This is a genomic window from Nocardioides sp. Soil805 (assembly GCF_001429625.1).
In the GTDB taxonomy this organism is placed as follows: Bacteria; Actinomycetota; Actinomycetes; order Propionibacteriales; family Nocardioidaceae; genus Nocardioides.
Window position 1 is genome coordinate 1 of record NZ_LMSU01000002.1, and the last position, 453,852, is coordinate 453,852.

At 72.6% G+C, this 453,852-nt stretch carries 428 protein-coding genes and 1 tRNA gene (1 of these 429 only partly in view); 237 read left to right on the forward strand and 192 right to left on the reverse strand.

Annotated elements, in window-relative coordinates:
* Positions 1–217: 217 nt before the first annotated feature.
* Together ASG94_RS21695 and lon are read right to left on the reverse strand one after the other, a co-directional pair.
* Complete coding sequence (locus ASG94_RS21695) at positions 218–1,135, reverse strand: DUF6910 family protein (RefSeq protein ID WP_056926437.1); 918 nt, start codon at positions 1,133–1,135, stop codon at positions 218–220.
* A 211-nt stretch (positions 1,136–1,346) separates the two neighbouring features.
* Complete coding sequence (lon, locus tag ASG94_RS10535; RefSeq protein WP_056926438.1) at positions 1,347–3,689, reverse strand: endopeptidase La; 2,343 nt, start codon at positions 3,687–3,689, stop codon at positions 1,347–1,349.
* Between the two features lie 332 nt (positions 3,690–4,021).
* Here lon and ASG94_RS10540 point away from each other — a divergent pair, with 332 nt between their 5' ends.
* From ASG94_RS10540 to ASG94_RS10550, 3 genes are all read left to right on the forward strand, one after another.
* The gene (locus ASG94_RS10540; RefSeq protein ID WP_056926439.1) at positions 4,022–5,596 is read left to right on the forward strand and encodes a CHAP domain-containing protein; all 1,575 of its coding nucleotides are present in this window, start codon (positions 4,022–4,024) and stop codon (positions 5,594–5,596) included.
* 114 nt (positions 5,597–5,710) lie between these two features.
* Positions 5,711–6,655 carry a cupredoxin domain-containing protein gene (locus tag ASG94_RS10545; protein ID WP_056926440.1) on the forward strand — a complete coding sequence of 315 codons (945 nt, stop codon included), beginning with the start codon at positions 5,711–5,713 and terminating at the stop codon, positions 6,653–6,655.
* Between the two features lie 301 nt (positions 6,656–6,956).
* Complete coding sequence (locus tag ASG94_RS10550) at positions 6,957–8,225, forward strand: HNH endonuclease signature motif containing protein (RefSeq protein WP_056926441.1); 1,269 nt, start codon at positions 6,957–6,959, stop codon at positions 8,223–8,225.
* Positions 8,226–8,240: 15 nt separating this feature from the next.
* On the opposite strand, the gene ASG94_RS10555 is transcribed toward ASG94_RS10550, so the two are convergent.
* The 3 genes from ASG94_RS10555 to ASG94_RS10565 form a co-directional block, all read right to left on the reverse strand.
* Positions 8,241–8,879, reverse strand: a complete 639-nt coding sequence (locus tag ASG94_RS10555; RefSeq protein WP_056926442.1) for a hypothetical protein — start codon at positions 8,877–8,879, stop codon at positions 8,241–8,243.
* A gap of 36 nt (positions 8,880–8,915) precedes the next feature.
* Positions 8,916–10,436 (reverse strand): SDR family NAD(P)-dependent oxidoreductase, encoded by a 1,521-nt coding sequence (locus ASG94_RS10560; RefSeq protein WP_056926443.1) that lies wholly within the window; start codon positions 10,434–10,436, stop codon positions 8,916–8,918.
* Between the two features lie 81 nt (positions 10,437–10,517).
* Positions 10,518–11,183: a response regulator transcription factor gene (locus ASG94_RS10565; RefSeq protein WP_056926444.1), complete on the reverse strand. Its 666-nt coding sequence runs from the start codon at positions 11,181–11,183 to the stop codon at positions 10,518–10,520.
* 82 nt (positions 11,184–11,265) lie between these two features.
* On the opposite strand from ASG94_RS10565, the gene ASG94_RS10570 reads away from it, so the two are divergent.
* From ASG94_RS10570 to ASG94_RS22550, 4 genes are read left to right on the forward strand one after another with little or no spacing between them, the layout of a single operon-like run.
* Positions 11,266–12,165, forward strand: coding sequence for an ABC transporter ATP-binding protein (locus ASG94_RS10570; RefSeq protein ID WP_235537231.1), 900 nt, complete (start codon positions 11,266–11,268; stop codon positions 12,163–12,165).
* Positions 12,162–12,797 (forward strand): ABC transporter ATP-binding protein, encoded by a 636-nt coding sequence (locus ASG94_RS10575; protein ID WP_162260804.1) that lies wholly within the window; start codon positions 12,162–12,164, stop codon positions 12,795–12,797. Before ASG94_RS10570 ends, ASG94_RS10575 begins: the two co-directional genes overlap by 4 nt.
* 19 nt (positions 12,798–12,816) lie before the next feature.
* Complete coding sequence (locus ASG94_RS10580) at positions 12,817–15,156, forward strand: hypothetical protein (protein ID WP_056926446.1); 2,340 nt, start codon at positions 12,817–12,819, stop codon at positions 15,154–15,156.
* On the forward strand, positions 15,153–18,227 hold the full coding sequence (locus ASG94_RS22550) for an FtsX-like permease family protein (protein WP_056926447.1): 3,075 nt from the start codon (positions 15,153–15,155) through the stop codon (positions 18,225–18,227). The genes ASG94_RS10580 and ASG94_RS22550 overlap by 4 nt, the downstream gene beginning before the upstream one ends.
* A 240-nt stretch (positions 18,228–18,467) precedes the next feature.
* Here ASG94_RS22550 and ASG94_RS10590 read toward each other — a convergent pair whose 3' ends face one another.
* A complete protein-coding gene (locus ASG94_RS10590) occupies positions 18,468–19,178 on the reverse strand; it encodes a response regulator transcription factor (protein ID WP_056926448.1) in 711 nt (236 codons plus the stop codon).
* A 231-nt stretch (positions 19,179–19,409) separates the two neighbouring features.
* Between ASG94_RS10590 and ASG94_RS10595 the strand changes: the two genes are divergently transcribed.
* A complete protein-coding gene (locus tag ASG94_RS10595) occupies positions 19,410–20,495 on the forward strand; it encodes a glycoside hydrolase family 26 protein (RefSeq protein ID WP_056926449.1) in 1,086 nt (361 codons plus the stop codon).
* On the opposite strand, the gene ASG94_RS10600 is transcribed toward ASG94_RS10595, so the two are convergent.
* The 4 genes from ASG94_RS10600 to ASG94_RS10610 form a co-directional block, all read right to left on the reverse strand.
* Positions 20,467–21,105, reverse strand: coding sequence for a sortase (locus ASG94_RS10600; protein WP_056926450.1), 639 nt, complete (start codon positions 21,103–21,105; stop codon positions 20,467–20,469). The two genes, ASG94_RS10595 and ASG94_RS10600, sit on opposite strands and share 29 nt — an antisense overlap.
* Positions 21,105–21,260 carry a hypothetical protein gene (locus tag ASG94_RS21700; protein WP_156411544.1) on the reverse strand — a complete coding sequence of 52 codons (156 nt, stop codon included), beginning with the start codon at positions 21,258–21,260 and terminating at the stop codon, positions 21,105–21,107. The genes ASG94_RS10600 and ASG94_RS21700 overlap by 1 nt, the downstream gene beginning before the upstream one ends.
* Before the next feature lie 4 nt (positions 21,261–21,264).
* The gene (locus ASG94_RS10605) at positions 21,265–22,383 is read right to left on the reverse strand and encodes a glycosyltransferase (protein WP_056926451.1); all 1,119 of its coding nucleotides are present in this window, start codon (positions 22,381–22,383) and stop codon (positions 21,265–21,267) included.
* Between the two features lie 160 nt (positions 22,384–22,543).
* Positions 22,544–23,467 carry a GNAT family N-acetyltransferase gene (locus ASG94_RS10610; protein ID WP_056926452.1) on the reverse strand — a complete coding sequence of 308 codons (924 nt, stop codon included), beginning with the start codon at positions 23,465–23,467 and terminating at the stop codon, positions 22,544–22,546.
* A 135-nt stretch (positions 23,468–23,602) separates the two neighbouring features.
* Here ASG94_RS10610 and ASG94_RS10615 point away from each other — a divergent pair, with 135 nt between their 5' ends.
* Positions 23,603–25,360, forward strand: coding sequence for a DEAD/DEAH box helicase (locus tag ASG94_RS10615; RefSeq protein ID WP_056926453.1), 1,758 nt, complete (start codon positions 23,603–23,605; stop codon positions 25,358–25,360).
* A gap of 196 nt (positions 25,361–25,556) precedes the next feature.
* Here the strand turns inward: ASG94_RS10615 and ASG94_RS10620 are convergent, their stop codons facing one another.
* Both ASG94_RS10620 and ASG94_RS21705 read right to left on the reverse strand, forming a co-directional pair.
* Positions 25,557–26,123: a YceI family protein gene (locus tag ASG94_RS10620; protein WP_056926454.1), complete on the reverse strand. Its 567-nt coding sequence runs from the start codon at positions 26,121–26,123 to the stop codon at positions 25,557–25,559.
* 180 nt (positions 26,124–26,303) lie between these two features.
* Positions 26,304–26,447, reverse strand: coding sequence for a hypothetical protein (locus ASG94_RS21705; protein ID WP_156411545.1), 144 nt, complete (start codon positions 26,445–26,447; stop codon positions 26,304–26,306).
* A 385-nt stretch (positions 26,448–26,832) separates the two neighbouring features.
* Here ASG94_RS21705 and ASG94_RS10625 point away from each other — a divergent pair, with 385 nt between their 5' ends.
* The gene (locus tag ASG94_RS10625) at positions 26,833–28,272 is read left to right on the forward strand and encodes an NAD-dependent succinate-semialdehyde dehydrogenase (protein WP_056926455.1); all 1,440 of its coding nucleotides are present in this window, start codon (positions 26,833–26,835) and stop codon (positions 28,270–28,272) included.
* Between the two features lie 74 nt (positions 28,273–28,346).
* On the opposite strand, the gene ASG94_RS10630 is transcribed toward ASG94_RS10625, so the two are convergent.
* Positions 28,347–29,882, reverse strand: a complete 1,536-nt coding sequence (locus ASG94_RS10630) for a glycerol-3-phosphate dehydrogenase/oxidase (RefSeq protein ID WP_056926456.1) — start codon at positions 29,880–29,882, stop codon at positions 28,347–28,349.
* A complete protein-coding gene (locus tag ASG94_RS10635; protein WP_056926457.1) occupies positions 29,879–30,460 on the reverse strand; it encodes a TetR/AcrR family transcriptional regulator in 582 nt (193 codons plus the stop codon). The genes ASG94_RS10630 and ASG94_RS10635 overlap by 4 nt, the downstream gene beginning before the upstream one ends.
* 17 nt (positions 30,461–30,477) lie before the next feature.
* Here ASG94_RS10635 and ASG94_RS10640 point away from each other — a divergent pair, with 17 nt between their 5' ends.
* Both ASG94_RS10640 and ASG94_RS10645 read left to right on the forward strand, forming a co-directional pair.
* Complete coding sequence (locus ASG94_RS10640) at positions 30,478–32,061, forward strand: FAD-binding oxidoreductase (RefSeq protein WP_235537232.1); 1,584 nt, start codon at positions 30,478–30,480, stop codon at positions 32,059–32,061.
* The gene (locus ASG94_RS10645) at positions 32,058–32,963 is read left to right on the forward strand and encodes a diacylglycerol/lipid kinase family protein (protein ID WP_056926458.1); all 906 of its coding nucleotides are present in this window, start codon (positions 32,058–32,060) and stop codon (positions 32,961–32,963) included. The genes ASG94_RS10640 and ASG94_RS10645 overlap by 4 nt, the downstream gene beginning before the upstream one ends.
* Before the next feature lie 208 nt (positions 32,964–33,171).
* Here the strand turns inward: ASG94_RS10645 and ASG94_RS10650 are convergent, their stop codons facing one another.
* Together ASG94_RS10650 and ASG94_RS10655 are read right to left on the reverse strand one after the other, a co-directional pair.
* Positions 33,172–33,597 (reverse strand): HIT family protein, encoded by a 426-nt coding sequence (locus ASG94_RS10650; protein ID WP_056926459.1) that lies wholly within the window; start codon positions 33,595–33,597, stop codon positions 33,172–33,174.
* A 125-nt stretch (positions 33,598–33,722) separates the two neighbouring features.
* Complete coding sequence (locus ASG94_RS10655; protein WP_056926460.1) at positions 33,723–34,421, reverse strand: pirin family protein; 699 nt, start codon at positions 34,419–34,421, stop codon at positions 33,723–33,725.
* Positions 34,422–34,438: 17 nt separating this feature from the next.
* Between ASG94_RS10655 and ASG94_RS10660 the strand changes: the two genes are divergently transcribed.
* The 9 genes from ASG94_RS10660 (at position 34,439) to ASG94_RS10700 (ending at position 43,940) form a co-directional block, all read left to right on the forward strand.
* Complete coding sequence (locus ASG94_RS10660) at positions 34,439–35,803, forward strand: GH1 family beta-glucosidase (RefSeq protein ID WP_056926461.1); 1,365 nt, start codon at positions 34,439–34,441, stop codon at positions 35,801–35,803.
* A gap of 10 nt (positions 35,804–35,813) precedes the next feature.
* Positions 35,814–36,854, forward strand: a complete 1,041-nt coding sequence (locus ASG94_RS10665) for a sulfotransferase family protein (RefSeq protein WP_156411546.1) — start codon at positions 35,814–35,816, stop codon at positions 36,852–36,854.
* Between the two features lie 8 nt (positions 36,855–36,862).
* Positions 36,863–37,831, forward strand: coding sequence for a glycosyltransferase family 2 protein (locus ASG94_RS10670; protein WP_200958093.1), 969 nt, complete (start codon positions 36,863–36,865; stop codon positions 37,829–37,831).
* Entirely contained in the window at positions 37,828–39,591 is a 1,764-nt protein-coding gene (locus tag ASG94_RS10675; protein ID WP_056926463.1) for a glycosyltransferase, read from the forward strand. Before ASG94_RS10670 ends, ASG94_RS10675 begins: the two co-directional genes overlap by 4 nt.
* Positions 39,588–41,135, forward strand: a complete 1,548-nt coding sequence (locus tag ASG94_RS10680; RefSeq protein WP_056926464.1) for a glycosyltransferase — start codon at positions 39,588–39,590, stop codon at positions 41,133–41,135. The genes ASG94_RS10675 and ASG94_RS10680 overlap by 4 nt, the downstream gene beginning before the upstream one ends.
* Positions 41,136–41,191: 56 nt before the next feature.
* Positions 41,192–41,740, forward strand: coding sequence for a hypothetical protein (locus tag ASG94_RS10685; protein ID WP_056926465.1), 549 nt, complete (start codon positions 41,192–41,194; stop codon positions 41,738–41,740).
* A gap of 103 nt (positions 41,741–41,843) precedes the next feature.
* The gene (locus ASG94_RS10690; protein WP_056926466.1) at positions 41,844–42,713 is read left to right on the forward strand and encodes a GNAT family N-acetyltransferase; all 870 of its coding nucleotides are present in this window, start codon (positions 41,844–41,846) and stop codon (positions 42,711–42,713) included.
* A 19-nt stretch (positions 42,714–42,732) separates the two neighbouring features.
* On the forward strand, positions 42,733–43,128 hold the full coding sequence (locus ASG94_RS10695) for a hypothetical protein (RefSeq protein WP_056926467.1): 396 nt from the start codon (positions 42,733–42,735) through the stop codon (positions 43,126–43,128).
* Between the two features lie 74 nt (positions 43,129–43,202).
* Positions 43,203–43,940, forward strand: a complete 738-nt coding sequence (locus ASG94_RS10700) for a hypothetical protein (RefSeq protein WP_156411547.1) — start codon at positions 43,203–43,205, stop codon at positions 43,938–43,940.
* 54 nt (positions 43,941–43,994) lie between these two features.
* Here ASG94_RS10700 and ASG94_RS10705 read toward each other — a convergent pair whose 3' ends face one another.
* On the reverse strand, positions 43,995–44,861 hold the full coding sequence (locus ASG94_RS10705; RefSeq protein WP_056926469.1) for a phosphotransferase family protein: 867 nt from the start codon (positions 44,859–44,861) through the stop codon (positions 43,995–43,997).
* Positions 44,862–44,951: 90 nt separating this feature from the next.
* On the opposite strand from ASG94_RS10705, the gene ASG94_RS10710 reads away from it, so the two are divergent.
* Together ASG94_RS10710 and ASG94_RS10715 are read left to right on the forward strand one after the other, a co-directional pair.
* Complete coding sequence (locus ASG94_RS10710) at positions 44,952–45,512, forward strand: AAA family ATPase (RefSeq protein WP_056926470.1); 561 nt, start codon at positions 44,952–44,954, stop codon at positions 45,510–45,512.
* 4 nt (positions 45,513–45,516) lie between these two features.
* Entirely contained in the window at positions 45,517–46,050 is a 534-nt protein-coding gene (locus tag ASG94_RS10715; RefSeq protein ID WP_056926471.1) for a GNAT family N-acetyltransferase, read from the forward strand.
* Between the two features lie 127 nt (positions 46,051–46,177).
* Here the strand turns inward: ASG94_RS10715 and ASG94_RS10720 are convergent, their stop codons facing one another.
* Both ASG94_RS10720 and ASG94_RS10725 read right to left on the reverse strand, forming a co-directional pair.
* The gene (locus ASG94_RS10720; RefSeq protein ID WP_056926472.1) at positions 46,178–46,852 is read right to left on the reverse strand and encodes an alpha/beta fold hydrolase; all 675 of its coding nucleotides are present in this window, start codon (positions 46,850–46,852) and stop codon (positions 46,178–46,180) included.
* A 6-nt stretch (positions 46,853–46,858) separates the two neighbouring features.
* Entirely contained in the window at positions 46,859–48,037 is a 1,179-nt protein-coding gene (locus ASG94_RS10725; protein ID WP_268788615.1) for a nucleotide sugar dehydrogenase, read from the reverse strand.
* Between the two features lie 123 nt (positions 48,038–48,160).
* On the opposite strand from ASG94_RS10725, the gene ASG94_RS10730 reads away from it, so the two are divergent.
* On the forward strand, positions 48,161–49,474 hold the full coding sequence (locus tag ASG94_RS10730) for a carboxypeptidase-like regulatory domain-containing protein (protein ID WP_056926474.1): 1,314 nt from the start codon (positions 48,161–48,163) through the stop codon (positions 49,472–49,474).
* On the opposite strand, the gene ASG94_RS10735 is transcribed toward ASG94_RS10730, so the two are convergent.
* Both ASG94_RS10735 and ASG94_RS10740 read right to left on the reverse strand, forming a co-directional pair.
* On the reverse strand, positions 49,464–50,630 hold the full coding sequence (locus ASG94_RS10735; RefSeq protein WP_056926475.1) for a MalY/PatB family protein: 1,167 nt from the start codon (positions 50,628–50,630) through the stop codon (positions 49,464–49,466). The two genes, ASG94_RS10730 and ASG94_RS10735, sit on opposite strands and share 11 nt — an antisense overlap.
* 10 nt (positions 50,631–50,640) lie before the next feature.
* On the reverse strand, positions 50,641–51,288 hold the full coding sequence (locus ASG94_RS10740) for a response regulator transcription factor (protein WP_082624120.1): 648 nt from the start codon (positions 51,286–51,288) through the stop codon (positions 50,641–50,643).
* Positions 51,289–51,653: 365 nt separating this feature from the next.
* Between ASG94_RS10740 and ASG94_RS10745 the strand changes: the two genes are divergently transcribed.
* From ASG94_RS10745 to ASG94_RS22170, 8 genes are all read left to right on the forward strand, one after another.
* Positions 51,654–52,079: a pyridoxamine 5'-phosphate oxidase family protein gene (locus ASG94_RS10745; RefSeq protein WP_056926476.1), complete on the forward strand. Its 426-nt coding sequence runs from the start codon at positions 51,654–51,656 to the stop codon at positions 52,077–52,079.
* 183 nt (positions 52,080–52,262) lie between these two features.
* The gene (locus ASG94_RS10750) at positions 52,263–53,753 is read left to right on the forward strand and encodes a DUF4331 domain-containing protein (RefSeq protein WP_056926477.1); all 1,491 of its coding nucleotides are present in this window, start codon (positions 52,263–52,265) and stop codon (positions 53,751–53,753) included.
* A gap of 80 nt (positions 53,754–53,833) precedes the next feature.
* Entirely contained in the window at positions 53,834–55,141 is a 1,308-nt protein-coding gene (locus ASG94_RS10755; protein ID WP_056926478.1) for a tetratricopeptide repeat protein, read from the forward strand.
* Positions 55,138–56,637 (forward strand): HoxN/HupN/NixA family nickel/cobalt transporter, encoded by a 1,500-nt coding sequence (locus ASG94_RS10760; protein ID WP_056926479.1) that lies wholly within the window; start codon positions 55,138–55,140, stop codon positions 56,635–56,637. Before ASG94_RS10755 ends, ASG94_RS10760 begins: the two co-directional genes overlap by 4 nt.
* Before the next feature lie 108 nt (positions 56,638–56,745).
* Entirely contained in the window at positions 56,746–57,432 is a 687-nt protein-coding gene (locus ASG94_RS10765) for an energy-coupling factor ABC transporter permease (RefSeq protein ID WP_056926480.1), read from the forward strand.
* A 37-nt stretch (positions 57,433–57,469) separates the two neighbouring features.
* The gene (gene cbiQ / locus ASG94_RS10770) at positions 57,470–58,162 is read left to right on the forward strand and encodes a cobalt ECF transporter T component CbiQ (RefSeq protein WP_235537233.1); all 693 of its coding nucleotides are present in this window, start codon (positions 57,470–57,472) and stop codon (positions 58,160–58,162) included.
* Entirely contained in the window at positions 58,159–58,899 is a 741-nt protein-coding gene (locus tag ASG94_RS10775; RefSeq protein ID WP_056926482.1) for an energy-coupling factor ABC transporter ATP-binding protein, read from the forward strand. The genes cbiQ and ASG94_RS10775 overlap by 4 nt, the downstream gene beginning before the upstream one ends.
* 61 nt (positions 58,900–58,960) lie before the next feature.
* Complete coding sequence (locus ASG94_RS22170) at positions 58,961–59,101, forward strand: hypothetical protein (protein ID WP_200958095.1); 141 nt, start codon at positions 58,961–58,963, stop codon at positions 59,099–59,101.
* Positions 59,102–59,123: 22 nt separating this feature from the next.
* Here the strand turns inward: ASG94_RS22170 and ASG94_RS21710 are convergent, their stop codons facing one another.
* Together ASG94_RS21710 and ASG94_RS10780 are read right to left on the reverse strand one after the other, a co-directional pair.
* Positions 59,124–59,291 carry a hypothetical protein gene (locus tag ASG94_RS21710; protein WP_156411548.1) on the reverse strand — a complete coding sequence of 56 codons (168 nt, stop codon included), beginning with the start codon at positions 59,289–59,291 and terminating at the stop codon, positions 59,124–59,126.
* A gap of 94 nt (positions 59,292–59,385) precedes the next feature.
* Positions 59,386–60,357 carry a glycoside hydrolase family 26 protein gene (locus tag ASG94_RS10780; RefSeq protein ID WP_056926483.1) on the reverse strand — a complete coding sequence of 324 codons (972 nt, stop codon included), beginning with the start codon at positions 60,355–60,357 and terminating at the stop codon, positions 59,386–59,388.
* A gap of 181 nt (positions 60,358–60,538) precedes the next feature.
* Here ASG94_RS10780 and ASG94_RS10785 point away from each other — a divergent pair, with 181 nt between their 5' ends.
* On the forward strand, positions 60,539–61,087 hold the full coding sequence (locus tag ASG94_RS10785) for a hypothetical protein (RefSeq protein ID WP_056926484.1): 549 nt from the start codon (positions 60,539–60,541) through the stop codon (positions 61,085–61,087).
* Positions 61,088–61,105: 18 nt separating this feature from the next.
* On the opposite strand, the gene ASG94_RS10790 is transcribed toward ASG94_RS10785, so the two are convergent.
* Both ASG94_RS10790 and ASG94_RS10795 read right to left on the reverse strand, forming a co-directional pair.
* A complete protein-coding gene (locus ASG94_RS10790; protein ID WP_082624122.1) occupies positions 61,106–62,119 on the reverse strand; it encodes a serine hydrolase domain-containing protein in 1,014 nt (337 codons plus the stop codon).
* Positions 62,120–62,123: 4 nt separating this feature from the next.
* A complete protein-coding gene (locus ASG94_RS10795; RefSeq protein WP_056926485.1) occupies positions 62,124–62,825 on the reverse strand; it encodes a VOC family protein in 702 nt (233 codons plus the stop codon).
* A gap of 64 nt (positions 62,826–62,889) precedes the next feature.
* Here ASG94_RS10795 and ASG94_RS10800 point away from each other — a divergent pair, with 64 nt between their 5' ends.
* The 3 genes from ASG94_RS10800 to ASG94_RS10810 all read left to right on the forward strand — a co-directional run bounded on the left by ASG94_RS10800 (position 62,890) and on the right by ASG94_RS10810 (position 64,866).
* Positions 62,890–63,891 carry a beta-ketoacyl-ACP synthase III gene (locus tag ASG94_RS10800; RefSeq protein ID WP_056926486.1) on the forward strand — a complete coding sequence of 334 codons (1,002 nt, stop codon included), beginning with the start codon at positions 62,890–62,892 and terminating at the stop codon, positions 63,889–63,891.
* Positions 63,892–64,110: 219 nt separating this feature from the next.
* On the forward strand, positions 64,111–64,365 hold the full coding sequence (locus ASG94_RS10805; RefSeq protein WP_056926487.1) for a PspC domain-containing protein: 255 nt from the start codon (positions 64,111–64,113) through the stop codon (positions 64,363–64,365).
* Between the two features lie 54 nt (positions 64,366–64,419).
* Positions 64,420–64,866: a DUF1810 domain-containing protein gene (locus ASG94_RS10810; protein ID WP_056926488.1), complete on the forward strand. Its 447-nt coding sequence runs from the start codon at positions 64,420–64,422 to the stop codon at positions 64,864–64,866.
* Between the two features lie 5 nt (positions 64,867–64,871).
* On the opposite strand, the gene ASG94_RS10815 is transcribed toward ASG94_RS10810, so the two are convergent.
* Entirely contained in the window at positions 64,872–65,726 is an 855-nt protein-coding gene (locus ASG94_RS10815; protein WP_056926489.1) for a DICT sensory domain-containing protein, read from the reverse strand.
* 80 nt (positions 65,727–65,806) lie between these two features.
* Between ASG94_RS10815 and ASG94_RS10820 the strand changes: the two genes are divergently transcribed.
* Genes ASG94_RS10820 through ASG94_RS10865 form a run of 10 tightly spaced genes read left to right on the forward strand, consistent with a single transcriptional unit; the run spans position 65,807 to position 74,999 of the window.
* Positions 65,807–66,850, forward strand: coding sequence for a polyprenyl synthetase family protein (locus ASG94_RS10820; protein ID WP_156411549.1), 1,044 nt, complete (start codon positions 65,807–65,809; stop codon positions 66,848–66,850).
* A complete protein-coding gene (locus ASG94_RS10825) occupies positions 66,847–67,731 on the forward strand; it encodes a phytoene/squalene synthase family protein (protein ID WP_056926490.1) in 885 nt (294 codons plus the stop codon). The genes ASG94_RS10820 and ASG94_RS10825 overlap by 4 nt, the downstream gene beginning before the upstream one ends.
* A complete protein-coding gene (gene crtI, locus ASG94_RS10830) occupies positions 67,728–69,374 on the forward strand; it encodes a phytoene desaturase family protein (protein ID WP_082624123.1) in 1,647 nt (548 codons plus the stop codon). Before ASG94_RS10825 ends, crtI begins: the two co-directional genes overlap by 4 nt.
* Entirely contained in the window at positions 69,371–69,724 is a 354-nt protein-coding gene (locus tag ASG94_RS10835) for a lycopene cyclase domain-containing protein (RefSeq protein WP_056926491.1), read from the forward strand. Before crtI ends, ASG94_RS10835 begins: the two co-directional genes overlap by 4 nt.
* Positions 69,721–70,077, forward strand: coding sequence for a lycopene cyclase domain-containing protein (locus tag ASG94_RS10840; protein ID WP_056926492.1), 357 nt, complete (start codon positions 69,721–69,723; stop codon positions 70,075–70,077). The genes ASG94_RS10835 and ASG94_RS10840 overlap by 4 nt, the downstream gene beginning before the upstream one ends.
* Complete coding sequence (locus ASG94_RS10845) at positions 70,074–71,450, forward strand: cytochrome P450 (protein WP_056926493.1); 1,377 nt, start codon at positions 70,074–70,076, stop codon at positions 71,448–71,450. Before ASG94_RS10840 ends, ASG94_RS10845 begins: the two co-directional genes overlap by 4 nt.
* Positions 71,447–72,601 (forward strand): glycosyltransferase family 2 protein, encoded by a 1,155-nt coding sequence (locus ASG94_RS10850; RefSeq protein WP_056926494.1) that lies wholly within the window; start codon positions 71,447–71,449, stop codon positions 72,599–72,601. The genes ASG94_RS10845 and ASG94_RS10850 overlap by 4 nt, the downstream gene beginning before the upstream one ends.
* A complete protein-coding gene (locus ASG94_RS21985; RefSeq protein WP_056926495.1) occupies positions 72,601–73,086 on the forward strand; it encodes a hypothetical protein in 486 nt (161 codons plus the stop codon). The genes ASG94_RS10850 and ASG94_RS21985 overlap by 1 nt, the downstream gene beginning before the upstream one ends.
* Positions 73,083–73,961, forward strand: coding sequence for a phosphatase PAP2 family protein (locus ASG94_RS10860; RefSeq protein WP_056926496.1), 879 nt, complete (start codon positions 73,083–73,085; stop codon positions 73,959–73,961). The genes ASG94_RS21985 and ASG94_RS10860 overlap by 4 nt, the downstream gene beginning before the upstream one ends.
* 21 nt (positions 73,962–73,982) lie before the next feature.
* Positions 73,983–74,999, forward strand: a complete 1,017-nt coding sequence (locus ASG94_RS10865) for an excalibur calcium-binding domain-containing protein (protein ID WP_056926497.1) — start codon at positions 73,983–73,985, stop codon at positions 74,997–74,999.
* 21 nt (positions 75,000–75,020) lie between these two features.
* On the opposite strand, the gene ASG94_RS22655 is transcribed toward ASG94_RS10865, so the two are convergent.
* Positions 75,021–75,266 carry a DUF1272 domain-containing protein gene (locus tag ASG94_RS22655; protein WP_056926498.1) on the reverse strand — a complete coding sequence of 82 codons (246 nt, stop codon included), beginning with the start codon at positions 75,264–75,266 and terminating at the stop codon, positions 75,021–75,023.
* Positions 75,267–75,333: 67 nt separating this feature from the next.
* Complete coding sequence (locus tag ASG94_RS10875; RefSeq protein WP_056926499.1) at positions 75,334–75,645, reverse strand: hypothetical protein; 312 nt, start codon at positions 75,643–75,645, stop codon at positions 75,334–75,336.
* Between the two features lie 253 nt (positions 75,646–75,898).
* Between ASG94_RS10875 and ASG94_RS10880 the strand changes: the two genes are divergently transcribed.
* From ASG94_RS10880 to ASG94_RS10920, 9 genes are all read left to right on the forward strand, one after another.
* Positions 75,899–76,315 carry a hypothetical protein gene (locus tag ASG94_RS10880; RefSeq protein ID WP_235537235.1) on the forward strand — a complete coding sequence of 139 codons (417 nt, stop codon included), beginning with the start codon at positions 75,899–75,901 and terminating at the stop codon, positions 76,313–76,315.
* A 52-nt stretch (positions 76,316–76,367) separates the two neighbouring features.
* Positions 76,368–77,189 (forward strand): nuclease-related domain-containing protein, encoded by an 822-nt coding sequence (locus ASG94_RS10885; RefSeq protein ID WP_235537236.1) that lies wholly within the window; start codon positions 76,368–76,370, stop codon positions 77,187–77,189.
* Positions 77,190–77,306: 117 nt separating this feature from the next.
* Positions 77,307–77,591 carry an excalibur calcium-binding domain-containing protein gene (locus ASG94_RS10890; protein WP_056926502.1) on the forward strand — a complete coding sequence of 95 codons (285 nt, stop codon included), beginning with the start codon at positions 77,307–77,309 and terminating at the stop codon, positions 77,589–77,591.
* A 250-nt stretch (positions 77,592–77,841) separates the two neighbouring features.
* Complete coding sequence (locus tag ASG94_RS10895) at positions 77,842–79,158, forward strand: cyanophycinase (RefSeq protein ID WP_056926503.1); 1,317 nt, start codon at positions 77,842–77,844, stop codon at positions 79,156–79,158.
* Positions 79,159–79,250: 92 nt separating this feature from the next.
* The gene (locus ASG94_RS10900) at positions 79,251–80,096 is read left to right on the forward strand and encodes a MurR/RpiR family transcriptional regulator (protein ID WP_056926504.1); all 846 of its coding nucleotides are present in this window, start codon (positions 79,251–79,253) and stop codon (positions 80,094–80,096) included.
* A gap of 130 nt (positions 80,097–80,226) precedes the next feature.
* Entirely contained in the window at positions 80,227–81,195 is a 969-nt protein-coding gene (locus tag ASG94_RS10905; protein ID WP_056926505.1) for a transporter substrate-binding domain-containing protein, read from the forward strand.
* A 40-nt stretch (positions 81,196–81,235) separates the two neighbouring features.
* Positions 81,236–82,159, forward strand: coding sequence for an amino acid ABC transporter permease (locus tag ASG94_RS10910; protein WP_056927222.1), 924 nt, complete (start codon positions 81,236–81,238; stop codon positions 82,157–82,159).
* Positions 82,156–82,959 (forward strand): amino acid ABC transporter ATP-binding protein, encoded by an 804-nt coding sequence (locus tag ASG94_RS10915; protein ID WP_442938484.1) that lies wholly within the window; start codon positions 82,156–82,158, stop codon positions 82,957–82,959. Before ASG94_RS10910 ends, ASG94_RS10915 begins: the two co-directional genes overlap by 4 nt.
* Entirely contained in the window at positions 82,959–84,173 is a 1,215-nt protein-coding gene (locus ASG94_RS10920) for a M20/M25/M40 family metallo-hydrolase (RefSeq protein WP_056926506.1), read from the forward strand. The genes ASG94_RS10915 and ASG94_RS10920 overlap by 1 nt, the downstream gene beginning before the upstream one ends.
* Here the strand turns inward: ASG94_RS10920 and ASG94_RS10925 are convergent.
* The gene (locus ASG94_RS10925; RefSeq protein WP_056926507.1) at positions 84,157–84,804 is read right to left on the reverse strand and encodes a DUF998 domain-containing protein; all 648 of its coding nucleotides are present in this window, start codon (positions 84,802–84,804) and stop codon (positions 84,157–84,159) included. The two genes, ASG94_RS10920 and ASG94_RS10925, sit on opposite strands and share 17 nt — an antisense overlap.
* Before the next feature lie 234 nt (positions 84,805–85,038).
* Between ASG94_RS10925 and ASG94_RS10930 the strand changes: the two genes are divergently transcribed.
* The gene (locus tag ASG94_RS10930; RefSeq protein ID WP_200958096.1) at positions 85,039–85,548 is read left to right on the forward strand and encodes a hypothetical protein; all 510 of its coding nucleotides are present in this window, start codon (positions 85,039–85,041) and stop codon (positions 85,546–85,548) included.
* Positions 85,549–85,564: 16 nt separating this feature from the next.
* On the opposite strand, the gene ASG94_RS10935 is transcribed toward ASG94_RS10930, so the two are convergent.
* Entirely contained in the window at positions 85,565–86,158 is a 594-nt protein-coding gene (locus tag ASG94_RS10935; protein ID WP_056926509.1) for a dihydrofolate reductase family protein, read from the reverse strand.
* Positions 86,159–86,392: 234 nt separating this feature from the next.
* Between ASG94_RS10935 and ASG94_RS10940 the strand changes: the two genes are divergently transcribed.
* Complete coding sequence (locus tag ASG94_RS10940) at positions 86,393–86,596, forward strand: cold-shock protein (RefSeq protein ID WP_056926510.1); 204 nt, start codon at positions 86,393–86,395, stop codon at positions 86,594–86,596.
* A gap of 553 nt (positions 86,597–87,149) precedes the next feature.
* Positions 87,150–87,503, forward strand: a complete 354-nt coding sequence (locus tag ASG94_RS10945) for a hypothetical protein (RefSeq protein ID WP_056926511.1) — start codon at positions 87,150–87,152, stop codon at positions 87,501–87,503.
* 204 nt (positions 87,504–87,707) lie between these two features.
* Here the strand turns inward: ASG94_RS10945 and ASG94_RS10950 are convergent, their stop codons facing one another.
* The 3 genes from ASG94_RS10950 to ASG94_RS10960 all read right to left on the reverse strand — a co-directional run bounded on the left by ASG94_RS10950 (position 87,708) and on the right by ASG94_RS10960 (position 91,712).
* Positions 87,708–88,037, reverse strand: coding sequence for a hypothetical protein (locus tag ASG94_RS10950; RefSeq protein WP_056926512.1), 330 nt, complete (start codon positions 88,035–88,037; stop codon positions 87,708–87,710).
* Positions 88,038–88,187: 150 nt separating this feature from the next.
* Positions 88,188–89,795, reverse strand: coding sequence for a hypothetical protein (locus tag ASG94_RS10955; RefSeq protein ID WP_056926513.1), 1,608 nt, complete (start codon positions 89,793–89,795; stop codon positions 88,188–88,190).
* Positions 89,796–89,936: 141 nt separating this feature from the next.
* Positions 89,937–91,712, reverse strand: coding sequence for a thrombospondin type 3 repeat-containing protein (locus ASG94_RS10960; protein WP_162260805.1), 1,776 nt, complete (start codon positions 91,710–91,712; stop codon positions 89,937–89,939).
* 154 nt (positions 91,713–91,866) lie between these two features.
* On the opposite strand from ASG94_RS10960, the gene ASG94_RS21990 reads away from it, so the two are divergent.
* From ASG94_RS21990 to ASG94_RS10975, 3 genes are all read left to right on the forward strand, one after another.
* A complete protein-coding gene (locus ASG94_RS21990) occupies positions 91,867–92,676 on the forward strand; it encodes a hypothetical protein (protein WP_056926515.1) in 810 nt (269 codons plus the stop codon).
* Between the two features lie 8 nt (positions 92,677–92,684).
* Positions 92,685–93,161 (forward strand): SixA phosphatase family protein, encoded by a 477-nt coding sequence (locus tag ASG94_RS10970; RefSeq protein WP_200958097.1) that lies wholly within the window; start codon positions 92,685–92,687, stop codon positions 93,159–93,161.
* A 93-nt stretch (positions 93,162–93,254) separates the two neighbouring features.
* Positions 93,255–93,779, forward strand: a complete 525-nt coding sequence (locus ASG94_RS10975; protein ID WP_056926517.1) for an SOUL family heme-binding protein — start codon at positions 93,255–93,257, stop codon at positions 93,777–93,779.
* Between the two features lie 7 nt (positions 93,780–93,786).
* Here the strand turns inward: ASG94_RS10975 and ASG94_RS10980 are convergent, their stop codons facing one another.
* Both ASG94_RS10980 and ASG94_RS10985 read right to left on the reverse strand, forming a co-directional pair.
* Entirely contained in the window at positions 93,787–94,692 is a 906-nt protein-coding gene (locus tag ASG94_RS10980; RefSeq protein ID WP_056926518.1) for a haloalkane dehalogenase, read from the reverse strand.
* A gap of 29 nt (positions 94,693–94,721) precedes the next feature.
* Positions 94,722–95,495, reverse strand: coding sequence for an esterase/lipase family protein (locus tag ASG94_RS10985; RefSeq protein ID WP_056926519.1), 774 nt, complete (start codon positions 95,493–95,495; stop codon positions 94,722–94,724).
* Positions 95,496–95,648: 153 nt separating this feature from the next.
* On the opposite strand from ASG94_RS10985, the gene ASG94_RS10990 reads away from it, so the two are divergent.
* From ASG94_RS10990 to speB, 3 genes are read left to right on the forward strand one after another with little or no spacing between them, the layout of a single operon-like run.
* Positions 95,649–96,395, forward strand: a complete 747-nt coding sequence (locus ASG94_RS10990) for a hypothetical protein (protein WP_056926520.1) — start codon at positions 95,649–95,651, stop codon at positions 96,393–96,395.
* A complete protein-coding gene (locus ASG94_RS10995) occupies positions 96,392–97,954 on the forward strand; it encodes an HD domain-containing phosphohydrolase (RefSeq protein WP_056926521.1) in 1,563 nt (520 codons plus the stop codon). Before ASG94_RS10990 ends, ASG94_RS10995 begins: the two co-directional genes overlap by 4 nt.
* A gap of 46 nt (positions 97,955–98,000) precedes the next feature.
* Positions 98,001–99,023, forward strand: a complete 1,023-nt coding sequence (speB, locus tag ASG94_RS11000; RefSeq protein WP_056926522.1) for an agmatinase — start codon at positions 98,001–98,003, stop codon at positions 99,021–99,023.
* Positions 99,024–99,040: 17 nt separating this feature from the next.
* Here the strand turns inward: speB and ASG94_RS11005 are convergent, their stop codons facing one another.
* Both ASG94_RS11005 and ASG94_RS11010 read right to left on the reverse strand, forming a co-directional pair.
* Positions 99,041–101,041 (reverse strand): NADPH-dependent 2,4-dienoyl-CoA reductase, encoded by a 2,001-nt coding sequence (locus ASG94_RS11005; RefSeq protein ID WP_056926523.1) that lies wholly within the window; start codon positions 101,039–101,041, stop codon positions 99,041–99,043.
* Positions 101,038–101,646, reverse strand: coding sequence for a PadR family transcriptional regulator (locus ASG94_RS11010; RefSeq protein WP_082624129.1), 609 nt, complete (start codon positions 101,644–101,646; stop codon positions 101,038–101,040). Before ASG94_RS11010 ends, ASG94_RS11005 begins: the two co-directional genes overlap by 4 nt.
* Before the next feature lie 186 nt (positions 101,647–101,832).
* Between ASG94_RS11010 and ASG94_RS11015 the strand changes: the two genes are divergently transcribed.
* From ASG94_RS11015 to ASG94_RS11025, 3 genes are read left to right on the forward strand one after another with little or no spacing between them, the layout of a single operon-like run.
* Complete coding sequence (locus tag ASG94_RS11015; RefSeq protein ID WP_056926524.1) at positions 101,833–102,981, forward strand: CaiB/BaiF CoA transferase family protein; 1,149 nt, start codon at positions 101,833–101,835, stop codon at positions 102,979–102,981.
* Between the two features lie 4 nt (positions 102,982–102,985).
* On the forward strand, positions 102,986–103,720 hold the full coding sequence (locus ASG94_RS11020; RefSeq protein ID WP_056926525.1) for a glutamine amidotransferase: 735 nt from the start codon (positions 102,986–102,988) through the stop codon (positions 103,718–103,720).
* Between the two features lie 27 nt (positions 103,721–103,747).
* Positions 103,748–105,190 (forward strand): flavin-containing monooxygenase, encoded by a 1,443-nt coding sequence (locus ASG94_RS11025; protein WP_056926526.1) that lies wholly within the window; start codon positions 103,748–103,750, stop codon positions 105,188–105,190.
* Between the two features lie 293 nt (positions 105,191–105,483).
* Here ASG94_RS11025 and ASG94_RS11030 read toward each other — a convergent pair whose 3' ends face one another.
* A complete protein-coding gene (locus tag ASG94_RS11030) occupies positions 105,484–106,584 on the reverse strand; it encodes an ABC transporter ATP-binding protein (protein WP_056927224.1) in 1,101 nt (366 codons plus the stop codon).
* Positions 106,585–106,891: 307 nt separating this feature from the next.
* Between ASG94_RS11030 and ASG94_RS11035 the strand changes: the two genes are divergently transcribed.
* From ASG94_RS11035 to ASG94_RS11065, 7 genes are all read left to right on the forward strand, one after another.
* Positions 106,892–108,124 (forward strand): ABC transporter substrate-binding protein, encoded by a 1,233-nt coding sequence (locus ASG94_RS11035; protein WP_056927225.1) that lies wholly within the window; start codon positions 106,892–106,894, stop codon positions 108,122–108,124.
* Positions 108,125–108,133: 9 nt separating this feature from the next.
* Positions 108,134–109,138 (forward strand): carbohydrate ABC transporter permease, encoded by a 1,005-nt coding sequence (locus ASG94_RS11040; protein ID WP_056926527.1) that lies wholly within the window; start codon positions 108,134–108,136, stop codon positions 109,136–109,138.
* A complete protein-coding gene (locus ASG94_RS11045) occupies positions 109,135–109,953 on the forward strand; it encodes a carbohydrate ABC transporter permease (protein ID WP_056926528.1) in 819 nt (272 codons plus the stop codon). The genes ASG94_RS11040 and ASG94_RS11045 overlap by 4 nt, the downstream gene beginning before the upstream one ends.
* Positions 109,950–111,455, forward strand: coding sequence for a GH1 family beta-glucosidase (locus tag ASG94_RS11050; RefSeq protein ID WP_056926529.1), 1,506 nt, complete (start codon positions 109,950–109,952; stop codon positions 111,453–111,455). Before ASG94_RS11045 ends, ASG94_RS11050 begins: the two co-directional genes overlap by 4 nt.
* 5 nt (positions 111,456–111,460) lie before the next feature.
* Positions 111,461–112,495 (forward strand): LacI family DNA-binding transcriptional regulator, encoded by a 1,035-nt coding sequence (locus tag ASG94_RS11055; protein WP_056926530.1) that lies wholly within the window; start codon positions 111,461–111,463, stop codon positions 112,493–112,495.
* A gap of 606 nt (positions 112,496–113,101) precedes the next feature.
* A complete protein-coding gene (locus ASG94_RS11060) occupies positions 113,102–114,613 on the forward strand; it encodes a DEAD/DEAH box helicase (RefSeq protein WP_056926531.1) in 1,512 nt (503 codons plus the stop codon).
* A 34-nt stretch (positions 114,614–114,647) separates the two neighbouring features.
* Positions 114,648–115,334, forward strand: coding sequence for a CPBP family intramembrane glutamic endopeptidase (locus ASG94_RS11065; RefSeq protein ID WP_056926532.1), 687 nt, complete (start codon positions 114,648–114,650; stop codon positions 115,332–115,334).
* 3 nt (positions 115,335–115,337) lie between these two features.
* On the opposite strand, the gene ASG94_RS11070 is transcribed toward ASG94_RS11065, so the two are convergent.
* The 3 genes from ASG94_RS11070 to ASG94_RS11080 form a co-directional block, all read right to left on the reverse strand.
* Positions 115,338–116,237, reverse strand: coding sequence for an NAD(P)H-binding protein (locus ASG94_RS11070; RefSeq protein ID WP_056926533.1), 900 nt, complete (start codon positions 116,235–116,237; stop codon positions 115,338–115,340).
* A gap of 58 nt (positions 116,238–116,295) precedes the next feature.
* A complete protein-coding gene (locus tag ASG94_RS11075; RefSeq protein ID WP_056926534.1) occupies positions 116,296–117,606 on the reverse strand; it encodes a cation:proton antiporter in 1,311 nt (436 codons plus the stop codon).
* Positions 117,607–117,746: 140 nt separating this feature from the next.
* Positions 117,747–118,352, reverse strand: a complete 606-nt coding sequence (locus ASG94_RS11080) for a helix-turn-helix domain-containing protein (RefSeq protein ID WP_056926535.1) — start codon at positions 118,350–118,352, stop codon at positions 117,747–117,749.
* A 125-nt stretch (positions 118,353–118,477) separates the two neighbouring features.
* Between ASG94_RS11080 and ASG94_RS11085 the strand changes: the two genes are divergently transcribed.
* Positions 118,478–119,689 (forward strand): acetyl-CoA C-acetyltransferase, encoded by a 1,212-nt coding sequence (locus ASG94_RS11085; protein WP_056926536.1) that lies wholly within the window; start codon positions 118,478–118,480, stop codon positions 119,687–119,689.
* Between the two features lie 17 nt (positions 119,690–119,706).
* Entirely contained in the window at positions 119,707–121,929 is a 2,223-nt protein-coding gene (locus ASG94_RS11090) for a 3-hydroxyacyl-CoA dehydrogenase NAD-binding domain-containing protein (protein ID WP_056926537.1), read from the forward strand.
* A 147-nt stretch (positions 121,930–122,076) separates the two neighbouring features.
* On the opposite strand, the gene ASG94_RS11095 is transcribed toward ASG94_RS11090, so the two are convergent.
* From ASG94_RS11095 to ASG94_RS11105, 3 genes are all read right to left on the reverse strand, one after another.
* Positions 122,077–122,913 carry a hypothetical protein gene (locus tag ASG94_RS11095; RefSeq protein WP_056926538.1) on the reverse strand — a complete coding sequence of 279 codons (837 nt, stop codon included), beginning with the start codon at positions 122,911–122,913 and terminating at the stop codon, positions 122,077–122,079.
* Complete coding sequence (locus ASG94_RS11100; RefSeq protein ID WP_235537237.1) at positions 122,906–123,439, reverse strand: RNA polymerase sigma factor; 534 nt, start codon at positions 123,437–123,439, stop codon at positions 122,906–122,908. The genes ASG94_RS11095 and ASG94_RS11100 overlap by 8 nt, the downstream gene beginning before the upstream one ends.
* Before the next feature lie 104 nt (positions 123,440–123,543).
* Entirely contained in the window at positions 123,544–124,701 is a 1,158-nt protein-coding gene (locus ASG94_RS11105; protein WP_056926539.1) for an RNA polymerase sigma factor, read from the reverse strand.
* Positions 124,702–125,011: 310 nt separating this feature from the next.
* Between ASG94_RS11105 and ASG94_RS11110 the strand changes: the two genes are divergently transcribed.
* Both ASG94_RS11110 and ASG94_RS11115 read left to right on the forward strand, forming a co-directional pair.
* On the forward strand, positions 125,012–125,731 hold the full coding sequence (locus ASG94_RS11110; RefSeq protein WP_056926540.1) for an ABC transporter ATP-binding protein: 720 nt from the start codon (positions 125,012–125,014) through the stop codon (positions 125,729–125,731).
* Positions 125,706–127,226: a hypothetical protein gene (locus ASG94_RS11115; protein WP_056926541.1), complete on the forward strand. Its 1,521-nt coding sequence runs from the start codon at positions 125,706–125,708 to the stop codon at positions 127,224–127,226. The genes ASG94_RS11110 and ASG94_RS11115 overlap by 26 nt, the downstream gene beginning before the upstream one ends.
* 19 nt (positions 127,227–127,245) lie before the next feature.
* Here the strand turns inward: ASG94_RS11115 and ASG94_RS11120 are convergent, their stop codons facing one another.
* Both ASG94_RS11120 and ASG94_RS11125 read right to left on the reverse strand, forming a co-directional pair.
* Complete coding sequence (locus tag ASG94_RS11120; protein ID WP_156411552.1) at positions 127,246–127,809, reverse strand: hypothetical protein; 564 nt, start codon at positions 127,807–127,809, stop codon at positions 127,246–127,248.
* Between the two features lie 80 nt (positions 127,810–127,889).
* Entirely contained in the window at positions 127,890–128,579 is a 690-nt protein-coding gene (locus ASG94_RS11125; RefSeq protein ID WP_056926543.1) for an RDD family protein, read from the reverse strand.
* 196 nt (positions 128,580–128,775) lie between these two features.
* Between ASG94_RS11125 and ASG94_RS11130 the strand changes: the two genes are divergently transcribed.
* From ASG94_RS11130 to ASG94_RS11180, 11 genes are all read left to right on the forward strand, one after another.
* Positions 128,776–129,402 (forward strand): PadR family transcriptional regulator, encoded by a 627-nt coding sequence (locus ASG94_RS11130; protein WP_056926544.1) that lies wholly within the window; start codon positions 128,776–128,778, stop codon positions 129,400–129,402.
* Positions 129,399–130,124, forward strand: a complete 726-nt coding sequence (locus ASG94_RS11135; RefSeq protein WP_056926545.1) for an ABC transporter ATP-binding protein — start codon at positions 129,399–129,401, stop codon at positions 130,122–130,124. The genes ASG94_RS11130 and ASG94_RS11135 overlap by 4 nt, the downstream gene beginning before the upstream one ends.
* A complete protein-coding gene (locus ASG94_RS11140) occupies positions 130,121–132,820 on the forward strand; it encodes an ABC transporter permease (protein ID WP_156411553.1) in 2,700 nt (899 codons plus the stop codon). The genes ASG94_RS11135 and ASG94_RS11140 overlap by 4 nt, the downstream gene beginning before the upstream one ends.
* Before the next feature lie 280 nt (positions 132,821–133,100).
* Positions 133,101–133,712 (forward strand): TetR/AcrR family transcriptional regulator, encoded by a 612-nt coding sequence (locus tag ASG94_RS11145; RefSeq protein WP_235537238.1) that lies wholly within the window; start codon positions 133,101–133,103, stop codon positions 133,710–133,712.
* A 61-nt stretch (positions 133,713–133,773) separates the two neighbouring features.
* Positions 133,774–134,568, forward strand: a complete 795-nt coding sequence (locus ASG94_RS11150; protein ID WP_056926547.1) for a TIGR03084 family metal-binding protein — start codon at positions 133,774–133,776, stop codon at positions 134,566–134,568.
* Positions 134,565–136,295: an acyclic terpene utilization AtuA family protein gene (locus tag ASG94_RS11155; protein ID WP_056926548.1), complete on the forward strand. Its 1,731-nt coding sequence runs from the start codon at positions 134,565–134,567 to the stop codon at positions 136,293–136,295. The genes ASG94_RS11150 and ASG94_RS11155 overlap by 4 nt, the downstream gene beginning before the upstream one ends.
* A complete protein-coding gene (locus ASG94_RS11160; protein WP_056926549.1) occupies positions 136,292–137,425 on the forward strand; it encodes an acyl-CoA dehydrogenase family protein in 1,134 nt (377 codons plus the stop codon). The genes ASG94_RS11155 and ASG94_RS11160 overlap by 4 nt, the downstream gene beginning before the upstream one ends.
* The gene (locus ASG94_RS11165; RefSeq protein WP_235537239.1) at positions 137,422–137,895 is read left to right on the forward strand and encodes an SRPBCC family protein; all 474 of its coding nucleotides are present in this window, start codon (positions 137,422–137,424) and stop codon (positions 137,893–137,895) included. Before ASG94_RS11160 ends, ASG94_RS11165 begins: the two co-directional genes overlap by 4 nt.
* An 83-nt stretch (positions 137,896–137,978) precedes the next feature.
* A complete protein-coding gene (locus tag ASG94_RS11170; RefSeq protein ID WP_056926550.1) occupies positions 137,979–139,604 on the forward strand; it encodes an acyl-CoA carboxylase subunit beta in 1,626 nt (541 codons plus the stop codon).
* Positions 139,601–141,538 (forward strand): acetyl/propionyl/methylcrotonyl-CoA carboxylase subunit alpha, encoded by a 1,938-nt coding sequence (locus tag ASG94_RS11175; protein ID WP_056926551.1) that lies wholly within the window; start codon positions 139,601–139,603, stop codon positions 141,536–141,538. The genes ASG94_RS11170 and ASG94_RS11175 overlap by 4 nt, the downstream gene beginning before the upstream one ends.
* Entirely contained in the window at positions 141,535–142,710 is a 1,176-nt protein-coding gene (locus ASG94_RS11180; protein ID WP_056926552.1) for an acyl-CoA dehydrogenase family protein, read from the forward strand. Before ASG94_RS11175 ends, ASG94_RS11180 begins: the two co-directional genes overlap by 4 nt.
* A gap of 12 nt (positions 142,711–142,722) precedes the next feature.
* On the opposite strand, the gene ASG94_RS11185 is transcribed toward ASG94_RS11180, so the two are convergent.
* Positions 142,723–143,064, reverse strand: a complete 342-nt coding sequence (locus ASG94_RS11185; protein ID WP_156411554.1) for a hypothetical protein — start codon at positions 143,062–143,064, stop codon at positions 142,723–142,725.
* A gap of 161 nt (positions 143,065–143,225) precedes the next feature.
* Between ASG94_RS11185 and ASG94_RS11190 the strand changes: the two genes are divergently transcribed.
* Together ASG94_RS11190 and ASG94_RS11195 are read left to right on the forward strand one after the other, a co-directional pair.
* Complete coding sequence (locus ASG94_RS11190; protein ID WP_056926554.1) at positions 143,226–143,600, forward strand: MmcQ/YjbR family DNA-binding protein; 375 nt, start codon at positions 143,226–143,228, stop codon at positions 143,598–143,600.
* The gene (locus tag ASG94_RS11195) at positions 143,597–144,109 is read left to right on the forward strand and encodes a hypothetical protein (protein ID WP_056926555.1); all 513 of its coding nucleotides are present in this window, start codon (positions 143,597–143,599) and stop codon (positions 144,107–144,109) included. Before ASG94_RS11190 ends, ASG94_RS11195 begins: the two co-directional genes overlap by 4 nt.
* A gap of 91 nt (positions 144,110–144,200) precedes the next feature.
* Here the strand turns inward: ASG94_RS11195 and ASG94_RS11200 are convergent, their stop codons facing one another.
* From ASG94_RS11200 to ASG94_RS11260, 13 genes are all read right to left on the reverse strand, one after another.
* Positions 144,201–144,659 (reverse strand): VOC family protein, encoded by a 459-nt coding sequence (locus ASG94_RS11200; RefSeq protein ID WP_056926556.1) that lies wholly within the window; start codon positions 144,657–144,659, stop codon positions 144,201–144,203.
* Positions 144,660–144,669: 10 nt separating this feature from the next.
* Positions 144,670–145,116, reverse strand: coding sequence for a helix-turn-helix domain-containing protein (locus ASG94_RS11205; RefSeq protein WP_235537240.1), 447 nt, complete (start codon positions 145,114–145,116; stop codon positions 144,670–144,672).
* A gap of 152 nt (positions 145,117–145,268) precedes the next feature.
* The gene (locus ASG94_RS11210) at positions 145,269–145,820 is read right to left on the reverse strand and encodes a protein-L-isoaspartate O-methyltransferase family protein (protein WP_056926557.1); all 552 of its coding nucleotides are present in this window, start codon (positions 145,818–145,820) and stop codon (positions 145,269–145,271) included.
* A gap of 86 nt (positions 145,821–145,906) precedes the next feature.
* A complete protein-coding gene (locus ASG94_RS11215; RefSeq protein ID WP_056926558.1) occupies positions 145,907–146,857 on the reverse strand; it encodes a hypothetical protein in 951 nt (316 codons plus the stop codon).
* The gene (locus ASG94_RS11220; RefSeq protein WP_082624131.1) at positions 146,854–147,465 is read right to left on the reverse strand and encodes an RNA polymerase sigma factor; all 612 of its coding nucleotides are present in this window, start codon (positions 147,463–147,465) and stop codon (positions 146,854–146,856) included. Before ASG94_RS11220 ends, ASG94_RS11215 begins: the two co-directional genes overlap by 4 nt.
* 88 nt (positions 147,466–147,553) lie before the next feature.
* Positions 147,554–148,345, reverse strand: coding sequence for a DUF1295 domain-containing protein (locus ASG94_RS11225; RefSeq protein WP_056926559.1), 792 nt, complete (start codon positions 148,343–148,345; stop codon positions 147,554–147,556).
* Positions 148,339–149,649 carry an SAM-dependent methyltransferase gene (locus ASG94_RS11230; RefSeq protein WP_056926560.1) on the reverse strand — a complete coding sequence of 437 codons (1,311 nt, stop codon included), beginning with the start codon at positions 149,647–149,649 and terminating at the stop codon, positions 148,339–148,341. Before ASG94_RS11230 ends, ASG94_RS11225 begins: the two co-directional genes overlap by 7 nt.
* A complete protein-coding gene (locus tag ASG94_RS11235) occupies positions 149,649–151,007 on the reverse strand; it encodes a class I SAM-dependent methyltransferase (RefSeq protein WP_056926561.1) in 1,359 nt (452 codons plus the stop codon). The genes ASG94_RS11230 and ASG94_RS11235 overlap by 1 nt, the downstream gene beginning before the upstream one ends.
* Positions 151,004–153,040 carry an FAD-dependent oxidoreductase gene (locus ASG94_RS11240; RefSeq protein WP_056926562.1) on the reverse strand — a complete coding sequence of 679 codons (2,037 nt, stop codon included), beginning with the start codon at positions 153,038–153,040 and terminating at the stop codon, positions 151,004–151,006. The genes ASG94_RS11235 and ASG94_RS11240 overlap by 4 nt, the downstream gene beginning before the upstream one ends.
* The gene (locus ASG94_RS11245) at positions 153,037–153,744 is read right to left on the reverse strand and encodes an anti-sigma factor (protein WP_056926563.1); all 708 of its coding nucleotides are present in this window, start codon (positions 153,742–153,744) and stop codon (positions 153,037–153,039) included. Before ASG94_RS11245 ends, ASG94_RS11240 begins: the two co-directional genes overlap by 4 nt.
* On the reverse strand, positions 153,741–154,364 hold the full coding sequence (sigK, locus tag ASG94_RS11250; protein ID WP_056926564.1) for an ECF RNA polymerase sigma factor SigK: 624 nt from the start codon (positions 154,362–154,364) through the stop codon (positions 153,741–153,743). The genes ASG94_RS11245 and sigK overlap by 4 nt, the downstream gene beginning before the upstream one ends.
* 37 nt (positions 154,365–154,401) lie before the next feature.
* Positions 154,402–155,070, reverse strand: coding sequence for a fasciclin domain-containing protein (locus ASG94_RS11255; protein ID WP_056926565.1), 669 nt, complete (start codon positions 155,068–155,070; stop codon positions 154,402–154,404).
* Between the two features lie 239 nt (positions 155,071–155,309).
* Complete coding sequence (locus tag ASG94_RS11260) at positions 155,310–156,923, reverse strand: molybdopterin-dependent oxidoreductase (protein ID WP_082624132.1); 1,614 nt, start codon at positions 156,921–156,923, stop codon at positions 155,310–155,312.
* Here ASG94_RS11260 and ASG94_RS11265 point away from each other — a divergent pair.
* From ASG94_RS11265 to ASG94_RS11290, 6 genes are all read left to right on the forward strand, one after another.
* Positions 156,922–157,668 (forward strand): enoyl-CoA hydratase-related protein, encoded by a 747-nt coding sequence (locus tag ASG94_RS11265; RefSeq protein WP_327152779.1) that lies wholly within the window; start codon positions 156,922–156,924, stop codon positions 157,666–157,668. The genes ASG94_RS11260 and ASG94_RS11265 overlap by 2 nt on opposite strands.
* Before the next feature lie 117 nt (positions 157,669–157,785).
* On the forward strand, positions 157,786–159,978 hold the full coding sequence (locus ASG94_RS11270; protein ID WP_056926567.1) for a HelD family protein: 2,193 nt from the start codon (positions 157,786–157,788) through the stop codon (positions 159,976–159,978).
* 44 nt (positions 159,979–160,022) lie between these two features.
* Positions 160,023–161,924: an anthranilate synthase family protein gene (locus ASG94_RS11275; protein WP_056926568.1), complete on the forward strand. Its 1,902-nt coding sequence runs from the start codon at positions 160,023–160,025 to the stop codon at positions 161,922–161,924.
* A 96-nt stretch (positions 161,925–162,020) separates the two neighbouring features.
* The gene (locus ASG94_RS11280; protein WP_156411555.1) at positions 162,021–163,766 is read left to right on the forward strand and encodes a sulfatase-like hydrolase/transferase; all 1,746 of its coding nucleotides are present in this window, start codon (positions 162,021–162,023) and stop codon (positions 163,764–163,766) included.
* Positions 163,767–163,791: 25 nt separating this feature from the next.
* Positions 163,792–164,367: an anthranilate synthase component II gene (locus ASG94_RS11285; RefSeq protein ID WP_056926570.1), complete on the forward strand. Its 576-nt coding sequence runs from the start codon at positions 163,792–163,794 to the stop codon at positions 164,365–164,367.
* Complete coding sequence (locus tag ASG94_RS11290) at positions 164,364–165,638, forward strand: anthranilate synthase component I family protein (RefSeq protein WP_056926571.1); 1,275 nt, start codon at positions 164,364–164,366, stop codon at positions 165,636–165,638. Before ASG94_RS11285 ends, ASG94_RS11290 begins: the two co-directional genes overlap by 4 nt.
* A 149-nt stretch (positions 165,639–165,787) precedes the next feature.
* Here ASG94_RS11290 and ASG94_RS11295 read toward each other — a convergent pair whose 3' ends face one another.
* From ASG94_RS11295 to ASG94_RS11305, 3 genes are read right to left on the reverse strand one after another with little or no spacing between them, the layout of a single operon-like run.
* On the reverse strand, positions 165,788–167,179 hold the full coding sequence (locus ASG94_RS11295) for a sensor histidine kinase (RefSeq protein ID WP_056926572.1): 1,392 nt from the start codon (positions 167,177–167,179) through the stop codon (positions 165,788–165,790).
* Positions 167,176–167,874: a response regulator transcription factor gene (locus ASG94_RS11300; RefSeq protein ID WP_056926573.1), complete on the reverse strand. Its 699-nt coding sequence runs from the start codon at positions 167,872–167,874 to the stop codon at positions 167,176–167,178. Before ASG94_RS11300 ends, ASG94_RS11295 begins: the two co-directional genes overlap by 4 nt.
* A gap of 4 nt (positions 167,875–167,878) precedes the next feature.
* Entirely contained in the window at positions 167,879–168,520 is a 642-nt protein-coding gene (locus ASG94_RS11305) for a hypothetical protein (RefSeq protein WP_156411556.1), read from the reverse strand.
* Between the two features lie 214 nt (positions 168,521–168,734).
* Here ASG94_RS11305 and ASG94_RS11310 point away from each other — a divergent pair, with 214 nt between their 5' ends.
* The 3 genes from ASG94_RS11310 to ASG94_RS11320 all read left to right on the forward strand — a co-directional run bounded on the left by ASG94_RS11310 (position 168,735) and on the right by ASG94_RS11320 (position 170,984).
* Positions 168,735–169,430, forward strand: a complete 696-nt coding sequence (locus tag ASG94_RS11310; protein WP_162260806.1) for a GAF and ANTAR domain-containing protein — start codon at positions 168,735–168,737, stop codon at positions 169,428–169,430.
* 100 nt (positions 169,431–169,530) lie between these two features.
* A complete protein-coding gene (locus ASG94_RS11315) occupies positions 169,531–170,226 on the forward strand; it encodes a GAF domain-containing protein (protein ID WP_056926576.1) in 696 nt (231 codons plus the stop codon).
* Positions 170,227–170,285: 59 nt separating this feature from the next.
* The gene (locus tag ASG94_RS11320) at positions 170,286–170,984 is read left to right on the forward strand and encodes a helix-turn-helix transcriptional regulator (protein ID WP_056926577.1); all 699 of its coding nucleotides are present in this window, start codon (positions 170,286–170,288) and stop codon (positions 170,982–170,984) included.
* A gap of 6 nt (positions 170,985–170,990) precedes the next feature.
* On the opposite strand, the gene ASG94_RS11325 is transcribed toward ASG94_RS11320, so the two are convergent.
* The 6 genes from ASG94_RS11325 to ASG94_RS11350 form a co-directional block, all read right to left on the reverse strand.
* Positions 170,991–171,749 (reverse strand): sigma-70 family RNA polymerase sigma factor, encoded by a 759-nt coding sequence (locus ASG94_RS11325; RefSeq protein WP_056926578.1) that lies wholly within the window; start codon positions 171,747–171,749, stop codon positions 170,991–170,993.
* Between the two features lie 166 nt (positions 171,750–171,915).
* Positions 171,916–172,620, reverse strand: a complete 705-nt coding sequence (locus tag ASG94_RS11330) for an ANTAR domain-containing protein (RefSeq protein WP_162260807.1) — start codon at positions 172,618–172,620, stop codon at positions 171,916–171,918.
* Positions 172,621–172,680: 60 nt separating this feature from the next.
* A complete protein-coding gene (locus ASG94_RS11335; protein ID WP_056926580.1) occupies positions 172,681–173,541 on the reverse strand; it encodes a fructosamine kinase family protein in 861 nt (286 codons plus the stop codon).
* Entirely contained in the window at positions 173,538–174,044 is a 507-nt protein-coding gene (locus tag ASG94_RS11340) for a low molecular weight protein-tyrosine-phosphatase (protein ID WP_056926581.1), read from the reverse strand. Before ASG94_RS11340 ends, ASG94_RS11335 begins: the two co-directional genes overlap by 4 nt.
* Positions 174,044–174,415, reverse strand: coding sequence for a phage holin family protein (locus ASG94_RS11345; RefSeq protein WP_056926582.1), 372 nt, complete (start codon positions 174,413–174,415; stop codon positions 174,044–174,046). Before ASG94_RS11345 ends, ASG94_RS11340 begins: the two co-directional genes overlap by 1 nt.
* 34 nt (positions 174,416–174,449) lie before the next feature.
* Entirely contained in the window at positions 174,450–175,928 is a 1,479-nt protein-coding gene (locus ASG94_RS11350) for a carotenoid oxygenase family protein (protein ID WP_056926583.1), read from the reverse strand.
* Positions 175,929–176,003: 75 nt separating this feature from the next.
* On the opposite strand from ASG94_RS11350, the gene ASG94_RS11355 reads away from it, so the two are divergent.
* The 3 genes from ASG94_RS11355 to hisC are packed head-to-tail and all read left to right on the forward strand — an operon-like array spanning position 176,004 to position 178,317.
* Complete coding sequence (locus tag ASG94_RS11355; protein ID WP_056926584.1) at positions 176,004–176,624, forward strand: TetR/AcrR family transcriptional regulator; 621 nt, start codon at positions 176,004–176,006, stop codon at positions 176,622–176,624.
* Between the two features lie 9 nt (positions 176,625–176,633).
* On the forward strand, positions 176,634–177,203 hold the full coding sequence (locus ASG94_RS11360; protein WP_156411557.1) for a VanZ family protein: 570 nt from the start codon (positions 176,634–176,636) through the stop codon (positions 177,201–177,203).
* A gap of 10 nt (positions 177,204–177,213) precedes the next feature.
* Positions 177,214–178,317 carry a histidinol-phosphate transaminase gene (gene hisC, locus ASG94_RS11365; protein ID WP_056926586.1) on the forward strand — a complete coding sequence of 368 codons (1,104 nt, stop codon included), beginning with the start codon at positions 177,214–177,216 and terminating at the stop codon, positions 178,315–178,317.
* 67 nt (positions 178,318–178,384) lie between these two features.
* Here hisC and ASG94_RS11370 read toward each other — a convergent pair whose 3' ends face one another.
* The gene (locus tag ASG94_RS11370; RefSeq protein ID WP_056926587.1) at positions 178,385–179,683 is read right to left on the reverse strand and encodes an MFS transporter; all 1,299 of its coding nucleotides are present in this window, start codon (positions 179,681–179,683) and stop codon (positions 178,385–178,387) included.
* Positions 179,680–180,240: an ArsR/SmtB family transcription factor gene (locus ASG94_RS11375; RefSeq protein ID WP_056926588.1), complete on the reverse strand. Its 561-nt coding sequence runs from the start codon at positions 180,238–180,240 to the stop codon at positions 179,680–179,682. Before ASG94_RS11375 ends, ASG94_RS11370 begins: the two co-directional genes overlap by 4 nt.
* A gap of 263 nt (positions 180,241–180,503) precedes the next feature.
* Between ASG94_RS11375 and ASG94_RS11380 the strand changes: the two genes are divergently transcribed.
* Positions 180,504–181,418: a glutathione S-transferase C-terminal domain-containing protein gene (locus ASG94_RS11380; protein ID WP_082624209.1), complete on the forward strand. Its 915-nt coding sequence runs from the start codon at positions 180,504–180,506 to the stop codon at positions 181,416–181,418.
* A 164-nt stretch (positions 181,419–181,582) separates the two neighbouring features.
* Here ASG94_RS11380 and ASG94_RS11385 read toward each other — a convergent pair whose 3' ends face one another.
* Together ASG94_RS11385 and ASG94_RS11390 are read right to left on the reverse strand one after the other, a co-directional pair.
* On the reverse strand, positions 181,583–182,884 hold the full coding sequence (locus ASG94_RS11385; RefSeq protein ID WP_056926590.1) for a family 43 glycosylhydrolase: 1,302 nt from the start codon (positions 182,882–182,884) through the stop codon (positions 181,583–181,585).
* 92 nt (positions 182,885–182,976) lie between these two features.
* Positions 182,977–184,014 (reverse strand): family 43 glycosylhydrolase, encoded by a 1,038-nt coding sequence (locus tag ASG94_RS11390; RefSeq protein WP_056926591.1) that lies wholly within the window; start codon positions 184,012–184,014, stop codon positions 182,977–182,979.
* Positions 184,015–184,181: 167 nt separating this feature from the next.
* Between ASG94_RS11390 and pdhA the strand changes: the two genes are divergently transcribed.
* From pdhA to ASG94_RS11405, 3 genes are read left to right on the forward strand one after another with little or no spacing between them, the layout of a single operon-like run.
* Positions 184,182–185,339 (forward strand): pyruvate dehydrogenase (acetyl-transferring) E1 component subunit alpha, encoded by a 1,158-nt coding sequence (gene pdhA / locus ASG94_RS11395; RefSeq protein ID WP_056926592.1) that lies wholly within the window; start codon positions 184,182–184,184, stop codon positions 185,337–185,339.
* Positions 185,339–186,346 carry an alpha-ketoacid dehydrogenase subunit beta gene (locus ASG94_RS11400; RefSeq protein WP_056926593.1) on the forward strand — a complete coding sequence of 336 codons (1,008 nt, stop codon included), beginning with the start codon at positions 185,339–185,341 and terminating at the stop codon, positions 186,344–186,346. Before pdhA ends, ASG94_RS11400 begins: the two co-directional genes overlap by 1 nt.
* Positions 186,346–187,887 carry a dihydrolipoamide acetyltransferase family protein gene (locus ASG94_RS11405; protein ID WP_056926594.1) on the forward strand — a complete coding sequence of 514 codons (1,542 nt, stop codon included), beginning with the start codon at positions 186,346–186,348 and terminating at the stop codon, positions 187,885–187,887. The genes ASG94_RS11400 and ASG94_RS11405 overlap by 1 nt, the downstream gene beginning before the upstream one ends.
* 221 nt (positions 187,888–188,108) lie before the next feature.
* Here ASG94_RS11405 and ASG94_RS11410 read toward each other — a convergent pair whose 3' ends face one another.
* The 3 genes from ASG94_RS11410 to ASG94_RS11420 all read right to left on the reverse strand — a co-directional run bounded on the left by ASG94_RS11410 (position 188,109) and on the right by ASG94_RS11420 (position 191,289).
* The gene (locus tag ASG94_RS11410; RefSeq protein ID WP_056926595.1) at positions 188,109–189,080 is read right to left on the reverse strand and encodes an NAD-dependent epimerase/dehydratase family protein; all 972 of its coding nucleotides are present in this window, start codon (positions 189,078–189,080) and stop codon (positions 188,109–188,111) included.
* Positions 189,081–189,238: 158 nt separating this feature from the next.
* A complete protein-coding gene (locus ASG94_RS11415) occupies positions 189,239–190,741 on the reverse strand; it encodes a M1 family metallopeptidase (RefSeq protein ID WP_056926596.1) in 1,503 nt (500 codons plus the stop codon).
* Entirely contained in the window at positions 190,738–191,289 is a 552-nt protein-coding gene (locus ASG94_RS11420; protein ID WP_056926597.1) for an RNA polymerase sigma factor, read from the reverse strand. The genes ASG94_RS11415 and ASG94_RS11420 overlap by 4 nt, the downstream gene beginning before the upstream one ends.
* A 20-nt stretch (positions 191,290–191,309) precedes the next feature.
* Here ASG94_RS11420 and ASG94_RS11425 point away from each other — a divergent pair, with 20 nt between their 5' ends.
* The gene (locus ASG94_RS11425; RefSeq protein ID WP_056926598.1) at positions 191,310–192,773 is read left to right on the forward strand and encodes a serine/threonine-protein kinase; all 1,464 of its coding nucleotides are present in this window, start codon (positions 191,310–191,312) and stop codon (positions 192,771–192,773) included.
* Between the two features lie 18 nt (positions 192,774–192,791).
* On the opposite strand, the gene ASG94_RS11430 is transcribed toward ASG94_RS11425, so the two are convergent.
* Positions 192,792–193,424, reverse strand: coding sequence for a hypothetical protein (locus ASG94_RS11430; protein WP_156411559.1), 633 nt, complete (start codon positions 193,422–193,424; stop codon positions 192,792–192,794).
* A 262-nt stretch (positions 193,425–193,686) separates the two neighbouring features.
* Between ASG94_RS11430 and paaN the strand changes: the two genes are divergently transcribed.
* The 4 genes from paaN to ASG94_RS11450 are packed head-to-tail and all read left to right on the forward strand — an operon-like array spanning position 193,687 to position 197,579.
* Positions 193,687–195,381 carry a phenylacetic acid degradation protein PaaN gene (gene paaN, locus ASG94_RS11435; protein WP_056926600.1) on the forward strand — a complete coding sequence of 565 codons (1,695 nt, stop codon included), beginning with the start codon at positions 193,687–193,689 and terminating at the stop codon, positions 195,379–195,381.
* A gap of 47 nt (positions 195,382–195,428) precedes the next feature.
* On the forward strand, positions 195,429–195,662 hold the full coding sequence (locus tag ASG94_RS11440) for a type II toxin-antitoxin system Phd/YefM family antitoxin (RefSeq protein WP_082624138.1): 234 nt from the start codon (positions 195,429–195,431) through the stop codon (positions 195,660–195,662).
* Entirely contained in the window at positions 195,662–196,045 is a 384-nt protein-coding gene (locus ASG94_RS11445) for a type II toxin-antitoxin system VapC family toxin (RefSeq protein ID WP_056926601.1), read from the forward strand. Before ASG94_RS11440 ends, ASG94_RS11445 begins: the two co-directional genes overlap by 1 nt.
* Before the next feature lie 31 nt (positions 196,046–196,076).
* On the forward strand, positions 196,077–197,579 hold the full coding sequence (locus ASG94_RS11450) for an amidohydrolase (RefSeq protein ID WP_056926602.1): 1,503 nt from the start codon (positions 196,077–196,079) through the stop codon (positions 197,577–197,579).
* A gap of 243 nt (positions 197,580–197,822) precedes the next feature.
* On the opposite strand, the gene ASG94_RS11455 is transcribed toward ASG94_RS11450, so the two are convergent.
* A complete protein-coding gene (locus tag ASG94_RS11455) occupies positions 197,823–199,055 on the reverse strand; it encodes a PucR family transcriptional regulator (protein WP_082624139.1) in 1,233 nt (410 codons plus the stop codon).
* A 103-nt stretch (positions 199,056–199,158) separates the two neighbouring features.
* Between ASG94_RS11455 and ASG94_RS11460 the strand changes: the two genes are divergently transcribed.
* The 6 genes from ASG94_RS11460 to ASG94_RS11485 all read left to right on the forward strand — a co-directional run bounded on the left by ASG94_RS11460 (position 199,159) and on the right by ASG94_RS11485 (position 206,241).
* Complete coding sequence (locus ASG94_RS11460) at positions 199,159–200,292, forward strand: ferredoxin reductase (protein WP_056926603.1); 1,134 nt, start codon at positions 199,159–199,161, stop codon at positions 200,290–200,292.
* 79 nt (positions 200,293–200,371) lie between these two features.
* Positions 200,372–201,601: a fatty acid desaturase family protein gene (locus tag ASG94_RS11465; RefSeq protein WP_056926604.1), complete on the forward strand. Its 1,230-nt coding sequence runs from the start codon at positions 200,372–200,374 to the stop codon at positions 201,599–201,601.
* A gap of 220 nt (positions 201,602–201,821) precedes the next feature.
* Entirely contained in the window at positions 201,822–203,540 is a 1,719-nt protein-coding gene (locus ASG94_RS11470; protein WP_056926605.1) for a carboxypeptidase-like regulatory domain-containing protein, read from the forward strand.
* Positions 203,541–203,598: 58 nt separating this feature from the next.
* A complete protein-coding gene (locus ASG94_RS11475) occupies positions 203,599–204,408 on the forward strand; it encodes a crotonase/enoyl-CoA hydratase family protein (RefSeq protein WP_056926606.1) in 810 nt (269 codons plus the stop codon).
* Between the two features lie 124 nt (positions 204,409–204,532).
* On the forward strand, positions 204,533–205,993 hold the full coding sequence (locus ASG94_RS11480; protein ID WP_056926607.1) for an MFS transporter: 1,461 nt from the start codon (positions 204,533–204,535) through the stop codon (positions 205,991–205,993).
* Positions 205,994–206,004: 11 nt separating this feature from the next.
* Positions 206,005–206,241: a hypothetical protein gene (locus ASG94_RS11485; RefSeq protein ID WP_056926608.1), complete on the forward strand. Its 237-nt coding sequence runs from the start codon at positions 206,005–206,007 to the stop codon at positions 206,239–206,241.
* A 34-nt stretch (positions 206,242–206,275) separates the two neighbouring features.
* Here the strand turns inward: ASG94_RS11485 and ASG94_RS11490 are convergent, their stop codons facing one another.
* From ASG94_RS11490 to ASG94_RS11500, 3 genes are read right to left on the reverse strand one after another with little or no spacing between them, the layout of a single operon-like run.
* Positions 206,276–207,292 carry a LacI family DNA-binding transcriptional regulator gene (locus ASG94_RS11490; RefSeq protein WP_235537241.1) on the reverse strand — a complete coding sequence of 339 codons (1,017 nt, stop codon included), beginning with the start codon at positions 207,290–207,292 and terminating at the stop codon, positions 206,276–206,278.
* 10 nt (positions 207,293–207,302) lie between these two features.
* Positions 207,303–208,502, reverse strand: a complete 1,200-nt coding sequence (locus ASG94_RS11495) for an MFS transporter (protein WP_235537242.1) — start codon at positions 208,500–208,502, stop codon at positions 207,303–207,305.
* Positions 208,499–209,407 carry an ABC transporter substrate-binding protein gene (locus ASG94_RS11500; RefSeq protein ID WP_056926610.1) on the reverse strand — a complete coding sequence of 303 codons (909 nt, stop codon included), beginning with the start codon at positions 209,405–209,407 and terminating at the stop codon, positions 208,499–208,501. Before ASG94_RS11500 ends, ASG94_RS11495 begins: the two co-directional genes overlap by 4 nt.
* Before the next feature lie 223 nt (positions 209,408–209,630).
* On the opposite strand from ASG94_RS11500, the gene ASG94_RS11505 reads away from it, so the two are divergent.
* From ASG94_RS11505 to ASG94_RS11525, 5 genes are all read left to right on the forward strand, one after another.
* Positions 209,631–210,731 (forward strand): alpha/beta hydrolase family protein, encoded by a 1,101-nt coding sequence (locus ASG94_RS11505; protein ID WP_056927235.1) that lies wholly within the window; start codon positions 209,631–209,633, stop codon positions 210,729–210,731.
* A 16-nt stretch (positions 210,732–210,747) separates the two neighbouring features.
* On the forward strand, positions 210,748–211,710 hold the full coding sequence (locus ASG94_RS11510) for an NAD(P)-dependent oxidoreductase (RefSeq protein WP_056926611.1): 963 nt from the start codon (positions 210,748–210,750) through the stop codon (positions 211,708–211,710).
* A 2-nt stretch (positions 211,711–211,712) separates the two neighbouring features.
* Positions 211,713–212,960 carry a M24 family metallopeptidase gene (locus ASG94_RS11515; RefSeq protein WP_056926612.1) on the forward strand — a complete coding sequence of 416 codons (1,248 nt, stop codon included), beginning with the start codon at positions 211,713–211,715 and terminating at the stop codon, positions 212,958–212,960.
* Positions 212,961–213,192: 232 nt separating this feature from the next.
* On the forward strand, positions 213,193–214,653 hold the full coding sequence (locus ASG94_RS11520) for an NAD-dependent succinate-semialdehyde dehydrogenase (RefSeq protein ID WP_056926613.1): 1,461 nt from the start codon (positions 213,193–213,195) through the stop codon (positions 214,651–214,653).
* 219 nt (positions 214,654–214,872) lie between these two features.
* A complete protein-coding gene (locus ASG94_RS11525; protein WP_056926614.1) occupies positions 214,873–215,910 on the forward strand; it encodes a RelA/SpoT domain-containing protein in 1,038 nt (345 codons plus the stop codon).
* Between the two features lie 81 nt (positions 215,911–215,991).
* Here ASG94_RS11525 and ASG94_RS11530 read toward each other — a convergent pair whose 3' ends face one another.
* Positions 215,992–217,092: a hypothetical protein gene (locus ASG94_RS11530; protein WP_200958098.1), complete on the reverse strand. Its 1,101-nt coding sequence runs from the start codon at positions 217,090–217,092 to the stop codon at positions 215,992–215,994.
* Positions 217,093–217,557: 465 nt separating this feature from the next.
* On the opposite strand from ASG94_RS11530, the gene ASG94_RS11535 reads away from it, so the two are divergent.
* The 3 genes from ASG94_RS11535 to ASG94_RS11545 all read left to right on the forward strand — a co-directional run bounded on the left by ASG94_RS11535 (position 217,558) and on the right by ASG94_RS11545 (position 219,672).
* Positions 217,558–217,854: a hypothetical protein gene (locus ASG94_RS11535; RefSeq protein WP_056926616.1), complete on the forward strand. Its 297-nt coding sequence runs from the start codon at positions 217,558–217,560 to the stop codon at positions 217,852–217,854.
* Between the two features lie 150 nt (positions 217,855–218,004).
* A complete protein-coding gene (locus ASG94_RS11540) occupies positions 218,005–219,375 on the forward strand; it encodes an AlbA family DNA-binding domain-containing protein (protein ID WP_056926617.1) in 1,371 nt (456 codons plus the stop codon).
* 111 nt (positions 219,376–219,486) lie between these two features.
* Positions 219,487–219,672: a hypothetical protein gene (locus ASG94_RS11545; protein ID WP_056926618.1), complete on the forward strand. Its 186-nt coding sequence runs from the start codon at positions 219,487–219,489 to the stop codon at positions 219,670–219,672.
* A gap of 642 nt (positions 219,673–220,314) precedes the next feature.
* On the opposite strand, the gene ASG94_RS11550 is transcribed toward ASG94_RS11545, so the two are convergent.
* Positions 220,315–221,091, reverse strand: coding sequence for a hypothetical protein (locus tag ASG94_RS11550; RefSeq protein WP_056926619.1), 777 nt, complete (start codon positions 221,089–221,091; stop codon positions 220,315–220,317).
* 455 nt (positions 221,092–221,546) lie between these two features.
* Here ASG94_RS11550 and ASG94_RS11555 point away from each other — a divergent pair, with 455 nt between their 5' ends.
* Positions 221,547–222,161 (forward strand): hypothetical protein, encoded by a 615-nt coding sequence (locus ASG94_RS11555; RefSeq protein ID WP_156411560.1) that lies wholly within the window; start codon positions 221,547–221,549, stop codon positions 222,159–222,161.
* A gap of 531 nt (positions 222,162–222,692) precedes the next feature.
* Here the strand turns inward: ASG94_RS11555 and ASG94_RS22660 are convergent.
* Positions 222,693–223,841 carry a DUF7669 domain-containing protein gene (locus ASG94_RS22660; RefSeq protein ID WP_442938487.1) on the reverse strand — a complete coding sequence of 383 codons (1,149 nt, stop codon included), beginning with the start codon at positions 223,839–223,841 and terminating at the stop codon, positions 222,693–222,695.
* On the opposite strand from ASG94_RS22660, the gene ASG94_RS11565 reads away from it, so the two are divergent.
* From ASG94_RS11565 to ASG94_RS11580, 4 genes are all read left to right on the forward strand, one after another.
* Positions 223,750–224,484 carry a uracil-DNA glycosylase gene (locus tag ASG94_RS11565; RefSeq protein WP_162260808.1) on the forward strand — a complete coding sequence of 245 codons (735 nt, stop codon included), beginning with the start codon at positions 223,750–223,752 and terminating at the stop codon, positions 224,482–224,484. The two genes, ASG94_RS22660 and ASG94_RS11565, sit on opposite strands and share 92 nt — an antisense overlap.
* Positions 224,485–224,594: 110 nt before the next feature.
* Positions 224,595–225,398, forward strand: a complete 804-nt coding sequence (locus ASG94_RS11570; RefSeq protein WP_056926622.1) for a hypothetical protein — start codon at positions 224,595–224,597, stop codon at positions 225,396–225,398.
* A gap of 211 nt (positions 225,399–225,609) precedes the next feature.
* Entirely contained in the window at positions 225,610–226,047 is a 438-nt protein-coding gene (locus tag ASG94_RS11575) for a VOC family protein (protein ID WP_056926623.1), read from the forward strand.
* A 130-nt stretch (positions 226,048–226,177) separates the two neighbouring features.
* Positions 226,178–226,951 carry a GTPase domain-containing protein gene (locus tag ASG94_RS11580; RefSeq protein WP_056926624.1) on the forward strand — a complete coding sequence of 258 codons (774 nt, stop codon included), beginning with the start codon at positions 226,178–226,180 and terminating at the stop codon, positions 226,949–226,951.
* A gap of 6 nt (positions 226,952–226,957) precedes the next feature.
* On the opposite strand, the gene ASG94_RS11585 is transcribed toward ASG94_RS11580, so the two are convergent.
* The 11 genes from ASG94_RS11585 to ASG94_RS11635 all read right to left on the reverse strand — a co-directional run bounded on the left by ASG94_RS11585 (position 226,958) and on the right by ASG94_RS11635 (position 236,264).
* Complete coding sequence (locus tag ASG94_RS11585; protein ID WP_200958100.1) at positions 226,958–227,437, reverse strand: group II truncated hemoglobin; 480 nt, start codon at positions 227,435–227,437, stop codon at positions 226,958–226,960.
* A 65-nt stretch (positions 227,438–227,502) separates the two neighbouring features.
* Positions 227,503–228,735, reverse strand: coding sequence for an MFS transporter (locus ASG94_RS11590; protein ID WP_200958101.1), 1,233 nt, complete (start codon positions 228,733–228,735; stop codon positions 227,503–227,505).
* 67 nt (positions 228,736–228,802) lie between these two features.
* Complete coding sequence (locus ASG94_RS11595) at positions 228,803–229,492, reverse strand: fumarylacetoacetate hydrolase family protein (protein ID WP_056926626.1); 690 nt, start codon at positions 229,490–229,492, stop codon at positions 228,803–228,805.
* Positions 229,489–229,929: a cupin domain-containing protein gene (locus tag ASG94_RS11600; protein ID WP_056926627.1), complete on the reverse strand. Its 441-nt coding sequence runs from the start codon at positions 229,927–229,929 to the stop codon at positions 229,489–229,491. The genes ASG94_RS11595 and ASG94_RS11600 overlap by 4 nt, the downstream gene beginning before the upstream one ends.
* Complete coding sequence (locus ASG94_RS11605) at positions 229,926–230,855, reverse strand: NAD(P)-dependent oxidoreductase (RefSeq protein ID WP_268788603.1); 930 nt, start codon at positions 230,853–230,855, stop codon at positions 229,926–229,928. The genes ASG94_RS11600 and ASG94_RS11605 overlap by 4 nt, the downstream gene beginning before the upstream one ends.
* Entirely contained in the window at positions 230,852–231,778 is a 927-nt protein-coding gene (locus ASG94_RS11610; protein WP_056926629.1) for an alpha/beta hydrolase family protein, read from the reverse strand. Before ASG94_RS11610 ends, ASG94_RS11605 begins: the two co-directional genes overlap by 4 nt.
* Positions 231,775–232,428 (reverse strand): carboxymuconolactone decarboxylase family protein, encoded by a 654-nt coding sequence (locus ASG94_RS11615; RefSeq protein WP_056926630.1) that lies wholly within the window; start codon positions 232,426–232,428, stop codon positions 231,775–231,777. Before ASG94_RS11615 ends, ASG94_RS11610 begins: the two co-directional genes overlap by 4 nt.
* Before the next feature lie 64 nt (positions 232,429–232,492).
* Positions 232,493–234,568, reverse strand: a complete 2,076-nt coding sequence (locus ASG94_RS11620; RefSeq protein ID WP_056926631.1) for a molybdopterin cofactor-binding domain-containing protein — start codon at positions 234,566–234,568, stop codon at positions 232,493–232,495.
* A 60-nt stretch (positions 234,569–234,628) separates the two neighbouring features.
* Positions 234,629–235,093, reverse strand: a complete 465-nt coding sequence (locus ASG94_RS11625) for a (2Fe-2S)-binding protein (RefSeq protein ID WP_056926632.1) — start codon at positions 235,091–235,093, stop codon at positions 234,629–234,631.
* Positions 235,090–235,761, reverse strand: a complete 672-nt coding sequence (locus ASG94_RS11630) for a GntR family transcriptional regulator (protein WP_056926633.1) — start codon at positions 235,759–235,761, stop codon at positions 235,090–235,092. Before ASG94_RS11630 ends, ASG94_RS11625 begins: the two co-directional genes overlap by 4 nt.
* Positions 235,758–236,264 (reverse strand): VOC family protein, encoded by a 507-nt coding sequence (locus ASG94_RS11635; protein ID WP_056926634.1) that lies wholly within the window; start codon positions 236,262–236,264, stop codon positions 235,758–235,760. The genes ASG94_RS11630 and ASG94_RS11635 overlap by 4 nt, the downstream gene beginning before the upstream one ends.
* A gap of 134 nt (positions 236,265–236,398) precedes the next feature.
* Here ASG94_RS11635 and ASG94_RS11640 point away from each other — a divergent pair, with 134 nt between their 5' ends.
* From ASG94_RS11640 to ASG94_RS11650, 3 genes are read left to right on the forward strand one after another with little or no spacing between them, the layout of a single operon-like run.
* On the forward strand, positions 236,399–238,579 hold the full coding sequence (locus tag ASG94_RS11640; protein ID WP_056926635.1) for an alpha-ketoacid dehydrogenase subunit alpha/beta: 2,181 nt from the start codon (positions 236,399–236,401) through the stop codon (positions 238,577–238,579).
* 1 nt (position 238,580) lies between these two features.
* Entirely contained in the window at positions 238,581–239,942 is a 1,362-nt protein-coding gene (locus tag ASG94_RS11645) for a dihydrolipoamide acetyltransferase family protein (RefSeq protein WP_056926636.1), read from the forward strand.
* 42 nt (positions 239,943–239,984) lie between these two features.
* Positions 239,985–241,421, forward strand: coding sequence for an amidohydrolase family protein (locus ASG94_RS11650; RefSeq protein WP_056926637.1), 1,437 nt, complete (start codon positions 239,985–239,987; stop codon positions 241,419–241,421).
* Positions 241,422–241,622: 201 nt separating this feature from the next.
* Here ASG94_RS11650 and ASG94_RS11655 read toward each other — a convergent pair whose 3' ends face one another.
* Complete coding sequence (locus tag ASG94_RS11655; protein WP_056926638.1) at positions 241,623–243,182, reverse strand: phytoene desaturase family protein; 1,560 nt, start codon at positions 243,180–243,182, stop codon at positions 241,623–241,625.
* A 249-nt stretch (positions 243,183–243,431) separates the two neighbouring features.
* Between ASG94_RS11655 and ASG94_RS11660 the strand changes: the two genes are divergently transcribed.
* The 5 genes from ASG94_RS11660 to ASG94_RS11680 are packed head-to-tail and all read left to right on the forward strand — an operon-like array spanning position 243,432 to position 248,720.
* Positions 243,432–244,676, forward strand: coding sequence for an amino acid ABC transporter substrate-binding protein (locus ASG94_RS11660; protein ID WP_056926639.1), 1,245 nt, complete (start codon positions 243,432–243,434; stop codon positions 244,674–244,676).
* Positions 244,676–245,560, forward strand: a complete 885-nt coding sequence (locus ASG94_RS11665) for a branched-chain amino acid ABC transporter permease (protein WP_056926640.1) — start codon at positions 244,676–244,678, stop codon at positions 245,558–245,560. The genes ASG94_RS11660 and ASG94_RS11665 overlap by 1 nt, the downstream gene beginning before the upstream one ends.
* Complete coding sequence (locus tag ASG94_RS11670) at positions 245,557–247,440, forward strand: branched-chain amino acid ABC transporter ATP-binding protein/permease (protein ID WP_082624141.1); 1,884 nt, start codon at positions 245,557–245,559, stop codon at positions 247,438–247,440. Before ASG94_RS11665 ends, ASG94_RS11670 begins: the two co-directional genes overlap by 4 nt.
* Positions 247,437–248,246 (forward strand): ABC transporter ATP-binding protein, encoded by an 810-nt coding sequence (locus tag ASG94_RS11675; RefSeq protein WP_200958102.1) that lies wholly within the window; start codon positions 247,437–247,439, stop codon positions 248,244–248,246. The genes ASG94_RS11670 and ASG94_RS11675 overlap by 4 nt, the downstream gene beginning before the upstream one ends.
* A 24-nt stretch (positions 248,247–248,270) precedes the next feature.
* Positions 248,271–248,720: a VOC family protein gene (locus ASG94_RS11680; protein WP_056926641.1), complete on the forward strand. Its 450-nt coding sequence runs from the start codon at positions 248,271–248,273 to the stop codon at positions 248,718–248,720.
* Positions 248,721–249,037: 317 nt separating this feature from the next.
* On the opposite strand, the gene ASG94_RS11685 is transcribed toward ASG94_RS11680, so the two are convergent.
* From ASG94_RS11685 to ASG94_RS11710, 6 genes are all read right to left on the reverse strand, one after another.
* On the reverse strand, positions 249,038–250,330 hold the full coding sequence (locus tag ASG94_RS11685; RefSeq protein ID WP_056926642.1) for an RNA polymerase sigma factor: 1,293 nt from the start codon (positions 250,328–250,330) through the stop codon (positions 249,038–249,040).
* Positions 250,331–250,353: 23 nt separating this feature from the next.
* Entirely contained in the window at positions 250,354–250,701 is a 348-nt protein-coding gene (locus ASG94_RS11690) for a YciI family protein (RefSeq protein WP_235537243.1), read from the reverse strand.
* A gap of 197 nt (positions 250,702–250,898) precedes the next feature.
* On the reverse strand, positions 250,899–251,546 hold the full coding sequence (locus ASG94_RS11695; RefSeq protein ID WP_056926644.1) for an HAD family hydrolase: 648 nt from the start codon (positions 251,544–251,546) through the stop codon (positions 250,899–250,901).
* Complete coding sequence (locus ASG94_RS11700; RefSeq protein WP_235537244.1) at positions 251,543–252,013, reverse strand: PTS sugar transporter subunit IIA; 471 nt, start codon at positions 252,011–252,013, stop codon at positions 251,543–251,545. The genes ASG94_RS11695 and ASG94_RS11700 overlap by 4 nt, the downstream gene beginning before the upstream one ends.
* Complete coding sequence (locus tag ASG94_RS11705) at positions 252,010–252,243, reverse strand: glucose PTS transporter subunit EIIB (protein ID WP_056926645.1); 234 nt, start codon at positions 252,241–252,243, stop codon at positions 252,010–252,012. The genes ASG94_RS11700 and ASG94_RS11705 overlap by 4 nt, the downstream gene beginning before the upstream one ends.
* A gap of 73 nt (positions 252,244–252,316) precedes the next feature.
* On the reverse strand, positions 252,317–253,363 hold the full coding sequence (locus tag ASG94_RS11710; protein ID WP_056926646.1) for an SIS domain-containing protein: 1,047 nt from the start codon (positions 253,361–253,363) through the stop codon (positions 252,317–252,319).
* Between the two features lie 95 nt (positions 253,364–253,458).
* On the opposite strand from ASG94_RS11710, the gene ASG94_RS11715 reads away from it, so the two are divergent.
* The 4 genes from ASG94_RS11715 to ASG94_RS11730 are packed head-to-tail and all read left to right on the forward strand — an operon-like array spanning position 253,459 to position 258,296.
* Positions 253,459–254,214, forward strand: coding sequence for a GntR family transcriptional regulator (locus ASG94_RS11715; RefSeq protein ID WP_056926647.1), 756 nt, complete (start codon positions 253,459–253,461; stop codon positions 254,212–254,214).
* Complete coding sequence (locus ASG94_RS11720) at positions 254,211–255,464, forward strand: PTS transporter subunit EIIC (RefSeq protein WP_056926648.1); 1,254 nt, start codon at positions 254,211–254,213, stop codon at positions 255,462–255,464. The genes ASG94_RS11715 and ASG94_RS11720 overlap by 4 nt, the downstream gene beginning before the upstream one ends.
* Positions 255,461–256,627, forward strand: a complete 1,167-nt coding sequence (nagA, locus tag ASG94_RS11725; protein ID WP_056926649.1) for an N-acetylglucosamine-6-phosphate deacetylase — start codon at positions 255,461–255,463, stop codon at positions 256,625–256,627. The genes ASG94_RS11720 and nagA overlap by 4 nt, the downstream gene beginning before the upstream one ends.
* Positions 256,628–256,673: 46 nt before the next feature.
* Positions 256,674–258,296, forward strand: a complete 1,623-nt coding sequence (locus tag ASG94_RS11730; RefSeq protein WP_056926650.1) for a hypothetical protein — start codon at positions 256,674–256,676, stop codon at positions 258,294–258,296.
* A gap of 157 nt (positions 258,297–258,453) precedes the next feature.
* Here ASG94_RS11730 and ASG94_RS11735 read toward each other — a convergent pair whose 3' ends face one another.
* The 3 genes from ASG94_RS11735 to ASG94_RS11745 are packed head-to-tail and all read right to left on the reverse strand — an operon-like array spanning position 258,454 to position 261,267.
* Complete coding sequence (locus ASG94_RS11735) at positions 258,454–259,467, reverse strand: glycerophosphodiester phosphodiesterase (RefSeq protein ID WP_056926651.1); 1,014 nt, start codon at positions 259,465–259,467, stop codon at positions 258,454–258,456.
* A 40-nt stretch (positions 259,468–259,507) separates the two neighbouring features.
* A complete protein-coding gene (locus ASG94_RS11740) occupies positions 259,508–260,434 on the reverse strand; it encodes an oxidoreductase (protein WP_056926652.1) in 927 nt (308 codons plus the stop codon).
* Positions 260,431–261,267: a maleylpyruvate isomerase family mycothiol-dependent enzyme gene (locus ASG94_RS11745; RefSeq protein ID WP_056926653.1), complete on the reverse strand. Its 837-nt coding sequence runs from the start codon at positions 261,265–261,267 to the stop codon at positions 260,431–260,433. Before ASG94_RS11745 ends, ASG94_RS11740 begins: the two co-directional genes overlap by 4 nt.
* Before the next feature lie 123 nt (positions 261,268–261,390).
* Here ASG94_RS11745 and ASG94_RS11750 point away from each other — a divergent pair, with 123 nt between their 5' ends.
* The 4 genes from ASG94_RS11750 to ASG94_RS11765 all read left to right on the forward strand — a co-directional run bounded on the left by ASG94_RS11750 (position 261,391) and on the right by ASG94_RS11765 (position 265,935).
* Positions 261,391–262,437: a carboxypeptidase-like regulatory domain-containing protein gene (locus tag ASG94_RS11750; RefSeq protein WP_056926654.1), complete on the forward strand. Its 1,047-nt coding sequence runs from the start codon at positions 261,391–261,393 to the stop codon at positions 262,435–262,437.
* 13 nt (positions 262,438–262,450) lie between these two features.
* The gene (locus tag ASG94_RS11755) at positions 262,451–264,205 is read left to right on the forward strand and encodes an NHL domain-containing thioredoxin family protein (RefSeq protein ID WP_200958103.1); all 1,755 of its coding nucleotides are present in this window, start codon (positions 262,451–262,453) and stop codon (positions 264,203–264,205) included.
* Between the two features lie 181 nt (positions 264,206–264,386).
* Complete coding sequence (locus tag ASG94_RS11760; RefSeq protein WP_235537245.1) at positions 264,387–264,635, forward strand: DUF6458 family protein; 249 nt, start codon at positions 264,387–264,389, stop codon at positions 264,633–264,635.
* A gap of 112 nt (positions 264,636–264,747) precedes the next feature.
* Complete coding sequence (locus ASG94_RS11765) at positions 264,748–265,935, forward strand: NAD(P)/FAD-dependent oxidoreductase (RefSeq protein ID WP_056926657.1); 1,188 nt, start codon at positions 264,748–264,750, stop codon at positions 265,933–265,935.
* Between the two features lie 4 nt (positions 265,936–265,939).
* Here ASG94_RS11765 and ASG94_RS11770 read toward each other — a convergent pair whose 3' ends face one another.
* The 5 genes from ASG94_RS11770 to ASG94_RS11790 all read right to left on the reverse strand — a co-directional run bounded on the left by ASG94_RS11770 (position 265,940) and on the right by ASG94_RS11790 (position 271,347).
* On the reverse strand, positions 265,940–266,545 hold the full coding sequence (locus tag ASG94_RS11770; protein ID WP_056926658.1) for a response regulator transcription factor: 606 nt from the start codon (positions 266,543–266,545) through the stop codon (positions 265,940–265,942).
* Positions 266,542–267,606: a sensor histidine kinase gene (locus ASG94_RS11775; RefSeq protein WP_056926659.1), complete on the reverse strand. Its 1,065-nt coding sequence runs from the start codon at positions 267,604–267,606 to the stop codon at positions 266,542–266,544. Before ASG94_RS11775 ends, ASG94_RS11770 begins: the two co-directional genes overlap by 4 nt.
* The gene (locus ASG94_RS11780) at positions 267,603–268,367 is read right to left on the reverse strand and encodes an ABC transporter permease (RefSeq protein WP_056926660.1); all 765 of its coding nucleotides are present in this window, start codon (positions 268,365–268,367) and stop codon (positions 267,603–267,605) included. The genes ASG94_RS11775 and ASG94_RS11780 overlap by 4 nt, the downstream gene beginning before the upstream one ends.
* A complete protein-coding gene (locus ASG94_RS11785) occupies positions 268,364–269,275 on the reverse strand; it encodes an ABC transporter ATP-binding protein (RefSeq protein WP_056926661.1) in 912 nt (303 codons plus the stop codon). The genes ASG94_RS11780 and ASG94_RS11785 overlap by 4 nt, the downstream gene beginning before the upstream one ends.
* A gap of 197 nt (positions 269,276–269,472) precedes the next feature.
* Complete coding sequence (locus ASG94_RS11790; RefSeq protein ID WP_056926662.1) at positions 269,473–271,347, reverse strand: acyl-CoA dehydrogenase; 1,875 nt, start codon at positions 271,345–271,347, stop codon at positions 269,473–269,475.
* 261 nt (positions 271,348–271,608) lie between these two features.
* Between ASG94_RS11790 and ASG94_RS11795 the strand changes: the two genes are divergently transcribed.
* Together ASG94_RS11795 and ASG94_RS11800 are read left to right on the forward strand one after the other, a co-directional pair.
* The gene (locus tag ASG94_RS11795) at positions 271,609–272,508 is read left to right on the forward strand and encodes a sulfite exporter TauE/SafE family protein (protein WP_056926663.1); all 900 of its coding nucleotides are present in this window, start codon (positions 271,609–271,611) and stop codon (positions 272,506–272,508) included.
* Positions 272,509–272,590: 82 nt separating this feature from the next.
* Positions 272,591–273,049 (forward strand): RrF2 family transcriptional regulator, encoded by a 459-nt coding sequence (locus ASG94_RS11800; RefSeq protein WP_056926664.1) that lies wholly within the window; start codon positions 272,591–272,593, stop codon positions 273,047–273,049.
* A 147-nt stretch (positions 273,050–273,196) separates the two neighbouring features.
* Here the strand turns inward: ASG94_RS11800 and ASG94_RS11805 are convergent, their stop codons facing one another.
* Positions 273,197–273,790 carry a hypothetical protein gene (locus tag ASG94_RS11805; protein WP_056926665.1) on the reverse strand — a complete coding sequence of 198 codons (594 nt, stop codon included), beginning with the start codon at positions 273,788–273,790 and terminating at the stop codon, positions 273,197–273,199.
* Between the two features lie 143 nt (positions 273,791–273,933).
* On the opposite strand from ASG94_RS11805, the gene ASG94_RS11810 reads away from it, so the two are divergent.
* Together ASG94_RS11810 and ASG94_RS11815 are read left to right on the forward strand one after the other, a co-directional pair.
* Complete coding sequence (locus ASG94_RS11810; protein ID WP_056926666.1) at positions 273,934–274,461, forward strand: SigE family RNA polymerase sigma factor; 528 nt, start codon at positions 273,934–273,936, stop codon at positions 274,459–274,461.
* Positions 274,461–275,246 carry a hypothetical protein gene (locus tag ASG94_RS11815; protein WP_056926667.1) on the forward strand — a complete coding sequence of 262 codons (786 nt, stop codon included), beginning with the start codon at positions 274,461–274,463 and terminating at the stop codon, positions 275,244–275,246. Before ASG94_RS11810 ends, ASG94_RS11815 begins: the two co-directional genes overlap by 1 nt.
* Before the next feature lie 6 nt (positions 275,247–275,252).
* Here ASG94_RS11815 and ASG94_RS11820 read toward each other — a convergent pair whose 3' ends face one another.
* Positions 275,253–275,876, reverse strand: a complete 624-nt coding sequence (locus tag ASG94_RS11820; protein ID WP_056926668.1) for a DUF2461 domain-containing protein — start codon at positions 275,874–275,876, stop codon at positions 275,253–275,255.
* Between the two features lie 38 nt (positions 275,877–275,914).
* Here ASG94_RS11820 and ASG94_RS11825 point away from each other — a divergent pair, with 38 nt between their 5' ends.
* Positions 275,915–276,919, forward strand: coding sequence for an App1 family protein (locus ASG94_RS11825; protein ID WP_056926669.1), 1,005 nt, complete (start codon positions 275,915–275,917; stop codon positions 276,917–276,919).
* Here the strand turns inward: ASG94_RS11825 and ASG94_RS11830 are convergent.
* From ASG94_RS11830 to ASG94_RS11845, 4 genes are all read right to left on the reverse strand, one after another.
* Positions 276,916–278,016: a hypothetical protein gene (locus ASG94_RS11830; protein WP_056926670.1), complete on the reverse strand. Its 1,101-nt coding sequence runs from the start codon at positions 278,014–278,016 to the stop codon at positions 276,916–276,918. The genes ASG94_RS11825 and ASG94_RS11830 overlap by 4 nt on opposite strands.
* Positions 278,016–279,314 (reverse strand): C39 family peptidase, encoded by a 1,299-nt coding sequence (locus ASG94_RS11835; RefSeq protein WP_156411562.1) that lies wholly within the window; start codon positions 279,312–279,314, stop codon positions 278,016–278,018. The genes ASG94_RS11830 and ASG94_RS11835 overlap by 1 nt, the downstream gene beginning before the upstream one ends.
* A 373-nt stretch (positions 279,315–279,687) precedes the next feature.
* Positions 279,688–279,763: transfer RNA gene (locus ASG94_RS11840), tRNA-Gly, on the reverse strand.
* Positions 279,764–279,846: 83 nt separating this feature from the next.
* Positions 279,847–280,608: an SGNH/GDSL hydrolase family protein gene (locus ASG94_RS11845; protein ID WP_056926672.1), complete on the reverse strand. Its 762-nt coding sequence runs from the start codon at positions 280,606–280,608 to the stop codon at positions 279,847–279,849.
* A 54-nt stretch (positions 280,609–280,662) separates the two neighbouring features.
* Between ASG94_RS11845 and dcd the strand changes: the two genes are divergently transcribed.
* Genes dcd through ASG94_RS11880 form a run of 7 tightly spaced genes read left to right on the forward strand, consistent with a single transcriptional unit; the run spans position 280,663 to position 286,903 of the window.
* The gene (gene dcd, locus ASG94_RS11850; RefSeq protein ID WP_056926673.1) at positions 280,663–281,238 is read left to right on the forward strand and encodes a dCTP deaminase; all 576 of its coding nucleotides are present in this window, start codon (positions 280,663–280,665) and stop codon (positions 281,236–281,238) included.
* Positions 281,238–281,882 (forward strand): Pr6Pr family membrane protein, encoded by a 645-nt coding sequence (locus ASG94_RS11855; protein WP_056926674.1) that lies wholly within the window; start codon positions 281,238–281,240, stop codon positions 281,880–281,882. Before dcd ends, ASG94_RS11855 begins: the two co-directional genes overlap by 1 nt.
* A gap of 45 nt (positions 281,883–281,927) precedes the next feature.
* The gene (locus ASG94_RS11860) at positions 281,928–282,986 is read left to right on the forward strand and encodes an iron-siderophore ABC transporter substrate-binding protein (RefSeq protein ID WP_200958104.1); all 1,059 of its coding nucleotides are present in this window, start codon (positions 281,928–281,930) and stop codon (positions 282,984–282,986) included.
* Positions 282,983–284,026, forward strand: coding sequence for a FecCD family ABC transporter permease (locus tag ASG94_RS11865; protein WP_235537246.1), 1,044 nt, complete (start codon positions 282,983–282,985; stop codon positions 284,024–284,026). The genes ASG94_RS11860 and ASG94_RS11865 overlap by 4 nt, the downstream gene beginning before the upstream one ends.
* Positions 284,023–285,084, forward strand: coding sequence for a FecCD family ABC transporter permease (locus ASG94_RS11870; RefSeq protein WP_235537247.1), 1,062 nt, complete (start codon positions 284,023–284,025; stop codon positions 285,082–285,084). Before ASG94_RS11865 ends, ASG94_RS11870 begins: the two co-directional genes overlap by 4 nt.
* The gene (locus ASG94_RS11875; protein ID WP_056926676.1) at positions 285,081–285,917 is read left to right on the forward strand and encodes an ABC transporter ATP-binding protein; all 837 of its coding nucleotides are present in this window, start codon (positions 285,081–285,083) and stop codon (positions 285,915–285,917) included. Before ASG94_RS11870 ends, ASG94_RS11875 begins: the two co-directional genes overlap by 4 nt.
* The gene (locus tag ASG94_RS11880) at positions 285,914–286,903 is read left to right on the forward strand and encodes a siderophore-interacting protein (RefSeq protein ID WP_056926677.1); all 990 of its coding nucleotides are present in this window, start codon (positions 285,914–285,916) and stop codon (positions 286,901–286,903) included. The genes ASG94_RS11875 and ASG94_RS11880 overlap by 4 nt, the downstream gene beginning before the upstream one ends.
* 143 nt (positions 286,904–287,046) lie before the next feature.
* Here ASG94_RS11880 and ASG94_RS11885 read toward each other — a convergent pair whose 3' ends face one another.
* The 5 genes from ASG94_RS11885 to ASG94_RS11905 form a co-directional block, all read right to left on the reverse strand.
* Positions 287,047–287,868, reverse strand: a complete 822-nt coding sequence (locus ASG94_RS11885; RefSeq protein ID WP_056926678.1) for a DUF4097 family beta strand repeat-containing protein — start codon at positions 287,866–287,868, stop codon at positions 287,047–287,049.
* 95 nt (positions 287,869–287,963) lie between these two features.
* The gene (locus tag ASG94_RS11890) at positions 287,964–288,503 is read right to left on the reverse strand and encodes a toxin-antitoxin system HicB family antitoxin (protein WP_056927242.1); all 540 of its coding nucleotides are present in this window, start codon (positions 288,501–288,503) and stop codon (positions 287,964–287,966) included.
* Between the two features lie 265 nt (positions 288,504–288,768).
* The gene (locus ASG94_RS11895) at positions 288,769–292,587 is read right to left on the reverse strand and encodes a (Fe-S)-binding protein (protein ID WP_056926679.1); all 3,819 of its coding nucleotides are present in this window, start codon (positions 292,585–292,587) and stop codon (positions 288,769–288,771) included.
* A 530-nt stretch (positions 292,588–293,117) separates the two neighbouring features.
* Positions 293,118–293,867, reverse strand: coding sequence for an IclR family transcriptional regulator (locus ASG94_RS11900; protein ID WP_056926680.1), 750 nt, complete (start codon positions 293,865–293,867; stop codon positions 293,118–293,120).
* Between the two features lie 31 nt (positions 293,868–293,898).
* A complete protein-coding gene (locus tag ASG94_RS11905) occupies positions 293,899–294,717 on the reverse strand; it encodes a hypothetical protein (protein WP_056926681.1) in 819 nt (272 codons plus the stop codon).
* 170 nt (positions 294,718–294,887) lie between these two features.
* Here ASG94_RS11905 and hutH point away from each other — a divergent pair, with 170 nt between their 5' ends.
* The 3 genes from hutH to ASG94_RS11920 are packed head-to-tail and all read left to right on the forward strand — an operon-like array spanning position 294,888 to position 299,189.
* Positions 294,888–296,447, forward strand: a complete 1,560-nt coding sequence (gene hutH, locus ASG94_RS11910) for a histidine ammonia-lyase (protein WP_056926682.1) — start codon at positions 294,888–294,890, stop codon at positions 296,445–296,447.
* Positions 296,444–298,111, forward strand: a complete 1,668-nt coding sequence (gene hutU / locus ASG94_RS11915) for a urocanate hydratase (protein ID WP_056926683.1) — start codon at positions 296,444–296,446, stop codon at positions 298,109–298,111. Before hutH ends, hutU begins: the two co-directional genes overlap by 4 nt.
* A 46-nt stretch (positions 298,112–298,157) precedes the next feature.
* The gene (locus ASG94_RS11920; protein WP_056926684.1) at positions 298,158–299,189 is read left to right on the forward strand and encodes a M48 family metallopeptidase; all 1,032 of its coding nucleotides are present in this window, start codon (positions 298,158–298,160) and stop codon (positions 299,187–299,189) included.
* A gap of 347 nt (positions 299,190–299,536) precedes the next feature.
* Here the strand turns inward: ASG94_RS11920 and ASG94_RS11925 are convergent, their stop codons facing one another.
* The 5 genes from ASG94_RS11925 to ASG94_RS11940 form a co-directional block, all read right to left on the reverse strand.
* A complete protein-coding gene (locus tag ASG94_RS11925; RefSeq protein WP_056926685.1) occupies positions 299,537–300,853 on the reverse strand; it encodes an MFS transporter in 1,317 nt (438 codons plus the stop codon).
* A 127-nt stretch (positions 300,854–300,980) separates the two neighbouring features.
* Positions 300,981–301,124, reverse strand: coding sequence for a hypothetical protein (locus tag ASG94_RS22180; protein WP_200958105.1), 144 nt, complete (start codon positions 301,122–301,124; stop codon positions 300,981–300,983).
* Between the two features lie 113 nt (positions 301,125–301,237).
* Positions 301,238–302,101, reverse strand: coding sequence for an HpcH/HpaI aldolase/citrate lyase family protein (locus ASG94_RS11930; protein WP_056926686.1), 864 nt, complete (start codon positions 302,099–302,101; stop codon positions 301,238–301,240).
* A 4-nt stretch (positions 302,102–302,105) separates the two neighbouring features.
* Positions 302,106–303,170 (reverse strand): HpcH/HpaI aldolase/citrate lyase family protein, encoded by a 1,065-nt coding sequence (locus tag ASG94_RS11935; RefSeq protein WP_056926687.1) that lies wholly within the window; start codon positions 303,168–303,170, stop codon positions 302,106–302,108.
* Between the two features lie 62 nt (positions 303,171–303,232).
* Positions 303,233–303,784, reverse strand: coding sequence for a J-domain-containing protein (locus ASG94_RS11940; protein WP_082624145.1), 552 nt, complete (start codon positions 303,782–303,784; stop codon positions 303,233–303,235).
* An 89-nt stretch (positions 303,785–303,873) separates the two neighbouring features.
* Between ASG94_RS11940 and ASG94_RS11945 the strand changes: the two genes are divergently transcribed.
* Together ASG94_RS11945 and ASG94_RS11950 are read left to right on the forward strand one after the other, a co-directional pair.
* Positions 303,874–304,647 (forward strand): DUF427 domain-containing protein, encoded by a 774-nt coding sequence (locus tag ASG94_RS11945; RefSeq protein ID WP_056926688.1) that lies wholly within the window; start codon positions 303,874–303,876, stop codon positions 304,645–304,647.
* Positions 304,648–304,696: 49 nt separating this feature from the next.
* Positions 304,697–305,371, forward strand: coding sequence for an MOSC domain-containing protein (locus ASG94_RS11950; RefSeq protein ID WP_082624146.1), 675 nt, complete (start codon positions 304,697–304,699; stop codon positions 305,369–305,371).
* 172 nt (positions 305,372–305,543) lie between these two features.
* Here ASG94_RS11950 and ASG94_RS11955 read toward each other — a convergent pair whose 3' ends face one another.
* From ASG94_RS11955 to ASG94_RS11985, 7 genes are all read right to left on the reverse strand, one after another.
* Positions 305,544–306,320 carry an isocitrate lyase/PEP mutase family protein gene (locus ASG94_RS11955; RefSeq protein WP_056926689.1) on the reverse strand — a complete coding sequence of 259 codons (777 nt, stop codon included), beginning with the start codon at positions 306,318–306,320 and terminating at the stop codon, positions 305,544–305,546.
* A gap of 103 nt (positions 306,321–306,423) precedes the next feature.
* A complete protein-coding gene (locus ASG94_RS11960; protein WP_056926690.1) occupies positions 306,424–311,400 on the reverse strand; it encodes an Ig-like domain repeat protein in 4,977 nt (1,658 codons plus the stop codon).
* A 131-nt stretch (positions 311,401–311,531) separates the two neighbouring features.
* Positions 311,532–312,980 carry an MFS transporter gene (locus tag ASG94_RS11965; protein WP_056926691.1) on the reverse strand — a complete coding sequence of 483 codons (1,449 nt, stop codon included), beginning with the start codon at positions 312,978–312,980 and terminating at the stop codon, positions 311,532–311,534.
* On the reverse strand, positions 312,977–314,323 hold the full coding sequence (locus ASG94_RS11970; protein WP_056926692.1) for a M20/M25/M40 family metallo-hydrolase: 1,347 nt from the start codon (positions 314,321–314,323) through the stop codon (positions 312,977–312,979). Before ASG94_RS11970 ends, ASG94_RS11965 begins: the two co-directional genes overlap by 4 nt.
* A 114-nt stretch (positions 314,324–314,437) precedes the next feature.
* The gene (locus ASG94_RS11975; protein WP_056926693.1) at positions 314,438–315,460 is read right to left on the reverse strand and encodes an NADPH:quinone reductase; all 1,023 of its coding nucleotides are present in this window, start codon (positions 315,458–315,460) and stop codon (positions 314,438–314,440) included.
* Positions 315,461–315,584: 124 nt separating this feature from the next.
* Positions 315,585–316,658: an alkene reductase gene (locus ASG94_RS11980; RefSeq protein ID WP_082624147.1), complete on the reverse strand. Its 1,074-nt coding sequence runs from the start codon at positions 316,656–316,658 to the stop codon at positions 315,585–315,587.
* A gap of 96 nt (positions 316,659–316,754) precedes the next feature.
* Complete coding sequence (locus ASG94_RS11985) at positions 316,755–317,384, reverse strand: nitroreductase family protein (protein WP_056926694.1); 630 nt, start codon at positions 317,382–317,384, stop codon at positions 316,755–316,757.
* Positions 317,385–317,410: 26 nt separating this feature from the next.
* On the opposite strand from ASG94_RS11985, the gene ASG94_RS11990 reads away from it, so the two are divergent.
* The 4 genes from ASG94_RS11990 (at position 317,411) to hutI (ending at position 322,388) form a co-directional block, all read left to right on the forward strand.
* Entirely contained in the window at positions 317,411–318,520 is a 1,110-nt protein-coding gene (locus tag ASG94_RS11990) for a PLP-dependent cysteine synthase family protein (protein WP_056926695.1), read from the forward strand.
* A gap of 72 nt (positions 318,521–318,592) precedes the next feature.
* Complete coding sequence (locus ASG94_RS11995; protein ID WP_200958106.1) at positions 318,593–319,885, forward strand: allantoate amidohydrolase; 1,293 nt, start codon at positions 318,593–318,595, stop codon at positions 319,883–319,885.
* Entirely contained in the window at positions 319,882–321,219 is a 1,338-nt protein-coding gene (locus tag ASG94_RS12000; RefSeq protein ID WP_056926696.1) for a formimidoylglutamate deiminase, read from the forward strand. The genes ASG94_RS11995 and ASG94_RS12000 overlap by 4 nt, the downstream gene beginning before the upstream one ends.
* Positions 321,216–322,388 (forward strand): imidazolonepropionase, encoded by a 1,173-nt coding sequence (gene hutI, locus ASG94_RS12005; RefSeq protein ID WP_056926697.1) that lies wholly within the window; start codon positions 321,216–321,218, stop codon positions 322,386–322,388. The genes ASG94_RS12000 and hutI overlap by 4 nt, the downstream gene beginning before the upstream one ends.
* Before the next feature lie 187 nt (positions 322,389–322,575).
* Here hutI and ASG94_RS21720 read toward each other — a convergent pair whose 3' ends face one another.
* Positions 322,576–325,131 carry a CHAT domain-containing protein gene (locus tag ASG94_RS21720; protein ID WP_056926698.1) on the reverse strand — a complete coding sequence of 852 codons (2,556 nt, stop codon included), beginning with the start codon at positions 325,129–325,131 and terminating at the stop codon, positions 322,576–322,578.
* Between the two features lie 107 nt (positions 325,132–325,238).
* On the opposite strand from ASG94_RS21720, the gene ASG94_RS12015 reads away from it, so the two are divergent.
* Complete coding sequence (locus tag ASG94_RS12015) at positions 325,239–326,540, forward strand: S8 family peptidase (protein WP_056926699.1); 1,302 nt, start codon at positions 325,239–325,241, stop codon at positions 326,538–326,540.
* A gap of 24 nt (positions 326,541–326,564) precedes the next feature.
* Here the strand turns inward: ASG94_RS12015 and ASG94_RS12020 are convergent, their stop codons facing one another.
* Positions 326,565–327,035 (reverse strand): hypothetical protein, encoded by a 471-nt coding sequence (locus ASG94_RS12020; RefSeq protein WP_056926700.1) that lies wholly within the window; start codon positions 327,033–327,035, stop codon positions 326,565–326,567.
* Positions 327,032–327,664 (reverse strand): RNA polymerase sigma factor, encoded by a 633-nt coding sequence (locus tag ASG94_RS12025; protein ID WP_056926701.1) that lies wholly within the window; start codon positions 327,662–327,664, stop codon positions 327,032–327,034. Before ASG94_RS12025 ends, ASG94_RS12020 begins: the two co-directional genes overlap by 4 nt.
* Before the next feature lie 237 nt (positions 327,665–327,901).
* Between ASG94_RS12025 and ASG94_RS22555 the strand changes: the two genes are divergently transcribed.
* From ASG94_RS22555 to ASG94_RS12050, 6 genes are all read left to right on the forward strand, one after another.
* Positions 327,902–328,030: a hypothetical protein gene (locus ASG94_RS22555; RefSeq protein ID WP_268788605.1), complete on the forward strand. Its 129-nt coding sequence runs from the start codon at positions 327,902–327,904 to the stop codon at positions 328,028–328,030.
* 80 nt (positions 328,031–328,110) lie between these two features.
* Positions 328,111–331,035, forward strand: coding sequence for a helix-turn-helix transcriptional regulator (locus ASG94_RS22605; protein ID WP_162260809.1), 2,925 nt, complete (start codon positions 328,111–328,113; stop codon positions 331,033–331,035).
* 52 nt (positions 331,036–331,087) lie between these two features.
* A complete protein-coding gene (locus tag ASG94_RS12035; RefSeq protein ID WP_056926703.1) occupies positions 331,088–331,849 on the forward strand; it encodes a sucrase ferredoxin in 762 nt (253 codons plus the stop codon).
* Between the two features lie 19 nt (positions 331,850–331,868).
* Positions 331,869–333,272 carry a cytochrome P450 gene (locus tag ASG94_RS12040; RefSeq protein WP_082624150.1) on the forward strand — a complete coding sequence of 468 codons (1,404 nt, stop codon included), beginning with the start codon at positions 331,869–331,871 and terminating at the stop codon, positions 333,270–333,272.
* Between the two features lie 59 nt (positions 333,273–333,331).
* Positions 333,332–334,630, forward strand: coding sequence for an MFS transporter (locus ASG94_RS12045; protein ID WP_235537248.1), 1,299 nt, complete (start codon positions 333,332–333,334; stop codon positions 334,628–334,630).
* A gap of 154 nt (positions 334,631–334,784) precedes the next feature.
* Positions 334,785–335,330 carry a hypothetical protein gene (locus ASG94_RS12050; RefSeq protein ID WP_056926704.1) on the forward strand — a complete coding sequence of 182 codons (546 nt, stop codon included), beginning with the start codon at positions 334,785–334,787 and terminating at the stop codon, positions 335,328–335,330.
* Here the strand turns inward: ASG94_RS12050 and ASG94_RS12055 are convergent.
* Together ASG94_RS12055 and ASG94_RS12060 are read right to left on the reverse strand one after the other, a co-directional pair.
* Positions 335,317–336,516, reverse strand: a complete 1,200-nt coding sequence (locus ASG94_RS12055; protein WP_056926705.1) for an MFS transporter — start codon at positions 336,514–336,516, stop codon at positions 335,317–335,319. The genes ASG94_RS12050 and ASG94_RS12055 overlap by 14 nt on opposite strands.
* Complete coding sequence (locus tag ASG94_RS12060; RefSeq protein ID WP_056926706.1) at positions 336,513–337,415, reverse strand: EamA family transporter; 903 nt, start codon at positions 337,413–337,415, stop codon at positions 336,513–336,515. Before ASG94_RS12060 ends, ASG94_RS12055 begins: the two co-directional genes overlap by 4 nt.
* Positions 337,416–337,485: 70 nt before the next feature.
* Between ASG94_RS12060 and ASG94_RS12065 the strand changes: the two genes are divergently transcribed.
* Positions 337,486–338,013 carry a MarR family winged helix-turn-helix transcriptional regulator gene (locus tag ASG94_RS12065; protein ID WP_235537249.1) on the forward strand — a complete coding sequence of 176 codons (528 nt, stop codon included), beginning with the start codon at positions 337,486–337,488 and terminating at the stop codon, positions 338,011–338,013.
* A 24-nt stretch (positions 338,014–338,037) separates the two neighbouring features.
* Here ASG94_RS12065 and ASG94_RS12070 read toward each other — a convergent pair whose 3' ends face one another.
* From ASG94_RS12070 to ASG94_RS12080, 3 genes are all read right to left on the reverse strand, one after another.
* A complete protein-coding gene (locus ASG94_RS12070; RefSeq protein WP_056926707.1) occupies positions 338,038–338,883 on the reverse strand; it encodes an aldo/keto reductase in 846 nt (281 codons plus the stop codon).
* A 177-nt stretch (positions 338,884–339,060) separates the two neighbouring features.
* Positions 339,061–340,509, reverse strand: coding sequence for a M28 family metallopeptidase (locus tag ASG94_RS12075; protein WP_056926708.1), 1,449 nt, complete (start codon positions 340,507–340,509; stop codon positions 339,061–339,063).
* 83 nt (positions 340,510–340,592) lie between these two features.
* Positions 340,593–342,602 (reverse strand): M4 family metallopeptidase, encoded by a 2,010-nt coding sequence (locus ASG94_RS12080; protein ID WP_235537250.1) that lies wholly within the window; start codon positions 342,600–342,602, stop codon positions 340,593–340,595.
* A gap of 144 nt (positions 342,603–342,746) precedes the next feature.
* Between ASG94_RS12080 and ASG94_RS12085 the strand changes: the two genes are divergently transcribed.
* Positions 342,747–343,526 (forward strand): GNAT family N-acetyltransferase, encoded by a 780-nt coding sequence (locus tag ASG94_RS12085; RefSeq protein ID WP_056926710.1) that lies wholly within the window; start codon positions 342,747–342,749, stop codon positions 343,524–343,526.
* Positions 343,527–343,617: 91 nt separating this feature from the next.
* Here the strand turns inward: ASG94_RS12085 and ASG94_RS12090 are convergent, their stop codons facing one another.
* Positions 343,618–344,331 carry an SGNH/GDSL hydrolase family protein gene (locus ASG94_RS12090; protein WP_162260810.1) on the reverse strand — a complete coding sequence of 238 codons (714 nt, stop codon included), beginning with the start codon at positions 344,329–344,331 and terminating at the stop codon, positions 343,618–343,620.
* A gap of 237 nt (positions 344,332–344,568) precedes the next feature.
* On the opposite strand from ASG94_RS12090, the gene dnaK reads away from it, so the two are divergent.
* From dnaK to ASG94_RS12110, 4 genes are read left to right on the forward strand one after another with little or no spacing between them, the layout of a single operon-like run.
* The gene (dnaK, locus tag ASG94_RS12095) at positions 344,569–346,434 is read left to right on the forward strand and encodes a molecular chaperone DnaK (RefSeq protein WP_056926712.1); all 1,866 of its coding nucleotides are present in this window, start codon (positions 344,569–344,571) and stop codon (positions 346,432–346,434) included.
* Positions 346,431–347,114, forward strand: a complete 684-nt coding sequence (gene grpE, locus ASG94_RS12100; protein WP_056926713.1) for a nucleotide exchange factor GrpE — start codon at positions 346,431–346,433, stop codon at positions 347,112–347,114. Before dnaK ends, grpE begins: the two co-directional genes overlap by 4 nt.
* Before the next feature lie 54 nt (positions 347,115–347,168).
* On the forward strand, positions 347,169–348,356 hold the full coding sequence (dnaJ, locus tag ASG94_RS12105) for a molecular chaperone DnaJ (protein WP_056926714.1): 1,188 nt from the start codon (positions 347,169–347,171) through the stop codon (positions 348,354–348,356).
* 1 nt (position 348,357) lies between these two features.
* Positions 348,358–348,792: a heat shock protein transcriptional repressor HspR gene (locus tag ASG94_RS12110; protein ID WP_056926715.1), complete on the forward strand. Its 435-nt coding sequence runs from the start codon at positions 348,358–348,360 to the stop codon at positions 348,790–348,792.
* Between the two features lie 257 nt (positions 348,793–349,049).
* Here the strand turns inward: ASG94_RS12110 and ASG94_RS12115 are convergent, their stop codons facing one another.
* The 4 genes from ASG94_RS12115 to ASG94_RS12130 form a co-directional block, all read right to left on the reverse strand.
* Entirely contained in the window at positions 349,050–350,003 is a 954-nt protein-coding gene (locus ASG94_RS12115) for a PfkB family carbohydrate kinase (protein ID WP_056926716.1), read from the reverse strand.
* Complete coding sequence (locus ASG94_RS12120) at positions 350,000–350,554, reverse strand: cysteine hydrolase family protein (RefSeq protein ID WP_056926717.1); 555 nt, start codon at positions 350,552–350,554, stop codon at positions 350,000–350,002. The genes ASG94_RS12115 and ASG94_RS12120 overlap by 4 nt, the downstream gene beginning before the upstream one ends.
* A 5-nt stretch (positions 350,555–350,559) precedes the next feature.
* A complete protein-coding gene (locus ASG94_RS12125; RefSeq protein ID WP_235537251.1) occupies positions 350,560–351,348 on the reverse strand; it encodes a pentapeptide repeat-containing protein in 789 nt (262 codons plus the stop codon).
* Between the two features lie 207 nt (positions 351,349–351,555).
* Positions 351,556–352,638 (reverse strand): hypothetical protein, encoded by a 1,083-nt coding sequence (locus tag ASG94_RS12130; protein WP_235537252.1) that lies wholly within the window; start codon positions 352,636–352,638, stop codon positions 351,556–351,558.
* Between the two features lie 82 nt (positions 352,639–352,720).
* Between ASG94_RS12130 and ASG94_RS12135 the strand changes: the two genes are divergently transcribed.
* Entirely contained in the window at positions 352,721–353,122 is a 402-nt protein-coding gene (locus ASG94_RS12135; RefSeq protein WP_056926720.1) for an NUDIX hydrolase, read from the forward strand.
* A 29-nt stretch (positions 353,123–353,151) separates the two neighbouring features.
* Here the strand turns inward: ASG94_RS12135 and ASG94_RS12140 are convergent, their stop codons facing one another.
* Positions 353,152–353,760, reverse strand: a complete 609-nt coding sequence (locus ASG94_RS12140) for a hypothetical protein (protein ID WP_056926721.1) — start codon at positions 353,758–353,760, stop codon at positions 353,152–353,154.
* A 200-nt stretch (positions 353,761–353,960) separates the two neighbouring features.
* On the opposite strand from ASG94_RS12140, the gene clpB reads away from it, so the two are divergent.
* The gene (gene clpB / locus ASG94_RS12145) at positions 353,961–356,543 is read left to right on the forward strand and encodes an ATP-dependent chaperone ClpB (RefSeq protein WP_056926722.1); all 2,583 of its coding nucleotides are present in this window, start codon (positions 353,961–353,963) and stop codon (positions 356,541–356,543) included.
* 177 nt (positions 356,544–356,720) lie between these two features.
* Complete coding sequence (locus ASG94_RS12150; protein ID WP_235537253.1) at positions 356,721–357,557, forward strand: CPBP family intramembrane glutamic endopeptidase; 837 nt, start codon at positions 356,721–356,723, stop codon at positions 357,555–357,557.
* Positions 357,558–357,567: 10 nt separating this feature from the next.
* Here ASG94_RS12150 and ASG94_RS12155 read toward each other — a convergent pair whose 3' ends face one another.
* The 4 genes from ASG94_RS12155 to ASG94_RS12170 are packed head-to-tail and all read right to left on the reverse strand — an operon-like array spanning position 357,568 to position 360,696.
* The gene (locus ASG94_RS12155) at positions 357,568–357,969 is read right to left on the reverse strand and encodes a DoxX family protein (protein WP_056926723.1); all 402 of its coding nucleotides are present in this window, start codon (positions 357,967–357,969) and stop codon (positions 357,568–357,570) included.
* Between the two features lie 32 nt (positions 357,970–358,001).
* Positions 358,002–359,423, reverse strand: coding sequence for an FAD-binding oxidoreductase (locus ASG94_RS12160; RefSeq protein ID WP_056926724.1), 1,422 nt, complete (start codon positions 359,421–359,423; stop codon positions 358,002–358,004).
* A 30-nt stretch (positions 359,424–359,453) separates the two neighbouring features.
* A complete protein-coding gene (locus ASG94_RS12165; protein ID WP_056926725.1) occupies positions 359,454–360,365 on the reverse strand; it encodes an AEC family transporter in 912 nt (303 codons plus the stop codon).
* Positions 360,366–360,390: 25 nt separating this feature from the next.
* The gene (locus ASG94_RS12170) at positions 360,391–360,696 is read right to left on the reverse strand and encodes a hypothetical protein (RefSeq protein WP_156411563.1); all 306 of its coding nucleotides are present in this window, start codon (positions 360,694–360,696) and stop codon (positions 360,391–360,393) included.
* 103 nt (positions 360,697–360,799) lie between these two features.
* Here ASG94_RS12170 and ASG94_RS12175 point away from each other — a divergent pair, with 103 nt between their 5' ends.
* Complete coding sequence (locus ASG94_RS12175; protein WP_056926727.1) at positions 360,800–361,720, forward strand: 2-hydroxyacid dehydrogenase; 921 nt, start codon at positions 360,800–360,802, stop codon at positions 361,718–361,720.
* Positions 361,721–361,722: 2 nt separating this feature from the next.
* Here ASG94_RS12175 and ASG94_RS12180 read toward each other — a convergent pair whose 3' ends face one another.
* The gene (locus ASG94_RS12180; protein ID WP_056926728.1) at positions 361,723–362,964 is read right to left on the reverse strand and encodes an alpha-hydroxy acid oxidase; all 1,242 of its coding nucleotides are present in this window, start codon (positions 362,962–362,964) and stop codon (positions 361,723–361,725) included.
* A gap of 74 nt (positions 362,965–363,038) precedes the next feature.
* Between ASG94_RS12180 and ASG94_RS12185 the strand changes: the two genes are divergently transcribed.
* Both ASG94_RS12185 and ASG94_RS12190 read left to right on the forward strand, forming a co-directional pair.
* A complete protein-coding gene (locus ASG94_RS12185; protein ID WP_056926729.1) occupies positions 363,039–364,157 on the forward strand; it encodes an L-talarate/galactarate dehydratase in 1,119 nt (372 codons plus the stop codon).
* Positions 364,158–364,165: 8 nt separating this feature from the next.
* Entirely contained in the window at positions 364,166–364,840 is a 675-nt protein-coding gene (locus tag ASG94_RS12190) for a FadR/GntR family transcriptional regulator (protein WP_056926730.1), read from the forward strand.
* A 396-nt stretch (positions 364,841–365,236) separates the two neighbouring features.
* Here the strand turns inward: ASG94_RS12190 and ASG94_RS12195 are convergent, their stop codons facing one another.
* Genes ASG94_RS12195 through ASG94_RS12215 form a run of 5 tightly spaced genes read right to left on the reverse strand, consistent with a single transcriptional unit; the run spans position 365,237 to position 370,038 of the window.
* Positions 365,237–366,499 carry a glucarate dehydratase family protein gene (locus ASG94_RS12195; RefSeq protein WP_056926731.1) on the reverse strand — a complete coding sequence of 421 codons (1,263 nt, stop codon included), beginning with the start codon at positions 366,497–366,499 and terminating at the stop codon, positions 365,237–365,239.
* Positions 366,496–366,891 carry a universal stress protein gene (locus tag ASG94_RS12200; RefSeq protein WP_056926732.1) on the reverse strand — a complete coding sequence of 132 codons (396 nt, stop codon included), beginning with the start codon at positions 366,889–366,891 and terminating at the stop codon, positions 366,496–366,498. Before ASG94_RS12200 ends, ASG94_RS12195 begins: the two co-directional genes overlap by 4 nt.
* The gene (locus tag ASG94_RS12205) at positions 366,888–368,435 is read right to left on the reverse strand and encodes a tripartite tricarboxylate transporter permease (RefSeq protein WP_056926733.1); all 1,548 of its coding nucleotides are present in this window, start codon (positions 368,433–368,435) and stop codon (positions 366,888–366,890) included. The genes ASG94_RS12200 and ASG94_RS12205 overlap by 4 nt, the downstream gene beginning before the upstream one ends.
* A gap of 18 nt (positions 368,436–368,453) precedes the next feature.
* Positions 368,454–368,993 carry a tripartite tricarboxylate transporter TctB family protein gene (locus ASG94_RS12210; protein ID WP_235537254.1) on the reverse strand — a complete coding sequence of 180 codons (540 nt, stop codon included), beginning with the start codon at positions 368,991–368,993 and terminating at the stop codon, positions 368,454–368,456.
* Positions 368,994–369,039: 46 nt separating this feature from the next.
* Positions 369,040–370,038 carry a Bug family tripartite tricarboxylate transporter substrate binding protein gene (locus ASG94_RS12215; RefSeq protein WP_056926734.1) on the reverse strand — a complete coding sequence of 333 codons (999 nt, stop codon included), beginning with the start codon at positions 370,036–370,038 and terminating at the stop codon, positions 369,040–369,042.
* Between the two features lie 117 nt (positions 370,039–370,155).
* On the opposite strand from ASG94_RS12215, the gene ASG94_RS12220 reads away from it, so the two are divergent.
* Complete coding sequence (locus ASG94_RS12220) at positions 370,156–371,067, forward strand: LysR family transcriptional regulator (protein ID WP_056926735.1); 912 nt, start codon at positions 370,156–370,158, stop codon at positions 371,065–371,067.
* A gap of 6 nt (positions 371,068–371,073) precedes the next feature.
* Here the strand turns inward: ASG94_RS12220 and ASG94_RS12225 are convergent, their stop codons facing one another.
* Both ASG94_RS12225 and ASG94_RS12230 read right to left on the reverse strand, forming a co-directional pair.
* A complete protein-coding gene (locus ASG94_RS12225; protein ID WP_156411564.1) occupies positions 371,074–371,460 on the reverse strand; it encodes a hypothetical protein in 387 nt (128 codons plus the stop codon).
* A 79-nt stretch (positions 371,461–371,539) separates the two neighbouring features.
* The gene (locus ASG94_RS12230) at positions 371,540–372,679 is read right to left on the reverse strand and encodes a CDP-glycerol glycerophosphotransferase family protein (protein WP_056926737.1); all 1,140 of its coding nucleotides are present in this window, start codon (positions 372,677–372,679) and stop codon (positions 371,540–371,542) included.
* A gap of 178 nt (positions 372,680–372,857) precedes the next feature.
* On the opposite strand from ASG94_RS12230, the gene ASG94_RS12235 reads away from it, so the two are divergent.
* A complete protein-coding gene (locus tag ASG94_RS12235) occupies positions 372,858–374,621 on the forward strand; it encodes a sensor histidine kinase (RefSeq protein ID WP_056926738.1) in 1,764 nt (587 codons plus the stop codon).
* Between the two features lie 81 nt (positions 374,622–374,702).
* Positions 374,703–375,026, forward strand: coding sequence for a DUF1905 domain-containing protein (locus ASG94_RS12240; RefSeq protein ID WP_056927251.1), 324 nt, complete (start codon positions 374,703–374,705; stop codon positions 375,024–375,026).
* Here ASG94_RS12240 and ASG94_RS12245 read toward each other — a convergent pair.
* Genes ASG94_RS12245 through ASG94_RS12255 form a run of 3 tightly spaced genes read right to left on the reverse strand, consistent with a single transcriptional unit; the run spans position 375,008 to position 378,515 of the window.
* Positions 375,008–375,829, reverse strand: coding sequence for an NAD-dependent epimerase/dehydratase family protein (locus ASG94_RS12245; RefSeq protein WP_200958108.1), 822 nt, complete (start codon positions 375,827–375,829; stop codon positions 375,008–375,010). The two genes, ASG94_RS12240 and ASG94_RS12245, sit on opposite strands and share 19 nt — an antisense overlap.
* A complete protein-coding gene (locus ASG94_RS12250; protein WP_082624153.1) occupies positions 375,826–377,349 on the reverse strand; it encodes a M81 family metallopeptidase in 1,524 nt (507 codons plus the stop codon). Before ASG94_RS12250 ends, ASG94_RS12245 begins: the two co-directional genes overlap by 4 nt.
* On the reverse strand, positions 377,346–378,515 hold the full coding sequence (locus ASG94_RS12255; protein WP_162260811.1) for an ROK family transcriptional regulator: 1,170 nt from the start codon (positions 378,513–378,515) through the stop codon (positions 377,346–377,348). The genes ASG94_RS12250 and ASG94_RS12255 overlap by 4 nt, the downstream gene beginning before the upstream one ends.
* 103 nt (positions 378,516–378,618) lie before the next feature.
* Here ASG94_RS12255 and ASG94_RS12260 point away from each other — a divergent pair, with 103 nt between their 5' ends.
* From ASG94_RS12260 to ASG94_RS12310, 11 genes are all read left to right on the forward strand, one after another.
* Positions 378,619–379,383: an amino acid ABC transporter ATP-binding protein gene (locus tag ASG94_RS12260; RefSeq protein WP_327152780.1), complete on the forward strand. Its 765-nt coding sequence runs from the start codon at positions 378,619–378,621 to the stop codon at positions 379,381–379,383.
* Positions 379,384–379,460: 77 nt separating this feature from the next.
* Entirely contained in the window at positions 379,461–380,342 is an 882-nt protein-coding gene (locus ASG94_RS12265) for a glutamate ABC transporter substrate-binding protein (RefSeq protein WP_200958109.1), read from the forward strand.
* A gap of 39 nt (positions 380,343–380,381) precedes the next feature.
* Positions 380,382–381,026, forward strand: a complete 645-nt coding sequence (locus tag ASG94_RS12270; RefSeq protein ID WP_056926742.1) for an amino acid ABC transporter permease — start codon at positions 380,382–380,384, stop codon at positions 381,024–381,026.
* Positions 381,023–381,916, forward strand: coding sequence for an amino acid ABC transporter permease (locus tag ASG94_RS12275; RefSeq protein ID WP_082624154.1), 894 nt, complete (start codon positions 381,023–381,025; stop codon positions 381,914–381,916). Before ASG94_RS12270 ends, ASG94_RS12275 begins: the two co-directional genes overlap by 4 nt.
* Entirely contained in the window at positions 381,909–382,874 is a 966-nt protein-coding gene (locus ASG94_RS12280; protein ID WP_056926743.1) for an asparaginase, read from the forward strand. The genes ASG94_RS12275 and ASG94_RS12280 overlap by 8 nt, the downstream gene beginning before the upstream one ends.
* The gene (locus ASG94_RS12285) at positions 382,871–383,629 is read left to right on the forward strand and encodes a copper homeostasis protein CutC (protein ID WP_056926744.1); all 759 of its coding nucleotides are present in this window, start codon (positions 382,871–382,873) and stop codon (positions 383,627–383,629) included. Before ASG94_RS12280 ends, ASG94_RS12285 begins: the two co-directional genes overlap by 4 nt.
* Complete coding sequence (locus ASG94_RS12290; RefSeq protein ID WP_056926745.1) at positions 383,626–384,522, forward strand: ROK family protein; 897 nt, start codon at positions 383,626–383,628, stop codon at positions 384,520–384,522. The genes ASG94_RS12285 and ASG94_RS12290 overlap by 4 nt, the downstream gene beginning before the upstream one ends.
* Before the next feature lie 55 nt (positions 384,523–384,577).
* A complete protein-coding gene (locus ASG94_RS12295) occupies positions 384,578–385,072 on the forward strand; it encodes a nitroreductase/quinone reductase family protein (protein WP_056926746.1) in 495 nt (164 codons plus the stop codon).
* A 16-nt stretch (positions 385,073–385,088) separates the two neighbouring features.
* Complete coding sequence (locus ASG94_RS12300) at positions 385,089–385,994, forward strand: NAD-dependent epimerase/dehydratase family protein (RefSeq protein ID WP_056926747.1); 906 nt, start codon at positions 385,089–385,091, stop codon at positions 385,992–385,994.
* 31 nt (positions 385,995–386,025) lie between these two features.
* Entirely contained in the window at positions 386,026–386,541 is a 516-nt protein-coding gene (locus ASG94_RS12305) for a nucleoside deaminase (protein ID WP_056926748.1), read from the forward strand.
* Positions 386,538–386,966, forward strand: coding sequence for a VOC family protein (locus tag ASG94_RS12310; protein WP_056926749.1), 429 nt, complete (start codon positions 386,538–386,540; stop codon positions 386,964–386,966). The genes ASG94_RS12305 and ASG94_RS12310 overlap by 4 nt, the downstream gene beginning before the upstream one ends.
* A gap of 43 nt (positions 386,967–387,009) precedes the next feature.
* Here ASG94_RS12310 and ASG94_RS12315 read toward each other — a convergent pair whose 3' ends face one another.
* Positions 387,010–388,200, reverse strand: coding sequence for an aminotransferase class V-fold PLP-dependent enzyme (locus ASG94_RS12315; RefSeq protein WP_162260812.1), 1,191 nt, complete (start codon positions 388,198–388,200; stop codon positions 387,010–387,012).
* Between the two features lie 172 nt (positions 388,201–388,372).
* Between ASG94_RS12315 and ASG94_RS12320 the strand changes: the two genes are divergently transcribed.
* From ASG94_RS12320 to ASG94_RS12330, 3 genes are all read left to right on the forward strand, one after another.
* Positions 388,373–389,494, forward strand: a complete 1,122-nt coding sequence (locus ASG94_RS12320) for a winged helix DNA-binding domain-containing protein (RefSeq protein ID WP_056926751.1) — start codon at positions 388,373–388,375, stop codon at positions 389,492–389,494.
* 90 nt (positions 389,495–389,584) lie between these two features.
* Complete coding sequence (locus ASG94_RS12325; protein WP_056926752.1) at positions 389,585–391,120, forward strand: hypothetical protein; 1,536 nt, start codon at positions 389,585–389,587, stop codon at positions 391,118–391,120.
* Between the two features lie 255 nt (positions 391,121–391,375).
* Positions 391,376–391,693 carry a hypothetical protein gene (locus ASG94_RS12330; protein ID WP_156411566.1) on the forward strand — a complete coding sequence of 106 codons (318 nt, stop codon included), beginning with the start codon at positions 391,376–391,378 and terminating at the stop codon, positions 391,691–391,693.
* A gap of 29 nt (positions 391,694–391,722) precedes the next feature.
* Here the strand turns inward: ASG94_RS12330 and ASG94_RS12335 are convergent, their stop codons facing one another.
* Genes ASG94_RS12335 through ASG94_RS12345 form a run of 3 tightly spaced genes read right to left on the reverse strand, consistent with a single transcriptional unit; the run spans position 391,723 to position 396,377 of the window.
* Complete coding sequence (locus ASG94_RS12335) at positions 391,723–393,111, reverse strand: sensor histidine kinase (protein ID WP_056927254.1); 1,389 nt, start codon at positions 393,109–393,111, stop codon at positions 391,723–391,725.
* A complete protein-coding gene (locus ASG94_RS12340; RefSeq protein ID WP_056926754.1) occupies positions 393,111–394,766 on the reverse strand; it encodes an FAD-dependent oxidoreductase in 1,656 nt (551 codons plus the stop codon). Before ASG94_RS12340 ends, ASG94_RS12335 begins: the two co-directional genes overlap by 1 nt.
* A 12-nt stretch (positions 394,767–394,778) precedes the next feature.
* Positions 394,779–396,377: a hypothetical protein gene (locus ASG94_RS12345; RefSeq protein ID WP_056926755.1), complete on the reverse strand. Its 1,599-nt coding sequence runs from the start codon at positions 396,375–396,377 to the stop codon at positions 394,779–394,781.
* Between the two features lie 145 nt (positions 396,378–396,522).
* Between ASG94_RS12345 and ASG94_RS12350 the strand changes: the two genes are divergently transcribed.
* A complete protein-coding gene (locus ASG94_RS12350) occupies positions 396,523–397,887 on the forward strand; it encodes an NAD(P)-binding protein (RefSeq protein WP_056926756.1) in 1,365 nt (454 codons plus the stop codon).
* A 66-nt stretch (positions 397,888–397,953) separates the two neighbouring features.
* Here ASG94_RS12350 and ASG94_RS12355 read toward each other — a convergent pair whose 3' ends face one another.
* Entirely contained in the window at positions 397,954–398,346 is a 393-nt protein-coding gene (locus tag ASG94_RS12355; protein WP_056926757.1) for an SHOCT domain-containing protein, read from the reverse strand.
* A 267-nt stretch (positions 398,347–398,613) separates the two neighbouring features.
* Here ASG94_RS12355 and kdgD point away from each other — a divergent pair, with 267 nt between their 5' ends.
* From kdgD to ASG94_RS12375, 4 genes are all read left to right on the forward strand, one after another.
* Entirely contained in the window at positions 398,614–399,528 is a 915-nt protein-coding gene (kdgD, locus tag ASG94_RS12360) for a 5-dehydro-4-deoxyglucarate dehydratase (protein WP_056926758.1), read from the forward strand.
* A gap of 57 nt (positions 399,529–399,585) precedes the next feature.
* The gene (locus ASG94_RS12365) at positions 399,586–401,112 is read left to right on the forward strand and encodes an aldehyde dehydrogenase (NADP(+)) (protein WP_056926759.1); all 1,527 of its coding nucleotides are present in this window, start codon (positions 399,586–399,588) and stop codon (positions 401,110–401,112) included.
* A complete protein-coding gene (locus tag ASG94_RS12370) occupies positions 401,109–402,431 on the forward strand; it encodes an enolase C-terminal domain-like protein (RefSeq protein ID WP_056926760.1) in 1,323 nt (440 codons plus the stop codon). Before ASG94_RS12365 ends, ASG94_RS12370 begins: the two co-directional genes overlap by 4 nt.
* An 89-nt stretch (positions 402,432–402,520) precedes the next feature.
* Complete coding sequence (locus tag ASG94_RS12375; RefSeq protein ID WP_056926761.1) at positions 402,521–403,588, forward strand: hypothetical protein; 1,068 nt, start codon at positions 402,521–402,523, stop codon at positions 403,586–403,588.
* A gap of 301 nt (positions 403,589–403,889) precedes the next feature.
* Here the strand turns inward: ASG94_RS12375 and ASG94_RS12380 are convergent, their stop codons facing one another.
* Together ASG94_RS12380 and ASG94_RS12385 are read right to left on the reverse strand one after the other, a co-directional pair.
* Positions 403,890–404,369: an NUDIX hydrolase gene (locus tag ASG94_RS12380; RefSeq protein ID WP_056926762.1), complete on the reverse strand. Its 480-nt coding sequence runs from the start codon at positions 404,367–404,369 to the stop codon at positions 403,890–403,892.
* Between the two features lie 2 nt (positions 404,370–404,371).
* Entirely contained in the window at positions 404,372–405,550 is a 1,179-nt protein-coding gene (locus tag ASG94_RS12385) for a pyridoxal phosphate-dependent aminotransferase (RefSeq protein WP_056926763.1), read from the reverse strand.
* A gap of 32 nt (positions 405,551–405,582) precedes the next feature.
* On the opposite strand from ASG94_RS12385, the gene ASG94_RS12390 reads away from it, so the two are divergent.
* Both ASG94_RS12390 and pyrE read left to right on the forward strand, forming a co-directional pair.
* On the forward strand, positions 405,583–406,296 hold the full coding sequence (locus ASG94_RS12390; RefSeq protein WP_056926764.1) for a class E sortase: 714 nt from the start codon (positions 405,583–405,585) through the stop codon (positions 406,294–406,296).
* Between the two features lie 14 nt (positions 406,297–406,310).
* Positions 406,311–406,853: an orotate phosphoribosyltransferase gene (pyrE, locus tag ASG94_RS12395; RefSeq protein WP_082624155.1), complete on the forward strand. Its 543-nt coding sequence runs from the start codon at positions 406,311–406,313 to the stop codon at positions 406,851–406,853.
* A gap of 30 nt (positions 406,854–406,883) precedes the next feature.
* On the opposite strand, the gene ASG94_RS12400 is transcribed toward pyrE, so the two are convergent.
* Entirely contained in the window at positions 406,884–407,624 is a 741-nt protein-coding gene (locus ASG94_RS12400; RefSeq protein ID WP_235537255.1) for a DedA family protein, read from the reverse strand.
* A gap of 36 nt (positions 407,625–407,660) precedes the next feature.
* Between ASG94_RS12400 and ASG94_RS12405 the strand changes: the two genes are divergently transcribed.
* Positions 407,661–408,329, forward strand: a complete 669-nt coding sequence (locus ASG94_RS12405) for a TrmH family RNA methyltransferase (RefSeq protein ID WP_056926765.1) — start codon at positions 407,661–407,663, stop codon at positions 408,327–408,329.
* 4 nt (positions 408,330–408,333) lie between these two features.
* Here ASG94_RS12405 and ASG94_RS12410 read toward each other — a convergent pair whose 3' ends face one another.
* The 5 genes from ASG94_RS12410 to ASG94_RS12430 form a co-directional block, all read right to left on the reverse strand.
* The gene (locus tag ASG94_RS12410) at positions 408,334–408,852 is read right to left on the reverse strand and encodes a SigE family RNA polymerase sigma factor (protein WP_056926766.1); all 519 of its coding nucleotides are present in this window, start codon (positions 408,850–408,852) and stop codon (positions 408,334–408,336) included.
* 6 nt (positions 408,853–408,858) lie between these two features.
* The gene (locus ASG94_RS12415) at positions 408,859–409,698 is read right to left on the reverse strand and encodes a hypothetical protein (RefSeq protein ID WP_056926767.1); all 840 of its coding nucleotides are present in this window, start codon (positions 409,696–409,698) and stop codon (positions 408,859–408,861) included.
* A 77-nt stretch (positions 409,699–409,775) separates the two neighbouring features.
* A complete protein-coding gene (locus tag ASG94_RS12420; protein WP_056926768.1) occupies positions 409,776–410,264 on the reverse strand; it encodes a SigE family RNA polymerase sigma factor in 489 nt (162 codons plus the stop codon).
* Positions 410,261–411,223 (reverse strand): hypothetical protein, encoded by a 963-nt coding sequence (locus tag ASG94_RS12425; protein ID WP_056926769.1) that lies wholly within the window; start codon positions 411,221–411,223, stop codon positions 410,261–410,263. The genes ASG94_RS12420 and ASG94_RS12425 overlap by 4 nt, the downstream gene beginning before the upstream one ends.
* Positions 411,224–411,285: 62 nt before the next feature.
* Complete coding sequence (locus tag ASG94_RS12430; protein ID WP_056926770.1) at positions 411,286–411,858, reverse strand: sigma factor-like helix-turn-helix DNA-binding protein; 573 nt, start codon at positions 411,856–411,858, stop codon at positions 411,286–411,288.
* A gap of 139 nt (positions 411,859–411,997) precedes the next feature.
* On the opposite strand from ASG94_RS12430, the gene fbaA reads away from it, so the two are divergent.
* Positions 411,998–413,032: a class II fructose-bisphosphate aldolase gene (gene fbaA / locus ASG94_RS12435; protein ID WP_056926771.1), complete on the forward strand. Its 1,035-nt coding sequence runs from the start codon at positions 411,998–412,000 to the stop codon at positions 413,030–413,032.
* Between the two features lie 276 nt (positions 413,033–413,308).
* On the opposite strand, the gene ASG94_RS12440 is transcribed toward fbaA, so the two are convergent.
* The 6 genes from ASG94_RS12440 to ASG94_RS12465 all read right to left on the reverse strand — a co-directional run bounded on the left by ASG94_RS12440 (position 413,309) and on the right by ASG94_RS12465 (position 420,679).
* Positions 413,309–413,767 carry a GNAT family N-acetyltransferase gene (locus ASG94_RS12440; protein ID WP_056926772.1) on the reverse strand — a complete coding sequence of 153 codons (459 nt, stop codon included), beginning with the start codon at positions 413,765–413,767 and terminating at the stop codon, positions 413,309–413,311.
* Between the two features lie 12 nt (positions 413,768–413,779).
* Entirely contained in the window at positions 413,780–415,495 is a 1,716-nt protein-coding gene (gene mctP / locus ASG94_RS12445; protein WP_082624157.1) for a monocarboxylate uptake permease MctP, read from the reverse strand.
* Positions 415,492–415,809: a DUF3311 domain-containing protein gene (locus tag ASG94_RS12450; RefSeq protein ID WP_235537256.1), complete on the reverse strand. Its 318-nt coding sequence runs from the start codon at positions 415,807–415,809 to the stop codon at positions 415,492–415,494. The genes mctP and ASG94_RS12450 overlap by 4 nt, the downstream gene beginning before the upstream one ends.
* Positions 415,810–415,872: 63 nt before the next feature.
* The gene (locus ASG94_RS12455) at positions 415,873–417,216 is read right to left on the reverse strand and encodes an SWIM zinc finger family protein (protein WP_082624158.1); all 1,344 of its coding nucleotides are present in this window, start codon (positions 417,214–417,216) and stop codon (positions 415,873–415,875) included.
* Positions 417,198–420,209, reverse strand: a complete 3,012-nt coding sequence (locus tag ASG94_RS12460) for a hypothetical protein (RefSeq protein WP_056926774.1) — start codon at positions 420,207–420,209, stop codon at positions 417,198–417,200. Before ASG94_RS12460 ends, ASG94_RS12455 begins: the two co-directional genes overlap by 19 nt.
* A gap of 41 nt (positions 420,210–420,250) precedes the next feature.
* Positions 420,251–420,679, reverse strand: coding sequence for a DUF3151 domain-containing protein (locus tag ASG94_RS12465; RefSeq protein WP_056926775.1), 429 nt, complete (start codon positions 420,677–420,679; stop codon positions 420,251–420,253).
* Between the two features lie 68 nt (positions 420,680–420,747).
* On the opposite strand from ASG94_RS12465, the gene ASG94_RS12470 reads away from it, so the two are divergent.
* Positions 420,748–421,563, forward strand: coding sequence for a nitrilase-related carbon-nitrogen hydrolase (locus ASG94_RS12470; protein ID WP_235537257.1), 816 nt, complete (start codon positions 420,748–420,750; stop codon positions 421,561–421,563).
* Here ASG94_RS12470 and lysS read toward each other — a convergent pair.
* Positions 421,546–423,249, reverse strand: coding sequence for a lysine--tRNA ligase (lysS, locus tag ASG94_RS12475; protein ID WP_056926776.1), 1,704 nt, complete (start codon positions 423,247–423,249; stop codon positions 421,546–421,548). The genes ASG94_RS12470 and lysS overlap by 18 nt on opposite strands.
* A 258-nt stretch (positions 423,250–423,507) precedes the next feature.
* Between lysS and ASG94_RS12480 the strand changes: the two genes are divergently transcribed.
* Positions 423,508–424,500 (forward strand): helix-turn-helix transcriptional regulator, encoded by a 993-nt coding sequence (locus ASG94_RS12480; protein ID WP_056926777.1) that lies wholly within the window; start codon positions 423,508–423,510, stop codon positions 424,498–424,500.
* A gap of 12 nt (positions 424,501–424,512) precedes the next feature.
* Here the strand turns inward: ASG94_RS12480 and ASG94_RS12485 are convergent, their stop codons facing one another.
* Positions 424,513–425,418: a diacylglycerol/lipid kinase family protein gene (locus tag ASG94_RS12485; RefSeq protein WP_235537286.1), complete on the reverse strand. Its 906-nt coding sequence runs from the start codon at positions 425,416–425,418 to the stop codon at positions 424,513–424,515.
* A 160-nt stretch (positions 425,419–425,578) separates the two neighbouring features.
* On the opposite strand from ASG94_RS12485, the gene ASG94_RS12490 reads away from it, so the two are divergent.
* Complete coding sequence (locus ASG94_RS12490; RefSeq protein ID WP_056926778.1) at positions 425,579–426,862, forward strand: adenylosuccinate synthase; 1,284 nt, start codon at positions 425,579–425,581, stop codon at positions 426,860–426,862.
* Positions 426,863–426,944: 82 nt separating this feature from the next.
* On the opposite strand, the gene ASG94_RS12495 is transcribed toward ASG94_RS12490, so the two are convergent.
* Positions 426,945–427,934 carry a type IV toxin-antitoxin system AbiEi family antitoxin domain-containing protein gene (locus ASG94_RS12495; RefSeq protein ID WP_056926779.1) on the reverse strand — a complete coding sequence of 330 codons (990 nt, stop codon included), beginning with the start codon at positions 427,932–427,934 and terminating at the stop codon, positions 426,945–426,947.
* Positions 427,935–428,189: 255 nt separating this feature from the next.
* Between ASG94_RS12495 and purD the strand changes: the two genes are divergently transcribed.
* Together purD and purB are read left to right on the forward strand one after the other, a co-directional pair.
* Positions 428,190–429,464: a phosphoribosylamine--glycine ligase gene (purD, locus tag ASG94_RS12500; protein WP_056926780.1), complete on the forward strand. Its 1,275-nt coding sequence runs from the start codon at positions 428,190–428,192 to the stop codon at positions 429,462–429,464.
* The gene (gene purB / locus ASG94_RS12505; RefSeq protein ID WP_056926781.1) at positions 429,464–430,897 is read left to right on the forward strand and encodes an adenylosuccinate lyase; all 1,434 of its coding nucleotides are present in this window, start codon (positions 429,464–429,466) and stop codon (positions 430,895–430,897) included. The genes purD and purB overlap by 1 nt, the downstream gene beginning before the upstream one ends.
* Positions 430,898–430,960: 63 nt before the next feature.
* On the opposite strand, the gene ASG94_RS12510 is transcribed toward purB, so the two are convergent.
* Entirely contained in the window at positions 430,961–431,332 is a 372-nt protein-coding gene (locus ASG94_RS12510; protein ID WP_200958139.1) for a DUF5655 domain-containing protein, read from the reverse strand.
* Positions 431,333–431,360: 28 nt separating this feature from the next.
* On the opposite strand from ASG94_RS12510, the gene ASG94_RS12515 reads away from it, so the two are divergent.
* Positions 431,361–431,633: an acylphosphatase gene (locus tag ASG94_RS12515; protein WP_056926782.1), complete on the forward strand. Its 273-nt coding sequence runs from the start codon at positions 431,361–431,363 to the stop codon at positions 431,631–431,633.
* Between the two features lie 40 nt (positions 431,634–431,673).
* On the opposite strand, the gene ASG94_RS12520 is transcribed toward ASG94_RS12515, so the two are convergent.
* Complete coding sequence (locus tag ASG94_RS12520; protein WP_235537258.1) at positions 431,674–433,116, reverse strand: MFS transporter; 1,443 nt, start codon at positions 433,114–433,116, stop codon at positions 431,674–431,676.
* A gap of 106 nt (positions 433,117–433,222) precedes the next feature.
* On the opposite strand from ASG94_RS12520, the gene ASG94_RS12525 reads away from it, so the two are divergent.
* On the forward strand, positions 433,223–434,101 hold the full coding sequence (locus tag ASG94_RS12525) for a hypothetical protein (protein WP_056926783.1): 879 nt from the start codon (positions 433,223–433,225) through the stop codon (positions 434,099–434,101).
* On the opposite strand, the gene ASG94_RS12530 is transcribed toward ASG94_RS12525, so the two are convergent.
* The gene (locus ASG94_RS12530) at positions 434,085–435,068 is read right to left on the reverse strand and encodes a sulfotransferase family protein (protein WP_056926784.1); all 984 of its coding nucleotides are present in this window, start codon (positions 435,066–435,068) and stop codon (positions 434,085–434,087) included. The two genes, ASG94_RS12525 and ASG94_RS12530, sit on opposite strands and share 17 nt — an antisense overlap.
* Before the next feature lie 127 nt (positions 435,069–435,195).
* Here ASG94_RS12530 and ASG94_RS12535 point away from each other — a divergent pair, with 127 nt between their 5' ends.
* The 3 genes from ASG94_RS12535 to ASG94_RS21995 are packed head-to-tail and all read left to right on the forward strand — an operon-like array spanning position 435,196 to position 437,105.
* Positions 435,196–435,747, forward strand: coding sequence for an antibiotic biosynthesis monooxygenase (locus ASG94_RS12535; protein ID WP_056926785.1), 552 nt, complete (start codon positions 435,196–435,198; stop codon positions 435,745–435,747).
* Positions 435,748–435,756: 9 nt separating this feature from the next.
* A complete protein-coding gene (locus tag ASG94_RS12540; RefSeq protein WP_056926786.1) occupies positions 435,757–436,677 on the forward strand; it encodes a phosphoribosylaminoimidazolesuccinocarboxamide synthase in 921 nt (306 codons plus the stop codon).
* Positions 436,674–437,105: an SRPBCC family protein gene (locus tag ASG94_RS21995; protein ID WP_268788616.1), complete on the forward strand. Its 432-nt coding sequence runs from the start codon at positions 436,674–436,676 to the stop codon at positions 437,103–437,105. The genes ASG94_RS12540 and ASG94_RS21995 overlap by 4 nt, the downstream gene beginning before the upstream one ends.
* A 43-nt stretch (positions 437,106–437,148) precedes the next feature.
* Here ASG94_RS21995 and ASG94_RS12550 read toward each other — a convergent pair whose 3' ends face one another.
* Positions 437,149–437,499 (reverse strand): hypothetical protein, encoded by a 351-nt coding sequence (locus ASG94_RS12550; protein WP_056926788.1) that lies wholly within the window; start codon positions 437,497–437,499, stop codon positions 437,149–437,151.
* A 66-nt stretch (positions 437,500–437,565) separates the two neighbouring features.
* On the opposite strand from ASG94_RS12550, the gene ASG94_RS12555 reads away from it, so the two are divergent.
* The 6 genes from ASG94_RS12555 (at position 437,566) to ASG94_RS12580 (ending at position 441,524) form a co-directional block, all read left to right on the forward strand.
* Positions 437,566–439,122 (forward strand): long-chain-fatty-acid--CoA ligase, encoded by a 1,557-nt coding sequence (locus ASG94_RS12555; protein ID WP_056926789.1) that lies wholly within the window; start codon positions 437,566–437,568, stop codon positions 439,120–439,122.
* Complete coding sequence (locus tag ASG94_RS12560; protein WP_056926790.1) at positions 439,119–439,304, forward strand: hypothetical protein; 186 nt, start codon at positions 439,119–439,121, stop codon at positions 439,302–439,304. Before ASG94_RS12555 ends, ASG94_RS12560 begins: the two co-directional genes overlap by 4 nt.
* 113 nt (positions 439,305–439,417) lie before the next feature.
* Positions 439,418–439,693 (forward strand): phosphoribosylformylglycinamidine synthase subunit PurS, encoded by a 276-nt coding sequence (gene purS, locus ASG94_RS12565; protein ID WP_056926791.1) that lies wholly within the window; start codon positions 439,418–439,420, stop codon positions 439,691–439,693.
* A 52-nt stretch (positions 439,694–439,745) separates the two neighbouring features.
* Positions 439,746–440,414, forward strand: a complete 669-nt coding sequence (gene purQ / locus ASG94_RS12570) for a phosphoribosylformylglycinamidine synthase subunit PurQ (protein ID WP_056926792.1) — start codon at positions 439,746–439,748, stop codon at positions 440,412–440,414.
* Positions 440,411–440,872: a DUF3817 domain-containing protein gene (locus ASG94_RS12575; protein WP_235537259.1), complete on the forward strand. Its 462-nt coding sequence runs from the start codon at positions 440,411–440,413 to the stop codon at positions 440,870–440,872. The genes purQ and ASG94_RS12575 overlap by 4 nt, the downstream gene beginning before the upstream one ends.
* Positions 440,873–440,918: 46 nt before the next feature.
* Positions 440,919–441,524, forward strand: a complete 606-nt coding sequence (locus ASG94_RS12580; protein ID WP_235537260.1) for a M23 family metallopeptidase — start codon at positions 440,919–440,921, stop codon at positions 441,522–441,524.
* Between the two features lie 171 nt (positions 441,525–441,695).
* On the opposite strand, the gene ASG94_RS12585 is transcribed toward ASG94_RS12580, so the two are convergent.
* The 3 genes from ASG94_RS12585 to ASG94_RS12595 form a co-directional block, all read right to left on the reverse strand.
* Positions 441,696–443,111 (reverse strand): glycoside hydrolase domain-containing protein, encoded by a 1,416-nt coding sequence (locus ASG94_RS12585; RefSeq protein WP_056926794.1) that lies wholly within the window; start codon positions 443,109–443,111, stop codon positions 441,696–441,698.
* Positions 443,112–443,460: 349 nt separating this feature from the next.
* Entirely contained in the window at positions 443,461–443,886 is a 426-nt protein-coding gene (locus ASG94_RS12590; protein ID WP_056926795.1) for a hypothetical protein, read from the reverse strand.
* A complete protein-coding gene (locus ASG94_RS12595) occupies positions 443,883–444,944 on the reverse strand; it encodes a hypothetical protein (protein ID WP_156411568.1) in 1,062 nt (353 codons plus the stop codon). Before ASG94_RS12595 ends, ASG94_RS12590 begins: the two co-directional genes overlap by 4 nt.
* Positions 444,945–445,106: 162 nt before the next feature.
* Between ASG94_RS12595 and ASG94_RS12600 the strand changes: the two genes are divergently transcribed.
* The 3 genes from ASG94_RS12600 to purL are packed head-to-tail and all read left to right on the forward strand — an operon-like array spanning position 445,107 to position 448,871.
* Positions 445,107–445,430, forward strand: coding sequence for a hypothetical protein (locus ASG94_RS12600; RefSeq protein WP_156411569.1), 324 nt, complete (start codon positions 445,107–445,109; stop codon positions 445,428–445,430).
* Positions 445,430–446,536, forward strand: coding sequence for a hypothetical protein (locus tag ASG94_RS12605; RefSeq protein ID WP_056926798.1), 1,107 nt, complete (start codon positions 445,430–445,432; stop codon positions 446,534–446,536). Before ASG94_RS12600 ends, ASG94_RS12605 begins: the two co-directional genes overlap by 1 nt.
* Before the next feature lie 43 nt (positions 446,537–446,579).
* Positions 446,580–448,871 carry a phosphoribosylformylglycinamidine synthase subunit PurL gene (purL, locus tag ASG94_RS12610; protein WP_056926799.1) on the forward strand — a complete coding sequence of 764 codons (2,292 nt, stop codon included), beginning with the start codon at positions 446,580–446,582 and terminating at the stop codon, positions 448,869–448,871.
* Between the two features lie 196 nt (positions 448,872–449,067).
* Here purL and ASG94_RS12615 read toward each other — a convergent pair whose 3' ends face one another.
* On the reverse strand, positions 449,068–450,336 hold the full coding sequence (locus ASG94_RS12615) for an MFS transporter (RefSeq protein ID WP_056926800.1): 1,269 nt from the start codon (positions 450,334–450,336) through the stop codon (positions 449,068–449,070).
* Between the two features lie 68 nt (positions 450,337–450,404).
* Here ASG94_RS12615 and ASG94_RS12620 point away from each other — a divergent pair, with 68 nt between their 5' ends.
* The 5 genes in view from ASG94_RS12620 to ASG94_RS12640 are tightly spaced (at most 37 nt apart) and all read left to right on the forward strand, a layout consistent with a single transcriptional unit that may run on beyond the window.
* Positions 450,405–450,968 carry a winged helix-turn-helix domain-containing protein gene (locus ASG94_RS12620; protein ID WP_056926801.1) on the forward strand — a complete coding sequence of 188 codons (564 nt, stop codon included), beginning with the start codon at positions 450,405–450,407 and terminating at the stop codon, positions 450,966–450,968.
* Between the two features lie 3 nt (positions 450,969–450,971).
* Positions 450,972–451,811, forward strand: a complete 840-nt coding sequence (locus ASG94_RS12625) for an alpha/beta hydrolase family protein (protein ID WP_056926802.1) — start codon at positions 450,972–450,974, stop codon at positions 451,809–451,811.
* A gap of 23 nt (positions 451,812–451,834) precedes the next feature.
* The gene (locus tag ASG94_RS12630; RefSeq protein WP_056926803.1) at positions 451,835–452,197 is read left to right on the forward strand and encodes a sterol carrier family protein; all 363 of its coding nucleotides are present in this window, start codon (positions 451,835–451,837) and stop codon (positions 452,195–452,197) included.
* Positions 452,198–452,998 (forward strand): GNAT family N-acetyltransferase, encoded by an 801-nt coding sequence (locus tag ASG94_RS12635; RefSeq protein WP_056926804.1) that lies wholly within the window; start codon positions 452,198–452,200, stop codon positions 452,996–452,998. It abuts the gene before it with no gap.
* Positions 452,999–453,035: 37 nt separating this feature from the next.
* Positions 453,036–453,852 carry the 5' portion of a dipeptidase gene (locus tag ASG94_RS12640; RefSeq protein ID WP_056926805.1) on the forward strand. Its footprint extends 521 nt past the window's final position, so the window shows 817 of its 1,338 coding nt (coding positions 1–817); the start codon lies at positions 453,036–453,038; the stop codon falls past the right edge of the window.

A 453,852-nucleotide genomic window follows, 5' to 3' on the forward strand; every position in this document is an offset into this window, starting at 1 on the left:
CAGGTCGCAACAAGGCACGAAGCCAGTCATTCCGGGGGTCACACCCGCGCTCACCAACCACAGCCCAGCACCATCAGGCTGCGTTGGCGATCCTCACAGCCATTCCGCCGCCTGTCGGCCTGGCTCGAAACATCCGCTCGTGCCAAGGAGCGTGTGCTTGCCCCTGCGCTTCAAGCGATGGGTTGCCCTGGACCGTGGTTCTGGGGAGGCCCCCGGGTCAGTGCCTGACGTGGAGCCGGGTCGCCCAGGACGCTGCGTCTGGGTCGTCGACATCGGTCACGGCGAACAGGGTCGTGTGCCTTTCGTCGGTATCCAGCACCATCAGTCCCTCGACCTTGATGACGCTGCCGGCGAGTCTGGGCAGGGGGACGACTTCTTGGACATGGTCCCCTCGGATACGTGCCAGGGCCGAGGCCACCACCGGCCCGTCGTCGCGCGGGTCGGGGCTGTCTTCGGCTGCGGCACTGGCGATCTGGTCGCCCCCGGGAAGCGCGACAACGTCGGTGATGGCCAGGCCGACGCCGTCCACGGCGCCGAGGTCGTAGTGCACGGGTCGGGTGGCCGTCACTTGTGATGCGTCGAGGTTTCCCAGGATGGCAGCTACTGCGGTGGATACGTCGATGTCGATGCTTCCCGAGGGCAGCCCGGCCGAGGGGAGCCCGCGGTGGAACCAGCGCAGGGTGTTCCCGACGATGCAGGCGCCCTCGAGGTTGAGGAGCTCGAGGTCAAGGGCCAGGGCGGCCGCGGCGGCGGCGTACACCTGTGCCATCTCGGCGACCACGGCTCTCGGCCGGCCGTCCTCGAGCCGAAGCAGGCACCACTTCATCCGGGCCGGGGAGGACCCGGAGCCCATCACGAGCACCGCTGCCGCCCCACCGACCTCGACCTGGCAGGCGGTCTCGAGGTCCGGTTTGAGGTGCTTGGTCCCGGAGGCCTCGTCGAAGACGTCATGGCCCTCGACGGGCGGGAGGAGCCGTACGCGCGTCGGCGTCCCTCCACGGAACCAGGCCGCACGGGTGGCGTCGTCCGACACCACCAGGTGACCGTCCCCAAATGGGACGACCGCGGAGGCCGCTCGCACGGGGGCGCCGTCGCGGAACCTGAGCCGTTCAGCATGGAGCATCTCGACGTCCATGACGAGATGCTCCCAGACGCATCGTCGTTCACCCGGGTGCAGGCTTGGTCCACCTGGCCACTTGCTCGACCCGGTGAACCTCGAGCGGCCAGCCGTAGGCACCCCGGCGGCGCTCGTCGCCGCTCACCCCGCGGGAGCCAGTGACTCTCAAGAACTCCTACAGCTACAAACCTGCATTGCTCCCAACCGTGCGGCACTCCCGACCGCCGGGTCAGGCGACGGCGTTGGCTGTGGTCTCGGTGGAAAGCGCGCGCCGAACTACGTCAGCGACGTCACCGACCACATGCACGGTCAGCGTCTCGAGGACCTCGGCGGGCACGTCGTCCAGGTCGGCCTCGTTCCGTAGCGGGACGAACACCTCGGTCAGCCCGTTGCGCTGGGCGGCGAGCAGCTTCTGCTTGAGCCCGCCGATCGGTAGCACGCGGCCGTTGAGGGTGACCTCGCCAGTCATGCCGACGTCGGACCGCACTGGTCGACCTGTCGCGAGCGAGGTGAGGGCGGTGACCATGGTGATACCCGCGGACGGGCCGTCCTTGGGGGTCGCCCCGGCCGGCACGTGCACGTGGATGGACCGGTCGAAGAACGCCGGGTCGACGCCGAGCTCGGCCGCGTGGGATCGGACGAAGGTCAGCGCGATCTGCGCCGACTCCTTCATCACGTCGCCGAGCTGGCCGGTCAGGGTGAGGCCGGCCGGGCCCTCGTGCGCGGACGCCTCGATGAAGAGCACGTCACCGCCGAGCCCGGTCACGGCGAGACCCGTCGCAACGCCGGGCACCGACGTACGTTCGTGCGCTTCTGGGGTGAACCGCGGTCGCCCGACCAGGTCCTTGAGGTCGGCCTGGTCGACGTCGACGTGTTCGGCGCCGGTCGCGAGACGGATCGCCGCCTTTCGCAGCGCCTTCGCGAGGAACCGCTCCATCTGCCGTACGCCGGCCTCGCGGGTGTAGTTGGCGGCGATCTCGCGCAGCGCGGCGTCGGAGACGGTGACCTCGTCGGTGCTCAGCGCTGCCAGCTCGAGCTGTCGGGGTAGGAGGTAGTCGCGCGCGATGGCGACCTTGTCGTCCTCGGTGTAGCCGTCGAGCGTGACCAGCTCCATCCGGTCCAACAGTGCTTGCGGGATCTGCTCGATCACGTTGGCGGTGGCGATGAACAGCACGTCGGACAGGTCCAGGTCGAGCTCGAGGTAGTGGTCGCGGAACGTGTGGTTCTGTGCAGGGTCGAGCACCTCGAGAAGCGCCGCCGCCGGGTCGCCGCGGTGGTCGGCCCCGACCTTGTCGACCTCGTCGAGCAGGACGACCGGGTTCATCGAACCGGCCTCCTTGATCGCCCGCACGATCCGGCCCGGCAGCGCACCGACGTAGGTCCGGCGGTGGCCCCGGATCTCTGCCTCGTCCCGCACGCCGCCCAGCGCGACACGGACGAACTTGCGACCGAGCGTGCGCGCCACCGACTCACCCAGCGAGGTCTTCCCGACTCCTGGCGGACCCGCGAGCAGGATCACCGCGCCGGAGCCCCGACCGCCGACGACGTGCAGCCCGCGCTCGGCGCGTCGGCTACGGACGGCGAGGTACTCGGTGATGCGCTCCTTGACCTCGTCGAGGCCGTGGTGGTCGGCGTCGAGCACGGCACGGGCCGCGACGACGTCGGTGGAGTCCTCGGTCGTGACGCTCCAGGGCAGCTCGAGCACGGTGTCGAGCCATGTCCGGATCCACGCGGTCTCCGGGCTCTGGTCACTCGAGCGTTCCAGCTTGTCTACCTCACGCAGCAGCGCCTCGCGCACGCCGTCCGGGACGTCGGCCGCCTCGACGCGGCCGCGGTAGTCGTCGGCCCCCTCCGGCTCGCCCTCTCCCAGTTCCTTCCGGATGGCGGCGAGCTGCTGGCGGAGCAGGAACTCCCGCTGGCTCTTCTCCATGCCCTCGCGGACGTCCTCACCGATCTTGTCGGTGAGCTCGGCCTCGGCGAGGTGATCACGCGTCCAGCCGATCAGAACCTCCAGTCGCGACTCGACGTCGGGGTTCTCCAGCAGTTCCCACTTGCGGTCGACGGACAGGTACGGCGCATAGCCGGCAGCGTCGGCGATAGCGCTCGGGTCGGTCATCTGGTGGACCGAGTCGATGACCTGCCAAGCCTCCCGCCGCTGGAGCACCGCGACGACCAGTCTCTTGTACTCCTCGGCGAGCTCACCGGCCCGCTCGGTGACATGGTCATCGACCGGCTCGACCTCCACCCACAGGGCCGCACCCGGCCCTGTGACGCCGGTGCCGATCCGACCCCGACGCTCGGCCTTGAGCACGGCCGCCGGGCTGCCCCCGCTGAAGCGGCCCACCCGCTCGACGGACGCGATCACGCCATACGACGCGTAGCGGTCCTCGAGTCGCGGCGCGATGAGGAGGCGTCCGTCGCTGCTGGCGCGGGCGACGTCGATGGCGGCCTGGGAGGACTCGTCGAGCTCGAGGGGCACCACCATGCCCGGCAGCACGACGAGGTCGGACACGAACAGGACGGGGAGACGGGCCTCGGACGCGGTGCCGTTGCTTTCGGAGACTTGAGTCATGTGGGCTCAACTCCACGGATCAGGGTCGTGTTCCGCAGAAGACCGCTGTTCGTCCAGGGCGAACACGGCGGTCCAGCCCCCGTGGGCGGTGATGTCGTGCTCGGATGGGTTCCGCTTCGCGCACGTGCGACGTCGCACCCGCGCGGACCATGTGAATTACACGATTGATCTTCACTCATCGGCGTGGCGGGCTTGACTAAAGGCCCATACGATCACTCGTTGTGCCACAACAGCCTCAGGAGTCACACCCGTCACAGCGCCCCCGCGGGGCACTGGGAGCGCTCCAGTGCGCCGTACGACGTACCCGGCGTGCGACCACGCTGTTCACCGGCATGCTGGCACTCCTCGTGCTCGTCGTCCCGACCACCGTCGACCGGGTCAGCCTGGCCACGTCGACCTACCTGTGCTCCGGGTACGCCGGCTGCCAGGCGGCCGGATACGGGAACGCCGGCTACCGCCAGGCGTCGTCCACCGCCTACTGGCGCATGTACACCGGGCACAACTGCACCAACTACGTGGCCTACCGGCTGATCCAGTCGGGCATGCCGAACGTCCGGCCCTGGGACGGCAGCGGCAACGCCTCGAACTGGGGTGTGGCCATGGGGAGCATCACCGACCAGACCCCCACCGTCGGATCCGTCGCCTGGTACGAGCCGCACGCGAGTCCGGCAGGTGCGAACGGCCACGTCGCCATCGTGGAGCAGGTCATCTCCGCCACCGAGATCATCGTCTCCGAGGACTACTGGGGCGGCGACTTCCACTGGCGGCACGTCACCCAGTCCGGCGGGGGCTGGCCGACGGGGTTCATCCACTTCAACGACCGCGTGGTCGAGCCGACGACGGCTCCTGCCATCGTCGGGACGCCGGCGGTCGGCGCTCCGCTGGAGGTGGCGGCAGGCGCGTGGACACCCACGCCCACCAGCGTCACCGTGCGGTGGCTTGCCGACGGCGTCGCCATCCCCGGTGCCACCGCGACCAGCTACGTCCCCACGCCCGACCTGAAGGGCAAGGCCCTGACTGCCGAGGTCACGGCCGAGCTGGACGGCTACACCGCCGGTCGAGCCAGTCTGGCCACCGCCCCCGTCGCACCCGGAGCGTTCCAGCCCACGGAGCTGCCGACGATCCAGGGCGTTCCGGAGGTGGGTCAGACGTTGACCCTCACGACGTCGTCGTGGTCACCGCAGCCCGCGAAGGTCACGACGCAGTGGTACGCCGACGGGGAGGCTCTTCCCGGAGCCACCGGGGCGTCCCTCGTCCTCAGCCGGGCCCTCATCGACCGACGCATCAGCGCACGCACGAGTGCCACCGCGAGCGGCTACCGGAAGTCGATCTCGACCGCGCCGGAGACCACCCCCGTCCTCGCCAAGCCCGTCGCCGTCACCAGCCCGTCCCGCGTGGAGGGCACGCCCCGGGTGGGGAGCCGACTCGCCGTCCGGGCCGGGAGCGTCCGGCCCACTGACGCCTCGGCCACCTACGCCTGGCTCCGCGACGGCCGGCCCATCTTCAAGGCCACGCATCCCACCTACACGGTCCGCAGGGGGGACATCGGCCGCGCACTGTCCGTGCAGGTCACCCTGGCCCGGCGCTACTACCGCAGCACCACGGAGACGGTCGCCGTGGCCCCGGTGACCACCGTTCCCGAGGTCACAGTGCGCACCGATGCCACGCGGAGACGCGTCGTCGTGGACGTCCGTGTCCGCGCTCCCGGGGCCTCGAGGCCGGACGGAGCGATGACGGTCAGCGTGGGAAACCGCTCGGTCGAGGTCCAGCTCGTCGGCGGGCGGGCGCGAGCCGTCGTACGCGACCTCCGTCCGGGCGTGAAGCCCGTGGTGGTGCGCTACGCGGGGACCGATGTCGTGCGACCCGCTGTCGCGCGCTCGAAGGTCACGGTGCCGCGGCGCCGCTAGTCGCGATGGACGATTGTCGCGGTCCTGAGCCCTGAGGAGACTGGGGAGATTCCCAACTGCGAAGGAGGGAGCATGAGCATGCCCCCGACATCGGATCGGCCGAGGAGATCCTCGGTGTTCCTCGCGGTGTTCGCCCTGTTGCTCGTCGCCATGCCTGTGCTGCTGACGAGCAACGCCCACGCCGCATCCACCACCAAGGCCAGGACCTGGAAGGTCATGGTCGGCGCGGAGTCGAGCTCCGGCGCCGTACAGACGATGGCCTACGGCCCCAAGAAGATCTGGGTCAACGCCGGCGACACGGTGCGCTGGGTCGCCAAGTCGATGGAGCCGCACACCGTCTCGTTCATCGACGCCGAGCACCCGGCGGTCCCGTTCGACCTCGCGATCACCTACATGACGGCGCAGACGTCGAAGCACACGATCTCCAAGCCGGGGCAGTTCCGCAGCTCCGGGATCATGGCTCCGGAACCCGACGCCCTCTTCCCGGACGCGGTCAGGACGTACGACCTGACGTTCAAGAAACCGGGCAAGTACCCCTACCTGTGCTACCTCCACGGCAAGGCCATGTCCGGGGTCGTCAAGGTCCGCAAGGCGGGCACTCCCTATCCGCACACGCAGGCCGACTACAACGCGATGGCCACCGAGGCGTCGAATGCCGACATCGAGCACGGCCTCGACCTGTGGGCCGACGCGCTCGGTGCCGCGGACTCCCACCACGTGTACGTCGGGGCCGCGGACATGACGGTGATGGTCAACCGGTTCATCCCCGGCAACATCGTGGTGAAGGTCGGTGACAGCGTCACCTTCGACATGGCGAGGAACGCGTTCCCGGTCCCGCACACGATCACGTTCGGGCCACCCCCGGCCAACCCGCTCGCGCCCACCGGTGACCCGAAGAACTTCCAGGGGGGCGCCCTGAGCTCGGGGGTGATCCTTCCGCCGGGATTCGGGCCGCCGCCGAGCACGTTCACGGTGAAGTTCACGAAGGCGGGCACCTACCCGTTCGTCTGCCTCCTCCATGCCGGCATGGGCATGGTCGGTCAGGTGGTGGTGCAGTAGCGCGCACTCGGACGTCGAAGGGCTCGTTCCGACCAGCGGTCGGGACGAGCCTCTCGTCTGGTCGCGACGAGCGAGCGGTGATCTGCCCATCGGTGTATCCTGATGTCGAACAGCCTTGCGAATAGATCGCGTCGTGGGTAGGATGGACGTACGTTCCACGAAGTCACCGGGCAGTCGAGATGCCGAGCTGGTGGGGCGAGTTGCGAGGGTGAGTGATAGTCCGGGATCCGGGCCTCCAGGAGCGACGACCGTTGTGAGTCACGCGTGCGCGTGACGAGCCGTCGTCGGGAGGAGGCCGTCCATGACACACCCGATCGTTGCTGTCGTCGGCGACGTGCGCGCCTCCCTGAAGACGGTGGCCGACGTGAACCCGACGTTCATGGCGACCGACGACAAGGCGGCGGCGCTGACCGAGCTGGCGCAGGCCGAGGCCCAGCTGGCCGAGCTCCGCCTGCGCATCATGGCCGACGCCGATGACCTCGCTGCCGTGATCGCCGCCAAGGACGTGGCCGGATGGCTCGCGAGGATGACCCGCACGCGGGTCGCCGATGCGCGGGCCGACCTGTCCCTCGCCGTGGCGCTGGACCGACACCACCCGATCCTCGCCGCGGCGATGCGCGAGGGCGACGTCACCCTCGTCCAGGCGCAGGTCATCCACCGCGCGCTCGTCGCGCTCCCCGCCAGCGTGGATGCGGAGGTGGTGGCACACGCAGAGGCGCACCTGGTCGCCCAGGCGCGTGACTTCGGCCCCCGGGAGCTCGCCCGGCTCGGGCGCCACATCCTCCTGGTCGTGGCACCGGAGATCGCGGAGGAGGCCGAGGCACGCCGCCTGGCCGAGCTCGAGGCCAATGCCGCCACCAGGACCCGGCTGACGATGCGCCGCCTCGGCGACGGCACCACCCGAGTCTCCGGCCGTCTCCCGGACGCCGCGGCGACCCGGCTCGCGACCTACCTCGAGGCACACGCCAACCCGCGCAAGCGCCCCGCCGACGACGAGGACGGGCAGTCTGACGACCCCTTCGCGCGGCTGCCCTACCCGCGCCGCCTGGGCGAAGCCTTCTGCGCCCTTCTCGAGTCCCTCGATGCCACCCGTCTCCCGTTGCACGGCGGCGATGCCACCACGGTCATCGTCACGATCCCGCTCGACTCCCTCAGGGCCGAGCTTGCCACGGCCGAGCTGGTCGGCGCCGGACTCGTCCCGGGCGACGAGCTCACCGGCGAACTCATCACGGCAGCCCAGGCCCGACGACTCGCCTGCACGGCACACATCGTCCCCGCCGTCCTCGGTGGTGACAGCGTCCCGCTCGACCTCGGTCGCAGTCGACGCCTCTTCTCACCCGGGCAGCGCAAGGCGCTTCTGATCCGGGACAGGACCTGCCGGGCCGAAGGATGCGACGTCCCGGGCACCTGGTGCGACGCGCACCATCTCGAGCCCTGGTCCCGGGGCGGGAGGACCGACGTGGCCGACGGCGTCCTGCTCTGCGGCCACCACCACCACCGCGTCCACGACACCGGCTACCGCCACGACCGCCTCCCCAGCGGAGATCTCCGGTTCCACCGGCGCACGTAGGACGGGCGCGCCCGCTCAGGCCTCCCAGGCGGGGCCGTCGCCCCCGAGCCGCTCGACGAGGCGGGCGGCGACGTACGACGCGTTGGCCCGGCGTACGCCCTCGGGGACCTCGGGGAGGTTCTCCTCCCAGTCCAGCAGCGTCGAGCCGCGCAGCTGCGGCATCCGCGCGGGACGGCCGAAGAAGAAGGGGTGCAGGTGGGCGCTGCCGTCGCCGTAGCGACCCACGTGGCACCGGCCCACGCTCGGGAGCTCCTCGACCGCGGCGGTGATCGCGACCGTCAGCCGGCCCATCTCCGAGGCCAGGTCGTCGGGGAGGTCGGCGAGGTCGTGGTGCGCACGCGGCTGGAGGATGAGGGCCAGCGGCAGGCGCATGTCGAGCACCTTGAGCCGCCACCGCTCGTTGCTCCAGGCCACCTGCGCCTCCTGCTCGGGCGAGGGAGGCTGCTGGCAGGGGCAGTCGGCGAGGTCGTCCCCGCGCCGGGGCGGCTCCTCGTCGAGCATCGGCTCGAGCGGCTTGATCCGCAGCGTGTCGAGCTCGAAGGGGAAGATGTCCCAGCCCGGCATCAGCTCGATCGCGACCGGCAGCCGGCCCTCGTCGTCGGTCGCGGCGGCGACGCGGGCGTGGAACTCCTCGGCGGTCTCGAGAGTGCTCATGGGCGATGAGTCAACCAGCCGGGCCGCCCCGTCGACTCACCAGGGCGAGGGCTTGTAGTCCTTGACGAAGCAGCCGTAGAGGTCCTCGCCGGCCTCGCCGAGCACGATCGGGTCGTAGACCCGGGCCGCGCCGTCGACCAGGTCGAGCGGGGCGTGCCAGCCCTCGGCGGCGATCCGCAGCTTGTCGTGGTGCGGGCGCTCGTCGGTGATCCAGCCGGTGTCCACGGCGGTCATCAGGATCCGGTCGGTCTCGAACATCTCGCCGGCCGACGTGCGCGTCAGCATGTTGAGCGCCGCCTTAGCCATGTTGGTGTGCGGGTGGCCCGCCCCCTTGTAGCGGCGGGAGAACTGCCCCTCCATCGCCGACACGTTGACGACGTACGCCCGCTGGGACCTGGCCGCGGATGCCGCGGCCGCGAGGGCGGGACGCAGGCGGGAGACCAGCAGGAACGGCGCGATCGAGTTGCACAGCTGTACCTCGAGGAGCTCGAGCGGGTCGACCTCGCTCACGGTCTGGGTCCACGAGTTGTTGGTCTGCACGTCCGGCAGCAGCCCGCCCGCGTCGACGGCGGTGCCGGCGAGGTGCGCGTCGAGCGAGGCGTGCCCGGCCGAGAGCGACAGGGCGGTGAGGGACGCGGCGTTGTGGGCGGCGCGGGCCGAGGCCAGCGACTCGCCCTCGTGGTGGGCGACCGCGGTGTCGGAGAGCGCGCCGGCGATCGCCGCCGGGTGGGCCTCGCTGATGTGGTCGAAGGTCACCATCTCGGGCAGCACCCGGTCCTCGGGGAGCGGCGCGTGCTCGGCCTCCACCAGCGGCGCGTAGGCCCCCGGCGTACGACGCACCGTCTGGCAGGCGTTGTTGACGATGATGTCGAGGGGACCCGCGGCCGCCACGTCGTCGGCCAGCGAGATGACCTGGGTGGGGTCGCGCAGGTCGATGCCGACCACCTTGAGCCGGTGGATCCAGTCGCCGCTGTCGGGCAGGGAGGAGAAGCGGCGCACGGCGTCCTTGGGGAACCGCGTCGTGATCGTGGTGTGCGCCCCGTCGCGCAGCAGCCGCAGCGCGATGTACATGCCGATCTTGGCGCGACCGCCGGTGAGCAGCGCCCGCTTGCCCGTGAGGTCGGTCCGCTGGTCGCGCTTGGCGTGGCTGTGGGCCGCACACGTGGGGCACAGCCAGTGGTAGAACGCGTCGACCAGGGTGAAGTCCTGCTTGCAGATGTAGCAGCCGCGCGGGTTGATCAGCTCGCCGGCGAAGGCGCCGGGGGCCGTCGAGACGAGCGGGATGCCGGACGTCTCGTCGTCGATGCGCACCGGCGACCCGGTCGCGGTCAGCTCGGTGACCGCGCGGTCGTGGGCCAGCTCCTCGGCGCGCTTGCGGAGCTTGCGCTCGGCCTTGATCGACTTGTACATCCCCGACGCCGCCCGCTTGACCCGCACGTGGTCGGGGTGGTCGCCGGGCAGGTGGTGCACCTGCTGGAGCACGCGGAGCGTGGTCGCGAGGTCGTCCGGGTCGATGCCGGTGCCGCTGGCGAGGTCGAGGCCGGGCTGATCAGTCACCGGAGGATGGTACGGCGGGGGGCCGGGCCCGGAGGATTCCCCGAGGCCGCTGGTCCCGGCGTACGAGGCCGGGGGCGGCGGTCAGGCGGTGCGCTCGCCCGCGGTGTCCTGGGTCGAGCTGGTGAGCCGCACCCGGTCGGCGCGCAGACCGTGCGCGACGCCCCACAGGACGGCCTTGGAGCGGCTGTCGACGTCGATCTTGCGGTAGCAGGACCGGATGTAGGACTTGATGGAGTTGACCGACAGGGCGGTGCGCTCGGCGATCTCGAGGTTGCTCAGGCCCATCGTGATGAGCGAGAGCACCTCGGCCTCGCGGGCGGTGAGGCCCTCCTCGCGACCCGGCCAGTCGCCGCCGACGAGGCGGTTGCCCTTGGGGGCCGGCGACACGATGACCCGGCCCGAGTGGATGGCCTGGAGGGCCTCGACGAGCTGGGAGGCGGTGAGGCTCTTGGAGAGGTAGCCCGAGACGCCCTGCTCCATGGTCTCGCGGGCCAGCCACGGCTGGAAGTTCCACGTGTAGACGACGACCTTGCCGACGCGCGGGTTGTTGAGCAGGCGGGCGATGCCGGGCCCGTTGCCCTGACCCATGCCGAACGTGTCGTAGAGGGCGATGTCGACCTCGTTGAGGATGTTCTTCTGGGCGGCGAGCTCGACGACCTCGATGCGGTCGCCGTAGCTGCGGAGCATGCCGTCGAGGCCGCGGACGACGACCTCGTCGTCGTTCACGAGTGCAACGCGGATCACCATGGCTGCATGGTACGTCGCCGCGCGGACTGTATGTTCCATTCGGTCCGTGATCGACCGTGCCGTGAAACGAGGGGGAGGCCAGGTGCAGGACCGTGCACCCGCGACGCCGATGAGTGCCGCCGTACCACCCGTGGGCGGGCTCGGTGTCCGCTGCGAGGGGGTGGTCCACCTCTACCGCACCTTCGGCGGCCACGACGTGGTCGCGCTGCGCGGCGTCGACCTCGCCATCGCCCCCGGTGAGCGGGTCGCGTTCCTCGGTCCCAGCGGGTCCGGGAAGTCGACGCTGCTGACCCTGCTCGGCGGCATCCAGAAGCCCAGCGCCGGACGGATCTTCCTCGGCGACGAGGAGATCTCCCGGATGGGCGAGCGCTACCTCGCCCGGATCCGCTCGCGCAGCGTCAGCACCATGCTCCAGGGCGCCACCCGCAACCTGCTGCCCTACGCCACCGCCCGCCAGAACATCGCCTTCGCTCGGCTCTCGCTGAGCGGCGCCGAGCGCCGTGACGCCATGCTCGACACCGAGCTGCTCGGCCGGGTCGGCCTCGAGGAGCAGGCCGACCAGGTCGTGTCGACGATGTCCGGCGGCCAGCGCCAGCGCCTCGCCCTCGCCTGCTCGGTGGCCACCTCACCGCGGCTGCTGCTCGCCGACGAGCCCACCAGCCAGCTCAGCCACGAGGACCGCGACCACGTCCTGCACCTCATCCACTCCCTCGGCGACGACTTCGGCACCACGATCGTGGTGGTCACCCACCAGCCCGAGGTGGCCGCGACCTTCCCGCGCACGGTGACCATGAAGGGCGGCCGCGTCGGCGCCGAGGGCCGCGAGGGCTCCGAGTACGCCGTGGTCGGCGAGGACGGCGTCCTGCACCTGCCGGCCCACGTGGCCGCCGAGTGGCCCCCCGGCACGCTGGTCCGCTTCGAGGAGGACGAGTCCGGGCGCCTGGTCGTCACCCGTTCCAGCGCAGAGGGAGCCCCCGCGTGAAGGACCTCACCCTCGACCACGTGACCTACGTGGCCGGTCGGACGCTGCTCGACGACGTCTCGCTGACCTTCCCGGCCGGCCGGGTCACCGCCCTGTCCGGGCCGAGCGGCTCGGGCAAGACCACCCTGCTCTCCATCGCGGGCGGGCTGCTCCCGCCCACGTCGGGGACGGCGTCGTACGCCGGGTCGCCGACGTGGACGGGCACCGGCGACCCGCGTCCGGAGGTCGCCTTCGTCCTGCAGGTCTACGGCCTGGTACCGATCCTGTCGGCCCGCGAGAACGTCTCCATCGCCCTGCGCGCCCGCGGCACGGCCCCGGCCGACGCCGACGAGCACGCCGAGGCGGCGCTGGCGCGCTTCGGCATCGCCGACCTCGGCGAGCGCCAGGTCGAGGAGCTGTCGGGCGGCCAGATGCAGCGCGTGGCCTGCGCCCGTGGCTTCGTGGTCGGCGCCGGTGTGCTGCTCGCGGACGAGCCGACCTCCGAGCTCGACGAGGGCAACCGCGGCGTCGTCCTGGCCGAGCTGCGCGAGGAGGCGGCGCGCGGCGCCGTCGTCGTCGTCGCCACGCACGACCCCGCGGTCGTCGAGGCCTGCGACGTGCACTTCGCGCTCGACGAGGGCCAGCTGGTGTGACCGGACCGAAGGTGCAGGCATGACCCGCTTCCTGCGCGGGGCCTGGAGCCGCCGCGGGGCCCTCGCGACTCTGGTGGCGATGACCACCGTGGTGGTCGGGGGCGCCGTGGGCGTGCTCGGCTTCGCGGCCGCCGCCGGCACCTCCCGGCTGCTGGCGGCGCCGCTGCTGCTGCTCGGGGCCGTGGCCGTGCCGAGCATCGGCGCCGAGCTCGCGACCGCCCGCCGCGAGGAGATCGGCCTGGCCCGCCTGCGCGGGATCCACGGGCCGCGGCTGTGGCGCTTCCTGCTCCTCGAGCCGCTCGGTGCCGTCGCCGTCGGCACCGTCCTGGGCCTCGCGCTGGGCGCCGGGGTGACCGTGGCGTCGACTTCCCTGTGGCTCGACGACGCGGCCGACCCCCTCGACCGCGCGGCCGTCCTCACCGCCGTGGCCACCGCGGTGGCCGGGCTGGTGATCGTCGTCGTCTCCTCCGCGGCCGCGCTCCGCGAGCCGCTGGCCGTCCAGGTGGCGACCCGTCAGCGTCCCCGCCGGGCGACCACGACGGTGGTCTTCCTCAGCGTGCTGGTCATCGTCGGCGCCGCCGTGGCGGCGTACCGCTCCCGGACCGTGGCCACTGCGGACCCGGACGCGCTGGTCCTCCTCGGGCCCGCCCTGGTGGGACTGGCGTTCGGGCAGGTGGCGATCTGGGTGCTGCGCCTGGGCGCCCGGGTGTCGACCGTCAGCACCGGCGGACGCGGGATCGCGCCCTTCCTGGCCACCCGTCGTCTCGCGCGCGCCGACGACCTGGTCACCCCGCTGCGCCTGGTGGTGGCGGCGGCGGTGGTGGCGATCCTGGCCACGACCGGGGCCCTGGCCGTCGACGACTGGACCGACACCGAGTCGCGGGTCGCCGCGGCGGGCCCGACCTCGGTGGACGTGTCCGGCGGGGCGCTGGGGGCGCTGGCCCTGACCCACGAGCTGGACCCGGAGGGCGAGCACCTGATGGCCACGGCCGTGGTGCCCAACCTGGACCGCCTCGCCGAGCGCCGTGCGTACGTCGACGCCACCCGCTTCGCCGCGGTCGTCGGCGACTTCTACGACGGCACCCCGGTCGAGGACGCCGCGCGCGCGGTGCCGGAGCTGGCGTCGGACCTGCCCGACCTGACCCTGCGGGGCGACCGGCTGACCGTGTCGGCCCGGGCGCTGGCGAAGGGGAGCGGAGACAGCCGCGGCGTGACCCTCGAGGTCGTGTACGTGGGCAACGACGACGCACGCGGCTCCGCCCTGGTCGACCTGCCCCTCGAGCGCACCGGTGCCCGGGTGACGCGCAGCGTCCGGCTGCGCGGCTGCGCGGACGGCTGCCAGCTCACCGGGATGGCGGTGACCCGGCTCTTCGGTGAGCGCACCGGCGTCTTCACCTTCGACACCACACCGATGACGGTGCTCCTCGAGAGCGTCGAGGTCGGCGACCTGGACCTGGCCCGCCTCGCCTGGCAGCCCGACGTGGGCAACATCAAGTCCAACCAGAGCAACCGGTTCCGGCTCGACGCCGTCGACCCGCTGCAGCGCGTCACGGCCAACCGGCCCGACGGGCTCGAGGTCGCGGCGCTCCCGGACGGTCCGACCGGTCTCGTGCTGACCGCAGCAGCCGCGCCGCTGCGGGTGCTGTCCGCCGGCGCCGGCGACCCCGCGCCGCTGGACCTCGGCAGCCAGGAGCGTCCGGCCGCGGTGGTGGGCGAGTTCGACACCCTCCCGCTGGTCGGGGGGGTCGGGGTGCTGTCCGACCTCGCGGCCGCCTCGGTCGCGTCGGGCCCGACCGTCCCCAGCACGGAGGTCCGCATCGTGGCGGACGCCGACACCCCCGACGCCGTGCTCGCGCAGGTGGCCGCCGCCACGGGGTCGCCGGCGCAGTCCCTCGAGGACTTGCGCGACGGCATCGGCACGGACGTGGGGGCCGCGCAGGCGCGGGCCTATGTCCTCACCGCCGTCGCCTGCGTCCTGGTCGCCCTGCTGGCGCTCGCGGCGGGGGTCGCCCGGCACCGGCGCAGCTACCGCCACGACGTCGCCGCCCTGCGGGTGATGGGGATCGGGGTCGGCACCGCCCGGCGGGCCGGTCGCGCCGAGCTCGCCGCCCTGGCCCTCCTGGTCGTGGTCGCCGTCACCGTCGGCGGCTGGGCGGCCGTGCAGCTGCTGCTCGGCGGCCTGCCGCTCATCACGCCCAGCGCGGCGGCGCAGCCCCTCGACACCGGCGCCCGGGTCCCGGCGCTCGTGCTCCCGGCGCTCCTGGCCGCGGCGGCCGTGCTGGTCGTCGGCGGCCGCGCCCGCGCCGTACGCGACGCCACGACGCGTCCCTCCCTGCTGCGCGACGAGGAGCGCCGATGACCCAGCTCCTCGCCACCGTCCTGCGCGGCCTCCGCGCCCGCGCCCTGCTCAGCGTCGGCTCGATCGTGCTGACCGCGCTGGCGGTCGGCTCGGCCGTCCTCGGCCCGATCTTCTCCGAGGCCGTCACCAACTCCTACGTCGTGACCCGGCTCCGCGAGGCGCCGGCCGCGTCCACGGGTCTGGTCCGGGTGCTGGAGCTGAAGTCCCAGCTCGACCCGCAGGCCGCCCGCGACCTCGCGGTGGAGGAGTCCGCCGCTCTGGACGGGGGGCCGTGGGGCGAGTCGACGACCACGCTCGTCTCCGCGCAGTACAGCGCGCTGCGCGGTGTGACGCGGTTCTGGGCGCGCGAGCACGTCTGCGGCGGCCTCGAGGTCACCGGTCGATGCCCGAGCGCGCCCGGCGAGGTGCTGATGCTCAACACGGACGCGGAGAAGACCGGCGCGGTGGTGGGCGAGCCCCTCGAGCTGCCGATCTTCGAGCCGCCGGAGATCGAGGGCCGCTACCCGCGCCCCCCGCTCGACGAGGTCCTGGTCGTCGGCACCTACACCACCCCGCAGTCCGACGACGTCTGGGCGCAGCCGACCCTGCTCACCACCACCAACGAGCAGTCCAGCCTCAAGGGGGGCTACACCCCTTACCAGCCCGCCCCGCTCATCACCACGACCGACACCGTCGCCTCGCTGGGTCCCGGGGAGTGGACCGTGCGCGTCGACACGCCGCTCGCCGTACCGGCCGACCTCACCCGCGACGACCTCGACGCCGCCGCCGCGACCGCCGCCCGCCTCGACCAGACCACCGAGGTCGCCGGCGGGGTCCTGGTCGGCGTCCCCGACGTCAACAACCTCGGCGCCGTGCGCGACGAGGTCCGCGAGCAGCAGGCCACCGCCCGGGCGTCGATCGCACCCGCCGTGCTGTCCCTGGTGCTCGTCGCGCTGGCCCTCCTCATGCGCCTGCTGATGGCGGCCAGCGAGATCCGGGTGCCCGAGCTCGCGCTCGCCTCGCTGCGGGGGGTCTCCTCGCGCAAGCTGTGGGTCCTGGGGCTCTCGGAGCCGCTCGTGGTCCTCGCCGTCTCCGCCCCGATCGGGGCGGCGCTCGGCCTGGGGATGGGCTACAGCCTCACCCGGGCCTGGCTGGTCGAGGACCTGCCCGTCCCCGTGCCGTGGGTGAGCTGGGCCGCCGCCGGCCTGGTGATGCTCGCCGCGGTCGCGGTCGCCTGCGTGGCCGTGGGACTGGTCGTGCGCGACACGCTCGCCTCCCAGCTCTCCGGCGTACGGCGTCCGCAGTCCTCGCGCCGCTGGTCGGTCGTGGCCCAGCTGGCCCTGGTCGCGCTGGCCCTCGCCGTCCTGGTGTCCAAGCTGGCCTCGGGCACCGCGGGCGACCCGGACGCCACCGACCTGGTGCTCCCGGTGCTGCTGGCGATCGTCGCCGGGCTGGCCGCCACCCGGGCCACCGCCTGGCTGGCGACCTGGTGGACGCGACGCGGCCAGCACTCGCGCTCGCTCGGCAGCTTCGTGTCCACGCGGGCGATCTCGCGCCGCCAGGAGGGCACCCTGGTGATCCTGCCGGTCACTGCCGCCATCGCGGTGGCGGTCTTCGGCGCCGGGGTCTACGACTCGGCCGCCACCTGGCGCGCCAGCGTGGCCGCGACGGCCTCGCCCGGCGAGGTCACCTGGACCTCGCCGCTCTCCCTGCGCGACACCCGTGACCTGACCCGGCGCATCGACCCCGACGGCGAGTGGGTGATGACGGCCGCCGAGGTCCAGAACCCGGGCGCCAACTTCTCCGTCGTCGACGCCGACCGGCTGGCCTCCATCGCCGTCTGGCCGCCCACCTGGACGCCGGGGCGCACCGTCGAGGAGGTCGCCGCCAGCATCGAGACCGCGGGTGCCGTGCCGAGCCTGGTCGGTCGCCGGCTCTCGCTCACCATCGACAACCGGGCCATGACCTCGAGCCCGCTCGCCGTCGAGGTGCGGCTGGGCTCGGTCGGCGGCACCCCCGAACGCGTCTACGTGGGACCGTTCCCGCGGGGCGAGCACACGCTCTCGGAGCGGCTGCCGCGGACCTGTGCGACGGCCTGTCCGCTCGAGGGGATCACCCTCGGCGGCGGCGCCGGCACCACCATGGAGATGGACGGCACCGCCCGCGTCGTGGAGGTCGCCGTCGACGGGACTCCCGTCGAGGGGGCGATCGAGGGTGCCGGGTGGGTCGCGGCCCCCGACTCGCAGGCGCCGAGCTCGGTCGCCGGCCTCAGCACCGAGGACGGCACCATCGACCTGCAGCTCGACACGGACGGGGGAGTCGGGATGGCCCGCCTCACCTCGGGCGGGATCACGCTGAAGCGTCCCGCGGTCCGCGGCGTCGACGTCTCCGACGAGGCTATCGAGGGCCTGGACGGGTCCGGCGTCATCGGTGTGGAGCCGCGCGGCACCGCCGAGGGGCTGCCGTTCGTCGGCCCGACCGGCCTGCTGGTCGACTTCGCGTCGTTCGTCAACGACCGCCCCGTCTACGACAACCTCTTCCAGACCCGCGTGCTGATGCGTGACGGGGCGCCGGCGGAGGTCCGCGACGCCCTCGAGGAGTCCGGGCTGACGGTGGAGACGACGCTGGCCGCCGAGCAGCGGGTCCTCGACCAGAGTGCGTACGCCCTCGCGCTGCGGCTCTACGCCGTGGTGGCCGCCCTGGTGCTGCTCATGGCGCTCGCCGGCCTCTTCGTCTCCACGGCGGTGCAGCTCCCGGCCCGGCGCCGGGACGCGGCCGCCCTGCGCGTCGTCGGCGTACCCCGCGGAGCCGTCATGTCGGCCGTCGCCCGCGAGTTCCTCGTGGTGCTGGGCGGGGCCGCCGTGGCCGGGATCCTGGCCGGGTCGCTGGCGCAGTACGTCGTGCTGCGCACCATCACGCTGGGCTACGTCGAGGACCTCTCCACGCCCCGCCTCGTCGCCGAGATCTCGCCGCTGCGGCTCGTGGTGCTCGCCGCCATCGCCGCGGTGGTCCTCGGAATCGCGGCGTTCGTCAGCGCCTCGATCACCGTCCGGGGGGCCCGGGGCTCGACTCTGCGTGAGAGCGCCCGCTGAGCGGGCGCTTCCTGACACCTGGGCGGCTGCCGACCGGGCACTTGCTGACACCTGGCGCCTGCCGAGCAGGCACTTCCTGACACCTGGGGCCCGCCGAGCGGGCGCTTCGTGACACCTGTGGAGCGACGACCGCCGGGTCAGCCACGGGTGGCGGCACATTGCGAGCGATCGCCCGATCTGGTGCGGTCCGCCGCCACTCTGGAGGGGTGGGTGCCAGAGACCCAGCGGCCCCGGCGAGGGTCAGGCCGCGTCGAAGCGGAAGCCGACCCCGCGCACGGTACGGATCCAGCGGGCCTCGCCGTGCTCGCGCAGCTTGCGGCGCACGTTGGCGACGTGCACGTCGACGAGGTGGGTGTCGGCGGCGTGGTCGGTCTCCCAGACCTCGCGGAGCAGGTCGTTGCGCCGCATCACCACGCCCGGTCGGGTCGCCAGCGCCGTGAGGAGGTCGAACTCCGTGCGGGTCAGCTCGACGGGCTTGCCGTTGACCTCGACGTCGCGCGCGTGCCGGTCGAGGACCAGACCACCTCCACCCTCGATGCGGCCGTCGTGGCTCGGGATCGGGGGCCGCGGCGCGGCGGAGGAGGAGCGGGGGCGGCGGAACATCGCGGCGATCCGCGCCTGCAGCTCGCGGGGCGAGACCGGCTTGCCCATGAAGTCGTCGGCGCCTGCCTCGAGGCCCAGCAGCAGGTCGATCTCGTCCTGCCGCTCGCTGACGAACATGATGTAGCAGTCGCTCGCGGAGCGGATGCGCCGGCAGACCTCGAGCCCGTCGATGTCGGGCAGGGACAGCTCCAGGACCACGAGGTCGGGCTGCAGCTCGTCGAGGTGGGCCAGGACGGTCCCGCCGCGCGACGCGGTCGAGACCTCGAAGCCGGCACGCCCGACGATGTCGCCGATGGCGTCCCTGGTGGCCGGGTCGTCGTCGACGACCACGGCAGAGCGGTGCTCCATGTTCTTTTTCTTCCCCCCGGAAGTCTCTCTGAGGTCACATCCTGACCGGTCGGGCCAACTGTGCTGTGGAACGTGCGTCCTTGCTAGAGGAGAGACGAGGCCGTGGAGGGGTTGTTACGGCTGCCAAACCAGATATGGCAAAACTGTCACCATGTTGACGATTCGTTGACATCATCGCCGGCACCACCCCACCCCTCTGGGTAACCGCGAACGATCACGAACGGGAGCACCATGCTGGCAGCGGCCGGGGCCTCCGAGCCCCCCACCCTCGCACCCGACCGTGACCCCGCAGCCTCGGCGCGCACGACCTCGCCAGCGACCGCCCGCGACCGCCGTACGCCGCGCCGTGCCGGCACCCGGGTGATCGTGCTCGTCGCGGTCGCTCTCGTCCTGGCGTCCGCGATCTTCACCGTCACCGGCGCCCACGCCGCCAAGGCGCGCGACCCCCTGCAGCGGCACGTGCGCCTCGGCGCCTGGGTCGAGGGGATGACCCTGGAGCCCGCCCGCCTCGACGCCCTGGGCCGCGAGCTGCGCACCGACATCGCGGTCGCCTCGTACTACTGGGGCTACGGCGACGTCTTCCCGGCGGCCCCCGAGCTCGCGCACAGCCGCGGCGGCACCCGCGACGTGCTGCTGTCGTGGGACATGGGCGAGACGCGCTTCGTCGAGTGGAGCCGCGGGGACCACGACGCCTACCTCGACCAGATCGCCGAGGCGGCGCTTGCCTACCCGTACGACGTCTACGTCCGCCCGTGGCCGGAGATGAACGGCGACTGGCAGTCCTTCCAGCCGACCCGCGACGGCGGCAAGGCGTACGGCGGCACGCCGACCGAGTTCGTCGCCGCCTGGCGCCACGTCGTCGACCACCTCCGCGCCGCCGGGGTCGACAACCTCAAGTGGGTCTTCAACCCCACCGTCGACACCTACGCCGAGACCACGCGGGTCGGCGACATCTGGCCGGGCGCCGGGTACGTCGACGTGCTCGGCCTGGACGGCTTCAACTGGGGCAAGGACTCGCTGTGGGGCGAGTGGCGCTCCTTCACGGCCGTGTTCAAGAAGCAGTACCAGCGGCTGACCCGGCTGCACCCCACCGCGCCGGTGTGGATCTGCGAGGTCGGCTCGAAGGAGCCCCGACGCCAGGACGGCGCCCCGCGCGACCACCGGCGCAGCAAGGCGCGCTGGATCACGGACATGATGAGCGCCCGCGCCTTCCCCCGCATCGACACCGTCGTGTGGTTCAACGAGGCCAAGGAGCGGGACTGGCGCATCGAGTCGTCCCGCGGCTCGCTCAGGGCGATGCGACGGGCGCTGCGCTGACCCGATCGTCGACGCGCACGTCGTCGAGCTCGGCGACGGCGATCAGCCGCTTGGAGGAGCCGTACTTCGGCCAGCAGGTGGTCAGGGTGAGCTTGCGTCCCGGCAGCGGGTCGAGCACGTGGTGGGCGTCGGCGGCGACCATCCACGGCTCCCGCACGATCCGGTAGACCCAGGTCGTGTCGCCCTGGGTGATCTCGACCGGGTCGCCGCGGCGCAGCAGGTCGAAGTCGATGAAGGGGTCGCCGTGGCCGGCGCGATGGGCGGCGATGGCCGCGTTGCCCTCCTCGCCCGGCATCGGCGTGCCCGGGTAGTGACCGGGACCGAGCTCGAGCGCCGGGGCGTCGGTGCCCTCGACGACGGCCCACTCCCAGTCCTCGCCGAACCGCGGGATCCGCAGCTCGGCGAAGGGCTTCTTGTACGCCGACCGGCTGGCCACCGGGACCGGCACGTCCTTGCGGACGACCGGTCGCGGCGCCGTACCCAGGGAGAGCTCCTGCTGGAGCCCCTCCTGGGTGCGGTCGGTGCGCCAGTCGTCGTACCCCAGACGCAGGGCGACGCCCCCGGCCACGAGGCCGAGGAGCACGACGACGGCGACGAACCGACGGACCATCAGCCGTGACGCCTGGGCATGATCCGTCCCACCGCCATCAGGGCCGCGAGGATCGCGAACCCGGCGAGGAACATCCACATGGCGTCGAACCAGATCGAGGCGCCCATGCCGGTGACGGCGAGGGTTCCCCCGCCTGCTGCACCGTTGTTGTACATCTCTTCACCACTTTCTCTCGGTGCCCAGGAAGGCCTGGGCGAATGCGCGGGCCTGGACGGCCTGCAAGAAGATGTCGAACACGAACTCGATGACCACCGGGGCGGCGAGGGCCATCTGGCGCACGCCGCGCGAGCGCACGGTGACCACCCGCTCGAGGGCGAAGACGCCGGTCAGGGCGAGCCAGAAGGGCTGGATCGCGAAGCCGATGCCGATGGCCGCGACCAGGCTGCCGACGTACAGGAGCGTGGCGAGGACGCCGAGGAAGCTGAGGAGCTGTCGTCCCCAGTAGCGCCGGGTGACCGGGGTCCAGCCGTAGTCGACGAGGTTCTCGATCGCGCCGCGCTTCCAGCGCAGCCGCTGGTCGGCGAGGTCGCGCCAGGTCGGCATCACCTCGGTCTCAAGGGTGCACGCGGCCGGCGCGAGGATGTCGTAGCCGAGGTGCAGCAGGGCCAGCGACAGCTCGTTGTCCTCGGTCAGGACGCGCAGGTCGTATACCGAGCCGGCGCCCGACCGGTCGGGCAGGCGACCGTCACGGCGGGCCGCCACGACGTCGCGCAGCACGCTGACCGGGAAGACCGAGGCCGTGCCGGTGAGCACCAGGGCCTTGCCGCGCAGCCGGCGTACGTCGCGCTCGTACCGCGCGTACTCGTTGCGCTGGAACGTGCCCACGAGACCGCCTCCGGGGCCGCCGCGGAACGTGCCGCCGCAGCCGCCGAGGCCACCCTCGCGCAGGTTGGCGCGGGCGACGGCGAGGAACTCGCGGTCGAGGGTGCAGTCGGCGTCCATGACCAGGACCTGGGCGTGGTCGCCCAGGGTCGGCAGCAGCAGGTCGAGCACCTGGTTGAGGGCGCCGGCCTTCTTGTGGCTGTTGCCGACGGTCTCGTGGACCTCGACGCCGCGCGCCCGGGCGATCTCGACGGTGCGGTCGGTGCAGTTGTCGGCCACGACCACGATGCGGTCAGGCGGCCGGGTCTGGTCGCGCAGCGAGTCGAGCGCCGCGCCCAGCGAGGCCTCCTCGTCGTGGGCGGGCAGGAGCGCGACGAGAGGTCCCGCGGGCCGGACGGTGCCCCTGGTCGAGGCACCGCGGAGCGCGGTGGGTGGGGTCGTGCCTGTGGTCGTCACACAATGTGATCGATCCAAAAGCGGGAAAGGAATGCGTTTTCACGCAATCTGGTTGAAATCTTGAACAACTTGGCGCGTTCTTGACGCGCCCTTGACCGTTATCCGGTCGTCGTGACCTGGGTCACCCTGACATGCGGACGCTGTGCTGTCACGGGCCGTCTCAGGCGAGTCGCAGGGCCCGGTTGACCCAGGTGCTCGTCGGCCGCATCCCGACCTTCTCGTAGAGGCCGAGTGCGCCGGTGCGGGAGTCGGTGCTGAGCTCGGAGACCGTCGCGCCGTGCGCGCGGGCCAGGCGGAAGGCGTCCACGAGGAGCACCTGCGCCAGCCCTCGCCCGCGCTGGTCGCGGCGTACGGCGAGCCGGCCCACGTAGGCGACCTCGCCCTCCGCGGACACGTGGATGAGGGCGACGCCGACGACCGCGCCGGAGTCGTCGGCCACGACGCGCAGGTTCCACGGCTCGAAGCCGGGGCGGCCGACCAGCGCGGCGTGGAAGTCCTCGAAGGACTCCCGCTCCCGCACGGACCACTCGAGGAACGCGTCCTCGAGGACGTCGTGCGCGGCCCGCAGGTCGCCCTCGGTGGCCGTGCGGACGGCGTACCCCTCCGGCAGGTCGCGCTCGGCGATCTCGGTGCCGGCCGGCAGCTGGAGGACCCAGCTGGTCCACCGCACCTCGTAGCCGAGCTCCGTCAGCAGGCGGTCGCCCGGACCGCCCTCGGGGACGGGCATGCCGACGACCGGCGAGCCCAGCCGGCGACCCAGGTCGCGCAGCCACCAGGCCAGCCAGGTCCCGATGCCTCGCCCGCGGTGGGAGGGCAGCACGGAGGTGTCGGCGCGGTCGACGCCGGAGAGCTCGGCGTAGCCGACCATCAGGTCGCCGTCGAGGACCGCGACCGACCGTGCGGCCAGGTCGTGGCTGGGTCGGGCCCAGTCGGAGACCAGGTCGGCCTCCTCGATCTCCACCGACCCGAGGTCCTCGAGCTCCTGGGCGGCCATGAGCGCGAAGACGGCGCCGGAGTCGCCGCGCGTCAGCGGACGGGTGGTGAGGCCGGCGGGCAGGGCCGGGGCGTTGTCGGTGCTGGTCATGCCCCCCATGGTGGCGCCGGGACCGGCCGCTCGTCGCGTGAATATCCGACCGCCCGCGGCGACCCGGGACCACGTGACCAACGTCGCCGCGACGACGAATCCCGCCCCCGTTGCGCTAGCCACTACCGTTGACGGGTGGTTGACGACACTTCCCCCGCCCCTTCCGACGACGCGCAGCAGACCTTCGCCGATCTCGGCCTCGCGCCTGCAGTGCTCAAGGCGCTGTCGGACGTGGGCTACGAGACGCCCTCCGCGATCCAGGCCCAGACCATCCCGCCGCTTCTCCAGGGGCGGCACGTGGTGGGCCTCGCCCAGACCGGCACGGGCAAGACGGCGGCCTTCGCGCTGCCGATCCTGTCCCAGCTCGACCTGTCGCAGAAGACGCCCCAGGCCCTCGTCCTGGCGCCGACCCGCGAGCTCGCGCTCCAGGTCTCCGAGGCGTTCGAGAAGTACGCCGCCCACATGAAGGGCGTGCACGTCCTGCCGATCTACGGCGGCCAGGGGTACGGCGTCCAGCTCTCGGCCCTGCGTCGCGGCGTCCACGTCGTCGTCGGCACGCCCGGCCGGATCATGGACCACCTCGAGAAGGGCACCCTCGACCTCTCGCAGCTGCGCTTCCTCGTGCTCGACGAGGCCGACGAGATGCTCAAGATGGGCTTCGCCGAGGACGTCGAGACGATCCTGGCCGACACCCCCGACGACAAGCACGTCGCGCTCTTCTCGGCGACCATGCCGGCGCAGATCCGCCGGATCTCCAAGAAGTACCTCGAGGACCCGGTCGAGATCACGGTCAAGAACAAGACCACCACCTCGGCCAGCATCACCCAGCGCTACCTCATCTGCTCCTACCCGCAGAAGGTCGACGCGCTCACCCGCATCCTCGAGGTCGAGAACTTCGAGGGGATGATCGTCTTCGTCCGCACCAAGAACGAGACCGAGCTGCTCGCCGAGAAGCTCCGCGCCCGCGGCTTCTCCGCGATGGCCATCAACGGCGACGTGCCGCAGGTCCAGCGCGAGCGCACCGTCAACCAGCTCAAGTCCGGCAAGCTCGACATCCTGGTGGCCACCGACGTCGCCGCCCGTGGTCTCGACGTGGAGCGGATCAGCCACGTCATCAACTACGACATCCCCACCGACACCGAGTCCTACGTGCACCGCATCGGTCGCACCGGCCGCGCCGGGCGCAAGGGCGACTCGATCGCCTTCGTGACGCCGCGTGAGAAGCACCTGCTCCGCGCGATCGAGAAGGCGACCCGCCAGCCGCTGACGCAGATGTCGATCCCGACGATCGAGGACATCAACTCGACGCGCCTCTCGCGCTTCGACGACTCGATCACCGAGGCGCTCGGCAGCGAGAAGCTCGACTTCTTCCGCGACGTGGTGGCCCACTACGTCAACGAGCACGACGTGCCCGAGGCCGACGTCGCCGCCGCCCTGGCCGCGGTGATGCACGGCGACCAGCCGCTGGTGCTCGACCCGGCGTCCGAGCCGGTCCAGCGCTCCTTCGACACCCGCGAGCAGCGTCCCGAGCGGGGCGGTGGCCGCAAGCCCGAGCGTCGCCCGCGCGGGCGCACCGACGTCGACATGGCGTCGTACCGGATCGCGGTCGGCAAGCGCCACAAGGTCGAGCCGCGCCAGATCGTGGGCGCGCTCGCTAACGAGGGCGGCCTGTCCCGCGGGGACTTCGGGCACATCGACATCCGCCCGGACTTCTCCCTCGTCGAGCTGCCCCGCGAGCTGCCCGCCGGCACCCTGGACAAGCTCTCCGGCACCCGGATCTCGGGCAAGCTCATCGAGATCCGCCTCGACGGTGGCCCGCCCTCGCGGCGTGCCGACTCCCGCGCCCCGCGCTCGGACGACTCCTCGCCGCGGAAGCCGCGTCACAAGGGCTGAGGGCCCGGCCCTGCGGCGGAGTCCCCGCCCAGCCGGGGACTCTGTCACCGTGTGACCGTTGCAACGGTCACACGGTGGCCGACTCGCCGACATAGTGGCCGGCCGGCGACCCCCCGGACATGCAGCGAGCCGGCGACCCGCACGTGGTGTGCGGGGCACCGGCTCGAGCTGTTCGTGCCGGGTACGCCGGGTGGCGTCAGGCGGACTTGATCGCCGAGATGTCGAACTCGAGCTTGATCTTCTCGGAGACGAGGACGCCGCCGGTCTCGAGCGCGGCGTTCCAGGTGAGGCCGAAGTCCTTGCGGTTGACCGTGGTCGCACCCTCGAAGCCGACGCGCACGTTGCCGAAGGGGTCCTGGGCGGAGCCGGTCTCCTCGAAGGGGATGGTGACCGACTTGGTGACGTCCTTGATGGTCAGGTCGCCAGTGACGGCCCACTCGGAGCCGTCGCGCTTCACGTCGGTGGAGACGAAGCGGATGTTCGGGTAGGTCTCGGCGTCGAAGAAGTCGCCGGACTTGAGGTGGCCGTCGCGGTCGGCGCTGCGCGTGTCGACGGTGGCGACGTCGATGGTCAGGTCGACGCGGGACTGCGACGGGTCGGTGGCGTCGACGTGGGCGGTGCCCTCGAAGCCGTTGAACTGGCCGCGGACCTTGGTGACCATCGCGTGGCGGGCCACGAAGCCGAGCGTGCTGTGCGAGGGGTCGATGGTGTAGTCGCCGGTGATGTCGGCGATGGCGGTGGTGGGGGTGTCGAAGTCGGTCATGGTGTCTCCCGGTGCAGGTAGGTGGTAGAGGATTCAACTACCGTAACCGTACCGCAGTCCGTTTCATTCCCACCCGGATGCGTCCGTACGACGGACCCGGCGCGCGGCCGGCTGTGTGGGCACGACAAGGAGCCACCGGCCCCGAGGGGCGGGTGGCTCCGGAGTGGAGTCGGACGTGACTCAGGCGGCGTGCGGCGCGAGCGCTGCGACGTGCGGCGAGGCCCAGCGTGCCTCCATGCGGGTGCGCCCCGACCCGTCGGTCACCTGGACCCACTGGCAGACGAGACCGTCGCGCTGCGGTGCAGTCGTCGTGTGGTCGCTCATGTGACACCTCCCGTTCACTTTCTGTTCACCAAGAGTAGACCACCTCCACCCAGTCGCCAAGACAACGCCGAAATCGGCTCGGGCGCCCCACCTGTACGGCGCGTCGAGGCGCAGCGTGCGAGCTTCTCCTCCACCGCGCTCGGGAGGGCGTGCTCGGCGAGTCCGACCGGCGGGCCGGGGCGCACGGGGCCTGGGGTGCGCGAGCCCCTTGCTGCATGGGGTCAGCAAGGGGCTCGCGGGCAGAACTGTCTCACCCCCACGGGCGGGTGTCCCGAACTTCTCCAGATCCTCGAACTGGTCAGGACCGGGTGGTCCCCGGGGCCCCGCGGTCCAGACCGGACGCGGCCGCCCGGGGCGTGACCGTGGCGTCTGGCACGATGAATTCATGAGCGATCAGCCCGAGTTGTTGTTCATCGACGGAGAGTGGCGCGAGGCCAACGACGGCCGCCGGTTCGAGGTGGAGGACCCCGCCGACGGCTCGGTCCTCGCCCGGGTCGCCGACGCGGGCGAGGTGGACGCCGCGGACGCCCTCGACGCCGCCGTGGCCGCCCAGGCGGCGTGGGCGGCGACGGCCCCGCGCGAGCGCGGCGAGGTGTTGCGCGCGGCGTACGAGCTGATCATCGAGCGCACCGACGACTTCGCGCGGACCATCAGCCTCGAGATGGGCAAGCCGCTGGCCGAGGCGGCCGGCGAGGTGGCCTACGGCGCGGAGTTCTTCCGCTGGTTCGCCGAGGAGGCGGTGCGCATCCACGGCCGGTTCATGAGCGCCCCCGACGGCAAGAGCCGGCTGCTCACCCTCAAACGGCCCGTCGGGCCCTGCCTGTTCGTCACGCCGTGGAACTTCCCGCTCGCGATGGGCAGCCGCAAGATCGGTCCGGCGCTGGCCGCCGGGTGCACGGTGGTGGTCAAGCCCGCCGAGCAGACGCCGCTCACGATGCTCAAGCTCGCCGACCTCCTGCGCGAGGTCGGAGTCCCGGCGGGCGTGGTCAACGTCGTGCCCACCAGCGACGCGGCCACCGTCGTCTCCGCGCTCATGGGCGACGACCGGCTGCGCAAGGTGAGCTTCACCGGCTCCACCGAGGTCGGCAAGATCCTGGTCCGCCAGTCCGCCGACCACCTCCAGCGCGTCTCGATGGAGCTCGGCGGCAACGCGCCCTTCGTCGTCTTCGAGGACGCCGACGTCGACGCGGCCGTGGCCGGCGCGATGATCGCCAAGATGCGCAACATGGGCGAGGCCTGCACCGCCGCCAACCGCTTCCTCGTGCACGCCGACGTGGCCGACGCGTTCGCCACCGCCCTGGCCGAGAAGATGGGTGCGATGACCGTGGGTCGCGGTCAGGACGACGGGACCCAGGTCGGGCCGCTCATCGACTCCGACGCCGTCGAATCGGTGAGCCAGCTCGTCACCGACGCCGTGCACGACGGTGCCACGGTCGTCACCGGCGGCACCGCGCCCGGCGGGCCCGGGCACTTCTACCCGCCGACCGTGCTCACCGACGTGCCCGCGGAGGCGCAGATCAACTCCGTCGAGGTCTTCGGCCCGGTCGCCCCGATCACCACCTTCACCAGCGAGGAGGACGCGGTCGCCGCGGCCAACGCCACGCCGTACGGCCTTGTCGCCTATGCCTGGACCAAGGACCTCGCCCGGGTCATGCGGCTCCAGGAGTCGTTGCAGTCCGGGATGATCGGCATCAACACCGGGCTGGTCTCCAACCCGGCCGCACCGTTCGGCGGGGTCAAGGAGAGCGGCTTCGGGCGCGAGGGCGGCTTCGAGGGCATCGAGGAGTACCTCGACACGGCGTACGTCGCGCTGCCGGCGGGCTGACTTTTCGTCTTCCCGGGGTAGTCCGTGACGAACGGACCCCTGGATCGCCGGATCCGCGGTCCGATCGTCACGGACTACCCCAGCAGGGCGCCCAGCCGGGAGGCGAGCTCGAGGGCCCGGCGGGCCAGCGGCTCGGCGACGGCACGGTCGGCGGGGACGAGCCCGACGCGGGTACGCCGCTCCAGCAGGTCGTCGACGTCCACCGCGCCCTCGTGGGTCACCCCGAAGAGGAACTCGGCCAGCGTGACCTGCACCCGGTCGGAGGCCGGGGCGAGGAGCTCGGCGTCGCCCAGCCCGGTCCGTCGCGCGGTGGCCAGCACGAGGGCGGCGTCGGTGCCGTACCGGCGTACCAGTCGGCTCGGCAGCTCGAGGCGGGCCAGCTCGTCGCGGGGAGCCGCGCCGAGCAGCGGCGTGGTCGCCGTGACGCAGGGGCCGGCGGTCAGGCCGGCGTGGGCGATCGCGGCGTCGACGGCGTCCTGGGCCATCCGGCGGTACGTCGTGAGCTTGCCGCCGACCACGGTGACCAGGCCGGTGGGCCCGGTGAGGACCGCGTGCTCGCGGGAGAGGTCGGAGGTGCGGCCCGGTCCGGCGTCGAGGAGCGGGCGCAGGCCGGCGAAGGCGCCGACCACGTCGTCGCGACGCAGCGGTCGGGCGAACGCCGCCCCGACCACGTCGAGCAGGAAGCCGATCTCGGCCTCGGAGGGCTCCGGCACGGCGGGCAGCGGGCCGTCCACGGGCTCGTCGGTGAGGCCCACGTAGACCGTGCCGTCCGGTTGGGGCAGCACGAGCACGAAGCGGCTGGTCTCCCCGGGGATCGGGGCGGTGACCGCGACCGTGAGGCCGGGCAGGGTCTCGGCGCGCAGGACCAGGTGGGTGCCGCGGCTGGGCCGCAGCGTGAGGTCGGCGGCCAGGTCGCCGGCCCACACGCCGGTCGCGTTGACGACCGCACCGGCAGTGACCGCCCGGGTGGCCCCGGTGAGCTCGTCACGCAGGTCGACCCGGGTGCCCGTGGCGGCGGTGACCCGGGCGCGGGTGCGGACGTGCGCGCCGTACGACGCCGCGGTGCGCGCCACGGTCGTCACCAGGCGGGCGTCGTCCTCGAGCTGGCCTTCCCAGGAGAGCAGTCCGCCGCGCAGGCCGTCGCGGCGCAGGGCCGGCGCCATCCGCAGCGCCTCGGTGGCCGACACCCGGCGCGGGCCCGGCAGCGTCTCGGCGCCGGTGTGGGCGGAGATCCGCAGCGCGTCGCCGGCGCGCAGGCCGAGCCGGGTGAGCCAGGTCTGGCGGCGCGAGACGCTCGACATCAGGGGGGTGAGCATCGGCAGCGGGCGGGTCAGGTGGGGGGCCGTGACCTCCATGAGGATGCCGCGCTCGACCGCGCTCTCGTGGGCCACGCCGACCTGGCCGTGCGCGAGGTAGCGCAGCCCGCCGTGGACGAGCTTGGACGACCACCGCGACGTGCCGAACGCGAGGTCGTGGGCGTCGAGCGCCAGAACGCCCAGCCCGCGGGTGGCCGCGTCGAGGGCGACGCCGGCACCGGTGATCCCCAGCCCCACGACGACCACGTCGACGTGGTCGGGCAGGTCGTCGAGGCCGGCGCGGATGCGGGTCATGGGGCCAGCACCCTCGCGATGACCTCCCGCGCCTCGGCGTATAGGTCCTCCTCGCTCACCTCGTCGTCGACCATCGTGTGCCCGCTGAGCACGAAGCCGTGGGCGGCCAGCACCAGCGAGCGGGCGATCACGGCCGGACGGCCGTCACGGATGGTGCCGCCGGCCTGCCCCGCGCGCACGGCGTCCTCGATCAGGTCGAGGATCAGGTCCTGGGAGCGGCCGCGGCGGTGCAGCAGGTAGGGCAGGAGCAGCTCCGGGTCGAGCTCGACGATCCGGACGAAGAGCTCGTTGTCGCGCAGGGCGCGGACCGTGGCGAGCATCCGGTCGGCGATGTCGAGGTCGGGGTCGCTCGCGGTGACGATCCCGACCCACTCGCGCGTCATCAGGTCCCCGAGCAGCCGGCCCATGTCGGGCCAGGTGCGGTAGATCGTCATCCGGGAGACGCCGGCCCGGCGGGCGACCTCGGTGAGCGTCGTGCGCCGCCAGCCGACGTCGAGGATGCAGGCCCGGGCCGCGTCGAGGTAGGCGTCCTGCGGCACGGTGCGCTCTGGAGGGTTGTTGTGACGAAGTGACGTCATGTGTCACAGTGTAACGCATGACGCCCGAGATGCACCCGCTGCGCTGGGGAGACCCGGCCGCCGCGACGGCCCTGCCCGACGCGGCCCGCGGACTCGTCGAGCTGGCCTTCGGACCCCTCGCCGACGCAGCCGGCGCGGCCGCCGCCGACACCGCCTCGTCCCTCGCCCCGTCCGCCTTCGACGAGGACCTCCTCGACCGGCTCCGTGCGGTCGTGGGTGCCGACCACGTGCTCACGGACCCCGCCGTCCGGGCCCTGCACACCCGCGGCAAGTCGACGCCCGACCTGTTGCGGGCCCGCGCCGGCGACCTCACCGACGCCCCGGACGTCGTCGTCCGCCCTGCCGACCAGGGAGAGGTCGAGGCGCTGCTGGCCGTCGCCGTCGAGCACCGTCTGGCGGTCGTGCCCTTCGGGGGCGGTACGTCGGTCACGGGGGGGCTGGTCGCGAGGCGGGGGGGCTTCGCCGGGGTCGTCAGCCTCGACCTCGTCCGGCTGGACCGCCTGGTCGCCGTCGACCGCGAGTCGATGACCGCGACGCTCGAGCCCGGACTGCGCGGACCGCAGGCCGAGGAGCTGCTCGCCGCGCACGGGCTGACGCTCGGCCACTTCCCGCAGTCGTTCGAGTACGCCTCGATCGGGGGCTTCGCCGCGACCCGGTCCAGCGGCCAGTCGAGCGCGGGCTACGGCCGCTTCGACTCGCTCGTCGTCGGTCTCACCGTCGTGACTCCGTCGGGAGTGCTCACCCTCGGCTCGGCCCCGGCCAACGCTGCCGGCCCCGACCTGCGCCAGCTCGTGCTGGGCTCCGAGGGAACCCTCGGCGTCATCACGTCGGTGACCGTCCGGGTGCGCCGGCTGCCCGCCGTGAAGGTGTACGACGGCTGGCGCTGGCCGTCCTTCGCCGCCGGCTCCGACGCGATGCGGACCCTCGCGCAGGCCGGCCTGCTGCCCACCGTCATCCGACTCTCCGACGAGAACGAGACCGCGATCAACCTCGCCGACCCCGACTCGATCGGGGCCGGCGGCGACGCGGGCTGCCTCATGGTCGTGGGCCACGAGGGCGAGCCCGACGCGGTCGCGGCCAAGCGTGCCGCCGTCGCCGCCGTCCTCACCGGCCTCGGTGGGACCGACCTGGGGGAGGAGCCGGGCCGGGCGTGGGCGCACGGCCGCTTCCACGCGCCGTACCTCCGGGACTCGCTGCTCGACGTCGGGGTGCTGGTCGAGACCCTGGAGACGGCGACCTTCTGGTCGAACCGGCAGCGGCTGTACGACGCGGTCCGCGACGCGCTGGTCGGCTCGCTCGGGGAGGGGGCGCTGGTGCTGTGCCACGTGTCCCACGTCTACGAGACGGGCTGCTCGCTCTACTTCACGGTCGCCGCCCGCCAGGGCGAGGACCCGCTGGCCCGGTGGGCGGCCGCGAAGGTCGCGGCCAGCGACGCGATGATCGCGGCCGGTGCGACGATCACCCACCACCACGCGGTCGGCACCGACCACAAGCCGTGGCTGGCGCGGGAGATCGGCCCGGTCGGGGTGCAGGTGCTGCGGGCGGTCAAGGAGTCGCTCGACCCCACCGGCGTGCTCAACCCCGGGGTGCTCATCCCGTGAGCACCTCCTTCTCCTTCCTCGTCAATCCCGCCTCCGGCGGCGGGGCGGCCCCGGGAGCCGTGGTCCCGGTGGCCCGCCGCCTGCGCGACGCGGGGGCGACGGTCGAGGTGACGTACTCGCCCGGCCCGCAGGCCATCCACGACCTGGTCGCGGCGGCCGTCGGCCGCGGTGACGTGGTGGTCTCCGTGGGCGGCGACGGCATGCTGTCCTCACTGGCCGGCGAGGTGGCGCGGCTCGGCGGGACGCTGGGGATCGTGCCGGCGGGCCGGGGCAACGACTTCGCCCGGATGCTCGGGCTGCCCGACGACCCTCTCGCGCAAGCCGACGTGCTGCTCGCCGGGTCGACGCGCCGTGTCGACCTGGTCTCCTGGTCGGTCGCCGGGTGCTCGCGCGTGGTCGCCGGCTCGGTCTACGCAGGCGTCGACGCCCGGGCCGCCGAGCTCGTGGACCGGCTCCGCGGCCTGCCCGGCCCGGTGCAGTACCCGTGCGCCGCGGTGCGCGCCCTCGCGGCGTACCGGCCGGCGCGCTACCGCGTCGTGGTCGACGGCGTGGTCGGCGAGTACGACGCCGCGACCGTCGTGGTGGCCAACTCGCGGTACTACGGCCAGGGGATGGCGATCGCGCCGGCCGCGCGGCTCGAGGACGGTCTGCTCGACGTGGTCGTGGTCGGGGCGGCGTCCAAGCGGGCGCTGATCCGGTCGTTCCCGAAGGTGTACGACGGCCGGCACGTCGCCCTGCCCGAGGTCACCGTGCTCACCGGGGCGCGCGTCGAGCTGTCGGCGGATGCGCGGGTGCCCGTGCCGGTCGGCGGGGACGGTGAGCCGCTCGGCGTACTGCCTCCGCTCTCCGCGCCGCCCGCCGAGGTGGCCGTGGTCCCCGGCGCGCTCACCGTCCTCGCCTGACCACCGAGAGGGCACTTTCGTGCGCGTAGATTGCGCCGACCGGGCACTTCCTGGCACTTCGGACCCGCCGACCGGGCACTTCCTGGCACTTCGGACCCGCCGACCGGGCACTTCCTGACACTTCGGACCCGCCGACCTCCCCCGTTTCGTGCGCGTGGATCGCGTAGACCTCCCCCGTTTCGTGCAGTACGCCGGAGGGTTGCGGCGGTCAGGCCATCCCACGAAGTCGTGTGGCCACGGCGCTCAAGGACTCCGGCTCGACTGACTGAGGAGTCCACGGTGGCGTGAGGGCGTCGCCGTCGTGCCGCGGCACCACGTGCACGTGCAGGTGGAAGACGTCCTGCCAGCCGGCACGCCGGTTGGCCTGCATGACGGTCAGTCCGTCGGGGGCCAGAGCCCGATCGATGATGCGAGCCACCGTCCTCACGCTTCGCATGACCGTGGACGCCGTGTCGGCGTCCACGTCGAGGAGGTCGTCGGCGTGGGCCTTCGGGATGACGAGCGTGTGCCCGTCAGCTGCTGGGTTGATGTCCAGGAAGGCCAGGGTGTGCTCGTCCTCGAACACCGTGTGAGCGGGGACGTCGCCGGTCGCGACGGCACAGAACAGGCAGCGGTCGGTGGGGTCCGTGCTCATCGTTCCTCCGTGATGGGCGATGGATGCTCTCGAGCATCATCCCGTCGGCGGGAGTCTGGTGTCAGGAAGTGCCCGATCGGCGGGTGTCAGGTGTCAGGAAGCGCCCGGTCGGCGGGTGTCAGGTGTCAGGAAGCGCCCGGTCGGCGGAAGGACCAGACCAGCAGGTCGGTGTGGTCGAGCGCGGTGACGGTCCGCCCGGGCTCGTCGACGACCTGGGCCGCGTCGCCCTCGGACAGGCGTGGGCCCGCGGCGAGCTGGACGGCGCCGGTGGCGGCGAAGACGTGCAGCCGGGGCGCATCGGGGAGCGCGACGGTCTCACCGGGAGCGAGGCGGGCCACCCGCAGGGCCGCGCCCGCCGTACGTATCGGGAGGCCGCCCGCCCCCGCGACCGGCACCAGGCCGGAGACGGCGAGGTCCACCGCCCGCTCGTGGTGCACCGGCGCGCCACCGGGTGAGTCGGGGCGCACCCACGACTGCACGAAGCGCGTCGGACCCGAGGCGGGGTCGGCCACCTCGGCGTGCCGGATGCCCGACCCGGCGCTCATCGCCTGCACCGAGCCGGGGCCGATCGGGGAGGTGTGACCGGTGGAGTCGGTGTGCAGCAGCACCCCGGACAGCACCCAGGTGACGATCTCGAGGTCGCTGTGCGGATGGTCGGGATAGCCGCCGCCGGGCTGGAGCAGGTCGTCGTTGTGGCACACCAGCGGGCCGAAGCCGAGCAGGGCCGGGTCGTAGTGCGGGCCGAACGAGAAGGAGTGCCGCGTCACGCGGTCCGCCTCGTGGGTGGAGAACCTCGTGGATCCGGCGTACAGGGTCACGGCCATGCCGATATCTTCGCAACGTGACGAGTGATCCGCCCGGGTCCTTCCCCCTCCTGCCCCCGGGTTTTCGGTTCGGTACCAGCACGGCGGCGTACCAGATCGAGGGCGGGGCCACCGAGGGCGGCCGCGGCCCCAGCATCTGGGACACCTTCTGCGCCGAGCCCGGACGCGTCGCCGACGGTTCCAGCGGGACGGTCGCCTGCGACCACTTCCACCGGTTCGAGGAGGACGTCGCGCTGATGGAGCGCCTCGGCGCGCCCGGCTACCGGCTCTCGCTGTCGTGGTCGCGGATCATGCCCGACGGCCGCACGGTCAACGAGGAGGGCCTCGCGTTCTACGAACGGCTCCTCGACACCCTCGTCGCCCACGGCATCGAGCCGATGGTCACGCTCTACCACTGGGACCTGCCGCAGGCCCTCGAGGACGACGGCGGCTGGCTCAACCGCGAGACCGTCGACCTGTTCGCCGAGTACGCCGCCGTGGTCGGCGAGCGCTTCGTCGACCGGGTCGCGCACTGGGTCCCGGTCAACGAGCCCAACGTGGCCTCGCTGCTCGGCTACGGCCTGGGCATCCACGCCCCCGGGCGGACCCTGATGTTCGACGCGCTGTGGGCCTCGCACCACATGCTGCTCGGGCACGGTCGCGCGGCCATCGAGCTGCGGCGGCACGGGGCGCAGAGCATCGGCTGCGCCAACAACCACGCGCCCGTGTGGCCGGCCTCCGACGACGACGCCGACGTGGGGGCCAGCAAGATCTACGACGGCCTGTGGAACGGGATGTTCCTCGAGCCGATGCTGCTCGGCCGCTACCCGGTCGACCTGGCCCCGCTGCTCGACGGGTTGGCCGAGCCGGGCGACATGGCGACCATCCGGCAGCCGCTCGACTTCTACGGCGTCAACTACTACAACCCGATGAAGATCGCCGCGGCGCCCGAGGACGCGGACATGCCCTTCGAGCTGCGTGACGTCGTCGGCTACCCGACGACCGACCTCGGCTGGCCGGTCGTGCCGGACGCGCTGCGCGAGTGGCTGATCATCTTCCGCGCCCGCTACCGCGCCGCGCTGCCGCCGATCGTGATCACCGAGTCGGGGTGCGCCTACAACATGGGCCCCGACGAGGACGGCGTCGTCGACGACCAGCCGCGCATCGACTACCTGCACGCCCACCTGACCGCGGTCGCCGAGGCGATCGAGCGGGGTGTCGACGTGCGCGGCTACTACTGCTGGTCGCTGATGGACAACTTCGAGTGGGCCGAGGGGCTCACCCAGCGCTTCGGCCTCGTGCACGTCGACTACGACACCCTGGAGCGCACGCCCAAGCGTTCCTTCCAGTGGTACGCCGACGCGATCGCCGCCCAGCCCGGGAGCGGGTCCGCTCCCCGATAGGGTGCGACGCATGTCGAGTCGCCGGGTCGTGTACGTGGTCGGGTCGGGCCGCAGCGGCACCAGCACGATGAGCGGCACCCTCCAGACGCTGGGGCTGCACGTGCCGCAGCCCGAGGTCGCCGCCGACGCCACCAACCCCAAGGGCTTCGGCGAGCCGCAGTGGGTCGTCGACCTGCACACCGAGCTCCTCGCCCGCAGCAACGTCCAGGTCTCCGACGCCCGCCCACGGGCGTGGCTGGACGCCGGCCGGCTCAGCGGTGACCACGCCACCCGCGAGCGGGTCACCGCCTGGCTGGAGTCGCAGCTCGCCGAGCATGACGAGCTGGTCGTCAAGGACCCGCGTGCCGCATGGTTCCTCGGGCTGTGGCGCGCGTGCGCCGACCGCTGCGACGCCACGTCGTCGTACATCACCATGCTGCGGCCGGTGACCGAGGTGGTCGGCAGCAAGAAGCAGTACTACGACCAGCGCCAGGGCGACGTCACCCGCACGGCCGCCTGGGTCAACATGATGCTGCACACCGAGCGCGCGACCCGCGGCGAGCAGCGTCGCTTCGTCCGGTACGCCGACCTGCTCGCCGACTGGACCCAGCCCGTCTTCGCGATCGGCGAGGCCTTCGACCTGCACGCGGTCAAGACCGCGATGGCCAACGACATCGCGCAGGTCCACAAGTTCATCGACCCCTCGCTGCGCCGGGTCACGCTGACCTGGGACGACGTGCAGGTGCCCGTCGCGCTCCGCGAGCTCGCCCAGGAGACGTGGGAGGTGCTCGACGGCCTCGCCGACGAGGGCGGCGACACCGCCAAGGCCCACGAGGCCAGCGACCAGCTCCGGGTGGCCTACGGCGAGATGTACGCCGACGCCGAGGCGTTCGCGCACTCCACGACCCTGGCCCAGCGGCGTACGGCCGCAGCCGAGGCCCGCCGCCCGGCGCAGGCCGGCCCGGCCGAGGGCACCCGCAGCGTCGCCGACCGGGTGCCGCACTCGGTGCGCGCGATCGTGCCGGAGGGCGCCCGCCGCGGCCTCCGCAAGGCCCTGCGCCGGGAGCGCTGAGGACGCCGGTGGCACCCCACATCTCGGACATCCCCTCGCTGGAAGGGCTCCCCGACTACGACGTGACGTGGCCCTGGTCGCGCGGGGAGCGCCTCGCGCCCGGCCTCACCTGTGTCTTCCGGGTGCGCAACGAGGCCCGCAACCTGCCGTGGGTGCTGCCGCCCATCCTCTCGGCGGTCCAGCACGTGCTGCTGGTCGACAACGGTTCGACCGACGGCACGCTGGAGGTCGCGGAGGCGATCGCCGCCGAGTGCGGCGCCGGCGACCGCTTCACCGGGCTCACCTACCCGCACGCCGTGGCCCGCGCCGGTGGCGAGCACCTCGCCACCCCCGCCACCTCGGTGCACTCGCTGACGCACTTCTACAACTGGTGCTTCAGCCACGTGCGGACGTCGTACTCGATGAAGTGGGACGGCGACATGGTGCTCACGCCCGAGGGCGCCGGCATCCTGCGCGACCTGGCCTGGCAGCTGGAGACCACGCAGACCATCGTGTCCATGCCGCGGCACCCGCTGACCGTGGTCGACGAGCGCACCGGCTGGCTGGACCTGTCGCTGCGCTTCCTCGAGCCGTGGGTCTATCCCATGGGTCCGGACTTCACCTTCGTGAAGGCCTTCGACTGGGAGCTGCGCGAGTATCCCGCCGGGGTCGAGCGGCTCGTCCTCCAGCAGGGCCTGTGCGTCGAGGTCAAGTGGCTCGACGCCGACGAGTACGCCCACTGGCGCACCGAGGGAGTCGACTTCACCCACACCCGGCTCTACCGCAAGCTGCGCGAGTTCGAGGTGGACGAGGCCATCCGCGCGGGCCGCGCCGAGTCCCTGGGCGGCCTCGTGCGCGTCGACGCACCCGAAGGCGTCCACATCATCGACCACGTCACCCGCACCTGGTTGCGCCAGCAGCCCCGACCGCTGGTCACCCACAGCCTCCCCGCCTCGTTGCGGGAACGCACCCCGCGCGAGCAGGAGGTCCAGCGATGAGCGTGTCCTTCTCCGGTCATCCCCTCGACGGCTTCACCTCCCCCGAACCCCTCCTGGTCATCGGTGACGACGCGTCCGCCGCCGACCTGGCACCGGCCGGTGCCACGTTCACGACCATGGCAGGCACCACCGACATCGGCCGCGGGTGGAAGTCGGTCCTGTGGATGACCGCCGACCGCGCCTCCCTGCGCCGGCTCGCCTCGACGATCAGCCGGGTCGGCCAGACCCGCGTCGTCGCGCTCTGGCTCACCGACGCGACCGAGCCCCTCGTCCTCGTCCCGCGTCCCGAGTGGCCCCCGCTCACGTCGCTGATGGCCCGCGAGGCCGGGCGTGGTGTGCTCACCGTGCTGCGCTTCGCCCAGCCGATCGGCGCCCACGTGGTGCTCACCGAGCTCGCCCGCCAGGCCGTCCCGGGCGTCGACACCGGCCACGGGGGAGTCGTCGTGGCCTACGTCGGTCGCGAGCCCGCCGCGGGCCTCGACGTGCGCGCCCAGCTCTACGGCGCCGCGGCCGAGGCGGCCGACGAGGAGGTCGTGGTCCCCGCCGACGTGGTGGTCACGGGTTTCGAGGCTCGCTCCGCTCGCACCTCAACCACCGAGACGACGGGCGTCCCGGTGCACCCCGTCATCGACCGTGCGCCGACCGTCGTCACGGACCCCGGCCTCGAGCCCGTCGACGAGATGGTGGTCAACCCGCGCGGCTGGAGGAAGGAGTGGACCGAGCCGGTCCGCGACCTCGCCCCCGACCAGCAGGTGACCGAGGCCGCGATCCACGCGCTGCGCGACGTCCAGGGACTCCGCGTCGACCTCGCCACCGCGGACCCGGGGACGGTCGTCCACCTGGCCGCCGCCGGCGTACCGCTCCTCGCCACCGGCACCCAGCCCGCGTTCGGCGAGAGCCTGCAGCAAGCACTGCGAGAACAGCCCGACCTCGACGACGCCTTGGCCCGAGAGGAGCACAGCGTCACCGTGCGGCGCGCGGCCCTGCTCGAGCACTCGACCGTCGCGTGGCGCGCGCGGCTCGCGGCCCGCGCCGGCGTCCGCCACGTCGCGCGGCCGCAGGTGAGCGTCCTGCTGACCACCATGCGCCCCCACCAGCTCGACTTCGCCCTGCGCCAGCTCGCCCGCCAGCGCGACGCCGACTTCGAGCTCGTCCTGGCCACCCACGGGTGGGAGGCCGACGAGGCGCAGGTGCGCGCCGCCCTGCCCGGTCGCGACGTCGTCCTCGTCCCGCGCAGCGAGGACACGTTCTTCGGCGACGTGCTCAACGACGCCTACGAGGCCGCGTCCGGCGACGTGCTGCTCAAGGTCGACGACGACGACTGGTACGGCCCGCACGCAGTCGTCGACCTGCTGCTCGCCCGTCGCTTCAGCGGCGCCGACGTGGTCGGGATGCCCAGCGAGTTCGTGTACCTCGCCGAGCTCGGGATCACCACCCGGCGCAACCACCCGACCGAGATCTTCAACCGCTTCGTCGCCGGCGGCACGATCATGGCCGACCGCGACGTGGTGCGCAGCGTGGGCGGCTTCCGTCCCGTACGCCGCTTCGTCGACGCCCAGCTCCTCAGCGGCATCGAGGCGGCCGGCGGCCGGATCTACCGCACTCACGGCCTCGGCTACGTGCTGCGCCGGCTCGCCAGCGGCCACCACACGTGGCAGGTCGAGGCCGACTCCTTCCGCAAGGAGGGCATCGTGGACCGGGAGTGGGACGGCTTCCGGCCCAGCCGCGAGCTCGAGGTCGACGAGCGGGACCTGCCATGAGCCTGCCCGTGTCGCGCCGCGGCGACCAGCCCGTCGTACGCCGCAACGAGTGGGACGTCCTGGCGCCCCCGGCCGTCGGGGCGTGGACGCCGACCCGCACCGTGACGGTGGTCGTCCCGGCGTACAACTCGCACCGCACCCTGCCGCACGTGCTCGCCGGCCTGGCCGCGCAGACCTACCCCGCGCACCTCATGGAGGTGGTGGTCTCCGACGACGGCAGCACGCCGCCGGTCGAGCTGCCCGCGGTGGTCCCGGACAACACCCGTGTGGTGCGGGTCGCCGAGGGCTGGGGCTGCGCCGGCGCCTGCGAGGTCGCGGGCCGCGCGAGCGAGGGCGAGCTGCTCTACTTCGTCGACGCCGACATGCTGCTGTGGCCCGACCACCTCGAGGCGCAGCTGCGCTGGCTGCACGAGGTCGACTACGCCGTGGTGGCCGGCACCAAGCGCTTCGTCGATCCCGAGCGTCTCCTGGCCCAGGACCCGGCGACCACCCGCCAGCAGGTCGCGTCGGGCGAGGTCGCGACGCTCTGGGACTGGGAGGAGGCCGAGCCGCACAAGTGGGTCGAGGGGATGTGGCGGCGTACCGACGACCTCACCCAGGCCGGCCCGAGGGCCTTCCGGTCCTTCGTGGGCGCGACCTTCGCGCTGTCCCGCGACCTGCTCGACGCCGCGGGCGGCTGGGACACCACGCTGCGCCTCGGGGAGGACATGGAGCTCGGCCACCGGCTCGGCGAGGCCGGCGGCATCCTGGTCCCCGAGCACGACGCGAGGTCGTGGCACCTCGGCCGCTCGCACGTGATGGAGCGTCGCGACCAGGTCAACCGCTACAACGACGCGTACCTCGCCAACCTGGTGCCCGGGATGCGACCCAAGCGCAACGCGCACGGCCGCCGCTACGAGACGCCGTACCTCGAGGTCGTCCTCGAGATGACGGGCGACGCCGACGAGGTGCGCGGCTGCGTCGACGCCGTCCTCGACTCGACCCTCGACGACCTGCGGGTACTGCTGGTCGGGGACTGGGCGGCGCTGCACGAGGAGCGCATCCACCCGCTGGCCGACCCGCTGCTCGAGACCCGGATCGTGCACCGGACCTACCGCGACGACCAGCGCGTCGCCCTCGTCGCCGCCGTCCCCGAGGGTCGCACCCGCTCCAGCCTGCGCCTCACCCTCGACTCCGCCGCGCTCGCCCCGACCCCGGGCGCGCTGCTCGCGCTGGTCGAGGACCTCGAGCGCACCCACGACGGCGCGCTGGTCATCGACGGCGTCGGCCGCCTCGAGCGGGTCGCCGCGGTCACCCGGGCGACCTGGCTCGGCCTCGGCACCTCCGACGAGGCGCTGGACCGCGTCTACGGCGTACGGCGTGTCCCGGCCGCCGACGCCGGCTTCGTCCCCACCGCCGAGCGCGAGGTCCCGCGGTACGACGGCAAGCTCAAGAAGCCGGTCCCGTCCGAGCTGGGCGCGACGCCTCCGCCCGAGGGGAACGCCCCGGATGCCACCCCCGAGCCGCCGCACCATAAGCGCGGGCTCTGGGGAAGGCTGCGCTGAAGACGCGGTTCCCACGGAGGCAACCTGGTCGCCTCGACCTCCGCTAGCGTCCGTGCATGGAGATCCCCTTCGAGCTCAGCGGAGTCGCCGGGCGGGTGCACGTGGACTATCGGCGCAACACCGATCCCGTGATGGTGGGTTGCCCGCCCGACACCGAGGGCTACCCCGTCTGCACCGCCACCGTCGATCGCCCGTTCCGTGGCTACGACTCGCTCATGGGCTGGGTCCAGCTGGTTCGGTCCGACGACAACGAGAGCGGCGGCGAACGCTTCGAGATGGACCCGCTCGCCTTCCTCGGCGACCTGCCTCATCCCTACTGCTGGCTGGGCCTCAACCCCACGCTCTTCGACGCCCCCTCACGGTCGCCTCGCGTCGACATGGACTGGATGGCCCACAGCTTCCTGTGTGTCCCCGACGACGTGGGCAACGGCCTCGAAGCCCGACTGCTGCTCGGCTTCTCCTGGGGCTTCGTCGCGCGAGGCGGCGAGATCACGCTCGTCCCGCCGGAGCTACTGGATGGGAGCGCGTGGGACACACACCTCGACACGCTGAGGACGCGACACCCGGGCTGGCACTTCTCGGCCGGCATGGCCGACCTGGCGTGAGCTCGATCGGGGCACCCTCGACATCGGCGGCTGCCGCCTTGGCCCTGTCGGGCGCCGCGAGAACTCGGTTGTCGTCGGTGGCGGGCGTCGGTAGGAAGGGGCCATGTTGGTGACGCCGGGCGTGGAGTCGTTGGCCGTGGTCATCGAGGAGATGCGCACCTGGGCGTACGACCCGGACCTGGCTGCGCTGCACGTGGGCGACCTGGGGTGGAACCACCAGTTCGGTGCGCAGGCCCTGGCCGCTGCCCTGCGGGTGTGGCAGGTCGACGACCGCCTGGCCGCAGTGGGTCTCCTCGACGAGCCCGAGCTCTTGCGTCTCACGGTGGCACCGGGGTTCCGGCACGACGAGGACTTCGTACGCGACCTCGTGGCCGATCTCGATGCGGACGACGGACGCGTGCTGCCGGCCGGCGAGGTGGCCCTCGAGGCGCGTTTCGGGGGGCCGCTTCACGACCTGCTGCTGGGCCAGGGGTGGGAGTACGACGAGCCGTGGACGCCCCTCGTGCGCGACCTGTCGGAGGAGGTGCCTGAGCACCACCTGCGCGTCGAGGACGTCGACCCCGACCGGCTCGACGACCGCCTCGCGGTGCACCAGTCGGCGTTCGACCGCAGCACCTTCACCGCGGAGCGGTGGCGTGCCCTGACGCAGGGACCCGCGTACTCCCGCGCCCGGTCGCTGGTGGGGTACGACGAGCAGGACGACGCCGTCGCCATGGTCACGGTGTGGGCGGGCCGGCCGGGCGGACCCGGCGAGCTCGAGCCCATGGGAGTGGCTCGCGACCACCGGGGACGCGGTCACGGTCGGGCGATCTGCCTCGCCGCCGCCGCGGCCCTCCAGGAGATGGGGTGCTCGCACGCCTTCGTCAGCACCGCGAGCAGCAACGTGGGTGCCGTGGCGACCTATCGGGCGGCCGGGTACGAGGAGAAGCCCCAGGTGCGCGACCTACGACGATCTGCACCCCGGTCGACCTGAACGGGTGCATCATCCTGACGTGAGGTACCGCCACGTCTGGGCCCGTGTCCTGGAGCACATCGACCATTGGGCCAGCGCCCGGGAGGTGCCGGGCGGCATCGAGGTCACGTTCGAGCAGTCCCCGGGCGTGGTCCGGACCGTCGAGGTCGTGGTGACGCCACGCGACTGGGACACCTATCTCAGCGTCATCTGGGGGACGGATGATCCGCGCGTGACCCCGTTCAAGGACAAGGTGCTCGCGACGCCGGTCGAGATGCGCTACCTCGTCTACGACACCTACGACTGGTGGCCGTCCCACACGCGTGAGCTGCCGGACGACGACGACCTTCCGCCCGGGCCGGGCGAGTGGGTGGTGACCGACCGTGCCGGCAACGTCATCGACCGCCTCGCAGACTGGGACGACGTGCAGGACTGACGCCCTCGCCGAGACCCACAGGAGCGCACTCACCTGACGCGACGAGTGCGTGGACCTGCCGTCGAGCAGGTGTCATGGCACGGGGCCTCGGGCATGCTGCACGGGTGAGCGAGGCATGCGACCACGAAGCCATCCTGACGGCAGCCCGCAGTCGGCGGACCGCCCTTCGATCTCGCGCCATCGACGATGCCTACCGGGATCCCCATACGGAAGAGCTCTTGGCGCAGATGCTCGACGAGTCCGACGACCTCGTCTTCGCCAAGCCCGTCATCGCTGCTCGCCTCGGTGACTGCGCCGGCGCTCACGGCGACGCCGCTCTCCGGCGAGCCATCCGGGTGTCCGGCCCCGGCAGCCGGGACGTGCGCTGCGCATCGCTCCTCGCGCTGGCGAAGCGGATCGGTCCGCTGGCCACGCCGGACCTGGTCGACGGGTTGACCACGCCGGACGGGGTCGTGAAGGACTACGCCGTCCATGGTCTCGCCGGAGCCGGCGACGACCGGGCGTTCGAGCAGGTCCTCAGGCACCTGCGCTCCGTCCTCCGGCGCAAGCGCCCATCGCAGTCGCAGGTCGTCGCAAGTGCGTTGTCGTACCTGGCCCGCCATGTGTCTGATCGAGCTCGCCGGTCCGACCTCGTCGCCTTCGTGCGCAGGCACTGGGATGCCCTCGACCAGGCTGAGTGGTTCGCGGAGCTCTGGCCCGACGCGGCTCCGGGTGGACCGGACCCCGACGAGGTCCGAGCCCCGAGCGACGCAGCGATCCAGGAGTGGGTCCGACGTGGCCTGTTCGGACCGTTGCCCCCACCGCCGCCATGATCGGCACGACGCGACTCTCACGACGCGACTCTCATGACACCGGGTCGGTCGCGCTCACCCGAGGACCGAGCGGAGCCGTTCCTCCAGCCGCTGGTTCTCCGGCCCGTCGTCCTCGAAGAAGGCGGCCCGGCCCGGCGGAGGGAGGAACCCGACGACGTCCATGACGTCGAAGTACGGCTCGGGCCGACGACCGGTGCGCTCGGTGTACGCGGCGGCGAACAGGTCCGCCGCCGTGTCGCCGTGCACGATCGCCAGGTTGGTGCAGCAGTGCGCGACGTCCAGCCAGGCCGGCCCGATCGAGGTCTCGACCCAGTCGACGACACCGGTGACGCGGCCCTCGGACAGCAGCACGTTGCGAGGCTGGAAGTCGCGATGGAGGAAGCGCGGCTCGAACTCAGGGGGAGCGGCGCGCAGGAGCTCGAACGCCGCCAGCCACAGGTCCGGGTCCCTCGCCCAGGGCGGCACCCGGAACTTCGCCTCCCACGCCCAGGACTGGTAGGCGCGCACGTCGATGGTCGGCTCGACGTCGTGGATGGTGGCGAGCAGGTCGGCCAGCTCGCCCACGAGGACCTCGTCGAAGCGGTCGACGTCCGTGCACCCCGGCAGCAGGGTCATCAGGTGCGCCGGGACACCGCAGTGGCGGCCCTCGGCATCGAGCGCCACGGTGCGCGGCGCCGGCACCGGCGTGCTGGCCAGCATCGCCTGGACGTCGCTCTCCCGAGTGGTCAGGCCCGTCCCGTGCGTGCGCCAGGGCTCCCGCGTCATCAGGCGCAGCACGACCTCGTCCCCGCCCTCGACCGTGAGGGCGAGCATGGTCGAGGTCCAGCCGCCGCTGAGCTCGCGCACGGCCGTGACCGGCCCGATCACCTCCTGTGCCCACGCAAGGGCAGCCGTCACGTCCAGGTCGTCGGCGGTCAGCACGCGGACAGTCCACCACTCGGAGGGCGGAGATCGTCGGACGTGCCGGCGGGGGCGTCATGGTCGGCGGTCGCTCGACAGCACAATGGCTCCATGCTGCGTTCCCGCCTCCACGTCATGGGCGCCAGCGGTGCCGGCACCACGACCCTGGCCCGAGCCGTGGCCGACCGATGGGCAGTGCCGCACGCCGACGCCGACGACTACTTCTGGGTGCCGAGCGACCCGCCGTACCAGCAGAGGCGACCGGACGCCGAGCGGATCTCGCTCATGGAGCAGGTGTTCGTGCCGCGCGAGGCGTGGGTGCTGTCGGGCTCGATGCTCGGGTGGGGCGACGAGGTCGTGGCGCGCTGCGACGCGGTCGTCTTCCTGACGCTGGACCCCGACGAGCGGCTGCGTCGACTCGAGGCGCGGGAGCAGTCCCGTCGGGCCGGTCGCGACTTCGACGAGGCCGCATGGGCGGACTTCCTGGAGTGGGCCCGGGGGTACGACGACCCGGCGTTCGCGGGCCGCAGCCGTGCGGCACACGAGGAGTGGCTGTCGAGCCTCGAGTGCCCGGTGCTCCGGCTGGACAGTGCCTCCCCACCGGACGTGCTCCGTGACGCGGTGCTGACGTGGGATCCCGCGGGCGCCGAGGTGCTGCCACACCTACATTGACGTCGTGGACGTCCTTGCCGTGGCCAGTGCCCACATCGACGCAGCGACCCGCGCGGAGCTGCGCCAGCTCTGGGACCGCGCCTTCGGCGACCGCTTCAGCGACCACGACGCCGATCATGCGTACGGCGGGGTGCACGTGCTGGTCCGCGCCGGCGACCGGCTCGTCGGCCACGCGAGTGCCGTCCCGCGACGGATCCGGTTCGGGGCGCAGCCGTGGCGCACGGTGGCGTACGTCGAGGCGGTGGCGACCGATCCGGACCGCCAGGGCGAGGGCATCGGTCGGCGCTCGATGGAGACGCTCCAGGCCGAGATCGCCACGCGCTGGCCGGTGGCGATGCTGTCGACCGGGCGGGCCACCGCCTTCTACGAGGCGCTCGGCTGGGAGAGGTGGCGCGGTCGCTCGTTCACCGAGACGTCCTCGGGCGTCGTGCCCGACGGCGAGCACGGCGGCCTGATGGTCCTGCGGCGCGAGCTGTCCGTCGTACCGGACCTGTCCGTGGACGTGACGTGCGAGGACCGGCCCGGCGACGCCTGGTGAGGGTCAGCACGACGAAGGCAGTTCGCGTCCGACCGGGGCGCTCTGAGCGGGGCGAGGCAGTACGTCGCCGCGAACTGCCTCGGTTGTGCGTGGTCGCGGCCCGAGGAGAGGCGAGCGGCGAGGCGGCCTACGCCTCCCAGAACCCCTGCAGGAGCTCGGTCGTCCGCGGGTCGTCCTGCAGGCGGTGCCCGGCACCCGGCACGGTCCGGTGCACGGCACCGAGGGCGGCGAGCGACCGGGCCGTCTCGGCGTACAGGGGGCTCGAGGGAGCGGTGAGCACGAGGGTGCGCACCGGCAGGCCGACCTCCGGCCGGAGGCCGACACCCCAGGGCGGTGAGAGCTGCCGGAGTCGGGCGGCGTTGTCCTCGAGGCGCTCGTCCCAGTCCGCGGGTGGCTCGAAGCCCATTCCCTGCGCGAAGAGTCCGAAGAAGTCGCGTCCGGACACGGAGGGGTCGTCCGCGACCGCGAAGGCGGGGGCCATGTCGGCGACGTGCGCCTCCACGGCCGGCATCCCCCGCGCGAGGTCGAAGCACGCTGGCTCCAGCAGGGCGAGGGAGAGCACGCGCGCGGGCTCCCGCTGCGCCGCCAGGATCGCCGCGTTGGCGCCGTACGAGTGCGCCACGAGGTGCCCGCCGCCGGTCGAGGACACCAGGTCCAGGAGACGGTCGGCGTCGCGGGCGGCGTCGTCACCCCGGGGATCGCGACCCAGGAACGACCACCCGCGAGCGGCGTGCGCGGCCTGGAGCGGCCAGGCCTCGGCGCCGGCCTTCCCGGCACCGTGGACGAAGACGACAGCGGGCACGGACGATCAGTCCGACCCGAAGAGGTCCCGTGTGTAGACCCGGTCGGCGACGTCGGCCAGCTCCGGGACCATCCGGTTGGCCACGATCAGGTCGGCCTCCCGCTTGAACGCCTCGAGGTCGGCCATCACCTCCGAGCCGAAGAAGCGACCGTCCTCGTCGAGGTGCTCCGCGCCGATCTCGGGCTCGTAGACGACGACCGGGATGCCCTTGGCCTTGATCCGCTTCATGATCCCCTGCACCGAGGACTCGCGGAAGTTGTCCGACCCGGCCTTCATCAGCAGCCGGTGCACGCCGACGACCCGCGGCCTGCGGTCGATGATGTCGAAGGCGATGAAGTCCTTGCGTGTGGTGTTGGCGTCCACGATCGCGGTGATCAGCGTCTGCGGGACCTCGGAGTAGTTGGCCAGCAGCTGGCGGGTGTCCTTGGGCAGGCAGTAGCCGCCGTACCCGAAGGACGGGTTGTTGTAGTGCGTGCCGATCCGCGGGTCGAGCCCGACGCCGTCGATGATCTGCCGCGACTCGAGCCCGCGCGAGAGCGCGAAGGAGTCGAGCTCGTTGAAGAACGCCACCCGCATCGCGAGGTAGGTGTTGGCGAAGAGCTTGATCGCCTCCGCCTCGGTCGGCGCGGTGAAGAGCGTCGGTACGTCGTCCTCGTCCGAGCCCTCGACGAGCAGTGCCGCGAACCGGCGGGCCCGGTCGCTCTCCTCGCCGACCACGATCCGCGCCGGGTGCAGGTTGTCATGCAGGGCCCGCCCCTCACGGAGGAACTCCGGGCTGAAGATCACGTTGTCGGTGCCGAGCCGCGCACGCACGTCCTCGACGAAGCCGACGGGGATCGTCGACTTGATCACCATCGTGGCGTCGGGCGCGTGCCGCAGCACGTCGGCGATGACCGCCTCGACCGAGGCGGTGTTGAAGTAGTTGGTGACCTCGTCGTAGTTGGTCGGCGTCGAGATGACGACGTATTCCGCGCCGGCGTAGGCCTCGGCGGGGTCTCCCGTGAACGTGAGGTCGAGCTCCTCCTCGGCGAGGAAGCGCTGGATGTCCTCGTCGTGGATCGGGCTCCTGCCCGCACGCAGGGTCTCGATGCGCGCCTCGTCGAGGTCGAGGCCGACGACCCGGTGGTGGCGGGCGAGGAGGACGGCCATGGACAGGCCGACGTACCCGAGTCCGACGACGGCGATCCTGGCGGGTTGTCCGGAGGGTGGCGTGGTCACGCGGCGCATTCTGCCCGAGTCCCTGTCCAGGAACCGTCCGGACGGGCAGGATGCGGGTAGACACGTCACGATCCATGCACGGGGGAACGAATGAACCGCATCACCGCCACCACCACGGGGCTCGCCACCGTGGTGGCCCTGGCCGTCGCACCGCTGGCCATGACCACCACCGCCGCCCACGGCGCCGACGGCACTGCTGGGGCGGTGGCCGGGTACGGCAGCATCGCCGGGACCGTCACCGACGACGCGGACGCCCCGCTGGCAGGCGTCGACGTGTCGGTGCTGCGCAACTTCGGCTACGGGGACGAGGTGGTGGGCCAGGCCGAGACCGACTCGACCGGGGCCTACCGGATCGACGACGTCGAGGCCTACGCCTACTACAAGCTCCGGTTCACCGATCCCGACTCCGACTTCGCGACCGAGTACTACGACGACGTCATCGCCGGCCCGGTCGCCACCTGGGTGCCCGTCACCGCCGACGAGGTCACGGCCGGGACCGACGCCTCCCTCGAGGCGGCGGGCCGCATCACCGGCCGGCTGACCGTGGGTGCGGGAGCCCCGGTCCCAAACGGCCAGGTCTCCCTCTGGTGGCAGTACGGCCCGAGCGCCTACGTGTCGGTGGACACCTACGTCACCGACCAGGACGGCCGCTTCGCCCTCGAGGGTGTCAAGGGGGCGACGTACGCCCTCGGGTTCCGCGACCCGTCCACGGGTGCGAGCGAGTTCTGGGACGAGGGCGCCGACCTGTTCAGCGCCACGCCGCTCGTGGTGGAGACCGGCCAGGAGCGCACGGGCATCGACGTCCGGCTCGGCGGCCTGGTGCAGAACACGTCCGCCCCCACCATCTCCGGGGTCGCCCAGGTGGGCACGCCCCTCACCGCCGGTCCCGGCACGTGGCAGCCCGCGGGCACCACCGTGACCTACCGCTGGGTGGTGGGCGACGACACCACGCCCGCCGACGACCCGACCGGTCCGGCGTACACCCCCACCGCGGCCGACCTGGGGAAGAGCATCCGGGTGCTCGCCACCGGCACGCACACCGCGGGCTGGGTGCCGTCCTCGGCCTGGTCGGCCGCAACGGCGCCGGTCATCGCCGCTCCGGTCCCGCCGGTGGTCGTGGTCCCGCCGGCGGCCATGGACAACGTGGTCGTCCCCCGCATCAAGGGCACGCTCCGCGTCGGCAGGGTCCTGCGGGTGACCGCCGGGTCGTGGACGCCGGACCCGGCGACCCTGACGTACACCTGGTACGCCCGGGGCAAGGTCATCAAGAAGGCGACGCACCGCAGGTTCAGGGTCACCGAGAAGCAGCTCGGGAAGCGACTCCGCGTCACGGTCACCGCCGCGGCTCCCGGCCACCTCCCGCTGAGCGTGAAGACCGCACGGACGGCTCGGATCAGGCGCTGAGCGCCCCCAGCGCGGTGGCGGTGCGCCGGACGATCTCGGCGAGCCGCTCGGGCGAGGTGGCGATGTTGAGCCGCACGTGCCCACCCGTGCCGGGGTGGTAGTCGTGGCCGGGAGCGACCTTGACCCGGCCCTTCTCCAGGATGACGGCCGCCGGGTCCCAGTCGTCGCGGCCCTCCGGCGCGTAGGCGCGCAGGTCCAGCCAGGCGAGGTACGTCGCCTCGAGCGGTCGCATCCTGGCCAGCGGCAGGTGCTCGGCCAGCAGGGTCGCCAGCAGGGCGCGCTGCTGGTCGAGCCGCGCGCGCAGCGCCGCCAGCCACGGGTCGCCGTGGGTGTAGGCCGCCACCGCGCCCACGACCCCGAGCGTCGACCAGGAGTCGTTGCGGGCCATCGGCGCCGCGAAGAGCCGGTCACGGGTGGCGTCGTCACCGGTCACCACCTGGGCGCACTTGAGCCCGGCGGTGTTGAACGCCTTGGAGGAGGCGACGACGGCCACGGCGTGCTCGGCGGTCCCGGGCAGCGAGAGGTAGGGGACGTGCTCGCGCCCGGGGAGCACCAGCGGGGCGTGGATCTCGTCGCTGACCACCCGGGCGCCGTGCGCGGTGACGACGTCCCGGATCCCCTCGAGCTCGGCACGGTCGAAGACCCGCCCCCACGGGTTGTGCGGCTGGGTGAGCAGCAGGGTGCGGGCGCCGTCGGCGAACAGCCGGTCGAGCTGGTCGAGGTCGATGGTGCAGGCCTCGGCGTCGGGGTCGACGACCAGGTCCCGGCGCTCGCGCCCGGTGATCTGCGCGATCTCGAGCTGCGGGCTGTAGGCCGGGACCGGCATCACCATCGGACCGGGATCGCTGAGCACGTCGAGGGCGAGGCGCACCCCGGCGGTGACGTCGACGACCGGGAGGACGTGGTCGGGGTCGACCTCGTGGCCGAACTGCCTGCCGGACCACCCGGCGTACGCCCGGCCGAGCTCGCCACCCACCTCGAGCGGCGGGTAGCCGGTCCGGCCCGCGTCGATCGCCGCGTGCAGGGCGTCGGTGACGACGTCGGCGGTGGCGTAGTCCATCTCGGCCACCCAGGCGGGGATCACGTCGGGATCGACGGTGCCCCACTTGAGGACCAGGGCTCGGCGGGCTTCGGCGTCGGTGAGGTCGCGGATCACCCTCCCGACCCTAGGCGGGACGCTCCCGGCGCTGCGCGGCCTCCGGCTCGGCGCGCACGTCGTGGCTGCCGGGACCGAGGCCGTGGGTGAGCCCCCACAGGACCGCCTGTGACCGGCTGTCGGCGTCGATCTTGCGGTAGCAGGACCGCACGTAGGACTTGACCGAGTTGATGGACAGGCCCATCTGGTCGGCCACGTCGTTGTTGGACAGGCCGCCGACGATGAGGGACAGCACCTCCGCCTCGCGCGCGGTGAGGCCCTCGGCCTGGCCCACCCAGGCGTTGCCACCGGTGAGCCCGCGGCGGTCCGGCGCCACGACGACGCGGCCACCCTGCACGGCGCGCAGGGCCGACACCAGCTCGGCGGCCGGCAGTCCCTTGGAGAGGTAGCCGGAGGCGCCCTGGCGGATCAGCTCGCCGGCCAGCCAGGGCTGGAAGTTCCAGGTGTAGACGACGACCTTCCCGACCCGGGCGTCCTCGAGCAGGCGGGCGACCCGACGCTGTCCGCGGCTGGTGGCGACGGTGTCGCACAGGACGATGTCGGCGGAGGACGAGCCGAGGTCGACGAGCTGGCACCCGTCGCCCTGGGCCTGCAGCATCGCGGCAACGCCACGGACGACGAGCTCGTCGGCGTCGACGAGGGCAACCTTCAGCACCATCGATCAGCAGTCCTCTCTCCACGAATACCGCTTTACATCGTAAACCGATACGGCGAAGGGCGGAAGCGTCGGGCGGAGACCGGGCCGGTGGGGCGGACAGGGCGGCTGCCACCCCACCGGCGCGGCGAGGTGACGCCACGCTCCTGGCCGGGGTGCGGGTCGGGCCGGGGCCACCCACACTCGCCAGTCGCGGACCCGACGCCGGAGCGTGCGGGTCCCCTCGAAAGGTGGGGAAACGCTAACCGATGTGTGCCGATCTTCGCCAGACAACGTCCCGGATCGCGGGACCTTCGGTACTGGTCGCCCGGCTCCTGCCCGCCGTACGTTCCGAGTGAGGGCACCGGCGAGGCGAGGGAGTGGGACTCATGGACGAGGACGTGGTCACCGTGCTGTCGGCGGACGAGTGCTGGCAGATGCTGCGCGAGGAGGAGTTCGGACGGCTCGCCTTCCGGCTCGTCGACGAGGTCCACATCACCCCGATCAACTACGCCGTCGACGGGGACACCCTGCTCTTCCGCACCGCCGAGGGCAACAAGCTGCTGTCGGTCGCGATGGGGTCCGAGGTCGCCTTCGAGGTCGACCGGTACGGCGAGGACGCCGCCCGCAGCGTCGTCGTACGGGGGACGGCACGCCTGCTGCCCGAGGACGAGGAGCACCGCTCGGAGAACGTCCCGCTCCGGCCCTGGGTGCCGACGCTCAAGTACAACGTCGTCGAGATCACCCCGAAGGTCGTCTCCGGGCGGGCGTTCACGCTGGAGCGCCCCTGGCTGCACCTGCGCCCGCACGAGTGACCCGAGGAGCTCCGGGCGAGTAGCCCTTCGCCCCCTCTCGGCGCTCGCGTCTCCCGCGGCGCCAATCTGTTGGCCGATGTGTCTCCGAACACAGTGCACCCCGACCCGCCAATGGAGTCTCGGGCTGCCCGAACCAGCCGCATGCCAGATCGCGGTCCGGGCCAACACAAGGAGTAGTCGCTGATGAAACGCACACGACTCACCACGCGGCAAGGGGCGATCGCCCTGGCCTGCACCGGAGGCCTGCTGACAGCGGTCGGCCTCGCCGGTCTCGGTCCGCTTGCCGCCACCGCGTCAAGTCACCGGGAGGCGCCACTCATCTCGGGGACGCCGCAGTACGACACGACGGACCTCTATGCGTTCCGCAGCCCGGAGAAGCAGGGCACCGTCACGCTGGTCGCCAACTGGCTGCCCTTCGAGGAGCCGGCCGGCGGCCCGAACTTCTACAGCTTCGCCACGGACGCGCAGTACGACATCCACGTCGACAACAACGCGGACGCCAAGCCCGACGTGACCTTCCGGTGGACCTTCAAGGACCACTACGTCACCAAGGACACGTTCCTGGCCGCCACCGGCCCGGTGACGTCGCTCAAGGACAAGAACCTGAACTACTACCAGACCTACAAGCTGGTCAGGATCGCCAAGAGCGGCAAGGTCAAGACGATCGTCAACAACAAGCGGGTCGCCCCGTCGAACATCGGCAAGGCGTCCATGCCCGACTACGCCGCGCTCCGCAAGGAGGCGACGACCATGCCGGAGAAGAACGTCAAGTCCTTCGTCGGTCAGGCCGAGGACCCGTTCTTCCTCGACCTGCGGGTCTTCGACCTGTTGTACGGCGGTGACCTGTCCGAGGCCGGGGACGACACCCTGGCCGGGTTCAACGTCCAGTCGGTCGCCCTCCAGGTGCCCAAGCGGTGGCTCGCCAAGAAGGGCAACGCCACGAAGAACCCGGTGATCGGCACCTGGTCGACCACGCAGAAGAAGTCGACCAACGGCACGTACGTCCAGGTCTCGCGCCTGGGCAACCCGCTGGTCAACGAGGTCGTCATCCCGCTGAAGCTCAAGGACGGCTTCAACGCCTCCAAGCCGACGCAGGACGTCGGGGCGCTCAAGTACGTCACCAACCCCGAGCTGCCCAAGCTCGTCGAGTCGGTCTACGGCATCGACGCGCCGAAGACCCCGCGCGACGACCTCGTGTCGGTGTTCCTCACCGGCGTCAAGGGCCTCAACAAGGCCAAGGGCAAGGTGACGCCGAGCGAGCAGCTGCGCCTCAACATGTCGACTCCCGTCACGGCGGAGCCCAACCGGCTCGGCGTGATCGGTGGCGACACCCAGGGCTACCCCAACGGCCGCCGGCTCGGTGACGACGTCATCGACATCGCGCTCCAGGTCGTCGAGGGCGAGCTCGTCGGATCCGCGAACGACCTCGGTGACGGCGTCAACGTCAACGACGCTGCCTTCGGGGACACGTTCCCCTACCTGGCCCTCCCGGCCAGCGGCAGCAACGCCGACCCGCACCCGTCCACGGGAGCGTCCGCCAAGCAGTCCAGCACCCAGGGACCGCTCGACGGCGTCCTGCTGGGCCGTGAGGGCTCGATGGCCATGTCCGGCGTCGGGCTGCTGGCGCTGGTCGCCGGCATCGGTGGTGCCCTCCGGCGCCGTCGCGACGTCTGATCCACCTCAACCGGCCCGACCGCGCGGGAACCACTCGCGCGGTCGGGCTGCACCACCGCTCCGCTCCGGAAGGGCGCCCCATGCGTAGAACCCTCACTGTGGCCGGCATCGGCCTGGTGCTCGCCGTCTCCGGCGGCATCGGCTTCGCGACCACCTCCGACCCCGCGACCACGGCCCCGGCCGGCTCCGTCGGGCGCATCGTCCCGGACTCCGGACAGGACCTCGAGGCGAGCATCGCCGCGCTGCAGGACACCTTGCGGCGCGTGCCCGGTGACCACGGCTCCTGGGCCAACCTCGCCGTCGCCTACGTCGAGCAGGCGCGGGTCTCCGGCAACGCCACCTACTACGACAAGGCCGACGAGGCCGCCGCCCGGTCCTTCGAGGTCGAGCCCGACGACAACTTCGCCGCGCTCGCCTCCCGGGCCGCCATCGCCGCGGCCCGCCACGACTTCTCCGAGGCGCTGCGCAGCGCCGACGACGCGCTCGCCATCAACCCCCGAGACCTCGGCGCCCTCGCCATCCGCGTCGACGCCCTCACCGAGCTCGGCCGGTACGACGACCAGCTGGAGGCCCTGCGTACCGCCGACCGGCTCCAGCCGAGCACCGCCGTGGCCGCCCGCTACGCCTACGCCTACGAGCTCCGTGGCGACCTCGACCGGGCCCTCGACATCCTGCGCCGCGCGGCCGCCGTCGGCTCGCGCGCCGACAAGGCGTACACCCTCACCCTGGCCGCCGACATCCTCCGCAAGCAGGACCGGCTGGCCGAAGCCGGCCGCCAGCTCGACATCGTGCAGGAGGCCGTGCCCGGCTACCTGCCGGGGCTCGTGTCGTCGGCCCGCCTCGAGACCGCGCGCGGCGACCTGGAGGGCTCCGTCGTGCTGTGGCGCGACGTCGTCGCCCGGCAGCCGCTGCCCGAGTACCTCACCGAGCTCGGCGAGCTGCTCGAGCACCTGGGCCGCCCCGGCGAGGCCGACGCCCAGTTCGCCGTCGTGCGCACCACGATCGAGCTCCTCGACGCCAGCGGTGTCCGCACCGACCTGGAGACAGCGCTGTTCGAGGCCGACCACGGCTCCGCCGAGCGGGCGCTGAGCCAGGCGCGCGCCGAGTGGCGCCAGCGCCGGAGCGTCCACGTGGCCGACGCCCTCGCCTGGGCGCTGCACCGCAACGGCCGCGACCGCGAGGCGCTGACCATCGCCCGCGCGGCCACCCGGCTGGGGTCGCCGGAGGCGAAGTTCTGGATCCACCGCGGCACCATCGAGGCCGCGCTGGGCATGGGCGACGAGGCTCGCACGCACCTGCGGCGTGGACTCGACACCGACCCGGGCCAGTCGCCCTGGCAGCGCGACGAGGCCCGCCGCACCCTCTCCGAGATCGAGGTCGGCCGATGAGAGCCCTCGCACGCATCCTGCTCGCCCTCGGTGCCGTCGCCGGCTGCCTGTTCGTCACGGCCGGCCCGGCCTCGGCGCACCCGCTCGGCAACTTCACGGTCAACCGCTACACCGGCATCCTCGTCCAGGCCGACGGGTTCGAGGTCGACCACGTCGTCGACCTCGCCGAGATCCCGACCGCGCAGCTCGGCGACGCGATCGACGACCTGCCCGCGCTGGCCGAGCGCGAGTGCGCCACGACCGGCCGCGGGCTGCGGCTGGAGGCGGGAGGCAGCGCCGTACGACTCACGCTCGAGAGCTCGTCGGCATCGCTCGCCGACGGCGAGGGTGGCCTGCCGATCACCCGCATCACCTGCGGCTACCGCGGTGCTGCGGACGTCGGCGCTGGCGAGGTCACCTTCCGCGACGAGACGGCACCCGGGTCGGTGGGCTGGCGCGAGGTCACCGCGGTCGGCGACGAGATGACGCTGACCAGCTCGGACGTCCCGGCCGAGAGCACCAGCGACCGCCTCACCTCCTATCCCGAGGACCTGCTCCAGTCCCCGCTCGACGTCACCGCCGCCACGCTCGTCGTGTCACCCGGTGGACCGGCCGGCGTGCTCCCGGGCGCCACCGACGAGGGTCCGACGACCACCGACGGCAGCTGGCTGTCCGCGCGGGCCACCGCCCTCCTCGGGCAGAACGGAGGCGTCGCCGCGTTCCTCGCCGTGCTGGTGGCACTGACCCTGGGCGCCACCCATGCGCTCTCGCCCGGTCACGGCAAGACCGTCATGGCGTTCTACCTCTCCCAGCGGGGCGACAGCTCGCTGCGCTCGGCCTTCGCGGTCGGCAGCGCGGTCACCGTCGCCCACACGGGCTCGGTCCTCGTGCTGGGGGTCCTGGTCTCGCTCAGCAGCGCCTTCGTCCCGGCCCGGATCTATCCCTGGCTGACGCTCGCCACCGGCCTGCTGATCGTCGGCCTCGGGCTCTACCTGCTGGCCCGGCTGCGCAGCGACGACAGCCACGGGCACGGGCACGGACATGGTCACGGACATGGTCACGGCCACGGCCACGGCCACGGTCACGGCCACGAGCACGACGACGCCCCGCAGCACGCGCACGCCGCCGGCGCCCCGGCGCACGGCACGACGGCCACCGCCGTGGCCCCCGCGTCCACGGAGCCGCAGACCGCCCCCGGACGCTGGGGCGTCTGGGTGATGGGCCTGGTCGGTGGGCTGGTGCCCAGCCCGTCGGCGCTCCTGCTGCTCCTCGCCGCGGTGGCCCTGGGTCGCGCGTGGTTCGGCTTCGTCCTCGTGCTCGCCTTCGGCGTCGGGATGGCCGTCTCGCTCGCAGCAGTCGGACTGCTGGCCCGCGACGTGGTCACGCGCCTCGAGCGCCTGGCGCTGCAGAGGGGCTTCCTGGCCGGCAACCTGCGCACCTTCCTGAGGTACGGCGCCGCGTTCGGCATCTGCGCGGTCGGCACCGGTGTCGTCGTCCGCACGCTCGTCGGCCTCTGAGCGCGAGAGCCGGATCACACCTGCGCGCGATCTCCCCCATCCGATCGGACTCTGGTGCCGAACCACCGTTGTTGCACATGCAGTGCAACAAGACCCGGGAGGTCACCCATGCACGTGCCCGACGGATTCCTGGACGCACCGACCTCGCTGGCCACCGCGGGGGTGGCGGTCGCCGGCATCGCGGTCGCCCTGCGGGGTGCCCGCCGTGAGCTCGACGACCGCGTCGCGCCGCTCGCCGGCATCATCGCGACCTTCGTGTTCGCGGGGCAGATGATCAACTTCCCCGTGGCGGGAGGGACCAGCGGGCACCTCATGGGGGGTGCGCTGACGGCCGTCCTCGTCGGTCCCTACACCGGGCTGCTCTGCATGACCGTCGTCCTGGCCGTCCAGGCGCTGATGTTCGCCGACGGCGGCATCACCGCCCTGGGCACCAACGTGGTGCTGATGGGGGTCGTCGCCGTGGTCGTCGGGTACGCCGTGTTCCGCGGGGCCCTGCTCGTCCTGCCGAGGCGGATCTCCATGGTCGCGCCCGCCGCCGCCCTCGGGGCCGTCGTCTCGGTGGCCGCGAGCGCGGCGACGTTCGTGCTGCTCTACTCCGTCGGCGGTGTCGTCCCGATCCCGTTCGACACGCTGCTGACCGCGATGCTCGGGGTGCACGTGGTGATCGGGGTCGGGGAGGCCGTGATCACGTTCGTGGTCGTCGCCGGGATCGTCACCGTGCGCCCGGACCTGGTGCACGGCGCACGCCGACTGGTCGCCACGCGCGAGCTGGAGACCAGGCTGGTGTCGGCATGAGGCTCCGCCGGCCTCCCGCGCCGACGCGGGTGCGTGCGTGTCCGCACCGCGGGGACGAGTGATGGGCGCCCCGCACGGGCACCGGCTGCACTTCCACGGCCACTCCCCGCTCCACCGGGCTCCGGCCCACCTCAAGGTGGCCGGCCTCGTCGGCTTCATGCTCGTCGTCGTGGCGACGCCGCTGGCGTGGGCGCCGTCCTTCGCGGCGTACGCCGTCGTGCTCGGCGTCCTGGTCGCCGTGTCGGGCGTGCCGGTGGCCTACCTGGCGCGGCGCATGGTCGTCGAGACCCCGGTGCTGGTCTTCGCCGCGGTGCTGCCGTTCGTCGCCTCGGGGCCCGAGGTCGAGGTCGCCGGGGTGTCGCTGAGCGAGCCGGGCCTGCTCGCCGCCGCCGGGCTGCTCACCAAGGCCACCCTGGGTGTCCTCGCCAGCCTGCTGCTCGCCGCCACGACCGATCCGCGTGACCTCCTCGCCGGGCTCGAGCGGCTCCGCGTGCCCAGCCAGCTCGTGCAGATCATGGGGTTCATGGTCCGCTACCTCGAGATCGTCACCGACGAGCTGCGCCGGATGAGGACCGCTCGCGAGTCCCGCGGTTTCACCGCCCGCGACCCGCGGCACTGGCCGGTGCTGGGGCGCTCGGTCGGCGCCCTGTTCATCCGCTCCTTCGAGCGCGGCGAGCGGGTGCACCTGGCGATGATCGCCCGCGGGTACGACGGCAGCGCACGCCGATGAGCACCCCCGTCCTCGACCTGCAGTCGGTGGCGTTCGCCTACCCCGACGGCCACCAGGCGCTCTTCGGCGTCGACCTGCACGTGCACCGGGGCGAGCGGGTGGCCGTCCTGGGACCGAACGGCGCCGGCAAGACCACGCTCGTGCTCCACCTCAACGGCATCCTGGCGCCGGGTCGCGGCACGGTGCGCGTGTCCGGCCTGCCGGTGGTCAAGGAGAACCTGGCCGAGGTCCGCCGCCGCGTGGGCATCGTCTTCCAGGACCCCGACGACCAGCTCTTCATGGGCAGCGTCCGCGACGACGTCGCCTTCGGCCCGCGCAACCTCGGGATCCGTGGCGCCGAGCTCGACCGACGGGTGATGGCCGCGCTCGACATGGTGGGCATGGCCGACTTCGTCGACCGTCCTCCGCACCACCTGTCCTTCGGCCAGCGACGCCGCGTGGCGGTGGCGACCGTGCTCGTGATGGAGCCGGAGATCATCGTGCTCGACGAGCCGAGCTCGAACCTCGACCCCGCGTCGCGCCGCGAGCTCGCCGACATCCTCACCGGCCTCGACGTCACCTTGATGATGGTCACCCACGACCTGCCCTACGCCCTGCAGCTGTGCCCCCGGGCGGTCGTGCTCTCCGACGGCGTCATCGCCGCACAGGGTCGGACCCTCGACATCCTCACCGACGACGCCCTGATGGCGGCCCACCGTCTCGAGCTGCCCTACGGGTTCGACCCGCACCGGTGCTGACCCGGGATCCGGGCACGGCTCCGCGCCGATCCGGGTTGGGCGGCCCCGTTAGGTTGCCGGCATGGGATTCATGAAGAAGGCCGGCGCCCTCGGAGTCGCCAAGATGGTGTTCGACGAGGCGCGCAAGCCCCACAACCAGGCGAAGATCAAGCAGGCCGTGCAGCAGCTCAAGGACCGGCGCAACCAGCCTCCCGCCCGCTGAGCCCCGGGGGCCGCGTCCTCGCCTAGAGGTTCCGGGGGAGTGCCTCGAGGACGGCGTCGGCGGCACGCAGTCCCACGATCAGCGTCGCGGCGCAACCGGCCACGACCGCCCCGCCGCAGACCGCCAGGATGTGACCCTCGGTCCAGCCCGAGAGCTCGGCCAGTGAGCTGAGGTACGGCGTCGGGGGCATGGTGGGCTCCGTTCCTGGGCGGGACCCCACCGTGTCCCGCCTCCGTCCCCGACGCCTCCCCCGCAGCGGGTGAGGGTGCGTGCGGTGGGCCGGCTCAGAACACCCGCGCCCCGACGCCCCAGGCGTCGAGCGAGGCCTGGGAGCTGTCGATGCGCCAGTCCGCCTCCTTGAGCAGCGAGAACCACGTGACGCCCCGGACCTCGGGGTGCGCCGCCAGCCAGCCCCACATGTCGCTGATCCAGGCGGCCTTGTCGCCGCCGGCGCCCTCGGGGGCGGCGGTCTCGGTGACGTGCACCGGTCGGGTGCTGATCGACCCGAGCTCGGCGACGCCCGGGCCGAAGACGTCGGCGAACGACTGCCACGTGGACCACGGCTGCGTGGTGCCCCAGTTGTAGCCGTCCAGGCCGACCCGTCCGACGTAGCTGTCGCCGGGGTAGAGCGACGCCAGGGGGGTGGAGCCGGGGTAGGGCACGTTGGCCGACCAGCTCCACGTCACGGTGGTGACCTTGGCCCGGCGGAACAGGTCGACGACGTGGCGCCAGGCGGCCGCGTGGTCGCCGGGGCCGTTGCCGTTGACACCCTCCGCCCACGGGTACCAGTCGCCGTTCATCTCGTGCGCGAACCGGATGACCAGCGGCTGGCCCCACGACTTCACCTGCGTCGCCCACCGCTTGATGTAGGCGTCGTGCTGGCCGGTGGTGATGGTGTCGAGGGCGTACGCCGGCTGCTCCGGGCCCGCGGCCGGGTCCCAGGGCTCCCACGTCAGCTCCGGCACGGCACCCGCCGCGATGATGCGCGACGCGTCGGCGGCCGGGAAGTCGCCCCCGTCCGACCACGCGGAGTAGAAGGTGACCTGGTCGAGGTCGGCGCCGGTGCGGCTGGAGACGGACAGCGCCTCGGACAGGTCCGTGGGGGCACCGGCGACCGCGATCCCCACGACGCGCTCCTCGGCGGGAGCGGGCTGCGGGGCGGTGGGCCTCGCGGCGGACGCGGGCGCGCCGAGGGCGGCGGCCGTCACCACGCCCAGGGCGAGCGCGGCGAGGAGGTACGGGCGGCGGATCTGCATCGGGAGGCCTCCGAGTGGGCGTCTTGCCGGTTCCTTGAGGAACCGTAGGTGTCCTCGGGTCACCCCGCTGTCGAACACGTGAATCCGTCGGGGAGCACGCGCGTCACCCGTTCACGGGAAAAGCCCGCGCGAACGACCCGAGTCGTGCCGGGGTGGCCAAGGCTGGTGACCGGAGGCGCTCATGACCATCACCATCACCCACCCCGGTGCCGCACTGCTCGCGCCCGCGCTCGACACCCTCGCCGACGTCGTCTCCGGTGACTGGGCCAGCGCCGCGCGGCTGTGCGCCGTACGACTCGACGACCCCGCCTCCTGCGGCTTCGACCTCGACGTCGTCGCTGTCCGCGCCGGGGTCGTCCGCAGCCCTCGGCAGGCCTACGACTACCGCGTGCACCACCGGTTCCTCGTCGTGGACGAGCACCCGGCCGTCGTCGCCGCCGCCCTCGACCTCTACGTCAGGCTCTGGACCGGCCAGTGGGACACCATCGAGCAGGTCGCCCCGACCCGCACGCGGCCGATCACCGGCTGGCGTCCGCTCGAGCTGCTCGAGGCCCGGATCCGCCACCAGCTCCCCGACACCTGGTCGGGTCGCCCGTACGCCGCCCAGAGCCTGTTCCTCGCCCCGCCCACGGCGCGACTGGCCCACCAGGTCCTCACCGAGCTCGACGGGGGCGTCCCGCCACACCAGTACGACGTCCCGGCCGGGCCGGCCGCCGTGCACGTCACCTGACCGGCCTCGGACTCGGCCTCAGTCGCCGAGGCGTTCGTCGAGGAGCGTGACGAGCGGCCAGGAGCCACGCGACCAGTTCGAGACGACCGTCCAGGTGAGCGCCGTCGAGGGCTGGTGCATGCTCGTGAACGACACCCCCGCGTCGTACCCCTCCAGCCACGCCGCGTCGCGGATCGCGCTGAGGTGGATGCCCAGGCCGTAGCGCCTCGACTCCTCCGGCCAGTCGCTGTGCGGTCGCAGCATCTCGGCGACCAGCGCAGGTCCGACGATCCGTCCCGCCATCAGCGCCGACCACAGCGCGTGGACGTCGGCCACGGTCGTGTAGGCGCCGCCGTCCCCGCTGCCGCGGACCGGGAGGTGCAGGACGTTGGTCCGCAGGCCGTCCACGGCGAGGTAGCCGCGGGCGGCACTCCCGGGGAGCTCGTCGGAGCGCAGGAACCCGGTGTCGACCATGCCGGCCGGCTCGCACACGAGCGTGCGGACCAGCTCGTGGAAGTCGACGCCCGACGCGCGCTCGACCAGCAGCGCCAGCACGACGTAGCCCCCGTTGCAGTAGGCGAACCGCTCCCCGGCCGGCGACACGGTCGGGTGCCCGTCCAGCTCCGGCAGGAACTGCTCGGTCGTCGCGAGCGCATGGACCGGGACGGTCAGGACGTAGTCGGTGATGTCGCCGCCGGCCGTCTCGTCGAGGTAGTCGCCGATGCCGGAGCGGTGGGCGAGCAGGTGCTCGACGGTGACGTCGTCGGCGATCAGCGGCAGGTCGGCGCCGAGGAGCGACCGGGCGGTCGTGCCCAGCGCGAGCGTGCCGCGCTCGACCAGGGCCATCACGACCAGCGCGGTGAGGGTCTTGGAGCCGCTGGCCATCGCGAGCCGGGTGTCGACGGTGTTCGGGACCCGGTGAGCCCGGTCGGCGTACCCGTGGGCGACGCAGACCTCCGTCGCGCCGGCGCGGTCGACGCGGACCACGCCGGAGAAGCCGGTGCGCTCCGCGACGTCGGCGATCGCCGCCCGCAACGACTCGCTGTCGGCCACGGGCTCAGGCCAGGCCCGACGGCGCCGCGGCCGCGGGCGGAGGAAAGACGCAGAACTCGTTGCCCTCCGGGTCGGCGAGCACCGTCCAGTGCGGCTGGTCCCACAGCCGCGTCGCCCCGCGTGCGAGGAGGTCGTCGACGCGACCCACGACGTCCCAGTGCACCCGGTTGGGCTCGGTCCGCGGCTCGGGGACCGGCGCGAAGTCGAGCGTCATCCGCTCGTCGACGGCGACGCCGGTGAGCGTCCAGCAGTCGTGCTCGGCGAGGTACGTCGGCTCCGCGCCGAACAGCCCACCCCACCACCGCGCCACCAGCTCGTGGTCGCCGCAGTCGATGCCGATGCCGTGGATGCGGTACGCCGGCAGCTGCTCGGGGCCGCGGACGAACGCGCAGAACTCGTTGCCCTCCGGGTCGGCCATCACGGTCCACCCCAGGCCGGTCTCCTCCGCCGGTGCGAGCACCGTGGCGCCCAGGCCGACCAGCTCCTCGACCGACGCGCAGTCGACGTCGAGGTGCACGCGGTTCTTGACGCGGTGCGGCCGGTCGACGGGGTTGACCCACAGGGAGTGACGCGGGGTCGGTCCGGCGAGCCGGGCCGGTGCCTCGCCGTCGGCGACCTCGAGCCCGCTGACCGCGGCCCAGAACTGGGACTCGACGCCGACGTCCACCGCGTCGATGCACAGGTCCTGCCACGTCACGAGGCTCATGTCGCCAGTCAATCAGGAAGGCGGCGTCGGGTCAGCCCCCATCGGGGGTGCCTATGCTCGCGACATGACGATCCGACAGGCCACCGAACTGACGCACGCAGCGATGCTGGGACTCGGCGTCCACCGACCCGAGCGGGTCGTCACCAACGACGAGATCTGCGAGGTCCTGGACTCGAACGACGAGTGGATCCAGAGCCGGTCGGGGATCAGGACGCGGCGCTTCGCCGGCCCGGACGAGACCCTGATCGGGATGGCGACCAGCGCCGCCGAGCGCGCGCTCGCCGTCTCGGGCGTGGGCGCGGACCAGCTCGGCTGCGTCATCGTCGCCACGTCGACGCACCCCGAGCACACGCCCGCGTCGGCCCCGCAGGTCGCGACCCGGCTCGGCTCGACGGCGGCGGCGTTCGACGTCTCCGCCGGGTGCGCGGGCTTCTGCCACGCCCTCAACCTGGCGTCCTCGATGGTCCGCTCCGGCGCGGAGGAGTACGTGCTGGTCGTCGGGGTCGAGCAGCTGAGCCGCTTCATGGACCCCACCGACCGTGGGACGGCGTTCATCTTCGCCGACGGGGCCGGCGCGGTCGTCGTGGGACCTGCGGAGGCGACGGGCATCGGGCCGACCGCCTGGGGCTCGGACGGCTCGCAGGCGCACGTCATCAACCAGACGCCGAGCTGCCTGCCCGCGCACGGCGAGAAGTCCGACCACCCCGTCGTACAGATGGAGGGCACCGCGGTCTTCCGCTGGGCCCCGTTCGCGATGGCCGAGGTCGCGCACGAGGCGCTCGCCGGTGCCGGGGTGGCGGTCGACGACCTCGACGCCTTCATCCCGCACCAGGCCAACCTGCGCATCACCCAGACGCTCTCGCGCAACATCAAGCTGCCCGAGTCGGTGGCCGTCGCCACGGACGTCGTGGACTCCGGCAACACCTCGGCGGCCTCCGTGCCGCTCGCGATGGAGGCCATGCTCCGCAAGGGCGAGGCGAAGGCCGGGGACCTGGCGCTGCTCATCGCGTTCGGGGCGGGCCTGAGCTACGCCGGCCAGGTCGTCACGCTGCCGCCGCACGAGTAGGCGGCCCCGGCGTGCGGTAGTCCGTGACGATCGGACCCCGGGATCGCCGGATCGAGGGTCCGTTCGTCACGGACTACCCCGGCGAGGGCGACCGCGTCCGCCCGCGAGCGCCTCCGGCCCCGGGGCGGTCGGGGTAGGACCAGGGCGGACCCCGATGGTGCGGGACGCCGGGAGGACGCAGGCTGGAGGAACAGCCGCACACCGATCCGGAGGAACTCCATGAACGACATCCGCACAGCCTTCGCCCGCCAGGGCCTCATCCGTCCCTGGGACGGCAGGATCGTGGGCGGTGTCTGCTCAGGCGTCGGCCGGCGCCTCGGCCTGACCCCGTGGGTCTCCCGGCTTCTGTTCCTCCTCCTGCTGATGGTCCTGCCCGGCAGCCAGCTGCTGGTCTACCCGGTGCTCTGGATCCTGATGCCGGCCGAGGAGACCCTCGCCGCCCCTGCCTCGGCAACGCCCCACACCGGCGCCTGACGGCACCGACCGGGGGCCACGCGTGGCCGGCGCCTCGAGGGGTACGAAGGAAACATGGACCCGAGAGACGACCGGCCCGACCTCGTCCGTTTCGTGAGCGCGCAGGACGAGGGCGGCACGTACGACGACGCCCTCCGCGAGCTGCGCGGCGGGCACAAGCGGAGCCACTGGATGTGGTTCGTCTTCCCACAGGTGCAGGGGCTCGGGCGCAGCGAGACAGCCCGCTTCTACGCGGTGGCCGGGCTCGACGAGGCCCGCGCCTACCTGGCCCACCCGGTGCTCGGAGCCCGGCTGCGGGAGTGCTGCCGCACGATCCTCGACCTCGAGGAGACGTCGGCGGAGGCGGTCTTCGGCTCCACCGACGCGATGAAGCTGCGCTCCTCGATGACGCTCTTCATGCGCGCCGAGCCGGACGAGCCGCTCTTCGCCGAGGTCCTGGAGAAGTTCTTCGGCGGCGAGCCGGACGAGGCCACCGACGCGATCCTCGACCGGGCCCGGTGACCGGGCTAGTGACCGCTGTCGAGGTAGCCCATCATCCGGTTGAGCAGGTCTGACGCCCGACGCAGGTCGGGTGAGGCGCCGGGCGGCTCGACGCCCACCTCGTCGAGCTCGGGGGTCCGCCACCCCGGGCGGTACTCGTCGGCGAGCGCGGCCGCCACCCGGCTCGCGTGCCGCACGGCACGGGGGTCCACGGTCCACACCGCCTCGAAGCGACGCCGCGAGTCCGCGACCCCCTCCTGGCCGGGCCGTTCGACGGCGGCCATGCACGCGGGCAGGTCGGGCGCGTCGCACACCACGAGCCACTCGCGGTTGAGCGGGGCGTCGCGGGGCAGTGCCACCTCGATCGGTACGCCGGGGCGCGCGGCCTGCGGCTCGGCCCGGTCGGCGAAGACGACGGTCGCGCGGGCGGTGCGGGCCAGCTCCACCCAGCGGGCGCGCGAGGCGCGGAGGAAGGCGTCGCGCTGGAACCCGCCGAACAGCAGCGGCTCCTCGGCGCGGGCGCAGCACTCGTCCTCGATGGCGCGGCTGATCGCGAGGAGGCTGGTCTTGGTGAGCAGCTGCGGGGTGATCTCGGAGTGCCGACGCCGGAGCTCGGCGAAGACCGACCGCGACTGGAACGACGTGGTGGTGGCGCGGCGTACGGCCGCCTCCAGGGCCAGGCCCGCGTCGCGGTGGCGCAGCACCTCGAGCACGGCGGCGACGTCGGGCTCGGCGTACCGGCGGTGGCCTCCGGGGAGGCGGACGGGCACCGGGAATCCGTAGCGTGACTCCCAGCTGCGGAGGGTCGCGGGAGGGACCCCGGTGCGTTCGGCGAGGTCGCCGATCGTCATCAGGTGGTCCCGCAGGGGGGCGTTGGGCACGCGAACCTCCTCACGCTGCCTAGATTTTCTTCGCAGTGTTGCATAGGTTTGTCCTCCTGCGTCACGAGGCTGGAGGACCAGTGAGCCCACTCACCACCGACGAGGCCCTGCAGCGGCTCCTCGATCAGGGGCGCGCCCGGGCGGCGGCCACCGACCCCGATCATGCCCGTCTCTGGGACGCGCTGTCCGCGGCGACCGAGGGCGGCAAGCGGTTCCGTCCGGCGCTGGTCATGGCCTCCCACGACGCCCTCGGCGGCACGGCCGCCGCCGCGGCGGTCGAGACCGGCGCCGCGGTCGAGCTCCTGCACACCGCCCTGGTCATCCACGACGACGTGATCGACGGTGACGACGTCCGTCGCGGCCGACCCAACGTGAGCGGCACGTTCCGCGCTTACGCCGTCGCTGCCGGCGCCACCGACGACGAGGCCGCGTCCCTCGGTCGCACCGCGGGCATCCTCGCCGGGGACCTCGCCCTGGCCGCGGCGATCCGGGCGGTGGCGACCTGCGGCGCCCCCTCGGAGGTCACCCACCGCCTCCTCGACCTCTTCGACGCCGCCCTGCACACGACCGCGGCGGGCGAGCTCGCCGACGTACGCCTCTCGCTCCGCACCGGGGACGCCTCGCTGCCCGAGAGCCTGGCGATGGAGGAGCAGAAGACGAGCGCCTACTCCTTCGCCCTCCCGCTGCAGGCCGGGGCGGTGCTCGCGGGCGCCAACGACGTGACCGTCGCCCGGCTCGGCGAGGTCGGGCGCGTCCTGGGGATCGCCTTCCAGCTCGTCGACGACCTCCTCGGCGTCTTCGGCGACCCCACCCGGACCGGCAAGAGCGCGACCAGCGACCTGCGTGCCGGCAAGCAGACCCCGCTCCTCGCCCACGCCCGCACCACCGCCGAGTGGTCGCAGATCGCGGCGTACGTCGGCCGCGACCTCGCCGACGAGGAGCTGGTCGAGGCGCGCCGCCTGCTCACCGCGTCGGGGTCGCGCCGGTACGTCGAGGACCTCGCTGCGGCGCACCACGCCGCCGCCGTCGCCATCGTCGAGGAGCTGGGCCTCTCCGTCGACCTGCTGGCCACCGTGACCACGCGCCCGGTGGTGCTGGCCGACGGCGACGGGGTCGCCGCATGAGCTCCTTCCTGGTCAGCCGGCGACCCGCACGGAGCCTCTACGACTCGGTCTCCGAGGACAGCGCCGCCGGCGTGATCCGCGCCTTCTCCAGCTCCTTCGGACTCGCGTCCCGGCTGCTCGCCGAGCCCGTGCGGACCGAGGTGCGCAACGTCTACGCGCTGGTCCGGGTCGCCGACGAGATCGTCGACAACCCCGACCCGGGCCTCGGCGCCGAGCCGCGCGCCCGGATGCTGACCTGGCTCCACGACGACGTGCGCCACGCCCTCCAGCACGGCTGGAGCGCCAACCTGGTCGTCCACGCCTTCGCCCGCACGGCGATCCGGTGCGGCATCGGCGCGGACGTCATCGACCCGTTCTTCGCCTCGATGGCCATGGACCTCGACACCGCGGTCCACACCCCGGAGAGCTTCGAGCGCTACGTCTACGGCTCCGCCGAGGTGGTCGGGCTGATGTGCCTGCACGTCTTCCTGGCCGGCGACGGCGTGGTCGACCGGTCCTCCGACCACGACCGGCTCGCGCCCGGGGCGCGCCGCCTCGGCGCCGCCTTCCAGAAGCTCAACTTCCTGCGAGACCTCGCCGAGGACCACGACACCCTGGGCCGGTGCTACTTCCCGGACCTCGACGTCGAGCGGTTCTGCGACGCCGACCGCGACCGGATCCTCGACGACATCGACGCCGACCTCGCCGCGGCCGACGCCGTGATCCCGGCCCTGCCGCCGAGCAGCCGCCGGGCGGTCCGCCTCGCCCACGCGACCTTCGCCGAGCTCGCCACCCGGCTGCGCGCCACCCCGGCGGCGCAGATCCGCCGCACCCGCGTCCGGGTCCCCGACCCGGTCAAGATGCGCCTCGTCGCCGGCGCGTTCTACGGAGGATCCTCATGACCGCACTCTCTCCCGACCGGCTGCCGGGCAGGCTGGCCGACCGGCTCCCCGGCCGCTCCACGGGGCGCGCCGCCGCGGAGGGCGGCTCCCGCCGGGTGGTCGTGATCGGCGGCGGCATCGCCGGGCTGGCCACGGCCGCGCTGCTCGCCTCGCGCGGGCACAGCGTCGACCTGCTCGAGAAGAACGACGAGCTCGGTGGCAGGGTCGGCAGCATCGAGCGCGACGGGTTCCGCTTCGACACCGGCGCCTCGTGGTACCTCATGCCCGAGGTCTTCGAGCACTTCTTCTCCCTGCTCGGCACCACCGCCGCCGCGGAGCTCGACCTCACGGTCCTCGACCCCAGCTACCGGGTGTTCTTCGAGGGCCACGACGAGGCTCTCGACGTACGTCCCGACCGTGCCTACAACCGCGCACTCTTCGAGTCGGTCGAGCCGGGGGCCGGGGAGGCGTTCGACGCCTACCTCAGCTCCGCGGAGGAGACCTACGACATCGCGCTGCGCCGCTTCCTCTACAGCAACTTCGACTCCGGGGCGTCGTTCCTGCGCACCGACGTCGTACGCCGCACGCCCCGGCTGAGCAGGCTGCTCACCCGCTCGCTCGGCAGCCACGTGGCGGCGCGGTTCACCGACAACCGGTTGCGCCAGGTGCTCGGCTATCCCGCGGTCTTCCTCGGCTCGTCGCCGAGTCGCGCGCCGAGCATGTACCACCTGATGAGCCGCCTCGACCTCGGCGACAGCGTGCTCTACCCGCAGGGCGGCTTCACCCGGCTCATCGAGGTCATCGCCGCGCTGGCCGAGCGGCACGGGGCCCGGCTGCACACCGGTGCCGCGGTGACGCAGATCCTCACCGGCGACGCCGGCCGCGGCCGTCCGCACGTGACCGGGGTCGAGCACACCACGGCCGACGGCGAGCGTCGTACCGTCGAGGCCGACGTCGTCGTCGGCGCCGCGGACCTGCACCACCTCGAGACCGCGCTGCTCCCGCCCGCGCTGCAGACCCACCCCGAGCAGGCGTGGCGCCGCCGCTCCCCGGGCCCCGGCGCCGTGCTGGCGATGCTCGGAGTCGAGGGACGGCTGCCGCAGCTGGCCCACCACTCGCTGTTCTTCACCGCCGACTGGGACCAGAACTTCGGCGACATCTTCGGCCGCGAGACCCGCGTCCCGGACCCCGCGTCGATCTACGTCTGCAAGCCGTCCGAGACCGACCCGACGGTGGCCCCGGAGGGCTGCGAGAACCTCTTCGTCCTCGTGCCCGTCCCGGCCGACACCGCCATCGGCGCGGGTGGCGACGACGGGCAGGGCTCCGCGGCGGTGGAGCGGGCGGTCGACGCGGCCATCGACCGGGTCGCCGCCTGGGCAGACGTCCCCGACCTGCGCAGCCGCGTCCGGGTGCGCCACACCGTCGGGCCGGAGGACTTCGAGCGCAGCTACAACGCGTGGCGCGGCGGGGCGCTCGGCCTCGAGCACAACCTGCGCCAGAGCGCGTTCCTGCGCCCGGGCAACACCTCGTCCAAGGTCGACGGGCTGCTCTACGCCGGGGCCAGTACCGTTCCCGGCGTGGGACTCCCGATGTGCCTGATCAGTGCCGAGCTCGTGCTCAAGCGGATGACCGGGGACCGGTCGTCGCTCCCGGTGAGTGGATGAGCCTGCCGCACTGGTCGTACGTCGCGATGCTCGCCTTCTGCCTCGTCGGGACGTTGCCGCTCGTCCCGGCCTTCCGCCTCCGGGTGCTGCGGCAGCCGCGACGACTGCTCCTCACCGTCCTGGCGGCGGGCACGCCGTTCCTGCTCTGGGACCTGCACGCCACCAACGTCGGGCACTGGTGGTTCGACGCCGACCAGACGCTGCCCTGGCGCATCGCCGGGCTGCCGCTGGAGGAGATCGGGTTCTTCGTCGTCATCCCGTTGGTCGCCGTGCTGACCTACGAGGCGGTCAAGGCGGCCCGTCGTCGCGACCGCTCGGCCCGGCCGAGCCGGCAGGGGGAGGCACGATGACCTACACCGGGATCGCCGTGGTCGGGGTGCTGGTCGCGCTCGTGCTGGACCGCTGGGTCGCGCGCACCCGGCTGACGACGACGCGCGACTGGTGGGCGGCGTACGCGATCATCGTCTTCTTCCAGCTGCTCACCAACGGCTGGCTCACCGGCCGGCGGATCGTGCAGTACGACCCGGACGCGATCCTCGGCGGCGGGAGCGTGGTGTTCGTCGGCGACGGCCGGCTGGTCTTCGCGCCCGTGGAGGACCTGGCCTTCGGCTTCGCCCTCGTGCTCACGGCGTGCGTGGTGTGGGTGTGGCTCGGCCGCCGCAGTGGTGAGGACACCGGCGACACGGGCGGGGAGCGCGCGTGAGCGTCGCGACCCGGCTGCAGGCGATGCAGCCCACCGACGTCGGCGTCCCCGGCCCCACCTCGCTGGACATGGCCCGCGCCTTCCGCTCGGTGCGCGCCGACCCGCTGTCGTTCCTGGTCGAGGTGTCGGGTCGCTTCGGCGACCTCGTCTCCTTCCCGGTGCCGGGCCCGCCGGCGCTGCTGGTCAACGACCCGGCCGACGCCCGGCACGTGCTGCAGACCGCGGCCCGCAACTGGACCAAGGACACGGTCCAGTACGCCGCGCTGGCCCGGGTCACCGGACCCGGCCTGCTGGCCTCCTCCGAGCCCAGCTGGATCGAGCACCGGCGCCTTGCGGCCCCGGCCTTCCATCACCAGCGCCTCGAGGCGGTGGGGGACCAGGTCCGCGCGGCGGCCGAGGCGGCGATCGGCGCGCGGCTCGGCTCCCTCGCCGACGGCGACGTGGTCGACGTCGCCGCCCTCACCCACCGCATCGGCCTCGACGCGGTCGGTCGGGCGCTCTTCTCCGCGGACCTCTCCGGCCAGGCGCAGGACCTGCTCGACGCGACGAGCGAGTCGGCGGACCTGGTGGTCCGGCTGGGCCGCTCGATCCTGCCGCGGGCGGAGTGGACCCCGACCCGGACCAATCTGCGGCTGCGCTCCGCGCGGCGCCGGCTCGACGCCGCCACCGCCGAGATCATCGCCCAGCGCCGCGCGCGCAGCGCGGACGCGCCGGCCGGCTCGCACGGCGACGACCTCCTCGGCCTGCTTCTCGACAGCCGGATGGACGACGCGGGGATCCGCGACGAGCTGGTGACCATGGTGATCGCCGGCCACGAGACCGTGGCCGGGGCGCTGGCCTGGATCCTGATGCTGCTGGCCGAGCACCAGCCCGAGCAGGACGCGGTGCGCGCCGAGCTGGCCGCCCACCCCGGGCCGGTCGGGCTGCTCGGCCACCGCGAGACGCTGCCGTGGACGCGCGCGGTGGTCGACGAGGCGCTGCGCCTCTTCCCGCCGGCGTGGGCGCTGTCGCGCCGCTCGCTGGCGCCCGACGTCGTCGGCGGCCACGAGGTCCCGGCCGGCACGCTGGTCATCGTCAGCCCCTGGCTGATGCACCGCCGCGCCGACCCGTGGACCGACCCGCTGGCCTTCCGACCCGAGCGGTTCCTCGACCCCGGCGCCGGCCGCGCCGGCTACCTGCCCTTCGGGCAGGGGCCGCGGCTGTGCATCGGGCGCGAGTTCGCCCTCGGCGAGATGGTGGTGGTCCTCAGCGAGCTGCTCCGCGACCACCGGGTGTCGGTGCCGGCGGGCTGGACGCGCCCGGCGGCGCAGGCGCAGGTCGCCGTGCACCCGCGCGGCGGGATGCCGCTCGTCGTCACCCGGGCCTCCTCGTGACCGACGTGGTGCTGGTCGACGCCGTGCTGGTCGTCGTGCTGCTGGTCGCGGCGGCCTGCGGGTGGTGGCTGCTCGCCGACCTGCGGACGGTCCCGCGGGGCCTCGCGTACGCCGACCGGTCGACGTCGGTGTCGGTCGTCGTGCCCGCGCGGGACGAGGAGGCCACCCTCCCGGCGCTGTTGGAGTCGCTGCGCGGGCTCGGGCTCCGCGAGGTCGTGGTGGTCGACGACGGCTCTCGGGACGCGACGGCCGCGGTGGCCCGCGCCGGCGGGGCGACCGTCCTGCCCGGCACGCCCCCGCCGCCCGGCTGGACCGGGAAGGCGTGGGCCTGCCACCTCGGAGCCGGGGCCCCCAGCGGGGAGCTGCTGCTCTTCCTCGATGCCGACACGGTGCTGGGTCCCGACGCCCTGGCCGGGCTGCTCGCGCTGCACGAGGTGCGCGGGGGACTGGTGTCCGTGCAGCCCTTCCACCGGGTGGAGAGGCCCTACGAGCAGCTGTCGGCCTACTTCAACGTGATGTCCCTGCTGGCCAGCGGCGCCTTCGCGCGACGCCCCGCGACACGACCGATGGCGTTCGGGCCGTGCCTGCTGACGACGCGGGCGGACTACGACAGGGCCGGCGGGCACGAGGCGGTGCGCGGGGAGATCCTCGACGACGTGCAGCTCGCCGCGGCCTACGACCGGGCCGGGCTGCCGGTGCGGTGCGCGGTCGGCGGCGACTCGATCCGGATGCGCAGCTATCCCGGCGGGTTGCGGCAGCTGGCCGACGGCTGGACCAAGAACTTCGCGTCCGGCGCCTCCGCCGCCGCTCCCGGACCCACCCTCGGTGCAGGTCTGTGGGTGAGCGCCCACCACGCAGTCGCGGTCGGCGCGGCCCTGGCGCTCGTCGAGGCGGTGACCGGGTGGGGCGCGTCCCTGACCTGGGGCGACCCGGCCCTGTGGGCGGTCGCCTGGGTGGGGTTCGCGGCGCAGCTGGGGTGGATCCTGCGCCGGGTGGGCTCGTTCCGCTGGTGGACGTGGGCGCTGTTCCCGGTGTGCCTGCTGGCCTTCGACGTGATCTTCGCGCGGTCCGCCGCGCTGACGCTGGTGCGCCGCTCGGTGCGCTGGCGCGGGCGAGAGGTGGACCTCCGGTCCTCGGAAGGGGTGGGCTGATGCTCCGGCTGCTGATGCCGCAGGCGCTGACCGTGGCGGTCGACGTGGTCGCGTGGGGGGTCTTCCACGCGGGCACCGGCTACGCCGCCCACCGCCTGGGCGACGCGCGGCTGTCCCGCGAGGGGCTCGTCCTGTCTCCGCGGCCCTTCGAGGTCGGTGGCGGGTGGTACCGACGCCGCCTGCGCATCCACCGCTGGAAGGACCGGCTCCCGGAGGCGGGGGCCCTCTTCGCCGGCGGGGTCAGCAAGCGCGAGCTGCCGTCGTACGACCCCGCGGGGCTGGAGCTCTTCGTCCGCGAGACGCGCCGCGCCGAGCTGGCCCACTGGTGGGCGATGGCCTGCGCGCCGCTCTTCGTCCTGTGGAACCCGCCGCTCGCGGCCGGGCTGCTGATCGCGTACGGCGTGGGCGTCAACGCGCCCTTCATCGCGATCCAGCGCTACAACCGCTTCCGGACCCAGGCGATCCTCGAGCGGCGGTACCGGTGACCCAGGAGCTCGAGCGCGACCTCGCTCCCTCGCCGGACGACTCCGACGATTCCCAGCACGGGCCGATCGCCCAGCTCCTCATCGCCTGGTCGCCGCTGAGCGTCATCCTCGTCGCCTACGCCGTGGCCGGCTGGATCAGCGCCCCGCTGGAGGAGGGCGACGGGGCCGCCACCAACCGGCTCGGCTTCGGGGTCCACGTCGACGGACCGCCTTCGGTCGACGCAGGCTTCTTCGGCGCGGTCCCGACGGTGTGGCTGCAGGAGCGGCTCGTCGACGGGTCGCCGCACTGGTACGACGCGATCGCCGCGCTCGTCTACGTCACCCACTTCGTCTCCATCCCGATCGTCACGGCCGTCGCGTGGTTCTGGCTGCGCGACCGCTTCAAGGCGTGGCTGGGGGCGCTGCTCGTCTTCACGGTCCTGGGCGTGAGCGGGTACGTCGTCTATCCCGCCGTGCCGCCGTGGCTGGCCTCCGAGCAGGGCGACATCGGGACCGTGGACCGCATCTCCGACATCGGCTGGCAGTGGCTGCACCTGGACTGGGTGGGCACGCTGACCGCCTCGGGCCAGGGGGAGAGCAACCCGGTGGCGGCGATGCCCTCGCTGCACGCCGGGGCGGCAATGCTGGTCGCGCTGTTCCTCTGGCCGGTGGCGAGCACGCTGTGGCGGTTCGTGCTGGCGGCGTACGCGCTGGCGATGGGCGTCACGCTCGTCTACACCGGGGAGCACTACGTCGTCGATGTGCTCGTGGGGTGGCTGGTGGCGGTCGCGGCCGTGGCCGCAGGGGCCGTGCTGCGGCGTCGGCGGGAGCGGCGGGCCGGCGCTTCGGGCATTCGCCACGCAACGGGGCGCGATCCGAGGCATCCTGTCGGCTGACCCAGCACGTCGAGGAGAGTCGTGAAGCTCAAGGCCGTGGCGGTCGGCGCCGTTCTCCTGGTGCTGGTCGGCCAGTGCGACGACGCGCAGCCCGCACCCGACGTACGGGACTCGTCGCAGGCGCGCGCTGGAGCGGAGCGGAGTGCCGCACCGAAGGCGCCGCGGGCGAGGCCTCGGCGTACGCCGTCCGCGTCGCCCACGACCTCCGGCCCGTCGCCGTCGGCGTCCGCGACCGCCGGGCAGCAGGCGGGCCGCGGGACGGCGCTGGCGGCCCTGGGCCTCCTGGCCGTCAAGGGGCGAGCCCCGATGACGGGCTACGACCGCGACCGGTTCGGGCCGGCCTGGCTCGACGCGGACCGCAACGGGTGCGACACCCGCAACGACGTGCTGCGCGAGCACCTGTCCGCGATCACCGTCGAGGGCAACGGCTGTGTCGTCGCCACCGGCGCCTACGACGATCCCTACACCGGCTCGAGGATCGACTACCGGCAGGGCGACGGCTTCCTGATCGACATCGACCATGTCGTGTCCTTGGGCAACGCGTGGGCCACGGGCGCCTTCCGGTGGGACATCACGACGAGGGCCGCCCTCGCCAACGATCACCTCAACCTGCTGCCGGCGGACGCCGGCGCCAACCGGCAGAAGGGCGACGGCGACGCGGCGACGTGGCTTCCGTCGAACAAGCCCTTCCGCTGCCTCTACGTCGCGCGTCAGGTGGCGGTGAAGAGCAAGTACGACCTGTGGCTGACCGCCCCGGAGAAGGCCGCGACCGAGCGCGTCCTGGCGTCGTGCCCCGACCAGCTGCTGGTCGCCGACACGTGGGGCGCCCCGACGCGGGTCGACCACGACATCTCCGACCCGGGCGTGCCGGCGTCGATGCCGACCGAGTCACCGGCTCCGGCCGTGGTCGGTGGCGGGTCGACGTACTTCGAGAACTGCGACGCGGCCCGGTCCCCGGGCGCCGCGCCCGTGCACCTCGGTGATCCCGGCTACGGGACCCACCTCGACCGGGACGGCGACGGGACCGCCTGCGAGTGAACGAGTGGGCGGCAGCCGGGCTCAGACGCGGGGCGGGCAGTCGTGTGCGACCACGCGGACCGTCGAGGCGGGGTGGCGGTGCAGGGCGTCGGGTGGACGGATGGGGCGGGGGGTGAACCCGCCTCCGCAGTTGGGACAGACCCCGCGCAGGCGCGTCTCGACGCACTCGCGGCAGAAGGTGCACTCGAAGATGCAGATCATGGCGTCCCGAGCGGTCGGGGGCAGGTCCTTGTCGCAACACTCGCAGTTGGGTCGCAGCTCCAGCACCTGACCATGATGCTGGACGGTCTGGAGCGGCGCAGATCACTTTTCGGTTGCGCCCGGACGGGGCCGGTCACTCAGCCTCGCGGGGCGCAGCCGGGAACTCGATTCCGAAGTGGTGAGCTATCGCCGCCGTGGTCTCACAGCCCCAGTCCCTCCGGTGGTTGATCGGTTCACCGTCGGGATCGCTGTCGCACGTGCCGGACCCGGACCCACAATCGCGGTGGATCGCGAGCAGTCGGCGGGCGAGCGGGTCGTTGATGGAGTTCAACCGACGCATTGCGTCGACCCAGCGAGCCACCGGCGTGGGTCGATCGTCGATCTCATGGACGATGTCCATGTGAAGCCGGTTGCTGGCTTCCTCGTCGTACTCGTACCGCGTCATGAACGGACGCTAGGGCGCGTGGGCGGCGTCTGTTCACCTTTTCGCCCAGCCTCCCGGACTGGTCGGGCGTGCGACGTGACGTGTCGGCGGCGCCGTAGCGGCAGGGGACGCGTGCAATTGCGGGACAACGGGTCGATGGTGGATGCACACTCCCGACGTGGAGTGGACACGTTCTGGATTGACCCGGGCCGGATTCGAGGGGTTCGTCCCCTTCGGGGACCTGCCGAACTCCCCCGGGCCGCGAGGTGCGGGCGTGTACGTCGTCCTGCGTGACCGGATCGACGACCCGATGTTCCTGCCTGTGAGTCCTGCGGGACGGTTCAAGTCCAAGGATCCCTCCGTCGGGGGCTCGGTCCTGGAACAGTCGTGGGTCACAGGCGCCCGCGTGCTCTACATAGGCAAGGCCGCCGCGGGACAGAGTGGTCGGCGGGGCCTGGCGAAGCGGCTGGAGGAGTTCCGGCGACACGGCTCCGGCGAGCCCGTCGGGCACTGGGGCGGCAGATACCTGTGGCAGCTGTCTGACAGCCGCACGCTGCTGGTCGGCTGGATGGAGACACCTGAGGTCGATCCCGAGGACGTGGAGTCCGAGCTCATCGACCGCTTCGTCGCTGACTGGGGTGCCCGTCCGTTCGCCAACCTCAAGGCGGGTCGTTCCGTCTCGTCGACCTGAGTTCCCTGCACCCCTGCCAACACCGCCAGCACACACAACGAGGTTCAAGAGCGTGGACGAGCTCCCCCCGGACGAGAAGCGAATGCGACTGCGCTACGCCGGCACGTGTGGCAGCTGTGGCGCAGCCCTGCCCGCCAAGGCCGAGGCACTCTACGACCGAGCGAGCAAGTCGGTCCGGTGCATCACCCATGACCGACCGACCTCGGCAGCACCGGTGGAAGAACGCGTCGACCCGGGAACTCCCGGGGGATCCGCGCGTCGAGAGTTCGAACGCCGTCGAGCGGCGAGGGAGCAGCGCATTCGCACCAAGCACCCGAAGATCGGCGGCCTGCTGCACGCGCTCAGTGACGAGCCACAGACCACCCGGGCCTGGGACACCGGGGCCGTCGGCGAGGAACGACTCGGCAAGCGGCTCAACGAGCTGGCGTCAGGTGACGTGCGGATCCTCCATGACCGTCGCATCCCCAGGACTCGGGCGAACATCGACCACGTGGCCGTCACCCGCTCCGGGATCTTCGTCATCGACGCCAAGAAGTACGCCGGGCGACCTCAGCTGAAGATCGAAGGCGGCCTGATCCGTCAACGGGTCGAGAAGCTGATCGTCGGCACCCGGGACTGCACGAAGGTCGTCGACGGAGTCCTCAAGCAGATGGATGTCGTACGTGCTGTCGTCGGGGACCACGTGACCATCCACGGAGTGCTCTGCTTCGTGGAAGCAGACTGGCCCCTGATCGGAGGGGCCTTCACCACCCGGGGAGTGCAGGTCCTCTCACCCAAGAAGCTCTACCCGAAGCTCCACGCAGACGGTCCGCTCGGCACCACGGACGTCGAGGAGCTGCATCGGCAGCTGGCGTCGGCTCTGCCCCCTGCCTGAGCACCAGCGACCGAGGTCCGAACGGCATCTCCGCAATCGGCGGACAGCGCCGGAGGCCTCGCCTACGGTCTGGGTCGTTGCGTCTCATCAGGGATGCCGTTACGGGGAGACACACACGTGAACATCAACAAGCTGCTGGTCGCAGCGGCCGCCACCACCGTCGCCGCCACTGCCCTCACCTTCGCCGGCCCGGCATCCGCTCACACCACCGGCCTCCACGACAACTGCACCAACCTCAACAAGACCTGGCCGCACGGCGTGGGCCTGGCCAACGCCCGGGACCTCACCAGCGGGACGCCGGTCACGACCTTCTACCGCAACACCAAGGCCTACCGGGCCGCCGAGGGCCACAACGGCACCCTCGACGCCGACAACGACGGCATCGCCTGCGAGAAGCGCTGACCCGGAGGTCCCTTCCAAGGCCTCATCGCGGCAGGAGGCGCGGGGACGACGCGAGGCGCGTGACGACTGGGGGCCGCGAGTGTGCGTGGAAGCACGGGTGTCGACCGGTTTCCGGTGCCGTGACGCACAGTCGTCGCCCGAGCCCGTGCGAGCCGGCGTCACGGATACCTCTGGACGACCCTATGTGACGTGCGTTACGTTCGCGAGTGCAACATCACGATTCGTAATGCTCGAAACATCTGGAGGCGCCATGCCCGCGATCCGTAATCTCACCGGGGTCGCGGTCGCGGCCTGTTCGGTGCTCCTGACCGCCACGCAGCTGACCGTGGCGTCCGCGTCCGGCGGCGGAGCCACCGCCGCCGCCGACAAGGCGGGCAGGGCGAGCCACGGTCAGGGCTCCCTCGTCCTCATCGGCGGCGCCCTCAAGGAGGACGCCGAGATCGTGCAACGGATCGTCGACCTCGCCGACCCCGACGGCGACGGACCGGCCCGGGCGCGCATCGCCCTCGTCACCGCGGGTGCCGCTCCCGCCGAGAGCGCCGAGGAGGCGGCCGACCCCGACCTCAACAACGCCGCAGCCAACGGCCTGTACTACTCCGCGCTGTTCGAGTCCTACGGCGCCGACACCTACGCCGTCCCGGTCGACACCACCCAGGACGCGTTCACCGGCGACGCCTACGGGCCGGACAACGCGGACAGTCCGAGGGTCGCCCAAGAGGTCCGTCGGTCGACCGGTGTCTTCTTCGGTGGCGGTGACCAGACCGACTACGTGCGGACCCTGATGGACTGCCGCCCCGCCGCGGACGAGGCCTACCGGACCTGCCGTCGTACCAAGGTCCTGTCCGCGGTCGACACCGTGCTCCGCAAGGACGGGGTCGTGGCCGGCGTCAGCGCCGGTACGACGATCCAGCAGGGGGCCGACATGATCACCGGCGGCGAGTCCTACGAGGCGTGGCGCGACGGCGCCGCGCCCGGCTACTTCGACGACACCACCAAGCTCGGCTACCTGCCGTACGGCGGGTTCGGCTTCTTCGACGACGGCCTGCTCGACAGCCACTTCGGCACGTGGGGACGCCAGGCCCGGATGATCCGGCTGGCCCAGGACACCGGTCACCGCCAGGTCGTCGGCATCGACGAGACCACCGCGCTGGTGGTCGACCGCGCCACCGGTGCCGGTGAGGTCATCGGCCGCAACGGCGTCTCGGTGCTCGCCGTCGACCGGCGCGGTGCCTCGTGGAGCTACCTGACCCGTGGCGACCGGGTGGACCTGCGGCGCGGCACGGTCTCGCGCGCCGCGGACGCGATCGACGTCGTACGCGCGGGGGACGGACCGGCCGAGCGCGCCGACATCTGGGACTCGGTCGCCGCCGACGACCCGGGGGTCTACAGCCTCGTCGACCAGGCGCTCGCGCTGATGGCCTCGACCGCCTCCGTCGCGACCGGTACGACGCTCGAGGATGCTCCGCGGTACGTCACCACGCTCACGGTGCAGCCGACGACCGCAGTGTGGGAGACCACTGCGGGCGTCTCGTTCGCGGGGCTCGCCCTCACCATCGCCCCTCGGTGAGTGAGGGCGGGGCCGGCGACGGAGGGTTGCACGGGGCGTGGCCCCGCCTCCCCGGCCGGTAGCCTCCGGGCAACCCCGGAGAGGAGCTCGACATGACCGTGGCGGAACGCATCCGCGAGGGCCTGGGCAAGTGCAGCCCGGCCGAGAGGCGCGTCGGCAGGCTGCTGCTGTCGGACTACCCGGCGGCCGGCCTCGACACCGTCGCCCGGCTGGCCGAGCGGGCCGAGACGAGCGGCCCGACGGTGCTGCGCTTCCTGTCCCGTCTGGGCTTCGACGGGTTCGGGGACCTGCAGGAGGCCCTGCGTGGCGAGATCGCCGAGCGCACCGCCTCCCCGCTGTCGCTGCTGACGGCCGAGCCCGTCCCGACCGACGACACGCTGCTGGGTCGCGCCCAGTCCGTGCTGCCGTCAGCCACGGCACGCACGCTCGACCTGCTGCCTCCCGACGAGCTCGACGCCGCCGTGGTGCTGCTGTCGGACCGTCGTTACCGCGTGAGTGCGGACGGGGGGCGCTTCACCCGTCTGCTCGCGGAGTACCTCGTGCTGCACCTCATGCAGATCCGTGGTGACGCGCGCCTGCTGCCGACCCAGCCCCTGAGTCGCACCGACGTCCTGCTGGACATCGGCCGTCGTGACGTGGTGGTGCTCTTCGACTTCCGGCGCTACGAGCCCGACACCCGGGCCCTCGCCGAGGAGTGCGTCGAGGCCGGGGCCAAGGTCGTGCTCGTCACCGATCGGTGGCTCTCGCCGATCTCGGGCATCGCCGACGTGGTGCTCCCGGCCCAGGTCGACGCGGTGGCGGCGGCGTACGACAGCCTCGTGCCCACGCTCGCCGTGGTCGAGGTCCTGGTGGCCGGCGTGCTCTCCGCCTCGGGGGAGGACGCGCAGCGGAGGATGACCCGCTTCGAGGACGCATCGCGTCGCCACGGCCTCGTGTGAGAGACACTCTCGACGTGATGAATCAGACATTCCACTCTTCACAGATAGAGGACTAACTTGTAACGTGCATTCCGAGAACGGGTGACCTCGCCCAGCGTGTGAGGCAGCCGCACCCGGAAGGAACTGTCCGATGAACGCAACCAGGTCCCTGTCCCGCTCCTCGAGGAGCCTCGTCGCCGGCGCGGTGCTCGCCGCGCTCGCATCCGGTCTCACCGCCTGCAGCGGCGACGCCGACTCCGCGGGCTCCGAGCCTGCCGAGGCCGGCGCTCCGGCGGAGATCGCCGACGTCGGCACCGTCGAGGCCGACGCCGAGCTCGCGAAGCTCCTGCCTGCCGAGGTGGCCGACGCCGAGGAGATCACCGTCGCCACCAACGCGCCGTACCCGCCCTTCATCGACTTCGTCGAGGAGGGCAACACCGAGGACTTCACCGGCCTCGACCACGACCTCATGACCGCGATGGCCGCCCGGCTCGGCATCACGGCGCCGTTCCTCCAGCAGCCCTTCGACGGCCTCGTCCCGGGTCTGCAGGCCGGCAAGTACGACGCCATCGTCGGCGGCATCACCGACAACTACGAGCGTCAGGCGACCGCGACCTTCGTGGACTACACGGCGTCCGGCACCGGCATCGCCGTGGTCGACGGCAACCCGGAGGGGATCGCCACCATGGCGGACCTCTGCGGGACCAGCGTGGCGGCCCAGAAGGCCTCCAAGCAGGTCGGGCTGCTGCAGGACTTCAGCGACACCGAGTGCGGTGGGGACACCATCGAGGTCACGGAGTACCCGCAGAACACCGACGCCGTCCAGGCACTGCTCGCCGGCAAGGCTGACGCCATCGCGGCGACGCGGGTCAACCTGCTCGACGACGCCGACAAGCTCGCCGGCAAGGTCGAGGTCATCGACGACCCCGAGGCGCCCAACGGCTACCAGGCCAGCCCCAACGGGTTCGGGTTCCTCAAGGCGGACGCCGAGCTGGCGGAGGCCTTCCGGGCGGCGCTGCAGTCCCTGATGGAGGACGGCACCTACGACAAGATCCTGGCCAAGTACGGCCAGGAGGCGATCGCGATCCCGAAGGCGACCATCGACGCCGCGATCGACTGATCCGGTCCGACTTCCCCCAGGCGCCTTGGAGGCGACGACGTTGAGCAGCACCACACCCACCAGGACGACCGCCACGGGCGGCACCGACGCGGCGGCCGACCTCGAGGCCGTGCCACTGCGGCACTGGGGCCGCTGGGTCGCCGCCGGGATCGTGGCGCTGTTCACCGCGTCGTTCCTGCTGTCCCTGGCGCGCAACCCCAACATGGAGTGGGACGTCGTCGGCGACTACCTGTTCCGCGACTTCGTCATCAAGGGCGTCGGCATCACCGTGATGCTGACCGTCGTGGCGATGGTCATCGGCACCGTCGGCGGCGCCGTGGTCGCGGTGATGCGCCTGTCCAGCAACCCGGTGCTGCGCGGCCTGTCCTGGTTCTACACCTGGTTCTTCCGCGGTACGCCGCTGCTGGTGCAGATCATCTTCTGGGGCTTCCTCGCCGCGCTCTACCAGCAGATCGAGATCGGCGTCCCGTTCACCGACGTCACCTTCGCCAGCTTCGACACCAACGCGGTGGTCGGCCCGATGACCGCGGCCATCCTGGCGCTGTCGCTCAACGAGGTGGCCTACGCCGCCGAGATCGTCCGCGGCGGCATCGCCTCGGTCGACGACGGGCAGGACGACGCCGCCTCAGCGCTCGGGATGACGAAGGGGCAGACGATGCGCACCATCACGCTGCCCCAGGCGATGCGGGTCATCGTGCCGCCGATGGGCAACGAGACCGTGACGATGCTCAAGTCCACCGCGCTGGTGTCGGTGATCGGCGGCCGGGACCTGCTCACCGCGGTGCAGAGCGTCTACGCCCAGAACTACCAGGTGATCCCGCTGCTCGTGGTGGCCGTCATCTGGTACCTCGCCCTCACCAGCCTGCTGAGCATCGGGCAGTACTTCGTGGAGAAGAAGTACGGCAAGGGCCACGGCAACGCATCGATGAGCCGACGTTGGCTCGGACGAGGAGACACCCGATGACCGCCGTACCCGTCGCCGGAGCGACCGAGACCCCCGCCGCCACCGCGATGGTCGAGGCGGTCGGCGTCCGCAAGTCCTTCGGCCGCACCGAGGTGCTCAAGGGCATCGACCTCACCGTCCGCCCGGGCGAGGTGACGTGCCTCGTCGGGCCCTCGGGCTCGGGCAAGTCGACGTTCCTGCGGTGCATCAACCACCTCGAGACCATCGACAGCGGACGCCTGTCGGTCAACGGCCACCTGGTGGGCTACCGGCAGAGGGGCGACCGGCTCTACGAGCTCAAGCCGGCGGAGGTCGCCGCCAAGCGCCGCGACATCGGCATGGTCTTCCAGCGCTTCAACCTGTTTCCTCACATGACCGCGCTGCAGAACATCATGCACGCGCCCGTGCTGGTGCGCGGTGAGTCGCGCAAGGCGGCTCGCCAGCAGGCCGAGCAGCTCCTCGAGCGCGTCGGCCTGGCCGGTCGCGAGCACCACTACCCGTCGCAGCTCTCGGGCGGGCAGCAGCAGCGGGTGGCGATCGCCCGCGCGCTGGCGATGCAACCGCCGCTGATGCTCTTCGACGAGCCGACCTCGGCCCTCGACCCCGAGCTGGTGGGTGAGGTCCTCGACGTCATGAAGGGCTTGGCCCGCGACGGGATGACCATGGTCGTGGTGACGCACGAGATGGGCTTCGCCCGCGAGGTGGGCGACTCGGTCTACTTCATGGACGACGGTGTGGTGGTCGAGTCGGGCACACCGACCGAGATCCTGGAGAACCCGCGCCACGAGCGGACCCGGGCGTTCCTGTCCAAGGTCCTCTGATGCCGGATGCCCTCGACCTCCTCCGCCGCCGGGTGGAGGAGCGGTACGACGCGTACGTCGCCGAGCTCGCCGCCCTCGTCGCCATCGACACCGGGTCGGGCGACCATGCCGGGATCAGGAGCGCCGGTGACCGGGTCGCCACCCTGCTGTCCGAGCTGGGGATGGACGTCTCGCGGCCGCCGAGCCCGGGCGCCGACGGCCAGTCGGTGCCGGCGGTGGTCGGGCGGTGGACCGGACCCGGGGAGCTGCGGCTGCTGCTGGTCGGCCACCTCGACACCGTCTTCGCACGCGGGACCGCCGCCGCACGTCCGTACGCCGAGCGCGACGGCCGGGCGACCGGCCCCGGGGTGAGCGACGACAAGGGCGGCCTGCTCGCCGGCGTGTTCGCCCTCGACGCGGTGCGGTCCCTCGGCTGGGACGACTACGCCTCGGTCACCTTCGCGTGCACGCCCGACGAGGAGATCGGATCGCCCGGGTCCCGTGGGCTGCTCGCCGCCCTGGCCGCCGAGCACGACGTGGCCCTGTGCCTGGAGTGCGCCCGCGAGGACGGCAGCGTGGTCGTCGGACGCCGTGGCGTCGTCGACGTGCTGCTCGAGGTCAGTGGACGCTCAGCCCACGCCGGCGTCGAGCCCGAGCGCGGGATCAACGCCGCCGTCGCGGCCGCCGGACTGACCGTCGACCTCGCCGCGCTCAACGGCCGGTGGCCGGACGTGACGGTCAACGTGGGCGTGCTCCGCGCCGGCGAGCGGCCCAACGTCGTCCCGGCCCGGGCCTGCCTCGTGGCTGACGTGCGCGCATCGACGCCGACGTCCTTCGACGAGGTCGTGGCCGAGATCCGCGCCATCGCGACCCGTTCGTCGATCACCGAGGCCACAGTGGCGGTGTCACTGCAGGCACCCGCTCCGCCGTGGGCTGCCGACGCGGAGTCGGGCCGGGTGGCCGCCGCGGCCGCGGCGGTGGCGGCGCGGCTGGGGATCGACGTCGGCTTCACGACCACCGGGGGAGCGGCTGATGCGAACCTCCTGGCCGCCGAGGGGATCCCCGTCCTCGACGGGCTCGGCCCGATCGGGGGCGACGACCACTCCCTGAGCGAGTGGCTCGACCTCGGCAGTGTCATCCCGCGGGTCACGCTGCTGGCCGGCCTCATGGTCGAGCTGGGCGCGACTCTCGGCCGGTCCCCGGAGCGGGCCGAGAGGGCTACGGCCGGGCGCTGACGCTGTGGTGCCGGCGAGGACGAAACTCCCACGCGACGGCGGCGACGCCGAACAGCACCGGCCACAGCGCGAGGCGCTCGAGCGCACCGGACGCGGCCCCGTCCTCCCCGGCGAGCACGAAGCCGACGGCGGCCACGGCCGTCACGGCCCCGGTGGCACGGAGGACCCGCGCCAGTCGCGGCCGGCTCTCCCTGAGGCGGACGCCGAGCACGACCAGGGCGATCGGCTGCGCGACGAACAGCGGTCCCGCGGCCATCGCGTGCAGGGTGGCGTCCTGGTCGAGCGGTGCGAGACCGGTGGCCACCGAGCTCAGCCCGGAGACGACGAGCAGCCCGGTCGCCCACGGTCCGAGCGGCCGCGCGAGCAGCCGCGCGCCCCCCGCCAGCAGGAGGCCGAAGCCGATGAAGGAGCCGTTCATCAGGTTGTGGCGCGGTGAGCAGTACGCCGCCGAGCAGGCGACCTCGCCGAGCCTGCTGACCGAGTCGGAGACGAAGCTGTAGCCGCCCGTGGTCGCGGCGGCCACGACGAGCTCGGTCGCGATGTAGAGGGGCCGGACGATCAGGGCGACCGCTCCCAGACGCAGGGCGGTCGTGGCCGATGCCTCGCGTGGCGGTGTTGCGACGGAAGGCACGGGGTCACCGTAGACCCGGGCCGCCCAAGGTGTGACGGGCGGAATGCCGTTGTCAGGAGGACGGCGGATGTCCAAGGTGGGGGGATGGCTCCTCGGCTCCCGCTCCCGGCCCCTCGGTCGGTCCAGCACCCGTTGCGTGCGGTCGACAGCGCACGAAGCAGGGTCCAGCTCCTGCCACACCACCGCATGCGGGTGACCATCGACCACCAGCCCCTCGTCGGGATCACGCCGGAGATGCTGCTGTGGTGGTTTCGGCACATCGGTGACCCCACGACGTACCTAGGCGAGGAGATCTCGAGCTACCTGGCCTGGCACCCGTTGGACCACATCCACTGGGAGCTTGCGCGGCCCGCCCCTGGCGGAGGGGCCGGGGAGGGAGCCCGATTCCGGATCGTCGAGGCGTTCGACCGACGGCCGGAGTTCTACGTGGACACCACGGAGACCGTGGAGAAGCTCGATGACACGGGCATCCGACTGGTGCGGCGGCTGTGCGGCGTACCCGTGTTCCAGCTGGAGCACACGTGGTCTGCCTGCGCACAGGGAACCCACTACGTCAGTGTCTTGGACCTCGGAGCGAGGTCGCCGTTGCTGGCCACGGTCAACCGCCACCTGATCACCAGGGTCTTCCCCGAACGGATGGCGCGGGCCTGGGTGGTCCACAACGTCGAGGAGGTCGGGGTGCTCGAGCACCTGCTCCCAGACGTGCTGCGCCAGAGGCCGGACGCGGTCGACACCGCCCCATGAGGCGCCCGGATGCACGTCAGGCGCGGCGGTAGGTCAGGTGCGTGACGTGCGGCGTCGTCCGGCTGGAGACCGGGACCATCGCCAGGTCCGGCACCCCGTCGAAGACCCGCAGCCCCTCGCCGACGGTGAACGGCACGACGTGCAGCCGCAGCTCGTCGACCAGACCGGCGGCGAGGTAGGCGTTGAGCGTGGCGACCCCGCCGGCGATCGAGACGTCGCCGTCCCCGGCCGCCTGCCGCGCCCGCTCGAGCGCGGCCCCGATCCCGCCGGTCACGAAGTGGAAGGTCGTCCCGCCCGCCATCACGACCGGGTCGCGCGGTCGCGAGCAGAGGACGAAGACGGGCGACCTGTACGGCGGCTCCGGCCCCCACCAGCCCTGCCACTCCAGGTCCCACTCGCCGCGGTCGGGCCCGAACATGTGCCGTCCCATGACGTAAGCGCGGGCGTGCAGGATCGCCGCGATCTCCTCCTCGCTGTCCTCGCCATGGTCGAACATCCACGTGTGCAGCCGCTCGCCCACGTGGGGTCCGAAGGGGTGCTCGCGGGACTGGCCGTGGCCGGTGCCGAAGAGGTCGAGGGAGACCGCCATGTCGGCGGTGACGCGGGGCATGACTGCAGGCTAGGTACCCCGCGCGCCCGGGCGCCAGGGTCGCCGAAGCCCCGATGTGGGGCCGATGCTCTATCGTTGGTCGTGTTGAAGGGTCGGCCGCAAGCCGTCCTGGCCGCACACGATGTGCGGCTCGTATCTCGTACTCCTGGTTTTCGGTTCGCGCTGGACATCAGCACAGGTGTCTTCAGCAGCTCGGGGCACAGTGCCCCCAGCACGTGAACAAAGGAAACGATCATGGCTTCAGGCACCGTCAAGTGGTTCAACGCTGAGAAGGGCTTCGGCTTCATCGCCCAGGACGGCGGCGGCGAGGACGTGTTCGTCCACTACTCCGCGATCCAGTCCTCGGGCTACAAGTCGCTCGACGAGAACCAGAAGGTCGAGTTCGACCTCGCCCAGGGTCCCAAGGGCCCCCAGGCGGAGAACGTCACCGTCTCCTGATCTCATGCGAAGGGCCCCGACCGCACCTGCGGTCGGGGCCCTTCGTGCGTCGTGGCGTGGCGCGGGCCTTTGCGCCGGCTTCGTCTGTGTCGACACAGACGGATGCGCGCTGGCTCGCGATTGCCCGTTTGCTCGAAGAAGTCCTTATCAAGCCAGTGGAAAGCGGAACGCGCCGACCTGCCCATGGGCCAGTGGAGGGCACCCTCGAGGCGCGGCGCGGGGAGGTACGGCCCGGCAGGACGCCGCGGCCCGCCTGGGTGCCGTCCGACCAGCGACGGATGGATCCACTCATCGCGGCGCATCCGGTTGGTGCAGCGCAACGTGTCGACGGCAGGAGCATGCGCTTCTATCCGCGCCCACGGTCGGCGAACCGGGGCGCGAAGGAGACTTCGTGGTGGCTCGTCCAGCCACGAAGGCACTTCCCGCGCTGTCGCGAGGTTTGCCCCTTCATTCCCGGGGCAGACACTCGACGAATCGCGCAGGTCTCATCCAAGTGATCAGCGCTACTGTCCCGACCCGCGTTCGGCGCGGTCGCTCAATCCGGAGGTTCGTCTTGAAGGTCAGGAAGAGGCCGGCACTCGCGGCCGTCGCTGCGTCGCTGCTGATGCTCACGATCGCTGCTCCCGCGCACGCCGCGGACTTCACCATCTACTCCACCTCGTACAGGTCGAGCGTCTACTACAACGACTCGAACAACACGCTGCGCCTGTGCGACGTCGTCGACCGCGACGGGGACGGCGCCTACCTCGACACCTCGCTCGGGCACGGGGCGATCGTCTACAACGGCTGCACGTGGGTCCAGAACATCCCCGACGGAGTCCAGATGCGGGTCGGCGTGTGCGACTGGATGATCGTCTCCTCCAACCGAAACCCCTGGAACTGCCGGGACGTCACGGTCGCCCTCTGACAGACATGTCGGGAGGTCGTCAGTCAGCCGTGCAGCCCGTCGTCGGATCTATCGACCCGAGGACGCTGCGCGCTCCTCTGTGCCGAGTGGTGCTCAGCAGGTGGGAGCGGGCGAAGCGTCACGACCGCGGGCCACGCGATCTGGCACCGAGGCCGTGATGCAGGACTGTCACCGATGCCCTGCATCACGACACCAGAGCGTGCGTCAGCTGCCGTTGCACGCCATGCCGGGCGACGGGACGACGTCCTTCAGACCGGCCCGCACGAAGATGCCGTAGCTCTGCACCCCGTGGTAGCGGTCGACGCCACCAGGGCTCTGGTTGCCCCTCATGGCCAACGCGTCGTCGTCGAAGCCCTCGGGGTTCCCCTCGATGGCGTCCAGGGTGTCCTGGCCGGAGAACACGCACTCCGACGAGGCATTCGTGGGCGCGGGGATGTCCTCGCCGTTGCCGTTCACCTCGCCGGCGTTGGCCACCCCGGCTCCTGACAGGACCAGCCCCGCCGTGATGGCGCAGATGCTCATCAAACGCTTCATCGAGTATTCCTCTCTTGGTCGAGTGCCTTTCCGAGCAAGGCCGTCAGGCCGGCAGGCCTGGCTCTGCCAGCATCGTCCGGACCGTTGCGGCGTTGCATCACTCAATCTGAGGGTTTCGACGAGGTCGAGCCAGGGCGGCGCACCCACCTCTCAGTCCGGAACGACCACCGCCCACGTCGCGGCGAGGCTGAAGACCACGAGCGCGAGCGCCACGAGCAGGACGCCGGCCCGCAGCCAGCGCTCGTTCTTCTCGAGGGGGTCCTTGGTGGTCCAGGCGTTCACCCGCGCCTGGATGAGGCTCCTGCGCGACTCCCCGGTCGCGATGTCGTGGGTCAGGTGGCTGGCGCTGTCGACGGCCCCGCCCCCGACGACGTTGCCGTTCACGTCGATGAGCACCCACGCGGCGTTGGCGCCGCCGAGGTAGCCGACGCGGCCCGAGGCGCCGAGGACGGAACGCCGCGTGACGATGTCCGCGCCGGTGTGGGTCGCCTGCACCAGCAGCACGTGGGTGACGACGCGGGTGGCGTCGTCGGTCCGGTCGTGGAGCCGGTCGCGCGAGCAGGCGCGCTGCAGCGGCGCGATCCCCTGGCCGTCGGCGCTGGTCAGAGCGGTGAGCTCGGTCCGCACGACCTGGGTGAGCGTCGTACAGGCCGCGATCATGTCCTCGGCCGGAGCAGCCGCCGCCACCCGGGCCTGCAGCCGGCGGGACAGCTCCTCGACCGCCTCCTCCAGCGCCTCGGCCGCGCCGTCCGGCGCCTCGTCGTCCGCGAGCGTCTTCTCCCACTCCTTGCGGACCTCGGCCAGCGCCAACCGGTACTCCCCGGCCTCGGAGTCGACGGGCGCCTTCGCGCTCCTCAGGGTCCGGGCCGCCGAGGCGACCTCGTTGAGTGCCGCGATGAGGGATGCGTACGCCGCGAAGGTCGTGCTGTTGTCGGCGGGGGCGAAGCCGTCGAGGAGCACGACGTCGTCGCGCCCCGCGGAGGCCATCCGCCCGGAGGTCAGGCGGGCGAGCAGCGCGGAGTCGACGCCGACGTCGGCGGCCGTCACGGTGTAGTCGATCGCCAGCAGTCGGACGAGGTCGACGGCCGCAGCGAGCGGGCTCGTGCCCGACGTCTCCGACCCGGTCTCCTCCTCGTCGGCCTCGGGCGCCGCGGTCGCGGCCTGTGCCTCGGCGACGTCGGCGGCGGCCGCCGCCACGCCCTCCGCCCGATCGAGCACCGAGGCGAGGAGGTCACGGTTCCCCGGGCCGCCCGCCTGCGCCTGCCGAGCGCGCTCGGCCTCCTCGTCCTTGTACCGACCCACTGCCTGCCGCAGCCCGACGAGGGCTCGCGTGAGGTCACCGGCGAGCGCGCCGAGCTCGGTGGTCCGCCCCTGCATGCTCGCCTGGACCTGGCGGCTCACGAGGTCGGTGGCGAGCAGTGCGGGGTCGTCGGTGACCAGGACGACCCGTCGTACCGGTTGACCATCGACAGCGCGGTCGTCGATCGCTGTCCAGACCGCCTTCGTCAGGCCGCCCGCCACCTCGGCGAGGACGCTCTGCGCCAGCCACGGCGCCAGCGACCCCGCCTTGGCTCCGAACGTCACCGTGTTGGTCGGCCCGTCCGTCACCCCGGTCGCCAGCGACCCCACCGCGCCGAGCTTGGCCTCGACGAGGTCCTGCCGCGCCTTGACCCGCGCGGTCTGCTTCTCCAGCTCCTCGACGGCCGGGTCCTTGGGTGGGGACGGGGTCTCGGGACCGGTCGCGGGTGGTGTCGTCATGGCGGACTCCCCTCTGCCCGTGGCGCGGCGATCCGAGCGGACCGGAGAACCCATCGCGGCGTACCTCCGATGGTGACCCCTCATCCGCCCGGGCGGAACGGGTGTGGAGGGTTTTCGTCTCGATCGAGTAGGCGGGACGGCTCAGCGGATCCGGATCCTGGCCCACCGGCTGTAGGGAGAGATCCCGACGGCGTTGACGGCTGCGATCCGGAACTTGTAGCGGCCGGTCTCGAGACGTCTGAACACCTTCCTGTGGACCGAACCCCTCACGGAGGCGTCCTTGCCGCGGCTGATGTCGACGACGTACCTGGACACGGCGCTCCCGTTGGCGGTCGCTGCGGTCCACCGGACGATGACCTTGCGCCCTCGGACGGCGACCCGGGGCGCCTTCATCCGGCTGGGAGCCGTCGCCGTCGGGGTCGTCGGCACCGAGGGGACCGGCACCGAGGGGACCGGCGCCGAGGGGGCCGGTGGCACCGGCGGCTCCGACGGCGGGACCGGGCAGCCCTGGTTCGTCGACGGGCCCGGGACCGTCGGGCAGGCGTCGTCCACATCCGCGACCCCATCCCCGTCGGCGTCCTCCGGCGGGGGCGGCTCGAGCGGGCAGCCGCCGTTGTCGGCCGGTCCGGGGACGGTCGGGCACGAGTCGCCGGAGTCGGGGACTCCGTCACCGTCCGTGTCGGGCGGGGGCGGCTCGACCGGGCAGCCGCCGTTGTCTGAGGGTCCGGGGACGGTCGGGCACGAGTCGCCTGAGTCGGGGACTCCGTCACCGTCCGTGTCGGGGGGCGGGGCGGGCACGCACGTCAGCGTGGTGGAGGTGCAGGGCTGCCAGCTCGAGCCCACGAAGCCGAGCTCGAGGCTCCAGGGGGTCCAGATCCTGGTGGGCGACGATCCGTCGGCGCCCATCGTGAACAGCTCGACGCCGGAGTGCACGTAGGAGGAGTCCTCGCACGACACGTTGCGCTCGCCGGTGAACAGGATGCGCTGCCCGTCGGGCGACCAGCTCGCATCTCGCTCCCACAGCTCGAACTCACCGGACGTGGAGCCCACCTTGGTCAACGGGGCGTCGCTCGACGGGGTCACCGTGAACAGGTCGGAGTTGCTCCACGCCCCCGTCTGGCCGAGGGGGTGGCAGGTCCCACCTTCAGAACCGTCGTCCATGCCCACGAGGATCAGGTCCTGGCTCGGGTGCCACTCGGCACTGTTGGGGATGGCGTCCAGCATGGTGTTCGGCGGCTGGCTGCGCAGGTTCGTGTCGGCGTACCGGGCGTCCAGCGCCCCGTCGGCGACGTCGAAGCCGTAGACGCCCCAACCGCTCGGTTCGGCGGTGTTGCAGTCTCCGCCCGCGACGGTGCTGACGGTCGAGCCGTCCGGCGAGAAGCTGGCGCCGCTGTCGCCGTAGAAGGGGCAGTCGCGGAGCCACCTGAAGGCGCCGCCCGGGACCGACAGCAGCCCGGTCCGGCCGTCGATCTCAACGGCGAGGGTGCCACCGTCCGGTGACCACTCGACGTGGCTCACGCACCCGTCGGCCAGGCGCTGCCGGTCGGTGCCGTCAGCCTTGACGGTCCAGACCTGCCCGCCCGACGCCCAGGCGATCCGGTTGCCGTCGGGCGACCAGTCGAGGTCGAAGCCGCACAGGCTCCGCTCCGCGGCTTCCGGGACCAGCACCTGCGCCCCGCTGCCGTCGGCCTTCATCACCACCAGGTCGAGCGGCTCGGAGATGTGAGCGCCCTGCCTCCAGGCGAACGTGGCGATCATGCCGTTGGTGACGGGCCCGGTGACGGTCGCGCTCCGCGTGGAGCTGTCCGTCGTGTCGGAGGGAGACGCGGCCCGGCCCGGTCCCGTCGACAGCAGTGACGCGATGACCGCCAGGGCCACGGCAGCGACCCGGGTGCTTCGACGCGTGCGTACCCTCATCGACCTGCTCCTCCGCGCGGCGTCCGAGAGTCCTCGAAGCGTCGCACCTGCGGGGCGGGCCGTCCTCATCGATGCGCGGTAAGTGCACGCCTGGACACCTCGCCGTACGGGCGAACGTCCGAGGCACTCTCCGGGCCGCACGTAGGCTCTCGACATGACCTGGATCCTGCTGGTGTTGGTCCTCGCGGTGGTCGGAGTCGCCGCTGTCGCAGCCTCGCGTCGCACGAAGGAGCGCGAGCTGGCGCGACGCGAGGAGGAGATCGCCCCCGTGCGCAAGCTGGCCTTCGAGGACATCACGGCGTTCGGCGAGGACCTGCAGCAGCTCGACCTGGAGATGAGCGGGCACGAGCTCGACGCCGGTGCCCGCTCCGACTACCAGCGTGCACTCGACGCCTACGAGTCCGCCAAGGTCGCCGGTGACTCGATCACCAGGCCCGACGACATCCGGCACATCACCGAGATCGTCGAGGACGGCCGGTACGCCGTCGCGTGCGTCCGCGCCCGCGTCGCCGGCGAGCCGCTGCCGACCCGGCGCCCGCCGTGCTTCTTCGACCCCCGGCACGGGCCCTCGGTGGCCGACGTCCCCTTCGTCCCGCCGGACGGCGCGGAGCGTGACGTGCCCGCCTGCGCGCTCGACGTCGAGCGGGTGCGTGCCGGCGCCGAGCCCGACGTCCGCAAGGTGATGGTCGGCGCCCAGCGGGTGCCCTACTGGCAGGGCGGCCGCGCCTACGAGCCCTATGCGATGGGCTACTTCGGCGCCTTCGGGCCCATGACCTGGATGTTCATGGGCGGGATGATGTTCGGCGACCTCGGCGGCGGCTACGACGGCGGAGACGGCGGCGATGGTGGTGGCGGCGACGGGGGAGACGGCGGCGGCGACGGCGGGGGATTCGACGGCGGAGGCGACGGCGGCGGGGGATTCGACGGCGGCGGGTTCGACGGCGGCTTCGACATGGGCTTCTGAGTCGACCCGTGCGCACCCTCGTCCTGCTGCGGCACGGCAAGTCGGACTGGTCGGGCGGCGAGCCCGACCACCTGCGCCCGCTCGCGCGCCGGGGACAGCGTCAGGTCCCCGAGGCCGGCCGTTGGCTCGCCGAGCACGTCGGCGTCATCGACCTGGCCGTCGTCTCGCCCGCGGAGCGGACCCGCGAGACCTGGCGGCTGGCCGCCGCGGAGCTCGTCGACCCGCCGCCGGTCCGGGAGGACGAGCGTGTGTACGCCGCCTCGGACGACACGCTCCTCGACGTCATCGCGGGGCTGCCCGGGGAGGTGGCGACGGTCGTCCTGGTCGGCCACAACCCCGGCTTCGAGGACCTGGTGGCGGCCCTGACCGGTCGCGCGGTGCCGATGCCGACGTCGGCGCTGGCCGTCATCGACGTACCGGGGCCGTGGTCCGACGTGGGGGACGGCGCCGGCGAGCTGCGGACGCACGGACGCCCGCCGGCGTAGACCGGCCGGACCGACCCGGAGGACGGCAGCAAGGCAGGGGGCCGGGGACCTCCGGCACTACCGGGCGACCGGACGGCGCGGGAGGCTGGTCCCATGACCGAGGAGCAGCCGTACGACGTCGTCGGGGAGTACCCCGGCTTCGAGCTGCGGTGGTATCCCGAGCACGTGGTCGCCGAGACGCGGGTGACGGGCTCCTTCCAAGGCGCCGGCAACGCGTCGTTCCGGCGGCTGGTCGGCTACATCGGCGGACGCAACACCCAGTCCCGCAAGGTGGCGATGACTGCCCCCGTCCTCCAGGAGGCCGAGCCGGAGGTCGGGCACTACGTGGTCAGCTTCGTGATGCCGGACTCCTTCGAGCTCGACGCCGCGCCGGCGCCGACCGACGGCGAGGTGCGGCTCCGAGCGGTCCCCGACCAGACGGCTGCCGCACTGAAGTTCTCCGGGCGCTGGTCCCAGGCGCGGTACGACGAGCACGCGCAGCGCCTCCTGGCCGCCGTCGAGGGGGCTGGGCTCGACCTCGACGGTCCGCTGCGGTTCGCCCGCTTCGACCCGCCGTGGACGCCGTGGTTCCTGCGGCACAACGAGGTCGTCGTGCCGGTCGTGCCGCCCGCGGCGTGACGCCGCCTCAGGCCTGCATGAAGTCCGCGACGACCCGGCCGAGATCGGCCCCGGCGTCCTCCTGCAGGAAGTGGCCGGCGTCCTCGATGGTGGGATGGGCCAGGTCCCGGGCGCCCGGGACGGTCCTGCGCAGGATCGGTGCCATCGCTCCGGTGATCGGGTCGCTGTCGCTGAAGGCGACCAGGAACGGCAGCTCGCTGATCGACAGCGCCGCCCACGCGGCGCGGTTGGCCTCCGTCGCAGGATCGTCGGGGCGGGTGGGCACCAGGCCGGCCATCGCGCGAGGTCCTGCCTTGGAATGCTCCTCCGGGAACGGTGCGTCGTACGCCGCACGCACGTCCTCGGCCATCGGGCGCACGCAGCCGGCGGCGACCAGGCGACCGATGTCGAGGACCTCGGTCCTCTCGACCGCCCGGCGGAACTGCCACCACACCTCGGGCATGTCGACGTCGCCGGTCGGCAGGCCGGTGTTGGCCGCGACCACGCGGCTGAAGCGGTCCGGGTGCTCGGCGACCAGCCGGAGACCGACCAGCCCGCCCCAGTCCTGGCCGACCAGCGTGATCTCGCGCAGGTCGAGGTGGTCGAGGACGAGCTCGCGGGTCCACTCGACCAGCCGGGCGTAGGAGTAGTCGGCTCGGTGCAGTGGCTTGTCGGAGCGGCCGAAGCCGATCAGGTCGGGCATGACGCACCGGATCCCGCGCTCGGTCAGCACCCGGGCCACGTGCCGGTAGAGGAACGACCAGGACGGCTCGCCGTGGAGCAGCAGCGCGACCGGCCCGCCGGCGGGTCCGGCGTCGACGTACGCCATGCGCAGGGTGCCGCCGTCGGGATCCGCGACCTCGGCGTACGACGGCTCCCAGGGGAAGTCGGGCACGTCCTGGAAGGCGGTGTCCGGGGTGCGGTAGACCTCCATGCCGGCCAGTCTGGCACGGGCGTCGGGGGTCAGTCCGGGTCGCGGGAGAGCCGGTCGGCGACGACCGTCCACACGTCCGGGTCGACGCCCATGCCGATGTGGGTCGAGGACACCTCGACGTGCTCCACGCCGGGTGTGGAGCGGTCGATGCACGCCTGCCAGGACACGATCCCGTCCCGCTTGGAGAACACGGCGGTGAGCGGCACGCGGATCGGCGCCGCGGCGTCGAGCCGTCGGGTGACCCGACCGGCGCCGCTGCCCTGGGCGCGCGCGATGGTGGTGTGGGTCGGACCGCCGACCACCGGCGTCCCGTAGGTGACGACCCGGCGTACGGCGTCCGGGTGGCGCCGGGCCACCTCGCGGGCGATCACGCCACCCAGGCTCCACCCGACCAGCGACGCGGGCGAGCCCTGCTCGTCGACCAGGTCCAGCACCCGTGCAGCCAGCCGCTCCACGTCACGCCTGGGGTCGCCCAGGTTGGTGCCGAAGCCCCAGCCGCGGGCGTCGTACCCCAGGGCTCGCAGGTAGCCGCGCAACGGCGCCCCGCTCACCTCGGGCGCCCGCCATCCCGGGACGTCCACCACCAGGTGGCCGTCGCCGCGGGGAGCCGCGGACAGGCGGGGCAGCGCCCCCACCAGCCGGAGCGCGTCGAGGGCGGAGCCGAGCTCGCCCAGCGCCGTCCACGTGGACGGCGGGCCCGTCGGTGGCGCCAGGGACGATGTGTCCGGGTGCTCGCGGGCGCGGGAGCGGACGCCGGCCGCGGCGAGGACCGGTCGGCCCGGGTGCTGGAGGGTGAGCCACATGGGCTCGACGGTACGTCGGCAGGGTGGGCGGGCGCGGCGTCAGCCAGGCTGCGGCGTCCACGACGCGTGACGGTACGCCGCCGAGCGCGCGCCGCGAGGAGTTGAGGCAGATGCCTCAGGCGTACGACGCCGTGGCGGCGCGACGCTGGGCACATGACGACGACAACTCCACGCCAGGCCGTCGAGGCGATGCAGGACCACCCTCGACTGGCGGACGGCGACGACGAACGATTCACCGGCTACGGCGTGATGGGCGTGCCCTTCGCGGGCGGCCACTACCTCGCGTTCCGGGACATGGTGGCCACCTCGGTCGGGCCGGCGTACCGCACCGTGTGGCACCGCGACCCGGAGGGGCGCTGGACCATCCACACCAACGGCGACCCCGGGCTGACGTGCCCGCGCTACTTCTCCTCGATGGTCGCCGTCGAGCGCGTCCGGCGCATCGACATCGGCTGGCGCGACGACCACACCCTCGACGTGTCGATCGGCGACGAGCTGGGCTGGCGGATCGAGCTGGGCGCGACCCCCGCGACCCGGGTGATGTCCGCGATGGGCTCGGCGCTGCCGGAGGCGGGGTGGAACAGCAGGGCCGTGCTCACCACCATGGGACCGATGGCTCGCACGATGCTCGGGACCGGGCGGATCCGCCTGGAGGGGGCATCCCCCAACGGTCCCCGCTTCAAGGCCGCGCCGTTGCAGATCTGGCGCCTCGCGGACACCTCGGCGTCGTACTGCGGTGAGGACCTCGGTCGGCCGGGGCCGCTGGAGGAGCAGGCCCACCTGGCCGACTTCTGGCTCCCACAGCGGGGCGTCTTCTTCGTCGGGCGGGCCCGCTTCACGCCCCTGCTCGAGAAGACGGACCCGCACGCAGGCTCGATGAACGCCAGAATGGGGCGATGACCACTGCCGCGTCGCTGCCCCGGCGGGTGGAGGTGCTCGCGGGGCTGTCGGTGGCGATCGACCTCGGACTCGGCCAGCCGGCCGAGCACATGCTCCGCTCGTCGGTCGTCGCCTGCGGGCTCGCCGACCGGCTCGGCCTGGACCGGGAGCAGCGGGCGACCGTCTACTACACGACGCTGCTCATGTGGATCGGCTGTCACGCGGACTCGCAGGAGTACGCCCGCTGGTTCGGCGACGACATCTCGGTGCGGCGCGACGCCTACCTCGTCGACTGGTCCGGGCTGCCCTACCTGCGGTTCCTGCTCGGCAACGTCGCCCGCGGTGAGCCCGTGGCGCAGCGGGTGCGCGTCCTGGCCACCCTGATGCGCGACGCCCGCGGCCAGCTCGCCACCCTGATCCACTCGCACTGCAGCTCCGCGGCCGCCCTCGCGCGGCACATCGGCCTGTCCCCGGAGGTCGAGGAGGCCCTGACCTACACCTTCGAGCGGTACGACGGCGGAGGCCTCCCGACCGGTGCGTCCGGCGACGGGATCCCGATCGAGATGCGCGTGGCCCAGCTTGCCGACGTGGCCGAGGTGCACCAGCGGATGTACGGCGTCCAGGGCGCCGTCGCGATGGCTCGCAGCCGCCGTGGGGGACACCTCGACCCGGCGGTCGTCGACGCGTTCGTGGCCGATCCCGAGGCGCTCTTCGCGGCTGCGGGCGACGATCCCTGGGAGCGGGCGCTGTCGATCGCCCCGGACTCCGAGGCCCGGCTCGACGCGGCGCACCTCGACACCCTGCTGGCGGCCATCGGCGACTTCGTGGACCTCAAGTGCCCGTTCACGTTCGGGCACTCCCGCTCCGTGGCCGCGCTGGCCGAGGCGGCCGCCGTACAGCTGGGGCTCCCGCACGACGACGCGACGGCCGTACGCCGTGCCGGCCACCTCCACGACGTCGGCCGGATCGGGGTGTCCAACCAGATCTGGTCGAAGCCTGCGCCGCTGACCGGCTCGGAGTGGGAGCGGGCGCGGATGCACCCCTACCTCACCGACCGGGTGCTGACCCGGGTCCCGGGCCTCGCGCAGGTCGCCGCCATCGCTCGTGCGCACCACGAGCACCTCGACGGATCGGGGTACCCGCTGGCTCTCGCCGGCGCGGCGCTGGGTCGCCCCGAACGGCTGCTCGCCGCCGCCGTCGCCTACCAGTCGGCGCTGGAGCCCCGGCCCTATCGCGAGGCCCTGTCCGGGGAGGCCGCCGCGGCCCGGCTCGAGCAGCGGGTGGCCCGCGGAGCCCTCGACGCGGACAGCGTCGGCGCGGTCCTGGCCGTCGCGGGCCACGCGCGGGAGAGGACGCGCCGCCACGACGCCCTCACCGCCCGCGAGGCCGAGATCCTCGGCCTCGTCGCCCGCGGGCAGAGCAACCGCGAGATCGCTGCCCGTCTCGTGCTCAGTGAGAAGACGGTGCGCAACCACGTCGAGCGCACCTACGCCAAGATCGGCGCGACCAACCGCGTGGGCGCCAGCCTGTACGCCCTCCAGCACGGGCTGGTCGCGCCGACCGACGGGTCCGCGGGCTAGGTAGGGCTGCTGGTCATCCCGCGGGCGGGCGAGCATCATGACCGCCATGACCCGCTACGGCGCGCAGTACGGCCCGGACATCACGTTCCTCGGTGTGCCCCCGTGCGACCTAGACGAGGAGACGTCGTACGCCGACGCGGACGTGGTGATCGTCGGGGCGCCGTTCGACGGTGGCACGTCGCACCGGCCCGGCACCCGCTTCGGCCCGCAGGCGATCCGGATGACCGACTACCTGGCGCACGACGGCTCCCGACCGTCGCTCGCGCTGCGGACCGACGGGCTCACCGACCTCAGGGTCCTCGACGCCGGCGACGTCGAGATGCCACCGGGTGACATCGAGAAGGCGCTCGGGGTGCTCGAGGCGGCCGTCGAGAAGGTCGCCCGGGCGGGTGCCGTCCCCGTCGTCCTGGGCGGGGACCACTCGATCGCGTTCCCCGACGCCAAGGGCGTGGCCAACGTGCTCGGGCACGGCCGCGTCTCGATGATCCACTTCGACGCGCACGCGGACACCGGCGACATCGAGTTCGGCTCGCTCTGGGGTCACGGCCAGCCGATGCGCCGCCTCATCGAGTCGGGCGCCCTGCGCGGTGACCGGTTCCTCCAGGTGGGCCTGCGTGGGTACTGGCCCGGGCCGGAGACGCTGGACTGGATGGCGGACCAGCGCATGCGGTCCTACGAGATGACCGAGATCGTCCACCGCGGCCTGCCCGAGGTCCTGACCGAGGCGTCAGCCATCGCCACCGACGAGTGCGACGGGGTCTTCCTCTCGGTGGACATCGACGTCTGCGATCCCGGTCATGCCCCCGGCACCGGCACGCCCGAGCCGGGCGGCCTGAGCGCCCGCGAGCTGCTCGACTCCGTACGCCGCATCTGCCTTGAGCTGCCCGTCGTGGGCATCGACGTGGTGGAGGTCAGTCCGCCCTACGACCATTCGGACATCACCGCCGCGCTCGCCAACCGGGTCGTCCTCGAAGCCCTGTCGGCGATCGCGCGCAAGCGCCGCGACGAGCGGGACGGCACGACCTGGGACCCGGCGCGGCCGCTGCTCGACGGGCGCGGCCAGGGCTGACCCGCCGCGCCGCCTGCTCAGAGCGCCGCGACGACCTCGGTGCCCTGCTTGATGGCCCGCTTCGCGTCCAGCTCGGCGGCGACGTCCGCGCCACCGATGAGGTGGACGCTGGGGTGGTCCAGGACGTCGTACAGGTCGCGCACGGACTCCTGCCCGGCGCAGATGACGACGTGGTCGACGTCGAGCACGCGCGCGGTGCCAGCGACGGTGACGTGCAGGCCGGCGTCGTCGATGCGGTCGTAGGTCGCGCCGATCACCTGGGTGACCCCCGACTGCTTGAGCACCGCGCGGTGCGCCCAGCCCGACGTCTTGCCGAGGCCGATGCCGATCGGGGTGGCCTTGCGCTGCACGAGCGTGACCTGGCGGGCCGGCGTACGCGGCTTGGCCTCCGTGAGTCCGCCGGGGTTGAGGGTCGGGTCGCCGACGCCCCAGTGGCCGTACCAGTCCTCGACGGTCTCGCTCGGGTCGTGCGCGAGGAAGTGGCTCACGTCGACGCCGATGCCGCCGGCGCCGATGACGGCCACGCGCTTGCCGACGGTCACCGAGCCGTCGAGCACGGCGGCGTACGACACGGCCTTGGGGTGGTCGATGCCCTCGATGACGGGGATGCGCGGCACGACGCCGCTGGCCACGACGACGTGGTCGTACGCCGCGAGGTCGGCCGCGGTGGCCTCCGTCGAGGTCCGCACGTCCACACCGAGCACCTCGAGGCGGCGGGTGAAGTAGCGCAGCGTGTCGGCGAAGTCCTCCTTGCCGGGCACCTGCATGGCCAGGCGGAACTGCCCGCCGAGCTCGGTGTGCTTCTCGAACAGGGTGGTGGTGAAGCCGCGCTCGGCGGCGTTGACCGCGGCGGCGAGCCCGGCCGGGCCGGCACCCACGACGGCGACCGTGGCGGGCCGGCGCGTCGGCATCAGCACCAGCTCGGTCTCGTGGCAGGCGCGCGGGTTGACCAGGCAGGATGCGCGCTGGTTGCTGAAGGTGTGGTCGAGGCAGGCCTGGTTGCAGGCGATGCAGGTGTTGATCTCGTCGGCGCGGTCGTCGAGCGCCTTGGCGACGAAGGCCGGGTCGGCCAGGAACGGGCGGGCCATCGACACCAGGTCGGCCTGCCCGGAGGCGATGATCTCCTCGCCGAGCTCGGGGGTGTTGATCCGGTTGGAGGCGCACACCGGCACGTCGACGACCTCGGTCAGCCGCGCCGTGACGCTCGCCCAGGCCGCCCGCGGTACCTGCGTGATGATCGTGGGCACCCGCGCCTCGTGCCAGCCGATGCCGGTGTTGAAGACGGTGACGCCGGCCTCCTCGAGCAGGCCCGCCAGCTCGACGACCTCGTCCCAGGTCTGGCCGCCCTCGACGAGGTCGAGCAGCGAGATCCGGTACATGATCGGGAAGCCCTCGCCGACCGCCTCCCGCGTGCGTCGCACGATCTCGACGGGGAAGCGCATCCGGTCGGTCGCCGTGCCGCCCCACCGGTCGGTGCGGTCGTTGGTGCGCGCGGCGAGGAACTGGTTGATCAGGTAGCCCTCGGAGCCCATGATCTCGACGCCGTCGTAGCCCGCCTTCTGCGCGAGGCGTGCGGCGTTGGCGAAGTCGGAGACCGTCCGGTCGACGCCCTTCGTGGACAACGCCCGCGGGCTGAAGGGGGTGATCGGCGACTTGGTCGTCGAGGCGCCGACCGAGAACGGGTGGTAGCCGTAGCGGCCCGCGTGCAGGATCTGCATCGCGATCGCGCCGCCCGCCTCGTGCACCGCGCCGGTCACCCGCTGGTGCCGGATGGCCTGCAGCCGCGTCGTCATCTCGGAGGCGAACGGCTTGAGCCAGCCCCGCTTGTTGGGCGCGTAGCCGCCGGTCACGATCAGCCCGGCGCCGCCGCGGGCGCGCTCGGCGAAGTAGGCCGCCAGCTTGTCGATGTCCCACGGGTAGTCCTCGAGGCCGGTGTGCATCGAGCCCATGACCACGCGGTTGCGCAGGGTCAGGTCGCCGAGGGTGATCGGCTCGAGGAGGTGGGGGTAGGACGTCATCGGAGGGCTGCCTTCTCTTCGGTGGTGGCTGTCTCGGTGGTCTCGGTGGTCTCGGTGGTTGAGGTGCGAGCGGAGCGAGCCTCGAAACCGTGCGCGTCGAGGTAGTCGGTCAGCCAGGCGATCCAGAACTCCTCGAGCCGGATGCCGCCGCGCAGGACGAGGAGCTGGTCGAGCTGGTGGCCGGTCGGGTCGGCGGGGAACGCGTGCTCCAGCTGGCGGTAGTGCGCCAGCCGGGTCTCGTGGTCGGCCCGCGCGTCGGCGACGTGGCCCAGCAGCGTCGCCCGATCGCCGTACGACGCCCCGCGCAGCTTGACGGCCAGCTCGCTGCGGAAGGGCTCGGTCCCCACCGGCTCGGCGAGCCAGTCGGCGAGGACCTGGCGCCCGGCGGCCGAGACGGTGTACACGCGTCTGTCCGGTCGGCCGGTCTGGGGGACGACCTCGACGGTGACCCAGCCGTCGCCCTCCATGCGGGCGAGCACGCGGTAGATCTGCTGGTGGGTCGCGTGCCAGAAGAAGCCGATCGACTTCTCGAAGCGCCGGGCGAGGTCGAGGCCGGACGCGGGCTGCTCGCGCAGGGCGACGAGGAGCGCGTGTTCGAGGGCCACCCGGGTATCGTGGCAGACCTATGCAACGAGTTGCAAGCGGGTGTGGCGCAGCACTGTGTCGGCGAGTCGGACACCGTAGGGGTGTTGCAACGGGCACACGGTGACGGAGTCCCCGGCTGGGCGGGGACTTCGCCACAACCCACACACCCCTCGCGACCGTGACAGCATCGGTGTCATGATCACCCCATGAGCGACGCACTCGGGCAGGGGACCGGTCCGCTGCGGGGCGTGAAGGTCGTCGAGATCGCCGGCATCGGCCCCGGGCCGCACGCCTGCATGATCCTGGCCGACCTCGGCGCCGACGTGATCCGCATCGACCGCAAGGGCGGCGACATGCTGGGCGCCGGACGGTACGACGTCCTGACCCGCGGCCGCCCGAGCGTCGCCCTCGACCTCAAGCACCCCGACGCGGTGGCCACCGTCCTCGACCTCGTCGAGCAGGCCGACGTGCTGATCGAGGGGATGCGCCCCGGCGCCATCGAGCGGCTGGGCCTCGGGCCCGCCGAGTGCCACGCGCGCAACCCCCGCCTCGTCTACGGCCGGATGACCGGCTGGGGCCAGGACGGTCCGTGGAGCCGCACCGCCGGCCACGACATGAATTACGTCGCCATCACCGGCGCCCTCCACGGCCTCGGCCAGGACCCGGCCCGTCCGCACTTCCCGACCAACCTGGTCGGCGACTTCGGCGGCGGCTCGACGTACCTCGTCATCGGCGTCCTCGCCGCCCTGCTCGAGGCCCGCACCAGCGGGCAGGGGCAGGTCGTCGACGCGGCGATCGTCGACGGCACCGCACACCTCAACGCGATGGCGACGACCTTCGCCGCGATGGGTCTCGACACCGGCAAGCGCCGATCGGGGCTGCTCGACGGGGGCACGCCCTACTACGACCTCTACGAGACCGCCGACGGTGAGCACATGAGCGTCGGCCCGCTGGAGCCGCAGTTCTACGCCGAGCTGGTCCGCCTGCTCGAGCTCGACCTGCCCGACCGCGACGACCCAGCCCACTTCCCGGCGATCCGCGAGGCCCTGACGCGGAGGTTCAAGGAGCGCACCCAGGCCGAGTGGAGCGAGCTCTTCGACGGCACCGAGGCCTGCGTCGCGCCCGTCGTACCCCTCGCCGACGCCCCGCACCACCCGCACCTGGCCGCGCGCGGGACCTTCGTCGAGCACGGCGGAATCACCCAGCCCGCCCCCGCGCCCCGCTTCTCCCGCACCCCCGCGACCCTCGGGTCGACGCCCGGCGGACCGGGCGCCGACACCCGCGAGGGACTGGCCGCGTGGGGCATCGAGGACGTCGACGCGCTGCTGGCCAGCGGCGCCGCGACGCAGGCCTGAGCCCGTGCGCCCCTTCCTCTTCCTCGGCACCCGCGCGGAGGACGACGTCGCCCAGCAGGAGTACGACGCCGTGCTCGCCGGCTCCGGGCTGCACCCCGACGAGCTCGTCCGGGTCCGCCTCGAGGCGGCACCGCTCGGCTGGGTCGAGCTCGACGACTGGTCCGGGATCATCCTCGGCGGCGGACCCTTCAACGTCTCCGACCCTGACGAGGCCAAGTCGGGGGTCCAGCACCGCGTCGAGGCCGAGCTGGGGGACCTCGCGCTGCGCGTGGTGGAGAACGACTTCCCCTTCCTCGGCGCCTGCTACGGCATCGGCGTCGTCGGCACCCTCGCCGGCGGGATCGTCGACCGGACCTACGGCGAGCCCATCGGCGCGCTGCCCGTCCGGCTCTCCGCCGACGGCGCGGAGGACCCGCTCTTCGGCATCCTCCCCGAGGTCTTCGCCGCGTACCTCGGCCACAAGGAGGCGGTCGCGCGACTGCCCGAGAACGCCGTTCTGCTGGCCTCCACGGACACCTGCCCGGTACACGCGTTCCGGATCGGCCGCAACGTCTACGCCACCCAGTTCCACCCCGAGCTCGACGCCGCCGCGCTCGGCGACCGGGTCGACGCCTACAGCGCCCACGGCTACTACGAGCCGCACGAGCGCGAGTCCCTCAAGGCCGCCGCCCGCGAGGCGATGGTCACCGAGCCCGTCCGGCTGCTCGCCCGCTTCGTCGAGCTGCACGCCCGGTCCTGACTGCCCCGCACCGCGAGAAGGAGATCCATGTCCGACCACGTCGACGTACTCATCATCGGAGCCGGCCTGTCCGGCATCGGCGCCGCGGCCCAGCTCACCCGCGAGCACCCCGGGCGCTCGTACGCCGTGCTCGAGCGGCGCGCGGCCAGCGGCGGCACCTGGGACCTCTTCCGCTACCCGGGGATCCGCTCGGACTCCGACATGTTCACCCTCGGCTACCGCTTCAAGCCGTGGCGCGGCGACAAGGCGCTCGCCGACGGGCCCTCGATCCTCGCCTACGTCCGCGAGACCGCGCGTGAGTACGGCATCGACGAGCACATCCGCTACGGGTACGACGCCCGCGCGGCGTCGTGGGACAGCGACACCGCGGCGTGGACGGTCACCGTCGAGCACGACGGCGCGATCAGCGAGATCACCTGCAGCTTCCTGTGGGCGACCACCGGCTACTACGACTACGAGCAGGGCTACCGGCCCGAGTTCCCGGGGGAGTCGTCGTTCGAGGGGCAGGTGATCCACCCGCAGCACTGGCCCGAGGACCTCGACTACGCCGGGAAGAAGGTGGTGGTCATCGGCTCCGGCGCCACCGCCGTGACGCTCGTCCCGGCGCTGGCCGAGTCGGGAGCCGGGCACGTGACCATGCTGCAGCGCTCCCCGACGTACATCCTCTCCCTGCCCGCCGAGGACAAGGTCGCGCAGCGGCTGCGCAAGGTGCTGCCGGAGAAGGCGGCCTACGCCGCGACCCGGTGGAAGAACGTCGGCGTCTCGACCGGGCTCTTCCAGCTCAGCCGGCGGCGCCCGGCGATGATGCGCGGCGTCATCCGCAAGGCCAACACCAAGCTGCTGCCCGAGGGGTACGACGTCGACACGCACTTCAAGCCGACCTACGACCCGTGGGACCAGCGGCTGTGCCTGGTGCCCGACGGCGACCTCTTCCGGGTGCTCAAGGACGGTCGCGCGGAGGTCGTCACCGACACGATCGAGACCTTCACGCCGCGCGGGGTGCGCCTGGCGTCGGGGCGCGAGCTCGAGGCCGACATCGTGGTGACCGCGACCGGGCTGCAGCTCAAGGCGTTCGGCGGGATGACCTTCGACGTCGACGGCCGGCGCGTCGAGCTGCCCGACACGATGGCCTACAAGGCGCTGATGCTCAGCGGGGTCCCGAACTTCGCCTACACGATCGGCTACACCAACGCCTCGTGGACCCTCAAGGCCGACCTCGTGGGGGAGTACGTGTGCCGGCTGCTCTCCCACCTCGACGAACACGGGCTCCGCTCGGCCGTCCCGGTCCCGGACCCGTCCGTGGGGCAGGGGCCCTTCATGGACTTCGCCGCGGGCTACGTCCTGCGCGCCATCGACACGCTGCCCAAGCAGGGTGACGTCGAGCCGTGGAAGCTCAAGCAGAACTACTTCCACGACATGCGGACCATCCGGCGCGGTCCCATCGACGACGGGGCGCTGGCCTTCCGCTGAGGTCCGACGTTCTCCCAGAGTGGCGGCACATCGCGCCCTGATCGGCGTCCCGGTGCAGTCCGGCGCCACCCTGGGGGTCAATGTGGCCATCGAGCGACACCGAGCGACACCGGGTCCACACCCAGCGAGTCGGCCGTCCGGCCACGTGCGTCGCTGGAGACGGTGAGCCACGGGCTGCGCATCCGGCACAACTGAGGCAGTTCGACCTCGCCCGGCCGGTGCTGAGCGTGCCACGCGAGCCCGACGGTCCGAACTGCCTTGCTCGTGCGGTCCCGGCGCCCGGAGGAGGACCCTCAGTCCGAGAGCCGCTCCCCGGAGGCGGTGTCGAAGACGTGCACGGCGAGCGGGTCGATCACGAGCCGCACCCGCTCACCCTTGGCGAGCTGCGGGCGACCCTCGAGGCGTACGACGGCCTGGCTGATCACGCCGGACAGCGACGGGTCGTCGGGGACGGCGTACAGGAAGGCGTCGGCGCCGAGCTCCTCGACGACCGTGACGGTCACGGCCAGCCCCTCCTCCGAGGCCGAGGCCGAGGACGCCAGGTGCCACGCGTGCGGTCGCACCCCGAGCGTCACGTCGCCGGTCGCCCGGGCCACGACTGCGCGGTCGAGCGGGACCCGGAGGTCACCCACCCAGGCGTCGCCGTCGGCGAGCTTGGCGGGCAGCAGGTTCATCGCGGGGGAGCCGATGAAGCCGGCGACGAAGAGGTTGGCCGGCCGGTCGTAGAGCGCCAGCGGGGTGTCGACCTGCTGGAGCAGGCCGTCCTTGAGCACGGCCACCCGGTCGCCCATGGTCATCGCCTCGACCTGGTCGTGGGTGACGTAGACGGTCGTGACGCCGAGCCGCTGCTGGAGGGCGGCGATCTGGGTGCGGGTCGAGACGCGGAGCTTGGCGTCGAGGTTGGACAGCGGCTCGTCCATGAGGAAGACCTCGGGCTGGCGCACGATCGCGCGACCCATCGCGACGCGCTGGCGCTGCCCGCCGGACAGCGCCTTGGGCTTGCGCTCGAGGTAGTCCTCGAGGTCGAGGATGCGCGCGGCCTCCCGCACCCGGCGGTCGCGCTCCTCCTTGCCGACCCGCGCGACCTTGAGGGCGAAGCCCATGTTGTCGGCGACGCTCATGTGCGGGTAGAGCGCGTAGTTCTGGAAGACCATCGCGATGTCGCGGTCCTTGGGCACGTCGTCGGTGACGTCGCGGTCGCCGATCATGATCGAGCCCTCGGTGCACTCCTCGAGGCCGGCCAGCATCCGCAGCGAGGTCGACTTGCCGCAGCCGGAGGGGCCGACGAGCACCATGAACTCGCCGTCCTCGATCTCCAGGTCGAGCGCGTCGACCGCCGCCCGCTCCGCTCCCGGGTAGCGTCGTCCGGCCCCCACGAATCGCACCGATGCCATCAGGAGCTCCTTGTCGTCCACGTCCCGACGCACGGCGGCCGGGTGGTGCGGACGACGGTACGTCGCCCGGCGCGCGACGTCTAGTGGAAGCGCTCCCACTTCTCAGAAGCCCATACAACCCGGTCTGTTGACACAGGGTGTGACCGATGTCATGGTGAACCGCAGATCGGAATGGAAGCGCTTCCACACTTTCACGACGGTCCCCGACCCAGCCGGACGCCCGTCCGGCGTCCCGCAGGACGGCAGGAGCAGAGCAGTGGTGCACACACCGAACAGCCGGCGAGCCCGACTCGTCACGGGCGCCCTCATGGCGCTCACCCTCACGATGACGGCGGCCGCCTGCGGCGGCGACTCGGACGAGGCCTCCGACGGCGGCAAGATCAAGCTGACCGTCGCGACCTTCAACGAGTTCGGCTACGAGGGCCTCATCGAGGAGTACAACGCGATGCAGGACGACGTCGTCGTCGAGCAGAAGAAGGCCGGCACGGCCAACGAGCACCAGGACAACCTCTACACCAAGCTGGCCGCGGGCTCCGGGCTCTCCGACATCGAGGCCATCGAGGTCGACTGGCTCGCCGCCCTCATGGAGGAGTCGGACGCGTTCGTCGACCTCTCCGACCCCGAGGTCGAGGACCGCTGGCTGGACTGGAAGACCGAGGCCGCCACCACCGAGGACGGCGCGCTCATCGGCTACGGCACCGACATCGGCCCGGAGGGCATCTGCTACCGCGCCGACCTGTTCAAGAAGGCCGGCCTGCCGACCGACCGTGACGAGGTCGCCAAGCTCTTCACCAGCTGGGACGACTACTTCGCCACGGGTCGCGAGTTCGTCGCCAAGGTCCCCGACGTCTCCTGGTACGACGCCTCGGGCGCCACCGCGCAGGCCATGATCAACCAGACGGAGTACTCCTTCGAGGACCAGGACAACAACGTCATCGCGGCCGACAACCCGCAGGTCAAGGACGTCTTCGACACCGTCACCTCGCTCTCCGAGGAGGGCCTGTCCACCAAGCTCGTGCAGTGGAGCGAGGACTGGACGGCCTCGTTCCAGAACGACGGCTTCGCCACCATGGCCTGCCCCGGCTGGATGCTCGGCGTCATCGAGGGCAACGCCGACGGCGTCGAGGGCTGGGACGTCGCCAACGTCTTCCCGGGCGGCGCCGGGCTCTGGGGCGGCTCCTACCTCACCGTCCCGCAGCAGAGCGAGCACCCGGAGGAGGCCATGGCCCTGGCCAAGTGGCTGACCGCGCCGGAGCAGCAGATCAAGGCCTTCGAGGCCAAGGGCACCTTCCCGAGCCAGAACGAGGCGCTCAGCGACCCGGTCCTGCTCGAGAGCACCAACGCCTTCTTCAACGACGCCCCCACCGGCGAGATCCTCGCCGAGCGGGCCGAGGCCATCGACTTCATCCCGCACAAGGGCCCGAAGTACGCCGACATCAACACCGCGTTCCAGCAGGCGATCCAGCGCGTCGACGAGGGCAAGGAGTCGGCCGACGAGGCCTGGCAGTCCTTCCTGGCCGACGTCGAGCGACTGGGCTGACCCTCCACCATGACGCTGGACTCCTCCGCCCTCAAGCCCGTCGGGGACACCGCTGACCCGGTGTCCCCGACGGGGGGACGGGCACCCGTGCGCCGCCGCCCGTCCGCGTGGCGTCGACGGCTCTCCCGGTGGGACACCCGGCTGTCGCCGTACCTCTACATCTCCCCGTTCTTCGTCCTCTTCCTGCTGGTGGGCATGTTCCCGCTCGGCTACACCGCCTGGGTGTCGGTGCACGAGTGGGGGCTGCTCAGCGGTCAGGGCGACTTCATCGGCCTGGAGAACTACTCCCGGGTGGTCGAGGACCGCTACTTCTGGAACGCGCTGCGCAACACCCTGAGCATCTTCCTGCTCTCCTCGGTGCCCCAGGTGCTCATCGCCCTGGTGCTGGCCGGGCTGCTCGACACCCAGCTGCGGGGTCGCACCCTGTGGAGGATGAGCGTGCTCATCCCCTTCGTGGTCGCCCCGGCCGCGGTGGCACTGATCTTCGGCAACGTCTTCGGTGACCGCTACGGCCTGGTCAACGAGGCGCTCGGCGCCTTCGGGATCGGGCCGATCCGGTGGCACGTCGACACCCTGGCCAGCCACGTCGCCATCGCCTCGATGGTCAACTGGCGCTGGACGGGCTACAACGCACTCATCTTCCTGGCCGCCATGCAGGCCGTGCCGCGCGAGCTCTACGAGTCGGCCGCGCTCGACGGCGCCGGCCGGGTGCGGCAGTTCGCCGCGATCACGCTGCCGATGATCCGGCCCACCCTGCTCTTCGTCATCATCACCTCGACCATCGGCGGGCTGCAGATCTTCGCCGAGCCGCGGCTCTTCGACACCCAGGGCCTCGGCGGCTCGGACCGGCAGTACCAGACGCTGACGATGTACCTCTGGGAGCTCGGCTGGCGGGTGCGCGACCTCGGCATGGCCTCGGCCGTGGCCTGGCTGCTCTTCCTCATCATCATCGTCTTCGCGCTCGTCAACCTCGCGATCAGTCGTCGCGTCGGGACCCTGGGAGGTCGTCGATGAACCGCCGACCCGGCTTCCTCGTCTACGGGCTGCTCACCGCCTTCGTGCTCGGCTCGTGCGCACCCCTCTACTGGTCGTTCCTCGTCGGCTCGCACAGCCGCGACGTGCTGACCAAGCGGGTGCCCCCGCTGCTGCCCGGCGGCCACTTCTTCGACAACGCCCAGCGCGCCTTCGAGGCCGTCCCGTTCTGGAAGGCGCTCGGCAACAGCCTGCTCGTCTCCACCACGGTCGCCACGTCGGTCGTCTTCTTCTCCACGCTGGCCGGCTTCGCGTTCGCCAAGCTCGCGTTCAAGGGCCGCACGCCGCTGCTCGTCTTCGTGGTCGCCACCCTGGCCGTGCCCACCCAGCTCGGGGTGATCCCGCTCTTCATCGTGATGGCCAAGCTCGGCTGGGTCGGCTCGATGTGGGCGCTGATCGTGCCCGGCATGGTGACCGCCTTCGGCGTCTTCTTTATGCGCCAGTACCTCGTCGACGCGGTCCCCGACGAGCTCATCGAGGCCGCCCGCGTGGACGGCTGCTCGATGCTGCGCACCTTCTGGAACGTCGCCCTGCCGGCCGCCCGACCCGCCGCGGCGATCCTGTGGCTGTTCACCTTCATGGCGACCTGGACCGACTTCTTCTGGCCGCTGATCGTGCTGCCGGCCAGCAACCCCACCGTCCAGATCGCACTCCAGCAGCTCCAGAGCGGCTACTACGTCGACTACAGCCTCGTCCTCGCCGGCGCGGCCATCTCGACGATCCCGCTGCTGGTCCTCTTCGTCCTCACCGGCCGCCAGCTGGTCGCCGGCATCATGCAAGGAGCAGTCAAGGGATGACCGTCCAGCACACGCTCGGCACCGCCGAGCACACCACCAGCACGCCCGACCCGAGCGCGCGCTTCCCCGAGGGGTTCGTGTGGGGGGTCGCCACGGCGTCGTACCAGATCGAGGGCGCGGTGGCCGAGGATGGCCGGACCGCGTCGATCTGGGACACCTTCTCCCGCACCCCCGGCGCGGTGATGAACGGTGACACCGGCGACGTCGCGTGCGACCACTACCACCGGATGCCCGAGGACGTCGCGCTGATGCGCGAGCTCGAGGTGGCGTCGTACCGCTTCTCCGTCGCGTGGCCGCGGGTCCGCCCGGACGGCGGACCGGTCAACCGCTCCGGCCTCGCGTTCTACGACCGCCTCGTCGACGAGCTGCTCGCCCGCAACGTGGCGCCGTGGCTGACGCTCTACCACTGGGACCTCCCGCAAGCGCTCGAGGACGCCGGTGGCTGGACCAACCGCGACACCGCGCACCGCTTCGCCGACTACGCGCTGAGCGTGTACGACGTCCTCGGCGACCGGGTGCCGACCTGGACGACGCTCAACGAGCCGTGGTGCTCGGCCTTCCTCGGCTACGCCGCAGGACACCATGCCCCCGGGCGGCAGGAGGGCGTCGCTGGCTTGGTCTCCGCGCACCACCTGCTGCTCGGGCACGGCCTCGTCGTCGACGAGCTGCGCCGCCGCGCCGACAGCGAGGGCGACGACATCCGGCTGGGGCTGAGCCTCAACCTGACCGTGCCCGACCCCGCCGACCCGGCCGACCCGGTCGACGTGGACGCCGCGCGCCGCATCGACGCGCTGCACAACCGGCTCTTCCTGGACCCGCTCTTCCGCGGCTCCTACCCGCAGGACCTGCTCGACGACACCGCGCACCTCGACTGGCAGGGCGGGCACTGGCACGACGTCGTCCGTGACGGGGACCTGGCGCTCATCTCCTCGCCGATCGACGTGCTGGGCGTGAACTACTACCACGGCAACGCCGTCTCGGGGCACCCGCGCACCGACGTCGTGGGCATCGGCAGCGACCAGCCCGACCGGGTGGCGCTCTCGCCGTTCGTGGGCTCCGAGCACGTCACCTTCCCGAGCCGCGGGCTGCCGGTCACCGACATGGGCTGGGAGGTGCAGCCCGACGGCCTCTACCGCCTGCTGCGCCGCCTCCACGACGACTACCCGCGGCTGCCGATCTTCCTGACGGAGACCGGGGCGGCGTACGCCGACGCCCCCGACGCCGACGGCGAGGTGCGCGACCCCGAGCGCGTCGAGTTCCTCGACTCCTACCTGCGCGCCGTCCACCGCGCCATCACCGAGGGGGTCGACGTGCGCGGCTTCTTCCAGTGGTCGTTCATGGACAACTTCGAGTGGGCCTACGGCTACGCGAAGCGCTTCGGGCTGGTGCACGTCGACTACGAGACGCAGCGGCGCACGCCCAAGACCAGTGCGCGCTGGTACGCCGAGGTCGCGCGGTCGGGAGGCCTGCCCGCGCCGGGACCGCCCGGCCCACTAGCGTGAGCAGGGTGAACGGGGCGAGGAGGGACGGCGCGACCGGCTCGCCCACCCTCGACGAGGTGGCCCGGGTCGCCGGCGTCTCCCGCGCGACCGCGTCCCGCGCGATCAACGGCGGCCAGCGGGTCAGCCCGCGTGCGCAGTCCTCGGTCGACGCGGCGGTCCGGACGCTGGGCTACGTGCCCAACCCGGCCGCCCGCAGCCTGGTGACGCGGCGTACCGACTCGATCGCCGTCGTCGTCCCCGAGCCCGACGACCGGGTCTTCTCCGACCCCTTCTTCGCCGGCACCCTCCGCGGCGTCACCCGCGTGCTCAGCGACCGCGACATCCAGCTCGTGCTGCTGCTCGCCCGCCCCGGCGCGTCCACCGCTCGCACCCTGCGCTACCTCACCAACCGCCACGTCGACGGCGCGCTGGTGGTCTCCCACCACCGCGACGACGGCCTCGCCGAGGCGCTGAGCCGCATCGACCTGCCGTGCGTCTTCGGCGGGCGGCCGTGGTCGGCGGGGGACCGGGTGGCGTACGTCGACGTCGACAACACAGCCGGCGAGCGGATCGCCACCGAGGTCCTCGTCGAGCGCGGCTGCCGCCGCATCGGCACCATCGCCGGGCCCGGCGACATGACCGCCGCCGCGGACCGGCTCGATGGCTGGCGCCAGGCCATGGCGGCAGCGGGGATGGCCGACGACGCCGTCGTGCACGGCGACTTCACCGAGGCCGGCGGCCAGCGCGCGGCCGAGGAGCTGATGGCCACCCACCCCGACCTCGACGGGATCGTGGTCGCCTCCGACCTGATGGCGCTCGGCGCCCTCCGCGTGCTCGCCGCGCTCGGTCGCCGCGTGCCCGACGACGTGGCCGTGATCGGCTTCGACGACACCGGCGTCGCCGAGCGCACCACCCCGCCGCTCACCACCGTGCGGCAGCCGGTCGAGGAGATGGCCGAGCGGGCCACCCGGCTGCTGCTCGAGCAGGTCGACGGGCACACCGGGAGTCACGCGATGCGGGTGATCATCCCGCCGCTCCTCGTGCGCCGGGACTCCGCCTGACGCTGCCGTCGTACGCCGGCTGCCTGCTCGCCTCCGGTCCGCCTGCGGCCAGGGTGGCGGCACATCGCAGGAAGCTCGGCCAGGGTGGCGGCACATCGCGCGGAATCCGAGCTCGAACCTGCGGTCCGCCGCCACTCTGTGCCGGGCCGGCGCGGACCCGGCGAGCAACTGGCGGGAGTCGACAGGAATCCGGCCGGCCGAGGCGTCGTACGCCGCCAGTTGCCCTCGCCTGCCCCAGAGTGGCGGCACATCGCAGGGAATCCCGGCCGGGGCATGCAGTCCGCCGCCACTCTGTGCCGGGCCGGACCAGCTGCGGCGTCGGGGCCAGTACTTGGTGGCCGAATTGTCCGCCTCTAGGGCGATGCATCGGCCAGCAACCGCAAAAGTCCCCGCTGCAGCGGGGACTTTGACACACCACCAATCCCACGATTCACAGGAACAAGCGCCACACCGATACCGTTGTGACCACGCCGCCCGTCAAGTCTTGCAACGGGCGCACGGATCGTGACTCACGTAGTCGGTCGATCCGCCCCTCACTTCTGAGGCACGTATGCCGCCCTTCCAGGCCGGCCCACGATTGGCGAGACGCCAACCGAAAGATTCCCCATGAACTTCGCCGACCTCGGCGTGCCCTCCTCGTTGATCAAGATCCTCGAGAAGCAGGGCATCACCACCCCCACTCCGATCCAGGCCGCGACGCTGCCCGACAGCCTCGCCGGCCGCGACGTCCTGGGCCGTGGCCGCACCGGCTCCGGCAAGACGTACGCCTTCCTGCTGCCGCTGGTCGCCCGCCTCGACGCGAGCAAGATGCCGGCCATGCCGCGCAAGCCGCGCGCGCTGATCCTGGCCCCGACCCGTGAGCTGGTCGGCCAGATCCACGCCGCCCTCAAGCCGATGGCCGACGCCACCGGCCTGTCCACCGTCGTCGTCTACGGCGGCGTCGGCCAGGGTCCCCAGACCACCGCGCTGAAGAAGGGCGTCGACATCGTCATCGCCTGCCCCGGCCGCCTCGAGGACCTCATGGGCCAGGGGTACGCCGACCTGTCGGCCATCGAGACCACGATCCTCGACGAGGCCGACCACATGGCCGACCTCGGCTTCCTGCCCGGCGTGCGCCGGATCATGGACAAGACGCCGCGGACCGGGCAGCGCCTGCTGTTCTCGGCGACGCTCGACAAGGCGATCGACGTCCTGGTCAAGCGCTTCCTCACCAACCCGGTCACCCACGAGGCCGACTCGGCCCAGTCGCCGGTCTCCACGATGTCGCACCACGTGCTGCACGTGTCCCGCGACCAGCGCGTCCCGGTGCTCGTCGACCTGGCCAGCGCCCCCGGCCGCACGGTCGTCTTCACCCGCACCAAGCACGGCGCCAAGGCGCTCGCCCGACAGCTCAACAAGTCCGGCATCCCGTCGGTCGACCTGCACGGCAATCTGTCCCAGAACGCGCGCACGCGCAACATGGAGATGTTCCACTCGGGCAAGGCCACCACGCTGGTCGCGACCGACATCGCCGCGCGTGGCATCCACGTCGACGACGTGGCGCTCGTCGTCCACGCCGACCCGCCCACCGAGCACAAGGCCTACCTGCACCGCTCGGGCCGTACGGCGCGTGCCGGCGCCGAGGGCACCGTCATCACGCTGATGACCGACGACCAGGTGCGCGACGTGCGCGACCTGACCCGGCTCGCGGGCATCAAGGCCACCACCACCAAGGTGCACGGCCCCGACCACCCGATGCTGGTCCAGCTCGCCCCCGGCGAGCGCAGCGCCCCCGGCGGCCTCGTCGTCGAGACCCCCTCCGGTGGCGGCGGCTCCTCGACCGGTGCCAACGCGCAGCGCAAGCGGGCCCGCAGCCAGGGCCAGACCAACGGCCAGTCGCGTCGGGGCAACCCGACCGGCGGCTCCTCCGAGGGTCGCTCCGGCGGCCAGGGCGGCAACGGTGGCGGCAACGGCGGCCAGCGTCGTCGCTCCGGCGGCGGCCAGGGCGGTGGCCAGGGCGGCAGCGGCGGCGGTCAGTCCCGCGGACGCAGCGGCGGCGGCGGTCAGCGCCGCGGCGGCTCGTCGTCCGGCGGCAGCACCCGCGTGCACAGCTCGTCCTCGTTCAGCGCGGGCCGCTGACCGGCGGTTTCCCCCGCTCTCTAGGCTCGGGTCCGTGTACGACTGGCTGAGGCGCTCCCTGTGGGACGTGGTGCCGCGCGACCAGCGCGACACCGCGGCCGCACTGCGTCGACGCCAGGTCGTCACGGTCGCCGTCGTCCTCATCGGCGCCGGCGTCCTCGGCTACTCGCTGAGGATCGAGCCCGGCAGCCCCACGTTCTACCTCTCGACGATGGTGCTGGCCGGGGTGTGGGTGGTCGGCGCGTTCGCGTCGGGCCGTCTCCACCTCGGTCGCATCACCCGCGGCGAGGCGCACCTGCGCCCCGTGGTCTCGCCGCTCGCCATCGGCCTGGTGCTGGTGGCGATCTTCGTGGTCGGCTCCCTGGTGGTGCGCCAGATCCCGCCGCTGGCCGACTACGTCAGCTCGGTCCTGGAGTACGCCGACCAGGGCTCCGTCCCGGTGCTGGTCGTCATCACGCTCATCAACGGCATCGCCGAGGAGCTGTTCTTCCGCGGGGCGGCCTACGCCGCGATCCCGCGCCACCCAGTGGCGTGGACGACGCTGGCCTACTTCGTGGCGACGCTCGCGACCGGCAACGTGATGCTGGCCTTCGCCGCGATCCTCATCGGCCTGGTGTGCGGCCTCCAGCGCCGTGCCAGCGGCGGTGTGCTCGCGCCGATCATCACGCACGTCACCTGGTCGCTGTCGATGCTGCTGGTGCTCCCGCTCTTCTTCGGCTGAGCGTCAGCTGCCCGCCGCCGCGGCACGCTCCTCGAGCGCGCGGCGTACGGACTCGGCGTAGCTCAACGGCTCGCCCGGCACGACGTCGCGGATGGACGTGTCCGTCACGACCACCTCGGTGGACATCGAGTCGATGAGGTTGCGGCCCGTGGTCGCGTCGACGTCGGTGACGAGCGCGAGCCAGTACGACGAGAGCCGCGGCGTCAGGATCGGCACCTTGACGATCGGGATCGCCCGGCCGTTCATGGCCTCGGCGGCGACCTTCATCATGTCGAGGTAGGTGAGCTGCTCGGTGCCGCCGATCTCGAAGACCCGCCCGAACGCCTCCTCCTGGTCGACCACGCCCGCGAGGTAGCGGATGACGTCGTCGAGGGCGATCGGCTGGGTCTTCGTGCCGACCCACTTGGGCACGATCATCGCCGGTAGGTTCTTGACCAGCTGGCGGGTGATCTCCCACGAGATGCCGCCGTGGCCGACCACGATCGCGGCGCGCAGCACGGTGACGGGTACGCCGTCCTGGCCGAGGAGGCCCTCGACCTCGCGGCGCGAGCGCAGGTGGGCCGACAGGTGGCCGTCGTCGGCGCCGAGCCCGCCCATGTAGACGATCTGGCGCAGGCCGGCCTCCGCGGCGGCCTTGCTGAAGTTGCGGGCCGCATCGGCGTCCTTGCGCTCGAAGTCGGGGTCGTCGAGCGAGTGCACGAGGTAGATCGCGACGTCGACGCCCGCGAGCGCCTCGGCCAGCGAGGCCGGATCCATCACGTCGGCGCCGACCGGCTCGCCGGGCCCGTCGTACTGCTCGGGGCGGCGGGTCATCGCACGCACGGTGTGCCCGTCGTCGACGAGGGCGGGGACGAGGCGGCGACCGATGAAGCCGGTGGCCCCGGTGACCAGGACGGTGCTCATGGGACCAGCCTTGCAGACGGGCGGGGGAGGGTCGGAGCCACGAGCGGGGTGCGACGGCTCAGCTGACGCCGCGGCGCTCGTCCAGCCGGGCCATGGCCGGCGTGGCCGTCACGCCGTGGAGCAGCACCGAGACGATGACCGTGAAGGCGACCGTGGACCACAGCCACGCCTCGCCGGGCACCTCCTCGTGACTCGTCGCGTAGGCCAGGTAGTAGAGCGAGCCGACGCCGCGGACGCCGAAGAACGCCACGGCCATCCGTTCGCCCTGGTCGAGGCCCCCGTCCGTGCGCTCGTCGCGCGCGAGCAGCGACAGTGCGGCGTACCCGGCCAGCGGTCGGACCACGAGCACCAGCGCCACGGCGACGAGGACGCCGCGCCAGTCGAGGTGGTCGAGCAGGCCGCGCGTCATCGCCATGCCGAGCACGAGCAGGACCATGAGGGTCATCAGCCGCTCGAGCCGCTCGACGACGCCGTGCATCGCGCGCTGGTAGGAGTGCCCGCGCTCGGAGGCCCGCAGGCGCATCGCGCAGGTGAAGACCGCGAGGAAGCCGTAGCCGCCGACGAGCTCCGCGGCGCCGTACGCCGCCAGCAGTGCGGCCAGCGCGAGCAGCGGCTCGCCGTGGTCGGCCAGACGCAGCGTGTCGCTGCGCGCGTGGAAGGCCTGGCGGCCCAGCAGCCAACCGATCGCCAGGCCGACGGCGACGCCGAGCACGATCTTGCCCACGAGGTACCAGCCGATCCACTCACCGGCGTCCAGCACGGTGAAACCCCCGGCGAGCAGGAGCAGCGCCAGGTGGACGAACGGGAACGCAAGGCCGTCGTTGAGGCCGGCCTCGGCGGTGAGGGAGAACCGGATGTCGTCGTCCTCGGTGGGACGTTGCTTGTCCTCGCGCTCGTCGATGTCCTCGGTGAGCGGCTCGCCCACCTGGACGTCGGAGGCGAGCACCGGGTCGGTGGGCGCGAGGACGGCGCCGAGCAGCAGGGCGACGGCCGGCGCGAGCCCGGCCACCCACCAGCCGAGCACCGCGACGCCCAGGATGGTCACCGGCATGGTGACGGCGAGCAGTCGCCAGACGGGCGACCAGGTGCGCCACGACCGCCAGGACCGCAGGTCCAGGGTGCGCTCGATGGCCAGGCCGACGCCCATCAGCGAGACCAGCACGGTGAACTCGGTGACGTGCGTGACCAGCGTGCGGTGGTCCTGCGGGTCGAGGCTGACGTCCCCGGCCAGTGGCAGCAGCCCGATGAGCATCCCGACCGCGACGAGGACCATCGGCGGGGACACCGCGATGCGGCGCGTGACCTGCGGCAGCACGATCGCGAGCAGCAGGGACAGGCCGAGGAGGAGGTAGACCGCGGCCCCGGTCATCGGGTCCCGGTGGTCCGGGTCGTCAGGTGGTTGAGCATGGAACCAGTCTCGCAGTCGACCCCTCGCACTGTCGCTTCGTCGTCACCCCGGCGGGCGGGCGGCGGGCGGCGGCGGGCGGAGTGTCGGGGCCCCGCGGCGGGTCAGCGCGGGCGCTTGGCGTCGTACGACGCGGCGCTGTCGTCCATCGCCTGCTCGTAGGCCGCGACCAGTCCGGCGACGGTCAGCGGCTTGAGGCGGTGGACCATCTCGCGCAGCTGCTCGGGGGTGCCCCCGGCGTCGCGGAAGGGCGGCCAGACGAGGGTCCGGACGACCTCGGACAGCTCGGCGGCCACCTGCCGGCCGTGCTCGGCGTACACCTCGGCGACCGCGGCCGCGGCCTCCGGCGGGACGCCGAGGCCGGCCAGACCCTCGGCGACGTCGACGTGGCGCTCGCCGGTGACCGGCGCGAGCAGGGACAGGTGCAGCGCGATGTCCGAGGGGGTGGCGTCGGCGGGGATGCGCTCGACGTACTTCTCGATGGCGGCGAGGGTGAAGCCGTGGCCCTGGAGCTCGCGGACCAGCTCGAGGCGGGCGACGTGCTCGGAGGAATAGTAGCCCGAGCGGCCGCGGCGGATCGGCGGTGGCACGAGGCCGCGCGAGGTGTAGAAGCGGACGTTGCGCACGCTGGTGCCGACGCGCTCGGTGAGCTCGTCCAGGGTGAGGAGCAGGTCGTCGGTGGTGTCGTCGTCGTACGCCTCGTCGGTCATCGTCGTCCCTCCCTTCCGCGTGAGCCGGGCCACACTGGTTGACCACGGTGACAGTAATGGTGTCACAATCGAGGGGCGGGTCTCCACACTCCCTCGACACACCCTCTCGACACCGAAGGACGGTCATGGCAGAGGCATTCATCTACGACCACATCCGTACGCCGCGCGGCAAGGGCAAGGCCGCCGGCTCCCTGCACGAGGTCAAGCCGGTCGACCTGGTGGTCGGGCTGCTCGACGAGGTGCGGACCCGCAACCCCGGCCTCGACCCGGCCCGCGTGGACGACGTGGTGCTCGGCGTGGTCTCGCCGCTGGGTGACCAGGGCGGCGACATCGCCAAGACCGCTGCCCTCGCGGCGGGCTACCCCGAGACCGTCGCCGGTGTGCAGCTCAACCGCTTCTGCGCCTCCGGCCTCGAGGCGGTCAACCAGGCGGCGTCCCGCGTCCGCGGCGGCTTCGAGGACCTCATCCTCGCCGGCGGCGTCGAGTCGATGAGCCGCGTGCCGATGGGCTCCGACGGCGGCGCCTGGGCGATGGACCCGGCCACCGCGCTCACCACCGGCTTCGTCCCGCAGGGCATCGGCGCCGACCTGATCGCCACCATCGAGGGCTGGAACCGCGACGACGTGGACGCCTTCGCCGCCGAGTCGCACCACCGCGCGGCCAAGGCCTGGGCCAACGGCTACTTCTCCGACGCGGTGATCCCGGTCCGCGACCGCAACGGCCTCACCGTGCTCGACCACGACGAGCTGATCCGCCCCGACACCAGCCCCGAGGGGCTGGCCGGGCTCAAGCCGTCCTTCGCGCAGATCGGCCGCGACGCCGGCTTCGACGACGTGGCCCTGGAGAAGTACCACTGGGTCGAGCGGATCGACCACGTCCACCACGCCGGCAACAGCTCCGGCATCGTCGACGGTGCCGCGATCATGGCCATCGGCAGCGAGCAGGTCGGCAGCGACCTCGGCCTCACCCCGCGGGCGCGGATCATCGCCACCGCGGTCTCCGGCGCCGACCCGACGATCATGCTCACCGGTCCCGCCCCGGCCGCCCGCAAGGCGCTGGCCAAGGCCGGCCTCGAGGTCGACGACATCGACCTCTTCGAGATCAACGAGGCCTTCGCGGCCGTCGCGATGCGCTTCATGCGCGACCTGGGCATCTCCCACGACATCACCAACGTCAACGGCGGCGCGATCGCCATGGGCCACCCGCTCGGCGCGACCGGCGCGATGATCCTCGGCACCCTCGTCGACGAGCTCGCCCGCCGCGACCAGAAGCGCGGCCTCGCCACGCTCTGCGTCGGTGGCGGCATGGGCATCGCCACCATCGTCGAGCTCGTCTGAAAGGCAGTCACCCACTCATGAGCACCACCACCACTGAGACCGCCGTCCGCTACGAGCGCGACGCCGACGGCATCGTCACCCTCACCCTCGACGACCCCACGTCGCGGGCCAACACCATGACCGAGCTCTACCAGCGGTCCATGGACGCGGCCGTCGACCGCCTGTACGACGAACAGGACGACGTCGTCGGCGTCGTGGTCGCCAGCGCGAAGAAGACCTTCTTCGCCGGCGGCAACCTCACCCTGATGTCGCAGGCCACCCCGGACGACGCGGAGCAGATCTTCGCCTCCGGCGAGGCCATCAAGGCCGGCCTGCGCCGCCTCGAGCGCTTCCCCCGCCCGGTGGTCGCCGCGATCAACGGCGCCGCCCTCGGCGGCGGCCTCGAGATCGCGCTGGCCGCCAACCACCGGATCGCGGTCGACGACCGCTCGGTCAAGATCGGCCTGCCCGAGTCCACCCTCGGCCTGCTCCCCGGCGGCGGCGGCGTGACGCGCGTCGTACGCATGCTCGGGCTGCAGACCGCGCTCATGGACGTGCTGATGCCCGGCACCCAGTTCGACCCGCAGGGCGCGCTGGCCAAGGGCCTCGTCGACGAGCTGCTGCCGACCCGCGAAGAGCTCGTCCCGGCCGCGAAGGCGTGGATCCTCGCGCACCGCGACGACGAGGAGGCGGCCACCAAGCCGTGGGACCGCGCGGGCTACAAGATGCCCGGCGGCACCCCGAGGACCCCGGCGCTGGCGGCGTTCCTGCCCGCCTTCCCGGCGCTGCTGCGCAAGCAGACCAAGGGCGCCGTCTACCCCGCCCCGCGCGCGATCCTCAGCGCCGCGGTCGAGGGTGCGCAGGTCGACTTCGACACCGCCTCGCGGATCGAGTCGCGCTACCTCACGAGCCTGATCGTCAACCAGGGCTCCAAGAACATGATCCAGGCGTTCTTCTTCGACCTCCAGGCGATCAACTCCGGGTCGCTGCGCCCCGAGGGCGTCGAGCGCTGGAAGGCCACCAAGGTCGGCGTCCTCGGCGCCGGGATGATGGGCGCCGGCATCGCCTACGCGTGCGCCCGCGCCGGCATGCAGGTCGTGCTCAAGGACGTGTCCACGGAGAACGCCGAGAAGGGCAAGGCCTACACCGCCAGGCTCAACGCCAAGGGCATCGAGCGCGGCAAGCTCACGCAGGACAAGGCCGACGAGCTGCTCGGCCGGATCACCGCCACCGGCGACCCGGCCGACCTGACCGGCTGCGACCTGGTCATCGAGGCGGTCTTCGAGGACCCGGCGCTGAAGGCCACGGTCTTCGCCGAGGTGGCGCCCTACGTCGATGACGACGCGCTGCTGTGCTCCAACACCTCGACGCTGCCGATCACCGAGCTCGCCGACGGCATCGACCGTCCGGCCGACTTCATCGGCCTGCACTTCTTCAGCCCCGTCGACAAGATGCCGCTGGTCGAGATCATCCGCGGCAAGGAGACCTCGGACGTCGCGCTGGCCAAGGCGTACGACGTCGTCCAGCAGATCCGCAAGACGCCGATCGTGGTCAACGACTCGCGCGGCTTCTACACCTCGCGGGTCATCGGCACCCAGATCAACGAGGGCCTGACGATGCTCGCCGAGGGCGCGCACCCGATATCGCTCGAGCGGGCCGCCACGCAGGCCGGCTTCCCGGTCGGGCCGCTGCAGATCAGCGACGAGCTCAACATGGAGCTGATGGCCAAGATCCGCAAGGCCACCGCCGACGCCGCCGCCCGCGAGGGCCGGGAGCTGCCCGAGGACCGGGCCGGCGAGGTCATCGCCACGATGATCGAGGCGGGTCGCCCGTCGCGGCTCAAGGGCGCCGGCTTCTACGAGTACGACGAGTCCGGCCGCCGGGCCGGCCTGTGGTCCGGGCTGGGCGGGACGTTCCCCGTCTCGCAGGAGCAGATCCCCTTCGCCGACATGAAGGACCGGATGCTCTTCATCGAGGCGATCGAGACCGCGAAGTGCTTCGAGGAGGGGGTCATCACCTCCGCCGCCGCGGCCAACATCGGCTCGATCATGGGCATCGGCTTCCCGGCCAGCACGGGTGGCGCCGCGCAGTTCATGACCGGCTACCAGGCACTCGACGAGCGCGGGCGTCCCGTCGGCGAGATCGGGCTCGGCGCCTTCCTGGCCCGGGCCGACGAGCTCGCGGACGCGTACGGCGAGCGGTTCCGCCCCACGGCGTACCTCCGCGACCTGCACGCGAAGGGCGAGTCCTTCCCCGCCTGAGCGAGAGGGCACTTCCTGACACGTGAGACGTGCCGACCGGGCACTTCCTGACACCTGAGACGTGCCGACCGGGCACTTCCTGGCATCTGGTGCGGTCAGGAAGTGCCCTCTCGGCGGGGTGGTGCGGTCAGGAAGTGCCCTCTCGGCCTACTCGCGGTCGTGCAGCTCGATGCTGTCGACGATCCCGAGCAGGGCGTCCACCTCCGCCGGCGGGGTACGACGGGTCCACGAGGCCCACACCAGGAAGGACTCCCCGTCGACGTCGATGACCCAGGCATCGTGCATCTCGCCGGGGTCTCCCAGGCCGATCGGGCCCGGCGTCGCCTGGAAGAGGAACTCGCGCAGACAGCTCGGGACGCCGTCCGGCACCCGGAAGCGCACGTGCACGGCAGCGTGGCCGGCGTGCGTGCCGGAGGTCGGTCCCTGCACGACGTGCAGGCCCGGGGTGTGCGTGAGGGCCTGCACGAACCTCGAGGTGCCACCCTCGCGTACGTCGGCCATGGTGCACCCGCGTTGGGCGATCCACTGGACCTGCAGCAGCCGCACGTCGGCGTACCAGTCGGCACGGGTGAGGACCCGCTCGTTGTCCTTCGCGTCGTGCGTCACCTGCCGGCCCAGGCCCTCGAACCGGTTCGGGCCCTCCCAGGCGTTCCAGCCCCGGGGAAGGGTCAGCCGCACCGTGGGGCTGTAGGGACCCACGGACGAGGCGAACTCGTAGGTCCCTGCGGGCAGGGTGGTCATGGTGGGTCCGGGCCACGGCGTCACCCCGGACTCGGTGTGCTCTGCCGGCTGCGGACTCGAGGGTGCGGCGCCCTGTGCGGCGAGCAACCCGCTCACGGCCAGGACGCAGGCAGCCACCGCACCCGTCACGGCGTACCGCCGCCGCCGGCGCGCCCGTCCCGCCCTCTCGATCAGGTCGAACGCCGGCACGGGCGTGGTGAGCTCGGCGTCCTCGCGGAAGGCCTCCAGCAGCGGCTCAGACATGGTCGACGCCTCCTTCGGCGTAGGCGAGCCGCGAGGCGAGGGCCTCTCGTCCGCGGCTCAGTCGTGACTTGACGGTCCCGGTCGGTACGCCGAGCTCCTCGGCGATCTCGTGGACGGGCAGGTCCGCGAGGTAGTGCAGGGCGATGACCTGTCGCTGCGCCTCCGGCAGGGACCGGAGGGCGGTGATGATCTCGACGTGGTCCTCGAGGGCGGCCGGGTCGCGGGGAGCCACCATCCGGTCGCGCGCCCGCTGGCCGTTGCGCCGCTTGCGCCACCGGCTGCGGTGCACGTGGATGGCCGTGGTGCGCAGCCAGGCCTCGGGGTTCTCCACGCGCAGGAAGCGGCGCCCGGCCGCTGCCGCCCGGACGAAGGCCTCCTGGACCACGTCCTCGGCCTCGTCGAAGCTGTCGGTCACGCCGTACAGCTGCACCACGAGCCTGCGGTAGCTCGCGTCGAACACGTCGCGGAGGGACACGCGGTCCTCGAGATCCGGCATCCGCCCGAAGGTGATGGAGTCTTCGTCCATGCCCGCCTCCTGGATGGGATGACCACAACGACTCCCCAGCGCCACACGGGGTTCCGTCGCCGCAGGGACTTCTCGTCGGCGTGCTGCGCCGTGGCGAGGCAGGCTCACGGCTGCCCCCGGTCGCGAAGCACGAGGGAGTCGACCATCGCCCGCACCTCGCTCACCGCCGAGTGAGGTGCGCGCGGCGTCCAGCCCGCCCAGACGAGCAGGGGCTCACCGTCCACGTCGAGGATCTGGGCGTCGTAGGTGCTGCCACCCCCGCTGCCGTCGATGTAGCCCTGCGAGGTCTCGAACAACGCCGCGTCCGGACAGCCGAGCTGTCGGCCGAGCTCCCGCAGTCGCAGGCGCGCGGCGGGACGGCCGGCGTGGACCCCGCGGTGTGGGCCGGACATGACTGCCAGTCGGGGGACGTCCGTCAGCGCGCGCAGCAGCGCCGCCGGGCTGCTGGTCGATGTGTCCCTCGTCGTGCAGCCCGGTCGGGCGGTGGCAGTCACGCTCGCGACGAGCATGCCGACGCGCCAGTCGGGCTCCTCCCGGAAGAGGACCACGGTGCCCGCCCCCCACGCCCCGAACCCCTCGAGCCGGCTCGGCCCGGGCCACGCCCGCCATCCGGTCGGGACGGTGACCCGGGCCACCGGGAACGCCTCGACCACTCGGGCGTGGCGCTCGGCCACCCGGCCGGAGTCGAGGGCGAGTCGTCCCCACGGCGTGAGGTCGTAGGTGCCCTTCCCCAGGGTGGTCGGGACGGGGCTCGGGTAGGGCCGCACGAGCGAGGGTGCCGTGCTCGGTCCGGGGTCGGGCGACCCCTGCTGCCCCTCGGTCAGGAAGACGGCGACGACCAGGACGGATACAGCCAGAGCGCCGGCGACCGAGTGTCGCCGGCGCCGTCGCGCATACCCGTCGGCCTCGATCAGGTCGAACGCGACCTCCGGGTCGACCGCCTCGGGTTTCCGGAGAGGTGTGCGCGGCCGTCGCCCTGTCGGGGTCGGTCCGTCCGTCCGGTGTCGGCGCTGAGTGCGGTGCGCGCGGATCGCGGCGGCACGCAGCCATCCCTCGGGGTCCGCCACCTGCCAGAACCGGGGCCCGGACGCGACGGCCCGCACAAAGGCCTCACGGACGGCCGCCTCGGCCTCGTCGAGGTCGCCGGTGATTCCGTGCAGCACGACCACCAGCCGGTCGTGGCACCTGTCGTACACGTCTCGGACGGAGACACAGTCGCCCGGATCCTGCATCCGCCCGAAGGTGATGGAGTCTTCGTCCATGCCCGCCTCCTGGATGGGATGACCACAACGACTCCCCAGCGCCACGCGGGGTTCCGTGTCGTCCCGGACTCGTTCCACATCCTTTCCATGGTGCGCCGCGGGTGCCGCGGTTGGGACTGGCCCGTCCGGACCAGTTCGCGGTCTGGTGCGGTCAGGAAGTGCCTTCTCGGCGGTCTGGTGCGGTCAGGAAGTGCCCGGTCGGCCTGTTCGTGCTGCCAGGAAGTGCCCTCTCGGCGGTCCGGTGCGGTCAGGAAGTGCCCTCTCGGCGGATTCGGGCCACGGGACGCGCCGACTCGGGGAGGATGGGCCGGTGAGCCAGCCCGCCGTCCACCCCGTCATCGACGTCCGCGGTCTGCACGTGCGCTTCGGCGAGGTGGAGGCCGTGGCCGGCATCGACCTGCGGGCTGAGGCCGGCCACGCGACCGCCCTCCTGGGCCGCAACGGCGCGGGCAAGTCGACCACGATGCGCGTGCTGGCCGGGGTCGTCCCGCCCACCGCCGGGTCGGTCCTCGTCGGCGGGATCGACGTGGCCGCGGACCCCGTCGCGGTCAAGCGCCGCGTCGGCTACTGCCCCGACGTCGGCGGGCTCGTCCCGCGCGCCACCCCGTGGGAGCACCTCCAGCTCGCCGCCCGCCTGCGCCGCCTCGACGACTGGGAGGTCCGCGCCCGCGACCTGCTCGAGCGCTTCGAGCTCGGCGACGTCGCCCATCGCGTGACCAGCGGCTTCAGCCACGGCATGGGCCGGCGCCTCTCCGTCGTCCTCGCCGCCCTCCACGAGCCGGAGGTGCTGCTGCTCGACGAGCCCTTCGACGGCGTCGACCCGCTCGGGGTGGAGGCCACGCAGGCGGTCATCGAGGACGCCCGCGCCCGCGGCGCCAGCGTGCTCGTCTCCACCCACCTGCGCGACCTGGCCATCCAGGCCTGCAGCACCGCGGTCGTGCTGCGCGGCGGCGCGCAGGTCGCCGCGATGGAGGCCGACGAGCTCAGCGGGGAGGCCGGCGCCGATGCCTACCGCGCGCTCCTCGACTGACCCGCTCGCCGCCGGCTGGGTGCGGGCGGTCGCCGACCTCGGCCACCTGATGCGCTTCCGCGCCGCAACGGTACGACGCCCGCGCACCACCGCCGTCGCCGTGCTGGTCCTGCTCGGGGTCACCCTCGCCGCCTCGGTCGGACCCCTCCTCGTCGAGGGCGCCGGATCGGGGACGGTGCTGGAGGACCACCTCGGCGCCATGCTCGCGGGCTTCCTCGTCCTGGCAATCGCGTCGTCGATGGCGTCGGGCGGCGGCCGTGAGCTCGTGCCGCGGGAGCAGGCGGCGATCCACCCGATCGACCACCGGACCGAGCACCTGGGCGCCCTGGTCCTGGCCCCGCTCAACTTCGCCTGGCTCCTCCAGGCGTGGCTGCTCCTCGGCGTCACCGCGCGGATCACCGGCAGCGACGGCTGGCTGGGCGGCCAGGCGGTCGCCGCGGCGTGGGTCGTGTGCGCCACGGCGCTGGCCCAGGTCGTCGGCTGGCTGGTCGAGACGGTCCGCCGGACCACGCACGGCATCGCCGTGGTGCGCACGGTGGCCGTCGTGCTCGCCGTGGTCGGGGTCGGCCTGCAGGCCACGCACCGCCTGCTGCCCCTGCTCGACGCCCTGCCGACCCACCACCTCGCCGACGCCATCACGGTGCGCGACGGCGCGAGGCCGGTCGTGCTGGCCCTGCTGGCGCTGACGGCGGCCGCGGTGGTCGCCGGTGCCCTGCCCGCCGGCGTCGCGCTGCGGCGTACCCCTCGTGAGGAGCTCAAGGTCGAGTCCGGCAGCCACCCCGCGCGGTCGCTGCCCAGCAGCGACCTCGCCGTGCTGCGCCGCATCGACCGCGGGTCGGTGTGGCGCTCGGTGCCGATGCGGCGGGGCCTCGTCGTCCTCGCCCTCGGGCCCGGCCTCGTGGCGCTCGGCGGTGGCATGGACTGGACCGAGGTGCTCGTGCTGCCGGCGCTGGTGGTGAGCGGCGGTGCACTGCTTTTCGGGGTCAACGCCTGGTGCCTCGACGGGCGCGGCGCACTGTGGCGCGAGAGCCTCCCGGTCGAGCCCGGGACCGTCTTCGCCGCCCGCGCGCTCACCCTCGCCGAATGGCTGGGCTCCGCGGCCGTCGTCACCATTGCGCTGGCCGCCCTGCGCGCAGGTGTCCCGAGCGCCGTCGAGGTGCTGGCGCTGGCGACCACCATGGTCGTGGTGACGCTCCAGGTGGTGGCGGTGTCGATGTCCTGGTCTGGTCGCCGGCCCTTCCCGGTGCAGCTGTCCTCGGCGCGCGCCACCCCGGCGCCGCCGATCGTCATGGTGGGCTACTCCGCGCGGCTGGCGGTCAGCACGACGCTGACCGCGATGCTCTTCTCCGCGGCGGCCCAGACGCCGGCGTGGTGGCTGGTGCCGGTGATGGCGGTGCCGTTCCTGCTCTGGTCGTGGGTCCGGCTGCGCCGGGCACGAGGCTGGTGGGTGGACGCGTCCCAGCGCGCCCGCGTGGTCGTGGCCGTCGCGGCCTGACGCCTGTCGGTGGGGTGGCTCAGCCCCGCGGGACCGACAGCACCGAGCACTCGGACTGGGCGACGCTCATCTCGCCCACGGCCGGGTCGTCGAAGCGCGCCATCAGGGTGGAGACCGACGCGTCGCGGATGGTCTCCGCGTCGAGCCGCCCGTCGAGGCACGCGGCGTACGCGTCGGCGTCGAGGCGGCCCTTGGTCAGGGCCTCCTGTGCCTCGGTCGACTCCGCCACGAAGTCGGTGCAGCTCATCTGGGCCTCGGTCCACGCCTCCGCGACCGGCCGGTCCAGGGTCGCCAGGGTGCCTCTCGGGCGGTAGGAGGCGTCGAGCACCCCGCCGTCGCGCAGCTCCTCGGGGCTGACCCGGCCGAGCAGGTCGTCGGCGAAGCACTCCGCCGCGTCCGCGTCGTCGCCGGACGCGCGCTCCCCGGCGTACAGGTCGACGAGCGCCGTGCGGACCTGGGCGGGCGAGGACGCCGGAGCGGTCACGGTGTCGGCCTCGGCCTCGGCGGTGCAGGCGGCGAGCCCCGGGAGGGACGCCGCGACGATCAGGGTGAGCACCGCGAGGCGCTCGGGTCGCGTGTGCACGCGCATTGGGTGGTTCCCCTCAGTGGTGACCGCCCCGCGGCCGTCTGACCTGAAGCCTAGTGACGACCGCGGGCAGCGGCTCACCCCTTGGGCTGGCGGATGACGATGGTGGCCATGACCTTGTCGGAGAAGGTCTGCCGCTTGGAGTCCCAGATCGGCCACAGGTAGCCGATGTTGCACAGGACGGTGTCGAGGACGTGCGCGATCTGCCGCACGAACGACAGGCCGGGCCCGACCGGCTGGCCGGTCTCCTCCTTGACCAGCTTGATGCCCATGACGCCCTTGCCGATCGTGTAGCCGGTCTTGCCCTGGCGGAAGACGATGTTCCAGATCGAGAAGGCCACCACGAGCACGGCGCCGAGCAGGACCAGGCCGAAGGCGAGCCCGCCGCCGCCGGTCAGCTCCGAGGTGGTCACCCCGGTGACCGGGTCCGTGGTCGTCTCGGTGTTGGCGGCGAGCACCACGACGCCGATCAGCCCGGGCACGTAGGCGATCAGGGTGATCAGGCCGTCGATGAGGTACGCCGCCACGCGCTGGATCCACGAGGCGTACGGAGGAGTGAAGCCGGGCTGGGCCACGCCGTACCCGCCCTGCGCATAGGCCGGCTGCTGGCCGTAGGCGTCCTGGCCGTAGGGGTTCTGGGCCGACGGGTCCTGGCCGTACGGCGACGGCGGCTGCTGGCCGTACGGGTTCTGACCGTAGGGGTCCGGACCCTGGCCGGCGGGCGGCTGGCCGTAGGGATCGGACGGCGGGTTGCCGTAGTTCGACATGGGTGGTTCCCCTTGCTGGATGTGGGCCCGCGGGCGCGGCCATGGGTCGGTCGGGCGACACCCTGGAGGGCGTCGTCCCGGGGTACTGCCCATTCGCATCGGGTCGAAACCCCCGGTGTGGACGGGTGCATACGTGGTATACATACCCGGTATCCATCGGCCACGGGGGCCGGTGGGCGCACCGCGAGGAGACGCGATGTCGATCAGGCAGGCGATGCTGGCGCTGCTGGAGGACGGGCCGATGTACGGCTACCAGCTGCGCGTCGAGTTCGAGCAGCGCACCGGCTCCACCTGGCCGCTCAACGTCGGGCAGGTCTACACGACCCTGTCCCGGCTCGAGCGCGACGGCCTCGTCGAGCAGGTGGTCGGCGAGGGGGCCGACCACGCGTCCGACGATGCGGGCCACGTGGTCTACCGCGTCACCGAGGCGGGCAGGGGCGAGGTGTCGGAGTGGTTCACCACCCCGGTGCCTCGCACCCAGCCCCCGCGCGACGAGCTGGCCATCAAGCTGGCCCTCGCGGTCACCGTCCGCGGCGTCGACGTCGGGACCCTCATCCAGCGGCAGCGCAGCGCCACCATGGCCGCGCTCCAGGACTACACCCGGCTCAAGCGGTCGGGTCGGGCCGCGACGCCCGACCAGCCCGAGGACCTCGCGTGGAGCCTGGTGCTCGACGCGCTCGTCTTCGACGCGGAGGCCGAGATCCGGTGGCTCGACCACTGCGAGGCGCGGCTGCGGCGGGCGGCCGTCGACGGCGTACGGCGCGACGCGAGGTCGACGCCCGACACGAGCGCCAGCACCGCGCCCGACCGGAGCGTCCGATGAGCGCGCCCGTGCTGCACCTCGACGGCGTCACCCGCATCCACGGCGAGGGCGAGACCGAGGTGCACGCGCTGCGCGGGGTCTCCTTCCGTGCGCACGCAGGGGAGCTGGTGGCGGTGATGGGCCCGTCCGGCTCGGGCAAGTCCACCCTGCTGACCCTGGCCGGCGGTCTGGACCAGCCCACCCGCGGCACCGTCCGGATCGAGGGCGAGGACGTCGGCGCCCTCGGCAACGCCGGGCGCGCCCGCATGCGGCGTACGTCGGTCGGCTACGTCTTCCAGGCCTTCAACCTCATCCCGGCACTCACTGCGGCCGAGAACGTCGCGCTGCCCCGCGAGCTGGACGGCGAGAAGTCCCGCGCGGCTCGCCGCCTCGCGATGACTGCGCTCGAGGAGGTCGGGATCCTCGACCTGGCCGACCGCTACCCCGACGCCATGTCCGGGGGCCAGCAGCAGCGGGTCGCCATCGCGCGCGCGATCGTGGGGGAGCGCCGGCTGATCCTGGCCGACGAGCCCACCGGCGCGCTCGACACCGACACCGGCGAGGAGATCCTGCGACTGCTGCGGGCGCGCTGCGACGCCGGCGCGGCCGGGGTGCTCGTCACCCACGAGGCCCGGCACGCCGCCTGGGCGGACCGGGTGGTCTTCCTGCGCGACGGCGTCGTGGTCGACGAGTCCGGCGCCGACCCGGTCGACGACCTGCTCGAGCCGGAAGCCGCCCGGTGAGCCGATCGGGGGGCCGATCCGGGGGCCGGTTCGCGGGCTGGTCCGCGGGCTGGCGACCGGCCCTGCGCCTGGCGCGCCGCGACGCCCTGCGCGCGCGGGGGCGCAGCCTGCTTGTCCTGGTCATGATCGCGCTGCCGGTGCTCGCGGTGACGGCGGCCGCCGTGGTCCAGGCGACGGCCGACGTCGCCGGGGTCGAGGGCGCCGACCGCCGGATGGGCGCCGCCGAGGCCCGCATCCGCCCGGTCGGCGGGACCGTCTTCCAGGCCCCGGACCCCGACGACTACGGCGCGGGCGGCTGGGGGAGCGACGCCGACGGCGACGCCGACAAGCCGTCGTACGACGCCGTGACGGCCGTGCTCGGGCCCGACGTCCGGGCGATCACGCTGCGCGAGGGCTGGACCGAGATCCCGCTGGGGGAGCGTCGGGTCAGCGTCACCGCCCGCGAGGTCGACCTGAGCGACCCGCTCGCCGACGGCCTCTTCGAGATCACCGCCGGCCGGGCGGCCGAGGCTCCGGACGAGGCCGTGGTCAACGACGTGCTCGTCGAGCGTGGCGTCGGCCTCGGCGACAGCGTGACCGTGGGGGACCGCGAGCTCGAGGTGGTGGGCACCGGCCGCCACACGACGGTGAGCGACACCGCCACGATCGACGTGCTGCCCGACGCGCTCGGACCGGGCTTCGCCGACTACACGCCGGACGTCGACTGGCTCGTCGACGGCGACCCGGTGATGTGGTCCGACGTCCTCGCCCTCAACAAGGCGGGCCTCGTCGTGACGTCCCGCGCCGTGCTGGCCGACCCGCCGCCGGTGCAGGAGATGGCCGAGCAGCTGGGCTACGACACCGGGTACGGCGACGTGGTCGCCATCGTCGCCCTCGTCGTGACGATGGCCCTGCTCGAGGTGGTGCTGCTGGCGGGACCGGCCTTCGCGGTCAGCGCCCGGCGGCAGGCCCGCTCGCTGGCCCTGATGGCCGCGACCGGGGGGACGCCGCGGCAGGCGCGGCGGGTGGTGCTCGCCTCCGGGATCGTCCTCGGCGCCCTCGCGGCCCTCGTCGGCGCCGTGCTCGGGGTGGTGGTCGGCTGGGCCCTGCTGCCGCTCGCCCAGCGCTGGTCGGGCGAGTGGTTCGGACCGCTCGACGTGGACTGGCGCATCGTCGCGGTGGTGGCTGCGTTCGGCCTGCTGTCGGCGGTGCTCGCCGCCGTGGTGCCCGCCCACATCGCGTCCCGCCAGGACGTGGTCGCCGTGCTCGCCGGCCGTCGTGGCGACCGCCCGCCTTCCGCCCGGACGCCCGTGCTCGGCCTCGTCCTGCTCGGCGCCGGCGTCGCGCTGTCGGCGTACGGCGTCTCGGCCTCGAGCAGCGGCCACTGGGCCATCGCGGTCTCCGCGATCGTGTCGGTGTTCGGGATGATCCTCGTGGTGCCGGTCGTGGTCTCGGCGGTCGCCAGGCTCTCGCGGCTCCTGCCGCTGTCCCTGCGGTACGCCGCTCGCGACGCGGCGAGGCACCGCACCCGCACCGTCCCGGCCGTGGCCGCCGTCGCCGCGACCGTCGCCGGCGTGGTGACCCTGGGGATCGCCCTCAGCTCCGACGAGGCGCAGAACGAGGCGACGTACTCCCCGTCGCTGCCGCTCGGCGCGGCCATCGTCAACATCTATCCCAGTGCGCCGATGAACGGCGACGTCGAGACCGTGCCCGCCGGGACCTGGGACGACGTGGAGGCGGCCGTGCGGGCGCGCACCGGCGACCTCGAGGTGCTCCGCGGCGTCCAGCACCTCGCGGCCGACGGCACCGACATCAGCCTCGACTTCCGGGAGCCGGGCGACCGGACGCCGCTGCTGGAGTACTGGGGAGGCCGCCTCGACGGGACTGCCGTCGTCACCGACGCGGTCCCGGCGATGGCCGGCCTGACCGGCGAGGACCTGGACTCCGCGCGAACGGCCCTCGCCGCCGGCCGGGCCGTGGTCTTCACCCAGCGTCCGACCACGGCCGACACCACCCGCCTGCGCGTCGACCTCTACGACCCGGTCGACGACACGTCCTCGGTCCGCAGGCTCGACTGGCCGGCGACCTACGTCGATGCGGGCGACCAGACCCCGGTCGCCCAGGCCCTCGTCCCGCCGTCCCTGGCCGCCGAGCTCGACCGGCCGCTCGGGATCGCCGGGATCTACGTGGGCGACGCGGGGCTCAGCGCGTCGGACGAGACCGAGCTGGCCGAGGTGCTGGGAGGCATCACCGAGGACGCCTCGCTGTACGTCGAGCGCGGCTACCAGGCCCCTGACGAGGTGCTCGTCGTCCAGCTCATCCTGGCCGCTCTGGGCGGGGTGCTCATGCTCGGCGGCACGCTGACCGCGACCTTCCTCGCCCTCTCCGACGCCCGACCCGACCTGGCGACCCTGGCGGCCGTGGGCGCCGAGCCCCGGACGCGGCGGCGGGTGGCGGCGTCGTACGCGCTGGTCGTCGGCTTCGTCGGCGCGCTGCTCGGCGCGGTCGTGGGCTTCATCCCCGGCATCGCGATCACGTGGCCGCTGACCTACCAGTCCGCCGACCTGCTGGGCGGTTCGGGCGAGGCGACCGGGCCCTTCATCGACGTGCCCTGGCTGCTCGTCCTGGGGCTGGTCGTCGCGCTGCCGCTCGTCACCGCCGCCGTGGTCGGGCTCTCCGCGCGCTCGCGGCTGCCGCTGGTCACCCGCCTCGACTGACGAGAGGGCACTTCCTGACACCTGGATCCCGCCGACCGGGCACTTCCTGGCACCTGGATCGCGCCGACCGGGCACTTCCTGACACCTGGGTCGTGTCGACCGGGCACTTCCTGACACCTGGGTCGCGCCGCTCCGGGGTCTGAGATGTCAGGAAGTGCCCGCTCGGCGGTCGGGAGGTGTCAGGAAGTGCCCTCTCGGGGGTCTGAAGTGTCAGGAAGTGCCCTCTCGGCAGAAAAAGTCAGGCTTGACTGTTTGTTGTTACAGGCCGCACGATGGGTCCGTGACCCCCCCGTCCGCGCCGGTCGCCCGGGTGCCCCAGCAGGAGCGCACCCGGGCGATGCGGCTGCGGCTGCTGGAGGCGACGGTCGAGTGCCTGGTCGAGCACGGCTTCGCCGGGACGTCGACCACGCTGGTCTCCGAGCGGGCCGGGGTGAGCCGGGGCGCGCAGCTGCACCACTTCCCGACCAAGAACGACCTCGTCGTCGCCGCTGTCGCGCACCTCACCGACATCCGCGGCGCCGAGCTCCAGGCGGCGGTCGACACCCTCCCGCGCGGGCGGCGTCGTACGCGTGCCGTCCTGGCCGTGCTCGGCGACCACTTCAGCTCGCCCGTCTTCGCCGCGGCGCTCGAGCTGTGGGTCGCGGCCCGCACCGACGAGACGCTGTACGCCGCGGTCGCGCCGCTCGAGCAGCGCGTCGGGCGCGAGACGCACCGACTCACCGTCGAGGCGCTCGGCGCCGACGAGTCGCGACCCGGCGTGCGCGAGCTCGTCCAGGCCACCCTCGACCTCGTGCGCGGGCTCGGCCTCGCCAACACCATCTCCGACGACGCCCGCCGGCGTCGCCGCATCCTCGACCACTGGGCCGACGTGCTCGACCGGGAGCTCGCATGACGCCGACGCCGGGTTTCGAGGCTCGCTCCGCTCGCACCTCAACCAACGAAGGGTCGATGGCATGACCGACGTGCTCCGCACCGTCCTGACCGACCTCGCTGCCGAGGGGGACCGACTCGACGCGCTGGTCGCCGACCTCGACGAGGCCGGCTGGCGCACCCCGACGCCGGCCGCCGGGTGGGACGTCGCCACCCAGGTCGGGCACCTGTCCTGGACCGACGAGGTCGCGACGCTGGCGGCCCGGGCCGGTACGCCGGAGGGCAAGGCGGCGTGGGACGAGGTGGTGATCGCCGCCATCGGCGACCCGGACGGGTTCGTCGACGCGAGCGCGCTGGAGATCGGCCGCGACCCCGACCTGCTCGACCGCTGGCGGCAGGGACGCAAGGCGCTCGCCACTGCGCTCGCCGAGGTGCCGACGGGGGAGAAGCTGCCGTGGTTCGGGCCCCCGATGTCGCCCACCTCGATGGCGACCGCGCGCTTCATGGAGACCTGGGCGCACGGCCTCGACGTCCACGACGCCCTCGGCGTCGAGCCCGAGGACTCGACACGGATCCGCCACGTCGCTCACCTCGGCGTACGCACCCGCAACTTCGCCTTCGCCACCCGCGGCCTCGCCGTGCCAGGCGAGGAGTTCCGCATCGACCTCGCCGCCCCCGACGGCGACGTGTGGTCGTGGGGACCCGAGGACGCCGCCCAGACGGTCACCGGCTCGGCCGGCGACTTCTGCCGGCTGGTCACCCAGCGCGTCCACCGCGGCGACACCGACCTCGTCGCCGTCGGCCCCGACGCCGACCGCTGGCTCGACATCGCCCAGGCCTTCGCGGGCCCGCCCGGCGAGGGGAGGGCGGCGCGATGACCGAGGGACAGCAAGGCGTGCTGCGGATCGGCAACTGCTCCGGCTTCTACGGCGACCGGCTGACGGCCATGCGGGAGATGCTCGAGGGCGGCCCGCTCGACGTGCTCACGGGCGACTACCTCGCCGAGCTGACGATGCTGATCCTCGGTCGCGACAGGATGAAGGACCCCGACCTCGGCTACGCGCGCACCTTCGTGCGACAGGCCGAGAACTGCCTCGGCCTCGCCCTGGAGAACGGCGTGCGGATCGTCGCCAACGCCGGCGGCCTCAACCCCGCCGGCCTCGCCGACCGGCTCCGCGAGGTCGCCCGCGGGCTGGGCCTCGACCCCGCGGTCGCCCACGTCGAGGGCGACGACCTGCGCCCCCTCGGCCTCTGGGACGGCGCGCTCACCGCCAACGCCTACCTCGGCGGCCTCGGCATCGCGGCCGCCCTGCGCGCCGGCGCCGACGTGGTCGTCACCGGCCGGGTCACCGACGCCTCCCTGGTCGTCGGGCCCGCGGTCGCGCACCACGGCTGGACGCCCGAGCAGTACGACGAGCTGGCCGGCGCCGTCGTCGCCGGCCATGTCCTCGAGTGCGGGACCCAGGCCACCGGCGGCAACTTCAGCGGCTTCCTCTCCCTGCCCGACCGGGACCGGCCGCTCGGCTTCCCGCTGGCCGAGATCGCCGCCGACGGCTCCAGCGTGATCACCAAGCAGGCGGGCACCGGTGGTGCCGTCACCGTCGACACCGTCACCGCCCAGCTGGTCTACGAGATCCAGTCCACCCGCTACCTCGGCCCGGACGTCACGACGCACCTCGACTCGATCCGGCTCGACCAGCAGGGGCCCGACCGGGTGGCGATCTCCGGCGTCCGTGGCGAGGAGCCACCGCCGCAGCTCAAGGTCTGCGTCAACGAGCTCGGCGGCTTCCGCAACTCCGTCGAGCTCGTCCTCACCGGCCTCGACGTGGAGGCCAAGGCCGAGTGGGTGCGCGACCAGCTCACCTCGGCGCTCGCCGGCCGCCCGCCGCAGGAGACCTCCTGGTCCGAGGTCGTCATCCCGCCCGCCGACGCCGCCACCGAGCAGGGTGCGTCGACGCTGCTCCGCTGCACGGTCAAGGACCCCGACGCCGGCCCGGTCGGCCGCCCGTTCACCGCCGCGGCCGTCGAGCTCGCGCTGGCGTCGTACCCCGGCTTCACCCTCACCGCCCCGCCGGCCCCGCCCACGCCGTACGGCGTCTACCGCGCCCGCTACGTCGACCGCGCACAGGTGGTGCACACGGTCGTGCACGCCGACGGCACCCGGGAGACGGTCCCCGACCCGCCCGTCGCGACGGGCGCCCACCAGCCCGACATCGGCATCCGCCCCTCGCCGTACCCCGCCGACGCCGACGTCCTGACCCGGCGGCTGCCGCTCGGCACGTTCGTGCACGCACGCTCGGGCGACAAGGGCGGGGACGCCAACCTCGGGCTCTGGGTCGCCCGCGACGGCTCGGAGCGGCGCGACGCGCGGATCCAGTGGCTGAGCAAGCTGATCACCCCGCGGCGGATCCGCGAGCTGGTGCCGGAGGCGGCCGACCTCGAGGTCGACTGCTTCCTGCTGCCCGACCTGGGCGGCGTCAACGTCGTGATCCACGGCCTGCTCGGCGACGGGGTGGCCGCGTCCACGCGGTTCGACCCGCAGGCCAAGGGTCTGGGCGAGTGGGTGCGATCGCGCCACGTGTCGATCGAGGACGGACTGCTGTGAGTGCTGAGAGGGACGCCCTGCGGGCGACGGCGACCGAGTTCGTACGCCGCGAGGTGGCGCCCCACCTCCAGGAGTGGGAGGACGCCGGCTCGGTGCCGCGGGAGCTGCACGCCACCGCGGGCGCGCTCGGGCTGATCGGCGTCGCCTTCCCGGAGGAGGTCGGCGGCTCGGGCGGCGACCTCGCCGACAGCGTGGCAATGCAGGAGGCGATGTTCGCCGCCGGTGCGTCGAGCGGGCTGATGGCGGCGCTCTTCACCGCCGGGATCGCGCTGCCGCACATCTCCGCGACCCGCGACCCCTACCTCGTCGACCGCTTCGTCCGGCCCACCCTGGCCGGCGAGCTCATCGGCTCCCTCGCCGTCACCGAGCCCGGCGGCGGGTCGGACGTCGCGGGCATCACGACGCGCGGGGTCGTCGACGGCGACGAGCTGGTGATCAACGGCGCCAAGACCTTCATCACCAGTGGCGTGCGCGCCGACTTCGTGACCACCGCCGTCCGCACCGGCGGCCCCGGCCACACCGGGATCTCGCTGGTCGTCGTCGAGAAGGGCACGCCCGGCTTCACCGTCGACCGGACGCTGCGCAAGATGGGCTGGCACTGCAGCGACACCGCCGAGCTGTCGTACGTCGACGTGCGGGTCCCGCTGCGCAACGTGGTCGGCGAGCTCGACTCGGGCTTCTACCAGATCGCCGAGCAGTTCGTCGTGGAGCGGATCGCGCTGGCCGTGCACGCCTACGGCATCGCGGCCCGCAGCCTCGAGCTGACCGCGGCGTACTGCCGCGAGCGCCTCGCGTTCGGCACCCCGCTCATCGGCAACCAGGTGGTGCGGCACCGCCTGGTCGAGATGCACCGCCAGGTCGACGTGGCGCGCGCCTACACCCACCACGTCGTCGAGCGGCACCTCGCCGGCGACACCGTCATCGCCGAGGCGGCGCTGGCCAAGCAGACGGCGGTCGACTGCGCGACGTACGTCTGCCACGAAGCGGTGCAGCTGCACGGCGGCACCGGATACATGCACGGGACCGAGGTGGAGCGGCACTACCGCGACGCCCGGATCCTGCCCATCGGAGGAGGAGCCACCGACGTGCTCACGGATCTTGCGGCCCGACTGCTGGGGTACTCCTCGTGAGGGGCCCGTTCCGTCCCCTCGGCGACGAGGTCACGGTCTGGATGGACGCGCCGCCGGCGAAGGTCTGGGACCTGGTCAGCGACGTGACCCGGATCGGGGAGTTCAGCCCCGAGACCTTCGAGGCGAAGTGGACCCGCGGCTCCACGGGCCCCGAGGTGGGTGCGCAGTTCGCCGGCCACGTGAGGCGCAACGGCGTCGGCCCTACGTACTGGTCGCCGTGCCAGGTCACGCAGTGCGTGCCGGAGGAGGTCTTCGAGTTCGCCGTCGGCACCGACGCGGTGACCATCAACAACTGGGGCTACCGGCTTGCGCCGCGCGACGGCGGGACCGACGTGACGGAGTACTTCCGCCTCCAGTCGACGCTGCCCGTGCGCCTCTACTGGCTGGTCCTCGGGCCGCTGCGCTCGCGCACCAACGTGCGCGGGATGCGCACGACGCTGGAGCGGATGAAGGCGGTGGTGGAGTCGTGAATGCCCCACGGCCTTCTTCTCCTCCGCTGCGCTCCCCCGAACAAGGCCGCGGGGACCCCGCAACGAGCACGAACCGCGAGGCCATGCTCGAGAAGCTCGCCGACCTCGACGCCCAGCACGCCGTCGCCGTCGCCGGCGGCGGGGAGCGGTACGTCGAGCGCCACCACGCCCGCGGCAAGCTCCTGGCCCGCGAGCGCATCGAGCTCCTGTTGGACCCGGGCAGCGCGTTCCTCGAGCTGTCGCCGCTGGCCGGCTGGGGGTCGGACTTCACCGTCGGTGCCTCGGTCGTCACCGGCATCGGCGTCATCGAGGGCGTCGAGTGCATGATCACCGCCAACGACCCGACCGTGAAGGGTGGCGCGAGCAACCCGTGGACGGTGAAGAAGATCTTCCGGGCCTCGCAGATCGCCGAGGAGAACCGGCTCCCGACCGTCGCGCTCGTGGAGTCCGGCGGCGCAGACCTGCCGACGCAGAAGGAGATCTTCATCCCCGGCGGCAAGCTGTTCCGCGACATCACCCGCTCGTCGGCGGCGAAGGTGCCGACCGTCGCGCTGGTCTTCGGCAACTCGACCGCGGGCGGTGCCTACGTCCCCGGGATGTCGGACTACACCGTGATGGTGCGCGAGCAGGCCAAGGTGTTCCTCGGCGGCCCGCCGCTCGTCAAGATGGCCACCGGCGAGGAGTCGGACGACGAGTCGCTCGGCGGGGCCGAGATGCACGCCCGGACCTCGGGGTTGGCCGACTACCTCGCCGAGGACGAGCGCGACGCGATCCGGATCGGCCGGCGGATCGTGGCCCGGCTCAACTGGCGCAAGTTTGGGGTTTCCGGGGGAGTCCCCGCTCAGCCGGGGACTCTGTCACCGCGTGACCGTTGCAACGGTCACACGGTGACCGACTCGCCGACACAGTCCTACGCCGAGCCCGAGGCCGACGCCGAGGGCCTGCTCGACCTCATCCCGACCGACCTCAAGGAGCCGTTCGACCCGCGCGAGGTCATCGCCCGCATCGCCGACGGCCGCAGCGCGTCCAACGGCGCGGTCTTCGACGAGTTCAAGCCGCTGTACGGCGCGAGCCTGGTCACCGGCTGGGCGCGGATCCACGGCCACCCCGTCGGCATCCTGGCCAACGCCCAGGGAGTGCTGTTCTCCGAGGAGGCGCAGAAGGCGACGCAGTTCATCCAGCTGGCCAACCAGGTCGACACCCCACTGCTCTTCCTGCACAACACCACCGGCTACATGGTCGGCAAGGACTACGAGCAGGGCGGGATCATCAAGCACGGCGCGCAGATGATCAACGCGGTCAGCAACAGCACGGTCCCGCACATCAGCGTCCTCATGGGCGCGTCGTACGGCGCCGGCAACTACGGCATGAACGGTCGCGCGTTCGACCCGCGCTTCCTCTTCACCTGGCCCAACGCGAAGTCCGCCGTGATGGGCCCCGCCCAGCTCGCCGGCGTGCTGAGCATCGTCGCGCGCGCCGCGGCCGAGGCCAAGGGACGCGACTACGACGAGGAGGGCGACGCCGGGATGCGCGCGATGGTGGAGCAGATGATCGAGGAGCAGAGCCTGCCCTACGCGCTCTCCGGGATGCTGTACGACGACGGGGTCATCGACCCGCGCGACACCCGCACCGTCCTGGGCATCTGCCTGTCGGTCATCGCCAACAGACCCGTCGTCGGCACCGACCGGTTCGGGGTGTTCCGGACATGACGATCCAGAGACTGCTCGTGGCCAACCGTGGCGAGATCGCCCGCCGGGTCATCGCCACCTGCCGACGGCTCGGCATCGAGACCGTCGCGGTCCACTCCGACGCCGACGCGGGGATGCCCTTCGTCGCCGAAGCCGACGTCGCCGTACGCCTGCCGGGCAACGCGCCCGCCGACACCTACCTGCGCGCCGACCTGGTGATCGAGGCGGCCCGGCGCACCGGGGCCGACGCGGTCCACCCGGGCTACGGCTTCCTGTCGGAGAACGCCGACTTCGCCCGCGCCGTCGGGGCGGCGGGGCTCACCTGGGTCGGCCCGACGCCGGAGTCGATGGAGGCGATGGGCTCCAAGGTCGAGGCCAAGCAGATCATGCGGGCCGCGGGCGTGCCGACCCTCGAGGCGCCCGAGCAGCCCACCGAGGCCGACCTGCCGCTGCTGGTCAAGGCGTCCGCCGGAGGTGGCGGTCGCGGCATGCGCGTGGTCCGCGACCTGTCGGCGCTCGAGCGGGAGATCAAGGCCGCGCAGGCGGAGGCGACCAGCGCCTTCGGCGACGGCACGGTCTTCGTCGAGCCGTACGTCGAGCGGTCCCGCCACGTGGAGGTGCAGGTGGTCGGCGACCGGTTCGGCCGTGTCGTCATGCTCGGCGAGCGCGACTGCTCGCTGCAGCGCCGCCACCAGAAGGTCGTCGAGGAGGCGCCCGCCCCCGACCTCGCCGCCGAGGTCGCCGCCGAGCTGCACGAGGCGGCCCGAAAGGCGGCGGAGGCGATCGGCTACGTCGGGGCCGGCACGGTCGAGTTCCTCTACGACCCCGCCACCGAGCGGTTCTTCTTCCTCGAGATGAACACCCGGCTCCAGGTCGAGCACCCGGTGACCGAGGCGGTCTTCGGCGTCGACCTCGTGGAGCTCCAGCTCCGGGTGGCCGAGGGCACCGCCCTCGACGAGCGCACCGACGCGCCCCGGGGCCACGCGATCGAGGCGCGGATCTACGCCGAGGACCCGGCGGCCGACTACCAGCCGCAGTCGGGCCGGCTGACGGCCTTCGAGGTGCCGGGCGACTGGACCTTCGAGCAGCCCGGTCGCGGCGTACGCGTCGACGCCGGCTTCGGGGCGGGCGACGAGGTGTCGACGCACTACGACGCGATGCTCGCCAAGGTCGTCGCCTGGGCGCCGACCCGCGCCGAGGCCGCCCGGATGCTCGCCACCGCCCTGCGGCGCGCGCGCATCCACGGCGTCACCACCAACCGCGACCAGCTCGTCGACGTGCTCGCCGACCCGGCCTTCCTCGCCGGGGAGGTCTCCACCGCCCTGCTGTCCGACGGCACCCACGGCCAGCTCGACCGCACCAGCCAGCAGCGGTGGTCGGCGATCGCCGCGGCGGTCGCCCTCGCCGAGCACGACCGGCACGCCCGCACCGTGCAGCAGGGGATCCCGGTCGCCTGGCGCAACGTCGTCTCGCAGCCGCAGCGCACGCTGCTCGCGGTGGCGGGGCGCGAGGAGCCCCTGGTCGTGGAGTGGTTCGGCACCCGCGACGGGTACGGCGTCGACGGCGCCACCGTGCTCGCTGCCGGCCCCGACGCGGTCACGCTCGAGATGGACGGACTGGCCACGACGTTCGCCGTCGCGGTCACCGCCGGGGCGGTCGACGTCGACTCGGCCCTGGGCCACGTACGGCTGGCTCCGGTCCCGCGCTTCACCGACCCGGCCGACGCGGTGGCGAGCGGCAGCCTGCTGGCGCCGATGCCCGGAACGGTCGTCAAGGTCGCCGTCGCCGACGGCGAGGACGTCGCCGCGGGAGACGTCGTGCTCGTCCTCGAGGCCATGAAGATGCAGCACTCGGTCACCGCCCCGTCCGCGGGCACGGTCACCGTCAACGTCACCACCGGCCAACAGGTCGCCGCAGGCGAGGTCCTCGCCGTCGTAGAAGGAGCAGACGCATGAGCACGTCCACCGAGTCCCCGTTCCAGGAGAGCCAGGAGCGCCGCGAGCTGCGCGTCCAGGTCGCCAAGCTCGCCGGCAAGTACGGCCGCGAGTGGTTCACCGAGCGGGCCCGCGCCGGTGAGAAGACCACCGACCTGTGGCTCGAGATCGGCCGCGCGGGCTACCTCGGGATCAACATCCCCGAGGAGTACGGCGGCGGCGGTGGCGGGATCGGCGACATCGCCGCGGTCTGCGAGGAGCTCGCCGCCCAGGGCTGCCCGTTGCTGCTCATGGTGGTCAGCCCGGCCATCTGCGGGACCATCATCAGCCGCTACGGCACCGAGGTGCAGAAGCAGCGCTGGCTGCCCGGCATCGCCGACGGCACCGGCACGATGGCCTTCGCGATCACCGAGCCCGACGCCGGCACCAACTCCCACAACATCACCACCACCGCCCGCCGCGACGGCGACGAGTGGGTGCTCACCGGCCGCAAGATCTGGATCTCCGGCATCGACGAGGCCGACAACGTGCTCGTCGTCGCCCGCACCGAGGACGCCCGCACCGGCAAGCTCAAGCCCTGCCTCTTCGTCGTCCCGACCGACGCCGACGGGTTCGAGGCCCACGCGATCCCCATGGAGATCGTCTCGCCGGAGAAGCAGTTCCAGGTCTTCATCGACGACGTCCGGCTGCCCGCCGACGCGCTGGTCGGCGACGAGGACGGCGGGCTCGTGCAGCTCTTCGCCGGCCTCAACCCCGAGCGGATCATGGCGGCGTCGTTCTCCACGGGCCTGGCCCGGTTCGCCCTCGACCGCGCCGCGGCGTACGCCAAGGAGCGCACCGTCTTCAAGGACCCGATCGGCGCCCACCAGGCCATCGCCCACCCGCTCGCCCAGTCGCACATCGAGATCGAGCTGGCCCGGCTGATGACGCAGAAGGCGGCCGCGCTGTACGACGCCGGAGACGACCTCGGAGCCGGCGAGGCCGCCAACATGGCCAAGTACGCCGCCGCCGAGGCCGCCTGCGACGCCGCGGACCGGGCCGTGCAGACCCACGGCGGCAACGGCATCAGCCAGGAGTACGGCATGGCCGGGCTGCTCGTCGCCACCCGCGCGGGCCGGATCGCGCCGGTGAGCCGCGAGATGATCCTCAACTTCGTGGCGATGCACAGCCTGGGGCTGCCGAAGTCCTACTGATCGCCGCAGGACTCACCCATCCGCGTCGGGCCACTGACAGGTGGTGGTGTGTCCGACGAACCAGCCCTTCGGGAGGCGGTGCTCGGCCTCGACCACGATCAGGGGCCTGTCACCCTCGTCGTAGGTCCGGTAGGTCACGACGTCGGGCTCACCCCGCGACGGTTCCGACGTGTAGTGGTCCGCCTCGGTGATGAAGCCGGTCACCGCGGCGTCGGCCGTGACCGCGCCGGGATCGCGTTCGTCGAACAGCGCGCCCGGGGTGGTGCCGCCGGAACACTCGAGGTCCGGCTCACGCGACATGTCCAGCAGCACGAGCGCCAGGACGAGGACAGCCACGCCTGCGAGCCACCTCATGGCGCCGACCCTAGCCGCGCGCCGGTGTCGGCGGGCGGTCTCGGCGGTAACCCGGTTTGGGTGTGGCTTTGGTGCCACCAGGCGACACCGAAGCCACACCTATCCAGCCGCGCCGGACCGCGGGACTGACGGGTGTCGGTGCCGCGCCCTAGCCTGTCCGCGTGGCCCTCGCCGACCGTCCCCTCGTGCCCGAGGAGTGGGTGCTGCGCATCGACGCCGTCCTCGGGCGACTGCCGCAGTGCCGGCAGGAGGCCGCGTGGACCGGCACCCGCTGGCGCGTCGGCGGGGCGACGGTCGCCCACGTGTTCGGCGGCGAGGACCAGCTCTTCCGGATCACCTTCCGCGGCGAGCCCGACGAGGTGGCGGCCTTCGAGCACATGGGCCATCCCTACTTCCGCTCCGGCTGGGGCGGCAACGTGATCGGGATCGTCCTCGACGAGGACTCCGACTGGGATGAGCTCGCCGAGCTGCTGACCGACTCCTACTGCCTCCAGGCCCCGGCCCGGCTGGCCGACACGGTCCAGAGGCCGCCATGAGCGACCCGCGGCCCGGCTTCGAGGAGGTCTCCCCTCGCGGCCGCTGGCTCGCCGGCTGGGTGTGGCCGGTCGCCCTCGGGGTGGCCATGGGGCTGCTGATCTTCCTCGGGCCGGCCGACGACCGCGCCCACATGCTGGGAGGCACCACGCGGACCGAGACCACCGTGGTCGAGGCCCGGTTGGAGAGCGGCTGCGACTCCGGGCAGCGGGCGGTCTACCGGCTCGGCTGGCTGGACGAGTCGGGCGTCGGGCACCTCAGCACGTTCCGGCGGTGCGGGCCGGTGCGCCACGAGGTCGGCGACCACGTCTCGATGTGGGTCTCGCCGGACCGGGACAAGGCGTGGGAGGAGGGTCCGCGGGAGCTGTGGCTGTGGGCGCTGGTGGGCGTGCCGGCGCTGGGCCTGCTGGCCGCAGGCCTGAGCGTGTGGCGGCGCCGGCTGGCGATGCGCCAGTACGCACGGGCCCGGGAGCGCCGTGAGCGCCGGCGGGCTCGCTCGACCGGGGGCTGAGCGCCGCCCGAGGCTGCTGGGGAACCAGACAGGTCTCCGGCGTGCTGCCGACGCCGATCCGGTTCCCCACGCACGCCCGGCGCGCCGACCGTCAGGCCTTCGCGGCGTCGTACCGCTCCTGGATGACCTCCTGCGGGGCCTCGTTGGGCTGGCTGATGCGGATGTGGTTGCCGAAGGGGTCGCGGACGCCGAAGTCGACGCCGTACGGCTGCTCGACGGGCTCCTGGCTGATCTCGACACCGGCGTCGCGCAGGGCGGCGTACGTCGCGTGCACGTCGTCGCTGACCAGGAACAGCCCGCCCATCGCCCCCTTGGTGACGAGATCGCGGACCTGGGCGGCCGTCGACTCGTCGTGCTGCGGGCCGCCGACGAGCTCGAGCAGCAGCTGCTCGCCGCCGGGCAGTGCGATCGTGAGCCAGCGCATGAAGCCGAGGTCGATGTCGTCGCGCACCTCGAAGCCGAGGTGGGTGGAGTAGAAGTCCAGCGCCTCGTCCTGGTCGAGGACGGGGAGGGACTTGATGCGGACGGAGGTGATGTGGTTGGTGGTCATGACGAGGACGCTAGCCAGCGTCGGGGCCGGTCCGCTTCTCCGAAACCACTGTCCCTGACGCGCTCTCCCGGGGCCGGGTCCATGCCGCGATGAAGCAGGACGGCACGTGCACCGGCGCGTGCCTGGCCCGGAACTCCGACGGCGAGCAGCCCACCACGGTCGAGAAGGTCCGGCTGAAGGTGCCGAGGCTGGCGAAGCCGACGTCCCACGCCACCTCGGTCACGGGGCGGTCGGTCTGGCGCAGCAGCGTCATCGCCCGCTCGACCCGGCGCCGCTGGAGGTAGCGGTGAGGCGTCTCGCCGTACACCTCCTTGAACACCCGCCCGAACTGCGACGCCGACAGGTGCGCGATCGCCGCGAGCGTCGGTACGTCGAGCGGCTCGGCGTAGCGGCGGTCCATCTCGTCGCGGGCGCGCAGCATCCGCCGGTTGAGGTCCTCGCGGGGGCTCAGCTGCACGGGCACGAACCTACTGCCGGTCGGGCGCGCCGTCCGTCGCTGCCACCGAGACGTGACACAGCGAAGGCAGTTCGCCGCCGCGACGCCGATCCCCAGGCGTGGAGCGGCCGCGCGGCCCGCGAACTGCCTCGGTTGTGCTGGCCGCAGCGCCGTCAGCGCAGCGGCACGAACCGGTAGGGCCCGTGCTCGGTCACCACCGGCCCGGGCATGGCGACAAGGGTCATCCACCCGGCGACCGGGATCACCAGCCGCCCGGTGGGCCCGAGCTGGTCCACCAGCTCGGGCGGCAGCGAGCGCGGCTCGGCCGAGACCAGGATCCGGTCGTACGGCGCGTGGTCCGGGTCGCCGAGCACGTCCGGGGTGGCCTGCTGGATCCGCGCCCAGGGCTGGGACGTGGCGGCCAGGCGGATCGAGCCGAACGTCACCAGCTCGGGCTCGAGCTCGACCCCGACGACCTCGCCGGAGGGGCCGACCAGGTGGGCCAGCAGCGCCGTGGTCCAGCCCGAGCCGGACCCGACGTCGAGCACCCGCTGGCCGGGCTCGACCTCCAGGAGGCGCAGCATCGCGTCGACCGTGCGGGGCTGGGAGTTCGTCTGCCCGGCGGCGATGCGCAGCGGGCCGTCGTGCGCGGCCCGCCGCCGCACCGACGCGGGCAGGAACCCCACCCGCGGGTGGGCGGCGAAGGCGGCCTCGACGGCGTCCATGGCTTCGAGTCTGGCCCGGACGGCACGAGACGGCCACCCCTCGGGGGAAGGGGTGGCCGTCTCGCCGGGGGGTGGGAGAAAAGACTTCAGTGCTTGCCGGCGGTCTCCGGCTGTCCGGTGCCCGCGGGCGTGCCGGGCTTCCCGGCCCCGGAGGGCTTGCCCTGTCCCGTGGGGGACGGGACCGTGGCCGGCTTGCCGGTGGGGGCGGCGGGGGTGGGCTTCGTGGTCGGAGTGGGCTTGGCGCTCGGCTTGCCGGTCGGCTTCGCGGTGGCCTTGGTGGACGGCGGGGCGCTGGGCTTGCCGGTCGCCTTCGGCTCGCCGACCAGCGTCACGCAGTAGGCCGCCACGGCCTCCTTGCCGCCGGCAGCGGTGACCAGCACGGTGAACGCGGCGCTGTCGAGAGCCTTGCCGTGGGCGGACGCGGCGCCGGCCTGGAACGCCGTGCAGAGGCCCTTCAGCTCGGGCGTGGGCGCCGGTGCGGTGGTGCCGCCCTCGGTGGCCGTCTCGTCGGGCTCGGCGGTGGCGCCCTCGGAGTCCGCTCCTGACCCGGGCGCAGACGACTCTGGCGCAGACGTCTCTGGCGCAGTCGAGTCGGGGGCGGTCGTCCCGGTGCCCGTGGTCCCGGTGCCCGTGGTCCCGGGCGCGGTGGGGGTCTCGGTCCCGCCGGGCGAGGCCGTGCGCTCGGCGGCGACGGTGGTGGCCGTGCCGGACGCCAGGTCGGGCAGGTCCGGCAGGTGACCGGTCGCGGCGAGCGCGAAGCCACCGGAGGTCAGGGCGACGACCAGGCCTGTGGCGGCGACGGCCCGGAGCGCTGCGGCCCGGGAGACCGGGCTTGGGCTCGCCGCGCGAGCAGCGCGGGCCGGGGTGGAGAGACGGGCGGCATGGAACGCGGCCACCGCGGCGTCCTCGCGCAGCAGCTCGCCGGCTCCGCCGGGCGCGCGCAGCGCCTCGAGTGCGCGCCCGACCGGGAGGTCGGACTCGGCCGGGGCATCGACGATGCGGTCGGCGTCGCGGCGGGACGGGTGGCGGTGGGTCATCTCGGTCCTTCAGCGTCGAGCACCGCCGAAGTGTCACGGGTCGCCGCAGAAAAGTTCTCGGACGCCGTCTCGAGGCGACGGGAGAGGGATCGGAGCCCACGATGGGTGGCACTGCGCACGGCCCCCGGACGCTTGCCGAGGATCTGGGCCGCCGTCGGGGCGTCGAAGCCCAGCACGGTCCGCAGCATGATCGCCTCCGCCTGGTCGATGGGCAGGCCGGACACCATGCCCAGGGCGGCCTCGGTGCCGAGGGTCGCCAGCACGAGGGCCTCCACGTCCGTGTCGTCCGGCCGGTCGACCAGGTCGTCCAGCTGCACGTCGGAGCGGGGCTGGCGCCGGCGTCGGCGCAGGTGGTCGAGCGCTCGCATGCGGCCGATCGTGGTGAGCCAGCCCCGGAAGCTGTCGGCCCCACCAGCGAACCGGTCCAGGTCGCGGAACGCCTCGGCCCACGCCTCGCTGGCCACGTCCTCGGCGTCGTCGGGGCCGACGAGGACCGTCAGGTAGCGCAGCAGCGGCGGGTGGACCTGCCGGTACACCGTCCGCAGCGAGGCCTCGTCGCCGGCACGCATCCGCTCGAGGTGCTCGTCGAGGGGGTCGGACAGGGCCACGGGCGTCGGTTCTACCGCATGCCCGTACGCCGTGTCCCGCGGTTGACGGGTTCTTGCCAGCAGGGCCGCGCGGGTGAGGCGGCCGGATCTACTCCCCGCGCGGCGGCTCCACCTGTTCGCCGCGGGGCGGCAGTGGCACGAACATCGACGTCCGCGCGGCGTACTCCGGGTACCCGGGCCGCTGCATCATGGTCCGCTCCAGCAGCCGCGCCCCGGTCGCGAAGGCCAGGAAGTATGTCATCGCGATCGGCGCGACCACGGTGAGCAGGCCGGGCAGCCAGCCGGTGGCGAGGGCGCCGGCGAGCCAGATGCCCCACCAGACGCACGCGTCGCCGAAGTAGTTGGGGTGCCGCGTGTAGCGCCACAGCCCGCGGTCCATGACCGGCGGCTTCGTCTCCTTGGGCAGGGCCTTGTACGCCGCCAGCTGGGCGTCGCCGACCGACTCGAAGACGAGCCCGACCAGCCACACGATCGCGCCGAGGACGACGAGCCACGTCCAGCGGACGTCGTACGCACCGGCCACCACCAGCGGCAGCGAGATGACGAGGGCCGCGAACGCCTGGACGAGGAAGACCTTGCGCACGGCCAGCGAGAAGCCGCCGTCACCGAGGAGGGCGGCGTAGCGCGGGTCCTCGCCGTGGCCGCGCGAGCGCTTGAAGATGTGCCACGCGAGGCGTCCGCCCCAGACGGTCACCAGTCCGGCGAGCAGCCAGGAGTGCCAGTCGGTCGACCACACGGCGACCGCGAGCGCGACCGCGACGAACATCAGGCCCCAAGCGACGTCGACGACGGCCACCCGGCCGATCCGGCGGCTGACGACCACGGTGATCCCCATGACCACCGCCACCGCGGCCAGCGCGATGAGGGCGGCTGTCACCACGCGCGCACCGGCGGCAGCGTGTGCGCGGCGCCGGGGCGCACGGCGAGGATCTGGTCCACGCCCATCCGGCCGTCGCGGAAGGCCATCGCCCCGCCCACGAGGTAGAGCCGCCAGACCCGCACGACCTCCTCGCCGACCAGCTCGGTGAGCCGCGGCAGGTTGGCCTCGAAGCGCTCCAGCCAGCCGTGGACGGTGAGCACGTAGTGCTCACGCAGCCCGTGCACGTCGCGCACCTCCAGCCCGCCGGCCTCGATCATGGCGACCGTCTCGCCGACCGGGCGCATGTGCATGTCCGGGGCGATGAACGACTCGATGAACGGGCCGCCGCCGGGGTGCTTGCCCCCGTTGCGGCCCTGGCGCGACATCTGCTGGACCAGCACCCGGCCGCCGGGCCGCACCGAGCGCTGCAGCACCGAGACGTACGTCGGGTAGTTGGCCTGGCCGACGTGCTCACCCATCTCGAGGGAGCCGACCGCGTCGAAGTGGTCGCGCTCGGGCACCTCGCGGTAGTCCTGCAGGCGGATCTCGACCCGGTCCTGCAGCCCGCGCTCGGCGATCCGGGCGTCGATGAACTTCTTCTGCTCCGCAGCGATCGTCACGCCGGTGACCTGCGCGCCGAAGTGCTCGGCGGCGTGCAGCGAGAGCGAGCCCCAGCCGCAGCCCACGTCGAGCATCCGCATGCCCGGTTCGAGGCCGAGCTTGGTGCAGACGAGGTCGAGCTTGGCGCGCTGCGCCTCCTCGAGCGTGGTGTCCGGGGTGGCGTGGTAGCCGCAGCTGTAGGCCATCTGCGGCTCGAGGATCAACGAGTAGAACTCGTTGGAGAGGTCGTAGTGGTGGCTGATCGCCGACCGGTCGCGACCCAGCGTGTGCAGCCGGCCCTTGATCTGCGCCTGCGAGGCGGGCGGGGCGGGCGGGCGGCCCAGCACGCCGAGGCCCGCGGCGGCGCGCAGCGCGTCGACGAGGGCACGCGGTGACAGCCGAGGACCGGACAGGCCGCGCTCGGCACCCACGGCGAAGGCGTGGGTGAGGGCGGAGTCGAGGTCCCAACCGTCCTGCGCGGGGACGTCGAGCTCGCCGGTGACGTAGGCCTGCGCAGCCCCGAGCTCGCCCGGGTGCCACAGCAGGCGACGCAGCGCGTCGGGGGAACGCAGCACGACCAGCGGGGCGTCCTCGGGGCCGGCGACCGAGCCGTCCCACACCTGCAGCCGCACCGGCAGGTCGCCGGCCAGGAACGGGCGGGCGGCCTCGGCGAGGCGCTGCGCGATGCCGGTCGTCGTCTGCGTGGGGGTGGCGGTGGTGGTCATCAGGCCTCCCGGCCGAAGGTCATCTGCTGGACGTCGATGTAACCGCTGGCGAAGCCGGCCTGCGAGTAGGCGAGGTAGAAGTGCCAGATCCGCGTGAAGAGGTCGTCGAACCCGAGGGCGAGCACCTCGTCGCGCCGGGCGAGGAACGTCTCGTCCCAGCGGCGCAGCGTCTCGGCGTAGTGGCTGCCCATGGACAGCCGGCTTGTGAGCCGCAGGTCGGTCTCGTCGCGGGTGATCTGGTCGATGACCTCGGTGCTGGGCAGGAAGCCGCCCGGGAAGATGTACTTGGTGATCCAGGTGTGGGTGCCCCGGGTGGCCAGCATCCGGTCGTGCGGCATGGTGATCGCCTGGATGGACACCTTGCCGCCGGGGGCGAGCACCCGGTCGATGGTCCGGAAGTAGGTGCCCCAGAACTCGTGGCCCACGGCCTCGATCATCTCGACCGAGACCACGGCGTCGTACGTCGCGCCGTCCGCGCCGAGGGCGCGGTAGTCGAGCAGCTCGATCCGCACCCGGTCGGCGAACCCGGCCTCGGCGACCCGCTGCTCGGCGAGCTCGAGCTGCTCCACCGACAGGGTGATCGAGTGGACCTCTGCGCCGCGGCGGGCGGCGCGGATCGCCAGCTCTCCCCATCCGGTGCCGATCTCGAGGACCCGGGAGCCCTCGGTCACGCCGGCCTCGTCGAGGAGGCGCTCGATCTTGTGCCCCTGCGCGGCGGCGAAGTCGGGGGTGTGTCGGCGCGGGTCGTTGCCCTCGGCGCCCTCGGGCGGCGCGGCCACCCAGAAGTCATCGGTGTCGGCCGCCGCGTCGCGGGTCCGGACCAGGGAGGTGTCGAAGAGCGCCGAGGAGTAGCTCAGCGTCTCGTCGAGGAACAGCGCGAAGAGGTCGTTGGACAGGTCGTAGTGGTGCGAGATGTTGGCCTGGCTGTTGTCCTCGGTGCTGACGTGGTGGCTCGGCGTGCGGTGCGTGACCAGGGACCGGAGCTTCTGCAGCGACCCGGGGACCAGGGTGGCGATCCGCGCGGCGGGGACGGTGAGGAAGCCGGCGACGTCGTCGGCGTCCCAGGCCCCGGTCAGGTAGGACTCGCCGAAGCCGATGAGGCCGTCGCGGCCGAGCCGCGCGTAGAACTCGTCGGGCCGGTGGATGCGCATGACCGGGCCGCCCCGGCCGACGGTGAGCCCGGTGGGCTCCTCGACGACGGTGACCGCGAGGCGGCGTACGGCGGCACGGAAGAGCTTGCGGGCGACCGCGGCGGAGACCACGGTGCGGGGGCCGGGGCGCAGCGGCTCGAGGGAGGGGAGTCGGTCGGCGGCGGCGGCCTGGTCGACGTCGGCGGTGGGCGCGTTGTCGAGCGTCATCGGACACCTTCCTGGTGGTGGGTCGGACGGGGACGGACGGGCAGGCGCCGGGCCCACAGCCAGATGCCGTGGGTGCGGATGAGGAGGCTCCCCCGCAGGGTCGCCCCCACCGTGCGGCGCAGCGGCACGTCGCTGCGCGTGCCCGTCAGGGACGCGCTGAACGGCGCGGAGTCACCCTCGGCGGCGTCGTGCCCGCGCAGGGTGACGGCCACGTCGAGGCGGTCGGTGGGGATCGGTACGGCGATGTCGTACCAGCCGTCGACGCCGTGGAAGGGCGAGACGTACATCGCCTTGTCGGTGCGGGCCCGCCCCTGCTCGTCGGGGTGGACGAGGTAGGCGTGCCGGTCGCCGTACGTGTTGTGCACCTCGACCACGACTGCCGCCTGCGCGCCCGTGTCGTCGAAGCACCAGAACACGCTGATCGGGTTGAAGCAGTGGCCCAGCGAGCGCGCGTGGGCGGCCATCAGGATCCGCCCGGCGGGACGGCCGTCGCGGCCGGCGCCGAGGGAGACGCCGTTGTCGGCGAGGAACGACTCGACGTTGCCGCGCAGGGTCCCGGCGGGGTCGCCGAGGTGGTCGCGCGCCTCGAAGCGCGCCAGCCGACCGTGGTCGGGCAGGTCGTCGAGGTCGACGAGCCACATCGTCGAGCGGTGCTCGAAGCTGCGATCGATGGGCGTACGGCGCGTGTGCCGGATCGTGGTCTCGAAGCGGCCCGGCCGGACCGGGGCGGCCCGCTCCGGACGCACCCACGGCAGGCCGAGCCGGGTGGCCGCGGCCAGCCCGGAGCGCGCGCCGTCCTCGTGGAAGCCCCACCCGTGGTAGGCCCCGGCGAACGCCACCCGGTCGGTGTCGATCTCCGGGAGCCGGGCCTGGGCGGCCACCGACTCGGGGGTGTAGAGGGGGTGCTCGTACTCCATCCGGTCGATGACGGTCGCCGGGTCGACGAGGTGGTCGCCGCCGAGGGTCACCAGGTAGTGCGTGCTCGTGGGCAGCCGCTGCAGCCGGGTGAGGTCGTAGGTCACGGTCACGCCGCCGGTCGCGTCGAGGGGACGCTGGAAGTTCCACGACGAGCGCGCGCCCGTCGCCTCCGGCAGCAGGGAGGTGTCGGTGTGCAGCAGCGCGGTGTTGGGGGAGTAGGGGATCGCGCCGAGGACCTCGCGCTGGAGCGGGGTCGGGTCCTCGAGCATGCTCAGGGCCTGCGACGGGTGCGTGGCGACCACCACGGCGTCGTACGACGCGGTCTCGCCGTTGCCGTCGGTGACCTCGACGCCGTCGGGGGTCTCGCGCACCGAGGTGACCTTGGTGCCGAGACGGATCTCCGGCAGGTGCCGCGCGACGGCGGCGACGTAGGTGCCGGACCCGCCGGTGACGGTGCGCCAGGAGGGGGAGCCGAAGATGCCCAGCATCCCGTGGTGCTCGAGGAACGTGAAGAGGTAGCGCGCCGGGTAGTCCAGCGAGGTCGCCGGGTCGCACGACCAGACGGCCGCGACCAGCGGCTCCATGAAGTGCCGCACGAAGTGCGCGCTGAAGCCGCCCTCGTCGAGGAAGGCCCGCAGCGTCTGGTCCTGGCTGCTGTCGTAGGCGTCGTCGGACGCGGAGCCCGAGGCGGCCAGCACGGCCCGCGCCCGGCGGTGGAAGCGCGGGATCTCCGCCAGCATCCGCCAGTGTGCGGGCGAGGTGACCGCGGCCCGGGTCGGGAAGAGGCCGCGGGCGCCCAGCGCGCCGGCGTACTCGACGCCGGTCTCCGCGTCGGAGACCGACAGCGACATCTCGGACGGCTGGGTGGCGATGTCGAGCTCGGCGAACAGGCGCAGCAGCGTCGGGTAGGTCCGGCGGTTGTGCACGATGAAGCCGGTGTCGATGCGCAGGTCGCCGTCGTCGGTGGGCACCACGTGGGTGTCCGCGTGCCCGCCGAGACGGTCGTCGGCCTCGTAGAGGGTGACGTGCGCGGTGCGGGAGGCGACGTACGCCGCGGTCAGTCCGGACACGCCGGAGCCGACGACGGCGATGCGTCGCGGGGCGGGGTGGCTCATGTGGCCTGCGAGAAGTCGAAGAGGGCGACCGGCGGGAGCGTCGGCTCGTCGGAGCCGCCCTCCGGCTCGACCGTCAGCCCGACCGCGGTGGCGGAGGCGGCGTCGCCCTCGAGCACCATCTGGTTGTCCTCGCCCGGGGGCATCAGGCCGGCCGGGACCATGTCGCCCTCGGGCGACTGCAGCCACAGCTCGAAGACCTTGCCCTCGGGGGCAGGGGCCATGTCCTCGGTGGTGATGACCGCCTTGCCGACGGACTCCGAGAGCGTGACGGTCGCCTTGCCCGTCTTGCCGAGGTCGACGGCCACGGAGTGGGCGTCGGGAGCGTTGAGGACGCGCTCGGCGGCGGTCAGCGAGCCGTCCTGCGAGGCGGTCCAGGGCTGCCAGAAGGCCGCACCGACACCGAGGATCGCCACCACCGCAGCGGCGACGAGGAAGGGAAACCAGCGCCGTTGCACCACCGGCGTGCGCTCGACCACGGGAGGCAGGGGACGGACCTGGGAGATGCCGGCCAGCACCGAGTCGCGCAGGGCCGGGGGAGGGGTCGCGAGGGTCGTCTCGGAGAGCAGGCCGGCGGCCTCGCGGAGCGAGGCGACCTCGGTGCGGCAGTCCTCGCACTCGGCGAGGTGCTGCTCGAAGCGCGCCCGCTCGATGTCGTCGACCGCGTCCAGCGCGTAGGCGCCGGTCAACTGGTGGATGTCGTTCATGACCCAACTCCCATAGCGTCACGCAACCGGATGAGTCCGTCCCGGATGCGGGTCTTGGCGGTCCCGACGGGTACGTCGAGCATCGTTGCCACTTCTGTGTGCGTGTACCCGCCGAAGAAGGCGAGCTCGACCGCTTCACGTTGTACTGCGGTCAGGGTGGAGACGGCCCCGCGCACCCGCTGGGCCTCCAACGAGGCGTGGGCGGCCTCCGCCGTCTGGTCGTGGTCGACCGGTTGTGTCTCACGGTGGTAGGTCGCGTCCCGCTGGGTGGCGGCCTCGGCCGAGCGGACCCGGTCGACGGCCTTGCGGTGCACGATCGTCAGCAGCCAGCCCAGGGCGCTGCCGCGAGCGGGGTCGTAGCGGGTGCTGCTGCGCCAGGCGTCGAGGTAGGCCTCCTGGACCACTTCCTCCGCGTGTGCCGGGTTGCGTACGACGCGCAGCGCGAGCCCGTAGGCCCGCGACGACGTGGCGTCGTACACCTGCGCGAACGCACCCTCGTCGCCCCGGCTGGATCGCTGGAGCAGGGTGGCGAGCTCGCCGGCGGTGGTGTCGGCGGGGGCGGCCCCCGACGGGGCGCCCGGTGAGGGCGCCCCGTCAGGTACGGCTCTGATGTGGTCCACAGCAGTGATCCTTGCCTAGCCGTCGTTTATCCGACAATCACATCTGGGGCATCATGACGGTGTCGACGACGTAGACCGTCGCGTTGGCCGTCTGGATGTTGCCGCAGATGATGTTGGCCTGCTCCTCGGCGTCGGCGGTGAACATCTCGCCCTCGCCCTCGACGACCAGCTCGTCCTTGTTGAGCGTGTCGAAGGTGCCGGCCAGGTTGTCCGGGGTCAGGGTCTCCGGCACGACGTGGTGCGTGAGGATCGCCGTGAGCGTCTTCTTGTCGGCGAGGACCTTGTCGAGGGTCTTCGCCGGGATCTTGGCGAAGGCGTCGTCGGTCGGGGCGAAGACGGTGATGCCCTCGGCGGAGTTGAGGGTGTCGACCAGGCCGGCCTTGGTCACCGCGGCGACCAGGGTCTTCAGGAGCGGGTTGGCGGAGGCGGCGGTGGCGACCGGCTCGGTGGCCATGCCGTCGAAGGAGCCGGCTCCGTCCGCGGGGATGGCGGCGCAGCCCTCGCCGAAGGTGCCGTCAGCGGCGCCCATCGCGTCGGTGGACTCCTCCTCCATCGGCGACTCGGACTCCATGGGGGTCTCGGAGGCGCTGCTGGTGGTCTCGTCGGAGGCGGAGTCGGCCTCGTCGGAACCACCGCAGGCAGCCATGCCGAGGGACATCGTCAGGGCGAGTGCGGCCAGACCGGACGTGCGAGCAATGCGGTTCATGAGGGAACTGCCTTTCGTGAGTGGCTCCGGGGCCGTGGGGGTCCCCGGGAGGGTTTACGGGGATGGTTCGGCACCGCCCGCGGGGTGGATTGGTGCCGATCGGGAAAAGTGCGAAGAAAGTTGAAGACGAAATGAGGAATGGGACCTGGGCTCCCCTGAGGCCCAGGTCCCACGGGACCGCGCACCGTCGTGGACGGCGTCGTGCTGCGTCGTATGCAGGCGTACGGCGGTCGTACGACTCAGCCGACGTTGACCGCGATCTCCTGGATGCCGCTCGAGCCCTCCGGGAAGGGCGTCGCACGGACGGCTGTCTGGACGTCCCCGTCCTTGTTGGTGGCGCGGCTGGCCACGAAGTGCTGGCCCGGCTCGGCGTCCCACTCGTAGAACCACTGGCGCCAGTAGTCGTCGCCGGCGTCCGGGCCAAGCTCGGCCTTCTGCCATGGCCCGCCGTCGATGCGGACCTCGACGCCCTGGATGCCGACGCCCTGGGCCCAGGCCACGCCGCCGATGAACGTCTTTCCGGGCTTGCTGTCCGAGAGCGGCTTGGGGGTGTCGATGCGGCTGGAGAGCTTGATGGGCGCGTCGATGGCCCAGTCGCGCTCGGTCCAGTAGGCCTCCTGCTCGTCGTACGTCGTCAGCGTCATCTTCGTGATCCACTTGCAGGCGCTGACGAAGCCGTAGAGCCCGGGGACGACCATCCGGACCGGGAAGCCGTGCTCGCGGGGCAGCGGCTCGCCGTTCATGCCGAGGGCGAGCAGGGCGTCGCGTCCGTCCAGGGCGACCTTGAGCGGCACCGAGATGGTCATGCCGTCGACGTCGGTGCACAGGATCTGGTCGGCCTTGGTCGAGTCGACGCCGGCCTTGTCGAGCACGTCCTGGAGGGGTACGCCGAGCCAGCGGGCGGCGCCGATGTAGGGCCCGCCCACGTCGTTGGACACGCAGGTCAGGGTGATGTCGCGCTCCACCACGCGCATGCCCGCGAGGTCGTCGAAGGACAGCTCGACCTCCTTCTCGACGTCGCCGTCGATGGTCAGCGACCACGAGTCGACGTCGATCGCGGGCACGGTCAGAGCGGTGTCGACGCGGTAGAAGTCGGAGTTGGGCGTGCGGAACGCGGAGATCCCGGGCACCCGCTCCTCGAGGCCGCCGGGCAGGGCGGCGGCCTTCTCGGCGGCCGTCGGCAGCGCGATGTCGGTGCCGCGCAGGCGGACCTCGGACACCCAGCGCCCCGCCCCGGCGATGGCGGCCGCGGCCAGGGCGGCGCCGCCGGTGGCGATCAGGACGGTACGCCGCGACGCGGACGCGCCGGCCGGCTCGGCGTGGTCGGTGGTCCCGGCGCGCGCGGTCGTGGTGTCGGCGGGTGTGGCGGCGGGGCTCGCGAACCGGTACAGCCCCGCCAGGGTGAGCGCGCCCACGAGGGCGGCCACCGCGCTGGGCACCAGGTCGAGCGCGCCCGCGCTGGGCCGCAGCAGGGCGAGGACGCCCGCGACCGCGGCGAGCCCGACCAGCATGCTGATCCCGAGGGTGAGCCGTCGAGCGGCCACGATCCCGGCCACGCCGGCCAGGACGAGCACGACCACGAGCACCGAGCCGACCAGGATCGCCTTGTCGGCGGTGCCGAAGGTGCGGATCGCCCACTCCTTCATGGGGGTGGGGGTGAGGTCGATGACCGTGGAGCCCACGGCCAGCACCGGGGAGGCGGCGGGCACGGTCAGGGCGGCGACGAGGTGGGCGGCGGCCATCCCCACGAGGGTGGCGAGGACGCCGTACAGGGCCTGGAGCAGTCGGGTGAGCACGTCAGGTGTTCGGTGCCCGGGGCCGTGTGGATGGGTCTGGTGCAGGATGGCGGCCATGACCGAGCTCGTGCACTACGCCGTCGCGGACGCCGTCGCGACCATCACCCTGGACTCGCCCCACAACCGCAACGCCCTGAGCAGGCAGCTGGTGACCGAGCTCTTCGGCCACCTCGAGAGGGCCGGGGCCGACGACGACGTCCGGGTGGTGCTGATCGAGAGCTCCGGCAAGGTCTTCTGCTCGGGCGCCGACCTGGGCGAGGCGACCTCCGAGGGCATGGAGGCGGGGGCGCGGCGCATCGTCGACCTCCAGCGCCTCGTGGTGACGCTGGACAAGCCGGTGGTCACCAAGAACCTCGGCGCCGTCCGGGCCGGCGGGATCGGCATCATCGCCGCCGCGGACATCGCGATCAGCGCCGACGAGGCGACCTTCGCGCTCACCGAGGTCAAGCTCGGGCTGGCCGCCGCGATCATCAGCCTGACCGTGCACCACCGGATGAACCCGCGCGCCGCGGCCCTGACCACCCTCGGCGGCGAGGTCTTCACCGGCGTCGACGCCGCGGCGTACGGACTGGTGACTCAGAGCGTCCCGGCGGCCGAGCTCGACGCCCGCGTCGACGAGGTGTGCGCCAGCCTGGCGACCGGCGCGGCCCAGGGGCTGCGGGAGTCCAAGCGGATCCTCAACGCCGACCTGGTCCGCCGCATCGACGAGCGCGGCGAGGAGATGGCCGCCCTCAGCGCGACCCTCTTCGCCAGCGACGAGGCCCGCGAGACGATGACGGCCTTCCTCAGCCGCGGGAAGTAAGGCGTCCGGGACGTCTCGTCACTTCTTCCCCCACGGCCGCGGCCTAGTAGTCTTGAACGTCTGTCGTCCCCCGGACGGCAGATGGGGACGGATGCACGTGCACAGGGGGAAGCCGGAGTGAGCGAAGAGCTCGAGCGCCGCGAGATCGCGGCCGAGCAGGAGTACGTCGACCGCGTCTACGTCCAGCTCGAGGCGAGCGCCCGCAGCGCCAAGGAGCTCGCCGCCGAGGGCCACGGCCGCGGCCGCCTCGGCCACGAGGGCGGGCTCGTCGAGCGCGACGCGATGGTCTTCCAGGCCGCCAAGCGGATCGCCCAGCTCGACGCCGCCCACGAGGGGCTGGTCTTCGGCCGCCTCGACCTCGACGGGGCCATCGACACCGAGCCCCGCTACATCGGCCGGATCGGCCTGCGCGACTCCCAGCGCGACTCGCTCCTCATCGACTGGCGCGCCCCCGCGGCCGCGGTGTTCTACCAGGCGACGGCCGCCGAGCCGCAGGGCGTGATCCGGCGCCGGGTGCTGCGCGCCGACCACCGCACCGTCGTCGGGGTCGAGGACGAGCTCCTCGACGCCCAGGCGCTCGAGTCCTCCGGGGCCGACCTGCCGATCGTCGGCGAGGGCGCCCTGATGGCCCAGCTCAGCCGGGCCCGCGACCGCAGCATGCACTCCATCGTCGCCACCATCCAGGCCGAGCAGGACAAGGCGATCCGCGCGCCCGGCAAGGGCGTCGTGTCGATCTCCGGCGGACCGGGCACCGGCAAGACGGTCGTCGCGCTGCACCGCGCGGCGTACCTCCTCTACTCCGACCGCCGCCGCTACGAGTCCGGCGGCGTCCTCGTCGTCGGTCCCAGCGGCGTCTTCATGCGCTACATCGAGCGGGTGCTGCCCAGCCTCGGCGAGACCGCGGTCGCCCTGCGCAGCCTCGGCGAGGTCGTCGACGGCGTCCGCGCCACCCGCCACGACGAGCCGGCGGTCGCCGACGTCAAGGGCGCCGCCCGCATGGCCGAGCTGATGCGGCGCATCGCGCGCCAGCAGGCGCCCGGCAGCCCGACCGACTTCAGCGTGTTCTGGCGCGACGACCGGATCGTCCTGGACCGGGGCGTCCTGGGTCGCGTACGCCGCCAGCTCATGTCGCAGGGCCGGCGCAACCGCCAGCTGCCGCGGGTGGCCAACGCCCTGCTCGACGCCATGTGGCGCCAGGTGCGCGGCGAGCGCGGTCGCGAGCGGGGTCGCGAGGCCTTCAACGACGACATGCTCTCCCACCCGGCCTTCGTCGACTTCGCCAGCGCCTGGTGGCCGCCGCTCGACGCGCCCACCGTGCTGGGCTGGCTGGCGGACCCCGAGGTCCTGGCCCGGGTCGGCGAGGGCGTGGTGACGCCCGAGGAGCAGCGCCTGCTCAGCAAGTCCTGGACCGGCGGCGGGCTCTCCGTCGAGGACGTCGCGCTGCTCGACGAGCTGCGCTACCTGCTCGGCGACGTGCCGCTGCGCACCGACGCCGACCACGATCGCGACGACACCGTCACCGCCACCGAGGGCGGGGTCGACCTCCAGGAGCTCACCACCGCCTCCGAGCGCGAGTACGCCCCGACCGGCCGCGCCTGGGCCCCGCCCACGCACCGCATCGAGGACGACGGCTTCGCGCACGTGCTCATCGACGAGGCGCAGGACCTCACCCCGATGCAGTGGCGGATGGTCGGCCGCCGGGGTCGCACCGCCAGCTGGACGATCGTCGGCGACCCGGCGCAGTCGTCGTGGCCGGTGCCGGCCGAGAGCGCCGCGGCCCGCGCCGAGGCGCTGGAGGGCAAGCAGCTCCACGAGTTCCACCTCTCGACCAACTACCGCAACTCGGCCGAGATCTACGAGTTCGCCGCGGCGTACGCCGGTCGGGTCGGGCTCGACGCCGACCTCCCCGAGGCCGTACGCCGCACGGGCGAGGCCCCGCGCGAGCTGCCGGACACCCCGGACCTCGAGTCCGCCACCCGTGCTGCCGTCAGCGAGATCGCCGCGACCGTGCAGGGCACCGTGGGCGTCGTGGTGCCCGTGGCCCGGCGTTCGGAGGTCAACGCCTGGCTGGCGTCGTGGCCCGAGCTGGCCGACGACGCCCGGGGCGCCCGCGCGGCCGTGGACTCCTCGGTCGCGCCGAGCGGGGAGGACCGCGTCGTGGTGCTGACCGGTCTCGACACCAAGGGCCTGGAGTTCGACGGCATCGTCGTGGTGCGCCCGCAGGAGATCGAGGACGAGTCCGCCACCGGGCGCGCGACGCTCTACGTGGTGCTCACCCGCGCCACCCAGCTGCTGACCACGGTCGGCTGAGACACCCCGATCCGGCCACGTGGACGGACCGTAGGGTTTCGGCCATGACCGACGCCCCCGCCGTACGTGACCTCCTGGACGAGATCCAGGGGCACGAGGCGTGGGCGGTGATCCGCCGCAAGGCCGAGCGCACCGCCGGGCTGGTGGCCGGGCGGCGTACCGAGGTCGAGTCGATCCTCGACATCCCGCTGGAGACCGGCGTCCCCGAGCACGGCAAGGTCGCCGACCGGCTCGTCGCGCTGCCGTTCCGGCAGGTGCGCGAGCGCGGTTTCGACGCCATCGACGACGGCACCCCGCTCGTCGTGGTCGACATCGACGTCGAGCACGAGGTGGGCGTCGACGACCTCGTCGCGGCGCTGCCGACAGCCGACATCGAGATCTCCGACCGGGGCGGCTTCGAGACCTCCGACGAGGACTACGCGAGCGTCGTCGAGTCGATCATCCGCGACGAGATCGGGCAGGGCGAGGGCGCCAACCTGGTCATCGGGCGCCACTACCGCGCGGTCGTCGCCGACTGGAGCGTGGAGCGCGCGCTGTCGGTGCTGCGCCGCCTGCTCGAGCACGAGCGCGGCGCCTACTGGACCTTCTGCTTCTTCACCGGGGACCGCTACCTCATCGGGGCCTCTCCGGAGCGGCACGTGAGCGTGCGCGACCAGGACGTGCGGATGAACCCCATCTCGGGGACCTTCCGCGTCGGCGGCGACCCCGAGACGCTCAAGCCGCGGCTGCTCGACTTCCTCGCCGACGAGAAGGAGGTCTTCGAGCTCTTCATGGTGGTCGACGAGGAGCTCAAGATGATGTGCGACGTCTGCCACGAGGGCGGACAGGTGCTGGGGCCGTTCCTCAAGCCGATGACGCACCTCGTGCACACGGAGTACCTCCTCGCCGGGCGCAGCGAGCGCGACCCCCGCGAGATCCTGCGCGACACGATGTACGCCGCCACCGTCACCGGCGCGCCGGTGGAGAACGCCTGCCGGCTGATCGCCGAGTACGAGTCGGAGGGCCGCGGCTACTACGCCGCCGCGCTCGCGCTTTTCGGTCGCGACGCCTCCGGGCGGCCCACCATGGACAGCCCGATCCTGATCCGCACCGCCGACGTCGACCTCGACGGCCGGCTCAAGGTGACGGCCGGTGCCACCCTCGTGCGCGACTCCGACGCGGCGTACGAGGTGGCCGAGACGCACGCCAAGGCGGGCGGCATCCTCGGCGCCTTCGGCCTGGTCCCTCGCGCGAGCGCGCCGGCGGAGGAGATCGCGGCGCTGACCCGCGACGAGGACGTCCTGCTCGCCCTCGGCACCCGCAACCAGCGGCTGAGCCGCTTCTGGCTCACCGACCAGGAGGGCGCGCCGCCGGACCCGTCGCTGGCGGGGCAGCGTGCGGTGATCCTGCACGGCGAGGACGACTTCGTGAACATGCTGCGCCACGTGCTCGGCGTCTTCGGGATGACCTCGACCGTGGTGCGCCACGAGGACTACGCGACCGGCGCCTTCGCGGGTGCCGACCTCGTCGTCATCGGTCCCGGCCCAGGCGACCCGCGCGACGGGGACCACCCCAAGATCGCGGCCTTCCGTCGCGCCGTGGACGACGTGCTCGCCAGCGGCCAGCCGTTCCTGGCGGTGTGCCTGGGCCACCAGACCCTGTGCGACCGCCTCGGGATCCCGCTCGACTTCAAGGACATCGTCTTCCAGGGCACCCAGTCGCCGATCTCGCTGGCCGGGCGCACCGAGCGGGTCGGGTTCTACAACACCTTCGTCGGCCGCGTCCCCGATCCGGACGCCCTGCCGGCGGGGGTGAGCGTCGAGCGCGACGAGGCCACCGGTGACGTCCACCAGGTCACCGGGCCGCACTTCCGCGGCATCCAGTTCCACGCCGAGTCGATCCTCACCGAGAACGGCTACGACCTCATCCACGACCTCGTGCGTGGCCTGCTCGCCAATAGTCGATAAGTTTGGTAGACATTTCTTCTCTCGGGCGTGGCAGGCAACGAATGGTCCCCCGGGCGCGTCACCATCAGTGACCGATCACCATGGACGGGGGAGTCCTTGCAGCTCGTACGACGTTCGGTGGCCGCGGCCGTGTGCCTCACCGCCGGCCTTGCCGCCAGCCTGACCGCCTGCGGAGCCGCCACCGGCCCGAGCACCGGGGCCCCCGGGTCCGCTGCCGCCTCGGCCCCGCGACCGGCGATCGCCGCCGGGGCCGGGATCAAGGGCGCCGACCTGCCCGCCGCCAAGCGCGCCCAGCGACCCAACATCGTCATGGTCCTGATGGACGACTTCTCGATGGACCTGGTGCAGACGATGCGCTCGGCACGCACGATGAGGCGGGCCGGGGCGTCGTACTCCCACGCCTTCGTCGTCGACTCGCTGTGCTGCGTCTCGCGCTCCAGCCTCTTCACCGGGCAGTACCCCCACCAGACGGGCGTCCGGACCAACACGTCCGGCCAGCTCGACGCGATGCCGCTCGGCGGCTACGCGGCGTTCGAGGGCTACGGCAACCCGGAGCGGTCCTTCAACGTGACCCTCCAGGGCTCCGGCTACACGACCGGCTTCGTCGGCAAGTACCTCAACGAGTACGAGTACGTGCGGGGTCGCGCGCTGCCGCCGATGCCGCCCGGCTGGTCGCAGTTCAACGTCGTCTTCGGCTCGGCGTACGACGGCTGGGACTTCGACAGCACCTACGTCCGGCAGGGTCGGCTGCGCGCCCGGCACCACGACGCGCCGCCGCTGTCCGCGCCGGAGAAGGAGCGTGACAAGGCCTACGCCGGCAACGTCATCGAGTCCTACGCCACGAAGTTCATCAAGGCGCACCGCGACGACGACGCGCCGTACTTCCTCGAGGTCGCGCCGTACGCCCCGCACAACCGCACCCAGCCCAAGCCCTACTACCCCGGCGACCCGGTCTTCCCGCCGGCCTTCCGCGACCGCCCGGCGGCCGGTCGCAAGGGCAACTGCGGGCCGGTGGCCTGCACCTCGCTGACCACGCGCGACCTGCCCGGCTTCGGGGACGACCGCAAGGACAACCGGCCGCGCAAGGCCAACGGCAAGCCGGCCCGCGCGTGGAACACCCGGGCCAACCCGTTCCGGCCCGCGCAGAGCGTCGCCGACCTGCGCAACCGCGCGATGATGGCGCAGTCGGTCGACCGCACGGTGCGCCGGATCCTGCGCCTCGTCGACGACAACACCTACGTCGTGCTCACCTCCGACAACGGCTTCCACCTCGGCCAGAACGGCCTCGGGCGCGGCAAGGGGACGGCGTACGACACCGACGTGCACGTGCCGCTGTACGTCGTGGGGCCGGGCGTGGTGCCCGGCGCGCGGGCCGAGCTGACCTCCAACCTCGACCTCGGGCCGACCTTCGAGGAGCTCGCCGGCGTCGTGTCCCCGGCGTACCGCTCGGGCCAGTCGATCGTCCCGACCTTCGGCGACCCCACGCTGGTGCGCCGCAACCACGTCTTCATCGAGCACACCGCCCAGGCGCTGACGAAGCTCGACCCGGACTCCGCGCTCAACGGCGACGAGCTCGACCGGATCCCGTCCTACGTCGCGGTCCGCAGCCGCACGGGCCTGCTGATCCGCTACGACATGGACACCGACGTGCATCGCTTTGCGTTCGCCTACGAGTTCTACACCTACAAGAACCGCCGCTGGGAGAAGAAGAACGCCTTCGCGCAGCCCCGGCACGCGGCGGAGGTGCAGGCGTTGATGGTCAAGCTGGCGCAGTGGGACCAGTGTGCGGAGCCCACCGGCAACAAGCCGGTCGCGCCGTCGTGCCGGACGCTGACGCAGTGAGGTGAGCGGGGGCTAGCGTGCTCCCGTGCCTGTTCCCGTGGACGTCGTCGTGGTCGACCACCACGACTCCTACACGTGGAACCTCGTCCACCTCGTGGCGTCGGTGACCGGCGTGCTGCCCCGCGTGGTGGAGCACGACGAGGTGGGCGCCGCCGAGGTGCTCGCGCACTCCCACGTCCTGCTCTCGCCGGGACCGGGGCACCCCGACGACCCGGCGGACTTCGCGGTCGGGCGCGAGGTGCTGCTCGCGGGCACCCGTCCGGTGCTGGGCGTCTGCCTCGGGATGCAGGGCCTGGTCACGGCGTACGGCGGGACGATCGAGCGGGTCGAGCCGGCCCACGGCCAGGTCGCCCACGTCCGCCACGACGGGCGCGGGCTGTTCCGGGGAGTGGCGCAGGACTTCGCCGCGGTGCGCTACCACTCGCTCGGCGTGACCGCGCTGCCCACCGACGTGCTGGCGGCGACGGCCTGGAGCGAGGACGGCGTCGTGATGGGCGTGCGGCACCGGACGCTGCCGCTCGAGGGCGTGCAGTTCCACCCGGAGTCGATCCTGTCGGAGCACGGACGCGACCTCGTGTCGAACTTCCTGGAGGGACCGTGACGGACCCGGCCGCGGCCTTCGCCTCGGTGGCCGCCGAGCACCCGCGCTGCTTCTGGCTCGACGGGGGAGGTGCCCGCGAGTGGTCGGGCCGGCGCTCGATCGTCGGCTGGCTCGAGGACGACGACGTGTCCCTGACGTACGACGCCGCCCGCCGCGAGGTCCGCCGGCACGCGGGCGGGGCGTCGGTCGTGGTCGGCGACGACATCTGGGCCGTGCTCGAGGCCTCGATGGTGCCCGGGGAGCAGTGGTTCGGCTACCTCGGCGCCGCCTGCCGCCCCGACCTGCCCGCCCGGCCGGACCCGGACCTGCCCGACGCCGTGTGGATGCGGCCCTCGCACGTGCGCTCGTTCGAGCATCGGGTGGTGCTTGCGGCGGAGTCCCCGCTCGAGCGGGGACTCAGTCACCGGGAGGGTGTTGCAACGGTCACACAGTGTCCGACTCGCCGACACAGTGACGTCCCTGGGGCGTACGCCGCCGCGTTCGCGCGCGTCCAGGAGCACCTGCGGGCCGGCAACTCCTACGAGGTCAACCTGACCTACCGGCTGACCACCGAGGCCGACCTCGACCCCGTGGCCACCTACCTGCGGCTGCGCGACCTCAACCCCGCGCCGTACGCCGGGTGCCTCCAGCACGACGTCGAGGGCCACCGGGCCTGGCTGCTGAGCTCCAGCCCGGAGCGCTACGCCCTGGTCGGCGCCGACCGCACCATCGAGACGAAGCCGATCAAGGGCACCGCGCCGCGCGGAGCCACCCCTGAGGAGGACGAGGCGCTCCGCGCCGGGCTCGCCACCGACCCCAAGAACCGCGCCGAGAACCTGATGATCGTCGACCTGCTCCGCAACGACATCGGCATGGTCAGCGAGGTCGGCTCGGTCGAGGTGCCGGTGCTGATGGACGTCGAGTCCTACGAGACGGTCCACCAGCTCGTCTCGACCGTCCGCGGCCGGCTGCGCGACGACGTCACGACGGTGGGGGCACTACGCGCACTCTTCCCGCCGGGCTCGATGACCGGCGCGCCCAAGCGGCGCACGATGGAGGTCATCGAAGAGGTCGAGGAGACGCCGCGAGGGGCGTACGCCGGGGCGTTCGGCTGGATCAGCGGCGACGGGCCGGCGGACCTCGGCGTCGTCATCCGGTCGCTGATGACCTCGGGTGACGGGCGCTGGACCCTGGGCACCGGAGGCGGGATCACCGTGCGCTCCGACGTCGAGGACGAGTGGCTGGAGTCGCGGTGGAAGGCCGAGCGGCTGCTGCGCGCGCTCGAGCGCTGAGGTGCTGGGGTAGTCCGTGACGAAGGGACCCAGGAATCGGCCGTCCGGGGGTCCGATCGTCACGGACTACCCCGGTCGGCGGCGCCGAGGTGTCAGGAAGTGCCCGGTCGGCGGCGCTGAGGTGTCAGGAAGGGGGGAGGTCGGCGACGTCAGGCGTGGGCCGGCTGTTCGCCGGGCAGGGACAGCGTGAGCCGGGTCCCGCCGCCGGGGGCGTCGTCGACGGCCACCCGTCCCCCGTGGCGGTCCACCACCTGGCGCACGATCGCGAGCCCGAGGCCGGAGCCGGGCATCGACCTCGACTCGTCGGAGCGCCAGAAGCGCTCGAACACGCGCGCCTGGTCCTCGGCCGGGATGCCGGGGCCCTGGTCGTCGATGGTGAGCACGCCGGACATGAGCCGCACGGTGATGGTGCCGCCGATGGGGCTCCACTTGGCGGCGTTGTCGAGCAGGTTGAGGATCGCGCGCTCGAGACCGGTCGCGTCGCCGGTGACCCGCCAGTGGTCGAGGCGTACGTCGAAGTCGACGCCGGGCGCCCGGCGGCGGACCCGGACCAGCGCCCGCTCGGTCACCTCGGCCAGGTCGACCGGCTCGATGATCGCGGCGGGGTGGTCCTCGCGGGCCAGGACGACCAGGTCGCCGACCAGGGTGGTCAGCTCCTCGATCTGGGCGCGCACGTCATCCAGCAGCTCGCGGCGGGCCTCCTCGGGGAGGCCGCCGTCGGTGTCGGCCTGGGCCAGCAGGTCGAGGTTGGTGCGCAGCGAGGTCAGCGGGGTCCGCAGCTCGTGGCCGGCGTCGGCGACGAGGCGGCGCTGGCGGTCGCGGGAGGCGGCCAGGGAGGTCAGCATCTGGTTGAAGGCACCGGCGAGGCGGGCGATCTCGTCGTCGCCCTCGACGGCCAGCGGGGCCAGGTCCTCGGTCACGGCGATCCGCTCCACCGAGCGGGTGAGGCGGCGTACCGGACGCAGGCCGTTGGCGGCCACGGCCCACCCGGCCAGGGCGGCGGCCAGCACGCCGAGCCCGCCGGCGACGAGCATGACGGTGCCGAGCTTGGCGAGGGTGCGCTGCTGCGACGACAGCAGCTGGGCCAGGACCAGCGCCTGGTCGGGCCCGGCAGGGACGGTGGCGACGCGGTACTCCACGCCGCCGGCCGTCACGATCGTGCGCACCGACTCCTGCCGGCGGCCGACGGCGACGTCGTGCTCCGGCGTGCCCAGGACGATCTGGGGCCCCTCGTCGGCAGTGACGACGGCCCCGCCCGCGGTGATGAACGCGATCCGCACGTCGGCCGCCCCCAGCATCCAGGACGGCACCTTGCGCTCGGTCATCTGCGATAGCGCGGTGTACTTGGCGGCCTTCTCGGCGCGGTCGAGCAACGACTCGTCGAGGCTGCCCTGCAGCTGCATCCGCATCACCATGAAGGCGCCCAGCGACATCGCCGCGATCGACACGGCGACGGCGAGCGTGGTGAGGACGGCGACGCGGGACGCGAGCGAGCGGCGGTAGTGCCACCGCTTGTCGTCCCAGCCGGCGAGGCTGCTCATGCTTCCTTGAGCACGTAGCCCACTCCGCGCACGGTCTGGATCAGCCGGGGCTCGCCCTCGGCCTCGGTCTTGCGGCGCAGGTAGCCGACGTAGACCTCCAGCGAGTTGGCGCTGGTCGGGAAGTCGTAGCCCCACACCTCCTCGAGGATGAAGGAGCGCTCGAGCACCCGCCGCGGCCGGCGCAGGAACATCTCCAGCAGGGTGAACTCCGTGCGGGTCAGCTCGATGGCCCGGTCCCCGCGGCGTACGTCGCGCGAGCCCACCTCCATGGTGAGGTCGGCGAAGGACAGCGTCTCCTCCGCGGCGTCCTCGACGGGTACGACGCGGCGCAGCAGCGCGCGGAGTCGGGCGAGCAGCTCCTGGAGGGCGAAGGGCTTGGTGAGGTAGTCGTCGGCACCGGCGTCGAGCCCCTCCACCCGGTCGCCCACCGCGTCCCGGGCGGTGAGCACCAGCACGGGGACGTCGTTGCCCGCGGCCCGCAGGGCGCGCGTCGTCTCGATCCCGTCGAGGCGCGGCATCATCACGTCCATCACCACCACGTCGGGGTGGCTGGACCCGAGCACCGCCAGCGCCTCCGCACCGTCGGAGGCCAGCGCGACGTCGTAGCCGTTGAACTCCAGCGAGCGGCGCAGCGAGTCGCGCACGGCCCGGTCGTCGTCGACGACCAGCACGCGAGGCTTGGGTGTGTCCGGCACAGCCCTACCTTGCCAGTCGAGCCTGAGCCTGCGCTGAGATCTCCGGGGACGCGGTCAGGTGGTGCCGCCAGGCGTGGTGGACCAGCGCCGCGGCCAGCACGGTGCCGCACCAGCCCATCAGGAGGTCGCCGAGCGTGTCGCCGTACGCCGTCGGCATCTCCGGCGAGCGGGTCACGAAGGCGACGTACTCGAAGAGCTCCCAGGCCAGGGCGGCGGTCATGCCCAGCGCCACCGAGCCGGCCAGGACCGCCCAGCCGCTCGACGTGCTGGGCAGCGTGAGGAGCACGAGGGCCGCCGCGACGCAGGCGACGTTGGTGACGTGCATCCACTCGTCGAACCACGCGACGGTGTCGTAGAGGTCGACGCGGTTGCCGAGGACGTCGCTGAACGCCGTGTAGGTGAGCAGCAGGTCCGCCAGCCACGGGTAGGGACGGGCCGGGCGGTACGCGTGCCACCAGACGGGGACGGCGAAGGCGAGCATCGGGTAGGTCAGGGCCCGTGCGGTGGGGGCCTTGCCCTCAAGGTTGCCCCAGGACGGATCGACGAGGACGGCGAGGAGGAACCCCGCCAGCACGACCTTGCCCAGCACGTCCAGGACGGCCACCGCCGGCGACGGGACGGGCGGGCGGGGCGCGCCACTCCTCATGCTCCCAACCTAGGGACGCCACGCTGCGGCGTACCGGGCCGGAAGTCACCTCGGCACCTGTCGCCCGGCCCGTCCGGTCCGGAGCGGCCCGGACGCTGGTCCTGCCCCGGTGAGGGTCCGGCTCCGCGTGTCCTAGGATTGCCGCCGGTCCAGAAGCGGCCTTCTGATGCTGCGTCGATCCTGCTCGACGCCGTCACCCGAAGGACGCCTTCCCATGCCTGATGACGTGCTGGCAGAAGCCCTTGCCCACGCCGCCCGCAGCCTCAACCGGGTCTCCTCGCTCGAGGAGACCCTCACCGAGATCGTGCGCACCGCCCAGCTGTCGGTGCCGGGCGCCGACCACGTCGGTGTCTCCCTCGCCCATCCCGACGGCCGCCTCGACACGCTGGCCGCGACCAGTGACCGGGTCCGGGAGTTCGACTCGCTGCAGCACCGCCTGGGGGAGGGCCCGTGCGTCTTCGCCGCCGAGGCGGACACCATCGTGCACGTCCCCGACGTGGGCACCGAGCGGCGCTGGCCGTCGTACACGGCCGAGGCGCACGAACGCGGCCTGCGGGCGCAGATCGGCGTACGGCTGCACGCCGACCGCAACGGGCGGTCCTCGCTCAACATCTACTCCGAGCAGGAGGACGGCCTCGACGACGCCAGCGCGCAGGCGGCCGACCTGTTCGCCGCGCAGGCCGCCCTCGCGATGGGCAAGGCGCGCGCCATCGACCAGCTGCAGGAGGGGATGCGCAGCCGCCAGCGGATCGGCGTGGCCGTGGGCCTGCTGATGCACCGCTACCGCACCTCGGAGGAGCGTGCCTTCGCCTTCCTCGTCCGCGCCTCCTCGCACGGCAACGTCAAGCTGCGCGACGTGGCCGCCGAGGTGGTCCGCGAGTTCCAGCTCGGCCTCGACGAGGAGCCCTGACCCACGGCGGGTCCGTCTCGTCCCCACGGGTGTGGCGTCCCCCGGTGCCGGACGCGGATGATGATGAGGGACGGAAGCCGACGACGCCCGAGGGGGGCTGATGGATTTCCTTCCCCACACGCAGGAAGCGCTCGACGAGTACCTCAGCCTGGCCGACCCGGAGCTCGAGCGGTCGCTGATGACCATGGGCGACTCGGCAGCGCGGATCATCCCGGAGTGCGTCGGGCTGAGCCTCACGTTGTACGACGAGGACCTCACCTTCACCCTGGTGGCGTCCAGCCTCCCGCTGGCCGAGATCGACGCGATGCAGTACCTCGACGGCGGACCCTGCGTGCAGGCGGTCCACGACAACGCGCACCGGGTGGAGGCGGTCGAGGAGCTCCTCGACGAGGACCGGTGGGCCCTCTTCGCCCAGGCCAGCGCGGCCGCGGGGGTGGCGAGCAGCCTGTCCCTCCCCGTGGTGGAGCGCGGGCGCGTGGTCGGCGGCATCAACCTGTACGCCTCCTCGGCCGACGCGTTCATGGGTCACCACAACGACCTGGCCTCGGCGCTCGGGGCCTCCGCCTCCGGTGCGGTGACCAACGCCGACCTCGCCTTCGAGACCCGGCTGCGGGCCGAGAGGGCACCACAGCAGCTGCGCGACCAGCAGGCGCTCGAGGTGGGCATCGGGATCCTCGCCGCGCGAGAGGAGCTCGACGTGGAGGCGGCGCGGGCACGACTGGTGCTGGCGGCTGCGCGCGCCGGCATCAGCGTGGTGCAGGCCGCCCTGGTCATCATCAACATCCACCGCACCTGACGCGCGGGGAGCCCCGTCGAGCGGCGCATGGAGCCCGCGGGGCCGGGGTACTCGACGTCATGCTCCCCCTCAGCAACGGCATCCCCGTTCCCGTCCGCGTGTCCGTCGCGGACGACAGCGAGCTGGTCGTCCGCGGACTGCAGGCGATGCTGGCCGATCGCCTCGACGAGGTGGTGCTGGTGGCCGGTGGGTCGCCCGGATCCGGCGAGCCGGCCGGCGACCTCGTCCTGTACGACCCGGCGTACGTCCTGCGCCGCAGCGTGCGGTCGAGCAGCCCGAGCGCCCCCGTCGCCCCGGGCCGGGCCCGGGTCGTCGCCTACAGCTGGGACTGCTCGCGCAGCGCCGTCTCCACCGAGCTGGCGCGAGGGGCGGCGGGCTACCTCAGCAAGCGGCTGCCCGTCGATCGGCTCGTCGGCGCCCTCGTGCGCATCGGCTCGGGGCGGGTGGTCGTGGACGTCGGTGGCCACGCCAGCGCCGGGGACGACCCCGCTCCCGAGCCCTGGCCCCTGACGCCGAGGGAGACCGTCGTGCTCGGCCTCATCACCAGGGGACGCTCCAACCAGGACATCGCGGACGAGACGCAGCTGAGCATCAACTCGATCAAGTCCTACATCCGCGCCTGCTACGCCAAGATCGGGGTGACCTCCCGCTCTCAGGCGGTGCTGTGGGGGGTGCGGCACGGACTCCTCGTGCATCCCGTCGACGAGCGCGTCGACGCGGTCGGAGGCCCCCTGGAACCGTCTCGCCACGTCGGCTGAGCCCGGTCAGGCGGCCGGTGCGTGCCCGGCCAGCGCGGCCCGCAGCTCCTCGAGGATGCGGGTGAGGGTGCGGGAGACCTGCGACTGGGTGACGCCCACGACGGCGGCGATCTCCGCCTGGGTGCGGTCCTCGAAGAAGCGCATGGTGAGGATGTCGCGGTCTCGCGGGCACAGTGCCCGGACGAGGGGGCCGAGGACGAGACGGGCCTCGAGCGCCCCTCGTTCGCCGTCCTCGGCGGCCAGCAGGTCGGCCAGGGACGCGGTCCCGTCCTGGACCGGGGCGTCGAGCGAGGAGGGCCGGAAGCACCCGTCCGCCGCCATCGCCTCGCGGACCACGGGCTCCGGCTCGTCGAGGTGGGCCGCGAGCTGGGCCGGGGTGGGCTGCTGCCCGAGCTGCAGCGTGAGCTCGGGCTCCGCCGCGGTGATCCGGACCTGGAGCTCCTGCACCCGCCGGGGCGGTCGGACCATCCAGCACGCGTCGCGGAAGTGACGGCGTACCTCGCCGCGGATGGTGGGGACGGCGTAGGCGACGAAGTCGTGGCCCGCGTCCGGGTCGAACCGCCCGGCCGCCTTGACGAGACCGAGGTAGGCGACCTGCTCGAGGTCCTCGCGGCTCACCCCCCGGTTGCGGTAGCGGGCGGCGATCGAGCGGGCGACGCCGAGGTGGGACTCGATCAGCCGGTCGGTCGACCCGCGGCCGCCACGGGGACGGGGGACCGGTGTGATGGGGACGAGCGGGCTGGGGACAAGGGAGACAGGGACCACGATCGACGCCTCGTTCCGGGAGGAAGGGCACTCGCCGTGGTCTCCAGCAAGCAGTCCCCCGGGACGCTAGTCACGTGGGCGTGGGGGCGTCAACCGTCGGCGGGACCTCCGAGCGGGCGTCTTCACCCCGGGGGAGGTACGCCGTCCGGCGGCGCGCGTCCGGACCTCAGGAGGTCGCGCCCCGGCGGCCCTGGTTGGTGCGGTCGACCACCTCGCGGGCCACCTCGCGCAGCTTGACGTTGCTGGTGGAGGACGCGCGGACGAGGAAGCCGAAGGCGCGGTCCTCGTCGATGCCGTAGCGCTCCATGAGCACGCCGATGGCCTGGCCGATGAGCTTGCGGGTCTGCAGCGCCTCGTGCAGCTGCTCCTCGCGACGGGCCCGGCCGAGGGCGAGGGCCGCGTGGGCGGCGAAGAGCTCGGCGGCCTCGGGGGCGTCGCGGTGGATGGTGGTCGCCTCGGTGGCGTACATGTTGAGCGCCCCGATCGTGCTGTCCTCGTGGTAGAGCCGCACCGCCATCTGCGCCCGCAGCCCGGCCGCCGCCGCGCGCGGGGCGAAGCGCGGCCACCTCTGGTCGTTGCGGATGTCGTCGACCACGACCACCGGCTCGTCGAGCATCGCGCTCACGCACGGCCCCTCGCCCAGCTCGTACTGGAGGCCGTCGAGGTCCCAGACGAGCTGGCCCGTCGCCGCGCGGGTCTCGATCTCGCCGCCCCGATGGATGACGCTGATCCCGACCTGGTCGATGTCGGGCACCGAGACCGCCGCGGCCGCCGCGATGGCGGCCAGGGTGTCCTCGACCGAGGACGAGCCGTCGATCATGCGGGCAGCCTCGGCCAGGGCGACGGCCAGGCTCGTTCGGGTGCTGTCCACCAGGGCTCCTCGGGACAGGTGGGCTCTCGACATTACCCCTCTCCGCGCCGGTGCGACGGGTCAGGCGTAGCGGGCGGCGGCGGTGGCCGCCCGGGCGCCGTACCCGCCGCCGAACATGCACGCGTGCACGAGCAGCGGGAACACCTGGTGCAGTGCCAGCCGGTCCTCCCAGCCGTCGGCCAGCGGCGCGACCTCGTCGTAGGCCTGCACGACGCGCTGGAGGTGCGGGAGGCCGAAGAGGTGCAGCATCGCGAGGTCGACCTCGCGATGCCCGGCGTACGCCGCGGGGTCGATGACGTGGACCGCGTCGGCGCTCCACAGGCAGTTGCCGTTCCACAGGTCGCCGTGCAGGCGCGCCGGCGGCTCCTCGGGGACGAGGCCGGGCAGCCGGCCGACGACGGACTCGACCGTGCGGGCGTCCTCGGGGGTGATGGCGCCGCGGTCGCGGGCCAGCTTGAGGTAGGGCAGCACGCGTCGTACGGCGTAGAACTCCGCCCAGCTGGGGGCGGTGCGGTTGGGCATCGGCAGGCGGCCGATGAAGCCGTCCCGCTCCGCGCCGTACGCCGCTCCGCCGGCGGCGTGCGTGGCGGCCAGGGCGTGGCCGAAGGCGATCGCGGACTCGAGGCCCTGCTTGGCGGACGGCTCGACCCAGGTCAGGATCAGGCACTCGGCGTCGACGGCGAGCACGGGCGGGACGGGGACGCCGTCCTCGACCTCCGCCAGCCAGCGCAGCCCGGCCGCCTCGGTCTCGAAGAAGCCCGGAGGAGCGTGGGGCAGCGTCTTCATCAGGGCGGTCGTGCCGTTGGACAGCCGCAGGCGGGTCGCGGTGGAGATGTCGCCGCCGGCCACGGGCGCCGTCGCCACCACCGCGGCGCCGAGGAGCTCCTCGGCGCGGCGGGCGACCAGTGGCTGGCGGGTCATCGCGCGCCGGTGCCCGTCCGGTCCCGGCGCTGCAGGGCGTCCACGATCGCGGCGCTCGTGCGTTCGACCATGGCCAGCACCTCCCCGAATCCGTCGTCACCACCGTAGTACGGGTCCGGTACCTCGCCGCCCCGGTCGACCGGGTCGAAGTCGCGGAACAGTGCGACCCGCTCGTGCGCGCCGACGTCGGCGAGGTTGGACCGGTCCATGACCAGCACCAGGTCGTGGCGCTCCAGCCACCCGTCGTCGTACTGCCGGGCGCGGTGGCCGGAGGGGTCGTAGCCCTCGCCGATCAGGGCGGTGGCGGCGCGGGCGTCCATCGGCCGCCCGACGTGCCAGCCTCCGGTGCCGGCGCTGCTGACCTCGACCTTCGCGGCCAGGCCGGCGCGGTCGAGGTGGTCGGCCAGCACCACGTGGGCCATCGGGGAGCGACAGATGTTGCCGAGGCACACGAGCGCGATCCGGTAGGGCCCCTCGGTGTGCTGGTCGGGCAGCCGGTCCATCACTCGTCGCTCACCACCGCGTCGATGGCCCACGTCGACAGGGTGATGACGACCGAGCCGAGGAGCGCGGTCCAGAACCCGTCGACGGTGAAGCCGAGGTCGAACGCGTCGGCGAGCCGCGCGGTGAGCATCAGCATCAGGGCGTTGATGACCAGCAGCAGCAGGCCGAGGGTCAGCAGGATGAAGGGCAGCGAGAGCAGGGTGATGAACGGCTTGATGAACGTGGTCACCAGGCCGAGGATCAGCGCGACGCCGAGGAGCGGGAGGACCTTGTCCTGCCAGTCGGTGCCGTCGAACGAGATGCCGTCGAGGAGCCACGCCGCGACGGCGACCCCTCCCGCGGTGGTCAGCAGCCAGATCACGAACCTCATGCCCGCCAGCGTAGGGGCGAGGTGGCAGCGCTGCTCAGCCCTCGGCGGGAGCCCAGTTGCCGTGGAAGCCCGCCGGCACGCGGGCGGGCAGGTGCACGGCCGCGACGTCCTCGAGCGAGGCGGCGTCGAGGACGCGCAGGTGCGAGCGGCCCTCGGCCGCGTCGAAGACGTAGCCGAGCAGGACGCCGTCGCCCTCGGTCGTGCTGCCGGGCGTGGGGACGAAGCAGAACTCGCTGGCCTCGAGGCCAGTGCCCAGGCGGCGTACGTCGGTGCGCCCGGCGTCCAGGTCGTGGCGCAGCACGGTGTCGCCGGCGCGCCCGCCGTCGAACCCGACGGCCCAGCCGTAGCGGTGGCGCCGGCCCGTGTGCCGCTCGTCGTGGCGCGGGAACTCCTGGGAGCGCTGGTCGAAGCCCGACTGCCGTGCCCGGCCGGTGGCCAGGTCCAGGGTGTAGCGGGCCAGGGTCGCCGGACCCTCGTCCGGGCCGTCCAGCACGGTGGCGAACATCCGCGGGTGCCGCACCACGTCGACGACGACGGTGTCCCCGTCGTCGTACGCGTTGAGGGTGTGGAAGACGAAGCACGGGTCGATCTCGAACCAGCGGATCGCGTCGCCCTCCGCGTCGCGCGGCAGGACGCCGATGCGGGCGGGGTAGTCGGGGTTCCACCGGTAGGGCAGCGCGGGGGAGCCGTCGGACCCGCCCGACCCGCGGGCGACCCGGGCGATCATCGGCTCGGGGACCGGGTTGCGTCCCACGACCCGTCCCAGCACGCCCCGGACCAGCGGGCGCACGAGGCGCGGGACGTCCGCGGTGGCGGCCGCGAGGTCGAAGGTGACGGGCAGGTCGAGGACGACGACGTGGCGCTCGGTGAGGGCGAAGTCGTGCATCATCGGGCTGCCGTGGACGGTGATGTCGACGCTGCGCCGGATCCGCCCCGAGGTGTCGAGCACCGAGTAGTCGACGCGGTTGCCGCGCATCCAGCTGTAGGAGATCGCGTGCAGCTCGCCGGTGTCCGGGTCCTCGTGCGGGTGGGCGGTGTAGCCGGGGTGGCCGGGCAGGCTGGGCAGCGTCCCGTCGAAGTCGCACGGCCCGACGGTGTCGAGCTCGTGGGTCAGCTCGTACGGCGACGCGCCGCCCTCCACGAGCGCCAGGGTCCGGCCCGCGTGCTCCAGGACGTTGGTGTTGGCGGCGAAGTCCGAGCCCCCGGGCGTGCCGCGGACCGGCTCGCCGAGCGTGGCGGCGACGTCGGCGGAGCGCACCCACCGGTTGCGGTACCACTGGGCCTGCCCGTCGCGGAGGTGCACGCCGTGCACCATCCCCTCGCCGAGGAACCAGTGGAAGTGCTCGCCCTGCTCGTGGATCGGGTTGGGGCCGATGCGCAGGTAGCGGCCGTCGAGGTGGTCGGGCAGCGTCCCGGTGACGGTCAGGTCGACGGCGGTGACCTCCTCGGTGACGGGCGCGAAGTTGTCCCGGAGGTAGCGGCTGGTGGTCGGCGGGGTGTGCGTGAGGGTCATGGCGGTCTCGGCTCGGGAAAGGTGGATAACACTGTTATAGATCGACCATAACGGCGTTATGGCAGGATGTCGAGGGTGAGCGGCCCACCTTCTACGGACTCTTCCTCGGCCTCGGGCGACCCGCGCCGGCGGCTCATCGAGGAGGCCGCCCGGATCCTGGGGGAGGAGGGGCCCTCCTCGCTGTCCGCGCGCCGGCTCGCCGGTGCCGCCGGGACCTCGACGATGGCGGTCTACACCCACTTCGGGTCCATGACGGGCGTGGTCGAGGCCGTCGCCACGGAGGGCTTCCGCCGGCTCATCGACCACGTGGACGCGGTGGGTCGCACGGAGGACCCGCTCGCCGACCTGCGGCGGATGGCCGGGGCCTACCGCGACAACGCCCTGGAGAACCGCCACCTCTTCGGCGTGATGTTCGGCGCGATCAGCCTCGGCGGCTTCCACGGCCGCGGTGCCGACCCGGAGGTGGCGGCGGCGGCCTTCGAGCAGATCGTGGCCGGCGTCGCCCGGGCCATGGACGCCGGCGTGCTCCTGCCCGGCGACCCGCGCGCCGTCGCCGCGCAGTTCTGGAGCGCCCTGCACGGCTACGTCATGCTCGAGCTCGCCGGCATGGACCGGGTGGTCGACGACTCCGAGCGCACCGTCCTGTGGCCGATGCTCGCGCACCTGCTGGCCGCCCTCGCCCCCTCGCCTCGCTAGCCTCCTGCCGTGACGATCGGCGGGACGGGCGTGATGCTCCTGGGCTGCCTCGTCGCGCTGGCGGTCTTCGTCGGCCTCGCGCGGCTGCTGCGCGGACGGCTCGGCCCGGTGACGGCGGTGGCGATCGCCGGGTTCTGCTGGACGGTCGTGTGCATCGGCATCCTGACGCTCATCCCGGCCGAGTGGGGCATCGGCGTCGTACCGGCCGACGAGGCCCAGACCACCTGCTCGCTCGACTACGGCGGCCCGGCGCCCGACGGCTTCTGGATCCTCCCCGGCAGCCAGCGGCTGCTCAACATCGCCGTCTTCGTCCCGGCCGGGGCGCTGTGGGTGCTGGCCGTCGCCCGCTGGCGCACCCGGTGGGTGCTCGGCCCGCTCGGCATCGCCGCCCTGGGGCTCTACTCGCTGCTCATCGAGACGGCACAGCTCGCGGCGGCCCGGATCGGTCGCGCCTGCGACGTCACCGACATGGTGGACAACATCGCCGGGGCCGTCCTCGGGGGGCTGCTCGGCATCGTGCTCGCCCTCGTGCTGCAGCCGTGGAGGTACGGGCGGCCCCCGGTCCCGGGCCGGCGCTAACCTGCTCGCCATGTCCACGCCGTCCGTCCCGTCGTCCAGCTCGCCCACGTCCCCCTCGGCCCGTCGCAACGTCGCGGCGATCCCGACGTACGTGCCCGGCAAGCCGCCCACGCCCCGCGAGGGCCTCACGACGTACAAGCTGTCGTCGAACGAGAACCCCTACCCGCCGCTGCCCGGCGTCGTCGAGGCCGCGACCCGCGCCGCCGAGGCGATGAACCGCTACCCGGACATGGGCAACAGCGCGCTGTACGACGCCCTGGCGGCGCGGTTGGGCGTCCCGACGTCCGACCTGGCCGCGGCCACCGGGAGCGTGGCGCTGATCTACCAGCTCCTCAACGCCTTCTGCGATCCCGGCGACGAGGTCGTCTACGCCTGGCGCTCCTTCGAGGCCTACCCGATCGCGGCCACCGTCGCCGACGCGACCAGCGTGCGGGTCCCGGTGCTGGCCGACGGTCGCCACGACCTGGACGCGATGGCCGAGGCGGTCACCGAGCGCACCAAGGTCGTCATCGTCTGCACGCCCAACAACCCGACCGGGCCGGCCGTCTCGCAGTCCGACCTCGACGCGTTCCTCGCCCGAGTGCCGTCCCACGTGGTGGTCGTGGTCGACGAGGCCTACCTCGAGTTCGTGCGGATGGACGACGCGGTCGACGGCGTCGCGACGTACCGCGCCCACCCCAACGTCATCGTGACCCGTACGTTCTCCAAGGCCTACGGGCTGGCGGGCTTCCGGGTCGGCTACGCGATCGCCCAGGCGCCGCTCGCCGGTGCGCTGCGGGCGGTGTCGCTGCCCTTCGGTGTCTCGTCGGTCGCGCAGGCCGCGGCGATCGCCTCGCTGGAGGCCGAGCCCGAGCTGCTCGAGCGGGTCGACGCCCTCGTCGCCGAGCGCGCCCGCGTGGTGGCCGGGATCCGCGACGCCGGCTGGGAGATCCCGGACGCGCAGGGCAACTTCGTGTGGTTCGGCCTCGGGGAGCGGACCGGGGACTTCGCGGCCGCGGCCGACGAGTTCGGCATCGTCGTGCGTCCCTTCGCCGGCGAGGGTGCGCGGGTCACGATCGGGGAGACCGAGGCCAACGACCGGCTGCTCGAGCTGGCGCGGACCTTCCCGCGGTGACCTGTCGCTCCGGACCGGTCGCCCGGACTGTGTCGGCGAGTCGGTGACCGTGTGACGGTTGCAACGGTCACACGGTGACAGAGTCCCCGCCCGGGCGGGGACTCTCCCGCGGCATCCGGTCCATCGCCCGGAACGACGGCACCCGCGTCGGCGCCATCGTCGTGAGGAAGTACGCCGCCCCGGCGAGGAGCAGGGCGGGCAAGAGGCCGAGGGCCGTGACGGCCACGCCGCCGAGCAGCCCGCCGAGGGGCATCAGCGACCAGCAGATCGCGGTGTTGAGCGAGGAGACCCGGCCCATCAGCGGGTCCGGGATCCGCTCCAGGATGACGGCGCCGAGGATCGGGTTGAGGAAGCCCGCCGCCGCGCCGGCCACGATGGTGACCGCGAAGACCGCCCACAGCGGCGACTCGACCGCCATCACCACGAAGCGTGGCGCGCCCGCGATGAGGAACGCCACGACGTACGTCCGGTAGCGCGGCAGCGTCTCGCCCCACCGCGCGGCGGCCAGCGCGCCGAGCACCGAGGCCCCGCTGAAGACCGCGAACAGCGCGCCCAGCACCTCGACCCCGGCGCCGGACTCCTTCGCCCACACCGGCGCGAGCACCGTGACGTAGGCCTGGTCCACCAGGTTGGTCACCGCCACCATCGCGCACACCGCGACCAGGACCGGCTCGGTGCGAAGGAAGTCCCAGCCCTCCCGGAGCTCGGTGAGGTACGACGTCGCGGCGGCGTCGCCGGTCGTCCCGTCCTCCGCGGACGGCGGCACCGGACGACCCATCCCGGTGGTGGCCAGCGCGAAGACGGCGAAGGAGATCACGAAGGACGCGGCGTCGACGTACAGGGCGTTGGCCGCGCCCACCGCGGCGACCAGCAGGCCGGCCAGGGCCGCGCCGGTCATCGACGACGTGCGCTCGACGGCGCTCGCCAGACCGGTGACCCGCTCGAGGGGGACGTTGGCGACCCGCGCGATCTCGGGGGTCATCGCCGCCTTGCCGGCGTCGCCCGGGCCGCGCAGCGCGCCCGCCAGCGCGACGAGCACCAGCAGCAGCGGGAAGGTCAGCATCCCGAGGTGGTGCAGGAACGGGATGGCCCCCACCACGACGGCCGAGGCGAGGTCACAGGTGAGGGTCACGCGGCGCGGGCCCAGCCGGTCGAGCAGCGGCCCGCCGAGCGCCTTGAAGATCACGAGCGGCGCGATCTCGGCGGCCGCGACCAGCCCGGTCTGGGTGGCCGACCCGGTGGTGGACAGCACGAACCACGGGATCGCGATCATCGAGACCCGGGTCCCGACGAAGGAGATGCCCTCGGCCGTGAGGCCTCCGACGAGCGGGGCGCGACGGGGCGCGACGGCAGTCGGGGTGCTCATGACTCGGGCCCCAGGGCTCCGGGGCGGGGGAAGGCGTTGAGGTTGACGCTGAACGGGGCGGCGGTGTCGTCGTCACTGTCACGGGCCTCCTCGATCACCCGCACGAGCGCCTGGACGAGGTCGTCGGCCTGGCTCGGCGTGAGGCGGACCTCCCAGTCGCTGAGGGTCCCGACCGAGCGCCACTCCTCGGGGAGGAACCGCAGCTCGGCGACCGCCGAGCGCAACCGGTCGCCGTACAGCAGGGCGACGTTCGTCAGGTAGGCCTCGACGTCCTCGTCGCTCGTGCCCTCCCCGCGGAAGTCGGTGCGGGTGGCGTCGTGCGCGGCCCGCCACCACCGGTCGCGGCCGGTACCGCGCTCGGGGTCGTCCTCGATGAAGCCGTGCTGGGCGAGCTGGCGCAGGTGGTACGACGTGGCGCCGGTGTTGAGGCCGAGGCGCTGGGCCAGCGTCGTGGCGGTCGCCGGCCCCTCGGTGCGCAGCACGCCCAGTATCCGCAGCCGGACCGGGTGGCTCAGGGCGCGCAGTCCGGCGATGTCGGGGGAGACGGAGGAGGCCATGAGGTGATGCTAGAACCGCCAACAGTCATTTGCAAACACTTCTTTGCGGTCGGTTCGCGCGGTCCGGGTCATGTAACGCGCCGTTACCCACGGATGACCGCCCATCGATGGGGGGTGGGGCGAGGCGGACGGCGCGTTACAGGGGGCGCGGCCGGTCGCCGGCACCGTGACAAGATGGTTGAGACGGCAACGATCGGGAGGTACACGTGGGCGACACCGGCAGCACGACGTACACCTCGAAGGGCAAGCCCTTCGAGCGGGACATGGACTACATCAGCGACCGGATCCTGGCCGGGGAGCGCTCGGCGGATCCCGACGACCGCGGTCCGCAGGACGTCCAGGTCTGGCCGGTGGAGCCGGGTCGCTACCGCCTCGTCGCAGCCAAGGCCTGCCCGTGGGCCAACCGCGCCATCATCGTGCGCAACCTCCTCGGCCTCGAGGACGTGATCTCGTGGGGTGCTCCCGGCCCGACCCACGACCAGCGCAGCTGGACCTTCGACCTCGACCCCGACGGGCGTGACCCGGTGCTCGACATGACGCACCTGCAGGAGGCCTACTTCAACCGGGTGCCCGACTACCCGAAGGGCATCACCGTCCCCGCGATGGTCGACGTCGCGTCGCGCGCCGTGGTCACCAACGACTTCCCGCAGATCACGCACGACCTCTTCTTCGAGTGGCGCGAGCACCACCGCCCCGACGCCCCCGACCTGTGGCCGGCCGACCTCCGCGAGGAGATGGAGGTCGTGATGAAGCGGGTCTTCACCGAGGTCAACAACGGCGTCTACCGGTGCGGCTTCGCGGGCTCGCAGGAGGCGTACGACGACGCGTACGACCGCCTCTGGATCGCGATGGACTGGCTCGAGGAGCGGTTGACCGACCGTCGCTACCTGATGGGCGACGCGATCACCGAGGCCGACGTGCGGCTGTTCACCACGCTGGGCCGCTTCGACGCGGTCTACCACGGCCACTTCAAGTGCAACCGGGTCAAGCTCGCCGAGATGCCGGCGCTGTGGGGCTACGCGCGCGACCTGTTCCAGACGCCGGGCTTCGGCGAGACGATCGACTTCGAGCAGATCAAGCAGCACTACTACGTCGTGCACACCGACGTGAACCCCACCGGCATCGTGCCGAAGGGTCCGGACCCGGACGTCTGGCTGGAGCCGCACGGGCGCGGCTGACGCCGAGAGGGTGCCGAGCGGGCACTTTGTGGCGCGTGGAGGGTGCCGAGCGGGCACTTCCTGACCGCTGGATCGTGCCGAGCGGGCACTTCCTGACCGCAAGACCGAAGTGTCAGGAAGTGCCCGCTCGGCGGTGCTGGGGTGTCAGGAAGTGCCCGGTCGGCCTAGGGGGTCGCGGTGGTCGTCGGGTCCGTCGGGGACGGGTCCGTCGGGGACGGGTCGGTCGGGGACGGGCTCGTGGGGGACGGGCTGGTCGGTGACGGGTCCGTGGGGGACGGCTCGGTCGGGCTCGGCGACGGACTCAGCGACGGCTCCTCGGTCGGCGGAGGCGGCGGAGGCGGCGGTGGCGGCGGCGGGGGCGGAGGGACCAGCCCCTGGACGAACGCCGAGATCGACGGTCCGTCCTTCGTCCACCGCAACCGGACGGCGTACAGGGCCCGCTTGCCGACGTCCTCGTAGTCCTGGTGGCCCTGGTAGGACTGGTAGCAGGGCAGGTTGGTGCCCTTGCAGACCCAGCCGTGGAAGAACATCCGGTTGGCCGCGGTGCCGGACTCCGGCACGTAGTCCGCGCCGCCCGGCCCGCACACGCCGGTGTTGCGGCGGTTGAGCAGCGCGTGGCCGCGGGTGCCCTGCCAGCCGCGCGTCAGCGAGTGCGAGCGGCGCCAGATGGTGCGGTAGCGGCAGTCGCCGTAGTCGCCGCGCGAGGTGATCAGGTAGTGCCAGTCGCCGTGCTTCACCATCACCGGGTTCTCCAGCACGCCGCTGTCGCGGATGAGCTCGCGGCTGCGACCGAACGTCGCGGTGCCGGCGGCATTGAGCCGGATGAGCCGGATCGTCGAGGGGGTGCCCTGGGTGCGGTACATCAGGAAGCGGCGGCCGTCCGGCGCGACGTACGACGACGGGTCGATGACCCCGCGTCGCGGCAGCCCGACCCTCCCCGCGACCGGGTCGAACGCCGGGATGGTGGTCGCGTAGTCGGGGCACACCAGCGGCTTGTTGCCCAGCACGGTGAAGGTCGACGACAGGTCGGGGGCGGTGGCGACCCCGATGCAGCGGTCCTGGTCGTGGGGCAGGCCGGCCGACGGCATCGTGAAGTACGTGACGAAGCCGTTGGGGGTCTGCTCGACCTCGGGCCCCCAGACCCCGGCGTACTTCGCCCACGTCGGGCGGCCGTTGAGCACGTCACCGCCTCGGCCCCACTCGCCCCAGTCCTGCTGCGCACGGGCGGCACGCCCCCGGAAGCCGGTGGCGGCGCCGTACCAGTGCTCGCCGTCGCGCACCACGCTCGGGTCGCCGAAGTCGCGGTCCCAGATGAGCGGGCGCGGGGCGATCGCCGCGCGGCCGGACCGACCCGGGTGCCCATCGGTGGATCCGTCCGGGGTCGCCGTCGACGATCCGGGTACGGCGAGCAGTGCGGGCAGCACGAGCAGCGCGGCGAGCGCGCCGGTCCAGCGGGTCAGTGCCATGTGGAAGGTCCCCCTTGAAGGCACACCCTTGATACCCCGAGGCCCCGGGGGCGGTGCAAGTGCCCACGCCACAGTCGGCCAGCAAGTCCCGCTCAGCGCCAGCGCGAGACGACCGGCACGCCGCCCGGCCACGTCAGCTCCGCGGCGTACATCGGGCGCTGCGAGCCCAGCCGCGGACGCCGCTTCACGAGGTCGACCCCCGACGGGCAGAGCCGCCGCTCGCACGTCCAGGCGTGCAGGAAGAGCCGCAGCCGCGACCCCCTCGGTACGCCGCTCACGTCGGCGCCGCCCGGACCGCACAAGCCGGTCGTCCCCCGGTCGAGGAGCACGCCGGACTCGGCCGCCGACCAGTCCAGCAGCAAGGCCGACCGGCGCCAGACCGTGCGGTAGGAGCAGCGGCCGAAGTCGCCCTGCGACAGCAGCATCACGTAGCCCTCGGGCCGGCGCACGAGCACCGGGTTCTCCAGCACCCCGTCGTGGCGGAACAGCTCGACCGACGCACCCGCCACCCGGATCCCGGACCGGGACAGCGGCACGAGGCGGATCGACGAGGGGATGCGGTCGGTCTTGTAGAGCAGGTAGGGGCGCCCGTCCTCGACGTACAGCGACGGGTCGATCACCCCGGCGCGCGGCAGCGAGCGGTCGGGCTGCGGCACGGTGTCGGCGGCCGTCGGCGCCTTCGCGTACGACGGGCAGACCAGCGGGCGGCCGCCCACCGGCACGAAGCCCCCCAGCGCGTTGCGGGAACGCGCGACCCCGATGCACCGCCCGTACTCACCGATCCCGCGCACCGGGGCGGCGAAGTAGAGCAGCCACCAGCCGTCGACCCGGGCGACGTCGGAGGCCCAGACGTCGCCGTCGGCGTGCGACCACGAGGGGAGCCGGACGAGTCCCCGGCCGGCGGCTCGCCAGGCCCCGCGCGGCCGGTCCGAGACCGCCCGGGGGACGAGGCTGCCGGTCGAGAATCCGACGTACCCCGAGCCGAGGACCGCCACCGCCGGGTCGGCGAAGTCGCCCGTCAGGACGGGTCGCGGCCGACCGGGGTCGGCGGCGGAGGCGGTGGCGGCCAGGCCTGCGGCGGACGTCAGGGCCAGCACCAGGGCGAGCAGGACGGCCGAGGGTCGGAGCACCGGGAGATCCAAGCACGGCCCCGCGACAGGGGCCGATTGGCGCGCGCGCTGGCTCGCTCGATACCGTGCGGGCACCATGTGGTCGGGGTCACACACGCCCGCGGCCGCACCGAGCCGTCGGCGATCCCGGTGACCCCGAGACGCTGCTAGCCGCACGAAGGAGTGCCATGAGCGACCCCGGAGGATTTGGCCCCGACCTGGTGGAGGTCTTCGGACCCAGCCAGCAGGACGGCGGACCCGAGCTCGTCCAGCTGCTGACCCCGGAGGGTGAGCGCGTCCACCACGACGAGTTCGACCACGACTTCTCCGCCGAGGAGCTGCGCGGCTTCCACCGCGACATGGTCCTGACGCGGCGCATCGACACCGAGGCCACCGCGCTGCAGCGCCACGGCGAGCTCGGCATCTGGGCCCAGCTGCTCGGCCAGGAGGCCGCGCAGATCGGCGCCGGCCGTGCCCTGCGCCCGCAGGACTACGTCTTCCCGACCTACCGCGAGCACGGCGTCGCCTACTGCCGCGGCATCGACCCGCTCGACCTGCTCGGTCTCTTCCGCGGCGTCGACCAGGGCGCGTGGGACCCGAAGGACAACAACTTCGGCCTCTACACGATCGTCATCGGCGCCCAGGTGCTGCACGCCACCGGCTACGCCATGGGCATGCAGCGCGACGGTGTCGTCGGCACCGGCGACCCCGACCGCGACGCGGCGGTCATCGCGCACTTCGGCGACGGCGCGTCCTCGCAGGGCGACGTCAACGAGGGCTTCATCTTCGCGGCGTCCTACAACGCGCCGGTCGTGTTCTTCTGCCAGAACAACCAGTGGGCCATCTCGGAGCCGATCGAGCGCCAGACCCGCATCCCGCTCTACCAGCGCGCCCTCGGCTTCGGCTTCCCCGGCGTCCGCGTCGACGGCAACGACGTCCTCGCGACGTACGCCGTCACGCAGGCCGCGCTGCAGCGCGCCCGCGACGGCCAGGGCCCGACGCTCGTCGAGGCGTACACCTACCGGATGGGTGCGCACACCACCACCGACGACCCGACCCGCTACCGGATGAGCGACGACCTCGAGCACTGGAAGCTCAAGGACCCGATCGCCCGCCTCGAGGTCTACATGCGTCGCAACGGCCTCGTCGACGACCAGTACTTCGCGGACCTCAAGGCCGAGGCCGACGAGCTCGGCCACCACCTGCGCGAGGGCTGCAAGGCGCTGCCCGACCCGCAGCCGATGAGCGTCTTCGACCACGTCTACACCGAGATGACCGACGAGCTCGCCGCCCAGCGCGACGGCTACGCGGCGTACCTCGCGAGCTTTGAAGGGGCGGGCCACTGATGAGCACGCAGAAGGTTTCGACAGGCTCAACCCAGCGGATCACCCTCGCCAAGGGCCTCAACATGGGCCTGCGCAAGGCGATGGAGGACGACCCCAAGGTCCTGATCATGGGCGAGGACGTCGGCAAGCTCGGCGGCGTCTTCCGGATCACCGACGGCCTGCAGAAGGACTTCGGCGAGGACCGGGTCATCGACTCCCCGCTGGCCGAGTCCGGCATCGTCGGCACCGCGGTCGGCATGGCGCTGCGCGGCTACCGTCCCGTGGTCGAGATCCAGTTCGACGGCTTCGTCTACCCGGCGTACGACCAGATCGTGTGCCAGGTCGCCAAGATGACCTTCCGGTCGCAGGGCAAGTCCAAGATGCCGATGGTCATCCGGATCCCGTTCGGCGGCGGCATCGGCGCGGTCGAGCACCACTCGGAGTCGCCGGAGGCGCAGTTCGCGCACACGCCCGGGCTCAAGGTCGTGGCCTGCTCCAACCCGATCGACGGCTACTGGATGATCCAGCAGGCCATCGCGTGCGACGACCCGGTGATCTTCCTCGAGCCCAAGCGGCAGTACCACGCCGACAAGGCCGAGCTCGACGAGTCGGCCACGCCCGACCCGCTGTTCACCTCGCGCACCGTCCGCGCCGGCTCCGACGCGACGCTGCTGGCCTACGGCCCGACGGTCAAGACGGCGCTCAAGGCCGCCGAGGCCGCCGCGTCCGAGGGCAAGAACCTCGAGGTCATCGACCTGCGCACCCTCTCGCCGCTCGACATGGCGCCGGTCTTCGAGTCCGTACGCCGCACCGGTCGCGCCGTCGTCGTCCACGAGGCGCACGTCAACCTCGGCCTGGGCGCCGAGCTGTCGGCCCGGATCACCGAGGAGTGCTTCTACTCCCTCGAGGCCCCGGTGCTGCGCGTCGGCGGCTTCGACACCCCCTACCCGCCGTCGCGGATCGAGGAGGAGTGGCTCCCCGACCTCGACCGGGTCCTCGACGCCGTCGACCGGAGCATGGAGTTCTGATGAGCGAGTTCAAGCTGCCCGACGTGGGCGAGGGCCTCACCGAGGCCGAGATCGTGTCGTGGAAGGTCAAGGCCGGCGACTCGGTCGAGATCAACGACATCATCGTGGAGATCGAGACCGCCAAGTCGATCGTCGAGCTGCCGTCGCCGTATGCCGGCACGGTGCTCGCGCTGATGGTCGACGAGGGCCAGATGGTCGACGTCGGTACGCCGATCATCTCCATCGGCTCGGCCTCCGACGCGGCTCCGGCCGCGCCGGTGACGCCCGCCTCCACCGCTGCCCAGACGGAGTCGGACCCCTACCTCGGGATGGCCCAGAAGGCCGCCGCGGTGGACCTCTCCGACATGGACCTCTCCAACCCGGCCGCGTCCGGCGGTGGCGAGGGCGAGTCGCTGGTCGGCCGCAACAAGGCCGAGCGCGGCCCCCAGCGCCGGGCCCGCAAGGGATCGGCCACGCCGTCCACCGCGGCCGGTGCCCAGACCCAGATGCAGCTCCAGGGCGCCTTCGCCCCGGGCGGTGCGCAGACCGACGAGGTCGCCGCGGTCGACGAGCCGGCCGTGCCCGCCACGTCGGCGGCACCGGCCCGGCCGTCCGACCCGGCACCCGCGCTGGTCCCGCCCTCCGTGCAGACGCCGCGGGGCGACGTCCGTGCGCTGGCCAAGCCGCCGGTGCGCAAGCTGGCCAAGGACCTCGGCGTCGACCTGACGCTGCTCACCGGTGCCGGCCCGGGCGGCGTGATCACCCGCGCCGACGTCGAGGCCGCGGCCTCCGGCAGCGGGACCGACAACGGCTGGGCGCCCGCGGCGGAGCCGGCGACCACGCGGCGTACCGGCGAGGGGCCGCGGGAGACCCGCGAGCCGATCAAGGGCGTGCGCAAGATGATGGCCCAGGCGATGAGCCAGTCGGCCTTCACCAGCCCGCACGTCACCGAGTGGATCACCGTCGACGTCACCGCCACCATGCAGCTCGTCGAGCGGCTCAAGGCGCGGCGCGAGCTGCGCGAGGTCCGCGTGAGCCCGCTGCTGGTGCTCTCCCGCGCGGTGCTGCTGGCGATCAAGCGGACCCCGGAGATCAACTCCTACTGGGACGACGCCGCGCAGGAGGTCGTGCACAAGCACTACGTCAACCTCGGCATCGCCGCGGCCACCCCGCGCGGGCTGGTCGTGCCCAACGTCAAGGACGCCGACTCGATGTCGATGGTCGAGCTGGCCGGTGCGCTCGGCGAGCTCACCGCCACGGCGCGCGACGGCAAGACGCAGCCCGCCGAGATGGCGGGCGGGACGTTCACGATCACCAACGTGGGCGTCTTCGGCGTCGACGCCGGTACCCCGATCATCAACCCGGGCGAGTCCGCGATCCTGTGCTTCGGCGCGATCAACAAGCGGCCGTGGGTCTCCGAGGAGGGCGAGATCGTGGTGCGCGACGTGACCACGCTGGCGCTGTCCTTCGACCACCGCCACATCGACGGGGAGAAGGGCTCGCGGTTCCTCGCCGACGTCGCCGGGATCCTCGCCGACCCGGGGAGCGCGCTGCTCTTCTGACGAGAGCGCACTTCCTGACAGCACCAGAGTGCCGAGAGGGCACTTCCTGACAGCACCAGAGCACCGACCGGGCACTTCCTGACAGCACCAGAGCGCCGACCGGGCACTTCCATGCATGTACGCCGCGTGGAAGCGCCCGGTCGTCGTGTTCCAGGTGTCACGAAGTGCCCGGTCGGCGTGTCCTTGCGGTCGGGAAGTGCCCGGTCGGTGGGTTCCAGGTGTCAGGAAGTGCCCGGTCGGCGTGAGCGGGAGGACCAGGCGGCGAGCACCTCGGCCTCGCGCTCCGCGGAGATCCCGTGCACGACGGCACCCAGGCTGTCGCGGGCGGTGTCCCCGACCGGCCGCAGGCGCAGCCCGGCCGAGACCGCGGGGCCCGGGTCGTGCGACATCATGCCGTCGTACTCCGGCCGCGGCAGCCACAGCGGCACCGACCCGTCGCCCGCCCAGGGCTCCACCCCCTGGCGCTCCAGGAACTCCGACGGCACCCACGTCAGCAGCGGCGACAGGGACCCGACGCCGGCCGCGACCTCGCCGAGCAGGTCCCCGATCGCCGTCGGGGTGCCGACGGCGTCGTAGTCCCCGGTCGTCCGGGCCTCGCAGGCGTCGAGCAGCCACTCCGCCAGGTCGCGTACGTCGATCACCTGCACGACGTCGTCGGGGGTTCCGGGCGCGAGCACCTCGCCGCCGCGGGACAGCCGGGTCGGCCAGTAGGCGAAGCGGCCGCTCTCGTCACCCGGGCCGGCGATGAGCCCCGGCCGCACCACCATCGAGGACGCGGTGCCCGAGCGGACCAGGGACTCGCAGGCCACCTTCATCGTGCCGTACGCCTCCGGGTCGGTGGCCAGGTCGACGTCGTCGGTGACCGGCTCGACCAGGGGCTCCATGGCCGGCGACGAGTTGTCGGCGTACACGTTGATGGTCGAGACGAAGACCCAGTGCGCGTCGGGGACCGCCTCGACGGCGCGGCGCACGTGCGAGGGCAGCCGGGCGACGTCGACGACGGCGTCCCAGTCGCCGTCGGTCAGCGCGGCGGGCGCCTCCTCGGTCCGGTCCCACTGCACGTGCGTGGTCCCGGGGGGCACCGGACCCGACGTGCCCCGGCAGGCGCACGTCACGTCCAAGCCACGGGCCACCGCGCGGGCCGCGACCTCGCGGGAGAGGAACCGGGTACCGCCGAGCACGAGGAGTCGCATGCCCCCACCCCATCGGCCGGGCGCGCATCCGGCAAGGGCCGTTCGCGGGCAGCGGAAACGCAGCGGAAACCCGGGGGGCCCGGGGTAGTCCGTGTCGATCGGACCCCGGATCGGCCGATCCAGGGGTCCCTTCGTCACGGACTACCCAAACCTGGGCGTCAGCTGCCGATGAGTCCCTTCGGCGGCGTACGTGACCCCGTGATCCACGCGTCGAAGAAGGCCGACAGCTCCAGCCCGGTCTCGGCCTCCCAGTGGTCGAAGGCCTGCTGGCGGGTGACGGAGGAGTTGTCGTGGTCGGTGAGCCACGAGCGCGCGATCTCGAAGAACGCCTCGTCGCCGAGCTCGCGGCGCAGCTCGTCCCACATGACCGCGGGGGAGTAGTAGATGTTGGACCCGCCGAACTGGCGCGGGTCGTAGTCGCCGGGCGGGCCGTACTGGTCGCGCAGCTGCTGGTCCTGCGCGCGCCACTGCGAGATCTGCGCCTCGACGTCGTAGCCGCCGCGGTCGGCCTCGTAGAGCGCCTGCATCAGCATCGTCATGCCCTCGTTGAGCCACACGTCGCTCCAGTCGGCGGGCGAGACCTGGTCGCCGTACCACTGGTGCACGAGCTCGTGCAGGACCACCGGCGCCGAGCGCACGTACTCGTTGTTGCCGAGGGTCACCATCGTCTGGGTCTCCATGGCGCTCTGCGAGTCGGTGAGCACCAGGCCCAGCGTGCTGAAGGGGTACGGCCCGAGGCGCTGCTCGATCCAGTCGACCGCCTTGGCCGCGACCTTGAGGTCGTCGTAGGCCATCGGCAGCCCGCGCGGGATCCAGTAGTCGATGCCCACGCCGCTGGTCGAGGAGTTGGAGCGGTGCGCGTAGTCGCCGATCGCGAGGGTCACGAGGTACGACGACGCGGGCTCGTCGAGCTGCCAGCGCGTGGTGGTGAGGTCCTCACCCTCCTGGGAAGAGTTCTCCGTCGACACCAGCCGTCCGTTGGCCACCCCGGTCCAGGGCGAGGGCACGGTCACCGTGATGTCGTAGAGCGCCTTGTCGGAGGGCTGGTCGTTGACGGGGTACCACGAGTAGGCGCCGTACGGCTCCTGCATCGTCCACACCTCGCCGCGCTCGGTGACGGTGAAGCCGACCTCGGAGAAGTCGCTGCGCGTGGTCGGCGCCGGCTCGGGACGCGGGCTGCCGGAGTACTCCACGACCAGCTCGTGCCGATCACCCTCGGTGATCGGGGAGCGGACCACGAGGTCCTTGCTCCGATGGGCGTACGACGCGTCCTCGCCGTCGAGCGTCACGCTCTCGACGTCCAGCGCGTCGGCCAGGTCGAGGCGGAACGCCCGGGTGTCGCGGGCCGCGCGGAAGGTGAGGGTGGCGGTGCCAGTCAGCGTCCGGGAGGTGGGAGCCCAGTCCAGGTCGAGGTCGTAGAGCAGCGCGTCGACGTCGGGGTGGCCCACCGACGGGTAGAGCGAGTCCTCCCGCGGCGTGCTCTCGGCGAGCGCGAGGTCGGGCTCCACCGCCTCGACGGCCGGGGCCCCGGACGCAGGGGGCGCGCTGGAGGAGGAGGCAGGGGCCTCGGACGAGGACTGCGACGAGGTGCACGCCGCGAGGGGGGCGACGGCGAGCAGGCCGGCGACGGCGAGCCCCGCCGTACCGCGCAGGCGCCTCACGCCTCGCCCCGCAGCAGCGGCCGGGCCAGCTTGCGGCCGTGGTGGATCTGCGCCTTGACCGTGCCGAGCGGCGCGCCGACCAGGCTGGCGATCTCGTCGTAGGGCAGCCCGTAGACGTCGCGCAGCATGAGCGGCTCGACGTACTGCGGGTGGTCGCGCTCGATGGTCTCCATCGCCTCGAGCAGGTCGAGGCGGGTGCCGGCGATGACCGAGGTGGTGCGCGGGTCGGGGCGCTCGTGGTGGTGGACGCCCTCGAAGTCGGTGGGCACGGCCTGGTTCTTCATCCGCCGGTAGGTCGAGCGGGCGCTGTTGAGCGCGACGACGTGCATCCAGGTGGTGAAGCGCCCGTTGCCGTGCCACGAGCCGATCTTGGTGGCGACGTTGAGCAGCGCCTCCTGGCAGGCGTCCTCGGCGTCGCCGGAGTAGGGCAGCACCCCGCGGCACACGTTGAGCGCGCGCGGGCGGACCTCGGCCAGGAGTGACTCGAGAGCGTCGCGGTCCCCGTCGCGCGCCCGACGCGCCAGGTCATCGATGTCGTCAGGCGTCACACCTGCAACATAATGCAGGGGTGCCAGCCCCCTCCCTCCTCGGTCGCTACCCGGTGCGGCGGCGCATCGGGGCGGGCGCGTTCGCGACGGTGTGGCTGGCCCACGACGACCAGCTGGACTGCCCGGTCGCGATCAAGGTGCTGGCCGACAACTGGACCGAGGACCTGCACGTGCGGCAGCGCTTCCTCGAGGAGGGCCGCTTCCTGCGCCGCGTCGAGTCGCCGCACGTCGTGAGCGTGTACGACGCCGGCGAGCTGCCCGACGGGCGCCCCTTCCTCGTCATGTCGTACGCCGACCAGGGAACGCTGGCGGACCGGCTCGCGCTGTCGCCGCTCACCCGCGCCCAGGCGGTGCACGTCGTCGGCCAGGTCGGCGCCGGGCTGCACGCCCTGCACCAGCGCGGGGTGCTGCACCGCGACGTCAAGCCGGCCAACGTGCTGTTCCGCACGGTCGAGCTCGACGGCCACACGCGGGTCACGGCCATGGTCGGCGACCTCGGCCTGGGCAAGGCGATGGACATGTCGTCGCGGCTCACCATGATCGGCGGCACCCCCCAGTTCGTCGCCCCCGAGCAGGCTCGCGGCGAGGCGCTCGACGGCCGGGCCGACCAGTTCTCGCTGGCCGCGCTGACCTACCTCCTGCTTGCCGGCCGCGCGCCGTACGACCACTCCTCGCTGACCGCCGCCGCCGACCCCGCGCCCGCGGCACCCATGGGCGGCGGGCTGCCCGACGCGGTGGAGGAGGTCGTGCACCGGGGTCTCGCGGCCGATCGCGAGGAGCGCTTCCCCGACGTCCCGGCGTACGTCGCCGCCCTGACGGGCGCGCTCGACGGCTCGTTCGAGGGGGCCGACGAGGCGCCGACCGCGTGGATCCCCGCGGACCCGAGCCTCACCCAGGTGTCCCCTCCGCCGCTCGCCCCGGATGCGGACGCCGCCGCTCGTCCGGGGTCCCGTCGCCGGTGGGCGATGGTCGGGGTGGCCGCCGTGATCCTCGGGCTGCTCGGTGGCGCCGCGCTCCAGCGGGGCCTGACCAGCGAGCAGAAGGTCGTCGACGCCGCGCAGACGCTCGCGGTGACGGTGCCCGACCGGTGGACCGCGGCGGTGGACGTCGACGGCTGGACGCCGCCGAGGTCGAGCCTCGAGTTCCCGGCGATCTCGGCCGGGAGCGGCGCGGGCTGGAACGGCGAGGAGGAGCCCGGCCACGGTGTCTTCGTGGGCCTGCTGACGGGCAACGACCTGCCGACCCGGATGCCGCAGCACCCCGAGTGCGACCCGCCCCGCCCGACGGTCCGCGACGTCCAGGACGGCGACGACCTGATGACCGTGCTCTTCACCGGCTGCGCGCTGGACGGTCGCGACGACGGGGTGACGGTGGAGCGGGTCGTGCACGCGACGGCCAACCAGCTGCTGTGGGTGCAGGTGCGCGCCGAGGACCGCGGCACCGCCAACCGGGTGCTCGACTCGGTGGAGCTCTACGGCATGTGACTCGTCAGGCCCAGCGCGTCAGGTCTGGCGCATCCCGGCGGCCACCCGGTTGATCAGCTGCTGGGCGCCGCGGGCGTCGACCTCGCGCCCGGTGACGGCGATCTCGACCTCGGCGAAGCCGGTGCCGCGCAGGTCCAGCCAGGTCAGGAACCCGTGCCGCAGGAAGCCCTCGGAGACGTAGGTGAACTCCAGGGTGTTGGCGGTCCGCTCCAGGACGGTCAGCCGCTCCTCCTCGTCGCGGAGCTCGTCGATCCGGTCGGTGAGCACCTCGTCGATGGTGTCGTTGAGCGACTGCACCTGCTCGATGCGCAGGAGGTAGGTGTTGTCCGGGTTGCCGGCCTGCTTCCACTTGACCTCGTCGGGCGCGCTGTAGATCTTCGCCCAGCCGCGGGGGACCGGGTGGACCAGGCGGAACCGGTTGCTGCCCATCCGCCCCTCGCGCATCGGCAGGTCGGTCTGGAGTCCCGGGACCGACGGCTGGGCGTTGCCCGTCGGGATCGGGTCGACGGGGACGCTGGGGGACTGGGCGGTCACCGGCGTCGACGCGCCCTGGGTCGTGGGCTCCGGGTCGAGGGCGTACGCCGCGGCGTACCCGCCGACGAGCCCCACCACGAGCAGCCCCGCCGCTGCCGCTGACCCCCGCCACCCCATGGGGGAGACCCTAAGCGGTGGGGCCGTCCGGGACCGGGCACCGCGCACGCCCGGCGTAGTCCCCGACGGTCGGACCCATTCCTGAGCGGATCGGGGGTCCGATCGTCACGGACTACCCGAGGTCGCGCGGCGTAGTTTGGGACGGACCCGTGGGCGATCCGGCCTCGGGACCCACCAGATCTTCCCAAACTACCCAGCAACGGGCTGTGACAGGCGGCCGTCGACATTGCGCACAGGCGTCACATCGCGAGACAGTGGGCCCATGACCTCCAGCCCCACCGCAAGCGCCACCTCCAGCCACACCGTCGACCTCGACCGTCACCGCGAGCGCCTCGACGCGGCGGTCGCCGCGAGTGCCGCCCGCACCTACTACTCGGCGTTCGAGGAGTCCCCCTCGCCGCGCGTGTACGGCGAGTCCGCGGCCGCCGAGGGCAAGGCGGCGTTCGAGGCGCTGCTGGACCGGCCGTTCCCGCTGGAGACCCCGGGCAGCGACGGGACCGTGGCGACCGAGCGGTCGCCGTACGGGATCGACCTGGGCGTGACCTACCCCCGCGCCAGCGACGTCGACGCGCTGATGGCCGCCGCCCAGGCAGGCATGAAGGACTGGCGCGACGCCGGCCCCGACGGCCGCACGGCCGTGTGCCTGGAGGTCCTCGACCGGCTGCACGGACGGATCTTCGAGCTGGCCAACGCGGTGCAGCACACCAGCGGGCAGGCCTTCGTGATGGCCTTCCAGGCCGGCGGCGCGCACGCGCTCGACCGCGCGCTCGAGGCGATCGCCTACGCCCACACCGAGATGACGCGCACGCCCGCGACGGCGCTGTGGGAGAAGCCCGGCAAGTACCCGCTGCGGATGGAGAAGACCTTCACCGTCGTGCCGCGCGGCGTCGCGCTGGTGATCGGCTGCAACACCTTCCCGACGTGGAACTCCTGGCCCGGCCTCTTCGCCAGCCTGGTCACCGGCAACCCGGTCGTGGTCAAGCCGCACCCGGCCGCCGTGCTGCCGCTCGCGATCACCGTCCAGGCCTGCCAGGAGGTGCTGGCCGAGAACGGCTTCGACCGCAACCTGGTCACCCTGGCCGCCGAGGGCCCGGACGACCGGCTGGCCGCCACCCTGGCCACCCGCCCCGAGGTGCGGCTGGTCGACTTCACCGGAGGCAACGCCTTCGGCGACTGGCTCGAGGCCAACGCCCGCCAGGCGACCGTCTTCACCGAGAAGGCCGGCGTCAACACCGTCGTCATCGACTCCACGAGCGACCTGGGCGCGATGTGCCGCAACCTCGCCTTCTCGCTGGCCCTCTACTCCGGCCAGATGTGCACCGCGCCGCAGAACCTCTACGTCCCCGCCGGCGGCATCGCGACCCCCGACGGCACGGTCTCGCCGCCCGAGCTCGCGCAGGGCATCGAGCAGGCCCTCGGCGGGCTGCTCGGCGAGGACGCCAAGGCCGTGGAGCTGCTCGGCGGCATCGTCTCGCCGGCCGTGGTCGAACGTGTCGAGGCGGCTCGCTCGCGCGACCGCGTGCTGGTGGCGGGCCGCGACGTCGCGCACCCGTCCTACGCCGACGCGACCGTGCGGACGCCCACCCTCGTCGGGCTGACCGCGGCCGACTCCGACGTCTACGAGTCGGAGTGCTTCGGCCCGGTCGCCTACCTCATCGAGACCTCCGGCACCGACGAGTCGATCGACCTGTTCCGCGACACCGTGCAGCGCCACGGCGCGATGACGGCGGCCGTCTACTCGACGTCCGACGAGGTGATCGAGCAGATGCGCGACGCCGCGCTCGACGCCGGGGTGGCGCTCAGCGAGAACCTCCTCGGCGGGGTGTTCGTCAACCAGTCCGCGGCCTTCAGCGACTTCCACGGCACCGGCGCCAACCCGGCCGCCAACGCGTCGTACACCGACGGCGCGTACGTCGCCTCACGCTTCCGGGTCGTCCAGTCCCGACGCCATGTGTGACGGTCCATGACCTGGCTTAGCCCGACTTAGCCCGGTACGCTGGGTGGATGGTCACCATGGTCAACGTCCACGAGGCGAAGTCGTCGCTCAGCAAGCTGCTCGAGCGGGTGGAGGCCGGGGAGACCATCGTGATCGCCCGCGCGGGCAGGCCGGTGGCCGAGCTGGTGCCCCATCGTCGGGTGGACCTCGTGTTCGGGCTGGCCAAGGGGGAGATCCGCTTCGACCCGGAGACCTTCGACGATCCTGACGACGACGTCATCGCCGCGTTCGAGGGCGACTGATGCTGCTCGACACCCAGTCTGTGTTGTGGCTCCTCCAAGGATCCGACCGGCTGGGTCCGGTCGCACACACCGCCATCGCAGCAGCTCCTGCTGGTCACGTGTCGACGGCGTCGTTGTGGGAGATCGCGATCAAGCGACGCCTGGGCAAGCTCGAGACGCCCGACGACCTGCCTGACCTGATCGAGCGGTCGGGCCTCCAATGGCTACCTGTCACGGCGCGCCACACGTGGGCGACCCAGGACGTCGAGCTGCCTCATCGTGATCCCTTCGACCGGATGCTCGTGGCGCAGGCGACCATCGACCGGCTCACCCTGGTGACCGCCGACCGAGTGATCCTCGGGGCGGAGCTGCCCGGGGTGTCCGTCCTCGACGCCCGCTTCTGAGCCGCCGGCCCGGGCGTCCTACGGTGGGCGCATGCTGATCCGCAACGCCCGCCTGGTGCCCCTCACCGAGCCCGCTCCGCCGGGTCTCGTCGACGTGCTCGTCGAGGACGGCGTCGTGACCCGGGTCGGGTCCGGCATCGTCGCCGACGGCTCCGAGGAGTCGTACGACGACGTGGTCGACGCCGCAGGCGGCTGGCTGATGCCGGGGCTCTGGGACCAGCACGTGCACCTCGCCCAATGGACCCTCTCGAGCGCGCGCCTCGACCTCGCGCCGGCCCGCTCGGCCGAGCAGGCGGTGGCGCTGGTGCGCGAGCGGCTCGAGGAGTGGCCGGACCTGCCCGTCATCGGCTGGGGCCACCGGCCGACGGCGTGGGACGAGGTCCCGGTCGCCGCGCACCTCGACGCCATCGACACCGAGCAGCCGATCGTGCTCATCGCGGGCGACGGCCACCACGGCTGGCTCAACACGGTCGCCCTGCAGATGCTCGCCCTGCCGACCCGCCAGAGCGTGGTGAGCGAGGCGGAGTGGTTCATGGCCTACGGCCGGCTCTCGACGGTGCTCGGCAGCGACGGCACCGGGCCGGAGGCCTACCGCCGCACCATGGAGAACGCCGCCGCGCAGGGCGTCGTCGGGGTCGTGGACTTCGAGTTCAGCGGCGGGGTGGCCGACTGGGCCGAGCGCTGGGCCGGCGGTGCGGACCTGATCCGGGTCCGCCACGCCTGCTACGCCGACGGCCTCGAGGACGTCATCTCCCGCGGCCTCAGCTCGGGCGACCCGCTCGACGGCGACCGCCGGCTCACCATGGGCCCGCTCAAGATCATCAGCGACGGCTCGCTCAACACCCGCACGGCCTGGTGCTGCGACCCGTACGCCGAGAAGGCCGTCCTCGGCTTCCCGGAGGGCCAGCCCAACCAGACGCCGGACGAGCTGCGCCGGCTGCTGGGCCGGGCCGCCGAGCACGGCCTCGACGTCGCGGTGCACGCCATCGGGGACCGGGCGGTCACCGAGGCGCTGGCGGCCTTCGCCGACACGGGGGCCCGCGGCGGCATCGAGCACGTGCAGCTGACGACGCGCGACGACGTACGCCGGATGGCCGAGCTCGGCGTCCGGGCCAGCGTGCAGCCCGCCCACCTCATCGACGACCGCGACGTGACGGAGCGGCTGTGGCCGGGCCGGTCCGAGCGGTGCTTCCCGCTGCGGTGGATGCTCGACGACGGCGTCGACGTGGTGCTCGGATCGGACGCGCCGGTCTCGGTCCTCGACCCCTGGCTGGCGATCGCGGCCGCCGTGCACCGCTCCGGCGACGAGCGCGAGGCGTGGCACCCCGAGCAGTCGATCACCCCGCGCGAGGCGCTGGCCGCCTCGACCGACGGCCTCGGCACCGTCGCGCCCGGGCATCCGGCCGACCTCGTGCTGCTCGACGCCGACCCGCTCGACGGCGCCGGCGACGTGGCCCACGCCGTCCGGCTGCGGGGCTTCGCGGACCACGTCGTCGCGACCTGGGTCGACGGCCGGGTCGTCCACCAGCGCTGATGCCGGGGTGTTGGGGTAGTCCGTGACGAACGGACCCTCGAAACCCGGATCTCGAGGTCCCTTCGTCACGGACTACCCCAGGATGGCTGGCTGGGGAACGAAACCGACCCCGATCGACCCCGTGAGGCCGATCTGGTTCCCCACCGCCGCTGGCCCAGGTGTCGCCGGGATAGTCCGTGACGAACGGACCCTCGAAACCCGGATTTCGGGGTCCCTTCGTCACGGACTACCCCGCAAAGCCGCTCACGCGAGCGCGAGCGTCACCTCGAGCACGAACTGCGGGTCCTCGAGCCGGTCGCCGTACAGCTCGCGCAGCTGCCCGACGCGATAGCGCACGGTCTGCGGGTGGACGAACAGCTCCTCGGCCACCGCGTCGCGCCGGCCCTGGTGGAGCACCCACGCGCGCAGCGTGTCGGCGAGCTTCTCGGCGGTCGACGGCCGCGCGTCGGCCAGCGGCGCGAGCACCCGCGCGCGCAGGTCGGCCCGGGTCTCGGGGTCAGCCGACAGCAGGAGTGCGCCGAGGTGGGCGTCGGTGTCGAGCGCCGCTCGCTCGGTGCCTTCGGGCAGCGCGCCCTCCGCCTGGAGCGCCACGGCCCGCAGTGCGCGGGCGTGTGAGCGGGCGGCCTCGAGCCACGGGACCGAGGGGCCGACCACCGCGCCGGTGCCGCGCAGGGCGCGCACCAGGCCGGCGCGGGACGCGGGGGTGCCGGTCGAGGGGACGAGGATCAGGGCCAGCCCGTCGGGGATACCGGGCACCTCCTCGGTGGGCTGGAGGGTGCGCGGGTCCAGGGCGGTCGCGGCGTGCGGGGCCTGGGCCTCGGGCAGCAGGACGGCGCTGAGGAAGGCCGGCGGTTCCCAGTCGGCCCGCTCGGCGGCGGCTACCACCGCGTCGGACGCGGCCCCGGTGACCAGGGCCCGGGCCAGCCGGTCGAGGTTGCGCTGCCGGACCCGGCCGGTGCTCTCGAGCTCGTCGGTGTGGCCCGCGGCGCTCGAGGCGGACAGCTCGTCGATGTAGGCGAAGACCAGCTCGGCGAAGCGGGACAGCTGCTCGGCCTCGACCCCGGCGTCCACCGCGGTCCGGGACAGGTCGCGCCACGAGACGCGGGCGCCGATGCGGTACGCCGCCAGCAGGGCCTCCATGCTGCGCCCGCTGCGGGCCTCACCCCGGCCGAGCCGGTAGGCGCCCTCGAGCGCCGGCGCCATCGGCGTACCGGCCTCCGCGCGCGTCGCCAGCGTGAGGAAGCCGCCCAGCGCCAGCTGCACGGCCTGGCGGATCGTCTCGCCCATCACGCCGCTGAGCTGCCCGGTGTAGCTCGGGACCTCCTCGGTGATGGCGACCACCGCCCGGTCCGCGACCTCGGCGAGCTCGTCGCGCATGAGGCGCACGACCTCCTCGTCGAGGCGTACGACGGTCGGTGCCGGTGTCGCACGATCGGCACGAATCTGTGTGGCGCGGCGCACAACACGGTCAGCCATCCGGGCTCCTGAGGATCTAGTTGTTCGTATCGAACAATAACCTGGATCTGATTCACGTGCACCGGGCAGGACTTCGGCCCCCGGAACAGGGAGGCTAGGACGCATGACGACGTTCCTGTCCCCCTCCTCGGGTCGTGACCGCCCACTGGTGCGCGAGTGGCGCGACCGCGCGGTCCGTCTCGCCGAGGCCGCGACCACGCCGTTGCTCCCCGCCGACTACCTCGACCTCTTCGCCCCGCTGCGCTCCGGCACGGACCTGCGCGGGCGCATCGAGGAGATCCACCCGGAGACCGCCGACGCCGCGACCATCGTCATCCGACCGGGCGCCGACTGGGCCGGGCACGTCCCCGGCCAGTACCTCCGGATCGGCATCGACGTCGACGGTGTCCGCCAGTGGCGCGCCTACTCGCTGACCCACGGCCCCCGCGCCGACGGCCGCATCTCGATCACGGTCAAGGCCGTGCCCGACGGCCTGGTCAGCAACCACCTCGTCCACGAGGCCCGCCCCGGCACGCTCGTCCACCTCGAGCAGGCCGCCGGCGAGTTCGTGCTGCAGAGCGACCACGACCGGCTGCTCTTCGTCACCGCCGGCTCCGGCATCACCCCGGTCATCGGGATGCTGCGCAACCTCTTCCCGAGCACCGACTCCGGCGTGCTCCGCCTGCCGCGCAGCAAGGACCTCGACATCGTCGTGGTCCACGTCGCGCCCAGCGAGCCGCACTCGATCTTCAGCCGCGACCTGCACGCGCTCGCCGACGCCGGTGCCATCCGGCTCGTCGCGCGCTACGACGACGAGCACGGCGTCCTCGACGTCGCGGACCTGGAGACGCTCGTCCCCGACCTGCACGAGCGGCGCACGCTGGCCTGCGGCCCGGCCGGGCTGCTCGACGCCCTCGGCGCCCACCACGAGGCCGCCGGCCTCGAGCTGGTGACCGAGCAGTTCCGTACGGCGCGCGTCGAGGCGGGCGACGGCGGCACCGTCGCCTTCACCTCCGGCACCACCCTCGAGGTCGACGGCGCCACGCCGATCCTCGACGCCGCCGAGGAGGCCGGCGTCCTGATGCCCAGCGGCTGCCGCATGGGCATCTGCATGGGGTGCGTGCTGCCGCTCAAGGAGGGCTCGGTGCGCGACCTGCGCAACGGCGCCATCACCACCGCGATCCCCGGCGAGTCCGGCGCCATCAAGGTGCAGACCTGCATCAACGCCGCCGCCGGCCCCTGCCACATCGACCACTGACCCCCAGTCCAGCCTCGGTTTCGACACGCTCGCTCCGCTCGCTGCTCAACCAGCGGCGGACCGACTGAAGGAGACGCACATGACCACCATCCAGAAGCAGGCCCAGAGCCCGATCGCCCACCTCACCGAGGCCGACATCGAGCAGATCGGCGTGGAGCTCGACGCGATCCGGCAGAGCATCCTCGACGACCGCGGTGCCGCCGACGCGGCGTACATCCGCAAGGTCATCGACCGCCAGCGCAAGCTCGAGCTGGGCTCGCGCGCGGTGCTGCTCTTCAGCGCATTCCCGCCGGCCTGGGTGGTCGGCACCGCCGGGCTGAGCGTCGCCAAGATCCTCGACAACATGGAGATCGGCCACAACATCCTCCACGGCCAGTGGGACTGGATGCGCGACCCCAAGATCCACTCCAGCACCTGGGAGTGGGACATGGCCTCGCCCGCCGAGCAGTGGAAGCACAGCCACAACGAGCTGCACCACACCTACACCAACGTCATCGGCAAGGACAACGACCTCGGCTACGGCATCATGCGCGTCGACGAGGGGCAGCGCTGGGCGCCGTTCCACCTCGGCCAGCCGATCTGGTGCTTCATCAACGCCGTGTTCTTCGAGTACGGCATCGCGGCCTACGACCTCGACCTCGGCGCCGTGATCAAGAAGAAGCAGACCAAGGACCCCGAGTTCCGCCGCCGTGCCAAGCAGGTCCTCGGCAAGATCCGCCGCCAGGTCACCAAGGACTACGTGGCCCACCCGGTGCTCTCGATCCCGACCGGCTCGTTCCTGTCCACGCTGGCGGCCAACTTCACCGCCAACGTCGTGCGCAACCTGTGGTCCAACTCGATCATCCTGTGCGGCCACTTCCCCGAGGGCGTCGAGACCTTCGAGAAGCGCTCGATCGACGGCGAGACCAAGGGCGACTGGTACGTCCGCCAGATGCTCGGCTCGGCCAACATCTCCGGCTCCAAGCTCATGCACCTGATGAGCGGCAACCTCTCGCACCAGATCGAGCACCACCTGTTCCCGGACCTGCCGTCCAACCGGTACGCCGAGATCGCGCCGCAGGTGAAGGCGCTGTTCGACAAGTACGAGCTCAACTACCACTCGCGCCCGCTCGTCCCGCAGGTCTACTCGGCGTGGCACAAGGTGGTGCGGCTCTCGCTGCCCAACGGCTGGCTCGCGACGACCAACGCCAAGAACGCCCCCGAGCAGTTCAAGCTGCTCTACAAGATGGCCACCGGCGGCCCCAAGCTCCGACGCGCGGCCCAGGCCCGCCTCGAGCAGCAGTCCCGTCGGATGGTCAAGGCCGCCTGAGCGCCGCCTGAGCATCGCCCGGGGCGCACCGCACGGAGCGCACCGGACGCAGTGGGACCCGAGTCACCGACTCGGGTCCCACTGTCACGTCCGGGTGCCGGTCTGGACCGGCCCGCGGCCGGACGGGGAGCTTTCGCGAAAACGCGTCGGGGCGTGGGGCCGCCCGCCTACGTTCCGGGCGAGTGTCCTCCACGGGGGAGGGCTCGAGCCGGAGGCCCGCATGCGCCAGCACCACCCGTCCCTCAGTCGACTCCTGGTCGTCCTCGCCGTCGTGGCGAGCACCCTGCTCCTGCCGACCTCCGCGCACGCCGTGGCCACCGGCCGGATCACCGGCACGGTCACCGGGAGCGCCGGCCAGGGCCTCGGTGACGCGTACGTCTCGGCGCTCCAGATGTTCGTCGACGACGGGTGGACCTACTGGGACGAGGTCGCCTGGGACGAGACCGACACGGCCGGGGCCTACGACCTCGCCGGGCTCGAGCCGGGCACCTATCGCCTCCGCTTCGTCGACTGGACCGGTGACCACGTCGCCGAGTACTACGCCGACCAGCCCACCGTTGAGCTCGCGCAGGACGTCGTGGTCGGCGACGGCTCGGTCGTCACGGGCAAGGACGCGCAGCTCGCTCCCGCGGGGCACGTCACCGGCACGGTCACCGGTCCGGCGGACGTGCCGCTCGACAGCATCTCCGTCACCGTCTACGAGCACGTCAGCGAGGACGGCAGCACCTACTGGGGCTACGTCCGCGACGGCGAGACGGACGCCTCCGGCGCGTACGACATCGGCGGGCTCGAGGCGGGCACCTACCGCGTCGGCTTCGAGGACTACAGCGGCGACCATGTGTCCGAGTACTACGCCGACCAGCCCACGGTCGAGCTCGCGCAGGACGTCGTCGTCGCTGCGGGTGCCACGGTCGGCGACCTGGACGCACAGCTGACGGTCGCGGGCCACATCACGGGCACCGTCACCGGCCCGGGTGGCGTCGCCGCCGAGGACGTCGGGGTGGCCGTCTACCAACAGTTCGTCGAGGACGGGGACACCTACTGGGACTACGTGTCCTGGGACTACACCGACGCGCAGGGCGCCTACGACGCCGGTCGTCTGGCGGCCGGCACCTACCGCCTCGGGTTCTACGACTACACCGGTGACCACCTCGCCGAGTACTACGACGACCAGGCCACCCTCGAGCTGGCCCGCGACCTCGTGGTGGCGGCCGGGGCGACGCTGACCGGCAAGGACGCGCAGCTCGCGGCGGCCGCCCACGTGACCGGTACCGTCACCCTGCCCGGCGGGCAGCCCGCCCAGGACGTGTGGGTGACGGCGTACCAGTCCTACACCGAGGGCGGCGCGACCTACTGGGACGAGGTGGCCTGGGACTACACCGGCTCGACCGGCGCCTACGACCTCGGCGGCCTCGCCGCGGGCACCTACCGGGTGGGCTTCGTCGACGAGTCGGAGACCTACCCCGGCGAGTACTGGAACGACAAGGCGGCGGTCGAGCAGGCCGACGACATCGCGGTCGGTGCGGCGGCGACCCGGTCCGGCATCGACGCGATGCTCGGCCTGACCGCGACGACCCCGGCCCCTGCGCCGGCGCCGGCCCCGGCACCCGCCCCGGCACCCCTCCCGCCGGCGCCCCCGACGGCGAGCCCGGCCCCGCCCGCCCCGACGGCGGTGCTCAGCGACGTCGCCCCCCGGGGCACCGGCAAGCTCAAGGTGGGCGCAAAGCTCAAGGTCAGCAAGGGCAGCTGGAACGTGCCGGTCACGGTGAAGTACCAGTGGTTCGCCAACGGCACGAAGATCAAGAAGGCGACGAAGGCGTCGTACAATCTCACGCGCAAGGTCAAGGGCCGCAAGATCTCCGTCAAGGTCACCGCGTCGGCGCCCGGCCTGACCTCCAAGGTCGTGACGGTGAAGTTCAAGGGCAAGGTCAAGGGCTGATCGCACACGGTCCGAGCAGGGGTACGGCGACGCCGCGTCGTCGCCGTACCCTTGCGCCATGTCCACCGAGACCGACAGCCTCGTCGCCTGCACGATCGAGCGCGGCGTCGCGCGGGTGCGGCTGACCCGTCCCGACAAGCGCAACGCGCTCACCCTCGACACCCTCGAGCAGCTGATCGACACCGCCCGCATGTTGCGCCGCGACAAGTCCCTGCGTGCCGTGGTGATCGACGGGGAAGGCGAGGCCTTCTGCGCCGGCCTGGACTTCGGCACCGTGATGAAGCAGCCGACCCGGGTCGCGACGGCGTTCGTGCCCCGGCCGTGGCGCGGCACCAACACCTTCCAGGAGGCGTGCTGGGCGTGGCGGCGGCTGCCGGTCCCGGTCATCGCCGCCGTCCACGGGCACTGCCTCGGCGGCGGCCTGCAGATCGCGCTGGCCGCCGACTTCCGCATCGCCCACCCCGACTCCACGTGGTCGGTCCTCGAGGGCAAGTGGGGGATCATCCCGGACATGTCCGGCGTACGCAGCCTGGCCGAGCTGGTGGGCATCGAGACCGCCAAGCGGCTCACCATGACCGCGGAGATGTTCAGCGGCAAGGAGGCCCACGAGCTGGGCCTCGTCGGTCGCCTCGACGCCTACCCCGCGGCGGCCGCCCTCGAGCTCGCCGAGGAGCTCAAGCAGCGCTCGCCCGACCAGCTCGCCGCCGCCAAGCGGCTCTTCAACGACACCTGGACGTCCGGGCCGCGGCACACCTTCGCCCGCGAGCGGGTCGAGCAGGCGTTCCTGCTCTTCAACCGCAACACCAAGGTCGCCCGCGAGGCCGCCTTCGGCAAGGTCGCGCCGGTCTTCGGTCCGCGCTCGCGCTGACGCTCGGGCGCCCCGTCCGGGTCCGTTCCGGCCCACCCGTGGAGGTGTGGTCGGGCCTCGATCGCGAGGTCTAGCGTCGCCCGGTGGTGCTCGGGACGTGCCCGGGACCAGGAGGTGGCACACGATGAGTGGCGTCGAGACCGGCACGATCACGACCGACATCCCCGCCCGGCTCGACCGGCTGCCGTGGTCGCGGTTCCACTGGATGGTGGTGATCGGCCTCGGGACGGTGTGGATCCTCGACGGCCTCGAGGTCACCATCGTCGGGTCCATGTCGGATGCCCTCAAGGACCCCACGACCGGCCTCGGCATGAGCAGCGCCGACATCGGCATGGCCGGCGCGATCTACGTCGCCGGCGCCTGCATCGGTGCCCTGTTCTTCGGCCAGCTCACCGACCGGATGGGCCGCAAGAAGCTGTTCCTCATCACGCTCGGCGTCTACACCGTGGCCACCGTCGCGACCGCCTTCTCGATGACGATCTGGTGGTACTTCGCGGCCCGCTTCGTCACCGGCGCCGGCATCGGTGGCGAGTACGCCGCCATCAACTCGGCGATCGACGAGCTGATCCCCAAGAAGTACCGCGGTCGCGTCGACGTCGCCATCAACGGCTCCTTCTGGGTCGGCGCGGCCGGCGGTGCGCTGCTCACCATCCCGCTGCTCGACCCCACCGTGATCAGCGCCGAGTGGGGCTGGCGACTCGCCTTCGGCCTCGGCGCGATCCTCGCGGTCGGCATCCTCGTCGTACGCCGCCACGTGCCGGAGAGCCCGCGGTGGCTGTTCATCCACGGCCGCGAGGACGAGGGCGAGGAGATCGTCCGGGGCATCGAGCGCGAGGTCCGCGACGACGTCGGCGACCTCCCCGACGCCGACGACGACTCGATCACCATCCGCCAGCGCACGACCATCAGCATCCCGACGATCGCCAAGACGGTGTTCACGCTCTACCCGCGGCGCTCGATCCTGTGCCTGACGCTCTTCATCGGCCAGGCGTTCCTCTACAACGCCTTCTTCTTCACCTACGGCGACACCCTCTCCACGTTCCTCGACGTGAAGCAGACCGGCTGGTACATCGCGGTCTTCGCGCTCTCCAACTTCGCCGGGGCCCTGCTGCTCAGCCCGCTCTTCGACTCCCTGGGCCGGGTGCGGATGATCGCCGGCACCTACATCCTGTCCGGGGTCCTGCTCGCCATCGCGGGCTTCATGCTGGGCGACCTGACCGCGGTCACGCTGACCCTCTTCGGCGCGGTGATCTTCTTCTTCGCCTCCGCCGGGGCCAGCGCGGCGTACCTCACCGCCTCCGAGGTGTTCCCGATGGAGACGCGCGCCCTGTGCATCGCGTTCTTCTACGCGATCGGTACGGCGGCGGGCGGCATCAGCGGGCCGCTGCTCTTCGGCCGGCTCATCGAGAACGCCACGGCCGACAAGGACATCAGCGGCATCGCGATCGGCTACTTCATCGGTGCCGCGCTCATGGTCATCGGCGGCATCACCGAGATCGTCCTCGGGGTGAAGGCCGAGGGCCGGTCCCTGGAGTCGATCGCCCAGCCGCTCACCGCCGAGGACGCCCAGACCGCCAGCGCCTGAGAGGAGCCGACATGCCCATGCCGCCGCCCAACCCGACCACCGACGGTCGCAGCGACCCGCAGACCCGACACGAGGTGCAGCAGGTCGTCCGGGCCCTGCGCGAGGAGGGGCCCGCCCCGGTCACCCGGCTCGAGGAGGTCCTCGGCGCGCGCTTCTGGGACGACGGGCGCTTCGAGCACGCCGTGGCGGTCGCCCTGACCGAGGGCCTGGTCCGGCGTGGCACGGACGGCGCCCTCGCCAGCTCCTGAGCCCCGCCTCGCCGAGTTTCGCTGGGGGTGCGGGTCAGGCCGGGGGAGCGGTGCTGCCGCGGACGACGAGCGACAGCGGCAGCAGCACCGAGCGGGCCGCCCGGTCCGGCTCGGCGATGGCGTCGAGCAGCATCCGTGCCGCCTCGGCCCCGATCTGCTGGTGCGGGATCGCCAGGGTCGTCAGCGGCGGCGCGAGCTTGTCGAGGAACGGCATGTCGTTGAAGCCGACCACGCTCATCTCGCGCGGGCAGTCGATGCCCCGCTCGGAGAAGACGTCGTAGCAGCCGAGGGCGATGAGGTCGTTGCCCGCGACCACCGCGGTGACGTCCGGTCGCGCGTCGAGCAGCCGGCGCAGGGCGGCCGCACCGGACTCCTCGGTCCAGTGCTCGCAGGTGACGACGAGCGCCGGGTCCACGTCGAGGTCCCGGTCGCGCACCGCGTTGCGGAAGGCGCGCCGGCGGGCGACGCCGGTGGAGGTGGACGCCGGTCCGGCGAGGTGGCCGATCCGGCGGTGACCGAGGTCGGCGAGGTGCGCGACCGCCATCTCGATGCCTGCGGCGTCGTCGGGGGTGATCGAGGGGATGTCGAGCCCGTCGGGGCGACGGTTGACCATCACCATCGGCACGCCCTCGCGCTGCAGCTGGGCCATGAGCGGGTGGTCGAGCAGCGCGGTCGCCACGATCAGCCCCTCGACCTGGCGCGAGCGCAGCAGCTCGATCTGCGCCTGCTCGCGCTGGGGGTCGTTGTCGGTGTTGACGATGAGGCCGCTGTAGCCGGCCGGCTCCAGGACGTCCTCGATGCCGCGCACGATCGGCGGGAAGAGCGGGTTGGTCAGGTCGGGGATGACCAGCCCGACGGTGGCCGACTTGGCGGTCTTCAGCCCCCGCGCCATCGGGTTGGGTCGGTAGCCGAGGCCCTCGGCGACCTTCATCACCCGCCGCGCCGTCTCGGCGTTGACCAGCCCACGGGTCGCGGGGTTGAGGGCACGGGAGGCGGTCGCGGGGTGGACCCCGGCGGCGTCTGCCACGTCCCGGAGCGTGGGGGTCTGCACAGCAGGCATCCTAGGGTTCGCCGACCGGGACCGGACGCCGCCAGCGTCTCCGGGCGGCCCACGCGCCGATCCCGAGCGGTACGGCGAGCGCGGCGTACGCGCCGTACACGACCGTGAAGCGGCCCGCGTCGACCAGGCCGGCCACCGCGATCGCGCCGAGGGCGCTGCCGACGAAGAGCGACGCGGCGAAGAGCGAGACGACCACGGCGCGGGCCGCGGGCAGCACCTCGGTGGCCCAGGTCTGCAGCGAGGAGTGCATGGCCGGCCACGCGATGCCGAGCAACACGGCCGACACCACGGCCACCTCCGGTCGCTGCGACACCGCGAGCAGGCCGGTGGCGAGCGCGGCGCACGCGGCGCCCAGCAGGATCAGCCGGGCCGGGTGCCAGGCGAGCGAGAGGCGTCCCACCGAGGAGGAGCCGAGGAGCACCGCGATGCCGTAGACGCCGGTGACCGCGCCGGCCACGGTCGTCGATGCCCCGGCACTCTCCACCGCTGTGGGCAGCAGGGTCAGCGCCCCCAGCAGCACGACGCCCTCGACGAAGGCGAAGAAGAGGACGAGCAGGGTGACCCGCGACCGGGCGACCGTCGCCAGGGAGGTCCACGCCGTGGCCCGCTCCCCGCTTCCGGCCGGCTCCGGCAGCCGGGCCAGCAGGACGGACAGCACGAGCGCCGCGCTGCCGGTGAGGACGAAGGGGATGCGCCACGACGCGACGTCCGCGAGCAGTCCCGCCCCGGCCGACGCGGTGGCGGTGCCGACCGCGACCCCGACCATCAGCCCGGTGATCGCCTGCTGGCGGCGGGCCGGGGCGACGGTGTCGCCGAGGTAGATCAGCGCCGAGGGGTACGCCGCGCCGAAGAAGCCGCCGGCGAGCCCGCGCAGGATGCCGAGCACCAGCACCGTCGGGCTCAGCGCGGAGACCAGGCTCAGCAGGCCCGCCACCACCAGGCTGGTGCGCAGGGTCCGGACCCGGCCGTAGCGGTCGGAGGCGAAGCCCCACAGCGGCTGGCCGAGGCCGTAGACCAGGAAGTAGGCGCCGGCGGCGGTGACCACCTGGGTGAGGGGTACGTCGAGGCTCGCCGCGATCGCGACCAGCATCGGCGGCATCGCGAAGCGGTCGAGGGTGCTGACCAGGGTGGTGACCTGCAGCAGCCGCAGCGGCGAGATCCGCCCGGTCGTCGCCACCTCGCCCTGCGGCGCCCCGCTCACCGGCGCACCACGAGGCCGGGGTCGTCCAGTGCCCCGGCCAGCACGTCGCGGCCGTCGACCACCCGGGGCAGCCAGTGGCGACGCAGGTCGAGCACGGTGCGCAGTGCCGCGGGGTCGACCGCGCCGTCGACGACCAGGCCGTCGAGCGGGTCGGCCAGCCGGTCGACGTACCGCTGCGCGAGCTCGTCGTCGAGCCCGAGCCGGGCGGCCGCCGCCTTGACCGCGGTGTCGGCCAGCGCGCCGCCGACGATGCCGGCGGAGGTCGCGGTGAGGACGTCGGCGAGGTCGTGGCCCACCTCGAGGTGCTCGTCGCGCACGACGCAGACCACGGTGGCGAGGTAGGGGGAGAGCTCGTCGCGCACGCTGGCGACGAGCGTGTACCCGGCGGCCTCGGCGGTGAGCTCGTTGCCGGCCCCGAGCATGGTGGCCGCGCAGTCGCCGTCGAGCAGGGCCCGGAGCCGCTGGGGCGTCGACCCGAGCTTGACCACCTCGTACTCGTCACGGGCCAGCCCGCGGCGCTCGAGGAGCGTGAAGAGCGCGAGCGCGAAGCCGGAGCCGGGCACGTCGACGCCGACCCTGGCACCGCGCAGGTCGTCGAGGCCGGTGCCGGGCCGGGCCCAGACGCCGAGGCCCAGGCCGCGGTCGACGCCGGCCAGGATGCGCGCGTCGACCAGCTCGCCGAGGGGGTTGCCCGGGTCGAAGCGGTAGGCGAGCACGTTGTCGGGGTTGGTCAGGCCGACGTGCAGCTCGTCGTCGATGAGGGAGCGGAACTGCGCCGGAGACGACGTGACCCCCCGCTCGAAGACCTCCAGCCCGGCGGCGGCGAGGGCCCCGGTACGACGCGCGACCTCCAGCACGACCGACGGCGTGAACGATCCGAGCTCCACCGCACGCGCGAGCGCCATGTCCCCTCCTGCCTCGCCGGCCGGCGCAGTGCCAGCCGCGGGCACGCTACCGGAAAGTGCAGTCGATTGCAGCCCGCGGCCGTCCCGTGGCTCGATCGGGAGCCTCGTATGGCGGCCCGGGCACGCCCGGCGCTTGACATCCGGTGGGGTGACGGTCAGGCTGCACTCGATTGCAGTGAGCGGCCGCACGGGTCGCCGGACGCGACCGACCCGGGAGGTGACGATGGACGAGCTGGTGGCCTCCGCCGTCGCCCACTGGGGTCCGCGGTTCACGACCAACGGCGTCACCGCGGCCGACTTCACCCGGATCACGGCCGGCATCGAGCGCTGGGACGACTGGTGCCGCGCCTGGACCGGCGAGGGCTCCGCCCACGAGGCGCTCGGCCGCGACGCGCTCGCCGAGGACCGCACGCGCTCGGCGGGGGAGCACCTGGCGCGCGCCGCGGTCTACCACCACTTCGCCAAGTTCGTCTTCGTCACCGACCCCGCCCAGATGCGCGCCGCGCACGAGCGGGCGGTCGCCTGCCTCACCGACGCGCTGCCCCACCTCGACCCGCCGGGCCGACGGCTGGAGATCCTCTTCGAGGGGTCGCGGCTGGTGGCGGTGGTGCGGACGCCGTACGGCGACGGACCGCACCCCGTCGTCCTCCTGCTGCCGGGGCTCGACTCCACCAAGGAGGAGCTCGGGTCGACCGAGCAGACCTTCCTCGACCGCGGGATGGCCACGGTCACCCTCGACGGTCCCGGGCAGGGCGAGGCTGAGTACGACCTGCCGCTTCGCGGCGACTGGGCGCCCGTCGCCGAGGTGGTCTGGGACGCGATCGGCACCCAGCCCGACCTCGACCGCAGCCGGCTGGCGGTGTGGGGCGTCAGCCTCGGCGGCTACTACGCCCCGCGCGTCGCCGCCGCCCTGGGCGACCGGGTGAGCGCGTGCGTCTCGCTGGCGGGTCCCTTCAACTTCGGGGAGTACTGGTCCGGCCTGCCGCAGCTCACCCGCGACACGCTCCGCCACCGCTCGGGCGCGGCCGACGACGAGCAGGCGCGCCAGCGGGCTCTCGAGCTCGACCTGGCGCCGGCGGCGTCCGACCTGGTCGCCCCGCTGCTGATCGTCTTCGGCCGGCAGGACCGGTTGATCCCGTGGGAGAACGCCGTGCGGATGCGCGACGCCGTCGCCGGCCCGACCACGCTGCTGATGCTCGAGGACGGCAACCACGGCTGCGCCAACGTCGCGCCGCAGCACCGCCCGATCACCGCCGACTGGCTGGCCGCCCGGCTGCTCGGCGCCTCCGAACCACGTTTTCCCACCACCGCTGAGTACCGCTGAGAAGGCAGGCTGATTCATGGACACCACCGACGCTCACACGCCCGGATCCCTGCGGGTCGGCTGGATCGGCGCGGGCCGGATGGGCTCCGCGATGGCCTCGCGGCTGGCGAAGGCGGGGGAGGACGTCACCGTCTGGAACCGCACCCGCGCCAAGGCCGAGGCGCTCACCGAGGTGGGCTGCGCGGTCGCCGACACGATCGCCGACCTGCGCGGGCACGACGTGGTCTTCACGATGGTCTCGACGCCGGCCGACCTCGAGCAGGTGCTGACCGGCCCCGACGGCCTGCTGGCCGACCCGGACCACGTCCCCGGCTGCGTCGTCGACTGCTCGACCGTCTCCACCGAGTCGTCCGCCGCGATGCGCGCGGCCTGCGCCGAGCGTGGGGTCGCCTTCCTCGCCTCCCCGGTGAGCGGCAACGGCAAGGTGGTCCGGGCCGGTGGCCTGAGCCTCGTGGTCTCGGGTCCCGAGGAGACCTACCAGCGCGTGGCGCCGCTGCTCGACCACCTCGGCAAGGGCGCGACGTACGTCGGGGAGGGCGAGCTCGCCCGCCTCGCCAAGATCTGCCACAACGTGATGCTCGGCGTCGTCACCCAGAACCTCGCGGAGATCACCGTCCTCGCCGAGAAGGGCGGGATGTCGCGGGCGGCGTTCCTGGAGTTCCTCAACAAGTCAGTGATGGGGTCGGTCTTCACGACCTACAAGAGCCCGGCGTTCGTGCACCTCGACTACACGCCGACCTTCACCCCGATCCTGCTGCGCAAGGACTTCGACCTCGGCTTCGCGGCGGCGCACGAGCTCGACGTACCGATGCCCGTGGCGGCCGCGGCCGCCGCCGCCGTGCAGGGGACCGTGAGCAGCGGTCGGGTCGACGAGGACTTCGCGATCCTGCTCGACCAGCAGGCGATGTTGTCGGGGCTCGAGCTCAAGCCGGAGGACACCCCCGTCGACGACGGCCTGTCCGCGGCCGACGAGGCCTGAGCATGAGCACGCCGGACCGCCCGCTGTCGGCGCCGGGGCACATGGGCGTCGACTACGAGGAGCGGGTCGACTTCGACCGGCTCCGGCGATACCGCATCGCCCGGGCCAAGGAGGCCCTGGACAGCAGCGAGTGCGGCGCGTTCCTGCTCTTCGACTTCTACAACATCCGCTACACGACCCAGACCTGGATCGGCGGCGCGCTCGGCGACAAGATGATCCGCTACGCGCTGCTGGCCCGCGGCAAGGACCCGGTCCTGTGGGACTTCGGGTCGGCGGTCAAGCACCACAAGATCTACTCGCAGTGGGTGCCGGAGGAGAACTACCGCGCCGGCTTCCTCGGCTTCCGCGGCGCGGTCGCGCCGTCGGTGGGGCTGATGGTCGACGCCGTCGCGGAGATCAAGTCCCTGCTGACCGAGGCCGGGGTGGCCGACATGCCCGTCGGCATGGACATCGTGGAGCCGCCGTTCCTCTTCGAGATGCAGCGCCAAGGCCTCACGGTCGTCGACGCCCAGCAGCTGATGCTCGACGCGCGCTGCATCAAGAGCGGCGACGAGATCATGCTGCTCAACCAGGCCGCCGCGATGGTCGACGGCGTCTACCAGGACATCACCGAGGCGCTGAAGCCCGGCGTCCGGGAGAACGAGATCGTGGCGCTGGCCAACAAGCGGCTCTACGAGATGGGCTCCGACCAGGTCGAGGCCGTCAACGCGATCTCCGGCGAGCGCTGCAACCCGCACCCGCACAACTTCACCGACCGCCTGATCCGCCCGGGTGACCAGGCGTTCTTCGACATCATCCACTCCTTCAACGGCTACCGGACCTGCTACTACCGCACCTTCGCGGTCGGCAGCTCGACGCCGGCGCAGCGCGACGCCTACACCCGGGCGCGGGAGTGGATGGACCGCGGCATCGACGGCATCAAGGCCGGCGTCGGCACCGACGAGGTGGCCGCGCTGCTGCCCAAGGCCGAGGAGTTCGGCTTCGGCAGCGAGATGGAGGCCTTCGGCCTGCAGTTCGCCCACGGCCTCGGCCTCGGCCTGCACGAGCGGCCGATCATCTCGCGGCTCAACTCGATGAAGGAGCCGGTCGAGCTCAAGGTCGGCATGGTCTTCGCCCTGGAGACCTACTGCCCGGCGGGCGACGGCCTCTCCGCCGCGCGGATCGAGGAGGAGATCGTCATCACCGAGGACGGTCCCCGCATCCTCACGCTCTTCCCGGCGCAGGAGCTGTTCGTCACCAACCCCTACTAGTCGTCGTCGCCGGTTGAGCAGGCGCGCCAGCGCTTCGCCGGTTGAGCAGGCGCGCCAGCGCCGTGTCGAAACCAAGAACCCGTCCCACCCGAAAGGTCGTCGCTGGTTGAGCAGGCGCGCCAGCGCCGTGTCGAAACCAAAGAACCCGTCCCACCTGAAAGGTCGTCGCTGGTTGAGCAGGCGCGCCAGCGCCGTGTCGAAACCAAGACCCCAACTCCGAAAGGCTCCACCCGTGGCTGACTTCTCGCTCTCCTCCGTCGCCGACCTGCCGCTCGACCTGTGGGTGGGTGGCGTCGAGCGCGCCGCCTCCGACGGCGGCCGCTTCGACGTGCTCGACCCCGCGACCGGCGACGTCATCACCTCGGTCGCCAACGGCACGGTCGACGACGCGATGGCGTGCGTGGATGCGGCCGACGCCGCCGCGGCGTCGTGGGCGGCCACCTCCCCGCGCGAGCGCGCCGAGATCCTCCGCAAGGCGTGGGAGCTGATGACAGAGCGGGCCGACGAGATCGCGCACCTGATCTCCCTGGAGAACGGCAAGGCGCTGCCCGACGCGCGCGGCGAGACGGCGTACGCCGCGGAGTTCTTCCGCTGGTACTCCGAGGAGGCCGTGCGCGCCTCGGGCACGGTGATGACCGCCCCGTCCGGCGCCAACCGGATCCTGGTGCTCCAGCAGCCTGTGGGCATCGCGGTGCTGGTGACCCCGTGGAACTTCCCGGCCGCGATGGCGACCCGCAAGATCGGCCCGGCGCTGGCGGCCGGCTGCACGGTGATCCTCAAGCCCGCCTCAGACACGCCCCTGACGGCGCTGCTGATGGCCAAGATCCTGGCCGATGCCGGCGTCCCCGAGGGCGTGGTGTCGGTGCTGCCGGCGCGCCGATCGGGCGCGGTGGTCTCGGCGATGGTCCACGACCCGCGGGTCCGCAAGCTCTCCTTCACCGGCTCGACCGAGGTGGGCCGCGTGCTCCTCAAGGAGGCGGCCGACCAGGTCGTCAACTGCTCGATGGAGCTGGGCGGCAACGCGCCGTTCCTGGTCTTCGAGGACGCCGACATGGATGCCGCGATCGACGGCGCGATGATCGCCAAGATGCGCAACGCCGGTGAGGCGTGCACGGCGGCCAACCGCTTCTACGTCCACGCCGACGTGGCGGAGGACTTCAGCCGCCGGTTGGCGGAGCGGATGAAGGCGCTGACCGTCGGCCCCGGCACCGACGACGACACCCAGGTGGGTCCGTTGGTCAACGAGGAGTCCGCGGCCAAGGTCGACGAGCTGGTCAGGGGCGCGGTCTCGGCCGGCGCTCGGGTCGTGCTCGGCGGCGAGCGCCCGGACCGGGAGGGCTTCTACTACTCCCCGACCGTGCTGCTCGACGTCCCGCGCGGCGCGGACATCCTGGGGGAGGAGATCTTCGGCCCGGTCGCCCCCGTGCTGACCTTCACCGACGAGGACGACGCCATCGCGATGGCCAACGACACCGAGTACGGCCTGGTCTCCTACGTCTACACCCAGGACCTCGCTCGCGGCCTGCGCGTCAGCGAACGGCTCGACGCCGGCATGGTGGGCCTCAACCGGGGCCTCGTCTCCGACCCGGCCGCCCCCTTCGGCGGCACGAAGCAGTCGGGCATCGGGCGCGAGGGTGGGCACGAGGGAATGCTGGACTACATGGAGAGCAAGTACGTCGCTGTGTCGTGGTGACCTGAGTTCTCCGGCACGCACTGCGATTGGTGGGACGGGCGCGCGATCTCTAGCCCAGTTCGCCCAGAATGACGCGCGAGAAGGCTCGCACGTTCGCGACCGTCGTGGCGGCGAGAAGAGACTCGGTCTGGTGCGAGTCCCCGCCGGGGGGTGCGACTCTCGCTGGCCCGGCGCGCAATTGGGAGGTGGCTGTCGGCGGCGGCCGGTACGGTCGCGGCCATGAAGAAGTGGGCGGTCCCCGAACACAGCAACAGCCAAGTGCGCAAGGCGAGCAAGATCGTCGGCAAGGGGCAGGGCACGCCCGAGGAGACCGCCGCGGCGCGGGACGTCCTGAGCAACTACCGTCTCGCCCACGCGTTTCCTCTCAACACCGTGACGGTCACCGTAAAGGCGCGGGCGCTGGCCGTGAACTCCGACGCAGTCGTCGCGCAGCGCCACAAGCGCATGCCGACGATCCTGGACAAGTTGAAGCGCCACCCTTCGATGAGCGTGACAACGATGCAGGACCTCGGCGGCTGCCGGGTCGTGCTGGAGAGCGTCGCCGAGGTCGACGAACTCGTCGAGGTCCTACGTGACTCGCCGAGGAGTAGCAACCCGGTCAACCGGGTCTACGACTACCTGCGCGAGGATCCGGGCCCGCGCGACTCCGGGTACCGCGGCGTCCATCTCGTGTACGAGTACGGGGCCTCCAAGGAGGAGTACCACGGCCTGCAGATCGAACTGCAGGTCCGCACACAACTGCAGCACGCGTGGGCGACGGCTGTCGAGACGATGGACCTCTTCTCCGGCAGCGAGCTGAAGTACGGCAAGGGCGACCCGGAGGTCCTCCGGTTCTTCGTCGTCGTGTCCTCCCTCATGGCGCACGAGGAGGGGGTCGCCCCGGTGCCGGGCGCCGACGCGCCGGCGGAGGACCTGCTGGGAGAGCTGGCGCGGTTGGAACAAGACCACAACGTCGTCGGGCGGCTGCGGACGTACGAGTCGCTCGTGGGCGACCATGCGACGAGCGACCGCCGCAACGTGCTGACCCTGGAACTCTGGCGTCGGGAGGGCCGCCTGACGGTTACGGTCCACGAGACTCTGGCCCTCGCTCAGGCCCGCCTGACCGAGTTGGAGGCGTTGGAGGACGATGACCTCGACGCGGTGCTGGTCAACATCGCCCGTATCAGCCAACTGCGAGAGGCATACCCCAACTACTACGCCGACACCGGCAGGTTCACCGAGTTTGTGACATCACGCCTCGAGGGCCGCATGGACTAGGGCCACCGGGGCATTGGCCGCGGTCGAAAAAGTTCTGCCGGCAATCCTTCGATGCGTCTCAGCTACGTTCCCGGCCAAGCATCAAGCTCGTGCCAGGTCGGCGGTGTCTCGCGCCGTAAGCAATTCGGACATCGCGTGATAGCGCTGCCCCTGCGCAAAGGCACTTCCTCTGCCGCGACGGCTGTGGGTGATAGGGGCCGGAAGCGTCTGCGTCTCTGAATCACGGGGTCCCGAAAGGACGAAGACCTGGTAGACGCTTCCGTCCCACACCCGCGGCTTCCTCGCCTTCGTGGTCGAGATGGCACTCCCAACGATCTTGTCGAGCGGATCGCCCGTCTTTAGCAAACGTGCGGCGTTCTGCTTACTCCAATCGATGGCATCGAACCACTCAAGGATTCTTGGAATCACCGGTTTCACTTCTTGGTCCGCGTAGAACGCAAGATGGTCTACAACCCGGACCGATCGACCCGCCGGAAAGATGTAAACGTTCTGCTTGTAAGTCTCGTAGAGCTCCCATGCCTCCCCGGCAGGGACGACGATCACGTTGCGAGGTGGGTCGATCGGTCTCTCTTGGGCGATCGCGGTCACGCGTTCGAGAGACCGCATCCAACGGGCAGCTTCTGGATCGATCCAGCCTGCGAGCCGAACGATCTTCTGCACCTCCCCTCGTACATCAAGTTCGATGAGGCTGCCATGGTGAGCGATCCGATTCCGGAGGCGGTTTAGCGAGTCGAGGTAGGCCAAGATGACCGGTCGATCGGCTCGGGAGTGACGAAACACGAACTTCAACGAGTGCCGCCACAGTTCCTCGTACTCGTTCTCAAACATCGTCCGCCAAAAGCCGAAGGTGACATTGGAATAGATACGCCCTGCAGTCGGGGTCTTACCGAGTTGCTTGAGTCGCCCTTCGACCTCGAGAATCCGCTTCGCGCCTTGCACCCATGGCGTGCCCGGTGGAAGCAACGGTGTTGGGCCGTCGTGCTCAAGTTGGCGAACGATCGCGTTACGTAGCAGGACTTCGAAGTGGTGGATCACCTCAAACAAAGCAGACGACGCTCGCGCGTTCCACTCGTACAGGCGGCTCGCGACGTCCGCATCGCCACCGGCGGCGTCCTCGTATTCGGCGAAGCGCGGCCGAGAGAGCCAAGCGGGGTCGATGCGGACAGGCACGCTCGAAGTCATGCGGGATGGTACCGTTGCAGCATTGCCCCAGGTCGGCCTCTATCGGCATCTTCGGATTGCGCGACAAGCCCCTGGGGCTTAGTTCTGTCCCGCGACAACCCGGATCCACCGCAGCACCCGTGGGAAACGGTCTGTCCTCCGTCGACGACGCTCGCGTCGCGGTCGGGACATCCACGTCTGCACGGCTGGCGTTCCCCGCGTGGGTGTCCACCCACCGACTTCGCCGACTCGAGCTCTTCTGCGCCCTGGTGACGAGTATGACGACTTGGCCAATGCGTTCTCGATGACAGAGCCGAGTCTCCTGCTGGTTCCGTTCTCACCGACGCCATGGCCCGATCGGTGGGCGCGAGTCGTGCGGGCGATGGCCCTACGAAAGTTCGCGATCGGCAAGAGGGATCAGGTCTATGTGCCGAAGGTGCTCAACTCGGTGACGAACTCTCTGACCGACCGGACCCTGCCGCCAACGTGGCTAGCTATCGAGAGGGCTTCCATGGACTCGGCCTTGCGATCCTCGCGCATGAGGGCGACGGAGACGAGAGAACCGCGCCGGAGATCATCGAGGACTTGATCTACGGCGGGCTACTACACGGCGACTACCACCGGCACGAAAGGATGAAGGTTCGCCCCAACATGGCGCACGATCTTTCGCTGTGGCAGTTCACCGGCGACGTGGAGCACTTCGTCAGACAACTTCGTGGGGTGATTCGCGCAAGCATTGAAGAGGGTCTGCTGGTGGGACCCGAACCGCTGGCGGAGGGCTAACGATGCTGCGTCCATCCGCCGCTTGATGGCTGCGTTGAACGCGCTCCGGTCGACCCAACTGGCTCGACCAAGCCCAGATGGGCTGCTGCATCGCACCGCCCGGGCAGGATGCGCCCGCGGAGTGCCGCACCGTCCGGGCAGGATGTGCCCATGGCAATCCTTCGGTCACGACGCTTGGCCACCGTTCTCGGTGCGCCGGTAGACCACCTGAGTGCCGCGAATATCGAGGCGATGGTTGATAACCGGATTCCGGAGGCATTCGATCTCGACTTCAAGGGCACGCTGTACGGCAACAGCGACAAGGACCGACGCGACCTGTGCGGCGACGTCGCATCGCTCGCCAACGCATCCGGCGGACTCATCGTTCTCGGCGTTGAGGAAGATGACCACGCTGTGGCCAGCAGTGCGCCAGGAGTCGAACTCAGCGACGACGAACGAAACCGGATGCTCCAGATCCTTGCGTCGGGCATCGCGCCCCTGCCCGCCGTCGAGATCCACTCGGTGCCGAGCACCGCTGATCCCAGTCGCGGATGGTGGCTAGTGGCGGTCCCGCGGTCGAGTGGCGCTCCGCACGCCGTGATTGTCAACGACGGATTCCGCTTTCCCATACGGCACGGCACGACTACGCGCTACCTGTCCGAACCGGAAGTCGCAGCCGAGTACCGCCGCCGCGACATGCGCTCGTCGAACCTCGCGGTGCGTCTGGCCGAGGTCCTGAAGGACGCGCTGGCGAACGTGGACCGAAATCACGGAGCATGGGTGGTCGTAGGGCTGGTCCCCGAGCACGCTGGCGCACTGGAGATCAGCCAGAAGCGCCTAGATGAGATGCGACAGAACTACGCGGGACGAGAGCTTTTCGACGTCGGACGTGCCGGTGCCCACTTCTCCTGGGTCCGCACCGGGCGGGGCAAGTACACGGTCGGCGACGGTCCTCATGCGCGTGCTGACTCCCCACTCCCGCACTACGGCTACGCAGAGCTGCACACCGACGGCACAGGTTCCTACGCAATCGAACTGTGGGACCTGGCTGACCGCCTGCGCCAACGGGATCGTGAGGGAGAGGAACCAGTCGAGGACCAGATCGTGCCCGACGAGATCATTGCCTTGGCCCTGCTGAACGGGCTGCGCCGCCTCGGAGCGCACGCGCGCGACACCACCGGCGCCGCAGGGGCAGCCAACCTCCTGGCCCAGCTCGTTCCCTCGCCGGGAAGGACCGTGCAGATCGGGCACACACGACGATTCGGCTTCGCTGAGTCGCGCAGCGGCAACGGCGTCTCCACCAGCGCTATCGCCGAGACCGCCGCCGCCCTGGACGACATCGCCGAGCCAGGCGCGGCACTCGTCGCCACCGCCGCGCGACTACTCGACGAACTGGGCAACTCGTTCGGGATCCCCGAAATGGGTCAGCTCTCGCTCGACGGAGAAATCAGGGTTCGGTACTGGCAGGACGCCGGACCACTGGTCACGTGGGCTGAACAACACGGCGTTGTCACCACCGACACGGCCATCGCCGGCACGTAGCTCTTGCTCCTCACTGGGCCGGTAAGACCGGACGACCGGTTATGCGCAATGTGCCCCATTCCGCCGCCTGTCATCGTCGTGGCCGGGCGGCGTGGGTCATAGAGTCTCTGCATGCCCAACAAGCCGAACGTCGTTCTGCGCGGAGGCCCGGCGGACGGCCAGATCTCGTACCTTCCCGTTCTAGGGGACCCGATGCCTTTCGAGGACGTCGGCGGTGGCTCGATCACCTACGTGGACAACGACGAGCTCGAGGAGCACCAGGGCATCCAGTTGCGGGTATACGTGCCGAAAGACTGACCACCCTGAGAACGGTGTAGTCCATTCCGCCGCCTGAGTTGCTCACTTCGTTGTCTGTAGTTGAGGGTGAATCCGTGGACAGCATGGAACAAGAGATTGACTACGAGTCATATGTGACGCGCATGCCGCTCGACGACACGCTGCTCGAGGACTTGGGCCGCCTCAACTGGGCAGCGGCCCGTCTCCACCACGCGATTCGCGACGCGATCGATGAGATCGATGGTGCTCCTTCGGATGACCCTTTTGTGGACTGGTCACTAGGCAAGGCGCTTGGCGAGTTGAATCGTCGCGCTGAGGCTTTGGGCACTGATGAGGGCCGACGACTGTCCCAATGGTGCCGCCAGACGCGGGGGGCAGTTCAAGGTCGCAATGGGATCGTGCACGCCGTGGCCTACACGGACGAGGACGGTGCTCAGGCGCTCCGAACCTTGTCGGGCGAAGGCAGGGTCACCGTCCACCTCCTGCGGGTCGTTACAGGCATGCTGGTTCACGCAACAAGCACGATGCCGCCAGTCCGGCAGGTAGTAGTTCTGGCGCAGCTTCTCATGCGCCCGGTCCTCGTTCTCGACTTGCTCGGCGCACCACGATGGCATTCGCCGTCGTGCGTCTTTCCGCCGCCTGTCGGCGAACGCAGTCAGCGCCTCACACGATGTCAGACGCAGTGGTTTCGTCGTACGACGAGCTGTTCGGGTCCAGCGAGTCAAGCAAGCGCTCGGCCTTGTCGATCGCGCGAGACGCCTCTGCCCACTTCGCTTGAAGGCTGGGCGTCAGCGCGTCGTTGTCGCAGCCGTAGTCATAGATGCAGTCGTTCCAGTCACTGACTGTGCCAGCGTATGCATTGAACGCGTTCTCCAACCGAGCGCCGACGGTCAGGCAGGTACCCGTGCCGAGCTCGTCGATGTCGATGCGGTTGTATGCGACCGACGCCTCTCCCACCATGTCGGAGAGGTCGGACTGGTTGAGCCCCACGTCGAGTCGGGCGTCAACCGTCTGCAGCGAGTTCAACAGAGGGTCGAGCTGATCGAGGCATGAGCCGTAGTGCGACTCTGCATCAGCGAGCTTCGCAGCGGCGGCCTCTTCTTCGGCTTGTCGCGCCTCGTCAGCGGCCTTCTCCTCAGCCTCTTGCTTGCGCTCGGCGGCCTCGCGCCGTTCGGCGGCAGCGACATCGGCGCGATGGTTCAGGACGAGCACGACCGTGACCGCGCCCAGGACGACGAGAACTGCGGCGACCACGGTCGCGACTACCCAACGGGCCGGCCGCTTTGCGCCGTGAGCGTTGTCGGACAAGTAGTCAGCATCACCCGAGAATGTGGCACTCGATCCGGGAACTGCGACCGCCTCCGCAGGCGTCTGTCCTGTCTGCTCCGGCACGTTCTGGTCGGAGCGACCTTCCTCGGGCGTGCCGATGTTGTCGTTCATGTTGTCCCCCTCGGACGACCTTGCACCGAGTCAGTCCGACCCTGCATGCATCGTTCACGCCTAGCCCCGTGGCCAAGCCATATCCATGAATTCTCGTTCGAGTTTGACGACCTGTCCTGCGATCGGGCCAAAGGGCCACTCGACTGGAACCGCATGAAGCGCGAGATGAGTGTCTGCGGCCAGTTGGACCGGGGCTTCCTCGGACCCGTTGTTAGAGCTCGACCACGGTGCTGCGGGAACCTTGCGGTTCGCTTGACTACCTGGATTCCACCGTGGCAGACCCGCTTCATAGCGCCGCCTATCGCGTTCGGCTCCGGGCAACGCAGATTCTGACCCTTGCATGTGCTCGACACCCCGGCTCGGCCCTCGACGAGTGCGCTCTGAGTCGCCGACGTCGCTGCGACCAGTTCTCGGTTTCCGACCCCAACTCCGTCGGTAGCCGCGAGAATTGTTCGGTGTCTCGGACTCTCGGTGCCTCGATCCTTCTCGCATGCCTCGCCCTGGCCGGCTGCGGCGGCGGCCGAGCCGCCGGTGCCGACCCCGCACCGGCTGCCACGGTGACAGTAACCGCCTCGCCAGCTGTCACAGAGCCTCCAAAAGCGAGCGTGCCGCCCACCAAACCCAAGTTGACCAAGGCTGAGCGCCTGCTAGATCAGACGCGCAAGAACAACAAGGACCTAAGCAACGGCGCGCAGACCTTCATCCTTGCCGATGGTGGTGGAGCTTCTGGCGCGATCAAGGCTGAGATCAAGCCGTGCCAAGCCTCGCCGTCGTCGTACTACACGGCAAGACACGGGTGCTTCATCGCCGTGTACGTGGCGTTCAGTTCGGGCGTCGACAACCTGCCAATCAATGCGGCCGACTTCTACATCCTCGGCCCCGAGAACCGGCGCTACAACCAGGGTGTTGGCGACGCAGGTCTCGTCCCGATGGAGGTCGAACGTCTCTACTTCAGCAACCTCAACAAGGGTGAGGTCCTAGATGGGTTTCTGTCGTTCGACGCCCCGGCTCATGGTCGCCTCGTGTACGACCCCGCATACGCCACCAGTCAGATCTTCTGGTCGTACTGACAGGGTCGTTCTCGCGGGTCACATGGCTGTGCCCACCGCAGTCCGCTTACACCAACTCTGATTTCGCATGGGGGGTGCGACCCAAGCTCCAACGCGAACTTCAGCCTGATCCGCGAACTGCCCCATACCGCCGCCTGTCGTCGTGGGCGATGCCCGGCTGCAACTGCCGGTCAGTCCCGCAGGGGGCCTCTAGTCTTTGCGGGCGGGTCGGTGACTACCGCACTTGGTGCAGACCATCAGGGTTCGTTTCAGCTCATCCCTCTTCAGCGGCAGCACCTTGTGGTTTGTCTTGGTGTGACAGACGCCGCAGAAGTGATTCGTGTAGCGATCGTCCATATCGCAACGGTCGCAGACCGCGACGAGGGGCGAACGACAGACTGTCATCTTGGTCACCTCCAAAGGGAACGGCTGCGCCGTAGTTGCGCCTGAGGTCTTCGGCGCCAACTCGCAGGACGGGCCCCTACCGTTGGGACACGCCATTTGCCGCGAACTGCGCGCCCTGCATGTGGATCCTTTCGCCGCGAGCATGGTTCAACGGCGTCGGAGCGTCCCACTCTGGTCAATCCACCACACTTCTATGCCTGTGGCGCTCAGCGAGCCAGCAGTCTCGAAGTGCAACTGCCGGTAGCGCGGGAAGTCGGGAAGGGCGATCACGCTGCTCCAGGTTGGTTCCTTCCCACGTAAGCGCATTGCTGCAAGTACGGCCTGCGAATACCAGTGGCCAGCCTGGGTGCTGGGGCTTGCGCGTTTTTGCTCGCCGGCACGAGCGGGGTCGGCGTAGGTGCGGCTGGGGAAGCCCTTGACCTCGATGCCGACCGTCTGCCCGTCCCGAGCAGCAATCACGTCGATGCCGTGCTCCTTGGTGGCGGTGTTGGCAACCGACAGGATGCGCCAGCCATCGGTTGCGAGCGCGGTCACCAACACGGCCTGGACGTTTGCTTCCGCGTGCCATTCATTCGCCGCCTGCGTGACCTCTGCGGACTCCGGCGGAGAAGCAGCACTGCCGGACGCTGGTCCCGGCTCGACCAAGTCGTCAGCGCGAGCTGTCCGACCCTGCTGTGCGCTTGCCCGTACCTCAGTGCCGTCGGCGGCGCGCCAGTCTTCGACTTCGTCTTGGGTGGCTAGCCGAAAGATGCCGCGATCGATCCGGGTAAGGAACGGCTCCTTCCCGGAGAACTGGGACCGGTCCCCAACGTTCCAGCACGCCCCGCGGATGTGCGTGCGCACGGTTCGATCATTGGCTTGGGATGGCGCGTGACGTCGGAACCACGACAGTGCCTCTTGAGACGTGAAGGGACCCGATTGAGTTTCGACGTACTCCCGCAATCGGTCCCAGACCGTGACTCGCTCGTTTGCATCCACGCCTTCAGGCTTACACAACGTGATCACAAAAAGACCTTGAACGGCGTGAAGGTTGCGGCATCGCTGAGCTTCTCGGCGCGGCGCTTCGCCCTCCGCGCCCACGTGGTACCCGGGTCTCTCCGCCGCCAGAGGACTCGAGCTTTGAGTGTCCCCGTCCGTCTCCGCGTCGGAGGATGCTCTTCGGTCCAAGGACTCTGCGACAGTCCCCAGCGCTACGCTCCCGTTCGTGACTGGAGCGCAGATCCTGGACCGCCTTGCCGGCGACGGGAGGATCGCCGCCGACTGGGTTGCGGGTCTTCGCGCGGCCGACGCTGGCATCGACACCAAGCTCGAGGCCTGCTTGGCGAAGGTGGCCGACGCCGGCCCCTACCTGCCAGTTGAGGAGGATGAGAACTCGGTCATCTGGCGAGCCTTCGAATTGCCCCTCAACCAAGTGCGGGTCCTGGTCCTCGGACAGGATCCCTACCCGAACCCGGCACGCGCGACGGGCTTGAGCTTCTCCACCGGCCCGGGCGGCGATGTGCCGGATTCGCTAGCCAACATCTTCCGGGAGCTCCCCGTCGAGTACTCGCCGCCCAAGACCGGCGACCTCACCTCATGGACCAAGCAGGGCGTCATGCTGCTCAACCGCTCCCTGACCCTTCCCTGCGACATACAGCCACGGCCGAAGCGGCATATCCGGTGGTGGTCGCCGCTGGCCGTAGCCACCGCGAAGGCAATCCGGGTGGAGGCCACTGCTCGGCCGATCGCCGCAATGCTTTGGGGAGTACCTGCCCACGGCATGCGCAAGTACCTGGCGCCCGAGGTCGAAGTTTTCGCGTCCAGCCACCCGTCGCCGATGTCGGTACTCCGAACAGCCGGCGCCGAACCGGCGTTCGGCGGCTCCGATCCCTTCGGCAGGGTCAACCGCTGGTTCGCGAGCCGACACGTCGACCCCGTCGACTGGACCATCCTCGATTGAGTCGACGCAGCGGGCCCAATGACCGCCTCACCCTGAGCGACCACTCATGCAGTCATTCGCCGCGGTAGCCCGTGCTGGCCATCGGCATGTGGACAGCGCATGCTTGTCACATGGAGCAGCCTCCCTTTGCGGTGGCCGTCGATCACCAGCGCGTCGATGCGTGGAGTCTCGTGCGTTTGCCGTTCGAGCCCCGGGGGTGGCTCCGCGACTACCGAGGCGCCCTACAACGCGCTCTGCGTGCGATAACGCCAAGCCCCACGGGCATCCTTGTCGCCGAGTACGGCACGCCAGATGACAGCTTCGTTGATCTTGAGAACGTCCTGCTCTACAACGTCGGCACAGGTTGCTACGCGCACCTTGCCAAGCACGGGATCGTCTGCCAGCGTAAGGCGAGCGTCGATGACCTCCACCGCGTCACCTACAGCGTCGTAGAGCCGGCGGCGGTGATTTCGCCCTCCGCCGCCGGACTTGCTTCGGCTCAGCTCACCCACATGCCAACAGCAAGTACGCCGGCGCACTGGTGGGCCGACTTCCGCACGTCCCTACACGTCTACGCGGGCACGGCATACGACGGACGATTCGGCATTGAAGTTGACGTCGGATCGCGCTGGGACCGAGACCTTGCCTCCTCAATCAAGCCAATGCTGGACGGGCTCGTTGCTGCCCTGCACGCCCATGACGGATCCGAGCGTGACCACGTCTCTGCTGCACTCTCGTGTGTGGGCGAAGGTGGTCGCCTTTGGACTCTCCTGAACGATCCGAACCAAGCGATCTTCGGCAAGCGCCGGCTTGTGCGGCCCCACGGAACAGGCATCGCTTGGAACCCGGCGGACGAGCGTTGCGACTACTTCGCTGTCATACGGCGACCGCGGCCAGACGCACTGTCTGCAAGGATCGTCACGCTGATGCAATGAGGGCCTGTCTATGCCCCGCATCGCGACAGTCGAATAGGCGGACAACGCGGCCGCCTTAGACGACCTCATAATCTGTGACCTGGTGAGTCCTTTATCGTCTTCTCGCAACGCCATCGGCACAAGGACGTGTAAGCACATGCTGCGTACGGGCTTCTGGTGTGGCCGCCCGCAAAGCGCGGTATAGGCCCGCGACCTCGATAGCCTGCAGTGCATGCCCATCAAGCTCGAGAACGTCGGGATCGCGGTCCGCGACCTCGAAGCGACGATCGCTTTCTTCACCGACCTGGGGCTCACCGTCCTCGGCCGCGACACGGTGAGCGGCGAGTGGACCGACACGGCCGTCGGCCTCGACGGCAACCACGCCAAGATCGCGATGCTCCAGACGCCGGACGGCAACGGTCGTCTGGAGCTCTTCGAGTACATCCATCCCGACGCGATCGAGACAGAGCCGACCCTGCCCAACGAGATCGGCATGCACCGCGTGGCGTTCTCGGTCGACGACATCGACGAGGCGCTCGAGATCGCCGCGCGGCACGGCTGCTACCCGCTGCGCGGCGTGGCGACGTACGAGGACATCTACAAGCTCACCTATCTCCGCGGCCCCAGCGGCATCCTGGTCATGCTCGCCGAGGAGCTGCAGAAGGGCTGACCCCTGCTCTCCGTCGGTGACCGCATCAAGGGGCACGGGCGAGGCCGAACGTAGGCTCGGGCGTGCCAGCCCGCCTCATGCGCAGCCGAGGAGTCTCGTGTCCCGCACATCCACCCGATTCCGGACGATCATGCCCAGCTCCGGACGCGCCGCCCTCGGCGCGACCATCGCCGGCGGCGTCCTGTCCGGCCTGACGGCCGCTCCCGAGCGCGTGGGCCGGCTGTTCCGGCGGCGCTTCCCGACGGTGGCCGTGACCGGCATGACCGGGGTCGGCAAGACCGAGCTGGCCAACCGGCTCACCCGGCGCACCTCCGGCGACGGCGTGGGCGAGGTGGGCTCGGCCGTCATGGAGCGACGTACCCGCCGCTCGCGCAGGCTGCAGGGCTTCCGGTTCCTCGTGGTCCCGGGGGACAACGCGGCCACGCGGCTCTCGGCCCTCGACGAGGTCTTCCACGACGAGCCGGTCGACGGGATCATCCACGTCGTCGCCAACGGGTACGCCACGCCCCGGCGTGTGGCCGGCACGTCCGGCCAGGCGACGGCCAGCCGCGAGGAGCAGCTTGCCGCCGAGCTCGAGGACTGGTCGATCACCGCGCACCGCATCGCCTCCATGGCCGTCCGCCGCGACCGACCCATCTGGCTCGTCATCGCCGTCACCAAGACCGACCTGTACGCCGACGAGCTGGACGACGTCGTCGAGTACTACTCCCCGGGGAGCGGGTCGCCCTTCGGCACCAAGGTCGACGAGCTCCGCGCGCTCGCCGGCGGCGCGAAGCTCTCGGTCGACGTGCTCCCGGTGTCGAGCCAGGGCGGCGACCGCACGTCGGCTGTCTCGGCCAAGAAGGCCGGCGCGATGGTGGACGCCCTCGCGGTCCGGCTCGCCCAGCTCAGCGGTCACGTCTGACGACCCTCATCCCTGGTACGGCGGCGCGACACCCCATCCCCATCGTGGAGTGGGAGCGTGCTCGACGGGTGTGGCCCCTGGCTGCGAGTTCTCCATGGCCAGCCGGGTGCCCCACTCGAGGTACCCGATGATGGCCGCCCGGAACTCCGGGTCGGTGGGCAGCTCTGCCTCGTCGGCGGCGAGGCTCATCGTGGCGGCGAACCGCTGCCGCTGCGCCGGGGTGATGGCCAACCCGAGGTGGTGTCGGAGCATCGACTCGTACCCACCGTGCTGCTGGGTGTAGGTGTCCGGGCCGCCCAGCACCTCGGCCCACCACGCCGCGACGTGCTCGCGGTGGTGCACCGAGACCCCGCCCGGGAAGAAGCCGGACAAGTCGTCGTCGGCCTCCACGCGGTCGTAGAAGCAGTCGATCATCCGGCGTAGCGGCACGAGGCCGCCCGCCCATGAGTACAACGTGGGCAGCTCCGGCTCGCCGATGTCGCTCATGACCTCAGTAGACCCCGGACGTGCCCGTGCACGCGACCGGTCAGAGGGGAACGACAAACGTGACGTCAGTCGGTGGCGAGCTCGTCGTCGACGTACACGGGGCGCGAGACGCGCAGCCCCGCCCAGGTGAAGGGGACGACGGTGGCCATCAGCAGCAGGATCGGGATCGTCCAGCTGTCGGTGGCGGCGTGCAGGATCCCGACGAGCACGGGGCCGACCGCCGCGAGCAGGTAGCCGACCGGCTGGACGAAGCCGGACAGCCGGGCCGTGACGGCGTGGTCGCGAGTGCGGGCGGTGAGCATCGCGATGGTCGTGGGGAACGCGAAGCCGGAGAAGCCGAGCAGCAGCGCCCACAGCCACGGCAATGTCGCCGGGGCCAGGAGGAGCCCGGAGTAGCCCGCGAGCAGGGCCACGCTGAAGGAGGCCATCCACGGCGTCAGGTTCGGCGAGCGGGCGATCACCGTCGGCATCATCAGCGCACCGACGACCCCGAACGCCGTGAGCATCGCCTGCATGGCGCCCGCGGCCGACGGGGAGAGGCCGGCGTCGCGGTAGATCTGGGGCAGCCAGCCGAACTGCACGTAGGCGTGCATCGACTGCACGGCGAAGAGGGTCGCCATCGCCACGGCGGTGCGGGAGTGGAAGATCCGCAGGGTCGGGTCGGCGGCGGGCTCCTCCGCCGGCGTCAATGAGCGCTCACGGAAGGCCAGCCACGCCCAGATCGGCAGCGCCGTCAGCGCCACCAGTCCCCACATGGCCAAGGCCTTGCTCCAGCCGACCTCGGCGGCCACCGGCGCGGTGAGCGCGGAGCCGAGCGTGCCGCCGACGATGAGGCCGGTGCCGTAGATCGTCGGCAGCAGCACGTTGCCGGACGAGGGATGCGCCTTGATCCACGCCGGGACCAGCACGTTGCCCACGGCCATGCCGGACAGCGCCACCGCCGACAGGGCGAGGAACACCCACGCGGTGTCGGTCTGGCTGCGCAGCAGCAGGCCCGCCGCGGCCAGCGTGATACCGACCGCGATGCCCGTCGTGATGCCGATCCGGCGCGCGATGCCCACCGCGGCCGCGCCGACCAGTCCGAAGCACAGCCCGGGCAGGCCGGTGAGGATGCCGGCCACGCCGGAGCCGGTGCCGAGCCCGGCGGTGATCTCCTCCAGGACCGGCCCGACCGAGGAGGCGCCCGGCCTCAGGTTGATGGCGATCAGGACCGTGGCGACGATCGCCACCCCGCGGCCCATCGTCTTCTTGCGGTCCCGCGAGGGCTCCGTCGGGGCCTTCGGGGCAGAAGTGTGCACGTCATTGAGCGTAGGTGAGCGCGGACGGCCGTCCGGAGCCAGCCCGGGTGGGACCGGGTCCGGCGCCTCAGGCACCGGACCGCAGCTCCACCGACACCTCGCCGAGCGCCGGCGCGAGCACGTGCCACGACCCGCCGCCGCTCACGTCGATGGGGGCGACCACCGAGCCGGTGATGACCACGTCGCCGGCCGACAGCGCCGCCCCGCACGACGCCAGGGTCGAGGCGGCCGAGGCCAGGACCTTCCCCGGCTCGCCCGTGAGGTCGAAGGGCGTCGAGGTCGACGCGAACGCCTCGCCGTCGCGGGACACGGTGAAGGAGAGGCCGGCAGGCAGGACCCGGACGACCGTCCCGAGCAGCACGTGCCGGTGGAAGATGTTGCCGGCCAGCACCTCCCCGATGTCGGACGGCGGCGGGTCGAGGTCGGCGAGCTCGATCGCCACCGACCAGCCCGCCACCGCCGCCAGCGCCTCGTCAGGGGTCGCGTCGGCCGCCACGTCGGCGCCGAGGTGGGCGGCCACCTCCGCCTCCAGCATCGGGGTGGTCCACCCCGTGACGTCCACGTCCGCCCCGGAGGCCAGCAGCCGGTCGGCGGTGAGGAAGCCGACCAGCGGGCGGTCGGTGCCGAAGAGGGCCAGTGCCGCAGGCGCACCGAAGCCGAGCTTCCACCCCAGCGGGCCGGCGCCAGAGGAGTGAGCCTCGGCACGGACGGCGAGCATCGCCGTCGTACCGGCGTGGATCCGCGGGTCGAGGCTCACGACGGGTCGTCGAACTCGTCGTCGGGACCGGGCATCCCGTAGCCCGCGGCGGCCAGCGACCCGGCGCCGCTCCAACCCCAGATGAGCAGCACGTCCTCGTCCCCGGTGTTGACGAACCCGTGGTAGTTGCCGCGCGGGGTGAAGATCACGTCCCCGGCCTGCGACGGCTCACGACCCTTGTTGGTGTGGATCTCGCCGCGACCCGACATCACCACGAGGAACTCGTCGGCGTCGGTGTGCAGGTGCCGTTCGTGGCGGGCGCCCGGCGGCAGCACGGTCCGCCCGACGGTGAGGCCGTCGGAGCGGCCGCGCTCGGAGTTGATGAGGTACTGCACCTGCATGTCGACCCAGCCCTCCTCCTCGCGCAGGCCCTGCTCGAGGGGGACCTCGTCGACGGTGGTGCGGAAGGGCGGCTTCGCCTGCTCGGAGGTCGTCATCGGACCTCCACCCCCGCGGCCCGGCGGTAGACGTCGGCGACGCTGACCAGGAAGTCGCGGTCGGCCAGCTCGCTGCTGCGGGCGGCGCTGAGCATCTCGCTCGCGGCCGAGCAGGTCGGCAGCATGACGCCGAGCGTGCGGCCCAGCTCCTGGGCGAGGACCAGGTCCTTCTGCTGCAGCTCGACGTCGGCGAAGACGGTGTCGTCGTCGACCAGCAGCGGCGCGCGGTAGCCGATCACCGGCGAGGCGATCACGCTCTTGAGCGCGGCGTCCACCACGGCGGCCCGGTCGACGCCGGCCTTCTCCACCAGCGTCACCGCCTCCGCGAAGGCCGTCACCGACACGACGAGCGAGAGGTTGATCGCCACCTTGGTGAGGATCGCGTGGCCGTTGGGGCCGATGTAGGTGACCTTGGGGCCGATGGCGTGCAGCAGCTTCTCGACGTGGTCGTACGCCGATCGCTCACCGCCGACCATCACCGACATCTGGCCGGCGGCCAGGGTCGCGGGTGACCCGGAGACGGGGGTGTCGAGGTAGCGCGCGCCGGTCGCGGCGACCTCCTCCGACAGCGCGACGCTGCGCTCGGGGGCGATGGTGCTCAGGTCGGCCCACACCTGGCCGGCACCGAGGCCTGCGAGCAGGCCGTCGTCGCCGTGCGCCGCGCCCTCGATCGCGGCGGTGTTGGTGAGCATCGTGAGGACGACGTTGCACTGCTCGGCCACCTCGCGGGGCGTGTCCGCCCAGCCCATCCCGGCGTCGATGAGGTCCTGGGCCTTGCTGCGTGTCCGGTTCCACCCGACCACGGTGTGGCCCGCGTCCATGAGCCGCCGGGCGATCCCGGAGCCCATGGCCCCGAGCCCCACGAACCCCACGCGTTCGATGTGGTTGTACATGCCTCGCTCCTCTCGTGCCTGTCGGTGCGTCACGTGTTGTGCCGGTCCAGGAAGTCGACGATCGCGGCCAGCGCCTCGCGCTGGACGTCGTCGACCTGCGCGACGCCGTCGGCGTCGGACTCGGGGTAGATGTAGCCGTGCACGTCGTGCGACCACGAGCGCCACTCGGCGTCGGCGCGCTTCTCGGCCAGCAGCTCGTAGGTGAGCCGGAAGATCCCCTGGAGCTCGTCCTCGTCGCGGCCCAGCACCAGCACCGGGATGTCGACGCCGTCCAGCCGGGCCGACACCTCGTCGGGGTCGGCGACCCGGGCGCGGGCGCGCTCGGTGCTGCGGATCTCCATGCTCTCGATGTCGCGCAGGCCGCCGTCGCTGGTCACGGTGGGCACGTCGTCGAGCCGCAGGGTGAGCAGCTCGTGCGAGGCGGGCTCGGCCGCGACGCCCGCGCGGAGCAGGCCGGGGTACTGCGAGAGCAGCTTGAAGAGCATCTCGCCGGCGTGGCTGACGCCGACGTGGAAGAGCCGGTCGCCGTCGATCGCGGGATGGACCGCGACGTGCCTCAGGATCGCGACCTCGTCCTCGTACTCCAGCGGCGCGCGGCTCAGCAGGCCCATGCCCTGCCGCACCGTGCTGCGCATGGCCCCGCCGGTCTGGTAGCCGAGCTCGACCTCGGTGCGGTAACGCACCCACGCGCACGCATACCCGGCGTCGAGCAGCACGTCGGTGACGTGGCGGAAGCGGTGCACCCGGTCGTGCAGCCACCCCATGCCGCCGCCCCCGTTGCCGTAGGCGACGAGCACGAACGGGTGCGGTCCCGGCCCGTCGGGCAGCCGGAGCGCGTACGGCGCGTAGAGGCCGTCGAGGGTCTCGGCCATGAGGTAGTGGGCCGGGCGGTCGGAGCCGGCCAGCGGCTCGACCAGGACGGGGGTGTCGGGGGCGCCCCAGTCGGCGGCACTCACCGGGAGGCGCTCGACGTGCCCGGAGCACCCGCGGCCCAGTAGTCCTCCCTGGCCTTGGACGCGGCCAGCGCCTCGGCGTCCTCGAAGCCGGGCGCCATCGAGGCCGACGTGCCGGCCATGTACTGGTGGTGGTCGACGTCGAGGAGCCGGATCCAGCTCTGCTGGCCGAAGGTCAGCGCGATGACGCAGCCGAGCTCGACCAGCTCGTCCTCGGTGAAGTGGGCGTGCAGCCGGGTCCACAGGCCGTCGCGGTCGTCCTCGTTCCAGGCGATGGCCTGCGCGTAGGCGAGCGCGGCCTTCTGGCGGTCGTCGAACTTGTCGGAGGACTCGAAGTTGAGGAGGTCGTCGTACTGCCCCTCGACCAGGCCCTGCTGGCTGCCCTTGACCGAGCGCTGGTTGCCGCAGAACTCGCAGCTCACCGTGCGGGAGATGTAGACCCGGCACAGCTCCTTGATCGCGTGGTCGCACACGCCGTTGCGGAACATCTTCTCCCACGGCTCGGCGAAGGCCCAGAAGGCCGCGGGCACGTGGGCGCGCACCGCGTTGGTCTCCGGACGGGGCGTGCCCTCGCGGGCGCTGCGGTCCATCTCGGCCTGCATGCGGGGGTCCATGTCGTCGTAGGCGACGTAGGAGATGCGGGGCTGCTTCATGGTGACTCCTTGCTCGGGGACTGGGGACGGGGGATCGGGTTTCGAGGCTCGCTGCGCTCGCACCTCAACCGCCGAGGGCGTCGATGGCTCGGACGATGGCGGCGGGGTCGAGGGGGAGGTCGCGGACCCGGACCCCCAGCGCGTGGTGGACGGCGTTGGCGATCGCGGCCGAGGTCGGCCCTTGCGCGGCCTCGCCGGCCCCGGTCGAGGGGGCGTCGCTGTCGACGAGGTGGACCGTGACCTCGGGCGTCTCGGAGAAACGCAGCACCGGGTAGGCCTCCCAGTCAGTGCCGAGCAGGCGTCGCCGGTCGAACGCCATCCGCTCCTTCACCGTCCACGACGTCGCTTGGGTCGCGCCGCCCTCGAGCTGGCTGCGGGCACCGTCGGGGTTGACCACCCGGCCGACGTCGGCGACGACGACCAGGCGGCGTACGACGACGTCATCGGTGACCTCGACGTCGGCGACGATCGCGCAGTGCGCGCCGCGGTCCTTGTAGCGGGCGTAGCCCAGGCCGCGGCCGGTGTCCTCCGGCAGCTCCTCGCCCCACCCGGCGATCCGGGCGGCCTCCGCGACGACGTGCCGGGCCCGCGGGTCGGCGAGGTGGTCGAGCCGGAACGCCACCGGGTCGGCGCCGGTGGTGTGCGCCAGGTCGTCCATGAACGACTCGATGGCGAAGACGTTGAGGTGCGCCCCGAGCGCGCGCATCGCCGAGGTGCGCAGCGGGGAGTCGGTCTTGCGGTGGCCGACCACGCGCCGCGGCCCCACGTCGTACGCCGGGAGCGCGTTGCGGGTGGTCCCGCCGCCGGCGGCGAGGGGCGGGTCGGTGGACGGGGGGAGCGGCACCGGGGTGGCGAGGTCGGCGCCGGCGATCAGGCCGGGGTGGCCGGAGTAGCCGGGCCGCGCACTGTGCCCCTGGCTCCACACGTCGTGGGACCAGCCGGCGATCCGCCCGCCCTCGAGCCGGGCCCGCAGCGTCGCCGTCATCGCGGGGGCCAGCGGCCCCCACGTGAGCTCGTCGGGCCGGGTCCAGCGCAGCAGCACCGGCCGCCCGGGCACCGCCCGCGCCAGCAGCACCGCGTCGAAGGCCGCGTCGTCGGCGGCGTTGTGGCCGTAGCAGCCGGCGTTCTCCACGTGCTCGACCACGACGGTGCCCGGGTCGAGGTCGAGCGCGGCCGCGATCGCGTCACGCAGGCCATGGATGCCCTGGCTGTGCGAGCGGACGTGGACCCCGTCGTCGGTCCAGGTCGCCAGCCCGGCGCTGGGCGCGATCGAGGCGTGGGCCAGGAAGGGGCGCGAGTACGACGCCTCGACGACGTCGCTGCCCGGGCCCGGTGCGCCCTCCTCGTCGAGGACGGGAACCTCCTCGTGGGTCCCCGAGCGGAGCCAGCCCGGCAGGTCGTCGGGGTCGGGGAGCAGGTCGCGCTCGTCCCAGTCGCTGTCCCCGCGGAGCTGTTCCAGCGCCCGGTCGACGTCGGCCTCGCGCTCGCCGACCACGCCGACGAACGAGCCGTCCCGCACCAGCGTCACCCCCGGCTTGCCGGTTCCTGAGGAGGCGAGGGACGAGCCGTCTCGAAGGGTCCAGCCGTCGGGCACCGACCGCAGCACCGCACCCACCGACGGCGGGCGCAGCACCCGGCCGTGCAGCAGGCCCTCGGGTCGCAGGTCGGCCAGGAAGCGCGGCCGGCCGAGGACCTTGTCGGGCAGGTCGAGCCGGGGCTCGCTGCGACCGACGGCGGCGGCCGCGACCGGAGCGAGGGGCTCCACGGTCGTCAGGTCCAGAGTCGGGTCGAGGCCGGCGATGCGCGCGACGTACTCCGCCACCGGCGACGTCGGCCCGGCCAGCGCACGCACCACGCCGCCGACGTGGGCCAGCGTCGGACCGGTCTGCAGCACCGACAGGCTGCCGGCGGTGAGGCCCTGGTCGGGACCGAGCGCCGTGTGCGGCGCGACCATCCGGATCCGGTCGAGCGGTAGCGCGAGCGCGTCGGCGGCGAGCTGGGCGAGCGCGGTCGCGATGCCCTGGCCGAGCTCGGCCTTGCCGACCCGCACCTCGACCATCCCGCCGTCCACCCCGCCCGCCACCGCCACCCAGCTGCCGAGCCGGGGGTTGGTGATGACGTGCGGGGGGAGGTCGGTCATGACGTGGCCGTCGTGAGGGGGCAGGGGGTTTCGAGGCTCGTCGCCAGGGCTCCTCGCACCTCAACCACCGACCGGGTCCTGCCGGGCGGCGAGGACGGCGTCGACGATCCGGCGGTGCGCCCCGCAGCGGCACAGGTTGCCGTCGAGCGCCTCGGCCACCCGGGCGGCGTCGGCGTCCGGCTCGGCGTCGAGCAGGGCGGCCGCGCGGACGACGATCCCGGAGATGCAGAAGCCGCACTGCGCGGCCTGCCGGTCGAGGATCGCGCGCTGCACGGGGTGCGGCGTGCCGTCGGCGGAGAGCCCCTCGACGGTGGTGACCGAGCGACCCTCGGCCTGCCACACCGGCGTCCGGCACGACGGGACGACGGCTCCGTCGAGGGAGACGTGGCAGGCGCCGCACAGCCCCTGGCCGCAGCCGAAGCGGGTGCCGACCAGGCCGAGGTCGTCGCGCAGCACCGTCAGCAGCGGCGTGTCCGGGTCGCCGCCGACCTCGACGTGCGCGCCGTTGACCTCGAAGCCGGTCACCCGAAGACCTCCGGGTGGTGGGAGAGCTCGATGCGGGTGCGCCGGATGTGGCCGCCGAGGAAGCGCTCGCCGTCGTCGGCGTCGCGGCGCACCACGGCGTCGAGGATCAGCCGGTGCTCGGAGTTGACCACCCACATGCGGCTGCGACCGCCCAGCGCGACGAACGCGCGCCGGTAGTGCTGGGTGGAGTTCCACAGTCGCGTCACGTTGGACATCAGCGGGTCGATCTGGCAGCCGGAGTAGGTGAGCATGTGGAACTCGCGGTCGAGGTCGAGGAACTTCTCGAGGTCCTCGTTGTCCTCGATCCGCTGCTGCACCTCCGCGAGCTGCGCGTGCTCGTCGGGGCCGAGCTGTGGCAGGCTCTCGGCGAGGGCCAGCGGCTCGAGGCGCTCGCGCATCCGGTAGACCACGTCCACCTCGTGCGGCGACAGCCGCGGCACCCGGGCGCCCTTGTGGGCCTCGTGCTCGGTGAGGCCCTCGGCCTCGAGCATCCGCAGGGCCTCGCGCACCGGCAGCCGGCTCGCGCCGAGGCGCTCGGCGACCTCCTCCTGCCGGATCCGGTCGCCGGGCTTGAGCTCACCGCCCAGGATCGCCTCGCGGAGGTACGCCGCGACGCGGGTGCTGCCGATGCCCGTGCTGTTGGCTGTGGTGCCGCTCGTCTCGCTCATGGTCGGGGATTCTCCCGGTCCCAGCGCTTGCCCCCCGGGGCGGACACCAGCTCGAACTGCATCCCCCACGGGCTGCGGAAGTAGATCCACCGGTTGCCCTCGGCCGGGCCGCGGCTCGCGGTGGGCCCGTCGAGGACCTCGACCCCCGCCGTACGCAGGTGGTCGATCGCGGCGTCGAGGTCGTCGACGTACAGCGCGACGTGGTGGCCGCCGACGTCGCTGTTGCGCGGCGGCTGCGCCTGCTGGTCGGGGGAGGAGTAGTGGAAGACCTCGAAGAGGGTCTCGCCGGAGAGGCGGAACCAGCGGTTCTCGACCATCACCGCGTCGGGGTGCACGGCCAGGTGCCGGGTCATCCAGTCGTCGCCCTCGTCCGGGTGGGAGAAGGGGCCCAGGGAGTAGAGGTACTCGCAGCCGAGCACGTCGACGAGGAACCGGTGGGCCTGCTCGAGGTCGGGCACGGTGAAGCCCACGTGGTCGATCCGACGCAGGCCGGGCAGTGCCATCGATTCCCTCACTGGATCCGAAATGGGGTCAGGGCCCAGCAAAGCACGCCTCGTTGTGTGGCGTCCATCACTCCTGCCTCTAGATTTTGGATCCAATCGGTGTCAGAGTGACGACGCCACCGAGAAGGAGAGCCATGCCCCAGCACCGCCCGCTCACGCCCGCCGCCCCCTGGGTCGAGGTCGTCGCGACCGACGAGGACTGGGACGCCGCCGACCCGCAGCTGCTGCGCACGTTCTATGCCCAGCTGGTCTGGATCCGCGCCTTCGAGCAGCTCGTCCTCGACCTCGCCGGCGCCGGGCTTATCCACGGGCCCGCCCACTCCAGCATCGGCCAGGAGGGCGGCGCCGTCGGCTCGGTGCTCGCCCTGACCAGCGAGGACTCGGTCAACGGCTCGCACCGCGGGCACCACCAGTTCCTCGCCAAGGCGCTGCACCACGTCGAGCCCAAGGGCATGGACCCGCTCGCGCCCCCGTCCGACGCGGTCCGCGACGTGCTGCTGCGCACCCTCGCCGAGATCGCCGGCCTCGACCGCGGCTGGAGCCACGGGCGCGGCGGCTCGATGCACCTGCAGTGGAAGGAGGCCGGCGCGATGGGCACCAACGCCATCGTCGGCGGCGGGGTCCCCCAGGCGGCCGGCTTCGCCTTCGCCCACCAGCGCTCCGGCACCGACGCGGTCTCGGTCACCTACTTCGGCGACGGCGCGGTCAACATCGGCTCCACCCTCGAGACGATGAACCTCGCCGGTGCCTGGTCGCTCCCGGTCTGCTTCTTCATCGAGAACAACCGCTACGCCGTCTCCACCTCCGTCGAGGAGGCGACCGCCGAGCCCCGCCTCTCCGCGCGCGGGATGGGCTTCAACCTCGCGTCCTGGAAGGTCGACGGGCAGGACCCGCTCGCCGTGCACCTCGCCATGACCGAGGCCGTCGAGCACATGCGCGCCGGTCGCGGCTCGACCGTCGTCGAGGTCGACACCTACCGCTTCTTCCACCAGAACGGCGGCTTCGCGGGCAGCGCCTTCGGCTACCGCGACAAGGAGGAGGAGAAGGCGTGGCGGCTGCGCGACCCGCTGACCGTCACGTCCGCGCACCTCGAGCGCCTCGGCCTCCTCGAGGAGGGTGAGGCCGCCCGCGCGCTCGCGCAGGCCAAGGCGGTCATGGAGGAGATCGGCGACGTCCTGCTGGAGCCGGTCCCCGACGGCAAGCCCGGCCAGCGCCGGATCCGCGCCGACGAGTGGCCCGACCCGGCGTGGGTCGACGTCGGCGTCCGTGGCGACCTCTCGGAGATGGACGACGCCCGCGTCGTGGCCGCCGAGGGCCACGCCGTCCCCGTCCACGACATGAAGCTGGTCGAGTCGATCGCCGCCGTCCTGGGCCGCCGGATGGAGACCGACCCCGGCGTCATCGTCATGGGCGAGGACGTCCACCGGCTCAACGGCGGCACCAACGGCGCCACCCGAGGGCTCAGTGAGCGGTTCCCCGACCGGGTGCTCGGCACGCCCATCAGCGAGAACGCCTTCACCGGCCTCGCCTGCGGTGTCGCGCTCGACGGCCGCTTCACGCCGGTCGTGGAGTTCATGTACGCCGACTTCATGTGGGTCGCCGCCGACCAGCTCTTCAACCAGGTCGCCCGGGCGCGCCACATGTACGGCGGGGACGGCGCCGTACCCCTCGTGCTGCGCAGCAAGGTCGCCATGGGCACCGGCTACGGCTCCCAGCACTCGATGGACCCCGCCGGCGTCTTCGCCACCTCGGCCGGGTGGCGCATCGTCGCGCCCTCGACGCCCTACGACTACGTCGGCCTGATGAACACCGCCCTGCGCTGCCAGGACCCCGTCCTCGTGCTCGAGCACGTCGACCTCTACAACGCGGTGGGGCCAGGCCCCGTCGACGACCTCGACTTCTGCCTGCCCGTCGGCAAGGCCGCGATCCGCCGCGAGGGCAAGGACGCCACGATCCTGACCTACCTCGGGATGGTCCCCTTCGTGCTGGAGGCGGTCGAGGAGTTCGGCCAGGTCGACGCCGAGGTGATCGACCTGCGCTGGCTCGACCGCGCGAGCATCGACTGGGACACCATCGAGGCGTCCCTCACCAAGACCAACCAGGTGGTGATCGCCGAGCAGGGCGCGGTCGGCACGTCGTACGGCGGGTGGCTGGCCGACGAGATCCACCGGCGGTTCTTCGACCTGCTCGACGCCCCCGTCCGTCGGGTCACCGGCGCCGAGGCGTCGCCCAGCATCAGCAAGGTGCTGGAGCGTGCGGCGATCGCCCAGAAGGACGAGGTCATCGCCGAGCTCACCGAGATCGCGAGGTACTGACGTGGCACAGGTGCTGCGCATGCCGGGCGTCTCGGCCAACGCGACCGAGGCCGTGCTGGCCGAGTGGCTGGTCGCGGAGTCGGCCGAGTTCGCCGCCGCCGACGCGCTGGCGACCGTCGAGACCGACAAGGCCCTCGTCGACGTCGAGGCCGAGGCGGCCGGCGTCGTCCTCAAGACCCTGGTGACGCCCGGGTCGCAGGTCGAGGTGGGGGCCCCGATCGCCGTGCTCGGCGGCGTGGGGGAGCAGGTCGACGACCTGGCCGCCCTGCTGCGCGAGCTCGGCGTCGCCGAGGAGTCGGCGCCCGTCGTCGCCGAGCGGCGCGACGTCCACGACCAGCCGGTCGAGCGGACCGAGCCCGAGGTCGACCCGGGCTCCGGTGCTCCCCTCGCAGAGCACGCCGCCGTTGTCGAGCCCGCGTCCGTCGAGCCCGAGGCCGGGCCGGCACCCGCGACCTCCGCGTCCGCCAACGGCCGTCCCGCACCGTCGCCGGGCCGGGTCTTCGCCAGCCCGCTGGCCCGCAAGATCGCGCGTGACGCCGGACTGACCATCGAGGAGATCCCGGGCACCGGGCCGCGCCAGCGGGTGCTGCGCCGCGACGTCGACGCCGTGCTCGCGTCGCGACGTACGGCGCCTGCGTCCGAATCGGCCCCGGTCGCTTCTCAAGGAGTGCCCGACGACGGCTTCGAGGACGTGCCGCACACCCGCCTCCGCCGGGCGGTCGCGGACCGGCTGGCCACCAGCAAGCGCGAGGCGCCGCACTTCTACGTCCGCACCACGGTCCGGGTGGGGCGGCTGCTGGCCCTGCGCGCCGAGCTCAACGAGGCCCTCGACGGCGAGGTGAAGGTCTCCGTCAACGACCTCGTCGTCAAGGCGGTGGCGCTGGCCCACGAGCGGGTGCCCGACCTCAACGTCACCTGGACCGACGACGCCGTACGCCGCTGGCACACCGCCGACATCGCGGTCGCCGTCGCCACCGACCGCGGTCTCGTCACGCCCGTGCTGCGCGACGTCGGCCACCGGTCGGTGTCGTCGGTGGCCGGTGCCGTCCCCGAGCTGGCCGGCCGCGCGCGCGAGGGACGGCTCCGGCAGGAGGAGCTGGAGGGCGGCTCGATCACCGTCACCAACCTCGGGATGTACGGCGTCGAGGAGTTCGCCGCGATCATCAACCCCCCGCACGCCGCGATCCTCGCGGTGGGTGCGGTGCGCGAGGAGCCCGTCGTGCAGGACGGGTCCGTCGTACCCGGCTCCGTGATGAGCCTGACCCTCTCGGTCGACCACCGGCCCGTCGACGGCGTCGTCGCCGCGCGCTGGCTGGCGGAGCTGACCGGGTTGCTGGAGCGCCCCGTGCGGCTGCTCGCCTGACGACGGCGCCGACCGGCGCCCGGGGTCCTTGGGAGGACACCAATGGAGAAGAAGCAGAACGCAGGGCCCACCCGGCGCTCGGTGCTGGGGGGAGCGGCCGCGGCTGCGGGCGCGCTGGGCGCGAGTGCCGTGGCGGCGCCCGCACTGGCCGGGCGCGGCAACCCGGGCGGCGACCACGGTCACGGGCCGGGACCACGCGAGTACGTCCTCACCGGCGGCTACGTCCTGTCCATGGATCCCGCGGTCGGCGACCTCGACGGCGGCGACGTGCACGTCAAGGACGGCCGCATCATGGCGGTCGGGCGCGGAATCCGCGGCGGGGGAGCGCGCATCGACGCTCGCGGCACGGTCGTGATGCCCGGCCTGGTCGACACGCACTGGCACCTGTGGACCACTCTCTTCCGGTCGATGTCGAGCTCGTCGCCCGCGACGGCGTACTTCGCGCTCAACGTCGCCAACGGCGTCCGCGCCCTGCCCTCCGACCTCTACCAGGGCGCCCGGCTCGCGCTGGTCGACGCCCTCAACACCGGGGTCACGACGGTCAACGACTGGTCCCACAACCTGCGCACGCCCGAGCACGCCGACGCCAACCTGCAGGCCCACCGCGAGATCGGTCTGCGGGGCCGCTTCTCCTACGGCACCCCGCAGGGCTACCCCGGCACCTCGGTCATCGACCTCGACGACATCGCCCGGGTCAAGCGCGAGTGGTTCAACAGCGGCCGGCTGCCGCTGATGCACCTCGGCCTGGCCGGACGTCCGCCGGGACTGGTCGGCGAGGCCGTCTTCCGTCCGGAGTACGACGCCGCGCGCGCCCTCGGGCTGCCGGTCAGCTACCACGCGAACTCGACCCGCGCCCAGGGTGCGCTCGAGATGGTGCGGCAGCTCGGCGAGCAGGACATGCTCGGCCCGGACACCCAGCTGATCCACGCGCTCTACACGACGCCGGCGGAGCGGGCGGCGATCCGCGACACCGGCGCCAGCGTCAGCATCTCGCCGATGTCGGAGCTGCTCATCGGCTACGGCATCTCCCCGGTCAAGGACATGGTCGACAGCAACGTGCTGCTCACGCTGTCGGTCGACACCATGTCGCTGGTCGGGTCGGCCGACATGTGGGCAGTGATGCGGCTGACGACCGGCCTGCACCGCGGTGTCTCCGAGCAGGAGCTCTCGATCGGCACCCGCCGGGTGCTGCAGATGGCCACCCTCGACGCGGCCCGCAGCCTGGGCCTCGGGGACGTCACGGGCTCGCTGACCCCGGGCAAGAGGGCCGACGTGGTGATGGTCCGCCGCCACGACGTCGCCACGGCCCCGGTCATCGACGTGGCCAACACCCTCGCGCTCGCCGCGGGGGCGGAGAACGTCGACACCGTCATCGTCGACGGCCGCTTCCGCAAGCGCGGGGGCCGGCTGCTCGACATCGACACCGAGCGGGTCGTGCGGGGCACCGAGCAGGCGATCGCGGCGCTGCTCGCGCGCTGAGGCACCTCGTCCACCTCGGGGGACCCCCCGGGACGACCTCCGGGGTGGACGGGCCGGCGTGCGGGCTCGGAGAGTGGGGGGAGGGCGGCACGACACGCGGACACAACCCTTTCGGTCCCGTCGCGGCAGGCGGCGCGGCGTACTCGCCGAGTGGGTTGTGTCCGCGTGTCCGCACGCCGCACCGCCGGCGTGCGGCTCGGGTCAGCCCGGACCCATCACGTCGAGCGGGTCCCGGCCCAGGGCCTGAAGGACCGTGCGGGCGGCGTTGCGCCCGGGCCGGCCGGAGACCGACCCGCCCGGATGCGTGGTGGACCCGGTGAGGAAGAGGCCCTCGAGGCCGGTGTCGTAGCGCGGCCACCCAGGCAGGACCCGGCCGTCGAGCAGGAACTCCCCGCCGTGGCAGGAGCCGCCGAGGTTCTGCGGGTTGTGCGCGGCGACGTCCGGAGGGGACTCGGTGCGCATCGACAGGATGTCGAGCTCGCCCAGCCCGCGGGTCCGCTGCCGCACCAGGTCGACCAACGCGGCGCCGTACTCGTCCTTGGTGTCCGCCCAGTCCCGCCCGTCCGCGCGCCGCCACGGCGCCATGGTGAGGATCTTGAAGGTGCCGCCGGCGCCGGCCACGCGGCTCGGGTCGACGAGGGTCTGGTTGACCACCAGCAGCCACGGGTCGTAGGCGTCGACCTCACCCGCCACGCAGCGGTCGAGGTGGCGGGCCATGCCGTCGGCGGTGCCGAGTCCGGCCGCCGCGCTGGCGATCCCCGACTCGCCGAAGGCGAGGTCCCCGCGGAGGGCGGCGTGGACGGCGAGCACGCTGAGTCCCGGGCGCCAGGTGTCCCGCGCCTCGACCAGGTCGGGGGAGGGGGCGCCGCCGACGACCTGGTCGGCGACGACGGCGAGGTGTCCACCGGTCACGACCGCCCGCCCGGCCGCCACGGTCCGATCGCCCACCCGGACGCCGGTGACCCGGTCGCCGTCGGTGACGTAGCCGGTGACGGTCGCGGAGCAGACCACCGTGCCGCCGTGGGCGGTGATGACCCGCACCAGAGCGTCGGGCAGCGCCTGGCTGCCCCCGACCGGCGTGGTCCAGCCGTGGTCGAGACGTCCGACGGCCAGCGACGAGGGCAGGAAGCCCGTGCCGGGGCGGCGCGGGTCCTGGATCGTGGCCATCGCCAGCCAGAGCACGAAGGAGCGGACCACCGGGTGCTCGTAGGTCTCGTGGACGACGTCCCACGCGCTGCGCGACCGCAGGGCCAGGTAGGCCCGGGTGGTGTCGTCCTCGGGCTGCGGGAGCGCCGAGCTCCACCGGCCGTGGGCCGCCCCGAGACCTCCCCGCCAGGCGAGCACCATCTCCTCGAAGGCCCGCGCGTCACGGCTCGACCAGCGGGCGATCTCCGCGGCCGTCGCCTCCAGGTCGGGCCGCATCACCAGCACGTCGCCGTCGGGTTGCGGCATCACCACCGCGGGGTCGGTGGTGAGGTAGCGCAGGCCCTGCTCGGCGACCAGCCCCAGCTCGTCGTCGCGCACGAGCGGGTTGTTCTGGATGAGCACGTGGGCGCTGCTGCACGAGTCGTGGGCGAAGCCGGGCAGGGTCAGCTCCTCGGTGCGGGTGTTGCCACCCACCGTGGCTGAGGCCTCCAGCACGAGCACCTCGAGCCCGGATCGGGCGAGGTAGGCGGCGGCGACCAGGGAGTTGTGCCCGGCGCCGACGACCACCACCTCCGCGCGGTCGGGCAGCTCGTCCGGGGTCGGTGTGCTCTCCATGTCGTGCTCCTCTCCGGGGTCAGGGTGGCAGCGGCCACAACCGATTGCAACCACTCCGGGCGGGCTGGACCGGCTCACGAGCGGCCGATCGCCCCGCCGACCGCATCCCCGAATGGGGCGACTTCGACGCGTACGCGGCGCCGTCTCCCGCGCGGAGCGCTGGAATTGCCCGGGATCCCTTGACACCTGTGGCGTAGTTCACAACACTGGCGATGCCGCAATCGATTGCGGATGAACCGAGGAGGAAGCATGGTCCAGATTTCCCGAGGTCGTGGCCGAGGATTGATGGCCGCCGCGGTGACCGGTGTCCTGGTCGCCAGCCTGGCCGCGTGCGGTGGCGACGACGGCGGCAGCGAGGGTGGCAGCGACGACCCGATCGTCATCGGCACCTCGCTCCCGCTGACCGGTGAGTTCTCCCAGCCCGGCCAGGCCGCCGAGCAGGGCTACAAGGTGTGGCAGGAGATGGTCAACGCCGACGGCGGCCTGCTGGACCGCCAGGTCGAGCTGAACATCAAGGACGACGCCTCCAACCAGAACACCGTCGTCACCGACTACAACGCGCTGATCAGCCAGGACAAGGTGGACCTCCTCCTCGGGACCTTCTCCTCGCTGCTCAACCTCCCGGCCTCGGCCGTGGCCGAACGCAGCCAGATGCTCTACGTCGAGCCTGCCGGCGGCTCCCCGGACATGTTCAACCGCGGCTTCGAGTACCTCTTCTTCGCCCAGCAGGCGACCGCCGACAAGCAGGGCAAGGTGTTCGCCGAGTGGGTGGCCCAGCTGCCCGAGGGCGAGAAGCCCACGACCGCGGCGTACCCGACCCTCGACGACCCGTTCGCCGCGCCCAACGTCGAGGGCATCAAGGCGATCCTCGAGGACGCCGGGGTCGAGACGGTCTACGAGGAGACCTACGCCATCGACACCAAGAACTTCGACACGATCGTGAGCGCGATGAAGAACGCCGACCCGGACCTCGTCGTCCACGGCGCGCAGTTCGAGGACGGCATCGGGATGACGCGAGCCATGCTCAAGGCCGACTTCACCCCGGAGATGTTCTTCCAGACCAACGCGCCGTCCTTCGGCAGCCAGTTCACCGAGGGCATCGGCGAGGAGAACACCGAGGGCATCTTCTACGCCGTCAGCCACTCGCCCGACGCGGACACCCCCGGCAACGCCGAGTTCGTCGCGAAGTACGAGGAGATGTACGGCGAGGGCGAGGTCCCCGAGGACGCCGCAGACGCGTTCGCTGCGGCCGAGGTGATGCAGGCGGCCGTCGAGGCGGTCGGCAGCATCGACGACCAGCAGGCGCTGGCCGACTGGCTGCACGAGAACGAGGTGGAGACCATCCTCGGCCCGCTGTCCTGGGACGAGACCGGTGCCCCGCAGGGTGAGTTCCTGATCGGCCAGTGGCAGGACGGCGCCCCGCAGATCGTGCTTCCCGAGGACGCCGCCACCGCGAAGATCGAGCGGGACTGGATGCCCGGCGGCGCCGGCTGATGACCGTCTTCCTCCAGAGCCTCGTCCTCGGGCTGCTGCTGGGCGGTGTCTACGCCCTTGCAGCCAGCGGACTGACCCTGATCTTCGGGGTGATGAAGGTGATCAACATCGCCCACGGGGCCTTCCTGGTCCTGGCCTCGTTCATCACCTACACCCTGTGGGACGTGGTGGGCATCGACCCGCTGCTGGCCATCGTGATCACCACCCCGGTGGTGTTCGCGATCGGCTGGGCGACCTACAAGGTCGTCGTCTCGCCGATCAGGTCCGCCCCCATGGCCTCCACCGTGCTGCTGACCTTCGGGCTGGCGCTGGTGCTGGAGGGGGCGATGGGCGAGATCTGGGGGAACAACTCCACCGCGATCCGGCCGGCGTACGCCGACGAGTCCTTCACCCTCGGCGGGATCTTCCTGCCGAAGGCGCAGGTGTACGGCGGCCTGATCGCGGTCGCGGTGCTGGTCGTGCTGTGGGTCGTGCTCACCCGCACCTGGCTGGGGCGCGCCATCCGGGCCGCGGCCAGCAACCCGTCCTCGGCCCAGCTGGTCGGGATCCGCACGGCGTCCGTCGCGGCCCTGGTGTTCGCGATCGGCATCGCGGCCGCGGGCGCGGGCGGCGCGATCACCGGGGTGCTCTACCCGTTCGTCCCGGGGTCCCACTACCAGTGGATCGCCCGGCTGCTGGCCATCGTCGTGCTCGGCGGCCTGGGCAGCCTCAACGGCGCGGTGCTCGGCGCCATCCTGTTCGGCCTCGCGGAGACCTTCACCTCGACGTACGTCTCGCCCTCCTGGGCGACGGCCGTCCCCTACGCGATCGTCTTCGCCGTGCTGCTCATCCGTCCGCAGGGCCTGCTCGGGACCCGACTCCGAGAGGATGCCGTCGCCGCATGACCGACAGTCCTGCCACCGAGCCCGAGACCACCCGCGCCGAGGCCGCCGACGCCGGGCACGGCCGACCCTGGACCCAGCCGATCTGGTTGGGACGGGCGGTCGCCCTCGCCGCCGCGATCGCGCTGCTGGTCTACCCGCTCGTCACCGACGACCTCTACTACCAGAACATGATCATCCTCTCGCTGGTCTTCGCGATCGGCGCGAGCGGGCTCAACATCATCTCCGGCTTCGCCGGCTACATCTCCCTGGGCCAGGGCGCGTTCATCGGCCTCGGCGGCTACACGATCGGGGTGCTCGCGGCCCGCAACCCCGACGTCACCATCTGGTGGTGGGTGCCGGTGGCCGGCCTGGTGGCGGCGCTCGTCGCGCTGGTGCTGGGCCTGGTGTCCCTGCGTTCCTCGGGACCGGCGTTCGTCATCATCACCGTCGCGTTCCTGTTCCTCGTGCAGGTCTTCGCGGTCAACTGGGTGTCGGTCACCAACGGCACCGCGGGCCTGACCATGCCGCTGCCCGACTGGGACCGCGACATCATCAACCTGCCCTTCTACTACGCGCTGGCCGCCGTGCTGGCGCTGCAGCTGCTGATGACCTGGTGGATCCGGCGTACGAAGCTCGGCATGGGCCTGATCGCGATCCGCGAGGACGAGACCAAGGCCGCCACCATCGGCATCAACCTGCCGGTGGAGAAGATCATCGCCTTCATGGCCAGCGCCGTCTTCGTGGGCATGGCGGGCGCGGTCTACGGCTACTACCTGACCTTCATCGACCCGCGTGGCATGTTCAGCATCCTCATCAGCGTGCAGCTGGTGCTGTCGATGCTCATCGGTGGCAAGGCCACCCTGTGGGGACCGGTGCTGGGGGCCTTCCTCATCGAGCCGCTCAACGAGATCGCCAACAACAGCTTCGGCGGCGGCAACGCCCGGCTCTTCCTCTTCGGCGGGCTGCTGGTCGTGGTGGTCATCTTCCTGCCGCGCGGCATCCTGCCGGCGATCGAGTCGGCGCTGAGCTGGCGACGGACCCGCAACAAGGCCGGCCTCGTCGGTGCCCGCATCGGCACCGGCGGCAGCCTCGCCTCGCTGACCGACCGCGTCCAGGTCGTCGACCGCACCGAGGTGCCCGACCGGCCGCTGCTCGAGGTCACCGGTCTGGTCAAGCACTTCGGAGGCGTCAAGGCCGTGGACGGTGCCAGCCTGGTGGTGCCCGAGGGCTCGATCACCGGGCTGATCGGCCCCAACGGGTCGGGCAAGACCACGCTCTTCAACCTGATCGACGACACCATCCGGGCCGACGCCGGCGAGATCGTGCTGGACGGCGAGCGGATCGACGGGATGCGGTCCTGGCAGCGGGCGCACCGCGGCCTGGGCCGGACCTTCCAGATCACCCGGCTCTTCCGCGAGATGACAGTGCTGGAGAACGTCGTGGCCGCCCAGCCGTCGTTCTCGATGCGCGGGCTCGGCAAGATCGCCGTCAGCGGCAGCGAGGCACGCGCGGCCGAGGAGCTGCTGGAGTTCGTCGGGATGCGCGACTTCCGCGACCAGCGGGCGCAGGCGCTCTCCTACGGACAGCAGAAGCTCGTCGAGCTGGCCCAGATCCTGATGCTCGACCCCAAGCTGATCCTGCTCGACGAGCCGGCCGGCGGCATCAACCCGGTCCTCATCGACCGCATGGGCGAGATGATCCGCGAGCTGAACTCCTACGGGAAGACGTTCCTCATCGTGGAGCACAACATGCCCTTCGTCCTCGGCCTGTGCGACCCGGTCCACGTGCTGGGTCGTGGTCGGACCATGGCCTCGGGGACCGCCGAGGAGATCAAGAACGACCCCGCCGTGATCGACGCCTACCTCGGCGAGGACTTCCACATCGAGGAGGCCCGCCGATGAGCGAGGGACACGGGACCGGCGGGGCGAGCGAGCCGGTCGGGACGGCGCAGCCGATGCTGCGGATGCAGGGGATCGTGGCCGGGTACGGCGGCGGCGACGTGCTCCAGGGCGTCGACATCTCCGTCGCCAAGGGCTCGGTGGCCTGCATCGTCGGCCCCAACGGAGCCGGGAAGTCGACGGTCCTCAAGACGGTCAGCGGGCTGCTCACGCCGCGGCTGGGCGAGGTCCACCTCGACGGCAAGGCGATCCACGACTGCTCGGCGGCGGAGATCCTCGAGCTCGGCATCTCGCAGGTGCCGCAGTCCAACGCGCTCTTCCCCTCGATGTCGGTGCGCGAGAACGTCCTGCTCGGCGCCTACATCATCCGGCGCGACAAGGCCCTGGTGAAGCAGCGCTACGACCAGGTCGCCTCGATGTTCCCGATCGTGGCCGACCGGTCCCACGACAACGCCGGCAACCTCTCGGGCGGCCAGCGGCGGATGGTGGAGTTCGCCCGGTCCCTGATGCTCGACCCGGTGCTGCTGCTCCTCGACGAGCCGTCGCTGGGGCTGGACCCCAAGTCCCTGCAGGTGCTCTACGACTCGGTGATGCTGCTCTCCGACAGCGGCAAGACGATCCTGCTGGTCGAGCAGAACGTGCGCTTCGGGATGCGGATGGCCACCGACGGCATCGTCATGGAGAGCGGGCGCGTCATCACCCAGCGCCCGGCCGCCGCCGTCCTCGGCGACCCCGAGCTCGCCCAGATGTACTTCGGCGGCTCGGTCTCCGAGACCTCGACCGAGGAGCCCGTGGCCCCGCCGACCTGACGTCGTACGGCCTAGTCTGGCGGGGTGATCGTGAACCGGTCGGCGCCCCACGCGCGGGTGACGCCTGTCCTGATCGTGGCCGACGTCCGAGAGGCCGTGGCGTGGTACGGCGAGGTCTTCGGCTTCGTCGAGCACGTCCGCATCGGCGAGGGGCACCGCGCGCAGCTCGGCCTGCCCGGCGGCTCACCGGCCGAGCTGGTGGTGGCCGAGGTGCGGCCGGGGCGGCGTACGCCGGAGCGGGGACGCTCCCACCAGGTCATGCTCAAGGTCGAGGACGTGGCGGCCCTGGTCGAGACGGCGATGGCCCGGCAGGCCGTCCTGGTCGACCCGCCCCATGACTGGGAGTACGGCGAGCGGCAGGCCACGATCGACGATCCCTTCGGGCACCAGTGGGTCCTCAACCAGACCCTGACCGACGTCGCCCCCGAGGAATGGGGCGGGACGACCGTGACCCCCCGGCCACCCTCCGGGTAGCCCCCCGATTCCCGGCGCCGCCCCCGATGACCTGCGTATCGCCGGCCCGCGGTCGGCCGGTGGGGAACGAGATCGGCCTCCCGAGCGGCGTACGGACCTGTGTCGTTCCCCAGCCGCGGGCGCAGTGCCCGGCGCACGCAGAGTGGCGGCACACGACACCGAAGGTGGCCTTCGAGCTGTCGTACGCCGCCACTGTGGCGGACGCAGTGCCGGTGACCGCCCGCGGGGCGAACGAGACCGGCGTACGACGACGTGTCAGGGGCCGGCGTCGGGGTCCACGTCGTCCGGCCATCCTGCCCACGGCACAGGCCCGCGGGTCAGTCGGACCTCGAGCCCCGCGCCAGGTTGTCCGCGGCCCGACGGTGCAGGACGACTCGCTCGCCCTCGTTGCGGGTGCGGGCAGCAGCCTCCGCGAAGGCCGCGCCGGCCTCGGCGTGCAGACCCGCCATCTCGAGGAGGTCGCCACGGACGCTCGGCACCAGCGGCGAGTCGCCGAGCGACTCAGGATCCACCGCGTCCAGCACGGCAAGACCGGCCGACGGCCCGAACGCCCGCCCGTGCGCCACGGCGCGGTTGACCTCGACGACCGGTCCCGGGGCGGCACCGGCCAGGACGTCGTACAGGGAGGCGATCCGGCGCCAGGCAGTGTCCTCGGGACGCTGGGCGCGGGCGTGCTCGGCGGCGATGCAGGCCTGGAGGAAGTACCGGCCGACGGGGCGGCCCTGGGCCGCGAGCCCTGAGGCCCGCTGCAGGGCGGCCAGCCCGCGGCGGATCATCAGCCGGTCCCAGAGCGCCCGGTCCTGCGACTCCAGCAGCACCGGCGTGCCATCGACGTCGAGCCGGGCGGCGACCCGGGAGCCCTGGAGCTCGAGCAGCGCCTGGAGCCCCAGCGCCTCGGGCTCGTCGGGCGCGAGGTCGGCGAGCATGCGGGCAAGCCGCGTCGCCTCGGCCGCCAGGTCGGGACGCATCCAGTCGTCCCCGGCGGTGGCGGTGTAGCCCTCGTTGAAGATCAGGTAGATCACGGCCATCACGTCGTCCAGGCGCCGGGTCCGCTCCTCACCGGTCGGCAGCTCGAAGTCCGCGTGGGCGGCGGACAGCGTCTTCTTTGCGCGCGAGATGCGCTGGCCCATCGTCGACTCGGTGGTGAGGAACCCGCGAGCGATCTCGGCCGTGGTCAGTCCGCCGACCAGGCGCAGGGTGAGCGCGGCCCGGGACTCGGGAGTGAGGGAGGGGTGGCAGGACAGGAAGACGAGGCGCAGGACGTCGTCCTCGATGTGGTCGACCTGGCCGTCGAGGTCGGGCATCCGTGCCTCCTCTCCTCGGTGCGCGCCCTCGAGCTCCGCGACCTTGCGCCGCAGGGTGTCGGCGCGCCGGAAGTGGTCGACGGCGCGCCGCTTGGCCGTGGTCATCAGCCACGCGGAGGGGTTGTCCGGGACGCCGGTCACCGGCCACTGCTCGAGCGCGGCCACGAGGGCGTCCTGCGCGAGGTCCGCGGCGAGCTCCACGTCGCGGGTCATCCGGGTGAGGGCACCCACGAGGCGGGCCGCGTCGGCCCGCCACGCGGAGTGGACGGCCTCGGTCGGGTCGTCCGCACTGGTCCCTGCCGGCACGCGGCCAGCGTAGTGAGTCCGGCTCAGGCGCCGGGCTCCTCCGGACCGTTGGAGATCTGGCGCAGCGTCGAGATCACGGTGACCTCGGGCCAGTGCTTGGCGTGCAGCTGCGCGAACTCCTCCTGGTCGGCCACGGCCTGCTCGACGGTGTCGTACTGCATGATCGCCCAGCCGCCGACGACCTCCTTGCCCTCGGCGTACGGCCCGTCGACGCGGGTGACCTCACCCTGCCGAACGACGAAGTTGACCGCGTCCTCCGTGCCGTAGAGCCCGCCGCCGTCGAGGAACACGCCCTTGGCGGCCTGCTCGCCGATGTAGGTGTCCATCGCGTCGAACAGCGCCTGCGGAGGCGTGCCGACTCCCTCTGCCATCCTGACGAAACCCATGAAACGCGGCATTGCGATCACTCCTGTTGGTAGCCGTGTGGTTGCTTCTCGCACGTACGTCGAACGGCTGGTGGAGTCTTCGACATCGGCGACAGGACTTTCTTCCGAGCTGTCGCCATCCTCGGTGCTGGCACCGACCGCCGGAAGGGTTCTCCCCGATCTCGCGGGCGTCGGGCCGACGTCTACGGCGCGTGCCGACCCACCTGCTCGGCCACCGGCCGGAGGTCGGCGTACGCCGCGTGCGCACCCGCGTCGCGCAGCTCGGCGGCCGCGTGGGACGTGGTCACGCCGACGACGTGCCCCACGCCGGCCGACACCGCGGCCCGGACGCCGGCGGTGCTGTCCTCGGCCGCCAGGGTGGTGCCCGGGTGGAGGCCCAGCCGCTCGCACGCGAGCAGGTAGCCCGCGGGGTCGGGCTTACCGTCGACCACGTCCTCCGCGGTCACGACGACCTCGACCAGGTCGAGCAGCCGCATCCCGTCCCCGAGCGCCTGCTGCACCCACGCCGGCCCGGCCGACGTCACGACGGCGACCCGGACCCCGACGGCGACCGCCGCCCGCACGAGCGCGTCGGCCCCGAGGATCGGGCTCGGCGCGACGTCGCGCGGCACCAGGGCGGTGACCTCGCGGGCGATGGCGGCGTGGTCGTCGTCGCGCCACGGGCCGTCAAGGGTGGGCAGGACGTCCTCGGCCCGACGCCCGGTGAAGACCGACAGGTCGGGCTCCACCCAGCCGCGGGAGGCGAAGAAGCGCCGGTAGCCCTCCCGCTGCAGCGGCTCGGAGTCGACGAGCGTCCCGTCGAGGTCGAGCAGCAGGGCGGTGGGCCTCATGCCGTCGTGAAGAGCAGGTCGCCGGCCTGGACCGGGCCGCCGACCGCGTCGCTGGTGACCGAGCCGCGGGGCGCGTCCATCACCACCACTGGGACGACGGTCGAGATGTCCTGGCCGTCGGCGGAGTCCGGGATCGTGGCCGGGTCCCAGCGGATCATCGGGTCGCCCGCGGCGACCTGGCTGCCCTGGCTGGTGAGGACCTCGAAGCCGGCGCCGTCGAGGCGGACGGTGTTGATGCCGAGGTGGACCAGCACGCCGACCCCGTCACCGAGCACGACGAAGGCGTGGGGGTGCACCTTGAGGACCGTGCCGGCGATCGGGGAGACGACGACGGTGGACCCCGGGTCGGGTTCGATGGCCACCCCGGGGCCGACCATCTCCTCGGCGAAGACTGGGTCCGGCACCTCGGCCATGGCGAGGACCCGGCCGGGGCAGGGCGCCAGCACCTGCGTCGGGGGAGGTGTCACATCAGGTCCTCGATGTCGTCGGCGAGGTTGTCGGCCTCGGGGCCGACGACGACCTGGACGGTGGTGCCGCTGGCCATCACGCCGTGCGCGCCGGCGGCCTTGAGGGCGGCCTGGTCGACGATCGACCCGTCCTTGACCTCGGTCCGCAGGCGGGTGATGCAGGCCTCGATCTCGACGACGTTGTCGGCGCCGCCGAGGCCGGCCAGGATCTGTGCTGCCTTGCTGCTCATGTGCTGCTCCTTCGGGTGGGGTGGGGTGGGGTGGGGACACCTTTGGTTTCGACACGGTTGCTGCGCAACCTGCTCAACCAGCGGATGTGTCGGTGCGGGTGACCTTGGCCAGCCCGCGGGGGTTGTCGGGGTCCAGGCCGAGGTCGCGGGCGAGCCGCTCGATGGTGAGCTGCGCCGGGACGATCGAGCCGATCGGCGCCACCACCTCGGGCAGGTCGGGGCCGGGCAGGTGGACGTCGCACTGCCCGGCGAACGCCGTCGTGCCGCCGATGCCCAGGATCCGGGCGCCCCGGCCGCGCAGGTCCCCGGCGAGCTCGACCATCGGGGCGGCCAGCGGCCCGTCGGCGGCGGCGACGAGGACGGCCAGCACACCGTGGGTGACCACGGAGATCGGGCCGTGCCGCAGGTCGGCGTACGAGTAGCCGCGGACCGGCCGCAGACAGGTCTCCTCGAGCTTGAGCGCGGTCTCCAGGGCGGTGCCGAGCAGCAGCCCGCGCCCGGACACGACGACCTCGTCGGCCTCGGCCAGCGCCCGGGCCGCCTCGGTCACGTCGGTCCCGAGCAGGTCGGCGACGGCGGCCGGCACCGTCGCCAGGGACGCCTCGAGGTCGGCGCCGAGCGCGTCCGCGAGGACCGCGAGGGCCAGCACCTGGGTGAGGTAGGTCTTCGTCGCCGGGACCGCGAGCTCGGCGCCGGCCCGGGTCACCAGCGCGACGTCGGCCTCGGCGGCGAGCGGCGAGTCGCCCACGTTGGTGACCGCGACCGTCGCGGCGCCGCACCGGCGGGCCCAGTCCTGGGTCTCGACGATCTCCGCGGTGGCGCCCGACTGGGAGACGGAGACGACGAGCGTGTCCGACAGGTCGAGCCGCGCGCCGTAGTGGGTCGCCACGCTGGGGGCGGCCAGCCCGGCCGGGACGCCGGCGGCAACCTCGAGCAGGTAGCGCCCGTAGGTCGCGGCGTTGTCGCTGGACCCGCGCGCCACCATCAGCACCCGCCGGCGCCCGGCGTGGGCCGCCCGCAGCTCGGCCCGTTGCGGCAGGAGGTGCTCGAGGGTGCGCCGCGCCGCCTCGGGCTGCTCGGCGATCTCTGCGGCCATCCGGGTGGAGGGGGGTGTCGTCATCGTGATCCTTGACAAGTCCGGCGGGTCGGGCCCATGCTCCCAACTGGTACGGACCAGACCGTACCAATGCTCACGTCCCACGTCGAGAGGCAGAGATGGCTCGCAGCATCAGCGACGGACCTCGGCCCAAGCACGTCCAGCTCAGCGACGTGCTCGCCGAGCTGGCCGTCACCGAGCTGGGACCGGACGTGGCCATCCCCTCGGAGCGCGAGCTGATGGCGACGTACGACGTCTCGCGCGCCACCGTGCGCCGGGCGATCGAGAGCCTCGTCGCGGAGGGGCTGCTCCAGCGCATCCAGGGCAAGGGCACCTTCGTGGCCCGGCCGCGGGTCGAGAGCAAGCTGCACCTCGCGTCCTTCTCCCAGGACATGCGCAGCCGCGGCCTGACCCCCTCGACACGGCTGATGCGCGTCGACGAGGAGCGCCCGCCCGCCGACGTCGCGCGGTCGCTGCGGCTCGGATCCTCCGGCACGGCCTGGCGCGTGGACCGGGTCCGGCTCGCCGACGACCAGCCGATGGCGATCGAGCAGGGCTGGTACCCGTGCCGCCTGCTCCCCGACCTCGACACCCAGGACCTCACCGGCTCGCTCTACACGCTCTTCGCGGAGCGCTACGGCCTCGTCATCGACGCCGCCGAGCAGACGCTGTGGGGCGAGGGCGCCGAGGGGGCCACCGCGCGGCGCCTCGAGGCGCCCGTCCACACCCCGCTCCTGGTCTTCCGCCGCGTCTCGAGCGCGGCCGGCCGGCCGCTGGAGCACGTCGTGTCGCGCTACCGCGGCGACCGCTACCAGCTGCACATGAACCTCGCAGGACCCAGCAAGGCACCCACAGGAAGGGAAGCATCCTCGTGACCACCTCAGACACCGCGGTGAGCGGGACCTCCGGACGCAGGTTCAACCTCGCGCCACTCCAGAAGTTCGGCCGCAGCCTCATGCTGCCGATCGCGGCGCTGCCGGCGGCCGCCCTGCTGCTCCGCCTCGGCCAGCCCGACCTGCTGGGCGCCGACGGCCTCGGCTGGGACCGGGTCGCGCCGGTCATCGGCGCGGCGGGCGACGCGATCTTCGCCCACCTCCCGCTGCTCTTCGCCGTCGGCATCGCGATCGGCATGGCGCGCAAGTCCGACGGGTCGACGGCCCTGGCGGCCGTGGTCGGCTACCTCGTCTTCGAGGGCGTGGGCGACGCGATGTCGCCGTACGTCCTCGGCGCCGCCGCGGAGGGTGCCGAGCAGGAGCTCATCAACTACGGCGTCCTGGGCGGCATCGTGATGGGCCTGGTGTCCGGGTGGCTGTGGCAGCGCTACCACCGGATCTCGCTGCCGCCGTACCTCGCATTCTTCGGCGGCCGCCGCTTCGTCCCGATCCTGGCCGCGCTGGCCGCGATCGTGATCTCGGTGCTGATGAGCCTGCTCTACACGTGGTTCGACGCTGGCATCACCAGCCTCGGCGACTGGGTCACGGAGAACACCGTCCTTGGCGGCTTCGTCTACGGCACCCTCAACCGGCTGCTCATCCCGCTCGGCCTGCACCACATCCTCAACAACCCGCCGTGGTTCATCTTCGGCGAGTACACCTCCGCCGGCGGCGAGACCGTCACCGGCGACATCCCGCGGTTCCTCGCCGGCGACCCGACGGCCGGCGCCTTCATGACCGGCTTCTTCCCGATCATGATGTTCGCCCTGCCGGCCGCCGCGCTGGCCATCTGGCACGAGGCCAAGCCGCAGCACAAGAAGGCCGTCGGCGGCATCATGCTGTCGACCGCGCTCACCGCCTTCCTCACCGGCGTCACCGAGCCGCTCGAGTTCGCGTTCATGTTCGTGGCCTTCCCGCTGTACGTCGTCCACGCCCTGCTCACGGGCACCTCGCTGGCGCTGGTCAACGCCCTGGGCATCAAGGACGGCTTCGGCTTCTCCGCGGGGCTGTTCGACTACGTCCTCAACTGGAACATCGCCACCGACCCGTGGCTGCTGATCCCGATCGGGCTCGGGTACGCGGCGATCTACTACGTCCTCTTCCGGTTCGTGATCCGCCGATGGAACCTGCGGACCCCCGGGCGCGAGGACGACGACGCCGAGTCGCTCGTCGAGGCCGACACGAGCGCGTGAGCACCCTCCTCACGGCTGCACAGGTGGTCACCCCGGCGCGGATCCTCGCGCCGGGGTGGCTGCACCTCGACGGCGACCGGCTGGTCGCCGTGGGCGAGGGCCCGCCACCGTCGCTCGCCGCCCGGGTCGTCGACCTCGGGGCCGCCACGGTCGTCCCGGGCCTGGTCGACATGCACGTGCACGGCGGCGGGGGCGCGTCCTTCGACGCCGGTACGGCGGACGCGGCGGCCAGCGTCGCGGCGGCCCACCTCGCCCACGGCACCACCTCGATGGCCGCCAGCCTGGTGACCGACACCCACGACGCCATGGTCCGCTCGGTGCGCGAGCTGACCCTCCTCGTGCAGGACGACGTCCTCGCCGGGGTGCATCTCGAGGGCCCGTGGCTCAGCCCGCGCCGCTCGGGCGCCCACCAGCCGGGCTCCCTGGCCGAGCCCGACCCGGCCGCGGTCGAGTCGCTGCTCGCGGCCGGCGACCCTTCGACAGGCTCAGGACGGCGCGGGTCGGTCCGGATGGTCACCCTCGCGCCGGAGCTGCCCGGCGGGGTCGAAGCGGTCCGCCAGCTCGCCGCGGCCGGCGTGGTGGCCGCGATCGGCCACACCGACGCGACGTACGACGTCGCCCGGTGCGCCCTCGACGCCGGCGCCCGGGTCGGCACCCACCTCTTCAACGCCATGCGCGGGCTGCACCACCGCGAGCCGGGCCCGGTGGGCGCGCTGCTCGAGTCGGACGCCGACGTGGAGCTGATCGCCGACGGGGTGCACCTGCACCCGGCCCTGTTGCGCACCGTCTTCGCCGCCAAGCCGGGTCGTTGCGTGCTCGTCACCGACGCGATGGCCGCCGCAGGCGCCGCCGACGGCGACTACCGCCTCGGGCCGATGGCCATCGAGGTCCGCGACGGCGTCGCCCGCCTCGCCCACGACGGCCCCGGCGAGGGGGCGATCGCCGGGTCGACGCTGACGATGGACGCGGCCGTGCGGTACGCCGTCGCCGTCGCCGGGCTGCCGCTGCTCGACGTCGTGCACGCCGCGAGCACCGCACCCGCGCGCGTGCTCGGCCTGACGGACGTCGGCGCGCTGGAGGCGGGGCGTCGCGCCGACCTGGTCGTGCTGGACGACTCGCTCGAGGTGGTGCGCGTCATGCGCGCGGGTGCCTGGATCGGGTGAGCCCCCGCCGTACCCTTGCGGCCATGTCTGACGCGGGGGAGGGCACGTGATCTGGCTGGTCCTCGGCGTCGTCGTTGCGTGGCTGGCGCTGGGTCCGTGGGTGCCCGTCGCCGTGCTCGTGGCCCTGTGCGTGCCGCGGGTCCGCTGGTGGGTGCTCGACCGCTTATGGATCACCCGGAGGGGCCTCGCGATCGCGGCCGCCGTCGTCGCCGCGGTCGCCGGGATCATCGTGGTCGTCCCGGACGGGTGGCTGCCCGTCCCGCCGTCGCCGGGGGTCCTCGTCGCCCCGTCGTACGTCGGCCGGCCGGCGCAGGCGCGCCCGCTGCAGGTCGGCACGGTCCCGCAGAACCCGCACCTGGCCCGCAACGGGGCCGGGGCCGTGCTCGACGACGCGTGGAGCACCGGCGCGACCCCGTGGTCGGGACCGGTCGGGCTCCAGCCGGAGGTCGACTCCGCCTGGTACGGCCTCGAGCACTGCACGACGCTGACCCTGGACGGCCGCGACCGGCTGGTCGGGCTGTGCGGTGACCGCGGCGGCTCCGCCCTGCACGTCATCGACCCCGACTCGTTGCACCCGCTCGCGACCAAGCGGCTCCCCTCGCCCAAGGACGACGGGTGCGCCGCCGGGCTCGACGCGGCCTACCTCGACGCCGGCGACCGCATGGTCGTGGCCACCTCGGACCGCCGGGTCCTGGCGGTCTCCACCGCGGACGCCGACGGCGAGCCCGACCTCACCACCGACCGCACGTGGGACCTCTCGACGCAGGTCCCGGCCGACGACTGCGTGGTCGCGTTGCTCCCCGACTGGCAGGGCCGGATCTGGTGGGCGACGCGGGGCGGGCTGGTCGGCACCGTCGCCCCCGACTCCGGCGAGGTGCGCGTGCTGGACCTCGGCGAGGAGGTCGCGCACCCCTTCAGCACCGACGAGACCGGAGGCACCTACGTCCTCACCACCCACGCCCTCTACCGGCTGTCGGTCGACGAGGCCGGCACCCCCGTGGTGGGCTGGCGCACGGCCTACGACCGGGGCGCCGACCGCAAGAGCGGCCAGGCCACCCGGGGCAGCGGCACCAGCCCGGTCCTGCTCGACGGCGGGGTGATCGCCTTCGCCGACAACGCCGAGCCGCGCCTGCACGTCGTCATGGTGGAGCGCTCGAACGGGGCCGAGATCTGCCGGGCTGCCGTCTTCGACGACGAGGCGAGCGCGACCGACTCGGCCCTGGCCAGCGTCGGCGGCGGGGTGGTCGTCGCCAACACCCACGGGTACGCCGGGCCGCTGCGGACCCTGCTGGGCCGCGGCACGACGGGCGGCCTGGCCCGGGTCGACGTGCCGGCCGACCGGTCGGCGGGCGAGTGCCGGGTGCGGTGGACCAGCGAGCTGGTGGCGCCCTCCGGTGCCCCGCAGGTGTCCGTGGGGACCGGGCTGGTCTACGTCAGCACCAAGCGGCCCACGTGGTGGGGCGTCAGCGCGTGGTACCTCACCGGCGTCGACGTGCGCAGCGGCCGCGCGATGTTCGGCGTGCGCACCGGCACCGGTGTGCTGGCCAACAACGACCACGCCACCCTCACCCTGGCGCCCGACGGGACGGCGTACGTCGCCACCCTCGGCGGCATGGTGCGGGTGCAGGACCGCCGGCCCCAGGAGGCCGTGGAGTCTCAGGGCGAGTGACTGGAAGCGGTGTCCCGCGGATCGAGCTCCGGGGACGCGCACCGTGCGGGCAGTTCGCCGGTCTCGACGTCCGACCGACGCTCAGCGACGACGCAGCCGCCGCGAACTGCCTGCGTCGTGCTGCGGACGACGCAGCTGCGGTGGTCCGGCCGACGGCCTACGCGCAGGGGTGGACCCCCGGCTCGCCCGGACGCTCGATCCCGCGCTCGTCGAGGATCCGCTCCAGCAGCGTCGGACGGGCGGGCATCAGCCCGTCGACACAGGCGTCGATCATCGCGTTGTAGGTCGCGGCGTCGTCCGGGGCCGTGCCGCTGAACCACACGTGCACGGCGTAGCCGTCGGCGTGGGCCCGCGCGACGAACTCGGGGGTGAGCACCCGGATGCCGGAGCTCTCGACGGGCACCTGGAGGGCCACGGTGCCCTCGAGCGGGCGGGTGCCGTACAGGAAGTAGGCGGTGAGCTGCTGCCGGCCGGGCGCGAGGCCGGTCGCGGGCGAGCGGCGGTGGAAGTCGGCCAGCGCCGCGTCGTCGAAGGAGGACACGATGACGTCGTCGCGGCCCGCGTCGTTGACGAAGTCCGCGAGCAGGCGACCGGTGCGGAGGTAGGAGGCCGCGTCGGAGTCGGCGGTCCCCTTGATCTCGATGTTGATCGGCAGCCCCGGGAAGCGACGGAAGACCTGGGCGAGCGTCGGCACGGCGAAGTCCGTGCGCTTGTAGCCGCTCGGGGCGGGACGCTCGCCGGTGCGCACGCCCCGGAACCTGTACTTCTTGGCGCGTGCGTCGTGGGTGGTGCCGCGGCGCGGGACGAACCAGTGGGCGGCGTCGAGCCGCCGGACCTGCCGCAGGGTCAGGTCCTCGACCTTGCCGGTGCCGTCCGTGGTCTCGTCGACCATGGCGTCGTGCAGCACCACCAGCTTCTTGTCGCGCGTGGACTGGACGTCCAGCTCGATCATGTCCGCACCGAGCCGCTCGGCCCGCTTGAACGCGTACATGGTGTTGGTGGGCGCCTCGAGCTCCCCGCCGGAGTGGGCCATGTTGAGCACCCGCTGCTGCAGCCACGGGTTGTCCTCGGCCGCGGCCTGTGCGGGCGCGGCGGCCGTGCTCGTGAGGAGCGTGGTGAGCAGGGTCGTCAGGAGGGCGGGGAGGGCGAGCGCTGCGCCGAAGGACTTCACCCGGCAGACCCTAGGGCCCGGGACGGACGGCGGACAGACCTCAGGGGTAGGTGATGCCGGTGACGTCCTGGCTGATCTCCCACAACCGCCGCTGGGCGTCGGGGTCCATGGCGAGACGGCGCGGCGTGACCACCTGCGGCGTGCCGGACATCTCGCCGGGACCGCTGGGACCGACGTACGTCGAGCCGGGCAGGTCGGCGGTCGCGGCCATCAGCGTGGGCCACGCGCCGGCCGCGGCGGACTGCGACACGGCCTTGACGGCGGCGTCGAGGATGGCCGCCGGGCCGCCCCGGGCGCCACCGAGCTGGCCGTTGACGACCAGGTGCGTGCCGGCGAAGCCCGGGTGGGCCGCCAGTGCGGTCACCGGCAGGTGCGCCTCCCGGCAGCGCCGGTCGAGATCGAAGGTGAAGAGCAGGTTGGCCAGCTTGGACTCGCCGTAGACCCGCCAGCGGCGGTAGCGGCCCTCCTGGTGTCGCGGGTCGCCGAGCGGGGCCCGGCGGGCCACCTTGTGCATGCTCGAGGAGAGGGTGACCACCCGGCCGCCGGCGGCGGTGACCTGGGGGAGGAGGAGCCCGGTCAGCAGGAACGGCCCGAAGTGGTTGGTCGCCATCTGCGACTCGAGGCCGTCGACCGTGCGCCGGTGGGGGACGGCCATGATCCCGGCGTTGTTGACCAGCACGTCGATCGGCCCGAACCGCGACGCCTCCTCGCCCGCGCGTCGTACGGAGGAGAGGTCGGCGAGGTCGACCACCAGGCGCTCGAGCCGTGCACCGGGGACCTCGGCGGTGATGGCCGCCTCGGTCTCGGCCAGCCGGTCGGCACCGCGGCCGGCCAGCACGACCCGGGCACCGACGCGGGCCAGCTCGAGGGCCGTGTGGTGGCCGAGCCCGCCCCGGGTCGTTCCGGTGACCAGCACGGTGCGCCCGGTCAGGTCGGGGAGGTCGGAGACGGACCAGCCGTCGCTCACGGCGTGACCGCGAACCCGTCCAGGACCCGGGTCGCGAGGTCGGGGTCTCCGAAGACCTCGACCCGGCCGGGCTCGGGGTCGCGCCGACCGCCGGCCAGCAGGACGAAGGACTCGCGGTCGGTGCGCACCCCCACCGTGGGCTCCGCGGGCACCTCGTCGAGGCGTCGGCCGCGACCGTCCTCCGACACGACCGCGGCGACCGGGGCGTGCCCCTCGACCTCGACGACGACGGTGGTGCCGGGCTCGGCGCCGACCCGCTTGGCCAGCACGAAGCCGAGGCTCTCGCACAGGTAGTCGACGGAGTGGACGGCCGCGTCGGCGCCCAGGCCGCCCGGCTCGCCGACCGCGCGGCGTACGTCCTGCTCGTGCATCCACAGGTCCAGCGGACGGTTGCGCAGCAGCGTGAGCGTGGACCACCCGATCGCGCCGTAGACCCCCGGCGCGGGAGCGTCGGGGTCGGTCGGCGGGTCCGCCAGCAGCGCGGTGTGGCGCGCCGTCGCCGCGGCCCGGATCTCGTTGATGAGGTCGTCGGGGGTGGCGTCGCGGCGGGCGACGACGCCCTGCTCGGTGAAGCGGCCCATCATCCCGCGGGCGTGCGGCACGTCGCCGATCTCGACGTCGACGTGCTCGCCGCCGGCCAGCAGCGACTCGAGGTGCGCGGTGTGCGCGGCGACCGCGTGGACGTCCCAGCCGGGCAGGTCGGTGCGCGTCGACCACTGCTCGGCCGGCACCTTCTCGAGCAGGGCGGTGAAGTCGTTGACGGCCTGCCACCACAGGTCGACGTAGCCGGTCAGTGCGACGTCGCCGCGGCTGTCCGCGGGAGGTGTGCTCATGGATCGAACCCTAGTGCTCCTCGTCCCGATCGGGCTCACTCGTTCGCCTGCGGCGCCGGTCGGTGACGCCCTAGGGTCCGGACCGCGGTCACGACGACTGCCTACCTGATGGAAGAGAGTCACGTGCGCCTTCGTACCGCCCTGCTGGCCGTGGTGTCCCTGGTCCTGGCCGGACTGAGCCTGCCTCCCGCGTTCTCCGCAGCGGACGTGGCCTGGACGAGTCGGCTCTCGGGGACGGTCCTCGGACCGGACGGCCCGGTGCCGTACGCCAAGGTGACGCCGATGCGGTGGGTGGCACCTCAGCCCCCGGTCACGACGGGTGGGTGGGCGCCGCTGCACACCGCGAGCGGGGCGGACGACGTCGAGGCCGAGACGGATGCCGCGGGCCGGTACGAGCTGGTCGTCCCGGCAGGGACCTACCGGCTCCGGGTGGTCACCTACGACGGCAGCCTCGCCCAGCAGTACTACCCCAGCGGCACCACCGTCGAGAGCGGTCTCGACGTCTCGGTCGCCGAGGGCGGCACGGTCGCGGGGCTCGACGTCCGGCTGGGACCGGGAGGGAGCCTGTCGGGGACCGTCACCGGTCCTGACGGCGTGGGGCTCGGCGTGGTGTACGTGCGCGCCTACCGCGTGGGCGACACGGCCGCGCCGGTGTCCGTGACGTACGTGTTCACGTCACCCGACGGGCGCTACCGGTTGGCGGGCCTGCCGGCGGGCGCCTACGTCGTGGCGTTCAACGACCTCCAGAACCGCTACGCCACCGAGTACTGGCCCAACGCCGCCAACGCGGCAGCAGCGACGCCGATCACCGTCGTGGCAGGCGCGGAGAACGGGGGTATCGACGAGGTGATGGCGGCGCCGTCCACCGCTCCTCCCGTCGTGCCGACGGACACCGGCGTGGTCCGCAACATCACCCGGCCGAAGGTGACCGGGAAGCCCCGTGTCGGCACCCTCCTGCGGGTCGACAAGGGAGTCTGGGCGCCGGCGACGATCCCGCTCTCCTACCGGTGGCTCGCCAACGGCAAGCCGATCGCCAAGGCTCGGCGGGCCAAGCTGAAGGTCACCCGGTCGCTCCTCGGCAAGCGCATCGCGGTCGAGGTCACGGGGTGGAAGATGGCGTGGGTCGCGGCCACGGTGACCACCAGGGCGACGAAGCGCGTGCGCCGCTGAGAGGATGGGGGACGTGCATGTCCGTGCCCCTGAGCTCACCGGCCGCGGCTGGCTCAACACCGCCGCCCCGCTGTCCGTCCGCGACCTGAGAGGTCGCTTCGTCCTGCTCGACTTCTGGACGTTCTGCTGCATCAACTGCCTGCACGTCATCGACGAGCTGCGCCCGGTGGAGGAGCAGTACGCCGACGAGCTGGTCGTCGTCGGCGTCCACTCGCCCAAGTTCGTCCACGAGGCCGACCCCGACGCGCTGGTCGCCGCCGTCGAGCGGTACGCCGTCCACCACCCGGTGCTCGACGACCCCGAGCTCACGACGTGGCAGGCCTACACCGCGCGGGCGTGGCCGACCCTGGTGCTGATCGACCCGGAGGGCTACATCGTGGCCCAGTACGCCGGCGAGGGCCACGCGCACGCGATCGCCTCGCTGCTCGAGGACCTGGTCCCCGAGCACCGCGCGCGAGGCACCCTGCAGCCCGGTGACTCGCCGTACGTCCCGCCGGTCGTGGAGCCGAGCGACCTGCGCTTCCCGGCCAAGGCCGTGCCGCTGCCGGCCTCGTCGGTGGTGACCGGCGGCGTGCTCGTCGCCGACGCCGGGCACGACGAGGTGGTGCTGCTCGACCACGACGGCGGCGTGGTCCGTCGCTTCGGCGGCTTCCGCGAGCCCAACGGCCTGTGCCTGCTGCCCACCGAGGTCGCGTCCGGGGTCGGGTACGACGTCGTGGTCGCCGACACCGTCGGGCACCGGCTGGCCGGCCTCTCGCTCGCGACCGGTGACGTGCGGACCCTTGCCGGCGACGGCACCCAGTGGATGCAGGGCGACGGCACCGAGCGGCTCAGCAGCCCGTGGGACGTGGCGTGGTGGCAGGACCGGGTCTGGATCGCGATGGCGGGCATCCACCAGCTCTGGACCTTCGACCCGGCCACCGGCGAGGTCGAGGTGGCCGCGGGCACCCTCAACGAGGGGCTGCTCGACGGTCCCGCGGGCGAGGCGTGGTTCGCCCAGACCAGCGGGCTGGCCGCCGACGGTGACCGGTTGTGGCTGGCCGACGCCGAGACGTCCTCGCTGCGCTGGATCGACGCCTCGGGCCGGGTGCACACCGCCGTCGGCACCGGGCTCTTCGACTTCGGCTTCCGCGACGGCACGGCCGACGTCGCGCTGCTCCAGCACCCGCTCGGCGTGGCCGTCCTGCCCGACGGCTCGGTCGCCGTCGCGGACACCTACAACGGCGCCGTACGCCGCTTCGCCGACGGCGAGCTGACCACGCTGGCCGTCGACCTGGCCGAGCCGAGCGGGCTGTACGTGGACGGGGGCGACCTCGTCGTCGTCGAGTCCGCCGCCCACCGGCTGACCCGGGTCGCGCTGGGCGCGAGCGCGGCGGCGGCCGACTTCAGCCACACCACCCAGCGCCCGGTGACCGACGTCGGAGCCCGGCTGTCGCTCGAGATCGCCTTCACCCCGCCGCCGGGCCAGAAGGTCGACGACCGCTTCGGCCCGCCCTCGCAGCTGCTGGTCACCGCCACCCCGCCCGCGCTCATCCGCGAGGGCGAGGGCCGCGGCACCGACCTGCGCCGCGAGCTCGTCCTCGACCCGGCCGTGGGGGACGGCGTGCTGCACGTCGCGGCCCGGGCCGCCTCCTGCGACGAGGGCGGTGGCGAGGGCGCGGCCTGCCACATGCACCAGCAGGACTGGGGCGTGCCGGTGCGGATCACCGCCGACGGTGACGCCGTGCTCGCCCTGCCCCTGGGGGGCGTGGCGGACGCCGCGCTCTGAGTCGCCCGCCGTCCAGGGTGGTGGCACATCGCGCGCCCCGGAGGCAGATCCCGGCGATGTGCCGCCACTGTGGAGGGGCCACCGGCGATGTGCCGCCACTCTGCGCGCGTGCAGCGCCGGCCGGGGCGTCGCGGACCGTCGGTGCACGGATTCCGGACGCCGGGGTCCTACCCTCGGGGCAGTGACGGCGCACCGGCGTCGTCGTACGAAGGAGCTGATCATGGGTATTGGTCTCGGCATCGTCCTGCTCGTCCTCGGTCTCATCCTGCTGACCGGAGCCGTCGACCTGAGCGCCATCGACGAGTTCGTCGCCAGCGAGACGCTCGGCTGGATCCTGGTGGCGGCAGGTGTGCTGTCGCTCGTCCTCGCGCTGGTGATGAACCAGCAGCGCTCGCGCACCACGCACGTCGAGGAGCGCCGCGAGGTCTGACCTCGACGCCCCTGGGCAGAGTGGGGTCGGATGACTGTGGCGCCGTCCCCGCGGCGCTTGTAGCGTGCGAAGCGCCGTCCCGACAGGCGGGCGCACTCACCCAGGGGCAGTCATGGACATCGTCATCATCGGTGGCGGCATCGCCGCCGCCAACGCAGCGCGAGAGCTCCGTGACCAGGGGCACGAGGACGGCATCGTGGTCCTCGCCGCCGAGCGGCACCTGCCCTACGAGCGCCCCCCGCTGTCCAAGGGCATCCTGCTCGGCGACGCGACGCCGGAGTCCGCGCACGTCATGGAGCAGCACTGGTACGACGACAACGACGTCGACCTGCGCACCGGCACCGAGGTCACCAGCATCGACCTCGACCGCCGCCAGGTGCACGCCGGTGCCGAGTCGGTGCCCTACGACCGGCTGCTGATCGCCACCGGGTCCACGCCCCGCCGCCTCGAGGACCTCGACGACTCCGACGTGTCGGTGACCTACCTGCGCACCATCGACGACTCGGTGGCCCTCAAGGAGGCCTTCCTCGGCCACATCCTGGTCGTCGGTGCCGGCTGGATCGGCCTCGAGGTGGCGGCCGCCGCCCGGCACGCCGGCGTGGACGTCACGATCGTCGACCCGGCCGAGCAGCCGCTGCTGGGCGTCCTGGGACCCGAGCTGGGCGCCAGGTTCGCCGAGCTCCACCGCGGCCACGGCGTCGACCTGCGCCTCGGGACCAGCGTCGCGTCCACCGAGGGTCGCACGGTGATCCTCACCGACGGCCACGAGGTGACCCCCGACCTGGTGGTCGTGGGGATCGGCGCGGTCCCCGACGTCCGCCTCGCCGAGGAGGCCGGCCTCGCCGTCGACAACGGCGTCCTGGTCGACGAGACGCTGCGTGCCAGCGACCCCTACGTGTTCGCCGTCGGGGACGTCGCCAACCACGCCCACCCCGTGCTGGGACGTCGCATCCGCGTCGAGCACTGGGACACCGCGCAGCACCAGGGCCGGGCCGCCGCGCGCGCCATGCTGGGTGACGACCAGCCCTACACGCGGCAGCCCTACTTCTTCACCGACCAGTACGACATGGGCATGGAGTACGTCGGCAGCGTCGGGCCCGACGGAGCCGACGAGATGGTGGTGCGCGGCGACGACCTCGTCGCCGGCCTCACCGTCCTGTGGGCCAAGGACGGCACCGTCGTCGCGGGCATGCACTCCAACGACTGGGACGCCATCGACACGATCCGCGCCCTGGTCGGGCAGCCGGTGCCGGAGAAGTTCTCCGACACCAGTGTTCCGCTCGCGGACCTGGCGGGCTGAGGGCTCAGAGCCAGCCGCGCGACTGGGCGATCCGCGCCGCCTCGCCCCGGGTCGACGCCCCCGTCTTGCCGATCGCCGAGGAGAGGTGGTTGCGGACGGTGCCCTGCGACAGGTGGGCCGCACGGGCGATCGTGGCGACCGGCGAGCCGTCGAGCGCGAGCCGCAGGATCTCGGTCTCCCGCGCGGTGAGCGGCGACGGTCCTGCCATCAGGGACTCGGCGGCCAGGGTGGGGTCGACGACGCGCAACCCGGCGTGGACGCGGCGTACGGCGTCCGCGAGCTCGCGCGCCGGGGTGTCCTTGACGACGAACCCGGCCGCCCCCGCGTCGAGCGCCCGACGGACGTAGCCCGGCCGACCGAACGTCGTGACGATCAGCGACCGTACGCCGGGCAGCTCACTGCGAAGCAGCTCCGCCGCCTCGAGCCCGGTGAGGCCGGGCATCTCGATGTCGAGCAGGCACACGTCGGCGCCCGACTCCCGCGCCGCCTCGACGACCTCGTCGCCGCGGCCGACCTGGGCCACCACGGTCAGGTCGCTCTCGAGGTCCAGGAGCGCGGCGAGCGCCCCGCGCACCAGTGCCTGGTCGTCGGCCAGCAGCAGGCGGATCACGGGAGGACCACCTCGAGCCGGGTGCCGGGTCCGGCGTCGCCGACGACCAGCGTGCCGCCGGCGTCGGTGACCCGCTCGCGCATCCCGCGCAGGCCGTTGCCCTCCGGCCGCGTGACGCCCGCGCCGTCGTCGGTGACGGTGATGCCGCGCGGGCCGAGGTCGACCACCACGGTGGTCGCCGCCGCGTGCCGGACCACGTTGGTCACCGCCTCCCGCAGCACCCAGGCCAGCAGGGTGCGGTGCCGCGGGTCGGTGTCGGCCACCTCGCCGTGCACGACGGTGCGGACGCCGGCGTCGGCGAGGACCCGGGGTGCCGTGTCCAGCTCCACCTCGAGGTTGCTGGCCCGCAGCCCGCCCACCGTCGAGCGGACCTCGGCCAGCGCCTGCCGCGCCGTCTCCTGGATCGACACCAGCTCGGCGCGCGCCCGCTCGGGGTCGACGTCGATGAGCCGCGCCGCCAGCTCCGCCTTGATGCTCAGCGCGGTGAGGGAGTGGCCGAGGACGTCGTGGACGTCGCGCGCCACGCGCTCGCGCTCGGCGACAAGCGCGAGCTCCGCGCGGCTCTCGTCGGCGCGGTGCTCGCCCTCGGTGAAGACCCGCAGCAGGACCATCCCGATGATGATCGGCCACACCATGAGGAAGAAGAACGCCGGGAACCCGTCGCCTGCCACCAGGGACAACAGGGGGAGCAGCGCCACCACGGCGGTGACGCGCGGCCACCACGGGGACGGCAGCATCAGCGCGGCGTAGACGCCGAGGTAGGGCGTCAGGCCGATCGCCTCGATGCCGATGATGGTGGCGGTGGCCAGGGCCAGCGCGATGAGCAGGCCGAAGACGAGCCACGGCCGGTCGGCGAGCCAGCCGTAGCCGGCCAGGTAGACCACGGCGAACGCGGTGATGAAGGCCAGACCGACGGCGGTGACCACGACCGAGTCGGTCGCCTGGAACGTCTCGATGACCGGGTAGACGAGGAAGACCAGCCAGATCCCCGCGAAGACCCACGCCCACCGCTCCCACGGGGAGGTGGTGGAGGTCGGGGTCGCCTGCGCTGCAGGCGTCACACCCGCTCCTGCCCCCGCCGCAGGCCCCAGAGCGCCACTCCCGCGAAGATCACCGTCCACGCGAGCACGTTAGCGACCGGCAGCCACAGCGGGTCGTGGGTGTCGACAGGTGTCCAGCCCTCGGTGAGCGGGTAGCGGGCGAGCGCGGCGTACCCGTAGAGCGGGGTGAAGCGGCCGATGTCGAGGATCAGCCCGGACATCGGGGTGAACACGTTGCCGAGGAACGCCATGATCACGATGAGCCCGGACGCGATGCCGACCGAGTTGTCGCTGCGGAAGGCCAGGCACACGGCCAGGCCGTAGACCGCGAACAGCGCCGAGCCGGCCCACACGATGACGCCCGACAAGAGCCAGTCGGACGTGGTGCCGGACGCACTGGTGGCCGCGCCGATCGCGTAGATGAGGGCGACGGGGACGGCGGCCACCGCCATCGCGAGGCCGGTCTTGAGCGCGATGAAGGACAGCGGGCGCAGGGGGGTGAGCGCCAGCTGGCGACCCCACCCGGTGGTGCGCTCCACCGCGGCGCTGCCGGCGACGCCGGTGGTCGCGGTGACGGCGCCGTACGACGCCATCGAGATCATCACGTACATCGCCACGTTGCCGCTGCCGACCGGGTCGTCGGAGCCGAGCCCGAAGACGACGTACATGAAGGCCGGCAGGGCCACGACGAAGAACATCTGCACCCGGTCGCGCACCTGGCGGCGCAGGTCGAGGGCGGCGTAGCCGACCAGGGCGGCCGGGGTCTGGAGGGTCGTGCTCATCGGGAGGCTCCTGCGAGGTCGTCGGTGCTGATGCCGGTGCCGGGGCCGGCATCGGGACTGGTGAGGGCGAGGAAGGCGGCCTCCAGGCTGGCGCTGGAGAGCTCGACGTCGGTGACGCCGAGCGGCGCCAGGGCCTGCTCGACCCGGGCCAGCCAGGCGGGGTCGACGCCGTCGCGGTGCACCACCGCGGCCGGCGGGCGGAAGGAGACGGTCCGGCCGCCGAAGGCTGCGCGCACGTCCGCCGTGGGGCCGTCCGCCACGATCCGCCCGCCCTTCATCAGCACGGTGCGGGCCGCGAACTCGTCGGCCTCGGCGAGGTAGTGGGTGGCGAAGACGATGGTGCGCCCGCTCGACGCGTCCGCGCGCATGGTCTCCCAGAAGGCCTGCCGGCTGCCCACGTCCATCCCGGTGGTCGGCTCGTCCAGCACGATGAGGTCGGGGTCGGGCACCAGGGCCAGGGCGAACTTGAGGCGCTGCTGCTCCCCGCCCGAGCACGCCTGGACGCGGCGCCGGGCGATCGGACCGAGGCCGGCCCGCTCGACCACCTCGGTGACCCGGTCGCGGCGACCGTGCAGCACGGCGATCGCCTGCACGGTCTCGAGCACGGTGAAGTCGGGGAGCAGGCCGCCTGTCTGCATCACCGCGCTCACCCGGCCGGCGGCCACGGCGCGACCGGGAGCCTCGCCGTACACCTCGACGGTCCCGGCGCTCGGGCTGGTGAGGCCGAGGAGCATGTCCACGGTGGTGGTCTTGCCGGCCCCGTTGGGACCGAGGAAGGCGACGATCTCGCCGGGCGCGACGGTCAGGTCGACGGCGTCGACGGCGGTCACGGACGCGCCGTCGGGCAGGCGGAAGGACTTGGTGAGTCCGGTGGCGCGGATGGCCGCGGCGGGGGCTGGGGTGCTCATGCGTCCAGCGTGGCCGGGAACGGCCGCCGGTCCCCGGTCCGGCTGTCACGACCTGGGGATGACACCTGTCACGAGTCGCGGTCCGACCGGTGGTTGAGGTGCGAACGCAGCGAGCCTCGAAACCACACGTCAACGCGGGTTTCGAGGCTCGTCGCTGGCGCTCCTCGCACCTCAACCACCGGAGGCGAGGCCCTGGATCAGAACGCGGCCTCGTCGAGGTCCATCAGCGAGAGGTCGGTGCCCTCCGCGATGGCCCGCTCGGCGGTGATCCGGGGCAGGTTGGTCTGCGCGAAGAACTGCGCCGCCGCGACCTTGCCCTCGTAGAACGCGGTGTCCTTGCCGGGGTCGCCGCCCAGCTTGCCCAGCGCGACCTCGGCCTGGCGCAGCAGCAACCAGGCGCACACGACGTCGCCGAGCGCCATCAGCAGGCGGGTGGTGTTGAGCCCCACCTTGTAGATGTTGCGCAGGTCGCCGTTCTCGGAGGAGGCGTCGGCCGACATCAGGTCGTTGATCATGTGACCGACGATGGCGTTGGCGTCCTCGAGCGCGGTCGCGAGCAGGGCCCGCTCGTTCTTGAGGCGACCGTTGCCGGCCTCGGAGGCGATGAAGCCCTCGATCTCCTTCGCCAGGTGGCCCAGCGCGCGGCCCTGGTCCTTGACGATCTTGCGGAAGAAGAAGTCCTGGCCCTGGATCGCCGTGGTGCCCTCGTAGAGGGTGTCGATCTTGGCGTCACGGACGTACTGCTCGACCGGGTACTCCTGGAGGAAGCCGGAGCCGCCGAAGGTCTGCAGCGACTCGGTGCCCAGCAGGACCCACGAGCGCTCGGAGCCGTAGCCCTTGACGATGGGCAGCAGCAGGTCGTTGACCGCGGCGGCCAGCTCGTCCTTCTCGCCGGCGTGCTCGGCGACCATGACCCGGTCCTGCCAGGTCGCGGTGTAGAGCACCAGGGCGCGCATGGCCTCCGCGAACGACTTCTGCGTCATCAGCGAGCGGCGTACGTCGGGGTGGTGCGTGATCGTCACGCGCGGCGCGGTCTTGTCGGCGGCCTGGGTGAGGTCGGCGCCCTGGACGCGGTCCTTGGCGTACTCGAGGGCGTTGAGGTAGCCGGTCGAGAGCGTGGCGATGGCCTTGGTGCCGACCATCATCCGGGCGTTCTCGATGACGTCGAACATCTGGGCGATGCCGTTGTGGACCTCGCCGAGCAGCCAGCCGCGTGCCGGCTCGCCGCCGCCGACCTGCGGGTCGCCGAAGGTGACCTCGCAGGTGTTGGAGACCTTGATGCCCATCTTGTGCTCGACGTTGGTGACGTAGACGCCGTTGCGCTCGCCGGTGAGCTCACCGGTCTGGTGGTCGAAGTGGTAGGTCGGCATCCAGAACAGCGACAGGCCCTTGGTGCCCGGTCCGCCGGCGCCCTCGACGCCCTCGGGGCGGGCGAGGACGAGGTGCATGGTGTTGTCGCTGAGGCCGCCCTCGGCCGAGGTGATGAAGCGCTTGACGCCGGTGACGTTCCAGGAGCCGTCCTCGTTGGGGGTGGCCTTGGTGCGGCCGGCCCCGACGTCGGAGCCCGCGTCGGGCTCGGTCAGCACCATGGTGCAGGGCCACTGACGCTCGACCATGATCTCGGCGACGCGCTGGTCGCGCTCGTTGCCGTTGTTGTAGACGACGCCGGCGAACGGCGGGCCCGCGGCGTACATCCACACGGGGGCGTTGGCGCCCAGCACCATCTCGCCCATGGCCCACACGAGGGAGGAGGGCGCGGGGGTCCCGCCGAGCTCCTCGCGGATCTGGAGGCGCCAGTACTCGGCGTCCATCCAGGCCTGGTAGCTCTTCTTGAAGGACTCGGGCACGGGGGCCGTGTGCGTCTCGGGGTCGAAGACCGGCGGGTTGCGGTCGCTGTCGACGTACGACTCGGCGAGGTCGTCACGCGACAGGCGGGCCACCTCGGCGAGGATCTCGCGCGCGGTCTCGCCGTCGATGTCGGCGAAGGGCCCCTGGCCCAGGACCTCGTCGCGGCCGAGCACCTCGAAGAGGTTGAACTCGATGTCGCGCAGGTTGCTCTTGTAGTGGCTCACGATCCACCTATTCCGTGTCGGGGCACCGGTCCCGACGGGGGATCCGGTCCAGTGGTGGCCATCCCCGCGGAGCGGTTCCGGCGACGAGCAGCCCGTGCTGCTACTCGTCAGTAACAAAATGATGCCTCGCCGAGCGGCCGCACGCAACACGAACGCCCCAGATGGGTCCATGGGGCGGGTCACAGCCGCGATGACTTGACCCACTTGATTACGTATCTCTAGCCTTTGACTAGACATACGCAGAAGAAGGGTCGCACCTCCATGCGCAAGCTCATCGTGCTCGGCTTCGTCGGGCTCATCGCACAACTCATCGACGGGTCCCTGGGCATGGCCTACGGGGTCACGTCCTCCACGTTGCTGATCGCCGCCGGTGTCGCCCCGGCAGCGGCATCGGCCGCCGTCCACTTCTCCGAGATCGGCACCTCGCTGGTCTCGGGTGCCTCGCACCACAAGCTCGGCAACGTCGACTGGCGCACCGTCTCGATCCTCGCCGTGCCCGGTTTCGTCGGCGCCTTCCTCGGCGCGACGGCACTGTCCAACCTCGACGCCGCGATCGCCAAGCCGATCGTCGCGACGATCCTGCTGAGCCTCGGGCTCTACGTGATCTACCGATTCCTGCGCCTGGGTGGTCGCCGCCCGCAGTTCAAGGCGCGGCCCTCGGCCGGCTTCCTCGCCCCGATGGGCCTGGTGGCCGGTGCCCTCGACGCCGTCGGTGGCGGCGGGTGGGGCCCGGTCGGCACCACCTCGCTGCTCTCCAGCGGTCGCCTCGAGCCCCGCAAGGTGGTCGGCTCGATCGACACCTCGGAGTTCGTCGTCGCCGTCGGCGGCTCGCTCGGCTTCATCCTCGCCCTGGGCAGCCAGGGCATCAACTGGGGGTACGCCGCGGCGCTGCTGGCCGGCGGCGTCATCGCCGCGCCCATCGCCGCGTGGCTGGTCAAGCACCTCGCCGCCCGCGTCCTCGGTGTCGCGGCCGGTGGCCTGATCGTCCTCACCAACACCAAGACGGTGCTCGAGTCGCTCGGCGCCAGCGGCGTCGTCGTGGCGCTGGCCGCGGCCGTCATCTTCACCCTGTGGGTGACCGGCATCGCCTGGGCGGTCAAGCAGGAGCGCCTCGCCCGCGTGGTCGCCGACGACCGTCCGATGGAGCCCGCGTCGGCCTGATCGCCGACCACGTCGGGCCCGATCGGGACAGTTCGGGCCCGACGTGGAGTGAGTTGGGCGACTTGTCTGACAAACTGCTCCCATGCGCGTCTCCGCCAAGGCCGACTACGCCCTCCGGGCGCTGATCGAGATCGCCGTCCGTGCCGACGGCTCCGCGGTGAGCGCGGAGCAGCTCGGCAAGGCCCAGGACATCCCCCACGGGTTCCTCCAGGCCATCCTCGCCGACCTGCGCCGGGCCGACATCGTCGTGTCCCAGCGCGGCCAGTCGGGCGGATGGCGCTTCGCCCGCGGTCCCGAGACGGTCACCGTCGCGGACGTCATCCGGGCCGTCGACGGCCCGCTCGTGTCGGTCTACGGCCTGCGGCCCGAGGCGGTCGCCTACGGCGAGTCCGCGCAGGTGCTTCAGCACGTCTGGATCGCCGCGCGCAGCTCGCTGCGCGGCGTCTTCGAGCGGGTGACGATCCAGGACCTCGCCGACGGCACCCTGCCGGACGAGGTCGCCTCGCTCACGGCCGACGACGACGCCTGGCAGCCGCACTGAGCTGACGTGGACTTCCACGCACGTGCGTGGAAGTGCAGCCCTGCCAGGGTGATCGAGCCTGAACTTCCGCGCAGGTGCGTGGAACTTCAGCGCCGGTGCCGGACGAGGTCGCCTCGCTCACGGCCGAGACGACGCGCGGCAGCCGCACTAGGCAGCGACGTCGCGGCGCCGGCGGCCGAGCTTGGCCAGCCGACGCTCGTGCTCTGCCTGACGGGCGCGCGCGACGAGGCGGGCGAGGCGCGCCCCGAGCTCGGCGGAGGTGACGGACGCGTCCACTGGCAGCACGTGGATCCGCGAGGTCCTCCTGACGTACGGCGCCCAGGCGCCCACGAGGTCCGCCGCCGCGTCGTCGAGGCCGGCCCCGCCGTCGACGGCGGTGCCGAAGGCAGGAGGCGTGACCACGAGGTGCAGCCGCATCCCCATCAGCCCGTCGACCGCCAGGGCCACCTGGTCGGGGGTGGCGTCCGCGAGGCCCGGCTGGCACACGAGCACGTCCCGCTTCGCCTTGAAGGCCTTGCGGCAGACCTTCGCCCACGCGCCCTCCACGTCCTTGCGGCGCAGCCCGAAGGCCTGGTGCCGCCGGCGGATCTCGACGTCGGCACGATCCAGCAGGTCCTGGTCGACCGCCGGGAGGACGACGCCCGCCGCGGCGAGGGCTGGGTCGTCCCGCAGTGACTCGTGGGGCGCGTCGAGCCCCGGGACGGCAGGACCGACGTGGAGGAACACGGTGCGCTTGGCCATGGCCCCACCGTGGCGGAGGCGCCCGTCGTACGGGTGAACGCAGGTCCAACGGCGGCGGGGGAGCCGGCGAAGTTCCCCGACGTGCAACAACGACGGTGGTTCAGTGCGTCCCAGGGGTGACGCCGAACCACCCGAGGAGCGAGATGTCCCGCAGGCACGAGGAGTTCGAGGAGTTCGCCCGCACGCGGACCCCCCAGCTCTACCGGTCTGCCTGGATGCTGTGCGGGGACGCCCACCGCGCCGAGGACCTCGTCCAGGACACCCTGGCCAAGGTCTTCGTCCGCTGGCACCGACCGCTGGGGGGCGGGATCGACAACCCCGCCGCCTACGCCCACACGGCGCTGGTCCGCACCTACATCAGTGCGCAGCGCCGTCGCAGCAACCACGAACGCCCGACCGAGCACCTGCCCGAGCAGGCCGCGACCGGAGCCGAGCACCCGGAGGGCGCGGCCACCCGGCTCACGCTCGCCGCCGCGCTCGAGCAGCTCGCGCCGCTGGATCGCGCCGTGCTGGTGATGCGGTACCTCGACGACACCTCCGTCGCCGACACCGCCGCCGCGCTCGGGGTGAGCGGGCAGGCCGTGCGCAACCGCACGCTGCGCGCGCTCGACCGGCTGCGTGCCGTGCTGGGCACCTCGCTCGACGACCTCATCGAGTCCGGAGGCTCCTGATGACCATCCCCGACCACGGCGTCGACCTGCTGCTGCGGCGTACCGCCGACGACCTCGCCCTGCCCGACATCGACCGGCTCGTCGCCGGCGGCGTCTCCCGCGGCCGCACCCGCCGGCGCCGCGCCCGGATCGGTGCGGCGGTCGCCTCGGTCGCCGTGATCGGCGTCGTCGGCGCCGCGGCGGCCGTCGTGCCCCGGCTCGGCGGTGAGGTGGACTCCGCCCGCGACCCGCGGCCGGTCCAGCCGGCCACGTCGGGCCCGACCGCCGGGTCCCCGGACGTCGCGCCGCCCGCCGATGTCCTGCGGCCGCTGGTGGCGCCGGACGAGATGGCGCAGACGATCCGGGACATGACCGGAGCAAGCGACGTGCACGAGGTCTTCGTGGACGGGTCCGGGAAGGACCTGCCCCGGCTCTTCTACGGGTCGGTCCGCAGTGGGTTCGTCTCCTTCCGCATCCGTTGGTACAACAACCCGCTGGTGGTGGAGGACGGCGGGCAACCACTGGCGCCGAGCCACATCTGCCAGCCGGCCGTCGAGCCCGACTGCACGACGCTGCCCGACGGCTCCCGTCTGCTGCGCGAGGACGTACATCAGTCCGGCGGGACCGGCGTCCCGCCGACCTTCCTCGAGCGGTCACTGACCCTGGCCACCCACGACGGCTGGCAGATCGACGTGATCGCGTACAACAGCACCGGCGAGAAGGAGGGCGTCGTGGTCGCCCCCGAGCCGGTGCTGACGATGGCCGAGCTGGAGGCGCTGGCCACCAGCGACGCGTGGTACGCCTGAGTGGACTCAGATCCGGGAGAGCCACTCGACCAGCGGCCGGGTGGCGCGCCAGTCGTCGCGAACCAGGTCGAGCAGCTCGGGGGTGTGCACCACCGGCTCGAAGCCGAGGTCGCGCCCGGCGAAGAGCTGCTTGCGCCGCAGCAGGTCGATGCGCGGGTGCTTGCGGTCGTAGCCGCGCGGTGCGGTCTTGAGCTGCTCGCCGGTGATCTCGTAGCCCTCGGCCGCGATCGCCTCCAGGATGCGCTCGAGCTCGGTGCCCCTGCGCTCCTCGGCCACCGCGGTGCGGAAGGCGGCGAGCTGCGCGCCCTCGGCGTTGTAGAACCCGGCGCTGGTCCGCACGCCCGCCGCGGAGACCTGCACGTACCACCCGGTGTGCGGCGCGACCGACACGAAGGCGCCCTGGTGGGTCTTGTACGGCGTCTTGTCCTTGGCGAAGCGCACGTCGCGGTAGGGGCGGAACACCTTCGCGGCACCGAACTCCGCCTCGAGGTCGCTCACCAGCGCGGTCATCGGCGCCTTGACCGACTCGGTCCACACGGCGCGGTGCGCCTCCCAGAACGACTTGGTGTTGTCGACCTCGAGGTCGTCGTAGAAGTCGAGCGCGGCGACGGGGAATCCGGTGAAGCTCACCCGCCCGACCCTAGCGATCTCTGCCAGACTCGGGCGCCATGAGCAGGCCCCACCTGGCAGCGGTCGTCGAGGACCGCTGGAACCGCGCCCTCGGCGGCGTCCTCGCGCGGCGGGGCTGGCGCCCGACGATCGTGGGGTACGACGGCTACGGCGGCCCCGACTTCGTGCGCGTGCTCGCCCGGGTGGTCCTGGACCGACCGGCCGAGCGCACGGGGCGGTCCAACGAGCTGCGGCGCGGGTGGCGCAACTTCCTCACCGCGGAGCTCGGCGGGGTCGCCGTCACGGTCACAGTGGCCGGGGAGAGGTTCGAGGCCGTCACTGACCGCTCGGGGATCCTCGACGTGCGCCTGCCGGCGGCCGGACTGGCGCCCGGCCGGCACACCGTCGGGCTCGCCACCGCCGGCGCCGTGCCGGGCTCGGCCGAGGTCCTCGTGGTGGGCGGCGACGTCGACTTCGGGATCGTGAGCGACATCGACGACACGGTCATCACCACCTGGCTGCCGCGGCTGCTGCTGGCGACGTACAACACCTTCGTGCTCGCCGAGGAGGCGCGCACGCCGGTGGCCGGCATGGCCGAGCTCTACGCCGGTCTGCTCGCCGAGCACCCCGGCGCCCCGACGGTCTACGTCTCGACGGGGCCCTGGAACGCCGCCCGCGCGCTGTCCCGCTTCCTCGCCCACCACGGCTTCCCGCGCGGAGCGCTGCTGCTGACCGACTGGGGGCCGACCAACACCGGGTGGTTCCGCAGCGGGCGCGAGCACAAGCACGCGTGCCTGCGCGGTCTGGTCGAGGACTTCCCCGCGATCCGCTGGGTGCTGGTCGGGGACGACGGCCAGCGCGACCCGGTGATCTACGCCGACTTCGCCCGCGCGCACCCGGAGAGGGTGCGCGCGATCGCGCTGCGGGAGCTGCCGATGGGTCAGCAGGTGCTGGCGCACGGCACCCCGACCGAGCTGCCCGAGGACCCGGCGCCGCACGGGCGCCCGGAGGTGCGCGGAGCCGACGGCCACGTGCTCGCCCAGCGGCTGGCCGGTCTGCTCTAGCCGACCTCGGCCCACACCTGCTCGTCGCCGGCCTCGCCGAAGGACGAGAGGGTGACGATGCCGTCGGCGCACTCGGGCTCGCCGAGGAAGGCGTTGCCCGTCGACTCCGACTCGTAGACCACGCTCAGCGCGGCACCGTCCCAGCGCATGAGCCGGGCCGGGTCGGTACGCCGCGCCGGGTCGCGCACGAAGAACGCGTCGCCGCCGCAGGGGACGAGCGTGCCGGTGGTGCCCTTGCCGAGGGCCTGCACCTCACCGTCGACGCTCGCGCTGAAGCGGGCCACCTCCTGGCGCTGCTCGCGCGGCACCTCCGACCAGATGACGCCGGTCGAGGTCGGCGCGACGTCCCACGCCGTGCACTCGGTCGGACCGTCGACGGGCTGCGGCTCGCCGGCCTGGTCGAGCACGTGGACGGTGCGACAGGCGACCGGACGGGTGTCGTCGAAGGTCATCAGGCCGACGCCGTGCTCGCCCGCGGTGAGGTTGCTGAAGCCGGTCCGCTCGGGGGCGCACCAGCCGTCCTCGCCGTTGCCGTCGCTCACCGCCAGCGTCGCGAGGCAGTAGGCCCCGCCCTCGCCGAGCGTGGGGTACCAGAGGCTGTCGTCGTGCATCGCCCAGGAGCCGCCGTTGGCCGGCTCGGGGGAGACGATCCCGGTCTTCGTGCCCGTGGCCAGGTCGACCCGGACGGCCGCGCCGGACGGGGTCTCGCCGCCCGCGGCGAAGGACACGACCGCGGCGTCGCCCTCGAGGAGCACCGCGTCCACGCTGCGGCCCTCGACGGCGGGTACGACGACGGGCTCACCGTCGCCGGTCGGCTCGAAGGTCACGGCGTTCTCGGTGGCCACCGCGGTCCACGCCGCGGCCCGCACGACCCGGTCCTCCGGGCTGTGGCCGGTCGACTGCCAGTCGAGAGGACCGGTGCCGGGGTCGGCCGGCGCGGTGGACTCGCTCGTCGGCTCGCCGGGCTGTTCGCTGGGCTGCGAGGTCGGGCTCGTCGAGCCGTCGGTGCCGTCCGGGGCGTTCGCGTCGTCCCCGCACGCCACGAGCGATGCGGCAAGGACGACGAGCACGGCCGCCGCGAGCGTCGTACGGGCCATCAGACGCCGACGTTGTGCTGGAAGTGCGCCTGGTTGGCCCGGAAGCTCTTGTAGGCGTTCTGCCACTGGGTGCGGGCGATCCGCGGCTCGGAGGGGTCGAACTTGCTCTGGTCCCACGGCTCGAAGTAGCCGAGCTTGGGCCGACCACCGGGGTTCTGGTCGAAGCCGCGGCCGACCTGGAAGTGGCCGGAGGCGTCGTCGTCGAGGTAGGGGTAGTACTGCTTCAGCAGGATCGGGTGCAGCACGACGGGGGCGCGGTAGTCGTGGACGTGCTTCATCATCAGCAAATACCACTGCTTGAAGGTGAAGTCGCCGATGTCGAGCACGATGTACTCGCCCGCGTAGTCCGCGCCGCCCCAGCCGGTGGACTCGTTGACCGTCTGCACCATCGCGGTGATCGAGGTGCCCGCGCTCGTGGTGCCCAGCTCGCCGGCCCAGTGGGCCTGGTTGCGGCGGCTGCCGTCCCAGCCCCACGCGATCATCTGCATCGCGCCCGGGCCGCACCAGTAGTAGCGCTGCTGCGGGCGGACCTGCTTCTGCTTGAGGATCTGGAAGGTCTCGGGGTAGTCCGCCGCGGTCTTGGGGCTCGGGGCAGCCGGGGCCACGGCGGCGGTGGTCGCGGTCGTGCTGGTCGTCGTGGTCCCGGTGGTCGTGGTGTCGCGGGCCTGGGTGGAGGCCAGTGCCTCGGGGTGGCGCTGGGCGAAGTCGGCGGGCAGCGGCACGCCCTGGATCTCGTGGCGCAGCAGCCAGACCTTGGCCACCGACTTGGCGGCGGCGGTCAGCTCGAGGCGCTCGGCGGCCGCGCGGGCGGTGGGCGTCATGCGGGCCTGCTGGCGCAGGGCGGTCGCGGGGTCGAGGTCGCCCGTGCGCTCGCGGCCGGCCGGGGTGCCGGCGGCCATCCGGGCCGCCACCTCGCGCTCGGTCGAGGTGGTCCAGCCGGTGCCCAGGCAGTAGCGCTGGCCGTCGAAGGTCGCGCAGCGGGCGGCCGCGTCCGCGAGCGTGCGGGTCGAGGCGCCGGCGGGGACGCGGGCGCTCAGTCCCTCCCGGACGACGCGGTCGATCTCGGCCTGCATCTCCGGGGTGACGACGCCGGGACCGGCCGTGCTACTGGTCCGCAGCGCGGTGGTGGCCTGCGACGCCGAGGCGGAGGCGCCGCTGGCGGCCGGCAGCGCAGGAGCGCCGGCGGCGAGGAGGACGAGGGCCCCGAGGCCCGCGGCGACGGCGCGTCCGGGCGTCCGCCGCACTGCGGAGGGCGTCGTACGGCGAGGGGCTGCGGGGGTGGGATCCGAGAAGGGCATGACGGGGACGACCTCGATCAGGAGCAGTGACGGGGGTCGTCACACTGTCCCCTCTGATCACAAAAGGCGCAAGTTTCTCATCCGTCACACGAGAAACACGGGAGCGACATGCGGTGAATTACATCCATGTCATTCGCTTCCGCTGCGTAGTTTGGGACGTTCTGGTGGGGAAATCGGGCCGAACGCCTACCGATTCGTCCCCAACTACCCCGGAATGGCGCTGGCTCCCGCCGGAACTTCGGTAGTCCGTGACGAACGGACCCCGAATCGGGGCTCGGGAGGGTCCGATCGTCACGGACTACCCCGGGAACGGCGAAGGCCCCGCCGGAATCGGATCCGGACGGGGCCTGCATGGAAGACCGAAGAACTGAACTGGAGCGGATGACGAGACTCGAACTCGCGACATCGACCTTGGGAAGGTCGCGCTCTACCAACTGAGCTACATCCGCAGGATGCGCCGGAATCGTACCCGACACCGGCGCAGGCCCCGCGACCGGCGCGGAGCGGGGCGAGTCGGGGCGGGGCAGGCGGTTTACTCGACCGGCGCCAGGGTCGGGCGCTTGGGCGAGACCGAGTCCCCCGACGAGCGACCGGTGATCCGGCGGTGGATCCAGGGTGCGAGGAACTCACGGGTCCACCGTGCGTGCTCGACGGCCTGCTCGCGGCGACCGAGCAGCGGACGCGGCTCGGGGTTGACGGGCACGAGGTCGTGGTCGATCCCGAGGGCGTCGAGGACGCGCCGCGCCATGTCCTCGTGCCCGGCCGCGTTGAGGTGCATCCGGTCGGTGTCCATGATCAGCGAGAGGTCGGCGTCGCGCATCCGCCACATGTCGACGAGGGTGACGTCGTGCCGGTCGGCGATCTCGCGGACCCCCTCGTTGAAGAGGGCGAAGCGGCCGCGCATGGCGGCGAAGACCCCGGTCGGGCCGGGGTCGAACACCGTGAACATCGCCACCCGGGCACCGCTCGCGACGAGGCGGCCGATGGCGTCGTCGTACGCCGCGACGAGGGCGTCGACGTCGACGCGCGGTCGCAGGATGTCGTTGCCGCCCCCGTGGATCGTGATCAGGTCCGGCTCGAGCGCCAGCGCGGGCTCGAGCTGCTCCTCGAGGATGGCCGGCAGCTTGCGCCCGCGGATCGCGAGGTTGGCGTAGCCGAAGTCGTCGGTGCGGGTGGCGAGCACCTCGGCCACCCGGTCGGCCCAGCCGCGCAGGCCGTTGGGGCGGGTGGGGTCGGGGTCGCCGACGCCCTCGGTGAAGGAGTCGCCGAGGGCGACGAAGCGGTGGAAGGTCACCCGACCATTGTCCAGACCCGGTCGCGGCTCCCGCGCAGGCCCTAGGCTGCCCCCGTGCTGCTCTCCGACCGCGACATCATCACCGAGATCGACCAGGGCCGGATCGCCCTCGACCCGTGGGACCCCGCGATGCTCCAGCCGTCGAGCATCGACGTGCGGCTCGACCGGTTCTTCCGGGTCTTCGAGAACCACAAGTACCCGCACATCGACCCCGCCGCGGACCAGTCGGACCTCACTCGCGAGGTCGAGCCCGAGGGGGACGACCCGTTCATCCTGCACCCGGGCGAGTTCGTGCTGGGCTCGACGTACGAGGTCGTCAGCCTGCCCGACGACATCGCCGCGCGCGTCGAGGGCAAGAGCTCGCTGGGCCGTCTCGGCCTGCTCACCCACGCGACCGCCGGCTTCGTGGACCCGGGCTTCAGCGGCCACGTGACCCTCGAGCTGGCCAACGTCGCGACCCTGCCGATCAAGCTCTACCCGGGCATGAAGATCGGCCAGTTCTGCTTCTTCCGGCTCACCTCGCCGAGCGAGCACCCCTACGGCTCGGAGAAGTACGGCTCCCGCTACCAGGGCCAGCGCGGGCCCACGCCGAGCCGCTCCTTCCAGAACTTCCACCGCACCCCGATCTGATGGACCGCGGTCGCGGGTGGCACCTCGTCACGGCCGTCGTCGCGACCGGTGCCGTGCTCTTCCAGCTGGTCCTGGTGTGGCACGGCAATGCCGTCCTCGACGACGTGGAGCCGCCGGCGCTGGGGGAGCGGCTGGTCCGCTTCATCGGCTACTTCACGATCCTGTCCAACATCCTGGTCGCGGTCGTCACCTGGACGCTCGCGCTGGCGCGCGACGGAGACGACACCGGGTGGCGGGTGCTGCGACTGACCTCGCTGGTGGGCATCACCGTGACCGGGGTCGTGCACTGGTTCCTGCTTCGTCCGATCCTCGACCTCTCCGGCGCGGACTACCTCGCCGACAAGCTGCTCCACGTCGTCGTACCGCTGCTCGCCGTCGTCGGCTGGGTCGCGTTCGGGCCGCGGGGCCGGGTCCGGGGGCGTGACGTCCTCGCCGCCCTGGTCTTCCCGGTGGCCTGGCTCGCCTACACGCTCGTGCGCGGCGCCGTCACCGGCTTCTACCCCTATCCGTTCCTGGACGTCGACGACCAGGGGTACGCCGCGGTGGCGGTCGCCTGCCTCGGCATCGCCGTGCTCTTCGTGGCCCTCGCGGCGGCGGCGTGGAAGCTCGACGATCGGCTGGGACGGACCCTGCAGCTCAAGTAAGGGGAACCTAAGTTAGGCTTGCCTCAATAAGGCTTGCCTCACTAGATGGAGATCCCCATGAACCGCGCCTCCCTGCGCACCTCGCTCGCCGCGACGACGCTCGGCCTGGCCGCTGCGCTCCTGACCGGCTGCAGCACCGGCTCCACCTCGGGCGACGCGGCGGCGGACGAGCCCACCGCCACCACCTCGGCGGAGGCCGACGCCTTCCCGGTCACCATCGAGCACGCCTTCGGCGAGACGACCATCGAGGAGGAGCCCACCCGGGTCGCCACCCTCGGCTGGACCGACCAGGACCACGCCCTGGCCCTCGGGGTCGTCCCGGTCGGTGCCACCAAGCTGACCTGGGGCGGCAACGACGCCGGGTCGTCCGACTGGTTCGACGCCGCGCTGGAGGAGGCCGGTGCCGAGGCGCCGGTCCGGTACGACGACTCCGACGGCGCCCCGATCGACGCGGTGGCCCAGCTCGAGCCCGACGTCATCCTGGCCACCAACTCCGGCATCACCGAGGCGGAGTACACCAAGCTCAGCAAGATCGCGCCGGTCGTCGCCTACCCGGAGTTCCCCTGGACCACCCCGTGGCAGACGTCGCTGGAGATGGTCGGCGAGGCCCTCGGTCGCAGCGACCTCGCCGCCGAGGTCACCGACGAGACCGAAGCCGCCATCGCGACCGCGAAGCAGGACAACCCCGAGCTCGACGGGGCCTCGCTCATCTACGGCTACCTCACCCCGGCCGACCTCTCGACCGTGGGCATCTACGCCCCGGCCGACCCGCGGGTCGCCCTGCTGCGCGACTTCGGCATGGTCGACGCGCCCGCGGTCGACGGCGCGATCAAGGAGGGCGAGTTCTACGGCACCGTCTCGGCCGAGCGCGCCTCCGAGCTGGACTCCGACGTGCTCCTCACCTGGGTGGAGAAGCCCGGCGACGCGCAGACCTTCGTCGACGACAACCTGCTCGGCCAGATCCCGGCGATCGCCTCGGGTCACTTCTACGCCGAGTCGAGCAAGGAGGTCGCGATGGCCTCGACCAACCCGACCCCGCTCTCCATCCCGGTCATCATCGACACCTTCATCCCGAAGGTCGTCGAGGCGGTCAACGGCGCGTGACCTCCACACCCGTCCTCGAGCGCAGGGCGGAGGCCGGCCACGGGGGCCGGTCCCCGCGCCGCCTCGGCACACCGACCGTGACCGTCCTGCTCCTCGGCGCGGTCGCGATGGCGTGCGTCCTCTCGGTCGTGGTGGGCGCGCGCCCGGTCCCGCTCGCCGCGATCTGGGACGGGTCCCACCCGCTGCACAACGTCTCCCGGGCCCGGGTCGACCGCACCCTGCTGGGACTGGCGGTGGGCGCGGCCCTCGCGCTCGCCGGGGCCGTGCTGCAGGGCCTCACCCGCAACCCGCTGGCCGACCCCGGGATCCTGGGCATCAACGCCGGCGCCAGCTTCGCGATGGTGGTCGGCCTGTCCGTCTTCGGCGTCTCCGAGCTGCGCGACTTCCTGTGGGTCGCCTTCCTGGGTGCCGCGGTGGCCGCCGTGCTGGTCCACGTCATCGCCTCGCTCGGACGTGACGGGGCGACCCCCGTCAAGCTCGCCATCGCCGGCGCCGCCCTCACTGCGGCCGTGACCAGCTGGACCACCGGGGTGCTCCTGGTCGACCGGCAGACCATGGAGACCTTCCGCTACTGGCAGGTCGGCACCATCGGGGGTCGTGACCTGGAGGTGCTGCTCACCGGGGCGCCGTTCCTGCTGGCCGGCGGCATCCTCGCGCTCGCCGGCGCCCGGCTGCTCGACACCCTGGCCCTCGGCGACGATCTCGCTCGCGGCCTGGGGCGTCGTACGGCGCTCGACCGGGTCGTCCTCGGCGTCGCCGTCGTGCTGCTCGCCGGCACCGCGACGGCGCTGGCCGGCCCGGTGGCCTTCGTGGGCCTCGTGGTGCCGCACGCCGTGCGCAGCCTCGTCGGCTCGCACCACGCGCGCCTGCTGCCCCTGGCCGCGCTCGGCGGGGCGGCCCTCGTCGTCCTCGCCGACACGCTCGGCCGGGTGGTCCTGCCGCCCGCCGAGGTCCAGGTCGGCGTGATGGCGGCCGTGGTCGGCGTACCCGTCTTCCTCGTGCTCGTCCGCCGGGGCCGCTCCGGGAGCGGGGCGCTGTGACCACGGTGCTGACCCGACGGGTGACCACGGAGCAGGACGGCGACGCGGTCGCCGTCGTCCGCGCCGCCCGTCGTACGCCGCGTCGTCGCTCCGCGCTCGTCGTCACCGGGTTGGCCGGGGCGCTGCTCGCGGCCTTCGCCGCCCGGGTGCTGCTCGGCGACTACACGATCACCGTGCCCGACTTCGTGCGGATCGTCACCGGCACCGACATCCCCGGCGCGACGTACATCCTGATGGAGAGCAAGCTGCCGCGGGCCGTGCTCGCGCTGCTCGCCGGCGTGGCCTTCGGGGCGGCGGGCGCGCTGTTCCAGACGACGCTGCGCAACCCGCTGGCCAGCCCCGACATCATCGGCGTCAGCCTGGGCGCGAGCGCCACGGCCGTCGTCGCCATCGCGCTGTGGGGGTGGCAGGGCCTGTCCGTGTCCGCGGTCGCCGTCGTCGGTGCGATCACGGTGGCCCTCGTCGTGCGGCTCGTCGCCGGCCCGCACGGTGGGCATCGGCTGGTCCTGGTCGGCATCGGCCTCGCGGCAGCGATGCAGTCGGTCATCCAGTACGTGTTCACGCGCGTCGACGAGTACGACGCCCAGCTGGTGCTGCGGTGGCTGACCGGCAGCGTCAACGGGGTCGCCTGGCCGACCATCCGCCTGCTCGCCGTCGCGCTGGCGGTGCTGCTGCCTGCCACGTGGTGGCTGTGCCGGTCCCTGCGCGCCAGCGAGCTCGGCGACGACACCGCCGCGGGGCTCGGCGTCTCCCGGACCCGCGGCGAGCTGCTCCTGCTGATGGGGGTGGTGCTCGTCGCGGTGGCCGTCGCCGCCGCGGGGCCGATCGCCTTCGTCTCGTTCCTGGCCGGGCCGATCGCCCGGGCGCTCAACGGCGGGCGCACGACGGTCCTCGGCGCCGCGCTCACCGGTGCGCTCGTCGTCGTCTCGGCCGACTACGTCGCCGACTACCTGATCCCGGACACCAACCTGCCGGTCGGTGTCGTCACCGGCGCCGTCGGTGCGCCGTTCCTGCTCTGGCTGCTCGCGAGCGGCCGCACCGGAAGGAGGGCGGCATGACCGCCACCCCCACCAGCCCAGCCACCTCACGCCTGACGGCCTCCGGCCTGTCCCTGGGATACGCCGAGCACGCCGTCGTCGACGACCTCGACCTCCGCATCCCCGACGGCCGGGTCACCGTCATCGTCGGGGCCAACGCCTGCGGCAAGTCGACCCTGCTGCGCGGGCTCGCCCGCCTGCTGCGGCCGCGGTCCGGGGCGGTGCTCCTCGACGGCGAGGCGATCCACCGCCGGCCCACCCGGCAGGTGGCCCGGGTCCTGGGCCTGCTGCCCCAGAACCCGGTCGCCCCCGAGGGCGTCACCGTCGTCGACCTCGTCGGTCGCGGACGGCACCCGCACCACGGCGCGTTCCGGCGCTGGACCGCCGCCGACGACGAGGCGGTGGCCGAGGCGCTCGCGCTCACCGACACCCTCGGGCTCGCCGACCGGGTCGTCGACGAGCTCTCGGGCGGCCAGCGGCAACGCGTGTGGATCGCCATGGCGCTCGCGCAGGGCACCGACCTGCTCCTCCTCGACGAGCCGACGACGTACCTCGACGTCGCGCACCAGGTCGAGATGCTCGACCTGCTCGCCGAGCTCAACGCCCGCCGCGGCACCACGATCGTCATGGTGCTGCACGACCTCAACCTCTCGGCCCGGTACGCCGACCACCTCGTCGCCCTGCGGGACGGCCGGGTCGTCGCCGAGGGCACCCCCGGCGAGGTGGTCACCGAGGAGGTCGTCCGCGAGGTCTTCGGCCTCGACAACCGGGTGATCGACGACCCCGTCTCGCACACCCCGCTGGTGGTCCCCGTGGGCCGCCACCTCCGCCCCACCACCCAGGAGAACCGATGAGCCCCGTGATCGACCGCCCCGTGGGCTCCGCCCTGCCGTTGCTGTTCTGCGAGGTCGAGGTCGTCGCGGTCGAGCGCCTCAGCCCGTCGTTCGTGCGGGTCGAGCTCGGCGGCCCGGCGTTGGCTGAGTACGGCGTCGCCGGCCCACGCCACGACCAGCGCATCAAGCTGGTCCTGCCCGATCCGGTCACGGGGGGACTGACCTCGGTCGACGACGTGGACGAGTCGTGGCTGTCCACGTGGACGACCCGACCGGCCTCCGAGCGCGGCCACATGCGCACCTACACGATCCGCGACGTCCGCGGCTCCGGCGAGGCCACGACCCTGGTGGTGGACATCGTGCTGCACCTCGAGGGCGACGCCGTCGGGCCGGGGTCGGTGTGGGCCGCCCGGGCCGTACCGGGGGACCGGGTGGTGCTGGTGGCGCCGCGACGCGGCTTCCCGTTCGGGGGGATCGAGTTCACCCCCGCTCCGGGTGCGGAGCTGCTCCTGGTGGGCGACGAGACGGCGGTGCCGGCGGTGTGCGCGGTCCTGGAGCAGCTGCCGGGCTCGGCCACCGGCGCCGTCTTCCTCGAGGTCCCCGAGGCCGGGGACGTGCTCGACGTACGTCGTCCCGACGGGGTGTCGGTGACCTGGCTGCCCCGCCACGGGGCGCCGCTCGGGGAGCGGCTGCACGCCGCGGTGGTGGCCCACCTCGGCACCCCGGGCGCCGTCGTGGAGGTCGAGCCGGAGGAGGTGGACCCGGACCTGTGGGAGACCCCGTCGTACTCGTCCTCGGGCGAGGAGATCGCCGCCGCCTCCGGGGCCGTCGGGGACGACCCCTCGACGGGCCCAGGACTCCGGCTCGACGGCCTCTACGCGTGGATCGCGGGGGAGTCCGCGGTGGTCACCGGCCTGCGGCGCCACCTGGTGAAGGGCCTGGGGATGGACCGGAGCCAGGTGGCGTTCATGGGCTACTGGCGCCGGGGCGTCTCCATGGGGTCCTGACTCCGGGGGTGGATCAGGCCTTGCGGGTCCAGCGTCGGGCGGCCTCGCGGCGCCGCTGGTCGCGGTGGTGACGGGCGATCATCTCGATCTCGGTGGTTCCGTACATGGCGTGCTCCTTCGTGGTCGTGTCGCTCGGATGGTGATCAGCGCTGCTGGAGGGTGATGTCGCCGGTGGCGACCTGGGCCCGGACCTCGACGTGGTCCTGGCCCTCGGCCGGCTCGCCGGTGCCGCCGAGGTCGCTGTGGATGCGGCCGGTGACGGTGGTGATGTCGGTCCAGACGGGGGTGCCGGCGGGGATGCCCAGCCGCACGTCGCCGCTGGCCCCCTTGACGGTGAAGCGGCCGCGGCGGGCCAGGTCGACCTGGAGGTCGCCGCTGCCGGTGGAGAAGGACAGGTCGTCGGCGCTCTCGCCCACCCGCACGTCCCCGGACCCGGTCTTGACGGCGAGGCTGCCGGCGACCGACTCGACGGTGACGTCGCCGCTGCCGGTGGAGAGGGTCAGCGCCGCGCCGACGCGCCCGATCCGGACGTCGCCCGAGCCGCTCTTGACGCGGCCCTCGCCGCGCAGCTCGGTGAACCGCAGGTCGCCGCTGCCGGCCTGCACCTCGAGCGGGCCGGTGACCAGCTCGACGGAGAGGTCGCCGCTGCCGACGTGCGCCCAGGTGGCGCCGTACTCGCCCTCGGCCCGGACGTCGGCGCTGCCGGTCCGCAGCGCCAGGGCGCTGTCCGTGGGCACGGTGACGGTGACGTCGTAGCGACGGCTGCCGCCGGTGAGGAAGCCGGTCGTGCGAGGCACCACCACGGCGACCTGGCCGTCGCGCTGCTCGACGACGACCTCCTCGGGGTGGTCCCCGGTGATCGTGACGGTGGTGACGTCGGTGGTGGTGGCGGTGACGTCGAGGCGACCCTTGCCGAGCTCGACGTACAGCTCGATGGGGTCGGGGGTGTCGAAGGTGTGTTCCATGGGTGTCTCCAGGGTGTGCTCGGCCCACGGTCCAGCCTGGGTGCTGGACCGTCGTGGCGCCTGACGGAAGTTGCGGTGCTGTCCGGGCGTGCTCCTCAGAGCCAGCCGGTCATGCGGCGGTTGCCGCGGTTGCCTCCCTTGAAGGGGTCGTGGCCGAAGAACGGGATGCTCGAGAGGTCGATGTCGACGTTGATCGCGTGGTCGGAGGTCGCGGCCCGGATCACCGAGACCAGCCAGGTGTTGAGGCTCTGCCCGCTGGTGGCGGCCTTTTCCTCGGCGCGGGTCTTGATCGACTCGGGGATGCGGAGGGTGATGCGGGCGAGGTCGCCCTCCTCCACCTCCTCGGGACGGGGCGGGACCGGGGGTGCCGGCGGTGCGGGCACCGCGCCCGTGGGGGCCACCTCGACGACGAAGTCGAGCTCGCGACCGGCGAGGCGTACGTCGACGCCACCCTGCGGGAGCTCGGTGCTGATCTCGGCAGCGGCCTGGGAGATGGCCTCCATGATCGCGAGGCGGGCGCTGGCGTCCAGCGCGTAGCTGAGGCGCTCGGCCACCTGGCGGGCCTCGTCGCCACCGGCCTCGGCGGCGGCCAGGAGGTCGCGGCGGAGGCTGTCGACGTACGGCGTGATGTCCATGCGCATCACTATGACATCACGGTGACGTCATGGCAAGAGGTTTCTGATGTCACGCTGCACCCGGGTGGTGCCGTGGCCCGTGGGCCGGTGCGTAGACACGCGGACACAACCCCCGTCGTACGACGGAGCGCAGGCGTGGCGGACGGGTCTCGCTGTAGTTGTGTCCGCGTGTCTACGCGCCCCGCTTACGGAGCTGGCGCCAGGAAATGCCGAACGCGGCCGACCGGTCAGGCCGGTCGGCCGCGTGCGGGTGCTGGGGCGTTGCTCAGAGGTCGAAGAGCGAGCCCGACTCCGTGATGTCGACGTCCGTCCGCGGGGTGTGGGTGGCCCCGTTGGACGTGGGCGCCGGGGCGTTCTCGTCCTTCTCCTGCGCCTTCTCCTGGTCCTGGGCCTCGTCCTCGCCCGGGGTCGCGTCGGGCTCGGCGGTGGCGGTCTCCGGCTCGGCCTCCTGCTCGGCTTCGGTCGCTGCCTCGGCCGGCTCCTCCGCGGTCGGCATGGGCGCCTCGGCGGTGGGCTCGTCAGCGGCGGCGAACGTCGCGGCCTGGCTCAGGGCGGCACCACCCGCGAGGCCCTCCGCCGGGGCGGCCGCCTCGTCGGTCGTAGCCGTCTCGGGCCGGGTCGGCTCCGGCTCCTCCACCGGTGTGGCCGCAGCCGGTGCTTCCGCAGCCGCCGACGCTTCCGCAGCCTTCGGTGCCGCCACCGGGGTGGGGGCCTCGATGTCGAAGAGCGAACCGCCCTCCGGGATCGAGGTCGCCGGGGTGCTGGCCTGGCCGGACGACGCCGGGGCCGTCGTGGCGGCCGGAGCCGTCTCGTCGGGCGTGGCCGGCTCTGCGTCGGGGATGTCCGACACCTCGGTGGCCGGGGCGGCCGCCTCGTGGGACGTTGCGGGCTCGGCTTCGGCGGGCTCCGGCTCCTCGGCCGGTGCTTCCGCAGCCGCCGGCGCTTCCGCAGCCTTCGGTGCCGCCACCGGGGTGGGGGCCTCGATGTCGAAGAGCGAAGCGCCCTCCGGGATCGAGGTCGCCGGGGTGCTGGCCTGGCCGGACGACGCCGGGGCCGTCGTGGCGGCCGGAGCCGTCTCGTCGGGCGTGACCGGCTCTGCGTCGGGGACGTCCGCCGCCTCGGTGGCCGGGGCGGCGGCCTCGTGGGACGGTGCCGGCTCGGCCTGGGCCTCGGCCTCCGGGGCGGGTGCGGCGGGAGCGGCCTCGGCCTTGGGCTCCGGCGTCCGGGCGGGAGTCGGCTCGGCGGCGATGTCGAACAGCGAGCCGCTGGAGCCCAGGTCGGTGGCCGGGGCCGGCGACGAGGTCGGGGCCGCGGGAGCCTCGACCTGCTCGGTGTTCGGCTCGGCCGCGGCGGCGGGCGCGGCCGCGGGGGCGGGAGCTGCCTCGGCGGCCGGCGCGGCCGGCGCGGCAGGCGCCGCGGGGGCAGGCTCGTCGGCCGTCAGGTCGAAGAGCGAGCCTCCGGAGCCGAGGTCGGGCTCGGCGGCCTTCGCTGCCGGCTTCGCGGGAGCGGGCTCGGCCGCGGGAGGCGTCGCAGCGGCGGGTGCCGTGACCTCCTCGTCGCCGCCGAGGTCGAAGAGCGACCCGGACTCCTCCTTCTTCGGTGTCCCGGAGGCGCGCGTCGCGTCGGAGGGGGTGTCGGCGACGGACTTCTCGGGGGTGGCGTCGGTGGACGAGTCGTCGAGGTCGAAGAGCGACGAGCCGCCCGAGGCCTTGGCGGCCGGTCCGACGTCGGCGGTCTCGGTGACGGTGTCCTCGGTGTCGGTGACGTCGCCCGGCTCGGGCTCGGCCTTGGTGGCCACGTCGGTGTCGGTCGACGAGGCGCCGGCCGAGGCGGCACCGGCACCGGCACCGGCCGCGGCGGGAACGGACGTCGTACCGGGCCCGGCCTTGGTGGCCGACTCACCCTTGACCGAGGCGAGCAGCATCTGCGCGACGTCAAGGATCTCGACCTCCTCGCGGGCGTTGCCCTTGGCCTGCTCGGAGGTGAGCCCGTCGGAGAGCATCACCCGGCAGAACGGGCAGCCGACCGCGATCTGGTCGGCGCCGGTGCCGACGGCCTCCTTGGTGCGGTTGAGGTTGATCCGCTCCCCGATGTTCTCCTCCATCCACATGCGCGCACCACCGGCGCCGCAGCAGAAGGACTTCTCGGAGTTGCGCTCCATCTCGGTGAACTCCGCGCCCGGCAGGATCTGCAGCAGCTCGCGCGGGGGCGAGTAGACCTGGTTGTGGCGCCCGAGGTAGCACGGGTCGTGGTAGGTGATCGAGCGCTTCGCGGCGCCCGCACCGTCCTTGATCGGGGTCAGCTTGCCCTCGCGCACGAGGCGGTTGAGCAGCTGGGTGTGGTGCACGACCTCGAGCTCGATGCCGAAGTCCTTGTACTCGTTCTTGAGCGTGTTGAAGCAGTGGGCGCAGGTCGAGACGACCTTCTTGACCTTGTACTCCTTGAACGTCTCGACGTTCTGCTGCGCGAGGCCCTGGAAGACGAACTCGTTGCCCGCGCGGCGCGCCGGGTCGCCGGTGCAGGTCTCGCCGTTGCCGAGGACGCCGAAGGAGATGCCGGCCATGTCGAGCAGCTCGGCCACGGCGCGGGTGGTCTTCTTGGCCCGGTCCTCGTAGGCGCCGGCGCAGCCGACCCAGAACAGCCAGTCGACGGACTCGAGCGACTCGAGGTCCTCACCGACGACGGGGACGTCGAAGTCGAGGCCCTTGGCCCAGTCCATGCGCGCCGTGGAGGACATGTTCCACGGGTTGCCCTTGTTCTCCAGGCCCTTGAAGAGCTGGTTGAGCTCGGCGGGGAAGTTGGCCTCCACCAGCACCTGGTGGCGACGCATGTCCATGATGTGGTCGACGTGCTCGATGTCCACGGGGCACTGCTGGACGCAGGCGCCGCACGAGGTGCAGTTCCACAGCACGTCGGAGTCGATGACCGCCGAGCCGTCCTCGGGCATGTAGAACCACTCGTCACCGGTCTCGCCGACCAGCGGGCGGGCGGCCTCGCGGGCCAGTACCTCGTCCTTCTCCAGCAGCGCGGTGGCGGCCTCGCTGCCCTCGCCGCCGGCCTGGACGTACGGCGCCTTGGCGTAGGCGTGGTCGCGCAGGGCGGTGATGAGGAGCTTGGGCGACAGCGGCTTCTCGGTGTTCCACGCGGGGCACTGGGACTGGCAGCGGCCGCACTCGGTGCAGGTCGTGAAGTCGAGCATGCCCTTCCAGGAGAAGTCCTCGACCTGGCCGACGCCCAGGGTGGAGTCCTCGTCGAGCTCCTCGAGGTCGTCGAGGGTGACCGGGACGCCGCCGGAGGTGAGCGGCTTCATGGCGCCGAGCGCCGTGCTGCCGTCGGACTCGCGCTTGTAGAAGATGTTGAACCACGCGGTGAACCGGTGCCAGGCGATGCCCATGGTGATGTTGCGGGCGATGACCATCAGCCAGATCATCGCGAGCGCGATCTTGAACATCGCGATGAAGTAGATGAGGTTCTCGAGCGAGGAGGGCTCGACCGGGTAGAGGGCGTCACCGATCCACGACGAGATCGGGTAGTGCGACCGCCCCGCCTCCTCGTCGAGCTTCCACTCCGCGCCGCGCACGAACAGGATCGCGGCACCCTCGAGCAGGGCCAGCGCCTCGACGAAGTAGGCCTGCCACATCGTGGAGCCGAAGAACCGGCTCTGGCGCCCCAGGCTGCGGGGGTGGTGCTTCTGGCGGTAGATGATCAGGAAGACGATGCCGACGGTGGACAGCAGGCCGATGACCTCGCTGAACCACTCGAACGCGTACCAGTGGCCCACCACCGGCCAGGCGAAGTCCGGCTTGAAGAGCTGGAAGTACGCCGCGAGCACCGCGGTGCTGAGGAACAGGAACGCCGCGTAGACGAACCAGTGCATGATGCCGACCCAGTGCCACTGCAGCATCCGGGTGTGGAGGAACGTCTCCTTGAGCATCGTCACGGCGCGACCGCCCGGGTTGTCGCTGCGGCCCGGGGCCGGCTGGCCGGTGCGGATCACTCCCAGCATCTTCCGCACGGCAGGCACGAGGAGTGCCACCGCCGCCACGGTCAGGGCGAAGGAGACGACGATCGCGATGATCTGCATGAGGTGGAGCTCCTCGATTCGGCGGGTCCGACATCCCGATGCGCGGACGTCAGGCGAGCGTAGTGCGGCGACGTGGGTGGGGGGTGCGGCACGTCTCGTACCGCGCCGATCCTACCTGCCGGTAACTTCATCCGCGTGGGTGAGCGTGGTCACCCTCGACCGTGAAGTGCCGTCCGCCCGAGCAGCGTCACCCCTGCCCGGCGTACGACGCCCTGATCAGAGGGGGTACGGCGCCGCCGTTCCTCGATTGTTACCAAGTGGTGGATCTGTGGTGGGAGAGCCGTGGTGGACGACTTGCGAAGGTTGACCCATCGAGATCGCAGGGCTTCAGGCCAGGCGAGGCGTTCGAGGCAAGCATCACGGATCCGGGGGGGTCCGCGGCACGGGAACATGGGCCCGCTCCGCAGTCAGGTGTCATCTCGATCGCAGACAAGAGAACGCCGGGTGGTCATCGACCACCCGGCGTTCGTCGTCTGTGCGCAGGTCAGCCGCCCAGGCGCTCTGCCGTGAGCCGCCCAGGCGCTCTGCCGTCAGCCGCCCAGTCGGCGTGTCAGGGCCTGCGCGGTGGTGCGTACGGCGCCCGCGAGCCGCTCACGGTCGACGTCCTCGTCGAGCGGGAAGGTCACCGCGACGCCGGCCACCGGGTGCTGGTTGTGGTCGAGCACCGGCGCGGCGACGCTGGCCAGTCCGGCGGAGACCTCGCCGTCCTCGACGGCATGCCCGCGCTGGCGGGCCTCCGACAGCAGGACCCTCAGGGCGCTGGGCGACGTCGGACCGGTGCCCACGCGGTCCACGAAGCTGTCCCGGTCGGGGTAGAGCGCGCGGACCTGGCTGGCCGGCAGCGACATCAGGATGGCGCGCCCACTGGCCGTGAGGTGCGCAGGCAGGCGCACGCCGACGTCGGTCACCAGCGGCGGCCGACCGGGTGCCCGCTCCTCGAGGACGTAGAGGACGTCGCGCCCGTGCAGGACGGCGAGGTGCCCGCCGTACCCGGTCTGGTCGACCAGGGCCGCGAGCGGCCGGCGGGCGATGCGGCCCAGCGGCTCCTGGCGTGCGTAGCCCGTGCCGACCTCGAAGGCCGCGACGCCGAGGCCGTAGCGGCGTTCGTCCGCGAGGTGCACCACGAAGCCCTCGTCGATCATCGTGTTGACGAGGTGGTACGCCGTGCTGCGCGGCAGGTCGCACGCACGCATGATGCGATCCAGCGGGACCGGATCGGGCTGGCTCGCCAGGAACCGCAGCACCCGCAGGGTGCGCGAGGCGGCGGGGACCTGGCTCATGGTCCGATCCTGCCCGATCCGGAGGGGACGCTCAGGCGCGGTGGGAGCCTCCGGTGGAGCTGCCGGTGCCTCCGTCACGCTGGTCGGGGTCGGTCCAGTCGGGCTCGACCGGGCTCTCGGACGTGGTCGTGTCCGTCGACTCCGTGCTGCTCGATGTGGTGCCGTCCGCCGTCGTGTCGTGCGCCGTCGTGTCGTGCGCCGGAGCGTCGGTCGGCGTGATGTCGGTCCTGGTCGTGTCAGCCGTCGTGTCAGCCGTCGTGTCAGCCGAGCCGGTCGTCGAGCCGGTCGTCGAGCCGGTGGTGCCGGTGTCGGCGTCGCGGCTGTCGAAGATGGTCTCGGGGTCGCCCGCGGTCGTCGCCTCGGTGCGCGGGGCGTGCGTGGTCGTCCTGGTGCTGTCGGCCGCGTGGGTGCCCATGGAGGCCCCCGAGGGGTGCGGGTCCGCGCCCTCGGGCTCGGTCCGCTCGCCGGCGTGGGTGCCGGTCACCGCGGCGGTGTCGGGGGTGTAGTCGCCGGCCTTGTGGTCCACGTCGGGGTCGAGCCGGTCCGCGGCCCGGATCCGGTCCTCGTGCAGCGCCTCCTCCTGCGCGACCGCGCCCCGGGCCTCCTGGGCCCGCTCGTCCGCGCGCTCGGCCTGGAGTCGCGCCTGCTCGGCCTGGGCCTCCGCCTCCCGGGCGCGGGCCTCGGCGTCGGGGATGACCGCGGCCCGGTCGTCGGCCTGCTCGCGCAGCTCGGCCGCGCGGGCCCGGTTGTCCTCGCGGCTCTTCTTGCGCATCGACGAGACGATGAGTCCGATCACGACCAGGGCGGCCACGACGATGACGAGGGTCCAGATGATCTGCTCGGTGGTCACGGTTGCGCTCCTTGCTCCCGTACGGCGACCTCGGGCGGCGCCGCACCTCCCGCCACCCTAGGCGCGTGTCTCGGCCACGAGATACCTCCCCCGGGATGAAGTCTGGGATCCGAGACGAGCCCGCGACAACGCCCCTGTCGCGGGCCGCCGGCGAAGGATTGGATGAGGTCATGAGCGACACCACCTCCCCGCCCACCGTCACCGTCGGCGTGGGACCCGTCTCCTTCGCCGACGTGATCGCGGTGGCCCGCGACGGCGCGGCCGTCGACCTCGGCGACGACGCGCTGACGGCCATCGACCGCGCCCGCGCCGTCGTCGACGAGCTCGCCGCCGCGAGCACCCCGGCGTACGGCATCTCGACCGGGTTCGGCGCCCTGGCGACCCGGCACATCCCCACCGAGATGCGCGCCCAGCTGCAGCGCTCGCTGGTCCGCTCGCACGCCGCGGGCTCGGGCCCCGAGGTCGAGCGGGAGGTGGTGCAGGCGCTGATGCTGCTGCGCCTCTCGACGCTCGCGACCGGGCACACCGGCGTACGCCGCGAGACCGCACGCCTCATGGCCGACCTGCTCTCGGCCGGGATCACGCCGGTGGTGCGCGAGTACGGCTCGCTCGGCTGCTCGGGCGACCTCGCCCCGCTGTCGCACTGTGCCCTGGCGCTGATGGGGGAGGGGGAGGTGCGCGACGCCGCCGGCACCCTGATGCCCGCCGCCGACGCGCTCGCCGCGGCAGGCCTCGCGCCGGTGGAGCTGGCCGCCAAGGAGGGCCTCGCCCTCATCAACGGCACCGACGGCATGCTCGGCATGCTGGTGATGGCGATCAGCGACCTGCGGATGCTGCTGCGCACCGCCGACATCGCCGCCGCGATGAGCGTCGAGGGCCAGCTCGCCACCGACCGGGTCTTCGCCCCCGAGCTCCAGGCCATCCGCCCGCACCCCGGCCAGGCGCTCTCGGCGGCCAACCTCGTGGCCCTGGTGGCCGACTCGGCGATCGTCGCCTCGCACCGCACGGGCGACTGCAACCGCGTCCAGGACGCCTACTCCCTGCGCTGCTCGCCGCAGGTCCACGGCGCGGCCCGCGACACCGTCGAGCACGCCGCGCTGGTCGCCGGCCGTGAGCTCGCCTCGGCCGTCGACAACCCGGTGGTCCTCGCCGAGGAGGGACGGGTCGAGTCCAACGGCAACTTCCACGGCGCCCCGGTCGCCTACGTCCTGGACTTCCTCGCCATCATCGCCGCCGACGTGGCCTCGATCAGCGAGCGGCGTACGGACCGGTTCCTCGACCGGGCGCGCAGCCACGGGCTCAACCCGTTCCTGGCGAGCGACCCGGGCGTGGACAGCGGGCACATGATCGCCCAGTACACCCAGGCCGCGATCGTCTCGGAGCTCAAGCGGCTCGCCGTCCCCGCCAGCGTGGACTCCATCCCCTCCAGCGCCATGCAGGAGGATCACGTCTCGATGGGCTGGTCGGCGGCCCGCAAGCTGCGCCGCTCGGTCGACGGCCTCACCCGGGTCGTGGCCATCGAGGTCCTCACCGCGGCGCGCGCCCTCGACATGCGCGAGCTCCCACCGGCGCCGGCCACCGCAGCCGTCGTACGCCTCCTGCGCGACGCCGGCATCGAGGGCCCCGGCCCCGACCGGCACCTCTCACCCGAGATCGAGACGGCCGTCTCGCTCGTCGCCAGCGGCGCGGTCCTCGACGCCGCCCAGTCCGTGATCGGAGAACTCGCATGACCGACACCACCAACCCCCGGCTGCCGATCCACGCCGCCACCGGCACCGAGCTGTCCGCCAAGTCGTGGCAGACCGAGGCCCCGCTGCGGATGCTCATGAACAACCTCGACCCGGCCAACGCCGAGCGGCCCGAGGACCTCGTCGTCTACGGCGGCACCGGCAAGGCCGCCCGCAGCTGGGAGGCGTACGACGCCCTGGTGCGGACCCTGCGCGACCTCGAGGACGACGAGACGATGCTCGTGCAGTCCGGCAAGCCGGTCGGCGTGATGCGTACCCACGAGTGGGCGCCGCGCGTGCTGATCGCCAACTCCAACCTGGTCGGCGACTGGGCCAACTGGGAGGAGTTCCGCCGGCTCGAGGACCTCGGGCTCACCATGTACGGCCAGATGACGGCCGGCTCGTGGATCTACATCGGCACCCAGGGCATCCTGCAGGGCACCTTCGAGACCTTCGCAGCCGTCGCGGACCTCCGCTTCGACGGGACGCTCGCCGGCACCATCACCCTGACCGCCGGACTCGGCGGGATGGGCGGCGCCCAGCCGCTCGCGGTCACCATGAATGACGGCGTCGCGATCTGCATCGAGTGCGACCAGTCGCGGATCTCCCGGCGCATCGAGCACCGGTTCCTCGACGTGCAGGCCGACTCCCTCGAGCATGCGCTGGAGCTGGCGGTCGAGGCGCGAGACGCCCGTCGCCCGCTGTCCATCGGCGTGCTGGGCAACGCCGCCGAGATGGTGCCGGCGCTGCTCGAGCAGGACGCGCCCATCGACATCGTCACCGACCAGACCTCGGCCCACGACCCGCTGTTCTACCTCCCCGTCAGCGTGCCCTTCGAGGAGTGGCAGTCCCAGCGCGAGGCCGACCCGGCCGGCTTCACCAAGGCCGCCCAGGCCTCCATGGCCGCGCACGTGCGTGCGATGGTCGAGTTCCAGGACCGCGGCGCCGAGGTCTTCGACTACGGCAACTCGATCCGCGACGAGGCGCGCAAGGGCGGCTACGACCGGGCGTTCGACTTCCCCGGCTTCGTCCCGGCGTACATCCGTCCGCTCTTCTGCGAGGGCAAGGGTCCGTTCCGCTGGGCAGCCCTGTCGGGCGACCCGGCCGACATCGCCGCGACGGACCGGGCGATCCTCGAGCTCTTCCCCGACAACGAGCGGCTCCACAAGTGGATCACGATGGCCGGCGAGCGGGTGTCCTTCCAGGGCCTGCCCGCGCGCATCTGCTGGCTCGGGTACGGCGAGCGCCACCTGGCCGGCCTGAAGTTCAACGAGATGGTCGCCTCGGGCGAGCTCAAGGCGCCGATCGTCATCGGCCGCGACCACCTCGACTGCGGCTCGGTCGCCTCGCCGTACCGCGAGACCGAGGCGATGCTGGACGGCTCGGACGCCATCGCCGACTGGGCGCTGCTCAACGCGCTGGTCAACACCGCGTCCGGCGCGAGCTGGGTGTCGATCCACCACGGAGGCGGCGTCGGCATGGGTCGCTCGATCCACGCCGGCCAGGTGTGCGTCGCCGACGGCACCGAGCTGGCCGCGCAGAAGATCGAGCGGGTGCTGACCAACGACCCCGGCATGGGTGTCATCCGGCACGTGGACGCGGGCTACGACCGGGCCGCCGAGGTGGCCGCGGAGCGCGGCGTACGCATCCCGATGCAGGAGGGCTGACAAGAAACGCCTGACACCCGCCCTCCTTGTGGTTCAGGATGCGGCCATGACAGACACGGGGGACAGGAAGCCGGCGCGCTCGCGCGTCGCACTCACGGACATCAGCTCGCGGGCGTGGGAGCACCCGGCGGACCGCGGCGCGCTGGTGGCGCTGCGCAGGCTCAAGGGCTTCGACGTGCTGCTCAAGACCATGTCGGGGGTGTTCCGCGAGCGTGCCCAGCGGCTGACGCTGCTCGGCTCGGCGGTGCGGGTGGACGAGCGCCAGTTCGCGCGCCTCCACCGCCTGCTCGCCGAGGTCGGCCGGAGCCTCGACGCGCCGGACCTGCCCGAGATGTACGTGACGGCCGACCCGCGGCTGACGGCGCAGACGATCGGCATGGACCGCCCGATCATCATGCTGTCGTCGGGGATGGTGCACCACCTCGACGACGACGAGCTCCGCTTCCTCATCGGCCACGAGCTGGGCCACGCCGTGAGCGGCCACGCGGTCTACCGCACGCTCCTGCTCCAGCTGCTCGGGCTCACCGGCCTGCTCAGCGCGATCCCCGGCGGGACGGTCGGGATCCGGATGGTGACCGTCGGCCTCCTGGAGTGGTCGCGCAAGGCGGAGCTCTCCGCCGACCGCGCCGGCGTGCTGGCCTGCCAGGACCCGACGGCGGCCCTGCGGACGCACATGAAGCTCGCCAGCGGCGGCACGCTGGAGGAGCTCGACGTGACCTCGTTCCTGGCCCAGGGCGCGGAGTACGACGAGGGCGGGGACGTCCGCGAGTCGCTCATCAAGCTGTCGCTGCTCCAGCAGCAGTCCCACCCGTTCGCCGTGGTCCGGGCCACCGAGCTGCGTCGCTGGATCGACTCCGGCGCCTACACGGCGGTGCTCGGCGGCGTGTACCCGCGCCGCCAGGACGATGCGGACGCCTCGATGAGCGCGGCCGCCCAGGAGGCCGCGGCGAGCTACACCGAGACCTTCGAGCGCACCCAGGACACCCTGGGCCGGCTGGTCCACGACCTCGCCGGTTGGCTGGGCTCGGCGAGGACCTGGCTCGACGAGCGCTTCCGCCGGGGTCCTGAGACCGCCTGACGGTCCTCGGCCCCGGCTTCGCTGCGTGGCCAGGGTGGCGGCACATCGCATCGGCGCCGGCCAGGGTGGCGGCACATCGCGCCGTCCGGACCCATCCCCGGGCAGTCTGCCGCCACCCTGGCGTGCGCCAGCCGGCGTCGGGTGCCACGACCGCCGGCAGCGGCGCCCGGCCGCACGCGGACGTCGTACGACGTGAGCCCGCGTCGCGGCGAGGAGGGCGCCGACCGAGGGACTCTGTCGGCGAGTCGGTCACCGTAGGGGCGTTGCAACGGTCACACGGTGACAGAGTCCCCGGCTGGGCGGGGACTCTCCCGCGCGCCACCCGCCCGGAGCGGAAGCCGCACCGGTCAGTCGGTGATGACGGGTTCGCCGGTGGCGGGGTCGGCCAGCGGCGTGGTGTCGCCGGCCGTGATGCCGTTGACGACTGGCGTGATGAGCCGCTCCAGGATCAGGGCCAGGACGGCCATGAGTGCGCAGCCGACCACGATCATCGCGACGAACGCCCACGACCACCCGTGGTTGAGCATGAAGCCCGCCACCACCGGTCCCAGGATGGTGCCCGCCTGGAAGGCCCCGGCGCTGACCGCGTTGTAGCGCCCGCGCAGGTGGTCGGGCGCCAGGTCGTTGGTGATCGCCGGGATGGTCGGCTGGAGGAGCGTCTCGCCGAGGGCGAAGACTGCGTTGAAGGCCAGCACCCCCAGCGCCGCGGCGGTGGTGCCGGGCACCAGGCCGGTCAGCCCGAGCAGCAGCCAGGAGGTCACCCACAGCGCCGACATGACCAGGAGCACCCGGGTGCGCCGGTGGCCGCTGATGCGGCGCAGCACGACGAACTGCAGCAGCACGATGGTCGCGGTGTTGACCGCGAAGCCGAAGCCGATGACCCGGGTGGACACCTCGCTGACGGTGCGGGCGAAGGCCGGCAGGCCGGCCTCGATCTGGCCGTAGCCGACGAAGGTGGCCAGGAAGGTCAGCGCGGTGAGCCACAGGACCGCCGGCTGGCGCACGATCGCGAGGTAGCTGCCGGCCGAGGGGTCGGCGTCCTCCGGGCTCTCGGCGCGGCCGTGGACGTGACGGAGGGGGCCGAGCAGCAGGGCGATGGGGACGAGCATGCAGGCGGCGTCGGCGAGGAAGATCGCGCTGAACGTCGAGGGGTCGCTGACGTCGGCGTAGAAGCCGCCGATGATGCCGCCGGTGCCGATGCCGAGGTTGACGAGCGCGAAGTTGATCCCGAAGTACTGCTGGCGGGTCTCACCCGTGGTGACCGCGGCGACCAGGGCGTTGAAGGCCGGCCAGGAGACGCCGAAGTTGAAGCCCAGGAACGCGAAGCCGAGCGCGAACTCCAGCGGTGAGGTGGCGAAGGCGATCACCGTGCAGCCCACCACCTGGGCGCTGGTCGAGAAGAGCAGCATCCGGCGCGCGCCCAGGCGGTCGACGAGCGCGCCGCCCGGCCCTGTCACGGCGAGCGCCACCACCGCGATGAAGGCCATCAGCAGCCCGGCGAGGTCGAGGGAGATCCCGCGGACCTCGTGCATGTAGATGATCGTGAACGGCAGGGTCAGCCCGCGGCCCAGCGTCTGCACCACGACGGTCGACAGCAGCCAGCGTCCCTCGACGGGCAGGGAGGTCCAGAAGGCGCGCATGCCGGGACGGGTCGTGGTGCTCACCGGGGGATCTTCGCCCCTGGCACCGACACTCACCAATCCCAGGTCGGACATGACAGCAGGGACATGACAGTGGCCCGGCCCCCGCGAGGGGGACCGGGCCACGAGTGTCGTGCGTTCTGGTGTGGTGCTACCAGACCCGACGGCTGTTGCCGCCGATCGGCACGAAGTTGAGGATCAGGCCGACGACCAAGAGGATCGCGCCGATCGTGGTCAGGACGGGGATGTTGGCCACGAGGCCGACGATCAGAAGAATCAGGCCGAGTACGACCATGGGTGCTGCCCTCCTAAGAGGTCTCACTTTGAGACCGACGACTCACATTGCCCGATATCCGGACAGAAAGCCAACACCCTCACGGGTGAGCCCGCCTGTTGGGGTGGGGCGACTCAGTCCTGAAGGGCCGCGATGGCGTCGTGGATCGACAGCGTGCGGCGGGCCGACTCGACGTGCAGCGCCTCGACGAGACGACCCTGGTGGGTCACCACGTGCGACGTACGTCCCTCCCAGGCCTCGAGGATCCCGCGCGCGGTCTCCACCGCCTGCGGGCTCGGCGCGAACGTCTCGTTGGCCCCCTCGACCTGCCCCGGATGGATGAGCGTCTTGCCGTCGAAGCCCATCTGCCGACCCTGGGTGCACTCGGCGAGGAACCCCTCGGTGTCCTTCACGTCGTTGTAGACGCCGTCGAGGATCACCTTGCCGGTGGCCCGCGCGGCGAGGAGGGCGAGCGAGAGCCCGGCCAGCACCGGGGCACGGCCCGGGACGTGCTCGGCGTACAGCTCCTTGACGAGGTCGTTGGTGCCCATCACGAGCACGGTGAGCCGCTCGGAGGCCGCCGCGATCTCCTCGGCGTGCAGCATGGCGTACGGCGTCTCCACCATCGCCCACAGCGACGTGTGCTCGGGCGCGTCGTGCTCGGCCATCGTCGCGACGAGGGAGCGCACGGCGTCCGCGCAGTCCACCTTGGGTACGACGATCGCGTCCGGCCCCGCGGCGCACGCGGCCGCCATGTCGTCGGCGTGCCACGCGGTGTCCGCGCCGTTGACCCGGATGGTCACCTCACGGCGGCCGTACTCACCGCTGGCCGCGGCGGCACAGGCGGCGTCGCGGGCGGCGTCCTTCGCGTCGGGGGCGACCGCGTCCTCGAGATCGAGGATGAGCGCGTCGCAGGGCAGCGTCTTGGCCTTCTCCAGGGCCCGCTCGTTGGAGCTGGGCATGTAGAGGACGGAGCGGCGGGGGCGGAAGTCGGTCATCGGGTCAGTCCTCGATCGTGACGGCGTCGTACTGGGCCTTGAGCGCGGGGTCGATCGCCGCGAGCTGCTCGGCGAGCTCGACCATCACCAGGCACTGCTTGAGCGAGGCGTCGTCCTCCATCTTGCCGTCGAGCATCACCGCCCCGGTGCCGTCGCCCATGGCGGCGACCACCCGGCGGGCGTGCGCGATCTCCTCGGCGCTGGGCGCGAAGACCCGGTTGGCGATCTCGATCTGCTTGGGGTGCAGGGTCCACGTGCCGACGCAGCCCAGCAGGAAGGCGTTGCGGAACTGGTCCTCGCAGGCGGTCGTGTCGGCGATGTCGCCGAAGGGGCCGTAGTAGGGGTAGATGCCGTGCATCGCGCACGCGTCGACCATCCGCGAGATCGTGTAGTGCCACAGGTCCTGCTGGAAGACGTCGCGGTGCGCCTCCGGCTGGTCGGGGTTGGCGTCCGCGCGCACGAGGTAGCCGGGGTGGCCGCCGCCGACGCGGGTCGTCTTCATCCGGCGGTCGGCGGCGAGGTCGGCCGGACCGAGGGAGAGGCCCTGCATGCGCGGGCTGGCGCCGCAGATCTCCTCGACGTTGGCCACGCCGCGAGCGGTCTCGAGGATGGCGTGCACCAGGATCGGGCGCTGCAGGCCGGCCCTGGCCTCGAGCTGGGCGAGCAGCCGGTCGACGTAGTGGATGTCCTCGGCGCCCTGCACCTTGGGGACCATGATCACGTCGAGCTTGTCGCCGATCTCGGAGACGAGGGTGGTGAGGTCGTCGAGCACCCACGGGCTGTCGAGGGCGTTGATCCGCGTCCACAGCTGGGTGGGGCCGAAGTCGACCTCCTTCGCGATCCGGACGAGCCCCTCGCGGGCGGCCTCCTTGTTGTCGGCCTTGACGGCGTCCTCGAGGTTGCCGAGCAGCACGTCGACGGTGCCGACCATCTGCGGCACCTTGGCGGCCATCTTCGCGTTGGACGGGTCGAAGAAGTGGATCGCGCGACTGGGGCGGGCCGGGATCTCGGTGACCGGAGCGGGGGCCCCGACGGCGAGCGGGCGGAAGAAGTCCTTGGCTGGGCGCATGGGGCGGAACCTACCGAAAGGCGGTTACCGCCGGGTATGACGTATTCCACTCCCGGGCAGGATCAGCTTCGCCGGTTCCACCAGCGCCGCGTGCGCTGCTCGGGCTCCTGTGCGGCGAGGGCGGCACGCTGGGCCTCGACCCGCGCCGTACGACGCCCGCGCCAGGCGGCGACCTCGGCCTCGACGTCGCGCTCCGGGGTGATCACCGGGGGACCGCCGAGCAGCTGCATCCGGGCGCGTCGGACGCGGGCGTTGAAGCCCTCGAGCTCCTCGCGCACCTCGGACTCGGCGGTGATCCGGTCGAGGCGCGTCTCCAGCTCGGCGTACTCCTTGCGGAGCTCGAGCGCGGGCGGGAGCACGCTGATCTGCTCGCGCTCGACGAGCTTCTTCACCCACCAGTCGGGGTCGTGCTCGCTGCCGAGGCCCTCCAGCGGCTTGCCGGCCCCGGGGAGGTCGTCGAAGTCGCCGCGCTCGAAGGCGATCCGCAGCTGCTGCTCGACCCACTGGGTCTGGTGCTGGATGCGGGCGGCGGCTGCGGACTGCCCCGTGCGGTCGTCGCGGGCACGCTCGTGGCGGTGCGGGTCCTCGTCGTGCTGTCGGTGCTGGTCGGTCATGTCATCACCTCCGAGGCCTCCAGCGTAGGTGGCGCACGGGTGCGGCCGCAGGGGTGTTCGGGGCGTCCGAGCGGTGCCACACTCGAACGATGAGCACCTCCCGCACGGAGCCGATCGACAAGTGGGTGCGCGGGCGGGTGGGCGACGTGCTGGTCCTGGAGACCCGGGAGCCGTTGCTGGTGTGGCAGGACGGCTTCCCGCCCGTCTACGCGTTCGCTCGCGACGAGGTGGCCGCCGGCGTGCTGCGGCCGGCGAGCGGGTCGTCGTACACGGGGGGCTGGTTCTTCGGTCCGCACCGACCGGTGGCCCAGTGGTACGACGTGGTGGTGGGCGACGACGTCGTCGAGTGCGGGGCGTGGACCCTGGAGGACCTCCCGGAGCGCGTGGTGCTGACCTGGGAGCCGGGTCGGCTGGCCTGGACCGAGGAGGACGACCCGGTGGGCCTGCACCCGCGCGACCCGCACAAGCGGGTGGAGACGCTGCGCAGCTCGCGGCACGTGGAGGTGCTCGTCGTCGACGTCGTGGTGGCCTCGAGCGAACGGCCCGTGCTGCTGCTGGAGACCGACCTGCCGACGCGCTACTACCTGCCGCGCGAGGACGTCCGTCTCGGCCTGCTCAGCCCCACCGACAACCGGTCGGCCTGTCCCTACAAGGGCACCGCCGACCACTACTGGAGCTATCCCGGACCGCCCGAGGTGGCCAACGTGGCCTGGTCCTACTCGTCCCCGCTGCCGGCGGTCGCGGACATCGCCCACCGGATCAGCTTCTACAACGAGCTCGTCGACCTGCGCGTCGACGGCGTCGTCCTCGAACGGCCCGAGTCGCCGTTCAGCAGGGTCGAGCAGCGTCCCGGCGGTCGGTGAGCCGACAACCCGGTCGCCGGGGCGGCGTACACGTCCGTAGTCTCCCCGCATGGCTCTCCCCGCGGCGCGCGTGCTCTCCGTCAACGTCGGCTCTCCCTCGCCGCGGAGCGGGAGGAAGAGCCCGACCGGCATCGGGAAGGTCCCGGTCGACCTCATCGAGGTCGCCGACCCCGGACCCAAGCGACGCGGGCCCGACGGGGAGGGCTTCTCGGGGGTAGCTGGCGACTTCGTCGGCAGCGGCCGCCACCACGGCGGGACCGATCAGGCGGTCTACGCGTTCGCCCGCGAGGAGCTCGACCACTGGGAGCGCGAGCTCGGACGGGACCTGCCTGCCGGCATGTTCGGCGAGAACCTCACGACCACCGGGATCGACGTCGACGCGGCCGAGTACGGCGACCGGTGGAGCATCGGCGAGGTCGAGCTCCGGGTCAGTGCGCCCCGGGTGCCGTGCGCGACCTTCGCCCAGCGGATGGGGGAGCGGGCGTGGGTGCGGCGCTTCGCCGAGCGTGGTCGGGCCGGCACGTACCTCGCCGTCCTGGAGCCGGGCACGATCCGGCCCGGTGACCCCATCACCGTCCGGAGCTCCGGGTCCGGCCTCGCCATCCCGTTGCTGCTCGCGGCCTGGATGGGCGACCTCGACGCGGTCGCCGAGGCCATGACGCACGACGACCTCGACGAGGAGAGCCGGCGCCACTTCACCCGGCTGCTCGCCCGGCGGGCCTGACGCCTGCGTCGGATAGTCCGTGACGAAGGGACCCCGGATCGGCGCGTTCACGGGTCCGTTCGTCACGGACTACCGCGGTCCCCCGTGGGTGGTTTGGGACGATCTGGTCGCCGAGATCGCGGTCCGACCCACCAGATCGTCCCAAACTACGGCGCTTCGGGGCGTACGACGCTCAGTTGAGGATGCGCATCGTCTTCGGGACACCGCCGCCGCGGTGCACCTCCTCGACGAGCTCCTGCAGCGCGGTCAGGGCGACGTTCTGCGAGAGCGGGCCGTGCGAGACGCGGGCGACGCCGAGCTCCTGCTGGCGCTCCAGCGACGGGGTGCCGGGGATGGCGATGGTCGTCAGGCGCTGGGGGCCGAAGGCGTCGACCAGGGTGACGATCTCCTCCTCGGTGAGGATGGCCGGCACGAAGACGACCGGGGCCCCGGCGTCGAGGAAGGCCTTGCCACGCTGGACGGCGTCGGCGAGGACGTCGGCCCGGTCCCGGTCGCGACCGAGGTGGAAGGCGTCGGTGCGGGCGTTGAGGACGAAGTCGGGGACCCCCTCGGCGGCGGCCGCCTTCATCACGGCCTCCACCTGCGCGGCGGCCTCGGCCAGCGGCTTCATCTGGTCCTCGAGGTTGGCGCCGACGATGCCGACGCCGATGGCGCGGCGGACGGTGTCGGCGGCGTCGCCGTACCCGCCCTCGAGGTCGGCGCTGACGGGCAGGTCGGTCGCCTCGACGATGCGCCGGCACATGTCGAGCATCTCCTCGACCGGGATGACCTCCCCGTCGGGATAGCCGAGGGTGGCGGCGATCGAGTGGCTGGCGGTGGCCAGGGCCTTGGTGCCGGGCACGTCGGCCACGGTCTTGGCGCTGATGGCGTCCCAGACGTTGACGACGGTCAGCAGCTCCGGGGCGTGGTGGAGGGCGAGCAGGTCGGTGGCGCGAGCGGATGCAGTCATGTCTCGGTCAAGGTCGCACCGGCGGGACCTATTCCCGCGCGCTCCCGGTCGACGGGACGGGCTCGCCGCGAGTGGGCCTCGCGGCGCGCCCGCCGTCGACGGGTCAGACGACCTTCAGCGTGACCGTCCCGGAGGTGGAGCCCGTGACTCCGGTGCCGCCTCCGTAGACCGTCTTGAGCTTGTGCTTGCCCTTCTTCAGCCTGGGGAGCTTGACCTTGGCGAGGCCGCCGGCGCCCGCCTTGAGCTGGACCTTGGCGACGAGCTTGCGGCCGTCGTAGATCTTGACGAGCCCGGTGGGCGAGCCGACTCCGGCTGCGGAGACGACGACCTTCACCTTCGCCCGGCTGCCCACGGCGACCTTCTTCGGTGCCTTGAGCACCGTCGTGGACGACGCCGCGGCCGGTGCGGGCGCCGGGGCCGGCGCGGGCGCGGGTGCGGGCGCCGGAGCCGGGGCGGGTGCGGGTGCGGGAGCGGGCGCCGGGGCCGGGGCGGCGGGGGTCGCGACCAGGACCGAGGCGGACGTCGCCGTACCGGTCGCGTAGCCGGTCATCGTCGCGCTGATGCGCACCGAGACGCGCTGGCCCGCGTCGCCGGAGCGGACGACGTAGGTGCGGGCCGTCTCGCCGGCGATGGTCGAGCCGTCGAGCAGCCACTGGTAGGACAGCGTCGCCGCCGACGGGGTCCACGTGGAGGCCGGCACGGTGAGCGTCTCGCCTACGACGGCCTGTCCCGTCGGAGCTCCCACGAACGTGGTGGTGGGAGCGTCTCCCGTCAGCCCGACGACCGCGCCGCTGGTGGCGGACCCGTCCGCGTGGCCGAGGAGGCGTCCGGTCCAGCGGGCGGACAGCGAGGCACCCACGTCCACGGGACGGACGGCGTACGTCGTCGCCGTCTCGCCGGCGATCGGAGTGCCGTTGCGCAGCCACTGCACGGACGCCTGCACCCCGTCGAGGTCCCAGGTCGGGGAGGTGCTGGTGAGGACCGTGCCGACCTTGCCGGAGCCCGCCGGGGCCGGGGTGGACGTCGCGACGGGAGCGGCGCCGAGGAGCCCGGTGACGGGTGCGCTGGTCACGACGCCGTCGGCCCGCCCGGGCACGCGCCCGGTGTAGCGGACGGACAGGGAGGCGCCGACGTCCTCGGGACGGACGACGTACGTCGACGTGGTGGCCCCCGTGGTCGCCTGGCCGTTGCGCAGCCACTGGATGCTCTGCGTGACACCGGAGAGCGACCAGGTCGGCGGCCGGCCCGTGAGCGTCTCGCCGACCCTCGGCGTGCCGCTGATGGTCGGTGCCGTCGTCGCGGTGGCCGCCGGACCCTGCGCGGCCGTGATCGCGTTGCTGCGCGAGGTCGTCGGGGTGCGACCGGGGAGCGTGCCGGTTACCTCGAGCGTGATCGACGCGTTGAGGTCCCCGGCGACCACCGTGTAGGTGGTCCCGGTCGCTCCGGAGATGTCCGAGCCGTTGCGCAGCCACTGGCGCGTGACGGCGGTCCCGGACGGGTTCCAGGTCGGGTCGGTGGACGTGAGCACGGACCCGACCCGGCCGGTGCCCGCGATCATGGTGGACGTCACGGCCACCGGCCCCGCGCCGGGCTTGCCGGTGACGGCCGCGCTGGCCGAGGTGCCGGTGCCGAACTCGGGCGAGCTCCCGGTGACGAGCACGCTGAGCGAGCTGTCGACGTCCACGGCCTGCACGGTGTAGGACGACGCGGTGGCGCCGGGGATGGCCTGGCCGTTGCGCCGCCACTGGTAGCTGTTGGTGACGCCCGGGACGTTCCACACGGGATTCACCGCGGTGAGCGCGGTGCCGAAGACGGCCGTGCCGTTGACCCTGGCCGCGGAGGTGGCGCTCGGGGCGCCACCGATGGTGAAGGAACGCCAGTCGCTCGGCTCGGACACGCGTCCGTCGACGTCGACCGACGCGACCCGCCACTCGTAGGTGGTCCCGACGGTCAGGGCCGTGGTGGGCGCCCAGGCTGTGGCCGGCGTGGTCACGGGGGTCGCGTATCCCGCGCCTGCGGTGCGCATCTCGAGCTTGTACTTCGCCGCCCCAACGACTTCACCCCACCGCAGCACGAGTCCGCGGGGACCCACGATCGCCGCGGCGGCCGGGGTGCTGAGGGCGGGGCGGGCGAGGACGACCTTGAGCTCGCCGATCGCCGACCAGCGCCCGGGGTTGCCGAACGAGTCGACCCGGCGCACGCGCCAGACGTAGGGCGTGTCCGAGGCCTGCAGCGTGGGCACGCCCAGCCCCCCGGTGGTGAACGCGGAGCGCTTGCTCGTCTTGTTGACCTTGAGGTTCGTGGCCGAGAAGTTGCGGTCGCCGTTGGCGGCCACCTGGATGTCGTAGCCGCGGGCGAAGGGCTGCGCCGTCCACCGGAAGGGCACCGCGCCGCTCACGACTGGGATCGTTCCCTCGGGTGGGGCGGGGGAGACGAGCGGGAGCAGGGTCGGGGCGGCGGTCGCCTTCGTGACCGTGCGATATGGAGTCCACCCCAGGGCGTTGCCCTGGACGTCGATCGCCTGCACCCGCCAGTAGAGCGTGCCCTCGGGGTAGAGGCGGTCGGCCGCGGTGTAGGTGGGCTGGTCCACCCGCTTCGTCTCCAGGGGCGAGGAGAACGTGGCCTGGTCGTCGATCTGGAACTCGTACTGCATCCCCGACTGGTAGCTCTTCTCGCCGGTCACATACGTCGACGCCCGGTTCGTGTCGAAGTAGTCCCGCCAGGTGAAGGTGATCTCGGTGTCGGCGGTGGACGAACCCTGCGCCGGTGTCAGCAGCTCGAGTCGGGGGGACGTCTTCTTGAAGGCGTGCCGCGACGGGTTGACGGTGGACCTGGGATCAGGTCCGCACTGCGTGGCGGACTTGCAGGGCTGGATGAACCAGTAGTACGGCGTCTGGGCCAGGCTGTCGGCCAGTGCCTTGACCGGATAGGTGAAAGTCGGCGCCCAGCGGGTGTTGACCGTCCGGGGCGGGGTGGGGTCGAGAGCCCCGGTGGTGAAGTCTCCGTCCCTGGAGACGTGCACCCGGTACTCGGACGCGTACGGCACAGGGTCCCAGTCGAGGACCGGCGTGGCCGGGACCTCGGCGCAGATCTGGTCGACGCCGTCGGCGAGGGTCTTGGCGCACACGTTCCCGGCGTCGAGGCCGGATCCCGTCAGGGCGAGGCGCTGGCCCTTCACGACGGTCAGGGGCAGCACCTCGAACTGGCTCGTCGGTCCGGCCACGTCGAGCGCGACGCCGAACTTGTCGTAGGGCGTGACCCGCCAGTTGTAGCTGCCCGGGGCGAGGAACGCCGTCGAGAGGTCGGTCGCGGCAGGGAAGGGCAGCTTCTTGTTGAGGATCGGGGCGGTCGACGGGGCGAACCAGTTGCCGGTGGTCGCGTTGCCGATTTCCATCCGGTAGTGGTCCGCGCCGGGGTAGGCGCCCCACGCCAGGCTGGGAGCGTCGTAGGTCGGCCCCGGCGATGGCACCGGCACCAGGGGCGTACTGGTGTCCAGCGGGTCCGTGGAGAGAGAGAAGGTTCCGCGGACGATCTCGCTGGTGCGCCCGCGCGCGTCGAGGGCGCGCACCGAGTAGCGGAACGGCCCCTCCTCGGGCTTCATCGTCACGCCGATCGGTGTGAAGGAGGTGGAGTGCGTCTGCTCCTTGGGGAAGGCGAAGCTGTTGGCCCTCACGATCTCGATCTCGTAGACCTCGGTGCCCGGAACAACTTCCCAGTCGAGAGTGGGGACCTGGACCGACGCGCCGTCGGCAGGGCTGGAGATGGCCAGGGCGTCAGAGTCCGTGTAGACGAAAGTCTGCGGGGTGGAGAAGATGCCGTCCACGCCGGCGGAGGGGTACGGCAGGTCCATCGGCCGGACCTTCCAGTAGTACTGGACGCCCTCGGTGGCGGGCATGCACGCGTCGATCAGGTCGAGCTCGCCCGGCGTGTACGTCGTTCCGGCGACGCGGCACTGCACGGTCTCTGCAGTGGGCTCGGTGAAGTTGACGTCCGTGCTCAGCCACAGCTCGTAGTGCGACGCGTGCGGGACCGGGGTCCACTCGAAGTAGAGGTCGTCCTCGACGAACTCCACCTCGCCTGCCGCGTCGTACGGATAGACGGGCTGCGGGGCGTCACGCCACACGCGGTCGAAGGCGTAGTGCTGCTCGGGCGCGAGCCGGACCCACTCGGTCGGGTTGTCGTCGAGGTCCCGGGCGCGGACCCGCCAGAAGTACTGGTCGTTGCCGAAGGTGACGGGCGGGGAGAAGCGCGTGCCGAGGACCCGGTCGGGCACCTGCGAGGTCTCGGGGCTGCTGAAGTCGAAGTCGTCGTCGACCTCGAGCTCGTAGTACTGAGCACCGTCCACGGGCTCCCAGTCGAGGACCACGTCCGTGATGTCCTCGTCGTCGGAAGGACCCGTGACCGTCGGGGTGTCGATCGGCGCGAGGGTGTAGGAACGCGTGTCGGAGAACTCGGTCGAGACCCCGTCGCCGAGCGTGGCGCTTACGTGCCACCAGTACTCGACGTCCGGGTCCTGGTTGTCCGGGACGACCAACGCCGTCGCGTCGGTGGTGTAGGTCGTGGCGCCGACGAACTGCTCCTCGGTGTCCACCTCGACCGTGTACGACGTGGCGCCCGCGACAGGCTTCCACGACAGCAGGGGCGGGTCGGCGGGCTGGACGAGCCGTACGCCGTCTTCCGGGCCGGTGAGCGTCGGGCCGGCCACGGTGTCGACGGTGAAGCCGAAGGGGGAGCTCCAGGAGCTCCAGGCGTTGCCGGAGTCCTTGGCCCGCACCTGGACGTTCTGCTCCCCGACCGCGAGCATCTTGGTCGGGACCGAGACGGTGTTGACCGTGCTGGCGGTCCACTCCGGGGAGCCGAACCCCGGGTCGTTGTCCACCCGCACCTCGTAGCCGGTGGCGCCGGCGACGGGCTCCCATGTGAGCTCGACGGACGGCCCGGTCGGGCCGGTCGGGCCGGTGACCGTCGGGGTGTCCGGCGCGGCCGACGCGGGCGCGGCCTGGAGCGCGATCGCAGCGATGGCCGCGGACAGCGTGAGGTGGGTCAGCCGCCGGACGTGGCGGGACGCGGACGTGGACATGGTTCCCCCTGGATGAGCCCTGGTCGAGCGTCGCCGACGCTAGGCGCCAGGACGTCCGGACCACCGGCGATCGGAGGGAAGTAGTCACTTCGGACCATGATCGTCGCCCGATCGGCCCACGGTGCCGTGTCTCAGTGGTCGCTGAATGCCGACCTCGGTACGGCGACCAGGGCGAGTGCCGCGAGCAGCGCGGCGACCGAGCAGACGGCCCACACGGTCAGGTAGCCGGCGAGCGGTGCGTGCCCGGCGGTGGGACCGTCCAGCGAGCCCGTGGAGGCGAGGGCGATGGCGAAGATCGAGGAGGCGATGGCCCCGCCGACGGTCTTGGTCGCGTTGGTCATGCCCGTGGCGAACCCCGTGCGGTCGGCGGGGGCCGCGGCGGCGGCCGCGGCGGGCAGCGCGGCCACGAGGGCACCCGACCCGATGCCGGCGACGCCCATGTTGACGAGCGCCTGCGTGGTCGTGTCGTGGAAGGGGATCCACAGCGCGTAGCCGACGGCCACCAGCAGGGACGAGGCGATGAGCGCCCGGCGGGCGGTGAGCATCCGGGACGTCAGCGGCAGGGTGAAGGCGCCGACGGCCAGGCTGACGACGTACACGCCGATCAGGGTCGACACGAACGCCGCGTCGGCGCCCAGGCCGTAGCCCACGACATCGGGGTCCGTCCGTGCGAAGGTCGACAGCGGGATCTGCGCGCCCAGCACGGACATGCCGAACAGGAAGGCGGTCAGCTGGACCGGCCACTGCCCACGGGTGGCCATCAGGTCGACGTCGATGAGCGGCTCGGCGATGCGGCGCTCGGCCCGCACGAACGGCACGACCAGCACGACCGAGACCGCGATCAGCAACCAGGCGACGACGGAGGACGGACCCTCGAGGCGGATGACGATGAGGCCGGCCATCAGCACCCCGAGGACGGCGGTGACGAGCCCGAAGCCGATCCAGTCGATCCCTCCGGTCGCCCTGCCGGGCACGTCCTCGATGCCGAACCAGATGACCACGAAGCAGATCGTCACCGCGATCGCCGGCAGCATGAGCAGCACGGTCATCGACGTCGACGCCACCAGGGCGCCGGAGGTGAGGGCGCCGACGATCACGGCCAGCTCGAGCGCGCCGACGAGGATCGCCGCGGCCCGCCGGGTGAGGAGCGCCTGGCGTCCCGTGCCGGCCGTACGCCGGTGGATGATCGCGACCTCGAGCGGCAGCCACACGACGTACGCACCCTGGATCGCCCACCCGATCAGGAACGTCGTGAACGACGGCGCGAAGGCCAGGATCCACGAACCCAGCGCCGTGACCGCGGTCGAGAGGAGCAGCACGTTGCGATGGCCCCACAGGTCGCCGAGCCGGGCCAGCAGCGGCACGCAGAGCGCCGACACGATGAGCTGGGCGGCCTCGAACCAGTTGACGTCGGCGTCCTGGATGCCGAGGTGGTCGGCGATGTCGCTGAAGATCGGCGTGTAGTAGCCCTGCAGGATCCCGCTGGCGATCTCGACGCAGACCAGGAAGCCGACGATGCGCACGAGGTGCGGGGCGACGCGGCCGGCGCCGGTGGCCTCGGACGGCGAGGTGGTCGTCATGCGGGGAGCCTCTCGATGAGGGTGCGGTACCAGCGGACCCCGTCGACGAGGGCCGTGATCGCGAGGTGCTCGTCGTAGGAGTGGATGGCCTCGCGCTGCGCCTTGGTCATCCGGAACGGCGCGAAGCGGTAGACCCGCTCGCAGATCGCGGTGAAGTGCCGCGAGTCGGTGGCGGCGAGCATCACGTACGGCGTGGGGACGGCGTCGGCGAACACCTCGCCGATGCAGGACTCGACCAGCTCGAAGGCCTCATCCATCGGCGAGACCGGCGACGGCTCGCCGGACTCGACCACGTCGATGCGGACGCTGTCGTCCTTGATCGCCGCCCGCAGGTGGTCGACGACGCCGGCGACCGTGTCGCCCACCATCACCCGCACGTTGAGCCCCGCCCTGGCGGTCGAGGCGATGACGTTGAGGGCCGGGCTGCCGGAGAGCGTGGTGGCCGCCACGGTCGTCCGCGTCATCGCGGCGGCCTCCGGGCCCGCGGCGACGAGCACCCGGGTGATGGCCGGCGCGATCCGGTCGGCGCGGGAGAGCAGCGGCCGCACGGGCCGGGGGAGGTGCGGGGCGATCCTGCGCATCAGCTCCAGCGTCGGGGCCGGCGCCGACGCGGGGAAGGACGACTTCTCGACCCGCAGGATCGCGCGGGCGATGCGCGCGGTCGGCCCGTTGCGCGCGGGGGTCGACGCGTGCCCCCCGCGGCCCTCGGCGACCAGCTCGATGCTCGTGGTGCCCTTCTCGGTCACGCCGATGACACCGAGGGGCGCGGTCACGCCCGGGAACGCGTCGTGGGCGATCGCGCCGCCCTCGTCGAGGACGAACCACGGCCGCACCCCCGCGCTCTGGAGGTGGTCGACGGCCTCGAGCGCCGCCGTACCGCTGATCTCCTCGTCGCAGCCGAAGGACAACCAGACGTCCTGGGCGGGCACGTGGCCGGACTCGATGAGCAGCTCGACGGCCTCGCAGATCGCCGCGACGCAGCCCTTGTCGTCGAGGGTGCCGCGGCCCCAGATCGCCGGTCCGGTGGGGGAGTCGGCGATCTCGGCGCCGAACGGCGGGTGCTGCCACGGGGCGTCCTCGTCGATCGGTACGACGTCGAGGTGGGCCATCAGCACGACCGGCCGGGCGTCGCTCGCCCCCGGCCAGTGCATCAGCAGCCCGTGGCTGCCGACCCGGATCACCTCGAGGTCGGCGTGCACCAGGGGGAACTGCGCCTCGAGCTCGACGAGCAGCCGGTCGAAGGCCTCGGTGTCGATCCGGGCCGGGTCGCGGTCGGAGACCGTCGGGATCCGGACGAGCGCCTGGAGCTTGCCCACGACGCGGTCGGCACTGGGGTCGGTCATGGGCAGAACCTAGTGCGGCACGGAGGGTAGTTGGGGACGATCTTGTGGGTTCGACGGCCGGATCGCCCACCACGTCGTCCCCAACTACGCCGGGGTGCGGAGGAACCGGGCGGCTCAGCCCTCGGCCACGTCGATCAGCACCTTGCCGATCGCCCCGCCCTCGACGGCGGCGTGCGCCGCGGCGGTCTCCTCGAGCGGGTGGTGGTGCACCGGCAGGCCGTGCTCCTCGCCGATCCCGAAGGCCCCGTCGGCCAGGGCGGCGGTGATGTCCTCGGCCGCCGCGTCCAGCGCCGCCCAGCCGACGGTGTAGAGCAGCACCCACTGGAAGCGCGCGTTGGTCGAGAACGTCTCGCGCACGCTGATGCTCACCTCGTCGCCACCGTTGTTGGCGTAGATCGCGATCGTCCCGCGGGGCCGGATCACCTGCACGTCGAGCCGTAGGTTCTGCGCGGGTGCGACCTCGACGACGATGTCGACGCCGTCCGGGGCGATCTCGCGGATCGCCGCGACCGGGTCGCCCTCGCGGTAGTTCACGGTGTGCTGTGCACCGGCCGCGGTCGCCAGGGCGGCCTTCTCGTCGCTGCTCACCGTGCTGATGACGGTGGCGCCCGCCCAGCGGGCGAGCTGGATGGCCGCGTTGCCGACCGCGCCGGCCCCGCCCGCGACCAGCACGGTCCGCCCGGCCAGGGCGCCGGAGGCGAGCCGCTCGGGACCGTCCTCGGAGGTGGTCAGCGCCCGGTGGGCGGTCACCGCGGGCACGCCGAGCGAGGCGCCCACGTCGTACGACGCGTGGTCGGGCAGGACGGTAAGGTTGCGCACCGGCAGCACGACCTGCTCCTGCGCGGTGCCGCCGGGACGGGTGTGCTGGGCCAGCATCGTCCAGACCCGGTCGCCGACGGCGAGCTCGGTGACGCCGGGCCCGACGGCGTCGACGACTCCGGCGCCGTCCTGGCCCGGGACGATCTCGGGGAAGGCCAGCTCGCCCATGCCCCCGGCGCGGAACTTCCAGTCCGTGGGGTTGACGCCTGCGCGCACGATCCGCACGCGGGCCTCGCCGGGGCCGGGCTCGGCGGCATCCCGCTCGACCAGGTCGAGCACGGAGGAGTCGCCGCTCTCGGTGTAGACGACAGCACGCATCAGGGTTCCCTTCGTCGAGGATCGCTTCCAGCGGGGACAACACGAGCGGGACGCGGTCTATGCCGTCCCCGGACGCACGAACCGGCGCGGACCCCGTGGGTCCGCGCCGGCTCGGAGGTGTGGATCAGCTGCGGTCGAGCGTCGGGTAGTCGGTGTAGCCCTCGGCGCCGCCGCCGTAGAACGTCGCCTGGTCGGGCTCGTTGAGCTCGGCCCCTCGGCGCCAGCGCTCGGCGAGGTCGGGGTTGGCCAGGAACTCGCGACCGACGGCCACCAGGTCGCCGAGGTCCTCGTCGATGATCGACTCGACGTCGGAGAAGTCGGTGACGCTGGAGAAGCCGGAGTTGAGCATGACCGGTCCGCCGAAACGCTTGCGCAGGTCCGCGACGAGCGCGCTGCGCGGGTCGGCGAGGATGCTGAGGTAGGCCAGGTCGAGCTCCTTGATGCCGTCGATGAGGGCCTCGTACGTCGCCGTGGTGAACGCCTCGTCCTCCTCCAGCACGCCCTGGATGTTGTGGGCCGGCGAGATGCGGATGCCGACCCGGTCGCCGCCGATCGCCTCGGCGACCGCTCGGGTCACCTCGATCGCGAAGCGGGCGTGCGCCTCGGGCGACCCGCCGTACCCGTCCGTGCGGGTGTTGGAGGACTGACCCAGGAACTGGTGGATCAGGTAGCCGTTGGCGGCGTGCACCTCGACCCCGTCGAGGCCGGCCTCGACCGCGTTGCGGGCGGCGGTGACGAACTCCTGCACGACGCCGGGGATCTCGTCGGTCTCGAGCGCGCGGGGGGTCGGCATGTCGACCTGGCCCTCGGCGGTGACCATCTTCCCGTCAGCGGGGAGGGCGCTGGGCGCGACGCTCTCGAGACCGCCCTTGTTGTCCGGGTGCGCGACCCGGCCGACGTGCATCAGCTGGGCGACGATGTGGCCACCACCGGCGTGCACGGCGTCGGCGACCTTGCGCCAGCCGGCGACCTGCTCGGCGCTGTGGAAGCCCGGGGTGTCGAGGTAGCCCTGGCCGACCGCGCTGGGCTGCGAGCCCTCGGTGATGATCAGCCCGGCGCCCGCGCGCTGCCCGTAGTACTCGGCGTTCAGGTCGCCGGGGACGGTGCCCTTCGCGCGGTTGCGGGTGAGGGGAGCCATCACGAAGCGCTGGGGGAGCTTCCAGCTGCCGACGACGACCGGTTCGAATGCCTTGGACACGGGGGGCCTCTTTCCTTGGACTTGTTGATCGTTCACCTGGTCCAAGGAGTGGGCCGACGCGAGGATTCCCCGGTGTGGCTCAGGTCACCGGGTCCGTCACCACCGTCCGCGGTGCACGGCGTCGGTACGCCGCTCGCGCCGGGCCGCGGAGCCCCGCGTGCCCGTGGACTCCGTGCGGTGGCCCACGGTGATCGCACCGATCGGGGTGTGGTCGCCCGGCACCCCGAACGCCTCGCGGAAGCCGTCCACGTGCTCGCCCGGGATGCCGAAGAAGCAGGCGCCGAGGCCCTCGTCGACCGCCGTCTGGAGGATCAGCAGGGCGGCCATCCCGGTGTCGACGTGCCAGTAGGGGACCGGCCAGCGGGCCTCGTCGCGGTCGGTCCAGCCCTTGTCGGGCTCGGCGTAGCGGTCGAGGTAGGCGTCCTTGTGGGCGAGCGGCACGATCACGACCGGCGCCGTGCGCATGCCGTCGAGCCAGGTGTTGGGTTTCGAGACGGGCGCCAGGGCGCCCTCCTCAACCACCGGAGGCGGTGCCCCGGTGGCGACCCAGAAGCGGGCGACGTCGTCGGGGGTGTCCAGCACCAGGAAGGCGAAGCCCTGGCTGAAGCCCGCGCTCGGTCCGCGGACCGCGTTGGCGAGCAGCCGGTCGAGGACCTCGGGGGCCACCGGCCGGTCGGCGTACCGGCGGACCATGCGGCGTCGTCGTACGACGTCTTGGAACTCCATGCCCCGACTGTGGCACGCTCCGATGCATGGAAGAGGGAGTCGTGCCGCTCGTCGAGGTCGACCAGTCCGGGCACGCGGAGCGCGCGTGGGTCGTCGAGGCGATCCGCCGGCTGAAGGCCGACCAGACGCGCTCGGCCGACACCCACCTGCACGCGGTGCGGATGCCGGCCTTCACCGACGTCGACCTCTACCTCAAGGACGAGTCGACGCACCCGACCGGATCGCTGAAGCACCGGCTGGCGCGCTCGCTGTTCCTCTACGGCCTGTGCAGCGGGCTGATCCAGGAGGGCACCCACGTCGTCGAGGCCTCGTCCGGCTCGACCGCGGTCAGCGAGGCGTTCTTCGCGCACCTGCTCGGGCTGCCCTTCACGGCGGTCATGGCGCGCACGACCTCGCCGTCCAAGATCGCGCTCATCGAGCGCGAGGGGGGCCGGTGCGTGCTGGTCGACGACCCGGCCTCGGTGTACGACGTCGCCCGGCGGCTCGCGGAGGAGACCGGCGGGCACTACCTCGACCAGTTCACCTACGCCGAGCGCGCCACCGACTGGCGCGGCAACAACAACATCGCCGAGTCGATCTTCGACCAGCTCGCCATGGAGCGCTTCCCGTCGCCCACGTGGGTGGTCGTGGGCGCCGGCACGGGCGGCACGTCCGCGACGATCGGACGCTACGTCCGCTACCGCGGGCTCGACACCCGGCTGTGCGTCGTGGACCCGGAGAACTCCGCCTTCCTCGCTGCCTTCCGCGACCCCACGTGCGGGGAGACGACGTGCGGCTCGCGCATCGAGGGCATCGGCCGCCCGCGCGCCGAGCCGTCGTTCCTGCCCGACCTGGTCGACCGGATGGTGCGGGTCCCCGACGCCGCGTCGGTCGCCGCCGCGCACTTCCTGCGGGCCCGCACCGGGCAGCTCGCGGGGCCGTCGACCGGCACCGCGCTGTACGCCGCCGTCAAGCTGGCCTGCGACATGCGGGCCGCCGGCGAGTCGGGCTCGATCGTGACGCTGCTGTGCGACGACGGGGTCCGCTACCTCGACACCTACTTCTCCGACACCTGGGTCGCGGCGCAGGGCTGGGACCTCGCGCCGTACCTCGCCGTCCTCGCACGGGCCTGGGACGACGGGGTCTGGACCGGCTGACGGTCTGGGATCCGAGACGTTCCGGCGGCGCGCGTCGTTGACCGCGGGCCCCCCGACCGGTGGACTCGACCCATGACGTTCGAGGGGATGTGGAGGGACCTGGCCCCGGTCGGGCGATCCGCGTCGTCGGGGGGCTACTTCCGTCAGCCGTGGACGAGCGCCGAGTCGGAGCTGCGCGCCTGGTTCACCGAGGCCGCGCTCGCCCGCGGGCTCGAGCTGGAGACCGACGCGCTGGGCAACCAGGTGGCGTGGTGGCACCCGCCGGCCGGGGCATCTGCCGTTGGCTCCGCCGGGGTAGTCCGTGACGAAGGGACCCCGGAATCGGCTCCCGGAGGGTCCGATCGTCACGGACTATCCCGGCCGGCGGTCCTCACCGGCTCGCACCTCGACTCCGTCCTCGACGGCGGGGCGTACGACGGCCCGCTGGGCGTGGTGTCCGCGCTCGCCGCCGTGGACCTGATGCGCGAGCGGGGCGTCGTACCCACCCGACCGGTCGGCGTCTCGGTCTTCACCGAGGAGGAGGGGTCCCGGTTCGGCCTGGCCTGCCTCGGCTCGCGGCTGGCGACCGGCGCCACGCGCTGGACCGACGCCCGCGAGCGGCGTGACCGCGACGGCGTCGCGCTCCCGGACGCCCTGGCCACGGCCGGGCTCGACGTCGCGGCGCTGGAGGACGGTGGCGGGCTCCTCGACCTCTCCGGCGTCGGGTGCTTCGTCGAGCTGCACGTCGAGCAGGGCCGCGACCTCGTCGACCGCGACGTGGCGGTCGGCGTCGGCAGCGAGATCTGGCCCCACGGGCGCTACCGCTTCGACTTCACCGGTGAGGCCAACCACGCGGGGACGACCCGGATGGAGGACCGCCGGGACCCGATGCTGACCTACGCGATGACGGCGCTCGCCGCCAACAAGCAGGCCCGGCTGTCCGGGCAGCGGGCGACCTTCGGCCGGCTCGAGGTCGCCCCCAACGGGACCAACGCGGTGCCCTCGCGGGTCACGGCGTGGCTGGACGCCCGGTGCGAGTCCGACGCGGCGCTGGCCGACCTGGTGGCGGCGATCGAGCGGCAGGGGACCGAGCGGGCCGGGCGGGACGGCACCGGCCTCGCCGTGACCGCCGAGTCGGTGTCGGGCCGCGTGGCCTTCGACCCCGACCTCGCGGCTCGGATCGCAGGCGTCGGAGGGTGGCCGGTCATCCCGACCCAGGCCGGCCACGACGCGGGCATCCTCGCCACGGCCGGGGTCCCGAGTGCGATGCTCTTCGTGCGGAACCCGACGGGGGTGTCGCACTCACCTGCCGAGTCCGCCGAGTCCGCCGACTGCCTGACCGGGGTCGAGGCGCTGGCCGACACCCTCACGGAGCTGGCGCGATGACGACGACGACCTACCTGCTCGAGCACGCGTGGGTCGGCGAGCGCGTCGAGCCCGGCGTCGTGGTCGACGTCGAGGACGGCGTCATCACCGCGGTCACCCTGCGGGACCGGTCGTCCTCGCCCGAGGCCGAGCCCCGCCCGCTGCAGCCCGACCACGTGTTGCTCGGCCTCACCATCCCCGGGCTGGCCAACTGCCACAGCCATGCCTTCCACCGCGCCCTGCGGGGCCGCACGCAGCGAGGTCGCGGCACCTTCTGGACGTGGCGCGACCAGATGTACGTCGTCGCCGGCCGGCTCGACCCGGACAGCTACTTCGAGCTCGCCCGGGCGACGTACCGCGAGATGGTGGCCGCCGGCATCACCGCGGTCGGAGAGTTCCACTACCTCCACCACCAGCAGGACGGGGCGCCGTACGCCGACCCCAACGCGATGGGGCACGCGCTCCTCGAGGCGGCCCGCGAGGCAGGCATCCGGATCACCCTGCTCGACACCCTGTACCTCTCCAGCGGCTTCGGCGAGCCGCCGCACGGCGTGCAGGTCCGCTACAGCGACGGGAGCGCGCAGGCGTGGGCCGAGCGGGTGGCCGCCATCGACGCCGGCCCGGGCGCCCGCGTCGGGGCGGCCCTGCACTCGGTGCGCGCGGTGCCCCGGGACGCGCTCGAGCACGTCGCCCGCACGCACCAGGACGTGCTGCACGTGCACCTGTCCGAGCAGGTCGCGGAGAACGAGGCGTGCCAGGCGGCGTACGGCGTCACGCCCACCCGGCTGCTGGCCGCGCACGGCCTGCTGCGCCCGACCACCACGCTCGTGCACGCCACCCACCTGACGCCCGCCGACATCACCCTCATCGGCGAGGCGAGCGCGTACGTCGACTTCTGCCCGACCACCGAGCGCGACCTCGGCGACGGGGTCGGTCCGAGCCGCCACCTCGCCGACGCCGGCGCCCGGCTCACGCTCGGGTCCGACAGCCATGCGGTCATCGACCTCTTCGAGGAGATGCGCGCCGTGGAGCTCGACGAGCGGCTGGCCACGATGCGGCGCGGCCACTGGTCGGCCGCCGAGCTGCTCACCGCCGCCACGGCCACGGGGCACGCCAGCCTGGGCTGGGCCGACGCCGGGTCGATCGCCGTCGGGCAGCGCGCGGACCTCGTCACCCTCGACCTGGCCTCGCCGCGCACGGCCGGGACGGGCACCGACGAGCACGCCGTGGTCTTCGCCGCCAGCGCCGGCGACGTGGTGCAGGTGATCGCCGACGGCCACCTCGTCCACACCCGCGACCAGGTGGGCGAGATCGGCCGCGAGCTCGACCGCGTCCTCAAGGCGGTGCACGCATGAGCGTCCTCGTCACCGGCATCGGCGAGCTCACCACCAACGACCCCACGCGCGACGGACTGCTCGGCCTCGTCGAGGACGCCGCCGTCGTCGTCGAGGGCAGCACGATCGCGTGGGTGGGCCCGGCGGCCGAGGCGCCCGCCGCCGACACGGCGTACGACGCGGGCGGGCGCGCCGTCGTGCCCGGCTTCGTGGACAGCCACAGCCACCTGGTCTTCGCGGGCGACCGCTCGCAGGAGTTCGCCGCCCGGATGACCGGGGAGCCCTACTCCGCCGGAGGCATCCGGACCACCGTCGCGGCCACCCGCGCGGCCACCGACGAACAGCTCACCTCTCACGTCGCCCGGCTCGTCGCCGAGATGCGGGCCCAGGGCACCACCACCATCGAGATCAAGAGTGGATACGGACTCTCCGTCCACGACGAGGCGCGGTCGCTCGCCGTGGCCCGCCAGTTCACGGACGAGACGACCTTCCTCGGTGCCCACGTCGTGCCGGCGGACACCACCCCCGCCGACTACGTCGAGCTGGTCACCGGCCCGATGCTGGCGGCCGCGGCCCCCCATGCGCGCTGGATCGACGTCTTCTGCGAGGACGGCGCCTTCGACGTCGACCAGGCACGCACGATCCTGGCAGCGGGCACCGACAACGGGCTGCGCGGCCGGCTCCACGCCAACCAGCTGACCTACGGCGGCGGCGTGCGGCTCGCCGCGGAGCTCGGCCTCGTCGCCGTCGACCACTGCACCTACCTGTCCGACGACGACGTCACCGCGCTCGCCGACTCCGGCACCATCGCCACGCTGCTGCCGGGGGTCGAGTTCTCGACCCGACACCCGTACGTCGACGCGCGCCGCCTGCTCGACGCGGGCGTGCGGGTCGCGCTGGCCAGCGACTGCAACCCGGGCTCGTGCTTCACCTCGTCGATGGCCTTCTGCATCGCGCTCGCCGTGCGCGACATGGGGATGAGCCCGGCCGAGGCGCTGCACGCTGCCACGGCGACCGGCGCCGCCGCGCTCGACCGTGACGACGTCGGGGTCGTCGCCGTCGGCAAGCGGGCCGACCTCGTCCTGCTCGACGCCCCGTCGTACCTCCACCTCGCCTACCGACCCGGCGTCCCGCTCGTCGCCGGCGTCTGGCAGGGCGGGCGGCCCGTCGCGCCGCGCGCCCTCGGCTGACCCGGCCTGGGGAACGAGACCGGGGCCCGGGCCGGCCCGCAACACCGGTCTGGTTCCCCAGCGGCGGTCCGGCAGGCCGGACCCCGGCAGGCCGACGACGGATCCGGGGTAGTCCGTGACGAACGGACCCCCGAGACCGCCCAGGAGGGGTCCGATCGTCACGGACTACCCCGACGAGGGCGACGACTCAGGCGGCGCCGAGCGCCACGAACGCCACCGCGGTCGCGAGCCGGACCGGGTCGGACCCTGCCGCCAGCCGGGCGTCACGCAGTGCCTCGTCGAGGCGGCGCCCGGCCACGAGCGCGGCGTGCACGTCGAGCATCACCGCCACGGTGGCGGCGTCGTCGACGTCGGCGATCGAGGCGAGGACCCCCGCGGTGCCCTGGCCGAGCAGGGCGGCGGCGAAGCCGATCATGTCCTGGCCCCCGACCTGCGCCACCACCCCCGAGCGGCACGCGGGGAGCACGATCCGGTGCGGCGGGTGCGCGAGCCGGTGCACGTCGTCGACGGTCATCGCCCCGTCGGCGAGGTGCAGGCTGGAGAACATCGGCGTCTCGGCGCGGAAGGATCCGTGCGCGGCGATGTGGCCCAGCGCGGCCCCGTCGAGCGCGGCGAGCGCAGCCGCGACCGTCGCGGAGTGGTCCGCGAGCAGCGCCGCCCCGTCGTGCATGCGTACGACGGGTGCGACCTCGCCGCCGCCGGTCGGCAGGTCCGGCCCGACGACGAAGACCGCGCGCGCCGACCGGGGCTCTGCGGACGCGGCACGCACCCACGCGGTGGCCGACGGGGTGAGCGCCACCGGGCGGTCGAGCAGGACCGGCAGCAGGCCCCACGGCGCGGCGAGGAGGGCGGCCGGGGGCGAGACGACCACCGGCCGGCCCGCCGGGAGCAGCCGGGCCGCGTCGCCGAGCAGCGCCGTCTCCAGCCGACGCCCCAGCACCGCCAGGTCGACCGGCCGACCGCGGGTGGCGGTCCGCAGCCCGTACATCGCCGCGTCCACGGCCTTGGCCGCCCGCGCCGAGGCGCCGACCTCGATCCGGCGCCACCGGCCGTCGCGGACCACCACCGCGTGCAGGGTGCCGTCGACGTCCACGAGCTGCACGAGCACCCGGTCGCCCAGGTGCGCGACGAGCTCGCCGTCGGTGACCGAGGTGTCCCGGCCCCCGGCGCCCGGCGTGGCCGCCCAGGCCAGCCGGACCGTCCGCTCGTGCTGCGCCCGCTCGCGCACGAGGACCTGCAGCTCGGCCGGGTCCTCCTCGTCGGTGATCCGGTGCGACAACCCGCGGATCGTCGCGAGCAGCCCGTCGATGACCGCGTCCTGGGGGGCCGGCACCGGCTGGCTGAGGGAGGCGGCCCGGGCACGGTCGCTCCACCGCACCAGCGCCCGCGGCCCGCGCGGCAGCGCGTGCCGGACGGCGAGGGTCGCGAGGTCCGAGCCGTGCAGCGCCGTCAGGGCGCGCAGCTCGGGACTGCCCAGGGAGGCCCGGTGCTCGGCCAGCGCATCGAGTCCGCGCCCGACCGCGTCGAGCACGCGCGGCCGCCCACCGACCTCGAGCTCGAGGGCCCGGGCCAGCCAGGCGGTGGCTCGGCTGAGGGGACTGCCGCGGTGGCGGCCCGCGGCGGCCCTGGAGAGGTAGGCCGACGCGGCCGCCGGGTCGGTCCGCGCGAGCTCCCGGCCGGCCAGCAGGTGGGCGAGCACGGCGTCCTCGGTCGCGTCGTCGGCCAGGGAGTCGGCCAGCGCCACCGCGGCCCGGCGCGACCCGCGCCCGAGCTCGATGCGGGCCTGCAGGGCGACCACGTCGGCACGGGTGCACCACCACGCGCGGTCCTGGCGGAGGAACAGGCGCCGGGACGCCCGGGCGTCCTCGAGCGCCTGCTCGGGCTGGCCGGCGCCGAGTCGGGCGGCGGCCCGCATCACCAGCAGCTCGGCCCGGGCGCGGGGGCGGCTCTGGGCCCAGGTGGGTGCCGACTCGATGACGTCGACCGCCTCCTGCGCCAGCCCGGCCACGAGCAGGACCCTGGCCCGGTCGAGGGTCAGCTCGAGGTGCGGGTCCCCCAGCTCGGCGTAGGCCGAGGCGAGCTCGGTCATGGCGGACAGCGTGGCCGGGACATCACCCTCGAAGAAGCTGATGAGGGCGAGGTTGTGCCGGACGTCGAGCACCTCGAACGGCTGGTCGCCGGGCCGGAAGAGGGACTCCGCCTCGTGCAGGTCGCCGGTGGCGTCCGCGAACTCCCCGCGCAGGATCCGCACGAACGCCCGCAGGTTGAGTGCGCGTGCCTCCCACAGCTGGTCCCCCGAGCGCCGGAAGCCGCGCACGGCGTCCCGGAGGTCGGTCAACGCACGGTCGTGGTGCCCGGCCATGGCGAGCACGTTGGCCCGGCGCAGCTGGGCCTTGGGCCGTACCGGGCCGCGAGCCCTCGCCCCGGAGACGGCAGCGTCCAGCTCCCGGAGCCCCGCTGCGGTCCGGCCCCGCACGGCGAGGGTGCCACCCAGGGTGGCCCTCACGTCCGCGAGCCTGTCCTCATCGGAAGCGCGCTCGGCACACCTCCGAGCGACGCGGAGATGGGTGAGGGCGAGGTCGACGTCGCCGCGTTCGCGCAGCACGATGCCCAGGGTCTGGTGGGCGTAGGAGAGAGCCGTGACGTCGGCCTCGCCGGCGATGACGGCGTGCGCGACCGACCACGCCTCGTCGGGCTCCGCGATCGCCAGGTCGAGGAGCTCGTCACCGGACTGGCCCAGCACTCGTGAACCCTCCCGACCAGCTCGTCGAATCGCTACTCTCAGTCGAGGCCTCGCCGGTCCCGGCGCGCCCGTCACCGGTCATCCAATCCCATGTGGGGGGACACATCGTGGACAGCTCGACGAACGCCGCCAGTGACACCGGTCCGGACGAGGGTGGGGGCAAGCCCGATCCTCACGCCGCCGAGGAGCGGGAACGCCTGCAGGAGGCGGTCCTCCGCGAGCAGGTCGCCTACCTCATCAAGGCCCTGGGCGGCCCGGAGTACGCCGCGGCCGTCTGGTCCGAGGACGGCCGCCGCGTCGAGTACCTGTACCGCCCGGGGTTCATCCTGGCCCGCGACGAGCACTGGCGCGACGTGGCCGACACCGTCGGTGCCGAGCGCCTCGACGACGAGCGCTCCCAGCGCCAGCGGGGACTGACCGTCCTGCGCGTCACCACCGACGCCGACACGTCGGTCCCGGACATCCTCGCCCGGGTGGACCGCGAGCTCGGCCTCGGCAAGGCCACGCCCGACCACATCATGTTCGTCACCGGCCCCGGACGGTTGTGCCCGGCGACCGAGCCCGAGGAGCCGGGCACGTCCCCCGCGCCGCACCCCGGCATCACCACCGACCTGGGGGCCGGCACCGACGTGTTCGTCTCGGTGGTGGACACCGGCTGGTGGCCACCCGCCGCGACCGACCCGGCCTCCCCGTGGCTGGCCGGCGTGGACGGCGACCCCGAGACGATCGACCTCGACCACATCCACCCCTACGCGGGGCACGGGACCTTCATCGCCGGCGTCGTCCGCACCCAGGCCCCGGCCGCGGAGGTGCGCGTCGAGGGCTTCCTGCCGACGGGGGGCGCGGCGTACGAGTCCGAGATGGTGGTGCAGCTCGGTGAGGCCCTCGCGTGGAGCCCCGACATCATCTCGCTGTCCGCAGGCTGCCCGACCCGCGACGAGCTGCCGCTGCTGAGCTTCGAGGTGTTCTGGGAGCAGCGGCTGCGGCACCAGAAGGGCACGGTGCTGGTGGCTGCGGCGGGCAACGACGGCCACCGCCGGCCGTTCTGGCCCGCCGCCTTCCCGTGGACGGTCTCGGTGGGGGCCATCGACGCCGACGGCGCGCGGGCGGACTTCTCCAACTTCGGCAGCTGGGTCGACGTCTATGCGCTCGGGACCGACCTGGTCAACGCCTACCCGACCGGCACCTTCTTCTGCCACGAGCCGCCGAACGCCGGGGACGAGCGGACGTTCACCGGGATCGCCCGCTGGAGCGGCACGTCGTTCTCGACGCCGTTGGTGAGCGGTCTCATCGCCGCGCGCATGAGCCGGCACGGGATCAGCGCCCGCAAGGCCGCCGACCAGCTGCTCGCCGAGGCGGCCACCGCCGGTCGACGTGGCGTGGGCCCGACCCTGTACCCCGCGAACTGACGGCGGTCGCGACGGGGCTCGGGATCAGAGGGTGACCCAGGGCGTCGTACCTGCACCCTCGCCCTCGATGCTGAAGCGCACCGGTCCGGGGAGCGAGCCGGGGAAGTCGAACATCCCGTCCTCGTCGGACTCGGTGCCCAGCGTGGCGCCTGCAGCGTTGGACATCACCACCGTGGCGACGGCGGCCGGGACGATGTGCCCGCGCACGCGGTCCCCGTCGAGCTCCACGTCGAGGGTGCCGAAGCCCGACGCGAAGGAGAGCGCGCGGGGCAGGGCGTCGATGGCGCTGCGCACGGTGACCGGGGCGTCGAGCGAGTCGTAGGTGAGCTCCATGAGCTCGGAGTCCACGGTGCGCCACGTGAAGGCCGACCGGGCCGCCTCGCGGTGCCGCGGCTCGACGTCGCGGTGCGAGGAGAGGGCCTCGGCGAGCTCGTCGAGGACCTGCTGGTCGTCGGGATCCAGGACCGCGGGGTCCTCGGGGGGAAGGTCGGTCATGTCAGGCTCCCGTCGGTGGGGCTGGTCAGGCGCCGGAAGGCGCGGGTGCGACGCAGCTGCTGGAGGGCTCGTGCGCGGGTGGGGCCGATGCTGCCGACCGGGAGGCCCGAGCGGCGGCTGATCTCGGCGTACGACAGGGGCGGGTCCTCGGTGAGGAGGAGCAGCAGGTCGCGTCGTTGGGCGGGCAGCTCGAGCAGGGCGTCCACCAGTGCCGTGTGCCGCTCGTCGGCCAGCAGCTCGGCGAGCATGTCGGGCGAGTGGTCAGGTCTCTCGAAGGTCGGCGAGGTCTGCGGGTCCGTCGGGACCGTGCGGCCGCGCAGGTGCTGCAGGCGGAAGCACTCGTGCCGGGTGACGGTGGCCAGCCACCCGGGCAGGGCCTGGGGCTCGTCGATCCGGTCCAGGTGCTCCACCAGGCGCAACCAGACGGTCTGGTTGACGTCGTCGGCGTCGGCCCCGGTCACGCGGTAGCGCCGCATGAGGGACGTCACCAGGGGGAGGAAGCGCTCCACGAGCGAGTCCCACGCAGCCTGGCTGCCCCCGCGAGCCTCGGCGACCAGCGTGGCGATGTCCGTGTCCGTCCCCCCGGCAGGCCACGGGTCATCGCTGCGGACGCGTCGTTCGCTCTCCATGATGACGTCCCTCACGCTTGGTAGGAGTGGTCTCCTGACTCCCTGATACACCCATCGTGGAGGTACGTCGAACTCCGCGCCACGCAGGTCCAGTCCCTGAGGTGGTCACCACCGCGCATCTGAGGTAGCCGGTCCCGCCGGATAGGACTCCCGCCCGATGTCCGGGCCTACCTCAGCGCCGCACTCTCTTCTCGATGGTCCGAGACGCGGACCCTCGAGAGGGAGAAGGAGAAGCACATGTTCGCCACGGACAGCTTCGTCAACGCCGAGGTCACCTACCGCGAGGAGAGGCTCCGCAAGGACTGGGGCACGTTCGGCCGTCGCGCCGACCGCGCCGCCCGTCGGGCCGCCCGCGCCGGGCGATGAGCCGGCAGCCGGCACCGGTGACACCGGCGCCGACGACAACCCGCACGACACTGTCGGTGGGGCACGCCACAATGGCCGACGTGCCCACTGCCCGCAGCGCCGACCTCGTCGGCCGCGATGCCGAGCTGGAGGACCTCACGTCCCGGCTCGGCATTCGCGCGCCCGGGGACACCACGTCGTACGCCGTGCTGCTCTCCGGCGACGCGGGCGTCGGCAAGACCCGGCTGCTCACCGAGCTGCGCGACGTCGCGCTCGGCGAGGGCTGGCTGGTCGTGGCCGGGCACTGCCTCGACCTGGCCGACGGGTCCCTGCCCTACGTCCCCTTCTCCGAGATCCTCGGGCGCATCCTCGCGGAGCGGCCGGAGGTGGCTGCGAGAGTGACCGAGCGTCACCCCACCCTCGCCCGCCTCCAGCCGGGCCGACGGCTGCGCGCCACCGACGACCGCGACGAGGACCAGTCCCTCGACCGCGGCAACATCTTCGCCGCCGTGCACGACCTGCTCGAGAGCCTCGCCGAGGAGGGGCCGCTGCTGGTGGTCGTGGAGGACGCGCACTGGGCCGACCAGTCGACGCGCGACATGCTGAGCTTCCTGTTCTCCCGCGCGTTCGCCGGGCCGGTGCGGCTGGTGGTGTCCTACCGCTCCGACGACCTGCACCGGCGCCACCCGTTGCGACCGCAGGTCGCCGAGTGGGCGCGGCTGCGCGGGGTCGAGCGGCTGCAGGTCGAGCCGCTCACCGACACCGACGTGCGTCTCCTCGTCTACCTGATCCACAAGGACACGACGATCAGCGAGGCGAGCATCGCCGAGATCGTCGACCGGGCCGAGGGCAACGCGTTCTTCGTCGAGGAGCTCATCGGCGCCACGTGGGCCACGGGGGGACACGTGCCGGCCGAGCTCGCCGACGTGCTGCTCGTGCGCCTCGACCGGCTCGACGACCGCACCCGTGAGGTGGTGCGGGTGGCCAGCGTCGCCGGGCGTCACGTCTCCCACGAGCTGCTCGCGACGGTCACCGGGCTCGGGGCCGCCGACCTCGAGGCGGCGCTGCGCAGCGCCGTGGAGTCCAACGTCCTCACCCAGGCGGGGGCCTCGTCCTACGCCTTCCGCCACGCGCTGCTCGGCGAGGCGGTCTACGACGACCTGCTGCCCGGCGAGCGCACCCGCCTGCACACCGCCTTCAGCGAGGCGCTCCGGTCGGGGGCCGCGGCCGGCACCGCGGCCGAGCTGGCCCTGCACGCGCGCCGGGCCGGTGACCGGCTGACCGCGGTCCGGGCCGGCATCGAGGCCGGCAACCAGGCCTTCGCGGTCGGCGGCCCGCACGAGGCGGCGGTGCAGTTCCTCGACGCCCTCGACCTGCTCGAGGCGGTCCCGGAGGTCCCCGACGACGTCGACGTGCACGCGCTGGTGCGCCGCTGCGCCGAGGCCTTCGTCGCCTCCGGCCGGGTCGGCCGGGCGATCAAGGTCCTGCGGGCCCACCTCGCGTCCCTGCCGCCGGACGCCCCCGCCGCCGACCGTGGCCAGGTGCTGACCTCGATCGCGGCCGCCCTGCTCCTCACCGACTCCACCGAGGACCCCGAGGCCATCGCCGCGGAGGCGGTCGAGCTGCTGTCCGACGGCTCGCCCTCGCTGCGCGCCCGGGCGCTGAGCGTCCACGCGCAGACGCTCGGGCGGTGGAACGAGGAGCGCGCCCGGTCGGTGGCGATGGAGGGACTGGCACTGGCGCAGCGGCACAACCTCACCGGCATCGCCGTCGAGATCGCGACCACCCTGACCAGCCTCGACGAGACGCTCGACCTCGACCGACTGCGCGCGACGTGGCTCGACACCGCCGACCGGGCCCGGGTCGCCGGCCACGTCGACGCCGAGCTGCGGGCGCTCTACTTCCTCGGACGGCTGCACCACGACCTCGGCGACTTCGACGGCGCCCTGGAGGCCTACGGCCGGGTCGTCTCCCGCGGCGAGGAGGAGGGCCTGACCTGGGCGCCGTTCCCGGCGGAGGCCCGCCAGATGGTGGCCAGCGTGCTGGTCGCCCAGGGCCGGCTGCGGGAGGCCTACGACCGCCTCGACGTCTCCGGGCTCAACCCGCCGGTCGTCTACGAGTGGCTCTACTACGCCCTCCAGATGCAGGTGCAGGTGTTGCGCGGCCACACCAAGAAGGCCGCCTTCGAGATGCTGCGCGCCTACTGGCCCACCGACGGGCTCACCGCGATCAACGCCGCGACCGCCGAGCTGGCCCGCGCCGAGCAGGAGGGCGACGTCGCCCGCGGGATCGAGGTCTACGACCTCGTCGTGGCGACGGTCCGACCCATCTGGCACGAGTGGTTCCAGGCGCGACTGCGGCTCTCGACGGTCGTCGTCGGCCTGCTCGCGTCCAGCGCCCCGCACCAGTCGGCGGCCGAGCGCGAGGGGACTGCCCACGTCGTACGCCGGATGCTCGAGGACGGCGCGCGGGTCATCGACTTCTACGCCGAGTTCGAGATCAGTCGCGGCCCGGAGTACCACGCGTGGGTGGCCCTCCGCACGGCCGAGGAGCTGCGGTGGCGGTGGCTGAGCCAGCTCGACCCGCCCGACGCCGCCGAGCTGGCGGCCGCCTGGCGGGCGGCCGAGGAGGCGTTCGTCGCCTTCGGCCACGTCCCCGAGCTGGCCCGCACCCGCGCCCGCCTGGCCGAGGTGCTGCGGGCGACCGGCGACGCCGCGGGGTCCCGCGAGGCCGGCGACCTCGCCCGGGCGGTGGCGCACTCCATCGGGCTGCGGCCGCTGCTCGACCAGCTGACCGGCCTCGGCTCCAGCCCGGCGCCACAGGCCGCCGCCGCGGTGACCCTGACCCCGCGCGAGAAGGAGATCCTCGCCCTGGTGGCCGAGGGGCGCACCAACGGCGAGATCGGCAAGCAGCTGTTCATCTCCACCAAGACCGTGTCGGTCCACGTCTCCAACATCCTGGGCAAGCTCGACGCCGCCTCGCGCACCGAGGCCGCGGCGATCGCGCGGCGCACGGGCCTGCTCTGACGGGCCGGGGCCGCCCCGGGCGGACACCCAGCCGCACGGCAGACTGGCGCTCGTGACCGACTTCCGCTGCTCCGTCGCCAGCCGCGACGACGGGGAACCGATCGCCGGCACCGCCCCGACCGAGACCGAGCTCCTCCTCGTGGAGCACGCCGGGTCGTGGGGCCGCAAGGCGGTGGCCGAGAGCCGCCTCCCGGAGGCGGTCCGGGCGCACCTCGCGGGCCTCGCCGGGGTCCGGGTGCAGCTGGTCCGGCGCCACGGCGGCGAGTCCGGTCCGGGGGTGCGCGTCTTCCACGCCCGTGCCACCGACGACGGGTTCGCCGTGCGCACCGTGGTGCTGCCGACGCCCGACGCCCTCCTCGAGCTCGACCTCGGGCGGGACCTCACGGCGTACGACGGGCCGCTCTGGCTGGTGTGCACCAACGGGCGCCGCGACCGCTGCTGCGCCGAGGTCGGCCGGCCGGTCGCCGCGGCGCTGGCCGAGCGTTGGCCCGAGGCGACCTGGGAGACCACGCACCTGGGCGGCCACCGGTTCTCCGGGACCCTGCTCGCCCTCCCGTCCGGCCACACCCTCGGCCGCCTGGACCCCGCGACCGCGGTGGAGGCCTGCGCAAGCCTGGAGCGCGGCGAGGTGCCGGTCGCCGTCTCCCGCGGGCGGGCCGGGCTCACCCCGCCCGAGCAGGTCCGCGAGCTGCACGTGCTGGCCGGCGGTGACCCGGACGTCGACGTGGTCGCGGTGCCCGGCGAGCCGCGGCGCGCGAGCTGCGCCGACCTGGTCGAGAAGCCCACCACGCGGTGGGAGGTCCGCTCGCGCTGAGCGGCCTACGATCGAGGACATGACCCTGGTGAGGGACCTGTCGGAGGAGCTGCCGCACGACGCCGCCACCGCGGCGCTCACCCACCAGCGCCTGCGCCGGATGCGGATGTTCGGGACCCCCGGCCCGGAGATCGACCGCGACTCCCTGCCGCCCGGGCCGCGGTGGCCGGCGCTGGTCCAGAGCGTCGCCCTGCTGCGCTTCCGCCACCGGTTCGTGCCGTGGGCGCACCGGCGCTACGGCGACGCCTTCACCGTCCGGCTGCTGCCGGGCCGCCCGCTGGTGCTCTTCACCCGGCCCGAGCACGCCCGCGAGATCTTCGCCGCCGACCCGGCCACTTTCCAGGCGGGCAAGGCCAACGCGATCCTCGGCCCGATGATGGGCGAGCACTCGCTGCTCCTCCAGGACGGTGAGGAGCACCGCCGCGCCCGCACGCTGCTGATGCCGGCGTTCAACGGCCACGCCCTGCGCGAGTACGGCGCGCTGGTCACCGAGGTCGCCCGGGACGACGTCGCCTCGTGGCACGACGGCGAGGAGCTGCGCGCGCTGGACCGGATGAACCGGCTCACCCTCGAGGTGATCCTGCGCGTGGTCTTCGGGGTGGCCGACGAGCGCCGGCTCGCCCTGCTGCGCCCGCGGGTCAGGAAGGTCGTCGACGTCAGTCCCGCCGTGCTGTTCGGCTGGTCGGTGCCGCGGCTGCGGCGGCTCGGGCCCTGGCGGGACGCCCAGCGCAACGCCGAGGAGCTCGACCAGCTCATCCACGCGGAGATCCGGGAGCGGCGCGCCGCCCCCGACCTCGCCACCCGCACCGATGTCCTGTCCCGGCTGCTCCGCCAGGGCGGTGACGGGGGTGACGCGCTCAGCGACGAGGAGCTGCGCGACCAGCTGGTCACCCTGCTCCTGGCCGGACACGAGACGACCGCCGCCGCGCTGGCGTGGGCGCTCTACGAGCTCGGCCGTGACGAGGCGCTGCTGGCCCGCACGGTGGCCGCCGCCGATGCCGGCGACGACGCCTGGTTGGAGGCCGTGCTCAAGGAGTCGATGCGCCTGCACCCGGTGATCCCGATGGTCGCGCGCACCCTCACGGCGCCGGCCACGATCGGCGGGTTCGACCTTCCTGCCGGGGTGACGGTCGGGCCCTCGATCCTGCTCGCTCACGCGAGCGCCACCCACCATCCCGCGCCCGGTGAGTTCCGTCCCGAGCGCTTCGTCGGGGGCAGTCCCGCCCCGAACACCTGGATCCCCTTCGGCGGCGGGGTGCGGCGCTGCATCGGTGCCGGCTTCTCGCTGATGGAGGGCGTGGTCGTCCTGCGCGAGGTGCTGGCGGCGTACACGGTCGAGACGCTCGCCGACGACCACCCCAAGGTCCGCAACATCACCAGCGTGCCCCGCGACGGCGCGCGGATCCGGGTCACCGCCCGCTGAGCCGTCCCCGGTGAATCTCGCGTGCGTCCCACCGGCGCCGCGTGGGACGATCGCCCCTTGTGAGCACCGGCCCCACCCTGCGCGAACGCCTCCGCCGCCTGCGGATGGACGTCACCCCGCTGCGCGAGTCGCGCGACTTCCGGCTGCTGTTCACCGCGGGCACGGTGTTCTACCTCGGAGGGATGGTCTCCTACGTCGCGATCCCGTTCCAGATCTACGACCTGACCGGCAGCAACTTCCTGGTCGGTGCCGTCGGCCTCGTCGAGCTGTTGCCGCTCATCGTCTTCGGCCTGTACGGCGGGGCGCTCGCCGACCACGTCGACCGGCGCAGGCTGCTGATCGGCAGCGGGCTGGCCCAGCTGGTGCTGATGGCGGTGCTGGCGGCCAACTCGTTCCTCGCCGAGCCGAGCCTCCCGCTGATCTTCGTCGTCGCGGCGCTGCTCGCGGCGACGTCCTCCCTGCAGCGGCCCTCCCGCGAGGCCCTCGAGCCGCGCACGGTGCGCCACGACCAGATCACCGCCGCCAACGCCCTGTCCAGCTTCGGGATGCAGGTCGGTGTGCTGGTCGGGCCGGCGATCGGCGGCGTGCTCATCGCCTGGGTCGGTATCGGCTGGTGCTTCGTCGTCGATGTCGGCGCCCTGGCCGTGGCCTGCGCGCTGTACGCCGCGATGCGTCCCTACCCGCACCGCGGCGAGACCACCCCGCCGAGCCTGCGCGGCATCGCGGAGGGCTGGCGCTACGCGATCGGGCGGCGCGACCTGCTCGGCACCTACCTCGTCGACATCGCCGCCATGCTGCTCGCGATGCCGATCGTGCTCTTCCCGGCGCTGGCCGCCGAGGTCTTCGAGCGACCCGAGCTCATCGGGCTGCTCTACTCCGCGGAGACCGTCGGCGCGCTCGTGGCGACGGGGCTCAGCGGCTGGACCTCGCACGTCCACCACCACGGCCGGGCCATCGTCATCGCGGCGACGGCGTACGGCGTGTGCATCGCGCTCGCGGGCCTGGCCCCGTCGTTCGCGGTGGCGCTCGTGTGCTTCGCGATGGCGGGTGCGGCCGACATGGTCTCGGCCGTCTTCCGCGGGACCGTGTGGAACCAGACCATCCCCGAGCACATGCGCGGTCGCCTGGCCGGGATCGAGATGCTGTCCTACTCGGTCGGGCCGCTGGGGGGCCAGGTGCGGGCGGGCTTCGTGGCCGATGCCTGGTCGGTGCGGGGCTCGATCGTGTCGGGCGGCGTGGCGTGCGTGGGCGGGGTCCTGCTCACGGCCGCCCTGCTGCGCGACTTCTGGTCCTACGACAACCGCACCGACGAGCACGCCGTCGCCGAGCGCGAGCGCCGCGAGGCCGCCGGGACCTGAGTCGCTCCGCCAGGCCCGGGTCGCGGGGCCGGGGTGACCGGGTGTGGCCGGTCGCAGCGGGCCGGCTTGGCCCCACGTGGGGGTCTCACCCACAATGGCGGGCAGTCGCGCCCGGACCGCCGGACGTGTCCGTCGTACCAGCGAGAGGAGCACCGTGTCCCGCAGCGAAGACCGCCCGGTCCTCACCGGCCTGGTGGCCCTGGTCGCCGTGGCCGCCGTGGTCGGCCTCCTGTTCGGCCTGGCCGCCCTGTTCGGCACCAAGATGCTCGGCCTGGACGGCGGCAGCGTCGATCCGTCCGCCGAGCCCTCGGCAGGCAGCGAGACCACGATGTACCTCCCCGAGCCGGAGCCGACGGAGACCACCGAGCCCTCCACCAGCGCGGAGACCCAGCCCGGCGAGGCACCCTCCAGCAGCGAGTCCGCTCCCGCCAAGCAGATCACCCTGTCGGCCGGCCAGCTCAGCGTCAGCCCGATGCAGCAGATCGACCTCACCGGCACCTACCCGCAGGGCGAGGGGGCGATCCTCCAGGTGCAGCGCTTCGAGGGCGGCTCCTGGTCGGACTTCCCGGTCACGGTCTCGGTGAGCAACCAGACGTTCGCGACCTACGTGCAGACCAGCCAGGCGGGCGTCAACAAGTTCCGCGTCAAGGACACCGACTCGGACATGGCCTCCAACGAGGTCGAGGTCACGGTCGGCTGACGGCGACCGCCTGCCGGTCCACCTGCCGGGTCCAGTAGCCGACCCAGACGGTGCCCACGGCGGCGAGCACGCCCATCACCACGCACGCCACGGCCAGCGGGGCGACGGCCGCCAGGGCGCTGACCAGCACGGGGGCGCCCGAGCCGCCGATGTCGCCGCACAGGCGCCAGCCGCCCAGGTACTGCGCCCGGCCCTCCACCGGCGCCGTGTCGGCCCCCAGCGTCATCACGATCCCCGAGCCCAGGCCGTTGCCGGCGGCGATGAGCACCATCACCGCGGCCACGGTCGCGGTGGTGGTGGCCAGGGGCAGCAGCAGGCACGCGAGGGCCGTCGACGCCACGACGGGTACGGCGACCACGACGCGCCCGCGGGTGTCCATCAGCCAGCCGCCGGGGAGGAAGAACGCGATGTCGATCGCCGCGGCGACCGCGAAGATGAGCGAGGTGGTGCTCGCCGAGAGGCCGACGTGATCGGCCCACAGGGGCAGCAGCACGACCCGCAGCGACCGGCTCGCGGCGATGATGACCACGGCGACGCCCAGCGTGAGCAGCACCCGGCGGTGGGCCCGGAGGACCGAGAGGACGCTGAGCTGTCCGACGCCCTGCCCGCGGGCCTCGGAGCCGAGGTCGGGCATGGTGCGCGCCAGCAGCGCGGAGGCCAGCGACATCGACGCCGCCAGCCAGAACACCCAGGTGAGCCCGCCGAGGGCGATCAGGCCGGCCCCCAGCAGCGGCCCGACCAGGACCCCGATGCGCATGCTGCCGCCGAGCATCGACATCCCCCGGGCCCGGTAGGCGACCGGCACGACGTCGATCATGAAGCCCTGGCGCGCCATGATGAACGCCGTCCAGGTCATCCCGCTGAAGGTGATCGCCATCCCGAGGGCGAGGACCGACTCGGTGACCGCGGCGGAGGCCATCGCGACGGCGTCCAGGCAGCCCACCACGGTCAGCACCCGGCGCTCACCGAGCCGGGCGACCAGTGCCCCGGCGGGCAGCGAGGCGAGGAGGCTGCCGACGCCCAGCAGCGCGACCACGACGGCCGCGGTGCTCACGTCGGCGCCGAGGTCGCGGGCCCGCAGGGCCAGCACCGGCATCACCGCGCCGTGCCCGATCGCGTTGACGACCGAGGGCCCGTACGCCGCCAGGGCGATGTCGCGGAAGCGGAAGTCCCCCGAGGCCGTCACGGCCCCATCTTCGCAGCGACGAGCTCTCTGTCCCGAGCGAGTGCCTGCGGCGGACGAGGTGCCGTGCGCCTGCGGGCGGTGCGCTGGCCGAGCAGGACGCCACCGAGGACCAGGGCCATGCCGAGCGCCTGGACCCACCCGAAGGCCTCGGCGGCGAACGCCACGCCCAGCGCCGTACCGACGACGGGGTTGACGAGGCCGATCAGCGAGACGGCGCCGGCGGGCATGGCGCGCAACCCGGTGAACCAGCAGACGTAGGCGAGGCCGGTGCCCACCACCGCGATCCACCCGTAGCCCAGCGCGGCCTCGAGGTCGATCGCGGGCGGGGCGCCCTCGACCAGCAGGGCCAGCGGCAGCAGGGCGATCCCACCGACCACCAGCTGCCAGGACACCAGGGTCAGCATGTCGACCGGCGGGGTCCACCGCTTGACCAGGACGAAGCCGAGCGCGCTCACCAGCACCGACCCGAACGCGCCGGCCAGGCCGAGCGTGGTGACGCCGTCGGGGCTGCGCAGGACCAGCAGGGTGACGCCGACCAGACCGATGACGGCGGCGCCAACGCGCGCCGCGGCCGGGCGCTCACCGATCAGCGGCCACGCCAGCGCCATCACGGCGAGCGGCGAGATGGCCTGGATGGTCGCGGCGAGGCCGCCGGGCAGGTGGTAGGCGGCCAGGAAGATGAGCGGGAAGAACGCGCCGATGTTGCACAGCCCCATCACCGTCGCCTTCCACCACCAGTCGCCGCGGGGGAGGCGGCGGCACCAGGCGAGCAGGACCAGCCCGACGGGCAGGGCGCGCACCAGCGCCGCGAAGAGCGGTCGGTCGGGCGGGAGGAACTTCTCGGTGACGATGTACGTCGTGCCCCACGCCGCAGGTGCGACGGCGGTCAGCAGGATCATCCCGAATCGGTGCGCACAGATCTTTTCCACGGAAGACATAATCTCTTCCCCGGAAGGTATATTCCAGCTCGTGGCTGATGACCTGCATCACGACGAGTCGGCGCAGAACGCCCTCGACCACGTCGGCCGCCTCCAGGCCCAGTGGGCCCGGGAGCGACCCGACCTCGACACCTCGGCCATGGGGATCGTCGGCCGGCTCCACCGGGTGGCGGCAGTGCTGCACGAGGAGCTGCGGCCGGTCTTCGCGGCCGCCGGCCTCTCGGACGGCGACTTCGACGTGCTGGCCGCCCTGCGCCGGGCGGGCGAGCCCTTCGAGCTCACCCCGGGCGAGCTGGCGGCGACCACGATGATCACCTCGGGGGCCGTGACCAAGCGAGTCGACCGGCTGGTCGCCGGGGGCTGGGTCACCCGGTCGGTCGCCGGGCACGACGCCCGCGTGCGGCACATCGCGCTGACACCCTCGGGTCGGGACCTGGTCGACCGGGTGGTCGGCGAGCACTTCGCCAACGAGGAGCGACTGCTGGAGACCTTCTCGGACGCCGAGAGGGCCCGGCTCACCGCGCTGTTGACGCAGTGGGCACGGGCCCTCGGGGCCTGACCGGCCGGGACCGGCCTCCGGGGGTCAGCCCGGGATGTAGTCGAACGTGTCCGGGTTGGGCCCCATCCGCCCGGCCTCGCCCCGGTCGAGCTCGTCGAGCGCGCTGACCTGCTCGGGGGTGAGCTCGAAGTCGAAGATCTCGAAGTTCTCGCGCATCCGCTCGGCCTTCATCGACTTGGGGAAGATGATGTCGCCGCGCTGCACGTGCCAGCGGAGGGTGACCTGGGCCGGCGTACGCCCGACGAGCGAGGCGATCTCGCCGATGGTGTCGTCGTCGTTGACCTTGCCCTGGGCGATCGGGGACCACGCCTCGGTGAGCACGCCGTGGCGGGCGTTGGCGGCCCGGACGTCCTCGTTGGCGAAGAACGGGTGCACCTCGACCTGGTTGACGACCGGCACGACGCCGGTCTCGGTGACGATGCGGTCGAGGTGGGCGGGCTGGAAGTTGGAGACGCCGATGGAGCGCGTCTTCCCGGCCTGCTGGGCCTCGATGAGCGCCTGCCACGTCGAGACGAAGTCGCCGTCGTACTGCGTGGGCAGCGGCCAGTGGATGAGGAACAGGTCGGTCTGCTCGAGGCCGAGGCGCTCGAGGGACTCGTCGATCGCGCGGCGCGCGTCGTCGGGACGGTGGAAGCCGTTGTTGAGCTTGGTGGTGATGTACAGGTCGTCGCGCGCCAGGCCGGAGTCCTTGATCGCGGCCCCGACGCCCGCCTCGTTCTCGTACATCTGCGCGGTGTCGATGTGGCGGTAGCCAGCCTCGAAGGCCTGGGCGACCGTGGCCGCGGTCTCCTCCGGCGGGACCTGGAAGACGCCGAAGCCGAGCTGGGGGATGGACGTGCCGTCGTGGAGCAGGATGTCAGGAACAGTCATACGAGGCCCTACACGGAACGGGCGCCCGATATTCCGTCGCACCCGTCCCTGGGGTGGGCGGCGTGCTCCCGCTCGACCTGCTCCGCGCTGCATGGACACGCGGACAGAAGTCCCCGGACGCGCCACTGCCCCGGCGTGGGCCGGGGCAGTGGCGGGACCAATGTCCGCGTGTCTGCGTCAGCCGACCGTGACCGCCGTGTCGTCGACGACGAAGCTCGTCTGCAGCGACGCGTCCTCGGTCATCACGAACGAGACCGTGACGGTCCTCCCGCGGTAGGCGAGCAGGCTGTGGGTCGACTGCCCCCAGGTCGCGGTGGCGCCGGCGTTGCTGAAGGTCTTGAGCGTCGTCGTGGTGGCCCCGTCGACGACGTTGACCTTGAGGCGGTCGTAGGCCGTGGAGCCCGTCTCCGCGGTGTCGGTGCGGACCCAGTAGGACAGCGAGGCGGACGTCGCGGTGGCCGGGATCGTCACCTGCTGGGTGAGCGTCTCGGTCGAGGTCCGGCCGTTGCCTCCGAGCCACGCCTTCCAGAAGCCGCCGTGGGCCGGGCGCGAGGTGGACGAGGTGATGACGCCGGTGCTGCCGCCCCAGCCCGTCGCGCCCGACTCGAAGCCCGGGTTGGCGAGCAGGTTGCCGGCCGGCGGGAGCGACGGGCCGTAGTCCTTGGCGGCGTACGACCAGAGCATGTGCGCGATCGCGTCGATGTTGCGGTCCAGCGCAGTGGTGTCGACGTTGGCCGTGGTGTCGCAGGAGGCGTGGTAGCACGGGTCGAACGCCCGCCCGGCCTGTCCGCCCCACTTCGACGCCTGCGCGGAGGTCATCGTCGTCTCGGCGCCGGTGAACGTGCCCGAGGTCGGGATGCCGTAGCTGCGGAAGGCCGCGTGGTCCGAGCGCCCCTGCACGTCGATGTACTCCCACGGGATGCCCCGCGAGGTGAAGTACGCCGTGAGGTCGTCGCGCGCCGCGTCGCCCGCCGGGTTGTCGTCGTACACGAAGTAGCCGGGGTTGGGCGAGCCGATCATGTCGAAGTTGAGGTAGAGCTCGATGCGGTCCTTGTCGGCCGTCGGCAGCGTGGCCATGTAGTGCTTCGAGCCGAGCAGCCCCTGCTCCTCCGCGCCCCAGAAGCCGAGGCGCACGTGGTTCTTCGGCACGGTGCCGCTGGCCGCGAAGGCGAGGGCGTTCTCCAGCAGCCCGGCCGAGCCGGTGCCGTTGTCGTTGATGCCCGGACCCGACGACACCGAGTCGAGGTGCCCGCCGAGCATCACGACGTGCTCGGGGTCGCCGCCGGGCCAGTCGGCGACGAGGTTGTACGACGTCCCGGACGAGGTGGAGAACTGCTGCACGGTCGTCGTCCAGCCGGCCGCGTCGAGCGTGCCGCGGACCCAGTTGACCGAGGCGAGGTAGCCCGGCCGGCCGGTGGCGCGGTTGCCGCCGTTGGCGTCGGCGATCGCCTGCAGCTGGGCCAGGTGGGCCTGGGTGTTGGTCACCGAGATGTCGGGGGCGGCCAGGGCCGAGGCCGTCGTGACCGGGGCGGCGGGGGCCGGGGCGGCCTGGCTGCCGCCGGGGACGAGCAGGCCGGCGGCCAGGGCGGCGAGCGCGGCGACGGGCGCGAGGATGATGCGGGGCATGGGTCCTCCGAGAGGGGTCGGGACGTGCTGCGCCCCGACGCGGCCGAGGCCACGCCGGGGCGCAGGGGGGATGGTCGGTCGTGTCAGCTGACCGCGACGGCCGTGTCGTCCAGGACGAAGCTCGTCTGCAGCGACGAGTCCTCGTTCATCAGGAACTTCACCGTCACCGACTTGCCCTTGTAGGCGAGCAGGCTGTGCGAGTACTGCGTGTACGTCGCGTTGGTGCCCACGTTGCTGAAGGTGCGCAGCGTGGTGGTCACCCCGTCGACGACGACCTGGACCTTGAAGGTGTCGTAGGCGGTCGAGCCGGTCTCGGCCGTGTCCGTGCGGATCCAGTAGGACAGGTTGGCCGCGGTCGCGGTCGAGGGGACCGTCACCGCCTGGGTGAGGGTCTCGGTCGAGGTCGTGGCGTTGCCGCCGAACCACGCCTTGTAGGAGCCGGTGCGGGCCGGGCGGCCGGTGTTGGTGGTGATGATGCCGGTGTTGCCGGCCCACGACGCCGCACCGGACTCGAAGCCCGGGTTGGCCAGCAGGTTGCCGCCGGTGGGCGGGGGCGTGGTGCCCCCACAGGTCGGGTCACCGGTCTGCGCGGGCACGTTGACCGCGTCCCACGCCGCCTTGACGGCGTTGAACTGGGCGCAGGTGCTGTCGAGGTTCTTGGCCGCGGTGAGCGTCCAGGTGCGGTACTTCAGGTACGACGACGAGGACGTCTTCATCAGCATCGCGTTGTACATGATCTTGCCGGCGTTCTGGATGCCGACGCCGGTGACCGAGGTGCCGTCGCACTTGGAGACGCCACCCTGGGAGAGCAGGTAGAAGAAGTGGTTGCCCGGACCGGCCGCTGCGTGCACCTCGGTGCCGGGGATCGAGCTGGTGTAGCAGACGGGGTCGCCCACGGCACCCGGGTCGGCCATGTTGCGGATGGGGCCCTGGCCGACGAGGTTGATCTCCTCGCCCACGGTCCAGTCGGGACCGTCGTACGACGCGGACTGGTTGTCGTAGTACTCGGTCAGCACGCCGAAGACGTCACCGACGAACTCCTGGGTGCCCGCCTGCGAGATGCCGCCGGGGGTCTTGTCGTCCACACCGTGGCCGAACTCGTGGGCCACCACGTCGAGCGAGCCGATCCACTGGTTGGACTGGTTGTGCCCGATCTGGACCTGGGTGCCGTCGTAGTAGGCGTTGATGTCGTTGAGGCCGACCCGGATCGGGACCCAGCCGCCGGAGCCGGTCATGCCGTTGCGGCCGAGCCACGACGACATCATTCCCTTCATCTGCTGGGCGCCGTACAGCGCGTCGACGCAGCCGGTCTCCTTGTTGGTGGCGTTGCCGTTGCCCCACGCGTCGTCGGTGCCGCTGAAGGTCGCGTTGGTCGCCGCGTCCTGGCACTTGAGGGTCGTGGCGCTCGGGTCGGTCATGTTCCAGCTGGTCCCCGAGCCGCTGGTCGCGATGGAGAGCGGGTTGGGGCCGGAGTACGCCGCGGTGCCCGAGCCGTGGGCGATCTGCTCGCGGCTCTCGAGGACAGAGCCGTCGGTCGCGTCGACGTACACGAACTGCCAGGAGGGCTCGCCCTTCGCGTCGGTGCCGCGCACCTGCGTCTCCCACGCGAGCGCGGTGCGGTCGCGCTGCCAGACCACCAGGCGGGGCTCGGCCACGTCGGAGACCTGGGCGACCCGGCCGCGGGCGGCCTCGACGGCGCGCTCCTTGCCGACGGTGGGGGTGGTGGTGGTCAGGTCGACGGGGCGGTCCTGGGCCACGGAGGTGGAGAGCACGGTGCCGGAGGCGTCGGTGAGGACGACGAAGTCGCCGCCGACGACGGGCAGGCCCTCGTGGGTGCGCTCGTAGGCGACCGCGAGGGTGTCGTTCCCGCCGGTCAGGGTGCCGGTGCGGACGAAGGCGTCGCCGCGGGCCTCCTTGACCTTGCCGGGGTGGCGGTCGATCCACGACCGTGAGCCGTCCTGGGCGAGCCGGGCGCTGTCGTTCTGGGAGGCCGCCTGCTGCGGGGCTGCAGAGCTGGCGGTGGTGACGGGTGCGGAGGTCAGGACGGCGGCGATGGCCATCGTCCCGAGACCCGCGACAAGAGTTCGCTTCACGCGATCGAACCTTTCGGCTGGGCGGCCTGATCCGGCCGCTGGAGGCCCGTGGGGGTGACGGGCACGTGCACAGAGTTGCGATCCGGACCTCCGGCGGCAATGAGTTCCGTGTTGCAGGTCTGTGCAATGCGTGAAGATGTAGCAATGACGAGCACCCACGACCTCCTCGAGGCCTACGACGAGCAGCTGCGACGCGAGGGCGAGGTGGGTCGTGCCGACGAGGTCGTCGAGCTCGGCCCGCTGATGCTGGCGACGTTCGAGCACGGCGGCTTCGTGACCTACCGGACACTCGAAGGCCACGACGTCGACACCCTCGTCTCGGGGGCGATCGTGCACTTCCGCGACCGCACCGACGTGGCGACCTTCGAGTGGAAGACCCGCGGTCACGACTGGCCCGCCGACCTCGGCGGCCGGCTGGTCGCGCACGGCCTGGTCGCCGAGCCGGCCGAGACGGTGATGATCGGTGAGGCCTCCGCGCTCGCCGTGCCGGTCGAGGTGCTCGGCGTCGTGGTGCGCCGCGTCGGCCAGACGGGCGACCTGCGCGGCGACGTCGAGGCGGTGCTCGCCCTGCAGGAGTCCGTCTTCGGGCGCGGTCGCGGACCGTCGGTGGAGTCCTCGCTCGCGGCGCTGGAGACGGGCGACTCCGAGATGTGGCTGGCCGAGGTGGACGGGTCGGTCGTGTGCGCCGGGCGGCTGCAGGTCGTGCCCGGCACCGAGTTCGCCGGGATCTGGGGCGGCGGCACGGCGCCCGAGCACCGCGGCCGCGGGATCTACCGGGCCCTGGTGGCGGCGCGCGCCCGCTCGGCGGTCGAGCGCGGGGTGCGCTACCTGCACTCCGACTGCACCGAGATGTCCAGGCCGATCCTCCAGCGCTCCGGGTTGCTGCCGGTCACCACCACGACGCCGTACGTCTGGACCCGCTGACGCACGCCCCCACCGGGATGGTCCCCGACGAAGGGACCCTCCTGACGCCGGATCCGGGGTCCGATCGTCGCGGACTACCCAGAGGGGCGGCTCAGCCGAGCAGGCCCAGGGCGGCCAGCCGTGCGGCGACCGCGTCGCCGAACATCGCGTGGCCCTCGGGCGTGAGGTGCAGCCGGTCGGGCAGGTAGGGCAGGCGCAGGTCGCTCGTCGCGACGTACGGCACGCCGGCGGCGGCGGCGAGACGGGCGAGCAGCCGGTCGACACGGGGTACGGCGGCGGCACGCGACGGTGCCGTGGCCGGCCCCACGATCACGACCCGACGCCCCTCGAGGGCCTGCACGAGCCGTGCGAAGCCGAGGGTGATCGCGGTGGTGCTGCGGTCGTAGTCGTTGAGCCCGCCCTCGACCACGACCAGGCCCCGGGATGCCTCGACGTCCACCCGGTCGCCCCTGTCGAGACCGAGGGCCCGGGTGCCGAAGGACTGGTCGCCGCACGGGCTGGCGGTGCGGCTGAAGCCCGATCCCGAGAAGCCGGCGACGCTGACCCGACCGGGCAGCCGCGTGGGCCACGACCCGGAGAGCTCGTCGAGGCCCAGGCCCACGGACCAGGAGTCGCCGATGACCGTCACGGGTCGGCCGGAGCCGCTCACCAGGTCGGCGCGCTCGGCGGACTGCAGGGTGTGCCGCGCGCAGTACGACGTCCCGGCACCGGCCCGCTCGACGAGCTGGACCGTCAGTGCAGCGGCGGTCAGGAGGACGAGCAGCAGCGCGGGTACGGCGTAGCGCAGGTCCACCCTCGTGATCACGGGGCACATCATCCGGTCTGGACCACCTCGGGCGCAGGCGATTGCACCGAATTGACGTCTTCTGGTGACCCGTCCGTGACCGCGGGAACATCCCGCTCGAGGAGTGCGTTGTGACCCATGAACGAACTTGAGTTGATCCGACTCAACTTGTTTGTCAGACTCGCCGCAGGTCGGCACAATGACCTCACCGAGACATCCAGCTATCCCATTCAGCTATCCCAGCGGAGGTAACACCCCATGGCACGTGCCGTCGGCATCGACCTTGGTACGACGAACAGCGTGGTCGCCGTACTCGAAGGTGGCGAACCCACCGTCATCGCCAACGCAGAGGGCGCCCGCACCACCCCGTCGGTGGTCGCGTTCGCCAAGTCCGGTGAGGTCCTGGTCGGCGAGGTCGCCAAGCGCCAGGCCGTCACCAACGTCGATCGCACCATCCGGTCCGTCAAGCGCCACATGGGCGAGGACTGGAAGGTCGACATCGACGACAAGGCCTTCACCCCGCAGCAGATCAGCGCCTTCGTGCTGCAGAAGCTCAAGCGCGACGCCGAGGCCTACCTCGGCGAGCCGGTGACCGACGCGGTCATCACCGTCCCGGCCTACTTCTCCGACGCCCAGCGCCAGGCCACCAAGGAGGCCGGCGAGATCGCGGGGCTCAACGTGAGCCGCATCGTCAACGAGCCGACCGCGGCCGCGCTGGCCTACGGCCTCGACAAGGGCGACGACCAGACGATCCTCGTCTTCGACCTCGGTGGCGGCACGTTCGACGTGTCCCTGCTCGAGATCGGGGAGGGCGTCGTCGAGGTCAAGGCGACCTCCGGTGACAACCACCTCGGTGGCGACGACTGGGACAACGCGATCGTCGGCTGGATGGTCACCAAGTTCAAGAACGCCAACGGCGTCGACCTGGCCGCGGACAAGATCGCCAAGCAGCGCCTCCAGGAGGCCGCGGAGAAGGCGAAGATCGAGCTGTCGTCCAGCTCCGAGACGACGATCCACCTTCCCTACATCACCCACGGCGAGGGCGGCCCGCTCCACTTCGAGGAGAAGCTCACCCGCGCCGAGTTCCAGAAGATGACGGCCGACCTGCTCGCCCGCACCAAGGCGCCGTTCCAGAGCGTCCTCAAGGACGGCGGCGTCGAGGTCAGCAAGATCGACCACGTCGTGCTCGTCGGCGGCTCCACCCGGATGCCCGCCGTCAGCGACCTGGTCACCGAGCTCCTCGGCGGCAAGCAGCCCAACAAGGGCGTCAACCCCGACGAGGTCGTCGCCATCGGCGCCGCGCTCCAGGCCGGCGTCCTCAAGGGCGAGGTCAAGGACGTGCTGCTCCTCGACGTCACCCCGCTGTCGCTGGGCATCGAGACCAAGGGCGGCGTCATGACCACCCTCATCGAGCGCAACACGACGATCCCGACCAAGCGCAGCGAGATCTTCACGACGGCCGACGACAACCAGCCGTCCGTCGAGATCAAGGTCGCTCAGGGCGAGCGCCCCATGTGGGGCGAGAACCAGCCCCTCGGCAACTTCGAGCTCACCGGGCTGCCGCCGGCACCGCGCGGCATCCCGAAGATCGAGGTCACCTTCGACATCGACGCCAACGGCATCGTGCACGTCTCCGCGAAGGACCAGGCGTCCGGTCGCGAGCAGTCGATGACGATCTCCGGCGGCTCCGCGCTGTCCAAGGACGAGGTCGCCCGGATGGTCAAGGAGGCCGAGCAGTACGCCGAGGAGGACGCCAAGCGTCGCGAGGCCATCGAGGTCCGCAACCAGGCCGACTCGCTCGTCTACACCACCGAGAAGTTCCTCGCCGACAACGACGAGAAGCTCCCCGAGGACGTCAAGACCGAGGTCAAGGCCGACGTCGAGGCGCTCAAGGAGACGCTCGCCAAGGAGGACGCGACTCCCGAGGAGCTGACCGCCGGGGTCTCCAAGCTCGGCGAGTCCAGCCAGAAGATGGGTGCCGCGATGTACGCCGCCGCGGACGCCGACCAGGCGGCTGCCGGTGGCACCTCCGAGGCGACCGGCGAGTCCGACGACGACGTCGTCGACGCCGAGATCGTCGACGAGCCCACCGAGGGCACCGACGCCGAGGGTGAGAGCAAGTGACCTCTTCCCACGACGAGTCCTTCAGGGACGCGGCGGGCGAGATGGCCAACGAGACCGAGGTCGAGGTGACGCCCCAGGGCGCCGCCTCGGCCTCGGCCGGCACCCCCGGCTCCGACACCACGGAGCCGGCGGGCACGCCGGGCGGCGACTCCTCGGCCGCGTCGACCGATGAGCAGCCCGACGCCGACCAGCCGACCGACGCCGACGTCGACAACGACACGGACACCGAGGTCGACGAGCTGACCGCGATGAAGGGGTCGCTGGCCGACCTCACCCACGACCTGCAGCGGCTCTCGGCGGAGTACGCCAACTACCGCAAGCGGGTCGACCGGGACCGTCAGCTGGTGGCCGACAACGCGGCGTACAAGGCCCTGGCCCCGGTCATCGAGGTGCTCGACACCATCGACCGGGCGCGTGAGCACGGCGAGCTGGACGGCGGCTTCAAGGCCGTGGCCGACCAGCTCGAGCGCGCCGTGGCCTCGTCCGGCCTGGTCCGCTTCGGCGCGCCGGGCGACGCGTTCGACCCGACGCGGCACGAGGCGCTCAGCCACCTCGGCGAGGACGCGGAGGTCAGCGTCACCACGGTCAAGCACGTCGCCAAGGGCGGCTACACGATCGGCGACCGGGTGGTCCGGGCCGCGCAGGTCCTGGTGGTCGACCCGGCCGCGCCGACCGCGTGACCCAGCCCCGGCACGGCACGATGCACGACACGAGGCGCGAGAGGAGGGGATGGCATGGCTGACAACGACGGTTTCCGCAACGACTGGGCGACCAAGGACTTCTACGCCGTGCTGGGCGTGGCCAAGGACGCGTCCGCGGACGACGTCAAGAAGGCCTACCGCAAGCTCGCCCGGGCCAACCACCCCGACTCCAACCCCGGTGACACCGCCAAGCACGACCGGTTCAAGGCGGTCGCCGAGGCCTACGACGTCGTCGGTGACCCCGACAAGCGCACCAAGTACGACGAGTTCCGCCGGTTGCAGTCCAGCGGCGGCTTCGGCGGCTTCGGGGGCGGCGCCGGCCAGCCGGGCGGTTTCGGCGGGGGCGGGTTCGACATCAACGACCTGCTCCGCGACCGCGCCGGCGGCGGGTCCGGCGGTCTCGGCGACATGTTCGGCGACATCTTCGGCGGCGGCGGGGCGCGGACGCGCCAGCCGCGGCCGCGGCGGGGCACCGACATCGAGACGTCGGCCACGATCGGGTTCGTCGACGCCCTGGAGGGCGTCACGATCTCGCTGCGGCTGACCTCCGACGCCGCCTGCTCGACCTGTCAGGGCACGGGCGGCAAGCCCGGCACCCGCCCGCACATCTGCCCCGAGTGCGAGGGCGCCGGCTTCGTCGTGGCCAGCGCGGGCGGCGGCTTCTCGATGAACGAGACCTGCCCTGCCTGCGGCGGTCGTCAGCTCGTCTACGACGAGGCGTGCCCGACGTGCCACGGCTCCGGCCACGGCACCTCGGCGCGCACGATCTCGGCGCGGATCCCCGCCGGCGTCAAGGACGGCCAGCGGATCCGGCTCAAGGGCAAGGGAGCCCCCGGCGACAGCGGCGGCCCGGCCGGCGACCTGTTCGTCGCCGTCAAGGTGTCCCCGCACCGCGTCTTCGGCCGCAAGGGGGACAACCTGACGATCGAGGTGCCGGTCTCGTTCGACGAGGCCGCGCTCGGGGCGGACATCAAGGTCCCCACCCTCGGCGGCGCCCCGGTCACGCTCAAGCTGCCGGCCGGCACGCCCAACGGACGCACCTTCCGGGTGCGCGGCAAGGGCGCGACCCGGGCCGACGGCTCGAAGGGCGACCTGCTCGCCACCGTCGAGGTGCACGTGCCCGCCACCTTGGACACCGCGGCGCGGGAGGCGCTCGAGGCCTACCGGACGGCCACGGCCGGCTCTACTCCGCTGCGCACGAACCTGTTCGAGGCGCGCTGACATGACCACGGCGAGGGGACCGTTCGGCAGCCCGTCACCCGACATGGCGGTCTACGTCATCAGCGTGGCCGCCGAGCTCACCGGGCTGCACCCGCAGACGCTGCGGGCCTACGAGCGGATGGGGCTGATCGCCCCCGGACGCACGCCCGGCGGCGGTCGCCGCTACTCCCACCGCGACCTCGAGCTGCTGCGCGAGATCGCCGACCTCACCAGTGCCGGCATCGGCCTGGAGGGTGTACGCCGCATCCTCGAGCTCGACAACCAGGTCAACGCCCTGCGGGCGCGCAACGACGAGCTGGTCGCCGAGCTGGCCGCCACCCGCGAGGCGCTGGGCCAGGCGCTCGCCGCGGCCCGCGGCTCGTCGCCCAACAAGCTGCCCGTGCTCCGGGGCCCGGACCCGGGCCAGTCCCTCATGGTCTGGCGCCGCCCCCGCTGACCTGCTCGTCAGCAGCCCGGCGGCCGGCGGGTGGGGAACGAGGTCGGCCCGCCCCGCGACGTACGAGCCCGCTTCGTTCCCCGGCCGCGCGTGCGGGGAACGAGATCGGCGTACGACGCCGTGGGGAGCCGCCTTTCGTTCCCCACACCTCCCGGTGGCGACACATCGCCTCGGCGGCCACGCAGAGTGGCCGCGGACGACGGTGGAGGTGGCCTGCGAGCTGCTGTACGCCGCCAGTGTGGCTGCGCGCAGCGCGCCTAGCGCTCGCGCTCGGCCAGGAACTGCTCCACCTCGGCCGCGGTCGGCGCCGTCGCGGGGCCGCGCCGGGTCACCTTGATCGCCGCGGCGGCGTTGGCCCGCCGGCAGGCGTCCACCCAGCCGTGGCCGGCCGCGACGTCGGCGACGAGCGCGCCGGTGTGGGTGTCGCCGGCGCCGTTGGTGTCGACGGCCTTCTGCGGGAAGCCGGGCAGCAGTGTCGTCTCCCCCCGCAGCGTCACCGCACACCCGGCCGGACCGTCGCGCACGATGGTGACCGCGTCGCCGCGCAGCAGCGGGGCCAGCGCGTGGGCCGGGGCGGACATCGAGTCGGCGCCGTCCTCCAGGGGTCGTCCCAGGGCGGCGAGCAGGTCGGCGGCCTCCTCGGCGTTGCCCGACCAGACGTCGGTGTGCGCCAGCATCGGGTCGCGGACCTCGGCGGGGAGGTGGGCGAACGCCGCCCCCGGGTCGAGCACGACGACCACGCCCGCGTCGAGGGTCGGCAGCCAGGCGAGCAGCGGGTCCCGCGTCTCCGCGAGCACGAGCGAGTAGCCGGTGACGCACACGAGGTCGCCGGCGACGGGGGCGGAGGTGGCGAGCGACTCCACGCTGATGTCGCGCTCGGCGCCCTGGGTCGTCACGAAGGTCCGCTCGGCCGACGGCTCGACCAGCACCAGGCAGGTGGCCGTGTCCCGGGCGGTGATCGCCGGGGCGGAGACCTCGACGTGCTCGGCGGCCAGCGAGGCGCGGACCAGGTCGCCGTTGGGGCCGGTGCCGTGCGCTCCGGCGTGCACGCACGCCGCCCCGAAGCGGGCCGCGGCGACGAGCACGTTGACCGCGCCCCCGGCGTACCTCGTGCTGGAGGCGGCCATCACGTTCTGTCCGCGTCGCGGCAGCGACGGCACCTCCACCACCACGTCGACGAGCGCCTGGCCGGTGTGGATCACCCGGCTCACCCGAGCACCCCCGCCAGGACCTCCGCCGTCGTGGCGAGGGTGATCTGCGGCGGGTAGAGCGCCATCACGTCCAGCGCGGCCTGGTGGTTGTCCGGGGTCGACCCGGCGCAGGCGTCGGTGACCACGGTGAGGGTGGCGCCCGCGTCGGCGGCGGCCAGCGCGGTGGAGACGACGCAGCAGTCGGTGGACACGCCGGCGACGACGAGGTGCGGCGTCGGGCCGGTGATCGCCGCCAGGTCGGCCCCCCACTTGCCGAAGGTCGTCGCCGTCACCACCGGGGCGTCGATGTCGCGGACCTCGTCGACGAGGTCGTAGAGGCGGTCCTCGGCGGGGACGCGCGCGAACGGCCAGGCCTCGAGGTAGGGCCCCCAGCTGCCCCGCGCGGGGTCCGGCGCCACCCAGCGGGTCAGCACCGTGCGCCCGGCGTACCGCTCGGCCAGCCGGTGCACGGGGTCCAGGATCCCGGCGAACATCGGCGAGCCCCACGGGCTGTCGGGCGAGGCGAAGATGTGCTGCGGGTCGATCACCAGCAGCCAGGGGTCACGAGCCATGCGCGTCACTCTGACAGCCAGTGGCCGGGACGGTCGAGACCGCCGGGCAGCCGCGTGGCGGCGTTGCCGCGCATCGCGTTGAGCTGGGGCTGGGTCAGGAAGAGCGCGCCGGCCAGCGTCGCGTCGCGGACGTCGGTGTCGCGGACGTCCGCGCCCAGCAGGTCGGCCTCGCTGAGGTCGGCACCGCGCAGGTCGGCGGCGATGAGCAGCGCTCCGCGCAGGGCCGCGCCGCGCAGGTCGGTGCCGCGCAGGTCGGTGCCGGCGAGGTCGTCGTGGGCCAGGTCGATCCGGCCGGCCCACCGGGCCCGCGCCCGTGCGCTGGCGCGAGCCAGCACGTCACCCACCTCGACGCGCAGGGTGTCGACGTCGAGGGCGAGCAGCTCCTCCGGAGTCCCCGCGACCTGTACGGCGAGCCGGTCGAGGAGGTCGCCCGTCACGCCGGCCACGCGCTCCTCGGCCTCGGTGAGGTGCGCGAGCATCTCGTGGAGCTGACGCATGACGGAGAGCACCGCGGCCATCTCGCCGAGGTTGTCCTGCTCGCGCCAGGACACACCGCCGTACGTCACCTGCGAGACCTGCTGGCCGGCGCCGAAGCAGTCGAAGACCGTGCATCCGGGCCAGCCGTCCTCGCGCAGCGTGGCGTGGATGCCGCACCTGTCGTCGTCACCGAGGTGGTGGCAGGGAGTGCCGCTGGGCTTGGTCGTGCCGAAGCCCGCCTCGCGCGAGAACGGCATCAGGACGCAGCACAGCCCGAAGCAGCTCGAGCAGTCCGCGCGCAGGACGGGGAGGGTCACCCGGCCCATCATGGCGGGTCGCCGCGGACCCGCGGTCAGCGGTAGTAGCCGCCCGCGATCGCGTAGGCGTTGACGACGATGAGCACGGCGAAGGCGGCGCCGACGTACCGGTTGTCGGTGATGTGATTCCCGAGCCACTTCATGTCGCCGACCGTGGCACCGGCGCGGGAGGGGTGTCGAGGGGAGCGGGCGGATCCCGTCACGGAATTACCCCAATCGGGGAGGGGTGGTCCGGACCTCGTGGCGCGCCCGGTAGGCGTGCACCGGCTGCCAGGCGTCGTGCAGCGTGGTCAGCAGGCTGAGGAGCAGCACGAAGAAGAAGGCCGCGCCCTCGTCGATGTCGCGGGGGCCGAGGAGCACCCGGGCGACGAGCACCAGCCCGACGTTGAGGGCGATGCGCACGCCGAAGGCCACCAGGAGGGACTCGGTGCTGCGTCCGCGCCGCGCCGCGGCCAGCACGACGGCGGCGTTGAGCACGACCAGCACGGAGATGCCGACGAGGAGCTCGAGGTTGGACGCCCGGACGCCGGGCACGGTCTGGGCGAAGATCACCGAGAGCAGCCCTACGAGCACGACCTTCTCGATCGTGACCTCGGAGCGCACCCGTGCGGTGTCGGCCCGCCACGCCGCCCGCTCGGCGGCCGTGTCCATCTCCGCCGGCAGGGGGTCGGGAGTGATCCGCAGCGGCCAGTCGGGCTCGGGCAGGCGCGGGCGGACGACGAACCACAGCACCGCCGCCAGCACCGTGAGGAGCCCGATGAGCAAGGGCCAGGCCCAGTCGTACTCGGCCAGCGTGTCGGTCACGTCGAGCTGGGCGACGTGGATCCAGTACTCCTGGGGGAGCTTGACGAACACCCAGATGAGGCCGGCCACCACGATCCACCAGCGGCGTACGAACCGGACCGGGTCCCACCGCGAGCGCACGGCCTCGTAGGCGATGAAGAAGTACTCGAAGGTGTTGGGGAAGATCAGCAGCAGCACCCGGGACTGGAGCAGCTCGAAGGCCACCACCCCCACCAGTCGGTAGAAGTAGAGGAACTGGCTGACCTGGAAGGCGCCCGGGGAGACCCAGTTGCGCAGCGTCGACAGGTAGGCGATCGCCAGGTAGTAGACGTCCATGGCCTTGTCGTAGCCCTGGTAGCCGGGAGGGTCGTAGCCGAACGCCTGGAACACCGTCTGGTCGACCGCGTCCACCACCAGGCACGCCACGATCGCCGGCAGCGGGTAGAGCGGGATGAGCAGCGGCAGCAGGAACCGCACCCCGACCACGACCACGAACAGCCAGACCATGCGGACGAGCATGGCGCCCCGCGTCGGCCGTGTCACCCGAACCGGGCACCGGTCTGGTCGGCGTCACCGGCAGACTGGCGCCATGACCGGCACCTTCGTCGTCGCCGCGGTCGCCTTCGTGCGCGACGGCCGCGTGCTCACCGTCCGCAAGCGCGGCACCTGCCGCTTCATGCTGCCGGGCGGCAAGCTGGAGCCGGGGGAGAGCGCGTACGCCGCGGCGGTGCGCGAGGTGTGCGAGGAGGTCGGGCTCGAGGTCGACGACCTGACGCTGCTGGGCCGGTTCACCGCCGACGCCGCCAACGAGCCGGGACACCTCGTCGAGTCCACCGTGTACGCCGCGTCGCTGCCGGAGGGGGCGGAGCCCGCTCCGGCGGGGGAGATCGCAGAGCTCAGGTGGGTCGACCTGGACGCCGCGGGTGGCGTCCACGACGACCTCGCGCCGCTGCTCGTCGACCACGTGCTGCCCCGGCTGCGACGGGTGTGAGACCGGGGCGGCGAGCCACGGTCGCCGGGTCAGCCCGGCGTGTCCATCCGGGGCTGCCGCAGGTCGAAGAAGCTCCGCTCGCCGACGGTGAGGGACTCCATCTCGTCCATCAGGGCCTTCAGCTCGGCCGGGGGCTCCTGCTGCTCCGCGGCACGCGCCTCGGCCTCCGACCGGAACCAGATGACCATGGTCCACTCGCCGTCCCCGTGGTAGGCCGAGAGGGTGCCGAGGATGTCCGGTCGGAACGCCTGCCAGTCGGTCGGGTCGGCGGCCATGAGCTCGCGGCTCCGGTCGGGATCGCTGGTCCGGCCCTGCATCACCTGCACGAAGCCCGCCCGGTCGGGGTCGCCGTACGTGTCGGCGTCCACGGCGGTGCTGTCGTGGAACGCCGGCTCGGCCGTGAACGTCGCGGCCATCCGCTCCCACCAGGCTCCTTGCTCGGGACGGTCGCTGTTGCGCCGCGCGGCCTCCTCGGACTCGAAGCGGGCCAGCGCCACGAGCATCCCGTCGTCGGTCACGCCCCCCGTGCTGCCGAGCCAGCCCTCGGCCCCCGGAGCCAGGTCGCGCACCCACTCGTCCATGAGGCCGACGACGTCGGCACCGTCCTGCACCGGCCCCTGGAACACCTGCACGAACATGTCGACCTCCTGTGTCCCGACCTGCGACCGCCCTGACCTGCGACGCTACGCCGGGCGCTCCCGCGCGGGTATCGCACGAAGGGGCCAACTTCGGCAAAGTTGAGGGGAATCGACTCAACTTCTGGCGCGTTGAGAACGGTGGGACCACAGTGGTCCCACGCACCACCGGATGCACGTACGACCACGAGGGAGATCCGCAGTTGAGCCAGTTCGGCGCCGAGAAGTTCACCACCCGCAGCCGCGAGGTCATCGAGGCTGCACAGCTCGCCGCGACCACGGCGGGCAACACCCAGACCGAGCCCATCCACCTGCTGGTCGCCCTGCTGCGCCAGGAGGACGGCACGGCGCGCAACCTCGTCGGCAAGGCCGGGGTCGACGCCGCCACCCTCACGGCCCAGGCCGAGCAGGCGATGCAGTCCCTGCCGCGGGCCAGCGGCTCCACGGTCCAGCAGCCCGCCGCGAGCGCCTCGCTCACCCGGGTGCTCGCCAGCGCGCTCGACCTCGCCTCCGGCATGAAGGACGACTACGTCGCGACCGAGCACCTGCTCATCGCGACCGCGACCGTCGACAGCTCGGCCAAGAAGCTCCTCACCGACGCCGGGCTCACCGAGTCCGGGCTGCGCGAGGGCCTCACGGCCGTGCGCGGCAACCGGCGCGTCACCAGCCCGGAGGCCGAGTCGTCGTACGAGGCCCTGGAGAAGTACTCCGTCGACCTCACCCGCTCCGCCGAGGAGGGTCGCCTCGATCCCGTCATCGGCCGCGACTCGGAGATCCGCCGGGTGATCCAGGTGCTCAGCCGGCGTACCAAGAACAACCCGGTCCTCATCGGCGAGCCCGGCGTCGGCAAGACCGCGGTCGTCGAGGGGCTCGCCCAGCGCGTCGTCGACGGCGACGTGCCGGACAGCCTCAAGGGCCGCCGGGTGCTCAGCCTCGACCTGGCAGCGATGGTCGCGGGCGCGAAGTACCGCGGCGAGTTCGAGGAGCGGCTCAAGGCCGTCCTCGAGGAGATCAAGGACGCCGGCGGGCAGGTCATCACCTTCATCGACGAGCTGCACACGGTCGTCGGCGCGGGCGCCGGCGGCGACTCCTCGATGGACGCCGGCAACATGCTCAAGCCGATGCTGGCCCGCGGCGAGCTGCACATGATCGGCGCGACCACGCTGGACGAGTACCGCGAGCGGATCGAGAAGGACCCCGCCCTCGAGCGCCGCTTCCAGCAGGTCTTCGTCGGCGAGCCGAGCGTCGAGGACACCATCCAGATCCTGCGCGGCATCCAGGAGAAGTACGAGGCGCACCACGGCGTCCGCATCACCGACGCCGCGCTCGTCGCCGCGGCCACGCTCTCCGACCGCTACATCACCGGGCGCCAGCTGCCCGACAAGGCGATCGACCTCATCGACGAGGCCAGCTCGCGGCTGCGGATGGAGCACGAGTCCAGCCCCGAGGAGATCGACCAGCTCCGCCGCCAGGTCGACCGGCTCAAGATGGAGGAGTTCGCGCTCGACAAGGAGACCGACGACGCATCGCGCGAGCGGCTCGTCGCGCTCAAGGCCGACCTCGCCGACAAGGAGGAGGAGCTGCGCGGGCTCGAGGCGCGCTGGGAGCGGGAGAAGTCCTCGCTTGAGGGCGAGGGCGAGCTGCGTCGCCAGCTCGACGCGCTGCGGGTCGAGGCCGACAAGCTGCTGCGCGAGGGAGACCTCGCGGCGGCCAGCGAGATCCAGTACGGCCGGATCCCCGCCCTCGAGGACCAGATCGCCAACGCGGAGGTGACCGAGGCGACCGTCACCGAGAAGCTCGTCGGCGACGAGGTCGGCGCCGAGCAGATCGCCGACGTGGTGGAGGCCTGGACCGGCATCCCCACCGGCCGGCTGCTGCAGGGCGAGACCGCCAAGCTGCTCGAGATGGAGTCGGTCATCGGCGCCCGGCTGATCGGCCAGCGCGACGCGGTGACCGCGGTGAGCGACGCCGTACGCCGCTCGCGCGCCGGCATCGCGGACCCCAACCGACCGACCGGCTCGTTCCTGTTCCTGGGCCCGACCGGCACCGGCAAGACCGAGCTGGCCAAGTCGCTGGCCGACTTCCTCTTCGACGACGAGCGCGCGATCGTGCGCATCGACATGAGCGAGTACGGCGAGAAGCACTCGGTCTCCCGGCTCGTCGGCGCCCCTCCCGGCTACGTCGGCTACGACGAGGGCGGCCAGCTCACCGAGGCGGTGCGCCGACGCCCCTACAGCGTCGTGCTGCTCGACGAGGTCGAGAAGGCGCACCCGGAGGTCTTCGACGTCCTGCTGCAGGTGCTCGACGACGGCCGGCTCACCGACGGGCAGGGCCGCACGGTCGACTTCCGCAACACGCTGCTGATCCTCACGAGCAACCTCGGCTCGGCGTACCTCGTGGACCCGACCATGGACCCGGTGGCCCGCAAGGAATCGGTGATGGGCGTGGTGCGCTCGTCGTTCAAGCCGGAGTTCCTCAACCGGCTCGACGAGATCGTCCTCTTCGACGCGCTCACCAAGGACGACCTGGCCCACATCGTCGACCTGCAGCTCACGCTGCTCGAGAAGCGGCTCGCCGTCCGCCGGATCACCATCCACGTGACCGACGCGGCGCGGGCCTGGCTCGCGGAGACCGGCTACGACCCGGCGTACGGCGCCCGGCCGCTGCGCCGGCTCATCCAGTCGGCGATCGGCGACCCGCTGGCCCGCCTCCTCATCGGTGGCGACGTCACCGACGGGGGTTCGGTCACCGTCGACGTCGGTGAGGACGGGCTCGTCCTGCGCTGAGGCTGACCCCTTGCGGCAGAGTCCCCGCTCAGGCGGGGACTCTGTCACCGGGTGACCGTTGCAACGGTCACAAGGTGTCGGACTCGCCGACGAAGTGACGCGTCAGGGCCGTACGACGCCGCGCGGTCCCCGGCGATCCTCAGTCGACGATCAGGCCGCTGCGCGATGCTGGGTCCCGTGAGTGACGTGTCGACCACCAGTGCCCGCCCGTGGTGGCGGTTGCCGGACACCCCGGTTCCCGGCGGCGTGCCCGAGCTGGCCCGCGCGCTCCTGTGGGCCGAGCTGGCGATCGTGCTGCTCGTGTCGCTGGGGCGCTCGGCCGTCTACTCGGTCGTCAGCATCGTGTCCGCGCTGACAGCGCCGGGCCCGCTCTCCTCCCAGGCGGCCAACCTCAACAACTCCCTCGCCCCCGACCGGCCGTGGCTGGACCTGACCTACCAGCTGCTGCGCATCGGCTTCGCCCTCGTGCCGGTCGCGCTGGCGGCGTACCTCCTGGTCCGCTCGAGCACCCGCGTCCGTGACGTGTGGGCCCGCAGCGGGCGGTGGGCGACGTGGGGCGACCTGGGCCGCGGCGCATGGCTGGCGCTGGGCGTCGGCACGGTCGGCGTCGTGTTCTACGTCGCGACCTTCACCCTGGGCACCAACCTGACGGTCGTCGCCCAGTCACTGCCGAGCGCATGGTGGCAGGTGCCGGTCCTCGTGCTTGCGGCGGCCGAGAACGCGGTGCTCGAAGAGTTCGTCGTCCTCGGCTTCGTGCAGGTGCGGCTGCGCCAGCTCGGCTTCGGCGACAGCGCCGCCATCGGTCTGGCGGCGCTGCTGCGCGGCAGCTACCACCTCTACCAGGGCTTCGGCGGCTTCGTCGGCAACCTCGCGATGGGCCTGCTTTTCGGCTGGCTCTTCCGTCGCTGGGGCCGGGTGATGCCGTTCGTGGTCGCCCACACGCTGCTCGACGTCGGCGCGTTCGTCGGGTACGCCGTCCTGGCCGGCCGGGTCGGTTGGCTGCCGACCCTCTAGGGCCGCCCGGTCAGTCGTCCGTACGACGCCGCTCGAGCCAGCCGCCGCCCCACAGCGCCCAGAGCACCAGCACCGGCTGGAAGAACAGTCGGACGAGTCGCGCCCGGTCGGTGTCGAGCCCGAACGCGTCGACGCCCTCGACGTACTGCGCGATGTTGCCCGGGAAGATCGCCACGAAGAACGCCGCCAGCAGGCCGCCGACCAGGCGCTTGCGCTGCGGCAGCGCCACGAACGCCGCTCCGAGCGCGATCTCCACGGCCCCGGACGCGACGACGGTGAGGTCCTCGTCGAGCGGGAACCACGACGGCACCTGGGCCTGGAACTCCTCGCGCTGGGTCGTGAGGTGGAGGACGCCGGCGCCGACCATGGCGGTGCCGAGGATGAGGCGTGCGGCGGTGCGTGCGGCGGTCATGACTCGGAGCCTAGGGGCTGGATCCCCAGCGACTACCCCAGCAGGACGGGCGGCAGCGGCAGCACGGCACCGGGGTTCATCAGCCCGGCGGGGTCGATCGCGTCCTTGACCGCCCGCATCAACGAGACCTCGACATCGCTCTTGTACGCCGCCGCGGCGGCCGCCTTGGACCGCCCGAGGCCGTGCTCGGCGCTGATGCTCCCGACCGACTCCGCGACGGACGCGTTGACGACCTCCGAGAGCGCGTCGGCGTGGGCCAGGAACTCCTCGGGCGACAGCTCCACGGGCCGCGAGAGGTTGTAGTGCAGGTTGCCGTCGCCCACGTGGCCGTAGACGAACAGCCGGGTCCCGGGCAGGTGTGCCTCCACGGCAGGACCGGTCCGCGCGACGAAGTCGGCGAGCCCGGTGATCGGCACCGACACGTCGTGCTTGACCGTCGGGCCGTGGACCTCCTGGGCCTCCGACACCCGCTCGCGCAGCGCCCACAGGTTGGCCCGCTGGGCGGGGGAGCCGGCGAGCGCCGCGTCGAGGACCAGCCCCGACCCGACCGCCTCGCCCAGTGCGGCCTCCAGCGCGCTGTCGACGTCGGCGCCGGCCGGACCGGCGAGCTCCACCAGGCCGTACCACTCCGACGCGGTGGCCAGCGGGTCCGTGAGCCCGGCCGCCACGACGAGGTCGCGCGCGGGTCGCGACACCAGCTCCCACGTCGTGAGCCGGTCGCCCCCGTGGTCGCGCAGCACGCCGAGCAGCTCCGCGGCGGCCGCGACGTCGCGCAGCGCGACCCACGCGGTCGCCCGCGACGGGGTGGCCGGCTGCAGCGCCAGCACCGCGGCGGTCACCACGCCGAGCGTGCCCTCCGCGCCGATGAAGAGCTGCTTGAGGTCGTAGCCGGTGTTGTCCTTGCGCAGCGACCGCAGCCCGTCCCACACCCGCCCGTCGGGCAGCACCACCTCGAGCCCGAGCACCTGGCTGCGCATCATCCCGTAGCGCAGCACCGCGGTGCCGCCGGCGTTGGTGGAGATGTTGCCGCCGATGGTGCAGCTTCCCTGCGAGCCGAGGGTCAGCGGGAAGAGCCGGTCGACCGCCGCGGCCGCCTCGTGCACGTCGGCCAGCGCGCAGCCGGCCTCGACCGTGATCGTCCCGCCCGCCGCGTCGACGTCGCGCACCGCCCGCATCCTCCCCAGCGACAGCACGACCTGCGAGCCCGAGTCGTCGGGGACCGCGCCCCCGCTCATCCCGGTGTTGCCGCCCTGCGGGACGACCGCCACCCCCGCCTCGTGAGTGAGGTGCAGGACCGCGGAGACCTCGGCGGTGCTGCCGGGGCGTACGACGGCCAGCGGTCGTCCGCTGTAGGCACCGCGCCAGTCGGTGTCGTACGCCGCCAGGTCGGCCGGGTCGGTCAGCACGTGGGCGTCACCCACCACGGAGCGCAGGGCGGCGAGGAGGTCGGTCATGAGGAGATTCTCCCGGGTTCGGAGGGCGGGTCAGCCCAGCAGGACGGCGATGAGCAGGGCGACGGGCAGCGAGGCGAGGGTCGTCACCAGGATGGTCTCGCGGGCCACGTCCTCGCCGGTGCGGTAGCGGGTGGCGTGCAGGAAGATGTTCTGCGCCGTCGGCAGCGCCGCGGTGATGACGACCCCGAGCAGCACCCGGCCCTCGAGGCCGAGCGTGGTGCCGACGGTCCACGCCACGACCGGCATCACCCCGAGCTTGAGCGCGGTCGCGACCAGCACCTCGCCGTTGTGACCGGCACGCCCCGGCCACGGGCTGAGCCGCAGCGCCGCGCCGTACGACAGCAGCATCGCCGGGATCGCGAGCCCGGCCAGCAGCTCGATGGGGGACATCACGATCCGCGGCAGCTCCCACCCGGTGAGCGCGAGCACCAGGCCGAGCAGGGCCGCGACGGTGAGCGGGTTGGTGGTGAGCCGCCGGACGATGGCCAGGCTCCCGGAGCCGCGGCCGGTCAGCCGGTCGAGGACGACCAGCGCGGCCGGCTGCACGAGCAGCATCTGCACCAGCAGGGTCGGCACGACGACGGTCGTGTCCCCGACCACGAAGGCCGCGACGGCGATGCCCAGGTTGCCGGCGTTGACGTACGACGACGCCAGCGAGCCGATCAGCACCGAGCCGGCGTCGAGCCCGCGCCGCCACCGCGCCCACGCGGCGTACAGCAGGAAGCAGGTGGCCAGCGAGGCGGCCGACGCGGCGAGGTTGGCGACGGCGCCGCCGATCTCGACCTCGCTGATCACCACGATCATCAGCGCCGGCGAGGCGACGAAGAACGCGATCTCACCGAGCGTCCGCTGGGAGCGCGCGTCGAGGACGCCCGTGTGGGCCAGGGCCGCCCCGCACCCGATGACCACCAGGATCGTGACGAAGCCGATCAGGAGGTCCACGGGTGCTCCTGACCGCGGGTCTGCGTCAGCGCAGGGCCGGGGGCTCGTCCGGGACGAAGCAGCGGATGCTGACGTCGTCCAGGGAGAACAGGTGCCCCGCGACCTTGCAGCTGCGGTCCTCGCCGTCGATGAGGAGCACCCGCTTCCGGTCGTGCCGCTCGAAGGAGATGTCCGCGTCGTACCTCGCCTCCAGCGCGCGCTCGATCTGCGCGTCGGAGTTGAGCGCGAACACGAAGGTCAGCAGCGAGACCACGGCGCACCCCACCCACAGCAGCAGGACCACCTTCACGACGGGGTTCATCCCGCGGCGGGCGGTCTCGGTGACGGTCACGGCGACCATCCAACACGGTCCGGACCGACACTGTCCGGACCGACATGGCGCCATGCCGAGGGGGCAATGGACGCGCGCGTCGGCGCCCGGGAAGGATGGCCGGATGACCCAGTCCCGAGTCGTCCGTGTCGGCCCCCTGATGCCCTTCCTGGAGGAGGCGCTCATCGATGCGTACGACGCCCCGTCGCTCGCCGACGTCGGCAGCGACACCGCGGGGCTCGAGGTCGCCGTGGCCGGCGGCGGCACGCTCGTCGGCGCGGCCGAGATGGACGCGCTGCCCGACCTGAGGGCCGTGGCCAACTTCGGGGTCGGCTACGACAACGTCGACGTGGAGGAGGCCACCCGGCGCGGGATCGTCGTCTCCAACACCCCCGACGTGCTGACCGACGCGGTGGCCGACCTCTCGGTGGCGCTGGTCCTCGACGTGATGCGCCAGGTCAGCGCCGCCGAGCGCTGGCTGCGCCGTGGCGAGTGGGCGGCAGGCGGCCGCTTCCCGCTGACCCGCGACGTGCGCGGGTCGACGGTCGGCATCCTCGGCCTGGGCCGGATCGGCCACGCGGTGGCCGAGCGGCTGGAGGTCTTCGGGGCCACCATCGCCTACCACTCGCGCAGCCCCAAGGACGTGGCGTGGGCCTACCACGACAGCCCCGTCGCCCTGGCGGGGGCGAGCGACGTGCTCGTCGTGCTGACCCCCGGAGGCGCCGGCACCGAGCACCTGGTGGACGCCGAGGTGCTCGACGCGCTCGGTCCCGAGGGCTACCTCGTCAACGTCGCCCGCGGCTCGGTCGTGGACGAGAAGGAGCTCGTCGCCGCGCTCGAGGCCAGGCGGATCGCCGGCGCCGGGCTCGACGTCTTCGCCGACGAGCCGCACGTGCCCGCCGAGCTGCTGGAGCGCGAGGACGTCGTCCTGCTCCCGCACGTCGGCAGCGCGACCGCGCAGACCCGCGAGGCGATGGCCCGGCTGGTGCTCGACAACGTGGCGGCGTTCCTGGAGCGCGGCGAGCTGGTCACGCCGGTCGACTGAGCTCACGGCGCGGCCCCCGTGCCCGGGCCCCGGAGGGCCACGTGGCCGGGGTGCAGGTCCGCGACGGTCGGCGCGCCGAGCAGCGCCATGGTGTGCGCGAGCTCGTCGGTGAGGAAGCCCAGGGCGGTGTCGACGCCGCGTCGCCCGCCGACCATGAGTCCGTAGAGGTAGGCCCGCCCGACCATCACCGCGCTGGCGCCGAGGGCCACCGCGGCCGCGACGTCCGAGCCGGTGCGGATGCCGGAGTCGACCATCACCTCGGCACGGTGGCCGACCGCGTCGACGACGTGGGGGAGCAGGTCGAGGGGCACCGGGGTCCGGTCGAGCTGGCGCCCGCCGTGGTTGGACAGCACCACCGCGTCGGCGCCCGCGTCGACGGCCGCCACCGCGTCCGCCACCGACAGCACGCCCTTGACCACCACCGGACCCTGCCACTGCTCCTTGAGCCACGTGACGTCCGCCGGTCGAAGCGCCTGCTCGCGCAGCGTGTTGGACATCCCCCAGCGGGCGTAGTGCGAGTCTGCCGGGAACGTCGCGAACCGCAGCGGCTCCGTCGTGAGGATGTCGCCCACCCAGCGCGGGCGGCGGGCCAGGTCGGCGAAGGTCCGCAACGTCAGCGCCGGCGGGATCGAGAAGCCGTTGCGCCGGTCCTGCCACTTCGCGCCGGACAGGGCTGTGTCGACGGTCAGCACCAGCGCCTCGTAGCCGCTGCGCCGTGCCTGGGCGACGTGCTCGAGGCTGATGTCGCGGTCCTTCATCAGGTAGAGCTGGAACCAGTTCCGCCCGTCCGGCGCGGCCGCGGCGACGTCCGGGATCGAGGTCGTGGCGTAGGTCGACAGCGTGTAGGGCAGCCCGTGGGCCTGCGCCGAGGCAGCGACGGCGCACTCGCCGGAGTGGTGCGAGAGCCGGGTGTAGCCGGTCGGTGCCAGCACGATCGGTGCGGCGGCCGCTCGCCCCAGGATCGTCGTCGAGGTGTCGGGGTCACCCACCGTCGCGAAGGTCGACGGCCGCAGCTCGAGCGCGTCGTACGCCCTCCGGTTGCGGCGCATCGTGCGCTCGGTCTCGGCGCCGGTCTCGACGTAGTCCATGACCGCGCGCGGCACCCGGCGCCGGGCCTCGCGGGCCAGGTCGTCGACGCACACGCAGCGGGCGAGACGGCGTACGACGGGGTCCCGCGACCACGGGCGGGTGACGAGGAACGGGGCCACGTCGGCCCACCGCGGGACCTGCCTGACGGTCGTCATCTCTGGACAGCCCCTCACTCATCGGATAAGTTCTCAACTCATCATACAAGTTGGTCCACCGTGAAGGAACCCCGATGTCCGACTCCATCCGCAGCCTGAAGCTGTCCCACGTCGTCCTGCCGATCGCCAACCCGGTGAGCGACGCCAAGGTGCTCACCGGCAAGCAGAAGCCGCTCACCGAGACGGTGCTGCTCTTCGTCGAGGTCACCACCGAGCAGGGCCTCACCGGCATGGGGTTCTCCTACTCCAAGCGCGCGGGCGGCAAGGCGCAGTTCGCCCACCTCAAGGAGGTCGCGGAGGTCGCGATCGGCCAGGACCCGAGCGACATCGCCAAGATCTACGAGTCGCTGATGTGGGCCGGCGCGTCCGTCGGTCGCTCCGGCGTCGCGACCCAGGCGGTCGCCGCCCTCGACGTCGCGCTGTGGGACCTCAAGGCCCGCCGCGCCGACCTGCCGCTGGCCAAGCTGCTCGGCGCGCACCGCGACTCCTGCCGCGTCTACAACACCTCCGGCGGCTTCCTCCAGGCGTCGCTGGAGGAGATGAAGGAGAAGGCGTCGGCCTCGCTGGAGGCGGGCATCGCCGGCATCAAGATCAAGGTCGGCCAGCCCGACTGGCGCCTCGACCTCGAGCGGGTCGCGGCGATGCGCGCGCACCTCGGCGACGGGCCGTTCATGGTCGACGCCAACCAGCAGTGGGACCGGGCCCGCGCCCGCCGGATGTGCCGCGAGCTCGAGCAGCACGACCTGATCTGGATCGAGGAGCCCCTCGACGCGTGGGACGCCGTCGGCCACGCCGACCTCTCCCACGAGTTCGACACCCCGATCGCCACGGGCGAGATGCTCACGTCGGTCGCCGAGCACATGGCGCTGCTCGATGCGGGCTACCGCGGCATCGTCCAGCCCGACGCGCCGCGGATCGGCGGGATCACGCCGTTCCTGAAGTTCGCCACGATCGCGGCCCACCGGGGCCTGGCGCTCGCGCCCCACTACGCGATGGAGATCCACCTGCACCTCGCCGCGGCGTACCCCACCGACCCGTGGGTCGAGCACTTCGAGTGGCTCGACCCGCTGTTCGACGAGTCCGTCGAGATCCGCGACGGGCAGATCTTCGTCCCGCAGCGCCCGGGCCTCGGCTTCACGCTGTCGGAGCAGATGCGCGCCCACACGGAGGACACGGTGACCTTCGGGGCATGATGCCGCCCATGAAGACCCGGCCGCAGCACGTCGTCGCGGGGCTCAAGGACAAGATCCTGCGCGGCGAGCTCGCGCCCGGCGCCAAGCTCCCCTCCGAGGCCGAGCTGATCGACGAGTACGCCGTCTCCCGCACCGTCGTGCGGGAGGCGGTGTCCCGCCTCCAGGCGGAGGGCCTGGTCGAGACATTCCAGGGTCGCGGGTCCTTCGTGCTCGCGGTGCCCGAGCCGTCGTCGTTCACGCTCGAGACCTCGGCGATCCGCAGCCACCACGACGTGCTGGCGATGGTCGACTTCCGGATCGGGGTCGAGACCGAGGCCGCCGGGCTCGCGGCGTCGCGGGTCACGCCCGCGGCGGGCGCCTCGATCACCGCGGCCCACGAGTCGTTCACGGCGGCCGGTCACGAGGGGGCCGTCGAGGCGGACTTCGCCTTCCACCGGGCGATCGCGGCGGCGACTGACAACCGCTTCTACGTCGACCTGCTCGACTCGCTCGGCCCGATGATGATCATGCTCCCGCGCACCCGCCTCGGCGACGAGTACACGATGACCGACGCCACCCACGTCGAGCGCGTCCAGCGGGAGCACGACAACATCGCCGCCGCCGTCCTGGCCGGCGACCCCGACACCGCGCGGGCCGCCATGCGGCTGCACCTCGGCAACACCCGCCGCCGCCTCACCCGCTGAGAGGGCACTTCCTGGCGCGTCAGACCCGCCGACCGGGCACTTCGTGACGCGTCAGACCCGCCGACCGGGCACTTCCTGGCGCGTCAGACCTGCCGACCGGGCACTTCCTGACGTGTCAGACCCGTCGACCGGGCGCTTCGTGACAATTCGTGGGCGGCCCGTGGCGCCGGGGAACGAGATCGGCGTACGACGGTGCCGCGGGGCCGGTCCGGTTCCCCACGCGCGGGCTCGGTCGATCTGCCAGGAAGTGCCCGCTCGGCGTGATCCAGACGCCAGGAAGTGCCCGGTCGGCACTCTCCAGGTGTCAGGAAGTGCCCGCTCGGCACCGCCTACGTGTCAGGAAGTGCCCGCTCGGCGTGATCCAGGTGCCAGGAAGTGCCCTCTCGCCCGCTCGCGTCACCAGCGGGCGGTGTTGGGCGTGAAGTCCGGCTCGATGGAGCGCATGTAGACGGTGTCCTCGCGACGGCGTACGCCGCAGGAGAGGTACTGCTCGTGCAGCAGCCCGAGCATGTCCCGGTCGAGCTCGACACCGAGGCCCGGACCGGTCGGGACGGTCACGGAGCCGGACGAGAAGGACAGCACCCCGGGCTTGATCAGGTCCTGGGTCTTCCACGGGTAGTGCGTGTCGCACGCGTAGGTCAGCGTCGGCGTCGCCGCGGCCAGGTGGGTCATCGCGGCGAGCGAGACGCCGAGGTGGGAGTTGCTGTGCATCGACAGCCCCAGGCCCCACGTCTCCGCGATCCCCGCCAGCTGCTGCGAGCGGCGCAGCCCGCCCCACAGGTGGTGGTCGGACAGCACGATCTGCACCGCGTCGGAGGCGATCGCGGGTGGCAGGTGCTCCATGGCGATGACGCACATGTTGGTCGCGAGCGGCACGTCGGTGCGCGCGGAGACGGCCGCCATCCCGTCGATGCCGGGGGTCGGGTCCTCGAGGTACTCCACGACGCCCTCGAGCCGCGAGGCGACGGCGACCGAGGTGTCGACGGTCCAGGCCCCGTTGGGGTCGAGCCGCAGGGGCAGGTCGGGGAAGGCATCGCGCAGGGCCTCGATCGCCTCGCACTCCTCCGACGGCGGCAGCACGCCGCCCTTGAGCTTGAGCGAGCCGAAGCCCCACCCGTCGACCATCCGGTGCGCCTGCTCGACGAGCTGCGCGGGCGTCAGCGCCTCGCCCCACTCGTCGTCGGGCAGGCCGGGGTGGCCGGCCCACTTGTAGAAGAGGTAGCCGCTGAACGGCACCCGATCGCGCACCCGGCCCCCGAGGACCTCGCTCACCGGCCGCCCGGTCTCGTGCCCCTGGAGGTCGATGCAGGCGACCTCGAAGGGGGAGTGGACGGTCTCGACGGCGGACGACACGTCGAGCATCCCGCCGAAGGAGGCGCCGGCTCCGCCGGTCTCCCTGCCGAGGACGTCGACGACGGTACGCCGCACGCCGGCGAGGTCGAACGGGTCCAGGCCGGGCAGGGCGGAGGCCACGGCGGACAGCCGCGCGAGGTGCGCCTCGTCGGCGTACGTCTCCCCGAGCCCGACCAGGCCGGAGTCGGTGTGCACCTCGACGATCGCGCGCAGCGCCCACGGCTGGTGGACGCCGACGACGTTGAGCAGCGGCGGGTCGGCGAAGGCGACCGGCGTGACGACGACCCGGGAGATCCGCGAGGTCATCGGGCGGGCTTGACGGCCAGCACCGGCGCGTCGAGCTCGAGCAGCAGGCGCTGCGCGTCGCTGCCCATGACCAGCTTGCCGACCGGGGAGCGCCGGCGCAGTCCGATCACGACCAGCCGGGCGCCGGTGCGCTCGATCGCGGTCGAGAAGGCGTCGACGATGTCCGCGCCGTGCTCGGCGTGGTCGACCGACGCGGTGACGCCGCGCTCGGCGGCCGCGGCGACGAGGCGGGCCTCGGCCTCGGGGCCGACCAGGTTGGCGTCGACGGTGCTGCCCCGCCGCGGGCTGTTGAGGATGACGGCGTCGTCGCCGTGGGCGGCCGCCTCCACGAGGCCGGCCTCGAGGGCCGCCTCGCCGACGGGGGTGGGCACGTAGCCGATGAGGACGGTCATCGCACGCCTGCTTCCTGGTCGGAGTCGTCCGAGCCGATGGGCTCGGAGGTGGGGGTCACGGGGGTGCGTCGGCGGAACGCCATCTTGACCAGCGGCAGCGCGATCACCAGCACGATGAAGGCGATGATCGCCCCGGAGATCGGCCGGGTGACGAAGCCCGACGGGTCGCCGTCGAAGATGAGCATGGAGCGGCGGAAGCTCGACTCCATCAGCGACCCGAGCACGAAGGCCAGGACCATGGGGCCGGGCTCGAAGCCGGTCTTCTTCATGAGGTAGCCGATGATGCCGAAGGCGATCATCACGAAGATGTCGAAGACCGAGTTGTTGATCGTGTAGACGCCCAGGATCGTGATGAGGGCGGTGATGGGGGCCAGGATCGCCGGACGCACCCGCAGGATCTTCACGAAGATCCCGACCAGCGGGATGCTCAGCACCAGCAGGATCAGGTTGCCGATGTACATCGAGTTGATGACGCCCCAGAACAGGTCCGGACGCTCCTCGATGAGCTGCGGACCGGGCGTGACGCCGACGACGAGCAGGGCCGCGAACAGCATCGCCATCGACGCGTTGGCCGGGATGCCGATGGTGAGCAGCGGGATGAAGGAGGAGGTGGCGGCGGCGTTGTTGGCCGACTCCGGACCGGCGACGCCCTCGATGGCACCGCGCCCGAAGCGGGAGGGGTCCTTGGCGACGCGCTTCTCCGCGGCGTACGCCGCCAGGGAGGCCATCACGGCACCGCCGCCCGGCAGCACGCCCAGGAAGAAGCCGATGAACGAGCCGCGACCGATCGCGGGGGAGGCCTGCCTGAGGTCCTTGCGCGAGGGCCAGATGTTGGCGATCGCGGCCGGCACGTGCGGCTTGCCGTGGCGTTCCTCGAGGTTGTAGAGGATCTCGCCGACCCCGAAGAGGCCCATCGCGACGACGACGAAGTCGATGCCGCTCTGGAGCTGGAGGCTGTCGAAGGTGAAGCGGTTGGCGCTGGTGAAGCTGTCGCTGCCGACGGTGGCGAGCAGCAGCCCGACCGAGGCCGCGACCAGTGCCTTGATCGTGTTGCCGTTGCCCACCGTGGCGACGAGGAGCACGCCGAGCAGGGCCAGGGCGGCGTACTCCGGCGGGCCGAAGTCGAGGGCGTAGCTCGCGACGATCGGGCCGAGCAGCGTCAGCCCGATGATCGACACCGTGGCCCCGAAGAAGGAGCCGATCGCGGCGATGCCCAGCGCGGTGCCGGCCTTGCCCTGCTTGGCGAGCGCGAAGCCGTCGAAGACGGTCACCACCGAGCTGGCCTCGCCGGGGATGCGGAGCAGCACCGAGGTGATCGTGCCGCCGTACTGCGCCCCGTAGTAGATGCCGGCGAGCATGATGATCGCCGAGACGGGGTCGTTGGCGTTGTAGGCGATCGGCAGCAGGATGGCCATCGTGGCGGCGGGGCCGAGGCCCGGCAGCACGCCGATGAGCATGCCGATCATGACGCCGATGAGGCAGTAGAGCAGGTTGGTCGGTTGCGTCACGACCACGAAGCCGTCGAGGAAGGCGTTCCAGTCCATCGGGGTCTCCTCTCTCGATCAGAAGGCGAGCAGGTGGGGCAGCGGGATCTTCAGGCCGTACAGGAACAGCAGGTAGAACGCCGCCGTCGTGGCGATGGAGATGACGATCGTGCTGCGCCAGGTCTCGCCGCCGAGGAACCGCAGCCAGACGATGCCGAGCAGGAGCGCGGGGACCTCGAAGCCGATCGTGGGCAGCAGGAGGGCGAAGACCACGAAGGTCGCGCCTCCGGCCAGGACCAGCAGGCTGGCCCGGGTGAACTTCTCCGCGTCGTCCAGGGTGCGCCCGACCACGAGCAGCATCACGGCGAGCACCACGATGAGCAGGGACACCGCGAAGGGCCACAGCCCCGGGCCGGGCCGCCGCAGCGACCCGAGCCCGTAGCCGTAGGAGAGGTACGCCGCCCCCAGTCCGAGGACGAGGACCACGAGCGCCGAGACGACCTGGTACGCCGGGCCGCCGGCGGGCGGTCGCTCCTCGGCGAGGTCACGGGCGACCTCCGCCTGGAGCTCGGCCAGGATGTCCGGCTCGTCGGCCGTCCGCGTCTCGCGCTCGCTCATGGTCATCTCGTCTCGTCGGTCCGGGTGCGGCGGGTGGAGCCTTCGGTCAGCTGGCGTCGCCGAGGTCGATGCCGTACTCCTCGACCAGGTCGGCGTACCGCTGCTTGTCCTCCTCGAGCTGCGCGACCACCTCGTCACCCGTGATCTCCATGGGCGTGAGGTTGTTCTGCTCGTTGAAGGCCTTGTACTCATCGGTCTCGAACGTCGCCTGCATGGCCTCCGCGATGGCGTCCTGGACGTCCTGCGGCGTGCCCTTGGGGACGGTCATGAAACGGTACTGCGCGACCTCGACGTCGAGGCCCTGCTCCTGCGCCGTGGGCACGTCGGGGAGGAACTCGACGCGCTCGGGACCGAAGACGCTGAGCGGCACGATCTTGCCGGCCTCGATGTTCTCGATGGCCTCGCCGACCTGCAGGCAGGCGGTGTCGACCTGGTTGCCGAGCAGGGCGGTGAGCGCGGGGGCGCCGCCGTCGAAGGGGATCGCCTCGGCGGGGGTGTCGTTGACGTTGAAGGTCAGCGCGCAGGCGAGCTGCGCGCCGGTGCCGACGCCGGTGGTGCCGTAGGTGACCTTCTTCGTGGCGCCGGCGAGGTCGTCGACGGAGGCGAAGCCGCTGCCCTTGCTGGCGACGAGCACGTAGTCGTCACGCGAAACGCCCTGGACGACCTCGAAGTCGTCGATGCTGGTGACCTCGTCCTCGCTGACGGCCAGCGGGGTGATGGCGAACAGCGACGCGTTCTGGACCGAGATCGTGGAGCCGTCGGGCTCGGCCTTGGCCACCTCGGCCGCGGCCAGCGCACCGTTGGCGCCCTCGCGGTTGATGACCGGGAAGGAGCCGCCGAGCTCGTCGGCGAGGCCCTGCGAGATCTGGCGGCTGATGAGGTCGGAGGAGCCGCCGGCCGAGGCGCCGACCGGCATCTCGACCGCGCCCGACGGGTACTCGCCGCTGTCGCTGCCGCCACCCGCGGTGTTCTGGACGCCGCCGCAGGCGGTGAGGGCGACGACGGCGACGGTGGCGACCGCTCCGAGGCTGAGGTGCTTGCGCATGCTGTGCTCCTTGGAATGTGGTGTGACCGCCGACACTAGAGACGCGCGTCGATGCCCGTCCAAGCCCGATTCGGCATGGAATGATATGCGCGGCGCATCGTGGACTACCCTGACGGGGTGATCACCCTCGACCAGGTGCGCTCCTTCGTGGCGGTCGCCGAGGAGCTGCACTTCGGCCGCGCCGCCGAGCGGCTGCAGATGACCCAGCCCCCGCTGTCGCGCCAGATCCAGAAGCTGGAGAAGGCGGTGGGCGTCCAGCTGCTCGAGCGCGACAACCGCCGCGTCGAGCTCACCGGGGCGGGCGCGGCCTTCCTCGACGAGGCCTACCGGCTGCTCAACCTGGTGGAGGGCGCCGGCGATCTGGCCCGCCGCGTCGACGCGGGCGTCGCGGGCGTCGTACGCCTCGGCTTCACCGCCGTCTCCGCGATCTCCATCCTCGGCCCGCTGCTGCGCCGGTTGACCGTCGCCCTGCCCGACGTGGAGGTGCTGCTCTCCGAACGCGTGACCCTCGCCCAGGTGGACGGCATCCGTCGCGGCGAGCTCGACATCGGCCTCGCGCGCCCGCCGTTCGACACCTCGCTGCTGTCGTCGAAGGTCGTTCTGCGCGAGCCGCTGATGGCCGTCGTGCCGGCCGACCACCCGCTGGCCGCGCTCGACCGCCCGCTGACGCCGCACGACTTCGAGGGCCAGGCCGTGATCGGCTACCACCCCCAGCAGTCGCGCTACTTCCACGAGCTCTCGGTGCGCTTCCTCGCCAACGCGCACCCGCGCATCGAGCAGCGCGTGCACCAGGTGCTCACCGCGATGCTGCTCGTCGCCGCCGACCGGGGCCTCGCCCTCGCCCCGGCCTCGGCGACCTCGCTCCAGGTCGAGGGCATCGTCTTCAAGGACCTGGCCCACGGTGGTGGCGACACCCAGCTCGACGCCGATCCCGAGCGTCCCGTCGAGCTGTACGCCGTGTGGTCGAGCGAGGCCGTCACCCCCGTCGTACGCCGCGTGCTCGACGTGGTCACCCAGGTCGCGGAGTAGCGCTCCTCAGCCGAGGAACCAAGTCATCAGCGCCCTGCCGGACGGCGAGAACAGCCAGGCGAGGATCCCGACCGAGACGGCCGTGCCCACGAGCGCGGGGGCGGCCCGCCGCACGTCCAGCGCGGCGATGCCCTGCCGGGTGCGGACCGCCGACCACGCCAGGGTGCCGAGCGCGACGGCCGGCCCGACCAGGAAGGTCACCTGACCACCGCGGTGGACCATCGGGTGGGCGGCCAGGGCCTCGACGCGGTAGGGCAGGGCGAGGAACACGAGGTAGGCCGCGGCGCACGTCAGGGCAGCCAGCAGCGGCGGCCACCCGCCACGCAGCCACGTCCCGCGGACGGCCGGCGCGACCGACACGTCGATGGGCAGCGGGGTCGCGGGGGTGGTCACGGTGCCGATGCTGGCGCCCAGCAGGACCCCACCGGTCCCACTGGAGGCGCGTTTCCCCACAACGGGGGAGGGCAGCAGGTCAGGCGGTGATCGCGTCACCGTGCAGCCGGTGGCTCAGCAACCGGTCGCGCAGGGTGACGAGCTCGGTGACCGCGTCGACGAAACGGGTGGTGCTCTCGCCGACGGCGATGTCGTCGAAGTAGAAGTGCCGCATCGCCAGCCGGGCCAGGTGGTGCTCGTCGTGGTCGAGCCGTGAGCCGATGAGCTCCGTGAGGCCGGCGACGTTCGACTCGTCGACGACGTCGGCGCAGCGGCTGACCGGCACCTCCAGGCGGAAGCGGTCCGTGTCCCGGTGCCGGTCGGTGATGAGCAGGGGCGCCTCGGTGCGGAGGTAGAGCCAGTCGAGGCCCACCGAGGACACATCGGTGACCATCGCGTCGCAGTCGGGCATGACCGCGAGGATGTCGCCGCGCAGGACGCAGGCGTGGCCGGCGTCGGGCTCGCGCTCCACGGCGGCCGCCACCGCCTGCAGGATCGCGAGGTGGGCCTCCTGCACGGACGGGGTGAGGCTGGTCGTGATCTTGGGGTGCGGCTTGTAGACGAGGCGCACGTCGGGGACCGCCAGGATCGCGTCCACGACGCGGGTGCCGATGGTGTCCAGCGACGTGTAGTCGTTGTAGTCGGCGTCGCCCTCCCAGGTGGGCGCGTAGAGGACGGTACGACGCGTGGTCGGCGCCAGCAGCGACGCCGGGCGCAGGTCGAGCTGGGGCCGGCCGATGCGCACGAGGCGACGGGTGTCGAACTCGAGCAGCCCCTCGACGTGGCGCTGCACCGCTGCCTCGCCGGCCACGAAGACCCGGTCGTAGGCCTTGGCGTTGTTGCTCGCCATCGACTGCTTGTCGCTCTCGCCGTGGTTGATGTGCGCGTGCAGCATCCGACCGTCGATGAGCGACTGGAAGTTGAGCATCGAGTTGTTGCAGTAGAGCGCGACCTTGGCGTCGAGCTCGTCGTACAGCGCCGTCAGCTCCGGGAAGGTCGGCGCGGTGAAGAGGGGGAGCCTCGTGCGCTCGGCCATCAGGGCGGCGACGTCGACGTCGCGGACCACGATCCCCACCGGGTGGTGGGCGTGCAGGGTCTCGAGGACCTCCAGCCACTGGACCAGCTGGTAGCTGCGGGTGGGGTCGTCCGCGTAGTACGCGAGGACATGGACGTCGTTCACGTACAGATCCTAGGCACCGTGGCCAGCGCCGGTGGCCGTTTCGACCGCCCGTGACGAGGCCCCCACCGCGCTGTCATGGTCGGCTTGACAGGTTCCGGCGCGCGACGTGTGACGCGTCACTATGCTGGGGGGTCGACGAGTGGGCGGTCGGGAGACCGACACCAGGATGGGGGCAGGTGTGGCGCAGTCTCGGGAGCGCGTCGTCGACGCCGCGCAGTCCTGGTCCGACGCCCCGACCCGTGCGTCCCTCCGGGTGCTCGCCGAGGGGGCGGCCGCGCTGGCCGGCTTCGCGCAGTCGGCGATCAGCGTGCGCCGCGGCGACGCCCTCGTGGTCGTGGCGACCTCGGGTCCCGAGCTCGCCGACCTGCACGGCACCTGGCTCCCCGTCGAGGTGCTGGAGAAGGAGCTGGCCGAGGCGGACGTCTGGGGCGACCTGCGGTTCGTGCCCCACGACCGGGTGGGCGACGAGGTGCTCGCCTACAGCCACGTCCCGGACATCGAGCCGGTGGACGGTCCCGACGGCTGGCACCCCCTCGACCTGCTGGCGGCGCCCCTGTACGACGACGACGGCACGCTGCGCGGCCTGCTCACCGTCGACGCCCCCACCGACGGTCTCCGCCCCGGTCCGCTCCAGCGCGAGGTGCTGGCCAAGTACGCCGGCGTGGCCCGCAGCTCGGTCCTGCTCGCCCTCGAGCGCGAGGAGCTCGCCGAGCGCGTGCGGATGGCGACCGAGGCGCGCCAGATGGTGCGCCGGGCCATGGGGGAGCCCTCGCTCGACCTCGTCATCGCTGCCTGCCGCGGGGCGGTCGTGTCGTCCTTCGACGCCTCCGGCATGTGGCTGTCCGCCTTCCACACCGACGGCGGTACGTCGAGCACGTGGTTCGCCGAGGACGGCCTCCCGCAGCCGGTGCTCGACGAGCTCGACGAGCTGCTGGTCCGGCTCGCCAACCTCTACTGGGCCGAGCAGTACGTCGCGGACTTCTCCGTCGGGCGCACGGACCACCCGGGCATGAGCGCCGTTGAGGCCGCCCGCCTGCTGGACTTCCTCGACCAGATCCACATCCGCTCGGTGCTGTTCGTCCCGCTCGGCGCCGGGGTCGAGTGTCTCGGCTTCCTGGCGCTCGCGCGCAGCTCCGACAGCCGGCCGTGGACCGACATGCAGCGTCAGGCCGCCCTCGACATCGGCCGCGACCTCGGTCGCGCCGTCGCCAACGCGCGCCAGCTCGACACCGAGCGCGCGCTGGTCAATCGGCTGCGCGACCTCGACGGCTACCGCGTCGAGCTCGTCAACACGGTGGCCCACGAGCTGCGCAACCCCCTCACGTCGGTGGTGGGCAACCTCGAGCTGCTCGAGGACGAGGGCCTCAGCGACCACGGACGCCGCTCGGTGGAGTCCGCGATCCGTGGTGCCCGCCGCATCGAGGGCGTCATCGACGACCTCCTGACGATGGCCCGCGTGTCGGACCCGGACGCCGCCTTCGACCCGGAGCCCGTCGACCTGCGGGTGGTCGTACGGGGCGTCGAGGACGAGTGCGCCCACGCGGCAACCAGTCGATCGATCACGATCACGACGGCGCTGCCGGACGCCCCGGTCGTCGTGGCCGGGTGTCCGGAGGAGCTGCACCGGATGATCGCCAACCTGCTCAGCAACGCGCTCAAGTACTCCGAGGACGGCGGCACGGTCACCATCGGCCTCGCCGTCGACGACGAGCACGTGGCCCTCGACGTCGTCGACCACGGCCTCGGCATCTCCGAGGAGGACCAGGGCGAGCTGTTCCGCGAGTTCTTCCGCTCACACAACCCCGAGGCCCTCTCCCGCCCCGGCAGCGGGCTCGGGCTCGTGATCGTCGAGCGCATCGTGCGACGCCACGGGGGGCGCATCGCCGTCGACTCCGCGCTGGGCGACGGCACGACCATGACGGTCACGCTGCCCGCGGCCTGACCCGGGGCCGTCTCGCACGTCGCCCACGACGTTGCGACCGGAGGTCGCCGCCGTGTCGGTGTGCGGTGCCACGATGACGTCATGGCGGAGCACACGTTCGAGGCAACGGTGTGGGAGCACTCCCCGGACGGCCCCGGGTCGTGGCACTTCCTCACGGTCCCCGGCGACGTGTCGGACGACATCGCCGCCGAGGCCGGCCCGCCGAGGGGGTTCGGCAGCGTCCGGGTGGTCGTGACGATCGGGAGCACGACGTGGCGCACGTCGCTGTTCCCCGACTCGAAGGCCGGCAGCTACGTCCTGCCGTTGAAGAAGGCGGTCCGCGTCGCGGAGGGGCTGCCGGCGGGCGCGAGCTGTCGGGTCCGGCTCTCGCCGGAGCAGGACCCCGGTCAGCGCGCCCCGGCGTAGCCCTCGCGATAGCTCGGCCGGGAGGGGACCCACCCGGTCGCGCGCAGCCGAGCGTTGGAGAGCCGCTTGCCTTGCCCCTGGTCCGGGTCGGCGGCGGGCGGTCGCGGTGCGCCGAGGAGGCCGGCGAGGTACGCCGCCACGTCTCCCAGCTGGGCGGGCTCGTCGTCCGTGCCGAGGTAGAGCCGGTCGGGGGCCTCGGGTCGGGTCAGCAGGTGCACCACCGCGTCCGCCGCGTCCTCCCGGTGGATCCGGTTGGTCCAGCGGTGCGGGTCGGTGACGCGCCCCTCGCGGACCATGTCGAGCAGCCGGGTGCTGCTCCCGCCGTAGAGCCCCGACAGCCGCAGCACCGTTCCACCAGGCACCTGCTCGAGGAAGACCTCCTCCGCCTCCACCAGCATCCGCCCCGGTCCGTCGGCGGGACGCACGGGCGTCGTCTCGTTGTCCAGCGGCGGCCGGTCCCGGCTGCCGTGCACGGCGGTGGACGAGACGAGCACGGCCCGCTCGGGCACCGTCCCCGTCGCGGCGAGGGCGTCGAGCGCGCGCCGCATGCCCTCGACGTACGTCGCCCGGTAGGCCTCCTCGGTCCGCGGCCGGGCAGTGAGCGCGACGACCAGGAACCGTGCCGCGAGGTCCTCGAGGACGGGCGGCCCCGCGGTCAGGTCGACCGAGAGTCCGCGCAAGGGCGCCGGCACCCGGTCGGCGTTGCGCCGCAGCGCGAGGACGTCGTGGCCGCGCTCCGCCAGGCGCAGCCCGACCGCCGATCCGAGGTCTCCGCAGCCGACGAGCAGCACGTCCGAGGTCACGTCGGCACGGTACGCCCGGACCGGTCGGGGGCGAACAGCACGGCACCGGCGGCCACGTCGACCTCGTCGCGGTCGAAGGGGAACATCGGCCGGCGCACCTGCCGGTGCCCGAGGCGCGCGAGGTCCTGGTCGACGCCACCCGGCGTGAGGGCCATCCGCCAGTCCGCGGCCATCTCGAACAGCTCGGGCTCGAGGTAACCGATCTTGACGACGACCACGTCGGCCCGGCGCGGGTCGAGGCCGAGCCGGGTGAAGTCCGACTCGAGGTGGTAGGGCCGCCGCACGCGCGTCACGATGACGTCGACGTCCGCGGTCGCGACGACCACCTCCAGGTTGCCCGGCGTCTCCACGGCCGCCGTCACCGTGCCGGTCAGGGTGACGGGCGGCGCGTGGCGGTCGTCCACCCGGGCGCCCGCGGTCACCGTGACCCTCGCCCCGACGCCGGCCGAGGCCGCGGCGTCGGCGGCCTCGGCGTCGGGGATCGAGGCGTAGACGACTCGCCGGCCGCTCTCGCGCAGCCCGGGGTCGGCGAGCAGCCGGGCCAGGGTCCAGGTGACGTCGCCGGCACCGCCGGCGGTCGGGTTGTCGCCGGAGTCGGAGATGAAGTACGGCGTCACGGGGCTCGCCAGCGCCGTGGCGAGCACCTCGTCGAAGCTCCCGACCGGGGCGACGAAGCCAAACTCCTCGCGCCGCCGCCACACCTCGCCGGCCAGGTCGCGCGCCTGGGCCAGCACGAGCGGGGCGTCGTCGCCGGTCACCATCACCACCGCCATGTTGCGCGGCTCGTCGGCCCACGGGTAGCCGATCCAGATGCCTGCGTCCAGCACGCCGTCCATCGCTTCGATCTCGGGGACACGCGCGTACAGGCTCCGGGCCGGCTCCTCGCGGGTGCTCGTCATCTCGCCCGGGAGCAGGATCGGCACCGGGACCCACGCCTTGGACGGACGGCGCCGCTCCGGCGGCAGCGCCAGCCTCTCGACGAGGTGGGTGGCCGCGCGCTCCTTGGTCTCGACCCAGTCGATGTGGGGCGCGGTGCGGTAGGTCGTCAGCAGGTCGAGCGTCTCGGCCAGGGTGCGCGACACGTTGCCGTGCAGGTCCATGCCCGTGCTGATGAGGACGTCGGGACCGACGACCGCGCGCACGGCCAGGGCGAGGTCACCCTCCATGTCCTGCATGCCGACCACGCTGGCGGCTCCGTGCAGGTCGAGCACGACGCCGTCCAGCGGCTCCGCCTCGCCCGCCCGCGCGAGCCCGGTGAGGATCTCGTCCTTGAGGGCGCGGTAGTCGGCGAGGGGGATCGGTCCGCCCGCGATGCCGCGGGCCTGCAGGACGCCGATCCACTCTGCGCGGTCGGCCAGCGACCCTCCCGGTCGCCAGAACTCCCACGCCTCGAGCACCTCCGTCGCGCGCCGCGGCGCCAGCATCTCGGTCGTGGTGAGCGCGGGGGAGAAGGTCGAGGCCTCCAGGCTGATGCCGCACACGGCGATGCGCGGCGGCCTCGATGCCGACGGGGCGCTCATCGGACCCTCGCGGCGAGCGGACCGGCGGCGAAGGCGTGGTCGGCGGCGAGGCGGATCGCGCCCGCCCGCGTGGCCTCCCCGCCGTCCGCGAGCCGGGTGATCGCGAGGGAGGCGGTCGTGGCCGGCAGGCAGGACGCGTAGACGCGGGAGCGCAGGGCCGCGACGAAGGGCGGCAGCGAGCTCACCGGCCCGGCGAGCACCAGCTCGGCCGGGTTGAAGAAGCTGATGACGGTGCTCAGGACGTCGCCGATGCGCTCGCCCGCCTCGCGGACCAGGCCGGTCGCGAGCGGGTGACCGTCGTGCACGGCGCGGATCAGCTCGTCCATCGAGGCGGTCGGCACGCCCGCCTCACCGAGGGCGGACAGCAGCGCCGAGCCGCTGGCGATGACGTCGAGGCACGCCGTACGACCGCAGGAGCAGGGCACCCGGGGTGCCCCCACGACCGTGGTGTGGCTGACGTCGCCCGCCATGCCCGACGCGCCGCGGTGCAGGCGTCCGTCGACGACGACGCCGCACCCGATGCCGGTGTCGACGGTGACCACCACGCGGTGGTCCGCGCCAGGGCGCTGCAGGTGGTCGCCCACCGCGAGCAGGTTGACGTCGTTCTCCACGAGCGTCGGTACGCCGAAGAGCTCCTGGCCGAGCGCTGCCACGTCGACGCCGTTCCACCCGGGCATCCGCGCCGGCGCGACCACCCGGTCGAGCGCCGGGCCGACCGGACCCGGTACGCCGACGCAGACGGCCTGCAGCCCGGAGCGCTCCTGCGACGGCTCGTCCGGCGCGGTCACCGACCTCGAGGCCAGCGCGAGCACCGCGTCGGCGACGGCTCCCAGTACGACCCGCGGGCCCTCGTCAAGGGAGACGGGGAGCCGGTCGGAGCCCAGGACCTCGCCCGACAGGTCCGCGACGGTCAGGTGTGCGACCGCGTGGCGCAGGTCCACGGCGGCCACCGAGCCCAGCCCCGGCCGCAGCCTCAGCACGCGGGGTCGCCGGCCGGCGCGGGCGGTGCTGTCGGAGTGCTCCACGAGCAGTCCGCGGCGGACCAGGGCGTCGACCCGAGCCGAGGCGGTGGAGGCGGACATGGACAGGAGCCGGGCGACGTCGGCACGCGAGCTCGCGGTCCCGCCACGGACCAGGTCGAGCACCTGGGCATGCGGAGTGGTCACGACAGTTACTCCAAAATCGTAGATTGAATCTCTGTTCTCGTAGAGATCATCCTGCGTTACGTTCGGCGCCACGCCAACCCCCGACGCGGCAGGAGGCACCCCGATGTCACTCCAGATGTCCGACCCGAGCTCTGCTCCTGTGCTCGACCTCGCGCACGTCGACAAGCACTTCGGCGACCTGCACGTGCTGCGCGACATCAACCTGCGGGTCGCGGCGCGCGAGGTCGTGGTCGTGGTGGGGCCGTCCGGCTCCGGCAAGTCGACCCTGTGCCGCACGATCAACGGGCTCGAGACGATCGACTCCGGCACGATCACGATCGACGGCGTCCTGCTCCCCGTCGAGGGCCGTCCGCTGGCCCGGGTCCGCGCCGACGTCGGGATGGTCTTCCAGTCCTTCAACCTCTTCTCGCACCTCTCGGTGCTCGACAACGTCGTGCTCGCCCCGACGATGGTCCGCCGGGAGCGGAAGGCCGCGGCCCGCGAGCGCGCGATGGCTCTCCTCGACCGGGTCGGCCTCGCCGACAAGGCGGACCGCCGCCCGGCCCAGCTCTCCGGCGGGCAGCAGCAGCGCGTGGCCATCGCCCGTGCGCTCGCGATGCAGCCGACGGTGATGCTCTTCGACGAGCCGACCTCCGCGCTCGACCCCGAGATGATCAACGAGGTCCTCGACGTCATGACCAACCTCGCGCGCGACGGCATGACGATGGTCGTGGTCACCCACGAGATGGGCTTCGCCCGCCGTGCCGCCGACCGCGTCGTCTTCATGGACCAGGGCCGGATCGTCGAGGAGTCCGCGCCCGACACCTTCTTCACCGACGCCCGCTCGGAGCGCGCCCGCGCGTTCCTCGCCTCGGTGATGACCCACTGATCCCAGCAGCACGTCGAAAGGAAAGACCCATGTCAGAAACCCGACGCCCGAGGCGCCTGGGCTTTGCCCTCGCTGCCGTGACCGCGCTCAGCCTCGTGCTGGCTGCCTGTGGCTCGGACGGCGAGTCCGACTCCTCGGCCGCCGAGCCGACCGGGATCTTCGCGGACGCCCCCGTCGCCGACGACGCCGCGATCGGCGAGGGCACGACCATGGCCGAGATCAAGGAGCGGGGCGAGCTGGTCGTCGCCGCCGCGCTCGACGCGCCGCTGCTCTCCCAGCAGGACCCCACCAACCCCGACGACGTCGAGGGCTTCGACATCACCCTGGCCAAGCTGCTGGCGACCTACATCATCGGCGAGCCCAACGTGAAGATCACGCCGCCCGCCTCGGAGACCCGCGAGGCGCTGCTGCAGAACGGCACCGTCGACGCCGTCTTCAACACCTACACGATCACCGAGGAGCGCGCCGAGCAGGTCTCCTTCGCCGGCCCCTACTTCATGTCCGGCCTCGCAGTCGCCGTGCCGGCGGACGAGGACGAGATCGGCGGCATCGAGGACCTCGACGGCCGCACGGTGATCGTCGGCGCCAACACCCCCGCGGTCGAGGCGGTCCCCGAGGAGGCGCCCGACGCCGACGTGATCAGCTTCGCCACCGACCCGCAGGCCGTCCAGGCGCTGCTGCAGGGCCGCGGCGACGCCTACGTCCAGGACTACCTGCTGCTCGCCACCAACGCGGCCTCCAACCCGGACCTCAAGATCGCCGGCGAGCCGTTCACCGAGGAGCCCTACGGGATCGGGCTGCCCCCCGACGACCCGGAGTTCAAGGAGTTCGTCAACGACTGGCTGCTCAAGATCCAGGAGGACGGCCAGTGGGCCCAGGCCTTCGAGGACTCGATCGGGACCGCCGTGGACAGCGAGGCGCCGACCCCGCCGGCCATCGGCTCGGTCCCCGGCTCCTGACGACCTGCGTCGGCAGAGGGACGACCTGAGGAGGCAAGGATGGATGCACTGACGCAGCACGGCGACCTGATCGCTGAGGCACTCGGCACCACGCTGCTGATCGCCGTGCTCTCCACCGTGGGGGCACTGGTGATCGGTGTGCTGGTGACGGTGGCGAGGATCAGTCCCGTCCCGGTGCTGCGCGGCGCCGCCTTCTGCTACGTGCAGTACTTCCTCAACGTCCCCCTGCTGGCGCTGCTCCTGCTCGCCGTCTTCGCGCTGCCGGACGCCGGCCTGGTGATGCCGTTGACCACGACGGTCGTCGTGGTGCTCGGCCTCTACGAGGGGGCGTACGTCGCCGAGGCGGTGCGCAGCGGCGTCAACACCGTCGCCCCCGGTGAGGTCGAGGCGGCCCGGGCGCTGGGCATGGGCTTCAGCCAGGTGATGCGCAAGATCGTGGTGCCGCAGGCGCTGCGGGCGGTCGTCCAGCCCCTCGGCAACGTGCTGATCGCGCTGCTGATGAACACCGCCCTGGCCGCGACCGTCGGCGTGGTGGAGCTGACCAGCGCCGCCAACCGGATCAACAACGTCCTCGCCCAGCCGATCGCGGTCTACGCCTCCGTGGGTGTCGTCTACATGGCGATGGCCCTCGGCCTGGGGCTGATGGCCTCCCGCGTCGAGAAGAGGGTGGCGATCCTGCGATGAGCGGGTCCCGGGGCCACGAGCTGGCCCACCTCTACGACCACCCCGGCCCGGCCGCGCGCCGCCGCGTCCTGGTCGCCTCCGTGCTCAGCGTGCTGGTGCTCGTCGCCGTCCTGGCCCTCGCGCTGCGCGAGCTGGGTCAGGCGGGCCAGCTAGACGCCGACCGGTGGACGCCACTGCTCAGCGCCGACATCGCGTCGTACCTCCTGGTCGGCCTGCGCGGCACGCTCCAGGCCGCGGCGGTCGTCGCGGTCCTGAGCCTGCCCCTCGGGGTGCTGCTGGCCGTGGCGCGCACCAGCCCGCACCGGCTGGTCAGGGTGCCGGCGGTGGTGTTCGTCGAGCTCTTCCGGACGGTCCCGGTGCTGCTGCTGATCTACGTGATGCTCTTCGCGCTGCCGTCGTACGGCATCAACCCCGACGTGCTGTGGAAGCTGGCGATCCCCCTGGTGCTGGCCAACTCCGCGGCCATCGCCGAGATCGTCCGGGCCGGGATCCTGAGCCTGCCGCGGGGCCAGACCGAGGCGGGGCTGAGCCTCGGGATGCGGCGTGCCCAGGTGGTGCGTGCGGTCGTGCTCCCGCAGTCGCTGCGGCACGTCACCCCGTCGCTGGTCAGCCAGCTGGTCAGCCTGCTCAAGGACACGTCCCTGGGCTACGTCGTCGCCTTCACCGAGCTGCTCTACCGCGCCCAGGTGCTGACCTCCTTCAACCGACTCCTCATCCAGACCTACGTCGTGGTGACCCTCATGTATCTCGTCGTCAACGGCAGCCTCTCGTTCCTGGCCGCCCGTCTCCGTGCCCGCTCCGACACGCCGGTGCCGCCCCCCGCACTGGCGACCACGCCCGGTGCCGCCGTCGTGACCGCTCCTGCCCACGAGGAGGTGCGGCATGGCTGAGCTCGCCGTCGTACGCCGCGGCGGCTTCGTGGAGAGCCGCCACACCGGCCACCTCGTGGTGCTCGACCGCGACGGCTCCGAGGCCGTCTCGCTGGGCAGCGCCGACGAGACGATCCTGCCGCGCTCCACGCTCAAGCCCCTCCAGGCGCTGGCCTGCCTGCGGGCGGGCGCGCCGCTGGTCGGCGAGGAGGTCGCGATCGCGGCCGGCAGCCACACGGGGGAGGACGGCCACGTCGCCGTTGTACGTCGCCTGCTCGCCCGTGCGGGCCTCGACGAGCGCGCCCTGCAGTGCCCCGTCGACCTGCCCGAGCACGAGCCCACCCGCCAGGCGCTGCTGGCCAGCGGCGAGTCGCCGGACCGGCTGCGGATGAACTGCTCGGGCAAGCATGCTGCGATGCTCCTCGCCTGTGCCACTCGTGGGTGGGACGTCGAGGGCTACCTCGATCCCGACCACCCCCTGCAGGTGCAGGTGCGCGACGTGGTTGAGGAGATGACGGGAGAGCCGGTGCGGCACGTGACGGTCGACGGGTGCGGAGCCCCCCTCCTCGGCGTCTCGGTCCGCGGGCTGGCGCGGTCGTTCCGCGGCCTCGCGCTCGCCGACGAGGGTTCGGATCCTGCATCGGTGTCCGCGGCGATGCGCACCCACCCCTTCTTCGTCGGGGGCGACCCGCACCCCAACTCCGACGCCATGCGCCAGGTGCCCGGCCTCGTGGCCAAGGGCGGTGCCGAGGGCGTCATCGCGATGGCGACCGACACGGGCCAGGCGGTGGCCCTCAAGATGGCCGACGGCAACCCGCGCGCGACCACGCTGGTGGCGCTGGCGGGCCTGCGCGCGGTCGGCGTCGACGTCACGGGCGCGCGGTCCCTCATGGACCTGCCCGTCCTCGGTGGCGGCACGCGCGTCGGCGAGATCGACCTCGGGGCCGACACGGCCTCGCTGCGGGGCGCGGGCGCATGACCGCGGTCGAGATCTGCGTCGACGACGTCGGCGGCACGGCCGCCGCGCGCCGCGGGGGAGCCGACCGGGTGGAGCTGTGCGCCGCGCTGTCCGAGGGCGGTACGACGCCGTCGCTCGGCATGGTGCTCAGCGCCGCCGAGGAGGCCGGCCGCCTCGGGCTCCAGGTGCTGGTGCGGCCGCGCGCCGGCGACTTCGTCTGCTCGCTGGCCGAGCTGGCCGTCATGAGGGCAGACATCGCCGCGACCCGGGCGGCGCTCGGGGACGACCCCCGCCTCGGTTTCACGCTGGGCGCGCTGACGCCGTCCGGCGACCTCGACCACGAGGCCCTCGCCGGGCTGGTCGCGGCGTGCGGCCCCTGTCCGGTCACCTTCCACAAGGCCTTCGACACCGCCCTGGCCGCGGGAGGCGAGCCGGGCAGCCTCCTGGACCGGCTCGTTGGCCTCGGGGTGTCGGCGGTGCTGACGTCCGGCGGCGACGGGCCGGCGGTCGACCACCTCGAGACGCTGGCCGGGCTGGTGCGGGCGTCCGGGGACCGGATCGCGGTCGTGGTGGCCGGCGGGGTCCGTCCCGGCAACGTCGCCCGCGTGCTCTCCGGGACGGGCGCCCGCGAGGTACACCTGCGCGCCCCCGGGACCCTCGCGACCTCCAGCGCCGTCGTCGGCACCCAGTACGACGCGGGCTCGCGCACCGTGACGAGCGCGCAGGTCGTGGCGGACGTCGTGACCGCCGTGCGCGACCACGAGGCACGCCGGTGAGCGGGCCGGTGACGCTGGCCGTCGACATCGGCGGGACCACCGTCAAGTCCGCCCTCGTGGACGAGGCCGGTGCCGTGGTGGCGCGGCACGCGACCCCCACCGGTCGCGGCGAGGCGGCCCGGGACGCCGTACGCCGGTCCGTCGAGCAGCTCGCCGCACGGGCGCAGGACCTCGGCCTGGCGCTATCGGGCGTCGGCGTGGTGTCGCCGGGCGTGATCGACCGGGACCGCGGCGTGGTCGAGTACGCCTCCAACCTGGACTGGGCCCACGTCTCGCTGCGCAACGTCGTGGCTGCCGTGGTCGACGTCCCCGTGGCCGTGGGCCACGACGCGGGCGCGGCCGGCGACGCGGAGTGGCAGCTGGGAGCGGCGCGCGGGTGCCGGGACTTCGTACACGCCTCCGTCGGGACCGGCATCGCGGCCAGCCTCGTGGTGGGAGGCCGCCGCATCGAGGGCAGGTCCGGCGGCGCCGGGGAGCTGGGCCACACCCCGGTGCGCCCCGGCGGCGAGCGGTGCCCGTGCGGCCAGCGCGGCTGCCTGGAGGTCTACGCGTCGGGTGGCGGCGTGAGCCGTCGCTACCTCGCGCTGTCGGGCCGTTCCGCGACGGCTCGCGAGGTCGTGGAGCGGGTCGACCACGACGCGGTCGCGCGACGGGTGTGGGACGACGCGGTCGCCTGCTGGGTGACGGCCCTGGCCGCGTGCACCCTGCTGCTCGAGCCCGAGCTCGTCGTGCTGGGTGGCGGGCTCGCCGAGGCCGGTGAGGACCTGCTCGGCCCGGTGCGGGCGGGCCTGGCCGAGGCGTTGACGTGGCGCGAGCCGCCGGAGGTGCGTGCCTCCGAGCTGGGCCCCGATGCCGCGCTGCTGGGTGCGGCCCTGCTCGCCCGGCGCGCCTGAGGCCTCCGGACCTCTGGCCCTACCGCTCGCGCGCGCCGCGGGACAGGCTCGAGGCATGACGGAGGAACCCGAGGGTCGAGCAGCGCGACGTCGGTCGGCGCGGCTCCCACCGCGCTGGTTCGTCGTGGCGTTCTGGCACTGCCACCGCGCGGTGCTGCGGGTGAGCCGGGGCAGGTTCGGCCTGTGGCGACCCAGGCCGGGCGGGTGGGGGACGCTGTGGCTCACCACCACGGGCCGCCGCAGCGGGACGCCCCGCAAGGTCGTCGTCGGCTACCTCGAGGACGGCGACAACCTGGTCACGATGGCGATGAACGGGTGGGGTCCTCCCGAGCCCGCCTGGTGGCTCAACCTGCAGGCGCACCCGGACGCCGTCGTACAGACCCGCGACGGCACGCTGCCGGTGCGCGCGCACCGCGCGCAGGGCGAGGAGCGCGCCCGGCTCTGGGCGCGCTGGGCCGAGGTGGACCACGACCTGGAGGGCTACGCCGCCCGGCGGCCGACCGAGACCGCCGTCGTCGTCCTCGAGCCGCGGGAAGGATCCGTAGCCTGAGCTGGTTGGGGGAGCCATGCGCATCTTCTTCACCGGTGGCAGCGGCAAGGCCGGCAAGCACGTGGCCCCCTACCTCGCCGAGCAGGGCCACCAGGTCACCAACGCCGACCTCGTCCCCCTGGGACACCCGGACGTCGCCGACCTGCGGGTCGACCTCACCGACGCGGGCGAGACGTACTCCGCGATGGCGGGGCTCGCGACCTTCGACGAGCTCGACCTGGACGAGAAGCCGTCGTACGACGCGGTCGTGCACTTCGCCGCCGTGCCGGCGATCCTGCTCACGTCGGACGCGCGGACCTACGCGACCAACGTGCTCAGCACCTACAACGTGCTCGAGGCCGCGACGCGGCTCGGCGTGCGCAAGGTGATCTTCGCGTCCTCGGAGACGACGTACGGCGTCTGCTTCGCCCAGGGCGAGCGGCGACCGCTCTACGTGCCGGTCGACGAGGAGCACCCGACGGTCCCGGAGGACTCCTACGCGATGTCCAAGGTCGCCAACGAGGTGACCGCGCGCTCGTTCCAGGCGCGCACCGGCGCGGACGTCTACGGCCTGCGGATCAACAACGTCATCGAGCCCCACGAGTACGCCGAGATGTTCCCGGCGTTCCTCGAGGACCCGGCGCTGCGGCGGCGCAACATCTTCGCCTACATCGACACCCGCGACCTGGGCCGGATGGTGCAGCGCGGCCTCGAGGTCGACGGGCTGGGGTACGAGGTGTTCAACGTCGCCAACGCCGACATGTCGGTGGCAGTCACGACCGACGAGGTCCGGGAGCGCTTCTACGACGGGGTCGAGGTCCGCCGGGAGATGGGCCGCGACGAGACGTTCTACTCGATCGAGAAGGCCCGCGAGCTGCTCGGCTACGAGCCGCAGCACTCGTGGCGCGACGTGCTCGCCGACCCCGGCGCCGGAGCCTCCTGACACGCGGACCGCGACGTCCTAGTGTCGGCGGATGGACTCCGAGTCTGAGCTGACCGCGCAGGACCTCACCCACCTCCGCCGCTGCGTCGACCTCGCCCGCGAGGCGCTCGAGCACGGCGACGAGCCGTTCGGGTCGGTGCTGGTCGACCCCGACGGTGCGGTGCTGCACCAGGACCGCAACCGCACCGCGGGCGGCGACCAGACCCGACATCCCGAGCTCGAGCTGGCGCAATGGGCGGCCGCGCACGTGAACCCTGCGGTGCGGCCTGACTGCACCGTCTACACCTCGGGCGAGCACTGCCCGATGTGCTCGGCCGGGCACGCCTGGGTCGGGCTCGGACGGATCGTGTACGCCGCGTCGACCGCCCAGCTCACCGAGTGGCGGCAGGGCTGGGGCCTGGGGCCGGGGCCGGTAGCACCGCTGCCGATCAACGCCGTGGCGCCCGGCCTGCCCGTGGGAGGACCGGCTCCCGAGCTCGCCGACGAGCTGCGCGACCTGCACCGGCGGGCGGCCGAGCGGGAGGCAGGACGGGAGGCGGCGCGATGAGCGGCATCCGGCAGCTGCGGCTGGTCGTCCACGCGAAGGACTACGAGCAGGCGGTGCACTTCTTCCGCGACGTGCTGGGCGCGCCGGTAGCCGAGGAGTACGCCAGCGACGGGGGTGCCCACGTGACCATCCTGGACGTCGGTCGCGCCACCCTGGAGCTGTCCAACGACGCCCAGGTCGAGCTCATCGACCGCGTCGAGGTCGGACGTCGGGTGGCGCCCCACCTGCGGGTCGCCCTGGAGGTGGACGACTGCGAGGAGAGCACCCGTGCCGCGGTGGCGGGCGGTGCGGAGCAGATCGCGCCTCCCACCCGCACGCCCTGGGACTCGCTCAACTCCCGGCTCGACGCGCCGGCGGGCATCCAGCTGACGCTGTTCCAGGAGCTGGCGCGGACGGACCTGCCGTCGTCCCAGGTGGGCGACTGAGCTCCACCGACCGCGGCCCCTTGGCACGCGCGGAGAGGGCGGATCAGGTGACGCGGGTCAACGCCGTGGCGAGCGCGTGGAGGTCTGCACTGGTGTTGTAACCGTGGAGGGACACGCGGATGCCGCCGCCTCGTGAGCTGGTGAAGACGGAGTGGTCTCGGGCCAGGGTGGCCTGGACGTCGCGTCCCGAGGCGCGGGGGTGTCGCAACGAGACGAGGTGGTGGCTCGCGGCGGGGTCTCCGACCGGGCGGAACGGGTACCAGCCGGACGGGGACACGAGGTCGACGAGCTCGTGGGCCAGGAGACGCGAGTGGTCGGCGAGCGCGGGGATGCCGGTGCTGCTGAGCAGGTCGATGGAGTGCTGGAGCCCGACCGCAGAGGCGTACGACATGGTGGAGAGCTCGAAGCGGCGGGCGCCGGAGGCCAGCGTGAGGTCCGTGGCGGTGAAGTCGAAGGGATCCTCGGCCCCCATCCATCCCACGACCGGAGGCACGAGCTCGGTCATCTCGGGGCTCAGTGCGGCGAGGGCGACGCCGCCGTGCGCCGAGAGCCACTTGTAGCCGCTGCACACGAGGGCGTCGACGCCCCATTCCCTCATGCTCACCGGGGCGGCACCGGCAAGCTGGGTCACGTCGACGACGACCCGGGCCCCCACGGTGTGAGCGGCGCGGGCCACGGCAGCGACGTCGATCCTCGTGCCGGTCGAGTACTGCACCGCGCTCACGCACACGACGCCGGTCCGCTCGTTCACCGCCGCGACGAGCCCGTCGGTGAGATCGCTGCCGGGATCGTCGACGACCCAGCGGAGGACGGGTGACGTCGCAAGGTTCCGGTCACTGGCCGCGATCCACGGGTAGGTGACGCTGGGGAAGTCGGTGGTCACCAGCACGACCTCAGGCGCGTCCGACCGCAGCCCCGAGGCAAGGGCGGCAGCGACCTGCCCCAGTCCTTCGCTCGCCCCGGCCAGCACCGCGATCGATCGAGGCGGGGTGTCGAACAACGTGGCTGCGCCCTGCCGCAGGCCGTCCAGGACCCGTGCCTCGGCGTCGTCGGACAGTCGGACGTTGCCGTACTGGCCGACGTCGACGAGGAATCGCGTCATCGCCTCGATGGTCGGCCGGGGCACGAGCCCCAGGGAAGCCTGGTTGAGGTAGGTGCACTCCTCGAGTGCCGCGTACAGCCGGCGGGGGACCAGGGCGCCCTCGGGATCACGGCCGGCCCCACGACCGTTCACGTCGACACCGCCCTGGAGCAACGCACCACAGACTCCCTCTGCATCGACTGGTCTCGCCGGGAAGGCACATTGTCGGGGTGGACCCCGTGCCGGCTCCGGAGCCTACGCATCACGCCACCGTGACGACAGGTCATCGGCGCGCCTAGTCCGGAAGCGGTGGGAGGGTGGGTGGATGAACACGTCGACCGAGGCTGCAGTCACCTGGCCGCAGGCGCTGTCCTGGCGGATGGAGCGACAGCTGCTCGAACCGGTGGGGTCTGAGTCCGTCGCGGACGTCGTACGTCGCCTCGGCGCCGTGCTCTCGATGGATGAGTCGCTGGCTGAGCTGGCGGTCCGGACCCGCCGGACGACCTCGCGCCCGGGCGAGCTCGCGGTGGCACTGGCCGAGGGGGAGGTGGTCAAGGCGTTCGCGTTCCGCGGGTCGATGCACTACCTCTCGCCCGAGGAGGGCGGCATCTACCTGGCCCTCAGGTCGGCCGGCCGGCAGTGGGAGCTGCCGAGCTGGGTGGAGCACTATGGTCTCGCTCCGTCGGACTGGCCCGACTTCCGGGCAGCGGTGCGCGCGGCGCTGAGCGGCGGACCGTTGACCGTCGCCGAGCTCGGCCGGGCGCTGGCGAGTCACCGCGCGTACCGGCACCTCGAGGCGGTCTTCGACGAGGGTGCGGGCACCCTGATCAAGCCGCTGACCTGGCAGGGCGACATGAGCCTCGGTCCGCGGCGAGACGGACAGCACACGTTCCAGCTCCTCGACGACAACCCGCGGTGGCGGGGCATCCCTGACCTTGCCGACGCCGGCCCGCGGGCCATCACCGCGTACCTGCGGACATACGGCCCGGCAACGCTCGAGCACCTGCACTACTGGCTCGGCGAGGGCCTGAGCGCAGGCCGCCGGCGGCTCGACGCATGGTTCTCCGAGCTCAGCGACCGGCTGGTCGCGGTCGATGTCGAAGGCACCACGACGTACGTCGTGCGCGAGGACGTCGACGGCCTGGTGGCGTCGCTCCCGTCGGAGGCGGTGCGGTTCCTTCCCGGGCACGACCAGTGGGTGATCGGTCCTGGCACCAAGGACGTGCACGTCACCCCGTCGACCCGACGGGACCTGATGACGCGCAAGGCCAACCCGGTGATCGTCGGTGGGGTCGTGTGCGGGACGTGGGCGCGCAAGGGGGACCAGCTCACGGTGACCTGGCTCGACGAGCGACCCCGACCCGACGAGGCGATGGAGCAGGAGTCCGGCCGCCTCGCCCACCTTCTCGGCCGGGACCTACGTCTCTCGATCGATCCGGACATCTAGCGGCGGTCCCGGCTTTCGCGGTAGGCATGGATCCGGGCGAGGACATGGCCGAGCGCAGGTCGGCGGCCGATCCGCCTGAAGGGAGTCGCCATGTCCAACCAGATCCGGCCCCTCCGACGGGTCATCGAGCCGGGTGATGACGTCGTGCTGGAGATCGCCGTGGACGCCGACGTCACTGCGTACACGTGGGTGGTCGTCGCCCGACGACCTCGACCGGGAGGCGACCCGGTCGCCGCCCACGGCTGGCGGCCGAAGTCAGGCACCCGGCGGCCGCCCACCTCGACCTCGGTCACGGCGTCCCCCGAGCTGACCGAGGGCAGCTATCTGGTCCGACTGCTCGCGGGGAAGCCGGCCAGGGAGGCCGACCTGTCGTCGTTCCTCTCCTCGGCCGAGCTCCTCGACAGCGACACCTTCACCGTGACGAGCGCCAGCGCGGCGGACGGGTCGGATGTCGCGAGCTCCGGGCCGGCCTTCGGGTCGAAGCCGTACCTCGCGTTGCGGGACGCGGCCCGCGAGCGCGTCGGCGAGATGACGGTGAGTGACTTCCGCGACCTCCTCCCCTCGAGGTTCGTCGCGGGCCTGCCCGCCAACGACACGTTCTTCCGGTTCCCGAAGCTCGCGGGCCCGCCCTCGGACCAGCGTCCGTGGCCCCTTCCAGCGGTCGAGCTGATCTGGAGCTACTGGCTCGAGGAGGGCATGCTCGTCCAGACCATGGACGCGATCGTGGCCCGGTTCCAGAACCGTCGGCAGCCGGGTCGCGACCCGCTGGCCCGCTTCGACCTCACCCCGCTGCTCCCGCTCCGCAACCGCCTGTGGGGTTATGCGGAGGACGAGGTGCACCGGCTGACCGTGCGTCGGCGCGCCGCCGAGTACGAGTACGAGTACGGCCTGACCCTGCTCGGACGGGGGCCGGCCCGCCCGGACACCCCCGTCGAGCGCCGCAGCCGTTTCGTCGAGGCGTTCCACCAGGTGCTGCACCTCGGGCAGCGGTTCTTCGAGGCCATGGACAACCTCGCTCTGCAGTCAGACGGGTTCCCGCTGTGCCTGGCGCTTCGCGACTGCCACCTGATCCTCACCCATGGCACGCACAACCAGTACGGCGAGATGGCGGTCGCCTCACGTGCAGAGCTCCTCGTGATCCAGCGCCTCCTCGGCGAACCCGAGCTGCGGCAGTTCCTCGGCGGTCGATCGATGACTCCGTACCCCGAACCGTGGATGGACCGGGTGGACGCGATGAGGAGCATCCAGGGCTGGGGCGAGGCGAGCATCGTCCACTTCAACGACCTGGCGACCATCGGCGAGCAGCTGGTCCTCACGATCAGGCTCGGCGCCTGGGCCGATCCCACGGTCGGCGCCAGGGAGGCCGTGAGCTGGGCCCAGGCGTTCCGTCCGGAGATCCAGGGCTACATCGCCGCCTATCGCGCCGCCACCGGTGTCGACCTCGCCCGTGAGCCCAGCGCCGAACAGCCCGCGACGCGCCTGGCGCGCCGCCGCGACGGTGCGGGAGACGACGGGCAGCAGCGCGAGCGCCGGCTACGCGATGCACGCCAGCGCGCCGAGGAGCTCCGCGCGCTGGCCGACGAGATGGAGGCGGAGGCCAATCGCCACGACCACGAGCCGCACTGAAGGAGGATCCGGAGGCGGAGGGCCATGCGCTCACACGACCGCCCAGCACCGGGAGGCTGGACCTCTAACGCCGGCTCGCCGGCCAGATGAAGTGGCGCCGGTGCCGATCTGTGTCGATGAGGCTTCAGTGTCCTGAGGCGAAGCTGGATCGTGCTCGAGGGCCAGGACTCCATCTGCGTTGACCCACCGGCGCACGGTGAGGTCCGGCCGTTCGCAGTGCTGTGACACAGCCCATCGAGTCGGTACCGTGACCGCATGCGTCGTTGGACGTGGTGGTTCGGAATGTCATTGGGATCCCTGCTCGTGGCGGCCGGTATCGCAGAGACTGTCCGACTGCTTCGAACCGGCGATGGCGGCCTGTGGTTCTGGCTTCCCACGCTGGTCGGCGGTGGTGCCCTCGTTGTCGCGGGGACTCTGGTCTTCTCGCGTAGCCCAGGTTTGGGACGTGTCCTCACCTGCGCTGGGTGCGTACTCGGCATCCTCCCCACGATGTGGACCCTCATCGTGCCTGTGCTGTTGATCGTGCTCGCCGTGCTGAGCATCAAGCAGGCAGCGGCGACGATCGAGAACTAGTACGACGGGCGCCCAGGCGGCCGAGTGGGTCACCGACCCGACGACCCGAGCGGCAGCCGGACGCGCACGACCGTGTCACCGGGTTTCGGATCGACCGAGATCTCCCCGCCGTGCCGCTCGACGATGATCCGGCGGGAGATGTCGAGCCCGAGCCCCGTGCCGCGACCCACCTCCTTGGTGGTGAAGAACGGCTCGAAGGCGTGGGCGGCGACGTCGTCGGTCATGCCCGGGCCGGTGTCGCCGATCTCGACGACGACGGCGTGCTCGTCGGCGTACGTGCGGACCGTGAGCGTCCCGCTGCCCTCCATGGCGTCGACGGCGTTGTCGATGAGGTTGGTCCACACCTGGTTGAGCTCGCCGGGGGAGGCCTCGACGAGGGGCAGGTCGTCGGCGTACTCCCGTCGCACGACCACGCCGTCGCGGAGCTTGTGGCCGAGCATGATGAGCGTGCTCTCGAGGCCGTCGGTGACCTTGACCTGCTGCACGGTCGCGCGGTCGAGCTGGGAGTAGGACTTCACGGCCGAGACGAGGTCGGAGATGCGTCGCGTCGCGTCCTGGGCCTCGGCGATCAGCGAGGTCATCGTGACGGCGCTCGCCACCCAGTCCAGGCCGGCCTGGAGGGCCGCCCCCTCCAGCGACGCGGCGGCCTGCTCGCACCAGGCGAGGTCGGCGCCCGCGGCTGCCAACGCCGGCGCGATCACCCAGTCCCGGTCGATGTCGTGCTCGACCAGCCAGGTCGAGATCTCGTCCTCGCGGTCGGCGAGCGCCACCCCGGTCGGGGTGGGTGCGCCCGCGATGGTGCGGCGCAACGAGTCGAGGGCGACGAACTGGGCCGCCGTGATGGACTGCGCCGCCAGTCGTTGCAGCGAGTCGAGCAGGTGGTCGCTGCTCTCCTGGAGCGCACCCACCGAGCGGACGGCCGCCGAGGCGGGGTTGTTGATCTCGTGCGCGAGCCCGGCGGCCAGGGTGCCGAGGGCCACGAGTGCCTCGCGCTGGCGGGCGTTGTGCTCGATGCGTCGCGCCGTGCCGATGAGGCCGCGCAGCAGGTGGACGGCGAAGGGGAACCACGCCTCGCCCAGCGAGCCCAGCTGGTCGGCCCGCAGCCGGAAGACCCGGGCCGGCTCCACCACGCGGCCGCTGCCCATGTAGATGCCGTGCTCGTCCCACGCACGGAAGCCGCCCGCCCACTGGCCCGGAGTCTCCATCGTGGCCATCACGGCCTCCTCGTGCCCGATCCGGCGGACGAGGTCGATCCGGCCGTCCAGCAGCACCCACCAGTCGTCGGCGGGTCGGCCCTCGTCGAAGAGGTGCTCGCCCGCGGCGAAGGAGAGCTCGTCGCCCGCGCCGGCCAGCTCGGCGACCTGCTCGTCGGTGAACCCGTCGAGCAGGCCCAGGGCCCGGAGCTCGTCGTGCAGCATCACGTGCTCGCCAGGTAGCGGTGCACGAGGTAGACGGACATGGCGCCCTCGCCGACGGCGGAGGCCACGCGCTTCATGCTGTCGAGGCGGACGTCCCCCGCGGCGAAGACGCCCGGCACGCTCGTCTCCAGCGCGTACGGTCCGCGCTCGACCGGCCAGCCGATCTCCGGTCCCGGCGGCAGGTCCGGCCCGGTGAGCACGAAGCCGCGAGCGTCGCGCGCGACGGCGTCGCCCAGCCAGTCGGTGCGCGGGGCCGCGCCGATGAAGACGAAGACCCAGCCGGTCTCGACCTCCTCCTCGGCGCCGGAGTCGCGGTGGGCAAGCGTGATCGCCTCGAGGTGCCCGTCCCCGCGCGCGCCGACGACCTCGGTCCGCAGGCGTACGTCGATGTTGGCGGCGGCGAGGATGCGGCTCACGAGGTACTGCGACATCGACGCCTCGAGGCTCGCTCCCCGGACCACGAGGACGACCCGCTTGGCGAAGCGGGCGAAGTTGAGTGCCGCCTGGCCCGCGGAGTTGGCTGCGCCCACGACGTACACGTCCTCGCCGGTGGTCTGGCTCGCCTCGCTCGCGGTGGCCCCGTAGTAGACGCCGCGTCCGACGACGTCGTCGGCACCGGGTGCGTCGAGCCGCCGGTAGGAGACGCCGCTGGCCACGAGCACGGCGCGGGCCTCGATGTCGCTCGACCCGTCGAGCAGTACGGCGCGCACGGGTCCGCGCGTCTCGAAGCCGACCACGTCGCGGGCCAGCACCATCTCCGCGCCGAAGCGGGCGGCCTGCGCCACCGCGCGGTGGGTCAGGTCGGCGCCGGAGAGACCCTTGGGGAAGCCCAGGTAGTTCTCGATCGACGCGCTCTGCCCGGCCTGTCCGCCCGGCGCGTCGCGCTCGACGACCACGGTCAGCAGGCCCTCCGACGCCGCGTAGACGGCGGCCGCGAGCCCGGCCGGCCCGGCACCCACGATGCACAGGTCGTAGAGCTGCCGCTCGGCGCTCGTGCGCAGCCCGAGGGCGTCGGCGAGCGCGACGGTCGACGGGGCGCGGAGCGCCACCCCGTCGGGAAGCGCCACCACCGGCAGGTCGTCGGGGCCCGCCCCCGCCAGGTCGAGGAGCCGGGTGGCCTCCTCGCTCTGGTCGACCTCGAGCCAGCGGTAGGGCACGTGGTTGTGGGCCAGGAACGACTTCACGTCGTGCGTGTGCTCCGACCAGCGGTGGCCGACGACCCGGACCTCGGAGTCGCGGTCGGGGTGGGCGTGGGTCCAGTCCCGGAGGAGCTCGTCCAGCACCGGGTAGAGCCGCTCCTCGGGAGGATCCCACGGCTTCATCAGGTAGTAGTCGAGGGCGATGTCGTTGATCGCCTGGATCGCGACATCGGTGTCGGCGTACGCCGTCAGCAGCAGCAGGCGGGAGTCGGGCGACTGCTGCCGCACCTCGCGCAGCACCTCGATCCCGGTCATCCCCGGCATCCGCTGGTCGGTGACCACGGCCGCGACCGGCCGGTCCTTCAGCACCAGGTCGGCGACGAGCTCGAGCGCCTCACGCCCGGAGGTCGCCCGCACCACCCGGTAGTCCTCGCCGTAGCGGGCCCGCAGGTCCCGCGCGACGGCCGCGACCACGGCCGGGTCGTCGTCGACCGCGAGGATGGCGGGCTTGACCATGGGGCGCCTGCCTCAGAGCGGGGAGTGGACGAAGGGCAGGAACGTGTTGACCAGGTCGAGCTGGTCGTCGAGCCACCCGAGCAGGCTGAGGGTGTCGCTGATCGATGCGGGCGGGTCGCCGAGGAGGGTGTCGGACCGCAGCAGCCGCTCGAAGTCGACCCGCACCGGGCCGGGACGGGGCTGCCCGAGGCGGTCGGTGAACTCGACGCCCGCGAGCTCCATCACCGTGATCACCTCCTGGGCGAGGATGCCGTAGGCGCTCGTCGTGGGGTGCACGCCGTCGAGGGAGAACAGGCCGCCGTCGGTGCGACCACCCGGGCCGGACCGGAAGAACCGGGTGTTGGGCACCGGGTCCAGCGCCCGGAGCGCGGGGGGCAGCTCGTACGGCGTCCACCACGTCGGCCGCGCCCACGGGCTGTTGATGTAGCGCCGGGTCGCGAGCCGGTCGAGCAGCGACCCCATGTCGAACAGGTACCAGTCGAGGCCGTCGCGGCGGGCGGCGGCGACGGAGGCGATCATCGTCTCGTTGTAGGCGTCGACGGCGGAGTCGATCGCGCGGGCCTCGTCGCCGGTGATGTGCGGGTCGCGACGGGGGTCGAAGTCGTCGTCGGTGATCCAGGGCCGGGTGTAGTAGGGGAAGTACCGCGACTGCGGCCGGACCTTGCGGAAGGTGCCGCGGGCGATCGGGGCGATGGTCACCGACGGGACCGTCGCGATGATGACGTGCTGGGCGGCCACCCCGCGCAGCTTCTCCTCGAGCAGCGCCCAGTCGGCGGCGAACGCACTCGGACGCCACAGGTTGCAGCCGACACGCGCCGCCAGGCGCTGCTCGGCCGAGAGGTCGTCGTACCCCTCGGGCGTCCACGCCGGCTCGAGCGAGACGACCGCCCCGAGCGCGTTGTTGGAGCCCAGGACGACCACCAGCGTCTCCACGCCCTGGCGGGATCCGGCCATCTCGGTCACGGCCTCCAGCACGGTGCGGCCGCGGTTGCCCTTGCGGGCCCGCTGCAGGACCGGCCAGGCCGCCCGGTCCTGGTGGTGCTCGATCAGCTGCGCCAGCGGGTCGTCCTTGGTCGGGCGGCCCAACCTGGCCGCCACCTTGGTCGAGGTCAGGAGCTGCGGGTCGAGCACGTCCCACCCGTAGACCGCCATGTTGTGGAACGGTGCGCCGCCGGGCGGGGTCCTCGCGCCGTCGCCCCGCTCCCAGAAGTCCTCGACCCCGTCCATGTAGGACCGCAGCCACAGGGCCGCGGTCACGATCTCCCAGAAGTCCAGGTGCGCGCCGAACCGCTTCTCGAACGCCCGCGCCAGCCGCTCCAGGTCCAGCGGCAGCCCGCCGGGCCCGCGCGGCCACTCGTACGTCGGGAAGGTGAACTGCTCGGCGGTCAGGCCGAGCTCGTAGGCGGCGATCGCGGGCCACGACAGGTCTGTGCGGTGCACGGCGGCGCTCATGAACCCGTGGGTGAGGGAGTCGCCGATCGTGACCAGCCGGTGCTCGGCCGCGACCGCTGCTGCGCGCGGCACCTCGATCCCGAGGGTCGGGTCGGTCACCGGCTCTCGGGGACTCGTGCGGATCGTGACCTCGTCCGGTGTCACCCGTGAGCTCGCCATGCCTCCACCACCCCTCCCGTCGGACCAGCGTCCTCCCGGGACACCGTGCGTGACAAGGGGCGAGGCGGGGGATGCCGGCGCCGCCCGGTCGGGTCAGCCCGAGTGCGCCATGGACGGGGTTTCCCCCGAGTGCCACCGTGGGGCCATGACACGCATCGATGCCGACTACCTCGTGGTGGGGGCCGGCGCGGCCGGGATGGCCTTCACGGACGCGCTGGTCGACCACTCCGACGCCCGGGTGGTGCTGGTCGACCGCCGCTCCGGTCCCGGCGGGCACTGGCAGGAGGCGTACCCGTTCGTCCGCCTGCACCAGTCCTCCGCCTTCTACGGCGTCGCCTCGACCCTGCTCGGCGGGGGCCGGCTCCAGGAGCACGGCCCCGAGGCCGGCCTCCAGGAGCGCGCCTCCCAGTCAGAGATCGTCGGCTACTTCGACCGCGTGCTGGCGCGGATGCTCCAGACGGGACGCGTCGACTTCCACCCCAACAGCGAGTACGACGGGGACCGCACGGTCGTCTCACGGATCTCCGGCGCGCGGTTCGAGGTCCCCGCGTCGTGCCGGATCGTGGACGCGCGCTACCTCGCGCCGAGCATCCCCGCCGAGACCCCGCCCCCCTTCGACGTCGGCGCCCGGGCGAGCGTCCTGCCGGTCAACGACCTGCCGCGGCTCGAGGAGGCGCCCAGCCAGTACGTCGTGGTCGGGTCGGGCAAGACGGCGACGGATGCGTGCGTGTGGCTGCTCGGGCGCGGGGTGGACCCGGACGCCATCTGCTGGGTGCGGCCTCGCGACCCCTGGATGTACAACCGGGCCCTCATCCAGCCGGACCCGGCGATCTTCCTCGGCATGGCCGCCGACCTCATGCAGTCTGCCGCCGGGTCGGCGTCGCTCGAGGAGCTCTTCCTCCGCCTGGAGGAGCAGGAGATCATGCTGCGCATCGACCGCGACGTGACGCCGACGATGGCCAAGACGCCCACCCTCGCGACGTGGGAGCTCGAGCACCTGCGGACCATCGAGGACGTCGTACGACGAGGGCACCTGCGCAGCGTCGAGCGCGGCCGCCTCACTTTCGCCGACGGGTCGGTGGAGGTCGCCGACGACGCGGTGGTCGTGCACTGCGCCGCGGACGGGCTCAAGTACCCGCCGCTGGTGCCCGTCTGGCGTCCCGAGGCGATCACCGTTCAGCCGATCCGGTCGGGCTTCCCGTGCTTCGGTGCGGCGCTGACCGGCTACGTCGAGGCGACCCGCACCGACGACGACGAGAAGAACCGGACCTGCTCGCCGTCACCGTACGGCGACTCGCTGGCCGGGTGGGCCCGGATGAACGTCCTGGGGACCCGCTCGTCGATGGCCTTCTCCGCCGAGGCGGACATCAGGGAGTGGGGGAACGGGGTGGCGCTCAACCCGGTCCGCGTCCCCGACGGCTATCCCGCGTCGCCGGTGCTGGACGACGCCCGCGAGCGGCTGGCGGCGTACACCGGTCCGGCCCTCGAGCGGCTGGCGCACCTGATGTGAGTCCGTCGCTCCCGGTGACCGGGAGCGACGGCGCACGAGGTGGTACCAGCCGGGTGTCAGGCGGGGTCAGGCGGCGGCGAGGGCCTTGGCCTTGACCTGGTCGAACTCGGTCTGGGTGATCGTCCCGTCGTCGAGCAGCTTCTTCGCCGAGGCGATCTGGTCGACGCTGGACCCGCCGCCGCCGGCGACCGACCGCACGTAGTCGGCCTGCTGCTGCTGGATCGCCCTCTGCTGCTCGATGTTGCGCTGCGTCATGCCGTTGCCGCGGGCGATGAGGTAGCTGAAGACACCGATGAGGGGCAGCACGATGACGAACAGGCACCAGACCGTCTTGCCCATCCCGCCCAGGTCGTGGCTGCGGAAGATGTCCGCGAAGATGTAGAAGAGGCACATGATCCAGGCGAAGAAGATGAAGAACTCGAACATGGCGAGCAGGAACGACCCGTTGTCGTCGAACATGTGACTGCCTTCCCGGTGATGAGTGCTGAGCGGAGGGCTCAGTCGCACACGTGTTGTGCCCTCCCATTCGAGCGCTTCCGGCGGGCCGGGACCTCATCCGTCCCGGATGACTGTCCCCAGCCACCACGGACTCCCGGAGTGATGCGCACCGGACATCGCCGGATACAAATTCGGGCTTGGACAGGCATCGTCGCAGCGCCCTAGCGTGACGCGAACCGGCCACGAGCCGGTTCCCTGGTAGCTCCGCGACGACGAGAAGGACGCCTCGTGACCGAGTACAGCCCGACCGACCTGGCCACCCAGCTGAAGGGCGGCCTGCTGTCGTTCCCGGTGACCCACTTCGCCGACGACCTGTCGTTCGACGAGGCCGGCTACCGCAAGCACCTGGCGTGGCTCGCGCAGTACCCCGTCGCCGGGCTCTTCGCCGCGGGCGGCACGGGGGAGGGCTTCTCGCTGACCCTGGAGGAGACCGACCGGGTGGTGCGCACCGCCGTCCAGGAGGTCGCGGGCGCCGTACCGGTCCTCGCCCCCGCCACCGGCAGCACCGTCAACGCGGTCGCCCAGGCGAAGTCGGCCGAGGCCGCCGGCGCGGACGGGATCCTGCTCATGCCGCCGTACCTCACCGAGGCCAGCCAGGCCGGCCTCGTCGAGCACGTGACCCAGGTGTGCCGCGCCACCGGCCTCGGGGTCATCGTCTACAGCCGCGCCAACGCCGTGCTGCGCGACGAGGCCGTCGCGGTGCTCGCCGACCGCAACCCGACGATGGTCGGCTTCAAGGACGGCGTCGGCTCCATCGAGCAGATGACCCGCACCTACGCCCGCGTGGGGGACCGCCTCATGTACGTCGGGGGGCTGCCCACCGCCGAGACCTTCGCGCTGCCGCTGCTCCAGCTCGGCGTGAGCACCTACTCCAGCGCGCTGTTCAACTTCGTCCCCCAGTGGGCCATCGAGTTCTACGACGCCGTCGTCGCCCAGGACCGGGACGAGGTCTACCGTCGGCTCAACGAGTTCGTGCTGCCCTACCTCGACATCCGCGACCGCACCCAGGGGTACGCCGTCTCGATCGTCAAGGGCGGCCTGGCCGCCGTCGGTCGTCCGGCGGGCCCGGTCCGTCCGCCGCTGACCGACCTGCGCGAGGACGAGGTCGCCGAGCTGCGCGAGCTGGTCGACCGCATCTCCTGACCCCGCTCGGGACCGCACACCCGAGCAGCACGATCCACCCGCACGTGAGAGGAACGCATGACCAGCACTGCTGAGCAGGCCCGCTCGATCATCGCCGGCACCGAGGCCGAGTCGGCCGACGTGGAGGCCGCCACCACGGCCGCTGCCGCGGCGTTCGCGTCGTACCGCGCCACCAGTCCCGCCCAGCGCGCGGACTTCCTCGAGGCGGTCGCCGTCGAGATCGAGGCCGACAAGGACGCGATCATCGAGGCCGCGGTGGCGGAGAGCAGCCTGCCGCTGGCGCGCATCACCGGCGAGGTCGGCCGTACGACCGGCCAGCTGCGCATGTTCGCCGGCGTCGTGCGCCAGGGCGACCACCTCGGCGTCCGCATCGACCCCGCGCTGCCGGACCGCGCTCCGCTGCCGCGCGCCGACATCCGCCAGCGGATGGTCCCGCTCGGCCCGGTCGCCGTCTTCGGCGCCAGCAACTTCCCGCTCGCCTTCTCCACCGCGGGCGGCGACACCGCCTCGGCGCTGGCCGCCGGCTGCCCGGTCGTGGTGAAGGGCCACCCGGCCCACCCGCGCGCCGGTGTCCTCGTCGCCCGGGCGATCGGTCGGGCCGTCGCGTCCCAGGACCTCCACCCCGGCACGTTCTCGTTCCTGCTCGGCGGCGTCGGGCAGGACGGCATCGAGCTCGGCCAGGCCCTGGTGGCGGACCCGCGGATCGCCGCGGTCGGCTTCACCGGCTCCCGCGGCGGCGGCCTCGCCCTCGTCGAGGCGGCGAGCCGGCGCGCCGTACCCATCCCGGTCTACGCCGAGATGTCCTCGATCAACCCGGTCGTGGTGCTCCCCGGTGCCCTGGCCGAGGCCGACACGACGGCGTTCGCCCAGGCGTACGTCGGCTCGCTCACCCTCGGCGCCGGCCAGTTCTGCACCAACCCCGGACTGCTGTTCCTGCCCACCGGCGAGGCGGGTGACGCCTTCCTGGCGGCCACCGCCGAGGCCGTCGCGCAGGCGACCGGCCAGCGGATGCTCACCCCCGGGATCGCCGAGGCCTACGCCTCCGGCACCGACCGGCTCACCGGCACCGACGGGGTCACCGTGGTCGCCACCGGCGCCGACGGCGGCGAGCACGCCCCGGCCCCGCTGGTCGCCGAGGCGCCGGTCGAGCTGCTGCTCCAGGCCGACAGCGCCGTCGCGCACGAGGTCTTCGGCGCCTCCGGCGTCGTGGTCCGGTACGACGACGTGGACGCCCTGCTGCCGCGGCTCGCCGCCCTCGAGGGCCAGCTCACCGCGACCGTCCACGCGACCGCCGCGGACCGCGCGGAGGCCGCCACGCTGCTGCCGACCCTCGAGCTCAAGGTCGGCCGCATCCTCTTCAACGGCTGGCCGACCGGCGTCGAGGTGGGCCACGCGATGGTCCACGGCGGCCCGTTCCCGGCGACCTCCGACGGCCGCACCACCAGCGTCGGTAGCCTCGCCATCGAGCGCTTCCAGCGCCCGGTGGCCTACCAGGACGTGCCCGCCGACCTGCTGCCCGAGGCGCTGCGCGACGACAACCCGTGGGGACTGACCCGCCGCATCGACGGGACGCTCGAGGCATGAGCGCCACCATCGCGCGGGTCGAGGTCGTCCCGGTCGCCGGGCACGACTCGATGCTGCTCAACCTCAGCGGCGCGCACGGCCCGTTCTTCACCCGCAACATCGCGATCGTCACCGACTCCGAGGGTCGTGAGGGCCTCGGAGAGGTGCCCGGTGGGGAGGCGATCCGCAGCACCATCGCGGATGCGGCCGAGCTGCTCGTCGGCCAGCCCGTGGCGCGCTTCCGGACCCTGCTGCGCCAGGTCGCGACGCGCTTCGCCGACCGCGACGCCGGTGGCCGCGGCCTGCAGACCTTCGACCTGCGCACCACGATCCATGCGGTCACCGCTCTGGAGTCGGCGCTGCTCGACCTCTCCGGCCAGGAGCTCGGCGTGCCCGTGGCCGAGCTGCTCGGCGACGGCCAGCAGCGCACCCGGGTGCCGATGCTCGGCTACCTCTTCTACGTCGGCGACACCGACCGCACCGACCTGCCCTACCTCCGCGAGCCGGACGGCGCGGACGCGTGGGAGCGGGTGCGCCGCGAGGAGGCGATGACGCCCGAGGGCGTCGTACGTCTGGCGGAGGCGGCGCAGGAGCGCTACGGCTTCAGCGACTTCAAGCTCAAGGGCGGCGTGCTCGCCGGCGAGGAGGAGGTCGCCGCCGTCACCGCGCTGCACGAGCGCTTCCCCGACGCGCGGATCACCCTCGACCCCAACGGAGGCTGGCTGCTCGAGGAGGCCGTCCGGCTGCTGCAGGGCACCGACGACGTCCTGGCGTACGCCGAGGACCCGTGCGGCGCCGAGGGTGGCTTCTCCGGGCGCGAGGTGATGGCCGAGTTCAAGCGGCGTACCGGCCTGCGCACCGCGACCAACATGGTCGCCACGGACTGGCGGCAGATGGCCGACGCGGTCCGCACCAACGCCGTCGACATCCCGCTCGCCGACCCGCACTTCTGGACGATGGCCGGCTCCGTCCGGGTTGCCCAGCTCTGCCACGACTTCGGCCTGACCTGGGGATCGCACTCCAACAACCACTTCGACGTCTCGCTGGCGATGTTCACCCAGGTCGGTGCCGCGGCGCCGGGGGAGATCACCGCGCTGGACACCCACTGGATCTGGCAGGACGGCCAGGGCCTGACGCGGTCGCCTCTGGAGATCGTCGACGGGCACATCGCGGTCCCGGAGACGCCCGGGCTCGGCGTGGAACTGGACCGCGACCGCCTCGCCGAGGCGCACGCGCTGTACCTCGAGCACGGCCTGGGGGCGCGCGACGACGCGACGGCGATGCAGTACCTCGTCCCGGACTGGACCTTCGACCCGAAGCGTCCCTGCCTCGTGCGCTGAGTCGTGCCGGGTCCCGGGTTGGTCGTTGCCGCGGTGCCGGCGGGGTCCCGGTCGGGTGCCGCTCACCATGCCTTTGGTGGAATGACCACGTGAGCACCCAGCCGAGACCGCGCCAGACCACCTTCGCCGGCGGGATGATCGTGCTCGGCTCCCTGTTCCTGCTCGTGACCGTGTGGGACTCGATGACGGGCCTGCGGGGGATCGAGTCGCGCGACGCGATCGAGGACTTCCTGTCCGACCCGCCCGGCAACGGCCTCGGCCTCACGGTCGAGGGGACGCTGCAGATCCTGCGGGGCGTCGCCACCGTCACCGGCGTGTGCGCCGCCGTCGCCGCGGTGCTGGGCGTCTACGCCCTGCGTGGCCAGCGCGCCGCCCGCGTCGGCCTGACGGTGCTCGCCGTACCCATCTTCGTCACCGGCATCGTGGCCGGCGGCTTCATGTCGTCGATCGTCGCGGTGGCCATCGGGCTGCTGTGGCTCTCGCCGTCGCGCGAGTGGTTCCGGGGCGAGCCCGTCCCGGACCGTACGCCGCCCGCGGACGCGCCGAACGCCCCCAAGGCCGCCGTCTGGCCGCCGCCCCTCCCGGACGCCCGGGCCGCCGACCAGCCGCCCACCCCGCCCTCTGCTGCCGCCCCGCCCTCTCCTGCCTCGCCGGCCAGCCCGGCCGAGCCGCCCGTCCAGCACGGCACCTGGCCGGCGCTGCCGCCGGTGCCCGCTCCCACCCGTCGTCCCGAGGGCGTGCTCGTGGCCTTCGTGGTCACGGTCGTCTCGGCGGGTCTGGTCCTGCTGCTGACCGCGATCAGCGTGGCGGTCATGGCGTTCTCGCCGGACGCGCTGATGGACGAGGTGCTGCGCCAGCAGCCCGAGCTCGCCGAGCAGGGAGTCACGCAGGAGCTGCTGCAGACCACCACCTTCGTCATGGGCGGCATCGTCATCGCGTGGGCCGCGGCCGCGGTGGTGCTGGCCTTCCTCACCCTCGCCCGTCGCCGGGCCGCCGCGCAGGCCCTCACCGTCTCGGCCACCTTCAGCGCGATCCTGTGCGTCGTCGGTACCTTCGCCTCCCTCGTCCTCGCCCTGCCCGCCTTCGCCTCGATCATCACCGTCGCCGTCCTGCGCCGGCCCGAGGTGCGTGTGTGGCTCGCGGGGGACCGCCCCTGACGCCGAGAGGGCGCTTCCTGACGCGTCAGGTCCGCCGAGAGGGCACTTCCTGGCACCTGGGGTACGCCGACCGGGCGATTCCTGACACCTGGGGTACGCCGACCGGGCGATCCTGGCACCTGGGGTACGCCGACCGGGCGATTCCTGGCACCTGGGGTACGCCGAGAGGGCACTTCCTGACCGCTGAGGCACGCCGACCGGGCGATTCCTGGCCGCACGGGCGCGACGATTGTGCGTGGAAGCACCGTCCGGGACTGGTCAGGGGTGCATCCACGCACACTGACGACAGCCGCCCTGCTCCTCAGAGCGCGGCGATGTCGCGCGGGCGGTGTGGCACACCCTCGGCGAGCACCGTGGGGACCTGCGTCCCCAGGTCCCGCGGGCTGAAGGTCACGATCCCGGCGGCGACCTCGTCGGGCGAGAACCACCGGACCCCGTGGACGTTCTCGGCCACCAGGTCCACCCGGGGCCGCGGCTCGAAACGGCTGGCACGCACCAGGTAGGTCACGTCGGTCTGGCCGTCGAAGTGCGGCATCGGGAAGATCCGGGTGAGCCGCCACACCGGGCCGAGGATGACGGGATCCTCCAGGCCGAGCTCCTCGGCGAGCTCGCGCCGCAGCGCGTCCACCGGCGTCTCGCCCGGATCGATGCCGCCTCCGGGACAGGCCCAGAACCCGCCGGCGACGTCGAGCCCCTCCCAGTCGAAGTGCACGAGCAGCACGTGGTCGTCCTCGTCGAGCACGAGGGCGCGGACGGCCTGTCGGAGGCGGGGCGAGGACACGCTCAACGCCGGTGCAGGTCGGCGGCCGCGAGGCGCCGTACGCCCTCGCTGATCACGTCGGCCTCCTTGCAGAAGGCCCATCGCACCAGGTGCCGGCCCTCGTCGTGGTCGTCGTAGAACGCGATGCTGGGGATCGCGACGACACCCGCGACCTCGGGCAGGGCGAGGCAGAACTCCCGCCCGTCCGCCCATCCGAGGTGGCGGATGTCGGTGGTCGCGAAGTAGGTGCCCTCGGGCACGCGCGCGGTGAGTCCGGCGTCGGCGAGACCGGCCACGAGCAGGTCGCGACGCCGCTGCAACGAGGAAGCCAGCGCGGCCGGGAAGTCCGGCTCGTGGTCCAGCGCGTGCGCCACCGCCGGCTGCAGCGGCGAGCCTGAGGTGAAGGTCAGCCACTGCTTGGCGGCAAGGACGGCGCCGACGAGCTCGCGCGGACCCGTCGCCCACCCCACCTTCCAGCCGGTGAACGACCAGCTCTTGCCAGCGCTGGACAGCGTCAGGGTCCGCTCCCGCATGCCGGGCAGCGTCGACAGTGGCACGTGCCCCTCGGGCGACAGCGCGTCGTCGAAGACCAGGTGCTCGTAGACCTCGTCGGTGACCACGACCAGGTCGTGCTCGATCGCCACGTCCGCGACCGCCTGCAGCTCCTCGCGGGTGAGCACGGTGCCGGTGGGGTTGTGCGGGGTGTTGAGCAGGATCAGCCGGGTACGCCGCGTGATCGCGGCCCGCAGTGCGTCCGGGTCGAGGCGGTGGTCGGGCGCTCGCAGGGTGACCGGGCGACGTACGCCACCGGCGAACTCGATCATCGCCACGTAGGAGTCGTAGTACGGCTCCAGCACCACCACCTCGTCGCCCGGGTCGACCAGCCCGAGCAGGGCGGCGGCGATGCCCTCGGTGCACCCGGTGGTCACCACGACCTCGCTGTCCGGATCGAGCTCGATCCCGTAGTGGCGCTGCTGGTGGCGCGCGATCGCCTGTCGCAGCGCGGGCACGCCGATGCCGGGGGCGTACTGGTTGGCGCCGTGCTCGAGCGCCCGCACCGCCTCCGCGATCACCGACGGCGGGCCGTCCACGTCGGGGAAGCCCTGTCCGAGGTTGACCGCTCCCGTGCGGACCGCGAGCGCGGACATCTGCGAGAAGATCGTCGGCGGGACCGAGCGGACGCGTGCAGACGTTGTGCGCATGCTGGCGAGGGTAATCGTGGACACTCGGCGACATGTCGTCCCGCTCCTCGCGCAGCTCCACCTGGATGACCCGGGTAGGCGTGCTGCTCGTGGTGGCCGGGCTGGTCCTCGCCGGGTACGTCGCGTGGCAGCTGTACGGCACGAACGCGACCTCGCAGCGGACCCACCGCAGCCTCGTCGACGAGGTCGAGCGGAAGTGGGAGCAGCAGAACTCCTACCGGGCGGGGCAGGACGGACCTCGGGGCGGGGTGCCGACGGACCACGGTGACGTGACCGCCGTCGTGCGGATCCCGGCCTTCGGCGACGACTACGCCGTGCCGGTCCTGGAGGGGTCCTCCGACGAGGTGCTGGCCTCCGGCTTCGGGCACCTCGACGGCACCGCCGGTGCGGGGGAGAGGGGCAACTACGCCCTCGCGGCCCACCGCGTCACCCACGGCGAGCCGCTGCGGGACCTGCCGTCGCTGGAGCCCGGCGACGAGGTGGTCGTCGAGACCGCGCGCTGGACCTACACCTACGTCCTCGACACCCCGGGCGATGGCCTCACGGTGCCGTTCACGGGCACCTGGGTACTGGCCGACCTGCCCCGCAACCCCGACGCGGGCGGCGTACAGCCTCCGGGCCGCGAGCCCGCGCAGCGGCTCATCACGTTGACCACCTGCTCCGAGCTCTTCCACACCGACGACCGGCTGGTCGCCTTCGGGCATCTCGTCTCCAAGGACGAGCGGAACCGCGATCGACCCTTCTGAGTAGTCTCGTCGCCGTGGCCGACCAGATCCCTGCCGACGAGACCCTTGCCCGCGACATCGATGCGACCTGCCGCCTGACCGGGGAGTTCACCCTCCGCTCCGGACAGGTCGCCGACACCTACTTCGACAAGTACCTCTTCGAGGCGCAGCCGGCGCTGCTCGACCGCGTCGCCGCGCAGATGCTCGACCTGCTGCCCGCCGACACCGAGCTCCTCGGCGGCCTCGAGCTCGGCGGCATCCCGATCGCCACGATGGTCTCGGCGAAGACCGGCCTGCCCGCGCTCTTCGTGCGCAAGAAGGCCAAGGAGTACGGCACCTGCAAGCTGGCCGAGGGGCCGGACGTCGCCGGTCGCCGGGTGACGATCGTCGAGGACGTCATCACCACCGGCGGCGCGGTGCGCGACGCCACGCGGGCGCTGCGGGAGGCCGGCGCGACCGTCGAGGTCGTCGTCTGCGCGATCGACCGCTCGCCCGAGGGCGAGAACCCGCTCGCCGACGTCGGGCTCGAGGTCCGATCCGTGCTCACCCGCGCCCAGCTGGACGCCGCCCAGGGCTGACGCCCGGGCGGAGCCAGGACGCGGACGGCCTCAGCGCGGCCCGACGTCGCGACCGGAGATGTCGCGGTCCGGGCGACCGTCGTGGTCGTTGTCGTCCGCCTCGGGGGACGAGGTGCGCCGGTGGCGCCACCACTCCCAGGCGATGGGCACCACGGAGAAGGCGAGGATGACGATGATCGCCTTGTCGATGTTCTCGCCCAGCGACGGGAACGCCGCGCCGAGGAAGAAGCCGAGCAGGCTGATCGAGACCACCCAGCCGGCGGCCCCGACCAGGCTCCAGGTGAAGAACCGGCGCCGGTCCATGTGCGTCACGCCGGCGACCACGGTGATGTAGGTGCGCACGAACGGCACGAAGCGGCCGATGACCAGCGCCTTGTTGCCGTGCTTGTCGAAGAACGCGGTCGTCTGGTCGAAGTACTTGCGCTTGAGGATCCGGCCGTCGCGCTCGTAGAGCGGCGGCCCGATCGCGCGGCCGATCTCGTAGCCCGCGACGTTGCCCGCGACGGCGGCGGCGATGAACAGCACCATGGCGATCATCAGCTCGACCCCGGGCGGGCCCGGGAAGACGTCGATCTGCTCCGTCGCGAGGAAGAGCCCCATCGCGAACAGCAACGTGTCGCCCGGCAGGAACGGGAAGAAGAGCCCGCACTCGATGAAGATGATCCCCAGGCTGAGCCAGAACAGGGCCTCGCCGAAGTGCTCGAGGAGCCACCCGGGATCCATCCAGTCCATCCCGAGCAGGAGGGGCTGGACGTCGAGCAGCAGGGTCACCGGCTCACCCTAACTTCCGCCGCCTAGGGTGCCCCCATGGACGACGAGCGGGCGCCGTACGACCCGATGCCGCACGGTCCGGCGGAGGTCGGGGTGGGGCCGTGGGAGGGCCCGTGGCCGAGCGGTGAGCAGTACGACGCGACGCTGCTGGCCGAGGGTGACCGGCGCAACGTGGTCGACCGCTACCGGTACTGGACGCTCGAGGCGATCGTCGCCGACCTCGACACCCGGCGGCACGACTTCCACGTCGCCATCGAGAACTGGCAGCACGACTTCAACATCGGCACCGTCGTGCGCACCGCCAACGCGTTCCTGGCCCGCGAGGTGCACATCGTCGGCAACCGGCGCTGGAACCGGCGGGGGGCGATGGTCACCGACCGCTACCAGCACGTGCGCCACCACCCCACGGCCGACGACCTCGCGGCCTACCTGCACGAGCGGGACGTCCGGTTGCTGGGCATCGACAACCTGCCGGGCTCGCAGCACCTCGAGACCATGGAGGTGCCGAGGCAGGTGTGCTTCCTCTTCGGCCAGGAGGGGCCGGGGCTGTCCGAGCAGGCCCGGGCGGTGTGCGACGGCACGTTCTCGATCGCGCAGTTCGGCTCGACGCGCTCGATCAACGCCAGCGCCGCCGCCGCGATCGCCATGCACGCATGGGTGCGGTCGTACGCCGACCTCTCCGGCGACTCGGCCTGGCGCGGCTGACCGTTCACCCGTCCGACACCTCGGCTCGCGTCAGCACGACCTCCAGGGCCGCGAGCCCGCGGGAGCTGTGGCTCTTGACCGTGCCCTCGGAGATGCGCAGCTCCTGGGCGGTCTCCCGCACTGAGAGGCCCCACCAGAACCTCAGCACGACCACCTTGCGCTGCTGCTCCGGCAATGCCTGGACGGCCGCCACCAGCAGGCCCTGGTCCTCGGGAGCCAGCCCGGCGCGGGCCGTGGCCTCCCGCCCCGCATCCAGGGACACGGTGCGCACGCGTCGCTGCCGGCGCCGGTGCTGGTCGATGTTGGTGGTGACCAGGATCCGCCGGACGTAGCCCTCCGGGTCGCCGTCCTCGGTCCCGATCCGGTGCCACGCGACGTACAGCTTGGTGAGTGCCATCTGCAGGAGGTCCTCCGCGTCGTGCCAGTCGCCGCACAGGGCGTAGGCCAGCCGGCGGAGGTGGTCCTGGCGGGCGAGGACGAAGTCGCTGTACGCCGCCTCGCGCTGCGTGCGGGTGACACGCATGTCGGGTCAGCCCACCCGGCCGCTGGCCTGCTGGACGAACACGTCCAGGCTCGGGGTGGCCCCGGTGCGCGGCCCGAAGGAGGCCCCGCAGTTGCCCTCGGAGAGGAGCGCGAAGTAGGTGGAACCGCGGTAGACGAGCTCCACCGCGTGGCTGGGCCAGCCCGGGCAGAACCCGTCGACCGGGTCGGCGACGACGCGCACCCGCCGGACGCCGTCCAGTGTGTGGAGGCGACCACCGCGGTAGGCCACCAGCGGGATCGAGGCGTAGTCGCCGCCGTCGCCGATGGCGACGGGGAGGTCCCACATGGGGCTCCAGGTGGACGTCACGAAGTCGAGGAGCTCGCCCATCGCGTCTTCCGTGACGTCCGTGACCACGCCGTTCTCGGACGCCCACAGCAGGACGTACTTGCGCTGGTCCTCGGAGGTCAGGGCGAGCGCGACCGAGGGGCGATCGGGGATCACGTCGTCGATTCGCTGCGTCACCGTGGCACCGGGTCGCACCGTCACGGTGCCATCCGGCGCCAGGCGGGCCCATGTGTCGTCATCCCAACGGGCCGCGTCGGTGGACTTATCAGTCGCGTCGTCGGAGGCCGGGTCGGTCGGGATCGCGGCCGGTGCCACCGCCGAGTCCAGCGGTGAGTCGGGGCGCCCGGGACCGTCGGGGCGGTCGAGCACCGTCACGCCGAGCAGGGGGACGACGACGAGGCAGGCCGTGGCCGCCACCGCGATCCGGGCCGTCCGACGCCGGGCGGCCCGGCGCCCGGCGCTCAGCCGTGCGTCGAGCGGCCGGTGGGCCGGGCCCCCGTCGAGTGCCCGGTCGAAGCGGTCCTTCAGGTCGGTGTCCATGTCGTTCCCCCGTCGCTAGGTGATGTCCTACCACCGAGAACGCCTGCGGGCGCGGGAGGTTGTCACGCCCGCCGGCCTCAACGATCGGCGAGCACCGTCTCCAGCGCGGCGAGCCCGCGCGAGGAGTGGCTCTTGACGGTGCCCTCGGCGATGCCGAGCTCCTTGGCGCTCTCGGCGACGGACAGCTGCAGCCAGTGCCGGAGCACGACCACCTTGCGCTGCATCTCCGGCAGTGCCTGGAGCGCGTCGAAGAGCGCCGAGCGCTCCACCACGTCCCGGTCGGGCGGCGCGGCCTGCTCGGGCAGCTCGTCGGTGACCCGTTCGCGGCGCCACGGCCGCCGGTGCTCGTCGATGTTGGCGCGCACCATGATCTGGCGGACGTAGGCGTCCTCGGTGCCCTTGCCGCACACCCGCGGCCACGCGACGTACAGCTTGGTGAGCGAGGTCTGGAGCAGGTCGTCGGCCCGGTGCCAGTCGCCGCAGATCGCGTAGGCGATGCGGCGCAGGTGCACCTGGCGGGCGGCGACGTACTCGACGTACGCGGCCTCGTGCTCGTCGCGCCTCATCGCAGTCCCTCGCCGCTGTCGGCCTGGGACGCCAGGTGGCGCAGGAAGGCCGCCATCGTCGGAGCGTCGAGGACGGCCGGGTCGACGGTCGTGGTGCCCCACTCGTCCACCCGTCCGAACATCTCGGTCCCGTCGGCGAGGCGCAGCCGCACCGCCGCCTGCTTGGCGACCGGGCCGTAGGCAGCCGCCTCCTTCGGGCTCATCACGACCTCGAGCAGCGTCACGCCGTCCGCGGCGACGACGTCGCCGTCGACGAACGCGGCGACCGAGTCGTCCACGGGGACGTCCTGCCCCGGCTCGACGTCCTTGAACCGCTGCTCGTCGGCCCACGTGGCCCTGATCCAGTCCTCGAACTCGGCGAACCGCTTGCCGGGCCGGTCGAAGGAGATCGACGTGGCGCCGTCGCTCGACCAGGACGCCAGCGCCCACTGCTCGGCCGTCCCGTCGTCCCGGGAGAGGTCGACGCCCCAGGACTTGTGGCGGGCCAGGTCCTCCAGGACGACGAGCCGCTCAACGGTCCACCCGGGCCGGCGGACCAGGCTGCCGTCGTCCAGCGGCGCCACGGCGGGTCCTCGGCCCAGCATCACCATCTCGTCGTCGGTCCGTGCGATCCGGACCTCGGCGTCCGACTCGACCAGCGGCTCGAGCTCCGGCGCGCTCGGCGACTCCGCGGTGGGGCTCGGCGACTCCGCCGCCGTGCTCGGCGACGGGTCGTTGGCGACCAGCCCGGCTCCGGCACGGGCGTCGCCCGGCAGCACGGCCCAGGTGGCGCCGAAGAGCACGGCGACCGCGGCGAGGGAAGCGACGCCGGCGGCGAGCCGGCGGCGTCGTACGGCAGCTCGTCCCGCGGCGAGGTAGCGCGCCGGCTCCGGCAGTCGCGGCCCCTCGCCGAAGGACCGGTCGATCTGGTCCGACCAGCTCGCGCCGGACGACTTCTCGCCCCCCTGCGTCGTGTCCATGGTGGTCCTCTCCGCGTCAAGTGCTGTCACGAGGAGTACGCGACGTCGGGTGCGATCGGTTGTCAGGCGTGCTCGGGCAGCAGCATCGCCAGCGCTGCGCGGCCGCGGGTCGCGTGCCGGTGCACCATCGACACGTCGATGCCCAGCGCGCCGGCGACCTCTTCGGCGGGCACGTCGAGCCAGCCGTGGAGCACCAGCACCTTGCGCTGGACCGCGGGCAGCGACTGGAGGCCGTCGAAGAGCAGCGACTGGTCCTCGACGGGGAAGTCGGCGGCGCGGTGCTCCCCGCAGCTGCGGGGGCTCGGGGACTCGTGGACGTCGAGGCGGGCCAGCGACCGGTGCACGAGCGCGTCGGCCTCGGTGGCGTCCGCGAGGTGCGGCCACGCGGCCTCGACGTGGGCGAGGGTGCGGCGCACGGCGTCCTCGGCCTGGACCCAGTCGCAGCAGATGGCGTGGGCCACCCGGCGCACGTGCTGCTGACGGTCCAGGAGGTAGGCGGTGAACCCGTCGGTGGCGCGCAGGTCACGGCGGGTGCCCCAGCGGGCCGGCCGCGTGCCGGCGACGTAGACGTCGGTGGTGCCGAACCCGTCGAACGACGCGTCGATCTCGTGCACCCAGTCGATGGTGGTGGTCATGGTGGTTTCCCCCTTGCGGTGAAGACGCACCCGGCAACCGTTCGGTTGCGTCGCGATGCCGTCAGATCTGCCGTTCGCAGAGCGGCCGGGAGCCACTAGGGTCGGAGATGTCCCGAGACGTCCTCCCAAAGGATCCGACATGCCCATCGCCACCCCCGAGGTCTACGCGCAGATGCTGGACGCCGCGAAGGGCAAGTCCTTCGCCTACCCGGCCATCAACGTGTCCTCGTCCCAGACCCTCAACGCCGCCCTCAAGGGCTTCGCGGACGCCGGCTCCGACGGCATCATCCAGATCTCCACCGGCGGCGCGGAGTACCTCTCCGGCCCGAGCGTCAAGAACATGGTCACCGGCTCGGTGGCGTTCGCGGCGTACGCCGCCGAAGTCGCGAAGAACTACCCGGTCAACGTCGCGCTGCACACCGACCACTGCCCCAAGGACAAGCTCGACGGCTTCGTCCGGCCGCTGGTCGACATCTCCGCCGAGCGCGTGGCCCGCGGAGAGGCGCCGCTCTTCCAGTCGCACATGTGGGACGGCTCGGCCGTGCCGCTGGAGGAGAACCTCCAGATCGCGCAGGAGCTGCTGGAGAAGTGCGCGGCGGCGCACATCATCCTCGAGGTCGAGATCGGGGTCGTCGGTGGCGAGGAGGACGGTGTCGTCGGCGCGATCGACGACAAGCTCTACTCCACCCCCGAGGACGCGCTCGCGACCGTGCGTGCGCTCGGGACCGGCGAGAAGGGCCGCTACATGACGGCGCTGACCTTCGGCAACGTGCACGGTGTCTACAAGCCCGGCAACGTCAAGCTGCGCCCCGAGATCCTCAAGTCCGCCCAGGAGGCCGTGGTCGCCGAGCTCGGGCTGGATGCCGGTGCCAAGCCGTTCGACCTGGTCTTCCACGGCGGGTCCGGCTCGACCGCCGAGGAGATCGGTGCCGCCGTCGACTACGGCGTCATCAAGATGAACGTCGACACCGACACCCAGTACGCGTTCACCCGTCCGGTCGCCGCCCACATGTTCGACAACTACGACGGCGTGCTCAAGGTCGACGGCGAGGTGGGCAACAAGAAGGCCTACGACCCGCGGGCCTGGGGCAAGGCCGGCGAGGCGGGCATGGCCGCGCGCATCGTCGAGGCGTGCGAGAACCTGCGGTCGGCAGGCACCTCCCTCGGCGCCTGATCGACGTCACGACAACGACGACGGGCCGGCCCCCCACGGCGCGCTGGCCCGTCGTCGTTACCGCCCCCGTCCCCCGTCCCCCGTCCCCCTGGTCCTGTGGAGGGGTAGGCGCGAGCGCAGCGGGTGCCTGTGGCCGATCGACATGGCGCGTCCCCTTCCTCATCGAGCGTGCGATGAACCGTCGGGGTCTGGGACGGCTTCGGTCCGACATTAGACCGTGGTTCCGGTCCTGCCAACAGGTGAGCGGGATCCCACGAGGTGGCTGCCCGGGTCGCGTCAGTCGAGGGTGCGCTCGTAGTAGGAGGAGAGCGCACCGTCCGGGCGCCCCTCCGTGCGGTCGAAGCCCGCGGACTCGTAGAGCCTGCGCGCCACCACGTCGTCCTCGGTGGTGGTGAGGTCCATGTAGTCGGCGCCCCGCTCGCGCGCGGTCGCCATGCAGGCCTCGAGGAGCGCCCGCCCGATGCCCTGCCCGCGACGGTCCGGCACGACGTACAGCTCGGCGAGGTAGGCCTCGAGGGCCGGGCCCCACAGCGACCGGCGCAGCCGCAGCACCCCCAGCCCGTCGGCCGGGCCGGCGACGAGGACCACGGTCTCGTCGCCGGCCACCAGCTCGGCCAGGTGTCCGGCCAGCCACTCCGGGCCGGGGGACGGCTCGTCGTACTCACGGTTGAAGTCGTCGAGCAGGCGCGCCGCCAGCGGCGCCTCCTCGGCGGTGAGCACGCGCACGTCCACCACGGCCCGGTCCTCTCAGCGGGCGCCGGCGTTGCCCGAGATGTCGTCCGGGTCGCCGTAGGCCGCGTCGTGCTTCTCGTGGTCGACCAGGTCCTTCTGGACGCGCGGGTCGTCCGCGTCGGCGACGTAGTCGAACGGGATGGTCTCGTCCTGGCCGTTGGACACCTTGGCGGCGTTGAGGATCGCGCTGAGCACGACCGTGATCACCAGGTTGAGCACGAAGGCGGTCATGGCGATGTAGCCCAGCTCGCCCAGCCCCGGGATCTCGCCCAGCGAGCCGCCGAAGTGCTTGCCCGTGACCGGGTTGATCACCTGGTAGGCCTCGACCGTGCCGTAGACCATGGCGACCGCCCAGCCGGTGAGCAGGGCGTAGCGGTGGAACCAGCGGGTGTAGAGGCTGAACACCACGGCGGGGAAGGTCTGGAGGATCCAGATACCGCCGAGGAGCTGGAAGTTGATCGCGTTCTGCTTGTCGAGGGTGAGCACGAAGACCAGCGCGAACGCCTTGACGACCAGCGACATCAGCTTGGAGACCTTGGCCTCCTGGGCGGGCGTGGCGTCGGGCTTGAGCCACTCCTTGTAGATGTTGCGGCTGAACGTGTTGGCCGCGGCGATGGACATGATCGCGGCCGGCACCAGCGCGCCGATCGCGACCGCCGCGAAGGCGACGCCGGCGAACCACGCGGGGAACATGTCCTCGAAGAGCTGCGGGATGACCAGCTGCGCGTTGGGCTCGCCGTCGAGACCGACCGGCGTGGTCCCGGCCGCGATGGCGACCCAGCCGAGCAGGGCGAGCAGGCCCAGCACGAAGGAGTAGGCCGGCAGGATCGCGGCGTTGCGACGGATCGTGTTGCGGCTGTTGGACGACAGCGACGCGGTCACCGAGTGCGGGTACATGAACAGCGCGAGCGCCGAGCCGAGCGCCAGCGTGGCGTAGGCCCAGTGGGTGCTGTCGACCGAGATGAAGGTGCCGGTGGGCTTGTCGGTCGCCGGGTTGACCGTCGCCATCTTGTCCTGGGCCGCGCCGAAGATCGAGTCCCAGCCGCCGACCTGGCCGGGCAGGTAGATCACCGCGACGATGATGACGAGGTAGATCAGGATGTCCTTGACGAACGCGATCACCGCGGGCGCCCGGAGGCCGCTGGAGTAGGTGTACGCCGCGAGCAGGGCGAAGGCGATGAACAGCGGCAGGTCCTTGGCGATGATGTTGTCCCCGCCACCGAGCCCGGCCACCTCGAGCACCGCCTGGATGCCGACGAGCTGCAGCGCGATGTAGGGCATCGTCGCGACGAAGCCGGTGACCGCGACCGCGAGCGAGAGCGCGCGGGAGTTGTAGCGGCCGCGCACGAAGTCGGCGGTGGTGACGTAGCCGTGGCGGTGGCTGACCGACCACAGGCGGGCCATGAAGATGAAGATGATCGGGTAGAGCACGATCGTGTAGGGCACCGCGAAGAAGCCCGCGACCGCGCCCGTGGCGAACATCGCCGCCGGGACCGCGACGAAGGTGTACGCCGTGTAGAGGTCACCGCCGAGCAGGAACCACGTGACCCAGGTGCCGAACTTGCGCCCACCGAGGCCCCACTCGTCGAGCGACTCCAGGGAGTCGCCGCGCTGGAAGCGCGACGCGTAGAAGCCGGCCACCGTCACGATGGCGAACAGCACGATGAGCACCGCGAGGGCGACGCCGTTGATGCCCGTGTCGGCCGCCATCACGGCCACCTGCGCGCTCATCGGTCACCGCCGGCGGTGCTCGAGCCGTCGGTGGCCCGCGGGGTCCGGGGCGGCCGCGCGGCGAGGGTGAGCTTGTACGCCGTCCAGGTGAGACCGGAGCACAGGAACACCCAGAGGAACTGGTACCAGAAGAAGAACGGGAAGCCGAAGAGCTCCGGGTCGGTCTTCGCGTACGACGGCACCCACATCAGGGCGATGATCGGGATCATCAGCAGCACGCCGGCGAGGACCATCTTGCCTCGGTCGGTGGGAGGGACGTCAGGGGTGGCGCCGGGTTCGGGGCGCGGCGGAGGGGGGTTCTGCCCGAGTGTCATGCGCGGGAGGTTACTCCTGGTGTTACCCGTGACACAGCAACCGGCGCACCGACGGACGAGCGGTCAGCCGGAGGTGGCGACCACGACGGCCAGGACGTGCTTGCAGGGGCCGCGGCCGGCGGCGTGGCTGTCGGCCCAGGGGCAGGTGCAGGTGAGCCCGTCGCCCGACGGGCCGCTGACGGCGTGCTCGGTGCCGCTGCCCCGGACCAGCCACCGCCCGGCGCCGTGGGGGCGCACGCCCCCGGACTCCGCGAGGGCCAGCGCGTGCCGCAGCCGCGGGTTGCGCCGGAGCACCTGCTCGGCGTCGATCGGGAGCTCGCGGTGGAACCAGGCTCCCTCGGCCAGGTCGTGGCCCAGCCTGCCGGAGGCCGCGAGCCAGGCCAGCCCGTCGGTGACGTCGTCGCCACTCCGTCCGGTCGTCGCGGCAAGACGTTGCGGATCGACGACGGGGTCCCAGCCCAGGTCGGCGAGGAGCGCGCGGCCGTGGGTCTCGCTGCTGCGGTCGACCAGGCGGAGCAGCAGCCCGCCCTCGCCGGAGAACCCGCGGTAGGGGTGCGCCGTCAGCGCCAGCGTGAGCCGCGCGCCGGGCAGCTCGAACACCCAGGCCGTCGCGCCGTGCGCGTCGGCGTGGAGGGTCAGCGACGTGGCGAACCGCAGGACCCGGTCCATGCCGCGCAGGCGCGTGACGCCGGGGACCTCGATGCTTCCGGGCAGTGCCCAAGGGAGCAGGCGGAGCCCGCTCGGCGAGGGCACGGCCCACACCGTCGGACCCGGTGAGCCCGCGCGGGGGAGGTCGCGCGCGAAGCGGCCGATCGCTCCACCCGTCAGCTCGGCGCGGGCCGTCATGGCCGCGCTGACGTACGGCACCTCGGCCAGGCCGCGGACCCATCGGTCGGGCAGCTCGACCTTCCGCTCGACGTGGTGGTCGTCGGGGGTGCTGGTCCGCACCTCGTCGGGGCCGACCGTGAGGTGGAGGAGGGTGGTGCTGCCCATTCGCGCGAGCGCCGTCCGGAGCGGTTGGTTGATGTCCACGTTGGTCGTGCCGAAGCCGACGTCGCCCTCGCCGACGCCGTCGGGCAGCACGTCCAGCCGGGCATGGACGGAGTTGCAGCCGGAGAAGGACTCGAAGCGCAGCCGGTCGCCGCTCGCGGTGACGACCGGGTCCAGGTTCGCGAGCCGCTTGGCCTGCCCGAAGTCGGCGTACGTCGTGGCAGCCACGTCGGCGACCGCCAGCAGCCCGGCGGCCAGGACCTCGGGACGCGCGGGGAAGCCGGAGAAGAAGACGGGGCGCTCGACGAGCCCCGTAGGTGTGAGCGCGCTCGCGGTCTCCAGGCCGAGCCGTCGTCCTTGCGGCCCGTCGACGAGCGCCGAGGCCGCGCCGTAGCCGCTCACGCGTCCGCCAGCCACGAGGGGACGGCCTCGGCCGGGACATGGCGTGCGTAGCGACGCATCACGGCCTGCAGCGTGTCGACCCCCTCCGGGCGCTCCGGGCGTGCCAGTCCCACCTCGACCACGGCGACGGCGACCGGCCACAGGCCGCGCAGCACGCCGCGGAGGAACGCGTGCTCCCAGCCCACTCCGTCGCCGATGACGGTCGAGCCCGCGTCCCACTCCGAGGTGGCGGTCGCAGCGGCCACCGCCGGGTCGAGCCGTCCCTGACGCTGGAGCCGGACCAGTGCGTCGAAGTCGACCGCCGCGTAGTCGGGCGGCACCGTGGCGAGGGTCTCAAGGACGGTGCGCCACCCGGGGCTCTCGAGGTAGCCGCCGACCTCCGCGAGGCTCTCGTGCGAGGACGTCACGAGCAGGCCCCCCCTGAGCCAGACATCGGGGCGGCCTGGCAGGCGCCAGATGTCGTCGTGCCGGTAGAAGGGCAGGTCCGGCAGGCCGCGGCGCGACAGTGCGGCCAGCGAGTCCCACGCCCACGGCGCCTCGGTGTGGAACGTCGGGTAGCCGTGCTCGTTCAGTCCCGGCCAGCAGCGCAGGCCGCCGCCCGCCACCCATGCCCGCACCAGCTCCACCGCATCCATGTCGCGGTCGGCGGATGCGACCGTGAGCGCAGGGTCGGTGCGGACGGACCCTGTCACCCGCCCCGCGTCCTGTGCGCGGGCGGGGCGCAGGCGGGCCAGTGCGAGCCGGAGGTCGACCGGACCGACCATCCGGGCGCGCGACAGCCGGTCGAGGAGCACGTCGAGGCCGAGCGTCCCGTCGACCCGATCGGGGGTGCTGAGCACGGCGCCGCCCCGTTGGGCACACAGCAGGACCTCGCAGGCGTGCAGGAACTCGAGCGCCCGGTCGTCGTCGCTCCACCATGCCGGCATCACTGGCGGGTCCAGCTGGATCCCGTCGGCGGTCCGCCATCGGTGATAGGCGTCGCGCTGGACCCGCCACTCGTGTGGCTTGCCCGTCACTGTCTCGGTGGCCTCGACCACGCGCCAGTAGGTCGCGACGTCCAGCAGCCCCGACGCCCACAGCGCCACAGCCTCCGCCACGGGCCAGGACTGGTGGGTCGGGCCGGCGGCGACGCGTCCCCGCACCTCGTCGACACCGTGCTCGGCCAGCAGGCTGACGATCTCCTCGAGCACGAGGCAGCGCCGGACCCGCCCGCGCGCGCTCGGCTGGTGCGAGTGACGTGCCGAGCCCGCCACGAGTCGGCCGCCCACCGAGTCGAGCTCCCGCTTCGCTGGGAAGGCAAGTCCCTGCGGCGGTCGCTCGGTGGTCTCGTCCCACAGCGCCAGGTCCACCTCGTCCAGCTCGATCCCGTCGGTCGGCGCGTCGACGAGGCGTGCGAGACGTGCGGCCTCCAGCGCGGCCTTGCTGCTCCCGTTCGCGAGAGCAACCACCTGCGAGGGGAGCCGCACCGGTCGTGGCGGCTCCGAGGCGTAGGTGGACAGCATCGCCAGTAGACGGTCGAGACCCGGCCGGGGTCGACCGGTGGCAGCGATGCCGGCGCACTGGAGCGCGGCGGGCCACACCAGCTGCATCGCACCCCCGAGGAACATCGCCTCGAAGAGGGCCGCGCTGCGCACCGGGCTCAGGCGCCCCTCCGCAGCGAGCTCGTGGCCGATGCCGACGAGGTCCGCGGTGGTGAGCTCCCCCCGCGCCAGTGCGTCCAGCACCATCTCGGTCGCCTGGGCCTGGTCCCAGCTCTTGTCCTTGGCGCGCATGTGCTGCTTGACGATGTCGCGGAGGGGGAGACCCCAGTGGACAGGCTGGCTCTCCTCCAGGCGCGGCGGTGTCAGGCCCCAGAGGCCCAGCGAGGCCGGTGCGGTGACCTCCGGCTCCGCGGCCGGCGCGACGCCGAGCGCGGCTCGGGCCTTGTCGTAGCGCGCCTGGTCGGCCACGTGGTCATCTCCCGCGGCGAGGGCTTCGATCGCCTCGTGGAGGGCTTCGCGCGACACTGTCCGGCCCAGCGCACGAGGTGACAGGGCCGCGAGGAGCGTACGCCGCAGCACCTTCTCCGAACGCGGGCTGATGACCTGGGCCAGCTCAACGGCCTCGGCGTCCGAGGTGACGAGATCGATCGCGAGCTGCAGCACGGGTGCTGCCGCCGAGCCGTGGCAGCTCGACAGCACGCTGAGGAGGTAGCCGAGCCCTCCCGGCACCTCGTCCGCGCGCAGCTCCAGCGCGGTGAGCGCCCCGACCAGTGCCTTCTGGGAGGACGGCCTCTGCCCCGAGGTGAGCTGTTCGAGCGCGACCGCCAGGGTGCGTTCCCGGTCGATCAGGCCCTGCTCCACGAGGGGCGGCAGGACCGTGCCGAAGCCGGTCCAACCGCCGACCTCGCCCGAGGCGAGCTGGTGGTAGACGACGTCCGGCAGGAGCGGGTCGGCGAGCAGCGGCTCGAGGGTCGGCGTGCGGGGGCCCGCCCACGTCGGCGGCGCCGCGTGGCTCTCGACCTGGTTGATCCATGCCCGGTGGAAGTTCCTCCCGGTCGGCACCGGGAGGTCGTGGGCCTCGACCACTGCCCGCAGCAGCACGGACGCCAGGCCCGCCCCGCTGGCGGACGTGCTGACCGCGTCGGCGGTGGTCGCGAACGATCGGGCCCAGGCGGCGTCGCGGTCGACGAAGAAAGGGGCCAGCCCGGCGACGTGCTCCGTGGTCAGGAACGTGATCTCGGCCGACACCGCCTTCGCCGACGCGGCGGGTGCGCCCAGGCGCCCCCACGTCGCCAGCCGAGCCAGGCGCATCGCCTGCACCCGCGCGTAGTGGTCCTGGTCCCGCGGATTCCCCAGCTCGCCGGGGTGGGGGTAGTCGTCGACGTCGTGCGTGCCGGTGACCCACTTCCGGGCGGCTCTGAGGTCGTCCCCGGCCAAGCGGTCGAGGTAGGCGCGCAGTGGCGCGAGCTCGCCCGCGATGACCAGCTCGCGGAGACGCGCGCCGACGTCGTGCGATTCCCCCGTCACGCCGCGAAGCCTAGGCGGCCTCGCCGACGGCGGGGCAGGAATCAGACGAGCAGCTCGTCCGCCGCTGCCGCGCTGGAGTCGCGGAGGAAGGTCGAGCAGCGCTCCCACTCCTCGGTCTCGCCGATCGCTCGGGCGCTGAGCGCGAGCAGGGCCAGGGCACGCAGGAAGCCGCGGTTGGGCTCGTGCTCCCACGGCACCGGGCCGTGGCCCTTCCAGCCGTTGCGTCGCAGCATGTCGAGGGAGCGGTGGTAGCCGACCCGCGCGTAGGCGTAGACCGTGACGTCGTCGGCCCCGGCCTCCTGGGCCTGCAGGGCCAGGGCGGCCCACGCGGCGGGCGAGGCCGGGTGGCGGCGTACGACGGCGGCGGGCGCCTCGCCCCCGGCCAGCTCGGCGTCGGCGGGGTCCACGGGGAGGTGGGTGGGCGGGGGGCCGGCCATCAGGTCGCCGCCCAGGAAGGGGCCAGTGCTCATGGCGACAGCCTGCCACGGGGGCCTCGTAGGGTGGCTCCCCGGACACCCCCACGGCACCAGGAGCGACGTTGACCGGTCCCCGCACGCTGACCGTCGCCGCTGCCCAGGTGCGCAGCGGCACCGACCCCGCCGCCAACCTCGGGCAGGCGAGGGCCGCCGTACGCCGGGCGGCGGACGCGGGCGCCCGGCTGGTGGTGCTGCCCGAGGCCACGATGGCCAGCTTCGCCCGCAACCCGGCCCGGGCCGCGGAGCCGCTGGACGGGCCGTTCGCCGGCGGGATCCGCGAGGCCGCCGCCGCGGCCGGGGTGACGGTGGTGGTCGGGCTCTTCGAGCCGGCGAGCGACGGCCGGGTGCACAACACCCTGCTCGTCACGGGCCCCGCCGGCGACGCGACGTACCGCAAGGTGCACCTCTTCGACGCCTTGGACTCCCGCGAGTCCGAGACGGTCGCGCCGGGGGAGGGCTACGTCGTCGTGGACGTCGACGGCGGCGACGCCGGAACGGTCCGCGTGGGGCTCGCCACCTGCTACGACGTGCGCTTCGCCGACCAGTTCACCGCGCTCGGCGCCCGGGGGGCCGAGCTCGTCGTGCTGCCCGCGTCGTGGGGCGACGGGCCCGGCAAGGCCGACCAGTGGGACGTCCTCGTGCGGGCCCGGGCCCTCGACGCCCAGGCCTGGCTGCTCGCCGCCGGGCAGGCGTGGCAGGAGCCGGTGAAGGGCGCCCCCCTCGGGATCGGCCGCAGCGCGCTCGTCGACCCGCTCGGAGCCGTGCACGGCCGGCTCGGGGCCGAGCCGGACGTGCTCGTCAGCGAGGTCGACCTCGACGCGGTCGCCGACGTGCGCGCCCGGATCCCCGTGCTGCCGGGGTCAGGCCCCGAGGAGTGAGCGCACCTTGTCGTGCCCCAGGGCGACGATCAGCGTCGGCAGGCGCGGCCCGCGGTCGGCCGCGACGAGCAGGTTGTAGAGCAGCCGGAAGAAATCCTTCTGGTCGGCCTTGACCTGCTCGGTCGGCGCGTCCTCGAAGCCCAGCCCGCGCGCCACCTTGGGCACCCCGTAGACGACGGCGGTGACCTCGTCGAGCTCGAGCTCGTCGGGCAGCCGGTCCAGGAGGATCCGCAGCCACAGCTCCTCGTCCTCGTCGAGCGACGCGAGCCGGTCGGTGTCCGGCGTCTCGCGCACGATGGTGCGCTCGGACTCCGGCAGCGACGCGGTCCAGGCCATCGCCCGGCCCAGGCGCGGCTCGAGGTCGGCGACGCTGTCGTGCGGGAAGCCCACGTGCTCGACGACCCGGCTGATCAGGTCGGCGGACCCGGCGGTGACGTCGGCGACGGAGGAGAGGGTGCGGAACGGCACCGCGACCGCCGGGACGGGCAGCGGTCCGCGTGCCTGCGTCGAGGACGCCCGCTCGAAGGCCAGCACCTGGGCGTCGCGCTTGGCCGGGTCGGCGGCCTTGCGGCCCAGGGCGTCCCACTCGTCGTACAGGCGCACGACCTCGGGACCGAAGTCGATGGTGAAGGCCTGCTTGGGTGCGCGGCGGGTGTAGAGCCAGCGCACCATCGGCGCCTCGAGGATCCGCAGGGCGTCGGCGGGGGTGGGGACGCCGCCGCTGGACGAGGACATCTTCTGCATGCCGGCGATGCCGACGAACGCGTAGGTCACCCGCGCGGGGGCCTGCCACCCGAAGACCGAGGAGACCAGCTCCTGGCCGACCGTGTACGACGACCCGGGCGTCATGTGGTCGAGGCCGGCCGGCTCGAAGTCAACCTTCTCCCAGGCCCAGCGCATCGGCCAGTCGACCTTCCAGACCAGCTTGCCCTCGTCCTGCGTGGCGACGTTGGTGACGCCGGAGTGGCCGCACTCGCGGCAGGTGTAGGCCAGGTCGGTGGTCTCGTCGTCGTACGCCGTCACGTCGGTGGTGTCGCGACCGCACGTGGCGCACCACGGCTTGTAGGGGAAACGGGCGTACTGCCCCGCACCCGCGCCCTCCTCCTCGTTGGCGACCGACTCGGCCAGCTCGGCGGCCTCCTCCTCGGTCTCAGCGACCGGTGCGGCCTTGGTGCGGTAGCGCCCGAGGACCTCCTCGATCCGGTCGCGGTGCCGGATGGCGTGCAGGATCTGCTCGCGGTAGGTGCCGGCCCGGTACATCTCGGTCTGGCTGATCTCGTCCATCTCGACGCCGAGCTCGGCGAGGGCCGCGACCAGCGGCTCCTTGAAGTGCTCGGCCCAGGACTCGTGGCAGCCCCACGGGTCCGGGACGGCGGAGAGCGGCCGGCCGATGTGCTCGGCCCACTCCGGCGGGACGCCGGCCGGGACCTTGCGGAAGCGGTCGTAGTCGTCCCAGCTGTGCAGGTGGCGGGTCTCGACGCCGCGGCGACGCAGCTCCTCGGCGACGAGGTGCGGGGTGAGGAACTCGCGCAGGTTGCCCAGGTGGATGGGCCCGGACGGGCTGGCGCCGGAGGCGACCGTGACCTTGTTGCCCTCGCCCGCGTGCCGGATCGCGTCGTCGGCGGCGCGGGTCACCCAGTCGATGGGCTCTCCCTGCTGTCCGCCCTGCCGTCCACCACGTGCCATGGGCGCAGATTATCGGCCTGCCGCCGGACCGGGCCGACGAGGGGTGAGGAAATGACACGGGCGGTGGGCGGGAAATGACACGTGCGGTTTGGGTGGGGAAATGACACGGGCGCCGAAGTCGTCCCCTGCGGCGACTTCGACGCCCACGCTCCCGAGGGAGCAGTCCGGGCCGCACCCCCGCGCGGCACCGGTAGAAGTATCGCCGTGGCAGGTGCCTGCCACGTGGCTCGCGACGGCCTCTGGCACTAACCTGCCAGAGTGGCGAACTCCGACTCCTCCTCCGCCCTGGCCGCGCTGGGCCTCGACCGTGCGTCCGAGCAGCTGTACTTCCGGGTCGCCCCGGCCTCCGGGCACACCCTCCAGGGCATGGCGCGACTCATCCACGAGACCCCCCAGGGACTGCTCCACGACCTGGCGCCCCTGATGGAGATGGGTCTCGTCGAGCTCAGGGACGACCGCGTCGTGGTGCCACCGATGGCGCTGGCCGTGGCGGCGCTCGTGCGTCGTGAGGCCCAACGCGCCGCGACGTCCGGGGAGCGGCTGGCCGCGCTGGCCGGAGTCGTGCCCCACCTGGTCGCGGCCACCACGCGCCCCGACGAGAGCGACCTCGCCGATGTACGCCCGCTCGACGGCGAGCTGAGCTCGGGCGGGGACCCCCTCGAGCTGATCGGCCAGATGCTGCGCACGAGCCGCGGCGACATGCTCTGGCTGCGCCCCGACGCCTGGGCGATGCCGCGCGAGTCCGCAGTGAGCCAGCTGCTGGCCGAGGCGATGGCCACCGGTCGGCGGTCGCGGGCCATCTATCCCATCCGCGCGCTGTCCGAGGCGCCGGACTCCCTGCTGGTCCGGGCGCGGTTCGGCGAGCAGGTCCGGGTGATCTCCGAGGTCCCGACCCGGATGTTCATCCTCGGCGACGCGCACGCCGTCCTGCCCGAGCCCCTGGGCTTCGCCGACGAGCCCCGGGTGCACGTGCGCCAGCGGTCGGTGGTGGCCGCGCTGACGCTGTGGTTCGAGTCGCTGTGGTCGCGGGCCGCGCCCGTGCCCGAGCTGGAGGGTCGCAGCGCGCGCCCCGACGTACGCAGGTTCCTGCTGGAGCAGCTCGTCGCCGGCGCCACCGACGAGGTCATCGCCCGCAAGCTGGGGCTCAGCCTGCGCACCGTCCGGCGCCGCATCGCGACCCTGATGAGCGACCTGGGGGTGGACACCCGCTTCCAGGCGGGCGTGGAGGCCAGCCGTCGCGGCTGGATCTGACCCGGAGCCGGGCTAGCGGGGCAGGACCATCCGGTACGCCGCCCGCTCGATGCGCCACGTGCGGCTGCGCTCGGGGCCGTAGATCTCGCCGTCGGCGGAGACCCAGAACTCCTCGCCCGTGACCGACACCGTCGAGCCGCGCAGGCTGATGACGTCGTCGCGCTCCTGGTGCTCGCCCTTGCGGAGCTTGGCGACGTACCCGAGCTTGGCGCCCGGGCTGACGGCCCGGCTGATCATCACGTCGAGGCGCCCGTCCTCGGGGTCGGCGTCGGGGGTGACCTCGGTGCCGCCGCCGACGTTGGCGCCGTTGCCGATCGCCACCATCAGCACCGGCTGGTCGACGTCGTTGACGACCACGCCGTCGACCTCGACCCGCAGCCGGCGGTGCGGCGGGTGGAAGGCCGCCAGGAGGGCGCCGATGGGGTAGCCCGCCTTGCCGATGTTGACCTTGCCGACACCGATGGAGCCGAGGCGCTGCTTCCACTTGTGGCCCTTGCGGCTGGCCTGGGCGCCGGTGCCGACGTGCACGTTGTTGACCACGACGGAGCCGGTCTCGTCGACGATGAGGTCGACCGGGCGGGGCTCGCCGTCCAGCACGAGCCGCGCGGCCTCCTCGATGGGCAGCGGGATGCCGGTGCCGCGGGCGAAGTCGTTGCCGGTGCCGAGGGGGAGCAGGGCCAGGGTGCGGTCGGCGAGCTCGTGGCGCTTGTGCAGCGCCGCGACCACCGCGTGGAGGCTGCCGTCACCGCCGGCCACGACGATCCGCCGCGAGCCGGCCCGGTGCAGGACGCCGTCGAGCTCACCGGGGTTGGAGGTGGCTGCCACCTCGACCGACGTCGCCTCCCGCAGGATCGTCAGGGCGAGGTCCAGCGTCTCCTGGTCGGAGGTGCCGGCCTCGGCGTTGGTGATCACGAGCATCGGGTCCACGGCTGGACAGTAGTCGACCACCCCGCCCGGGCGACGGGCGCGATCCCGCCAGGTCCCCGAACTGCGGTAACGTGGCGCCGCAAGAGCTCCGGTGCACGTGTGCCGGGGCTGTTTCTTTTGGCCCAGAGCCGGATATCTGAGGAGGGCTGCGATGCCCGCGATCGTCGTACTCGGTGCCCAGTGGGGTGACGAGGGCAAGGGCAAGGCCACCGACCTGCTCGCCACCAGCGAGACCATCGACTACGTGGTCCGCACGAGTGGCGGCCACAACGCCGGCCACACCATCGTCATCAACGGTGAGAAGTACGCCACCCACCTGCTCCCCAGCGGCATCCTGACCCCGGGCGCGACGAGCGTGATCGCCAACGGCGTCGTCGTCTCGCCCGAGGCGCTGTTCCGTGAGCTCGACGGCCTGCTCGAGCGCGGCGTCGAGATGGGCGGCCTGGTCGTCAGCGCCAACGCGCACGTGATCGCGTCGTACCACTCGACGATCGACAAGGTCACCGAGCGGTTCCTCGGCAAGAACCAGATCGGCACCACCGGTCGCGGGATCGGCCCGGCGTACGCCGACAAGATCAACCGCGTCGGCGTCCGCGTCGCCGACCTCTTCGACGAGGGCATCCTCCAGCAGAAGGTCGAGGCCGCGCTCGACGTCCGCAACCACCTGCTGACCAAGGTCTACAACCGCCGGGCCGTCGACGCCGACGCCGTCGTCGAGGAGCTGCTGTCGTACGCCGAGCGGCTGCGCCCGATGGTCGCGGACACCTCGCTGCTGCTCAACCAGGCGCTCGACCGCGGCGAGACCGTCCTCTTCGAGGGCGCCCAGGCCACCATGCTCGACGTGGACCACGGCACCTACCCGTTCGTGACGTCCTCCAACGCCATTGCCGGCGGCGTGTGCACGGGCGCGGGCATCGGTCCGACCCGCATCGACCGGGTCATCGGCGTCATCAAGGCCTACTCCACCCGCGTGGGCTCCGGCCCGTTCCCCACCGAGCTCTTCGACGACGACGGGCTCCAGCTCCAGACGCTCGGCGGCGAGATCGGCGTCTCGACCGGCCGGACCCGTCGCTGCGGCTGGTACGACGCCGTGGTTGCGCGCTACGCCGCCCGGGTCAACGGGCTCACCGAGTTCTTCCTCACCAAGCTCGACATCCTTGGCGCCTGGGACGAGATCCCGGTCTGCGTCGGCTACGAGATCGACGGCACCCGCGTCGACGAGATGCCGATGACCCAGACCGAGTTCCACCACGCCAAGCCCGTCTACGAGGTCTTCGAGGGCTGGAACTCCGACATCTCCGGCTGCCGCACGTTCGGCGACCTCCCGGCCCAGGCGCAGACCTACGTGCGCGCGCTCGAGGACATCTCCGGCGCCCGCATCTGGGGCGTCGGCGTGGGCCCGGGGCGCGAGCAGACGCTCACCGTCCACGACTGACCCGCCGCCGGCCTCCATGTAACGCTCTGTTACGCGAGGTTCACACCCCACCGATGGGGTGCAGAGCCCGCGTAACGGGGCGTTACAGCCGGCGGGGCCGCGTCACGACGTACGGCGCGAGGTCGGCCGTGTCGGTACCGAACCGGGCCACCGTGTCGGCCTGCTCCCGAGCGAGCCTCCGCAGTGCCACCACCCGGCCCGCCCCGCAGTCGTGGGCCGTGATGCGGGACATTCCGAGCTTGAACCCGGTGATGAAGTCCTGGCGCTTCTTCTCCTTCCACAGCGCCGCCGGGTCCGGGACGTCGCCATCGAGGTACTTCAGGTGGCCGTCCACCTCGAACACGTGCCGACCGACCCTCAGGTCGCACCACACCGTGCGGCTCCCGTCGGTGAGGCCGAACTGTGTCTCCGGTCGACCGATGCCGAGGTCGGTGACCAGCATCCGCCCCAGTGACTCCAGCCAGCTCTCGGAGCCCGCGTCCGCGAGCTCGACAGCCGCACGGACCGCCCGGCTGCCAGGCCAGCAGTGCATGAAGTCAGCGATCGCGGCGAGCTCCGCCCGGCTCACCCCGCGCCGCAGCGCCTGGTCACAGGCAGCGACTCCGGCGTCCCGGCCGTGCTCACGTGCGAGGTCGATGGCGGTCCTGGCCGCGCCGAGTGCCGGGACCCCGCCGACGGTCGTCGCGTGCTCGGGCAGGTACGGCGCTCCGTGGTGCTTGATGCCGGCCCTGATGCGGGTCCCGTGCACCCGGGATCGGGTCCGGTGGACCAGGCTCGCGCGGGCGTCGGGGACCCCCATGCGCAGCAGGAGTGCGGAGGAGTCGTGGCTGAAGACGCCGTCGGTGCCGATGACCAGGGCGGCCGCGTGGATCCGGGCCACGGGGCGGGCGCGGTGGGCATCGAGGGCCTGCCACCAGTCGTGGTCGGCGTACACGCCCTTCCGCACCCGGACCCACGCGCGCTCGCGCACCAGCCGGGCGACGTCGGCCGGGGACAGGCCGGTGGCCAGCGCCTGCCGGTGGGTCAGCAGCCCGTGCTGGTCGAGGGCGGGTCGGTAGCTCTGGAGGTCCATCCCTGGATGGTGCGAGCGGACCCGGCAACCGTGGCCCGACCGGCCATGGAGTTGTGGAGGGAGCGGTCAGAGGCGGGCCTGTGGACTGCTGCCGGCCCGCCCACCCGCGAGCCAGCCCGGGCCGACCCGCCCTGGGCCGGGCAGCCTTCATGTAACGCGCCGTTACTTGAGCTCCACACCCCACCGGTGGGGTGTGGAGCCCGCCTGACGGAGCGTTACATGGGCGCAGCGCCGACGCCGATAGGATCGTCGCCCGTGAAGTCCCTCGTCCTCGGCACCGGCGGTCGCGAGCACGCGCTGGCCCGCTCCCTGGCCCGCGAGCCCGACGCCGAGGTGCACGCCGCGCCCGGCAACCCGGGCATCGCCGCGGTCGCCACCCTCCACGACGTCGACCCGCTGGACGGTGAGGCGGTCGCCGCGCTGGCCACCCGCCTGGGCGTCGACCTGGTGATCGTCGGCCCCGAGGCGCCGCTGGTGGCTGGTGTCGCCGACCCGGTACGGGCGGCGGGCATCTCCGTCTACGGACCCTCCCGCGCGGCCGCGCAGGTCGAGGGGTCGAAGGCGTTCAGCAAGGACGTGATGGCCGCGGCCGGCGTGCCGACGGCACGGTCCCTCGTGTGCACCACACCCGACGAGGCCGAGGCCGCGCTCGACGCGCTGGGTGCGCCGTACGTCGTGAAGGACGACGCCCTCGCTGCGGGCAAGGGTGTCGTGGTGACCACCGACCGTGCCGAGGCACTGGCCCACGCGGCCGCCTGCGACCGGGTGGTGGTGGAGGAGTTCCTCGACGGCCCCGAGGTCTCGATCTTCGCCGTCTGCGACGGCACCACGGCGCGGGCGCTGCAGCCTGCGCAGGACTTCAAGCGCATCTTCGACGGCGGGCGCGGCCCCAACACCGGCGGCATGGGCGCCTACTCGCCACTGCCGTGGGCGCCGGCCGACCTCGCCGAGCAGGTGCTCGCCACCGTCGTGCAGCCCACCCTCGACGAGATGGCGCGCCGCGGCGCCCCCTTCGTCGGCACCCTGTACGTCGGTCTCGCGCTCACCGCCGACGGCCCGCGGGTGATCGAGTTCAACTGCCGCTTCGGTGACCCGGACACCCAGCCGGTCCTCGCGCTGATGACCTCCCCGCTCGGCGACCTCCTCAAGGCGGCCGCCGACGGCGACCTCGGCGCCGTACCCGCCCCGACGTTCGCCGACGGCGCCTCGGTGACCGTCGTGATGGCCAGCGCGGGCTACCCGCAGTCGTCCTCGAAGGGCGACGTCATCATCGGCACCGAGACGCTCGCCGTGGAGACGGACGTGGACGTGATCCATGCCGGCACCGCCCGCAACGAGGCAGGAGAGCTGGTCACGGCCGGCGGTCGGGTGCTCGCCGTCACCGCCACCGGTGCCGACGTCGCCGACGCCCGGGCCAAGGCCTACGAGGGCATCAACACCATCTCGTTCCCCGGTGCCCAGTGGCGCCGGGACATCGCTGCCGAACCGCTGGGTGTCGTCGAGGGCGCCTCGCTCACACAGGAGTCCTGATGACCGTCCCGAACGTCTCCGTCCCCAACGTGCTGGCCACCCGCTACGCCGGGGCCGACCTCGCCGCGATCTGGAGCCCCGAGCACAAGATCGTGCTGGAGCGGCAGCTGTGGATCGCCGTCCTCACCGCCCAGCGCGACCTCGGGGTCGACGTCCCCGACGGCGTCATCGAGGCCTACGAGAAGGTCGTCGACCAGGTCGACCTCGCCTCCATCGCCGCCCGCGAGCGGGTCACCCGCCACGACGTGAAGGCACGCATCGAGGAGTTCGCGGCGCTGGCCGGCCACGAGCACATCCACAAGGGCATGACGAGCCGCGACCTCACCGAGAACGTCGAGCAGCTCCAGGTCAAGCAGTCCCTCGCGCTGCTCCGCGACCGCGCCGTCGCCACCCTGACCCGCCTCGCCCGCCTCGCGGCGGAGCACGAGGCCACCGTGATGGCCGGCCGCTCGCACAACGTGGCCGCGCAGGCGACCACCCTGGGCAAGCGCTTCGCCACCGTCGCCGACGAGCTGCTGATCTCGGTCCAGCGCGTCGAGGAGCTCCTCGCGCGCTACCCGCTGCGCGGCATCAAGGGCCCGATGGGCACCTCGCAGGACATGCTCGACCTGCTCGGCGGCGACGCGGCCCGCCTCGACGAGCTCGAGACCCGGGTCGCCGCCCACCTCGGCTTCGACCACGTGCTCACCAGCGTCGGCCAGGTCTACCCCCGCTCGCTCGACTTCGACGTGCTCTCGGCGCTGGTGCAGCTCACCGCCGCGCCCTCCAACCTCGCCACCACGATCCGGCTGATGGCGGGCATCGAGCTGGTGACCGAGGGCTTCAAGGAGGGCCAGGTCGGCTCGTCGGCGATGCCGCACAAGATGAACACCCGCTCCTGCGAGCGGGTCAACGGTCTCGCCGTCATCACGCGCGGCTACCTGTCGATGGTGGGCGAGCTCGCCGGCGACCAGTGGAACGAGGGCGACGTCTCCTGCTCCGTCGTACGCCGCGTGGCGCTGCCCGACGCGTTCTTCGCCGTCGACGGGCTCTTCCAGACGTTCCTCACCGTGCTCGACGAGTTCGGCGCGTTCCCGGCGGTCATCCAGCGCGAGCTCGACCGCTACCTGCCGTTCCTGGCCACCACCAAGGTGCTGATGGCCGCGGTCCGCAAGGGCGTCGGCCGCGAGACCGGCCACGAGGCGATCAAGGAGGCCGCCGTGGGGGTGGCCCTCGACATGCGCCGCGGCCAGGTCGACAACGACGTCTTCGACCGGCTCGCCGCCGACCCGCGCCTCGACCTGTCCCGCGAGGAGATCGACGCGCTCGTGGCCGAGCCGATCGAGTTCACCGGCGCCGCGGTCGCGCAGACCCGCGCCGTGGTCGCCCGGGTCGAGGCGTTGGCCGCCGCGCACCCCGAGGCGGCGGCGTACACGCCCGGCGCGATCCTCTGACCCTGAGCCGGACCGTGTGCGGTCGCAGTCAACTGTCGACGACGACCGCCCACACTCCGGCGCTCATCTGGCGGCGTGCTGCCACGCCTCCCGCAGCCACCCGCGCACCTCGTCGTCGACCTCGCTGACGTCGACCAGCTCGAGGTGGTGCATCCAGACCTGCGGGGAGGGGTGCACCACCTCCTTGACGCGCGGGGACGCGACCTCGCGCGGGAGGGCGATCGACAGCACGGCGGGGACGTCGGAGCGGACGTACTGCCCGGGCCGCCAGACGTACGCGAAGCCGCGACCGTGCCGGAAGGCGACCTGGCTGCGCGTGACCCGGGACTCCACGTCACCGAGCTCGTCGACGATCGCGGCGACCCGGTCGTGGATCGCGAGCGCCACCGGGAAGCCGTCGAACAGGCTGGCCGCCGACCTGCCCTCGTGGGTCACCTCGACAGTCTCGCGCCATGATGGACCGGTGACCACCGCAGTCGACCTCCACGTCACCGGCCGCGTCCAGGGCGTGGCCTTCCGTGCCGCCACCCAGCAGGAGGCCGAGCGGCTCGGTGTGACCGGCTGGGTGCGCAACGAGCCGGACGGGTCGGTGGCCGCCCACCTCGAGGGCGACGCCGACGCGGTCGACGCGCTGGTCGCCTGGTGCCGCCGCGGCCCGACCGGCTCGAGGGTCCGCAGCGTCGCGGTCCGCGAGGCCGCCGTGGCGGACGACCGGGACTTCCGGATCCGCTACTGAGGTCGCCCCGCGCCCGCCCTACGCACCAAGGAGAGGGCGCTCAGTCGCCCAGGCGCCAGGACCGTACGGCGGCCGCGAGCGCGATCGCGAGCACGGCCAGCGCCGCGACGAGCGCCCAGCGGGCCGCGAGCTCGACCGAGGTGAAGGACTGCGAGGCCTGGTAGACCGTCATCAGCAGCGCGGCGCCGAGCGCCGACCCGATCCGCTGGCCGGTCTGCAGTGCCCCGCCGGCGGCCCCGCCCATCTGCGGCGGCACCTCGGCCAGGGTGAGGGTGAAGTTGGGGGAGATGACCCCGCCGCCACCGACGCCGGCGAGGAACATCGCCGGGGCCAGCGTCCACCACAGCGTGTCCGCGGGCGAGGTGACCAGCCACGCCGCGAGCGCCGTACCGCTCATCATCACCGACAGGGCGATCAGGGTGACCCGACGTCCCAGCCGGCCGACCAGCCGTCCGGCGAGCGGTGACGTGGTGGCCGCACCGACGGCGAAGGGCGTCATCAGCAGCGCCGCCTGGAGCGGGGAGAAGCCGACGCCCTCCTGCAGGTGCACCGACAGCACCAGGAAGATCCCGGTGAAGCCGGTGAAGTACAGCGTGCCGACGAGCAGTCCGTTGGCGTAGCCGGGGAGGCTGCGGAGCAGGGAGACGTCGAGCAGGGGCGGGTGGCCGCGAGCGACGGTGCGCTGCTCCCAGCGCAGGAACGCCCACGCCAGCGGCGGGAAGGCGAGCACGATCAGCAGCGGCCACCGGGCGCCGCCCTCGACGCTGATGAGCGGGTAGAGCACCGAGACCACCGCGAGGCCGAGGAGCAGGGCACCGGGGATGTCGATGCGGGTGTCCTTGGCCGCGTCGCGCCCGCCGGGGTTGTCCGGGACGAGCCGCAGGATGAGCACCAGCGCGACCAGGCCGATGGGGACGTTGACCAGGAAGAGCGCGCGCCAGCCGTTCTCCTCGCCGAGCGCGCCGATGAGCAGGCCGCCGATGAGCGGCCCGGCGGCCGAGGCGACCGCGACGGTGAACCCGAACATCCCGAAGGCGCGACCGCGCTCGTCGCCGCGGAACAGCTGCTGGATCAGTCCGGAGTTCTGCGGGGTCAGCAGCCCGGCGCTCGCGCCCTGGACCAGCCGGGCCACGACGATGGCCGCGGCGTTGGGCGCGAGCCCCACCGCCGCGCTGGAGACGACGAAGCCGATCAGCCCGATGGTCATCATCCGGCGACGCCCGTGCGCGTCCCCGAGCCGACCGCCGGCGACCAGCGTCATGCCGAAGGCCAGCGCGTAGCCGGACACCACCCACTGGATCGCGCCGGTCGACGCCTCGAGGCCCGCGCGGATCGAGGGCACCGCGACGTTGACGATGGTGACGTCGAGCAGCGACATGAAGCCGACCAGCAGGGAGACCGCCAGGATGCGCCACCGCCGGGGGTCGGGGACGTACTCCTGCGGCTCGGCCTCGACGGCCGCGTCCTCCTCGCGCTGGGTCACGCTCGCCACCTTCTCACCCGCCGTGAACTGGACCGTCCGAAGCCGTCCGAAGCGGTCCCGGTCGCGGCAAGGCAAGTCGAGTGATCTTGTCGACTATCGTGGGGGCATGACCACCACCACCTCGGTCCCGCCCACGTACGACGACGTGGAGGTCGTGGTGCCCGCCCCCGGCGACGGTCCGGGTAACTGGGCCGGTGCCGCGAGCGCCGTCCTGGTCGACGGCGTGACCTGGCTGACCTGGCGGGTACGACGCCCGCTCACCGACGGTCGTGGCGTCTCAGTGGTCGTGGCCCGCTCCGCCGACGGAACGAGCTTCGAGCCGGTCGTCGAGGTGTCGCGCGAGGCGTTCGGGGCCGAGTCCTTCGAGCGCCCGGTGCTGGTGCCGCTGCGCGAGGGCGGTTGGCGGCTCTACCTGTCCTGCGCGACCCCGGGCTCGAAGCACTGGTGGGTCGACAGCCTGACCGCCGACACCGTCGAGGGCCTCCCGACCGGGGTCCGGCGGCGGGTCCACGAGGGCGACCGCGACACCGGCGTCAAGGACCCGGTGGTGACCGTCGGTGACGACGGCTACGAGATGTGGCTGTGCTGCCACCCGCTCGACGACCCCGGCCAGGAGGACCGGATGACGACCCGGCGCCTCACCAGCCGCGACGGCCTGGACTGGGAGGACCGGGGCGAGGTGCTCGCCGGACGCCCGGGGGAGTGGGACGCACGCGGCGCCCGGGTGAGCGCGGTGCTCCCCGACGGGACGGTGCTCTACGACGGGCGCCCGGACGCCGAGTCCAACTGGTTCGAGACCACCGGGGTGGCGCACTGGGACGGGGGTGCGCTGACCCGCACCGGCCAGCCGCCGATCGCCTCGCCGTACTCCGACGGGGCCTTCCGCTACGCGACCGCCGTGCCGCTCCCCGACGGCCGCACCCGCTACTACGTCGAGGCTGCGCGCCCCGACGGGGCGCACGACCTGGTCACCTGCGTGCGCTGATGGATGTCACGGTGGCCCGCTCGCTGTAGGAGCCGCGGCTGTCGCCCGAGAGCCAGTCGCTGAAGTCCTGACCGGTCAGCGAGGCCAGCAGCTCGATGTCGGCGGCGAACGCCTCCTGCAGCCGACTCCGCTGGGCGGTGTGGAGGCGCGGTCGGTGCGCCTCCCGTCGGTCGCTCAGCAGCGAGATCATCGGCGGGTGCAGGCGCCGCCACACCTGCGGGGGAGCGAACTGCCCGAGCCGTGCGCCGCCGCGCACGACCGGCCCGACCACCCGTGGACGCCACCCGGGCGCCACGAAGCTGCGCGCGTTGTCGCGGGGGATCTCCTCGACCATCCCCTCGCGGATGCCCAGGAACCGGCTGACCCGGTCGACCGCGGAGCGGGGGTCGTCGACGAGGTCGCGGTAGCGCAGCACCAGCACCCGCTCCGGGGCGACGTAGGAGTAGAGGTGGTCGAGCTGCTCGCCGTAGCGGCCGAGGTCGCGGTAGCGCCAGAACGGCGCCCACCCCGCGCGCACCCGCTCGTCCTGGGCGGCGAAGGCGGTCTCGAAGTCGGCCTCGGGCTCGAGGCCGTCGGACCACAGGTGCATCCAGTTGCTGTAGGCGCGGTCGATGGGGTCGCGGACCACGGCGACCAGGCGCACGTCGGGCAGCCGCTCGGCGATGCGCCGGTGCGCGCCGCGGCTCCACAGGTAGAAGGGCGTGCTCTCACCGCGGACCTGGTCGTCGCGGGCCGGCGCGAAGAGCGGGAAGTAGCGGTCGTCGCGCCAGATCCACTCCTGCTGCGAGTGCTTGTCGCCGGGACCGCGCCAGGCCGGCGGGGGCGCCCCGTCGCAGAGCCAGTACTTGGGCTCCTTGGGCGACGACACGAACACGTCCGGGTGCTGGGCCAGCGCGGCGTGCAGCGCGGTGGTGCCCGCCTTGGGCGCGCCGATGACCAGGAAGTCGGGCCGAGGGGTGCGGGTCATGGTCACTCCCGGGAGATAAATGGTGTTGTAAATACACTAAATCAGTAGTTAATGGATCGCCACTGTGTCGCAGATCCCGTCGCCGCCGGTTCGGTACGACGCGTCGCGGGCCCCGACAATGGCTGCCATGTCCGCTCCCGTCACCGTCTCGGTCACCCGGCACATCGACCCGTCCCAGGAGACGGAGATGCGCGCCTGGGTGCAGGCCGGCACGTCGCTGGCCGAGAACTTCGACGGCTTCCTCGGCTCCGGCTGGGTGCGGCCCTCCCAGGACTCGCCCGAGTGGCACATGCTCTACCGCTTCGCCGACGCCGACTCCCTCGCCCGGTGGGAGGCAAGCCCGCAGCGCGCGTGGTGGCTGGAGGCGGCGCAGGGACGGATCGAGTCGACCCGCACCGAGCGTCGTACGGGCATCGAGGGCTGGTTCGACGAGCCCGCCGCGGTCGAGTCGCTGTCGCCGGCACCGGTGGCCCCGCCGCGGTGGAAGCAGGCGTGCACGATCTTCCTGGTGTTCTTCCCGCTCAGCCTGGCCGCCAACTGGGTGCTCGGGCACACCCCGGTCATCGAGTGGCCGCTGCCGCTGCGCGTGCTGCTCACCGTGCTGGTGATGACGCCGCTGATGACCTACGTGCTGCTGCCGTGGATCACCCGCAAGATGTCGTGGTGGCTGCACCGCTAGGGTCGCCTCGTGGCCGACCACAACATTCCCGACGCCCCGGCGCTCGACGGCGCCACCCACCTGCACTCGGGCAAGGTGCGTGACCTCTACCGCATCGAGTCCGGTGAGCACGTCGGTCGCCTGCTCATGGTGGCCAGCGACCGCATCTCGGCCTTCGACTTCGTCCTCGACACGACCATCCCCGACAAGGGCGAGATCCTGACCCGGATGTCGCTGTGGTGGTTCGACCAGCTCAAGGGCCTCGTCGCCCACCACGTGGTGTCCACCGACGTCCCCGACGCCGTCCGCGGGCGGGCCGTGATCTGCGAGGCCCTCGACATGTACCCCGTCGAGTGCGTGGCCCGCGGCTACCTCACCGGCACCGGTCTCCTCGACTACCGCCACACCGGCCACGTGTGCGGGATCAAGCTGCCCGCCGGCCTCCAGGACGGCTCCCGGCTCCCGGAGCCGATCTTCACGCCGGCCACCAAGGCCGCGGTCGGCGACCACGACGAGAACGTCGACTACGAGGCGGTCGTCGAGGCGGTCGGGGACGACGAGGCCGCGGAGCTGCGGATGCTCACCATGGAGGTCTACGGCCGGGCGCACGCGCTGGCCCGCACCCGCGGCATCATCCTGGCCGACACCAAGGTCGAGTTCGGTGCGCGTCCCGACCCTTCGACAGACTCAGGACGACGTGGCACCACGGTGCTGGCCGACGAGGTGCTCACCCCCGACTCCTCGCGCTTCTGGCCCGCCGACCAGTGGCAGCCCGGCCGCGCCCAGCCGTCGTACGACAAGCAGATCGTCCGCGACTGGCTCACCTCGCCGGAGTCCGGCTGGGACCGCACGTCCGGCGACGCCCCGCCGCCGCTGCCGCCCGAGGTCGTCGAGCGCACCCGCGCGCGCTACGTCGAGGCCTACGAGCGGCTGACGGGGGAGACGTTCTGACTGCCTTCACGGCGTCCGTCGACCTCCCCGTGCCCGTGGAGGTCGCCTACGCCTACCTGTCCGACCCGCGCAACCGGCCGCAGTGGCAGTCCTCGCTGCGGTCGGTCACCGTGCCGGTCGACGAGGAGCCGCACCTCGGGCAGCGCTGGCAGGAGACGACCTCGGTCGGCGTGCGTCCGCAGATGGAGATCATCGAGATGGACCCGCCGCTCGTGTGGGCCGAGCGCGGCTCGTGGCGCGGCGTGTCCGCGACGCTGACCCTCGGCTTCGCCCGTACGCCGCGTGGTTGCCGCGTCGAGATCAGGGGCGACGTCGGTGGTCGCGGCGTCTACGTCGTGCCCGCTGCCGTCGCCGGACGGCTGGCCGGGCTGGCTGTCGCCGCCGACGTCCGCAAGGCCGGGCGGATCCTGGCCGAGCGGGACTCCTGACCTGCCCGGCCCAGTCCGGTAGCCCGGCCCGACGGCCCACGGGTCAGCGCGACCGGTTGCGCAGGTTGATCAGCGTCACCAGCAGCCAGGCGCACACCACCCCGGCGCCGGCGTGGGCCAGCATCGAGCGCAGCCACAGGCCGCCGATCGCCCCGTCGGTGTCGGCGAGCTCGTCGCTGCCCCCGCGCCGACCGCCGTACACCACGGCCGGCTGCCCGTCGCCGCGCCCCGACGCCAGCACCCAGGCCAGGACCAGCAGCCCCACCCCGACCAGCAGGACGCCCCAGCGCCAGGCCGGCGAGCTCGCCAGCGCCCCGAAGAAACCGACCAGGGCGAAGACGACGAGCACGCACGCGCCGACGAGGACGATCGCGGTGCTGGCCAGGAAGTCCATGGCGGATGCTAACGCCGGCGAGACGACCGGGTGACGGGCGTCACGACCGCTGAGTAGGTTGGCGCCATGCCGAACCTCTCCTCGCTGCTCGAAGACTCCGCCGCCCAGTACGCCGACCGGGAGGCCGTCGTCCTGGGCGACACCCGGCTGACCTACGCGCAGGTCAACGGCGCGGCCAACCAGGTGGCCAACCTGCTCGTCTCTCGCGGCATCCGCCCCGGCGACAAGGTCGCACTGAGCTGCCCCAACCTGCCCTACTTCCCGATCGTCTACTACGGGATCCTCAAGGCGGGGGCGACCGTGGTGCCGCTCAACGTGCTGCTGAAGGGCCGCGAGGTGGCCTACCACCTCGCCGACTCGGACGCGAAGGCCTACTTCTGCTTCCAGGGCACCGACGAGCTGCCGATCGGGCAGGCGGGGTTCGAGGGCTTCGAGGCCACCGAGGGCTGCGAGCACTTCGTCATGATCACCGTCGACCCGACGGCGGCCTCGCCGATCGAGGGCACGGAGACGCTGGGCCAGGCGCTGGCCGGCCAGTCGCCGGCGTTCGACACCGTGGCCGTGGACGACGACGACACCGCCGTCATCCTCTACACCTCCGGCACCACCGGCCAGCCCAAGGGCGCCGAGCTGCGGCACCGCAACATGCACTCCAACGCGATCGCCGGCAAGGACCTCTTCGGCGCCGACGCCGCCCGCCCGGACACCTACCTGTGCGTGCTGCCGCTCTTCCACTCCTTCGGCCAGACCGTCATCCAGAACGGCGGCTTCGCCTACGGCGGCACCGTGGTGATGCTGCCGCGCTTCGACGCCGACGCGGCGCTCAAGACGATGGCCAAGGAGAAGGTCACGTTCTTCGCCGGCGTCCCGACGATGTACTGGGGGCTCCTCGGCGCGCTGCCCGACTCCGGGGTCGACGTCCAGGCCCTGGCCGCCGACCTGCGGGTCGCCGCCGCCGGCGGCTCGGCCCTGCCGGTCGAGGTGCACAAGGACTTCGAGAAGAAGTTCGGCGTGACCATCCTCGAGGGCTACGGCCTGTCCGAGACGTCCCCGGTCGCCAGCTTCTCGCCGTACGGCCAGGAGGTCCGCGTGGGGTCGATCGGCATCCCGATCCCCGGCGTCGAGATGAAGCTGATCAACCCCGAGCCGGGCAGCTGGGACGACGCCGAGGGCGACGTGGGCGAGATCGCCATCAAGGGCCCCAACATCATGAAGGGCTACTACGACCGCCCCGACGCCACCGCCGACGCGATCCACGACGGCTGGTTCCGCTCCGGCGACCTGGCCCGCAAGGACGAGGACGGCTACTACTACATCGTCGACCGCTCCAAGGACATGATCATCCGCGGCGGCTACAACGTGTACCCGCGCGAGGTCGAGGAGGTGCTGATGACGCACCCCGCGGTCAGCCTCGCCGCGGTGATCGGCGTCCCGCACGAGAGCCACGGCGAGGAGATCAAGGCCGTGGTCATCCCCGAGAAGGGCGTCGACGTCACCTCGGACGAGCTCGTCGAGTGGGGCAAGGAGCAGATGGCGGGCTACAAGTACCCGCGCATCGTCGAGCTCGTCGACGCGCTCCCGATGACCGCCACCGGCAAGATCCTCAAGCGCGAGCTGAAGTGAGGCGCGCGGTCGGCATCCCCCTGGGCGTGGTGATGGTGGTCTTCGGGACCCTCTTCACCCTCCAGGGGCTCGGGTACGTCGGCGGCTCGGCCATGACGGGCTCCTCCTTCTGGGCGATCGCGGGGCCGATCATCGCCGGCCTCGGCGTCGCGCTGCTCCTCGTCTCGCTGCGGCGTACCTGACGCGTCCGTCCCGGACGCCGCACCTGGGGGCGTCCGTCCCGGACGCGATGTGCCGCCCCGGTGGCACGCCGATAGGATCGGGGCGCACCCCGCCGCCGTCCCAGGAGCGTCCCGTGGCCCGTTACGTGGTCGATGTCATGCCCAAGCCCGAGATCCTCGACCCGCAGGGCAAGGCCGTCCTCGGCGCCCTGCCGCGGCTCGGGTTCGCCGGCGTCACCGAGGTCCGCCAGGGCAAGCGCTTCGAGCTCGAGATCGAGGGCGAGGCCTCCGAGGCCTCGCTCGCCGAGGTCATCCAGATGGCCGAGACGCTGCTGTCCAACCCGGTGATCGAGGACTTCGAGGTCCACGTCGAGGGCGACGACGCCGCGGGCGGGAAGCACAAGGCATGAGGAACACCCCACGAAACTGCTCGCTGCGCTCGCACTTCCGCGGGGACCCCGCATGAGAATCGGCGTCGTCACCTTCCCGGGCTCGCTCGACGACGTCGACGCGCAGCGCGCGGTGCGCTTCGGCGGCCACGAGGCGGTGGCGCTGTGGCACGGCGACCACGACCTGCGCGGCGTCGACGCCGTGGTGCTGCCCGGCGGCTTCTCGTACGGCGACTACCTGCGCTGCGGGGCCATCTCCCGCTTCGCGCCGGTGATGACCGAGGTCGTCGAGGCCGCCGGCAAGGGGATGCCGGTGCTCGGCATCTGCAACGGCTTCCAGATCCTGTGCGAGTCGCACCTGCTCCCCGGCGCGCTGATCCGCAACGACCACCGCACGTTCGTGTGCCGCGACCAGCGCCTGCGCATCGAGAACAACCGGACCGCGTGGACCTCGGCGTACGACGAGAACGCGGAGGTCACCATCGTGCTCAAGAACGGCGAGGGTGGCTTCGTCGCCGACGAGGCGACCCTCGACCGACTCGAGGGCGAGGGCCGTGTCGTGGCGCGCTACCTCGACGGCAACCCCAACGGCTCGCTGCGTGACATCGCCGGCATCACCAACGAGCGCGGCAACGTGGTCGGCCTGATGCCCCACCCCGAGCACGCCGTCGAGGACCTCTGCGGTCCTGGCACCGACGGACTGGGCTTCTTCACCTCGCTCGCCGCGGCGACCTTCGCATGACCGCCCCGACGAGCGGCGTGTCCCCGCGCCGCCTGTTCCGCACGCTCGCGACCGCCGAGGCGATCACCTGGGCGCTGCTGCTGACCGGGATGTTCCTCAAGTACGTCACCGAGACGACCGAGCTGGGCGTCCAGGTCTTCGGCATGGTCCACGGCGTCGTGTTCATCGCCTACGGCCTGGCCACCGTGCTCGTGGCGGTCGACCAGCGCTGGTCGGTCGGCCGGCTCGTGATGGGGCTCGCCGCCGCGGTCCCGCCGTTCGCGACGCTGCCCTTCGAGCGGTACGCCGACCGGCGCGGGCTGCTCGGCGACGCCTGGCTCTCGCGGCCCGACAGCCCCTCCGCCGCGCAGCGCGCCGTGTCGTGGTTGCTCGAGCACCAGCGCCGGGCGGTCGGCATCGGGGTGGTGGCCGTGCTGGCGCTCACCGGCCTGGCCCTGCTCGTCGGCCCGCCGGCCTGACCCGCGCGTCCACCGACGGAGCGCGGTCGTGCGGGACGGGGCAGCCGTGCAGCTCACCTACCCGTTCACCGGGCGGTGGCTCGTGCAGAACAGCCCCGCCGACCGGGTGCCCAGCCACCGCACCCACCTGTTCGCCACGACGTACTCGATCGACTTCGTGCCGGTCGACGCGCGGGGTCGCTCGGCCCCGCTGCGGCTCGCGTCGCTGCTCGTCCCTGAGCCGCCGCAGCGGTTCACCGGCTTCGGGCGCCCGGTCCTCGCGCCGGCGCCCGGGACCGTCCTGGCCGCCCATGACGGCGAGGAGGACCACGACGCCCAACGGGGCCTCCCGTCCGTGGCCTACGCCGTCACCCAGCGCCGCCGGCTCCGCGGCGGGTGGGCGGGCCTGGCCGGCAACCACGTCGTGATCGAGGTGGCGCCCGGCGTGCTGGTGGCCCTGTGCCACCTGCGACGGGGCACCGTCGCGGTCACGCCCGGTCAGCACGTCGACGTCGGCGCGCTCCTGGGCGGGTGCGGCAACTCGGGCAACAGCACCGAGCCGCACCTGCACGTGCAGGCCTTCGACGGGATGGACGTCGCCACGGCCACGGGGCTGCCCGTGGCCTTCGACGGGGCGCTGCCCCGCAACGGCCACATCGTCGAGCTCCCCTGACCTGCGGCGCGCTGCCCTGGCGGACCGTCCCGGCTCCTTTTGCCCCAGTGGGGAACGAGATCGGCCGTGGCAGACGCCGTCAGGCCGGTCTGGTTCCCCGGACGCCGTACGTGAACGCGTTCGCGACGCCGACAGGCCGGCTCGGTGAGCGGTCCGCTGCCCGCCCGTGCCTCAGAAGCGACCCTTCGCCAGCTTCTGCCACGTGGGTGCGTCCGTCGTGCCCGTGGCCGTGACCTTGACCCGCGCCTGGTAGGCGAGCAGCGCGGTCCGGGTGGCCTCGTCGAAGGTCCCGGTCACCGCGACCCGCTGCCGGGCCGCGGTCAGTGCCCGCTGGACCCGCGATACGGCGGGACCGGTGGCGCCGACGGCCAGCACCGGCCGATCCTGGCCGGCGAGGAGCGCGACCCAGTTCTTGCGCCGCCAGGTGCGCGTGGGCGTGAAGCCGCGCGACTTCATCCACGCGCCGGCTGCGCGCCGGGTCGCGCGGTCGTAGACGCCGTCCAGCTTTCCGACGTACCGCTTCTTCTCCTTGAGCAGGCACTGCAGGGCGAGGGTGCGGGCGCGGCTGGCTGCGCGCGGCTTCAGCGTGTAGTACGCCGGGAAGTCGACGCGGGTGCCGCCGCAGTGGGTCTCGGGAGCCGGTGCCGGTGCCGGCGCGGGCGCGGGTGCGGGGGCAGGGGCGGCCGGCGGGGTGCCGGTCCCGCTGAGCTCGAGGTAGTTGCTGTCGATGTTGATGGTGACGCCGCCCCAGGTCTCGTTGTGCCCGCCGCGGTACTGCTTCATCCGGCCGCCGGGTCGCCAGCCGTCCTCGCCGATGTAGCTGGTCGAGGTGTTCGCGACTCCGTCCCAGCGGGCGATCCAGATGCGGTCCGGCAGGGCGAACTGGCCGGGGCGCTTGAGACGGGCGTCGTCGAGCATCTTGATGCCCGAGCTCGCGCTGGAGTAGAACCCGGCGACGTAGCCGAGCTCCTTGATCCGGGTCACCCAGGCGCTGGTGAACGCCAGGGCCGACTCGCGGCAGCTCGTGTTGGTGAGGTCGAAGGCCTCGAGGTCGTACCACAGGGTGCTGCCGGCGCCGATGCCCAGCGCCGCGGCGTCCGCCGCGTTCTTGTCGGCCTCGACCACGCCCTGGGCGCGGGCCGCGGCATAGCCCCCCGCGGACCTGGGGTCGATCTTGAAGTCGTCGTTGTAGCGGGGGAAGCGGTCGAGGCAGGAGGCCTGCGGGCCCAGCGCGATCGGCAGGAGCCGCCAGCCGCGGGCCACCTGCGTCGCCACCCAGGTGGGGGAGAGGTTGGGCTGGGTGCGGCAGGCCCGGGAGTCGCCGGAGATGTAGATCCCCACGGCGCGGAACGGCGAGTGCGTGATCCACGCGTCCATCGCGGCCTGCGTCGGCGCGACGCACTGGTCGAAGCCGTGGCCGGTGAAGTCGCCGGGCGTCGCGGCGGCGATCTGGGCCGCCTTGGCGAGCCGGGCGTTCGGGGCGGCCGGGTCGGACACGGCGGGTGCCGGGGCGGCGACCAGCGTGCCGACGAGGACGACGGCGGTGCTCAGGGCGGCGGTGACGAGCTGGCTGGTACGGCGGCGCACGGGGACTCCCACGACTCGGTGACGGGCCGTCTCCGGGGCGACGGCAGGCCACTGTAATCACACCTGTCACACCCGTCACAGGGGTTCGCGCGAACTACAACGCAGTAGTTCGACCGGGCACTTCCTGGCGTGTGAGACCCGCCGACCGGGCACTTCCTGACGGGTGAGACCCGCCGACCGGGCACTTCCTGACGGGTGAGACCCGCCGACCGGGCACTTCCTGGCGTGTGAGACCTGTCGACCGGGCACTTCCTGGCCGGTGAACGGTCAGGAAGTGCCCGCTCGGCGCCCAGCAGCGGTCAGGAAGTGCCCGCTCGGCGCCCAGCAGCGGCCAGGAAGTGCCCGCTCGTCAGACGTCGCGCCAGGCGTCGAGGTCGTTGCCCTTCTCGAGCTCCGCGTCGACGAGGTCCTCCCAGGCCAGCGCGATGTCCTCGCCGTGCTCCTCGACGAGGGCCGTGAGGTGCGACTGCATCAGGTGCGCGTGCGGTGAGCGCCCCTCGAAGACTGCCTCCCAGGTGTCCTCACCGTCGCGCACCTTCTCGGCCAGTGTCTGCATCTCCTTGCCGAGGGCGCCCGAGGACGCCTGGTCCTCCAGCGCCCTGCGCTCCTCGTCGGTGAGCAGCGGCTGCGCGCGCAGGGCGTCGAGGCTCTCCTGGAGGTCGGCGCGACTGGACTCGAAGTCGGCGTGCGCGGCCGCGATGCGCTCGAGGAGCCTGGCCTCCTGCGCATCGGTCGGTCCGGCGGGCTCCGCGGGGGCGGCGTGCCCCTCGATCACGATCCCACCGTCCGCGCGGTCGAGCCGACCACCGGGGTCTGCGGCAGGCGCATCGCGGTGGGCGCGGTGCGGGAGACGGACACGGACCCGGCGTCGGCCGACGGGAGCGCGTCCTTGTCGAAGACGCCCTTGACCTGCTCGATGTAGTCGGTGACCGACTCGAGGATCGCAAAGAACTTCTTGAGGACGGTGAACGCCTTCATCAGGGCCTGGAACGCCTGGTAGACGGCCTGGACGACCCGGGCCCAGCCCACGCCAGGGATGCTCATCGTCGCCAGTGCCGAGGACACCGTCCGAACTGCCGAGGTGATGCACTCGACGACCGACGTGGCGGTCTCCCACGCGTTGCGGCACACGGTCACGAGGTTCTGGCCGACCTGCACCAGGCGCCCGGCCTGGGCGTCGAGTGCCGATGTCCACGTGCCGATGGAGGCGAGCGCGGCGTCGGCCGCCGAACCGGTCCAGGACCTGGCGACCGTGCGGCTGCCGGCCTCCAGGTTGGCCGTGACGCCGCGGATCGCCGTACCGAGGCCGGAGCAGGCGGAGCCCTGGGTCGAGGCGCCGACGACGTCGCCCCCGACCTGCTCGGCGAGCTCGGCCCGGACGTCGAAGCCGGTCAGCATCCGCACCAGGTCGCAGACGGTGTCGTAGGGAAAGCCGAACGAGACATGCGGCAGCTCACCCTCGGTGGGCCTGGCGGCCGGCACGGTGGTGTCCACCACGTCGGAGAAGCCGCGTACGCCGTCGCGACCGTCCACGCCACGACCCTGGTGCAGTGCGACCACCGAGTCCTCGGTGTCGGCGAAGTCGCGCGAGGCCACCTGCAGTGCCCGGGCGTGCTCGCGCACGCCGGAGCCGTCCTGGGTGAGGGTCTGGTTGACCTGCGAGGTGAGGGCGTTGAAGGAGCCGGTCATCAGCGCCAGGATCGGGCCGAAGTCCGCGTGCACCAGGTGGCGGGAGGCGTTGGCGCCGATGGCCTCGAGGTCGCGCCCGGCGCGGTCCACCATCTCGGCCCACCCGTCGAGCTGGGACAGGTCGACGGTCATTGCGGTGGTCATGGGGCCTCCCGGTGTCCTGGTGCGTGCCGCGGCGTCGTGGTGGGTGAGCACCGCGTTCCCTCGTGGGCGGCTCCTCAAACCCGCCGCCCGGGTGCGCCAGGTTTGACGTGGGGGGAGCGGGGTAGTGCACCCGGGTCATCGTCGTCGTACCGAGGACCTCGCATGAAGGTTGATCCCGCAGAGCTGGTGGGCCTTGCCCGTCAGTCCGAGGAGACCGCGGCCGACCTGCGCGAGCGGTGGTCGGCCGCAGCCCGGGGTCGCGCGGTCCCGAGCCCGGCGTGGGGCGACCAGACCTCGGCCGCACAGCTCTCCGCGGCGTACGACCAGGCGACCACCGCGGCCGGCTCGGCGCTGGCGGCCCTCGTCGCCGCCCTCCAGCTCGGTGCCGACGCCCTGGTCGAGGCGGCCGAGGACGTCACGACGGCCGACGAGTCGTCCGCCCAGCTGCTCCGCGTCCCGGGTGGGCACGGTCGGGGGAGGTCCTGATGCCCGCCAACCCGTGGCAGCTGCGCTGCGACACCGCCCCCCTCGCCGTCGCGTCCGCCGCGTGGCTGGAGCTGGCCGACGTCATGACGTCCGCCGCCGACGACCTGGTCCGCGCCTCGCGCAGAGTGCGCGACCACGGCTGGGAGTCCGGCTCCGCAGACGTGTACGACGGACACCGCAGGCAGGTGGTCGGCGGCCTCGACACGGTGGCGGAGGCAGCCCGGGAGATCAGCCGCGTGCTGGCCGACGTCGCCGGCACGCTGTCGAGCTCGCAGCGCCGGTTGGACCGCGAGTGGTCGGTCGTCGCGGCCGTCCCGCACGCCACGCTCGGCACCGAGGGAGTGCTGGTCTTCCACGAGGACTCCGACGACCAGCGCGGCCAGGTCCAGCGGGCGACCCGGACCGCCCAGGCCATCCGGTCCGAGCTCGACGCCTCCATCGAGGGCCTCTCCGGTCGGCTCCGGGCCGCGCACGTCGAGCTGCAGCGGGCCGCCGACGCGGCCATCGCCGGCTCCACGGGCAGCAGCGCCCGCGGCGGCATCGCGGCCATCGCCGAGCTGGTCCGCGCAATGACCGCCCAGGACGTCCGCCAGGGAACGGGCGACGGCTCCGTCACCAACGTGTCCGGTGGCCTCGACTACGGTACGGCGTACGCACCCGGGCTCGTCCCCACCTCCTTCACCGCGCCCACGCTGTCGGGCCTCTCCACGGGCACCTCGGGCGTCGACGGCATGCTCGCGGGCGGGCTCGCGGCGGGCCTGGGGCTGCGCCGTCGCCGCGACGGTCGCGTCGAGCCGGCCCACCCGGCGATGTCACCGGGGATGACGACCGGCCGCGGCGGCCAGGGGGCCGCCCGCGGTGGCACCCGCGGCGGGACCCCGACCCGAGCAGGGGCCGTCCGACCGGGTGCCGCCGGGTCGCGCTCCACCACGCCGACCGAGACCGACGCCGAGCGCGACGCCCGCCTGCTCCGGGAGAAGTCCGAGGCCAAGGCGGCCAAGAAGCTCGTCGTGCAGGAGAGGCAGGCCGCCCGGGCCGCGCGCCGCGCCGAGCAGCGCAGGACCCGGGACACCGGGGGCGAGGGCCCGGAGGACGCCACCGACTGACCGACGGCCCAGTCGGTGGCGGCGGGCCGGTAGATTGGCGTCCGTGCCCGAGACCCAGCAGGCCCCCCGCACCAGCACCCTCGACACCGTCGCCGTCGCGTCCGGCGACCCCGGGCGCGAGCAGCCGTGGGCCGACCTCGGACTGAAGTCCGACGAGTACGCCAGGATCCGCGAGATCCTCGGCCGCCGACCCACGAGCAGCGAGCTGGCGATGTACTCGGTGATGTGGAGCGAGCACTGCTCCTACAAGTCCTCCAAGGTGCACCTCAAGCAGTTCTCCGAGATCCCCCAGACGACCCCCGTCGGCAAGATGCTGGCGGGCATCGGCGAGAACGCCGGCGTCCTCGACATCGGCCAGGGCTACGCCGTGACGTTCAAGGTCGAGTCGCACAACCACCCGTCGTACGTCGAGCCCTACCAGGGCGCCGCGACCGGCGTCGGCGGCATCGTGCGCGACATCCTGGCCATGGGTGCGCGCCCGGTCGCCGTGATGGACCCGTTGCGCTTCGGTCCGCTCGACGCCCCCGACACCCACCGGGTGCTGCCCGGGATCGTGGCCGGCGTCGGCGGCTACGGCAACTGCCTCGGGCTGCCCAACATCGGCGGCGAGGCGGTCTTCGACAGCAGCTACCTCGGCAACCCGCTCGTCAATGCGCTCTGCGTGGGCGTGCTTCGGCACGAGGACCTGCACCTGGCCAAGGCGTCCGGCGTCGGCAACCAGGTCATCCTGTACGGCGCCCGCACCGGCGGCGACGGCATCGGCGGCGTCTCGGTGCTCGCGTCCGAGACCTTCGACGCGGACGGCCCGGCCAAGCGCCCCAGCGTCCAGGTCGGCGACCCGTTCATGGAGAAGCTGCTCATCGAGTGCACCCTGGAGATCTTCGCCGCCGGCCTCGTCGCCGGCATCCAGGACCTCGGCGGCGCCGGGCTCTCCTGCGCCACCTCCGAGCTCGCCTCCGCCGGCGACGGCGGCATGCAGGTCGAGCTCGACCGGGTGCCGCTGCGCGACTCCACGCTCGCTCCCGAGGAGATCCTCATGAGCGAGTCGCAGGAGCGGATGATGGCCGTCGTCGAGCCCGGCGACGTCAACGCGTTCATGGCGATCTGCGCCAAGTGGGACGTCGAGGCCGTCGTGGTCGGCGAGGTCACCGACACCGGTCGCCTCCAGATCGACTGGCACGGCGAGCGCGTCGTCGACGTACCGCCGCGCTCGGTCGCCCACGACGGACCGACCTACGAGCGTCCCTTCGCCCGGCCCACGTGGCAGGACGCCTTGCAGGCCGACCGGGCCGAGGCGCTGGCCCGTCCCGGGTCGGGCGGCGAGCTCCGCGAGACCCTGCTGCGCCTGGTCGCCAGCCCCAACCTGTGCGACAAGTCGTGGATCACCGACCAGTACGACCGCTACGTGCGCGGCAACACCGTCCTCGCCCAGCCCGCCGACAGCGGCATGGTGCGCGTCGACGACGAGACCAACCTCGGTGTCTCGGTCGCCACCGACTGCAACGGCCGCTTCGCCAAGCTCGACCCGTACACCGGCGCCCAGCTCGCGCTGGCCGAGTCCTACCGCAACGTGGCCACCGGTGGCGCCCGGCCGCTGGCGATCTCGGACTGCCTCAACTTCGGCTCGCCGGAGGACCCCGACGTGATGTGGCAGTTCGCCGAGGCCTGTCGCGGGCTCAAGGACGGCTGCCTCGAGCTCGGCATCCCGGTCACCGGCGGCAACGTCAGCCTCTACAACCAGACCGGCGAGACCGCGATCCTGCCCACCCCGGTGGTGGCGGTGCTCGGCGTGATCGACGACGTCACCAAGCGGACGCCGTCCCACTTCCAGGCCGCGGGCGAGCGCGTCTTCCTCCTGGGCGAGACCCGCGAGGAGCTCTCCGGCTCGGAGTGGGCGCACGTCGTCCACGGGCACCTCGGCGGACTGCCGCCGCGGGTCGACCTCGCGGCCGAGCAGGCCCTCGGTGCGCTGCTCGCCGACGCGTCGCGCGATGAAGTTGTCACCAGTGCCCATGACCTGTCCGACGGTGGACTGGCGCAGGCCCTGGCGGAGGCCTCCTTCCGCAACGGGGTCGGGGTCTCGGTCTCGGTGGCCGACGTGGCCGGCGGGGACGGGTTCGTCGCCCTCTTCGCCGAGTCCGCTGCACGCGCCATCGTGACGGTGACCACCGACAACGCCGACCGCCTCGTCGCCCTCGCCGAGCGCCACGGCGTACCCCTCACGCCCCTCGGGCAGACCGGCGGCGACACGCTCTCGGTCGAGGGGCACTTCGAGGTGCCGGTCGCCGAGCTCCGTGCCGCCTGGAGCGCCACGCTGCCGGCCGCGCTGGCCTGACTCCGCCCCCCCCGTGACCGCATGGGGAACGAGACCGGCTTCGGAGGCCCGCTCAGGGCCGATCCGGTTCCCCACGTGACCGTTTGGGGAACGAGACCGGCCCTGGTGCCGTGATCCCGGCCGATCTGGTTCCCCAACGGCCGCCGACGCCCGAGGCCCCGCGTCGACAGCCCGCGGTCAACGAGGGCGCGGGCCCTCAGGCGGCCGGGACGACCGGAGCGGGCTCGCGCGCGGCGAGCTCCGCCTGCCACACGGCGGGGCGGGGCACCGAGCGGACGCTGCGGCTCAGCGTCGGCACCAGGGCCGCCAGCGCGCCGGCCCCGACCAGCGCTGCGACGGCCCCGCCGCCCCCGAGCGAAGAGAGCAGCACCCCGGCGAGCACGGGGGCCAGCGGCATCACCGACATCGACACGAAGCTCATCGTCGCCTGCGAGCGCCCGAGGAGCTCGCGCGGCGTGACGGCCACCCGGTAGGCGCCGATCCCCGCGTTGCCGGCCGGGTTGAGGAAGATCCCCACCGACAGGGCGAGCGCGACGACCGCCGGGTGGTTCCAGAAGACCAGCGGCACCATCAGGGGCACGAAGCTCCACGCCACCAGCACGGTCAGGCGACCGGTCGCGAAGCGGTCGATGAGCCACGGCGCGACCAGTGCGCCCAGGATCCCGAACACGCCCGCGGCCGTCTCGACGAGGCCGAGCGCCAGTGGGTCGACGCCGGACTCGATGAGCCGCAGCACGGCCACGAAGAAGACCGCGTTGACGGTCAGGTTGGCCAGGGGCGACCAGCACAGCAGGGTCCTCAGGAGCGGCTCGGAGAGCAGGAAGCGGATGCCCTCCTTGAGCTCCTGCACCGGCCGCTTCGCGGGGCCCGAGCGCGCCGGCGCGGAGAGGTCGGCGCGGATCCGACCGAGCAGCAGCCAGCTGGCGGCGTACGTCAGGGCGTCGAAGCAGAACGGCACCCACCGCGTCACGGCGTACAGCGCCGCCCCCAGCGGCCCGCCGACGAGGCCGGCGACGTGCTGGCGGGCCTGCTGCTGGGAGAGCGCGGTGGGCAGGTCCTCGTCCGGTACGACGGCGCGCACGGCCGACATCTCGGCCGGGGCGAAGAGCCCGGCGCACGCGCCCGTCAGGAATGCGACGACCAGCAGGTGCGGGACGGTGAGCGCGTCCGCCACGCCGGCGGCGACCAGCGAGGCGTAGAGCAGCACGCCGGCGCCGCTGGCCGCCCGCATGAGCCTCAGCCGGTGGACACGGTCGGCCAGGACCCCGGCCGGCAGCAGCATCCCGACGAGGCCGAGCAGGTGCAGTGCCTCCGCCGCGGCCGCGAGGAGCGCCGACCCGGTGAGCGCGTAGGCGAGCAGCGGGAAGACGAACATGCTCACCCGGCTGCCGAGCTCGCTGAGCGTCTGGCCGACCCAGAGGGCGGTGAAGTCGTGGTTGCGCGCGAGCTGGCGGTAGCTGGTCATATCCGCACCATAAGGTGCGCAATAACAGTTGCGCAATAGTGCGTGCGCAAATCGGATAGGGTGTCCGCATGGCAGAGCCGCAGCGCGTCAACGACCCGCGGGTGCTGCGTGCGCTCGCCCACCCCGCCCGGACGCGCATCCTCGACGAGATCGAGGCGTCGGGCCCGGTCCGTGCCGCCGACGTGGCCCGCGAGCTGGGGATCCCGGCCAACCAGGCGAGCTTCCACCTGCGCCAGCTCGCGAAGTACGGCCTCGTGGAGGAGGCCCCCGAGGAGGGCCGCGACAAGCGCGACCGCGTCTGGCGGGCCTCGTCGCGCTCGGCGATGGCGGTCAACCTGACCGAGCTCGAGGGAGCGCCGGGCGGGAGGGCCGCGGTCCGGGTCTTCCGTGACAACAAGCAGGCCTGGGGCCACCACGTCGTCGACCGCGCCTTCGCCACCGACCACCCGAAGGGGAGCGGGGTGTTCACCGCCTCCGACCACGCCCTCAAGCTCACCGACGAGGAGGCCCACCAGCTCCGCCAGGAGATCGACGACCTCGTCGATACCTGGGCCGAGCGCACCCGCGGGCGTGACCCCGACCGGCGCACCTATCTCGTGTTCCAGCTGGTCCAGCCCTACCCCGAGGCCTGAGCGGTGCCCCCTCGCCCCAGCCGGCGGGCGTTGCTCGCCGGCACCGCCCTCGTGCCGCTCGCGGTCGCCTGCGGCCGTCCCGACCGTCCCAGCCCCACCGACTCCCAGGAGCAGCCGATGACCGAGCGCCTCACCTACGGGGACGACCCCTCCCAGTGGGCGGACCTGCACCGTCCCGGGGCCGACAGCCGCGGAGTCGTCGTGATCATCCACGGCGGCTTCTGGAAGGCGGAGTACGACGCGTCGCTGGGCGAGCCGCTGGCTGCCGACCTCACGCGACAGGGGTGGACGACCCTCAACGTGGAGTACCGCCGCGTCGGCAACGGCGGCGGCTTCCCCGAGACCTTCGACGACGTGCACGACGCCATCGAGTCCCTCGCGGGCACGGACGTCGACACCTCGATCCTCGTCACCCTCGGCCACTCCGCCGGCGGGCACCTCGCCACCTGGGCGGCAGCGCGGGAGCGGTTCGAGCCCTGGCCGACCCGGGTGCCGGTCACCCACGTGGTCTCGCAGGCCGGCGTCGTCGACCTCTCTGCGGCCTACGACCAGCAGCTCGGCGGCGGCGCCGTCGAGGCGCTGATGGGCAGTGCGCCGGACAGCCCCGACTACGAGCTGGCCGACCCGATGCGCCACGTCCCCCTCGACGTGCCCGCCTGGCTGGTGCACGCCGCTGACGACCCGGTCGTGCCGATCAGCCAGTCCGAGGACTACGTCGCGGCCGCCTTGCGTGCGGGGGCGGAGGCCGAGCTGGTCGAGGTCGAGGGCGGCCACTTCGGGGTGATCGACGTCGAGGCGCCGGCCTGGGCCGACATCGTGGCCGTGCTGGACGAGATCGCCTGACCCGCGGGGGATAGCCTCCCGGTGTGCCTGCCCGTCTCCGCGTCGCCGCCCCCGCCGACGTGGCGGCGGCCCTCGCCTCGCGCTCGCCCGCCGACGACCGCCTGCTCGTCAAGCACTTCCTCGCCGTGCTCGCCGAGCGCGCCCCCGGCAACTCCGTCGAGGTGCGCGTGCCGCCCGTCGCCGCCGCCCAGGTCATCCCCGGCGTCCGGCACACCCGCGGAACGCCGCCGGCCGTGGTCGAGACCGACCCGCAGACCTGGATCGCCGTCGCCCGGGGCGAACTCGCCTGGCACGAGGCGGTCGCCAGCGGGCGGGTCGTCGCCAGCGGCGAGCGCACCGACCTCACGCCGTACCTCCCCCTCACCACGACCACGATCGAGGACTGAATGGACATCCGCTCCCTCGGCTTCCGCACCGACCTGCGCCTGCTGGAGATGACCGGCAGCGAGATCGAGGACCGCGGCACCCACCTCGTCATTCGCACGCCCGCCAACCCGACCTACTTCTGGGGCAACTTCCTGCTGCTGCGCGAGCTGCCGTTCCTCGGCGGCGAGCGCGAGGTGATCGGCGCGTTCCACACCGAGTTCCCGCTCGCCGAGCACGTGTCCATCGGCGTCGACGGCACCAAGGACCTCACCGAGGCGCTGCAGCCCTTCGTGGCGGCCGGCATGGAGGTCGACAGCGGGACCGTGCTGACCACCGGCACCCTGGTTACGCCGCGACCGGTGCCCGAGGGCGTCGTGGTCCGCCATCTCGAGAGCGACGACGACTGGGAGGGGCGGGCGCGGCTCAGCCACCACCTGTGGTCGCAGACCGACGAGGCGACGTTCATGACCTACGCGCGCCGCAAGAACGACCAGGAGCGGGGTCTCGTCGCCCGCGGGCTCGGGCGTCGGTACGGCGCGTTCGTGGGCGACGAGCTGGTCAGCACCGCGGCGGTCTTCGTCACCCACGCGGGCATCGCGCGCTACCAGAGTGTCGAGACCCACCCCGACCACCGGCGCCAGGGCCTGGCCGCCGCGGTGGTGCACGCGGCCGGCGAGCACGCGCTGGCGACGTACGGCATCGAGGTGCTGGTGATCGCCGCCGACACCGACGGTGACGCCATCCGGATCTACCGCAGCCTCGGCTTCACCGACGTCGAGCGGCACAACACCCTGGAGCGGCGGCCGGGCTCCTGGGCCTGATCCCCGCACCGCGGTGCGTCCCACTAGGGTGCGAGGCATGACGATCGACATCCGCGCCCGACTCGCCGAGGTGCTCCCCGGCATCCGCCAGGACCTCGAGGACCTGGTCCGCATCCAGTCCGTCAGCGCCGACCCTGCCCGCGCCGGCGAGGTCGAGCGCAGCGCCGAGGCCACGCGGGACCTCTTCGCCGCCGAGGGCTTCGAGGCCGAGATCGTCCGGGCGTACGACGGCGCCCCGCCCGCCGTGATCGCCAAGAAGGCCGGTCCCGAGGGGGCGCCCACGGTGCTGCTCTACGCCCACCACGACGTCCAGCCCGAGAACGACCACGCCGACTGGGACTCCCCGCCGTGGGAGCCCACCGAGCGAGGGGACCGTCTCTACGGACGCGGCGCCGCCGACGACAAGGCCGGCATCGCCGCCCACCTCGGCGCGGTCCGTATCTTCGGCGACGAGCTCCCGGTCAACCTGGTGATGTTCATCGAGGGCGAGGAGGAGGTCGGCTCCGACACCCTCGTCGAGCTGCTCAACACCTACAAGTCCCGCCTCGAGGCGGACGTCATCGTGATCGCCGACTCCGGCAACTGGGACATCGGCGAGCCCGCCCTCACCACCAGCCTGCGCGGCCTCGTCCGCATGGACGTCGAGGTTCGCACCCTGACCCACGCCGTCCACTCCGGCATGTGGGGCGGCCTCGTCCCCGACTCGATCATGGCCCTCAGCCGCCTCATCGCCAGCCTCAACGACGACGCCGGCAACGTGGCCGTCGAGGGGCTGTTCGCCGGTCCGGCCGCCGACGTGGAGTACCCCGAGGACCGGCTCCGCGCCGAGTCCGGCGCCGCGCCCGGCATCGAGT

Coding starts and splice junctions, on each gene's coding strand:
- ASG94_RS21695 (WP_056926437.1), bottom strand. CDS start 1,135: ATGGACGTCGAGATGCTCCATGCTGAACGGCTCAGGTTCCGCGACGGC.
- lon (WP_056926438.1), bottom strand. CDS start 3,689: ATGACTCAAGTCTCCGAAAGCAACGGCACCGCGTCCGAGGCCCGTCTC.
- ASG94_RS10540 (WP_056926439.1), top strand. CDS start 4,022: ATGCTGGCACTCCTCGTGCTCGTCGTCCCGACCACCGTCGACCGGGTC.
- ASG94_RS10550 (WP_056926441.1), top strand. CDS start 6,957: ATGACACACCCGATCGTTGCTGTCGTCGGCGACGTGCGCGCCTCCCTG.
- ASG94_RS10555 (WP_056926442.1), bottom strand. CDS start 8,879: ATGAGCACTCTCGAGACCGCCGAGGAGTTCCACGCCCGCGTCGCCGCC.
- ASG94_RS10565 (WP_056926444.1), bottom strand. CDS start 11,183: ATGGTGATCCGCGTTGCACTCGTGAACGACGACGAGGTCGTCGTCCGC.
- ASG94_RS10580 (WP_056926446.1), top strand. CDS start 12,817: ATGACCCGCTTCCTGCGCGGGGCCTGGAGCCGCCGCGGGGCCCTCGCG.
- ASG94_RS22550 (WP_056926447.1), top strand. CDS start 15,153: ATGACCCAGCTCCTCGCCACCGTCCTGCGCGGCCTCCGCGCCCGCGCC.
- ASG94_RS10590 (WP_056926448.1), bottom strand. CDS start 19,178: ATGGAGCACCGCTCTGCCGTGGTCGTCGACGACGACCCGGCCACCAGG.
- ASG94_RS10595 (WP_056926449.1), top strand. CDS start 19,410: ATGCTGGCAGCGGCCGGGGCCTCCGAGCCCCCCACCCTCGCACCCGAC.
- ASG94_RS10600 (WP_056926450.1), bottom strand. CDS start 21,105: ATGGTCCGTCGGTTCGTCGCCGTCGTCGTGCTCCTCGGCCTCGTGGCC.
- ASG94_RS21700 (WP_156411544.1), bottom strand. CDS start 21,260: ATGTACAACAACGGTGCAGCAGGCGGGGGAACCCTCGCCGTCACCGGC.
- ASG94_RS10610 (WP_056926452.1), bottom strand. CDS start 23,467: ATGACCAGCACCGACAACGCCCCGGCCCTGCCCGCCGGCCTCACCACC.
- ASG94_RS10620 (WP_056926454.1), bottom strand. CDS start 26,123: ATGACCGACTTCGACACCCCCACCACCGCCATCGCCGACATCACCGGC.
- ASG94_RS21705 (WP_156411545.1), bottom strand. CDS start 26,447: ATGAGCGACCACACGACGACTGCACCGCAGCGCGACGGTCTCGTCTGC.
- ASG94_RS10625 (WP_056926455.1), top strand. CDS start 26,833: ATGAGCGATCAGCCCGAGTTGTTGTTCATCGACGGAGAGTGGCGCGAG.
- ASG94_RS10630 (WP_056926456.1), bottom strand. CDS start 29,882: ATGACCCGCATCCGCGCCGGCCTCGACGACCTGCCCGACCACGTCGAC.
- ASG94_RS10635 (WP_056926457.1), bottom strand. CDS start 30,460: ATGACGTCACTTCGTCACAACAACCCTCCAGAGCGCACCGTGCCGCAG.
- ASG94_RS10640 (WP_235537232.1), top strand. CDS start 30,478: ATGACGCCCGAGATGCACCCGCTGCGCTGGGGAGACCCGGCCGCCGCG.
- ASG94_RS10650 (WP_056926459.1), bottom strand. CDS start 33,597: ATGAGCACGGACCCCACCGACCGCTGCCTGTTCTGTGCCGTCGCGACC.
- ASG94_RS10655 (WP_056926460.1), bottom strand. CDS start 34,421: ATGGCCGTGACCCTGTACGCCGGATCCACGAGGTTCTCCACCCACGAG.
- ASG94_RS10665 (WP_156411546.1), top strand. CDS start 35,814: ATGTCGAGTCGCCGGGTCGTGTACGTGGTCGGGTCGGGCCGCAGCGGC.
- ASG94_RS10675 (WP_056926463.1), top strand. CDS start 37,828: ATGAGCGTGTCCTTCTCCGGTCATCCCCTCGACGGCTTCACCTCCCCC.
- ASG94_RS10680 (WP_056926464.1), top strand. CDS start 39,588: ATGAGCCTGCCCGTGTCGCGCCGCGGCGACCAGCCCGTCGTACGCCGC.
- ASG94_RS10685 (WP_056926465.1), top strand. CDS start 41,192: ATGGAGATCCCCTTCGAGCTCAGCGGAGTCGCCGGGCGGGTGCACGTG.
- ASG94_RS10690 (WP_056926466.1), top strand. CDS start 41,844: ATGTTGGTGACGCCGGGCGTGGAGTCGTTGGCCGTGGTCATCGAGGAG.
- ASG94_RS10700 (WP_156411547.1), top strand. CDS start 43,203: ATGGCACGGGGCCTCGGGCATGCTGCACGGGTGAGCGAGGCATGCGAC.
- ASG94_RS10710 (WP_056926470.1), top strand. CDS start 44,952: ATGCTGCGTTCCCGCCTCCACGTCATGGGCGCCAGCGGTGCCGGCACC.
- ASG94_RS10730 (WP_056926474.1), top strand. CDS start 48,161: ATGAACCGCATCACCGCCACCACCACGGGGCTCGCCACCGTGGTGGCC.
- ASG94_RS10740 (WP_082624120.1), bottom strand. CDS start 51,288: ATGGTGCTGAAGGTTGCCCTCGTCGACGCCGACGAGCTCGTCGTCCGT.
- ASG94_RS10745 (WP_056926476.1), top strand. CDS start 51,654: ATGGACGAGGACGTGGTCACCGTGCTGTCGGCGGACGAGTGCTGGCAG.
- ASG94_RS10750 (WP_056926477.1), top strand. CDS start 52,263: ATGAAACGCACACGACTCACCACGCGGCAAGGGGCGATCGCCCTGGCC.
- ASG94_RS10755 (WP_056926478.1), top strand. CDS start 53,834: ATGCGTAGAACCCTCACTGTGGCCGGCATCGGCCTGGTGCTCGCCGTC.
- ASG94_RS10760 (WP_056926479.1), top strand. CDS start 55,138: ATGAGAGCCCTCGCACGCATCCTGCTCGCCCTCGGTGCCGTCGCCGGC.
- ASG94_RS10765 (WP_056926480.1), top strand. CDS start 56,746: ATGCACGTGCCCGACGGATTCCTGGACGCACCGACCTCGCTGGCCACC.
- ASG94_RS10775 (WP_056926482.1), top strand. CDS start 58,159: ATGAGCACCCCCGTCCTCGACCTGCAGTCGGTGGCGTTCGCCTACCCC.
- ASG94_RS22170 (WP_200958095.1), top strand. CDS start 58,961: ATGGGATTCATGAAGAAGGCCGGCGCCCTCGGAGTCGCCAAGATGGTG.
- ASG94_RS21710 (WP_156411548.1), bottom strand. CDS start 59,291: ATGCCCCCGACGCCGTACCTCAGCTCACTGGCCGAGCTCTCGGGCTGG.
- ASG94_RS10780 (WP_056926483.1), bottom strand. CDS start 60,357: ATGCAGATCCGCCGCCCGTACCTCCTCGCCGCGCTCGCCCTGGGCGTG.
- ASG94_RS10785 (WP_056926484.1), top strand. CDS start 60,539: ATGACCATCACCATCACCCACCCCGGTGCCGCACTGCTCGCGCCCGCG.
- ASG94_RS10795 (WP_056926485.1), bottom strand. CDS start 62,825: ATGAGCCTCGTGACGTGGCAGGACCTGTGCATCGACGCGGTGGACGTC.
- ASG94_RS10800 (WP_056926486.1), top strand. CDS start 62,890: ATGACGATCCGACAGGCCACCGAACTGACGCACGCAGCGATGCTGGGA.
- ASG94_RS10805 (WP_056926487.1), top strand. CDS start 64,111: ATGAACGACATCCGCACAGCCTTCGCCCGCCAGGGCCTCATCCGTCCC.
- ASG94_RS10810 (WP_056926488.1), top strand. CDS start 64,420: ATGGACCCGAGAGACGACCGGCCCGACCTCGTCCGTTTCGTGAGCGCG.
- ASG94_RS10825 (WP_056926490.1), top strand. CDS start 66,847: ATGAGCTCCTTCCTGGTCAGCCGGCGACCCGCACGGAGCCTCTACGAC.
- crtI (WP_082624123.1), top strand. CDS start 67,728: ATGACCGCACTCTCTCCCGACCGGCTGCCGGGCAGGCTGGCCGACCGG.
- ASG94_RS10835 (WP_056926491.1), top strand. CDS start 69,371: ATGAGCCTGCCGCACTGGTCGTACGTCGCGATGCTCGCCTTCTGCCTC.
- ASG94_RS10840 (WP_056926492.1), top strand. CDS start 69,721: ATGACCTACACCGGGATCGCCGTGGTCGGGGTGCTGGTCGCGCTCGTG.
- ASG94_RS21985 (WP_056926495.1), top strand. CDS start 72,601: ATGCTCCGGCTGCTGATGCCGCAGGCGCTGACCGTGGCGGTCGACGTG.
- ASG94_RS10875 (WP_056926499.1), bottom strand. CDS start 75,645: ATGACGCGGTACGAGTACGACGAGGAAGCCAGCAACCGGCTTCACATG.
- ASG94_RS10895 (WP_056926503.1), top strand. CDS start 77,842: ATGCCCGCGATCCGTAATCTCACCGGGGTCGCGGTCGCGGCCTGTTCG.
- ASG94_RS10900 (WP_056926504.1), top strand. CDS start 79,251: ATGACCGTGGCGGAACGCATCCGCGAGGGCCTGGGCAAGTGCAGCCCG.
- ASG94_RS10905 (WP_056926505.1), top strand. CDS start 80,227: ATGAACGCAACCAGGTCCCTGTCCCGCTCCTCGAGGAGCCTCGTCGCC.
- ASG94_RS10915 (WP_442938484.1), top strand. CDS start 82,156: ATGACCGCCGTACCCGTCGCCGGAGCGACCGAGACCCCCGCCGCCACC.
- ASG94_RS10920 (WP_056926506.1), top strand. CDS start 82,959: ATGCCGGATGCCCTCGACCTCCTCCGCCGCCGGGTGGAGGAGCGGTAC.
- ASG94_RS10930 (WP_200958096.1), top strand. CDS start 85,039: ATGCTGCTGTGGTGGTTTCGGCACATCGGTGACCCCACGACGTACCTA.
- ASG94_RS10935 (WP_056926509.1), bottom strand. CDS start 86,158: ATGCCCCGCGTCACCGCCGACATGGCGGTCTCCCTCGACCTCTTCGGC.
- ASG94_RS10940 (WP_056926510.1), top strand. CDS start 86,393: ATGGCTTCAGGCACCGTCAAGTGGTTCAACGCTGAGAAGGGCTTCGGC.
- ASG94_RS10950 (WP_056926512.1), bottom strand. CDS start 88,037: ATGAAGCGTTTGATGAGCATCTGCGCCATCACGGCGGGGCTGGTCCTG.
- ASG94_RS10955 (WP_056926513.1), bottom strand. CDS start 89,795: ATGACGACACCACCCGCGACCGGTCCCGAGACCCCGTCCCCACCCAAG.
- ASG94_RS10960 (WP_162260805.1), bottom strand. CDS start 91,712: ATGAGGGTACGCACGCGTCGAAGCACCCGGGTCGCTGCCGTGGCCCTG.
- ASG94_RS21990 (WP_056926515.1), top strand. CDS start 91,867: ATGACCTGGATCCTGCTGGTGTTGGTCCTCGCGGTGGTCGGAGTCGCC.
- ASG94_RS10975 (WP_056926517.1), top strand. CDS start 93,255: ATGACCGAGGAGCAGCCGTACGACGTCGTCGGGGAGTACCCCGGCTTC.
- ASG94_RS10980 (WP_056926518.1), bottom strand. CDS start 94,692: ATGGAGGTCTACCGCACCCCGGACACCGCCTTCCAGGACGTGCCCGAC.
- ASG94_RS10985 (WP_056926519.1), bottom strand. CDS start 95,495: ATGTGGCTCACCCTCCAGCACCCGGGCCGACCGGTCCTCGCCGCGGCC.
- ASG94_RS10990 (WP_056926520.1), top strand. CDS start 95,649: ATGACGACGACAACTCCACGCCAGGCCGTCGAGGCGATGCAGGACCAC.
- ASG94_RS10995 (WP_056926521.1), top strand. CDS start 96,392: ATGACCACTGCCGCGTCGCTGCCCCGGCGGGTGGAGGTGCTCGCGGGG.
- speB (WP_056926522.1), top strand. CDS start 98,001: ATGACCCGCTACGGCGCGCAGTACGGCCCGGACATCACGTTCCTCGGT.
- ASG94_RS11005 (WP_056926523.1), bottom strand. CDS start 101,041: ATGACGTCCTACCCCCACCTCCTCGAGCCGATCACCCTCGGCGACCTG.
- ASG94_RS11015 (WP_056926524.1), top strand. CDS start 101,833: ATGAGCGACGCACTCGGGCAGGGGACCGGTCCGCTGCGGGGCGTGAAG.
- ASG94_RS11025 (WP_056926526.1), top strand. CDS start 103,748: ATGTCCGACCACGTCGACGTACTCATCATCGGAGCCGGCCTGTCCGGC.
- ASG94_RS11030 (WP_056927224.1), bottom strand. CDS start 106,584: ATGGCATCGGTGCGATTCGTGGGGGCCGGACGACGCTACCCGGGAGCG.
- ASG94_RS11035 (WP_056927225.1), top strand. CDS start 106,892: ATGGCGCTCACCCTCACGATGACGGCGGCCGCCTGCGGCGGCGACTCG.
- ASG94_RS11040 (WP_056926527.1), top strand. CDS start 108,134: ATGACGCTGGACTCCTCCGCCCTCAAGCCCGTCGGGGACACCGCTGAC.
- ASG94_RS11045 (WP_056926528.1), top strand. CDS start 109,135: ATGAACCGCCGACCCGGCTTCCTCGTCTACGGGCTGCTCACCGCCTTC.
- ASG94_RS11050 (WP_056926529.1), top strand. CDS start 109,950: ATGACCGTCCAGCACACGCTCGGCACCGCCGAGCACACCACCAGCACG.
- ASG94_RS11060 (WP_056926531.1), top strand. CDS start 113,102: ATGAACTTCGCCGACCTCGGCGTGCCCTCCTCGTTGATCAAGATCCTC.
- ASG94_RS11070 (WP_056926533.1), bottom strand. CDS start 116,237: ATGAGCACCGTCCTGGTCACCGGGGCCACCGGCTTCATCGGTCGCCGC.
- ASG94_RS11075 (WP_056926534.1), bottom strand. CDS start 117,606: ATGACCGGGGCCGCGGTCTACCTCCTCCTCGGCCTGTCCCTGCTGCTC.
- ASG94_RS11080 (WP_056926535.1), bottom strand. CDS start 118,352: ATGACCGACGAGGCGTACGACGACGACACCACCGACGACCTGCTCCTC.
- ASG94_RS11085 (WP_056926536.1), top strand. CDS start 118,478: ATGGCAGAGGCATTCATCTACGACCACATCCGTACGCCGCGCGGCAAG.
- ASG94_RS11090 (WP_056926537.1), top strand. CDS start 119,707: ATGAGCACCACCACCACTGAGACCGCCGTCCGCTACGAGCGCGACGCC.
- ASG94_RS11095 (WP_056926538.1), bottom strand. CDS start 122,913: ATGTCTGAGCCGCTGCTGGAGGCCTTCCGCGAGGACGCCGAGCTCACC.
- ASG94_RS11100 (WP_235537237.1), bottom strand. CDS start 123,439: ATGGACGAAGACTCCATCACCTTCGGGCGGATGCCGGATCTCGAGGAC.
- ASG94_RS11105 (WP_056926539.1), bottom strand. CDS start 124,701: ATGGACGAAGACTCCATCACCTTCGGGCGGATGCAGGATCCGGGCGAC.
- ASG94_RS11115 (WP_056926541.1), top strand. CDS start 125,706: ATGCCTACCGCGCGCTCCTCGACTGACCCGCTCGCCGCCGGCTGGGTG.
- ASG94_RS11125 (WP_056926543.1), bottom strand. CDS start 128,579: ATGTCGAACTACGGCAACCCGCCGTCCGATCCCTACGGCCAGCCGCCC.
- ASG94_RS11130 (WP_056926544.1), top strand. CDS start 128,776: ATGTCGATCAGGCAGGCGATGCTGGCGCTGCTGGAGGACGGGCCGATG.
- ASG94_RS11135 (WP_056926545.1), top strand. CDS start 129,399: ATGAGCGCGCCCGTGCTGCACCTCGACGGCGTCACCCGCATCCACGGC.
- ASG94_RS11150 (WP_056926547.1), top strand. CDS start 133,774: ATGACCGACGTGCTCCGCACCGTCCTGACCGACCTCGCTGCCGAGGGG.
- ASG94_RS11155 (WP_056926548.1), top strand. CDS start 134,565: ATGACCGAGGGACAGCAAGGCGTGCTGCGGATCGGCAACTGCTCCGGC.
- ASG94_RS11170 (WP_056926550.1), top strand. CDS start 137,979: ATGCTCGAGAAGCTCGCCGACCTCGACGCCCAGCACGCCGTCGCCGTC.
- ASG94_RS11175 (WP_056926551.1), top strand. CDS start 139,601: ATGACGATCCAGAGACTGCTCGTGGCCAACCGTGGCGAGATCGCCCGC.
- ASG94_RS11180 (WP_056926552.1), top strand. CDS start 141,535: ATGAGCACGTCCACCGAGTCCCCGTTCCAGGAGAGCCAGGAGCGCCGC.
- ASG94_RS11185 (WP_156411554.1), bottom strand. CDS start 143,064: ATGAGGTGGCTCGCAGGCGTGGCTGTCCTCGTCCTGGCGCTCGTGCTG.
- ASG94_RS11195 (WP_056926555.1), top strand. CDS start 143,597: ATGAGCGACCCGCGGCCCGGCTTCGAGGAGGTCTCCCCTCGCGGCCGC.
- ASG94_RS11200 (WP_056926556.1), bottom strand. CDS start 144,659: ATGACCACCAACCACATCACCTCCGTCCGCATCAAGTCCCTCCCCGTC.
- ASG94_RS11210 (WP_056926557.1), bottom strand. CDS start 145,820: ATGGACGCCGTCGAGGCCGCCTTCGCCGCCCACCCGCGGGTGGGGTTC.
- ASG94_RS11215 (WP_056926558.1), bottom strand. CDS start 146,857: ATGACCCACCGCCACCCGTCCCGCCGCGACGCCGACCGCATCGTCGAT.
- ASG94_RS11230 (WP_056926560.1), bottom strand. CDS start 149,649: ATGACCACCACCGCCACCCCCACGCAGACGACGACCGGCATCGCGCAG.
- ASG94_RS11235 (WP_056926561.1), bottom strand. CDS start 151,007: ATGACGCTCGACAACGCGCCCACCGCCGACGTCGACCAGGCCGCCGCC.
- ASG94_RS11240 (WP_056926562.1), bottom strand. CDS start 153,040: ATGAGCCACCCCGCCCCGCGACGCATCGCCGTCGTCGGCTCCGGCGTG.
- ASG94_RS11245 (WP_056926563.1), bottom strand. CDS start 153,744: ATGAACGACATCCACCAGTTGACCGGCGCCTACGCGCTGGACGCGGTC.
- ASG94_RS11255 (WP_056926565.1), bottom strand. CDS start 155,070: ATGAACCGCATTGCTCGCACGTCCGGTCTGGCCGCACTCGCCCTGACG.
- ASG94_RS11265 (WP_327152779.1), top strand. CDS start 156,922: ATGACCGAGCTCGTGCACTACGCCGTCGCGGACGCCGTCGCGACCATC.
- ASG94_RS11260 (WP_082624132.1), bottom strand. CDS start 156,923: ATGGCCGCCATCCTGCACCAGACCCATCCACACGGCCCCGGGCACCGA.
- ASG94_RS11275 (WP_056926568.1), top strand. CDS start 160,023: ATGACCGACGCCCCCGCCGTACGTGACCTCCTGGACGAGATCCAGGGG.
- ASG94_RS11295 (WP_056926572.1), bottom strand. CDS start 167,179: ATGAGCAGCCTCGCCGGCTGGGACGACAAGCGGTGGCACTACCGCCGC.
- ASG94_RS11305 (WP_156411556.1), bottom strand. CDS start 168,520: ATGAGGAGTGGCGCGCCCCGCCCGCCCGTCCCGTCGCCGGCGGTGGCC.
- ASG94_RS11310 (WP_162260806.1), top strand. CDS start 168,735: ATGCCTGATGACGTGCTGGCAGAAGCCCTTGCCCACGCCGCCCGCAGC.
- ASG94_RS11315 (WP_056926576.1), top strand. CDS start 169,531: ATGGATTTCCTTCCCCACACGCAGGAAGCGCTCGACGAGTACCTCAGC.
- ASG94_RS11320 (WP_056926577.1), top strand. CDS start 170,286: ATGCTCCCCCTCAGCAACGGCATCCCCGTTCCCGTCCGCGTGTCCGTC.
- ASG94_RS11335 (WP_056926580.1), bottom strand. CDS start 173,541: ATGACCCGCCAGCCACTGGTCGCCCGCCGCGCCGAGGAGCTCCTCGGC.
- ASG94_RS11340 (WP_056926581.1), bottom strand. CDS start 174,044: ATGGACCGGCTGCCCGACCAGCACACCGAGGGGCCCTACCGGATCGCG.
- ASG94_RS11345 (WP_056926582.1), bottom strand. CDS start 174,415: ATGAGGTTCGTGATCTGGCTGCTGACCACCGCGGGAGGGGTCGCCGTC.
- ASG94_RS11350 (WP_056926583.1), bottom strand. CDS start 175,928: ATGACCCTCACGCACACCCCGCCGACCACCAGCCGCTACCTCCGGGAC.
- hisC (WP_056926586.1), top strand. CDS start 177,214: ATGTCCACGCCGTCCGTCCCGTCGTCCAGCTCGCCCACGTCCCCCTCG.
- ASG94_RS11370 (WP_056926587.1), bottom strand. CDS start 179,683: ATGAGCACCCCGACTGCCGTCGCGCCCCGTCGCGCCCCGCTCGTCGGA.
- ASG94_RS11375 (WP_056926588.1), bottom strand. CDS start 180,240: ATGGCCTCCTCCGTCTCCCCCGACATCGCCGGACTGCGCGCCCTGAGC.
- ASG94_RS11380 (WP_082624209.1), top strand. CDS start 180,504: ATGGACTACATCAGCGACCGGATCCTGGCCGGGGAGCGCTCGGCGGAT.
- ASG94_RS11385 (WP_056926590.1), bottom strand. CDS start 182,884: ATGGCACTGACCCGCTGGACCGGCGCGCTCGCCGCGCTGCTCGTGCTG.
- pdhA (WP_056926592.1), top strand. CDS start 184,182: ATGAGCGACCCCGGAGGATTTGGCCCCGACCTGGTGGAGGTCTTCGGA.
- ASG94_RS11400 (WP_056926593.1), top strand. CDS start 185,339: ATGAGCACGCAGAAGGTTTCGACAGGCTCAACCCAGCGGATCACCCTC.
- ASG94_RS11405 (WP_056926594.1), top strand. CDS start 186,346: ATGAGCGAGTTCAAGCTGCCCGACGTGGGCGAGGGCCTCACCGAGGCC.
- ASG94_RS11410 (WP_056926595.1), bottom strand. CDS start 189,080: ATGCGACTCCTCGTGCTCGGCGGTACCCGGTTCCTCTCCCGCGAGGTC.
- ASG94_RS11430 (WP_156411559.1), bottom strand. CDS start 193,424: ATGGGGTGGCGGGGGTCAGCGGCAGCGGCGGGGCTGCTCGTGGTGGGG.
- paaN (WP_056926600.1), top strand. CDS start 193,687: ATGACCTCCAGCCCCACCGCAAGCGCCACCTCCAGCCACACCGTCGAC.
- ASG94_RS11440 (WP_082624138.1), top strand. CDS start 195,429: ATGGTCACCATGGTCAACGTCCACGAGGCGAAGTCGTCGCTCAGCAAG.
- ASG94_RS11445 (WP_056926601.1), top strand. CDS start 195,662: ATGCTGCTCGACACCCAGTCTGTGTTGTGGCTCCTCCAAGGATCCGAC.
- ASG94_RS11450 (WP_056926602.1), top strand. CDS start 196,077: ATGCTGATCCGCAACGCCCGCCTGGTGCCCCTCACCGAGCCCGCTCCG.
- ASG94_RS11455 (WP_082624139.1), bottom strand. CDS start 199,055: ATGGCTGACCGTGTTGTGCGCCGCGCCACACAGATTCGTGCCGATCGT.
- ASG94_RS11460 (WP_056926603.1), top strand. CDS start 199,159: ATGACGACGTTCCTGTCCCCCTCCTCGGGTCGTGACCGCCCACTGGTG.
- ASG94_RS11465 (WP_056926604.1), top strand. CDS start 200,372: ATGACCACCATCCAGAAGCAGGCCCAGAGCCCGATCGCCCACCTCACC.
- ASG94_RS11470 (WP_056926605.1), top strand. CDS start 201,822: ATGCGCCAGCACCACCCGTCCCTCAGTCGACTCCTGGTCGTCCTCGCC.
- ASG94_RS11475 (WP_056926606.1), top strand. CDS start 203,599: ATGTCCACCGAGACCGACAGCCTCGTCGCCTGCACGATCGAGCGCGGC.
- ASG94_RS11480 (WP_056926607.1), top strand. CDS start 204,533: ATGAGTGGCGTCGAGACCGGCACGATCACGACCGACATCCCCGCCCGG.
- ASG94_RS11485 (WP_056926608.1), top strand. CDS start 206,005: ATGCCCATGCCGCCGCCCAACCCGACCACCGACGGTCGCAGCGACCCG.
- ASG94_RS11500 (WP_056926610.1), bottom strand. CDS start 209,407: ATGGCGCTCGCGCGTGCGGTGGAGCTCGGATCGTTCACGCCGTCGGTC.
- ASG94_RS11505 (WP_056927235.1), top strand. CDS start 209,631: ATGGACGAGCTGGTGGCCTCCGCCGTCGCCCACTGGGGTCCGCGGTTC.
- ASG94_RS11510 (WP_056926611.1), top strand. CDS start 210,748: ATGGACACCACCGACGCTCACACGCCCGGATCCCTGCGGGTCGGCTGG.
- ASG94_RS11515 (WP_056926612.1), top strand. CDS start 211,713: ATGAGCACGCCGGACCGCCCGCTGTCGGCGCCGGGGCACATGGGCGTC.
- ASG94_RS11525 (WP_056926614.1), top strand. CDS start 214,873: ATGAAGAAGTGGGCGGTCCCCGAACACAGCAACAGCCAAGTGCGCAAG.
- ASG94_RS11530 (WP_200958098.1), bottom strand. CDS start 217,092: ATGACTTCGAGCGTGCCTGTCCGCATCGACCCCGCTTGGCTCTCTCGG.
- ASG94_RS11540 (WP_056926617.1), top strand. CDS start 218,005: ATGGCAATCCTTCGGTCACGACGCTTGGCCACCGTTCTCGGTGCGCCG.
- ASG94_RS11545 (WP_056926618.1), top strand. CDS start 219,487: ATGCCCAACAAGCCGAACGTCGTTCTGCGCGGAGGCCCGGCGGACGGC.
- ASG94_RS11550 (WP_056926619.1), bottom strand. CDS start 221,091: ATGAACGACAACATCGGCACGCCCGAGGAAGGTCGCTCCGACCAGAAC.
- ASG94_RS22660 (WP_442938487.1), bottom strand. CDS start 223,841: ATGCCAGCGTCGGCCGCGCGAAGACCCGCAACCCAGTCGGCGGCGATC.
- ASG94_RS11570 (WP_056926622.1), top strand. CDS start 224,595: ATGGAGCAGCCTCCCTTTGCGGTGGCCGTCGATCACCAGCGCGTCGAT.
- ASG94_RS11575 (WP_056926623.1), top strand. CDS start 225,610: ATGCCCATCAAGCTCGAGAACGTCGGGATCGCGGTCCGCGACCTCGAA.
- ASG94_RS11580 (WP_056926624.1), top strand. CDS start 226,178: ATGCCCAGCTCCGGACGCGCCGCCCTCGGCGCGACCATCGCCGGCGGC.
- ASG94_RS11585 (WP_200958100.1), bottom strand. CDS start 227,437: ATGAGCGACATCGGCGAGCCGGAGCTGCCCACGTTGTACTCATGGGCG.
- ASG94_RS11600 (WP_056926627.1), bottom strand. CDS start 229,929: ATGACGACCTCCGAGCAGGCGAAGCCGCCCTTCCGCACCACCGTCGAC.
- ASG94_RS11615 (WP_056926630.1), bottom strand. CDS start 232,428: ATGAAGCAGCCCCGCATCTCCTACGTCGCCTACGACGACATGGACCCC.
- ASG94_RS11620 (WP_056926631.1), bottom strand. CDS start 234,568: ATGACCGACCTCCCCCCGCACGTCATCACCAACCCCCGGCTCGGCAGC.
- ASG94_RS11630 (WP_056926633.1), bottom strand. CDS start 235,761: ATGAGCGAGACGAGCGGCACCACAGCCAACAGCACGGGCATCGGCAGC.
- ASG94_RS11635 (WP_056926634.1), bottom strand. CDS start 236,264: ATGGCACTGCCCGGCCTGCGTCGGATCGACCACGTGGGCTTCACCGTG.
- ASG94_RS11640 (WP_056926635.1), top strand. CDS start 236,399: ATGCCCCAGCACCGCCCGCTCACGCCCGCCGCCCCCTGGGTCGAGGTC.
- ASG94_RS11650 (WP_056926637.1), top strand. CDS start 239,985: ATGGAGAAGAAGCAGAACGCAGGGCCCACCCGGCGCTCGGTGCTGGGG.
- ASG94_RS11655 (WP_056926638.1), bottom strand. CDS start 243,182: ATGGAGAGCACACCGACCCCGGACGAGCTGCCCGACCGCGCGGAGGTG.
- ASG94_RS11660 (WP_056926639.1), top strand. CDS start 243,432: ATGGTCCAGATTTCCCGAGGTCGTGGCCGAGGATTGATGGCCGCCGCG.
- ASG94_RS11665 (WP_056926640.1), top strand. CDS start 244,676: ATGACCGTCTTCCTCCAGAGCCTCGTCCTCGGGCTGCTGCTGGGCGGT.
- ASG94_RS11670 (WP_082624141.1), top strand. CDS start 245,557: ATGACCGACAGTCCTGCCACCGAGCCCGAGACCACCCGCGCCGAGGCC.
- ASG94_RS11675 (WP_200958102.1), top strand. CDS start 247,437: ATGAGCGAGGGACACGGGACCGGCGGGGCGAGCGAGCCGGTCGGGACG.
- ASG94_RS11690 (WP_235537243.1), bottom strand. CDS start 250,701: ATGGCAGAGGGAGTCGGCACGCCTCCGCAGGCGCTGTTCGACGCGATG.
- ASG94_RS11695 (WP_056926644.1), bottom strand. CDS start 251,546: ATGAGGCCCACCGCCCTGCTGCTCGACCTCGACGGGACGCTCGTCGAC.
- ASG94_RS11705 (WP_056926645.1), bottom strand. CDS start 252,243: ATGAGCAGCAAGGCAGCACAGATCCTGGCCGGCCTCGGCGGCGCCGAC.
- ASG94_RS11710 (WP_056926646.1), bottom strand. CDS start 253,363: ATGACGACACCCCCCTCCACCCGGATGGCCGCAGAGATCGCCGAGCAG.
- ASG94_RS11715 (WP_056926647.1), top strand. CDS start 253,459: ATGGCTCGCAGCATCAGCGACGGACCTCGGCCCAAGCACGTCCAGCTC.
- ASG94_RS11745 (WP_056926653.1), bottom strand. CDS start 261,267: ATGAGCACACCTCCCGCGGACAGCCGCGGCGACGTCGCACTGACCGGC.
- ASG94_RS11765 (WP_056926657.1), top strand. CDS start 264,748: ATGGACATCGTCATCATCGGTGGCGGCATCGCCGCCGCCAACGCAGCG.
- ASG94_RS11780 (WP_056926660.1), bottom strand. CDS start 268,367: ATGAGCACGACCCTCCAGACCCCGGCCGCCCTGGTCGGCTACGCCGCC.
- ASG94_RS11785 (WP_056926661.1), bottom strand. CDS start 269,275: ATGAGCACCCCAGCCCCCGCCGCGGCCATCCGCGCCACCGGACTCACC.
- ASG94_RS11795 (WP_056926663.1), top strand. CDS start 271,609: ATGCGCAAGCTCATCGTGCTCGGCTTCGTCGGGCTCATCGCACAACTC.
- ASG94_RS11800 (WP_056926664.1), top strand. CDS start 272,591: ATGCGCGTCTCCGCCAAGGCCGACTACGCCCTCCGGGCGCTGATCGAG.
- ASG94_RS11805 (WP_056926665.1), bottom strand. CDS start 273,790: ATGGCCAAGCGCACCGTGTTCCTCCACGTCGGTCCTGCCGTCCCGGGG.
- ASG94_RS11810 (WP_056926666.1), top strand. CDS start 273,934: ATGTCCCGCAGGCACGAGGAGTTCGAGGAGTTCGCCCGCACGCGGACC.
- ASG94_RS11815 (WP_056926667.1), top strand. CDS start 274,461: ATGACCATCCCCGACCACGGCGTCGACCTGCTGCTGCGGCGTACCGCC.
- ASG94_RS11825 (WP_056926669.1), top strand. CDS start 275,915: ATGAGCAGGCCCCACCTGGCAGCGGTCGTCGAGGACCGCTGGAACCGC.
- ASG94_RS11830 (WP_056926670.1), bottom strand. CDS start 278,016: ATGGCCCGTACGACGCTCGCGGCGGCCGTGCTCGTCGTCCTTGCCGCA.
- ASG94_RS11835 (WP_156411562.1), bottom strand. CDS start 279,314: ATGCCCTTCTCGGATCCCACCCCCGCAGCCCCTCGCCGTACGACGCCC.
- ASG94_RS11855 (WP_056926674.1), top strand. CDS start 281,238: ATGGACCGCGGTCGCGGGTGGCACCTCGTCACGGCCGTCGTCGCGACC.
- ASG94_RS11860 (WP_200958104.1), top strand. CDS start 281,928: ATGGAGATCCCCATGAACCGCGCCTCCCTGCGCACCTCGCTCGCCGCG.
- ASG94_RS11875 (WP_056926676.1), top strand. CDS start 285,081: ATGACCGCCACCCCCACCAGCCCAGCCACCTCACGCCTGACGGCCTCC.
- ASG94_RS11880 (WP_056926677.1), top strand. CDS start 285,914: ATGAGCCCCGTGATCGACCGCCCCGTGGGCTCCGCCCTGCCGTTGCTG.
- ASG94_RS11885 (WP_056926678.1), bottom strand. CDS start 287,868: ATGGAACACACCTTCGACACCCCCGACCCCATCGAGCTGTACGTCGAG.
- ASG94_RS11890 (WP_056927242.1), bottom strand. CDS start 288,503: ATGGACATCACGCCGTACGTCGACAGCCTCCGCCGCGACCTCCTGGCC.
- ASG94_RS11895 (WP_056926679.1), bottom strand. CDS start 292,587: ATGCAGATCATCGCGATCGTCGTCTCCTTCGCCCTGACCGTGGCGGCG.
- ASG94_RS11900 (WP_056926680.1), bottom strand. CDS start 293,867: ATGAGCCAGGTCCCCGCCGCCTCGCGCACCCTGCGGGTGCTGCGGTTC.
- hutH (WP_056926682.1), top strand. CDS start 294,888: ATGAGCGACACCACCTCCCCGCCCACCGTCACCGTCGGCGTGGGACCC.
- hutU (WP_056926683.1), top strand. CDS start 296,444: ATGACCGACACCACCAACCCCCGGCTGCCGATCCACGCCGCCACCGGC.
- ASG94_RS11920 (WP_056926684.1), top strand. CDS start 298,158: ATGACAGACACGGGGGACAGGAAGCCGGCGCGCTCGCGCGTCGCACTC.
- ASG94_RS22180 (WP_200958105.1), bottom strand. CDS start 301,124: ATGGTCGTACTCGGCCTGATTCTTCTGATCGTCGGCCTCGTGGCCAAC.
- ASG94_RS11930 (WP_056926686.1), bottom strand. CDS start 302,101: ATGACCGACTTCCGCCCCCGCCGCTCCGTCCTCTACATGCCCAGCTCC.
- ASG94_RS11935 (WP_056926687.1), bottom strand. CDS start 303,170: ATGCGCCCAGCCAAGGACTTCTTCCGCCCGCTCGCCGTCGGGGCCCCC.
- ASG94_RS11940 (WP_082624145.1), bottom strand. CDS start 303,784: ATGACCGACCAGCACCGACAGCACGACGAGGACCCGCACCGCCACGAG.
- ASG94_RS11945 (WP_056926688.1), top strand. CDS start 303,874: ATGAGCACCTCCCGCACGGAGCCGATCGACAAGTGGGTGCGCGGGCGG.
- ASG94_RS11950 (WP_082624146.1), top strand. CDS start 304,697: ATGGCTCTCCCCGCGGCGCGCGTGCTCTCCGTCAACGTCGGCTCTCCC.
- ASG94_RS11955 (WP_056926689.1), bottom strand. CDS start 306,320: ATGACTGCATCCGCTCGCGCCACCGACCTGCTCGCCCTCCACCACGCC.
- ASG94_RS11960 (WP_056926690.1), bottom strand. CDS start 311,400: ATGTCCACGTCCGCGTCCCGCCACGTCCGGCGGCTGACCCACCTCACG.
- ASG94_RS11965 (WP_056926691.1), bottom strand. CDS start 312,980: ATGACGACCACCTCGCCGTCCGAGGCCACCGGCGCCGGCCGCGTCGCC.
- ASG94_RS11970 (WP_056926692.1), bottom strand. CDS start 314,323: ATGACCGACCCCAGTGCCGACCGCGTCGTGGGCAAGCTCCAGGCGCTC.
- ASG94_RS11975 (WP_056926693.1), bottom strand. CDS start 315,460: ATGCGTGCTGTCGTCTACACCGAGAGCGGCGACTCCTCCGTGCTCGAC.
- ASG94_RS11985 (WP_056926694.1), bottom strand. CDS start 317,384: ATGGAGTTCCAAGACGTCGTACGACGACGCCGCATGGTCCGCCGGTAC.
- ASG94_RS11990 (WP_056926695.1), top strand. CDS start 317,411: ATGGAAGAGGGAGTCGTGCCGCTCGTCGAGGTCGACCAGTCCGGGCAC.
- ASG94_RS11995 (WP_200958106.1), top strand. CDS start 318,593: ATGACGTTCGAGGGGATGTGGAGGGACCTGGCCCCGGTCGGGCGATCC.
- ASG94_RS12000 (WP_056926696.1), top strand. CDS start 319,882: ATGACGACGACGACCTACCTGCTCGAGCACGCGTGGGTCGGCGAGCGC.
- hutI (WP_056926697.1), top strand. CDS start 321,216: ATGAGCGTCCTCGTCACCGGCATCGGCGAGCTCACCACCAACGACCCC.
- ASG94_RS12020 (WP_056926700.1), bottom strand. CDS start 327,035: ATGACCGACCTTCCCCCCGAGGACCCCGCGGTCCTGGATCCCGACGAC.
- ASG94_RS12025 (WP_056926701.1), bottom strand. CDS start 327,664: ATGGAGAGCGAACGACGCGTCCGCAGCGATGACCCGTGGCCTGCCGGG.
- ASG94_RS22555 (WP_268788605.1), top strand. CDS start 327,902: ATGTTCGCCACGGACAGCTTCGTCAACGCCGAGGTCACCTACCGCGAG.
- ASG94_RS12040 (WP_082624150.1), top strand. CDS start 331,869: ATGACCCTGGTGAGGGACCTGTCGGAGGAGCTGCCGCACGACGCCGCC.
- ASG94_RS12060 (WP_056926706.1), bottom strand. CDS start 337,415: ATGATCCTGCTGACCGCCGTCGCACCTGCGGCGTGGGGCACGACGTAC.
- ASG94_RS12070 (WP_056926707.1), bottom strand. CDS start 338,883: ATGACTGTTCCTGACATCCTGCTCCACGACGGCACGTCCATCCCCCAG.
- ASG94_RS12075 (WP_056926708.1), bottom strand. CDS start 340,509: ATGCCCCGCATCATCCTCGCGCCCGTCGCCGCGCTCGCCGCCCTGGCC.
- ASG94_RS12085 (WP_056926710.1), top strand. CDS start 342,747: ATGACGAGCACCCACGACCTCCTCGAGGCCTACGACGAGCAGCTGCGA.
- dnaK (WP_056926712.1), top strand. CDS start 344,569: ATGGCACGTGCCGTCGGCATCGACCTTGGTACGACGAACAGCGTGGTC.
- dnaJ (WP_056926714.1), top strand. CDS start 347,169: ATGGCTGACAACGACGGTTTCCGCAACGACTGGGCGACCAAGGACTTC.
- ASG94_RS12110 (WP_056926715.1), top strand. CDS start 348,358: ATGACCACGGCGAGGGGACCGTTCGGCAGCCCGTCACCCGACATGGCG.
- ASG94_RS12120 (WP_056926717.1), bottom strand. CDS start 350,554: ATGGCTCGTGACCCCTGGCTGCTGGTGATCGACCCGCAGCACATCTTC.
- ASG94_RS12130 (WP_235537252.1), bottom strand. CDS start 352,638: ATGGTCTGGCTGTTCGTGGTCGTGGTCGGGGTGCGGTTCCTGCTGCCG.
- ASG94_RS12135 (WP_056926720.1), top strand. CDS start 352,721: ATGACCGGCACCTTCGTCGTCGCCGCGGTCGCCTTCGTGCGCGACGGC.
- ASG94_RS12140 (WP_056926721.1), bottom strand. CDS start 353,760: ATGTTCGTGCAGGTGTTCCAGGGGCCGGTGCAGGACGGTGCCGACGTC.
- ASG94_RS12155 (WP_056926723.1), bottom strand. CDS start 357,969: ATGACCGCCGCACGCACCGCCGCACGCCTCATCCTCGGCACCGCCATG.
- ASG94_RS12160 (WP_056926724.1), bottom strand. CDS start 359,423: ATGACCGACCTCCTCGCCGCCCTGCGCTCCGTGGTGGGTGACGCCCAC.
- ASG94_RS12175 (WP_056926727.1), top strand. CDS start 360,800: ATGACCCAGTCCCGAGTCGTCCGTGTCGGCCCCCTGATGCCCTTCCTG.
- ASG94_RS12180 (WP_056926728.1), bottom strand. CDS start 362,964: ATGACGACCGTCAGGCAGGTCCCGCGGTGGGCCGACGTGGCCCCGTTC.
- ASG94_RS12185 (WP_056926729.1), top strand. CDS start 363,039: ATGTCCGACTCCATCCGCAGCCTGAAGCTGTCCCACGTCGTCCTGCCG.
- ASG94_RS12190 (WP_056926730.1), top strand. CDS start 364,166: ATGAAGACCCGGCCGCAGCACGTCGTCGCGGGGCTCAAGGACAAGATC.
- ASG94_RS12195 (WP_056926731.1), bottom strand. CDS start 366,499: ATGACCTCGCGGATCTCCCGGGTCGTCGTCACGCCGGTCGCCTTCGCC.
- ASG94_RS12200 (WP_056926732.1), bottom strand. CDS start 366,891: ATGACCGTCCTCATCGGCTACGTGCCCACCCCCGTCGGCGAGGCGGCC.
- ASG94_RS12205 (WP_056926733.1), bottom strand. CDS start 368,435: ATGGACTGGAACGCCTTCCTCGACGGCTTCGTGGTCGTGACGCAACCG.
- ASG94_RS12210 (WP_235537254.1), bottom strand. CDS start 368,993: ATGAGCGAGCGCGAGACGCGGACGGCCGACGAGCCGGACATCCTGGCC.
- ASG94_RS12215 (WP_056926734.1), bottom strand. CDS start 370,038: ATGCGCAAGCACCTCAGCCTCGGAGCGGTCGCCACCGTCGCCGTCGTC.
- ASG94_RS12240 (WP_056927251.1), top strand. CDS start 374,703: ATGGCGGAGCACACGTTCGAGGCAACGGTGTGGGAGCACTCCCCGGAC.
- ASG94_RS12250 (WP_082624153.1), bottom strand. CDS start 377,349: ATGAGCGCCCCGTCGGCATCGAGGCCGCCGCGCATCGCCGTGTGCGGC.
- ASG94_RS12260 (WP_327152780.1), top strand. CDS start 378,619: ATGTCACTCCAGATGTCCGACCCGAGCTCTGCTCCTGTGCTCGACCTC.
- ASG94_RS12270 (WP_056926742.1), top strand. CDS start 380,382: ATGGATGCACTGACGCAGCACGGCGACCTGATCGCTGAGGCACTCGGC.
- ASG94_RS12275 (WP_082624154.1), top strand. CDS start 381,023: ATGAGCGGGTCCCGGGGCCACGAGCTGGCCCACCTCTACGACCACCCC.
- ASG94_RS12280 (WP_056926743.1), top strand. CDS start 381,909: ATGGCTGAGCTCGCCGTCGTACGCCGCGGCGGCTTCGTGGAGAGCCGC.
- ASG94_RS12285 (WP_056926744.1), top strand. CDS start 382,871: ATGACCGCGGTCGAGATCTGCGTCGACGACGTCGGCGGCACGGCCGCC.
- ASG94_RS12295 (WP_056926746.1), top strand. CDS start 384,578: ATGACGGAGGAACCCGAGGGTCGAGCAGCGCGACGTCGGTCGGCGCGG.
- ASG94_RS12300 (WP_056926747.1), top strand. CDS start 385,089: ATGCGCATCTTCTTCACCGGTGGCAGCGGCAAGGCCGGCAAGCACGTG.
- ASG94_RS12305 (WP_056926748.1), top strand. CDS start 386,026: ATGGACTCCGAGTCTGAGCTGACCGCGCAGGACCTCACCCACCTCCGC.
- ASG94_RS12310 (WP_056926749.1), top strand. CDS start 386,538: ATGAGCGGCATCCGGCAGCTGCGGCTGGTCGTCCACGCGAAGGACTAC.
- ASG94_RS12320 (WP_056926751.1), top strand. CDS start 388,373: ATGAACACGTCGACCGAGGCTGCAGTCACCTGGCCGCAGGCGCTGTCC.
- ASG94_RS12325 (WP_056926752.1), top strand. CDS start 389,585: ATGTCCAACCAGATCCGGCCCCTCCGACGGGTCATCGAGCCGGGTGAT.
- ASG94_RS12330 (WP_156411566.1), top strand. CDS start 391,376: ATGCGTCGTTGGACGTGGTGGTTCGGAATGTCATTGGGATCCCTGCTC.
- ASG94_RS12335 (WP_056927254.1), bottom strand. CDS start 393,111: ATGCTGCACGACGAGCTCCGGGCCCTGGGCCTGCTCGACGGGTTCACC.
- ASG94_RS12340 (WP_056926754.1), bottom strand. CDS start 394,766: ATGGTCAAGCCCGCCATCCTCGCGGTCGACGACGACCCGGCCGTGGTC.
- ASG94_RS12345 (WP_056926755.1), bottom strand. CDS start 396,377: ATGGCGAGCTCACGGGTGACACCGGACGAGGTCACGATCCGCACGAGT.
- ASG94_RS12350 (WP_056926756.1), top strand. CDS start 396,523: ATGACACGCATCGATGCCGACTACCTCGTGGTGGGGGCCGGCGCGGCC.
- ASG94_RS12355 (WP_056926757.1), bottom strand. CDS start 398,346: ATGTTCGACGACAACGGGTCGTTCCTGCTCGCCATGTTCGAGTTCTTC.
- ASG94_RS12365 (WP_056926759.1), top strand. CDS start 399,586: ATGACCAGCACTGCTGAGCAGGCCCGCTCGATCATCGCCGGCACCGAG.
- ASG94_RS12370 (WP_056926760.1), top strand. CDS start 401,109: ATGAGCGCCACCATCGCGCGGGTCGAGGTCGTCCCGGTCGCCGGGCAC.
- ASG94_RS12385 (WP_056926763.1), bottom strand. CDS start 405,550: ATGCGCACAACGTCTGCACGCGTCCGCTCGGTCCCGCCGACGATCTTC.
- ASG94_RS12390 (WP_056926764.1), top strand. CDS start 405,583: ATGTCGTCCCGCTCCTCGCGCAGCTCCACCTGGATGACCCGGGTAGGC.
- ASG94_RS12405 (WP_056926765.1), top strand. CDS start 407,661: ATGGACGACGAGCGGGCGCCGTACGACCCGATGCCGCACGGTCCGGCG.
- ASG94_RS12410 (WP_056926766.1), bottom strand. CDS start 408,852: ATGCGTGTCACCCGCACGCAGCGCGAGGCGGCGTACAGCGACTTCGTC.
- ASG94_RS12415 (WP_056926767.1), bottom strand. CDS start 409,698: ATGGACACCGACCTGAAGGACCGCTTCGACCGGGCACTCGACGGGGGC.
- ASG94_RS12420 (WP_056926768.1), bottom strand. CDS start 410,264: ATGAGGCGCGACGAGCACGAGGCCGCGTACGTCGAGTACGTCGCCGCC.
- ASG94_RS12425 (WP_056926769.1), bottom strand. CDS start 411,223: ATGGACACGACGCAGGGGGGCGAGAAGTCGTCCGGCGCGAGCTGGTCG.
- ASG94_RS12430 (WP_056926770.1), bottom strand. CDS start 411,858: ATGACCACCACCATCGACTGGGTGCACGAGATCGACGCGTCGTTCGAC.
- fbaA (WP_056926771.1), top strand. CDS start 411,998: ATGCCCATCGCCACCCCCGAGGTCTACGCGCAGATGCTGGACGCCGCG.
- mctP (WP_082624157.1), bottom strand. CDS start 415,495: ATGAGCGCGCAGGTGGCCGTGATGGCGGCCGACACGGGCATCAACGGC.
- ASG94_RS12450 (WP_235537256.1), bottom strand. CDS start 415,809: ATGACACTCGGGCAGAACCCCCCTCCGCCGCGCCCCGAACCCGGCGCC.
- ASG94_RS12465 (WP_056926775.1), bottom strand. CDS start 420,679: ATGAGCACTGGCCCCTTCCTGGGCGGCGACCTGATGGCCGGCCCCCCG.
- lysS (WP_056926776.1), bottom strand. CDS start 423,249: ATGGCACGTGGTGGACGGCAGGGCGGACAGCAGGGAGAGCCCATCGAC.
- ASG94_RS12485 (WP_235537286.1), bottom strand. CDS start 425,418: ATGCTCGTGATCACCAACGCCGAGGCCGGCACCTCCGACCAGGAGACG.
- ASG94_RS12490 (WP_056926778.1), top strand. CDS start 425,579: ATGCCCGCGATCGTCGTACTCGGTGCCCAGTGGGGTGACGAGGGCAAG.
- ASG94_RS12495 (WP_056926779.1), bottom strand. CDS start 427,934: ATGGACCTCCAGAGCTACCGACCCGCCCTCGACCAGCACGGGCTGCTG.
- purB (WP_056926781.1), top strand. CDS start 429,464: ATGACCGTCCCGAACGTCTCCGTCCCCAACGTGCTGGCCACCCGCTAC.
- ASG94_RS12525 (WP_056926783.1), top strand. CDS start 433,223: ATGACCACCACCACCTCGGTCCCGCCCACGTACGACGACGTGGAGGTC.
- ASG94_RS12530 (WP_056926784.1), bottom strand. CDS start 435,068: ATGACCCGCACCCCTCGGCCCGACTTCCTGGTCATCGGCGCGCCCAAG.
- ASG94_RS12535 (WP_056926785.1), top strand. CDS start 435,196: ATGTCCGCTCCCGTCACCGTCTCGGTCACCCGGCACATCGACCCGTCC.
- ASG94_RS12550 (WP_056926788.1), bottom strand. CDS start 437,499: ATGGACTTCCTGGCCAGCACCGCGATCGTCCTCGTCGGCGCGTGCGTG.
- ASG94_RS12555 (WP_056926789.1), top strand. CDS start 437,566: ATGCCGAACCTCTCCTCGCTGCTCGAAGACTCCGCCGCCCAGTACGCC.
- purQ (WP_056926792.1), top strand. CDS start 439,746: ATGAGAATCGGCGTCGTCACCTTCCCGGGCTCGCTCGACGACGTCGAC.
- ASG94_RS12575 (WP_235537259.1), top strand. CDS start 440,411: ATGACCGCCCCGACGAGCGGCGTGTCCCCGCGCCGCCTGTTCCGCACG.
- ASG94_RS12595 (WP_156411568.1), bottom strand. CDS start 444,944: ATGACCACCGCAATGACCGTCGACCTGTCCCAGCTCGACGGGTGGGCC.
- ASG94_RS12600 (WP_156411569.1), top strand. CDS start 445,107: ATGAAGGTTGATCCCGCAGAGCTGGTGGGCCTTGCCCGTCAGTCCGAG.
- ASG94_RS12605 (WP_056926798.1), top strand. CDS start 445,430: ATGCCCGCCAACCCGTGGCAGCTGCGCTGCGACACCGCCCCCCTCGCC.
- ASG94_RS12615 (WP_056926800.1), bottom strand. CDS start 450,336: ATGACCAGCTACCGCCAGCTCGCGCGCAACCACGACTTCACCGCCCTC.
- ASG94_RS12620 (WP_056926801.1), top strand. CDS start 450,405: ATGGCAGAGCCGCAGCGCGTCAACGACCCGCGGGTGCTGCGTGCGCTC.
- ASG94_RS12635 (WP_056926804.1), top strand. CDS start 452,198: ATGGACATCCGCTCCCTCGGCTTCCGCACCGACCTGCGCCTGCTGGAG.